We start from the raw sequence: 366,452 nt of genomic DNA on the forward strand, positions 1-366,452 counted from the left end.
AACAACTAAACTGCGTCGCAGTTACATCAATAACGCGGGGTGGAGCAGCCCGGTAGCTCGTCAGGCTCATAACCTGAAGGCCGCAGGTTCAAATCCTGCCCCCGCAACCAACAAAACTTGTAAATTCTCCCACTCGGGAAACTTCTTCAAAAGCTCCTCCGCATAATCGCTGAGGAGCTTTTTGCGTTCTGCCCGCGTGTAATCGCCCGGACCGCAGCCAGGCCATCAATGCTTTCTGCCCAGGTGAAAGGAACTGCTGCCCCATCAGGTCGATCACCTCCTTGGATGCAATAATCTTGGCGATCGATCCCAGATAGCAAGGAGCGAGCCCCCATCCGGGTGCCCGCCTTACACGTAGCGGGTTGAAGGTCGGTAAGACGAGCAGTGGGCGGCGCCGATCAGCTCGATGTACGGCCTTATTCGCTCTACGTGTTGGCGCCGGACGGGGGCGCAACTGGTTCCCGGTTTTCAGAGCTTGATGCAGACCAACCTGGCGCTGCTCAGCATACGAATATCGGCTGTTGGTAACCGGGGTGACGACTTTCCGCCTCAATGAAAGCCTTGAACCTCGGGAGCAACAGGCGTTCCGCTGATCCATAAGACAGCTGGACAGCCAAGCCACAGCCATGAGCGACGAGATCTACCGTCCGACGAGGGCGGAAGGGCGTCCCTCGACATTGCGGGATAGAGCGTCCCGGACATTGTAGAGCAGGAGCGCCCATTAGGGGTAGCCGCTATTGGCATTGATCAGCTTGCTGCCGTGTTGCTTCCCCTCCTGCTGCTTCCGAGTTTTGTTTCTGCGCTCAGCATTCTTTCGAACTTCAGAACGGGAGGTCTGAGCTGGAATGGCGACCGATCGGAACATTTGCTTGCTGGGAGCACTTTCGTATTCGTCACAGGAGAACGACATGCACTGTTTCTTGGTCTCGGCGAATGGGAGGCTGATGGGCGCCAAGCGCAGCGTCTGCCCGCAAGGTGAAGCCGTCCCGACCAGTGCTGCGGCCAGCGGCAACAGGAAGATGATGCGCAAAAAGTGGAAAAATCCTCCCAGCCCTTCCTCGCACCAATCATGAGCAGCGCAAGCAAGCCAGGTGCAGGTGAAACGATGGCTGGTAGCGGCACTAAAGTAGTGGTCATTACCGGCGCTTCCAGCGGTATTGGCCGTTCCACTGCTCATGCCTTCGCCCAACAAGGCGCCGCGGTCATTCTAGCAGCGCGAGACAAGCAAGCCCTGGAAATGGTGGCGCAGGAGTGCAGGCAAAGAGGCGGCAGAGCCCTGGTTTTTCCGCTGGATGTTTCCGACGAAGCGCAAGTCTCCGCTCTGGCAGACGCCGCAATAGAGGCCTTCGGCAGGATCGACGTCTGGTTGAATTGTGCGGCCGTGTTGATGTTCGGGCGCGTCGAGGACCAGTCAGCTGATGCGTTTCGGCGGGTGATCGATATCAACCTGTTCGGCTATGTATACGGCACTCGAGCGGCGATCAGGATCTTCAAGAACCAGGAGAACCGCGGCGTCCTTATCAATGTCGGCTCGATGCTGGGCGCCTCAGGCGAACCCTATTTAGCGGCCTATGTGACCAGCAAAGCCGCTATCCGCAGCTTCACGACCTGTACCCGCCAAGAAATGCAAATCTATCCCAACATCCATGTCTGCACTGTTCTGCCCGTCGCCATGGATACGCCGATCTATCAGAAGGGCGCCAACTATTTCGGTAAGGCTGTTAGGTCCATGACGCCGATCTACGCCGTGGAGCGGGCAGCCAATGCCATTGTCAGGCTTGCCAAGCGTCCGGCAGCCGAAACGATTGTCGGGACCTATGGCCATGTCCTCGGCCTTGCCCTTCGAATATCGCCTCGCCTCATCGAACTGCTGATCGGGCGTTTTGCCCCACGCATCCAGTTTGAAGATGCCCCTTTGGGGGATCATGACGGCAACCTCTTTATAAGCCGGAACCCGCAATCCAAGGACGGTGGATGGCGTAAATATTGGCTCGACACGATCCGCCGGCGCCGGGCCTGAACAGTCAGGTGTCGAGTCGGCCTGATAGGCCCTATTGTCTGATTAGTGCCGGAACTAAGCCTGCCTAGCCACGGTTATGCCAGCCATCGATCACAAGGAAACCGCGGATGACATCTCTCGTCGCACTCGTTACGGGCGCCGGATCAGGCATAGGCAAGGCTTCTGCGCTGGCTCTTGCCGCAGAAGGCCTGAAGGTGGGGGTGCTTGGTCATACCGAGGACGAACTCGCCCAGACGGTCGACGAGATCAAAGGAAAGGGCGGAGAAGCCATTGCCCTTCTTGCGGACATTTCCGATGAGGCGCAGATGGTTCAAGCAGTGGCGGATCTGGTCAAGCGATATGGCCGGCTCGACGTGGTCGTCGCCAATGCAGGCATTAATGGAGTGTGGGCGCCGATCGACGATCTGAAGCTCGACGAGTGGAACAAGACGATCTCCATCAACCTCACCGGCACCTATCTTACCATCCACACGACGGTCCCGCATCTTAAGAAGTCGGGTGGGGGCTCCATCATCGTGGTCTCCTCCATCAACGGCACACGCACGTTCACAACGCCCGGAGCGACCGCCTATACGGCGACTAAGGCCGGACAGGTGGCTATGGTGCAGCAGCTGGCGCTGGAACTGGCTCGCCATCATATCCGCATCAACGCCGTCTGCCCTGGCGAGATAGAAACGCATATCGATGCCAATACCAGCCTGCGCAACGAAGACGAGACTGCCATTCCCGTGATCTGGCCGGATGGGCAGGTGCCGATTACAGGCGGGAAGCCTGGCCGCAGCGAAGATGTCGCCAATGTTATCGCCTTCCTTGCGTTGGAGAAGTCCCGACACATTACCGGATCACCTATCTGGGTGGACGGCGGGCAGGGATTGCTGCGGTAACGGCCAGCATGCCGCCCCCCGTGGTGATCGTCTAGCTGGAAACTCATGACCTTTCCGCTGGTTAATAGCCTGCATCGTGATGGCAAGGCTCCGGCCTGGAAGTTGTGGGCAGGAGCATCTTGGCTAGCTGCAGCGCTCTGAATTGACCAACCGGCGCCGAGGCTTGAGATCGACGAGTTAGCGCGGCCAAGCCGAAGTGGCTGCTCTCTCGGGATCACCATGCTAGATGACGGCATGCATCAAATTTCGCAAAGGAGGCCCAACCACCACTGAATCACGCCTAAATTCTCGCCCGAGCCACCAGGGACCATATCCTATCCTTCTCGTCGGAGCTTGTATTTCCAAGGATCTTGGGCTTGCCTCCTGGCAATTGCTGACGGAACGGATGGCTGATGAACTCGGGCTGACAGGTCAAGGCATCGGAAATCTATAGAGGCCAGCGGCTGACACCGTGGCAAGTACGGCTGCCCACACAGGCTCGTGCGCGCGTTGCAGAGATTGAGGTTCGGTGGACGAGGAAGAGGCAGGCTTCCGGGGCAATATCGTGCAAACCGAGAGCTTGGACATAGGCCCCTTCGCTGGGGGCATGTCCTCAAAGAGCCGCGCACCTAATTCGCGGGAGAGGATGAACAGGAGCCAGAGGCAGAGGCGGCAAATTCCGGACCCTTCACAGCCATCTGCAGGCTGGTGACCTGTACCTTCGTCTCAGTCTTCGGATCAATTTTTTGCGCTATCCTAATGCTCGTCAACCCATATGCCTGCCTCCTCGCACGCTGCCTTAAACACGTCCCAGCCGCGGGCAGGGCTGCTCAAGCCGGCAAGCGCCTCGATGCAGACCGCGCGAGCTGCTTCATGTTGCTTTCCGGCTGGCACGGGCAGGCATTCAAAAGCCAATGCATCGCATCTGCGGGACCGGATACGGTGATGCGCCGGCCTTCGATCATGATATTCACCGAGGGCTGCCATGCAAGCGATGCGTCGGCCGGGATCATCTCGTCGAACTTGTTCATTGAGGCTCCAGGTATAGCCATGCTGGCCTTGCGGCAGTGGCAAACGCATAGGGATCAAATTGGCGGCTCGTTATTCTAGTCCAGCATTTGAGCTTCGATCGACGCGCGCATGAAAGCGTCCCGGGCTTGATCACAAAGCAGTTGCTTTGTCAGTGCAGCGGTACAGGATCGCTTTGCTGCCTGGTAATGCTGGCCTCGTTGCGCCGGCCAGCGGTAGGTCAGGCATTCTAGCGCTTCTCTCGGACCACGGATGGCTTCCGGCATCCCGAACCCCACCCTCACCCAAATCGGGGCGAGCCAGCGTGTATCAAGGCTGGCCTCGATCGTTTCATGTTTCATTGTTATGTTTCCCTAGACCCGCCGAAGAACTGAGACAGGGCAAGCTGGTTCCCGGTCCGTACGATGCCGGACGGTCGGATCTAGCTGGTTGCTGAGCTTGATGATAACGGACCCGCTAAGGTTCTGAATGCTGGCCTTTCTTCAGGAGCAGCCATCCTCCGGCAAGCATGCCCACGCCCCAGATCAGGAATCCGATGTCCCAATAGATCCACTGCTCACTCGGTACCGTTTCGTTCACGTGGTGCAGGCCGAGGATCTGGTGATTGACCACGCCTTCCACGACATTGAAAAGGCCAAAGCCAAGCAGGAGCGAACCGATCAGCAGCTTGCTAGACCAATAAAAATGCCGGCGATGGGCAGAGCGCCACAGAGTTACCAATCCCACAACAAGGAAAATATAGGTGCAGACGTGAAACAGGCCGTCGAGAAGTGTGTTGAGCTTCAGGTTGTCGACGCTGTTAGGCGGAAAGCCTGCGCTTGTGACCATGTGATGCCATTGCAGCACCTGATGCAGGATAATCCCGTCAAAGAAGCCCCCCAAGCCGAGACCGAAGAAAATTCCGGCAGAGATGGGGAAGCTCGCCGCTTCCGAGGTTTCATTCGCGCCATTTTTAATCATGGTCGTGAGAACAAGGGGTAACGAACTTGGTTCCAGCTGCTACAAGTCCAGTTATCACGGAACCAGCAGGGACTTCGTCGGTTGGGCGCTCGCTGAACAAGAGGGAGCGAGATGCCGCAGCAGAACCCGTCCACACGCAATGATCTTGTGATTCGAAGTGCTCTTCCCGGATGGCTTATCAAAGTCCTGCGGGACAATGGCGTAAAGCGGCTCAGCAGGCTGCAGGAGATGACCGACCATCAACTGCTGAAGCTGCCTGGAGTAGGCTCCCGCTCTATCGAAATGATCCGGACGGAGCTGCAAAATATAGGTCCTCTACCTTCGGATCCGACAGCGCACTGACATATCAACGTCAGCGACTGAAGCAATAATCGTCAGTTGATGAGGAATGTGCTGATGATCTGCTTTTGTGAAAGCGCAAAGAAAACCCGCCGAAGCGGGCTAAGTAGAGCAAACAGCTCTAGGAGAGGTAGGAACCAGATGACTGAGTTCCTGTCAGGCCAACCGTTGCGGCCTTACAAAGGTTCCTGTCGGTACGTTAGCGTACTTTCCGACTTCAGGTCCTGCTGAGCGCTATAGATCCCGTCGATCGTCTCGGTAACCTGCAGGATGGTCTCGCAGGTGGGGTCGTAGGCCTTGCTGCGTGCCAAATGCATAGCCCATGCGCTCGCTGCTCGACCACCCCATTCATCCGGCGGTTCGGCAAGGATTTCCCGTGAGGTTCCGTAGAAACGTTCTGAGCGGAAATCATAGAAGGAGCCGTTCACGTTGCGCATGGACGCGCCGCCATTGGTGCCAAAGAAGCTCGCCTCAATGACCGCGTCCTGGCCTGCCTGCAGCCGCCATGAGCAGGCAAGGCGCAGCACGGTGCCGTTTGCCAACGTCACTGTTGCCACGGCGTAATCCTCCACTTCGCCAGAACCAGGATCAAGCGGTCGTCCGCCCGCCATCAACTGGCTGGATACAGAGGTGACGGCGGGAAAATCCAAGCACCACAGCGCCATGTCGACGATGTGCACGCCAAGATCCATGACGCAGCCGCCACCGGACAGCGATTTGTTGTAGAACCAGGGCTTGTCCGGCCCGTAAGCATTGTGGAAGGTCAGATCGGCGGCAAAGATCTGGCCAAGTTCTCCGGAGCGGATGATATCCCGGATCCTGGCCAGACCTGCAGTCTGGCGATAGGAGAAATCGACATGCAGGAGTCGGTCCGCCGCCTTTGCCGCATGGATGACATTCTTCACTTCCGTCGCACTGCGGCCAAGCGGCTTCTGGCAGAAGACGGAAACGCCCGCTTGTAGTGCCTGGATTGCTTGTTCCGCGTGGCGGGCGCTCGGGGTCGCGATGACGATGCCGTCGATATCGCGGGCCAGCAGTGCATCGAGACCCTCCACAACTTCTGCTCCGGGCGCTAGCGCCTGGGCTTCCCGCACCATTTCGGCAGATGGATCGGCGATAGCGACCGCCTGAGCCAGATTGGTGTCGAGAATGGCTTTCATGCGGTGCCGCCCGATCCAACCAACGCCAAGAAAGCCAAGCCTAAGAGGCGTGGCTGCAAGGACGAGATGGTCGTCGGTTTCAAGCTCGTTCATGCGTAGCTCACCAAGGCTTTGAGGAAGTTTCCGGGCCGGTCGCGGGTGGCGTCCAGGGCCTTGTCCAGCTGTTCCAAAGGATAGCTGTGCGTATAGAGTTCGGAGGGATCAAGCTGGCCGGCAACCACGGCATCGACGGCCTGGTGAATTCCGTCGATGTAGATCGCCGGATCACGTTCATGGGCGTTGATCACGTCCAGCCCCCGCCAGTTCCAGAGCTGCATATTAATCTGGCGTGGCCCGTCCTGATGGTAGCCGGCAATGATCAGGCGGCCCCTTTCCCTCGTCAGTTCTGCGGCAAGGTCCAGCGGCCATTGCTTGCCGACTGCCTCGATGACGCGGTCGCAGAAGCTTCCTCCGGTCAGTTCGCGGACCGTTTCGATAATCTCCCAATGATCCTCCATGGCTATGGTCTCGGCCGCACCCATGCGTTTGGCAACTTCCAAGGAGTAGGGGCGACGCGATATGGCAATGACCCGTGCTCCCGCCCGCGACGCGAGCTGGGTCAGAAGCGCGCCTAGAAAACCGATGCCAATGATCGCGACCGTTTGGCCGGCCTTAATGTCGCTGCGGTGGAAAATATTCATCGCGCAGCCTAAAGGTTCTCCGGGAAATGGCTTGCCGTCCAGCGCATCGGGCAACTTTACGATCATTTTTTCCTCGGCGATGTCATGGCTGGCATAGGCGTGGTAGCTAAGCGCCGCGACCCTATCCCCCAAGCGCAGGCTAGAAACATTGGCGCCTAGGGCATCCACATATCCCCAGCCTTCGTGACCTAAGCCGCCTGGCTCGGTTGGAAACTGCATCCATTCCGGGCCTGCCCATGGCACAAGGTTCGAGGCGCAAACGCCGCAACCTTCTAGCCGGATGCGGACTTGCCTCTCCGCGGGCTCAGGCAGGGCAAGCGTCTCAACTTGAACTGCTCCTGGTCCGGTGACGATGGCAGCTCGCAACAAGCCTGCCCGCGCGTTCGCCGTGATATCCATAATGTTTCTATCTCCGCTGACTGTCGAATATGGCGGACGGATCAATTTCGGAAAGAGGAAAGAGTTCCGGATGAAGATGAAGATGATGATGCATCCCATTATGGTTGACGCTGGATCTGCAAACACAATTCGTAGCCGTGCAGTCTTTCATTCCGTGATTTCCTCCGGCGCCACCTCGACCTAGAGCGTGGCGGCAATAGCCGAAACCATGGCGATCAGCTTGGTGGTCTCGTGCTTGTTGAGGAGGGATAGTTGCAAGTTATCCGATGCGGCAATCAAGGCGTTGTTATTATTGCCCCAGCCGTTTGAAATTGCTTCTCATCTGGTGTGGCGGTTTCGCTGGCGTCTCCTGCCGATCTGTCGCTTTCGTCATTCGCTTCGCCCCTCATTGAATTGTGTCTAACAAAGCCCAAATTTCCCGCTTCACTAACCGATCCCGTGACGCCAAGGGATGTCATTGATGATCGTTAGTGGATGTCATTGATGATGTCATTGATGACAAAGATGTCATTGATGAAGGAACTTTCTGTTCCAAGTCCGGTTGTTGAGCCATCGACAACCCTCTTCCTCAAATTTCAGGGCATCCAATGGCAACAATTCTTGTAACTGGTGGTTGTGGTTTCATCGGTCGCCACGTGACTGAAGAGCTTCTTGATAACGGTTATCAGGTCCGCATTCTCGATGCGATGATCGACCAGGTACATGCAGATGCGGAAGCCGCTGTTCCGGATGCAGCGGAAGTCATTCGGGGCGATGTACGGGACAAGGAAGTCGTGGAGGCGGCTCTGGTGGGTGTCGACGCTGTGCTTCACCTTGCTGCCGAAGTGGGTGTCGGCCAATCCATGTACGAGATCGCGCGCTATGTAGGCGGCAATGATCTTGGTACGGCCGTGCTTCTTGAAGCTATGATCGGCAAGGGTATCCGCAAGATCGTCGTCGCCTCCTCGATGAGCGTTTACGGGGAAGGCCGCTATCAGGCTGCGGGTGGTACTTCGCTTGGTCTCGTTCGCCGCAAGGCGCAGCGGATCAAGGAAGGGCAGTGGGAGCCGATTGGAGCAAGTGGTGAGGAACTGACGCCGGTCCCGACCGACGAAGAAAAGCCTGTCGATCTCGCATCGATCTATGCGTTGACCAAGTACGCGCAGGAAAAACAGGTACTGATCTTCGGCGAAGCTTATGGTGTTGAGGCCGTGGCCCTACGTCTATTCAATGTCTTTGGAGCCGGTCAGGCGCTTTCCAACCCTTATACAGGCGTACTTGCGAACTTTGCTTCGCGCCTTGCCAATGGTCAGCCGCCGATGATCTTCGAGGATGGCCGGCAACGGCGCGATTTCGTGCATGTACGAGACGTCGCGCGCGGCTTCCGACTTGCTCTGGAAAAGCCAGCCGCCACCGGTCACGTGATCAATATCGGCAGCGGCCAGGCCTATACGATAGCCGAAGTGGCGAGCCTCCTTGCCGAAGCCATGGGCGTTCCGGAGATCGCGCCCGATATCATGAACAAGGCCCGTTCAGGCGATATCCGCAATTGCTTTGCCGATATTTCGAAAGCGCGCGAACTGCTCGGCTTCGAGCCGCAGCACAAGCTGGAAACCTCACTTGGTCCGTTTGCCGAATGGGTTCGCAATACCGGGGCCGTCGACCGCGGCGCGGAAATGAAGCGGCAGCTGGAAGAAAGGGGTCTCGTGTCATGAGGGCTTCTTCATCGACCGGAGACAGGGGCACAGGCCAAACCGGAAGCTACGGCTTTGCGGAATGGTTCAGGCCGGGCGAATATCAGCGCACGGAGCAGATCCTGCCGGACATCATCGCCAGCGGCGCGAGCTACCTGCGCACGCATCTTTCCTGGGCGGAATATCTGGCGGCTGGCGGCGAAGAATGGTTCGACTGGCTGATCCCACAGGTCGGGACGAAGATCGACCTGATGCCCTGCATCCACTATACGCCGCCTTCCATGTCGCGGACGGGCCGCTCGTCCGGCGCGCCGCTGGATCTGAAGTCCTATGCCGATTTCGTCGATCACGTGATTAGCAGATACGGCAAATACTTCAGCCATATAGAGCTATGGAATGAGCCGAACAACCTGCTCGATTGGGATTGGCGGGAGGACGGCGACTTTCTGCTGTTTTGCGAAATGGTGGGTGGCGCAGCCCACTGGGCCAAACAGCGCGGCTACAAGCCGGTGCTGGGCGGTCCATGTCCGTTCGATCCCTATTGGCTCAACCTGATGGGCGAGCGCGGCGTTCTCAACGTCGTCGATGCCGTCGGCTTTCACGGCTTTCCAGGCACCTGGGACAGCGAAGAGGGCACATGGGGCGGATGGGACATGCATCTCGGCGAGATGCGGCGCATTCTTGACCGATTCAACCCTGCCTCGGAAATCTGGATCACCGAGACCGGCTATTCCACCTGGCGCAGCGACGAGATGGAGCAGGCTCGCCGCTTCATGAAGGCGCTCAGTGTGCCCGCCGAACGCATGTATTGGTATTCCTGGCAGGATGTGGCGCCCGACGTGCCGGTGCAGGAAGGTCTGTGGTTCGACCCGCGGCATTATCACTTGGGCGCAGTTACTCATGACAACCAGCCCAAGCTGCTGGCCCGGCTGTTGATGGAAGGTGGCGTGTCGCGCCTGGAAGAGGTGATGCAGCTTGCCACGCCGAATATTGGAAGAGGCGCCGCACCGATCGTGGTGACCGGCGGCAGCGGTTTCATCGGGTCGAACTTGGCCGACAGCTTCCTTCAGGAGGGCGAGGATGTTGTCATCCTCGACAATCTCGGTAGGCCTGGGGTCGACCAGAACCTCGCCTGGCTGACGCAACGCCATGGCGCGCGCGTACATCCCATCCTTGCGGATGTGCGGGACCTGCGCAGCATTGAGTCAGCCTTCACCGATGCGAAGGCGGTCTTTCACCTAGCCGCCCAGACGGCAGTGACGACCAGCCTAGTGCACCCGATCGATGACTTCGAAGCCAATGCCCGCGGAACCGTCAATGTGCTGGAATCCGTGCGCAAGGCGGGCAAAGGAGCTCCCGTCATTTTTGCCAGCACCAACAAGGTTTATGGCGCTCTTGAAGATCTCGAAATGCTCGAGATGGAAGATCGTTACATACCAGCGGACGAGCGCGTCCGCGCTCACGGGATCGGCGAAGACAGGCCCATCAGTTTCTGCACCCCATACGGCTGCTCCAAGGGTGTCGCCGATCAATATGTGCTCGACTATGCGAAATCCTACGGCATCCCGACGGCCGTGCTGCGCATGAGCTGCATCTACGGGCCGCGCCAGTTCGGCACCGAAGATCAGGGCTGGGTCGCTCACTTCCTGATCCGCGCACTGGCGGGAGAGGAGATCTCGATCTACGGCGATGGCAAGCAGGTTCGCGACATCCTGCATGTGGACGATGCCGTGGCGGCTTACCGCGGACTGCTTGCCTCCATCGGCCAGGTGACGGGACGGGCCTTCAATCTGGGGGGTGGGCCACGAAATTCCGTCAGCATTCTCAGCGTCCTGCGCGAAATCGAGAAGCTGACCGGACGGCCGCTGGAAACCAAGTTCAGCGATTGGCGTGCCGGCGACCAGTATTTCTTCGTCGCCGACACCCGCACGCTTGAGCGGGAGCTTGGCTGGGAGGCGAAAGTTGGGTGGCATAGCGGTCTGCGGCATCTCGCGGAATGGTTGGTGGAGAACCGATTTGGCGGCCGGCCGCTGCTGCTTGAAGAAAAGCGCAAGGTCCGTGCATGAGCGGGCTCAGGCGACCGTCCGCGATCCGTGTGATGATGACCATCGACGCTGTCGGCGGCGTATGGCGTTATGCCATGGATCTGGCGGCCGGTCTGCGGGAGCAGGGGATCGTTGTGGTCTTTGCCGGGCTGGGGCCCAAGCCGTCCGCCGCCCAGCACCAAGAAGCAGAGGCGCTTGGTCGGCTTTGCTGGCTCGACGACGCAGCCCTTGACTGGATGGTGGAAGAGGAGTCCGCGCTCGCCAATGTCGGCGCCCTCCTGGCTGACATGGCTGCACAAGAAAATGTCGATCTGCTGCATCTCAATCTACCGTCCCAAGCTAATGGGCTGGATACCGCGCTTCCTGTGGTCGTGGTCTCCCATTCCTGCGTCGTCACCTGGTTTTCCGGCGTTCGTAAAAGCCCCGTGCCGGAGAGCTGGCGCTGGCATTTCACGATCAACCGCAATGGTTTCGATCGGGCCAGCGTCGTGGTCGCGCCGAGCCGCAGCCATGCCGATATGCTTGAAAATGCTTATGGCAAGATCGACCATTTGAAGGTCGTGCACAATGCCAGCCGCACGCCTTTTTCGTCCGGAAACAAAGAGAATCTCGTCTTAGCGGCAGGCCGCTGGTGGGATGATGGCAAGAATGGCAGAGTTGTCGATGAGGCAGCCGAGAGGCTGCACTGGCCCCTCGTCATGGCTGGATCCAATCAAGGTCCAAGCGGGCAGTATTTGCCGATCCGGCACGCCATGCACCGTGGCGAGCTCTCCCATGAGGCTGTGATGGCGCTGATGAAGCGTTCAGCCATTTTCGTTTCGCCATCGCTTTACGAGCCGTTCGGCTTAGCTCCTCTTGAGGCCGCACGGACCGGCAATGCCCTGGTTCTGGCCGATATCCCAACCTACCGCGAACTCTGGGAAGGCTGCGCGCTATTTGTCGATCCGCAGGATGCGGAGGCTTTCGCCACGGCTATTAACCGGCTTTGCGATGACGCTGCTCTGCGCAGCGAGCTTAGTGAAAAGGCATCGGCGCGGTCGGCTGCATTCGGTCCGGAGCCGCAGGCAGAGGCCATGGCATCGGTTTATGCCGATCTCTTACGGCACAAAATGACGCTAACAGCTGCGGAGTGACCATGAAGTTTGTTTTTTACACTCACTCGCTGATTTCGGACTGGAACCACGGCAACGCGCATTTTCTGCGCGGCATCATGCGTGAGCTGATCCGCCGCGGGCATGATGCGGTGGCGCTGGAACCGGAAGGTGCCTGGAGCCGCGTCAACCTGGTGCAGGACCAGGGACCCGCTGCTCTGGCAGCATTCAAAGCGACTTTTCTAGAGCTGCGGTCTGACATTTATGGTGCGGATTTTGATCATGAAGCAGCAGTCGCCGATGCCGACGTGGTGGTCGTCCATGAATGGACCGAGCCTCAACTGGTCGAGCGGATCGGGCGGGCACGTGCCGATGGCGGCAAGTTCACCCTGCTTTTCCATGATACGCATCATCGCGCCGTGTCTTCGGAAGGCGATATCGCCGGCCTGAAGCTGACCGACTATGACGGTGTCCTCGCCTTTGGCGAAACATTGCGGCAGCGCTATCTGAAGGCAGGCTGGGGCCGCACCGTGTTTACCTGGCACGAAGCCGCCGACGATAGCCTGTTCAAGCCGAGACCGGAGGTCGAGAAGAGCGGCGATCTCATCTGGGTGGGCAACTGGGGCGACGACGAGCGGTCTGCAGAGATCCTCGAATTTCTTGTCGAACCAGCCAAGGAACTCGGCCTGAAAACTCAGATACGCGGGGTCCGCTATCCGGACCACGCACTTGAGGCGTTGAAGAATGCCGGCATTGCCTTCGGCGGCTGGATCGCCAATGCGGAGGTGCCTGCAGCCTTTGCCCAATACCGGGTGACGGTCCACATCCCCCGCCGGCCCTATATCGAGAACCTGCCAGGCATCCCGACCATTCGTCCCTTCGAGGCAATGGCCTGTGGCATCCCGTTGATTTCTGCACCCTGGGACGATGCCGAACATCTGTTTCGCCCGGGACAGGATTATCTCGTTGCGGAGAACGGGGAGGCAATGAAAGCTCGGCTTGGGGACGTTCTCTCCGACACTGATCTGGCATCCTCGCTGATCAGCTCCGGGCGCGAAACCATCCTTTCTCGCCACACCTGCCGCCACCGCGTCGACGAACTGCTCGCCATCCTGTCGGATTGCGGAACCGTCCGCGTCACCGAAAAGCTTGCCGCCCGGGAGGCCGCCGAATGAAGATCGCCTTTTATGGATCGAGCCTGGTTTCGGCTTACTGGAATGGTGCAGCCACCTATTACCGCGGCCTTCTACGGGCACTGGCTGACAAGGGTTACGACATCACCTTCTACGAGCCGGACGTCTACGACCGGCAGAAGAACCGCGACATCGACCCGCCGGAATGGTGCAAAGTCGTTGTCTACGAAGGGACTGTCGAGGCCTTGAAAGCCGTCGCCCGTTGTGCAGGAGAGGCGGATATCGTCGTCAAGGCCAGCGGTGTCGGCTTCGAGGACGACCTGCTGCTGGATGAGGTTCTCGATGCCTCTCGCCTAAACGCCCTGAAGATATTCTGGGATGTGGATGCGCCCGCCACGCTTGCAGAACTACGCGCCGCTCCGGAACACCCTCTTCGCAAGGCGCTGCAGCGCATCGATCTGGTGATGACCTATGGCGGCGGCGATCCAGTCGTCAACGCCTACCGCTCTCTCGGGGCGCGCGACTGCATTCCAATCTACAATGCGCTTGATCCGCAGACGCACCACCCGGTGCCGGATGATGGTCGTTTTTCCGCCGATCTCGGATTCCTAGGCAATCGCCTGCCGGATCGCGAAGCGCGCGTCGAACACTTCTTTCTTGAGCCTGCGTCAAGGCTGACGGACAAAACCTTTCTGCTGGGCGGTTCAGGCTGGCAGGACAAGTTGATGTCCAGCAATGTCAACTATATCGGGCATGTCTCGACCCGCGACCACAATGCCTTCAATGTTACCCCGAAGGCTGTCCTCAATATCTCGCGGGCCAGCATGGCCGAGAACGGATTTTCACCGGCGACCCGCGTATTCGAGGCTGCCGGTGCGGGTGCCTGCCTGATTACCGATTACTGGGAAGGCATCGAGCTCTTCCTGAAACCCGGGGAAGAGGTACTGGTCGCCCGCGACGGCCAGGACGTGGTCGATATTCTTGCCGGCCTTACAAGCGAGCAAGCCCTAGCCATTGGCAAGAATTCCTTACAGCGGGTGCTTGCCGACCATACCTACGCCAGCCGGGCCGAAACCGTGGATGCGCTCTTCCGTCAACACATGGGCGCGCGCATGGAGGCTGCGGAATGACCAAGCCACTCGACATCGTCATCATCGGCTTGTCGCTTTCGTCGTCCTGGGGAAATGGCCATGCCACGACGTTTCGGGCGCTGATCCGCGGGTTGAAGGAAGAAGGACACAGGGTCCTATTTCTCGAGCGGGATGTTCCTTGGTATGCCAGCCAGCGCGATCTTGCCGATCCGGATTTCTGCACCCTGTGCTATTATTCCAGCGTTGATGAACTGGTTTCGACCTATGCCGGCAAGATACAGGCGGCGGATGCCGTTATCATCGGCTCCTACGTTCCGGAAGGCGTGGCCGTCACCGATGCGGTCGCGGCGCTAGGCCCGAAGAAGCTCTGCTTCTACGATATCGACACGCCAGTGACGCTGGCAAAGCTCGACCGCGGGGACGAGGAATATCTGAAGCTCGCGCAGGTCCCGCTGTTCGACGGCTATTTCTCGTTTTCGGGCGGCGAGGTCCTGAAAAGGCTGGAGCGCGATTATAAGGCGCAGAAGGCGATCGACCTTTATTGCTCCGTCGATGCCGACCGTTACCAGAACACGGGCGAGGCCTTCCAGTGGGATCTCGGCTATCTCGGAACCTATAGCCCCGACCGGCAGCCGGTCTTGGAGCGACTGCTGATCGAGCCGGCGCGGGCCCTGCCGCATATGCGTTTTGTGGTAGCAGGCCCCCAATATCCCGCCGACATAGACTGGCCTGCCAACGTCGAGCGGATCGACCACCTGCCGCCCGCCGAACACCCGAGTTTCTACAGCCGTCAGCGGTTTACCTTGAACGTCACCCGTGCCGACATGGTCGCTGCCGGCTGGTCCCCAAGCGTTAGGCTCTTTGAAGCTGGGGCCTGCGGCACACCGATCATCAGCGACTTCTGGCGTGGGTTGGATGAGCTGCTGCCCGATGGAGAGGCCCTCGTTATTGCGCGGGAAACTTCCGATGTCATCAAGGCGTTGAGCGAGATCGATGAAGACAAGCGGCAGGCGATCGCCACGGCCGCGAGGCACATCGTGATGAAATCCCATACCGGCCTAGCCCGAGCTGGGCAGCTGGTTTCGGCCATCCAGGCTTTGCCGATGCGCCACCATGATGCGCATTCCCTGTTAGACCGTATTTCAGCCTGAGAGCGAGGAGATCTTGATGTTGCAACGGACCCGTGACGGAAAAAGCAAAACCATCCTGGTGGCCGGCGGCGCCGGTTTCGTCGGCTCTCATCTGTGTGATGCCCTGCTCGCCCGCGGCGACCGGGTCATTTGCGTCGACAGCTATCTGACCGGTTCGACGGAGAATGTCCTGCCGTTGAAGAACCACCCGAAATTCCGGCTGGTGGAAAAGGACATATGCGATCTGCGCGAGATCGACGAACCCGTCGACCAGATCTACAACCTCGCCTGTGCTGCATCTCCGCCGCAATATCAGGCAGATCCGGTTCATACGATGATGACCTGCGTCGCCGGGACAGGCAATCTGCTTTCGCTTGCCGAACGGCACGGTGCCTCTTTCCTGCAGGCGTCTACCAGCGAGGTTTACGGCGATCCCGAGGAGCATCCGCAGCGGGAAGATTACCGTGGCAATGTCAGCTGCACCGGGCCACGCGCCTGTTATGACGAAGGCAAGCGCGCCGCCGAAGCTCTCTGCTTCGACATGTTGCGGGCAGGCAGGGCCGATGTACGGGTCGCGCGCATCTTCAATACCTATGGGCCGCGGATGCAGCCCAATGACGGCCGGATCGTTTCAAACCTTCTCGTTCAGGCGATTTCCGGCAAGCCCCTGACGATCTACGGCAGTGGCGAACAAACGCGGTCCTTCTGCTATGTCACCGACCTGGTGGCGGGCCTGATGGCACTAATGGATGTGGATCCCAATCCGAATGCACCCGTCAATATCGGCAATCCGGGAGAATTCACGATCAACGAGCTGGCTGAGATGGTTTTGGCCATGGTGCCGACCGGCTCCAAGATCGTTTACAAGCCGCTGCCGACGGACGACCCGCAGCGCCGTCGCCCGGATATCTCGCGTGCTAAGGATCTCCTGAAATGGGAGCCGAAGGTTGCGCTGGCAGAAGGTCTGCAGCAGACGGCAGACTGGTTCACCACAGCTTTGGGCGAGGCCACATCGCGCCGGGCTCCCGAGCGTGTCACGCGTCGACCGTTTGTTGCCGAGAGCCTTCCATTGGGAGCCTGAGCCATGGATGCTGCCAGAAGCAGAAATGGTGAGCTCGAACGGCGGATCGCTGATCTAGGTCCCTGGTTCCAGAACATCGAGATCAAGGGCGTTCACACCGCCCCGGACCACTTTCTCGGCGATTATCCTGCCTTCAAGTGGCGGGGTTTCGAAAGCGTCGTGCCTGAAGATCTCCAAGGCCGCAGCGTCCTGGATGTCGGCTGCAATGCCGGCTTCTACTCGTTTGAAATGAAAAAGCGCAATGCCGGGCGGGTTCTCGGCATCGACGCCGATCCTCATTACCTGAGCCAAGCGCGCTTTGTGGCCGAACAGACCGGACTGGACGTCGAATTCGAACAGATGTCCGTTTACGACGTTGCGAAGATCGGGGAAAAGTTCGACCTGGTGATCTTCATGGGCGTACTTTATCACCTGCGCCACCCGCTCCTTGCCCTTGATCTTCTTTACGAGCATGTGGTCGGCGACCAGATGCTGTTTCAATGCCTGCAGCGTGGCGATGAACGGGTTCCGGACCTGCAGGAGAACTACGACTTTTCCGAATGGGCAATCTTCGATCAGCTGGATTATCCCAAATTGTTCTTCGTCGAGGAACGCTATGCGTCGGATCCAACCAACTGGTTCATCCCCAATACCTCGGCGATGAAGGCCATGCTGCGCAGCTCAGGTTTCGTGATCGAAGCCAATCCCGAACGAGAAGTCTATCTATGCCGGCGGGGTGATCGTCATTACGCCGTGGAGGCCCCTCCGAAGATCGTTTGACCAAGGTCGCTGGAACCTGGAACCGCTGCGCGCTCGGCAAGTTGGGTTATCATCAAAAGGAGAAAGCCCAATGAATCCCATCGCAACAGGAAAAGGTTTGGCGGTCGTCACAGGTGCTTCCACCGGTATCGGCTATGAGCTTGCCAAATGTGCGGCACAGCAGGGTTACGATCTGGTCATCGCCGCAGACGAACCGCAAATCCAGGAAGCGGCGCTGAAACTCAAGGAATTTGCTGTCAGCGTTGAAGCCATGCAGGTGGATCTAGCCACGCAGGATGGAGTTCGCCGCTTTACTGCCGGCATTGCGGCCTTGGGGAAGCCGGTCGACCTGCTTATGGCGAATGCCGGGCGAGGTCTCGGAGACAGTTTCCTTGATGAAGACCTTCAACAGGCCCAGCGCGTCGTCGATACCAATATCATCGGAACGATCGCCCTGATCCACGATATCGGCAACCGGATGAAGACCCGTGGTCAAGGACGCATTCTATTGACGGGTTCCATTGCAGGCTTCATGCCTGGCAGCTTCCAAGCCGTCTACAACGCCACGAAAGCCTTCATCAACAGCTTCTCTTTTGCGCTCCGGGACGAGCTCAAGGGAACCGGCGTTACGGTCACCTGCCTCATGCCCGGCCCGACGGATACGGAATTTTTCGAGCGTGCGGATATGCTCGATACCCCGGTCGGCCAAGGCAAGAAAGACGATCCGGCTTTCGTGGCCAAGGTCGGTTTCGAAGCCATGATGGACGGCGAAGGGGATGTTGTTTCCGGCTGGAAGAACAAGCTGATGTCGGCGGCAGCCAACCTCACGCCGGCCGGAATGCTCGCCAACCAGCATCGCAAGATGGCTGAGCCGGAACAGACAAAAAACTAGGCGAGATCGGGGCGGAGTTTCTCCCGCCCCTCCTTTGGTATTGCAGAGCTAGGCGGGTTCGTCCGCCGGCTCGCCTGTAGCCGCGTCCGGGTCAGTCACGGCGTCTCGCCACCGATTCGGGGCGATCCAGCTCTTCGAGGTGTTTTATGTCGGATACTGTTGGCGATTTCATCGTAGCGCGTCTGCATGCCTGGGGCGTGCGCCGCATGTTCGGCTATTCCGGCGACGGCATTAACGGCGTGTTCGGCGCCCTGAACCGGGCCGGAGGGAAGATAGACTTCATCCAGGCGCGGCACGAGGAAATGGCCGCCTTCATGGCTTCCGCCTATGCCAAATTTTCCGGGGAGCTCGGCGTCTGCATTGCGACATCGGGACCGGGCGCCAGCCATCTCGTGACGGGCCTCTACGACGCCCGCCTCGACCACCAACCGGTGCTCGCGATCGTCGGGCAGCAGGCTCGAAGTGCCATCGGCGGGCATTACCAACAGGAATTGGATCTCCTATCACTGTTCAAGGATGTTGCGGGTGATTTCGTGCACCAGGCAGCGACGCCTACGCAGGTTCGCCATCTCGTCGACCGGGCAGTGCGCATAGCACTTGCCAATAAGACCGTGACAGCCCTCATCCTTCCGAACGATCTGCAGGAAATGCCGTATCAAGAACCCCCTCGGGAGCATGGCACGGTTCATTCAGGGGTCGGCTATCGGGCGCCGAAAACGGTGCCCCACCAGAGTGATCTGGAAGCTGCCGCCGATATTCTGAACGCCGGAGAGCGGGTTGCCATTCTGGTCGGCGCCGGCGCATTGGGGGCTACCGACGAGGTGATCGCGGTGTCGGATCGCCTGCAGGCAGGCGTCGCCAAGGCTTTGCTCGGCAAGGCCGTGCTGCCAGACGACCTGCCTTGGGTTACCGGGTCGATCGGTCTGCTTGGAACAGAGCCATCCTGGGAACTAATGCGCGAGTGTGACACGCTGCTGATGATTGGTTCGGGATTTCCCTATTCCGAGTTCCTTCCCCCGGACGGCCAAGCCAAGGCGGTCCAGATCGACCTGAAGGCCGACATGCTGTCTCTTCGATATCCAATGGATGTCAACCTGGTTGGCGACGCCGCCGATACACTGAAGGCCCTGCTGCCGCTTCTGAAGCAGAAAGAAGGAGATTGGCGCCACAGGATCGAAAAAAGCACCGCCAAGTGGTGGGACTTGCTCGAGGAGCGCGCCATGGCGGAAGCCAACCCGGTCAATCCGCAAAGAGTGGCGTGGGAATTGTCTCCGCTGCTTCCCGATCATGCCATCGTCACCAGCGATTCCGGCTCCTGCGCCAACTGGTATGCACGCGACATCAAGATGCGCCGCGGCATGATGACATCCCTGTCGGGCGGCCTTGCCTCCATGGGAGCAGCGGTGCCCTACGCCATTGCCGCGAAATATGCCCATCCCGACCGGCCGGTCATTGGCCTCGTTGGTGACGGGGCCATGCAGATGAACAACATGGCCGAACTGATCACGGTTGCGAAATACTGGCGGACCTGGGCGAATTCCTGCTTCGTGATCTGCGTTTTCAACAATGAAGACCTCAACCAGGTCACCTGGGAGCAGCGGGTGATGGCAGGGGACCCGAAGTTCGAGGCGTCGCAGAACATTCCCAACGTGCCCTACCACAAGTTCGCCGAGCTGATCGGGCTGAAGGGCATATATGTGGATGATCCGGAGCGGCTGAGCGATGCCTGGAAAGAAGCACTGACCTGTGGGTGCCCAACCGTTCTGGAGGTCAAGACAGATCCGGAAGTGCCGCCTCTGCCGCCACATTTCACCTTTAAGCAGATGAAGGCGATGACCAGCGCATTGATGAAAGGTGATCCCAGTGAAGCGGGCATCATCAAAGGCACTGCCCGCCAGATCCTAAGCTCGATCCTGCCCGGGAGAATAAGCTGAGGTCTGTTCGTCCAGCGGTTGCCTGATCAAGCCAGGCAGGTTTTGTCAGGACTGGCGAATGTGCCGTTCGACCAGTTCCCGCAGCCCGATTTCATCCTTCGCCTGAAGCGCATCCACCATCTGGTGATGCTCCCGGGCAGATATCTCGACTCGTGCGCGGGTTTTCCATTGAGAAACCGGCGCCGAGGATGTCCGTTGGCGGAGTTCGGCGATCACGCTTTCCAGTTCGCCATTGCCGGACAGGCGAACGAAGCCGCGATGAAAATTCAGATTGGCCTCATAGAGCTCGAGCACGGTCCCGTGCAGGGTGAGCTCTTCGAAACGCTCGGCCAGTTTGCGCAGGTTGTCGATATCTTCAGGCGAAGCATGCTGAATGACCTTCGAGACGATGCCGGTTTCCAGCAGGATACGGATTTCGGCGATGTCCGAGGCCTGTTTTCCATCCGCCGAATAGACGTGGTAGCCACGGTTGGGCACGTGTTCGACCACCCGCTTCTGCGCCAGCCGGTCCAGTGCTCGGCGAATTTCATTGCGTCCCCGTCCATACCGGCTTTCGAGGTCGATTTGCTTCAGCCATGCACCAGGCGGAAAAAGGCCGCTTTGGATGTCCGTCAGGATCAGCTGGGTGGCGTCGGTTTCCTCTTCCAGGGAAGGAGCGGCGAAGAAAGTCGTCATGAACCTGATCTCGTCTTCATCAGAGGCGATTTGCACAAGAACTAATCAAAAAATCCGGTTGCGCAAATGATATTCTGTTCGTAGATTGGTACCAATTTTGGATGAAATAGAAAATAGCCAGCATGAAAAATTCTGATGCGGTCTGGGATCTGGTCGAGGAAAAGACGGCTGCCTTCGCTGATCTGAGCGATCGCGTCTGGGAGGTTCCAGAAACCAATTACGAAGAATATCGGGCGGCAGAAGCTCATGCCGAACAGCTTGAGGCGGAAGGTTTCCGGATCACCCGCAATCTTGCCGGCATGCCGACGGCGGTCATGGGTGAGGCTGGCCAAGGTGGGCCGGTGATTGCCATCCTCGGCGAGTTCGATGCGCTGCCGGGTCTAAGCCAGGTGGCCGGACTTCCCCAGCCCCGGGAGCTTGTTCCGGGTGGCAATGGGCATGGCTGCGGACACAACCTTCTCGGCGCCGGATCGATGCTCGCCGCTGCCGCCGTCAAGGATTATCTTGCGGCGAATCATCTTCCAGGCCGGATCCGTTATTACGGATGTCCTGCGGAGGAAGGTGGCTCTTCCAAGGGTTTTATGGTGAGGGCCGGCGTCTTCGACGACGTGGATATCGCCATCTGCTGGCATCCCGCCGCCTTTGTCGGTGTCAATAATCCGATTTCTTTGGCCTGCAACGAGCTGAATTTTCATTTCACCGGTCGCGCGTCGCATGCAGCAGCAACGCCGCATCTGGGCCGTAGCGCCCTCGATGCCGTCGAGCTGATGAATGTCGGCGTCAACTACCTGCGCGAGCATATGCCATCTACAGCGCGCATCCACTATGCCGTCACCGATACCGGCGGCCACGCGCCGAACGTGGTGCAGGCGCGTGCTTCGGTGCGCTATCTGGTGCGGGCGCGAGACCTGCCGGATCTGCTGGAACTGGTCGATCGGGTCAAGGATGTCGCCGCCGGTGCAGCCTTGATGACCGGGACAAGCGTTCGCAGCGAAATCATCAGCGGCGATGCGAACCTGGTGGGCAATACGCCACTCGAGACCCTGATGCATGGCCATATCGAGCGTATCGGGCTGCCTGCCTTTGACGATGCCGATCGGGCAACCGCCGCCGAGTTCCAGAAGACGTTCAGCGCCGCCGATATAGCCGCCTCCTTCGCGCGCTTCGGGCTGAAGGTCCGCAAAGGGGTTTCGCTCTGCGATGTGATCTTCCCGCTCTACGGTGGCGACAGCTCGATTGTCGGCTCCACGGATGTCGGCACCGTCAGCTGGGTGGTTCCAACCGTGCAGGTGCGCGGCGCGACCTATGCGGTCGGCACGCCTGGCCATTCCTGGCAATTGGTCGCCCAAGGCAAACTGCCGGCGGCGCACAAGGGCATGGCCCACGCTGCCAAGGTCATGGCATCGACCGCTGCGGAACTCTTCCTCAAGCCGGAGCTGATCGCCGCGGCAAAGGCGGATCATGCCGAGCGGCTGGCAGACACGCCCTTCGTCAATCCTATTCCCGATGACGTACAGCCGCCGATCCCCGAGAGGCGTCATGCGTAACGCTCTGCAGCCCGATCCGCAGGCGTTCCCCGTGCCTGATTGCCAAGTCGGCGGCTGGAGAGACAACGCCCATCTTGGGCGGCAGGCCCTGCAATGGGCGGCATTCCTATGAACCAAGCGACGATATTCGATCTGATCGGCACTGGACCCAATGGCTGGGGACCAGCGCTTGCGGCTGGCGCATTGATGACGATCCTGATCGCAACCGCCGGTTTCTTGATCGGGGCAGTGTTCGGCTGCCTCGGCGCATGGGCCAAAATTTCCGGCGGCCCTGTGACCCGAGCCATTGCCGGCACCTATACCACCGTACTGCGCGGCATCCCCGACCTACTGGTCATCTACCTCTTTTATTTCGGCGGCAGCGCGGTCGTCACGGCAATCGGTCGCCTGTTCGGGGCGACGGGGTTTATCGGCTTTCCGGGCTTTCTGGCTGGCGCGCTTGCGGTCGGGATCACCTCGGGAGCACAGCAGACCGAAGTGCTTCGGGGCGCCTATCACGCCGTACATCCGGGAGAACTCGAAGCGGCGACCGCCTGCGGCATGTCGAGCTGGGTCCGCTTCCATCGCATCCTCGCGCCGCTGGCATTGCGCTATGCACTGCCGGGAATGGGTAATGTCTGGCAGGTCGTGCTGAAGGAGTCGGCGCTTGTTTCGGTGACCGGCGTCGTCGAACTGCTCCGGCAGGCGCAGATCGGCGCCGGCTCGACCAGTCTGCCATTCGATTTTTACATCATCGCCGCGGCTATCTATCTGGCCATCTCGACAGTGTCGGGCGGCCTGCTGCAATTCAGCGAGAGACGTTTTTCCCGCGGCGTGAGGAGAGGCTGATGGACCTGCCTTTCCTTTACGAGACCTTCCTGACCCTGATCTCTGCAGTGCCGCTGACGCTGCAGCTTGCAGCGAGCGCCATCATTCTCGGCGCGGTGCTGGCCCTGGGTCTGGCGCTCTGCCGGCTTTCCGGCATCCTGCCGCTCGACTGGCTTGCGCGCGCCTACATCTTCGTTTTTCGCGGTACGCCGCTGCTGGTGCAGATTTTCCTCATCTACTACGGTCTTGGGCAATTCCGCGAAGTGCGCCAGAGCATGTTCTGGTTCGTGCTGCGCGACCCTTATTGGTGCGCCGTGATCGCGCTGATGCTGAACACAGCTTCCTATTCGGCGGAAATCATCCGCGGCGGCCTGCTGGCGGTGCCGCATGGACAGATCGAGGCGGCCCGCGCCTGCGGCATGTCGCGGCTGCTGGTGTTTCGGCGGATCACCATGCCGCTCGCCATCCGCCAGGCACTGCCGGGCTATTCCAACGAGATGATTTCCATGGTCAAGGCGACCTCGCTCGCCTCGGTCATCACCATCATGGAAGTGACAGGCGTCGCCGCCAAGCTTATCTCCGAAACCTACCGGGCGGTGGAAGTCTTTATGGTGGCGGGGGCGATCTATCTTGCCATCAACTTCATCCTCACCCGCTTCGTGGCCATCGCCGAATACCAAATGAGCCCGCATCTGCGTCAGCCGGCCAGCCTGCGCGACGTCCCCGCGGCAGAAGCGAGATAGTATGACATCCAAACAATCTGCCGCCGCCGCCATTACCGTCAGAGGCCTTCGCAAGAGCTTTGGGCCGGTGGAGGTCCTGAAAGGCATAGACCTGACGGCGCGGGAGGGCGAGGTCATCTCGATCCTCGGATCCTCAGGCTCCGGCAAATCGACCATGCTTCGATGCATCAACATGCTGGAAACGCCGGATGCCGGTGACATTACCGTTGCCGATGAAACCATCCGTTTAAGACCGGCAGCCCGCGGCAAGATGCGGATCGCAGATCGCAAACAGGTGGCAAGGATCCGCTCGCAGCTCGGTATGGTGTTCCAGAGCTTCAATCTCTGGTCCCACAAGACCGTTCTGGAAAACATTATCGAGGCGCCGCTGCACGTCCAGAAGCGGCCACGCGCGGAATGCATAGACGAGGCCGAAGCGCTGCTTGCCAAAGTCGGCATAGCAGAAAAGCGCCATCATTACCCGGCTCACCTTTCAGGTGGCCAGCAGCAGCGCGCGGCGATTGCCCGCGCCCTTGCCATGCGCCCGAAGGTGATGCTGTTCGACGAGCCGACATCGGCCCTCGATCCCGAACTGGTGGGCGAAGTGCTGCGCGTCATGCGCTCGCTCGCCGATGAAGGTCGTACCATGCTGGTCGTCACCCACGAGATGGGCTTTGCCCGCGACGTCTCCAGCCGCGTCGTCTTCCTGCATCAGGGAGCGATCGAGGAAGAGGGGCTTCCGCAGGACATGTTCACCAATCCGCAATCGGATCGCTTCCGCAAGTTCATCAGCAACTAGCCAACCGAATGCTCAACAAAGAGAAGGGGAATACAATGAAACTCATGAAGACAGCCATTGCCGCGGCATTCGCCGCACTGTGCATATTCGCGACCGGAGCAGCGGCCCAGGACAAGACCGAAATCACCATCGCCACGGAAGGCGCGTTTCCCCCCTATAACCTGACTAAGGCAGACGGCACGCTGGACGGCTACGACGTGGAACTGGCGCATTATCTCTGCGACCACATGAAGATCAAATGCACGATCGTCGCGCAGGCGTTCGATGGCATGATTCCGGCCCTTAATGCTGGCAAATTCGATGCCATCATGGCCGGCATGTCGGCCACCGACAAGCGCAAGGAAGCCATCGACTTCTCGATCTCCTACGGGAGCACCGGCCAGTCCTTCGCAACACTGAAGGATAGCGATCTGGCAAAGCTGCCGATGAAAGGTGAACTCTTCTCCCTCGCTTCCAACGAAGCCGGCGCCCGCAAGGCAGTCGAAGAGATGAAGCCGGTGCTCAAGGGCAAGGTGGTCGGCGTCCAGAGCGCCTCGATCGCCGCACGCTTTATCGACGAATACCTGAAAGGGGTCGTCGAGGTTCGCGAATACAAGACGACCGAGCAGCACGACCTTGATCTTTTGTCCGGACGCGTGGACTTCATCATGGCCTCTATGGGTTACCTGAAGACGGCGGTCGAGAAGCCGAGCAATAGCGACATGATCATTACCGGCCCACGCTTCCAGGGCGGCTTCCTGGGTGCCGGCAGCTCGGTCGGCCTGCGCAAGAGCGACACGGCATTGAAGGCGAAGTTCGACGAGGCGATCACCGCGGCCAAGAACGACGGCACGCTCAAGAAGCTGTCGGAAAAGTGGTTCGGCTTCGACCTGACCCCGCAATAACATTTGCGGCCGAGAACATAGGAGGGCTGTGGCACGCTATCGCGCCGCAGCCCTTTTGTTGCCGAACGAATTACAGGCGCGCCTTGGTGCTGCGCGGCGTGGCGAGCAGGAGATTGGTTTCACTGGCGGTGATGCCCTGCACCAGCCGGATCCGGCGAAGAACATTGTCGAAATCTCCGAGCGTCGCCGCGCCGAGTTCGACGATCAGATCCCAGCGGCCATTGGTGGTATGAACCGCCGAGATCTCGGGAAATCCGCCAAGCGCCTTGATCACCCGGTCCGTCACATGCCCCTCGATCTCGATCATCATGATGCCGCGAACCGGCAGCTCGACTGCGTCTGCACGCAGGATCACTGTATAGCCAATGATGCTGCCGCTTTTTTCCAGTTTTTCCATGCGGGCACGAACCGTCGCGCGCGAAGCACCAAGATCCGCCGCAAGATCGGATATGCTTCGCCGCGCATTGTGACGCAGGAGCGTGATCAAATTGTTATCCAGATCGTCCATGTTCCATATCGGCTTATTGTACTGCCAAATTGGTAAAGTGTGCTGGAACAAATGGCAATTCGTCCCATACACATTGCCGAACGCCTGTGATCAATTGTGGAAAACGGAGACAGAGAATGCATTGCAAACTGATCGGCGTACCTTTGCAGGACGGCGCATCGCGGCTCGGTTGCGAAATGGGTCCGAGCGCCTTGCGAACCGCCGGGCTCCAGCCGGCGCTGGAGGAACTGGGGCATAGCGTCGCCGATCTCGGCAACGTAATGCCAACCGAATTTTCAGACATCCGTCATCCCAATGCCGTCATTCGCCAACTGCCGGAAATCGCTGCCTGGACCGGATTGCTGACCGATGTCGCATATCGGGAAAGCGCGGAAGGAATGCCGATTTTTATGGGCGGCGATCATGCCATGGCTGCCGGCATTATACCCGGGCTGGCACGTCGAGCAGCTGAAAAGGACCGCCCCTTCTTCGTGCTTTGGCTGGATGCTCATACGGACTTTCATTCGCTTGACTCCACCGACAGCGGCAATCTTCACGGCGTTCCGGTTGCCTATTTCACGGGCCGGCCCGGGTTTGAAGGTTATCTTCCCGGTCTGTCGCATCCGGTCCATCCTGCCCATGTCTGCATGATCGGGATCCGCAGCGTTGATCCGGCAGAGCGCCGGGCGATTAAGGACAGCGGCGTCACCATCCATGACATGCGCTCTATCGATGAGCATGGCGTTGCGGTGGTGCTGCGGGATTTCATTGCCACGGTCGAGGCGGCCGGCGGCTTGCTGCATGTCAGCCTGGACGTGGATTTCCTCGACCCTTCGGTGGCGCCGGCGGTGGGCACGACAGTGCCCGGAGGAGCGACCTTCCGCGAGGCGCATCTGGTCATGGAGATGCTGCATGACAGCGGCCTGGTTTCCAGCCTCGAGCTCGTTGAGCTCAACCCATTCCTCGACGAGCGCGGCCGTACCGCGACCCTGCTCGTCGATCTCACTGCCAGCCTGATGGGCCGCCAGGTCATGGACCGCCCGACAAGGAGCTACTGATGCCTGCCACCGACCAGCTCAATATCGTCCCCTTCGTCAGCGTCGAGAACATGATGGATCTCGTGCTGAGCACCGGAACGGAAATCTTTCTTCGAGAGCTGGCCGACTATGTGGAGGAGGATTTTCTTCGCTGGGAAAGCTTTGACAAGACAGCCCGTGTCGCCTCGCATTCGGATGACGGGGTGATCGAGCTGATGCCGACCAGCAACGGAACCCTCTACAGCTTCAAATATGTCAACGGCCATCCGAAGAACACGCGCAGCGGCCGGCAGACCGTCACGGCTTTCGGCGTGCTTTCGAATGTCGACAGCGGCTACCCGCTGCTGCTCTCCGAGATGACCATCCTGACCGCCTTGAGGACGGCAGCGACGTCGGCCGTTGTCGCCAAACATCTGGCGCCAAAAGGTGCCCGGACAATGGCGGTGATCGGCAATGGCGCGCAAAGCGAGTTCCAGGCGCTGGCCTTCAAATCCCTACTGGGGATCGACCGTCTGCGGCTCTACGACATCGATCCCACGGCAACCGAGCGCTGCCGGCGCAATCTGGCTGAACTGGGCCTGACGATCGAGGCCTGCCGTTCGACTGAGGAAGCCGTCGAAGGGGCCGACATCATTACGACTGTGACGGCGGACAAGCAGAATGCGACTATCCTTACCGACAACATGATCGGTTCGGGCGTCCATATCAACGCAGTCGGCGGCGATTGCCCGGGCAAGACGGAACTGCATCGGGACATTCTGCTGCGTTCCTCCATCTTTGTCGAATATCCGCCGCAGACGCGGGTGGAGGGCGAAATCCAGCAATTGCCGCAGGATTATCCGGTAACCGAGATCTGGCGGGTCATCAGCGGCGAGCAGGTGGGACGGCAGTCGGCGGATCAGATCACCCTGTTCGACAGCGTCGGCTTCGCGACCGAAGATTTCTCAGCGCTGCGCTATGTGCACGACAAGCTGCGCGGCAGCGAGTGCTTTGAGGAGCTGGATCTGCTGGCGGATCCCGACGAGCCACGCGACCTGTTCGGCATGCTGCTGCGCCGCCAGGCGCTGACAGCGGCCTGATCCTTTACACCGGATTGATCTCGATCAGGAAGATCGCCGTTTCCCGATCGAGATGAACAGCCACCGGCCTGTCCTGCTTTTCCAGCAGGATCGCGTCGAGCGACTTCAGGAGGTCAGCGTCATGCCGTACCTCGTCCGCCGCGATGGCAATGGTCAGCTCGCCTTGCGCCGCCAAAGTGGTTTCGCCGCTGGCAAGTATGCGCGTCACCCGGTGCGTGAACCTGCCGCGTCGGGTCATGACATTGAGATCCGAAATCACGCCACTGGTCAAAGCCGCGGTCGTCCCTACGTCACCAGGAAAGGTGTAAGGCGCTGACGAAGGCTTGAGAAGAACGGCCGCGCGGCCTTCGACGGAGAGCTGCATGCCGTCCCCCGTCAGGACACTCAAGGTCCGGTCGATGCCATCGAAGACGGAAAAGGCTCCGTCATCCGCAACCGTCGCCATGCTGATGCGCCAATCGAAATCGGAAACATTGGCACCGGGCGGAAAGACGGCGATCTCCACCGTCTCCCCCTTGCCGTTCTTCCACGGCATGCGTTTGTAGTCGGCCGATCGGAGGATCCGCATCAGCCTCAGTTCCCCAGAATACCGGGCAGCCGCAGGTCCTTCTCCTTGGCGCAGTCGAGGGCGACCTCATAACCTGCATCGGCATGACGCATGACGCCGGTGGCTGGGTCGTTCCACAGCACGCGCTCCAGGCGCCGGTCGGCATCTTCCGAACCGTCGGCACAGATCACCATGCCGGAATGCTGCGAAAAGCCCATGCCGACGCCGCCGCCGTGATGCAGCGACACCCAGGTGGCGCCGGATGCAGTGTTGAGCAGTGCGTTCAAGAGCGGCCAGTCGGACACAGCATCCGAACCGTCCTTCATCGCTTCCGTCTCGCGGTTGGGCGAGGCGACCGAGCCACTATCGAGATGGTCGCGGCCGATGACAACAGGCGCTGAGAGTTCGCCGTTGCGGACCATTTCGTTGAAGGCAAGGCCGAGCTTGTGACGGTCGCCCAGGCCCACCCAGCAAATGCGCGCCGGCAGACCCTGGAAGGCGATGCGCTCGCGGGCCATGTCGAGCCAGTTGTGCAGGTGCTTGTTGTCGGGCAGCAGTTCCTTCACCTTGGCGTCGGTCTTGTAGATATCCTCCGGATCGCCAGAGAGAGCTGCCCAACGGAAGGGGCCGATGCCGCGGCAGAACAGCGGACGGATATAGGCGGGCACGAAGCCCGGAAAGGCGAAGGCATTTTCGAGGCCCTCGTCCTTGGCGACCTGGCGGATATTGTTGCCATAGTCGAGCGTCGGCACGCCGGCATCCCAAAAGGCCACCATGGCTTCGACGTGGCTCTTCATCGAAGCGCGGGCGGCCACTTCCACGGATTTCGGATCGGTTTCGCGCGCCGCCTTGGCCTGTTCGACAGTCCAGCCAACGGGCAGGTAACCGTTGCGCGGATCATGCGCGGAGGTCTGATCCGTGACGATATCCGGGCGTGGACCGCCGGCCTTCATGCGCTCCACCAGCTCGGGAAAGATCTCAGCCGCATTGCCGAGCAGCCCGACGGATTTCGCTTCGCCTTTCGCCGTCCATTCCGCGATCATCGCCAGAGCCTCGTCGAGCGTCTTCGCCTTAGCATCGACATAACGGGTGCGCAGGCGAAAATCGATGCGGGTCTCGTCGCATTCGACGGCAAGGCAGCAGGCGCCGGCCATGACGGCTGCAAGCGGCTGGGCGCCGCCCATGCCGCCGAGCCCGCCGGTGAGGATCCACTTGCCCTTGAGGCTGCCGCCATAGTGCTGGCGGCCGGCTTCCACGAAGGTTTCATAAGTGCCCTGCACAATGCCCTGCGTGCCGATATAGATCCACGAGCCGGCGGTCATCTGGCCGTACATGGCAAGACCCTTCTTATCCAGTTCGTTGAAATGATCCCAAGTCGCCCAGTGCGGCACCAGGTTGGAGTTAGCGATGAGCACGCGCGGCGCGTCTTTGTGAGTGCGGAAGACGCCGACCGGCTTGCCGGACTGGACGAGCAGTGTTTCTTCTTCCGTCAGCGTCTTCAGGGTCGCGACGATGCGATCGAAGTCGTCCCAGGTACGGGCGGCCCGACCGATGCCGCCGTAAACCACTAGTTCATGCGGATTTTCGGCGACGTCCGGATCCAGATTGTTCATCAGCATCCGGAGGGGCGCTTCGGTCATCCAGCTTTTGGCGTTGAGCTCTGGCCCGCGAGGCGCGCGGACGTCGCGGATATTGTGGCGCGGATTGGTCATCTGGTGCCTCTTGATGAAGAAGTTGGATATCTGGGTCTATCAGTATGCGAGCGTCGGCAGCAGGCCAGCGGAAACGCTGGCGATCAGGCTGCCATCGGCTATGAGCCTGGCTGCGGCTTCAAGATCGGGCGCCAGATAGCGGTCTTCGTGCAGGGTCGGCACGACGGCACGAAGACAGGCGATGGCTATCTGCAGCTCGGTGCTGGTGGTCAGCGGCGCCCGGAATTCAATACCCTGAGCGGCCGTCATGGCCTCGATGCCGATGATGCCGAAGAGGTTGTCCGTCATCTGCAACAGCCGCCTTGCGCCGTGGCATGCCATGGAAACGTGATCTTCCTGATTGGCTGAGGTAGGTGTCGAATCCACGGATGCCGGATGCGACATCTGCTTGTTTTCGCTCATCAGCGCCGCCGAGGTCACTTCAGCGATCATCAGGCCGGAGTTCAGGCCGGGCTTCAGTGCCAGGAAAGCGGGAAGGCCGTACGAGAGAGCAGGATCGACCAGAAGAGCAATGCGACGCTGGGCAATGGCGCCGATCTCGCAGACGGCGAGAGCGATCTGGTCGGCAGCGAAGGCAACAGGCTCCGCGTGGAAATTGCCGCCGGACACGACGCTGTCGTCGGACAGGACCAGCGGGTTGTCGGTGACCGCATTGGCCTCGATCTCCAGTGTCCGGGCAACGGTGCGAAGCAGGTCGAGGCAGGCGCCATCCACTTGTGGCTGGCAACGAATGCAATAAGGGTCCTGGACCCGCTCATCACCTTCCAGATGACTCTGCCGGATGACTGAGCCTTCCAATAGGGCGCGAAGCGTGGCAGCCGTATCGATCTGGCCCTTGTGGCCGCGCAGCGTGTGAATGTCTGCCGTAAAGGGTGCGGACGAGCCCATCGCCGCGTCGGTCGACATGGCGCCGGTGATCAAGGCAGCCTGGGCGGCTCGATGAGCGCGGAACAGACCGGCCAGCGCCAGCGCGGTGGATGCCTGGGTGCCGTTGATCAGCGCCAGTCCTTCCTTGGCGGCCAGAACGACGGGTTTGAGCCCGGCGCGTGCTAGGGCTTCGCCTCCGGATAGTCTTTCGCCGGCGAAGAATGCCTCGGCTTCGCCCATCATAACCGCAGCGAGATGCGCGAGGGGGGCCAGATCGCCGGAGGCGCCGACCGAACCTTTTTCGGGAATGACCGGCGTGACGCCCTTTTCGAGCATGTTTTCCATGAGCCGCACGAGTTCCAGCCGGACGCCGGAAGCGCCCCGCCCGAGTGAGATCAGCTTCAGCGCCATGATCAGGCGCACGATGTTTTCCGGCAGGGGCGCGCCGACCCCGCAGCAATGGGACAGGATGAGATTGCGCTGCAGGGTCGCCGTATCGGCGCTGTCGATCTTGATCGAGGCGAGCTTTCCAAAGCCTGTATTGATGCCGTAGACAGGTTCGTTGCCGGCGGCAATCGCAGCGATGCGCGCCGCGGCACGCTCTATGCCTGCGTTGAAGCTCGGATCAAGCCGCACGGCGGATTTCTGCCAGTATATGGTGGCAAGATCGGAAAGCGGCACAGAGCCCGGGTGGAGAATAATGGTCATAGCGTCTCTGCTCACTTTGGATTAGGAGGCCGGCTCGCCATGCCACACCCTCTGGTGCAGCGGATTGAAGCCCATGCGGTAAACGAGTTCGGCGGGTCGTGCGACATTCCAGATGGCAAGATCGGCCCATTTTCCGGCCTCGAGCGTGCCAATTTCCGCCTGCCTGCCGAGCGCGCGGGCAGCCTCGCGCGTCACGCCTGCAAGGCATTCCTCGACCGTCATCCCGAACAGGGTGGCGCCCATATTCATGGTCAGCAGCAGTGAGGTGAGGGGGGAGGTGCCGGGATTGTTATCGGTCGCCAGAGCCATCTTCGTTCCGTGCTTGCGGAACAGCTCGATCGGCGGCTTTTTTGTTTCGCGGATGAAGTAGAAGGCGCCAGGTAGGATGACGGCGATCGTGCCGGCCCTCGCCATGGCGGCAGCGCCCGCGTCATCCGTATATTCCAGGTGGTCGGCCGAAAGAGCACCATATTCAGCGGCAAGTCTTGCGCCGCCGAGATTGGAAAGCTGGTCTGCATGAAGCTTGACGGGAAGGCCAAGGCTGCGGGCAAGGTCGAAGACCTGGCGCATTTCGTTTGGCGAAAAAGCCATGCCTTCGCAGAAGCCGTCCACTGCATCCACGAGCCCCTGTTCATGCGCCTGTTCCAGGCCAGGCAGGACCACGTCCCTGATGAAGTCGCCATTGCGGCCCTTGTAGTCCGCGGGCGTTGCATGGGCGCCGAGATAGCTGGTCGCGACGGAGACGGAGCGTTCTGCTGCCAGCAGTCGAGCGGCACGCAGCATTTTCAGCTCGTCGGCAATTGCCAGGCCATAGCCCGACTTGACTTCGACCGTCGTCACGCCTTCGGCAAGCAGCGCGTCGAGGCGGGGCAGGGTCTGGCGAACGAGTTCTGATTCCGTGGCGGCGCGAAGCTGAGTAACCGACGATACGATGCCGCCGCCGGCACGGGCAATTTCCTCATAACTCGCACCAGCGAGCCGCATTTCGAACTCCTGCGCCCGGTCGCCGGCATGGACGAGATGCGTGTGGCAATCGACGAGGCCAGGGGTGACGAGGCGTCCTTCGCAGTCGACGGGTTCGAAGCCAGCAAGTTCAGCCAGAAGACTGGATTGGGGGCCGACGTAAGCAATGCGGCCGTTGCGGGCGGCAAGCACGCCGTCTTCTATGAGGCCTAACTCTGTTGCGCCTTCGGCCATGGTCAGAAGGCGGGCGTTTTTCCAGATGCGGTCGCCTGCAGCCATCAAGGCCACTCCCGATTTGTTGCTTGTTCCCATGTGGTTTTGCCATTATGTATATACTTAATGGCTAGAAGCGCAAGTCCATTTCAGAATGCCGTAGGGAACGAGCTGATGATGACGATCTTTGCCGAACAGGTGCTGACCGCAAAGGGCTGGGTGAAAAACCTGCGCCTGTCGGTGCAGCAAGGAAAGATCGTTTCCATCCAACCGGACACGGCGCCTGCGCCTGGTGACGAGCGCCATTCGATCATCGTTCCGGCCATGGCGAACCTCCATAGCCACGCTTTTCAGCGCGGCATGGCGGGACTCGCGGAACTGAGGGGGCCGACGGCGGACAGTTTCTGGAGTTGGCGCAGCGTCATGTATCACTTCGCGTTGACCATGAACCCGGAGCAGATGGAGGCAGTGGCGGCGCAGCTTTATGTGGAGATGCTGGAAGCCGGCTTCTGCCGGGTCGGCGAATTCCACTATCTGCATCACGACAAGGACGGCCGAGCCTATGGCAACCTCGCCGAGATGGCGGAGCGAATCGTTGCGGCAAGCGACGAAACCGGTATTGAGCTGACGCTCCTTCCGGTTTTTTACGCCCATTCCGGCTTTGGCGGCACGCCGCCGATCGAGGGTCAGCGCCGCTTCATCAACGACTTGGACCAATTTGTTGTCTTGCTGGAGGCGTGTCGGAGGCTGGAGCAGGACCGTGGCTCCATGGTGGTCGGCATTGCACCGCATAGCCTGCGTGCCGTCACGCCGGAGGAACTCAACGTCCTGACTGGTCTTGATTTCGAAGGGCCGATCCACATTCATTCAGCGGAGCAGGTGAAGGAAGTCGAGGACAGCCTTGCCTGGTCCGGCCAGCGTCCGATCGAATGGCTCCTCGACCATGCGGATCTGTCGAAGCGCTGGTGCCTCATCCATGCGACGCATATGACAGAGGCGGAAGCCCTTGGCATGGCCAGAAGCGGAGCGATCGCCGGACTTTGCCCGATCACGGAAGCCAATCTGGGTGATGGTGTCTTCCCGGCGCCGAATTTCCTGGATGCCGGCGGTCGTTTTGGCGTCGGCTCGGATTCCAACGTCCTGATCGGCATCACTGATGAACTCCGGCAGCTTGAATATTCGCAGCGCCTGGGAAACCGGGCGCGTAATGTCGTGGCAGCTGCCAACGGCTCCAGCGGCCGCCGACTGTTCGAGAGTGCCTGTGAAGGCGGTGCCGCGGCGCTCGGCGTTCAAAGCGGCATTGCGGAAGGGCTCGCGGCCCATCTGGTCAGCCTGACGCCCCGCCACCCGATCGGCTTTGAAGGCGACCGCCTGCTCGACAGCTGGATTTTTGGCAACGGCGCCGACGTCGACAGCGTCTGGGTCGCAGGCAACAAGCTCGTCAAGGATGGGCGGCATATCCGCCGAGATGTCATCGCCCAGCGTTTCCGACAGGCGATGACGGAGCTGCTTGAATCATTCGCCGGCTAAGCGACTGGCAACGTAGCGATTGGGTGGCGTTGAGATGCCCAGGTTCTGGCGCAACGTCGATCCCTCATATTCTTTCCGGAACAGTCCGCGGCGGCGCAGCTCCGGCACGACAAGTTCGACGAAGTCGTCGAGGCTTGCCGGAAGCGTCGGGAACATCAGAATGAAGCCATCGGCAGCGCGTGCCTCGAACCATTCCTCCATGAAATCGGCAATCTCTTTCGGCGTTCCGGTAATGCCGTTGCCCGTGCTCTTTTCTGCATAATGCCGGATCAGGTGTCCGAGCGTGTGACCCTGACGGATGAAGTCGCCAAGCTCCTCGAACAGCGCCTTCGATCCTTTTGGCTCCTTCGGCAGACGTTCCATCGGAAAAGGTTTGTCCAGTTCAGCACCCGATAGATCCGTTTCCAGGAACTCCCCAAGCATCCAGCGGCCGACATCCGGATGAAGGTTGTCGATCAGGAAATCGACCTTGGCCTGTGCCTCTGCTTTCGTTTCGCCGACATTGACGACGATGCCGGGCATCATCTTCAGATCGTCCTGACTGCGGCCGTACTTGCCCATCCGTTCTTTGACATTGCGGTAGAAGGCGCCATTGCGCTCGATGCTGGACGCCAGGCTGAAGACGATTTCGGCGGTGCGGGCCGCAAGCTCCATGCCGGCTTCCGAGCCACCGGCCTGGGCGATCACCGGTCGGCCCTGCGGTGTCGCCGCACTGTTGAGCGGGCCGCGCACCTGAAAATGCTTGCCCTTGTGGTTCAGCGTATGCAGCTTGTCCTTGTCGTAATAGACGCCGCTCTGGCGGTCCAGCAGCAGGGCATCCGGTTCGAAGCTGTCCCACAGGCCGAAAACGACATCGAGGAACTCCTCCCCCCGTTCATACCGCAAGGCGTGTGGATCAAGGCCGGTGCGGTTGAAGTTGTAACCGGTCTCGTCGTGATCGGAAGTGACCACATTCCAGCAGGCCCGCCCGCCGCTCAAGTGGTCGATGGAGGAGAAGATGCGGGCGATGTTGTAGGGCTCGTAATAGCTGGTGGAGGCCGTGGCAACAAAACCCAGCCGGTCGGTCATGGCTGCCAAAGCTGTGATCAGCGTCAGTGGCTCGAACCGATTCATCTTTGTTGGCGAACGGGCCAAAGCATCTGCGTCGCCGATGGCGGCGGCAGGCGAATCTGCCACAAACATGAAGTCGAACTTCGCGGCTTCTGAAACCTTCGCCACATTCAGCAGATGGTCGATTTTGTTTGCCCCGTTGACGTCGCTTGCCGGGTGAAGCCAACCCGCGGGATTGAAGCCAAAGGTGTAAACGAAGGTTCCGAGTTTGAGCTTGTCGTCGCGCGCCATCTGCGTCTTCTCCTGTTCAATTCGTTTATGCTTGGGAAGGGGTGAAGCGAGCCATCAATGCGTGGCTCTGGCCGGGATAGGTTAGGCGCACATGGGTAACCGACTGGTCTAGGCGCCAAGTCTGCCGTTCCACGACCAGAACCGGCGTTCCTGGAGCCAGGTGCAGATGGCGGGCTGCCACCTCATTGGCGCCCAATGCGGCGATGCGATGCTCAGCAGCACTCCAGGGAACATGACCAAGGAGCCAGGGGCCAGGCGGAAGGTCTTCGAACTGCTCGCTTTCGGCCTCGGGCACAACCGCCAGGTTGATCAACCGCTCCTCAAGGCAAAACGGTGCTTCACCAGCAAAATGAAGGCAGGTGACGGAAACGATCTTCTGTTTCGGCAAGAGATCTAGCGTCAGCCGCTCATCCTTGTCGGGTGTGCGCAGGCTGCGCTGGAAGATGCGATGGGAATAGGGGCGGTCGAGCGCCTTGACCTCTTCGCGGATGTCGTAGATTTCCAGAATGGCGCTTTGCGCTTTCTGGGGCAGGACGACGCTGCCAATCTTGCGGCGGCGTTGCACCAGGCCCGCCCGCGCCAATTGGGTTAGCACCTTGTTGACGGTCATCCGGGAGCAGCCGTATTGCTCCGCCAGAAGCTGTTCGGAGGGCACTTTGTGGCCCGGTGGCCAGCGCCCGGTCAAGATGTTCTGCTCGATATCGCCGAGGATGCGCTGGTGAAGCGACAGGACCGGTGCGGTATCGGCATTGGTTTCGGCCATGATCGCTTGCCGCTCCGCCCGCTACGCCAGCATGCTGGCGCCGCGGTCCAGATAAGTATCCAGGAACTGGTCGAGGCGCGGGTGACGCGGCTTGGCGAAAACCTCGGCGGGCGGCCCGGAAAAGAGCAGTCGGCCATGGTCGAGGAAGCTGATCTGGTTTGCCACCGTCGCGGCAAAGCCGATCTCATGGGTAACCACCACCATGGTCATCCCCTCGTCGGCAAGGTCGCGCATGACCTTCAGCACTTCGCCGGTCAGTTCCGGGTCAAGCGCAGAAGTGGCCTCGTCGAACAGCATGATCTTCGGTTCGAGGGCGAGCGCACGGGCGATGGCGACCCGCTGCTGCTGGCCGCCGGACAGCTGCGATGGATAATGGCCGGCGCGATTTTCCAAGCCGACCTTACGGAGCTGAGCCATCGCCTTTTCGTCGGCGTCCGCCTTCGGCATCTTGCGGACGATCTTCAAAGCTTCGCTGACATTGCCAAGCGCCGTCATGTGCGGCCAAAGGTTGAACTGCTGGAAGACCATGCCGGTCTGTGCACGGACAGCCCGGATCTGTCCCGGCGGCAGACGTTCCCGCTTGCCACTTGGTGTTTCGAAGAAGCCCAGCGCCTCACCATTGATGGTGATCATGCCGCTCGTGGATTCCTCAAGAAAGGCGAGGCAGCGCAGCAGCGTGCTTTTACCGGAACCGGAAGGACCGATCAGGCATGAAACCTTGCCTTGCGGAATTTCCAGGTTGATATCCTGCAGAACGGTCGCGTTTCCGAACCGCTTGACCAGGTTTTGAATGGTGATGGCGGATAGGGTCATGCTTTCGAAAACCTCAAGCGGGAAAGGCGATATTCAGCAAGCCTGCCAATCCGGTCGGTCAGCTCGACTAGCACCCAATAAACCACGGCAAGGATGAAGATGGCTTCCAGATAGGCATATTGCTGCGAGCCGATGGCGCTGACGGTTGCCGTCAGTTCCGGCACGGTGATGATCGACAAAACGGCGGATTCCTTCAGCAGGATCACCGAAAGGTTGACCGCCGGCGGCAGCACGATCACTGCCATTTCGGGGATCTGGATGCGTCGGATTGTCTGCAGGCGGGTCATGCCGAGGCAGCCTGCCGCTTCCACATGACCTGCCGGCACGGCACCGAATCCGGCGCGGAAAATCTCGCTGTAACAGGCGGCACTATAGACCATCAGGCCGATCAGGCCACAGGGGATCGGATCCAGCATCAGGCCGACGAAGGGGCCTCCATAGTAGAGGAGGAAGATCTGAATGAGAAAAGGCGTGCCACGCAGCACTTCGACGATCGAACCCAGAACGGCGTTCGTCACGAATCCCCCAAAGCGGCGCGCCGTCGCCACGAGAAAGCCGAGGACGACACCGCCGGCAATACCGGCAACCCACAGAAGAATGGTAACAAGTAGCCCGTTAGCAAGCTCAGGCAGTTTCTCGATGATGACTTCAGGATTGAAGATCATATGGAGGTCCTCGCGAGCCTTCGCTCTGCATAGCGGCCGATCAGCGCAATCACCGAGCAGATCACGAGGTAGATAAGACCGGCACTGAGGAAGATCGGGATCGGCAGATAGGTGCTAGATGCGAGATCCTGTGCCATCTTGGTCAGTTCGATGATGCCGACGACCGACACAAGCGATGACGATTTGAGGATCATGATCGCTTCGTTGACCAGCGCCGGCAGCGTCAACCTCAGGGCGATCGGAACGCGGATGCGAAAAAAGGTCTGCCGGGGGCTGAGCCCGGTCACTTCGGCCGCCTCGATCAGTCCCTTCGGAACGCTGGCAAAGCCGCCGCGCAGGTTCTCGGCCTGGTAGGCTGCCGTGCAGAGAGATAGGCCGACGATTGCCGCGACAATGCTCGGGACATTCAGGCCGATGGCCGGCAGCAGCGTATAGATCAGCAGAAGCTGGACGAGCAGCGGTACGCCCCGAAAGAAGCTTACGAACACTCTTGCTGGAGCAGAATAGATGGCCTTGCCGGAAAGGTTCGCGGCCGAAAGCAGAATCGCGATCACGAAACCGATCGCAATCGAGACCAGGCTGATACCGATGGTCGAAACCGCGGCCTGAAGAAGAAGCGTAAAAATTTTAAACGTCATCTGTCGTCACGTCTCGTCCGCGCGGATGCGGCAGGCGGATGGAGCAAATGGGAGGAGGGGCGGAACGCGTCTGTCGAACCCCGCCCATCAGCACGATACCAGATACTGGCTTAGAAGGTAGGTTCCTTGACTTCGTCCGGCGTATCGAAGGTCGTGCCGAACCACTTCTCCTGCATCTTCGCCAGGCGACCGTCCTTCTTCATCTTGATCACTTCGGAATTGACATAATCGACGAGGCTGGCGCTATCGGCGTCCTTCTTGCCGATAAAGCCGAAATAGGACTTCTTTCCGAAGGCTGGCGTTACAACCTCGAAGGCACCTTTCCGCTGCTTGGCAACGAAAGCGATATTGGGCAGCGAATTGGCGACGGCAACGATGCGGCCGGCCGCAAGATCTGCATAGGCGTCGTTGAAGGACACGTATTCGCGCGCCGTGACCTTAGTCGGAAGTGTTGCCGAATATTCCTGAAGCTGCGCGAACTGCGAGGTGGCCTTGCCCGAGCCGACTGCCTTGCCGGCAATGTCTTCAGGCTTGGTGATCGAAGTGTCGCCTGCCTTCTTAAGAATGGCTACGGTCGCTTCTGCGATCGGCGCGGTCATCTTGAAGCGTTCGAGGCGTGCCTTGGTAATAGTGGCCGGGCCTGCAACGAAATCGAACTTGCCGGCTTCCAGTGCCGGGAAGACGCCGTCCCAGGGCAGTTCGACCCATTCGATCTTGACGCCGAGATCCTTGCCGAGCTCAGCGAAGAAGTCGACGTTGAGGCCCGTGTGCTCTCCGGCATCGATGAAGTCGAAGGGTGCGAAAGCTGTTTCGGTGCCGACCTTCATCACGCCGGCGGCCTTGATACGAGCAAGCGCGTCATCCGCGGCATGGGCCGAAAATGCGGTGCCGATCAAAAGAGCAGCGCTAACGGCGGCCTTGAGGAAATGTCTCTTGAGCATTGGTGATTTCTCCGCTTGTTGTTGTTCCGCCTGTCGGCTGTTCCCGTCGTTTCCGTGTTCGTTTGAGCCGCCACGGTATTGACTATACAAATAGACAGAGCTTTTCGGAGAGAGTCAACGCAGTTTATATGCACTGCAAGAGCGGTCTTGGGAGGCGAGCATCGATGAAATTCAGCGAAGCGTCAATGCGTCCTTGAGCCCCATTCCCTGCTTGATCTGCAGGTCAAGGTCCGCCTCGATGTGGTTTATGTGGTGGATCATCAGCTCCGCAGCACGCTTCTCGTCGCCCTGCTCGACGGCATCCAGAATGGCCGAATGCTCGGAATGGCCGCAGCTGGATGTGCCGGAGCGCCCATACAATGCGATGACCAGCGATGACCTGGCAACGAGTTCTTCCATGAAGCGCTGCAGGATGGCATTGCCCGCCACCGCGGCCAGCATCAGGTGAAAATCTCCGGAGGCTTTGATCTCGGCGCGGCGGGCTGCCGGACCCCGTTCGTTCATATGGCGCTGCTCCTCGCCGAGCTGGCGGCGGAACTGCTGGATGTCAGCTGGAGTAACGTGGGCCAGGACGCCGGCCATGATGCCTTGCTCGATCAACCGGCGCGAGGCGAAGACCTGCCGAGCTTCTTCCGGTGACGGGTGGGAAACAAAGGCGCCGCGATTTCGCTCCGTTCTTACGAGACCCTCAAAGGCCAGCATCTGCAGCGCGGCGCGCACCACCGTCCGGCTGACGTCGAAGAGAGAGCCGACTTCGGCCTCGGAGAGTTTCGTGCCGGGCGCAAGGCGACGATCGATGATCGCGTTGCGGAGCGCTTCGCGTATAGCCAAGGAGCGGTCTTCTGAGGCCGTTTCAGGGGGAATTATTTTCTCGCTGATATTCATCACTGCATCCTGTTGGGTCTTTGTAACTCGATCAGCCAACCAGTGCCAAGCAGCTTGTTTTCGATCTCAAGCAAGATTGCATACAATTTCGCCACTGATCGAAATCGGTCGCCTTCATTTTGCGCATATTGCGCAAGTTGAGAAAGGGTCGCGTCCCAAGCCCTTGGGAAAGCAATAGCTGTAGGAATTGGCACGGCGAATGCATCTTGTTGAGAGATAGGAGCGCCGAATGCATAAAGCTGCCGAAATCGATATCGTATCTGTGTCCAAGGTATACGGATCAACGACTGCGGTTGATACGATCAGCCTGAAGATCCCGGGCGGCACCTATTGCTGCCTTTTGGGTCCGTCCGGTTGCGGCAAGACCTCGACGCTGAGGATGATTGCCGGCCACGAAAGCATTTCATCCGGCGACGTTCGGCTCGGAAATGTCGTTGTTACGGATTTCCCGCCTGCGCGCCGCGGGACGGCGATGATGTTCCAATCCTACGCGCTGTTTCCGCATCTGGATCTCGTCGACAACGTCGCTTTTTCGCTGAAGATGAAGGGTATCGATAAGGATGCCCGTCGCGCCAAGGCCATGGACATGCTGCGGCTGATGCAGCTGGAAGCCTATGCGACGCGCCGGCCGGCCCAGCTTTCCGGCGGCCAGCAGCAGCGCGTGGCGCTTGCCCGTGCGCTGATCACCGATCCAGAGGCGCTGCTGCTCGATGAGCCGCTTTCGGCGCTTGATCCGTTTCTTAAGATCCGAATGCGCGCGGAACTGAAGAAGCTGCAGACCTCGCTCGGCATCACCTTTGTGCATGTGACCCATAGCCAGGAAGAGGCGATGGCCTTGGCGGATATCATCGTCATCATGAACGACGGCCGCATTGAACAGGCGGCGCACCCGCGGGTCGTGTTTGAAAAGCCGGCGACCGCTTTCGTCGCCAGATTCATGGGCGATCACAACGTCATCTCGGGGCGCGTGACCAAGAGCCAGGGTGGGGAAATGATGCTCTCCGTACCGGCCGGCGCCGATTTTGTGGCAACGGGCGACAATGGCGAATTGACTGATACGGCCGATATCGCCATCCGCACCGATCACGTCCGCATCGGCCCTCCTTCGGAAAAGGGCCTGGGATTCACCGGCTCGGTGACGAACGTCGAATATCGCGGCTCTTCGGTGAAGCTCTCGGTCAACGGCGCCGGCATCGAGGACTTTACAGCAATCATCACGGACAAGGACTTTTTCGCCAACCCGGTGAAGGTCGGAGAAGCGATACAGCTGTCCTGGGGCCGCGAGGACGCGATCGTCCTCGGTCGCCTCAAGCACTAGCCACCGCCCAACAAAAAACTTAACAGAGGAGAACAGGCAATGACTGAGACCAAGAAGACATCCAAGGGTATTTCGCGACGCGCGCTGCTGAAGACGGCTTCTGCCGCGGCCGGTCTTGCCGCCGGCTCCGGTGCCATCACCGGCTTCCCGACTATCTGGGCGCAGAGCAAGATCACCATCCGCCAGTTCGGCACCGGCGTCTCAAACCTCAATGCGATCGCCGAAAAGTGCAAGGCCGACCTCGGCATCACGCTCGAAATGACCGCAACCGATTCGGATGCCGCCGCCCAGCGCGCCGTCACCCAACCGAATTCCTACGACATTGCCGATATCGAATACTGGATCCTGAAGAAGGTCTATCCGGCCGGCGTCATCCAGCCCATGGATGTCAAGAAGCTGAAATATTACGACAAGGTCGTGCCGCTCTTCAAGAACGGCAAGCTGAAGCCGGACAGCGTGATCGCGCAGGGTACTGCGCCGCACACGGTCGGGTTCGTCGAAAAGGCGAGTGACAAGAAATTCGCCAAGGAAGAAACCCAGTGGTTCACGATGATGCCGACGATCTACAATGCCGATACGCTCGGCATTCGTCCTGACCTGGTCGGTCGCGAGATCTCGACCTGGGCCGACATCATGGACCCGAAGTTCAAGGGCAAGACGTCGATCCTCAACATTCCGTCGATCGGCATCATGGATGCGGCGATGATCATGGAAGCCATGGGCAACATGAAGTATGCCGACAAGGGCAACATGACCAAGGCGGAAATCGACAAGACCATCGACTTCCTGATCAAGGCCAAGCAGGCCGGTCAGTTCCGCGCCTTCTGGAAGTCCTTCGACGAAAGCGTCAACCTGATGTCGTCCGGCGAAGTGGTCATCCAGTCCATGTGGTCGCCGGCCGTTGCCGCCGTGCGTTCCCAGGGTATCGCCTGCAAATACCAGCCGCTCAAGGAAGGCTACCGTTCGTGGGGCGGCGGTCTCGGCCTCGCGTCGCATCTCAAGGGCGCGCAGCTCGATGCGGCCTATGAATACATCAACTGGTACACGTCCGGCTGGGTCGGCGCCTACCTGAACCGCCAGGGTTACTATTCGGCGGCCATGGACACCGCCAAGGAACATATGTCCGCCGACGAGTGGGGCTACTGGATCGAAGGCAAGCCGGCCCAGGGCGACATCGTCGCTCCGGATGGCAAGGTCATGGAAAAGGCCGGCGCCGTACGCGACGGCGGTTCGTTCGAAGAACGCATGGGCCATGTCGCATGCTGGAACTCGGTCATGGACGAGGACCGCTACATGGTGCGCCGCTGGAACGAGTTCATCGCCGCTTAACGCAGGCTTAACCCCTGCCAAACGCTTTCATGCTCTCCGCCGTCGTCCTCGGGCTTGACCCGAGGATCCATGCCGCGGGCGGCGGCTCAATGGGTTAAGGCAGACGGCCAACCAACGTGGATCCTCGGGTCAAGCCCGAGGATGACGACCGGGTGGGGGGAAAGTATTTCCCTCACCCTCGAACCTCGGGAACGTACAAGATGGCGACGATCACATCCTCGGAACCGGTCAAGGGCCAAGCCATCAAGGCGAAGAGATTTCATCTCTTGCCGGCTTCCATCTCCTATCTGCAGGCGACGCCGCTGACATTGATCCTCGGCGGCTTCCTGCTTCTGCCGGTCCTGATGATCACCGTCGTCAGCTTCTGGGATTATGATTTTGCCCAGATGTATCCTGATTTCGTCACTTTCAACTACACCGAAACGCTCGGCTCGTGGGTGACTTGGAAGACCTATCTGAACACGCTGAAATACGCCTTCATGGTATGGGTGATCACCCTGTTCGTCGGTTTCTGGGTCGCCTATTTCCTGGCCTTCCATATCCGCACCAGTGCCATGCAGATGGTGCTGTTTCTCGTCTGCACCGTGCCTTTCCTGACGTCGAATATCATCCGGATGATCTCATGGATCCCGGTTCTGGGCCGTAATGGTCTGGTCAACTCGACGCTGATCAGTTCCCGCCTGATTTCCGAACCGATTGAATGGCTGCTCTATTCGGACTTTGCGGTCGTGCTGGCTATGGTGCATCTCTACACGCTCTTCATGGTCACACCGATCTTCAACACGCTCATGCGCGTTGACAAGTCGCTGGTCGAAGCCGCCCGTGACGCCGGCGCATCGAGCTGGCAGATCCTCACCAACGTCATCCTGCCGCTCGCTAAGCCGGGGATGGCGATCGGCACGATCTTCGTCGTCACACTGGTGATGGCGGATTTCTCGACCGTGCAAGTCATGTCTGGCGGACAGAGCGCCTCGGTGGCGCTGATGATGAAGAACCAGATGTCGCTGCTGCAATATCCGGCTGCCGCTGCCAACGCCGTCGTGTTGCTCGTCCTCGTCCTTTTGATGGTCGCCGGCATCCTGCGCATCGTCGACATTCGTAAGGAGCTTTGACATGCATAGTGACAAGCGCGGCCGCGAATTCTACATCCTGGCGATCTTCTTCGCGATCTTCGTGCTCTTCCTTTATGGCCCGCTTTCGGCCGTCCTGATCCTTTCGTTCCAGGGGCCGAACGGCGGATTGACCTTCCCGCTCAATGGCGTGTCGCTGCGTTGGTTTGCAAACCTGTTCGAAACCCAGGCAGTCGGCGATTTTGGTGGCTCGTTCCGCCGCTCGGCCATTTTAGGGATCATGGTCATGCTGGTAACCGTCGTCGTGTCGCTGCTGGCCGGGCTCGCATTTCGCCGCCGCTTCATCGGCGCAACGCCGCTTTTCTATCTCGCCGTCGCAAGTCTCGTCGTGCCGTCGATCATTATCTCCCTCGGCATCGGGGTCGTGTTTCAGCAATTGGGCTTCCAGCCGAACTGGTACACGTCCGCCTTCGGCGCGCATCTCACCTGGACGCTGCCCTTCGGCGTGTTGATCATGTTTGCCGTCTTTAACCGTTTCTCCCCAGCCTATGAGGAGGCCGCGCGAGATCTTGGTGCCAGTTCCTGGCAGACTTTTGCCCATGTCGTGCTGCCGATGATCGCGCCAAGCCTGATCGGCGTCGGCCTGTTCGGCTTCACGCTGTCCTATGATGAATTTGCCCGCACATTGATGACAGCGGGATCCTTCAATACCCTTCCGCTCGAAATCTATGGCATGACCACCAATGTCACGACGCCGGTGCTTTATGCGCTCGGTACGGTGACGACGGTGTTTTCCTTCCTCGTCATTGCCGGAACGCTCGGGCTCATCGTCCATCTCAATCGCCGCCGTCTGCGGCCGTGAAGCAATCCATGCGCATTCTTGTCGTCAATCCAAACACCACCGCCAGCATGACTGCGACGATTGCCGAGTCGGCGTCGCGTGCGGCCCATTCCAGCACGGAGATCATCCCAGTAACGTCGGCGATGGGACCGGTTTCCATCGAAGGATATTATGACGAGGCATTTGCCGTACCCGGCCTGCTTGCGGAAATCGCAAAGGGTGAGAAAGCCGGCGTAGACGCTGCAATCATTGCCTGCTTCGACGATACCGGACTGGATGCGGCCCGCGTGCTTGCGGATATACCGGTGATCGGCATCTGCGAGGCGGCGCTCGCGACGACAGCCTTCATTGCCCAGCGCTTCACCGTCGTCACGACTATGGAGCGTTCACGCCTGCCGCTCGAACATCTGGTTTACCGCTATGGCATGGCGGGCCGCTGCAAGGTGCGAGCTGCCGATATTCCCGTTCTGTCGCTGGAGGATCCTGCTTCCAACGCGGGCGAGCGTCTGCGGGCGGAAATATCCATCGCTCTCCAGGAGGATCGAGCCGAAGCCATCATTTTGGGCTGTGCCGGCATGGCAGATCTGACCGCCGAGCTTCGGGCCGAATTCGGCGTGCCCGTCGTCGACGGCGTCGCCGCGGCAGTTAAACAGGCCGAGGCGCTGGTGGCGCTGGGCCTCTCCACGGCCAAGCGGGGCGCCTATGCGTCTCCGGTGTCGAAGCCGTATAGCGGTCTGCTCGAAGCGTTTGCACCTGACACCTTGCGGGCTTCATGACCGTGCTCCCAAGAATCCGGTCACTGACGCTTGACGAGGTTCAGGTCCTGCTCGATTGGGCCGAAGCTGAGGGGTGGAATCCGGGCCTGACCGATGCCGCCGCCTTTCGTGCCGCCGATCCGGCAGGGTTTATCGGCTGCTTCGTCGGCGACCGGATGACGGCCGGGATTTCGGCGGTGCGCTACGGAAGCGCGTTCGGCTTTATCGGCCTTTACATTGCTCATCCTGATTTCCGCGGCAAAGGCTATGGCCGCATGGTCTGGGATGCTGCGACGGCTCATCTCGAGGGCCGAACCATTGGGTTGGATGGCGTGCCGGAACAGCAAGCTAACTACAGCAAGATAGGGTTTGAGGCGGCCTATGAGACGGGCAGATGGAGCGGAACACTGGCTGTCCCCGCGCCTGCCGAGGTTCAGACCGCGAATGTCGACATGCTTGCCGCTCTTCTCGCCTATGAGCGGGAGGCGTTTCCCGCGGAGCGTATCGCCTTCCTCACCGAGTGGCTGCAGCCGCCGCGCGTCGCCAAGGTGCTCATTCGAAACGGGCGGGCCGAAGGGTATGCCGTTTGCCGGCAGTGCCATTACGGCTGGAAGATAGGCCCGCTCTTTGCCGCGACGGCAGCCGATGCGGAACTGCTTTTACGAGCCTGTGCGGCGGAAGCGAAACAAGCGCCTCTGCAGATCGACGTGCCCGACATGCAGCGGGATTTTGTCGAGCGGCTACAGGGGCTCGGTTTTACCAAGGGCTTCATGACCGCACGCATGTATCGCGGGCGCCGTCCAGAGGCGCCCATGAACCGGGTCTTCGGGATCACGACATTGGAACTGGGCTGAGCGTCGGCTCACCCGTCTTGCCATTCGCTCGGATCGCATCATGCCAGGCGCGCCTATAGGCCGAAACATCCTGCGCCAGGCCGTCAATCTGCGTGCCCGCCTGCGGGAGAGCATGCGGCGCCGCAAGCAGAGCCGCGCCTTGCGCCGTTCCCGTGGAACCGGGCAGAGCCAGAACCGGGCGCCCCAGCAGGGAGCGGAGCGCCTTCAGGTAAACGGTATTGCTGGAAAATGGCCCTTCCACCAGGGTTGGTCCCTTAGCGCCGACAAGGTCGAGGCAGGTCTCCGTCATCAGCGCGAGATAAAGGCATGCGGTGGCCCACCGTTGCTGGGCATCTGCGCCCGCAGCATTGAGCCAGGTGCAATGTTGACCCTGAAACGGCCCGGACCCTTCGGCGATATTCGGAAGCAGCATCATATGCCTTTCGACAACTGCGGGAACTGACCCAAGCGCCTCTTCGATAGACAGCGGGCCGAGTTCCGCCGCGAGCAATTCGAATTCCCGGCCGCCCATGAATCGAGCCGAAGGGACGGGCCGGCTGTAGGCATCGACATTGGCGAGCGTGTCGCGGGCTGGATCCAGGTGATCGAGATTGCCGCCGACCGCGAAATTGACGACCCATGTGCCGGTCGAGACAACAGAAAAGGGCGGCTGTCTGCCCATGACATGGGCAAGCAGCGAAGCGTTGGAGTCATGAATTCCGCAATGCACCGGCACGGGCTTCGTCAAGCCGATGCGGCTTGCGATCTCCGGCAGGACCGGACCTAGCGCATCGAAGGCGGAGCGGACCGGGGCCATCATGCCGCGAATGCCGAGCGTGTCGATAAGCGAAGAATAGCGGTTCTCGCGCGGGTTCCACAGGTCGGTATGGCATCCAAGCGAGGTGACCTCATTGGCTGCAACGCCAGTCAGGCGATAAGCCCAGTATTGCGGATAGGTGAGGATGATTCGAACGCGGGCGAATTCCTCGGGAAAGACCGTCTTCTGGTAGAAGATCTGTGCCCCGATATTCAGGCCGCCGGACAGGCTTGGCGAAAAGGTTTCGGAAAACGGCGGACGAAGCACCTGATATGCCTCTTCCACGTCCTGCGAATAATGATGCTCGTAGTCCAGGACCGGCAGCGCGAGCTCGCCCTCGCCATCCAGCAAGACGGCAGATGCGCCATGCGTGGTGATGGAAATGGCATCGTAGCCCGGCTCTTGCAGCAGATCAGCCAGCGCACTGAGCGTAAACGACCACAGGGCTTCGATATCGTAGTGGGGATAGGGAGGCCCGGCCGAGACACGGTTCCCGATGCGCTTTCCGCCGATCTCCTCGCCGGTCGTGCAATCCAGCACCACGACCTTGGCATTGGTTTTGCCAATGTCGAGCACGGCAACCCTCCGGCACTCGGTCATGGCAGATGAAACACCGTGACGAGATCGCTCTGAATAGGCGAATTGTCCGGATTGCTTTCCATGATATCGGCCATATGCGCCCACCATTTCTTCATTACAGGATGATCCGGCAGGCTTGCCATCGTGTGATCCGTCGGCCGTTTCAGAACCCCGAACAGGGTGTTGGTTTCGCGGTCGAGATGGATCGAATAGTCGCTGACGCCCGCCTCATGCAGCAGCTCGACGAGTTCGGGCCAGATCTCGTCATGGCGCCTGCGATATTCGGCTTCCATTCCGGGATGAAGCTTCATCTTGAAAGCGTGCTTTTCCATTGCCTTGTTCATGCTCTCGGGCCCATCTCCTTGATGCGGCGGCCGATGATGGGCACCGCAATCGTGATGATCAGCAAGAGCCCGACGAAGATCGACATGACAATGCCGGGAACATTGAGGAGGCCGAGCCCGAATGTCACGAGACCCATGACGAAGGCGGCGATCACGACGCCGGCGATGGTTCCCGCACCGCCAAGGATGGAGATGCCGCCAAGCACAACCATGGTCACCACTTCCAGTTCCCAGCCTTGGGCGATCGAGGGTCGCGTGGAGCCGAGCCGCGAGGTAAGGCAGACGGCGGCGATGCCGGACATCAGCCCGGTTAAAAGGAAGAGGATGAATTTCACCCGTTCGACCGGAATGCCGGAGAAGCGCGCGGCAAATTCATTGTTGCCGATGACATAGACCTGGCGGCCGAAATTCGTGGCGTGCAGGAGGATGCCGAAAAGCACGGCGAGCACGACAAACAGGGCGAATTCAAAAGAAAAGACCCAGGCGACATAGCCCTGCCCGAAATAGGCAAAGCTTTCGGGGTATTTTCCATAGGCCTTGTCGCCCAGCACGATATAGGAAATGCCGCGAAACAGGCTCATCGTGCCGATTGTCACGACGATCGATGGCAGTTTCAGGCCCGAAACGAGCAGTCCGTTGATGGCTCCGCAGAGGAGACCCACACCGAGACCTACTGCGACAAGACCTGGCGTTCCAATGCCCATTTGCGCCGCAGCGCCCATGGCCGTCGAGGCCAGCGCGATAATGGCTGCAACCGAGAGGTCAATCTCGCCGGCGATGACTAGCAAAGCCATGGCAAAGGCGATCATGGCCTTTTCGGTGAAGTTGAAGGTCGCGTCCGACAGGTTCCAGGCATTGAGGAAATAAGGCGAGGCAAGCGAATTGAAGATGAAGATCAGGATCGCGACGCCGAACAACAGCACTTCCCAACTCGCCAAGGTTCTGGAAGCCTTGGTCCCCAGCCGATCCGGTATGGGTCGTCTGGACGAAACCATGTCGCTCATGCGGAAACCTCCTTCGCGCCGCGGTCACGCAGGATGATGCGACCTGCCTTTTTCTCGGCCCGGGCGTTGAAAACGACAGCGAGCACGATGACGATCCCGGATATCGCCATTTGGGCGAAAGGCGAGATGCCGATGACCGGCAGGGCATTCTTGATGACGCCTAGAAACAGGGATCCGAGTACCGCGCCGGCCACCGTGCCGATGCCCCCGGCAATTGAAATGCCGCCGATGACGCAGGCAGCCACAGTGTCCAGCTCGGAGCCGATGGCAATATCGACATAGGCGACTGCATAGCGCGACACCCAAAGGTAACCACAAAGGCCTGCCAGAGCACCCGACAGGACAAAGGCGACGAACCGCGTCCAGCCGATATTGATACCGGCATAGATCGCCGCGGTCGGATTGCCGCCCGAGGCATAGGTCGCCCGGCCGAACGGCAGGCGCGTCAGGACGAACCACGCGCCGATGACGATCAGGATGGCGATCCAGGCGAGGATCGGCAATCCGGCCACCGGCATGCGGGGAATGTTGAGGAAGGAGGGGGCCATCTGGTGGGCATTGACCCAGGCGCCGCCCGACAGCACGAAGGCCATGCCGCGATAGATGGTCAGCGTGCCGAGCGTGACGACGATGGGCGGGATCTGCAGCGCCCAAACAAGGAAACCGTTGATGGCGCCGAGAAGAGCCCCGATACCCGGCGCCATGAGGATCAGCAGCGCCAGCGGCAGGTCCGGATAGGCCGCATTTGTCATGGCCACCGCCATGCCGGTGAAGGAAAGATTGGCCGCAACCGAGAGGTCGATCGATTTGGTCAGGATCACCGTCATCTGGCCGAGCGCCAGGATGATCAGGATGGATGTGTCGTTGAAGATGTTTGCAAGGTTTGCCGGAGAAGCAAAACCCGGCGCCCTTGTCGAGAAGCCTGATACCATGATGACAATAATGACGAGCAGCAGGATCTCGCGGTTTTTCAGCAGTCGAGCCATGGCCAGTCCTCATATATTTCCGGTTGCGGCACGGACAAGCGCTTCGGCACTCAATTGCTCACGCTCGAACAGGCCTGCAGACAATCCCTCGCGCATCACCATCACCCGATCCGACATGCCGAGGATTTCAGGAAGCTCGGAAGAGACCATGATGATCGACAATCCTTCCGACGCCAGTTCGCTGATGAAGCCGTGCACGGCAGCCTTCGAGCCGATATCGATGCCCTTGGTCGGTTCATCCAGAATGATCACCTTTGGCCGGGTCGCCAGCCATTTGCCGATCACGACCTTTTGCTGATTGCCTCCCGACAGGGTGCCGACGGGCACGGAGAGTGCTGCGGCCCGCAGATCGAGCCGCTCGGCATAGGTTCGGGCCAGCGCCAGTTCGTTCGCGGCGCTGAGAAAACCGGAGCGCGAGGTGCGCGACAGAGAGGGGAGCGACATGTTCTGGAAGATCGGCATGGGGAGCGCGAGCCCGTGACGCCCACGTTCTTCCGGCACATAAACGATGCCGGCGCGGATCGCGTCGCTGGAGGAGCGGATAGCGAGCGTCTTCCCTTCCAGCGCAAGGCGGCCGGAAGAGGGACGGGTGACACCGAACAGAGATTGGCAGAGTTCGGAGCGCCCGGCACCGATCAAGCCGTAGAGGCCGAGGATCTCGCCCTGGCGAAGCTCGAAGGATATGTCGTGAAATTCTGTCGGGTGACTGTAGCCTTGCACAGATAGAACCGGCGCGCCTATACGCGCTGCGACCTTGGGGAAGACATCCTTGACGTCGCGGCCGACCATCATCCGGACGATCAGATCCTGGGGCGTTTCCTTCAAACGTCCGTGGCCGACAGCGCGGCCGTCGCGGAAAACGACGAAGTTTTCGGCAATCTCATAAACCTCGTCGAACTTGTGGCTGATGAAGAGTATCGCCTTGCCCTGCCGCTTGAGGCCCTCGATGATGCGGAAAAGGTCGTCGATTTCCTTTCGTGACAGTGCGGCCGTCGGCTCGTCCATGATGACGATGCGCGCTTCGACCGACAGTGCCCTTGCGATCGCGACAAGATGCCGTTGCGCGATCGACAGGTCGCGCAGCCGGATGGTGGGATCGATTTCGGTTTCCAGCGCCGCCAGCAAGGTCTTGGCGCGGCTGTTGATCTGCCGCCAGTCTATCATTCCGAAACGCGTGCGGGGCGCGTGGCCGAGGAAGATGTTTTCCGCTACCGTCAGCTCGTCAAAAAGCACCGTCTCCTGATGGATCGCCGTGACGCCTGCATCGATCGCCGCCTGGGCGCTTGCAAAAGCGACAGGCTCGCCGTCGATCAGGATCTCGCCCTCATTGGGACGATAGATGCCGGTCAGAATCTTGACGAGCGTAGACTTGCCAGCGCCGTTTTCGCCAATCAGCGCCGTCACCTGGCCGGCGAACAGCTGGATGGACACCGAATCCAATGCCTTCACGCCTGGGAAAATCTGGCTGATGCCACGCATTTCCAGGACAGGCGTTTCCGCTTCAGGCAGCGGCAGGTCATTTGCCATCTCGACAGCACTCATCATCGTCAGCCATTGCTTTGGATAAAGGCCCGGCGGCCATTCGCGACCGCCGGCGGGAGGAACCCGTGAAAGATCAGAAGATCTTCGAGAATTGGTCGATATTCTTTGCGTCGTAGACGAAGGGATCTGCCATGGCCGCTTCGCCATTGTCGCCAATCTTGATGGAGCCCATACGGCCGGCCTTGACCTCGGAGCCGGGCTTGCCGTCCGCATCACCCTTGACGAGGTGATAGGCGATCTGGGTCGCAGAATATCCCAGATCGATCGGGTTCCAGATGGCGAATTCCTTCGTCGCACCCGACTTGATGGCACCGGCCATTTCGGATGGCAGGCCGAGGCCCGTCACATAAACCTGGCCGATCTTGCCGGCATCCTTGACCGCCTGCGAGGCTGCGAGCACACCGACCGTGGTCGGAGCGACGATGACCTTGACGTTCGGCTGCGAGGTCAGAAGGCCCTGGGCTTCGCGGTAGGATTTGTCGGCGAGGTCGTCGCCGTAAACGGTCGTGGCGAGGTTGAGGCCCGGAAAATCCTTCAGCTGCTTCTTCATCTCGGCAATCCAGGTGTTCTGGTTGGTCGAGGTCGTGGTCGCTGACAGGATGGCAAAGTCGCCCTTGCCGCCTTCCAGGTGGCCCTTGGCAAGCGTCAGGCACATCTTGCCGATTAGCTCGTTGGAAGACGGGTTGAGGTGCATGATACGCCCTTCAGGCGCGACGCCGGAATCCCAGGAAATCACCTTGATGCCGCGTTGTGCGGCCTTCTTCAAAGCCGGAATAACGGCATCGGGATCATTGGCGGAAATGGCGATCGCATCGACGCCCTGGGCGATCAGTGAATTGATCACTTCGATCTGACCTTCCGCCGTGGTGGTCGTCGGGCCGGTATAGATAATCTCGACGCCGCCCAATTCCTTGGCCGCTTCCTGAGCGCCCTTGTTGGCGGCTTCGAAAAAGCCGTTGCCCAGCGATTTGACCACGAGGGCAATCTTCATATCGGCCGCGCTGGCAGCCGTCGTCATCGTGGCGAAGGCAAGCGCGACGCCGATCGCCAATTTCTTTGCAAGTTTCATGTTCCATCCTCCCAGTTGATAAGTTCGTCTTCCTCCCGCGGCCACTCCTCATGCGGCCGAGGTCGTATCCTCCGTGGCGTCTTCCGCGTCGGTCTCTTCTGCCTTGGCGCTGCCGGCAATCACCAGCTTCACGCCGGCATTCTCGATCATCCGCGCAGCGACGTCTTCGATTTCCGAATCCGTAATGATTGTTGTGACCCGCTCCAGCGGACATAGGATCAGGCTGGACCTGCGGCGGAATTTCGAAGAATCGACCATGACGATCAATTCTTCCGCCTGTTGCATCAGTTTCTGCTCGCTCTGTATCACCAGCGCGTCGGCTTCCATGATGCCGAGCGGCGCTATTCCCTGCGCTCCGATGAACATGCGCCGTGCGTAGAAATTGCGGATGGCGTCGTTGTCGAAGGGAGACAGGATCAGGCTCTGTTCTCTGTAAATCGCCCCGCCCGGTACCGTCACATTGCTTTTGGAATGCTTCACGAGGTGTTCGGCGATGGCGAAGGAATTCGTCATGACTTGCAAGCGGCGGGCCGACATGAAATGTACCATCTGGAAGGTCGTGGTCCCGCCATTGATGATGACCGAATCGCCTTCTTCGCAGAGTTCGACCGCACGGCGGGCAATTGAGCGCTTCTTGTCGATATTGACTGATTCCGATACCCGAAATGGGCGCGCCGCAAGATTGCCGAGCTGCGGTGGGTGAACGGCTTCAGCGCCGCCACGCACCCGCCGGAGTTTGCCCTGAACGTGTAGCGAAGCGATGTCGCGGCGGATCGTCGCCTCCGAGGCATCCGTCAACTCGGCGATATCCTGGACCGTGATCACGGCCTTTTCCTGGATTGCACTCAAGATGATGCGATGGCGTTCACGTTCGTGCATGAGCTCCTCCTCGTTTCCGAATATCGCCAGAAAACCAGATGCTGTCAATCAAAAACAATCACATTCAGCCTTGTTGCGTTGCAACATGAATAATTATGATTGTTTGTGATTGACAGTGGCAGGAACATTGCGTGATATCCTTGCATTGGGAGATGGCGACCGCGTGTCGCCGTGTGTCGAAATAGCTTGGGAGGACAGCGATGTCGGGCCATACCCGCCTTCTCGAAAATCTTTGGGATGATTCCCATGCAGCCTCGCTCGATGAACCGGGCAAGCTGCTTTATCGCTCCAACCTGCTGGGCAGCGACAAGCGCATCACCAATTACGGTGGCGGCAATACATCTGCCAAGGTCATGGAAACGGATCCGCTGACGGGCGAGCAAGTGCGCGTCATGTGGGTGAAAGGTTCGGGCGGCGATGTCGGCACGATCAAGCTCGACGGCTTCGCCACCCTCTACATGGACAAGCTGGAAGCGCTCAAGGGTATTTACAAAGGTGTCGAGGACGAAGATCGCATGGTCGGCTTCCTGCCGCATTGCACCTTCAACCTCAACCCGCGCGCCGCTTCCATCGACACGCCACTGCATGGCTTTGTGCCCTATACGCATGTGGACCACATGCATCCGGATGCAATCATTGCCATTGCAGCCTCGAAGAATTCGAAACAATTGACGCAGCAGATCTTCGGCGATGATATCGGCTGGCTCCCCTGGCGGCGTCCCGGCTTTCAGCTGGGCCTCGATCTGGAAGCCTTCGTCAAGGCCAATCCGAATGCCAAAGGTGCCGTGCTGGAAAGTCATGGCCTGTTCACCTGGGCGAACGATGCTAAGGCCTGCTACGAGCTGACTCTGGATATCATCAACAAGGCGATCGATTGGTTCGCCGGTGAGACAGAAGGCAAGACGATCTTCGGCGGTGCGGAGACGCAAAGCCTGCCTGCAAGCCAGCGCCGTACTATCGCCGCCAAGCTGATGCCGGAAATCCGCGGGCGCATCGGCAAGGCGGAGCGCAAGCTCGGCCATTTCGACGATCAGGACGCCGTTCTGGAATTCGTCAACTCGAAAGACCTGAGGCCGCTGGGAGCCCTCGGCACCAGTTGCCCGGATCATTTCCTGCGCACCAAGATCCGGCCGCTCATCCTCGACTTCGATCCGGCGAAGCCGGACGTGGAAGCGGTGCTCGGATCGCTGGATCAGGCTCTGGAAGACTACCGCGCCGACTACGCCCGCTATTACGAGAGCTGCAAGCATAGCAATTCGCCGGCCATGCGCGATCCCAACCCGGTGATCTTCCTGGTTCCGGGCGTCGGCATGTTCTCCTTTGCCAAGGACAAGGCGACCGCCCGCATTGCCGGTGAATTTTACGTCAACGCGATCAATGTCATGCGCGGCGCCTCGACAGTATCAGAGTATCAGGGCCTGCCGGAGCAGGAAGCCTTCGATATCGAATACTGGCTTCTGGAAGAAGCCAAGCTGCAGCGCATGCCGAAGCCGAAAAGCCTGGCCGGGCGGGTGGCTCTGGTGACCGGCGGCGCCGGCGGTATCGGCCGGGCGACAGCGGCAAGACTGATGGGGGAGGGTGCCTGCATCGTGCTCGCCGATATCGATGCTGGTGCGCTCGAAGCAACCAAGTCCGATTTTGAAAAAGGCTTCGGTAAGGACGCCGTCCGTGGCGTCTTGCTCGACGTGACGAGCGAAGACGGGGTGGTGAAGGCTTTTGCGGAAGCGTGCCTTGAATTCGGCGGTGTCGATATCTTGGTGTCCAATGCGGGCATTGCTTCCTCGGCTCCGGTCGAGGAAACGACGCTGGCCATGTGGAACAAGAACATCGATATCCTGGCAACAGGCTATTTCCTCGTTTCCCGCGAAGCCTTCAAGCTCTTCCGGCGACAGAAATTGGGCGGCAATGTCGTCTTCGTGGCCTCCAAGAACGGTCTTGCTTCCTCGCCGAATGCCTCGGCCTATTGCACCGCCAAGGCCGCCGAAATCCATCTGGCCCGCTGCCTGGCACTGGAAGGCGCCGATGCGGGCATCCGGGTTAATACGGTTAATCCGGATGCCGTCCTGCGCGGGTCGAAGATCTGGAATGGGGAATGGCGTGAACAGCGCGCGGCATCGTCGAAAATCGACATCAGTGAGCTGGAAGAACACTACCGCAAGCGCTCGCTGCTGAAGCTCAACGTATTTCCGGAGGATATCGCCGAAGCGATCTACTTCCTGGCGTCGGATCTGTCGGCGAAATCGACGGGCAACATCATCAATGTCGATGCAGGCAATGCCCAGAGCTTTACGCGCTGAGCGGCGCCAGGGAGGAAGATATGGTTGAGCTTAAAATCGCGTCGGATCTGGTCTCGGCTCAGAACGACAAGAATGCGGCTTGGTTGAAATCCGACTACGAAGCGCTTGGCGAGAAGTTTGGGCGCCGCGGGACGGATATCGAATCCATCACTGCCCAGGTCTCGGAATTCTTTGTTGCGGTGCCATCCTGGGGTGTCGGTACGGGCGGTACGCGGTTTGCCCGCTTTCCGGGGCAGGGAGAGCCGCGGAGTATTTTCGACAAGTTGGATGACTGTGCGGTCATACATCAGTTGACGCAGGCGACTCCAACAGTCTCGCTGCATGTCCCGTGGGACAAGGCAGACCTGACGGAACTTAAAGCCAAAGGCGATGCGCTCGGCCTCGGCTTTGATGCGATGAATTCCAATACGTTCTCTGACGCCGTCGGGCAGGCGCATTCTTATAAATACGGCTCGCTCAGCCATACGGACGCGTCGACCCGTGCCCAAGCCATCGAGCACAATCTCGAATGCATCGAAATCGGCAAGGCGATCGGCTCGAAGGCGCTGACGGTCTGGATCGGCGACGGCTCGAATTTCCCGGGCCAGAGCCATTTTACCCGCAGTTTCGAGCGCTATCTCGCGTCGATGGCGGAGATCTACGAGGCGCTGCCGGATGACTGGCGTCTGTTTTCCGAACACAAGATGTATGAGCCGGCTTTCTATTCCACCGTGGTTCAGGACTGGGGCACCAATTACCTGATCGCCAATACGCTTGGACCGAAGGCAATGTGTCTCGTCGATCTCGGTCATCACGCGCCGAACACGAATATAGAGATGATCGTCGCCCGGCTGATCCAGTTCGGCAAGCTCGGCGGCTTCCATTTCAACGATTCGAAGTATGGCGACGACGATCTCGATGCCGGCGCAATCGATCCCTACCGACTTTTCCTCGTCTTCAACGAACTGGTCGATGCCGAACATCGGGGCGTGGGCGGCTTCCATCCGGCCCACATGATCGACCAGTCTCACAATGTCACCGATCCGATCGAGAGCCTGATCTCCAGTGCCAACGAGATCCGCCGCGCCTATGCCCAGGCGCTGCTGGTCGATCGCGAGGCGCTTGACGGTTACCAGGCGGACAATGATGCCTTGATGGCCTCCGAAACCCTCAAGCAGGCTTATCGCACTGACGTCGAGCCGATCCTTGCCGAGGCCCGCCGGCGGGCTGGCGGTGCCATCGATCCGATATCGGCCTATCGCGCCAGCGGCTATCGCAAGAAGGTGGCGCTGGAGCGCCCCGCATCTTTCAGCGGCGGGGGCGGGATCGTCTGAGACGATCCCGATGGGGGTTTAGTTCGACGCCAGGCTGTCGACGCGTTCCCCGGCCGTCTGCCCGGACGCCTGCAGAGAATTGCGGATCCGGATCTTGCCGATATCGATGACGTGCCGCATGGCCTTGATTGCCTTTTGAGGATCGCGTGAGGCAATGGCATGCACGATACGAAGGTGATTGGTCGCAACCTCATCGATGGTTTCGGGAGACGCGGCTGGCGATGAAAGCTGGAATGAGATGGCGAGCGCGGCTTCGATGAGGGCGCTTGCAGAGCGCATGAATGGATTGCCGGACATGCGGGCGATCGCCAGATGGAATTCCAGGTCCACCTTGGCGATGGTTTCTGGCGTATGGGCAAGGTCATCGAACTTGGCGGCGATTGCATAAAGCGAGACGAAGTCGTCGCTGGTGGCACGAAGTGCCGCCGCCGCTGCCGCCGCCGGCTCCAGTGCCATCCGCATTTCGGCTAGATGCTCGATGAATTCAAAATCGAGCCCCGCTTCGAAGCGCCAGCCCAGCACATCCGAATCGAAGAAATTCCAGCTCGCCTTGTCGAGCACGCGCGTGCCGACCTTCGCCTTGGCTTCCACCAACCGCTTTGCGGACAGTGTCTTCATCGATTCGCGCAGCACGGTGCGGGACACGCCGAAGCGAGCGGAAAGCTCGGTATCGCCGGGCAGAAGCGATCCTTCAGGTATCTTGCCGGACACGATCCCCCGGCCAAGCTCAGCCACCACATGCGCGTGGTTGCTGCGACGCTTCCGGCCGTTGATGGTCGTCTCCAGCAAACCCAATCAAACCTCCTTGAGCCGGGCTTCGGCCAATCGCCTGTTCGAAAGCCAGATGATCCCGCGCTGTAGCACGATGAAGACGAAGAGCAGAATGCCGATGACGATTTTCGTCCACCACGAAGACAATGTCCCGTCGAAGACGATATAGGTCTGGATCAGTCCCTGGATGAGCACGCCGACAAATGTTCCGGCCACGAGGCCAACGCCGCCTGTCAGAAGCGTGCCGCCGATGACCACCGCTGCGATGGCGTCAAGCTCGACGCCGACGGTTGCGAGCGAATAGCCGGACGAGGTGTATAGCGTATAGGCAATGCCTGCGAGACCCGACAGAAAGCCGGACAGGGCATAGATGCCGATGGTCGTGGAGCCGATCGAAACGCCCATCAATTCGGCAGATTGAAGGTTGCCTCCGATTGCATAGACATTGGCGCCGAAGCGGGTTCGGCCGGCAATGAAGGCTCCGACGATGAAGACGAGCAGCATCAGCATGGCGAGCGCCGTCAGACGGCCGCCACCCGGAAAGCGGAAGTAGAAGCCCTGGATTGCGTCGATCACCTCATGGGAAATCGGCACCGATTGAGTGGATATCAGGTAGGCGGCGCCGCGCGCCAGGAACATGCCGGCGAGCGTCACGACGAAAGGCGGGATGCCGAGATATCGGATCATCGCCCCCATGAGGCTGCCGAAGACGGTCGAAATGACCAGGACGGCGAGGAAAGCAACGAGCGGGTGGACCCCAAGCGATCCGACCATCACGGCGACGAAGACGCTGGTGAAGGCGATCACCGAGCCGATCGACAGGTCGATGCCGCCGGAGAGGATGACGAAGGTCATCCCGACCGCAGCAATGCCAAGGAACGCATTGTCCGTCAGCAGATTGCCGATGACCCGCGTCGACAGCATGTTTGGGAACTGCAGAAAGCAAAGAGCGTAGGCGATTACGAAGATGCCGAGCGTGGTGACGAAGGGAAGGTTGCGGGTATGGATCATTGCGCCGCTCCTTCGGCCTTTGGCGAAGCCTTTGCAGAGGATTGCGGCTGGTGCCTTTGCGCCCTGACAAAGCCAAGCAGGGTCATGACGGCGGGCGACTGCAAGGTCAGCACGATGATGATGATGACTGCCTTGATGATCGGGTTGAATTCGGGCGGGAAGCCGGCGACCAAGATGCCGATATTGACCGTCTGAATGATCAGTGCGCCGATTAGCGAGGCGGTAATCGAGAATCGGCCGCCGTTCAGCGACGTGCCGCCGATCACGACCGCGAGGATCGCATCGAGCTCGAGCCAGAGGCCAGCATTGTTGGCATCGGCGCCGCGGATATCTGCGGTAACGATCAGGCCGGCGATCGCGGCGCATATTCCGGAAATTGCATAAACGAAGAACAGCAGGAACCGGGCGCGCACGCCGGCCAGTGTCGCGGCGCGGCGGTTGATGCCGGTCGCCTCGATCAGGAAGCCGAGCGCAGACCTGCGCACGAGGAGACCGATCAGCAAGGCAGTGCCGATCCACAGATAGATAGGAATGGGGATCCCGGCGAGCGTGCCTGAACCGAGTTGCGAGAAAAGGTCGTTGTTGAAGGTAAGGATGGCGCCTTCGGTGACAAGCTGGGCGATGCCGCGGCCGGCGACCATGAGGATCAAGGTGGCGATGATCGGCTGGATGTCCAGGAGGGCGACAAGCACGCCATTCCAGAGGCCGCAAGCAAGGCCGACGCCAAGCGATATCAGGACCACCATCCAAAGCGGGTAATCCTGGGTGATCAAAGTCGCTGCGATGGCGCCGCAGATGGCAATGACGGCGCCGATCGAAAGATCGATGCCTCGGGTGGCGATCACCAGCGTCATGCCTACCGTCAGAAGAGCAACGGGCGCCGCGCGAACGAGAATATCGACCAGACTGCCGTAGATGCGTCCGTTCTGAACCGAGAGCGTCAGGAAACCCGGTGCAACGGCAGTGATCAGCGCCAGGATGACCGCCAGCGCGATCAGCTGGGGGGCAAGCCGGCGCAGCCGTTTGGTGATGCGGTTCATCAGGCAGCCTCCGTCCTGGTCGGTGCGGCGATTGCCTGCATGATATTGTCTGCGGTGACCTGTTCGCCCGAAAGCTCGGCGACGTGGCGGCGGTCGGCAAGTACGATGACGCGATGCGCGACCGCCGTCAGTTCCTCGAGCTCCGAAGAAATCACGATCAGCGACATGCCGTCGGCGCATAGCCGCTCGATCATCTTCAGTATCTCCGCATGGGCGCCGATATCGATGCCGCGGGTGGGTTCGTCGAGGATAAGCAGCCGTGGCTCGGTCGCCAGCCACCTCGCCAGCACCGCCTTCTGCTGATTGCCGCCGGACAGGAACTTGATCGGGCGCTCGGCATCCGCCGGGCGAATGTCGAGCGACTTGATGTAGCTTGCGGCCAAGGCGGCCTTCTCGCGCGATGAAATCGGCTTTGCCCAACCCTGTCTCGCCTGCAGCGCAAGGGCAATGTTGTCGGCAACCGAGAAGTCGCCAATGATACCGTCCGTTTTTCGCTCCTCGGGCGCAAAGCCAAAACCGTTGGCGATGGCTGCTTCCGGCGACGAGAGCGTAACGGGCCGGCCGTCGATCGTGGCGGATCCGCTATCGGCCCGGTCGATGCCGAAAAGCAGGAATGCGGTTTCGGTGCGGCCCGAGCCCAGCAAGCCGGCTATGCCGACCACCTCTCCGGGACGAATATCAAGGTCAAAGGGGGCGATGCTGCCCCGCTTTCCATAGCCGCTGAAGCGGATCGGCGCTTCCCCTTTTGCAATGCTTTCGTCCTGAACATGGCGCTCGCCGGTAATGTGCTGCAGCTCGCGCCCGAGCATCATCGAGATCAGCTCGAGGCGGGGCAGATCCGCGAGTTCGCGGGTCCCGACAAGCCGGCCGTTGCGCAGGACCGTGACCCGGTCGGCAACCGCATAGACCTGGTTGAGAAAGTGCGTGATGATGATGATGCCCAGCCCGTCCTGGCGCAGACGGCGCAGGACGTCGAACAGCATGTCCACTTCATGGGCGTCGAGGCTGGCGGTTGGTTCGTCGAGCACCAGAACTTTTCCCGAAAGATCGACGGCGCGGGCGATCGCGATAATCTGGCGGATGGCGACCGAGTAGGAAGACAGAAGCGCATCGACGTCGATGTTCAATCCGTAGCGGGCCAGCAGCGCAATGGAACGGCGGCGCATTTCGGCGCGATTGATCACGCCGAAGCGGCGCGGCTGGCGGCCGAGAAACAGGTTTTCCGCGACCGTCAGGTTTTCGAGAAGGTTGACCTCCTGGTAAACCGTGCCGATGCCGAGCGACTGTGCATCTGCGACGGAGGCGGGAGCGACGTCCGTGCCGTCTAGCCGCATAGCGCCCTGGTCACGGGTATAAACGCCGGTCAATATCTTGATGAGAGTGGATTTGCCTGCACCGTTTTCACCAAGCAGCGCATGGATCTCCCCGCGCCCCAGGGTGAAGTCCACGCCGTCAAGCGCTGCAATACCGAGGAAGGACTTGCCAATGCCCCGGGCCTCAAGAAGAAGATCAGGTTCCGTCATGATTTCAATCCCGTGTCTGCCAAACAACCGGAGCGGCAAAGGCTGCCGCCCCGGTCACTGAAGGTGCCGGCCCGGATGTCAGAGGGCCGGCGGACAGGGATCAGTAGCCAAGGCCTTTCTTGGCTTCGTAGACCTTCATCGGATCATCCTTCTGCGTGTACAGCTTGGATTCCGTCTGGATCCACTTCTTCGGTTCCTTCTTGTCCTTGAGATACGCATCCAGCGCATCGAAGGCGGGGCCAGCCATGTTCGGCGTCAGTTCGACTGTCGCGTTGGCCTCTCCCTTGGCCATGGCCTGGAAGATGTCAGGAACTGCGTCGATAGAAACCACCTTGATGTCGGTTCCCGGCTTCAGTCCGGCTTCCTTGATGGCCTGGATCGCTCCGACGGCCATGTCGTCGTTGTGAGCATAGACGGCGCAGATGCTCTTGCCGCCGCCTTCAGCCTTGATGAAGCTTTCCATGACTTCCTTGCCCTTGGTGCGGGTGAAGTCGCCGGTCTGCGAGCGAGCGATCTTGATGTTGGAATGCGAGGCGATGGCCTGCTCAAATCCCTTCTTGCGGTTGATCGCAGGCGAAGACCCCGTCGTGCCCTGAAGCTCCACGACCTTGCAGTCCTTGGAGCCGACATCCTTGACAAGCCAGTCGCCTGCGACCTTGCCTTCATAGACCTGATCCGAGGTGACGGCGGTGAGGTAAAGGTCCTTCGGAGATTCGATCTCGCGGTCAAGCAGGATGACCGGAATGTTTTCTTCCTTGGCTTCCTTGAGGACTGCGTCCCAGCCCGTTGCAACGACCGGAGCGATCAAAATCGCATCGACGCCTTGGGCGATGAAGCCGCGGATCGCCTTGATCTGATTTTCCTGCTTCTGCTGCGCATCGGCAAATTTCAGCGTGACGCCGCGCTTCTCGGCTTCCTGCTTGGTGACAGTGGTTTCGGCAGCGCGCCAGCCGGATTCGGATCCGATCTGCGAAAAGCCAACAGTCAGAGACTTTGCGGAAACACCTGAAGCCAGGCATGCGGAAAGGGCAACGGCGGCCGTTGCCACGAGTGCTCGTTTCATCTTAATCCTCCCAGAGATGATGAAGCATATGACAAAGCTGAATTTACATATAATATTACTTTTGCAAAGGGTCAGATTGAGTCACGGGTGAAATTTTCTGCTGCTCTGCATTGCTGCAGTCACTAACCACCTAAATTTAAACGAGAATCATAATTTTAGCTATGCGTATGCTGGGACCAAGCGCCTATTAGCCGTTCTTGACAAGCCTCCGCATAATCCAATAGTCGTATTAATGACCGCATCGAATCCGGAGGTTCGATGGGAGGAACGGCCGGGCGATCGGGAGATGCCCTGCCTTTATGTCGGACTAAATTCGGGTGGTTAAATACATGTTGCGAGTTCTTCAGGTTGCGAACGCTGGCGCAATGCAGGTTGTTACATGGAGCGGCGAAGGGCAGCCTCGTGCCGTCAATGGCGTGACGTCCACCTATGAGCTGGCGATGCGGGCGATAACGTCCGGGCGCAGCTTGGCGCAGGAAATCGATGCTGCCGGCCTGGGTGCTGAAGTCGACCTCGAAACCGCTGCCGCCGAAGGCCGGTTTGCCCTGCCGGTCAGTCATCCGGATCCGGCCCATTATATCGTCGCTGGTACCGGCCTGACCCATCTCGGCTCCGCGTCGGGTCGGGACAAGATGCATAAGGCTGCGCAGTCGGAAGAGAAGCCGACGGATTCTATGCGCATGTTCCTCATGGGCGTCGAGGGCGGCAAGCCGAAAGCGGGCGAAGTGGGTGCCCAGCCGGAATGGTTCTACAAGGGCAATGGTACGCAGCTGCGCGCAACGGGCGAGGATCTGGTCTCGCCTTCCTTCGCGCTGGACGGCGGCGAAGAGCCGGAGCTGGCGGCAATCTATCTGATTGGGCCGGACGGCACGCCGTTCCGTCTCGGCTACTGTCTGGCCAACGAGTTTTCAGACCACGTCACCGAAAAAGGCAATTACCTCTGGCTCGCCCATTCCAAGCTGCGCCAGGCAGCGCTTGGTGCCGAGCTTCTCGTCGGCGATCTGCCGGATCACGTCGAAGGCACGTCGCGGATCCTGCGCGGCGACAAGGTGATCTTCGAAAAGCCCTTCCTTTCGGGAGAGGCGAACATGTCGCACACGATCGCCAACCTCGAGCATCATAACTTCAAGTACGATCTCTTCCGCCAGCCGGGCGACCTGCATGTGCATTTCTTCGGAACCGCAACTCTCTCTTTTTCCGAGGGTGTGAAAACCGAGCCGGGCGACGTTTTCGAAATCTCGGCGGCGCCATTCCAGCTTCCGTTGGTGAACCGCCTTGCTGTTGCGGCCGACACTCCTGTCGTGATCAAGTCACTCTGAGAGGCGGCAATGACATCCATTCGTCTCGCCATCGTCGGACTGGGAAAGATCGCCAGGGACCAGCACCTCGGTGCGATCGAAGCAACGAGCGGTATCGATCTGGTAGCGGTTGCAAGCCGCAATGCTAAATTGGACGGTGTGGCCTGTTTCTCGGATATCGAAGATCTGCTGGCTTCAGGCATAGCCATAGACGCCGTGTCGCTTTGTACGCCGCCGCAGGGCCGTTTCAGCCAGGCCAAGGCGGCTCTCTATGCCGGCAAGCATGTCATGCTGGAAAAGCCGCCGGGAGCGACCCTTTCGGAAGTCTATGCTCTCGAAGCGCTTGCCAAGAGCAAAGGCCTAAGCCTGTTTTCCACCTGGCATTCGCGTGCGGCCGCAGCGGTCGAACCGGCGCGAGCGCTCCTTGGCCAGCGCAAGATCCGTAGCCTCTCCGTGGAATGGAAGGAAGATGTCCGCCACTGGCATCCAGGCCAGGCATGGATCTGGGAACCGGGTGGTCTCGGCGTCTTCGATCCAGGCATCAACGCCCTTTCGATCGTCACCCGGATCATGCCGGAGACATTCCACCTCGTTGCCTCGCAGCTCACTTTTCCGGCCAATCGCGCAGCCCCGATTGCTGCCAGCCTGTCGTTCGAGACCGCCAGCGGGATCCCGGTGGGAGCCGAGTTCGACTGGCGGCAGACGGGCCCGCAGACCTGGGATATCCGTGTTGAGACGGAGGAAGGGTCGGTGGTTCTGACCCATGGTGGCAGCCGGCTCTTCGTCGACGGCGAGCCCCGCATGGTCGAGGAAGACAAGGAATACAGCAATCTCTATCGGGATTTCGTATCATTGGTAGCCAAGGGCGCCAGCGACACCGATTTTTCGCCGCTTGTGCATGTTGCCGATGCTTTCATGCTGGGCAGGCGCATCCAAACTGAAGCATTCGAGGACTGATATGACCAATTCCGAAAACGCTCCATCCACCGAGATCGCCGAGACTGGAGAGCGCCGCCAGGAAGTGCGCAGGCTCCGGTCGCGCGCCTGGTTCGACAATCCGGACAACGTGGACATGACGGCGCTCTATCTCGAGCGCTACATGAACTTCGGCCTCAGCCAGGCGGAACTTCAGTCCGACCGACCTATCATCGGCATCGCCCAAACCGGTTCGGATCTGTCGCCCTGCAATCGGCATCACCTCGAACTGGCCAATCGCCTGCGCGAAGGTATCCGCGAAGCGGGCGGCATCGCGATCGAATTTCCGGTCCACCCGATCCAGGAAACCGGCAAGCGCCCGACCGCCGGCCTTGATCGCAACCTCGCCTATCTTGGCCTTGTCGAAATTCTCTACGGTTATCCACTGGACGCGGTCGTCCTGACGATCGGCTGCGACAAGACCACGCCGGCCTGTCTTATGGCCGCGGCAACGGTCAACATCCCGTCGATCGCGCTTTCGGTCGGGCCTATGTTGAACGGCTGGTTCCGCGGCGAGCGCACCGGATCCGGCACGATTGTCTGGAAGGCGCGCGAACTTCTGGCAAAGGGCGAGATCGACTATGCCGGCTTCGTCAAGCTCGTCGCCTCCTCGGCACCGTCGACCGGCTATTGCAATACGATGGGCACGGCAACGACGATGAACTCGCTTGCCGAAGCACTCGGCATGCAGCTACCCGGTTCGGCCGCCATCCCGGCGCCTTATCGTGACCGCCAAGAAGTCGCCTATCTGACCGGCCTGCGCATCGTCGAAATGGTCAAGGAGGACCTGAAGCCCTCCGATATCCTGACGAAGGACGCCTTCGTCAACGCCATCCGCGTGAATTCGGCGATCGGCGGCTCGACCAATGCACCGATCCATCTGAACGCGCTCGCCCGTCACATCGGCGTCGAACTTTCCGTCGACGACTGGCAGACTTACGGCGAAGAAATCCCGCTGCTGGTGAACCTGCAGCCGGCCGGCGAATATCTCGGCGAAGACTATTATCATGCCGGCGGCGTACCGGCCGTCGTCAACCAGCTGATGCGTCAGGGCCTCATCAATGAGGACGCCATGACGGTCAACGGCAAGACGATCGGCGACAACTGCCGCGGCGCCATCATCGAGGACGAGAAGGTCATCCGCCGCTATGAAGAGCCGCTGAAGGCGCATGCCGGCTTCCGTGTGCTGCGCGGCAACCTGTTCTCGTCTGCGATCATGAAGACCAGTGTCATCTCGCCGGAATTCCGCCAGCGCTACCTCAACAACCCGAACGATCCGGAAGCCTTCGAGGGGCGTGCCGTCGTGTTCGACGGTCCGGAAGACTACCACCACCGCATCGACGATCCGTCGCTGGAGATCGACGAGCATACGGTGCTGTTCATGCGCGGTGCCGGGCCGATCGGTTATCCGGGGGCGGCCGAAGTCGTCAACATGCGGGCACCGGACTATCTCCTGAAGCGCGGAATTTCGTCGCTTGCCTGCATCGGTGACGGCCGTCAGTCGGGAACATCAGGTAGCCCGTCCATCCTCAACGCCTCGCCGGAAGCGGCGGCGGGCGGCGGCTTGGCACTGTTGCGCACCGGTGACCGGGTCCGCATCGACCTTGGTCGCGGAACAGCCGATATCCTGATTTCCGAAGAAGAGTTGCAGCAGCGTCGCGAGGCACTTGCAGCAGAGGGCGGTTACCAGTATCCGAAGCATCAGACGCCTTGGCAGGAAATCCAGCGCGGCATCGTCGGGCAGATGGAGACCGGCGCTGTGCTGGAGCCGGCGGTGAAGTATCAGCGCATCGCGCAGACCGCAGGCCTGCCGCGCGACAACCATTGATCCTTGGGGGCACATACGCCCCTTGGGTTTTGAGGATGGCGAGGAGCCAGCCTCTTTACAACCTGGCGGCTCGAAGGGAGCCGCTGTAACGGAGGAGTAGTAATGAATATTCTTAAGCTTTTGACGACTGCTACGGTATTGGCCGGTTTTGCATTTGCTGCACCGGCTGGTGCCGCCGACAAAGGTCTCGTTGGCGTTGCCATGCCGACCAAGTCCTCCGCCCGCTGGATCGCCGACGGCGACAACATGGTCAAGGTTCTGAAGGAACGCGGTTACGCCGTCGACCTTCAGTATGCTGAAGACGACGTTCCGAACCAGCTCTCCCAGATCGAGAACATGATCACCAAGGGCGCCAAGGTTCTTGTTGTGGCCTCGATCGACGGCACCACGTTGTCGGACGTTCTGCAGCAGGCTGCAGACCAGAAGATCAAGGTCATCGCCTATGACCGCCTGATCCGCGATACGCCGAATGTCAGCTACTATGCGACCTTCGACAACTTCCAGGTCGGCGTTCTGCAGGCGACCTCGCTCGTGAAGGCTCTCAAGGCCGATACCGAAAAGGGCCCGTTCAACATTGAGCTCTTCGGCGGTTCGCCGGACGACAACAATGCCTACTTCTTCTACAATGGTGCGATGAGCGTGCTGCAGCCGCTGATCGACAAGGGCACGATCGTCGTCGGCAGCGGCCAGACCGGTATGGATCAGGTTGCAACCCTTCGCTGGGATCCGGCAACTGCCCAGTCGCGCATGGACGCCATCCTTTCCTCGACCTATTCAGACAAGAAGCTGAACGCGGTTCTGTCGCCTTATGACGGCATCTCGATCGGCATCCTTTCTTCGCTGAAGGGCGTCGGCTATGGCAGCGGCGACATGCCAATGCCGTTCGTATCCGGCCAGGACGCGGAAGTGCCTTCGGTCAAGTCGATCATTGCCGGCGAGCAGTATTCGACCATCTTCAAGGACACCCGCGACCTCGCCAAGGTGACCGTCGACATGGTTGATGCAGCCATGAGCGGCAAGGAGCCTGAGGTCAACGACACGAAGAGCTACGACAACGGCAAGAAAGTCGTTCCTTCCTACCTGCTGAAGCCGGTCGTCGTCGACAAGTCCAACTGGAAGATCCTGATCGACAGCGGTTACTACACCGAAGCACAGGTCAAGTAATTCATAAGCCGCGCGGCGTTTTCACGCCGCGCGGCTCCTCGTATCTGGGAGTCGTCATGCTTGATCCCGTACCTCTTGCCGAAAAGCCGCCCATTCTTGAAATGCGGGGCATTTCGAAGAGTTTTGGCGCCGTAAAGGCGCTTTCCGACGTCAGCTTTACCGTCAAGGAAGGCGAAATTCATGCCTTGGTCGGCGAAAACGGCGCCGGCAAGTCAACGCTGATGAAAGTGCTGTCGGGCGTCTACCCGCATGGTTCCTACGAAGGCTCGATCCTGTTCGACGGAGACGAGCGCCATTTCCGTGACATCAACGATTCCGAAAAACTCGGGATTATCATCATTCATCAGGAGCTCGCGCTCATTCCGCTGATGTCCATTGCCGAGAACATCTTTCTCGCCAAAGGGCCATCCAAGTTCGGCGTGATCGACCGCGACCTGCGTTACAAGCGCACCAGGGAACTGCTGGCCAAGGTCGGCTTAACCGAAGCGCCCGAAACCCTGATCACCAATCTCGGCGTCGGCAAGCAACAGCTGGTGGAAATAGCCAAGGCGCTGTCGAAGGACGTACGCCTGCTGATCCTCGACGAGCCGACGGCCTCGCTCAACGAAACAGACAGCGCAGCCCTTCTGGAACTCCTCAAGGAATTCCGCAGAAACGGTATTACCTCGATCATGATCAGCCACAAGCTGAACGAGATTTCGGAAGTCGCCGACCGGATCACGGTGCTGCGCGACGGACGGACTGTGGGCACGCTCGATTGTCACGAAGGTCCTGTCGACGAAGACGAAATCGTCCGCCGCATGGTCGACCGCGATCTCGAGAGCCGCTATCCGGCTCGCACGCCGAAGATTGGCGACGTCATTTTCGAAGTCGAGAACTGGTCCGTCTATCATCCGCAGCATTCCAGCCGGCAGATGGTCAAGAACGTATCGATGAAGGTCAGGGCGGGCGAAGTCGTCGGTATTTCGGGGCTGATGGGCGCCGGCCGCACTGAGTTCGCAATGAGCGTTTTCGGTCGCACCTACGGCCGCGACATCACCGGCACCGTGAAGATTCACGGCAAGGAAGCCGATACGTCGGATGTCCACCGTGCCATCAAAGCCGGTCTGGCTTACGTTACGGAAGACCGTAAGCATCTTGGTCTCATCCTGGCAGAAGACATCCGCAAGAACATCTCTTTGGCGCATCTCGGCGGCGTTTCGTCCTCAGGTGTCATTGACGATATCAAGGAAATGAAGGTGGCACAGGAATTCCGCACCCGCATGCGAATCCGCAGCCATAACGTTTATCAGGAAACCGGCAAACTTTCCGGCGGCAACCAGCAGAAGGTGGTTCTGTCGAAATGGCTGTTCACGGGGCCTGACATCCTGATCCTGGACGAGCCAACGCGCGGCATCGATGTCGGCGCCAAATACGAAATCTATTCCATCATCAACGAACTTGCGGATGCCGGTAAGGCTGTCATCGTGATCTCCTCGGAAATGCCTGAGCTCATCGGCACATGCGACAGGATCATGGTTATGCATGAAGGCGAGTTTGTCGGCGAAGTAGCCGGCGAAGAGGCAACGCAGGAAAATATCATGCGCGCTATCATGCGTCGCAAAGGGAGATAATTATGAGCACTCCGCAGGAAGCAATCACCGCTCCCAAGGTGGCGACGAGTTTCTGGAAGGACAATTTGCGCGACTACGGCATGCTGATTTCGCTGGTCGCGATCGTCATCTTCTTCCAGGTCGCAACCGGCGGCATTCTCCTTAAGCCGCTCAACATTACCAACATTGTTCTGCAGAATTCCTATATCGTCGTCATGGCGCTCGGCATGCTGCTGATCATCGTGACTGGCCATATTGACCTGTCCGTTGGGTCTGTCGCAGGCTTTATCGGTGGTCTCGCCGGGTTGCTGATGGTCCGCTGGGGTGTCGATATCTGGCTGTCGATCATCGTCTGCCTTGTCGTGGGCGGATTGATCGGTGCAATCCAGGGCTATTTCGTCGCCTATTTCAAGATCCCGTCATTTATCGTCACTCTTGCGGGGATGCTGGTCTTTCGCGGTTTCATGATCGCCATCCTTGGTAGCCAAGCCATCGGTCCATTTCCGCCCATCTTCCAGAAGCTGTCTTCCGGCTATGTCATCGAGCTTATCTCTTCAGAGGGCGGCCTTTATCTGACGTCCTTCATCCTCGGCCTGTTGCTGGCACTGGCGCTGGTCTGGCAGAATTTCCGCAGCCGCGCCCGTCGCATCACGCATGGTGTCGAGAGCGAGCCAATGGGCTTCTTCATCGGCAAGAACATCGTGGTGCTGGCCGCAATCGGCTATGTCGCCTACCTGATCTCCTCGCATCGCGGCATGCCCAACGTTCTGATTATCATGGCTGTGCTGATCGTCGCCTATGGATTCTTCACCAACCGCACGATTATTGGACGCCAGATTTATGCGGTTGGCGGCAACGCCCGTGCAGCCGAGCTATCGGGCATCAAGGCGACGCGTCTCGTGTTCTGGACCTTCGTCAATATGGGTGTTCTGGCAGCACTTGGTGGCCTTGTGGTTGCAGCTCGCCTGAACAGCGCCACGCCGAAGGCCGGTACGGGCTTTGAGCTCGACGTCATTGCAGCCTGCTTCATCGGCGGGGCATCGGCCTATGGCGGCGTCGGCAAGGTCACCGGTGCGGTAATTGGCGCATTCCTGATGGGCGTGATGAACAATGGCATGTCCATCCTCGGCATCGGCATTGATTACCAGCAGGTGATCAAGGGGCTGGTTCTGCTGGGCGCTGTCTGTGTCGACGTTTACAACCAGCGCCGCTGAACCGGTGATGAAAGATCGATTGCGGGCGGGGCTTCAGGCTCCGCCCGTTTTCGTTGGCGATTAAGGCCAGCTCCTGAGCCTGCAAAACTAGTATGCACTCTGAGCGGGTTCAGTGCGATACCTGCTTAATAACGCCGACACATTATGGCCGTGATCACGTTGCTTTTGCTGGCGACTTCAACAATGATCCGGCAGTCTCAGCATCCGGCTTGCCAATGAACTCCGATGATCGTCAGCGCTTCAGCTTTAGCCAGTTCTTCGAGAACTATCGCGGCTATCTCATTCCTTTGGCCGTCCTGCTGGTCTTCGGCTTCACGGCGTTCGCGATCTACGATCTGACAACGGAAGTCCGCTATGACGATGTCATTGCGGCTTTGACTGCAACCAAATGGTCCTCCATCGGGCTTGCCATCTTCTTCACCGCCTTGAGCTTCGTTGCCCTGATCGGCTACGACATGAACGCTCTCACCTATATCGGCAAGCGCCTGCGTTTCCTGCCGGTCTCCATGACGGCCTTCAGTGCTTATGCGGTCGGCAATACCGCTGGATTTGGGGCACTCAGCGGCGGCGCCATCCGTTTTCGCGGATATTCCCGTCTCGGCCTTACGCCCGACGAGGTTGGCCGGGTCATCGCCTTCGTCACGCTCGCGTTCGGGATCGGCCTTCTTGCCGTCACCGCCCTTGCATCATTGGTGACGGCGCCGAGGATCGGCGCTATTATCGGTATCGACGGGGCATGGGTTCGTTGGCTGGCTATCCTCATCCTGGTCGCGCTGTCGGTGCTTGTCATCATCGGGCGCGACGGGCGGGAAGTTGTGGTCGGCAAAGTGAAGCTCCGGCTTCCCGATACGCGTACATCCTCGCAGCAGTTCCTCATCACGGCACTTGATATCGCGGCCTCTGCTTCCGTGCTTTACGTACTCTTGCCGCAGACGGATATTGGCTGGCCCTCCTTCCTGGCGATCTATGCAACAGCGGTTGGAGCCGGCGTGCTCAGCCATGTGCCGGGCGGGCTGGGCGTTTTCGAAGCCATTATCGTCGCTGCACTCGGCAATGCTGTGGATCTTGATCAGGTCCTTGGAAGTCTCGTTCTCTACCGGGTCATCTATCATGTGCTGCCGCTCCTGGTGGCGACGCTGTTCATCATCGCTCTCGAAGTTCAGCAACTGACGCATCATCCGGTCGCGTCGACGCTCCGCAAGCTGGAATTCCGCCTCGCGCCGCTGCTGCTCGCGACGTTTGCAATGATTGCCGGGGCCATGCTGGTGTTTTCCAGCGTCACGCCGACGCCTGATTCAGATCTCGATATCCTTTTTAACTACTTGCCACTCCCGCTGGTCGAGAGTGCCCATTTCCTGTCCAGCATCCTCGGTATCGTTCTTTTTGTGACGTCGAGAGGCCTCGCCCAAAGACTGGACGGCGCCTGGTGGACAGCCGTGGTCTGCACCGCACTAGCCTTGCTGTTTTCATTTGTAAGAGCTCTTGCGCTTTTTGAAGCAGGTTTCCTGGTCACGCTTCTGGTCGGCCTACTCCTCAGCGCAAAGCTGTTTACGCGGCCCGCATCGCTCTTCCGCCAGGCCCTAACGCCCGCTTGGATCGTGGCCATGCTCATCCTCGTCGCTGGCGCGCTGACTATCCTCTTCTTCGTCTACCGCGAGGTGGACTACAGCCATGAGCTCTGGTGGCAGTTTGAATTCTCCGCCGAAGCTCCGCGCGGTCTTCGAGCAATCCTTGGCGTGGCGATCGCCTCGGCGGTCATCGCGATTTTCAGCCTTTTGCGGCCCGCGGCTACCCGTACCGCACCCTCAACGGATGATGATGTCCAGCGTGCGATCTCCATCGTGATGTCGCAGGATTCGGCCGATGCCAACCTTGTGCGCATGGGCGACAAGCGCCTGATGTTCTCAGACAATGGCAAGGCCTTCATCATGTACGGCATTCAGGGCCGCTCATGGATCGCCCTTTTCGATCCTGTCGGCCCTGCAGAGGAGACGCCTGAGCTTGTCTGGCGGTTTGTGGAAGAGGCCCGCGCCCAGGGTGGACGTGCCATATTCTACCAGATCTCGCCGGCGCTTCTGCCTTATTGCGCCGATGCTGGTTTGCGGGCCTTCAGGCTTGGCGAACTGGCGATTGTCGAACTTCCCCATTTTGACCTAAAGGGCAGCAGGCTCTCGGGACTGCGGCAGGCGGTCAACAAAGGATTGCGTGAGGGGCTGGAGTTCGAGGTGATACAGCAGGCGGAGGTGCTGGCCTCCATCGACGCGCTCAGGGCTGTCTCGGACTCGTGGCTCGCGCTGCACAGCACCCGCGAAAAGACGTTTTCGCTTGGAGCATTCCGCGAAGATTATGTCAGCGCGCAACCGGTCGCGGTTCTTCGTAAGGAGGGGCGGATCATCGCCTTTGCCACCCTTTCCCTCACGGACACCAGGAAAGAGGGAACTGTCGATCTGATGCGGTTTGCGCCGGACGCTCCGAAAGGCTCCATGGACTTCCTGTTTGTGCGGATCATGGAATATCTTCGGGATGCCGGTTATCGTGAGTTCAACCTTGGTATGGCGCCGCTGGCTGGCATGGCCCAGCGTGAAGCAGCTCCGGCCTGGGATCGCGTCGGCAGCGTGGTTTTCGAGCACGGCGAGCGGTTTTACAATTTCAAAGGCCTGAAGGCGTTTAAATCTAAGTTTCATCCCCGTTGGGAGCCTCGGTACCTAGCCGTCGCAAGCGTAGGTCCAGCCATTGCCATGATGGACGCGACTCTCCTGATTGGTGGCGGCTTGAGAGGAGTGGTCGGAAAATGAAGATTTGGCGGATCGTCACGGTGCTGGCCGGCCCGCTTTTGTTTGGCCATCCTGCATGGGCGCAGCAACCTGATTACCAGACTGGCATGATCCCGGCGCCGCATATCTCCCTGCCGGCCGGCAAGGACCTTGCTGCGATGGTCTTCCTGATTTCCAATGGACAGGGCTGGGGCGAGCGGGAGGAGGCGCAAGCCAAAGCCCTCGTTGAGGCCGGCGCGGCGGTCGTGGGAGTCGATTTCCCAAGCTATATGCGGGCGCTCGCCGAGGACCAGGGCGATTGCGTCTACATGATTTCCGATGTGGAAGACATTTCACAACAGGTGCAGCGGCGTGTGGGCAATCCGGTCTACCGCCACCCGATCGTGGCCGGCATCGGGGAGGGCGGCGCGCTTGCGCTTGCAATGATCTCGCAGAGCCCGCTGGTGACGATCGGCCAGGCGGTTGCGGTGGATCCTGCCGCCGGAATTCCTCTTGCCAAGGAACTGTGCACGCCGGCGTCCAAGGAAAACCTCGGCGCTCGCACTATCTACGGGTTTCAGGACGGGCCGCTGCCGGCAGAAGTGACGGTAGCTCTGACCCAGGGCGCTGATCCGGCAGGCGTCGCGCATGCGCAAAAGCTGAAGCAGGAGCATCCGGATGTGCAGATACAGCAGATCCCCGGTACCGCCGATGCTGCTTTCATGAACTTGCTGACCGAGCAAATTTCGCGGGGGAGAAAAAGCGATCAGCCTTTGGAGCTGCCGCTGACCGTTCTTGAAGCTGCCCCGGTGATGAATACGATGGCGGTGGTGTTTTCCGGAGACGGCGGCTGGCGCGACATCGATAGCGAGGTCGGCGGTTATCTTCAGAAACAGGGGATTCCTACGGTCGGCATCGACTCGCTGCGCTATTTCTGGTCGGAACGGCAGCCACAGGAAGTTGCCAACGACCTGTCGAGGATCATGAGCACCTATCGCCGTCAATGGGGCGTCTCCAATGTTATCCTCATTGGTTATTCTTTTGGCGCAGATGTCCTGCCTGCGGCTTATAATCTGCTTCCCGAGGCGGACAAAAGACGGATAAGGCAGATATCGCTGCTCGCCCTCTCAAAGGAGGTCGATTACGAAATCTCCGTTACCGGCTGGCTGGGCGTGGCGGGTGATGGAAAGGGCGGTGATACCGTCGCCGAGATAGCCAAAATCGACCCGCACCTGGTTCAGTGCGTTTATGGCACGGACGAAGACGACGACCCCTGCCCGGATTTGAAAGCAAGGGGTGTGGAAACGGTTCCGATCGAGGGCGGCCACCATTTTGATGAGGATTACGAGGCGCTGGGTAAGCGGATCGTCGAAAGTCTGCTGACCCGCCTGAAGAAGTAGGCCGGGGTGAAGGCCCGGCCGTCTCAATTTGTGTGGCGGCAGCGCCTTGCCGCTTACTGGGCGAGGCCGAGCGATTCCAGATAGTGTGCCGAGGCCGGTATCTTCGACTTGTCCTTGATCTCGATGATCAGCCGGGGATTGCTGCGCACACCTGACAATGCAGCAAAGACGGAATGCCAAAGGATGTTGCCTTCTCCGAGAGACCAATGGCGGTCGGCATAGCCGTCAGCGTCCTGCAGATGGATATGCTGGAGGCGCTCGCCCGCAGCCTTGACATAGTAGTCGACCGGCGGAGCGCCGGTTGAGCCGTAAGCGTAATGGGCGTGACCGGTGTCGATGGAAACAGCGACGGCCGGCGAGCCGAAGCTTTCTGCCAATGCGACCCGCGCATGCTGGTCGATATCCTCGATATTCTCAAGCACGATGACTGCGCCGATATCCTCGGCCTGCCTGACCGCGTCGCGCATCGTCAGGTGGACGTATTCCACGGTCCGCTCACGTTCGCCCTCGTTGTTGTCGAGATTGTTGTAGGACCAGGTCGTATAGGGGCTATGGGCAACCATTTGTGTTGCACCAAGGGCCGCACATATGTCCAGCCCCTGTTTCATCCGCTTCGCGACAACGGCACGGATATCCGGATCCGGCGATGCGATGGTAAATCCCCAGAATGGTCCATGGATGCCAAGCCGGCCTTGGTGGCCGTCGAGCAGCGTTTTCGCCCGTTCGACAAGCGGCATCCAATCACCGTCCAGGACATCTGCGGTGACAAAATCCTGCAATTCGAGATCGCGCTGCTTATCGAAAAGCCAATCGCGGTGAAGTTCAAGTTCATCCAACGTCATTGCAGCGCCGACCACGGGGAGAGAAGACATTTCGAAGCCTCCGAAAGGAAAGATAGGAACAGCCGGATCGCTTCCGGTATCGGAGCCGTGGCAGATTTTCATTATACTTGTGAGACGGGCGGGCGAGATTGCGAAGACATCAGCTATTGCCTTGTAAACTTCGCAGATTTTGCACCATCCCCAGATTGAAGGCCTTGAGTTTCCACAGGCATCCGGATACATGTCCTGATGCCAGGACCGGGCCCCTCTGGCAGCTCAGAGAGCTGCGATGTCGGACTGGATCGTCCAACTTCGGTGCCTGGTGTTCGTGAAAATTGTCCGACAAAAGCAGTAATGGGACTTAGCAAGGTTTCAACTGCAGTGCTTATTGGACAGTCTCCGGCATGAGGCGCCCTGCCTTGAATGGGTTGCCATATGATGGAAATTTTCACACCGGAGGGCTTTTCGGCTCTCATGCAAGTTATCATGATCGACCTGGTGCTGGCCGGCGACAATGCGATCGTCATTGGCCTGGCCGCGGCAGGTCTGCCGAAGGACCAGCGTGCCAAAGCCATCCTGGTCGGTATCATTGCCGCGACTGTCCTCCGTATCGGCTTTGCACTCGCCACAACCCAATTGCTGCAGATTGTCGGTCTTCTCCTGGCAGGCGGAGTGCTGCTCTTGTGGGTCTGCTGGAAGATGTGGCGGGAACTGCGTACGCCCCACAGTCACGACGACGATGCCAATGAGGCTCTGGCCAATGCCGACCTGAACGCCGATGGCAGTGTCGCGGGCGGCGCCCCACGCAAGACCTTTGCCCAAGCTGCCTGGCAGATCGTCATTGCGGACATATCCATGTCGCTCGACAACGTTCTGGCGGTGGCAGGTGCTGCGCATGAGCATCCAACGGTATTGATCTTCGGCCTGGTGCTTTCGATTGCGCTGATGGGGATTGCAGCAAGCTTCATTGCCCGCCTGCTGAACAAGCATCGCTGGATTGCTTATGTCGGGTTACTGGTCATTCTTTACGTATCGCTGGAAATGATCTGGCGCGGCGCTCACGAAGTCTGGCCCTATCTGGGGCTCTGAAGTCCTGGGAAATGAAAGGCGCGGCCTCGGCTGCGCCTTTCACTATGATCAGCCAATCACGCTTCTCGCTGTATCCGCCGCGACAGATTTGATCGAAGGCTTGCGCCCAATCGCGTAACTGACCGGCGAGCAGCAGGCTCCACGGTCCTTGCAATCAGGGACGAGGCTAGGAGCAGGATCGTCAGAACAAGCGCCATGACCGTCCAACGGTTTCCAGGCGTTCCGAAATGGGCGAAAGCGGCATAGCCGATATTCTGATGCAGCAGGTAGAGCGGGTAAGTCAGCCCGCCAAGCGCCATCGCGAGCCGGGGCCGTATCGGCATCGAAGGTCCGAGCGCGGCAACCGCCACGCAGATGACAGCAAGCGGTCCCATCAGGAACAGTCCGCCCATGTTCCGATGGAAGCCATAGGTCGCCAGAAACTCCGCCTCGGTGATGAAAGGTGCCGCCGTGGCCCAACAGGTGGCGGCTAGAAGCATGCAGCATCCCGATACTGAGAATGATTGCCTCAGCCTGAAGAGCACCAGGCCAAAGGCGAAATAGCCCGAATATTGAGTGATCAGCAGTTTTTGAAGCGCGCCGCTGTGCAACAAAGCTTCATTGGCGACAGAGACGGAAAGCCAGACCGTGACAATCAGACGCCATTGCCGCTGAAACAACCCGGTCGCGATTAGCAGGAAAACCCAGCCGTAAAAGATGATTTCGTAGGCGATGGTCCAATAGGCGCCATCCAGAAAGGGCTGCCCCAGCGCTCTGGAGATGATGATCCCATGAGCAAGCCATTGTTGAATGGTCGGCGGAGCAATCGTCGGAACCGGCCAAATGGCCAAGACGCCCGCAGTGATCGTCGCGCAGACGATGAAGCTCGGCCAGAGCCTTGCCACACGCCCGACCGCGAAATCATAAGCCGACCGATCTTGTGCCGACATGGTGATGACATAACCCGAAATGCCGAAGAAGATCAGCAAGCCGGCATCGCACCACATAGCGAAAGGCGCCAGTTCAGGAAAGCCGAGGCCGCCGCTTTCGCCGGAAATCTGCATGCGAAAGCCGTAGTGGAAAAGCAAAACCATTATCGCTGAAGCCAGCCTCAAGATGTCGAGGTTGACAAGCCTTTCAGGCTTTCCGGCTGACATAGGCTCTCCACCTCCGTTGTGCTGCGGCAAGACTAACCCGCTGGTCTTTGAAAAAGGTGAAGAGGCTTGTGATTCTACGTGCGATCTTCTGACAAAAGGTTTCTCTTTCCATCACCGCGGCAGATCCACTAAGACCTCTAGTGGAAGCATGGGTCGGATAGGGAGGAAATATTGTTTGTCTTTATTTGCTGTGCGTGTGGCACGTCCTTCGAGCAGGCGACCGACCAACCTCCTTCCTGCCTAATCTGCGCGGATGAGCGGCAATATGTTCCGCCTTCCGGGCAGACCTGGACCACGCCATCAAAGCTGGCGGCCAGCCATCGAAACAGCTGGCAGCAGCTGGAGCCTGGTCTTCTGTCCATCCAGACCATGCCCGCTTTCGCCATCAACCAGCGGGCGCTGCTGCTGCAGACACCATCCGGTAATGTCCTGTGGGATTGTATGGCCCATCTCGACGAAGCGACGAAAACGCTCATCGACGGCCTCGGGGGCATCAGCGCCATCGCTATTTCCCATCCCCATTATTACACGACCATGCAGGATTGGGCGGTGGCCTTCGACGCTCCCATCTACCTTCATGCAGCAGACCAGCAGTGGATCTGCCGCGCGTCGGATCATGTCAGGCTTTGGGACGAGGCAGCGCTTGCCCTTTCGTCTTCTGTCACGCTGGTTCATGCCGGGGGACATTTTGCAGGTGGCACAGTGCTACACTGGACCGCGCAGGATGGCGTGGGTGTTCTGCTCGCGGGGGATATCGTCCAGGTGACGCCTGGTGCGGATTATGTCTCCTTCATGTGGAGCTATCCGAACATGATCCCGCTCAGCGCGCCGGAGGTGGCGGATGTCGCGGAGCGCCTGGCTCCGTGGCCGTTCGAGCGGATCTATGGCGCCTTCTCGAGCCAGAATGTCCGGAACGATGGTCAGGCGATCGTCGCTCGCTCGGCCAAGCGCTACATCGAGCGGCTTTCCCAAGCTCCCAACACCAGCAGCTAGCTGCTGGAATGATCCGCGAGCGGCAGTGCAGGATCAAGGCGTGACGTCGCGCCGGCCGGCAAGCTGCTCGTTCATCCAGTCGGCGCTCGCCCGGATGCCGCCCAGCGGAAAGACATGAATGCGGTCTAGCAGGCTGTCCGGATGCGCAGCCTTGTAGTCGGCAATCTCATTGAGGAAATCCGTGGGCTCATAGGGAAGCAGGAGCTTGCTGAGATCCATGGCGCGCCTCTGCAACACGCTGATGGAGGGGCCGACCCCGCAACTCAGGGCAAATTTTATCAGTGTCTGTAGTTTGGTCGGGCCGGCTATGCCCAGATGGATTGGCAGGCTGATCCCTGCTGCGGCGATGCGCTCCGCCCATGCGATGACCGGCTTGGCGTCGAACGCGAATTGCGTGACGATGGCCATCTCAGCGTCGGTCCGTTCGGAATAGCGCTGCTTGAACTTCAGAGCTTCATCGACAATCCTGCTGCTGCCATCGCGGTCGATGTCCTTGTTGCCTTCCGGATGCCCGGCGACATGCAGCCGCTTGAAGCCATAGCGGTCGAAAAGGCCGGACTCGATCAGCTGGATCGAGCTGTCGAAATCGCCGGCGGGCGTCGATACGCCACCGCCCAGCAACAGGGCCTGCTCAACGCCCGCCTCGTTTCTGTAACGCCTGATCCAATCCTCCAGAACTGCGGCGCTTGGGATGATCCGAGACGGGAAATGCGGCATGACCGGGAAGCCGTCCTCATGAAGACGCTTTGCCGTCGCGACCATGTCTTCGATGGTGGTGCCTTCGATATGGGCGATATAAATACGGGTCCCAGCCGGAAGCAGCGTCTTGAAGTTGTCGATCTTGGCCGCCGTGCGGGGCATAACCTCGATCGAGTAATCTACGATGATGCCTTTGAAGCTGACGGGTTCAGGAGAACGCGCCTCCGGCTTCCCCCTGAAAAGGTTCATCAATGCCATGTTCCAATCCTCCTCCCGCAGCGGGATGAAACGCCCGGCCGAGACGGACGGTGCGGCGTGCGAGAGATCTTCTCGCACGCCAATTGATCAAATGGCTTTCTTGGTGCGCCAACTTTCGGCGTAATTTTCCCGCGCTTCCTGGGCATAGGGGACGGCGGCGACCCGTACGCGGATTTCGGCCTGCTTATGCCCCTGCTCAACAGAGGTCTTGGAGGTGCCGCCATCCGGTTCACCCCAGATCAGGGTCAGAACATCGTTTTCCTTGATGTCCGCGTCCACGACACCAAGCGAAAGCATCGAGCGCTCATTATAGCTATAGCCGTTGAACATGGAGAGGCCGACGACCTTGCCGTCCTTCAAAACCTGGTCGAAGCTGGAAGAAGCATAATTGGAGAGCGGGAAGTCGATCCATTTGGCAGCCTGCTCGCCCGGCTGGAAAGCCGAAGCAATCACCTTCACCACGTCTTCCGGATTCCATTCAAAGGTCACCTTACGACGCTGCGGGGTTTCCTTCATCTTCTCCAGCGCTGCCCGCCCGACGAAGTCATGGTCGAACTTCACATAGACGCCGTAGCCGAGTTCGTAGGGGTTGAGGTAATAGTCTTCGATGTTATCGGAAACATAGCTGCCGCCGATGGAGCCGTTGGCTTCGTAGCTGTTTGCGGGCAACCAGTCCCGATAGGCCTGAAGTTCGTCGCCGGTGTAAATCGCCGGCAGAGGCGAGGGTATCCAGCCGGATTCGAGCGTGTTCGTCGCGTAAGCGCGGCTGCCAACGAGGCGAAGGTCAACGCCTGCATCTTCGGCAGCTTTGACGATGGCCGCCCGCACCTCGTCCTTTTCCGCGTAAGGCCCCCAGATTTCAAGACCCGGTGCTCCGGCCATGCCGTGGCGGAGAGCCTGGACCTTGCGGCCCGCGACATTAATCCAATCCACGTGGAAGAACTTGATCTCCGGGATCGGTCCGCCGTTCATTTTCTCGAAGACTTTCGGAGCATCAGGGCCTTGGATCTGGAAGCGGTAGTGAATACGGTTGACCTCTTTTCCGTCCGGACGAGACGGGGAGCGCGGATCATGCGTCAGCTTCACATCGAACTTTCCAAGCGAAGCATTGTAGAGCAGCCAGTTCGCCGTGGGGGCTCGTCCCACCAGCACGAATTTTTCTTCCGTTTCACGAAAGATGATCATGTCGCCGATTACATGGCCGGCCGGCGTCACAGGCACATAGTGCTTCGCCCGGTTGGTACCGAAATTGGCAAAGCTGTTGATCGACAGGCTTTCCAGGAATTTTGCCGCATCCGCGCCTTCGACGACAAGTTCATCCATGTGGTGCGACTGGTCGAAAAGCACGGCGGTTTCACGCCACGCCGCCTGCTCGGATCGCCAGTTGGAAAACTCCGGTGCGACAACCGGGTATACATAGATGCCGGTTTTGGAGTTGCGAAGATGTTCGACTGTATTGCCTGCATCCTTGAGGACATGGCTCAAGCTTGTCGGTGTCACGGAAACTCCTCCCTAAGTTTTGGACAGAATGTATACATGTTCTCATGGAGAGAAAAGTTCAAGCGAAATTTCTCTCCGTTGCAGGAGGGTGCCCTGTCGCTTCGGGTGCGGAGATAGGAGCTCAGGAACTGAGCAGCACCAGCCCTGGGACGCTCAGCATCAGCTGCGGATCTTCATAAACGGCATATTCCAGATTTTTCCGGGCAATGCGTGCATGCTCACGCGCAAGGGCTTCGGCACGTGCCCCTTCGCGCCCGGCAACTGCTGCAACAAGGGAGCGATGCTGGTCCTGGGCAATATGAAGCGACTGGCGGAAGGCGGCGACATGAGTGCGGCCGGATAAAAAAGCGGAGGGCGAGGCGAATGGTAGACGCGTCGATCGTTCCACCTCGCGCCGAATGACCGTGCTACCCGACAGCTTCACCAGAAGCGCGTGAAATTCTGCGTTGAGTCCGGAATAGGCTTCAAGATCAACGTCCCCGAAGTTTTGCCCGAAGCAGGCGTCCAGTTGAGCCAAGAGGTCGCGGAGCTGCTGGAGGCCGGTTTGGGAGACGCCACGTTCGGCAGCGAGCCTTGCTGCGGTTCCTTCCAATACGCCGCGCAGCTCTATGGCATCCACCGCATCGGCATAGGTAAAGCTCCGCACGACGAAGCCGCCGTTCGCCAGCCGATCCAGGAGGCCCTCTTCCGCCAGCCGGGACATGATTTCACGCACCGGCGTGCGCGAAATCTGCAGCGTTTCGGCCAGCGGAACCTCAAAGAGCCTGGTGCCGCCCGGATAGTCGCCGCTCAAGATTTTCTTGCGCAGCTCCATCAGGGCGCGGGCTGTGTGCGTCGATCTCGAGGCCTCTTCCAAATGAACATCCTGCTGCTGCCGGATCGCCATCTTAGCGACATCTCGTGGATCGGCCAAGCCTGGGTGTATACATGCATCGAGGTGCACGTTGTCAGGTTGAAGATGACCTAGCAGCAGAAAGCGGTCAAAGCCTTGTCTGGACGCGAGCGGCCAATAGGCTCGCTACGGTCGACCGAAGTTCTTCCGTCGTTTTGATTCCGATCGCAGCCATCTTGTCCTGAATAGCCGCAATCTCCCGGCAGAGGCCGCCATTCAGGCCGAGCGCATCCAAAGTGGCACCGCTCTCGCGCATCTCGGCGGCCCGTCGCCGCCCGTGGCGCGTGGTCCGCTCGAATTGGTATGCTGGGAATTTCGACCAATCCAGGCCTGGAAAGCTTTGCGAGAGCGAAGCTAAAATCTCTTCGAAACAGCCTGAGGCTTCGGCTGCAAGCAGGGCCTCGATCGTGATCGCTTCGAGCCCCTTGACGAAGACGGAGCGCACCATCTTGATTGCCGTTGCCGAACCGGGCGCGTCGCCTGCAAACTCTCCGTTGAACCCCAGGCTCCGCATGCGATCGAGAATGGCGCCGGCGTTTTTTCCGGCAAGCAAGATCGGCGTGCCATGACCTTTGGGATGAACCGGCGCCATGACAGCCATGTCGAGATAATCGGCACCTGTGGCATCGACAAGGGCGGAGGTTTCCACCTTGCGCTGCGGCGAAACTGAATTGATGTCGATCAGCAGGGCGCCTTGGCCGAGATGGGGCAGTATCGACTTTGCGGCCTCAAGGCTTTGATCAGCAGTCACGGCGCTGAAAATCCATTCGGCATCGGCAAGTTCGGCCGGAGATCCGGCCACATTAACGCCGCGGCTCGTCATCGCCAGCCGCATATCTTCCGCCGCTGCCGGATCATCCAGAAGCCGGTCATAGGCGCGGAACTGGCCATGATCGAGCCTCAAAGCCAGAGTGTCGTGAAAGGCACGCGCTGCTTCACCGAAGCCGAGAAACGCAATCCTCATGGTCTGTCGATCCCGTCGTCAATCGCCAAATACCAAGCCGTCAAAAAGCTTGCGTGCCGTCCGCAATACGGCTGCACGGTCCACCTGGCCGTCCTTCATCGTCGCGATGACGCTCATTTCTCCCGTCGGATGCTCCACGGACAGAAGCTTTTCATCCCCTTCGGGAATGGCGGCGAGCTCGGCAGCCGGACCCTTCGGCAGGAGGCAGGCGGTTGCCACGCTGACTGCGCCAAGCACGCCGATTGCGTCGTGGCACTTGTGCGGGATGAAGGTTCGGGTGGAGATTGTTCCGCCGGATGTGGGAGCCGAGACCATCGTTATCTTGGGCACGGATTTCTTCGCGACGTCGCCGAGGTTCATCATCGGCCCAGCCTTCAGCCGGATGGATTCCAGCTTCACCCGCAGCTCCTGGTTTGCCTCGAGATCCTTCGGGCTTTCGTCGCCCCTGATGCCGAGCGCTTCGGCATGCATCAAAACGCAAGGCATGCCGTTGTCGATCAAGGTGCAGGCTATGCCATCGATCTCGTCGACCAGATTGCCGGTGGGTAGAAGCGCGCCGCAGGAGGAGCCGGCCGTATCGGCAAAGACGATCGGGATCGGAGCCGAGGTGCCGGGTACGCCGTCGATCCGCGCCTCGCCTTTATAGCTCACCTTGCCGCCGGGCGTGTCGATCGTCGCTATGGCGATCTGCCCGGTATTTTCCATGAAGATCGACACCTCGGTCTTGCCGTCATTTGGAGAAACCAGACCCCGTTCGATGGCGAAAGGCCCGATCCCTGCCAGGATATTTCCGCAGTTCTGGCCGTCGGTGACGATCGGCTGGTCGACGAAGACCTGCAGGAAGAGATAGTCGACATCGACGCCTTGCCGCTCGGATTTCCGGACGACGGCCACCTTGGAGGTCAGCGGATTGGCGCCGCCCATGCCGTCGATCTGGCGCGCATCGGGCGAGCCCATGACGCGCAGGAGGAAACCGTCGCGGTCGGCGGGCAGTTCCTCGGCGAGAAAATATCCGCCTTTGGACGTGCCGCCGCGCATCCACATGCAGCGGACGCCGCTGTCGATATCTCCCATGATCGCCTCCGATCCCGTGTCGTTCCTAGATGTATTTCAAGCCTTTTTCGGCCAAACGCCCGCGCATGTCGTAGATGTCGAGACCCAGCTCGCCGGCGGCAAGACGCTTGCGCTTGGCCTCTTCTGCCGCAACTCGGGTTTCTGCCTTTGTGGCGACCGCTTCCGCTTCCTCGCGCAGCACGACGCAGACGCCATCGTCGTCGGCGACGATGATATCGCCCGGCCGCACATAGGCACCGGCGCAGACCACCGGCACATTGACGGAACCGGGCGTTTCCTTGACCGTTCCCTGCGCAAATATCGCCTTCGACCAAACGGGAAACTTCATCTCGGTCAGATCGGCCACGTCACGAACACCTGCATCGATGATCAAGCCATTGCAACCGCGCGCTTGGGCCGACGTTGCCAGCAGATCGCCGAAATAGCCATCTTCGCAGGAGCTGGTCGGAGCAAGCAGCAGGATGTCGCCGGGTTTGATCTGCTCGATCGCCACATGCAGCATCCAGTTGTCGCCAGGCGGTGCCAAGATCGTCACCGCGCTGGCGGCCAGTCTGGCGCCGCTATAGATCGGACGCATGTAGCTGGCGAGCAGGCCCTTGCGGCCCTGTGCCTCGTGGACGGTGGCGACACCGCAGGCGGCAAGCCGATCGATGACGGATTGATCGGCACGCTGAATATTCTGGACGACCACCGCCATCAGAGTTCATCCACGGTGCGCGGGAAGACCGACTGGAAACCTTCCGCATGGGTCGACTTGCGCCCGCCGGACTGGCCGCCGGAATTGCGCATGAAGTGATTGCCGCGGTTCTCGGCAACGTTCTTGTAGTAGTGCCAGAGATGCTCCTGGCCTTCCATGCACTGGATGGCCGCCCACTTCTTTTCCCAGACAGGGGAAATGTCGAGGAAGACATCCGGCTTCCATTCCATCTGCTCCGTCTGGTGCGGCTCGAACAGATAGAGCTGCGGCGCGCCGAGAACCTTTTCGCCTGGATTATGGCCCCAGGCCTGTGCGATCATGCGGGCTTCAAGAGCCACCTGGGTCGCATACATGTGGTCTGTGTTGTACGGGTCCCACTTGGAGTGGGAGAGCATGAATTCCGGCTGCACCTTGCGGATCACATCAACCAGCTTGAACTTGGCGTCCTGATCCACGATTAGCGGATAATCGCCGAGATCGAAGAACTGGATATCGGAGACGCCGAGCGCCTTGGCGGCATTCTCAGCCTCGGTGCGGCGTCCAGACTTCACCTTGTCCAGCGTCATTCCCGGATTTTTCCAGAGCTTGGCGCTTTCGCCACGCTCTCCGTAGGAGAGGCAGACGACGGTGACGTCATAACCTTTCTCCTGGTGGAGCGCGATGGCGCCGCCGCAACGCCAGACGAAGTCCGCCGAATGGGCGCTGATGACCAATGCTGTCTTAGCCATGGATATACCTCATGTTCTTGCGAATTAGTGGTCGGTGGCAATCGGGGGTGTACCGTGGGTGTGGAAGGTATCGATCGTCTTCAAGCCCCAAGCCTGGCCCTTCTTGCGCTCGGTTTCGGTCCAGGTGATCGGCTTCCAGTCGGGATTGAGAATCAGCCGTGCGCCAGAATTGGCCACCTCGACGCGGTTGCCGGCAGGCTCCCAGACATAAAGAAAGAACGTGCCTTGGACGGCGTGCTTGTGCGGCCCAGTTTCGATATGAACGCCGTTCTCCAGGAAGATATCGGCGGCCCGCAGGACGTCCTCACGCTGATCGACAGCATAAGTCACGTGGTGAAAGCGGGCGTGTCCGCCGCCGTGGTCTTCCGTATAGGCGATGTCGTATGTCTTGTTGTTGACCGTGAACCAGCATCCACCCAGCCGGCCATTGTCCAAGAGGATCTGTTCCGTGACGCGGCTGCCGAGCGCCTTGGTCATGAAATCTCGGATGGCGCCGACATCGGCGGCCAGCAGGTTCAGATGGTCCAGCCGGCGAGGGGAAACGCCGCGGCCGTGATAGCGCTGGGCGATGTTCTTGAGCGCCGACCTTTCTTTCTCGGGTGCGATATAGTCGACCGTGTCGAAATAAAGCTCGAAGATGTGCCCGTCAGGATCCTGGAATTGGTAGGCACGACCATGGCCCATGTCGCCATCCACCCAGCCGATACCACATCCCATCCCTTCGATGATCTCGACCCGACGGGCTAGCGCTTCCGGGGAAGCGGCACGATAGCCGACATGGCCTACACCCGTCGTGTGGTGCCGCGTCAGCTTCAGCGTGTGGAATTCGTAGTCGTCGAAAGCGCGCAAATAGACGCTGTCGCCTTCGCGGCCGCTTTCGGTCAGCCCGTAGATGCGGGTGAAGAAATCCAAGCTTTCCTCGAAGCAGTCGGAATAAAGTTCCACATGGCCAAGATGGGCGACATCGTAGGACGGCTCTGCCATTCGTTTTCCCAAGGTGGTCGTCAGCGGCGCCCGAACACGATCGCCTTGCCCTCTGAATAGATGCCCGGTTCTCCACCCAAACGCAGCATCATAGTTATGCTAGAAATAGATCCGTGCGTTGCCTCGTGACGAATAGGTTCTGCTCCAGCCTCATAAGTTTTTGTTGAGACGGCTTCGAAGGAGCCTCTTTCGGAATGCCTTCGGAGACGGCGGCGCGAAGGCTGGCTGTGGCACTACTTTTCTGAAGCGGCGTCGGTCATGTTGGCGGGTGCAAACGGCACAACAACTCGAGACGGGTTCCAAAGCCGAGAAGCGTACCGCCCTTTATTGGGTCATCTGCGAGATTCCATAGCCCGGCAGGTCCAGCTTCGTTGACAAGTCCTGACACACATTGGACAAGTGGAATCGCTAGCAGCCAGGGGGGACTTTATGTCTAGGCGCGCGTTTTTCGGTTTTTTTGCTCTTGTACTGTCCGCCTTTACGCTGGCAGCGCCTGCAATGGCGGCTGAACGCCGTATCGAGACGTCGGCGGACAGCGATTACTCCGGCTTCGATCTTCGAACCGTGAAGAATGTCAGCCAGGCGCAGTGCGAAACCGCCTGCATCGGCGATAACCAGTGCCGGGCCTTCACCTATAACGTCAAGGCGAAGTGGTGCTTCCTCAAGTCGGATTACAGCCAGCTCAACGGCTTCCAGGGCGCCGTTGCCGGCAAAATCGTCGAAGCGGCGGCTGATCCCGATATAGGGGCACCGCCAAAACTCTCCTTCCTCACCGAGGAGCTGTTGCAGCAGGCGCGCGACCAGAAGAGCGGCCTGGCTCTCGGGGATAATCAACAAGGCTACGGGATCGGCAACCTGAGGACGATTGCCCAGACCGAACTGCTCAGCGGCAATGTCGATACTGCCATCTACAATTACAAAGGCGCACTGGCGCTTGCTCCCGAAGATGCCGCCCTATGGATCGAGCTTGCGCGGGCTGCCGGGACGGCCAATAGCAGCACGGCCGGCGAGTCGGCGCTTGCCGCCATCAATGCCTATCAGGCTTCGCGAACGGCGGCGATCCGTGCCGATGCGCTTGCCGTTCTGGCCGCGGCTCTCGCCAAGCAGGAGAGCTATCGTCCGGCGCTGAGTGCCTACAAGGCGAGCTTGGCGCTGGCGAATGCGCGCACCGTTCAGGCCGCGTACAATGACCTGCGCGAACGCCAGGGCTTCCGCGTCATCGGAAATACGGTTGATGCCGACAGTGCGGCGCCACGGGTCTGTGTCCAGTTTTCCGAGCCTCTGGTCAAGGCAGGCGTGGATTATGCACCTTATGTCGTACTCGACAGCCAGGCACCGAAAGCCATGGAAGCCAAGGACAGCCAGATCTGCGTCGAGGGCTTGGCGCACGGGCAGCGCTACAAGGTTTCTCTGCGCCGCGGCCTGCCATCCTCGGTAGACGAACCTTTGCCAGCTCAGGTAGATATCGACATCTACGTCAAGGACCGGTCGGCGAGCGTCCGCTTCACCGGAGACAGTTTCGTGCTGCCGTCCACCGCACGCCGCGGTATTCCGATTGTTTCGGTCAATACGGAGAAAGCGGATCTTAAGCTCTACCGCGTCGGCGATCGCAACATGGCTGGGTTGCTTGCCAATTCGCAGTTTCTGACCCAGCTGGACACTTATACTGCCAGCCAGATCGAGGCCCAAAGCGGCGAGCTTGTTTGGCAAGGGACGATCGATATCGTTCGGGACATCAACAAGGACGTCGTGACCAGCTTTCCGGTCGACGAAGCTTTGCCGGCCCGTAAGCCCGGCGTTTATGTGCTAACGGCTGCCGCTTCCAATAGCATTTCCCAGGAATGGGACAGCAAGGCGACGCAGTGGTTCGTGGTCTCTGATATCGGCCTCACCACCTATGCCGGCACGGATGGACTGCACGTCTTTGCGCGCTCTCTCGCCACAGCGAAGCCGATCGCCGGAGCGGATCTCCAGCTTCTCGCCAAGAACAATGAGGTTCTCGGAACGGCGAAAACCGACGCCGACGGCAGAGCGGTTTTCACCGCCGGACTGATGCGCGGCACGGCTGCCATGGTTCCCGCCATGCTGACGGCACAAAACAAGGGGCAGGATTTCGTTTTCCTTGACATGAGCCGCGCCGGCTTCGACCTGTCCGACCGCGGCGTCACGGGGCGCCCGGCGCCCGGCGCCATGGATATCCTGCCATGGACCGAGCGCGGCATCTATCGCCCCGGCGAAACGGTGCATGCCAGCGTGCTTGCCCGCAACGTCGACGCAACAGCTATCGAAAACCTGCCGCTGACCTTCGTCTTCCTGCGGCCCGACGGTGTCGAAGATCGCCGCATGGTCAGCAACGGCGCGCTCGGCGGATATGCGCTTGATCTGCCGCTGCTCGCCTCGGCCATGCGTGGCACATGGACCATGCAGATCTTCGCCGATCCCAAGGGCACAGCGATCGGCGAGAAGACGTTCCTGGTCGATGATTTCGTGCCGGATCGCATTGAATTCGACATGAGCAGCGAGGTCAAGGAGATCGTCGTCGGCAAGCCGGTTGAGGTCGCCATAGATGGGCGCTTCCTTTATGGCGCGCCGGCGGCCGGGTTGAAGCTCGAGGGCGAGATTGCGCTGAAGCCGACCCGAGAGCATGCAGCCTTTCCGGGCTATCATTTCGGCCTGGCCGATGAGGAGGAAACCGAAACGGCTCGCACAACGCTCGATGCGCTCGAACCGACCGACAAGGGAGGCAAATCCACTTTCGACGCCGCAATCAGCGAAGTGCCATCGACCACCCATCTCGTCAGCGCCAACGTCGTCGTTCGCATGCAGGAGGCAGGCGGCCGCGCCGTCGAGCGCTCTCTCACCCTGCCGGTCAAGCCGGAGGCTGCCCGGATCGGCATCAAGCCGGAATTTACCGGCGATCTTGCTGAGAATTCTGTCGGCAGTTTCAACGTGATCCTGGTGGATCCCGAGGGCAAGAAACAGAACAAGCAGGGCCTGCGGTGGAAGCTCATCAAGATTGACCGGGACTATCAATGGTATCGCGACGGTTCGTCCTGGCGCTTCGAACCCGTCACCCGGACCAGCCAGATTGCCAATGGCATGGTCGATGTCGGGAGTGATGGCGGCAAGGTTTCTGTGCCTGTTGCCTGGGGCCAGTATCGCCTGGAGATCGAAACGGCGGATGTCGGTGGGCCAGAATCCAGCGTGCAGTTCGACGCCGGCTGGTTCGTGACGGCGGCCTCGAGCGAGACACCGGATGCTTTGGAGGTCGGTCTGGACAAGCCGAGCTACAAGATCGGAGAAACGGCCAAGCTCAAGGTCTCCGCGCGCTATGCCGGGGAACTTCTGATCACTGCGGGTTCTGAAAGCCTCGTAGCGGTTCAGACGGCAAGCCTTGGCCCCAATGGCGGCGAGGTGGATATTCCCGTCACCAAGGAATGGGGCGCGGGCTCCTATGTCACGGCGACGCTTTACCGGCCCGGCGAGGCACGGGAAAGCCGGATGCCGATGCGGGCAATCGGCATTACCTGGCTCAAGGTCGATCCGGAGGCTCGTGATCTGAGCATATCGATCACCGCGCCGGATAAGACATTGCCGCGCCAGCCTCTGAATGTATCGCTGCAGGTTGCGGGAGCGGGCGCCAATCAGGATGCCTATCTATCGGTCGCCGCAGTCGATGTCGGCATATTGAACCTGACGCGCTATGAGCCGCCTGCGCCGGATCTCTGGTATTTCGGCCAGCGCCGGCTCGGGCTTGAGATCCGCGACATCTATGGCCGCCTGATCGACGGCTCGCTTGGCGCCACCGGCCGGCTTCGCACCGGCGGTGACGGGGGTATTTCGCTGCAGGCAAGCCCGCCAAAGGAAAAGCTTGTCGCCTTTTTCTCAGGCCCGGTGAAACTGGATGCGGAGGGCAAGGCCAGTGTCGCGTTCGATGTTCCGCAATTCAACGGCACGGTCCGCCTTATGGCGGTCGCATGGTCGAAGGCCGGGGTCGGCCATGGCGTCAAGGATGTCGTCGTCCGGGATCCGATCGTCGTCACCGCTAGCCTGCCACGGTTTTTGGCGCCCGGCGACGACAGCAATCTGCGGCTAGACATTGCCAATACGGATGCGCCGGCCGGCAGTTACGACCTCAGCGTCACGACCACGGATGCAGTTGCCGTAGGACAGAATGCAATCAAACCTTTGATGTTGGCGGCCGGCGGCAAGGCGGACATTACCTTGCCGCTGGTCGGCATCCAGCCTGGTGACGGAACAGTTTCGATCCGCTTGTCGGGCACGGACGGTACATCCGTCTCCCAGGACCTGTTCATTCCGGTGCGGCCCGCTGCCATGCCGGTTACCCAGCGACGTTTGGTGGAGTTGAAGCCGGGCGGCAGCGTCATCGTCGACTCCAATCTGCTGGCAGACAGCGTCCTGCAAGGCGCTTCGGTCAGCGTCAATGTCAGTCGTTCCACCGCCTTCGACATCCCCGCTCTGCTGATGAGCCTCGACCGTTATCCTTATGGCTGCGCCGAGCAGACCACCAGCCGTGCCCTGCCGCTTCTTTATCTGAGCGAATTGGCGATCCAGAATGGTCTGGCGGACGAGGCGGAGGTCAAACAGCGCGTTCAGGATGCCATCTATCGGGTGCTCTCCTATCAGGCATCCTCTGGAAGCTTCGGCCTCTGGGGTCCCGACAGCGGCGATCTCTGGCTCGACTCCTATGTCACCGACTTCCTGTCGCGCGCTCGCGAACAAGGCTATGAGGTGCCGGAACGGTCGGTTGTCCAGGCGCTCGACAGCCTTCAGAACTCGTTGAGCTTCACCAACAATATCAAGGATCAGGGCAACGAGATCGCCTATGCCCTTTATGTTCTGGCACGCAACCGGAAGGCTGCCATCAGCGATCTTCGATATTATGCAGATACGTCGCTCAACGACTTTCCGACGCCGCTCGCTAAAGCCCATATTGCTGCGGCCTTGTCGCTTTATGGCGATTCGCAACGAGCCCAGAACATCTTTGCAGCCTCGCTGCAAATGTCCCAGGACGCGCAGATACACAAGGTGAGCCTGGTGCGCTCGGATTACGGCTCTTCACTGCGTGATGCCGCGGCCGTTCTTGCGCTTGCGGCTGAAAGCCGCCCAGTACCGCGCATCGTGCCTGCCCTGGCCGATGTCGTTGCCAAGGAATGGATGTCTAAGAAATACACCAGCACCCAAGAGCAGACCTGGATGCTGCTCGCCGCCCGTGCCTTGCAAAAGGGTGATGACGACCTGCGGCTCGACGTGAACGGTGCGGAGCATCGCGGTACGCTGATGTCGCAGATGATCGGTGACGTGCTCACCGATCATCCGCTCACCATCAAGAACACCAGCAGCGGCCCGCTGTCTGCAGCCATCACCACGGTTGCGGCTCCGGCCCAGCCGCTGCCGGCGGGTGGCGACGGATTTGCGATCACGCGGATCTATTACACAATGGAAGGTGAAGAGGCGAATGTCAGCGAAGCGCAGCAGAACCAGCGCTATGTGGTGGTCTTGAACGTCACCGAAAGCAATGAATGGCCGTCACGCATAGTGGTAACGGATCTTCTGCCCGCCGGCTTCGAAATTGACAATCCCGGCATCGTCAACAGCGCCAGCCTCTCCAATTTCGACTGGCTGGAAGAGATGACCGCGGCGCACACGGAGTTCCGCAACGATCGCTTCGTTGCGGCCTTCAACCGCACCGCCGGCGATAACAGGTCGATCAACCTGGCTTACGTCGTTCGCGCGGTTACACCCGGTGTCTATGATCATCCGGCCGCGCAGGTCGAAGATATGTATCGGCCGCAATTCTCCGCGCGGACGGCGACGGGCAAGATGGAGGTGGTCGCTGCTCAATAAGCGGCGGCTTGGTCCAATGAAGCTGCGGTGGAAATTTGCGATTGTCGTGGGGACCGGTCTCGTTCTTGCATTGGGAACGGTTCTGGGAATCGATGCAGCCGATAAGGCCTTTCCGCCGCCACTGGAAAGAGCCGGTATCGTCTCGCCCGAAGTGCTGGATGCGAATGGCGAGCTCTTGCGCGCCTTTGCCACGCCGAAAGGGCGCTGGCGATTGAAGACGGTTCCGGAGAATATCGATCCCCGCTTCCTCCAGATGCTGGTGGCCTATGAGGATCAGCGCTTCTACGAGCATTTAGGGGTCGATCCCTGGGCACTTGGCCGGGCGGCGCTGCAATTGATAACCAATGGGCGGATCGTTTCGGGTGCGTCGACGCTGTCCATGCAGGTGGCGCGGCTAATCGAACCAAGGGAAACGCGGTCGCTGGCAGCCAAACTGCTGCAGTCGGTGCGGGCCTTCCAGATCGAGCGGAGGCTGGACAAGCAGCAGATCCTTCAGATTTACCTCACCCATGCGCCTTATGGAGGAAACCTCGAAGGGGTACGTGCGGCAAGCCTTGCCTATTTCGGCAAGGAGCCTCGCCGTCTGACGGTCTCGGAGGCAGCGCTTCTCGTTGCCTTACCGCAGTCACCGGAAGGTCGCAGGCCGGACCGACATTTCGAGGCAGCCAGAGCGGCCCGGGAACGGGTATTGATGCGACCGGCCGTTGCTGCATTGACGGGCGAGGGCGAGGCCAATCGGGCTGCCGGCGACGCCATACCCAAGATCCGGCTGCAATTGCCCGCCTATGCGGCGCATGTCGCCGAAGCGGCGATCCGCAAACAGCCAAAGGCGGGGGAATATCGGACAACACTGAAACGCAGCATTCAGCAAGGTCTTGAATCCGTCGCCCGGGAGACGGCGGCGAAGCTGAGCCCCAAAGTCTCGCTCGCCATGGTCATGGCGGATGTGACGACAGGCGCAATTGTCGGCGAGGTCGGCTCCGCCGATTATTTCGACGCCAGCCGATCCGGATGGGTCGACATGACCCGGGTCAACCGTTCGCCAGGATCGACGCTCAAGCCCTTCATTTACGGGCTTGCCTTCGAGCAGGGGTTGGTTTCCCAGGAGACCATCATAGAGGACCGCCCGGCCGATTTCTTCGGCTACAGGCCCAAGAACTTCGACATGACCTACCAGGGCGACGTCACCGTTCGCCAGGCGCTGCAGCTATCGCTCAACGTGCCTGCCGTGCGACTGCTGGATGCAGTCGGGCCTTCGCGGCTGATGGTCCGCTTCCGTCGGATCGATGTGCGGCCGGTTCTGCCTCCCGATGAAGCGCCAGGGCTGGCGATTGGCCTCGGCGGCGTCGGCATCACGCTCAAGGATTTATGCCAGGCCTATGCGGCGCTTGCCAATCGCGGGCAGCCCGTGAAGCTCGGCGATGGCATCAACGAGCAGCCGGGCCCGATCGACGGCGAAGTCCTGCTTGAACAACAGGCCGTCTGGAATGTTGCAGATATATTGTCCGACGTTCTGCCGCCGCAGGGAAGCCGCAGGCTCGGCATCGCCTACAAGACCGGCACGAGCTACGGCTATCGGGACGCCTGGTCGATCGGGTTCGATGGCCGTTACGTGCTCGGCGTCTGGATCGGCCGCCCGGACAACGGTGCCGTTCCCGGGATCGCCGGTTATGTGACCGCTGCTCCCGTTCTTTTCGAGGCCTTTTCCAAATCCGGAGTTCAGATTACGCCGCTTCCGAGTGCTCCTCCTGGCGCGACACATATCAGCCAATCCGAATTGCCCATCAGCCAGCGGCGTTTTTCGCTGACGACGACGGGTCTCGTTTCCGCCTCAATGCGCGAGCCGGCACCTCAGATCGTTTACCCGCCGGAGGGCGCAAGGGTCGATCTCGGCGCGCAATCCGGGGAGCTCTCGCCGTTGGTGCTGAAGCTGCAGGGTGGTCGGGCACCGTTCCAGTGGCTCGCCAACGGCAAGCCGTTGAGCGAACTTTCCCGTCGGCGCACCAGCGCATGGAAGCCGGAAGGAGCCGGATTTTCAACCTTGACCGTCATCGACGCTGCCGGACGGGCCGCCAGCGTCAAGATTTTCGTCGAATGATCAAGCCGCGTTTGCCGCCTTCTTCTTTGCGATACGGGCCCGGATAGAATCCACGTCTGCCCGCGGAGTCGCCGCAAACAGCGTCCTGGTATATTCGTGCTTCGGGTCCGAAAAGACCTCCTCCCGAGTGCCGTATTCAACCGCCTCGCCGAAATACATGACCATCACCTCGTCAGCGATATAGCGGACGACGGAAAGGTCATGGCTGATGAAGACATAGGTGAGGCCGAACTCGTCCTGCAGGTCGGCCAGCAGGTTCAGGACCTGTGCCTGGACCGAAAGGTCGAGCGCCGAGACCGGCTCGTCCAGCACCAGCAGCTTCGGGTTCAGCATCAAGGCGCGGGCAATTGCAATGCGCTGCCGCTGCCCGCCTGAGAACATGTGCGGGTAGCGGTTGTAATGCTCAGGGCCGAGGCCGACCTTGGTCAGCATTTGATTGGCGCGGTGGCGCCGCTCCTCCGCCGACATGTCGGTGTTGATCGCCAAGGGTTCGCCCAGCACGTCACCGATCTTCTGGCGCGGATTGAGAGAGCCGTAAGGGTTCTGGAAGACGATCTGGACCTTCTGGCGCATTTCCTTGGTCAGGTGGCCAGCCCTCGTATCGACCTTCTTGCCGTCGATCAGCAGATCGCCGCCCGTCGGCTCGTCGATGAAGGTGATCATGCGTGCCAGCGTCGACTTGCCGCAACCGCTCTCGCCGACGATTGCCAGCGTCTTGCCGCGCTCCAGCTTGAACGACACGCCCTTGACGGCATGGATCGTCTTCTTCGGCTTGAACAGGCCGCCCGACAATTCGTAGTCGCGCTTGATGTCGCGCACTTCAAGCATGGTGTTCTCGGTCATGGTGTCGCTCGTGGTCTGGATCATGCACGAGCCTCCGATGCGGGTTCCGGATTGCCGTCGAAGAAGTCCGACACGGTGGTCAGGCGGTCGCCCGTAGCGTTTTCGGGCAGGGCAGCCAAAAGGGCTCTCGTGTAGTTGCTTTTCGGATTTTCAAAGAGGGAGAGCACGTCGGCTTCCTCCATCTTGCGTCCCTTGTATTGGACGACGACCCGGTCAGCGGTTTCGGCGACCACGCCCATGTCATGGGTGATCATGATGAGGCCCATGCCGGTGCGGGTCTGCAGGTCCATGATCAGGTCGAGGATCTGCTTCTGAATGGTGACGTCGAGCGCGGTCGTCGGCTCGTCGGCGATCAACAGCTTCGGGTCACAGGCAATCGCGATGGCGATCATCACGCGCTGGCACTGGCCACCCGACATCTGGTGCGGAAAGCTGTTCAGTCGCTCTTCGGGGTTCGGCAGGCCGACCAGCCGGAACAGTTCGATCGCCCGAGCGCGGCGGGCTTGTCTGTCGAGGCCGAGATGGATGCGCAGCACTTCCTCGATCTGGAAGCCGACCGTGAAGCACGGGTTCAGGCTTGCCACTGGCTCTTGGAAGATCATCGCGATGTCCTTACCGATCAGCTTGCGGCGATCGGCCGGGCTCAGCGCCTGAAAGTCTTTTCCTTCAAACAGCATACGGTCGGCGGTGATTTTCGCCGTCCACGGCAGAAGCCCCATGACGGCGAGCATCGAAACGGACTTGCCGGAGCCGCTCTCGCCGACAATGGCAAGGACTTCGCCCTTTTCGACCGTGATCGAGACGCCGTCGACGGCCCGGAACCAGCCGGTGGCGGTTTCAAATTCGACGGTCAGATTGTCAATTTGCAGCAGCGCCATGATCAGGACCTCTTCAGTTTTGGATCGAGCGCATCGCGCAGGCCGTCGCCCATCAGGTTGATGGCGAGAACGGTGATAAGGATGGCGAGGCCAGGGAAAGTGACGACCCACCAGGCGCGTAGGATGAATTCGCGCGCTTCGGCAAGCATGGTGCCCCATTCCGGCGCCGGCGGCTGAGCCCCCATGCCGAGAAAGCCGAGGGCGGCAGCGTCGAGGATGGCGTTCGAGAAGGACAGTGTTGCTTGGACGATCAGTGGCGCGGTGCAGTTCGGCAGGATGGTGCGGAACATCAGGCGGATCGGTCCAGCGCCGGCAAGCCGCGCAGCCGTCACATAATCGCGGCTCTTCTCAGCCATGACGGCTGCACGGGTCAGGCGCACGAAATGCGGCTGCAGCGTCAGCGCGATGGCGATCATGCCGTTTGTCAGGCTGGGGCCGAGGATCGCGACAAGCACGAGCGCCAGAAGAAGCGATGGGAAGGCGAGAATGATGTCCATCACACGCATGATGACGGTGTCGACCCAGCCGCGGTAGTAACCGGCAATCAGGCCCACCAGGATGCCACCGACGAGCGACAGCGTCGTCACGAAGATACCGATGAACAGGGAATACTGTGCGCCGTAGATCAGGCGCGAGAGAATATCGCGCCCAACCGGATCCGTGCCAAGTAGATAGCCAGCCCGGCCGCCATCAGTCCATATCGGCGGAACCAGCACTGCGTCGCGATGCTGTTCGAACGGCGAATGCGGCGCGATCAGCCCTGCGAAGACGGCGACGAAGACGAGAGCGAGGAAGACAAACAGGCCGATCACGGCGCCGCGGTTTTCCGAGAAGTAGAACCAGAACTCCTTCAGCATCTGGCGCCGCATGGCGGAACTGGAGATGACTTCCGGGGAGTTGTCGATATCGGTGATGGTATCGGCCATGGGAGCTTCTTCCTTCTAGTGCCGGATACGAGGGTTGATCAGTCCGTAGAGCAGATCGACAATGAGATTGACCACCATGATGATCGCCGCGATCAGCAAAAGGCCGCCCTGGATGACCGGGTAGTCGCGCCGGAAAACGCTGTCGACCATCCATTTGCCGATGCCAGGCCAGGAAAAGATCGTTTCGGTCAGGATGGCACCGGCCAGCATGACGCCGATCTGCAGGCCAATCGTGGTGATGACCGGGATCATGGCATTGCGCAGCGCGTGGATGCCGACGACGCGGAACGGAGACAGGCCCTTGGCGCGCGCGGTGCGGACGTAATCTTCGGACAGGACTTCCAGCATGGCTGAGCGGGTCTGTCGGGCGATCACCGCCAGTGGGATGGTCGCAAGCACGATCGATGGCAAGGCGAGGTGGCTGAGTGCCGAGGAGAAGGCACCTTTCTGGCCCGAAATCAGCGAGTCGATCAACATGAAGCCGGTAACCGGCGGAAAGAAGAACATTAGCGATATCCGGCCTGAAACCGGGAACCACTGCAGGGTGCCGGAAAACAGGATGATCAGCAGCAGGCCCCACCAAAAAATCGGCATGGAATAGCCGACCAGTGCAATACCCATGAGGCCCTGGTCGAAGATCGAGCCGCGCTTGATGGCGGCGATCACGCCGGCAGGCACGCCAAGTGCGATAGCGATAATGATGGCACACAGCGACAATTCGACTGTCGCAGGGAAAAGCGCCCAGAACTGCTTGAGGATCGGCGTCTTCGAAACGATCGAGGAGCCGAAATCGCCGGTTACAACGCCACCGAGGTAATCCAGATACTGAATGACTATCGGCCTATCCATACCGAGCTGCGCGCTGATCTGCGCATGGCGCTCCGGCGTCATAACGCGTTCGCCGGAAAGGAGCGCAACGGGATCGCCCGGCAGCAGTCTGATAAACGAAAAGGCGATGATCGAGACCCCGATGAACGTCGGGATCAGCACGGCGATGCGCCGCAGTAGGAAGCCAAACATTGGAAACCTTCAATGGGTTTTCGGGTCGTGACCGATTCATGGCCTTGTCAAGCCATCTACGCGATGAATAAGGCTCCATCGCCTTATTTTTGTGCGTCTCATAAGAAAATGCCGCGGGAAACGCAACGCTTCCCGCGGCAAAATCGTCGTAAGCTTAAGATTTACTCAGCGATATCGACAGCTTCGAAGGTGAAATCGCCGAGCGGGCTCTGGGTAAAGCCAGTCACGCCCTTCGTCATCGGAACAACAGCGAGGGAATGGTCGATGGTTGCCCAGGGAGCGTCCTTCTTGAAGATGACCTGCGCCTGCTCATAAAGCTTTGTACGTTCGGCTTGGTCAGGCGTGACCTTCGCCTTCTTTACCAGATCGTCGAACTCCTTGTTGCACCACTGAGCGCGGTTGTTGCCGCCCACGGCATCGCAGCCGAGCAGCGTGTCGAGGAAGTTATCCGGGTCGCCGTTGTCGCCAGTCCAGCCCATGATGGCTGCGCCGTCACGGTTCTTGTCCTTGGAACGCTGCAGATATTCCGCCCATTCGTAGGATACGATCTCGACCTTGACGCCGATCTTGGCAAAGTCGTCCTGCATGATTTCGGCCGCGCGGCGCGCGTTGAGCATGTAGGGGCGAGAAACCGGCATGGCCCAGACCTTCATGGAAAGGTCCTTGACGCCGGCGTCAGCCAGCATCTTCTTGGCGGCATCCAGGTCGTATGTGTCGTCCTTGGTGTCCTTGTTATAGGACCACATGGTCGGCGGGATCGGGTTTACTGCCGGCGTTGCCATGCCTTGGAAGACGGCATCGACGATCGCCTTCTTGTTGATTGCCTTGTTGAGAGCCTTTCGCACTTCCGGCTTGTCGAAAGGAGCGACCGTGGTGTTGTAGGCCAGGTAGGCGATGTTGAGGCCTTCCTGCTCCAGAACCTTGAGGTTCTTGTCCGACTTCATGGACTCGACGTCAGCAGCGTTCGGATAAGGCATCAGGTGGCATTCGCCAGCCTTCAGCTTCTGGTAGCGGACGGCCGCATCAGTGGTGATCGCAAAAACTAGATCGTCGATTTTGGGAGCAGTACCCCAATAATCGGCGTTCTTCTTGTAACGGATGACGGCGTCCTGCTGATAACCGACAAAGGTGAACGGACCGGTGCCGACCGGCATCTGGTTCAACTGTTCCTTCTTGCCGTCCTTTTCCAGGCTGTCGGCATATTCCTTCGACATGATCGACGCGAATGGCATGGCGAGGTTGGCGAGGAACGGCGCTTCCGGACGGTTCAGGGTGACCTTGACTGTCAGGTCATCGACCTTTTCGATCGACTTGATGAGCTTCGGAAAGCCCATGCCGTCGGCATATTCCCAGGTGCCGCCGGAAATATACTTGTTCCAGGCGTTCTTCTCGTCGATCTGGCGGCCGATGGAGAAAACCACGTCGTCGGCATTGAGGCTGCGGGTCGGCGTAAAGAAGTCAGTGGTCTGGAACTTGACGTTCGGACGGAGCTTGAACGTATAGACGGTACCGTCTGCGGAAAGCTCCCAGCTCTGGGCGAGCGCTGCTTCCGGCTGGGTGGTGCCGGGCTTGAATTCCAGGAGGCGGTTGTAGATCGGGTGAGCCGATGCATCGAAGGTTGTGCCGGCAGTGTAAAGGCCCGGATCGAAGCCTTCAGGTGAACCCTCGGAGCAAAACACGAAGGTCTTGGCGCTTGCAGCGCCTGCAAAGAATGTTGCCGACAGCAGAGCTGCGGCAAGGGTAAGCTTATATTTCATTGGTTGTCTCCCGATAACCTTGGCTGGCCAAGGCCTAGCCGTTGAATTTCGAATGTCAATGACGCGCGCCTTGCGACTTAGCCTTCTGCTGTCCTTCACCTCCTGGCTGCAAATTCTGTTGTTCGCTGACCGTTGTCGTTTTCTCCTGGCGGGCCCGGCGTATTTCAAGCGGTGCGCAGCCCTTCTTGATCATCCGGACGAACTAGCAAGTCCATACGCCAATTCACGCCCACCGCTCATCTTGGAAAATGTTCCCAGATATCGCCAGATCTCCGCAAGAATTTATTATTATTGATGCGTTTCATGGTCTTTTGCTGGCGGTCGTGGCGCGGGAGCATAGCGATTATGATGTCGTTGTCGAGATATTAAGATTCACACTGCCTTCACAGTTAAATCTCTCTTGCCCATTTTCCCGGCAGCGATGAATTCTGCCGCAATACCACATTGCCATCGACCGTGAATGGAGTAGGTTTTGCGCTTTCCGAAAGCGTGGACCTTACCGAGGCATACAATTCATGACGACAGGCAATTCCAATCTTCCCCTGATCTGGGACTTCATCGACCGCAAGAAGGACAGCTTTACCGAACTTGCGGATCGCGTCTGGGGAACTCCCGAAACCTGCTACATGGAAACGCTGTCGGCTGCCGCCCATCGTGAGATGCTGGAGGCGCAGGGCTTCAAGATCACAGATAATGTGGCCGATATTCCGACGGCCCTGATCGGCGAAGCCGGGGAAGGCGGCCCGGTTATTGCCTTCCTTGGTGAATTCGATGCCTTGGCGGGCCTCAGCCAGAAGGCCGGACTGACGGAGCATGATCCAATCACAGCCGGCGCCAACGGCCACGGATGTGGCCACAACCTTCTCGGTTCCGCATCACTTCTGGCGGCAACGGCTATCAAGGACTGGCTGCAGCAGAGCGGCACCCCAGGCCGGGTTCGCTATTACGGTTGCCCGGCGGAAGAGGGCGGTGCCGCCAAGGCTTTCATGGTGCGTGAAGGCGCCTTCGATGACGTCGACATTGCCATCAGCTGGCACCCGAGCAATTTTGCCGGCGTGCAGCGGGAAACGTCGCTGGCGAACTGCCGGGTGGATTTCACCTTTACCGGACGCGCCGCTCACGCAGCAGCAGTGCCGGAACTTGGCCGCAGCGCGCTTGATGCCGTCGAGCTTATGAGCGTCGGCGTCAACTATATGCGCGAGCACATGCCGCAGGATTGCCGCATCCATTATGCCGTACTGGATACGGGCGGGATTTCCCCCAATGTCGTGCAGGCCCATGCGAAGGTCCGTTATGTTGTTCGCTCGCCGGAGCTTCAGGGGCTGCTGGCCCTGGTGGAGCGGGTCAAAAAGGTCGCCGAAGGTGCGGCACTGATGACCGAGACGAAGGTGGAAAGCACCATCCTGGCCGGCGTGTCCAACCTCATCGTCAATACGCCGCTGATGGACGTCATGCAGGATGTCTGGGAAAGCATAGGGCCACCGCCATTCGATGAAGCAGACCAAGCGTTCGCCGAGCAGATCCGCGCGACGCTGACGCCTGAAGATATCGCTGCGAGCTGGAACCAGGAGCGCCTGGAGGTAGGCGATGCGCCGCTCGCCGACTTCATCCTGCCGCCGCACAATGAGGTCCGCCAGATGGGCGGCTCCACCGATGTGGGCGATGTGAGCTGGGTGGTGCCGACCGTCCAGGCCTATGGGGCGACACTTGCAGTCGGAACGCAGCTTCACACCTGGCAGGTCGTCGCCCAGGGAAAGAGCCCGCTTGCCCACAAGGGGATGATTTCGGTCGCGAAGGCCATGGCTGCCACAGGTCTTGCGGTCATGGAAAGCGAACAGCTGCGTGAGGCTGCCTGGAGCGACCTGAAGAGGCGGCGCAAGGGACAAGACTATATCAGCCCCATTCCTTCGGGCGCCAAGCCGCCGGTCGCTGCGATGACGCTGAAATAGGTGTGACGAACTTTCGCAAAAGCCTCGATTCCAGGTCGGCTTCTCACTGAGCCGACCGTTCCACCATCAGGAGATAGACGTGACCATTCAGCCGAATTCCATCGAAGCCAGGGACAAAGCCTATCAGCTGCATTCCTATACCAATGCCGAGGCGCTGCAGCGCGATGGGTCGCTGGTGATTGATCGAGGCGAGGGAATTTACGTCTACGACAATAACGGCAATAAATACATTGAGGCTATGGCCGGGCTTTGGAGCGTCGGCGTCGGTTTTGGCGAAAGCCGGCTGGTGGATGCGGCCGCCAAGCAGATGGCCAAGCTTCCTTATTACCATACCTTTACGGCACGCAGCCACGGACCGTCGATCGAGCTGGCCGAGAAGCTGATCCAGATGGCGCCGGTTCCCATGTCGAAGGCTTACTTCACCAATTCCGGCTCCGAAGCAAACGATACCGCCATGAAAATGGTGTGGTACCGTTCCAATGCTCTGGGCAAGCCGGAGAAGAAGAAAATCATCTCGCGTATCAAGGGTTATCACGGTGTAACCATTGCCAGCGCGAGCCTGACCGGACTGCCGAACAACCATCGATCCTTCGATCTGCCTCTGCCGGGGATCTTCCATACAACCTGCCCGCATTACCGGGCTTTCAAGCAAGAAGGCGAGACGGAACAGCAATTCGTCACGCGCTGCGCAAAGGACCTCGAAGACCTGATCCTGAGGGAAGGCCCTGAAACGGTCGCCGCCTTCATCGGCGAGCCAGTCATGGGTGCGGGCGGCGTCATCGTGCCGCCGGCGGGGTATTGGGACGCGATACAGGCGGTGCTGAAGAAGTACGACGTCCTGTTCATTGCCGACGAGGTGATCTGCGGTTTCGGTCGCACCGGCGAAATGTTCGGGACAACGACCTTCTCGCTGCAGCCGGATATCATGACGCTCTCGAAGCAGATCTCATCTTCGTATCAGCCGATTTCAGCCCTGCTCATCAACGACACTGTTTATGAGCCGCTGGCAGCAGAATCTGCCAAGATCGGCACTTTCGGTCATGGCGTCACGGCAGCGGGTCATCCGGTCGCAGCCGCGGTGGCGCTTGAAAACATCGCCATCATCAAAGAGCGGGATCTCGTCGGTAATGTGCGGGCGCTGGCGCCGAAGTTCCAGAGCCGCCTGAAGGCGCTGGAAAGCCATCCGCTGGCCATCGAAGCCCGCGGCATAGGCCTCATCGGAGCCCTGGAACTGAAGCCGCGTGAGGGCTTTGCTGCCGGGCAGCTGGGGCCGAAACTCCTGGCAATCATGATGGAAAAGGGCCTGATCTCGCGTGCCATCGGCGATTCCCTCGCCCTTTGCCCGCCGATGATCATTAGCGAGGCGCAGATAGACACGATTTTCGACACCTTCGAAGCGTCGCTCGAAGTCTTCGAAAAGCAATTGTCGGCCTGACCAAAGATCTCTCCGGCGCCTCCCTTGACGTAAATAGAGAGGCACCGATTGTACGCGCAATGCAGGCGCCTATATTGCGCCTGATGCTCGATATTGCTGATACCTACTGGCCGCATTTCCTGTTCCTGATCTCGGCGGTGGCAGGGACGACTGCGGCCGTCCATGCGGCCATGACCAAGGAAGAGGTCCGCTCGGCAATCGGTTGGGTCGGCATTATCGTGCTTTCACCGATCATCGGAGCCGCGCTTTATCTTATCGCAGGCATCAACCGCATCCGCCGCACGGTCATCAGCGACCGACGGGCTCTTCTTCAAGGCCAGATACGGGCGGAATTTGCTGCCTACGACGCAGACAGCGAGCAGGTGGCAAGGGATTTCGGCCAGCGTTTTCGCGCAATGAAGACGCTCGGCGACCGGGTTACCCGGCATCGCCTGACTACAGCCAATACAATCCTCGCCCTGGATACCGGCGATGAAGCTTATGCCGTGATGCTGAAAGCAATCGGCGACGCTGAGCGTAGCGTTATGCTGGAAACCTACATCTTCGACAGGGACCGCATCGGGCGCCGTTTTGTTGCGGCGCTGATTAATGCCGTCCAGCGGGGCGTCCAGGTCAGGGTGCTGATCGATGCCGTCGGCGCAAGGTATTCGGTGCCAAGCGTTCTCGGCATGCTGCGTGACGGCGGCGTGACAGTTGAGGTCTTCAACGGCAATGTCATTACCGGGCTGCGGCTTCCTTACGCCAATCTCAGGACGCACCGGAAGATACTGGTGGTCGACGGGCGGGTTGCTTTCACTGGCGGTATTAACATCCGCGAGGCCTTCTCGAGCGAGTTCAGCGGCAAGGAATGTTCTTCTGACACTCATTTTAAGGTGACGGGGCCGGTTGTCGCCGATCTGTTTGCCATTTCAGCCGCGGACTGGCGCTTTGCCAGCGGCGAAGCGCTGGAGGGGGACGCGTGGCTGCTTGACATCCCGGAGACGGAACCGGGGCAGCCTGTCATCTTGCGCTCGGTGTCATCAGGCCCCGACCGTAGCGTCGAAGCCAACCACAAGATGCTGATGGGGGCCTTTTCCGTCGCCCGCTCCTCCATCAAAATCGTCTCGCCCTACTTTTTGCCGGATCGTGAATTGATCACGGCGCTGGTAACGGCGGTAAGGCGCGGCGTGGAGGTCGATATCGTTGTGCCTTCCGCCAATAATCTGCTGCTCGTGGATCGCGCCATGACCGCCCAGTTCGACCAGATGCTGAAGGATGGCTGCCGAATCTGGCGGGCATCGGGCGCCTTCAACCATTCCAAGATCATGACGATCGACGGGCGGTGGTCCTATGTGGGTTCGTCGAACATCGACCCACGTTCCCTTCGCCTGAATTTCGAGGTCGATCTGGAAGTTCTCGATTTTCCTTTTGCCGTAGCGCTGGAACGGAAGATCGATCTGGCAATTTCGTCTGCAACCGAAGTGACGCTTGAGGGGTTAAGGGCCAGACCCTTCCTGGTCAGGCTTGTTGAGCGGGTATTGTGGCTAGGTTCGCCTTACCTGTGATTGAGCGGGAGCTGGAAGGATAAGCAATTGCAAAGTCGCCGTGCAGGTCATGATCAGCAATAAGAACATGCGGGAAAAACGACCAAATATCCCGACAAACATCCTTGCATCGATCCGCGCCCGGAAGAACCGGGACGCGGTGGCGCATTCTCCGCATGATCGCGAACAAGGCCTGCTCATAGCGTCGTATAACGTCCATAAGTGCGTCGGCGTCGACGGCAAGTTCGACCCCGGCAGGATCAGCCACGTCATCCGGGAAATCGGTGCCGATGTGATCGCCCTGCAGGAAGCCGATACCCGTTTCGGCGAGCGCCGCGGCCTGCTTGATCTTGCCTGGATGGAGCGGGAAACAGGGCTTTGCCCCGTGCCTGTGTCGGGCGTTACCAAGGCGCATGGCTGGCATGGCAATGTCGTCTTCTTCCGGGAAGGAATGGTTCGGGACGTGCATCAAGTCAAACTGCCGGGTCTTGAACCGCGCGGCGCCTTGATTACCGAGATCGAGCTGAAGGATCGCAGCACGGTTCGCATCATCGCCGCACATCTCGGGCTGCTCAAGCGGTCGCGCCATCAGCAGGCGCGGATGATCCTGGACATATTGGGGTCGCGGGAGGAGTGCCCGACAGTGCTCATGGGTGATCTCAACGAGTGGCGGCTCGGCGATCGTTCCGCTCTGAACACGCTTGCCACTGTCTTCGGTCTTCCCCCCGCTGTGCCGAGCTTCCCCTCCCGACTGCCTGTTCTGGCACTCGACCGGATCATGGCGAACCGGCCGGGCCTCATCGACACGGTTCGCACCCACGACACGCCGCTTGCGCGACTAGCTTCCGACCATCTGCCGATCAAGACAGTGATGAAGTTCGCGGTTTCACCGAGTTTGCAGGCGGACCCAGTGACGGGCTGACTGTTGTGCTTATCAGTCTTTGACCTCGGCCGCCCGCGCCGATAGTCTTGCCGCCTCACCGAACCAAACCCGCCTGATGGATCGCCAAAGCATGACCGACATTGCCATGATCGAAGCCGCTCGTGCCCGCCTGCATGGGCATGTACGGCACACACCGCTCCTCTCCTCTCCCTTCCTTGATGACATTGCCGGGCGGCGCGTTTTTGTGAAGCCGGAATGCCTCCAGCATACCGGTTCGTTCAAGTTCCGCGGGGCATGGTCGGCAATTTCGGCGCTTGATCCCGGGTTGCGCGGGAAAGGCGTCATCGCCTTTTCCTCCGGCAATCATGCGCAAGGGGTCGCTTTGGCCGCCAAACTCCATGGCATATCAAGCGTCATCATCATGCCGTCCGACGCGCCGCGCATCAAGATCGACAACACGCGTGCCTATGGAGCGGAAGTCGTGCTTTACGACCGCGCGAAGGAAGACCGCGATGCGATCGGCGCCCGGCTCTCGCAAGATCGAGGCCTGACATTGATCAAGCCTTTCGACGAGCCTCTGGTCATCGCCGGCCAGGGAACCGCTGGGCTTGAGATTGCGGAACAGGCCAAGGAAGCCGGCATAGACCAAGCAGATGTTCTTGTGCCAACCGGCGGAGGTGGATTTGTATCCGGTATTGCCATCGCTCTGGAAAGCAAGGCGCCGAGCTTTCTCGTCCATCCTTGCGAGCCCGAGGGTTTCGATGACGTGACGCGGTCGCTCGCTTCCGGAAAAATCGAACGCAACGACAGCCAGGCAGGATCGTTGTGCGATGCGATCGTGACGCCACAGCCTGGCAATATCACTTTTCCAATCATGTCGCGGCTCTGCGGCAAGGGTGTGGTAGTCAGCGAGGACGAGGCGCTTCATGCTGTTTCCCTCGCCTTCACCCGGCTGAAAGTGGTTGTCGAACCAGGCGGTGCCGTTGCGCTGGCTGCCGCGCTCTTCCACGGGCAGGAACTGGGTGACACCGTGATCGCCGTTTGCTCCGGTGGTAATGTCGACGCCGACGTGTTCCGGCTCGCCCTCGACCGGTACCCTCTTTGATGGCTCGACTATGGTGCGGGTATAACAAACCGTTAACGCCAAGTTTCAGGTGTTAACAAAAAAGGATTTTCTAAGGAACGACCCTGCTGTTGAAACATTATCTCTATCAGCTCTATCGAGATAAGGTACCATGTACCGGTTATCGAAAAGCGTACCGGGAGGTTTCAATGCAGCAGCTCCAGCACCAGACACGAGCATTTTCAGGCCGCAATCCTTCCTTCGCCCAAAAGTGGCAGTGGGTGGGGCACGCAGGGTTGATCGCGGCAGCTTTCGCTTTCGTAGGCGCCGTCACACTCGGCCTTTTTCCCTGAGGCAGGCTAGCCTCTCAACATATGGAAGCCGTCCCGCATCGATAGGTGCGGGCCGGCTTTGTTTTTAGAGCTACCGTTACGCGAGATAGGCTTCGGCCAGTTCGACCCAGAAGCTCGTACCGATCGGCAGGGCATCGTCATTGAAGTCGAAGCGTGGATGATGCAGCGGTGGATCGTTTTCCGTCCGCTTGGTGCCTAGAAGGAAATAGCTTCCGGGGCATTCTGCCAGCATATAAGCAAAGTCCTCGCTGCCCATGGAGGGACGCGGCAGGTCTACGACTTTGTCTTCTCCAACGACCCGCCTTGCCAGATCCCGCACGAAATCGGTCTCTGCCTTGTGATTGATCGTCGGCTCATAGCCGCGGCTGTAATTGATCGTCACACTCATGCCGTAGCTTGCAGCTTGCCCCTCTGCAATCAATCGAACGCGCTTTTCAAGTTCATCGCGCACCTGCGGATCGAAGGAGCGGATCGTCAGGAGCATCTCGGCTCGTTCCGGGATCACATTGCTCGCCATTCCGGCATGAAAGGCGCCGACCGTGATCACCATGGAGTCCAGCGGGTGAATATTGCGAGAGGCGATGGTCTGCAGCGCCATGATGATGCTTGCGCCACAGACAATCGGATCGGCGGTCGTCTGAGGCTCTGCCCCGTGGCCGCCCCGTCCGTTGACGGTGATGCGGCATTCGTCCACAGCCGCCATCATCGGCCCTTCCTTCACGCCGATCTGCCCGAAAGGCAGGGTCGGATCGTTGTGCAAGCCGAAGACGGCATCGCAGGGAAAGCGCTGGAAAAGGCCGTCTTCGATCATCAGCCTGGCACCGCCGAAATTCTCCTCGGCGGGTTGGAAGATCAGGTGGATGGTGCCGTTGAAATTCTTTCTTTCGGCAAGGATCTTGGCTGCCCCAAGCAACATGGCCGTGTGTCCGTCGTGTCCGCAGGCATGCATGATGCCCTTGGTCAGACTGGCATACTCGGCACCGGTTTCCTCTTCGATCGGAAGCGCATCGATATCGGCCCGGATGCCCACGGACCGGCCGCTCGTCCCGTTTTTAAGTGTTGCGACGAGGCCTGTCTGGCCAAGGCCGCGCGTCACTTCGTAACCCAGGTCCACCAGTTGTTTTGCGACGAAGTCGGAGGTGCCGAATTCCGACAATCCAAGCTCCGGATGTTGATGGAGATAACGGCGGGTGGCTACAACGTCAGACATGTAGTTCGAAATTTGGATGGTCATCGCTTCATTACCTGATCTGTCCGGTGCCGCTTTGATTGTGGTTCCCATGCGTCATCCTTACCAGCTGAGAAGCACCTGGGTAAGTTGTTGGCAGCGAATTCGAGCCGATCTTGATGGTCTTTCAGTTCTAGAATTTCTGCGCAGCCCAGGCCATTGATGAGCCTGGCGCGTTCAGCTTTTATTCAGGGTATCCAGAATAGAGGCGAGATGCCTCCATCTGTTGGAGAAAGGGGTAGTTTGAAGGGATCATTTGCCATATCGTGATCGCTCTCTATCTCCTCCTCCGCCAATTGCACGCTAACCTCGCCACAGCCTGTGACGCGGAATACGGGCAAGCCGGGTAGCCGGGGCCGCAACCGAGTTCATTCAGAAGTCTGTACATGTCCTTTGAAAATCAGCAGTCAGCTTCCCCGCGCGAAACCGAAGTCAAACAAGTCGATCACAATGATTCGATCCGTGCGACCTATTTCACCATGGAAGATCTCAGAGAATGTGGTGAGAGGCTAGGGCAGCAGGGGACTGCAGTTCTGCCTGGTCATGTCGACTTCGATTTCTTCAAGCGCCACACCGAAAATGAGAAGGAAATCCTGAGGGTTTATCGGGCAACAGCGGTCGATGTTGATGCCGGGGCTTCCATCACCCCCGCGGCAGAATGGCTCCTCGACAATTACTACATTGTCGAGGAGGCCATCCAGGAGGTCCGGCGGGATTTCCCGCGCCGCTTCTACAAGCAGCTCCCGAAAATGGTCGTTGGTGGCTTGGAGCTGCCGCGTGCCCTAGTGCTGGCATGGCTCTACGTTGCCCATACGCATAGCAGTGTCACGCGCGAGACGCTTGCCTCCATCGTTGATGGGCTCCAGACCCGGGAGCCGCTGGAAATCGGCGAGCTTTGGGCGCTGCCGTCCTTTATTCGTTTCGTTCTGATCGAAAACCTGCGCCGCATTGCCAGCCGGGTCGAACGGTCACGAAACATGCGCCGGCGGGCGAACGAAGTTGCAGATGAGATCATCCGTCTGAACGATGAGGCAGCGAGTGCCAATCTGCTCCAGCAGATCGAAGGCCTCGCCGACGACAATACTTTCACCACCCAGTTCCTCTACCGTTTGCGCAATGCGTCGCAGACGTCGGACTTCGCGATTGCTTGGCTGGAAAAGCGCCTGGAACAAGCGGGCACTGCCGTCGAAACCGTGATGCAGGCCGAACAAAGCCGCCTGTCGTCCGGCAATGTGACGATGGGCAACATCGTCAAGAGCTTGCGGCTCATCGACGATACCGAATGGAGCGTCTGGTTCGAAGACGTCTCGCAGATCGACAAGATCTTCCGCGAGCGCACTGACTATGAGGCGCTGGATTTCGGCTCGCGCAATGCTTACCGCAACCGGATCGAAAAGCTGGCGCGGCTATCCCGAAAGAGTGAGACGGAAGTTGCGCAGATCGCCATCTCTCTCGCGGAGGATGCCGTTTCAGCTGATCCGGATGCGCGCGAGACCAATGTCGGCGCTTTTGTTGTCGGCCGTCGGCGCCGGGAGCTGGAGGCAGCTGTCGGTTATCATCCGCCGTTGCTGCAGCAGGGCGTGCGTCTTGTCCGGCGCCTGAACTGGTTTGCGATCGCCGGTCCTGTGCTCTTCTTCACCATTGCTGCCATGGTGCTTGCCGGCTGGTTCCTGGTCGAGGCTGAACTGCCGCTGCCGGTGGTCTTCTTCTTTCTCCTGATGTTCGCTCTGCCGGCCTCGGAAGGCGCGACCGGGCTCTTCAACACCCTTGTCACCTATCTGGTGAAGCCCGCGCGGCTCGTCGGCTACGAGTTCAAGGAGGGCATTCCACAGGACGCCAAGACGCTCGTGGCTGTGCCCTGCCTCATCACCAACCGCGACACGGTCGACGAACTCGTCCGAAACCTGGAAGTCCATTATCTGGCCAATCCGCGCGGCGAAATCTTCTTCGCGCTCCTCAGCGACTGGCGGGACAGCAAGGTCGAGGAAAGCGACGCGGACATCGAGATCCTCGACTATGCGAAGCGGGAAATCGCGGCGTTGAACGCCCGCTACGCGTCCGGATCCCAAGCCCGTTTCTATCTGCTGCACCGCCGCCGCCTGTTCAATCCGAACGAAGACGTCTGGATGGGCTGGGAACGCAAGCGCGGCAAGCTTCATGAATTGAACCTGCTGCTGCGCGGCGACCGTGACACAACCTATCTGCCGGGCGCCAACATCGTGCCCGAAGACGTGCAATATGTGATGACGCTCGATGCCGACACGCGCTTGATGCGCGATGCCGTGACCAAGCTGGTCGGCAAGATGCACCACCCGATCAACCAGCCTGTGATCGATCCCGTCAGCAACCGGGTGGTTCAGGGGTACGCGCTGATGCAGCCGCGTGTCACGCCTTCTTTGACCACGGGCAAGGAAGCCTCGGTCTTCCAGCGGGTATTTTCTGTTGGTCGCGGCCTTGACCCTTATGTCTTCACCGTCTCGGACGTTTATCAGGACCTGACCGGCGAGGGCTCCTTCACCGGCAAGGGCCTTTACCATGTCGATGCTTTCGAAGCCTCGCTGAAGGGCAGGATCGACGAGAACTCCGTGCTTTCCCATGACCTTCTCGAAGGTTCCTTTGCGCGTTGCGCGCTGATTACCGATGTGGAGCTCGTGGAGGACTTTCCGGTTCGCTACGAGGTGGAAGTTTCGCGCCAGCATCGCTGGGCGCGAGGCGATTGGCAGCTCCTACCCTATATTCTCGATCCCAAACGTGGCGTGACTGCGCTCGGCCGATGGAAGATGATCGACAACCTGCGCCGGTCGCTGACGCCGATCGCCTGGTTCTTCGCATCCGTGCTCGGTTGGTACTTCATGGATCCTCTCGGTGCGCTGATCTGGCAGATCCTGCTGATCTTCTCGCTATTCGTTGCGCCGACGATCTCGCTCCTAACCAACCTCCTGCCGCGCTCGACAGACATCGTTCCAGGCGCTCATTTTTATTCCGTCTGGTCGGAAATGCGTTCTGCCAATGCCCAGGTGGCTTTGCGGATCGTCTTCATCGCCGACTCTGCCTGCATCATGACCGATGCAATCGCTCGCTCGCTTTACCGGCTATTCTTCAGCCGCAAGCTTATGCTGGAATGGAAGACGGCCGCATCCATTCAATCCAGCGCGCAGGGGAAACCGCAGGATTATTACCGAGCCATGTGGCACGCGCCGACGATTGCCGTGCTCAGCATCATCTTGTCTGCCCTGCCCGGCGACAACGCCTTCCTGGTCGGCATTCCATTCGCCGTGCTGTGGATTTTCTCGCCGCTCGTCGCCTGGTATGTCAGCCAATCGGCAGAAACCGAGGACCGGCTTTTTGTGCCGGAGTCCGTATCCGTAGAATTGCGCAAGATCGCACGCCGCACCTGGCGCTATTTCGAGAGCTTCGTCACGCTCGAGCAGAATTATCTGCCGCCGGATAATTTTCAGGAAAAGCCGGATCCGATCGTCGCCAAGCGGACGTCGCCCACCAATATCGGCGTCTACCTGCTGTCGACAATCTCGGCTCGGCATTTCGGTTGGATCAGCTTCGCGGATACGATCGAGAGGATGGAGCAGACCATCTCGACGATCGAGCGGATGGAGAAATTCCGCGGCCACCTCTACAACTGGTATCATACCGATACTCTCAAGCCACTCGGCCAACGGTATATTTCCGCCGTCGACAGCGGCAATCTGGCAGGTCACCTGATTGCCATATCCTCTGCGTGCCGCATATGGGCAGAGGCGCCATCGGCTCATCTTCAGGGTAATCTCGACGGTATCGGCGATGTTGCAGGCGTGCTTGCCGAGACGCTGAAAGCACTGCCGGACGACCGCAAGACTGTCCGCCCACTGCGGCGCCGCCTCGAGGAACGCATTATCGGCTTCGCGAGCGCCTTGGCAGCGGTTAAGCGCGAACACGAATTTGCTTCGATCCGCATCATCAATTTGGCGGTGCTTGCGCGCGATATTCAGAAGCTTGCCTTTAATCTCGATCACGAGGTTCGCTCACCCCAGAGCGACGAGGTCACAAGATGGTCCGCGTCTCTCGTCGGCGTCTGTGAAGCACATATTGCCGACAGCGTCTTCGACAACTCCAACGTTGAGCAGCTGCGGGAGCGCCTGGCGAACCTGCGCGACCGATCGCGCAATCTTGCCTTTTCGATGGAGTTCGGCTTCCTTTTCCGCAAGGAGCGCCGCCTGCTGTCGATCGGCTACCGGGTTGATAGCAATGAGCTCGATGAAGCCTGTTACGACCTGCTGGCATCCGAATGCCGTTTGACCAGCCTTTTTGGGATCGCCAAAGGTGATCTGCCGACGGAACATTGGTACCGCCTCGGCCGTCAAGTTGTGCCGATCGGCGCGCGTGGCGCCCTGGTTTCCTGGTCGGGATCGATGTTCGAATATCTGATGCCGCCGCTCGTCATGCAGGAGCGGCAAGGCGGCATTCTCAACCAGACGAACAATCTGGTGGTGAAGGAGCAGATGAACCACGGAAAGCGTTTGGGCACGCCTTGGGGCATTTCCGAAGCGGCCTTCAACGCCCGCGACCATCTGTTCAACTATCAGTACACGAACTTCGGCGTGCCGACGCTCGGGCTCAAGCGCGGTCTTGGCCAGAATGCCGTTATCGCACCCTATGCGTCGATCCTGGCCAGCCAATACGATCCGGTGGCGGCTGCGGAAAACCTGGCGGAGCTGCGCGCGCTTGGCGCACTCGGCATGTTCGGCTTCCACGATGCGGTTGACTTCACGCCGACGCGCGTACCCGAAGGCAAGCGTTGCGCCGTGGTCTACAACTACTACGCCCACCATCATGGCATGTCGATTGCAGCCATTGCCAATGTGGTGATGAACGGCCTGCTGCGCGGTCTCTTCCATGCCGATCCGGTGATCGAAGCAGCCGAACTCCTCTTGCAGGAGAAGGCGCCGCGCGACATTCCGGTGATGAGCGCCAAGCACGAAGAAACGCCGGGCAAGGGTCATGGCGAACTGCTTCATCCGGAGATCCGCACCATCAACAATCCAGCGACCAAGGATCGGGAACTGGTGCTGCTGTCGAATGGTCATTACTCGACCATGCTAACGGCGACCGGCTCAGGCTATGCCCGTTGGAACGGGTTGGCCGTGGCCCGCTGGAAGCCCGATCCTACTGAGGATCGCTGGGGCCAGTTCATCTTCCTGCGTGATACTGCGAGCGGAGACTGGTGGTCGACGACGACCGAACCCCGCCGTGCCGAAGGCGAAGTATCGAAGGCCGTCTTCAGCGACGAAAAAGCAGAATTCCATAAGACGGTCGGTGACCTGACCAGCACGGTCGAGTGCATTGTCGCGACCGAACACGATGCTGAAGGTCGCCGTGTCACGCTGCTCAACATGGGCACCGAGGACAGGTTCATCGAAATCACCTCCTATATGGAGCCGGTGCTGGCCTCCGAGGACGATGACAGCGCCCACCCCGTCTTCTCGCGCATGTTTATCCAAACGGAGATTGGCAAGCGAGGCGATGTGATCCGCGCCTGGCGCAACAAGCGCAGTCCTAATGAGCCGGATATCATTGTGGCGCATTTAGCCGCCGACAATGCCGGCGCAGCGCGGGAAACGGAGTTTGAAACCGACCGACGCAAGTTCGTCGGGCGGGGGCGCAGCCTTGCCGAAGCGGCGGCCTTCGACCCAGGTGCAAAGCTTTCCAACGCCGACGGCTTCACGCTTGATCCCGTTTTGTCGCTGCGGCGTGCCGTGCGTGTGCCGGCTGGCAAGAAGGTCAGCGTAGTTTTCTGGACAATTGCGGCACCAAGGCGCGAAGAACTTGATCAGGCAATCGAGCACTACCGTCATCCAGAAGCTTTCCAAAGCGAGCTGACGCAGGCCTGGACACGGACACAGGTGCAGATGCGCCATCTCGGCGTCACCTCGCAGGATGCTGCGGCCTATCAGCATCTCGCTCGCTATCTCATCTATCCGGACATGCAATTGCGGGCAGATCAGGCGACGATCTATGCAGGTCTTCAGCCGCAGTCGTCGCTATGGCCATCGGCCATTTCGGGAGACTTCCCGATCTTTACGCTGCGCATCGATGACGATAATGACATAGCCGTCGCCAAGGAGGCGATAAATGCTCAAGGGTATCTTCGCTCGCGTGGCGTCCTGCTTGACCTCGTGATCTTCAACGAACGTGCCGCTTCCTATGCGCAGGAAATGCAGCATGCGATCGAGTATATCTCGGAAAACGCGAAGCGCCTTGGCCAGCAGGAGGGCCAGCGTCAGCATGTCTTCTCGCTGCGCCGGGATATCCAGGATGAGGCTGCCTCCGATGGGCTTGTTGCCGCATCGCGGGTCGTCCTGCATGCCCGCAACGGCAAGATCATCGATCAGCTGAACCGTGCCACTTCCATCTTCGCGCCGCCCAAGGACCAGGAGATCGAAATCGATCGACGTCCTCTGCTCAGCGGTGAGATTTTTGCTCCCACAGCGGAAGGATCGGAAGCACCTGCCGATCTGGAGTTCTGGAACGGCTATGGTGGCTTCGCGCAGAATGGCGCGGAATATGTGGTGCGTCTGCGGGGCGGCCAGTCTACGCCGCAGCCTTGGATTAACGTCATCTCCAACGAAAGCTTCGGCTTCCACATTTCCGCAGAAGGTGCCGGCTTTACCTGGGCCCAGAACTCGCGTGACTACCAGCTGACCCCCTGGAGCAACGATCCGGTTATCAATCGGCCCAGCGAGGCCTTCTATGTCTCCGACATGGACAGCGGTGATGTTGTCACGCCGTTTGCGGCTCTTTCGCGCCGGCCGGACGCCTGGTACGAGACGCGCCACGGCCTAGGCTATTCCGTCTTCACGACCGAGCAGGATGGCCTGAAGCTCGAACTGACCCAGACTGTCGATCGGGCAAGATCAGCCAAGCTGTCGATCATGATGCTTCGCAATAACCGGTCCGAGACGCGTCGCCTGCGGCTCTACGGTTATGTCGAATGGCTGCTCGGCAGCAACCCGCAAAAGTCTGCACCCTTCATCCTGTCGAGCCGGGATGAGGATACCGGGACGCTATTCGCGACCAACCCCTATAGTCTGGGGCACCGGCGCCACGCCTTCATGGCGCTTAAGGAGACGCCGTCAGGCTTCACCACCAGCTGCCGCGAATTCATCGGAAGATTTGGGTCGGTTGCCATGCCGACGGCGGTCCTGGCGGCTTCCGGCCTCAGCGGTTCGCTTGATCTCGACGGCGATCCTTGTGCGGCACTGGCCTACGACGTTGAACTTGCGCCGGGCGAAGAACGGACCATTACCTTCTTCCTGGGCGATGCGCCCACGAAGGAAGAGGCACAAGCTCTGGTGGCTGAGCTGCGGTCGGAAGACGCCGCAGATGTCCTCGCCCGAACAAAGGCCTTCTGGACCGGCTTCACCGGAAGGCTGAAGATCGCGACACCGGACAAGTCGCTCGACCACATGGTGAACCACTGGCTGCCCTACCAGGCTCTCGGCTGCCGGATCATGGCTCGCACTGCCTTTTATCAGGCTTCCGGCGCCTTCGGGTTCCGGGACCAGCTGCAGGATACGCTGGCATTCCTGCTGCATGAGCCTTCGCTTGCGCGTCGCCAAATCCTCAACGCTGCCTCACGCCAATTCCGTGAGGGCGACGTCCAACATTGGTGGCTGCCAAATTCCGGTGCCGGCGTGCGGACGTTGATTTCGGACGATGTGGTCTGGCTGGCCTATGCGGTGCATGAGTATATCGCTTCCACAGGTGACAAGGCGCTGCTCGACGAGCAGATCGCCTTCCTCACGGGACCTATGCTGGAAAAGCACCAGCATGATTCCTTCTTCCAGCCCGAACTCTCCGAAGACACGGCAAGTCTCTACGAGCATGTGGCAAAGGCCCTTGATCTGGCAATTTCCCGCACAGGGGATCTCGGCCTGCCGCTGATCCTCGGGGGAGACTGGAACGACGGCATGAACAGGGTTGGGATTGGCGGGCGCGGCATGAGCGTCTGGCTCGGCTGGTTCCTGGCCAGCGCCTTGCGCAATCTCATCGGCTATGCGAAAGAACGGAAGGACCTGCAGCGGGTGGACCGTTGGACCACCCATCTGGCATCGCTCCGCGAAGCCATCGAAAAGGCGGGATGGGACGGAAGTTACTACCGGCGGGGCTATTTCGACGACGGCTCTCCGCTCGGCTCGAGCACCAGCGACGAATGCCAGATCGATTCTCTCGGCCAGTCCTGGAGTGTGCTTTCAGGCGAAGGCGATCCAGAACGCGCCGGCCAGGCCATGAATGCGGTGCTGGAGAAACTGGTGGACAAGGAAGCAGGCATCATCCGCCTCTTCACGCCGGCCTTCCAGGAGACCCGCAAGGACCCCGGCTATATCAAGGCCTACCCGCCGGGCGTTCGTGAGAACGGCGGTCAATATACTCACGCGGCGATCTGGGTGGTGATGGCGCTGGCAAAGCTGAAGCGTGGCGACGACGCGTGGAAGTGCTTCCAGATGATCAACCCGATCAACCATGCCCTCGATAAGGCCTCTGCAGACATCTATCGCGTAGAGCCCTACGTGGTCGCGGCCGACGTTTATGGCCACGGCACTTATAGCGGGCGCGGCGGCTGGAGCTGGTATACGGGGTCGGCCGGCTGGCTTTATCGCACAGCCGTCGAGGGCCTGCTCGGAATCCGGCGCGAAGGCGACAAGCTGTTCGTCAATCCGAGCTTGCCGACCGGCTGGGACGGTTTCAGCGCCCAACTCACCATTGCGGGCAGCGTCCACACGATCGTCGTGACCGGCGGCAGCGTGACGATCGATGGTCAGGCCGTCAGCGACGCCGAGGGTTTTGACCTCCCTACATCAGCCGTCAACTCATTGCTGGAGCCTGCAGGCGGCTGATCACCAGCTCAGTCTGAAGTGGAAGGTAATAAAAAGGGCCCGCGTCTCAGTCTGGAGAGCGCGGGCTTTTTCTTGAGGGTTGTTCGGTTCAGACGTGTTCGGCATCCGTCTCCGTTTCGTCATCGATGCGGATGCCACTTGCGCTCAGCAGCGCCGCAAAGCGGCCACCGCTCTGGCTGAGCTGATCATAGGTTCCCATTTCGATGATGCGGCCAGCCTCGAGGAAGATGACCTTGTTGGCATCGCGCACGGTGGAAAGCCGGTGGGCGATGATGAAGGTGGTGCGGTTCTCACGAAGACGGTCGATTGCCGTCTTGACCCGAGCCTCGGTCTCCACGTCAAGCGCGCTTGTCGCTTCATCAAGCACCAGAATCGGTGCATTCTTGAGAATGGCGCGGGCGATGGCGATGCGCTGACGTTCGCCGCCGGACAGCCGGTTGCCGCGCTCGCCCACCGAGGTCTCGTAGCCGTTCAGCCGGGTCTCGATGAATTCAGCGGCAGCGGCTGCTTCCGCAGCACGCGCAATGTCGGTGTCGGTCGCGCCCTCACGTCCAAGCCGGATGTTTTCGCGGATCGACCGGTTGAGAAGGCCGGCATCCTGAAAGACGGTTGCGATCGAATGACGCAGCGATTTCCGGGTGACCTTCCCGATATCGATGCCATCGATCAGGATCTTGCCCTCCTGCGGATCGTAGACGCGCTGCAGAAGGTTAATAAGTGTCGTTTTCCCGGCACCGGTCGGTCCCACGATAGCGACCGTTTCGCCAGCCCTCGCTGTGAACGAGATGTGGTACACGCCCTGGCTGGTGTTGGCGAAGCCGAAGGAGACGTCACGGAATTCCACTTCTCCGCGGACATTGCCGAGATCTTCTGCATCAGCAGGCTCGGCGCGCTGTTCCACGGAATCCTCGAGCGCGAAAAAATCCTCAAGCTTGGCGCGTGCTTCAAAGATCTGACTTGCGAATTGCCGGAGCAGATCGAGACGTCCGATCAACAGATTGGCAAAGCCGATGAACGCGACAACGTCACCGACGCGGATCTCGCCCCGTTGAACAAGAAGCGTACCGATCACAAGGATGATGCCCATGGATACGGTTGAGGCAGTGCGATTGAGCGCGCCTGCCAAAGCCCACCAGTCCAGCACCGGATACTGGGCCGCGAGCAGGCTCTTCGTGTAATCCTTGAGCGCCAGCGTTTCGGCTTCGATGCGGTTGTAACTGTGCAGCACAGAAACGTTGCTGATCGCATCGCTGACGTGGGAAAAAACCGTGTGATAGTGGGTTTCGACTGACGCCTGGCCTTCCTTCGTGCGGTTCATCACCGTCACGCCGATGATCCAGTAAAGGATGCTGAGCACCAGGAGCACGAGGCTGAGACGCCAATCCATGGAAATGGCCGTCGGAACCAGCAGGACCAGCGCCACCGCCGTCGCCAGATGAGTCCGCATGAATTCGAGCCAGAGCCCGAACAGGCTTTCTGCGGCGCGCAGCAGGGTGTGCAGGGCATGCGAGGTGCCGCGCTGGTGATGCCAGGAAAGCGGCATGGAAATAATGCGGCCGAAGGCCTCGGTCAGCAGCGAAGCGCGCCTGCCATGGGCCAGGCGGTCCGCTTCGCGGGCAACAAGCACATAGGCGACGGTGTTGAAGACGCCGAAACCTCCCCATGCCAGCATCCAGGAGGTCACATCGCCGCCCGAAGATATGGCGTCGATGATCCGCCCGAACAGGATCGGCTCAGCGATGGTGATGACGGCAAGCACAATATTGGCGATCACCACGGCGGTCACGCGCCAGCGGTTCTTCGACAGATATTTCAGTGCTCGTACATAAACCTGTATCAGCGTCAACGGTGGAAACCTCTTTCATGGAGTGCCTGAGCGGCCTGCCGGTTTAACGTCGGTAGACGGCAAATCCGAGACTATGCTTGCTCATTAGCCCACTTCTGCCAGAAATTCTTCCTTAGGGGCAAGGCCTCCCGGAATCCGTGTCCTGTCGCCGCTGCATCACGATGGCGTGGTTGCGTCAAGAGCAAGATTTAGCGGTAGATCTTCAATCAATGCTAACTATGCTCAACCACTATCTGCACATCAAATAACTGAAATTTCAAGTAAAGCGATTGAGCGATGACGAAAGCGCACCGGGGGCGGTTTTGAATGTCCAGTTGATTGTACAACTCCTGGTGCTCGCAGAGGAGGCGAGGGACCAAGAGGAGCTTACGCAACGTCTCGAATCCCTCCTCACCGCATACGGCTTCGAATTCTATGGCCTTCGTCTTCATCAAAAGCCGCATCACGATACGGTCGGATCCGCAATCATCGGGCGATGGCCGCGGGGTTGGACGGAAGTCTACGCCTCCAGGAAATACGTTCTCATCGATCCCTCAGTCAGGATGTTGAGCATTGCTCAAAGGCCGTTTCGCTGGCGCGACGCTGTCTTCACCTTCAGGAATGACCCGCATAAACTGCGTATGGAGCGGATGATGCAGGACGCGGCCCGCTACGGGCTCGACGATGGCTATGTCTTCCCGGTTCATGGACGCAACGGCCTGCTTGGCAGCATGTCGCTCGGCGGCATCCCGATCGATCTTTCGCCGGCGGAACTTGCTCTCTTCGATGCTGCCGCCAAGCGGGTCTTCTGGCGCTATCTCGAATTGCGCGGCCAGGCGGAGGATCTCCAGAACGCCGCGAAGGTGGATACGCAGCTTACCCGTCGGGAAATGGAGGTCATCCTGCTCCTGGCGGACGGGCTTACCTCCAACGAGATCGCCAAGCAGTTGACTATCTCCAGCCACACGGTGGACTGGTACATCAACGGGCTGCAGGAAAAGCTGAAGGCGCGCAACCGCCAGCATGTCGTAGCGCTTGCCTTCCGCCTCGGTCTCGTCGCCTGACAATCTCCGGCTCGAGCTCATTTTCCTACGTCCGGCAGCGCCCGATCTTTGGTTGATTTCCAGGCGGCCGAGCAAATAGTGCTTGCCTATTCCGGATGTTGTTGATCTCTTTGCGATGCAGCATTTCTCGATGGCGCCTGGGGAGGTCCGTATTGCCCATATCGAAGATACTCGTTGCCAACCGTTCCGAAATTGCCATCCGTGTCTTTCGGGCGGCCAACGAACTGGGCATCAAGACGGTGGCGATCTGGGCGGAGGAAGACAAGCTTTCGCTGCATCGCTTCAAGGCGGATGAAAGCTATCAGGTCGGGCGAGGGCCGCATCTCGAAAGGGATCTGGGGCCGATCGAAAGCTACCTTTCCATCCCTGAAGTCATTCGCGTCGCCAAGCTTTCGGGCGCCGACGCCATCCATCCGGGCTATGGTCTGCTCTCGGAAAGCCCTGAATTCGTCGAGGCGTGCAACGAAGCCGGCATCATCTTCATTGGCCCAAGGGCCGAGACGATGCGGCAGCTCGGCAACAAGGTGGCTGCTCGCAATCTCGCCGTTTCTGTCGGGGTGCCGGTCGTTCCTGCCACCGAGCCGCTTCCGGAAGACATGACCGAAGTCGCCAAGATGGCAGAGATTGTCGGCTATCCCGTGATGCTGAAGGCCTCCTGGGGCGGTGGCGGGCGCGGCATGCGGGTCATCCGCTCGCAGGCCGATCTCGCCAAGGAGGTGACGGAAGCCAAGCGCGAGGCGATGGCCGCATTCGGCAAGGACGAGGTCTATCTCGAAAAGCTGGTCGAGCGGGCTCGGCATGTGGAAAGCCAGGTGCTTGGCGACACGCATGGCAATGTGGTCCATCTCTTCGAGCGGGACTGCTCCATCCAGCGGCGCAATCAAAAGGTGGTGGAGCGTGCGCCGGCACCCTATCTTTCTGAAGCGCAGCGGGCTGAACTCGCCGGCTATTCGCTGAAGATAGCCCAGGCCACCGGCTATGTCGGGGCTGGTACGGTCGAATATCTGATGGATGCCGATACAGGCAAATTCTACTTCATCGAAGTCAATCCGCGCATCCAGGTCGAGCATACGGTGACCGAGGTCGTCACGGGCATCGATATCGTTAAAGCCCAGATCCATATCTTGGAGGGCTTTGCGATCGGCACGCCGGAATCGGGTGTCCCGGCTCAGGAAAACATCCGTCTCAACGGCCATGCCCTGCAGTGCCGCATCACGACGGAAGACCCGGAGCACAATTTCATTCCGGATTACGGCCGTATCACCGCCTATCGGTCGGCGGCAGGTTTCGGGATTCGCCTGGACGGCGGCACGGCCTATTCCGGCGCGGTGATCACCCGCTATTACGACCCTTTGCTCGTCAAAGTGACCGCTTCAGGCGGCACGCCGCAGGAAGCGATCAGCCGGATGGACCGGGCGCTGCGCGAGTTCCGCATTCGTGGCGTTGCCACCAACCTGACCTTCCTTGAAGCGATCATCGGCCATTCGAGCTTCCGCGACAACACCTATACGACCCGCTTTATCGACACGACGCCGGAGCTCTTCGAGCAGGTAAAACGGCAGGACCGCGCCACCAAGCTCCTGACCTATCTGGCCGATGTCACCGTCAACGGGCATCCGGAAACCAAGGGGCGGCCCGAACCGTCTGCGCACCAGGCACGGCCGGTCCTACCTTACATCAACGGTGACATCCCTGACGGCACGAAGCAGCGCCTCGACAGTTTGGGGCCTAAAGGTTTTGCCGAATGGATGCGGGCTGAAAAGCGCGCTCTCATCACCGATACGACGATGCGCGACGGCCACCAATCGCTGCTTGCGACCCGGATGCGAACCTATGACATAGCGCGCGTTGCCGGCGTCTATGCCCGGGCGCTGCCGAACCTGTTTTCGCTGGAATGCTGGGGCGGGGCGACCTTCGACGTGTCGATGCGCTTCCTCACAGAAGATCCATGGGAACGCCTGGCGCTGATCCGCGAGGGTGCGCCCAACCTGCTGCTGCAGATGCTGCTGCGCGGTGCCAATGGCGTCGGCTACAAGAACTATCCCGACAATGTTGTGAAATACTTCGTCCGTCAGGCCGCACAGGGCGGCATCGATCTGTTCCGCGTGTTCGACTGCCTGAACTGGGTCGACAATATGCGTGTTTCGATGGATGCCATCCAGGAAGAGAACAGGCTCTGCGAGGCGGCGATCTGCTATACCGGCGATCTGCTGAATTCCGCGCGCCCGAAATACGACCTCAAATACTATACTTCGCTGGCTCAGGAACTGGAAAAGGCCGGTGCTCACATTATCGCGCTGAAAGACATGGCGGGCCTGCTGAAGCCGGCTGCGGCACGCGTGCTGTTCAAGGCGCTGCGGGAGGCGACAAGCCTGCCGATCCACTTCCACACCCATGATACATCCGGCATTTCGGCCGCGACCGTGCTTGCGGCGGTGGATGCGGGTGTCGACGTCGTCGATGCAGCGATGGATGCCCTGTCCGGCAATACCTCGCAGCCGTGCCTCGGGTCGATCGTCGAGGCGTTGTCCGGCACCGAGCGTGATTCAGGCCTCGATCCGGAATGGATCCGCCGCATCTCCTTCTACTGGGAAGCAGTGCGCGGACAATACGCCGCCTTTGAAAGCGACCTCAAGGGTCCAGCCTCAGAAGTCTATCTGCATGAAATGCCGGGCGGCCAGTTCACCAACCTCAAGGAACAGGCCCGTTCGCTGGGCCTTGAAACACGGTGGCACAAGGTGGCCCAGACCTATGCGGACGTGAACCAGATGTTTGGCGACATCGTCAAGGTGACGCCGTCTTCGAAGGTTGTCGGCGATATGGCGCTCATGATGGTGTCTCAGGACCTGACGGTCGCCGATGTCGAAAATCCAGCCAAGGATATCGCCTTTCCCGACAGCGTCGTTTCCATGTTGAAGGGCGATCTCGGACAGCCTCCCGGCGGATGGCCCAAGGCCCTGCAGAAGAAGGCGCTGAAAGGCGAGGAGCCCTATACCGCCGTGCCCGGTTCGCTCCTGGCTCCGGCCGATCTCGATGAAGAGCGCAAGGCGATCGAGGAGAAGCTGGAACGCAAAGTGGATGACTTCGAGTTCGCCTCCTATCTGATTTACCCCAAGGTGTTCACCGATTTTGCATTGGCTGCGGAAACCTATGGGCCCGTGTCGGTCCTGCCGACGCATGCTTATTTCTACGGGCTTGCTGATGGGGAGGAACTGTTTGCCGAGATCGAGAAGGGCAAGACGCTGGTCATTGTCAATCAGGCAGCCAGCGCTCCTGATGCACAAGGCATGGTTACCGTCTTCTTTGAATTGAACGGCCAGCCCCGGCGGATCAAGGTTCCCGATCGCAGCCGAACTGCAGCCAGCGCTGTGCGCCGCAAGGCGGAAGCCGGAAATGGTGCTCATCTTGGTGCACCCATGCCCGGCGTCATTTCGCGGGTCTTCGTTTCGCCGGGTCAAGCCATTAAGGCCGGTGACGTGCTGTTGTCCATCGAGGCCATGAAGATGGAAACTGCCCTGCATGCCGAGAAGGACGGGACGGTCGCCGAGATCCTCGTCAAGGCCGGCGACCAGATCGATGCAAAGGATCTCCTGGTCGTCTACGGATCCTGATCCAGCGCGATACACGTAATCGAGAATACTCAGATCCCGAGCGCGCTTTTTGTCGCCTCAGTCATGCACGTTGTTGCATAATTATGCCGAATCATGCATGGTCTGGCCATGGATCATTTTGTTGGTGAAAGACAGACACAAATTCTTCTTGAGCTTCGCGCTAAGGGACGGGTCTCGGCACAGGATCTCGCGCAGACCTTCGATGTGTCCGAGGATACGGTCCGGCGTGACCTGCGCGAGATGGCGGCGCGGGGGGAGTGTGAGCGGGTCTATGGTGGCGCCTTGCTTCCCCGGGGCCAGACGGTTCCCCTGAACACACGCATGACCGAGCTGCCCGACCGCAAGGCCGTGCTTGGGCGAACGGCTGGAGAATTGCTCGTGGACGGCAGTGTCGTCTTCTTTGACGCCGGCTCCACCAATCTTGCTATCGCCCGTAACCTACCAGAAGGACTGCGGCTGACGGCCGTCACCAATACACCCGTGATCGCCGCCGAACTCGCTGGCCGATCCGGCGTGGAGCTGATCGTGATCGGCGGGCGGATCGATCCATCGGTCGGTGCAGCGATCGATTCGACTGCCATCAAGCAGTTGGAGAGCATGCGGCCTGATCTCTGTATCCTCGGGGCCTGCGGACTTACTCTCGAAGAGGGACTAGCTGCAGACGTATTCGAGGACGCAGCCTTCAAGCGGCTTGCCTGTGCGGCCAGCAGGCGATGCCTTGCCGCCGTGACCACGGATAAGATGGGTCATCGGGCGGCCTTCCATGTCCACGACCTGACTAAGTCACTGTCGCTGGTGCTGGAAGCGGATGCAGATGAGGCGCTGGTGGATCGGATCGTTGGGAAAGGGGTCAATGCTCGCAGAGCTGATGCCTTCGCCACCTTGAATGAAAAAACATCCCGTTAAGGAAATATTGCATGAGCCAGTTCGATACCCACAAGGTAAGCCACCGGCTTGCATCTTACATGACCACAGAAAGACTCGGTGTCTCCTTGCTCTTCCTGATGAACGGTTTCATGATCGGTGCCTGGGCACCGAAAATCCCGGAGTTTGCTTCGCGCCTGGGCTTGGGCGAAAAGTCGCTCGGTCTGATGATCCTGACATTTGGCCTTGGTTCGATCATCATGATGCCGATTGCTGGCAGCCAGATCGCGCGCTTTGGCTCGAAGGCGGTGTCCAGATTCGCTGCCATCCTGCTGACGCCGATGCTGTTGCTGCTTTCGGTCGCGAACAATATCTGGACCGGTGCCATCGCGATTGGCCTCTTCGGCGGCTTGATCGGTGCCATGGATGTGGCCATGAACGCCAATGCGGTTGCAACTGAAAAGCACATGCGCCGTGCGATCATGTCGTCTTGCCATGCTTTCTGGAGCCTTGGCGGGCTGCTGGGGTCGGCGACGGGCGGTTTTATGATCGAGTGGCTCGGCGGATTTGCGCATGCCATAGTGGTAACGCTTCTTGCCACGCTGATGATCGGGCTCGCCTGGCGGAATGTATTGCATGATGCGCCGCATCCCGACGAGCACAAGGATGAAGCGCCTCATCGGCTGCCTCGCTCACCGCTCCCCTGGCTGATTGGCATGGTCGCGCTGTTCTGCATGGTGCCCGAGGGGGCTATACTGGATTGGGGTGCCCTCTATCTGCGCAACGAGCTAGGCGCGTCGGTGGCACTATCCGGTTTTGCCTTCGCAGGCTTCTCGTTCACCATGGCCGCCATGCGTTTTGCCGGGGACATCATCAGGGACCGATTAGGCGCTGTCAGGACATTGCAAATCTGCGGGACGATTGCGATCGCTGGCCTGCTCCTGATAGGACTTGCTCCAAACGCATCTGTGGCAATTGCCGGCTTTGCGCTTGCCGGGATCGGCATTTCCAACATGGTGCCGATTGCATTTTCCGCGGCCGGCAACCTGCCGGGCATGGCAGCGGGTGTCGGCCTGTCGGTGGTTACAACCATGGGCTATTCCGGCATCCTGCTTGCGCCGTCACTCATCGGCTTTGTCGCCGAACATACGGGGCTCGGGCCGATCTTCCTGGCACTTTCCGCTTTCCTCGTCGTGGTACTGTTGCTGTCCCGGCTTGCACGGCATGCGGACGGCACCCATCACTAAGTGGAACGGCGCTGCCGTAAAACGGACAAAGGTGAGTGGTTGACAAGCTGCTAGCCATACGCCACCTGAATGATGTTTTCCGCCGAAGGCCACGAGACCTGCAGATGACCTCACCCGTCGATTACGCTCCCAAGCCGCGCCGAGCCACCGTTGCCGTCGATGTGGGCGGCGTGATCGTGGGCGGAGGCGCGCCAGTCGTCGTGCAGTCGATGACCAATACTGACACGGCAGATATAGACGCGACCGTAGCTCAGGTGGCTGCTCTCTATAAAGCGGGTTCGGAAATCGTCCGGATCACCGTCGATCGGGACGAAAGCGCCGCGGCGGTGCCGAAGATACGCGAGCGCCTGCTGCGGCTCGGCATGGACGTGCCGCTTGTCGGCGACTTCCACTATATCGGTCATAAGCTGCTGACAGATCATCCTGGCTGTGCAGAAGCGCTTGCCAAATACCGCATCAATCCTGGCAATGTCGGCTTCAAGGACAAGAAGGACAAGCAGTTCGGCGACATCATCGAAATGGCAATCCGGTACGACAAGCCGGTGCGCATCGGCGTCAACTGGGGCTCGCTCGATCAGGATCTGTTGACGACGCTGATGGATCGCAATGCGGCTCAGGGTTCGCCGCTTTCCGCCCGCCAGGTGATGCACGAGGCGATTGTGCAGTCGGCGCTGATCTCGGCTGAGCTTGCTGAAAGCATCGGCTTGCCGCGCAACCGCATCATCCTGTCCGCCAAGGTCAGCCAGGTGCAGGACCTGATTGCCTGTTACTCAATGCTTGCCGAGCGTTCCAATCATGCACTGCATCTCGGCCTGACCGAGGCGGGCATGGGGTCTAAGGGCATTGTCGCTTCGTCGGCTGCCATGGCTTATGTACTGCAGCACGGCATCGGCGACACGATCCGGGTTTCGCTGACGCCCGAGCCGAACGGAGACCGCACAAAGGAAGTGCAGGTTGCTCAGGAAATTCTTCAGGTCATGGGCTTTCGGCAGTTCATTCCGGTTGTAGCGGCTTGTCCTGGCTGCGGCCGCACCACGTCGACTGTCTTTCAGGAACTGGCCCAGAACATCCAGAACGACATCCGCAAGAACATGCCTGTCTGGCGGGAGAAATATCCCGGCGTGGAAGCGCTGAATGTCGCGGTCATGGGCTGTATCGTCAATGGTCCGGGCGAGAGCAAGCATGCCGATATCGGCATTTCGCTTCCCGGCACCGGGGAAACGCCGGCCGCTCCGGTCTTTATCGACGGCCAGAAGGCGCTGACCCTGCGGGGCCCCAACATCGCCGCCGATTTCGAGAAGCTCGTCGCCGACTATATCGAGAACCGGTTCGGTCACCGATCGGCTGCCGAGTAATTCCGGCCTGGGGGAAAGTCCTTAGATTGCAGAGCGACACCTTCCTCGCAATTGCCGCAATTGCTGGTAATGAGATGTCACCAAGGACGACGGGACATCTGATTCACATGCTCAAGAAATTCACGCTCATCGCGCTTTGCGCGACCTATCTTTCTGCCTGCACCACCACAGACCCTTATACCGGCCAGCAGAAGGTTTCCAACACCGCAGGCGGCGCTGCCATAGGGGCAGGCCTCGGCGCGCTTGGCGGCCTTGTTATCGGCGGCGGCAACAAAGGCCGCAACGCCTTGATCGGTGCCGGTATCGGCGCGCTCGCCGGTGGCGCAATCGGCAGCTACATGGACAATCAGGAAGCGGAACTGCGCGCCCAGCTTCAGGGAACCGGCGTCTCGGTGACGCGTGTCGGCGACCGGATCGTCCTCAACATGCCCTCGAACATCACCTTCGCGACAGATCAGGATCAGGTCATTCCACCTTTCTACCGGACGCTCGATTCGGTCGCGATCGTGCTGAACAAGTTCGGCAAGACCTTGATCGACGTCAACGGCCACACGGACTCCACCGGCAGCCTGCAGCATAACCAGGCGCTGTCGGAACGTCGTGCTGTATCAGTCGCGAACTATCTTGCGGGCCGCGGCGTCGATCAGCGGCGCGTTTCGACCATGGGCTTCGGTCCGTCGCAGCCGGTTGCTTCCAACGCCACGCCGGATGGTCGTGCGCAGAACCGCCGCGTCGAAGTTTCGATTGCGCCAATCACTCAAAACTGATCGGCCACGGCGTGCCGAGTCAGATGCGGCTCGTCAGCAGCTTGAGGCCCGCGGCCGTATAGAAAACGGCCATCGTGCCCTCGATCCAGGGGCGCGCGGCTCTGTAGCCGCGCAGCGCACGAGGTGTGGAGAACAGCACGGCATAGCCGGTGAAGATCATCAGGCCGGATGCGATGCAGACGGCGATGATCATTAGGATGGCGGAAGCGGGCGCGTTTTCTGGTAAACCGAGCGAGATGATCGCCAGCCAGGCGAAGATCGCCTTCGGATTGGTGACGTGGATCATGTAACCGCGCAGCCAGAGTTGTGTCGCGGTATGGCTTGTTCCGCCGTTCAGGATCGCGACCTGCGAGTTCGGCACCCGGGCCGACCGATAAGCCTTCCAGGCCAGATAGATCAGATAGAGCCCGCCCAGCACCTTCATGATTTCCAGCGCGATGGCATAGTTGCGTAGCAGCGCTGCAAGGCCGAGGGCTGCCGCTGACGCCCAGGTTAGCGAACCGCCGCTGATGCCGAGCGCGGTGATCACGCCTGCGCGGCGGCCTTGCGAGATCGAGGTGCCGATGATGGCAAAGACGGCCGGACCGGGGCTCGCGACAGCGATGATATAAGCGATATAGGCGGGCCACATGGATGGCAGATAAGCCAGCGCTTCAGGCATTTTCTTTCCTCCAAGTGTTCCTAGCTGTCACGTCCGGCGATGAACCTTGCTGCCTCCTGCAGCACAAGCGCCTTTTCTCCGTAAGGGGAAAGGAGGTCGACCGCTTCCGCCGTCAGAACCTCCAGGCGCTCTTCAGCCCATTCCGTGCCATGCAGGGCCACCAGCGTGCCTTTACCACGGGCGGCATCCTTGCCTGCTGCCTTGCCAAGCGTTGCAGCATCCGAAGTGACATCAAGCAAATCGTCGGCGAGCTGGAATGCCAGGCCGATCTTATGGCCGAAGGCGCGCAGGCGGTCGCGGTGCTCACGGCTGGCGTCGGCGATGATGGCACCGGATTCGCAGCCAAAGCGGATAAGGGCGCCGGTCTTCATGGCTTGCAGCATCATGATGCCGTCTTCGTCGGGGGCGTGATTTTCTGCCGCAAGGTCGAGAGCTTGGCCGCCCGCCATGCCTCCAGGGCCGGCAGCCCGCGCCAAGGCAAGCACGAGCTCGGTCTTCAGCCTGTCCGCAAGTGCGGTTTCAGGCGCCGCGATGATGTCGAACGCATAGGTGAGCAGGCTGTCACCGGCCAGAATGGCTGTCGCCTCATCAAAGGCCTTATGTACCGTCGGCTGACCGCGGCGCAGGTCGTCGTCGTCCATGGCGGGCAAGTCGTCGTGGATCAGCGAATAGCAATGCATGCATTCCAGCGCCGCGCCGACACGCGAGGCAGCCTCCGCTGGGCCTCCGAGAAGAGCAGTGCTCTCGCGAACGAGGAAAGGTCGCAGGCGCTTGCCGCCATTCAAGGAGCCATGCCGCATCGCCGCCATCAGATGCGCCGGGCGGGCAATCTCGTCGGCAAGGGGCGTGTCTGACAGGAGGCGCGACAGAAGCGCCCCCGTTTCGCAAGCAGCTTCCTTCAAACGGGTTTCGAATGCGATCTTCGGCGGCGTCATGGGCGCTGTTTGGCATGCAGGCCAATGGCTGGCAATCGGGATTTACCAGCATATGCGAAGTTTTCCGCTCCGGACTCGCCTCCGTCCGTTCCAGCAGCTATGAAATGTTAAACAACGGACAGCGGATCTTGGACATCACCCCTGAACAGCATGCTGAAGAGGAGCCGGCTCCCGCGGTGAGACGGCGGCCGTTTTCGTTTCGCGGCGCGACCATCCGCAGGATCCTGATGGCCCTGGTCGCCCTGATCCTGCTGCCTTACCTGCTCGTTCTCGTTTACGCCTTGCCGTTCACCCGCCCGGTATCGACACTGATGCTCTCGGAGCTTGTTCTACTGCGCGGCTATGACCGCCGCTGGGTAGGTCTCGACAGTATTTCGCCCCATCTGGTGCGGTCGGTGATGATGTCGGAGGATGGCCAGTTCTGCTTCCATGGCGGGGTCGACTGGCACCAAATGCGCGGCGTGGTGCAGGACGCTCTGGATGGCGAAGCCACCCGCGGCGCCAGCACCATTTCAATGCAGACGGCAAAGAACCTGTTTCTGTGGAACGGGCGTTCGTTCATCCGCAAGGGCCTGGAACTGCCGCTGGCGCTGGGTGCGGACTTTGTCTGGTCGAAGCGCCGGATGATCGAAATCTATCTCAACGTCGCGGAATGGGGGCCGGGCATTTATGGAGCGGAGGCTGCCGCTCAGTATCATTTCAAGGTGCCGGCTTCGAAACTTTCGGCCCGGCAGGCGGCCCTGCTGGCCGTCTCGCTTCCGAACCCCATCACAAGGGTCGCAGGCAAGCCAAGCCGCGGCGTGCAGAGGCTTGCGGGGGTGGTAGAGCGTCGGGCGCGGGGCTCCGGCGAGTACATCAGATGCGTTTATGAGTGACATCAGAACTTGTCGCTAAAAGAGCGGAGCGTCATCTGCCATTCTTGCTTCTGCCGTATGGGCGAACGAAGTCCACCAGAAGCGCATCGCCCAGATGAACCCCATGTCATTTTCGCCAGAACTTCTCGACTGTTCGAAATCTTATAACGGCAACCCACCGCCGCACCTCGGTACGCGATACAGGAGCAAGGGCGGTTTTCTTCCCGAACCGGGAAACACGATTGTCTGCCATGTTGAGAAGGACACGGAAACGCAACGTGCATTGATCGAGGTGCGTGAAAAATATCTGGCTATGCCAGAGGCGCCGCAGTTCCTGTTCACGCCGATCACCAGCCTGCACATGACGCTCTTTCAAGGCATTATCGAAGGCCGGCGCCAGCCGAATTTCTGGCCGCACGACATCCCGCTCGACACGCCCATCGAGGAGACGACAGGAATCATGGCAGCAAGGCTCGAAGCTTTATCATTATGCGAACCTTTCCAGGTGGCGGTGACGAAGGCTCGGCCGTCTGGTCTTATAGTCGATGGCGCGACCGACGGCGACCGCAAGATCATGCGGGCCTGGCGCGACGCGTTTGCGGATCTTCTCGGTTATCGTCACCCGGATCACGACGACTACCTGTTTCACATCACGTTCGCCTATGTCATTGAGCGGCTTGAGGACCAAGCGCTGCCGCGCTGGCAGGCCATGTTGAACGAGGCGGCGGATACCATCGCCCAGCAGGCGCCAATCCTCGATCTCAGGCCGCCTGCCTTTTGCATCTTCGAGGATATGAACCATTTTCACGAAGTGCTGATTTTCGACTTCGAGGAATAACAGGAGAAGCCAGTGGACAAGCTCACGCTCTATATCGCCAACAAGAACTATTCCTCCTGGTCGTTTCGTCCTTGGCTCGCCTTGACGGCAGCCGGCGTGCCGTTCGAAGAGGTTCTGATCCCCTTCGATTTTCCGGCGGGCAATCCGAAATTTCGGGAGATTTCGCCCACAGCCCGGGTTCCGGTTCTCCATCACGGTGCGCTTCGGGTGTGGGAATCTCTGGCGATCATCGAATATGTCGCCGAGCTCTTTCCGGAGAAGGGTCTTTGGCCAGCGGACAGGGCGGACCGCGCCATTGCCCGCTCCATCTCCATGGAAATGCTCGCAGGCTTTCGCGCCCTGCGAAGTGCCTGCCCGATGAACATCCGGCGGCCGAAAGCCAGGATCGCTCTTCCTGAAGGCGTCATGGAGGACGTGGCCCGCATTGAGACTATCTGGCGCGAGCTACGCATGAAGTCCGGCGGCCCATTCCTCTTCGGTAGCTTCTCGGCCGCCGACGCCATGTTTGCGCCTGTTGTCAATCGCTTCGAGGTCTACGACTTGGTAAGCGATGGCGAGACGCTCGCCTACATGTCGGCGATGAAGTCCCATCCGGCCTGGCTCAAATGGCAAGAGGCTGCGCTTGTGGAGAGCTGGGTCGTTCCCGAAGACGAAGCCTGACCGGCGGGATTTTTGCGAAAAATACCCCAAGGGTCTGGTCAAATGCCGGGGCGGCATGTATAAGCCGCCCAAATTTCCGAGATCGAGACATGCCCAATCGGCCTCAGTTCCGGCCGGGGATCATGTTTGCACGAAAGTGGAGTAACGAAAATGGCTGTACCGAAGAGAAAAACAAGCCCGTCGAAGCGCGGTATGCGCCGCTCCGCCGACGCGCTGAAGGCCCCGACCTATGTCGAAGACAAGAACTCCGGCGAACTGCGCCGTCCGCATCACGTCGATCTGAAGACCGGCATGTACCGCGGTCGCCAGGTTCTTACGCCGAAGGAAAACGCATAAGTGCGTTTGTTCTGGAATGTTTGCATCAAGGGCCGGCTCAGCCGGCCTTTTTTGTTGTCTGTCATCTTGCCGAGTGATCGGCAAGCCCGCATCTTCCGGCCAAAGATTTCCGTTTCAACTTGGAGCTGTCGATGTTTGCTGCCCTGCCGCTGATGATCATCCCCTTCGCGCTTTATAACCTTGCCGTGCTCGGGGTCATGGGTGGCGGCGGCGTGGCCGGGCTCGGCAGTCTGGTCATCTCGCTTCAGATGCTTTCCGGCGCAGACTGGACGATGACGATTGCCGATCTGCTGATCGTCATCGCCCTGATATTCCTTTTCGTCGAAATCCTCAAGGCAAGCCGCAACGGTCGCGGATCGCTTCTCAATCACATGCTGTCCATGCTTGTCTTCATCGCCTATCTGGTGGAGTTCCTGCTGGTGCGGCACGCGGCGACGCAGACCTTCTTCATCCTGATGACGGTCACCCTCGTGGATGTCGTCGGCGGCTTTGCAGTCGCTATACGCTCGGCCGGCCGCGACGTCTCGATCGGTCTTTAATCAGGCGCCCATGCTGTCCAGGCGCGTCTGCAATGCGCGCAGCTGCTCCTTCAATTCGTCGATATCCCTCGGCTCGGCTTTCTTTACCGGGGGAGCCGGCTGCGGTGCGGTAAAGGGCGTGAACATCTGCACCGCCTGGCGGAAAAGGTCCGTATTGCGGCGAACCTGATCCTCCATCATCTGCATCGGAAGCTGGAAATTCTTGCTCAGCGGCGTATCGCCGAAAGCTCGCGTCATCTGCTCGCGCATCTGGACCTGCTGATCCGTGAAAGCCTTCATCGAGTGTTCGAGGAAGGTCGGCACGACCATCTGCATCTGGTCGCCATAGTAGGAAATCAGCTGGCGCAGGAAGGAAATCGGCAGAAGCGTATTGCCGGTCTTGGACTCCTGCTCGAAAATGATCTGCGTCAGAACGGAATGGGTGATATCTTCGCCTGACTTGGCATCCTGCACAAGGAAATCTTCGCCTTTCTTGACCATCTTGGCCAAGTCCTCGAGCGTGACATAGGTGCTGGTCCCGGTATTGTAGAGCCGCCTGTTGGCGTATTTTTTGATAATCACTTCGCCTTCGTTCTTCGCCATAATTGCCTCCTGCTCCCATCAATATGGTTTTTGATTTTTATTGAATGGCATCTTCTCCCACCGCGAATGTAAGCTTAAATGAGGCGACCTGACAATCGATTTTGTGCGGCGCGGCGAGAGCTTTGTTGCGCAGCAAATCCTTGAAATTCAGGGCGCTTGTAACCAAAACGGCGGCGGCAGGTGGTTTGACTCTCCGCCGAAGCTTTGTCAGTCTCGCGCCAAGAGGAAACATCAAGAGGAGACGTCCGTGAGCAATCCATCGATCGTCATCGCGGCTGCCGGCCGTACCGCCGTCGGGTCATTCAATGGCGCTTTCGCTACGGTGCCGGCGCATGAACTGGGGGCGTCGGCGATCAAGGCTGCGCTGTCGCGAGCCGGTGTGGATGCGGCGGAAGTGGATGAAGTCATTCTCGGCCAGGTGCTGCCGGCGGGCGAGGGACAGAATCCGGCCCGCCAGGCTGCGATGAAGGCCGGCATTCCGCAGGAGGCGACGGCATGGGGGGTCAACCAGCTGTGCGGCTCAGGCTTGCGGGCCGTTGCTCTGGGCATGCAGCAGATTGCACTTGGCGATGCTCGCATCATTGTCGCAGGCGGGCAGGAATCCATGTCCATGGCTCCTCACTGCGCCCATCTGAGAGGCGGCGTGAAGATGGGTGATTTCAAGATGGTGGACACGATGATCAAGGATGGTCTCACGGACGCCTTCTACGGCTATCACATGGGCATCACGGCGGAAAACATCGCACGCCAATGGCAGCTTTCGCGGGAAGACCAGGACCGGTTCGCCGTCGCCTCGCAAAACAAGGCGGAGGCGGCCCAAGCTGCCGGCCGCTTCAAGGACGAGATCGTGCCATTCGTCCTGCAGACCAGGAAGGGCGAGGTGACGATCGACAAGGACGAGTATATCCGCCCTGGTGCCACGCTGGAATCCATGGCTAAGCTTCGTCCCGCCTTCGACAAGGACGGCACGGTGACGGCCGCGAATGCCTCCGGCATCAATGACGGTGCTGCCGCTGCCGTTCTGATGAGCGAAGAGGAAGCTGTCCGCCGCGGCATCACGCCCATGGCGCGCATCGTTTCCTGGGCGACAGCTGGCGTCGATCCTCAGCTCATGGGCACTGGTCCCATTCCCGCTTCTCGCCGGGCGCTTGAAAAGGCCGGTTGGCGGATCGAAGATCTCGATCTTGTGGAAGCCAATGAGGCGTTCGCGGCTCAATCCTGCGCCGTCCTCAAGGATCTTGGTCTGGACCCTTCTATCGTCAACGTCAACGGCGGCGCAATTGCCATCGGCCACCCGATCGGCGCTTCCGGCGGGCGGATCCTCAATACGCTGCTTTTCGAGATGAAACGGCGAGGCGCGAAAAAAGGCTTGGCTACCCTGTGCATCGGTGGAGGCATGGGTGTCGCTATGTGCCTGGAGGCGATGTAGCGTCTCCTTCAAAGCAAGGGCGGAACAAGATCAAATCGGCTTGCTGCCACGAACTGGGCAACAAGCCGATGTTGACAAGCGCAACAGGGGAAGCAGCTGTATGGCTCGGGTGGCACTGGTATCAGGCGGGACACGTGGAATAGGCGCTGCCATCTCTGCCGCGCTTAAGGCTGCCGGTTATCGAGTGGCTGCAAATTACGCCGGCAATGACGAGAAAGCCGCGGCATTCCATGCGGACACAGGAATCCCGGTTTTCCGGTGGGACGTCTCGAACTACGAAGCCTGCCTCAAAGGGATAGCTGAGGTTGAAGCCGAGCTCGGGCCGATCGACATCCTGGTCAACAATGCAGGGATTACCCGCGACGGCATGTTTCACAAGACAACGCCGCAACAATGGAATGAAGTGATTGGGACCAATCTCTCCGGTCTTTTCAACATGACCCATCCGATCTGGAATGGAATGCGTGAGCGGGGCTTCGGCCGGATCGTCAACATATCCTCCATCAACGGCCAGAAAGGCCAGATGGGGCAAGTCAACTATTCGGCGGCCAAAGCGGGGGATCTGGGATTCACCAAAGCCCTGGCGCTCGAGGGGGCGGCCAGGAATATTACCGTCAACGCCATCTGCCCAGGCTATATCGCGACTGAAATGGTGAGGGCCATTCCGGAAAAGATCCTGAGCGAGAAAGTGCTCCCGCAGATACCGGTCGGCCGGCTTGGGGAGCCTGAAGAAATTGCCCGATGCGTTGTCTTTCTGGTGTCCGACGAAGCCGGCTTCATCACCGGTTCGACCTTGACGGCCAATGGCGGGCAGTTCCTGGCGGGCTGAGAGAGACGCCGCTCGTCTTCTCAGGCTGCACTTGCGGCGATGGATTCCACTTTCTCAGCCACAGATCACGATGCACTTAAAACAGCAAAAACCGGCGCTGATTGCTCAGGCGCCGGTCCGATAAGCTTGCGAGCGTGATTAGCGGCAACGTGCTTCGTAGGTGCGGCCGTAACGGTCACGATAAACGCAGTAGCCGCGACGTTCTTGCGACTGGCCAATAGCTGCGCCGACAAGGCCGCCACCGACTGCGCCGATCGCAGCGCCGCCCCAGCTATTGGTGACTGCTCCGCCGATAACGGCACCGGTGCCAGCGCCGATTGCAGTACCCTTTTCCGTCTGGGTACATGATGCGAGCGAGCCCATGAGAGCGCCTACAAGCAGGATCTTTTTCATTTCGGTTTCCCTTCCCTTTGGTTGCTGCGGCACCGCCGCCTTAGATCCTGCCCATCAGCAGGAGAATGATGATGATCAGCACAACAAGGCCGAGGCCGCCAGACGGACCATAACCCCAACCGCGGCTGTACCCCCAGTTTGGCAAGGCGCCAACCAGAAGAAGAATAAGAATGATGAGCAGGATGGTACCGAGCATGCTGTATACTCCACATTGAAGCCGGTGCTTTTGTGGCGAGGAAACGTGGCGTCCTGCAATTTGTTCCAGAAGATCAGGAAGAGGTTGTCACGTGTGGTTAACGGATGTTACAGCCGGGTAGCGGCGGCACCTTGAGCCCACTTCTCGCCGCAGCCGAAGATCACTATATTTAGTAGTCTCATCGCCTGCCTTTTGGGCTGAAAGCAAAACCGTCGCGCCGATATCTGCATTACAAAATGCTGCAGTCCGCGAGCCGCCTAGAACCAAGAAATGAATCTTGTTCAAGAGGTTGACTCAGTGTCGGCCTTGTGGATCGTCGCGTATATGCTTGTCCTGAAGTCTTTCCATGGAACATTCAGCATCTGGCGGACTTTTCCTCCGCGCCTACAACATCTGGTGGGAACGAAACCGGAATCCTGCAGAGTCAGCGATTCGTCGTCGATTCGTTCACATCCGTTCCAGTCGCAGCGATTCCGCCGCAAGACGCGGAGCGATTATGGAAGTGTGGTAGTTTTCCTTCTCCCGGCTTGTCTTTGCCGCAAAGCATGGCCATGTGTGAGAAGCGCGGCGTTGTAGACGAGTGTCGAGCTGCAGGCGCATCTAGACGCGGAATTTGGCTTTGAATTTCCAGCCCATGATTGTGAGTGGACGCGGCGTTACCGCGGTGCTCGGCCCTACCAATACCGGCAAGACCCATTACGCCATAGAGCGCATGGTGGCGCATGGCTCCGGCGTGATCGGTTTGCCGCTGCGTCTCCTCGCCCGCGAGGTTTATGCGCGGGTCGTCGAAAAGGTGGGTGTTTCGCAGGTTGCGCTGGTGACCGGCGAGGAAAAGATCACGCCGCCTCAGGCGCGCTTTTCGGTCTGCACCGTTGAAGCCATGCCACGCGAAACGCGCGCCTCCTTCGTTGCGATCGACGAAGTGCAGCTGGCCGGCGATCTCGAACGCGGCCATATCTTCACCGACCGGGTTCTGCATCTTCGCGGGCGCGATGAGACGTTGCTTTTGGGCGCGGCGACGATGCGTCCGATCCTGGAAAGGCTTCTACCGGGTATAACCATTGTTGAGCGGCCACGTCTTTCGCAGCTCTTCTATGCGGGGCAGAAGAAGATCACCCGGCTGCCGCAGCGGTCCGCGATCGTCGCATTTTCCGCCGACGAGGTTTATGCCATTGCCGAACTGATCCGCCGGCAGCGCGGCGGTGCTGCGGTCGTGCTGGGTGCCTTGAGCCCGCGGACCCGCAATTCCCAGGTCGAACTCTACCAGAATGGCGATGTGGAATATCTGGTTGCGACCGATGCGATCGGCATGGGCCTCAATCTCGATGTCGATCATGTCGCCTTCGCACAGGACAGAAAATTCGACGGCTACCAGTTTCGCAATCTCAACCCAGGCGAGCTCGGGCAGATCGCCGGCCGTGCAGGACGGCATGTCCGTGACGGGACCTTCGGCGTCACCGGCCAGGTTGCCCCTTTCGACGATGAGTTGGTGGAGCGCATCGAAAGCCACCAGTTCGATCAGGTCAAGGTGCTTCAATGGCGCTCGAAGAACCTGGATTTTTCGTCTCTTCCGGCGCTTCGCAAAAGCCTCGATGCGCCGCCGACCGTCGCAGGCCTCACACGGGCCCTGCCAGCGACGGATATGCAGGCGCTGGATTACCTGTCGCGTTATCCGGAAATACGGGATGCCGCCAACACGCCGGAGCGGGTGGAAAAGCTGTGGGAAGCCTGTGCCCTGCCGGATTACCGGCGGATTGCGCCGGCCCAGCATGCGGACCTTATTTCGACTCTTTTCTCCGATTTGGTGCGCTTCGGTACGGTGAACGAACAGTTTATGGCTGAGCAGGTTCGCCGTGCCGACCGGACGGACGGGGAAATCGATACCTTATCTGCCCGGATCGCGCAGATCCGAACTTGGACCTATGTCTCCAACCGCCCCGGCTGGCTTGCTGATCCGACACACTGGCAAGAAAAGACGCGGGAAATAGAGGATAGGTTATCGGACGCGTTACATGAAAGGTTGACGAAACGCTTTGTTGATCGCAGGACATCTGTGCTCATGAGGCGCCTTAGAGAGAATGCGATGCTGGAAGCTGAAATCAGTGTAAATGGCGATGTCTTTGTAGAAGGGCATCACGTCGGGCAGTTGGCCGGTTTCCGGTTCACGCCCGTTGCCGGGACGGAAGGGCCCGATGCCAAGGCTGTGCAGACTGCTGCGCAAAAGGCGCTGGCATTGGAGTTCGAAGCTCGTGCCGCACGGCTTTATGCTTCTGGCAACAGCGATCTCGCCGTTGGTTCTGATGGCTTCGTGCGCTGGGTAGGAGAGCCTGTTGGGCGTCTCGCCGCAAGCGACCATATCATGCGTCCCCGCGTGATCCTCCTGGCCGATGAGCAGTTGACGGGCAATGCACGCGACCATGTCGTCGCTCGTATCGAGCGTTTCGTGAATCACCACATCGCCACCGTGCTGAAGCCGCTCGACGATCTATCGCGGGCGGAAGATCTGCAGGGCCTTGCCAAGGGCTTGGCATTCCAGCTCGTTGAAAATCTCGGCGTCTTGTTTCGGCGCGACGTGGCGGACGACGTCAAGTCGCTTGATCAGGATGCGCGCGCCTCTATGCGGCGCTATGGTATTCGCTTTGGTGCCTATCACGTTTTCATGCCCGCGCTTCTCAAGCCGGCTCCGGCCGAGTTGATCACTCTGCTCTGGGCCCTGAAGAATGACGGTCTCGAAAAGCCTGGTTACGGCGATTTGATCCCGGCGCTGGCGGCCGGCCGCACTTCGGTTGTGGCCGATCCGAACTTCGAGCGGATGTTCTATAAGCTGGCCGGCTTCCGCTTCCTCGGCAAGCGTGCGGTTCGCATCGATATTCTCGAACGTCTGGCGGACCTCATTCGTCCGCTGCTGCAATGGAAGCCCGGTTCGGCCAATCGCCCCGAGGGTGCTTACGATGGTCGCCGTTTCACCACCACGACGGCCATGCTTTCCATTCTTGGCGCCACGCCGGACGACATGGAGGAAATTCTCAAGGGCCTCGGCTATCGGGCAGACTCGGTGAAGGCCGAGGAAGCGCAGGCTTTTCTTGCCAGCCAAGATCATAACGGAGCAGGCGCCGCTGCTGCGGCCTCGTCGACGACGCCTCCCGAGGCGTCCGAAGGCGATGATGCCGATGCGAGCGATGCCGCTGAGGTTCCAGCCGATGCCGCGCTAGCTGAAGCGAATTCCGCTGAGCCTGTCGCCGTGGATGCTGCAGCCGCCGAGACGGTCGCTGCCGACGAAGCGCCCGCTGCAGAAGCTGCGCCAGCTGCAGAAGCTGCCGTCGATGCGGAATCTTTGCCAGCTGCAGAATCGAGCGAGAACGAGGAATCATCGCCTGCTGCGGAAGCAGGCGATGCCACGAAGCCCGCCGAACCAGAGGAGCCGAAGCCGGTTCTTCTATGGCGTCCCGGTGGCGGCCGCGACAACAACCAGCGCAGCGGACGCCCACAGCAGAATGGGGATCGCCGCAATCAAACGGCCGGCCAGCGGAATGCAGGCAATGAAGCTCCACAGGTCCGCCGGGAAGGCGAGCGGCGTGACAACCGCCCCAACGGCGAGCGGGATCGCCGCGATGGGGGACGGCCCAACCGGGAGAACAACCGTCGTCCGGAAGGCAATCGGTCGGAGCGGCCGGAACGAGGCGAGCGTCACGATCGGCCCGAACGTGGCATAGCGCCGCAGCCTGCGCGCTTTGAGGCCAAGCCGCCGCGCAAGGAAAAGCCGATCGATCCGGATTCACCCTTCGCAAAATTGGCTGCTCTCAAGGAGCAGATGAAGAAGTAACGTCATGACGGAGAAGCAGCCACAGCCCGGTACGCGCCAGCGCATCGACAAGTGGCTGTTCTTCGCCCGCATGGCAAAATCGCGGTCCATCGCGCAGGCGCTTATCAACTCCAACAACGTCCGCGTAAATGGCGATTTGGTTTCCCAGGCGAGCTTCCAAGTTAAGCCCGGCGACCAGATCAATCTGAAGCTTGAGCGCCGCGATCTCGTTCTTGTGGTCAGAACCGGGGGCGAGAGGCGAGGGCCGTTCGAAGAGGCGCGCCTGCTTTATGACGACCTGACGCCGCCGCGCAAAGAGGTCGAGAAGTTGACTCTGTTCGAGCAAGCTCAACGCCTCAGGGGCAGCGGGCGTCCGACAAAGAAGCAACGCCGCGAAACAGATCGGCTGTATCCGGATCTGGAGACGGACGCTGATTAGAAAAAACCACTTCTGCAGCGGTGGTTTTAAGCAGGCTGATCCTTGCTAAGCAGCCTTAAAGGCTTTACCTCACTGTCCAAAAGCCGGACCTTGCCGTTGCAACATGGACCCGCCGCCGGCTTACCGTCAGCCGGCTCTCAATGGGCGGCTCGCCGGGATCGCAATATCTGGAGTGCCGCATGACATATGTCGTGACAGACAATTGTATCCGCTGCAAATATACCGACTGTGTCGAAGTATGCCCCGTCGACTGTTTCTACGAGGGTGAGAACTTCCTTGCCATTCATCCTGACGAGTGCATCGACTGTGGCGTATGCGAGCCGGAATGTCCTGCGGAAGCCATTAAGCCGGACACCGAGCCGGGTCTTGATAAATGGCTGAAGGTGAATGCGGAATACGCGCAGATCTGGCCGAATATCACCGTCAAGCGCGATCCGCTGCCGGAGGCAAAAGAAATGGACGGCGTCGACGGAAAGTTTGAAAAGTACTTTTCGGCAGAGCCTGGTTCCGGAGACTAAGGTCTACATTCTGGCATGGTGGATACACAGATTGAGGTGCTGCCTTTTCGATGGGCAGTCGCCGATTGTGGCAAACTGTGCACATGCAAAAGCAAATTATTGATTTCCGCACTTTTTTGTGGTAGACAACAAGAACTGTTCCACAAGGCGGCACTTGCTTGCCCAAAAAACATCACGAAAGCAACAGATCATCCATAACGCGCGTCCCGTGACATTCAACGTTACCAGGTTGTCGGTCGCCGCTCCGCGATGGGAGAAGTTTTTCGCTTGCGTTGTTGGGATCAGTATGGAGTGAACCGACGGTTTCCCCCGTCTCATCCGGGCCTGACAGACCCGGCTTTCCCGACCCGAAACGGGTGCGTTAAAGGGAGTTTGTGAAACGTATGACTACCCAACTGAAAAAGAATTCTCCCGCACGCCAAGGCTTTAAGACTGGCGAATCTATTGTGTATCCAGCTCACGGCGTAGGTACTATTACCGCGATCGAAGAGCAAGAAGTTGCGGGCATGAAGCTTGAGCTTTTCGTGATCGATTTCGAAAAGGACAAGATGCGTTTGAAGGTGCCGGTTGCCAAGGCAGTCAGCATTGGAATGCGCAAGCTTTCCGAAACCGATTTCGTCGAGCGCGCGCTGAAGGTAGTTCAAGGCAAGGCCCGTGTGAAGCGCACCATGTGGTCGCGCCGCGCCCAGGAATACGATGCCAAGATCAATTCCGGCGATCTGATTTCCATCGCGGAAGTCGTACGCGATCTTTACCGCGCCGAAAACCAGCCGGAGCAGTCTTATTCCGAGCGTCAGCTTTACGAAGCTGCACTGGATCGCATGGCGCGCGAAATCGCAGCCGTGAACAAGATGTCGGAAACGGAAGCCGTTCGCGTCGTCGAAGCCAACCTGGCCAAGGGTCCCAAGCGCGGCAAGGCTGTTGAAGAGGATGAAGCTCAGGAAGAAGCGGCCTGATCTTTCTCTCTATCATAGTGAAAAAGCCCGGCCTTCGAGCCGGGTTTTTTATTGGAACTTTTTTTTCCGTAGCGCGTTAATCCGCCGGAACGGCGACTGATGCTGCGTGATGCTGCTCTCAGTTCTGTTCGATAACCAGGGGGGACAGATTCCGGAAGTCGGGGCCTGAACTCTGCATCACATGATGAGGGGAACGTCAGCAGCATCAGGAACAATCAGACACGTGGGCAACCTTGACCGAGGCCCTTCGGCTTGTTTCGCTGCTGATCTGCCGTCCCCGCCGCTCACGGAGAAGACGATGACAGCCATGTCCGCAGACCGCAACATGATCAAGATAGCGATGTCAGCTCCGTATCTCGCGCGCGAGGAAGAGCGGGATCTAGCGGTCCGCTGGAAGGACGGGCGTGATCAGGATGCACGCAACCAGATCGCCCTTGCCCATATGCGTCTGGTTATTGCCATGGCATCTAAGTTCCGTGGCTTCGGCCTGCCCATGAGCGATCTCGTTCAAGAAGGCTATGTAGGGTTGCTGGAGGCCGCGGCAAGGTTTGAGCCGGCTCGCGACGTACGTTTTTCCACCTATGCCAGCTGGTGGATCCGCGCTTCCATGCAGGACTACATCCTGCGCAACTGGTCGATCGTGCGTGGTGGCACCAGTTCTGCGCAGAAGGCGCTTTTCTTCAACCTGCGCCGGCTGCGTGCCAAGCTCGCCCGCGGCGATTCCAGCCTGACCGCCCGCGCTATCCACGAGGAGATCGCTGTTGCCCTCGGCGTCAGTGTTTCCGATGTTCAGACCATGGATGCACGTTTGTCCGGCAATGACGCATCTCTTCAGGCTCCGTCCATTGCCGGCGATGCGGACAGCGGTGAGCGTCTCGACATGCTGGCCAGCGGTGAGCCGCTGCCAGATGAGCAAGTTTCAGGCATGATCGACGGCGAACGCCGGCTGAAGTGGCTGCAAGGTGCCCTTACCAAGCTGAACGACCGTGAGAAGAAGATCATCCGAGCCCGTCGGCTGACAGACGACGGTGCCACATTGGAGGCTCTTGGTGCGGAACTCGGAATTTCCAAGGAGCGTGTTCGCCAAATTGAAAGCCGCGCCATCGAGAAGCTGAAGTCCGCTCTCGTTACAGCCAATCCACAAATGGCGGCCGTCTGCTGAGACGTCCCATCCTCACTCGGAAATAAGCTTCACCCTGTCGCCGACCGATACCGTCGCGCCGGCAGGCATGGCGTTGATGAGCTTGAACAGATCGAGCTTGCGATCCGTGCCCATCATGCGGTTGGACAGCGAAGCCAGGGTGTCTCCGGCTCCAACCGTGACGACCCGCACCCGCAGCGGCTTCAGGGCCGTGATCTCCTCCGGCGTCATGCGTCGGAAACTGTCCCGCAGGGTCTGGGCGGTCGGATCAAGCGAGGCACTTCCCTTCGGAACGGCGGTCAGAAACCGGAAGATCTGGTTATTGACGCGGATGACGGTCACGTCGAAATCCCACCTTTCTGCGGAAGCCCGCGCCGTTGCGGCGGGAAGCCCGTTGATCGTAGTCTCGCGGACCGTTTCTGGCTGCAGGCCGGCAACCCAGCCGCTGGTCAGATAATTCGCAAGGCTGCTGGTATCGCCGGCGGCAACGCCGTCGAAGCGTACCGCGGTTTCGCCCGGTCCCGTGGCAAGCACAGCCTCGACCTTGTTGTCGATGCGGAAATCGGCCGGCACGTCGAACCGAATGCCGAGCCCTCCATGCAGGAAAGTCTGCCCGCGGACATAGCCCTCCTGCGGGCTGTCGCCGTAAAGCAAGCCGTCTATCCCGGCGAGGTAATAGTCGCGGCCGCGATCGCCGACCGTTCCTTCCTGGCCAAAATTGCGCGCATGGCGCCGGGCCAAGTCCACGCGTTGCGCCGAGTTAGGATGGCTCGAAAGGAAGTCGAGGCTCTGGTCGTTGTCCGGATCGACGGCCGAATAGCGCGCATAGGCGGCCATGGAGTCCAGGAAGCGGGATGCCGCATAAGGATCGTATCCCGCTTCGCCGAGCATGCGGACACCAATCACGTCGGCTTGCAGTTCCTGCTGGCGCGAAAAAGCAGCCAGCCTCAGCTTGCCGCGCGCCAAAGCCTGTTTGCCGGCTAGGTCGCTGGACAGGACTTCCGCCACGACGCGGCTGGCGATCACTTCCGCTTCTTCGCGGCGCTGCCGCTCGATGCCGTGGTTGGCCGTGACATGGCCCATTTCATGCGACAGAACGGCCGCCACTTCTGAGGCGTCGTTGGCAAGCGCCAAAAGGCCGCGCGTTACGTAGAGATAGCCACCCGGCAAGGCAAAGGCATTGATTGCCGGCGAATTGAGAATGGTGATGCGGAAGGACTGGTTCGGATTTTCGGAGACCGCCGTCAGGGCCCCGGCGATGCGGGCCACCAGCCGCTCCGTCTTGGCGTCCTTGTATTCGCCGCCGTAACTCGCGACGATACGGGGATGCTCCCTTGCTCCCATCTGCGCGCGGGGATCATTCTTCTGCACCTCGTCGACGATTTGAGGCGAGTCGGATGGTGCTACATTGGGGGTATAGGCTTGGTCGAAAACGGATTGACAGCCGGCAAGCAGGGTTCCGGTGAGGAGCAGGATGGCAGCAAACCGAAGGCCGCGCGCAGGCAGACGGACTGTTGTCCGTTTCATGCCGCCTTCGACCATCTTCATTTCCTGCCTCATTATCTCCTGGCCTGTCATCCGGTGCTGCGAGCATGATACTCGATGCCGGTTCCTGCTTCCCGTCGGCTTAGCGATTTTTGCGTCGCATGCACAGATAGTCTTACCGAAATATGTATTCCCGCGCTGTTTGCCAAAGGAAGGAGCAACGAAATTCGCGATGCCAGTTCCGGGCGTCCAAATTATGGCGCCAGAGACGTCCGGAAACTCGGCGAGCCGGCAAAGCTCCCCCTGTCGCGAGCGGCTACTGCCGCAAGAACACGGTTGCCCCTAGCCAGACAGGAATGCGGTAAGAGCAGGCAGGTCCTGGCGTGCCAGGAATTCCGCTGCCGGTGCCTGGAGTGTGATTGCGCCGCTTTCGACGAATACCGCATAATCTGCAAGACGGGCCACTTCCTGCGGGTCATGCGTAACGATTATCACCGTATTGGCGGTTTCACGGTGAAGTTCGAGCAACAGCTTTGCCATCGAGATCCCAAGTCCCGGATCGAGTGCCGCGAAAGGTTCGTCCAGCAGCAGCACCGGCTTCTGCCGCACCAGCGCCCGCGCGAATGCCGCCCTTTGCTTCTCGCCGCCCGATAGCGTTCCGGGCATGCGCTTGGCAAAACCGTCAAGTCCGACGCGCTGCAGAGCCTGCAGAACGACCTGCCGATCCGCTTCCCTCAGCTTTAGAGAGGGATGAATGCCCAACGCGACGTTGGTGAATACATCCAAATGGGCAAAAAGGTTGTTGTCCTGGAAGACGAGGGAGACGGGACGCTGCGAAGGGTGGGCGCCCGATACATCGGTGCCGCCCATCAGCACGCGCCCCTGATCAGGAATTTCGAATCCGGCCAGAAGGTTGAGCAAGGTCGACTTGCCGGCGCCGGAGGGCCCGGTAATTGCCGTAATCGCTCCTCCTGGCAAGCTGCCGTCAAAACGGAAATGCTGGCCCCCCAGCCTCAACCCAACCTTGTCGAGCAAGATATTATCAGCCATGTCTCTGCCTTCTCTGGCCCGCCGTGCCGAGCATGGTTAGGACCAGGCAGATGATGCCGAGAAGGAGAGCCAGGCCGTCGGCGTCATTGTTGCGATAGCTGGCCAGCCGGCTGTAAACCAGCCAAGGCAGGGTAGTGAGGTCGCTCGACCCGAAGAGGGCTACTGCACCCAAATCGCCGAGCGACAGCACCATGGCAAAGGACATGGCGGTGAGGATGGGTCTCGCCAGCACCGGCAGGTCGATCCGCCACAGGCGTCGCTTACCCGACAGTCCCAAGCTTGTTGCCAGACGTGCCGTTTGTCGACGATGGCTTTCCACCGCCGGCGCCAGGACGCGCATCACGAAGGGCAGAGCCATCAGCATGTTGATGAGGCCGACGAGAATGGCAGCGAAAGAAGCGACATTGCCAAATGTCCGCAGGATCAGGAACCAGCCGGTGCCAAGTACGACAGGCGGCACCAGCAGGACGAGAAAGGATGTGGCACCGAGCACGGCGGAAAGCCATGTCATTATCCGGCCTGGGCGTCTCATGTCGGCAATGGCTTGCCGCGCTCCAATGATGGCAAGCGATACCAGTATGGTCAAAACGGCAGCGGGAAAGGCAATGGCAAAACTGGTCCAGGCGGCACGCAAAAAGGCCGCGCTGGTGACGAGCGCCCAGAGATCCGCCTTGAGGCCGGCCACAAAGATGGAGGCCAGCGGCATGGCGAGAAACAGGGTGGAAGTGATGATCATCAAGCCGTCCCAGGCGCGCGCGGGTGAGCTTACACCGTCCAGGCGGCGCATGGCCCGCCCCGCGGTCACACCACCATCGCCAGGACCGGGAGCAAGCATCATTGCACCCAAAATCAACGCAGTGGTGCCGATCTGCAAAGAGGCGAGCGCGATGGCGCGGGGTGGATCGAAATCAAAGCGCAGCGCCTGATAGATCGCGACCTCGAGCGTGGTGGCGGCAGGACCGCCTCCGAGCACCAGGACCAGCGTAAAGCTGGTGACGCAGAGCATGAAGATCAGGCCCGCCACGCCGGGCAGGACGCGGCGGATTGCCGGCCATTCGATCAGCCGAAACACCGAGAAAGGTCGCATGCCGAGGCTGGAGGACAGCAACCAGTATTCCGGCGAAAGCCGTTCCAGTGCAGCCAGCAGAAGACGGGCGGCGAGCGGCAGGTTGAAGAAGACGTGTGCAAGGAGGATGCCGGAAAGACCGTAGATGCTGACCGGTTGCTCCATCCCAAGCTTTACGAGCGCGGAGTTGACCATGCCTTGCCGCCCCCAGATGCCGATCAGCCCCAAGGCGCCGATCAGCACGGGTAGTCCCATCGGCACGGCCATCAGACGGATGATCCATATGCGTCCGGGAAAAGCAGGACGTCGCGCAAGCGCCATGGCCACGGGCGCCGCCAGCACGACGGACAGGAACGTCGACAGGAGCGCCTGCAAGAGCGTGAACTGGAGGATCCGCCAGGTATAAGCCGTAAAAAACCGGCTCGGCAGGGCGCCGGTATCCCAGGATAACAGCGCGGCCACGGCTGCTCCTACGAAAAGGAAAATGCCTGTCAGGACCGCTATCCCCCAGGCAAATCTCCATCTCTGTTCGCTGCCGGTCAGCATCAGGTCAGTTGATGCTCATTGCCGTCAGCCATTCATCGATCCAGGCCTGGCGGTTCTTGGCCACCTCGTCCGAGCCCATCAGCAGCGTCTTTTGAGGCTGCACCAATGTATTGAAGGCTTCGGGCAGCGGAGCGGACGTTTTTGTTGCAGGCATCATCCAGTTTGTGGTCGGGATGACATCCTGGAAGGCTGGCGAAACCATGAACTTCAGGAACTGCCTGGCGAGATCTTTGTCGCTTGCGGTCTTCAAGAGCCCAGCCACTTCGATCTGGATATAATGGCCTTCCGAAAAGGATGCCGCCCTATAGCGATCGGTCTTTTCTTCCACCAGATGATAGGCCGGCGAGGTCGTGTAGGAGAAGACCATCGGCACTTCGCCCTTGGTGAAGAGCCCATAGGCCTCGGACCAGCCGGGCGTCACGGTCAGCACGCGGCCCTTGAGCTTGCTCCAGGCTTCCGGTGCTTTATCGCCATAGATCGACTTGACCCAAAGCAGCAGGCCGAGACCCGGCGTCGAGGTTCGCGGATCCTCAATGACGATTTTCTGCGACGGATCGCCCTCTACCAGGTCCTTCAGGCTCTTCGGCGGGTTCTTGATGCTCTGCGTATCGTAGACCACGGCGAAATGGCTATAGTCATAGGGGATAAATGTATTGTCGCTGTAATTACCGGGAACCTTGACTGCAGTCGTATCGAGCCCGTGCGCTTCAAAGAGATTGGTGGCCTTGGCTTCGGAGATCAGGTTGGTGTCCAGCCCGAGCGCCACATCGGCATCCGTTTTGTCGCCTTCGAGCTTCAAGCGCGTCAACAGAGCCACGCCGTCGGCCACGCTGACAAAGTTCAGCGTGCAGGCGCAGGCCTTTTCGAACGCTTCCTTCACCTTCGGCCCCGGACCCCATTCGGAGGTGAAGCTCTCGTAGGTATAGACGGTCAAGGTCTTTTGCTGAGCGTCGGCTGAAGTGGAAAAAGACAATGCGGCTGCGGCCGCCCATAAAGCTAAAATGGTGTTGCGCATCCGCGCCTCCTCTGGTTGTCACAAGGGGAATAGGCGCTGATGAAAGAGCCGTCTAATCCCTCCGCCGGTTTTAACCGGATCAGGTTCCGCGGGTTGGCCAAGGCCTCTCAGCTGAGCTTTCGCAAAGCACCCCGTTAGAGCGGAATGAGATTTAACTGCACTGACGTCTGCTGGCAAGATGGTGAAATCGGCCTGCATGCAGCAGAGCTGTCGGCCGCCATTGTCTGGCAGGCAAGGGCGATCAGGTTCCAGACTTCTGCGTTTAAAATGGCGCGTGGCGCCTCAGTGCCTCTGCTGAAAAACCTTCAGCTCACGAGGGACGATCGCCATGCCGCCCAGCCGATTGGCGATGGCATAGTCGATGGTCTTTTCCACCACCTCCGGCATGACGGGTTTCGTCAATACACCGAGCGAGCCTTTTCCGCCATTGTCGATGTCTTCGGGATTGGCGGTCATGAAGATGACCGTAATGCCATAGTCTTCGGCCAGTTTCCGTCCGAGTTCAGGTCCGGTGCGTCCGTCGGAAAGGTTGACGTCAACCAGCGCAATGTCTGTACAGGCGGCAAGCGCGAGCGCATGTTTGCAGGCGCTGGCAAAACCGGACACTTTCAGGCCCATGCCTTCAACAGTTTCGGCGACATCGAGAGCGATCAGAAATTCGTCCTCGACAATCATGACCCTCTGATTCATCGCTTCACTGGCCAGCCGACGACGCGTAACATTTGTCAGCATTGGACGTCCCCACATGGTTGCTCGGCTCTTGATCGGCCGATGATGACGACGCATCTCGACCGTTATTTTTCCACCGAACGCCGCGTCAGACAGAATTGTTCCGGTCCGCAACAAATAAATACTAAGCTAACTTCTTGTTAAGCATAATAAAAATTAAATTATCCCTCCAGCTCCTCTCGCAGCATTTCCAGCTCTAGCCATTCTTCTTCCATCTTCACCAGGCTTTGCCGCAGTTTGTCCATTTCTGCAGCGAGCCTGTTAAACGTGGCCGGATCCTTAGTGAAGAGAGCGGGGTCGGCCATCTTCTTCTCCCGCAGCGCGATTTCCGCTTCGGCCTTGGCCATTTCCTTGGGCAGGTTTTCAAGGGCGAACTTCTGCTTGTAGGAGAGCTTGCCTCTTGCCTTCACGGTTTCACCGGCAGGAGCGCCGGTCTCGGTTCGCGCCTTTTCGGCTTTCTCGGCCTTGCGCCGTTCCTCAAGGGCACCCTTGCGCTGCACCAGCATATCGGTGTAGCCGCCGGCATATTCGATCCAGCGCCCGTCCGGTGCGTCGGGATTGGCCGGTGCTATGGTGGAGGTGACGGTGCGATCGAGGAAGTCGCGATCGTGGCTGACAAGAATGACAGTGCCGTTATAGCCCGCAACAATCTCCTGCAGGAGATCGAGTGTCTCGATGTCGAGATCGTTGGTCGGTTCGTCGAGGATCAGCAGGTTTGACGGCTTCGCCATCATGCGGGCGAGCATCAGCCGGGCGCGCTCTCCGCCGGACAGGTTCCTGATCGGCGTCCTGATCTGCTCCGGCTGGAACAGGAAATCCTTCATATAGCCGGCGACATGGCGTTGCTCGCCGTTCACCAGCAGGGTCTCGCCACGTCCATCCGTCAGATAATGGGACAGGGTATCTTCGGGGTCCAGGTCTTCGCGCTTCTGGTCGAGCGTGGCGATTTCAAGATTGGTGCCCAGCTTCACCACGCCGGCATCCGGCGCAAGCTGGCCCGTCAGCATCTTCAGGAGCGTCGTTTTGCCTGCGCCATTGGGACCCACCAGACCGATGCGGTCGCCTCGATGCACCCGGATGGAGAAAGGCGCGACGATGGTCCGCTCCTCGTAGCCCTTGGTGATGTCTTCGGCTTCGATCACAAGCTTGCCGGATTCGCGCCCCTCGGTAATCTGGGCCTGGACCGTGCCCTGCGGTCCCTTATGGCCGCGGTAGCTGGAGCGCATCGTCTGCAATTCGCTGAGCCGGCGCATATTGCGCTTTCGCCGCGCCGTGACGCCGTAGCGCAGCCAGTGCTCTTCGCGCTCGATGGCTTTGCCCAGCTTGTGCTGTTCCAGCTCTTCCGCTTCCAGCACTTCGTCGCGCCAGACCTCGAAATGCGAGAAGCCGCGGTCGAGCCGGCGTGACGTGCCGCGATCCAGCCAGACAGTGGCAGTCGAGACCCGCTCAAGGAAACGTCTGTCATGCGAGATGACCACGAGGGCGCTTTTGGTTTTGCGCAATTCCTCTTCCAGCCATTCGATGGTCGGCAGGTCGAGATGGTTGGTCGGCTCGTCGAGCATGAGGATGTCGGGTTCGGGCGCCATGACGCGGGCAAGTGCGGCGCGACGTGATTCTCCACCCGACAGGGTGTTGGGATCTTCCTCGCCACTCAAGCCTAGATGCTCGAGCAGATAAGTAACGCGATAGGGGTCGTCATTCGGCCCAAGGCCGGATTCCGCATAGGCCTGAACGGTAGCGTAGTGGGCAAAATCGGGTGCCTGTTCCAGATAGCGGATGGTGGCATTCGGATGCCGGAAAACTTCTCCCGACTGGGGCTCCACCATACCCGCGGCAATTTTCATCAGCGTCGATTTGCCAGAACCGTTGCGACCGACGAGGCAGATGCGGTCGCCCGGTCCTACCTGCAGGCCGGCGCCCGCGAGGAGCGGGGCTCCGCCGAAGCTCAGGAAGATGTCGTCGAGTTTCAGGATTGGGGGCACCAAGGTCAAGCTCCGGAAAAGTCGTAGGGACGTGCAAGGATCATCGCCTTGCCTTCCCTCAAATGAAATTCTACAGGCCCTTCCGCAACATTGGAGACCGTGCGGGAAGAACCGTATGGCAAGGAAAAGCCAGCGAGCGGGTAGCGCGCCCCGGTGATATCAAGACCATCCAGAGCGGAGAAACCAATCACCGAAAACAAGGATCCCTTCGGCAGGTCGATCGTCCTGCTGCCAGGAAGCAAGGGTGTTGCCTCCTCCTCTCCGGAGGTCAGCAGGATGTCAAACCCGTGTTCGGCCAGGCTCATGGCGTGGAAGAGGTGCTGCAGGGCATGGTCGCTTCTCTCTCCGCCGAGCGCCCCGACAAAGATCAGTCGGCTGGCGCCTTGCTCGATGGCTTCGGCCGTGGCGATCTCGCCGTCGGTCTCATTCTTGGCAGGAGGATAGGTCCGTTGCTCGACATTCGGCCAGCGGCTTGCAAGCGCTGCATCCGTCGAGTCGAAATCGCCCACCCACAGCTCCGGCTCGGCACCAAGAACTTCGGCGTGCCGCATGCCGCTATCGGCCGCGATGAAGCGGCTGCCTTGGAGTGCCTGCCTCAGGCGCTCGGTCGGCCGGACATCGCCCCCGAGCAGAATAGTGTAGGTGGAATGGATCATGCGCATTGCCCATAGCGCAAAGCAGGACAAAAGGGAAAGCCGTCACTTCCGCCCGGCATGCTGGCCCAAGATGATTTTGCTGCCATTGACGCCAGCGGGAGCAAGGCTTATTTGAATTCCCGTAAATCCGTGGTGATTTGGCCGGCCGGCTTGCAGCCACGTAAAAAAAGTCGCTAAAGGGCCGCGAGAAGATAGAGCTTCCCACGGGCCGGTTGCGATGTTTTGCCGCCGGCTTTTTACTTTGTTGGGTTAAGCCATGCCGATCAAGATTCCCGATACTCTGCCCGCCTTCACCACCCTGGTTCAGGAGGGTGTCCGGGTCATGACTGAGACTGCAGCCGTGCGGCAGGACATTCGTCCGCTGCAGATCGGACTGCTCAATCTGATGCCGAACAAGATCAAGACCGAGTTGCAGATGGCGCGCTTGGTTGGTGCTTCGCCGCTGCAGGTCGAACTGTCGCTGGTTCGCATCGGCGGCCACAAGGCGAAGAACACGTCCGAAGATCACCTCCTGTCCTTCTACCAGACATGGGAGGAGGTGAAGCACCGCAAGTTCGACGGTTTCATCATCACCGGTGCCCCTATCGAAACGCTGCCTTATGAAGAGGTCAGCTACTGGGGCGAAATGCAGCAGATCTTCGACTGGACAGCAACGAATGTCCATTCCACCATGAATGTCTGCTGGGGCGCCATGGCGGCGATCTATCACTTCCACAAGGTGCCGAAATACGAGCTGAAGGAAAAGGCCTTTGGTGTTTATCGTCACCGAAATCTCAGCCCGTCTTCCGTTTATCTCAACGGGTTCTCGGACGATTTTCAGGTGCCGGTGTCACGCTGGACGGAAGTGCGCCGGGAAGATGTGGAGAAGGTCTCGGATCTGGAAATCCTGATGGAGTCCGAGGAAATGGGGCTTTGCCTGGTGCAGGAGACGGCTGGACGGCGGCTCTACATGTTCAACCACGTCGAATATGATTCTACCTCGCTCGCCGACGAATATTTCCGCGATGTAGAGGCCGGCATCCCGATCAAGCTGCCGCACGATTATTTTCCGCACAATGACGATACGCTGACTCCGCTCAATCGCTGGCGCGGCCATGCTCACCTTCTGTTCGGAAACTGGATCAACGAGATCTACCAGACGACGCCTTACGATCTGGAAAAGATCGGTCGCCCATAGCAGGGATCGGAATTTCCTGCCGATGACGTTGCGGGCCGCAAACAAATCAAGCAGTTTGCGGCCTAGCATTTCGGGAGGACTTCATGACGGCTCACCAACACGAGATCTTCGGGACGACGGATAAGGGGGAGCCGGTTTATCGGGTGCGGATTGCCGGCGGCGGATTGACTGCCAACGTCATCACATGGGGCGCCGTGATCCAGGACCTTCGGCTTGAAGGGCACCAGCCGCCGCTCGTATTGGGTTTCGAGACCTTTGACCTTTATCCTCTTCATTCGCCCTATTTCGGCGCCACGCCGGGGCGATGTGCCAATCGTATCGGCGACGGCCGCTTTGCCATGGATGGCAAGCAGTATCAGCTTCAGCTGAATGAGAATGGCGTTACCCATCTGCATGGTGGCCTCGATGGCCTGGGGCGCAGCAACTGGTCGATCGTCGACCATGCGCCGGACAAGGTGGTGCTCCGTATCACCGATCCCGATTGTCGTGCCGGTTATCCGGGCAACTGCACCGTCACGGCAACATACCAGCTGAAGGAACACGGCGTGCTGTCCGTGATCTACGAGTCGTCCACGGACGCGCCGACGCTCGCCAATGTCTGCCAGCATTCCTATTTTAATCTCGACGGGCGCGAGGATGCGCTCAGTCACGACATCATGATAGCCGCAGACCATTTGGTTGCCGTCGATGACAGGCAGATCCCGACCGGAGAATTGATGGCGGTCGCAGATACGCCGTTCGACCTGCGCGACATGGGCCCGATGAAGCGGTTCAAAGGGCCGGAACAGGTCCTCTTCGACCATAACTACTGCTTGTCACAGCAAAGGGTTGAAAAGCGTTCAGTGGCGCTCGCACGAAGCCTTCATTCAGGCGTGAGCCTCGAAGTACGGACCACGGAGCCGGGCGTGCAATTCTATGCCGGTTTCAAGGTGGATGTTGCCGTGCCAGGTCTGGAAGGACGCCAATATGGACCGTTCGCGGGCTTCTGCCTGGAAACGCAGATATGGCCGGACGCCGTCAACCATCCCGGCTTCCCGGACGCGGTCCTGCGCCCCGGGCAGGTGCTGCGGCAGGAAACGGACTATGTCTTTTCCAAAAACTGATCGTCCCACTGCGCGCAAGAGCGCCGTCTCCAGCGAGGGCGCAGAACTTCTGCTTCCTGTATAGTATTCTGTAATTCCAGGTTGCGCTTCAGATTACCGTCTGCGCCAGGTAGTAACATCAAGCCGCAGGAAGAGCAGAGAGTGCATATTAGTTAAATAGCAACGTATTCCCGATAGTTTTTGTTTCGTATTTTCTTGCAGCTGCCGTGAGCTTTCAGCCGGCAGGAGTGTTGGGGGTAACATGCGAGACGTCACTATCCGAAAGCCGCTTTCCAGGCGGTTGACCATTATGGGCTTTGCTGCCGTTCTGTTTGCAGGAGGCGTGATTGGCGGGCTTGCCTGGGAGCGCCAGTCGGGAATGACGGAGCAGTCTTTCCAGACCGAACTCGATAGCGATCTCGCGGTTATTCAGGACGATATGGCAGCGCAGAAGCGCGCCGCATCGGCGCTCGCTTTAACCATTGCCTCGGAGCCGGAAGTCGCGCCTCTGCTTCTCGCAGGCGACCGTGCCGGCCTACTTGCTCGCTATTCTAACATGAAAGCCGTCAAGGAAACGAGCGGGCTCGAGATGATCACCTTCAGCAACGCCAATGCTGATGCGGTCGCTCGAGTGCATGATCCGGAAGTTTTCGGTGACAGCCTCAAGGCTCGCCGCAAAATGGTCAATTCTGCGCTGGCCGACGGCAAGCTTGTCGCCGGAGTTGAAACTGGACGCACCGCCGTCAGCCTCTTCGCCACAGCTCCGGTCATCAAGGACGGTAAAGTCGTCGGCGTCGCCGATATTGGCCTGAAACTGGTGGATTCTTACTTCTCGCGATTGAGCAAGGCAGTCAACGCTAATGTTGCGCTGTATAGCAAGGGTGCTGACAAGTTCGACAAGCAGGCTTCAACCTATTCCGGAGAACCTATTCTCAAACCTGACGAATTGGCACAAGCCTATGAAAAGGGCGCATTCCGGCGCTATGCGGACATCGACGGCAAGAATTATGCAGTCGAGGCCGTGCCGCTTCTTGATTTCTCCGGCTCCAAGGTCGGTGTCCTGGAAGTTGCCTCCGATATTACCCCCCTGGTAGCAGCGAGCCGGCTTGCACTCTGGATTACCGGTTCGGGAACCATTGTCGTATCTCTGCTGTCGCTGTTCGGCTTCCTCCTTTTTGCCCGCTCCCTCGGTGGCACTGTCCGCCGCCTTACCGATACGATGACAAAGCTTGCCGCCGGCGATCTGGGTGCCGAAGTCGCTGGTCAGGATCGTCAGGACGAACTCGGCGCCATGGCCCGCGCGGTGCAGGTCTTCAAGGAAGGTGCAGCTGAAAATGTCCGGCTCGAGCGTCAGACGGCCGAAGCCCGCGACGCACAGGAACGTCAACGCGATCGGCAGGCCTCCATCGACAATTCTAAGGCCGAAGATCTGCGTGCCTTCGTTCACGCCATCGAAGACGGTTTCAACCGGCTAGCGAGCGGAGATCTGACGGTACGGATGAACGGTGCGGTTTCCGCGGAATTCGAACCCATCCGTGCAAAGTTCAACAGCTCCGTCAACAACCTGGAAGAAGCGATCGGTTCCGTCGTCGGCGCCGTTGGCACGATCCGGGCGGGCCTGCAGGAGATTTCCATTGCGTCCAACGATCTGGCCAAGCGGACAGAGCAACAGGCTGCAAGCCTTGAAGAGACGGTTGCGGCGCTGGGACAGGTAACCTCGGCAGTCAATGAGAGTGCCAGCGGCGCGGGCCGGGCGCAGGGTGTTGCAGCCCTCGCTCAGGAAAAGGCCCAACGTGGCGGCGAGATCGTCGCTGATGCGGTTGCCGCCATGGCCGCCATCGAGACGTCGGCCGAGCAGATCAACCGCATTATCAGCGTCATCGACGACATCGCCTTCCAGACCAACCTGCTGGCGCTGAATGCGGGTGTGGAAGCCGCCCGCGCGGGAGAGGCCGGCCGCGGATTTGCCGTGGTCGCGCAGGAAGTCCGTGGCCTTGCTCAGCGCTCCGCAGATGCCGCAAAGGAAATCAAGACGCTGATTTCGACTTCGTCGGCGCAGGTGAAGCAGGGCGTCGATCTGGTAACTGCATCCGGACAGTCATTGGATGATATTGTCAGGGAAGTGGCGCAGATGAGCGCTTTCGTGAACACGATCACATCCAGCACCAATGAACAGGCGACCAGTCTGAGGGAAGTAGCAGCCTCGGCCGACCAGATGGACAAGGTCACCCAGCAGAATGCAGCCATGGTGGAACAGACCACCGCCGCTGCCCAGAGCCTGACGCAGGAGACCGACAACCTCGCCGACATGATGGCGCGGTTCCAGACAGCGTCCGCAACGTCCTCTCACGGTTATGCCGCTGGAGGCTATCGGTCGCGCGCCGCCTGATCCGGCACTCCGGGAATGCAAACAAGCCGTCGGCTCTGGCCGGCGGCTTTTCATGTCTGGCAGCGGCATCCGCAAAGCGTCAGCAATTGCCGATACGGCGATGCCTCTTCTTTCGAAACGTCTTTAACTTCATCCTGGAGAAACTGGAGCGGGCGAAGGGATTCGAACCCTCGACCCCAACCTTGGCAAGGTTGTGCTCTACCACTGAGCTACACCCGCTCATAATCCACCGGTCCGTGGTAGTAAGCTGAACCGTGGGCCGCGGCTCATTGCCGGCGACGGGCGCTATATGGCCCAGACTTTTCCCGAATGCAACAGGGAAATGACGAAGGGCATGAAGAAAATTTCGGACACCTTGTTCCTTCGGTCGCCCGGACAGCAACGCCACAAAGCGGCATCGGGGTTCACACCGTCCATCAGCGCCTTGGCCGTCGCCCAACTTCTGTTTATAGTCTTTGAGCCCACCAACCGAGCGTTTCCCAAAGAATGACCAGCACCGCACCCAAAACTGCCGAGGATCTTTTTCGCTTCCTCGACAGCCTCCATATCCGCCATGTCACGAAAAACCACGCTCCGGTCTTCACGGTTGCCGAATCCGAAGGCCTTCGCGACGAGATTCCCGGCGGCCATACGAAGAACCTTTTCGTCAAGGACAAGAAGGACCAGTTTTTCGTGCTCACGGTCGAGGAGCGTGCGACGGTTGATCTGAAAACCGTTCACAAGGTGATCGGCGCCTCGAGCCGGGTGTCGTTCGGCAATCCAGAGAAGATGATGGAATATCTGGGCGTCGTGCCGGGTTCAGTCACCGTCTTCGGCGCGTTGAACGATATCGACGGCAGGGTCACCTTCGTTCTGGATGAAGACCTGATGAAGCATGAAATCATCAACGGCCACCCGCTCTCGAACGACGCTACCACATCGATCGGTCGTGACGACCTTGTCCGCTTTCTCGAAGCAACCGGTCACAGAGCGCTTGTCTTGAAAGTGACGGACTGACATACGATCTTTGAGGCTTGAAAGCACAATAGAAGCAGGTTTCCGGGAGAACATCTCATGAGCGGCAGCGACAATCCCTATGGCGGCTCCTATGGCGGGCAGATGAGTGCTTCGGCCAGTTATAATGCGGCGCCGGCTGCTTCCGGTCCTGCCGGCGGTTATGTGTCGGACACGAGCACGGCGACTTTTCCCAAGGATGTTATCGAGGAGTCGCGGCGCCAGCCTGTCCTCGTCGATTTCTGGGCTCCCTGGTGTGGTCCATGCAAGCAACTGACACCCGTGCTGGAGAAGGTCGTCAACGAGAGCCAGGGGCGGGTGAAGCTCGTCAAGATGAATATCGATGACCACCCGTCCATTCCCGGCCAGCTCGGCATCCAGTCCATACCGGCCGTCATCGCCTTTCTCGATGGCCGGCCCGTGGATGGCTTCATGGGTGCCGTCCCGGAAAGCCAGATCCGCCAGTTCATCGACAAGGTCGCCGGTCCCGCTGGTGCCGACCAGGCAGCCGAGATCGAGGCGGTGCTTGGAGAGGCCGAAGCCCTTTTAAGCGACGGTGACATTCAGGGTGCAGCCCAGCTTTACGGCGCGGTGCTACAGGCGGATCCTGAGAATGCCAAGGCCGCGGCCGGCATGATACAGTGCCTGCTGGCCATGGGCGATACAGGCCGGGCCAGCCAGATGCTGGCCTCTCTGCCGGAAGATCTGGCCAAGGATCCGGCAGTGCAGGCCGTCGCCAAGAAGATCGAGCAGATCGAGGAGGCGGCAAAGCTGGGAGATCCGGCAGCCCTCGAGAGGCAGCTCGCCGCCAATCCGGACGATCACGACGCGCGTATGAAGCTCGCCAAGATCTTCAGCGTCCAGGGCAATCGCGACCAAGCGGCGGATCACCTGCTGACCATCATGCGCAAGGATAGAAGCTTCGATGACGATGGCGCGCGCCGCCAACTTATCGAATTCTTCGAGATTTGGGGACCCAAGGACCCGGCCACGATCGCGGCTCGCCGTCGCCTGTCGTCCATCCTCTTTTCGTAAAGCGGATCAGTTGTGAAGGTGGAACCTTGCGTTCCTTCGGCATCGCTCCACATTACCCGGTAACAAACAAAGTTGCCGGGAAAGTGGTCTGGGAGGTGTCGGCCCGATGCATGTGGGAAATGCGCGATATTTGAAGCGGGAAGATATTCCTGAAGCGGTGCCCATGTTTCCATTGACGGGTGCTCTGCTTCTTCCGGGCGGGCAATTGCCGCTGAATATTTTCGAGCCACGCTATCTTGCGCTGTTCGACACGGCTTTAGCAGGCGACAGGTTGATCGGCATCGTGCAGCCTTCGCTGATGCAGAGCGAGGAGGCGGCTCAAGGTCTTCGGCCTGCGCTTTCGTCAGTCGGCTGCATCGGACGGATCACCTCCTTCGCTGAAACCGGAGACGGACGCTATATTACCTCGATCAGCGGCGTTTGTCGGGTGAGGCTTCTGGAGGAAGTGGGGGGCGGTCATCCCTTTCGGACCTTCAAGATAGCGCCGCTGATGGTCGACCTGTCGGCGGATGACGATGAAGGCGCGGTCAACCGGGTCGAATTGCTGCGGGTCTTCCGTGCTTATCTTGATGCCAATAATCTGGAAGTAGATTGGGAAAGCATTGAGCGGGCCGGAAATCGGACGCTGGTCAATTCCCTGTCGATGATGTCGCCGTTCGGTCCGGCTGAAAAACAGGCGCTGCTGGAAGCGCCTGACCTGAAAACACGAGCCGATACCCTGATTGCAATCACTGAGATCCTGCTGGCTCGGGGGCCCAACGATACCGATACCATTCTTCAATAGGGGCAGATCATGGACGAGAGGTTGAGCAAGGTCGATCCGAAGCTGCTTGATCTGCTGGTCTGCCCTCTCACGAAGGGGCGCCTGTCTCTGAACCGCGAAACGAACGAGCTCGTCTCGCAGGGCGCCCACCTTGCTTATCCTATCCGTGATGGAATCCCGATCATGCTGGTGTCCGAGGCCCGCAAGATCGAGGATTAACGGCAGGTCTTCAAATTTCAGATCGCCTGGCCGGCCAGCAGTTTCGGACCTTCGCTATCCGTCTTTCCGGCAGCCTGGTCGATAAAGAAAGTCTTCAGCTTCGGCATGTGCTCAACCAGCCCAAGCCCGAGATCGCGGGCAATGCGCAAAGGCGTCAAGTCGTTGGAGAAGAGCCGGTTGAGGACATCGGTCGTCACCCCCATGCGGAACGTGTCGAAGCGCCGCCAGGACTGATAGCGCTCGAGTACATTGAGGCCGCCGATATCGAGCCCGAGCCGGTCTGCCTCGACGACGGTTTCGGCCAGAGCAGCGACATCCTTGAAGCCGAGATTGAGGCCTTGGCCTGAAATCGGGTGGATCCCGTGGGCTGCATCTCCGGCAAGGGCAAGACGTGGCGCGACAAAGGCGCGAGCCAGCGTCAGGCCGAGCGGAAAGGCGCGTTTGCTGCCGACCACCCGCAGCTCGCCGAGCTTGTGCCCGAACCTGCGCTGCAGTTCCTCCTCGAAGATCAGGTCGTCGGCTGCGACCAGCCGCTCTGCTTCGGCCGTCCGCTCCGTCCAGACGAGGGAAGACCGGTTGCCGGTCAGCGGCAGGATAGCAAAGGGACCGGAGGGAAGAAAATGCTCTTCCGCAACACCGTCGTGCGGGCGTTCATGCGCAACGGTCGTAACGATGCCGGACTGCCCGTAATTCCAGGTGACGGTGCGGATGCCTGCCATGTCGCGAAGTTTGGAGCGGACCCCGTCACAGGCCACTAGCAGGCGCGTTTCCAGAGTGGAGCCATCCTTGAGGGAGACCGTACAGTGGGTGCTGCCATTCCGGAAGCCCGTTGCGGACAGGCCGTGTCGGATGGGAATGCCTAGACGTTCGGCCACGCCGCGCAGGGCCCGTACCATGGCGACGTTCGGCACCATATGCGCAAATGGCCGGCCTTCTTCCATCTCTCCATCGAAGGTCAAGAAAACGGGTCGGACAGGATCCGAGGTGCGGCTGTCGGTGACGATCATCCGGTTGATCGGCTGCGCCTCCGGGGCAATCTCGTTCCAGGCGCCGAAAACCTCCAGCATGCGGCTTGCAGCGGCAATGATGGCGGATGCTCGCTCATCCTTTTCCCAAACACCGGCAGGTGCGGCCTCGATCACTTCGATGTCAAGATGCGGTGCAGCCTGTTTGACCGCGACGGCAGCAGCCAGCCCTACATATCCGCCACCTACAACCAGCATATCCAGCATTTGCCAAAGCTCCCGTAAGACTTGAGAATATCAGGTCATGCATATAGATCATCCCGCACTCGCTTCCTATCACCGGAGTCCGTCATAATGTCGCGCACGCCCGAATCTCTTACGCCCATGGAAGAATTGCTCGCGACGCTGGATCTGGAAAGGATAGAGGAAAACCTTTATCGCGGCGTCAGCCCGCAGGCGGGATGGCAGAGGGTCTTCGGCGGGCAGGTTGTGGCTCAGGCCCTGGTTGCAGCCCAGCGGACGGTGGCTTCAGACCGGCCTGTACATTCCCTGCACGCCTATTTCATGCGGCCTGGAGATCCTGCCGTCCCGATTCTTTATCAGGTGGAACGGATCCGCGACGGTGCAAGCTTCACGACCCGCAGGGTTGTGGCCGTCCAGCATGGCAAGGCGATATTTGCCATGTCGGCTTCCTTCCAGATCGAGGAGGAGGGCTATCGCCACCAGTTGCCGATGCCGGTGGTCACCATGCCCGAGCAACTGATGGGAGAGCAGCAGTTTCAGGAGACCTTCCTGAAAGAGGCTCCGGAGGCTGTGCGCCGCTACTGGGAGCGCAAGCGCCCGATCGAGGTACGGCCGACGTCGCTCGTTCATTATCTGACAAAGGAAAAACTCGAGCCCCGTCAGGATGTTTGGGTGCGTGCGCTCGGTGATGTACCAGCCGAACGCGGCATTCAGGCAGCTGTACTGGCCTATATCTCGGACATGACCCTGCTCGACGCATCGCTTTACCCGCACGGAACGTCCATTTTCGATCCATCCATTCAGGTTGCCAGCCTCGATCACGCCATGTGGTTCCATAGGCCGGTGAGCTTCGAGGACTGGCTCCTCTACACGCAGGACAGTCCCAGTGCCTCCGGTGCGCGCGGCATGACGCGCGGGAGCATTTATAGCCGGTCCGGGACACTGATCGCTTCCGTGGCTCAGGAAGGACTGATTCGCAAAAAGGCAGATGACTAAATCTTAAGCAAATTGCTAAATTTGCTTAAGATTTAGCCTTGCGGGAACCCGACGATTGCTGATTTTTTAGAGCATTTGCAAAAAATCTTTGTTTTTCAATGGCCTGATGGCTAATTTGAATCTGGCACGCCCTTTGAATGTAAGCCCTCAGTCGCTGCCATGATCAGTCAGCGATAAAGAGAGCCGGCTGCATGCCGAGACAACCAAAGGATGGGAAGCCAGATGAAAATCGTGATGGCCATTATCAAGCCGTTCAAGCTGGATGAGGTGCGCGAAGCCCTTACGGCTGTCGGCATCCAGGGCCTGACCGTCACCGAGGTAAAAGGTTACGGACGCCAGAAGGGACATACCGAAATCTATCGTGGCACGGAATACGCCGTTAGCTTTCTGCCGAAGCTGAAGGTCGAGATCGCGGTTCCGACCGACCTCGTCGAAAGGGCCGTCGATGCCATCGCATCGTCCGCAAAGACCGGCCAAATCGGTGATGGCAAGATCTTCGTCTATTCGATCGAACAGGCCGTGCGCATTCGTACCGGCGAAACCAACACTGAAGCGCTTTAAGCACGGCTGACAGGGGAGTATTTAAAAAATGCAATTCAACCGGATTTCCACTCTCGGACGCCTGGGTGCCGCTGCTGCGGCACTGCTGGCGCCCGTCGCTGCCTTTGCGCAGGATGCTGCCGCACCGGCGGCCGCTGCCGCTGCTCCCGCCATGACCATGGACAAGGGTGACAATACCTGGATGATGATCTCCACGGTCCTCGTTCTGTTCATGACCATTCCCGGCCTGGCCCTTTTTTACGGCGGTCTCGTGCGCGCCAAGAACATGCTCTCCGTGCTGATGCAGGTCTTCATGATCACCTCGGTCGTGATGATCATCTGGGTCACCTATGGTTATTCGCTGGCCTTTACCGACGGCGGTTCGCTCAACAGCTTCGTCGGCGGTCTGTCCAAGATGTTCCTGGCCGGCGTCGATACGACGACGCTTGCAGAAACCTTCACCAAGGGCGTGGCCATTCCCGAGCTAACCTTCGTCTGCTTCCAGATGACCTTCGCCTGCATCACGCCGGCCCTGATCGTGGGCGCCTTTGCCGAGCGCATCAAGTTCTCTGCCGTCATGCTCTTCGTTGTCTTGTGGGTGACCTTCGTTTATTTCCCGATGGCTCACATGGTCTGGTTCTGGGGCGGCCCGAGCGCCTATGACGGCCCGACCGGCCTGATCTTCTCCTATGGCGCCATCGACTTTGCCGGCGGCACAGTGGTTCACATCAACGCTGGTATCGCCGGTCTCGTCGGCGCCATCATGCTTGGCAAGCGCACCGGCTACAAGAAGGACATCATGGCTCCGCATTCGATGACGCTGACCATGGTCGGCGCCTCCATGCTGTGGGTCGGCTGGTTCGGCTTCAATGCCGGTTCCAACCTCGAAGCCAATGCCTATGCGTCGCTGGCGATGATCAACACCTTTGTCGCCACGGCTGCTGCCGCTGTCGCATGGTGCATCGTCGAAACCTTCTCGCGCGGCAAGGCTTCCATGCTCGGCGCAGCTTCGGGTGCCGTTGCCGGCCTCGTTGCCGTCACACCGGCTGCCGGCTTTGCCGGTCCGATGGGCTCCATCGTTCTCGGCCTCATCGTGTCGCCGGTTTGCTACTTCTTCGTCGATGTCGTGAAGAACAAGTTCAACTACGACGACTCGCTGGATGTCTTCGGCATCCATTGCGTCGGCGGCATCATCGGCGCCATCGGCACCGGCATCCTCGTCAACCCGGCCCTCGGCGGTGCGGGCATCGTGGATTACTCCACGCCTGACTTCGCTGCTTCCTATGCCGGAACGGCGACCCAGGTCTGGGCACAGCTGAAAGGCGTTCTGACCACCATCGTATGGTCGGGCATTGGTTCGGCGATCCTCTACAAGATCGTCGACCTGATCGTCGGTCTGCGCGTCACGGTTGAAGCGGAGCGCGAGGGTCTTGACCTGTCGACCCATGGCGAAGCCGCCTATCACTCCTGATCGGTGAAACGGCAGCGGTCTTGGTCGCTGCCGTCAATCCCTGAGACCACAGTCTTCAACAGGCTGCCGAAGCCCCGGATATCCGTCCGGGGCTTTTTTGTTCTTGCGGCGGTGCCAGCCGATCTCGTGGTTAAAGAGACATTAACCATCCAGACGTACCTTTCAATGCGAGTGCGTGCAGCGACCGGCGGTTGCCGATTCGCGCGAGGAAGTTGCGTTTCAAGAACAGCGGGCAGACATGATGGGCAGAAGCAGTTCAGCGGTAATGGCAAATCACTCCGCCCGCTCGGTCCTGACGGCCTTCGTCTGGCGGCAGGCTCTCGCGCTGGCCGGCTTCGCCACCTTCGTGGCACTGGCCCTCGCCGTTGCGGCTCTGGCCACTTGGAACGTCGCAGATCCAAGCTTCTCCTACGCCACCGATAATCCGCCCAGCAATATTTTCGGCTATTCCGGCGCGATATTTGCCGACCTGGTCATGCAGTTTCTTGGCCTGGCCAGCATTTTCGCGCTTCTGCCCGTTCTGGCACTGGCGCTGGCGCTGATTTCCGGACGCCGCTATGACCGCATCCCGGCGCGGCTCGCGGCCTGGGGCGGCGGCACGCTGCTTGCGACCGCGACCCTCGGATGCTTTCCCGCGCCACATACGTGGCCCATTCCAAACGGCATCGGTGGCGTCATCGGCGACATGATCCTACGCTTCCCGGCACTTTTCGTCGGCGCCTATCCTACCGGCATGGTGGCCATGGTGCTCGGCTGCATCTTCACCGTGCCCTGCATCTGGCTCATGCTGTTTGCCTCAGGACTTGTCGGCGAGGCTTTCGAGGAGGCGGAAGACGACGAAAAGCCGATTGCCGCCGCAAAGCCTCGGTCGATGCGCGGAGCCGACGAGGAAGACGAAGATGACGGTTTTGGCGGCTTCCTGGCCTTTGGCGCACTGGCGCACTACTGGTATATCACCCAGGCCCGTCTGCGCCGCCTGGCTGGCATCAAGCCGCGCGCAAGGCTTGGTTTCGACCAGCCTTATGACTTCAACGACGACGAATTCGGCACCTTGAACGAGCCGGTCCGCGCCAAGGCGGCTCCCGCCCAGGCCGGCCGTCGCCTGGAGCCGTCGCTGGATGGTGGCGCCGAGCGCGTCGCCTCGTCGCGGCGGGTTGTGGCTGCACCGCCCATGTCCGCCGATGGCGATAACTTCGATGACGATCCGCCTTTCGATATGGATGGCATGCCCCCGCGCCCCGTCGGCATATTGCCGGACGAGGATGAGGATGATGCGCCCTTCATCACGTCGCGTGCGCCGCAGCCGGCCAATGGCGGGCGCAGCCAGCCCCGAGTCGTGCCGTCAGCGGCACCGCCCAAGCCAAGTGACCGTGTTGCTCGCGATGCCCAGTCCTCCTTCATCAGGCCGGACGGCTTCCAGCTTCCTTCGGTCCATCTGCTGGCAGAGCCAAAGGCTGTTGCCCGCGACGCGTCGCTGTCGGCCGATGCGCTGGAACAGAATGCCCGCATGCTGGAAGGCGTGCTGGAAGATTTCGGCGTCAAGGGCGAGATCATCCATGTCCGCCCCGGCCCAGTCGTCACGCTTTACGAACTGGAGCCGGCGCCCGGCATCAAGTCGTCGCGCGTCATCGGACTTGCCGACGATATCGCCCGCTCCATGAGCGCCATTGCGGCGCGTGTGGCCGTCGTCCCAGGCCGCAATGCGATCGGCATCGAACTGCCCAACCGCATCCGTGAAACCGTTTATTTGCGCGAAATGATCGGCTCGAAGGATTTCGAGGGCAGCAAGGCCAAACTCGCCATGGCGCTCGGCAAGACGATCGGCGGTGAGCCTGTGGTTGCCGACCTCGCCAAGATGCCGCATCTGCTCGTCGCCGGTACCACCGGTTCGGGTAAGTCGGTCGCCATCAACACGATGATCCTGTCGCTTCTCTACCGCTACACGCCGGAAAAGTGCCGCTTGATCATGATCGATCCGAAAATGCTCGAACTTTCCGTCTATGACGGCATTCCGCATCTGCTGTCCCCGGTCGTCACCGACCCGAAGAAGGCTGTCGTGGCGCTGAAATGGACCGTCCGGGAGATGGAAGAGCGCTACAAGAAGATGTCGAAGATCGGCGTGCGCAATATCGACGGCTTCAACAGCCGCGTCGAGCAGGCGATCGAAAAGGGAGAAATCCTCACCCGCACGGTGCAGACCGGCTTTGACCGGCAGACAGGCGAGGCGGTCTACGAGACGGAGGAATTCGATCTCCAGCCCATTCCGTATATCGTCGTCATCATCGACGAAATGGCCGACCTGATGATGGTCGCCGGCAAGGACATCGAAGGCGCCGTGCAGCGCCTGGCGCAGATGGCCCGTGCCGCTGGCATCCATGTGATCATGGCGACGCAGCGTCCGTCGGTGGACGTCATTACCGGTACGATCAAGGCGAACTTCCCGACCCGCATTTCCTTCCAGGTGACGTCGAAGATCGACAGTCGCACCATCTTAGGCGAACAGGGCGCCGAGCAGCTGCTCGGCCAGGGCGACATGCTCTACATGGCCGGTGGCGGACGCATCCAGCGCGTTCATGGCCCCTTCGTGTCCGATATCGAGGTCGAGGAGATCGTCGCCTACTTGAAAACTCAAGGCTCGCCCCAATATCTCGAAGCAATCACGGCCGATGAGGACGAGGATGGCGATGGGACCGGTCCGGCCGGCACCGTCAACCTGTCGGAGTCGGACGATCCTTACGATCAGGCGGTGGCGATCGTGCTGCGGGATGGCAAGGCTTCCACGTCCTACGTCCAGCGTCGTCTCGGCATCGGCTACAATCGGGCCGCTTCGCTTATCGAGCGGATGGAGAAGGAAGGGTTGATCGGGCCGGCAAACCACGCCGGCAAGCGCGAGATCCTGGTGCCGACCGAGGCGGATGTCCTCGACCGGTAAGGCTTTCGTGAAGTGCGCAGGCGGCCATGAAGACGCCGCCTTTGCCGGGAAGGAAGCAAGGAAGGAGACAAGAATGAACAACGAGAAATCCACTCTTTCCGGCGCTGTTGGCCGCAGGCAGTTTTCCCTGGGAATGGCCGGCCTGGCAGCCATGGCATTCACGCCAAGCTTTGCTCTGGGACAGGCGGCGGGTTCCGCCGCTGCGCAGAAGATCGCCGACCATTTTTCGTCGGTGAAGAGCATGATGGGCGAGTTCGTCCAATTTGGCCCGCGTGGCGAACAGACCGGCGGCAAGTTCTATATCGAGCGCCCCGGCAAGCTGCGCTTCAACTTCGAGGATCCGTCGCCGATCCGCGTCATTGCCGACGGCAAGAATGTTGCGATCGGCAATATGAAGCTGAAGACCTGGGATCTTTACCCGCTGTCCAAAACGCCGCTCAGCCTTCTGCTCGCCGACAAGATCGATCTCGGCAACCAGATGGTCCGCGACGTCAAGGAGGAGAGCGATCTGACCACGATCGTGCTCGGCAACAAGAGCGTCTTTGGGGATTCGACCATCACCATGATGTTCGACTCCAAGACCTATGATCTGCGCCAGTGGACGATCACCGACGCGCAGAACAAGGACACGTCGGTGATGATCTACAACGTCCAGAACGGCGTCAACCTGGACAACAAGGTCTTCAACGTGCCTTACGAGGAAATTCGCAAGCCCGGCTGAGCCCCCGCGAAGGATTGTATGACACTCAAAGGCTGTGCATCTGTGCAGCCTTTTTCGCTTCTCAGGGCGCGGCAAATTTCCTAAACCCTCGGCTACGAAGTCCGAGGTAAATCATGACATTTTCCGTTACCACCTGGAACATAAACTCCGTGCGGCTGCGCATGCCGATCGTCGAGCAGTTCCTGGTCCGCCACAAGCCGGATATTCTTTGCCTGCAGGAGATCAAGTGCCAGGAGCACGAGTTCCCGCTGCAGCCGCTGAAGGATCTTGGCTATCAGCACATTATCATCCACGGCCAGAAGGGTTATCACGGCGTCGCCATAGCCTCGAAGGTGCCGCTCACCGAAGATCATCGCCAGAACTATTGCGGCGTCGGTGATGCACGGCATATTTCGGCGATCTTCGAGCGCGGTTCGCGGCGCATTCGGCTCCACAATTTCTATGTGCCGGCCGGCGGCGATGAGCCCAATCGCGAGATCAATCCGAAATTCGGCCATAAGCTGGATTTCATCGAGGAGATGAAGGGGCTGAAGGCGGATCCCATGCCCGGCATTTCATCCATCCTCGTCGGTGATCTCAATATCGCGCCCTTGGAGCACGATGTCTGGTCCCACAAGCAGATGCTGAAGATCATTAGCCACACGCCGGTGGAAACGGAAGGCATGATGGAGATCATCCGCAAAGGCGGCTGGCTGGACCTGATGCGCCATCACGTGCCCGAGCCGCAGAAGCTTTATACCTGGTGGAGCTATCGCGCCAAGGACTGGCAGGCGGCCGACAGGGGCCGGCGGCTCGATCATATCTGGTCGTCGCCCGATCTAGGTCCTTTCCTCGATCGCGTCGATATCCTGAAAGAGGCTCGCGGCTGGAACCAACCGTCGGATCACGTCCCGGTGACGGCTGTCTTCAAGATATGAGGGGCTGGCTCAGGTGAAACGATGCTGCATGGCCGCCGCCGCCTTGGCAAGGCCTGCAATATTGTCGCGTATCCGGCTCTCGATGATCCGCCCCACCTGAGGATATTCCTCCAGCAGGCGCTGGAAGAGCGAGCGGCTGATCTTCAGAGCCTCCGAATCCTCGGTAGCGATTGCCGTGAACTTGCGCTCCACCATGGTCACGAGAGCCAGTTCCGACAACAGCGTTCCCGGGCCGACCGCCTTCTCGAGCTGGACCTGCCCGTCACGACCGGTGGCGTAAAGATCGAACCGACCTTTGGCAATAACGAAGGCGGATTCAGCCGGGGACCTTTCCCGGAAGAGCTCCTGGCCGCTGGCGACAGTGCGGCGCTCGGCGCCGAACGCGACGAGACGCAACTGGTCGCCCTCCAGCTCCCGAAAAAGCGGTACCTGCGACAAAAGCCGGATGTCGTCGTTGAGCGCCATGAGCCTGACTTGAGGTTTCGACCTAGGGTACGATCTTGTAGCCGCCGTTTTCCGTAACCAGGATCTCGGCGCTCGAAGGATCGCGCTCGATCTTTTGACGAAGACGATAAACGTGGGTTTCCAGCGTATGGGTCGTCACGCCGGAATTATAGCCCCAGACTTCTTCCAGCAGCACGTCGCGGGTCACCACCTTCTGGCCGGCGCGATAAAGGTAGCGGATGATCGCCGCTTCCTTTTCCGTCAGGCGGATCTTCTTGCCGTCGTCGGTTGTCAGCAGCTTCTGACTCGGCTTGAAGATGTAAGGGCCGACCGTGAAGGTCGCATCCTCGCTTTGCTCGAACTGGCGAAGTTGCGCGCGGATGCGAGCCAGAAGCACGGCGAAACGGAACGGCTTTGTCACATAGTCGTTGGCGCCTGCTTCGAGACCCAGCACCGTGTCGGCATCGGTATCGTGACCCGTCAGCATGATGATCGGCGCCTTGAAGCCGTTCTTGCGCAGGACCTTGACCGCTTCGCGGCCATCCATGTCCGGCAGGCCCACATCCATGATCAGAAGGTCGACCTGGGCCGTTTTGGTCGTCTGTAGCGCCTTGGCGGCATTCGGCTCCTGGAGGATGGAGAACTCGTCATAGAACAGCAACTGTTCCACCAGCGTCTCGCGCAGGTCGTCGTCGTCGTCCACCAGCAGTATCGTCCGCGCCATACAGTCCTTGCCTTTCTTGTTGGCTGTTCCCAAACCGGAACAATGCGCCTTCCGGCGCACCAGGGCCTTCGATGTAAGTCTCAACGTGCTATGAATTCAAACGAAATCATATTCAAAGCAAAAACATGTGAGGGAAATGCAGCGCTTTCACGATGAACGGCCCAGGAAATCGAAAGTTGTGACCGTCAGAACCGCACCGTGCGATCGTAGCCGGGCGATCGTCAGCTTCGGCGGCATCACTCTACGCGCCGCATTGGGCAGATCGGGTACATCTGCATCGAAACGGGAAGGGGATGGAGCGACGCCGGTCGCCTCCATGCGGCTGCTCTACGGTTTCACCCGCGGCGAGCGGGTGCGGCTGCCGCCGACATCTCTGCCGATCAAGCGCATCGCCAAGAAGATGCTGTGGTGCGATCAGCCGGAACATCCGGCTTACAACAGGCTGGTGCAGGCACCGTTTCAGCCCAGCCACGAGGAGATGATGCGCTCCGATGGGCTCTACGATATCTGCCTCGTACTCGACTGGAACATCACCTCGCGCAAACGTTATGGCGGGTCGGCGATCTTCTTCCACCTTGCCAAGCCCGGTTATGAGCCAACCGCCGGGTGTGTCGCCGTCAGCCTGCGGGACATGAAGCGGCTGCTGCCGTTTTTCCGCAAGGGAACGGTGGTGAAAGTCCTGAAATGAGCGGAAAAAGATGCCCGGCGCTTTGGCCGGGCATCTGGATCGGTTCATCGCCCTTCGTCTACTTCCACTCGCGGATGTCGACGAAATGGCCGGCGACGGCGGCAGCGGCGGCCATGGCTGGGGAGACCAGATGGGTGCGGCCCTTGTAGCCCTGGCGTCCCTCGAAATTGCGGTTGGACGTGGAAGCGCAGCGCTCGCCCGGCTTCAGCCGGTCGTCGTTCATCGCCAGGCACATGGAGCAGCCCGGCTCACGCCATTCGAAGCCGGCTTCCTTGAAGATCTTGTCCAGGCCTTCGGCTTCCGCCTGTTCCTTGACGATACCCGAGCCCGGCACGATCATCGCCGAAACGGTCGGAGCGACGGTGCGGCCTTCGACGACCTTGGCGGCAGCCCGCAGATCCTCGATCCGGCCATTGGTGCAGGACCCGATGAAGACGCGGTCGACGGCAATGTCGGTGATCCTGGTGCCCGGCTTCAGGCCCATGTAATCGAGAGCGCGCCATTTCGACGTGCGCTTGTTCTCGTCCTGGATCTCGTCGGGATTGGGAACGACGCCTTCAACCGAAATGACGTCTTCCGGCGAAGAGCCCCAGGAAACGATCGGCGGCAGATTGGCGGCATCGAGCACCACGACCTTGTCGTAATGGGCACCTTCGTCCGTGTGCAGGGTCTTCCAGTAGTCGAGCGCCATATCCCAGGCCGCACCCTTCGGCGCGCGCGGCTTGTCCTTGATATAGGCGAAGGTCGTCTCGTCGGGGGCAATCAGCCCGGCGCGGGCGCCGCCTTCGATCGTCATGTTGCAGACCGTCATGCGGCCTTCCATCGACAGCGAACGGATCGCTTCTCCGGCGAATTCGATGACGTGGCCTGTGCCGCCGGCCGTGCCGATCTCACCGATAATGGCAAGGATGATATCCTTGGCGGTGACGCCTGGCGGCAACTGGCCGTCGACGCGCACCAGCATGTTCTTGGCCTTCTTCTGCACCAGCGTCTGCGTCGCCAGCACATGTTCGACTTCCGACGTGCCGATACCATGCGCCAGAGCGCCGAATGCGCCATGCGTCGAGGTATGGCTGTCACCGCAGACGATCGTCATGCCCGGCAGGGTGAAGCCCTGTTCGGGACCGACGATATGCACGATGCCCTGACGGACGTCCTTTTCGGAATAATATTCAACGCCGAAGTCATGGGCGTTCTGGGCGAGCGCCTCGACCTGGATGCGGCTCTCCTCGTTCTTGATGCCTTCGTGCCGGTCGGCGGTGGTCGGCACGTTATGGTCGACGACCGCGAGCGTCTTTTGCGGTGCACGAACCTTGCGGCCGGCAATCCGCAGGCCTTCAAATGCCTGGGGGCTCGTCACTTCGTGAACCAGGTGGCGGTCGATGTAGAGCAGACAGGTGTTGTTTTCGTCGGTTGAAACGACGTGGTCGTCCCAGATCTTGTCGTACAGGGTACGAGGGGCGGAATTCTGTGCGCTCATGGCTGCTATCCGTAAAGCTGGTATGGAATGGGGATGTATGTGGAGGTAGGTTCAGGCCGCAGAAGCGGACCTTGCTCAGCTAAGTCGGTCGCAAAGCGCCCCGGATACGCGCGCAAAGAAGCGTGCCGGCAGACGCTTGTGGTCCTGCAGCACGATAATGCGGTTTGCGAGGCATCCGAATTTCGATCCCATAGACGGGTATATAGCAGATCCTGCTGAAATGGGCAATCGGTTCTGCCTCGGTGCTGTCGCCATCCTGTCATAAAGCCTTTGCGCAAACATGCTTGATCTCTTTCCTGCAAACGAGGGATTACGATGTCTGAACCGATCCAAGACCAGCTCAGCCGCATCAAGGACGAAATCGCCGACAGTTTCGACGAGGAGTTGGAACTGCAGATGGAGGAGGACCGGCTGGACGATATGATCTCCGAAGGCATGTCCGAGCCGGCTCAAGCAGGCATCGACCGCAAGCTCTATTTCCGCGAGCTGTTCCGGCTGCAGCACGAACTCGTGCGCCTGCAGGACTGGGTGCAGTACAAGAAACTCAAGGTGGTCATTCTTTTCGAAGGCCGCGATTCGGCCGGCAAGGGCGGCGCCATCAAGCGCGTGACCCAGCGTCTCAACCCGCGCGTCGCGCGCGTGGTGGCGCTTCCGGCACCCACCGAGCGCGAGCAGAATCAATGGTATTTCCAGCGTTACGTGCCGCATCTGCCAGCGGCCGGCGAAATGGTAATGTTCGACCGGTCCTGGTACAACCGGGCCGGCGTGGAAAGGGTTATGGGCTTCTGCACGCCTCAGCAGGTGGAGGAATTCTTCCGGGACGTGCCGGAGTTCGAACGCATGCTGGTCCGCTCCGGGATCATCCTGCTCAAATACTGGTTCTCCATCACCGACGACGAGCAGGAGTTCCGATTCAAGATGCGCATCCATGATCCGCTGAAGCAGTGGAAGCTTTCGCCCATGGATCTCGAAAGCCGCGTGCATTGGGAAGACTATACCCGTGCCAAGGAAGAAATGCTGGATCGCACCCACATTCCGGAAGCGCCGTGGTGGGTTGTGCAGGCCGTGGACAAGAAGAAGGCGCGGCTGAACATGATCGCCCATCTCCTGGGGCAGATCCCTTACGAGACGGTACCGAAGGACCCGGTCGTGCTGCCGGAACGCGTGCGCCATGACGATTACATTCGCAATCCGGTGCCGGCGGAAATGTACGTGCCGGAAGTCTACTAGCGGGAGCAATGTGAGGCGGGCGAGGGCAGTGAGGCGCGGTTTGTGCGTCGCGCGGCCCGCAGTCTCGACCGTGCCTTTCGGCCGTCCAGCCTCGCCCGTTTAACTCGGTCGTACGAGTTGAGGCAGGCACGACCTGTTTATCTCCCGTCCCTCTACTTGCCTCCGTCGGCTAAAAACCTAATTCCGGCTTATGTTGGAGTAGCGATTTGGCCGCTGGCCGGGAGGACTGTAGTGATTTCCGAAAAAGCTCTGATTTCAAAAATTACTTGGCGCCTGATGCCCTTTCTCGGCATCCTCTACCTGATCGCCTATATCGATCGCCAGAATGTGAGCTATGCCAAGCTGCAGATGGTTGGCGCCCTCAACATGAGCGAATACGCCTACGGCCTGGGCGCCTCGCTGTTTTTTATCGGCTATTTCCTGTTCGAAGTGCCGAGCAATCTCTTCCTTGAGCGTTTCGGCGCGAGCCGCTGGTTTGCCCGAATCATGATCACCTGGGGGATCGTTACAGTCGCCCTCGCCTTCACACAGAACGCTACGATGTTCTACATCCTACGCTTTCTGCTGGGTGTCGCCGAGGCTGGCTTCTTTCCGGGCGTCCTTTATCTGCTGACGCTCTGGTTCCCCAAGGATTACCGCGGTCGCATGGTCGGCCTGTTCATGATCTTCAGCGCGCTTGCCAATGCCATCGGCGCGCCGATCGGCGGCATGCTTCTCGATCTTGACGGGATGATGGGACTGGCCGGATGGGAGTGGGTCTTCCTGGCAACGGGCGTTCCGGCGGTGATTGCCGGCATCGTCACGCTCTTCTACCTTGATGACACGCCTGAAAAGGCGAAATTCCTGAACCCGGAAGAAAAGCGCTGGCTCGCAGACAGGCTGGCACGTGAGAATGCCGGCATGGACCAGCATTCCGACAACGGCTTCAAGGCGCTGATCAATCCTACCGTCTTGCTGATGGCCCTATGTTACGTGGGCTTTCCGCTTGCCGCCTACGGACTGAGCTATTGGCTGCCTACCATCGTCAAGGGCTTCGGCGTGTCCAATACGGTGAACGGCTTCATCAACATCATTCCTTGGATCGTAGTCGCAATTGCCCTTTGGGTCGTGCCGTCGGCTGCTGACAAGAGGGAACGAAAGACGCCATACATCGTCGGTCCGGCCTTTGTCGGTGCAATCTGCCTGGCGCTTTCCGTGCTCGTGACGTCGCCCACACTGCAATTTGCCTTCCTGTGCATCGCTGCGGGTGGCATATTTGCCGGCCAACCGGTTTTCTGGAGCCTGCCCTCCCGCTTCCTGAAGGGCGCGGGCGCGGCAGCAGGCCTCGCCGCCATCAACTCTGTTGGCAACCTCGGGGGGTTCGTTGCGCAGAATGTGGTGCCGTGGATCCACGACCAGACCAACAGCAATACCTATCCCATGCTCTTCCTGGCGGCCTGCCTAGCGATTGCCGGCGTGCTGGTGATCCTGGTCGGGCAGATCCTGGCGAAAAAGGTGCAGACTATCCCGCCAACGCGCCAGAGCCCGGCGCCAGGGTCGCGCATGTCCTGAGGCGGGGGCCTCATCGTCCAACAAAAAAGGCGGCCCCGAGGCCGCCTTTTTTATAACTATATGTTGCCGATCTTATTCGGCGGAAGCTTCTGCAGCCTTGGCGGCTTCGGCAGCTTCTGCTGCAGCCTTTGCTTCTGCGGCTTCCGCTGCTGCCTTTTCGGCGGCCAGAGCCTGAGCTGCGGCTACCTTTTCAGCTTCGATGCGTGCCTTTTCCTCGGCAACGGCCTGACGCTCGGCGTCGTTCAGCTTGCGGGCGCGGGTGCCGGTGTTCTCGACGATACGAGCCGACTTGCCGCGACGATCGCGCAGATAGTAAAGCTTGGCGCGGCGGACCTTACCGCGGCGAACGATTTCGACGCCTTCAACCATCGGCGAATAAACCGGGAATACGCGCTCAACGCCTTCACCGTAGGAAATCTTGCGAACGGTGAAGCTTTCGTTGATGCCGCCGCCCGAGCGAGCGATGCAGACGCCTTCATAGGCCTGTACGCGGGTACGTGCGCCTTCCTTGACGCGAACGTTGACGCGAATGGTGTCGCCGGCTTCAAATTCGGGGAGCTTGCGCTGGGCTTCGATCTTGGCGGCCTGTTCGGCTTCCAGTTCCTGGATAATGTTCATCGGTCAAACCTCTATTTTTCTGAAACAGCCAGAGCGCTCGATGATATCCTTCGGATCAAGCCTTGGGATTTGCCGTGAGGCAGAGCGGGTGCGCCATTCTTTGCTTGCTGGTTGACGGGACTTTTGTCCCATTCCGCGTGCGCCAATACACGAAAGGCCGGCGCTTGTCATCCCGTCCCGCGTTATTTTGTGGAGGAGCGGGGGCTGTTGCTGCTCCCTGGCGAAGCGGCTATGTGACGCTTGGGGAGAGCAAAGCCAATGACAATAACCACGATCTTGCTTCTGGCTGCCGCCGGGTTTCTTTCAGGCGCCGTCAATGCCATTGCCGGCGGAGGAACCTTCCTCACCTTCGGCGCCATGACGCTGGCAGGCATTCCTCCGATCCTTGCCAATGCCACATCCTCGATCGTCCAGTTCCCCGGCTATATCACCTCGACTCTCGCCTATCGCGACGAGATTTCCAGCCGCTGGCGCAGCGCCATCCTGCTTGGCGCCGTTTCCGTGCTTGGCGCGCTGATTGGGTCGCTGGCGCTATTGTCACTCGACAACCCGTCCTTCCGTGCACTTGTGCCCTGGCTGCTTGCGGCAGCCACAGCCGTATTTGCGGCCGGTCCATGGCTCAAGCCGAAGGTTTCCGCGGAACGGCCTGCCAATTCCGTCGCCTCGGTGATTGGCCAGTTCCTCACCGCCATCTATGGCGGGTTCTTCGGCGCCGGCATGGGCATTATGATGCTTGCCGTTCTGGGACTGACGACCGGCGGCAGCTACCATCACCTCAATGCACTCAAGAACATGCTGGCGATGATCATCGCGTCGGTTGCCATTATCGTTTTCGTCGGTGGAGGGGTGATCGCTTGGCCGGAGGCCTTGGTGATGATACCGACCGGTGCGCTTGGCGGCTATTCAGGTGTCTGGCTGGCACGCCGCGTGCCCCAGGCGGTGCTGCGCTGGTGCGTGGTGGCGGTCGGCGCCGGCCTCACCATCTATTATTTCGTGACCGCCTGATCATCAAGAAGATCCGGCCGGCGCTCCGCGGTCAGCTGGAGCGATTGCTGCAGGCGCCATTTTTCGATTTCGGCATGATTGCCCGAGGTAAGGACCGATGGAATTTCGCGACCCTCGAAGACCTGGGGGCGCGTATATTGCGGATGTTCGAGCAGGCCGTGCTCGAAGCTCTCGTTGAGGCCCGATGCGACATTGCCCATGACGCCCGGCAGGACGCGGACCACGGCATCGAGCAGCGTCAGGGCGGCAGGCTCTCCACCTGACAGGATATAATCGCCGACCGAGACTTCTTCGAGATTGCGCGCATCGATCACCCGCTGGTCGACGCCCTCGAAGCGTCCACAAACGATGACCACGCCATCTCCGGTCGCCAGTTCCCGCACGCGCGATTGCGTCAGCGGGCGCCCGCGCGGGCTCATCAGCAGCCGCGGCCGGCTGTCTTGTCCAAGCGAATCGATCGCCCGTGCCAGAATATCCGGTTTCAGCACCATGCCGGCGCCGCCGCCGGCCGGCGTGTCGTCGACGCTGCGATGCTTGTCTTCGGCCATGTCGCGAATCTGCACCGTTTGCAGCGACCATTGCCCACGCTCCAACGCCTTTCCGGCGAGCGAAAAACCAAGATGCCCGGGAAACATTTCCGGATAAAGCGTCAGCACCGAAGCGCGGAAGATCATGTTTACTTGCCCTTGCCCTTCGGCAGATCGGGTTTTGGCCCACCATCGTCGGGATCCTCGACAAGACCGGCCGCCATCGGGTCGATCAGGACGGTGCCGCCTTCGAGGTCGATCTCGAGAACCGCGGCTTCCGAGAAGGGAATAAGCGCCGGACGGCGTCCCGGTCCTTTGATCTCGAGCAGATCGCCGGCACCGAAGTCATGCACGGCACTGACAGTGCCATAGCTTTTGCCGTCCCGATCGACCACTTCCAGGCCTTCTAGGTCCGCGTAATAAAATTCGTCGTCGTCCAGTTCCTCGTCCGGCAGATTGTCGCGCTCGATGAAGAGTTCGAGCCCGGCCAGAGCCTCGGCCGCATTGCGGTCATTGATTCCGCGAAAACGGACGACCACGACATTCTTGGCTTCGCGAATCTCCAGGATCTCGAAGACCTGCCCATCCTCGGTATGCAGCTTTCCGTAATCCCCGAGCGCCGTCGGATCGGAGGTATAGGACCTGACCCGCACTTCGCCCCTTAAACCTTGAGCAGCGCCGACGGTCGCCATCAGAATGGGGTTTTGGAGCTTGGTCATGCCTGTCTTGTCTCGGTTGCCATGGGTCATTTAAGCCTTGCCCGTCCAAAAGCAACCAGCAAAACGGGCAGTGCGTCGCCACACTGCCCGTTGCTTTTCGAAAAACCTAACCTGCTTACGCTTCGGCAGCCGCGGCCTCTGCGTCGGCGGCCTTCTGAGCGCGCTCAGCGGCACGTTCCTGGGCCTTCTTGCCTGGCTTTGCCTTGTCCGGGTTGTTCTTGGCGGCGCGCTGAGCGATGCCGGCTTCGGCAAGGAAGCGCAGGACGCGGTCGGTCGGCTGGGCGCCGTTGTCGAGCCAATGCTGGATGCGCTCGGCGTTCAGTTCGACGCGCTTTTCATTGTCCTTGGCGAGCATCGGGTTCCAGGAACCGAGCTTTTCCAGGAAGCGGCCGTCACGCGGGCTGCGGGCATCAGCAACGACGATCGTGTAGTAGGGGCGCTTCTTGGAGCCGCCGCGGGCAAGACGAATCTTCAGTGACATTGTGTTACTCCTTGGTTTCTTCGGGGCTGCCGTCCGACAGGCCCTGTTTATGCAGTTTGCTTGTTGCCGCCATGTTCGGCAGCGATGGCTTCATGATGCCGGATGACTTCCGTGATGACGAAGTTCAGGAACTTCTCGGCGAAATCCGGGTCCAGATGCGCTTCCTTCGCCAGACGGCGAAGACGCTCGATCTGAAATTCCTCGCGCGCCGGGTCAGCCGGCGGCAAATCGAACTGGGCTTTGAGGAGGCCCACTTCCTTTGTGCAGCGAAAGCGCTCGGCAAGCATATGCACAAGCGCCGCGTCGATATTGTCGATGGACTGGCGGTAGCTCAGGAGCTTGGCCTTGACTTCGGGATCAATCATCGACGCTCTCCCTCACTTCTTCTTCGGCATTCCGGGAAGACCCGGAAAGCCACCGCCAAGGCCGGGCAAGCCGCCGCCCAGTCCAGAAAGCCCCTTCGGCAAACCGCCGAGACCGGGCATGGAGCCTGGCTTGAGGCCGGCAGCCTCGGCCTGCTTCTGCAGCGCTTCGAGCTGCTTCGGGTCGAGCTTGGACAGGTCCGGCATGCCGGCCATGCCGCCAAGGCCGCCCATACCACCAAGACCCATCTTGCCGGCAAGACCGCCCATCATCTGCTTCATCATGCCGCCCTTGCCCTTGCCGCCCATCATTTTCATCATGTCGGCCATCTGGCGGTGCATTTTCAAAAGCTTGTTGATTTCGGAGGCATCGGTGCCGGAGCCGGCCGCGATGCGCTTCTTGCGCGAATGCTTGAGCATGTCGGGGTTGGAACGCTCGGCCTTGGTCATCGAGCCGATAATGGCGATCTGGCGGTCGAACATCTTGTCGTTCATGCCGGAGGCAGCAAGCTTGTCTTTCATGCCGGCCATGCCTGGCATCATGCCCATAATGCCGCCCATGCCGCCGAGCGACTTCATCTGGCGCAGCTGGTCGGCAAGGTCGTTCAGGTCGAATTTGCCCGACTGCATCTTCTTGGCCATCGCCGCGGCTTTTTCCGCATCGATGTTTTCGGCAGCCTTCTCGACCAATGAGACGATGTCGCCCATGCCGAGAATACGGTCGGCAATACGGCGAGGGTGGAATTCCTCCACCTCCGTCATCTTTTCGCCGACACCGATCAGCTTGATCGGTTTGCCCGTCACGGCGCGCATGGAAAGGGCCGCGCCGCCGCGGCCATCGCCGTCCATGCGGGTCAGAACGAGGCCGGTAATGCCGACGCGTTCGTCGAAATTGCGGGCGAGGTTGACGGCGTCCTGACCAGTCAGGCTGTCGGCAACCAGAAGGATTTCATGCGGGCTCGACTTGCGCTTGATCTCGGCCATTTCGGCCATCAGCGGCTCGTCGATATGGGTGCGGCCGGCGGTATCCAGGATAACGACGTCATGGCCGCCGAGCTTGGCGGCCTGCACGGCGCGCGCGGCGATGTCGGTTGGCGACTGGCCGGCGATCACCGGCAGCGTGTCGACGCCGGTCTGCACGCCCAACTGGCGCAACTGTTCCTGAGCTGCCGGGCGACGCGTATCGAGCGACGCCATCAGCACCTTCTTCTTGTCGCGGTCGGTCAGCCGCTTGGCAATCTTGCCGGTGGTCGTCGTCTTGCCCGACCCCTGCAGGCCGACCATCATGATGACCACCGGAGCCGCAGCGCGCAGGTCGATGCCGACGCCTTCGGAGCCGAGCATCTCGACCAGTTCGTCATGGACGATCTTGACGACCATCTGGCCCGGCTTGATCGCCTTCAGGACTTCGGCGCCAACCGCCTTTTCACGCACCTTGTCGGTAAAGGAGCGAACCACTTCCAGTGCCACGTCCGCTTCCAAAAGCGCACGGCGAACCTCGCGCAGAGCAGCGGAAACATCCGCATCGCTCAATGCGCCACGGCCGGTCAGTCCATTCAGAATGGAGCCAAGGCGGTCCTGGAGGTTTTCGAACATGGTGTCTTCCTTCTTCGCTTCCGGAGGTCACCGGAAACGTCGGGTTCTTCCGCGGCAAAAACAAGACGCTCGAAGCGCGCAAAGCCAAAAAGCACCCGAGGGCGCCACGCGCTGTCGGATGTTGACCTCCGGGCTCAGTGTGTCGGCCCCGGTCGGCGGCTCCAAGTTCTTAGGCTTGTCAGCAGATTTGGCGGCTTAAACAGGAAATGCGGCGACAAGTCAAGATGCGCCGGGAATTCGCGGCATTGCGCGATAGAATATTCAATGACAATATGAGGATATTCCATCGCTCCTGTCGGGAGAATGCCGTGTCTCTTTATATCCGTGATCCCAAGGTTAACCAACTTGCCGATGAAGTCATGCGCCAGCTCGGCGCCAAGACCAAAACGGAAGCTGTCCGATATGCGCTTGAAAGCGTTCTGAAGCAGAAGGTCGAAAGGCCATTGCTGAAAGACCGCGTCAAGGCGCTGCAGGAGCGGTATGCAGCGCTTGGACCTAAAGATCCCAGTTTTGATGAGAAGGCGTTCATGGACGAGATGTGGGAAATCTGATGTTCATCGATGCGTCGGCAATCGTTGCGATTGTCAGTCAGGAAGATGACGCCGCTTCACTGCTCGAAAAGATCAATGCGGCTCGTTCCCCCATCTACTATTCGTCCATGGTTGTCTTCGAATCTGTGATCGCATTGGCCCGCAAAAAGAAAATGGCTCTCTATGGCGAAAACGTTTCCACGCCTGCCCCCATTATTGAAGAAACCCGGCAACTCGTTCTGGATTTCCTTGAGGAGATCAACGCCACTGAAATCGACCTCCCCGTCGGCCTCCACGACCTCGCACTCGAGGCCGCCAGGACCTACGGCCGTTTCGTCGGCCATCCGGCAAAACTCAATTTCGGCGACTGCTTCACCTATGCGGCCGCCAAAACGCTCAAATCGCCACTTCTCTTCGTCGGTGATGATTTCGCCCGGACGGATATCGACGCCGCCTGAGCGGCTTTCCTTGAAGACACCCCGGATCGGACCGATCTCATGAACCGTCGCAGTTTTTTCAAATGGACCGGTCTCGGCGCTGTTGCAGCCCTTGCCGGCGGGTTCACGGCAAGGAGCGCCATGGCGGGCAATAAATATTATTCCGGTCCCGTTTCGGATCATTTCGACGGCAAGCTGTTCTTCAATCCGGGCGGCGAGGAGCCGGGCGGCTTCTTCAACCTGTTGCGGTGGAAGCTGAATGGCAAGAACATCGCTTGGCCGGACAGCTTTCCCAGTCCATTTCCGCAGGCCGTGCCGGAAACCCGCGTCAGCGGTGATCGGCTCGTCGTCACCATGGTCGGTCATGCCTGCATGCTGATGCAGGTCGCGGGGCTCAACATCCTTACCGATCCGGTGTGGAGCGAAAGGACCAGTCCCGTCTCGTTTGCCGGCCCCAAGCGTGTCAATCCTCCAGGCATCCGGGTAGGCGACCTGCCGCCGATCGATATAGTGCTGGTCACCCACAATCATTATGACCATCTCGATCTCGAAACGCTTTCGGTGCTGCAGGGACGCGACAAGCCGCGTTTCGTGACCCCGCTCGGCAATGACGGCATCATCCGCTCTCGAGTACCGGATGCCAGGATCACGGTCATGGACTGGGGCGCCCGCGAGGAGATGGCACTGGGCGTCAGCTTCCACTGCGAGCCTTGCCACCACTGGTCGGCGCGCGGTCTGGGCGATCGGCGCATGGCGCTCTGGGCTGCCTTCGTGTTCGAAACGCCGGCCGGCAAGATTTATCACATCGGCGACACCGGCTTTCACGGCGGCATCAATTACCGCGCCGCCAGGCAGAAGCATGGCGGCTTCCGACTGGCCAACCTGCCCTTCGGCGCCTATGAGCCCCGCTGGTTCATGAAGGCACAGCATCAAAATCCGGATGAGGCGGTGGAAGGCATGCTGCTTTCCAACGCCGCCTTTGTTGCCGGCCACCACTGGGGGACGTTCAAGCTGACCGATGAAGGCGTTGAACAGCCGGTCGAGGCCTTGCACGCGTCTCTCGATTCCCGCGGCATCGGCCGCGAGCGCTTCCAGCCCATGCGCCCGGGCCAGGTTTTCGACGTACCTGCCGTGGCGATGTAGACCATCGCGGTGGTTGCGTAGCCGGAATAGTTAGAGCAAAAGACGCCTATGCAGACCGAACGGGAACGACCCGCCGCTCAAACCCGCATCCAGCGCCTCAAGGCAATGACGGATGTCACCCATGAGCGTCTCGACACGCGGATCATGGCGGCAAAGCCCTTTGCTAGTCGCGAACGCTATGCTCTTTTTCTGGACGTGCAGCACCATTTTCACGCCGATGTCGACCCGATCTATCACGACGTCCAGATGAACCGGATGCTGCCCAATCTTGCCGGGCGTGCCCGCCTTGTGGCGCTCAAGCAGGATATTGCCGATATCCGGGGTGCCGTGCCGGCTGTCGCGCGAGTGGATGGGCAGGTTCATTCTCTTCCCACGTCGCTCGGATGGCTTTACGTGGCCGAAGGCTCCAATCTTGGCGCAGCCTTTCTTCTGAAGGAGGCGGCCAAGCTCGAGCTTTCGGAAGATTTCGGCGCCCGTCATCTTGCCGGCCATCCCGATGGTCGTGGTCTGCATTGGCGCAATTTTGTTTCGGCCTTCAACGAGCTTCCGCTTTCGCCGGCGGATGAAGCGCTGATGGCGGAAGGCGCACGGGCAGCGTTCCGGCGGGTCCATTCGCTGGTAGACGAAATTTTCCGGTAGGGGACGCAAACAGAAGCCAGATCCCGCTTTTTCAAGCACTTAACTTTTTGGGGCCCTCTTTTCCGTACTTTTCTGTCGTGCCTATAATTGTCCCGCTTCCGTCGTCGGGGTGTTCGCGAGGCATTCTCGGGCAGGCGGAAGCCGGCGCCCACCGTAGCGGTTTGCCGCTGCGGCGCTTGTGCATGCGCCACTGGTAATTGCGAGCCTTTTCGGCCATATACACGGCATTAGGCGGGCGTGCGGCCCTCATGGATTGGCGTCATGGCAGAACTGGTCGAATTCGCGAAGATGAATGGGCTTGGCAACAAGATCCTCGTCATCGACATGCGCGACCGCTCGGACAAGGTGACCCCGCAGGCCGCGGTGACGCTGAATGCCGATGCCGCCACCCAGTTCGATCAGATCATGGCCATCCACAATCCGAAGGCGCCTGGAACGGACGCCTGGATCGATATCCTCAATTCCGATGGTTCGAAGGCGCAGGCATGCGGCAACGGCACCCGCTGCGTCGTGCAGGCGCTCGCGGCAGAGACCGGCCGCAGGACCTTCACCTTCCAGACCGTTGCCGGTATCCTGAACGCGCAGGAACACGAAGACGGAACCATCTCGGTGGATATGGGCAAGCCGGTCTTCGACTGGAACCGGATACCGCTTTCGGAGGAGTTTTTCGACACCAGCCGGATCGAGCTTCAGATCGGCCCGATCGATGCGCCAATCCTGCACTCGCCCTCGGTCATGTCCATGGGCAATCCCCATGCGGTCTTCTGGGTGGATCGGGATCCCATGGATTTCGACCTCGAACGCTTCGGGCCGCTGCTGGAAAACCATCCGGTGTTTCCGGAGAAGGCGAATATCACGCTTGCCCAGGTCGTCTCGGCAAGCTCCCTGCGCACCCGCACATGGGAACGCGGCGCCGGCCTGACACTTGCCTGCGGGTCGGCCGCCTGCGCGGCTGCCGTTTCAGGGGCACGCACCGGCCGCACCGGCCGCAAGGTCGATATCGACGTCGCATCGAGCCCCGCCCGCCAGCCGCTGACGATCGAATGGCGCAGCGACGATCATGTGGTGATGACCGGCCCGGCCGAATGGGAATGGTCTGGCAAGGTCGATCCGTCGACCGGCGCGTTTACGCGTGACGAAGAGCCGGAGGCTCTGGCACGGTGAGCGGCGTCGAGGTCATCACCTTCGGCTGTCGGCTCAATACCTATGAATCGGAGGTCATGCGGGCCAAGGCGGAAAAGGCCGGCCTGAACAATGCGGTGCTGGTCAATACCTGTGCCGTCACTGGAGAAGCCGTTCGCCAGGCCCGCCAGGCAATCCGCCGGGCACGTCGCGACAATCCGCATGCACGGATTATCGTTACCGGATGTGCCGCGCAGACTGAAAAGCAGATGTTTGCCGATATGCCGGAAGTCGATGCGGTGCTGGGCAACGAGGAGAAGCTGCAAAGCGCCTCCTATCGCGGCCTGCCGGATTTCGGCGTTTCGGCTGAAGAGAAACTGCGCGTCAACGACATCATGAGCATCCGCGCCACGGCGCCGCAGATGGTCAGGCATATCGACGGGCACGTGCGTGCCTTCATCCAGGTGCAGAATGGCTGCGATCACCGCTGCACCTTCTGCATCATCCCCTATGGTCGCGGCAATTCCCGTTCGGTGCCCATGGGTAGCGTCGTCGACCAAGCCCGCAAGTTGGTGGAAAGCGGTTATCGCGAAGTGGTCCTGACCGGCGTCGATGCAACGAGCTATGGCGGCGATCTGCCCGGCCGGCCGACGCTCGGCTATCTCGCAAAGACACTTCTGAAACAGGTGCCGGACATCCTGCGTCTGCGCCTGTCTTCGATCGACAGCATCGAGGCAGATGCCCATCTTTGGGACCTGGTCGCCGACGAGCCGCGTTTCATGCCGCATCTGCATCTGTCGCTGCAGCATGGCGACGACATGATCCTCAAGCGGATGAAACGCCGCCACTCACGCGCCGATGCCCTGGCGTTCACGCAACAGGCGCGCCGCCTGCGTCCGGAAATTGCCTTTGGCGCTGACATGATCGCCGGCTTCCCGACGGAAACGCAAGACATGGCGGAGAATGCCGCAACGCTTGCGGAAGAGGCCGGCATTTCCTTTCTGCACGTCTTCCCCTATAGCCCGCGTCCCGGCACGCCGGCAGCACGCATGCCGCAGCTCGATCGGGCGCTGGTCAAGGAGCGCGCCGCCCGGCTTCGCGCAAGGGGCGACGCGCTGCAGACCGCTCATCTCGATCGTATGGTCGGCAGCGAGCAGTCGATCATCGTCGAGAACAATGGCATGGCACATACGGAAAACTTTTCACTGGTCGCGGCACCCGGCCTTATTCCCGGCGACCTCCAGCGCGTTATGATTACCGGACATAACGGCAGGCACCTTCTCATGCAGGTGGCGCCCGCCTCCGCCGCGTCGTCACAGGCGGCTTAACCGGAACGGATTTGTTAATGGCACTGAGTTTCATCAAGCGAGTCTTTACCTTCGGCGATGCCCCGGTCGAGGAGCAGGTCCCGGCGGCGGTCAAACCGGAAGCGCTGGCAAGCCCGGAAACGCGTGAGCCGGCGACTGTGCAGCCGGGACTTGAGGCCGAACTCGAGCCGAAGACGCGCGACGAACACCTTCCGGTCTCGCCGGTGGATCCGGTTGCGGCCTTTGAGATGGAAACGGCCGGCGGACCCGCTGGCGACCTTGCTGCCGATATGGCCGCAGACGGTTTTCCGCCGATCGAAGCCGAAACCGCCGAAGACGATGTTCCGGCCATTCTGCCCGGCATCGAAGCCACGGCGGAATTCGGCATGGTACCACTGGCGCTGCTCGAAGCCGAAAGCGAAGCAGGGGTCGACGAGGCGCCGATTGCCGAACTGCCGAGCGAACCGGTCCTGCCGAAAGGCTTCTCGACATCCAAGCCTGTTCCGGTGCCCGAACTGGCCGTCCCTGAGCCTAAGCTGACCTGGTTCCAGCGGCTGCGCACCGGCCTCCTGCGCACCTCCTCGCAGCTCACTGGCCAGATCACGGCTCTCTTCACCAAGCGCAAGCTCGACGAGGGAACGCTGGAGGAGCTTGAGGATCTTCTGATCCAGGCCGATCTCGGGGTAGAGACGGCCATGCGCATTACCGGCGCCTTGTCTTCCGAGCGTTACGGCAAGGACGTGACCGGCGAGGATGTCTCGCGCATCATGGCCGACGAGATCACCAAGGTTCTCGGACCTGTCGCCAAGCCGCTGCAGCTCGACCTCAATCACAAGCCGCATGTCATTCTCGTGGTTGGCGTCAACGGCACCGGCAAGACGACGACGATCGGCAAGCTGGCGGCGAAGCTGTCCGGCTCGGGCCTCAAGGTAATGCTGGCAGCGGGCGACACATTCCGTGCGGCCGCCATCGAGCAGTTGAAGATCTGGGCGGACCGCACCGGATCGGAATTCATCGGCACCAAGCTCGGCGCTGATGCGGCGGGCCTGGCCTATGATGCCTATGAGCAGGCGCGCGCAAACAAATCCGACGTGCTGATCATCGATACGGCTGGCCGGCTGCAGAACCGTACCGAGCTGATGGCGGAACTCGAAAAGATCGTCCGCGTGCTCGGCAAGCTCGATCCCGATGCGCCCCATACGGTGCTTCAGACGCTGGATGCGACCACCGGCCAGAACGCCATGAATCAGGTTGAGATTTTCCGCAATGTCGCTGGCGTCAGCGGCCTGATCATGACCAAGCTCGACGGAACGGCACGCGGCGGCATTCTCGTTGCCATTGCCGCCAAGCATAAGCTGCCGGTCTATTTCATCGGCGTCGGCGAGGCCGTTGACGACCTTGAGCCCTTCGAAGCGCATGATTTCGCACGCGCCATTGCGGGTTTGACGCAATGATGACACAGAAAGCTCGTTTGGCTTCGCCATCCCGTTACACGCCTTAAAAGTTGGAGCTCATGCAGACGATCGAAAGCGACATCACGCCCACCAAGGAAGAAAAGCAGCATCCGATGCTGAAGCTCGCCCTGGAAATCGGCCCGCTTCTGGTCTTCTTCTTCGCCAACCTGCGTGGCCAATGGCTCATCCAGACTTTTCCCGCCCTCTCAGTGCTGGGCGACGAACTCTTCGTCGGGAGCGCGTTCTTCATGACGGCGACCGTCATTTCGCTGGTTGTCTCGAAGATCGTTTTCGGGCGTATTCCGCTGATGCCGCTTGTTTCGGGCGTCGTGGTGCTGATCTTCGGTGCGCTTGGCATCTATCTCAAGGAAAAGGTCTTCTTTTTCATGAAGCCGACCATCGTCAACACGCTTTTCGGCGTGGCGCTTCTGGTCGGGCTGCTGTTCGGGCGGTCGCTGCTCGGCTACGTCTTCAACGCCGCCTTTCAATTGGACGAGGCGGGCTGGAAGAAGCTCACCCTCCGCTGGGGAATTTTCTTCCTGTTTCTTGCCGTTCTGAACGAAGTAGTGTGGCGGAATTTCTCTGAACCGACCTGGGTCGCCTTTAAGGTCTGGGGCACGATGCCGATCACCATCCTGTTCACGCTTTCCCAGATGCCGCTGATCATGCGCCACACAATCCCGGAGCAGACGGCCGAGGCCGACAAGTGAGTTCAACAAACCTGTCTCACTCCGGGCTCTCCAGCCGCCGCTGGCTTTTGGCCGCTCTCGTTCTATTCCTGCTGCAGATTGCCGCCCTTTACGCCATGGGCCGCATTCCGATCTGCGAATGCGGCTATGTGAAGCTATGGGAGGGCGGGGTTAACACGAGCGGCAATTCCCAGCATCTGTCCGACTGGTATACGCCGTCGCATATCATCCACGGCTTTCTGTTCTATGGGCTGGGATGGCTGATCCTGAGGCGCGCACCCCTGACGGCCCGGCTGTCGCTTGCCGTGCTGATCGAGGCGGCCTGGGAACTGCTTGAAAACTCACCTTTGATCATCGACCGCTACCGCAATGCCACGATGGCACTCGGCTATTCCGGCGACAGCATCATCAATTCCGCCATGGACACGGTGTTCATGACTGCGGGCTTCTTCGCCGCCTCGCGGCTGCCGGTCTGGCTGACAATGCTGATCGCCGTTTTCTTCGAGCTGCTGACCGGCTACCTGATCCGCGACAACCTCACGCTCAACGTACTGATGCTGGTCTGGCCGGTTGAGGCGGTGAAGACGTGGCAGGGCGGCGCCTAGCTCCGCGCAGCCGCCTTGCTGATCGCAGGCATCAGATCCTGCGTCACGCTCCGCTCATCGAAGGGGCCGACCTTCTTGTAAAGGATCGTGCCGTCCGGGCCGACGAGATAGCTTTCCGGAATGCCGTAGACGCCCCAGTCGATCGCTGCCTTGCCGCTCGTGTCTGTGCCGATCGCATTGTAAGGATTGCCAAGCTCGCCGAGGAAACGCAGCGCATTGTCGGTCTTGTCCTTGTAGTTGATGCCGACGATCGTCACCCGGCCATCTTTGGCCAGTTCCTTCAGGATCGGATGTTCCTGCCGACAGGGGATGCACCAGGATGCGAAGACGTTGACGAGCGTCAGCTTTCCTTGGACCGCAGCATCGTTCAGCGCCGCCGTGTTCGAGCCTTCGAGCGGCGGTAGCGCCAATGATGGCGCCTTTCTGCCGATGAGCGCCGAGGGAATGGCCGAGACGTCGTGGCCATTGATGTCCTGGTCATAGAGCATCTTGCCGGCGACCACGGCAAAGCCGGCAAAGACCAGCAGGGGAATAAGGGCTAGCGCGTAACGTGCGATATTCCGGCGCGGCGGCGAGGGTCGTTCGGTTTCTGCGCTCATTGCGATACTTCTGTCGGCTTGGCCGATCTGCGCCGGATGCCGGAAGCCTCGAGTCCGGCAAGTTCCCGTCGGCGGGCACGGCCATCGAGCCATGTCCAGGCGATAAGACAGAGGACAGTCACCGCGGTGATGCCGTAGGACATGGCAATGTAGAAGGTATGGTTCATGCTTCAGGCCTCCCGGCTCGCCAGTCGAGCAGCCAGGCGCCGCTGCGCCGCCACCCGCCTGCGCCAGATCTCGTTGCGGATCGCTATGATATGCAGGGTGAAGAAGAGAAGCGTGAAGGCCAGTGCCATGATCAGCAGCGGCCAAAGGAATTCCTTGTCCAAAGTCGGGCCGCCCATGCGGATGACGCTGGCCGGCTGGTGCAGCGTGTTCCACCAGTCCACGGAGAACTTGATGATCGGAATGTTGACGAAGCCGACAAGAATGAGGACGGCAGAGACCCGCGCCGCCTTGGACGGATCGTCCATCGCCCGGTTCAAGGCGATCAGGCCGAGATACATCAGGAAAAGCACGAAAACCGAAGTGAGGCGGGCATCCCAGACCCACCAAGTCCCCCACATGGGCTTGCCCCAAAGCGAGCCGGTGGCAAGTGCGACAAAGGTAAAGGCTGCGCCCAAGGGTGCGGCGGCCTTGTGCGAGACGTCGGCCAGGGGATGCCGCCACACCAGCGTGCCGATCGCTGATAGGGCCATGACCGTGTAGCACATCATCGAAAGCCAGGCTGCCGGCACGTGGATATACATGATGCGAACAGTGGCGCCCTGCTGATAATCGCCTTCGGTTGTAAAGCTCAGATAGAGCCCGATCATGAAAAGCGCCGCCGTCACGCCGGCAAGCCAAGGAAGGACGCGGCCGGCCAAGGCCAGAAAACGAGTTGGATTGGCAAGCTCGCTGATTTTCGTGATGGCAATACTGTCCGACATGGGAGGCCTTCTACTCGACTGCAGCAAAGCTGTCCTGGTTCTAGTCAATCGCTGGCACTTCTTAAAGCCAGTGCGGCGCCGAGAGGGCCGAGAACCGCAAAAAACATCGTGATCGCCAAGAGTATCAGGAATGGCGGCATGAATGGGGCAGGATCTTCCACCGCCGCATAGCTGACGCTGACGCCAAAGATCAGTACCGGAATAGCCAGCGGCAGAACGAGGATCGACACCAGCAGGCCGCCGCGCGGAAGGGCAACCGCGACCGCCGCTCCGACGGCTCCAATGAAAGTCAAGGCCGGCGTTCCAACCAGCAGGGTCAGCATCGTGGCGCCGATCGCCACCTCGCTCATGTTCATGAAGAGCCCAAGCAATGGCGAGGCGATGACCAGGGGAAGGCCGTTGCCCAGCCAGTGAGCCACGCATTTGACGAAGACGGTCAGCACCAGCGGATGCTCCTGCATCAACAGGAGATCGAGAGAGCCGTCGTCACGATCGGTCTGGAACAGACGGTCAAGTCCGAGCAGGGCCGACAAAAGCGCGCCGATCCACACGATTGCCGGGCCGATGCGGGACAGGAGGTTGAGGTCCGGCCCAACGCCGAACGGGATGACCGCAACGACCGTCATGAAGAACAGCACGCCGATCAAGGCGCCGCCGCCGGCGCGCACGGAAAGCTTCAGGTCGCGGAGCAGGAGGGCGATCATTGTGGGGCGCCTCGCATCTGGGGCTCAATGCCGGGCAGCACGATCACCATCTTTCCTCCGCCACAGCCGCGAAGCCCTTCATTTGCAGCTCCTTCACCGATTCCAGCGCGAGCGGCTGGTGGGTTGCGGCAAGCAGGATCCCGCCGCTGCTCAGATGGTGGCGGATCAGGCCGCCGAAAATGTCCTCCGCCTTCACGTCGAGCGCCGCGGTCGGCTCGTCGAGTATCCAGACGGGCCGGTAAGCCACCAGCAGCTTGGCGAAGGCGATGCGGCGCTGCTGGCCGGCGGAGAGGTAGCCGAAGGGCAGATGGGTGATGCCGCCAAGGCCGACGGCTTCCGCGGCCTGGGTAACAGGCAGCCCCTTGCCGCCCTCGAAATCTCCGAGGAAGCTTTTCCAGAAGGACAGGTTTTCCCAAACGGAGAGTTCGGCCTTCATCGCATTGCGATGCCCGAGATAGTGACAGGCTTCTGCCAGCTTGACCCCGGAAGCGACGTCCGGCCCCGTCAAGGCGACATGACCAGTTTCCGGGCGCAGAAAGCCGGCGACGACGCGCAGCAACGTCGACTTGCCAGAGCCATTGGGACCCGTCAGGACAAGCGCCTGGCCGGCATCGAGCGAGAAAGAAATGTCCTGGAAAAGAAGATCTTCGCCGCGCCTTGCGCCCAGGTTCTCGGCTGTCAGTCGCATGGCGGGGCCTTCGTTAAGATTTTAATCATCCAGATGCTAAAAAAATATCCAAAATCCAGGTTTCTTTGTCTGGAACGCTTCTTAGAAATTATCTATAAGCTTCGCAACCACGCCAGCGGCCGGCGTGATTTCCATATGGCGCCGAACCTGAAGACAAAATCTTCTCGTGCGGACAGCGGAAATGGTCGTACCCGCATCCTGATGTGCATGAAGTGCATAGGCGTCCGCACGCGCGTGTTGGCTCTTAATATCAGCGGGGTACACTATCCGTGGCTAAATCTCTCGACAGCTTCAATTGTCGTTCCGTCCTTACCGTAGGCGGTAAGGACTATGTTTATTACAGTCTGCCCAAGGCGGAAGCCAACGGTCTTGCGGGTGTCTCCAAGCTTCCCTTCTCCATGAAGGTCCTGCTGGAAAACCTGCTTCGTTTCGAAGACGGCAAGTCCGTCACGAAGGAACAGATCATCTCCGTTGCAGAATGGCTGAACAACAAGGGCGTGGCCGAGGCCGAGATCGCTTATCGTCCCGCCCGCGTGCTGATGCAGGACTTCACCGGCGTTCCCGCCGTTGTCGACTTGGCGGCCATGCGTGACGGTATCAAGGCGCTTGGCGGCGATCCGGAGAAGATCAATCCGCTCGTCCCCGTCGATCTCGTTATCGACCACTCGGTCATCGTCGACGAATTCGGTACGCCGACCGCCTTTGCCCGCAATGTGGAGCTGGAATACGAACGCAACGGCGAGCGTTACCGCTTCCTGAAATGGGGCCAGCAGGCCTTCAAGAACTTCCGCGTCGTACCGCCCGGCACCGGCATCTGTCACCAGGTCAACCTCGAATATCTCGGCCAGACGGTGTGGACGAAGGATGAAGACGGCGAAACCGTTGCCTATCCCGACACCTGCGTCGGTACCGATTCGCATACGACGATGATCAACGGCCTGGGCGTTCTCGGCTGGGGTGTCGGCGGCATCGAGGCGGAAGCCTCCATGCTCGGCCAGCCGGTCTCGATGCTGCTGCCTGAGGTTATCGGCTTCAAGCTCACCGGCAAGCTGAAGGAAGGCGTCACCGCGACCGACCTCGTGCTCACCGTCGTGCAGATGCTGCGCAAGAAGGGCGTCGTTTCGAAGTTCGTCGAATTCTTCGGCCCCGGCATGGACAACATGCCGCTCGCGGACCGCGCGACGATCGGCAATATGGGCCCGGAATACGGCGCGACCTGCGGCTTCTTCCCGGTCGATGGCGAAACCATCAACTACCTCACCATGTCGGGCCGCACGCATGAGCGGATTGCGCTTGTCGAAGCCTATTCCAAGGCTCAAGGCATGTGGCGCGAAGGCGACGGTTCCGACCTCGTCTTCACGGACACGCTTGAACTTGATCTTGGCGACGTCGTGCCGTCAATGGCTGGTCCGAAGCGTCCGGAAGGCCGTATCGCGCTCGAAAACATTGCGGCTGGTTTCGCCGGCTCCATGGATGCCGACTACAAGAAGCCCGGTCAGCTCGATAGCCGCTACCCGGTCGAAGGCACCGATTTCGATCTCGGCCATGGCGACGTGGCGATTGCCGCCATCACGTCGTGCACCAACACGTCCAACCCGTCGGTGCTGATTGCTGCCGGCCTTCTCGCCCGCAATGCGGTGGCCAAGGGTCTGAAGACCAAGCCTTGGGTGAAGACCTCGCTGGCGCCTGGATCGCAGGTGGTCGGCGAATACCTTGCCAAGTCCGGCCTGCAGGCCGATCTCGACAAGCTCGGCTTCAACCTCGTCGGTTTCGGCTGCACGACCTGCATCGGCAATTCCGGTCCACTGCCGGCGCCGATCTCGAAGACGATCAACGACAAGGGCCTGATCGTTTCGGGCGTCCTTTCGGGCAACCGAAATTTCGAAGGCCGCATCTCCCCGGATGTGCAGGCGAACTACCTGGCTTCGCCGCCGCTGGTTGTTGCCTATGCGCTGGCCGGGAGCGTCCAGAAGGACCTGACATCCGAGCCGATCGGCGAAGATCAGCAGGGCAACCCCGTCTATCTCAACGATATTTGGCCCACTTCACATGAAGTGCAGGAATTCATTCTGAAATACGTCACGCGCGAACTCTACGAGAGCAAGTATGCGGACGTCTTCAAGGGTGACGAGAACTGGCAGGCGGTCAAGATTCCGGAAGGCGACACCTATGCCTGGGACGACGACTCGACCTATGTCCAGAACCCGCCTTACTTCGTCGGCATGGGCAAGACAGGCACCGGCCTGAAGGACATCAAGGGCGCCCGCGTGCTTGGCCTCTTCGGCGACAAGATCACCACCGACCACATTTCTCCGGCCGGTTCGATCAAGGCGGCATCGCCAGCCGGCGCCTATCTCACCGAGCATGGGGTCGGTGTTGCTGACTTCAACCAGTACGGCACGCGTCGTGGCAATCATGAAGTCATGATGCGCGGCACTTTTGCCAATATCCGCATCCGCAACCACATGCTCGGCCCGAACGGCAAGGAAGGTGGCTACACCTTCCACTATCCGTCAAAGGAAGAGATGTCGATCTACGACGCGGCCATGAAGTACAAGGAAGAAGGCACGCCGCTGGTCATCTTCGCCGGCGTCGAATACGGCAACGGTTCGTCGCGTGACTGGGCTGCCAAGGGCACCAACCTGCTGGGCGTCAAGGCGGTCATCGCGCAGTCCTTCGAGCGTATCCACCGCTCGAACCTGGTCGGCATGGGCGTCGTTCCGTTCGTCTTCGAAGAAGGCACGACCTGGGCCAGCCTCGGCCTCAAGGGCGATGAGACCGTCGAGATCCTCGGACTCGAAGGCGACATCAAGCCGCGCGAATGGAAGACTGCCAAGATCACCTATGGCGACGGCACGGTGAAGGAGATCAACATCCTTTGCCGCATCGATACGCTCGACGAGGTGATCTACATGAACAATGGCGGTATCCTGCAGACCGTTCTGCGCGACCTGGCCGCCTAACTTAGCCATATCGCCCGCCGGACCTGTTCCGGCGGGCGATATTCTTTGTCACCGCATGTCCGTATCCCGAAGCGCCTTGGTTTCCGCGGCATGTTCTAAAGGTCCATTGCCTTGGCTGTCGTCCTTCTCCTCGGAATGGCCGTCACCGTTTTCCTGACCTCGCTGCTTTCGGGAATTTTCGGGATGGCAGGCGGCCTGATCCTGCTCTGGGTGCTGCTTTTTCTTTATCCCGTCGGCACCGCCATCGCGATCCACGGCGTCATCCAGATGGTGTCCAACGGATCCCGCGCCTGGTTTTCGCGCGCCTACGTAGACTACAAGATCCTCGGCATTCTTTGCCTCGGGGTCTGCACCTCAGCCGCTCTTCTGTTCTTCATCGCCTATACGCCCAACCTGATCGTCGTCCTGATCGGGGTCGGGCTGATGCCGATTCTGGTATGGCTGCCTGTCAAGCGGCTGCAGCTCGATGCATCACGACCTTTGCATGCCTTCCTCGGCGGGCTGCTGTCCGGAGCGCTGACCATCAGTGTTGGGGTCGCCGGCCCTACCGTTGATATCTTCTTCATCCGCACCCAGATGGACCGCCGCAAGATCATTGCTACCAAGGCGTCGATCCAGACCCTTTCTCACGCCACCAAGATCGTCTTCTACTGGGATGCCGCCTCAAGCCTGCCGGTTCAGGACTGGATGTCCCTGCTGGTTGCGGTGCCTGTTGCCGTCCTTGGGGCGCGGGCCGGAACCGGGATTCTGCAGAAGATGACGGATGCCAATTTTCGCGCTTGGACCCGCTGGATCGTGACGGGCGTCGGTGCGGTTTATCTGACGCAAGGTGTACTGGAACTAATTTGAAAGGCGCTGTGGGGTTACCTCCGGTCCGGCCACGCTCGCGAAGCCCATCACTTATCCGGTCCTCACCCCTTCGTTACTTCCGATTGAAGCTTTTGGCCGGTTAGTTTCGGCCCTCCGGGCGTTAAGGCCTTGATCATCTCGCGAGTCATCGTGGATAACAGATAAACCGATATAAGGTCAGCTCAATGCCTTTGCCTGTTCGTGCCGTTTTCATTCTTGCCAGCCTGCTCATCGCGGATGGGGTGCTGGCGGGCGAATCGCGGACACCGAAGGGCGTGGTCGAGCTTTTCACATCGCAGGGCTGTTCGTCCTGCCCGCCCGCCGATGCAACCTTCGGAGAACTGGTGGCGCAAGGCGATGTCGTCGCTCTCTCATATCATGTTGATTACTGGAACTATCTCGGCTGGGCCGATACCTTGAGCTCGAAGGAAAATACCGAACGGCAGTATGGCTATGCCAAGACCATGGGCCGCAGCGGGGTTTACACGCCGCAGGCGGTCATCAATGGCCGCGACCATGTCAAAGGCACAGATCTTTCAGGCATCAACGGCAAAGTTGAGAGCCTGCGCCAGAATGGCCAGGGCCTGAACATTCCCGTGACTGCGGCCATGCGCGGCGACGAGATCGAGATCGAGATCGGCGAAGGCCAGGGGGAAGCGGAAGTCGTGGTGGCCTATTTCACCAAGCGCCAGCAGATCGAGGTGACCAAGGGCGAAAACAGCGGCAAGCACATGGATTATTGGCACAGCGTCTATGACGTTCAGTCCGTCGGCATGTGGAACGGCAAGAGCATGAAACTGACACTGCCCGGCAAGATCATGGGCAAGTCGAAAAAGGACGGCTGCGCTATCCTGCTGCAGGCTTCCGGTCCGAGCGGCGAACCCGCAGCCATATTGGGCGCAACCGTATTAATGGCCGGCCGAAAGAAAAATTGACTGTGAGCGCTGCCGTAAGGTTGGCGGCCCGGCCCGAGACATTGGGGGGCTGGGGGTAAGGGTCAATGCAACGAACCGGACCATATGGCGCTAAAAACGCGCCAACCAACGCTGAGAGAATCGCTGAAAATTCGGGCGCGGTTTTGTTCGAAATAGGGCGAGATTAAAAACTCTGCGCCAGTCTCGCATGTGGTCTTCGGGGTTGCATTTTAAGGTGGCTCGGGCAAACTGTCACAGGTCTGACATTTACGACTGGAGCATTAATGACTGATCAGCCTGATTTGTCAGGAGGCGAGGCAAGCCAGGATGCAGGCGTGCTCGTCAATCTCAGCGAATACCGCCAGGGCCGCGATCCTGCACCGATCACCTTTCATCGTCAAGAGCTGGACGCGATCTTGTGGATCTATGGCCGCATGGTGGGAGAAGGCGAATGGAAAGACTATGCGATCGACCACCTGAAGGATCGGGCCGTCTTCTCCATCTTCAAGCGGTCGGGCGAACTGCCGCTCTTCCGGATCGAGAAGAACCCGAAGCTTGCCGGGAAACAGGGCGCCTATTGCGTGTTGAACACGCATGGCACCGTCTTGAAGCGCGGCCATGAATTACCGCAGGTCCTCAAGGTCTTCAACAAGGTGTTGAAGCTGATCAAATAGGCAGTCATCCCGCGAAGATCGAGCCGGGATACGCCGTCGGATCAGGTGCCGTGCCGGTGCCTTCGCCCAAGGCGATTTGCATGATGGCGGTATCCAGCCAGCGGCCGTGCTTGAAGCCGGTGCCTTTCAGCGTTCCGGTGAGCTCGAAGCCGAGGCTCTGGTGCAAGCCGACCGAAGCGGGACTGGCGCCGCCGATTACGGCGACCATCTGCCGGAAGCCCAGCTTTTCACACCGCACCAGCAGTTCCTTCAGGAGCGCCTTGCCTAGCCCGCGGCCCTGCGCTGCCGGCGCAAGATAGATGGAATCCTCGACAAGCCACCGATAGGCCGGCCTGGTCCGGAAGGCAGAAGCATACGCGTAGCCGAGCACAGCTCCCGCATCGTCTTCGGCGACGATATAGGGATAGCCTTTTCCTTTGATCGCCTCAAAGCGGGCGGTCATTTCCGTTTCTTCGGGAGGAGTGATTTCGTAGCTCGCCACGCCGTTCAACACGCTTTCGCGGTAGATTTCTGTGATGACGGGAAGATCGGAGGGAAGTGCATCGCGAAGGCTGAATGTCATGGCGGCACATCGATTGGAGTGATGCGCAAGCCTATGTTGCACCGCAGCTGCGAGCAATAAAAAAGGCGACCCGGAGGCCGCCTTTCCCATTCGGATCCTGCCTTATCAGTTGTTGCGGTTGCCCATGAACTGCAGCAGGAAGGTGAAGAGGTTGATGAAGTCGAGGTAAAGCGTCAGAGCGCCCATGATCGCCTTGCGGCCCATGACGGCGACGTCGTCGGCATCATAGTACATTTCCTTGATCTTCTGCGTGTCGTAGGCGGTCAGGCCGGCAAAGATCAGCACGCCGATTGCTGAAATGGCAAAGCCAAGTGCGGACGAAGCCAGGAAGATGTTGACCAGCGAGGCGATGATCAGGCCGAACAGACCCATGATCAGGAACGAGCCCATGCCCGATAGGCTTCTCTTCGTCGTATAGCCGTAGAGCGACAGAGCGCCGAAGGAAGCTGCGGTGATGAAGAAGGTCTGGACGATGCTCTGACCGGTAAAGATCAGGAAGATCGACGAGAGCGACAGACCCATCAGCGCGGCATAACCCCAGAAGGTGGCCTGGGCGGCTGCAACGCTCATCGAGTTGATACGGAAGCTCAGGAAGAAGACCACGGCCAGCGGAGCCAGCATTACCACCCAGCGCAGCGGGCTGGTGTAAAGAAGCTGTCCGAACGGCGTGAGCTGTCCATCCGCTACTGCCATCTGCCAAGTCAGGAAGGCCGCTACGCCGGTGATCGCCAGTCCGAGTGCCATCAGGTTGTAGACCTTCAGCATGTAGGCGCGCAGGCCCTCATCGATCATCCCACCAGACTGGGCGCGGGCCTGCGCCGTCCGGTTCTGGTAGTTGTTGAAGTCAGCCATTGTTTCCTCTTTGAGCTCCGGAATTGGTCACGGTGTCGGGTCCTTTTATTAGAACCTGGGCGCCGCTGCGGAGCTTCAGCAAGCTGCCGTTAAATATGATGCGAGACCGTTACACATACAAGAGGTGTAACGCCTGAAAAGCGCACCCGCCTGGAACCGCGAATACGCCGAAAGATCATCAGGTTGATGCTGCTTACCCGGCGCCGCCGTTCAATAGACTGTGAGCCGCATCACAGCTCGCGCAGCACCGGCGCCGCCTTCTGGCCCAAGATGCGCCAAGTGCCCGCAAGCCCTATCCCCACCGTCAGCAGCAGGGAGGCCGCCAAGGTGACGATCGCCACGTCGGGGAGGAAGGTTGAGGGCAGTTTCATGATCCTGCTGACTACGAACCAGGCCGAAACGCCGCCTGCAAAAAGCGCAAACACGGCGGTGGCGGCGCCGAGTATCATATATTCGTAGCTGAAGGCGCGGATCAGCATGTTGCGCGTGGCACCCAGCGTCTTGAGGATGATGGCATCATGGGTGCGCGCACGGTTGCCGGCGGCAAGCGCTCCGGAAAGAACCAGAACAGAGGCAATGAGCGCGACGGCTGCCGCCGCACGGATGGCGGTCGCCAGCTGGCCGATGAGCTGGTCGACGATGCTGATCGCGTCCTTGACGCGGACGCTGGTGATCGTCGGGTAAGCATTGGTAACGGCCCGCAAGATCTGCGCTTCCTGCTGGGCCGTCGCGGCCGGATCGCTCAAGGTGGCGAGCCAGGCATGCGGCGCCCCGCGGAAGGTGTTCGGTGAGAAGACCATCACGAAATTGATGGAAAGCGATTCCCATTCGACCTTGCGGAAATTGGCGATCCGCGCGGTGATGTTGCGGCCAAGCACGTTGACTGTCACCGTATCGCCGAGCTTGAGGCCAAGCTCGCTGGCCTCCTCGGCTGAAAAGGAGACAGAAGGTTCCCCCGAATAGTCCGCCGGCCACCATTTACCCTCAGTCACTATCGAGCGTTCCGGAAGCTTTTCTTCATAGGTGATGCCGCGATCTCCGCGCAGCACCCATCGACCGGCCGGAGGAACATTCATCTGCGCCACATCCTTGCCGTTGAAGGCGAGGATCCGGCCACGCAGCATGGGGACCTGAGTCACCACGCCCTTGGGCGATTGCTGCTTGAGGATGCTGACAAAGCCTTCGCGCTCCGGCCCCTGAATGTCGACAAAGAAAAAGTTCGGGGCCTTGTCAGCAATATTGCCGGTCAGTTGACGGCGCATATTGCCATCGATCAGCGCCAGCGTGACCAGCAGCGCAAGGCCGAGGCCGAGAGACAGCACGACGGATGGCGTCAGCGCACCTGGACGATGGATATTGGCTATGGCCAGCCTCAGCGCCGGCGAGTTGACGCGCGGGCTTCTGCGGGCAATGGCCGAAATCAGCGCCGCCACGAGCCGAAGCAGGATGAAGGCACCGGCAACGGCGGCCAGGAAGACCGACGCAACGAATCGGTCTTCGGCCGAGAAGATCGCAAGAGCCGCCAGGGCTGTCAGCGCCAGCCCGGCCGCGAGCAGGTATGGCCATGACGGCAGCCGTGCCGCATCGAAGCTTTGTTCGCGGAAGAGAGCCGTTGCCGGCACTTCGCGTGCATGGCCGAGAGGCAGAACGGCGAAAGCAAAGGTAATCAGCAGCCCGAACAGGGCAGCGACCGCCAGAGCCGAGGGATAGAAGGTGACTTCCTTGGGAACGGGCAGGACGCCTTCCAGGAACTGTAGCGCGATGAAGGGCGCTGCAGCACCTATCGCCACGCCTATCGTGATACCGATAATGGCAAGCATCATGATCTGAATGAGATAGATCTGCGTCACCACGGCGGCTGGTGCGCCAAGGCATTTAAAGGTGGCGATCGTCGTACGCTTGGCATCCAGGAAGGCGCGTACGGCATTGGCCACCCCGACCCCACCGACAATCAGTGCCGTCAGCCCGACCAGGGTCAGGAACTGGGAAAACCGATCGACATTTTCAGCCAGCGATGGCGCAGCACGGTCGCTCGTGCGGACCGACCAGCCGGCGCTTGGAAATTCGCTGTTGGCGCGGGCAGTAAGGGCGGAACGGTTGGCAGGATCCTTCAGGCGTATCTTGTAGGCGTGCTCGACAAGGCTGCCGGTGGAGACCAGGCCGGAGGCCGCCAGTGCATCGCGGCTGAGCAGCAGCCGGGGCGCAAAACCAAAACCGTCCGAAAGTGAATCTGGCTCGTTGATAATGGTGCCATTCAGGATGATCCTGGCATTGCCCAGAAGCAGTTCATCGCCCTGTTTCAGACCCAGGCGCTCCAGAAGCAATGGCGCAACGACAGCGCCGAAAGTCTCGCCTCGTTTACCCAAGAGTTCCGCAAGCGGCTTGTCCGGCTCCGCCTTGAAGCTTCCGTAGAGCGGATAGGCGCCATCAACGGCTTTGACCTCGACCAGGGCCTGATCGCTTCCGTCAGGCTTTCTCGCCATGGACCGCAGGCCGGTCGTGACGGACACCTGGCCCAGAGAATCCAGAAAGCTTCGCTCCTGCTGGCTCGCTTCCCGATTGTTCAGCTCGAGGCGGATGTCGCCCGCCAGGATTTCCTGACCCTGGCCTGCAATCGCTTCCGTGATCGAGCGCGAAACCGAATTTACCGCGGCAATCGCCCCTGTGCCAAGCGCAATGCAGGCAAGAAATATATAGAAGCCGCTCAATCCGCCGCGCATTTCCCTCAGGGCAAGGCGAAAGGAGATCGAAAGGCGGGAAACGGCCAGACTCATGCGGGTACCGCCTGCGCCGACACATGGCCGGCACCGTCCGAGACAATCTCGCCCGAACGGACCCGGATCTGACGGGAGCAGCGAGCAGCCAGGGCATTGTCGTGGGTGACGAGCAGCATGGTCATGCCCCGTTCGGCCTGTTTGGCGAATAAAAGATCGGCGATCTGCCGGCCCGTTTCCGTGTCAAGATTTCCCGTCGGTTCGTCGGCAATCAGGACGGAAGGCGAGGGGGCCAGCGCCCTGGCAATGGCAACGCGCTGCTGCTCGCCTCCCGACAGCTGGCCCGGATAATGATTGAGCCTTTCGCCGAGGCCGACCGCCGTCAGTTCCGCCTTGGCGATGTCGAAAGCATCCCTGACATTCGCCAGCTCGAGCGGCACGGCGACATTCTCGAGCGCGGTCATGTTGGCGATGAGATGAAAGGATTGAAAGACGATGCCGATATTCTTTCCGCGGAAGTCGGCCAGTGCGTCCTCCGAGAGGCTGTGAAGCGGCGCATCGTTGATGATGATCTCTCCGCTATCCAGCCGCTCCAGCCCGGCGAGCACCATGAGCAGCGTCGACTTGCCGGAGCCCGATGGGCCGACGATGCCAACTGCTTCTCCCGCCTGGATGTCGAGATCGATCCCTTTGAGAACATGCACCCTAGCCGCCACATTACCGAGCGTTAGATCGGCCTTCTTCAGGGTGATGATGGTTTTAGTCAAAGGGAACCTTCCTATATTGGCCGTAGAAGCGAAAGCCGATGCCGCAATGCGGTAGCGCCAGATCTAGGAGACCGATCGTGAGTTTTAAAGCAAGCCTGCTTCACTTCATCGTCATGTCGGCGCTTTCGTTGGCGGCGCTCCCGGCGGCGGCGCAGGAGCGTGCCGTGCAACTGGTCGGGTTCGGAGACAGCCTGATGGCCGGCTACCAACTTGCGCCATCGGAATCCTACACGGCACAGCTTGAAGCGGCCCTGAAAGCAAAGGGCAGAAGCGTCGTCGTCACCAATGCGGGCGTGTCCGGCGATACGACGACCGGCGGCCTATCGCGCATCGACTGGTCGGTGCCGGACGGAACCGACGGTGTCATTCTCGAGCTGGGCGCCAATGACGCACTGCGCGGCATTGCTCCCGAACAATCGGAAAAGAACCTGGACGCGATGATCACCCGGTTGAAGGCACGCGGCATTGCCGTCTTTCTAGCCGGCATGCTGGCCCCTCCGAATATGGGCAGCGAATACGGGCAGCGGTTCAACCCGATCTACCAAAAGCTTGCTGAGAAGCATGGCATTCCGCTCTATCCGTTCTTCTTAGACGGCGTCACAACCGTTGCCGACCTTCAGCTTTCGGACGGCATGCATCCCAATCCCCAAGGCGTGGCGACCATGGTCGAGAGGTCGCTACCGGCAGTCGAAACCTTCTTGGGGGACATCCAAGCGAAGCGAAAATAACAGCTTGCACGGAACTCCGCGGCATGATCCGCTGTTAGCACCTGCAATAGATTCGAGGAGGTCCCTGTGCCGAGACTTTTCACCGCCCTCGAAGTTCCGCGCAATGTAGCTATGAGCCTTTCGCTGCTGCGCGGCGGCCTGCCCGGTGCACGTTGGATCGATGTGGAGAACTACCACATCACTCTGCGCTTCATCGGCGACGTCGATGGCCGTACGGCGGACGAAATCGTCGACCGGCTGGACAGGATCGAGCGGCCGGAATTCCAGACGGCACTGACGAGCATAGGATCCTTTGGATCGAAAAAACCCCATTCCGTCTGGGCCGGCGTTGCACCTTCGCCCGAGATGCATTCGTTGCAGGCGGAGATTGAACGGATATGCCAGCGCATCGGACTGCCGCCCGATCCGCGCAAATTCACGCCGCATGTGACGCTGGCCAGGCTGAAGCACTGCCGGCTTGACGATGTCGTGCACTACCTTTCCGGTCGCGGTAATTTTTATACGGCACCTTTTGCCGTTTCCCGTTTTGTCTTGATGTCTTCCAAGGAATCGGTCGGCGGCGGGCCTTATCTGACGGAAGAGATCTTCCCGCTGCGGGAAACGAATTACGGCTATGCCCATGACGGCGACATGGCCGTGGCGAAAGGCTTCCTGTAAGGATCATGACTTACGAAAAGCTGGATCAGGCGGCTGTTCAAAACCAGTTGTCGACACTCGACGGGTGGCAGCTTGGAGAAGCCGGCGACAGGATCTCCAGGTCATTCAAATTCAAGAACTTCGCCGAGGCCTTCGCCTTCATGACCGAGTGCGCGCTGAAAGCCGAGAAGCTGGATCATCATCCGGACTGGTCCAACAGCTATTCCACGGTCGACGTGACGCTTACAACCCATGTCGCCAACAGCCTGACCGACCGGGACTTCAAACTGGCGCGCGCCATGGACAAGGCTTTCTCCCGCCGTATTTGAACTTCATGGTGGAAGCTCCCAAATTCAATCACATCAGTGTTCAGCAGACGGAGCGAGCATGGACGAGGTGAAGATCGGCGAGATTTTGCTGCCCGGCGACGAGCAGACGCAGGAGCGCCGAGAGAAGAGCATCCGGGCGCGGTTCTGGCCAACACTCAAGCGGGCCGTTCGTCGCGTACCCTTCACCCGGGACCTTGTTGCTGCCTATTACTGCGCACTGGACCCACAAACGCCGGCAAGGGTGCGTGGCCTGCTTCTGGCGGCACTCGCTTATTTCGTCATGCCGTTCGACGTTCTGCCCGACATCTTCGCGCTGGTTGGCTTCACCGATGATGTGGCGGTGCTGGCGGCTGCCCTCCGTCTCATTCAGGGTTATATTGCAGACCGCCACTACGATGCAGCCGACCGGCACCTTGCCGATCATCCCGACATCGCTGCCGAAGCTTCTGCCGATGGTGCCGCTCCGTCAGGACGGGGATGAGGGCTCCTGCAGGGCGCGACGCAGCCGCTCGAAAGCGAGCCGGATGCGGGACTTGACCGTTCCGAGCGGCAATCCGGTCGAGGCAGCTATCTGCGAATGCGACTGACCGAGGAAATAGGCTGCCTGAACCAGCGTCATCTGATCGTCCGGAATTTCGGCTAGAGCCTGGCGGACCCGGGCATCCCGCTCCTCGCTTTCCAGCAGCGTGTCAACGCCCGGCACGTCCAGCGGATGCAAGAGGGGCTCGTGTCCGTTCAGATGTCGATTGCTTGCTCGGCGCCTGGCGTCGATCTGGCGGTTGCGGGCGATGCGGAACAGCCAGGTCGAAAGAGAAGACCGGGCTGGGTCATAAAGAGCGGCCCGGTGCCAGAGCACGGCCATCACCTCCTGCACCAGTTCTTCGGCCTCGTCCGCATTCAGGCCGCGCTTCAGCAGCCAGGACTTCAAACGCGGCGCAAAGTGATCGAAAAGCATGGTGAATGCCGCCTGATCACGTTGCTCGGCCACTGCCTTCGTCAAGCGGGCGAAGTGGTCTTTTTCGTTCCGGTGCATCTACCTGCAAAGGCTTTCTGGTGAAGCTGCGCTATTTTCGTCCATTCTAATGTCAAGAAAGGAGTTTCGGGAAGAACAAACTCCTGCCTAAATCCTTGTGTCACTGCTGGCACGAGAACAAAAAGTCACTGCTGAACAAGGTGTCTTGGAGACAGGCCTCGGGCCGGTCACGCGGATGTGACGACGCTTGACGCATTCCGCAGTTGGGACAACGGGTGTTGACGCTTTAGTAACCAGAGTTAAGTCAAAATGAACCAACTATGACCAGGGCTGACAAGGCGCGCCAGCCCAGGCACCTCAATACCAAAATTGGCAGGAGACCATGTCTGTAAGAACAGTTGCAATCGCCCTGGCACTCACGGTCGTAAGTGCCGGCCTCGCTTCCGCCCAGACGCCGAACCGCATCCAGCAGTTCAAGGCGTGGGGGGCCTATTCATACAAGTCTGGAGCCAGCACGGTCTGCTACGTTCTTTCGGTTCCGACCACCAAGGAGCCGGCGAGCGTCGACCACGGTGATATCTTCTTCATCGTTTCCCAGCGCCCGGGTCAGAACATCTCCTACGAGCCGCAGGCGATGATGGGCTATACGATGCAGGCCAATTCCAAGGTGACGGTGACGATCGACAACAAGAACTTCACCATGTTTACCAAGGACAAAGCAGCCTGGGTGGAAAATGCTGCGGAAGAGCCGGCACTGGTTGCGGCCATGAAGACGGGTCACAATATGACCGTCAATGCGGTGTCGGGCCGCGGCACCAAGACCACCTATGCCTATAATCTGCAGGGTGTTTCCGCGGCTCTGAAGCAGGTCGAGTCCTGCAAATAAGATCGTCGACGGCAAGAGTTTGAAGAGGCTGGTCAGGGACCGGCCTTCTCCTGTTTGCAAAGTATGGTGACGCCGCACCGATTTGATGATAAAGCCCGCCTCGACAATGGTCCGACGCCCTGGTGCCTTTTGGACCAATACAGGTTTCACGCACAGACATGCCCTGGTCTTTCCGTTCCGAGAGAACGGAAGAAGGTCATGCGTTGATGGGATGTAGAATGGCAGTCTCCGAAGCTTTGGCGCCCGTCGCCATCAAGGCGCCGCTTGTGGCGAATCCGGATCTCTTTACGGCAAAGCCGTCGCTGATCGGCTTGACGCGCGAAATGATGGCCGATGCGCTGAAGGAAAAGGGTGTACCGGAAAAGCAGGTGCGCATGCGCGTCAGCCAGCTGTGGCACTGGCTGTACATCCGCGGCGTTTCCGACTTCGACGCGATGACGAATGTCGCCAAGGACATGCGGGAAATGCTGAAGCAGCATTTCACCATTGCCCGCCCAGAGATCGTCGAGGAACAGATCTCCAATGACGGTACGCGCAAATGGCTGCTGCGGTTTCCGCCGCGCGGCGCCGGCCGCCCCGTCGAGATCGAGACGGTCTATATTCCGGAAGAAGGCCGCGGCACGCTGTGCATTTCCAGCCAGGTCGGCTGTTCGCTGACCTGTTCCTTCTGCCATACGGGCACGCAGCGCCTGGTGCGCAATCTGACGGCCGAGGAAATTCTGGCGCAGCTTTTGCTGGCCCGTGATCGGCTCGGCGACTTTCCCGGCACTGATACGCCGCCGGGCGCTTTCGTACCGACGGGAGAGCGCAAGGTCACCAATATCGTGATGATGGGCATGGGCGAGCCGCTCTACAATTTCGAAAGCGTCAAGACCGCTCTGCTGATCGCCACCGATGGCGACGGGCTGTCCCTGTCGAGACGCCGGGTGACGCTGTCCACGTCAGGTGTGGTGCCGGAAATCTACCGAACCGGCGAAGAGATCGGTGTGATGCTGGCGATTTCGTTGCATGCGGTTCGCGACGAACTGCGTGACATGCTGGTGCCGATCAACAAGAAATATCCGCTGAAGGAATTGATCGAGGCCTGCCGCAACTATCCTGGCCTTTCCAACGCGCGTCGCATCACCTTCGAATATGTGATGCTGAAGGACGTCAATGACAGCCTGGAGGATGCGAAAGCGCTGATCCAGCTGCTCAAAGGCGTGCCAGCGAAGATCAACCTGATCCCGTTCAACCCGTGGCCGGGCACCAATTACCAGTGCTCCGACTGGGCGCAGATCGAGAAGTTCGCCGACTTCATCAACCAAGCCGGCTATGCCTCACCGATCCGCACGCCGCGTGGTCGCGATATTCTCGCGGCCTGCGGCCAGCTGAAGTCGGAATCCGAGCGTATGCGCAAGACCGAGCGCCTCGCTTTCGAAGCGATGATGATTGCCGGGCACGGCGAAGACGACGACTGATAGTGAGGCCTTGGCCGTGCGTCTCATCGTGCCTGCGTGAGGAAGATTTTCGCCGCGAAGACGGAAAAGACGCCGGCAATGGTGTAGTCAAGGCCCCGCAAAACCCGTCGATTGGCCTGCAACCAGGCCGAAAGATGATCGGCCGCCAGAACTGCGACGATATTCACTGGCATGCCGATGACGATGAAATAGATTCCGAGGAAGATTAGCTTGGCCGTCACATCCGGGTCGCCTGCGGTGACGAATTGCGGCAGGAAGGTCATGAAGAAGATGATGACCTTCGGATTGAGAATATTCACCCAGAAGCCGACCGACATATTGGCAAGAGCGCTGCTCTTGCGAACGTCCACCTTCTGCACCGAAAGGCTTGATCCGAAGCGGACCGCCTGGATCGCCAGCCATAGGAGATAAGCGGCCCCGCCCGTCTTGAGGATGAAAAAGGCAGTCGGAGAGGCGGTGATCAGCGCGGAAATCCCAAAAGCGACCAATAGCGTATGGCAGACGACGCCGAGGCTGGTTCCCAGCACGACAAACATAGCGGGGCCGCGTCCCTGCCCCAAGGCCCGGCTGATCGACAGGGTCATGTCAGGTCCCGGCGTCAGCGCCAGAAGAAGAGCCGCAGCTGTAAAGGCAAGCAGCGTAGCAAGGCTTGGCAGGAATTCCATGAACATGCTCGTTTACCGGGTTGGATAATCCTCATTATCCGGCTTTGGCACGTCTGCCAATGGATCAGCGGTTTGAAATAAACTGCTTAGAGGCTTCGGCGAAATTCGGGTGCCAACGGGAAAGTGGGGGCCGGTTCTCGATGATGTCGCCCATCGCCCAGGCCATGCGGCGTTCGTCCGTGGCCCGATCCACGTCGTTATCGGGGCAGAGAATATAGAAGTCGCCTCGCTCGATGCTCGTCACCATGAATTCCACCGTCTGTTCCGGCGTCCAGGCACCGGCCGGCTTCTCGATCCGGTCGCCTTTCGTCAGTCCCGTGAAGACGAAGCCGGGGATCAGCAGATGCGCCGAGACCTGGCAGTTCGGCGTATTGCGCAGTTCATGCTGCAGAGCTTCTGTAAAAGCCTTCACGCCTGCCTTGGCAACATTATAGGCCGGATCACCCGGTGGCGTCGTGATACCCTGCTTGGAACCAGTGTTGATGATCAGCGCCGGTTCGCCGTGAGCGATCATGGCCGGGCCAAAGATACGGCTGCCGTAAACCACGCCCATCAGGTTGACGCCGAGCACATTGTCCCAGTTGACCTGCGGACCGAAAATGCTGCTTCCGGGCTGGATGCCGGCATTGTTCATCAGCACGTGGATCCGGCCGAAGCGCTGCAGGACTGCCCGTTCCAGTGCTTCGATTTCACCCGCTTTCGAGACGTCAGTCCCGATCGCGACGACATCGTGCCCGGCATTTTCTGCGAGCGCGGCCACTTCGCGGCAGGCCTCTGCCAATTTATCCCCTTCGAGATCGGCCAGTACGACAGACATGCCGAGCCTGGCGAACTCCTTGGCGGCGGCAAGGCCTATGCCGGATGCGGCACCGGTGACGACCGCGACATTGTCCTTCTTCAGAGCGGGATGAGCGGGGGACATGGTGATCTCCTTAGGGCGGGCTGCTGTTTCAAAGGACCGGCGGGATATGGGATGCTCACCAAAAGTTTCAACGTGACAACGAAGTCATGGCGGAGGGACTGATGGGAGAGATCAGTCTCTGGAGTCTATTCGCGCAGCAATCGACAAAGGCGAGGCCGCGTCGGAACCGCAGCCGCTGGATTTGGCGAAGTCATTGCGGGGCAGCGGGAGCGGCGCGCACTGCGATGAAATGTTTGGTTTTTCTTGCGCGGGCAAAGAATCTCGCTAAAAGTTCCGCGATCCAAGATTTTGGCGGTTTCACGACCGCCACCACTCCCAGACGGACCTTTTCGACATGGCACTCCCGAAAGACGTAAAGAAGGTCGTTCTCGCCTATTCCGGCGGTCTCGACACCTCGATCATCCTGAAATGGCTGCAGACCGAACTTGGCGCGGAAGTCGTGACCTTTACTGCCGATCTGGGCCAGGGCGAGGAGCTTGAGCCGGCCCGCAAGAAGGCGGAGATGCTCGGCATCAAGGAGATCTATATCGAGGACGTGCGCGAAGAATTCGTTCGCGATTTCGTTTTTCCGATGTTCCGTGCCAATGCCGTTTACGAGGGTGTTTACCTGCTCGGTACGTCGATCGCCCGCCCGCTGATTTCCAAGCACCTGATCGAGATCGCCAAAAAGACCGGCGCTGACGCGATTGCGCATGGCGCGACCGGCAAGGGCAACGACCAGGTTCGTTTCGAGCTCTCGGCTTACGCCCTGAACCCGGATATCAAGGTCATCGCGCCCTGGCGCGACTGGGCCTTCAAGAGCCGCACGGATCTTCTGAACTTTGCGGAACAGAACCAGATCCCGGTTGCCAAGGACAAGAAGGGCGAGGCACCGTTCTCGGTCGATGCCAATCTTCTGCACTCCTCGTCGGAGGGCAAGGTTCTGGAGGACCCGGCCGTGGAAGCGCCCGAATATGTGCATATGCGCACAATTTCGCCGGAGGCTGCGCCCGACAAGGCGACGATCATCAAGGTCGGGTTCCGCAAGGGCGATGCCTGCTCCATCAACGGCATTGAGATGTCGCCAGCCACATTGCTTGCAGAGCTGAACAACTACGGCCGCGACAACGGCATCGGTCGTCTCGACCTCGTGGAGAACCGCTATGTCGGCATGAAGTCGCGCGGCGTTTATGAGACACCCGGCGGCACGATCCTGCTGGCGGCGCACCGGGCGATCGAGAGCATCACGCTCGATCGTGGCGCCGCGCATCTCAAGGACGACCTGATGCCGCGTTATGCGGAGCTGATCTACTACGGCTTCTGGTTCTCGCCGGAGCGAGAAATGCTGCAGGCGCTGATCGACAAGAGCCAGGAGCATGTCGAGGGCGAAGTGACGCTGAAGCTCTACAAGGGCAATGTCATGGTGATCGGCCGCGAAAGCGACAAGTCGCTTTATTCCGACAAGCTCGTCACCTTCGAGGACGACCAGGGCGCTTACGACCAGAAGGACGCGGCAGGCTTCATCAAGCTCAATGCGCTGCGCCTGCGCACGCTCGCCAAGCGCAATCTCTCGAAGTAATTGGCTTTCAATTACCGAAAGGCTCGCCTCCGAAAGGATGCGGGCCTTTTCTATGGGCGCCTGCTGACGAAGCGGTAGGTAAGATAACTGCCTATCGCAATATACTCCATGGCCGGAATGATGATGCCGATCGAGGTGAGCGGCGAGGCGAAAGCGGCTGCGATCAGGCCTCCGGCAAAGCCGCCGCCCATCTGGATGAAGCCCATCAGAGCAGAAGCGGAACCAGCCATCTTCGGAAAAGGCGCGAGGCCGGCGGTAACGATATGAGGCGTGATAAACGCGATCCCGAAGGTGGAGACACCGACCGGGACCATGATGGACAGGAAGGACGGCGGAAGTAGCAGAACCGAGAGAAGCATCATCGTGCCGCCAACGCCACTGCAGACGAGCCCTATCGCGACGGATGCCGGGCCGCCCAGCCGGGTTGAGATCAGGCGCAGAAGCACGGACCCGGTAAGGTAGGAGCCGGTCTGCATCAGCATTCCGAGGCCGAACTGCGTCGGCGTCATCCCAACCACGCCGATCATCACGAATGGCAGCATGGTGCCTTGCGCATAAAGGGCGCCGATGGCGCCCCCAAGAACCAGGGAGGGAAAGAGAAAACGGGGATCTGCCAGCAACATGGCATAGGTCGATAAGAGGGTAATCGGCCTGAGGCGGCTGCGGTCCGGTACAGCGGTTTCGCGGAGAAGAAGGATGCAGCTCGTCAGGATGACAAGGCCAAACAGGATCATCAGCAGGAAGATCGACTTCCATCCAAAGGCGGAAAGCGCAAGCCCGCCCATGCTGGGCCCAAGTGCCGGCCCGATGGCCAGTATGATGCCGATCATGTTCATGATCCGCGAGGCCTCGACGCCTGTAAACTGATCGCGCACCGCCGCTCGCGCAACCGTCATGCCGACGGAGGCACCGATCCCTTGGACGAGCCTGCCGGCGAGGATCCAGTCGATGGTCGGGGCAAGCGCTGCCATCAGCGACCCGACCAGGTAGATCAGCAGAAAGCCGATGCTGGCCGACCGCCGGCCAAAGGCGTCCGAGACAGGCCCCGCCACCAGCTGCGCAACCGCAAAGCCGCCGAAGTAAAGGGAAAGGCTCAGCTTCACAGCCGCCTCGGTGGTTCCAAAGGCGTGGACAAGTTCCGGCATCGCGGGCGTGTAAATCGCCATGGACACGGGGCCGATCGCCGTCAGGAGTGCACCGAGCAGTGTGGTGCGCCGCTCGCTCATTGGCGTTGGCTTTTGGACTTCAGTGTCAGCCCTCATCTGCAGCTGCCTGAGAAGCCACCGACCAATGGCAGGTTTGAAAAGGAAGATCGAGGGCCAGGCATGTCGTAGCGCCTATCCAGGATGCGCTCGCTCAGGTGAGCCCGCAGGGCGGTGGGCTTTTCGCAAAATATCATGAGGAGGGCTTACTCTCTTCCCGGGAGCATGGAAATCGCAAACAGGTTGCTGGGCGAATTCGATCAGTTCCCGGTTTGACTGGACGTATCCCGGTTTGCTACCCATCTAAGGCGAGTGCAAAATCCGATCAGGCTCTCCTTTAGGGATAGTACCGCACCCTCTCGAAAGGCATCCCCATGACGAATCTCTCGATCAATCCCGCGCTTGCGGAATGGAATGGCCATCAGGGGCTGCCACGGTTCGATCAGGTGAAGGACGAGGATTTTGCTTCGAGCTTCGACGCCGCATTGGCTGCCCACGAAGCGGAAATCGACGCGATCGCCAATAATCCGGAAGAAGCAACATTTGCGAATACTGTCGTGGCTTTCGAGACTGCTGGAGACGAGCTTTCACGGGTGTCGGCGCTCTTCTGGAACAAGGCCGGTGCGCATACGAACGACACCATCCAGGCTCTGGAGCGCGAGATTGCACCGAAGATGTCCCGGCACTATTCCAAGATCGGCATGAATGCCATGCTTTTTGCGCGCATCGATAGTCTCTGGGAGAAACGTAACGAGCTGGACCTGACCGTCGAGCAGGAGCGCGTGCTCGAACGTCACTGGAAGGGCTTCGTACGGGCGGGCGCCAAACTGGCCAAGGCGGAGCAGGAGCGTCTAGCCGATATCAACGAAAAACTTGCCGGACTGGGTGCCAGTTTCGGTCAGAACGTCCTGGCGGACGAAAAGGCCTGGTCGCTTAAGCTTTCTGATGAGGAGGATCTCGCCGGCCTTCCCGCCTTTCTGCTGGATGCCATGCAGTCGGCCGCCCGCGAGCACGGAGAGGAGGGCGGCTATCTCGTGACGCTGTCCCGTTCAATCATCGAACCTTTTCTGACTTTTTCCACCCGCCGCGAGCTTCGCGAGCAGGCTTTCAAGGCCTGGGCGGCGCGCGGCGCCAATGGCGGCGCGACCGACAATATTGCCATCGTGCGCGAAACGCTAGCGCTGAGAGCGGAGAAGGCCAAGCTGCTGGGGTATGATAATTTCGCCGCGCTGAAGCTCGACAATACGATGGCCAAGACGCCGGACAAGGTGAATTCGCTGCTGCGCCAGGTCTGGGACAAGGCGCGCAGCAAGGCGCTGGAGGAGCAAGCGAGCCTGGAAGGCCTGATTGCGGAAGAAGGCAAGAACCATCCGGTCATGCCTTGGGACTGGCGCCATTATGCCGAAAAGCTACGCCAACGGATGTTCGACTTCTCGGAGTCCGAACTCAAGCCCTATCTGCAGCTCGAGAAGATCATCGAAGCCTGTTTCGACGTCGCTGAGCGTCTCTTCGGGATCAGGGCCATCGAGGTTAAGGATGTACCCGCTTATCATCCTGATGTGCGTGTATTCGAAATCCGCGATTCCGAGGGTAACCTCAAGGCGCTTTTCCTGGGCGACTATTTCGCACGTTCCTCCAAGCGGTCCGGCGCCTGGATGAGTTCCTTCCAATCGCAACACAGGCTGCCGACGAAGAACGGTGGCGAAGGCGAACTGCCGATCATCTACAACGTCTGCAACTTTGCGAAGCCGGCGGCGGGCAAGCCCGCCCTTCTGTCGCTCGACGATGCCCGCACCCTCTTCCACGAATTCGGCCATGCCTTGCACGGGATGCTGTCCAACGTCACCTATCCGTCCGTTTCCGGAACCGGCGTCTCGCGCGATTTCGTGGAACTGCCTTCGCAACTCTACGAACATTGGCTGACCGTTCCGGAGATCCTGGAAAAATATGCGGTGCACTACCAGACGAGCGAGCCGATGCCGAAGGCGCTGCTTGAGAAGGTCCTAGCGGCGCGGACCTTCAATGCAGGTTTCGCCACGGTGGAGTTTACCTCGTCGGCTATTGTCGACATGGCTTTCCACACGCGTGGAGCGGTTGATGATCCGATGGCGGTGCAAAGCGAGGTTCTCAGTGAACTCGGCATGCCGACCTCCATCGTCATGCGCCACGCCACACCGCATTTCCAGCACGTCTTCTCAGGCGACGGATATTCGGCTGGATACTATTCCTACATGTGGTCGGAAGTGCTGGATGCGGATGCGTTTTCAGCCTTCGAAGAAACCGGCAATGCTTTCGATCCGGTCATGGCCCGCAAGCTCAAGAACAATATCTATTCCGTCGGCGGCTCGATCGATCCTGAAGAAACTTACAAGGCTTTTCGCGGCAAGCTGCCAGACCCTATGGCGATGCTGAAGAAGAAGGGGCTGGCGATGGTTGGGGAGCTATCCGGCAGCGACGCGTAGGGCAACCGGTCTGCGGCTGGTCATTCCCGTATTTGATAACCGAATTTGAAGGCTTTTAACGGTTGCGCCAGTTCGAGCGGCGCACCATTTGGAGGTTCGTTGGTACGCCCCCTTTCGCAAATGCGAAAAAACCGCTAAGAGGCCGCCAAGCGAATTCGGCGCCTCCCAGGCTTTGCGCCCAAACCTCAGAGATCATCTACTATGAAAATGCGAAATATCGCAATCATCGCACACGTCGACCATGGGAAAACCACTCTCGTTGACGAAATTCTGAAACAGTCCGGCTCGTTCCGCGAAAACCAGCGCACGGTTGAGCGCATGATGGATTCGAACGACCTCGAAAAAGAGCGCGGCATCACTATTCTTGCCAAGGCGACTTCTATCGAGTGGAAGGGCACCCGCATCAACATCGTCGATACTCCCGGCCACGCCGACTTCGGCGGCGAAGTCGAGCGCATCCTGTCGATGGTGGATGGCGCGATCGTTCTGGTCGACAGCTCGGAAGGTCCGATGCCGCAGACCAAGTTCGTCGTCGGCAAGGCGCTGAAGGTCGGCCTCCGTCCGATTGTCGCGATCAACAAGATCGACCGTCCGGACGGGCGCCATGAAGAAGTCATCAACGAAGTCTTCGATCTGTTCGCCAATCTCGATGCGACCGACGAGCAGCTCGACTTCCCGATCCTCTACGGCTCGGGTCGCGATGGCTGGATGAACGTCAATCCGGAAGGCCCGAAGGACCAGGGCCTTGCTCCGCTGCTGGACCTGGTGCTTAAGCATGTGCCGGAGCCAAGCGTCGGCGAGGAAGATGGCGCCTTCCGCATGATCGGCACGCTTCTCGAAGCCAACCCCTTCCTCGGCCGCGTTATCACCGGCCGTATCCATTCCGGCTCGATCAAGCCGAACCAGGCCGTCAAGGTTCTCAGCCAGGATGGCAAAGTGGTCGAAACCGGCCGCATCTCGAAGATCCTCGCTTTCCGCGGTATTGAGCGTCAGCCGATCGAAGAAGCTCATGCGGGCGATATCGTCGCCATTGCCGGCCTGTCCAAGGGCACTGTTGCCGACACGTTCTGCGATCCGTCCGTGACCGAAGCGCTGGAAGCCCAGCCGATCGATCCGCCTACCGTCACCATGTCCTTCCTTGTCAACGATTCACCCCTGGCTGGCACCGAAGGGGACAAGGTCACCTCGCGCGTCATCCGCGACCGCCTGTTCAAGGAAGCCGAAGGCAATGTGGCGCTGAAGATCGAGGAATCCGAAGGCAAGGATTCGTTCTTCGTTTCCGGCCGTGGCGAATTGCAGCTGGCCGTGCTGATCGAGACCATGCGCCGCGAAGGCTTCGAGCTTGCCGTTTCGCGTCCCCGTGTCGTGATGCACAAGGACGAAGACGGTAATGTTCTCGAGCCAATCGAAGAAGTCGTGATCGACGTGGACGAGGAGCATTCCGGCGTCGTCGTGCAGAAGATGTCCGAGCGCAAGGCCGAACTGGCCGAGCTTCGTCCGTCCGGCGGAAACCGCGTGCGTCTCAAGTTCTTCGCGCCGACTCGCGGCCTGATCGGCTATCAGTCGGAACTTCTGACCGACACCCGTGGCACCGCTATCATGAACCGCCTGTTCCACGATTATCAGCCTTACAAGGGCGAAATCGGCGGCCGCACCAATGGCGTTCTGCTGTCCAACCAGTCCGGCGAAGCCGTCGCCTACGCGATGTTCAACCTGGAAGACCGCGGCCCGATGATCATCGAGCCGGGTGAAAAGGTTTATGCTGGCATGATCATCGGCATCCATAGCCGCGACAACGATCTTGAGGTCAACGTGTTGAAGGGCAAGCAGCTCACCAACATCCGCTCAGCCGGCAAGGACGAAGCCGTGCGCCTGACCCCGCCGATCCGCATGACGCTCGACCGCGCGCTCTCCTGGATCCAGGACGACGAGCTGATGGAAGTGACGCCGAAGAATATCCGTCTTCGCAAGACCTATCTCGACGCTAATGACCGCAAGCGTTTCGGCAAGGCGAAGATGGCCTGATCTGGCCTTCACCGAAGCAATGAACCCTGGCAGAAATGTCGGGGTTTTTTCTGTGCGCTGCCTTGGCCCCGGCTTGTCGCGACAGTTAAAAACACGCTAACGTTCCATCATCGTCCACATGAAAAGTCTGTGGGCAATCCAGCGTTTTCGCTCCGGCGGAATGGCGGGTCGCCTGCTGCAGGACCTAAAGTAACGTTATGAAGACGTTGTCGATCGATGTCCGGCGGGCCGAACCGCAAGACGCCCGAGCCGTATCGGTGGCGCACCGCGAGGCCTGGTCCCATGCCTATGCCGGGCTTATACCACACAAGCCGCTGACGCAGATGCTGGAGCGTCGGGGTGAGGGCTGGTGGCGCAAGGCGACCCGCGGCCCGGCAACCCTCTTGGTTCTTGACATTGCCGGCGAGATTGCCGGATACGCAACCATCGGGCTGAACCGAGCAAAGGCTCTGCCTCATGACGGCGAAGTCTATGAAATCTATCTGCGTCCGCAATATCAGGGGATCGGCTTGGGCCGCCGCCTGTTCGGCGAGAGCCGTCGGCTCCTGAGGTCGCTCGGCTGCGACGGGCTGGTGGTATGGTGCCTTGAAGACAGCGAACATGCCACACGCTTTTTCCGCCGTCATGCCGGTCAGGACGTCGCCGAAGGCATGGAAGACTTCGATGGAACACAGTTGAAGAAGATCGGCTTCGTCTGGCCCTGACAAGCGGGCGCCACGCATTGTGCCAATTTGAAACCTCCAGCATCGGCCCGCGAGCTCTGCTGGATATTCACGGCAACGGCGTGTTGCCTTGAAGGATAAATCCCGCTATCGACGCGTGACCTCATTGAACCTCATCGGGGAAAAGAATGCGTATTGATGCAATTTCCACAGGCAAGAACCCGCCTGAAGACGTCAACGTCATCGTCGAAGTACCGGTCGGTGGTCAGCCGATCAAGTACGAGATGGACAAGGAAGCCGGGGCGCTTGTCGTCGATCGGTTCCTCTACACCCCGATGACCTATCCGGGAAACTACGGCTTCGTTCCCCATACGCTGTCTGAGGATGGCGACCCGATCGACGTGCTGATCTGCAATACCCGTCCGTTGGTGCCGGGCTGCGTCATCAATGTCCGCCCGATCGGCGTGATGATCATGGAAGACGACGGCGGCAAGGACGAGAAGATCATTGCCGTGCCGGTTCCCAAGCTGACCCAGCGCTACGACAAGATAAAGAACTACACCGATATGCCCGAAATTACCCTGAAGCAGATCGAGCACTTCTTCGAGCATTACAAGGATCTGGAGCCCGGCAAGTGGGTGAAGATCGGCGGATGGCAGAATGTCGACGTGGCCAAGACGCTGATTGTCGAAGCGATTGAGCGCTATAAGGCCGGCCAGTAGCTCTTCAGCTGCGGATCAGTGTCCTGACCTATCTTCCAGCCTTTCGGGTCCCCTGTGATCCGGAAGGCTTTTTAATGCGCTATCTGGCTTCATAGATATCGATCGACGATCCGCACTGGCTTTAGCCGACCTGCAGATCGCCGGTGATCGAAATGCTTGCCGCAGGTTCGGCTCACATTGTCAGGGAAAGCAGGAAGGGAGCAATGGGATTGGCCAGGATCATCTGGATGAAGTAGATGAGCAGGATGAGGATGATCGGCGAAATGTCGATGCCACCCAGATCGGGCATGATGCGGCGAATGGGCCGCAGCACGGGCTCCGTCACATTGTAAAGGAAACGGCCGATCGACTCTACGAAGGCGTTCCTGGAGTTGATGACGTTGAACGCGTAAAGCCATGAGAAAATGGCGCTGGCGATCAAGATGTAGACATATAGCGATAGCGCCATTTGAATAACCTGAATCACCGCAATGATTATGCCCGCCATCTAAAGTCTCCATTTCGTTGTTGACAGACATGTAGACATTGGCGAACTAACGGGCAAGTGCCACCTCAGCGGCTCATTCCGGCATGTTTAACGCCAGCATGTGCAGAGCAGGGGAAGGGTAGCGATCTCCGGCCATGCTGAAAGTGTCAACTCATGTCAGTTCCCTTGTCGGGTGATCGTTTCGCCGCTTTCAGGCACCAGTCCTATACCCGCTTCTTCCTCGCGCGCTTCTTTTCCGCTTTCGCTGTCCAGATCATCAGTGTTGCCGTCGGCTGGCAGATGTATGACGAGACGAGGAACCCACTTTACCTCGGGCTGATTGGGCTCTTCCAGTTTCTGCCGTCGCTACTGCTGATCCTCGTCACGGGAACGGTGGCGGACCGGTACAACAGGCGCATGATCGTTGCCGTGTGCATGGTCGTCGGAGGAGCCTGCTGCGCAGCGCTTCTGGCGCTGACGATAACCCACTCGTTCACGCCGGCGCTCGTCTTCGCCATCCTCGTCGTCTTCGGCATTGAGCGCGCCTTCATGGGGCCAGCCGTGCAGTCGCTCGGTCCCAACCTCGTTCCTGAAGAAGACCTGCCGAATGCGGTCGCCTGGAATTCCTCTTCGTGGCAGACAGCCTCGATCCTCGGGCCTGTGATCGGCGGCCTGCTTTATGGGGTCAGCGCCGTCTCTGCCTATTCGGTAGCGCTTTTCCTGCTCGTGCTTTCGGGCATACTGGTCTTCATGATCCCCAAGCCGGCCCAGCGCAATGCCGCCAACAAGGTGAGCTGGGAGCAGATCCTGGCCGGCTTCAAGTTTATTTCCCAGGAGAAGGTGGTGCTGGGGGCGATCTCGCTGGACCTGTTCGCGGTTCTGCTGGGAGGCGCCGTCGCGCTCATGCCGATCTTTGCCCGCGATATCCTCGAACTGGGTCCCTGGGGTCTGGGGCTGCTGCGCGCAGGACCCGGTATCGGCGCCATCGTCGTCGCCATCTGGCTGGCTTTCCATCCCATCCGCCATCATGCGGGACTGGCAATGTTCGTTGGAGTAGCCCTCTTCGGTATAGGGACCCTGATCTTCGGGCTGTCCACGACGCCTTGGATTTCGATCGCGGCGCTGATGCTGATGGGCGCATCGGACATGATCTCGGTCTATGTGCGCGAAACCTTGATTGCGCTATGGACACCCGACGAAGTGCGCGGCCGCGTCAATGCCGTCAACATGGTCTTCGTCGGCGCGTCAAACGAACTTGGCGAATTCCGCGCCGGCACGATGGCATCGATATTCGGAGCCGTTCCAGCGGTCGTCATCGGCGGGATCGGCACGCTCGGCGTGGCGATTATCTGGTCCTTGGGCTTTCCAAAGCTGCGCAAGATCGACAGCCTTGCGGCACCGGAGCGATAGGCCCGGACGGAGCTGGGCTCCCCGTTTCTTCCGGTCAGACTGCGTCTGGCCGACACTCGGTGACCCATCTTCTTGCAATCAGAACCGTTATTCCCGGTCCGAAGACGCGGCGCTTCGTTTGGCGCTGATCATCCTCACAGATGATCTCCCGTTGCGCGCGCGGCCGCCTGCTGGCGCTCCAGGACACGGTCGCGGGCAGATACGCCCAGAAGATCGGCAATCCGCCAGATCACGTGGTCTTCGATCTCGCTCCGCTGGCCATCGGCGTAGACGATATCCCACAGGATGCCGAGAAGTTCGACGCGATCGTCTTCATTGGTGAGATGCCGCCTAAGATCGGAGGTGAAGCGGTAATAGTCGACGGCCTCGCTGCCGGCCTGATGACCGATGTCGATCAGCGCCTTCAAATTGTCTTCGCTGAGAGCATAGCGCTCGCGCAACAGATCCCGAAACTTTTGCTGCTCCTTTGCCGATACGTTGCCGTCGGCTTCCATGACTTGGAAACAGAGGGCCACGAAGGCAACGCGGGGGTCGTCGGGCGCAAATTCCTGCGTATGGTGAGGGGCGGTCAAAGTGTGGAGGAAGGCCTGGATGCGGTCGAGCATGTCGTTGAGGCCTTCTCCATTTTAGAAGAGCCGGAGCCTCGTCGGAGGCTGTGCGGCGTTCGGATCTTTCACGCCCGGATCATCTGGTGCGCCGCCGAAAAAGGGAACCGGCTCATCTTCGTTTTTGGCCGCTTTTCCGCCCTCGTTCCTAAAATTCGCAGCCTCTGGTGGTTTTGCTGCAACAGCTAAATCGGTATGCGGTTGCCGCACGGGTTCAGCCGGCACCGGAACATGAGCGGTGATCGGATTTTTCGGTGCTACGGCGCTCGCCTCGTCAGTTGTCCGGGCGACCGGCGGGAGGCTTGCAATAGCCTCGTCCGCAACGAGCGAACCTTCCTCGACGGGACCCTGGATCTGATCGAACGGCGCCTTCCATTCAAAAGCGTCGAGCAGTCCGGTGATAGGCGAGACGGCCAGCCAATTTTCCGAAACAAAACCATCTGCTACCCAGGCCGGATCGCGGGGTGCCCGCAATGCCTGCGCCATCCAGTGGCGGACGCGGCCCTGGTCGCCCGTCTGAGCTTCTTCGATATCGGCGAGCAACAAGTAAGCTGCCTCGCGCGGTGCCATGCGCGCGGCGGCCTCGGCCTTTGCTCGTGCCTTCGCAAACTCCTGGGCATCGAGGGCCGCCTGCGCAACGGCCAGCAGCGATTCGACATTGTTGGGCCGCAGCGCTTCGAGCTTGTCGGCCCGCTTCAGGCGGTCGATGGTGCTGTCACCGCTACGTGCTCGGATATAGGTGCGGCCGATTTCCGGATGCGGCCCGAGTTTCCAGCTTGCTTCGAGGATCGAGGCCGCCTTGCGGACGTTGTCTTCACGCAGATAAGCCTTCGCCGCAATAATTGCTGCCGGCACCAGGTCCTTGGCAAGCTTCAAAGCCGCCGTGGCATTGTCGCGGGCGCCTTTCGGATCCCCTTCCAACTGATCACCGGCCTGGGCGGTGAGAAGCACGGCCTTCAGACGATCAGCCTGCGGCTTTTCCAGGACACCGGCGACGCGCTGCTGGTCGAGCAGGCGAATGGCGTCGTCCCAACGACCGGCCTGGCTGCGCGATTCCAGCGTCGCTTGAGCCGCCCAGGGAAGATAGGGCGCGTCTTCAACGGCTTTCTCGGCATATTGTCTTGCGGCTTCGTTGGCACCAAGCCGGCGCGCTTCCATGTAAAGGCCGCGCAGCCCCAATTCCTTGGTTTCCGGATCCTCGGCCATCTGCTCGAATTTTCGACGAGCATCGTCATACTTACCTTCGATCAGCGCGGTCTGGGCCTCCAGAAGATGGATAAGCGGTTCCTGATCGGCGCGGAGAAGGCCGCGGGTGCGCAGGCTCATCTTGTGGGCGAGCCGGGCATTGCCGGCGCCGGCTGCAATGAGGCCAGTGGACAGAGCCTGATAGCCACGGTCGCGCTTACGAGACCGGAAATAGCGACGCACGGAGTGGGGCGACGTCCAGATCACGCCGACGAGCCACCAGAAGATCATCACGACAGCAATCAGGGCCACAACCAGCGTTGCTGCCACCATAATGCTGGTTTCGATCAGGTGATCCTGCCAGGTGATCGAAATCAGCCCCGGTCGGTCCGCAAGCCAGGAAAAGCCCCAGCCAAGACCGAGAACGACGAGAAGGAAAATGAAAAGTCTGATCATTCGGTCTTCTATCCTCAGCCTTGCGTGCCGGCGACTGCGCGCGTGAGCGTGCTGCCCACGAGATTTTCTACCTGGATACGGGCGTCGAGCTTCTGCTTGAAGTCCTGTGACGCGTTTTTGGCGCTTTCGGGCAGGCTGTCCCATTGGCGCGCCGCTGCCGGCAGATCTCCGCTGCGAAGACCATCTTCCATACGTGCGACGACCGCTTCAGGCGTATCACCCTGAACATCGCCAACGCGGCGGACCTTCACGACGGACATGGCTGACGACATCAGCCGAGATGCAAGTCCCTGGTTCTCGTCAGGCTGAGCCAGTGCGTCCAACATGGCATCGGCAATGCGTGGAAAATCGGCCTGCAGCTGTGCCCGCGAGGGCACGCCAACCGAGCCGAACTTTTGAAGTTCGGCAACGGCCGGATCATCGCCAGCGACGCCCGCAAAAGTTTGAAGTTCGGTTTCGAAGCGTCCGCCACGATCGATGGCTGCTTTCAGTGCGGCTGCGGCAACTGCGCGGGCGACCTGCTGCTCGGGACCCTCGTCATTGATCTTGGCTTCTGCCTCCTGCAGGCGTCGCGCGAGGTCCGCATCATTGCCAGCTGTCGCTCGGGTGGCGGAGCTGACATCTTTGATCTGGCCCTCAAGGGCGGCCAGCCGCTGTGGCAGATCGCTCTGGCTCCTTTCCGAAAGTCCGGCTTCCAGCGCCTGGACCCGTTCAGCCAGGGATGAATCCGTCGGCACCGGACGGTTCTGAAGAGCCTGGACCTGTTCCTGAAGCCGGCTGATTTCCGGCGCGACTGCGGAGTTATCCGGTGCGGGAGCCGGGGAAGCCGCCGGCAGGTAGCCAGCATATTGCATGCTGCCCGCCAGCGTTAGAGCGACAAGGCCACCAACGATGCCGGCTGCGAAAAGGGCTGACGTCGAAGGGCCTTGGCGTTGGACCACGGCTGGCGCCGGTCGCGCGTCAGGTTCGTCGCTCCTGGGGCCGGAGCGGAAAGCCGGCTCCGGCAAAGGCTCATCCATTGCCGGTTCATCAGCCTTGAGGGGCTCATCGGCAACTGGCGGCTCATCGACGGCCAAGAGCTCATCGGCGGGCAAGGGCTCATCGGCAGACGGTGCCATAACCGGTTCATCGGTGATATCGTATTGGACTGGCGCAGGTTCGGCCGCCACTGCATCGTCAGTGGGTGCAGCAGATACCGGATCGTCACCGTCATTGCTGCGCACAGGCTCGGCAAGCGTATCTCCCGGCTCGACAGGAAGGTCGATCGTGATGGGCTCTTTTTCTGCCTTTGATCGGCGTGGCGGCTGTTCCGGTACCATCTCGACCTCTTCTCGCATGCAATGACGTGGAAACTAGGGGGTGGCCCCTCGGAAAGAAAGGGGCGCCCGGTATTTTGCAGGCGGCGCAAGGCTAAAGGAGGGCAAAAAGTCCCTCTTCGTCAGGGCGCTTGGCAATCTTGATTTTCAGGCGAAAATTCGGGGGCACAGCCTCCAGAACGCTTTCGCTGATGCCAAGGACGAGGAGCTCGTCTAGAGCACGTCTGAACGGCGCAGCCAGCTCAAAGAACAAATGGGCGTTTTGTCCCGAATAAAGCAGAACCGCATTGGGCCGCGCCTGGACGAAAGCGGTCTCCAAGGCACTCTGGTCATAGGCAATCGGCAGCATCCGGTAGACCTCCGCTACCGTCAGCGGGATGTTCCTGGCGCCCAGGCTCTCTTCGAAGGATGAAGATCGCGGACTGCCGGCAAGATACAAAAGCGGATCGGTGGACTGCGACGGAAAGCCCGCGATTAGTTCGGCCAATCCGGAGCCGGTTCCGCTGCCGGTATGGACATTGCTGAAACCCTGATTCTCGGCCGCCTCGGCAGTGGCTCTGCCCACGGCAAACATGGGTTCGCTCAGAAAGGGTGTGAGCCCAGATATTGCCCGAACCGCCTCGGCGCTGGTGATGGCAAGTGCCCTGTGGGGCCCTGCCAGCGCAGCTTCTGCCGCCTGCGGGTCATGCGCAGCTTTGGTCAGAGGAAGCATGATCGGCGCATGCCCGAGAGCCTCGAGCCGCGCCGCGGTGTGTCGGGCGCTGTGTTCAGGGCGGGTAACAAGCACCCGCATGGCTTTACGACCAGCCTTCGAAGAAGCTGGTTCCTGCAACGGCCCGAACCGCATCGCCGGCCTGATGGCCCAAGGCACGCGCTTCCGCCCGGCGACCTTCAACCTCGATCGCATGCTCCTGTCGCCCGTCAGGCGTCAGGATAAGCCCGAAAAACTTCAGGTGATCGCCGTCGCACACCGCATAGCCGCCGATCGGCGTCCGACAGGATCCGTCGAGCGCTTCCAGAAAGGCACGTTCGCAGGATACCGCGTCGAAAGTCGGCGGGTCGTTGACAGGTTCCAAAAGGGCATCGATGCGCCGATCACCGATGCGGCTTTCAATGCAAATGGCCCCTTGCGCCGGGGCGGGCGGGAAATCTGCGGGATCGAGCAGTTCCGTGATAACCTCTTCGCGGGAAAGGCGCTTCAGGCCGGCATAGGCCAGCAGGGTTGCGTCGGCATGCCCCTCATTCAGCTTGCGCAGCCGCGTGCCGACGGAGCCCCGCAGGATCTCCACCTTTATATCCGGGCGAATGCGGCGGATCAGCGCCTGTCTCCTGAGAGAGGCAGTCCCGACGGTAGCGCCATCCGGCAGAGCCATAAGGGTCGGAGCCGTACGTCCGATCACGGCATCGCGAAAATCTTCGCGGGGCAGATAAGCGGAAATATAAAGGCCTTCCGGAAGCTTGGTCGGCATGTCCTTGGAGGAATGCACGGCAAAGTCCAGCTGGCCGTCCGAAAGCTGCTCCTCCAGCTCCAGCGTGAACATCCCCTTGCCGCCGATCTCGCTGAGCGCTCGGTCGGTGACGCGATCACCGGTGGTGGACAGGATGACGACCTCGAACATTTCCTCGGGCAGGTTGTGGGCCGCCATCAGCCTCGCACGCGTTTCTGCAGCCTGGGCCAGCGCCAGTGGACTGCCGCGCGTGCCGATCCGGAAAGGTTTTGTTTGCATCCGTGTCATTCCATTGTTACCGGAGGCTTCGTAGACCGGTTTATCCAGCATCGCAATTATCGATAGGCCCATGGCGACCTTTCTTCGCATCCTCGGCATTGAAACAAGCTGCGACGAAACTGCGGCGTCAGTCGTGGCGCGCCACGAAGACGGACGCGGCGAGGTCCTGTCGGATGTCGTCTTCTCGCAGCTGGACGAGCATAGCCTTTATGGCGGCGTAGTGCCCGAAATCGCCGCTCGTGCGCATGTCGAAGCGCTTGATGGTCTGATCGAGGAGGCGCTCCATCGCGCCGGCGTTTCGCTCGACGACGTGGATGCGGTTGCCGCAACTGCCGGACCTGGCCTGATCGGCGGCTTGATCGTCGGGCTGATGACGGCCAAGGCGATCGCCCGGGCAGCAGGAAAGCCGTTATTAGCCATCAATCATCTGGAAGGCCATGCCTTGACGGCGCGGCTGACCGATGGCTTGTCCTTTCCTTATCTGATGCTGCTCGTTTCCGGCGGCCATACGCAGCTGGTGCTGGTGCGTGGCGTCGGGGAGTACGAGCGCTGGGGCACGACGATCGACGATGCGCTGGGCGAAGCCTTCGACAAGACGGCGAAGCTGCTTGGCCTGCCTTATCCCGGTGGCCCAGCTGTCGAGAAGGCGGCACAGACGGGTGATCCAGACCGTTTTTTATTTCCGCGCCCGCTGGTGGGGGAAGCGCGGCTGGACTTTTCCTTTTCCGGTCTGAAGACGGCGGTTCGGCAGGCAGCAACCGACATCGCGCCGCTGAGCGATCAGGATGTCGCCGATATCTGCGCCTCCTTTCAGAAAGCGATCTCGCGCACCTTGAGGGACCGCGTCGGGCGCGGTCTGACGCGCTTTCAGCAGGAATTTGCTCATCTCGATGTGGATCGGGCGCTGGTCGTGGCGGGAGGCGTTGCTGCCAACCAGGAGATCCGACGGACGCTGCAGGCGCTGTGCATCGAGAATGGCTTCCGCTTCATTGCACCTCCGCTTCGGTTGTGCACCGACAATGCCGCCATGATCGCCTGGGCAGGCCTTGAACGACTGGCGGAGGACCTGCCCACCGACGGGTTGGATGTGTCGCCGCGTTCCCGTTGGCCGCTGGATGCCCATGCCCAAACCTTGCTTGGTTCCGGGCGGCGGGGTGCCAAGGCATGAGCGAGCAGATCGCCGTGGTCGGCGCCGGCGCTTTCGGCACCGCACTTGCCGCAGTGATGGCGCTTGAAGGTCGCCATCCCGTCACCCTCATCGGTCGCAATCCGCTTCTGATGAGCGATCTGCGCGCAGACAGGGTCCACAACACCGCGCTTCCCGGCATTGTCCTGCCGGATGGTCTGCAATTTTCGGCCGAGCCGGATGCCCTGCGGGAAGCAAGCATCGTGTTGTTTGCGATGCCTTCACAGGCGCAGGTGGATGCAGGCCGACATTACGGCCCTTATCTCAGCGAGCAAGCCACCGTCGTCACCTGCGCCAAGGGAATAGACAGATTCTCCGGCCGCCTGCTGACCGAGGTCCTGGAAGCCGAACTTTCGCTCCATGCCGTGGCCGCTCTTTCCGGTCCAGGCTTCGCTGCGGATATCGCCCACGGTCTTCCGACCGCCATGGCGATCGCGGCTGCAGATCAGCCCCTTGCCGAGCGGCTTGCCAATGCGCTGTCGGGTCGCAGCTTCCGGCTCTACGCTTCCACCGACCGGTTGGGCGTGCAGCTCGGCGGGGCGCTCAAGAACGTGCTGGCCATCGCCTGCGGCATTGTCGAGGGAGCCGGCTTGGGAGAATCGGCGCGGGCTGCCTTGATCTCGCGTGGGCTTGCGGAAATGTCGCGGCTGATCGAGGCCATGGGCGGCAATGCCGATACGGTCCGCGGACTGTCCGGCCTCGGCGATCTCGTTCTGACCGGCACCAGCCACCAGTCGCGCAACCTGCGCTTCGGTATCGCGCTCGGAAAAGGCGGGCCAGCCCGTTCGGCTGGCGGACCATTGGTAGAGGGTGCGTTTGCGGCATCCGTCGCGGCGAAGCTAGGGGCGCAGCATGGGGTGGACCTGCCGGTCACCGAAGCGGTTGCCGATATCATCGACGGTCGGCTCGACGTCCGCTCCGCCATGGAGCGGCTGATGACGCGTCCGATCACCACCGAATAAGTTCATCCAAGGAGAGATTTCATGCTGTTTGCCTTTCTATGCACAGACAAGCCCGGCCATTTGAACCTCCGGATGGAGACCCGTCCAACGCATTTGGAGCATCTCAACAAGCTGAACGAGGCCGGCAGTTTGAAGTTCGCAGGCCCGTTCCTGGATGATGACGGCAAGCCGAATGGCAGCCTTGTCGTCGTCGATGCACAAGACATGGCCGCAGCGCGCGCACTGGCCGAGGCTGATCCCTACTATCTCGCCGGCCTCTTCGAGAAGGTCGAGGTCAAGGCCTGGAACTGGACCATCAACAAGCCGGCGGAGTGAAGCGATCCATGGCCTATTGGCTTTACAAGTCCGAGCCCTCGGCCTGGTCCTGGGAGCAGCAGAAGGCTGCCAGGACCAAGGGCACTGAGTGGACCGGAGTGCGCAATTATCTGGCACGCAACAACATGCGGGCCATGAAAATCGGCGACAAGGGGTTCTTCTATCACTCTAACGACGGTCTGGAGATCGTCGGGATTGTCGAAGTCTGCGCCTTGTCGCATCCGGACTCGAGCGCCAAGGGCGATCCCAAATGGGATTGCGTCGACATTCGCGCCGTCATGGACATGCCGACGCCGGTGACGCTGAAGGACATCAAGGCCAATCCGAAGTTCGAGAAGATGTCGCTGGTAACGTCCATGCGGCTTTCCGTGCAGCCGGTAACGGATGAGGAATATCTGGAAATCTGCAGGCTCGGAGGTCTCGACAGCCCGCCGCGTTCGCCTGGCTGAGCCGATCTTGAAGACCAATCCCGAAACCTTCATCCTTGAAAACACAGAGCTGATCGCGCCGCCGCATGTGCCGGAAATTCGGCTGCATCTGGCGAGCGAAGCCCACGCTCTGTGGCATAAGACGGAGGAGGAGCTGGAGGAGATCGGCCTGCCGCCACCTTTCTGGGCCTTTGCCTGGGCCGGTGGCCAGGGGCTCGCCCGCTATGTCCTGGATCATCCGGAAGTGGTGTCGGGCAAGCGTGTTCTGGATTTTGCCAGCGGCTCAGGATTGGTCGCGATTGCGGCTAGGCTCGCTGGGGCAACGGAGGTTCTGGCCGCCGATATCGATCCCTGGGCCAGCACTGCAGTGGCCCTCAATGCCAACGATAATCAGGTCGATATCGGGTTTACCGGCAATAACCTGATCGGTCAGCCTGTCGATGCGGATGTCGTGCTCGCGGGGGATGTTTTCTATGATCGCGATTTTGCCGAGGCACTGGTTCCGTGGTTTTCGGAACTGGCCACTGCCGGAAAGCTGGTCCTGGTCGGCGATCCCGGCCGCAGCTATTGTCCAAAGGACAGGCTCGATCAGGTTGCCGTCTACCAGGTGCCGGTGACGCGGGCATTGGAGGATGGCGAAATCAAGAAGACCACGGTGTGGCGCTTCGTTTAACGGCCGCCTCGAATGACGCAGACGCCGTGCTCATAAGAGCATCCATTGCTTGGCGGATATTGATCTTCATCCAGACGGTTGTCGACATGGATGATCTTGGCGCGCGGCGCCAGCCGAACGAGATTTTCCTGATAAAGATCCCAATATGCCTGGTCACGCAGGAAATAGGTTCCGCTGGCGTATGGAGAGAAAGCCTCACCGTTGGTGCGGTCATAGGCCCGGACCTGACGGGTTCGCGTAAATGAGCTCCCAGCCAAATGGTCCATCCGTCTGATCCTCGGAGGGCGGTTCCGATGCCGGTCGCCGTGCCGATCCCACCGATTGTTCTCCACAAAATGACGGCGGTGCCGGTTAGACAGGAGGTTGCCGCCATGGGTGCCGATAACCGTTTGGGGGCGATGGTGGTTGTGATGCGGGCGTTCGCCGGCTACGGCGCCGGAAGCGAAGATCAGGCAGCCGAGAGCAAGAAGAACAGGCTTGATGCGATTCGCGATCATGGCGGACTCCGGAGACAACAGGTTAACGAAAGGTTAACATCATTTGGTGCCGTCCAGCTCCACGGCAACGAATTCTTTGCGATTTATGGTTAATAAGACTGATCTACCTGAGACGAAGCAGCGGTTGGAAGACACAATCGATTAAATTTCGAAAGGCCTTTAATAGTTCTTGTCGTCCGACATCCGTAAGATTAAACCAGCCCGATGATGCAATGCACATATCTTCCGCACCGTGCATTGCCAGGCTTTTGCCTTTGACACTGCATACGACGCCGCGAGGTTATGATGGCGAATGTGACGAACAACCGGCCCCTGTCGCCGCATCTACAAATCTACAAATTCATTCCAACGATGGCCATGTCGATCGTCCACCGGATCACCGGCGGAGCGCTCTACGTCGGAACCCTCCTTGTTGCCGCCTGGCTTATTGCCGCGGCATCGGGGGAAGAGCATTTCAACCGCGTCAACTGGCTGTTCGGATCGATCGTCGGAAAGCTGGTGTTGTTCGGCTATACCTGGGCCATCATCCACCATCTTTTCGGCGGCCTGCGGCACATCATGTGGGATCTGGGATACGGCTTCGAGAAGGAACTCTCGACCAAGCTGGCAAAGGCCAATCTCGTGCTATCCATCGCCCTGACCATCATTGTTTGGGCGATCGTGCTGGTCATTCGCTGAGGAGATAGAACATGGACATGCGTACTCCCCTCGGCAAGGTTCGCGGACTCGGCTCGGCCAAGAGCGGCACTGAGCATTTCTGGCGCGTTCGCACCACATCGGTGGCGCTCGTGCCTTTGATGCTGTTCTACATCGTCTTTCTGGTGCTTTACGCCGGCAGGCCCTATGCGGATGTGGTGTCGGCGCTCGCCAATCCCTTCGTCGCGACCATCAATGCGCTGACGATCATCGCTTCCGTCATCCACATGCGTCTGGGCATGGAAGAGATCATCCAGGACTATATCCACTCAGAAATCATGAAGATCGTCCTGATGATCCTCAACGCTTCCTTTTCCATCGCGATCGGTGGCCTCTGTCTTGTCGCCGCTCTGAAAATCGCTTTCGCAGGATAATCCCGTTATGGCATCCGTCACACCCATTGCCCAGACCGGCAAGGCCTACACTTATGTCGACCATTCCTATGACGTGATCGTCGTCGGCGCCGGCGGCGCTGGCCTGCGCGCCACGCTGGGCATGGCCGAACAAGGCTTTAAGACTGCCTGCATCACCAAGGTTTTCCCGACGCGCTCCCATACGGTTGCCGCCCAGGGCGGCATCGCAGCCTCGCTGCAGAACATGACGCCGGATAGCTGGCAGTGGCATCTCTACGACACGGTCAAGGGCTCTGACTGGCTCGGCGATGTCGACGCCATGCAGTACATGGTCATGGAAGCGCCCAAGGCCGTCTATGAACTCGAACATTACGGCGTGCCGTTCTCGCGGAATGAGGAAGGCAAGATCTACCAGCGGCCGTTTGGCGGCCACATGCAGAATTTCGGTGCCGGCCCACCGGTGCAGCGCACCTGCGCCGCGGCAGACCGAACCGGCCATGCCATCCTGCACACGCTCTACGGTCAGTCGCTCAAGAACAACGCGGAATTCTTCATTGAGTATTTCGCGCTCGACCTGATCATGTCGGATGACGGCCGCTGCACCGGCGTCGTTGCCTGGAACCTCGACGACGGCACGATCCATCGCTTCTCCGCCAAGATGGTGGTGCTGGCGACCGGCGGCTATGGCCGTGCTTATTTTTCGGCGACCTCGGCCCATACCTGCACCGGTGATGGTGGCGGTATGGTGGCTCGCGCCGGTCTTCCCTTGCAGGACATGGAATTCGTGCAGTTCCATCCGACGGGCATCTACGGTTCGGGCTGTCTGATTACCGAAGGCGCGCGTGGCGAAGGCGGCTACCTCGTCAACTCCGAGGGCGAGCGCTTCATGGAGCGTTATGCGCCCTCGGCCAAGGACCTCGCTTCGCGCGACGTCGTGTCGCGCTGCATGACGCTGGAAATCCGCGAAGGTCGCGGCGTCGGCAAGAACAAGGACCACATCTTCCTGCACCTCGACCATCTCGATCCGGCCGTTCTGCACGAGCGCCTGCCGGGCATTTCCGAGAGCGCCAAGATCTTCGCCGGCGTCGACGTGACCCGCGAGCCCATCCCGGTGCTGCCGACCGTGCATTATAACATGGGTGGCATTCCGACCAATTTCTGGGGCGAAGTGCTGAATGCTGATTCAAGCAATCCGGAACGTCTGCTGCCGGGCCTTATGGCTGTCGGCGAAGCAGGCTGCGCCTCCGTGCATGGCGCCAACCGGCTCGGCTCCAACTCGCTGATCGACCTTGTCGTCTTCGGACGTGCTGCCGCCATGCGGGCAGGGGAAGTGATCAACAGGGCAGAGCCTATCCCGGCCCTTAATATTGCAGCCTGCGACCGGATCATGGATCGCTTCGACGGCCTGCGGCACGCGAGCGGGGCAACCCCAACGGCCGTGCTGCGCGACAAGATGCAGCGCACCATGCAGGAGGACGCCGCCGTCTTCCGCACCCAGGAATCGCTGGAATCCGGCTGTCGCCGCATTTCCGAGGTCTGGAGCGAGTTGAAGGATATCAAGGTTACGGACCGCTCGATGATCTGGAATTCGGATCTGGTCGAGACGCTGGAATTGCACAATCTGATGGCGAACGCCATCACCACCGTTTATGGCGCCGAAGCCCGCAAGGAAAGCCGCGGCTCCCACGCTCGCGAAGATTATACGTCCGGACCTTTTGCGGGCCGCGACGACGAGAACTGGCGCAAGCATACGCTGGCCTGGGTGAACGCGGCGGGCGACGTCAAGCTGGACTACCGCCCTGTTCACACCGAGCTCATTGCCGAAGGCATCGATCCGCAAAAGATCGAGCCCAAGGCACGCGTCTATTGATCTGAGGGAACTGAACCATGGTTGAACTCGCTCTCCCCAAGAACTCTCAGATGACCGAAGGCAAGGTCTGGCCGAAGCCGGCCGGAGCTCAGAATGTTCGGGAGTTCCGGATTTATCGCTGGAGCCCGGATGACGGCCAGAACCCGCGGATCGATACCTTCTATATCGATATCGACGACTGCGGCCCAATGGTGCTCGACGGTCTTCTCTACATCAAGAACAATATCGATCCGACGCTGACGCTTCGCCGCTCCTGCCGTGAAGGCATCTGCGGATCCTGCGCCATGAATATCGATGGGTCCAACACGCTCGCCTGCACCAAGGGCATGGATGATGTGAAGGGGACGGTGAAAGTTTACCCCCTGCCGCATCTGCCGGTGGTCAAGGATCTCGTGCCCGATCTCACAAATTTCTATGCTCAGCACCGCTCCATCGAGCCCTGGCTGAAAACGGTGTCGCCGCCGCCGGCGAAGGAGTGGAAGCAGAGCCATGACGATCGTCAGAAGCTCGACGGTCTCTACGAATGCATTCTGTGTGCCTGCTGCTCGACCTCCTGTCCGAGCTATTGGTGGAACGGCGACCGTTATCTCGGTCCAGCTGTTCTCCTGCAGGCTTATCGCTGGCTCATCGATTCCAGAGATGAAGCCAAGGGCGAGCGCCTCGACAATCTCGAGGATCCGTTCCGTCTTTACCGCTGCCACACGATCATGAACTGCGCGCAGACCTGTCCGAAGGGCCTCAACCCGGCCAAGGCGATTGCGGAGATCAAGAAGATGATGATCGAGCGCCGCGTTTAGGCGCTTGATCCTCGCGTTGCGGGTATCGCGTCCGGAACGCGCCTTCTTCGCGAGCACGAATTGTTCCACCACGACTTGATTAACCGCATTGCTTTACGATAATTCGGTCCCAATTCAGTGGCACGTGTGGCTGACAAAGACTGAAAGCAGGAGTTGGATGATGCAGTTCAGATGTTTGGCGACAGGCTTGGTACTTGCTATGGCACTCGCCGGCTGCCAGCGCACCTCTTCCAGCCCTTATAGCGACCTGCCATCCCAGCCTGCTCCGCTCCAGGCGCAACCGGTTCCTTCCGTCCAAGGCAGCCAATTGCCGCCGCCCGGCGCCGCCGGGCAGTCGCAATATCCGACAGCACCGCAGGGTAGCCAAAACATGGCGGCACTCGATCCCAATGCCGCGGCTCCCGGAAGCGCCTTGGACATCAAGAAGGAAACCATGGTCGGCAATTGGCGTGTTTCCAATGGCGGCTCGTCCTGCGACATGTTTTTGACGCTGACCAATCTCGGCGGCGGCTCGCGCGGCGGTACCCGCGGATGTGCCGGCGAACTCACCACGATGGGTTCCTGGGATGTGTCCGGCAAGACGGTGCAGTTCAAGAACCGCGCCGGCGACGTCATCGGCCGCGTCTACAAGAGCGCCGACAACCGCTACGACGGAACATTGAATTCCGGAACCCCGGTCAGCCTCAGCCGCTAAAGCCTAGCGGCGGAGGGCGTCCGGTTGGAACCCATTCCCAAATATACGTCAAGCGTCGGTGAGGAGCTCAGGGCTCTGGCTGGATCGGGTGTGCTGACGCCGGATCCAGCCCAGATGCAGGTCGCTGCCAAGCTTGATCATGTCCTGACATGCCTGCGTGACACGAAGCCTGCGAAAAAGGCCAGCGCCCTCGGCTGGCTGTTCGCCAGGGGCGGCGGGCGGCCACGCGAAATCCGCGGCCTTTATGTGCATGGCAGCGTCGGTCGCGGCAAGACGATGCTCATGGACATGTTCTTCAAGAAGGCGTCGGTTGCCAAAAAGCGTCGTGCGCATTTTCATGAGTTCATGGCGGACGTTCATAACCGCATTCACGAGCACCGGCAAAAGCTGAGAAACGGTGAAACGAAGCAGGCCGATCCCGTTCCTCCCGTCGCCGCTGCGCTCTATGCGGACGCGGAGCTTCTATGCTTCGACGAGTTCTCGGTCACCGACATCACGGATGCGATGATCCTGGCGCGGCTGTTCACGGCCCTTTTCGATCTTGGATGCGTGCTCGTCGCCACTTCCAATGTCGCGCCTGAAAATCTTTATAAAGACGGGCTGAACAGAGGCCTGTTTACGCCATTCATCGCGCTTCTCAACAAGCACGTGGATGTCGTGACGCTTGATTCTCCGCTGGACTACCGCATGCAGAAGCTGGCGAGCCTGCCCGTTTACGTGACGCCGCTCGACGCGCGTGCCGATGCGGCGATGGAAGCAGCCTGGCATCAGATCATCGACGGCCAGAAGGTGGCGCCGACCGACATTCCGATGAAGGGCCGCAGTATTCATGTTCCGTTTGCGGCAGGACGCGCGGCCCGGTTTACCTTCGCAGATCTTTGCGAGAAACCGCTCGGCGCCTCCGACTACCTCAAGATCGCAGCTCAGTTCGACGCTGTGTTCATCGAGCATATTCCGCAACTCGGGCCGGAGAAGCGTAACGAGGCAAAGAGGTTCATCAACCTGGTCGATGCTCTCTACGATCATCACGTACGCGTGTTTGCCTCTGCTGCCAGCCCTCCGGAGGACATTCTTCTGGAAAGAAAAGGAACCGAAGGCTTCGAATTCGATAGAACGATCTCTCGCCTTTTCGAGATGCGCAGCCCGGATTATCTGAAGGCGCATCAGCAGCAAAGACATGTAACATGACGTCCCGATGACGCATGTCTTACGTTTACGTAAGATATTTGACATCTAACCGATTGAAAAATAAGCTGCGAAAATAACCGATTGCCAATCCGGGTATAGAAGCGTATGCGATCTACCACATTGGCGGGCCTGCCGTAGCCCCCGTGGATCGGATCTCGAAAGGAAGCTTTTCGATGGCGCGCAAGAAGATTGCACTTATTGGTTCTGGCATGATCGGTGGCACGCTGGCACATCTCGCCAGCCTTAAGGAACTGGGCGATATCGTCCTCTTCGACATCGCTGACGGCATTCCACAGGGCAAGGGCCTTGACATTGCCCAGTCCGGCCCGGTCGAAGGCTTCAATGCCAAGCTGTCCGGCGCCAGCGATTATGCCGCCATCGAAGGCGCTGACGTCTGCATCGTCACAGCGGGTGTCGCCCGTAAGCCGGGCATGAGCCGCGACGATCTGCTCGGCATCAACCTCAAAGTCATGGAACAGGTCGGTGCCGGCATCAAGAAATATGCCCCGAACGCCTTCGTGATCTGCATCACGAACCCGCTCGACGCCATGGTCTGGGCTCTGCAGAAGTTCTCCGGCCTGCCGAAGAACATGGTCGTAGGCATGGCCGGCGTGCTCGACTCGGCGCGTTTCCGCCTCTTCCTTTCAGAGGAGTTCAACGTTTCTGTTCAGGACGTTACCGCCTTCGTGCTCGGCGGTCATGGCGATACGATGGTGCCGCTCGCCCGCTATTCGACCGTCGGCGGCGTTCCGCTGACCGACCTCGTCAAGATGGGCTGGGTCACCAAGGAACGGCTCGAAGAAATCATCCAGCGCACCCGTGACGGTGGCGCGGAAATCGTCGGCCTCTTGAAGACTGGTTCGGCCTATTACGCGCCGGCTGCGTCGGCGATCGAAATGGCTGAATCCTACCTCAAGGACAAGAAGCGCGTTCTTCCGGCCGCCGCCTACCTTTCGGGACAGTACGGCGTCAAGGACATGTATGTCGGCGTCCCGACGATCATCGGCGCCGGCGGCGTCGAGCGCATCATCGAAGTCGAATTCAACAAGGACGAAGAGGCCGCCTTCCAGAAGTCCGTCGGCGCGGTTGCCGGCCTCTGCGAAGCCTGCGTCAATATCGCGCCTGCTCTCAAGTAATCCAGACAGGATAGACCTCATGAACATTCACGAATATCAGGCCAAGGCTCTGCTGAAGGGCTATGGCGCGCCGGTCGCCGAAGGTGTGGCTATCTTGAAGGTGGAAGAAGCCGAAGCTGCTGCGAAGTCGCTTCCCGGCCCGCTTTACGTGGTCAAGAGCCAGATCCATGCCGGTGGCCGCGGCAAGGGCAAGTTCAAGGAACTAGGTCCTGACGCCAAGGGTGGCGTTCGCTTGGCAAAATCGATCGAGGAAGTCGTGGCGCATGCCAAGGATATGCTCGGAAATACGTTGGTAACGGCCCAGACCGGCGAAGCTGGTAAGCAGGTCAACCGCCTCTATATCGAAGACGGCGCTGACATCGATCGCGAGCTTTATTGCTCGATCCTGGTCGATCGCTCGGTTGGCCAAGTCGCTTTTGTGGTTTCGACCGAAGGCGGCATGGACATCGAAGCCGTTGCCCATGACACGCCGGAAAAGATCCACACAATCGCCATCGATCCGGAAGCCGGCGTCACGGCTGACGACGTGGCCAAGATCTCACAGGCTCTCCAACTCTCCGGCGCTGCCGCCGAAGATGCCAAGACGCTCTTCCCGGCGCTCTATAAGGCGTTCGGCGAAAAGGACATGGCTCTCCTTGAAGTCAATCCGCTGATCGTCATGAAGGACGGCCATCTGCGCGTTCTCGACGCCAAGATGTCCTTCGACGGCAATGCGATCTTCCGTCACGACGATGTCAAGGCGCTACGCGACGAAACCGAAGAAGACGCCAAGGAAATCGAAGCCTCCAAGTGGGACCTTGCTTACGTGGCGCTCGACGGTAATATCGGCTGCATGGTCAATGGTGCCGGCCTTGCCATGGCGACCATGGACATCATCAAGCTGTACGGCAAGGAGCCTGCAAACTTCTGCGACGTCGGCGGTGGCGCCGGCAAGGAGAAGGTCGCGGCAGCCTTCAAGATCATCACGGCCGACCCGAAGGTCGAGGGCATCCTCGTCAACATCTTCGGCGGCATCATGAAATGCGACGTCATCGCCGAGGGCGTTGTCGCTGCCGTTCAGGAAGTTGGTCTCAAGGTTCCGCTCGTCGTGCGCCTCGAAGGCACCAATGTCGAGCTTGGCAAGAAGATCCTCAACGAGTCTGGTCTTGCGATCACGGCCGCCGACGACTTGGACGATGCTGCCAAGAAGATCGTCGCTGCGATCAACGCCTAACTTAAGGACCGGAAACAATGTCTATTCTCGTCAATAAAGACACCAAGGTTCTGGTTCAGGGCCTGACCGGCAAGACCGGCACCTTCCATACCGAGCAGGCGCTCGCCTATTACGGCACGCAGATGGTCGGCGGCATCCACCCGAAGAAGGGTGGCGAAACCTGGACCGGCTCTAAGGGCGAAAGCCTGCCGATCTTCGCGACCGTTGCGGAAGCCAAGGAAAAGACCGGCGCCGACGCGTCCGTGATCTATGTTCCGCCGGCTGGTGCAGCGGATGCGATCATCGAAGCAATTGATGCCGAGATCCCGTTCATCACCTGCATCACCGAAGGCATTCCGGTCATGGACATGGTTCGCGTCAAGGCTCGGCTGGACCGTTCCTCGTCGCGCCTGCTCGGCCCGAACTGCCCGGGCGTGCTGACGCCGGAAGAATGCAAGATCGGCATCATGCCTGGCTCGATCTTCCGCAAGGGTTCGGTCGGCATCGTATCGCGCTCCGGCACGCTGACCTATGAGGCTGTGTTCCAGACCTCGAACGAAGGCCTTGGCCAGACCACGGCCGTCGGCATCGGCGGCGACCCGGTCAAGGGCACCGAGTTTATCGACATCCTGGAGATGTTCCTCGCCGACGAAGCCACGCAGTCGATCATCATGATCGGCGAAATCGGCGGTTCGGCTGAAGAAGACGCGGCACAGTTCCTGATCGACGAAGCCAAAAAGGGCCGCAAGAAGCCGATGGCTGGCTTCATCGCCGGCCGTACCGCTCCAAAGGGCCGCACCATGGGTCATGCCGGCGCTGTCGTTTCCGGCGGCAAGGGTGATGCGGACTCGAAGATCTCGGCCATGGAAGCGGCCGGCATTAAGGTCTCGCCTTCGCCGGCACGCTTGGGCAAGACGCTGGTTGAAGTCCTCAAGGGCTGACGCCACATAATGGACACTCGCCGTCGATAGATAGGCGGCGATTGATCCAAGAAGCTGAGAATGGGCGGAGCGGCGAGAGTCCCGCCTGTTCTGGTTGGGCGCCAGGGCAAGCCGCCATGCGCGGATGACCGGTACGACGACAAGACAGAGAATGCGAATACCGGAGAATATTTTCCGGTTCGATTACGTCAGGAGGCGGGCGCGGCGCCCGCGATAGATCATGGCACGGCAAGAAGCCAACGAGCAGTTCCTCATCACCTCTTTCCTCGACGGTGCGAACGCCGCTTATATCGAGCAGCTCTATGCTCGTTACGAGACCGATCCGGCTTCGCTTTCGCCGGAATGGCAGTCCTTCTTCAAGGCGCTTGCGGATAATCCGGAAGACGTGAAGAAGGCGGCGCAGGGCGCTTCCTGGAAGCGCAAGAACTGGCCGATTACTCCGTCCGGAGAACTTGTGTCGGCGCTCGACAGCAACTGGCCGATCGTCGAGAAGGCGATCGAGACAAAAGTCAAGGCGAAGGCGGAAGCTGCAGCCGTTGCGACAGGTAAGCCGGTGAGCGACGTGGACGTGCATCAGGCAACCCGCGACAGCGTCCGTGCTATCATGATGATCCGCGCCTACCGCATGCGCGGCCATCTGCATGCAAAGCTGGATCCGTTGGGCATTGCTATTGCGGTCGAGGATTACAATGAGCTTTCGCCGACGGCCTATGGCTTTACGGAAGCGGATTTCGATCGCAAGATCTTCATCGATAATGTGCTCGGCCTCGAATACGCGACTGTGCGCGAGATGATCGACATCCTGGAGCGGACCTACTGCTCCACCATGGGCGTCGAGTTTATGCATATCTCCAACCCGGAAGAAAAATCCTGGATTCAGGAGCGGATCGAAGGCCCCGGCAAGGGCGTCGAGTTTACCGCCGAAGGCAAAAAGGCTATCCTTTCCAAACTGGTGGAAGCGGAGGGTTACGAGCAGTTCCTCGACGTGCGCTTCAAGGGCACCAAGCGTTTCGGGCTGGACGGCGGTGAATCGCTGATCCCGGCGCTGGAGCAGATCATCAAGCGTGGCGGTCAGGAAGGCCTGCAGGAAGTCGTGCTCGGCATGGCGCACCGCGGTCGCCTCAACGTGCTGACCAATGTCATGCACAAGCCGCACCGGGCGGTCTTCCACGAATTCAAGGGCGGCTCCTTCAAGCCGGACGAAGTGGAAGGCTCGGGGGATGTCAAATACCATCTCGGCGCATCTTCCGACCGCGAATTCGACGGTAACAAGGTTCACCTTTCGCTGACGGCCAATCCGTCGCATCTGGAAATCGTCAACCCGGTGGTGATGGGCAAGGCTCGCGCCAAGCAGGATATTCTGACGAAGACCTGGGACAAGGACGGCATTATTCCCCTGTCCGAACGTGCCAAGGTCCTGCCGTTGCTTCTGCATGGCGATGCGGCTTTTGCGGGCCAAGGCGTGACCGCGGAAATCCTCGGCCTGTCCGGCCTGCGCGGTCACCGCGTCGCCGGCACCATGCATGTCATCATCAACAATCAGATCGGCTTCACCACCAATCCGGGCTTCTCTCGCTCTTCGCCCTATCCGTCGGATGTCGCGAAGATGATCGAAGCGCCGATCTTCCACGTCAACGGCGACGATCCGGAAGCGGTCGTCTACGCTGCCAAGATCGCCATCGAATACCGGATGAAGTTCCACAAGCCGGTCGTGGTCGACATGTTCTGCTATCGCCGCTTCGGCCATAACGAAGGCGACGAACCTTCGTTCACGCAGCCGAAGATGTACAAGGTCATCCGCGCCCACAAGCCGGTTGCCGAGCTCTATGCCGAACGCCTGGTCTCCGAGAACGTCATCACCGACGGCGAATTTGAGAAGATGAAGGCCGACTGGCGTGCGCATCTGGAGGCCGAATTCGATGCGGGCCAGAGCTACAAGCCGAACAAGGCCGACTGGCTGGACGGGCAGTGGTCCGGCCTACGCTCGGCTGACAATGCCGACGAGCAGCGCCGTGGCAAGACTGCTATGCCGATGAAGGACCTGCGGGAGATCGGCCGCAAGCTGTCGACCATTCCAGAAGGCTTCAACGCCCACCGCACGATCAAGCGCTTCATGGAAAACCGCGCCCAGATGATCGAGACGGGCGAGGGGATCGATTGGGCCATGGCGGAAGCGCTGGCCTTTGGGTCACTCGCAGTGGAAGGCACGAAGATCCGTCTGTCGGGTCAGGATTGCGAGCGCGGCACGTTTTCGCAGCGTCATTCGGTTCTTTATGACCAGGAGACCGAAGAGCGCTTCATCCCGCTTGCCAACCTGTCCCCCACCCAGGCCCGTTACGAAGTCATCAACTCCATGCTTTCGGAAGAGGCGGTCCTCGGCTTTGAATACGGCTATTCGCTCGCCCGTCCGAATGCGCTGACGCTCTGGGAAGCCCAGTTCGGCGACTTCGCCAATGGTGCTCAGGTCGTGTTCGACCAGTTTATTTCTTCGGGTGAACGCAAGTGGCTTCGCATGTCCGGCCTCGTCTGCCTTCTGCCGCATGGTTATGAAGGCCAGGGTCCGGAACACTCTTCAGCCCGCCTCGAGCGCTGGCTGCAGATGTGTGCTGAAGACAATATGCAGGTTGCCAACGTCACCACGCCATCCAACTACTTCCACATCCTGCGCCGCCAGGTGAAGCGCGACTTCCGCAAGCCGCTGATCCTGATGACGCCAAAATCGCTCCTGCGTCACAAGCGCGCCACCTCGACGCTTGCCGAAATGGCTGGTGAGAGTTCTTTCCACCGTCTGCTATGGGACGATGCGGAGATGATCAAGGATGGCCCGATCAAGCTCCAGAAGGATGCCAAGATCCGTCGCGTCGTGATGTGCTCGGGCAAGGTCTACTATGACCTTCTCGAAGAGCGCGAAAAGCGTGGAATCGACGACGTTTATCTGCTGCGCATCGAGCAGCTTTATCCTTTCCCGGCAAAGGCGCTTATCAACGAGCTGTCGCGATTCAAGAATGCGGAAATGGTCTGGTGCCAGGAAGAGCCCAAGAACATGGGTTCGTGGTCCTTCATCGATCCCTACCTCGAATGGGTCCTGGCGCATATCGATGCCAAGTATCAGCGTGTCCGATATACCGGGCGCCCGGCCGCAGCATCGCCTGCAACCGGCCTGATGTCCAAGCATCTGGCGCAGCTCGAAGCATTCCTCGAAGACGCTTTGGGGTGAAGATCCCCTAGAGGCGGCTGATTTCTCAGCCGCCTTCACCATTTCGCAACACTCTGACAACACGGAAACAGATCATGGCCACCGAAATCCGCGTCCCCACTCTCGGAGAATCCGTCAGCGAGGCAACTGTTGGCACCTGGTTCAAGAAGGTGGGCGATACGGTGAAGGCCGACGAGCCTTTGCTCGAACTCGAAACGGATAAAGTGACCGTCGAAGTTCCGTCCCCGGCCGCCGGCGTCCTGACCGAAATCGTCGCGGCGAATGGCGAGACCGTCGGCCTTAGCGCATTGCTGGGCCAGATCGAAGCAGGCGCCGCCGGTGCAGCCACCTCCGCGCCAACCGCCAAGCCGGCTGAAGCCGCTCCTGCCGCTGCCACTCCTGCCGCAGCGCCGGCTCCCGCTGCTGCCCCGGCTGCCTCCTCCGGAACCTCCATGCCGCCAGCTCCGGCCGCCGCCAAGGTTGCCGCTGACAACAACATCTCGACCGCCGATGTGGACGGCTCCGGAAAGCGCGGCCAGGTCCTCAAGGGTGACGTTATCGCTGCCATCTCCAAGGGGACGTCGGCTCCGGCTGCCCCTGCCGCTGCTCCGGCGGCTCCGCGCCCGGTTTCGTCTGCCGACGATGCGTCCCGCGAAGAGCGCGTCAAGATGACCCGCCTGCGCCAGACTATCGCCAAGCGCCTCAAGGACGCGCAGAACACCGCCGCCATGCTCACCACCTATAACGAGGTGGACATGAAGGCAGTCATGGATCTGCGCACCAAGTACAAGGACGTGTTCGAGAAGAAGCACGGCGTCAAGCTCGGCTTCATGGGCTTCTTCACCAAGGCCGTCACCCATGCGCTGAAGGAACTGCCGGCCGTCAACGCCGAGATCGACGGCACCGACCTCATCTACAAGAACTACTGCCATGTCGGCATGGCTGTCGGAACGGACAAGGGCCTTGTCGTTCCGGTCATCCGCGACGCCGACCAGATGTCGATCGCCGAGATCGAGAAGGAACTGGCGCGTCTGGCCAAGGCCGCACGCGACGGTTCGCTGTCGATGGCCGACATGCAGGGCGGCACGTTCACCATCACCAATGGTGGCGTCTACGGTTCACTGATGTCTTCGCCGATCCTCAATGCTCCGCAGTCCGGCATTCTCGGGATGCACAAGATCCAGGAGCGCCCAATGGCAATCGGCGGCCAGGTTGTCATCCGCCCGATGATGTATCTGGCGCTTTCCTACGATCACCGCATCGTCGACGGCAAGGAAGCGGTGACTTTCCTTGTCCGCGTCAAGGAAAGCCTTGAAGATCCGGAGCGTCTGGTTCTCGATCTGTAAGGTCTCTGGAATAGGGAGAGAGCGGCATGGAGCCTAATTCGGCAGATGCAACAACAGTAGTGGTCCTGCTGTGCTTCAGCGTCGTCCTGCTGCTCGCCCACATCATGCTCCAGGGCTTTCTCGCCACCCGCGAACTTGGCTCGACATGGAACGCCGGCCCTCGTGACGAGGGCCGCGAGCCAAAGGGAGCGCTGGCAGGCCGTGCTGCCCGCGCCTCCAAGAACTATCAGGAAACCTATCCGGCTTTTGTCGGCCTCCTGTTGGGACTCGCCTTTATCGGCGATGCATCCGGCTGGGGGCTGATTGGTGCCTGGATCTGGCTGATCGCCCGCATCGTCTACATCCCGCTTTATCTCGCCGGTGTTCCTTACATCCGCTCTCTGGTCTGGCTGGTCAGCCTCCTTGGCTTGCTGATCATGATGGTCGGGCTGTTCCTGTGATCTTGGAAAGCTTGAAATATGCCGCGGCAGCGAGCGCCGCATTGTCGATCCTCGCGGGCTGCGAAGACAAGCAGTTGTTCAATCCGGGAAAACTCTCTTCCAATCTTGCGATCTTTACCGACACCTCGGTATCGCTTGCCGACCGCAAACTGGTTGAGATCCGGATCGGTGATCTAACGCTCCCGGATGGTAAACTTGTCGCCTTCGATCCATTGGTACAGCCGGAACGTAAGCCGTTTGAACGAACCGTTGCGCCCGGAACCTACCCGGTATCGTTCATTCGTGGCGCCGTCGAATATTCCCGGCCGGCAATGCTTGTCATACGCTTTTCGAACGCGAAGGTCGAACGTTTCGAACTTGCGACGGTCGAGGGCCAGGATGTCGGCAGCCTGAAGGATGACGAGTTCTACGGCATCGGTGTCGATGCCGGGATTGCAGGTTTCGGAAATGCCACCTATGGCGCTGCCCAAGCAAAGTTCGAAAAGGCCGAACAGGGAAAGCCCGGGAGCCGATACAGCACTTATTATGACGACGTCATCTCGCGCGCCATGCCTGGGGTTGGGAGCGACGAGTTTGTTGTCGATCATCCGCTTTCGGGCGAGGACGGTGCGGCGGCGATGACGCAGGCCGGGTGGGGAGACGGCTATTATCCGACCTTTTGGGGACTGGACGGGAATGGAAAACCGGCTCTAGCCCTCATTGAATTCTTCGTTATTACCGACGGTGACGGGCACAGCGATTTAGAGAAGGAAAAGGCCGCCGCGCTTGCAGGCATGAGCGCGCAGCAACAGGCCGACAACAAGTTCGCCTACGAAGCTCTGAAGGCGGGTGACGAGACGGGTTTTGCAGCCTATCTGCGCGACAGGCGCATCGGACCGAAGGATTATGTGCTGGAAAGCGGCGGCTCTTTCATGCTGGAGGCGATCCGGCTGGACAGGCCGATTGCCCTGCGGGCCATGCTGGATGCCGACGCGACGAATGAACTCGGCCCGCATGACGCGTTCCTGGGCGGTTCTTATTCGGAATTCGCCAAGGCGCTGACGGAGAATGCCGAAAAGGCCAAAGCGGAAGGCAAGGACACGCTTGCGCCGCGCTCTCCTGAACTCATGGCCGTGATCGCAGAGTTGGAAAGCGCACCGACGGTTCCGATAAAACCAAGTAAAAGCTTAAGATAGGATAGAGCTATGGCTTATGACGTTGTTGTGATTGGTTCCGGCCCGGGCGGCTATGTTTGCGCGATCAAGGCGGCCCAGCTCGGCCTCAAGGTCGCCGTCATCGAGAAGCGCGCCACCTACGGCGGCACCTGCCTGAACGTGGGCTGCATTCCGTCCAAGGCACTGCTGCATGCCTCGGAGATGTTCCAGCAAGTCGCTCATGGCGTGGATGCGTTCGGCGTCGAGGTTGCCGCTCCGACCCTTAACCTGGGGAAGATGATGGCGCACAAGGATGCGACGGTTAAATCCAACGTCGACGGCGTCGCCTTTTTGTTCAAGAAGAACAAGATCGACGGCATCATCGGCACTGGCAAGATCGTATCAGTCGGCAAGGTTTCGGTCACCGGCGAAGACGGCAAGGTCCAGGAACTGGAAACGAAGAATATCGTCATCGCGACCGGTTCGGACGTTGCCGGCATTCCGGGCGTCAATGTCGAGATCGACGAAAAAATCATTGTGTCCTCCACCGGCGCCATCGCACTGGACAAGGTGCCGCAGAACCTCGTCGTCGTCGGCGGCGGCGTCATTGGCCTCGAGCTCGGCTCGGTCTGGATGCGCCTCGGCGCAAGGGTGACCGTTATCGAATATCTCGACAAACTGCTGGGCGGCATGGACGCCGATGTTTCCAAGCAGTTCCAGCGTATGATGGCCAAGCAGGGCATGGACATCCGCACCGACGCAAAGGTCACCGGTGTCGAAAAAACGGCCACCGGCGCCAAGGTTACCTATGAGCCGGTCAAGGGTGGCGATGCCCAGACAATCGAAGCCGATGTCGTGCTGATCTCCACCGGACGCAAGCCTTACACAGCGGGCCTTGGCTTAGAAGATGCAGGCGTTGCGCTCGACAACCGCGGCCGCGTCGAGATCGACGGTGGCTTCAAGACGAATGTCGCCGGCATCTATGCGATCGGCGATGTGGTGAAGGGCCCGATGCTTGCGCACAAGGCCGAGGACGAGGGCGTCGCACTCGCTGAAATTCTTGCCGGCCAACATGGCCATGTGAACTACGAAGTCATCCCGGGCGTCGTGTACACGCAGCCGGAAGTCGCTTCAGTCGGCAAGACGGAAGAAGAGTTGAAGGCTGCAGGCGTCGCTTATAAGGTCGGCAAGTTCCCGTTTACTGCAAACGGGCGCGCCCGCGCCATGCTCGCAACGGACGGTTTCGTGAAGATCCTCGCCGACCAGAAAACGGATCGCGTGCTCGGCGGCCATATCATTGGCTTCGGCGCCGGCGAAATGATCCACGAGATCGCCGTTTTGATGGAGTTCGGCGGTTCGTCGGAAGATCTCGGCCGCACCTGCCATGCGCATCCGACCATGTCGGAAGCCGTCAAGGAAGCTGCGCTGGCGACCTTCGCCAAGCCGATCCATATGTGAAGTTGAGATCGCCCGACACGGGTAAAAAGGCGGGATCGGAATCCCGCCTTTTTATTTCGGATGTTTGAGAAGGCTCAGTTTATGGCCGTGACCGTATAGCCTTGGCTGCGGATCAGTTCGACCAGACCTTCCGTATCCGGCAGGTGAAGTGCACCGACGGCGATGAAGGCATTGCCTTGCGATAGAACAGGTGCCGCCCGCTCAGCCATCAGGTGATTGCGCCTTCGAACCACAAGCTCCTCGAACTGCCCGTAACCGGCGTCATCGGCGCCGTCAGGCGCGACCTTCTTGAGAAGGGGGATGGTGAGGCCGATCTCACCGGACACGTAAAGATCCGTCATGGTTTCGAAAACATCGTCCATGCGCGGTCCCAGTTTCACCGTTTCGATCAGGGATTTCATGTGGATGTCGAGCGGGATGGCGGCGAGGGTGGAAAGCTGTTCCGCAAAGGTTTCGAGGCCCACCACCCGCTTGCCGCTTGCCGCGGCATCTAAGGTGATCCGCTTGTCGAGGAAGGCCACATCATCCGACTTGCGCGCGGTCTCGCAGGCGGGCAGGGACACGAAGGCCATCAGCATCCACGGCTTCATCTGAGAGACGGCCGAAAGCGGAATGCCCCGTTGTTTCAGGCCAGCTTCGAGGAGCGCGAGGTCTTGCGGTGACAAGAGGGTCTTGATCGAGCGACCGTCGGTAAACATGGTCAGTTCCGGATCCGCGAAGATGCCGGCCATGGCCTTCTTCTCGTCCAAAATTTCGTCCGATTCCACCACGATCGTGCTGGCATTTTTGCTGGCTTCGGCCGCACCGGCAGGCATTCTCAGGACCCTGGGATCGGTGACATGCATGGTGCCCAGAAGATAGGACGGGCTTATGCCCTTCTTTTCGATCTTCCAGAAAATCCCCTTGCCGTTGACCACCTTGCCGGCTTCAGTCATGACTTCCTGGTAATCAGAAGGTTTCCCCGTCCGCATCTCGTCGAGAAGGTTTTTGCCCCCGCAGGACATGGTTTCGGCGTGCGCGGGTGCCAGGAAGCCTAGAACGAGGATGAAGGAGGCGAGGGCCAGAACATGGACCGCTGCGATCAGCCACAAGGTGGCGCTCTGGGCGCGGCTCAGGAACAGGTGGCGGGAAAGGCCAAGGGCGGGAGTCATCATGTCATCCGTCTTGATAAGTCGCGGCATCCTAGCGATGCCAGCTCCACAAGCACTTAACGCGGCTGGTTAATTTTTCGTTCAGGCACGTGGATGGGCCCGATCGTAGACCTCAAGGAGCCGCGCCGTATCGACACCGGTGTAGATCTGCGTCGTTGAGAGGCTGGCATGGCCAAGCAGGTCCTGAATGGTGCGAAGATCTCCGCCACCCGCCAACAGGTGCGTCGCAAACGAATGCCGCAGGGCGTGCGGCGTTGCCGTATCCGGCAGTCCGAAGGCGCTCCGGAGCTTCTGCATGCCGCGCTGGATGATGGCCGGCTGCAGCGGACCGCCGCGGGCGCCGCGAAACAGTGGCTCATCCGGGGGCAGATGAAAGGGGCAAAGTTTTTGGTAGGTTACGACGGCGTCGAGGACGACAGCCAGTAGGGGAACCACGCGGGTCTTGCCTCCCTTGCCCGTTACACGCAACGCCGTTGCGGTGTTTTCCACGTCCGACGGGCGCAGGCCGAGCGCCTCGGAAATGCGCAGTCCGCAGCCATAAAGAAGCATAAGTACGGCGGCGTCGCGTGCCGCGATCCATGGTTCTTCCTGTAATTGTGCCTCCGAACTCATGATGTTGAGCGCCTGGCCGGCCGTCAGGGGTTTCGGCAAGGATTTCGGTTGACGCGGCGCGCGGATCGCACCGGCAGCAGCGGCATTGATCAGCCCCTTCTTTTCGAGGTAGCGCAGGAAGGACCGCAATCCGGCCAGGTGGCGCCCGAGCGATCGGGAGCCGGAGCCCTGGCGCCGGCGGGCTGCCAGAAACGCGCGCAGATCGGCTGTCCTGAGCGTATGGATATCGGAAAGGGTCGCCGGTCCGCCTACATGGCTCGTCAAAAAAGCCAGGAACTGGCGGGTGTCGCGTTCATAGGCATCGAGGGTATTTATGGCCAGCCGACGCTCGCCACCAAGACTTTCCAGCCATTCACGGCGTCGCTCCATCAGGTCGGGTGCGGCAATAATCAGCAGTTCGTTCAATGTCAGGCCTGTTGATTTCGTTCTATCAGCGCACCAGATTGCTACGGACGGCGTTACGGAATCCCTAAGCATGGGTGACGGTGTCACAGTAAGATCAGTCGGGGCTGTAGATTCATTCAGCTCTGCTTGCGGGAGTTAGCATGGCGCGCCGTGGTTCTATGACGACTTTCGGAGGATTGGCGGAGGCCATTGTCCTCGCTTCCCACGGAAAGCCGGGCCATATCGTCGACACGCTGATCGCCGAACGGGGGCAACGTATCGTGACGAGCCCTTTCTGGCCGTTGATGCGACCGATGCTCTACATGCTTTTGAGATACGGCAAAGCGATCGAGTTCGCTGATGACATCGCACCGATGACCGGATTTCAGTGCTTCGAATATATGAGCAACCTGCTGAAGCTCGATATTTCCACGGCACATGCAGAAAGGATTCCGGCAAAGGGCGGCTTCATCCTGGTCAGCAATCACCCGACCGGGATTGCCGATGGGGTCGCGATCTTCGACCTTCTGAAGAGAATGCGGCCCGACATGATGGTTTTTGCCAATCGCGATGCGGTGCGAGTCAATCCGCGATTCGCCGAGATGATCATTCCGGTCGAATGGCGGGACGATCACAAGAGCAAGCTGAAGACCCGCGAGACGCTGCTTCTCACCAACAGGAGCGTCGACGAGGGTAAGGTCATGGTGCTGTTTCCTTCCGGGCGTATTGCCTATTGGGCCGACGGAAAGCTTAATGAGCGACCTTGGAAGACTTCGGCTGTCGGGCTCGCTCGCAAATACGACCTGCCGATCCTGCCGGTTCACATGCGCGCACGCAATTCCGGCCTGTTCTACTGGCTCGCCAAGTGGTCCACCGAATTGCGCGACATGACCGTCTTCTACGAACTGCTCAACAAAAAGGGCAATCATTTCGACTTCACGGTCGGCCAGATGATCCAGCCTGAGCATCTGGAGGGCGATGTCGGGGAGGTCACCAAGGCGCTGGAGCATCATACGGTGTACGAGCTTGCCACGAACGGCGATGCACGGTTCTTGTTGCCCGATGCTACGCGCGCCGCCTCGGCGGCCTGATTTTTCAAACTAGCGGTGTTCACTTTTGTTCTGTCCCGAGGCATGGTCCCGCCATGGGCATAGATTCGTCCGATCTCTTTGGCTCCGTATTCGAGGCACCTCCACTGGTGAGCGTCGTACCGGTCCTGGTGCCGCTGCCGGTGCCGGGTCCCTATAGCTATGCGGTGCCCGAGGGAATGCATGTGGAACCGGGATCGGTGGTGCAGGTGCCGGTCGGACCGCGGCAGCATATCGGAGTCGTGTGGGACGGCGTCAATGACGACAAGCTGGATCCGAAGAAGCTTCGCTCGATTACGCTCGCCTTCGACTGCCCGCCGCTTTCCGCAGACATGCGCGGTTTCATCGACTGGGTTGCGACCTATACGCTGTCACCGCCGGGCCTGGTGGCGCGCATGGCCATTCGCGCGCCTGCAGCCCTTGATCCGGAGCCGATGGTTGAGGGCCTCCATTATCTCGGAGGCGTGCCGGAGCGGTTGACACCGGCACGTGCCAAGGTTCTGGAACTGGTCGCGAACCAGCCAGGCCCATGGACGCGCATGGGCCTCGCCCATGCGGCAGGCGTATCTGCGAGCGTCGTCGATGGAATGACCGGCAAAGGCATGTTCGACACGGTCTTCTTAGCCCCCCCGCCTGTCGTGGCGAGGCCGGATCCGACCTATGCAGTGCCGCGTATCGAAGGTCCACAGAAGGAGGCAGCGGCCGAGATCGTCGAGCCGGTGCGGGCAGGTGGCTTTTCAGCATCGCTGATCGATGGCGTCACCGGTTCGGGCAAGACCGAAGTCTATTTCGAAGCCATTGCCGAAGCGCTGAGGCAGGACAAGCAGGTGCTCATCCTCTTGCCGGAAATCGCTCTTACTGCCAGCTTCCTGGAGCGGTTTCAGGACCGTTTCGGCGCCAAGCCGGCAGAATGGCATTCCGATCTTTCGCCGCGCATGCGCGAAAAAGTCTGGCGGGGCGTCGTTACTGGAGAGGTGAGGGTGGTAGCGGGAGCCCGTTCCGCCCTGTTCCTGCCGTTCGAGGAACTCGGCCTCATCATCATCGATGAGGAACACGACCCTGCCTACAAGCAGGAAGATCGGGTCTTCTACAATGCCCGCGACATGGCCGTCGTGCGGGCACGTCTCGGCAATTTCCCGATCGTGCTCGTATCCGCCACGCCTTCGGTTGAGAGCCAGGTGAACGGCCTGTCCGGGCGGTACAACACGGTCCACCTGCCGACCCGTTTCGGCGATGCCGCACTGCCGGACCTGCATCTCATCGACATGCGGCGGCATCCACCGGAGCGTGGCGGCTTCCTTTCGCCATTGCTTCTTCGGCAAATGGCCAAGACGATCGAAAAGGGTGAGCAGAGCCTGCTCTTTCTCAACCGCCGCGGTTATGCCCCGCTGACGCTCTGTCGGGTCTGCGGTCATCGCTTTCAGTGCCCGCAGTGCTCCAGCTGGTTGGTGGAGCACCGCTTCAGGAACCAGATCCAGTGCCACCAGTGCGGCTATCACCAGCCGACGCCGGAAGCCTGCCCCGATTGCGGCACGCTTGATCATCTCGTGGCCTGCGGCCCGGGTGTCGAACGGATTGCCGAGGAGGTGGAGAGGCATTTTCCCGATGCCCGGACCATTGTCATGTCTTCCGACATGCTCGGCGGCGTCAAGCGCCTGCGCCTGGAACTGGAAGCTATTGCCAACGGCGATGTGGACATCGTCATCGGCACGCAGCTCGTCGCCAAGGGACATAATTTTCCACTAATGACGTTGGTCGGGATCGTCGACGCCGATCTAGGCCTGTCAAACGGCGATCCACGCGCCGCTGAACGGACATTTCAGCTGCTCAGCCAGGTAACGGGGCGGGCAGGACGAACGGGCCGCAAAAGCCACGGACTGATCCAGACTTTTCAGCCGCTGCATCCGGTCATGCAGGCCATCGTTTCCGGCGATGCGGAGGCCTTTTACGAGCGGGAAATCGAGGAGCGACAAAAGGCGATCCTTCCGCCTTTCGGCCGGCTCGCCTCACTGATTATCTCGGCCGATACGCGCGCCGATGCTGAAACACATGCGCGGGGCTTACGGGCTGCTGCGCCGCAGGTTACCGGTATTTCCGTTCTCGGACCAGCCGAAGCGCCACTGGCCTTGGTCAGAGGCAGGCATCGTTTTCGTCTGCTGGTGCATGGCCGCCGCAACTCCGATATGCAGGCTTTCCTCAAAGCGATGATTTCTCAGGGACCCAAGCAGCGGGGCTCGGTGCAGATCCAGCTGGACGTGGATCCGCAAAGCTTCCTATGACTGCTTTGGTTGGGACTTCTTTACTGCTTTGACTAAAATCGCCACGAATCGATTGCATTGAGGATGCCATGGAACTGTATTTTCCGACCGAACTAGGCGAACAGCTAGCCTTTATCGGCGCATCCGCCACCGCTTTGACCGGCTTGATCATCCTTCTGCTCCCGGGACCGGTTCTTCGCCTTGCAGCCTTCCAGGTCGGCGAGGTCCGGCCGGAAGGATACGGTTCCGTGCGTGCCGCGGGGGGGCAGTATCTTGCCCTCGGTATCGTGCCGATCTTGCTGGCGCAGGACTGGTTCTATATGGCGCTCGGCACGACCCTTGCCGTCGGCGCTGCTGGCCGGCTGCTTTCGTTCATCGTCGACCGGGGCCTGACCCTTCGAAATATACTGATATTCCTATTGCAGGTTGTGCTTGCCGCTGGTCCGCTCGCCTATGTTCTCGGGTATGTATAGCCTCTCGATTTGAGACTCTAGCTCGCTCAGAGCCGAAAAATCTGCCGATAAGCAGGAAAATCGCTTCAAGCCCTTGCGGCTTGGGCTTTTTCCCATGTGAGGCGTGTTGCGAGTCCCTACATCCTATGCTAGACGGACCGCGAAAGTCGGAAAGGGTGGGGCGAAGGCTCTGCAGGTTCTGAGAAAAAATCAAATTATCTCAAGGTCTTGCTTAGCCGCTTATTTAGGTTGTAGCGCTTGGGTGGCAATACAGGGAAACTGTGCCCGTGGCTGACACGTCCCAGCTTATTTCCGGTGTCGCGGAGCGTTACGCTTCCTCGCTTTTCGAGCTGGCTCTTGAGGCCGGTTCGGTCGACGCCGTTGGTGCCGATCTGGACCGCTTCCGCGCTCTCATGGTGGAAAGCGAAGATCTGCGGCGTCTGGTTGCAAGCCCTGTATTTTCTGCCGGTGAGCAGCAGCGGGCTGTCTCGGCCGTCGCTGCTAAGGCTGGCATTGCCGGTATCGTCGGCAATTTTCTGAAAGTCGTTGCCGGCAACCGCCGTCTTTTCGCGCTGCCCGGCATGATCCGCGCCTTCCACATTATCGCTGCAGCACATCGCGGCGAAATCACTGCCGAGGTCACCTCGGCACATGCGCTGACCCCAGCGCAGGAAACTGAACTCAAGTCGGCGCTGAAGGGCGTAACCGGCAAGGACGTCGCAATCGCAGTGACGATCGATCCGTCGATCCTCGGCGGGTTGGTCGTCAAGGTCGGTTCTCGTCAGATCGACACCTCCCTTCGCACCAAACTTTCCACCCTTAAGCTTGCACTGAAAGAGGTTGGCTGATGGATATCCGCGCCGCGGAAATTTCCGCAATTCTGAAAGACCAGATCAAGAATTTCGGCCAGGAGGCTGAAGTTTCCGAAGTCGGACAGGTTCTGTCCGTCGGCGACGGCATTGCCCGCGTCTACGGTCTGGACAATGTCCAGGCCGGCGAAATGGTCGAGTTCCCCGGTGGTATCCGTGGCATGGCGCTGAACCTCGAAGCCGACAATGTCGGCGTCGTTATCTTCGGCTCCGACCGCGACATCAAGGAAGGCGACACCGTCAAGCGGACCGGCGCCATCGTTGACGTTCCGGTTGGTCCTGAGCTTCTCGGCCGCGTCGTCGATGCACTCGGCAATCCGATCGACGGCAAGGGCCCTATCGCTTCGACCCGTCGCTCGCGCGTCGACGTCAAGGCTCCCGGCATCATTCCGCGCAAATCGGTTCATGAGCCGATGTCCACCGGCCTCAAGGCCATCGACGCTTTGATCCCGGTCGGCCGCGGCCAGCGCGAGCTGGTCATCGGCGACCGCCAGACCGGCAAGACTGCCATCATTCTTGATGCCTTCCTCAACCAGAAGGCTATCCATGACAACGGCCCCGACTCTGAAAAGCTGTTCTGCGTTTACGTCGCGATCGGCCAGAAGCGTTCGACCGTTGCCCAGTTCGTCAAGGTTCTCGAAGAGCGTGGCGCGCTGCAGTATTCGATCGTCGTTGCTGCTACGGCTTCCGATCCGGCTCCGATGCAGTATCTCGCGCCGTTCGCCGGTTGCGCCATGGGCGAATATTTCCGCGACAACGGCCAGCACGCGCTGATCGCCTACGACGACTTGTCCAAGCAGGCCGTCGCCTATCGTCAGATGTCGCTGCTGCTGCGTCGTCCTCCGGGCCGCGAAGCCTATCCGGGCGACGTCTTCTATCTGCACTCGCGTCTCCTCGAGCGCGCCGCCAAGCTTTCCGACGAGCGTGGCGCCGGTTCGCTGACGGCTCTGCCGGTTATCGAAACGCAGGGTAACGACGTTTCGGCCTTCATTCCGACCAACGTGATCTCCATCACCGACGGCCAGATCTTCCTTGAAACCGACCTGTTCTACCAGGGCATCCGCCCGGCCGTGAACGTCGGTCTGTCGGTTTCGCGCGTCGGTTCTGCCGCTCAGGTCAAGGCCATGAAGCAGGTTGCCGGCTCGATCAAGGGCGAGCTTGCTCAGTATCGTGAAATGGCGGCATTCGCGCAGTTCGGCTCCGATCTTGATGCCTCAACCCAGCGCCTGCTGAACCGTGGTGCCCGTCTCACCGAACTCCTGAAGCAGCCGCAGTTCTCGCCGCTGAAGACGGAAGAGCAGGTTGCCGTGATCTTCGCTGGCGTCAACGGCTACCTGGACAAGATCTCGGTCTCCGACGTCGGCAAGTTCGAACAGGGTCTCCTCAGCTACATGCGTTCGGAAGGCAAGGGTGTCCTCGACACCATCCGCACCGAAAAGCAGGTGTCTGACGATACCAAGGCCAAGCTTAAGGCAGCTCTCGACAGCTACGCCAAGTCTTTCGCCTAAGAACGGATCAAGCCCATCTAACCCCCAGGGGACCGATAACGGATGCCTTCACTAAAGGATCTGAAAAACCGGATCGCCTCCGTCAAGGCGACGCAGAAGATCACCAAGGCGATGAAAATGGTCGCTGCGGCGAAGCTGCGCCGTGCGCAGGAGGCGGCCGAGGCTGCCCGTCCTTACGCGGAACGCATGACCCAGGTATTGGCCAGCCTTACGGCTGCCAATGCCGGCAATGCCGAGGCGCCGCTGCTGCTTTCGGGCACTGGCAAGGATCAGGTTCACCTGCTGATCGTCGCGACCGGCGAGCGTGGACTGGCCGGCGGTTTCAACTCGTCGATCATTCGCCTTGCCCGCGATCATGCCCTGAAGCTGCTTGCTCAGGGCAAGACGGTGAAGATCCTCACCGTTGGCCGCAAGGGTAACGACATTCTGCGCCGTACGTTCAAAGAGAACATCGTCGACTACGTGACGTTCCGCGAAGTCAAGCAACTCGGCTTCGTGCAGGCAGACGAGGTCGCACAGAAGGTGCTGGCTCTGTTCAACGCCGGTGAATTTGACATTGCGACCCTGTTCTTCGCGCGCTTCCAGTCGGTGATTTCGCAGGTCGCAACGGCCCAGCAGATCATTCCGGCGAAGTTCGAGACTGCCGAAGCGGCAACGACGGCATCGTCTGCGCTCTATGAATACGAGCCGAGCGAACAAGAAATACTCGAAGACCTGCTGCCGAAGAATATCGCAGTGCAGATCTTCCGAGCTCTGCTTGAAAACAATGCTTCCTTCTACGGCGCGCAAATGTCCGCAATGGACAATGCAACGCGCAATGCTGGCGACATGATCAACAAGCTGACGCTTTCCTACAACCGCCAGCGTCAGGCGCAGATCACGAAGGAACTCATCGAAATCATTTCGGGCGCGGAAGCGCTCTGAGGAAGAAAGAGGGTTAGTATCATGGCTATCGCAACAGGCACCTCCCTCGGCAAGGTGACACAGGTTATCGGCGCCGTCGTCGACGTCGCTTTTGACGGCGAACTGCCGTCCATTCTCAATGCGCTGGAAACCGAGAACAATGGCAGCCGCCTGGTTCTCGAAGTCGCGCAGCATCTCGGTGAAAATCAGGTTCGCACGATCGCAATGGACTCGACCGAAGGTCTCGTCCGAGGGCAGCGGGTTACCGATACCGGTGCTCCGATCACCGTTCCGGTCGGCCCGGAAACGCTCGGCCGCATCATGAACGTCATCGGCGAGCCGGTCGACGAAGCTGGTCCGCTGGTTACAGCCGGCAAGCGCGCCATCCACCAGGAAGCACCGTCCTATGTCGAACAGTCGACGGAAGGCCAGATCCTGGTCACGGGCATTAAGGTCGTCGACCTTCTCGCGCCTTACGCAAAGGGCGGCAAGATCGGTCTGTTCGGCGGCGCCGGCGTCGGCAAGACCGTTCTGATCATGGAACTGATCAACAACGTCGCCAAAGCGCATGGTGGCTACTCGGTGTTCGCTGGCGTGGGTGAACGTACGCGTGAAGGCAACGACCTTTACCACGAAATGATCGAATCCGGCGTCAACAAGCATGGCGGCGGCGAAGGCTCTAAGGCTGCGCTCGTTTACGGCCAGATGAATGAGCCTCCAGGCGCCCGCGCCCGCGTCGCTCTCACCGGTCTGACGATCGCTGAAGACTTCCGCGACAAGGGCCAGGACGTTCTGTTTTTCGTCGACAACATCTTCCGCTTCACCCAGGCAGGCTCGGAAGTGTCCGCTCTGCTCGGCCGTATTCCTTCGGCCGTGGGCTATCAGCCGACGCTTGCGACCGACATGGGTCAGATGCAGGAACGCATCACCACCACGACCAAGGGTTCGATCACCTCGGTTCAGGCCATCTACGTTCCCGCCGACGACTTGACCGACCCGGCACCTGCCACCTCGTTCGCCCACTTGGACGCAACAACGGTTCTGTCGCGTTCGATCGCCGAAAAGGGCATCTACCCGGCCGTCGACCCGCTCGACTCAACCTCGCGCATGCTCGACCCGCTGGTTGTCGGCGAAGAGCATTACGAGATCGCCCGCAAGGTGCAGACGACGCTGCAGCGTTACAAGTCGCTGCAGGACATCATCGCCATCCTCGGCATGGACGAACTGTCCGAAGAGGACAAGATGACTGTTGCCCGCGCCCGCAAGATCGAGCGCTTCCTGTCGCAGCCGTTCTTCGTCGCCGAAGTCTTCACCGGTTCGCCGGGCAAGCTGGTCGCGCTCGAAGACACGATCAAGGGCTTCAAGGGCCTCGTCAACGGCGACTACGACCATCTGCCGGAAGCAGCCTTCTACATGGTCGGCTCGATCGAAGAAGCGATGGAAAAGGCCAAGAAGCTGGCTGAGGCCGCTTAAGGACCAGGAGAAGGCGTGCGGATATCACCCGTGCGCCTTTTCGCGTAACATTCGCAAGCCCGCATAAGATACGCAAGGAAGTGGACCTTCATGGCCGACCCTTTCAACTTTGAACTGGTTTCGCCCGAGCGCCTGCTCGTTTCGGAAAAGGTCACCGAAGTGGTGATCCCGGCGACGCTTGGCGAAATGACCGTGATGGCCAATCACGCGCCGACAATGACGACAATCAAGCCTGGCGTGGTTTCCGTGAAACTGGCCTCTGGCCAGGTCAACAAGTACGTCGTCTTCGGTGGCTTTGCGGATATTCTTCCGACGGGCTGCACGCTGCTAGCGGAATCGGCGGTTCCGGCCACTGAACTAACGCGCGACGCGCTCCAGAAGCGGATCGATGCGGCCCAGGCCGAAATTGCCAACGCTCAGAACTACGAGCACAAAACCAAGCTCGAACAGTTCCTGGGCCAGTTGGCCGATCTTAACGGCGCTGTTATTCCGGGCTGAGCCGGATTGCATAATAACGCAAAAGGCGGCCCTACGGCCGCCTTTTGCGTTCAGGGGCTTGCCAGCAGATGCTGATGGAGACGTTCTGCTGCCGGCGATAGCGAGCGGTGACGTGGCGTTCCGAGATAATAGCCGTAACCGGTCTCTAGCCGCTCCGTACCGACCTCCACCAGGGCGCCGGATGCAAGCTGCTCCGAAATAAGGCCGATGCTGCCGAGGGTGATTCCCTTGCCTAAGACGGCCGCGTCGACGGCCATGGAATAGGTCGAGAAGGAAAGCCTTGGCTCGGGGCGGGCGTTCGGCGGATGCCGGATGCTAGTGAACCACTGCCGGAATGATATCCAATGGGCATTGAAGCGCTCGTAATCGATAAGATTGAGCGCGGCGATCTCCTCAACCGACAGTGAGGCGGCTTCAAGCGCGCGGCGAGCCAAGTAGTCGGGTGAAGCAACTGGTATAAGGATCTCTTTCATCAGGAGAGTGAGGTTCCAGCGCGGATGTTCCCCGGTGGAGTAGAGGATGACCAGATCATTGGCCTCCGAAGCGAGCTCCGAGGGTGAATCCGTGGTCAGCAGTCTGACCGCGACGAATGGGCTCTCGTTATCGAAATTCTTGAGGCGCTTGCCCAGCCAGAGATGCGAGACGGAGCCGCTGGCGGAGATCGAGACGATCTCGCGACTGCGTGTGCTGAAGGGTTCGAGGCTTTCCTCCAGATAATCCAATGTTGCACGCACCCGCCGGAATAGCCTCTCTCCTTGCGAGGTCAGCGTCAGGTTTCGCCCGCGGCGATGGAAGAGCTGCGCTCCCAGATGATCTTCAAGGGTCTGGATGCGCCGGCTGACGGCTGCCTGGGTGATGTTGAGCTCACGCCCTGCACGCGAGAAGTTCATAAACCGGCAGGCGGCATCGAATACGCGAAACGCTTCGAGAGGGATACGTCCAAGCACGACAGCCTCCATGACTTCAGATCATGAAACTGCCTGAGAAAATGCGGGATTTGAAGAGCTAGTTTTGTGATGCAGACTGTCTTGAGCTCTCTTCCATGCCGGATGCTCTCGTGCGATTTTCCACATCTTACATTCCTGACATCCGCTTCGGCGCCGGTGCATTCACCTCGATTGCGGATGCGGCCGCAGGCCTTGGCGGAGTCTACCAAGCCGCGATCGTCATGGACGCCTTCCTCGCCTCTGCCGGAACGGCGCAACTACTTGCCGATGCGCTTGCCTCCAACGGGATCGAGAGCCGCATCTTCTGTGAATTTGCAGGAGAGCCGAAGCTTGGGCATCTGCAGGCGGCGACGGCTCTGGCCGAAGGCTGCCAGTTGGTGATCGGCGTCGGCGGAGGCTCGGCGCTCGATATTGCCAAGATCGCTGCGTGTTGCGCCGCGTCCGGCGAGGATGCGATGCATTATGCCCTGGCAGCCAATCCCCTTCCGGCCAACCCCTTGAAGAAGATCATGGTGCCGACCACGGCGGGCACAGGATCCGAGACGTCGGCGACGAATATATTTGCCAGCCCGGAAGGTAAGAAGCTGTGGATCTGGGGCGCCGAGACCAAGGCGGATCTCGTTATCCTTGATCCGGAACTGACGGTTTCGCTTCCCGCCCATCTAACAGCCTGGTGCGGCATGGATGCCTTCATCCACGCCTTTGAAGCCTGCACTAACCGCAATGCTCATGCTGGCGTAAAACTCTATGCCCATGAGGCGATGCGGCTTGTGGCAGGTTCGCTTGAAACTGCCGTCAAGGCACCGGGCAATGTCGATGCGCGCGGCAAGGTCCTACTCGGTTCCTGCTATGCCGGCATTGCAATCGACAATTGCGGCACTGCCGTTGCACACAATATCAGCCACGCACTGGCGGGCCTTGGTCCTGTTCACCACGGGCTGGCGACGGCGCTCGGATTCGAAGCCACGCTCCCCTTCCTGGTGGAGGCCAATACGGCGGATCTCAACGCCGCTGCCAAGGCCATAGGGCTGGCGGATGCTTCGGCGCTGCCGGCCTTCGTTTCCGATTTAATGGATGGCTGCAATGTGGAGCGCGCCTTACCGAAGGCGTTTCAGGCATTCACCGCCGCCGATCTCGCGACGGAAATGCGCGCGCCGGAGAACCAGCCGATGCGGCGTTCGGCGATCCGCGACATATCGGATGCCGATATTGATGCATTTGCGGCCAAGATCATGTCGCTGCCGAAGACTCTCTGAGGATATGTCGATGACAAAGACCTATACCCGCGACTACTGGGAAGATGCGCTTTCCGCCATCAAGCTGGAAGGCCGGCATTTCATCGACGGAGAGTACCGGACGGCGGCTTCGGCACAGACGTTCACCCACATCCGGCCGATGGACGGGCAGCCGGGCGCCGAGCTGGCACGAGGCGGGGCGGAGGATATCGATCTTGCCGTAGCCTCGGCTCGGGATGCTTTTGAGGCCGGCATATGGCGGAACAAGGAGCCACTTGAGAAGAAGAAGGTCATGCTGCGGTGGGCGGAGTTGATCCGCGTCCATGCCGAAGAGCTCGCCATGCTGGAGACGCTCGACGTCGGCAAGCCGGTGCTTGCTTCGCTGAACGTCGATGTGCGGCTCTGCGCCGACGGCATTCAGTTCTATGCCGAGATGATCGACAAGATGTATGACGAGATCGCCCCGACCGGTCCCAATGCGAGGGCACTGGTCCGCAAGGTGCCGCTGGGTGTCATCGGCGTCATCACGCCGTGGAACTATCCGATGATCATCGATGCTTGGAAGCTCGGGCCGGCGATTGCCGCCGGAAACTCTGTAGTGTTGAAGCCGGCGGAACAGTCTTCGCTATCGGCGATCCGGCTAGCTGCACTTGCCGTCGAGGCGGGCCTGTCCGCGGGTGTGCTCAACGTCGTTGTCGGCTATGGCGAGGAAGCCGGCAAGCCGCTGGCGCTCCATATGGATGTCGACATGATCGCCTTCACCGGCTCAACCGAGGTGGGCAAGTTGATCATGGGCTATGCGGCGCAGTCGAACGTCAAGCGGGTGGCGCTGGAGCTTGGCGGCAAGTCGCCGCTCGTCGTGTTCGAGGATGCGGATCTTGATGCCGCGGCGTCGGCCGCCGCCTGGGGCTGTTTCTACAATTCCGGCGAAACCTGCCATGCTTCGACCCGGCTTCTAGTGCAGCGCTCGGTGCAGGACAAGCTGATCGAGAAGATTGAGGCTGTGACGAAAAGCGACATCGCGCTCGCGCATCCCTTCGAACCGTCGGCCCAAATCAGCGCGCTGATCGAGGAAGCGCATATGCACAAGGTGCTTGGCCTGATTGCGGCAGGCGAGAAGGAAGGGGGACGCCGGGCTTTTGGTGCCCAGCAGGTTCTGGCCGAGACCGGTGGTTATTACATCTCGCCGGGTGTCTTCGTGGACATGACCAACGACATGAGCCTGGCGCGCCAGGAAATCTTCGGGCCGGTTCTGGCCGTCATTCCTTTCGAGACGGAGGAGGAAGCGCTGAAACTTGCCAATGACACGATTTATGGTCTGGCCGGCGCCGTCTTTACCAGGGATATGGATCGTGCTCATCGCTTTTCGGAAGCACTGCATGCCGGCACGGTGTGGATCAACACCTATGACATGTCGAATTTCGCCACTCCGTTCGGCGGCTTCAAGCAATCCGGCTTCGGACGAGACCGCTCCGTCCATGCCATCGATAAATATTGCGACTACAAGACCATCTGGCAACAGTTTGGCTGAACGCGGGAGCCCGGCATGAGCCGCATCGCATCCATCGAAATCTCGCACCATCGTCTACCGCTCGATCCGCCGTTCAAGGCGAGCTGGGATGGCAGGCCGCGACACTATTTCGATGCAACCATCGTTCGGGTCCGAGACGAGGACGGTCGCGAAGGCATCGGCTCCGGCGACCTGATGAAAGGGTTCGAAGGCCACGAGGAACTTTTCATCGGTCACGATCCACGTCATCTCGAACGGCATTACGAAGTGCTCTCGCATATCAATTTCCATTACGGCCGCTGCTGGCCAATGGACCTGGCGTTGTGGGACCTTGCCGGCAAGGTGACCAGGGAGCCCGTCTGGCGCATGCTCGGGGGCCGGGCCGACCGCGTGCGGCTCTACGCATCGTCGGGCGTTCTGCGCGAGCCTTCTGCGATGGCAGAGCAAGCGGAGCGCTATGTGGAGGAAGGCTTCCCCGCGATGAAGGTGCGCTTCTCGTCGTCTGCCGGCGGGCGGTCGACTTGGCGCGACGATATCAAGGCGCTGGAGGCAATTCGCGCCCGGATCAGCGACCGGCTAGAGCTGATGGTCGATTGTAACCAAGGCTGGCGCATGCCATGGGATACGACGCTAGCCTGGACATTCAAGGATGCAGTGGCGGTGGCGAAGGAGCTCGAGCGGCTGAGTATTTACTGGATGGAGGAGCCGCTGCACCGCTCCGACCTCAAGGGCATGAAGTCGCTGAAGGAGGCGACGTCTGTCCGCATCGCCGGCGGCGAGATGACCCGCGAGCTTTCCGACTTCCGCGGCATTATCGAAGAGCGCGCCTTCGACGTGATCCAGCCGGATGTGGCCCTGGTCGGCGGCATTACTGGTTGCCGGCGGCTTGTTTATCACGCGCGCGAGGCAGGCTTAATGTTCACGCCGCATAGCTGGACCAATGGTATTGGCATGCTGGCCAACGCGCATCTGACGGCGGGCGCCGGCGACGCTCCCTTCCTCGAATATCCTTACGACAAACCGGAATGGAGTGAGGCAAGACGCGATTTCATCCTGGCAGCGCCACTGAAGCACGCCGACGGGTGGCTGAACCTCAATGACGCGCCAGGGCTCGGTATTCAATTAGATGAAGACCGGCTAAAGGCGACGCGGATCGATTGATCACGAGGCGGAAGACGAATGGGTAATCCGGCTTACGTCGGTCACGATCTCGTACCGCAGGCCGGAGGGATCGAAGGTCAACACAGCTTGGCCACCGAAGTCGCTAGGAACGACCCGCGCGATCAGGAGAGAGCCAAAGCCCTTTCGCGACGGCAGCGAAACCGTCGGGCCACCGGTTTCGCTCCAGCCGAAGTGAAACTTCCGACCATCATCACCATCAACAAGGTCCCAGGATATCCGAACATGTCCAGCCGCGTCTTTTAGGGCGCCGTACTTGATGGAGTTTGTCACCAGCTCGTTCACGGCAAGCGCAAGCGACAGGGCTTGGCGTTCGGACAACCGCATCGGTGGCCCGCTGATGACGAACCGCTCTTGGCCTGCGTCGTGGGGTGACAGGGCGCCGGCAATGACATCGCTGATATCGGCGTCAAAGCGGCTCTTGCCGGTCAGGATGTCATGCGTGTTGGCGAGTGCCGTGAGACGCTGAAGCAGAACCTCCCTGGCGTCGGCTGCAGACACAGCATGGCGCAGGGTCTGGTTGGCAATCGACGTCACCATGGCCAGCGTGTTCTTGATGCGGTGCTGCAGTTCGCTGTTCAGGAGGCGCGACTGCTGCTCTGCCTGAACCTTGGATGTGGTCTCGATGACAGTATCGAGCAATCCGGCAATCCGGCCCTGATCATCGTGAAGCGGGCTATAGCAGAAGGTGAAGTAGGCCTGTTCTAGATACCCAAACCGATCGATCTCGAGCGGAAAATCTTCGATGAACGTCGCTTCGCCTGCGTAGGCCCTATCCGCAATCTCGCTCACCGACGCCCAGGCTTCCTTCCAGACCTCGGAAAACGGCTGCCCCATGGCCTCCGGCTTCTTGCCGAGAATCGGCTTGAAGGCATCATTGTAGATGGTCGTCAGTTCCGGACCCCATACAATGGCTGCCGGGAAACGGGATGCGAGGATTGTGGAAACGGTCGTCTTCAACGCGACCGGCCAGCCTTGAACTGGTCCCAAGGGCGTGGCGGTCCAATCGAAACTGCGGATGAGCTTGCCGACTTCTCCGCCGCCTTTCAGAAAATAAAGTGGATCGATTTCTCGCAATACCGTTCCTTGGCCGAAGCAGAACAAGTTATTCTTCATGTTGGCCAGTGCAGCCTGTTTGGCAAGAGTTACAATGATATTGGGGCCTTGCTGGCACGATCGTGCGCGTGTTCATCAGTTTATTTTAGCTGCTCCGTCGGCATCCGGTGCTCTGACGCTTGCCAATCGCTTGTTCAAGAGGAAGGAATAGCGGCGACAGCGCGTTCAGCGCGGGTCATGGCCAAGGGGAGACTATATATGCAGGCCGCATTGCCTATGTACGACTGGCCCGAAGTAAGATGGGCAAGCGAGGCTTTGTGGGCAACGCTACAAGTCAGCTTTGCCAAGCACGGAATCGAGGCGCCGCCGAAACTCTGTCAACCAGGCGATCTCATGTCGTTGTGGCAAAGTTTCGACCTAGTTCTCGCCCAGACCTGCGGGCTGCCCTATGCAACGTCGCTTCGTAGCCGCGTTCGTCTGGTCGGAACACCTTCCTACGATATCGGCTGTGCGCCGGGGTTTTATTACAGCGTCCTCATAACGCCAGCAGGACATGCGTTTGATGGACTGGAGCGGTTTTTCGGCCGGATTGCCGTCAACGGCACGGATTCCCAGTCCGGCTTCGCGGCATTGCAACTGGCATTGCTGCGCCCGAATGGCAGTCCCCGTGGTGCGCTCGACATCTGCCAGACCGGATCTCATCGGGCATCCATCAAGGCGGTTGCGGAAGGTCGGGCGGAGCTTGCGGCGATCGACGTCGTTTCGTTCAAGCTTGCTTTGCGGCACATGCCGGAAACGGCGGCTGTGACGGTCGTCGGCTGTACGTCGCCGACGCCCGGCCTGCCTCTGATTACCGCAAGACCTGCCGTGGAGCTCGAGCCGATGCGTGCAGCGGTGCGGGAAGCTATAGTCGGTCTCGGCAACGAATGCCGCAAGGCGCTGCTGATCACCGGTTTCGAAGTTATCGAGGACCGGGCCTATGATGTCGTGGAGGCAGGCTGGCGGTTGTTGGAGGATCGGGGCCTCGCCTATACTGGGCAGTCCGCTGATATCGCCGCGGTCGGGCTCCGATGATCGACAAGCTGGAATTCTTCATCGCCTTGGCGCGCGAAGGACATTTCGGACGGGCTGCCGAGGAATCCGGTATTTCGCAGCCCTCGCTTTCGGCGGCGATCCGCCAGCTTGAAGAAACGCTCGGCGTTCAGCTGGTTGTCCGGGGCTCCCGGTACCAGGGCCTGACGCCGGAAGGCCAGCGTGTGCTTGAATGGGCGCGGCGGATCGTCGGCGATGCCCGCACCATGCGGGAAGAGATGCGCGCGGCGCGCAAGGGCCTAGTCGGGCATATCAGGCTAGCGGTAATACCGACGGCATTGGCCATGGTGCCGCGCCTGACGGAGCCTTTCCAGGAAAAGCATCCGGAAGTCACCTTCTCCGTCGTTTCGCGAAATTCCCTGCAGGTCCTGAGCCAGCTCGACAATTTTGAGATCGATGCCGGCCTGACCTATCTCGACAATGAGCCGTTGGGCCGCGTCACCAGCGTTCCGCTTTATGCGGAACGCTACAATCTCGTCACGGCCACCGGGACGCTGCTCGCGGAGCGGGAAAACGTGACCTGGAAGGAGATGGCCGATCTTAGGCTTTGTCTATTGACGCCGGACATGCAGAACCGCCGCATCATCAACCAGCATCTGGCAGAAGCCGGTGTCACCATCAAGCCTATGCTGGAATCAAACTCCATGGTTGTGCTTCTGTCGCATGTCGGCACCGGCCGATGGGCGAGCATCATGCCGCGCAATGTGGCGCGTTCCTTCGGATTCGCAAAGCAAATCCGAACAATTCCGCTCGTGGAACCCGAAGCGAGCCACGTAGTCGGGCTGGTTGCAACGCATCGTGAACCGTTCACACCTTTGGTATCTGCGCTCCTTCATGAGGCACGCAGCCTAGCGCCAAGCGCCATGGTTTAATAGTTTTTTTCTATCGCGTAACCAGACAGCTTTATTGACGCTGGAACCATAGATTGCGACATTCTGGCGAGCGAACATAACGGGTTCGCCGATATCCGATCGCGACGGCTTGATGAGGAGCATGCAAGCCGCGGGATCCCGCCGGGAGGCTTGTTGACATGAACATACGCGTTTCCGCCAGCGACGTGGCAGAGCGGACGCTCGGTATCATCAGGGATCTCAAGCATCTCGAAGGTCCGATGCTGCCGATCCTGCATGCCATACAGGCTGAGTTCGGCTATGTGCCGGAAGAGGTCAAGCCTCTCATTGCCAGCGAGCTCAACCTGTCGCGCGCCGAAGTTCACGGTGTCGTCACCTTCTATCACGAATTTCGCGATCATCCGGCCGGGCGGCATGTGCTGAAGCTCTGTCGTGCCGAAGCATGTCAGGCGATGGGAAGCGATCGCCTAGCGGACCGGGTCCGGCAATTGCTCGGGATCGATTTCCACCAGACGACATTGGACAGGGCGGTGACTTTGGAACCTGTATTCTGTCTCGGGCTCTGCGCCTGTGCGCCGGCCGCGATGCTGGATGGCGAAGTCTATGGCCGTGTCGATGAACACTGTCTTTCCGAAATCATGGCGGAGGTACGCCAATGACGGTGACGATCTACGTGCCGCGCGATGCCGCAGCGCTCGCGCTCGGGGCCGAGAAGGTGGCGAAGGCGATTACCCAGGAGATCGTCGCCCGCGGCCTCGATGTTAAGGTTGTGCGCAACGGCTCGCGCGGCATGTTTTGGCTGGAGCCTCTGGTTGAGGTGGAGACGGACAAGGGCCGCATCGCCTATGGCCCGGTCAAAGCCGGAGATGTCGGCGGGCTGTTCGATAATGGCTTGCTTGACGGCGCCGATCATCCCCTCTGTCTGGGGCTGACGGAGGAGATCGAATTCCTTCGTCAGCAAACGCGCCTTACCTTTGCCCGCTGCGGCATTATCGACCCGCTGTCGATCGAAGACTACCGCGCCCATCACGGGTTTGCCGGCCTTGAGAAGGCCATTGCCATGGCTTCCGCCGATATCGTCAAGCAGGTTACCGATAGCGGCTTGCGAGGCCGGGGTGGTGCCGGCTTCCCGACGGGCATCAAATGGAAGACGGTAATGGATGCGCCGGCCGGCCAGAAATACATCGTCTGCAATGCCGACGAGGGCGACAGCGCCACATTCGCCGACAGGATGATCATGGAAGGCGATCCCTTCGTCCTGATCGAAGGCATGGCGATCGCCGGCATCGCGACAGGCGCCACGAAGGGCTACGTCTACATTCGATCGGAATACCCGCATGCGATCGCGACGATGCGCCAGGCCGTCGAGGTCGCCCGGGCCGCTGGCGTTCTGGGGCAGTCGGTTCTCGGTTCGCAACACAGTTTTGACCTTGGCATCCGCTCGGGTGCCGGCGCCTATGTCTGCGGCGAAGAAACCTCGCTCCTGAATTCGCTTGAGGGCAAGCGTGGCATCGTGCGCGCCAAACCGCCGCTGCCGGCCTTGCAAGGCTTTCTCGGCCAGCCGACAGTCGTCAACAACGTCATCTCGCTGGCGTCCGTGCCCGTCATCATGGATCAGGGCTCGGAATATTATAAAAACTTCGGCATGGGCCGTTCGCGCGGCACAATACCGATCCAGATCGCCGGCAATGTCAAACACGGCGGCCTGTTCGAAACGGCGTTCGGCCTGACGCTCGGCGAGATCGTCGACCGGATCGGCGGCGGTACGGCAACCGGTCGGCCGGTGAAAGCCGTGCAGGTGGGCGGCCCGCTCGGTGCCTACTTCCCGCGCCCCCTGTTCGACACGCCGTTTGACTATGAAGCCTTCGCCGCGAAAGACGGGCTGATCGGCCATGCCGGCATTACGGTCTTCGATGATTCAGCTGACATGCTGAAGCAGGCGCGTTTTGCTATGGAATTCTGCGCCATCGAAAGCTGCGGCAAGTGCACGCCCTGCCGCATCGGCTCGACCCGCGGTGTGGAAACGGCCGACAAGATCATGGCCGGGATCGAGCCGGAGAAGAACAAGGCTTTGCTGGCGGATCTCTGCAACACAATGAAATTCGGCTCGCTCTGCGCTCTGGGCGGCTTCACGCCCTATCCGGTCATGAGCGCGATGAACCATTTTCCGGAGGATTTCGCTCCGGTACCCCTAATCGAAGCGGCGGAGTAACATCATGTCCCTCGTTCATGAAATAGATTACGGCACGCCCGCTTCCCGGTCGCAAGCGCAGGTTTCACTCACCATTGACGGTCGGACCATCACCGTGCCGGAAGGCACGTCGATCATGCGGGCTTCGATGGAAGCCGGCATCCAGGTGCCGAAACTCTGCGCCACCGATATGGTCGATGCGTTCGGCTCCTGCCGCCTCTGCCTGGTGGAGATCGAAGGCCGCAACGGTACGCCCGCCTCCTGCACCACCCCTGTCATGCCGGGCATGGTCGTGCACACCCAGACAGGCCGGCTGAAGGACATCCGCCGCGGCGTCATGGAGCTTTACATCTCCGATCATCCGCTTGACTGTCTCACCTGCGCCGCCAACGGGGACTGCGAACTGCAGGACATGGCCGGGGCAGTGGGCCTCCGCGATGTTCGGTACGGCTATGAGGGCGACAACCACGTCAAGGCCCGCAACGACGGCGCGATCAACGCCAAATGGATGCCCAAGGACGAGTCTAATCCCTATTTCACCTATGACCCGTCGAAATGCATCGTCTGCTCCCGCTGTGTGCGCGCGTGCGAAGAAGTGCAGGGCACATTTGCGCTGACCATCGAGGGCCGCGGTTTCGAAAGCCGCGTGTCGCCTGGCATGCACGAGCACTTTCTGGATTCCGAATGCGTTTCCTGCGGCGCCTGCGTGCAGGCCTGCCCGACGGCAACACTGACGGAAAAATCCGTGATCGCCATCGGCCAGCCTGAACATTCAGCGGTCACCACCTGCGCCTATTGCGGCGTCGGCTGCTCCTTCAAGGCGGAGATGCGCGGCGAAGAGCTGGTCCGCATGGTGCCCTGGAAGGATGGCCAGGCCAACCGCGGCCATTCCTGCGTCAAAGGCCGCTTTGCCTACGGATATGCGACCCACAAGGACCGCATCCTCAACCCGATGATCCGCGAGAATATCTCCGATCTATGGCGGGAAGTGACCTGGGAAGAAGCATTTGCGCATGTCGCATCGGAATTCAGGCGCATCCAATACCAGTACGGCCGTGAATCAATCGGCGGCATCACCTCCTCGCGCTGCACCAATGAAGAAACCTTTCTCGTCCAGAAGCTGATCCGCGCCGGCTTCGGCAACAACAATGTCGATACCTGCGCCCGCGTCTGCCATTCGCCGACCGGCTACGGGCTCGGCCAGGCGTTCGGCACATCGGCCGGCACTCAGAATTTCGACAGCGTCGAGCAGTCGGACGTTGTGATCGTCATAGGCGCCAATCCGACCGACGGCCATCCGGTCTTCGGCTCGCGGCTCAAGAAGCGGCTGCGCGGTTCTCCAGGTAAAGAGGGCGCCAAGCTGATCGTCATCGATCCGCGCCGCATCGACCTCGTCAAGACGCCGCATGTGGAGGCGGCCTATCACCTACCCCTGCAGCCGGGCACCAATGTCGCGGTCATGACGGCACTGGCACATGTCATCGTGACCGAAGGACTGTTTGCCGAGCAGTTCATCCGCGAGCGCTGTGACTGGTCGGAATTCGAAGACTGGGCCGCCTTCGTTGCCGAAGAGCAGCATAGTCCGGAAACGACGGAAAAGTTCACCGGCGTGCCGGCCGAACTGGTGCGCGGCGCAGCGCGGCTTTATGCGACCGGCGGCAATGGTGCAATCTATTACGGCCTCGGCGTCACCGAGCACAGTCAGGGGTCCACAACGGTCATGGCAATCGCCAATCTCGCCATGGCAACCGGCAATATCGGTCGTCCCGGCGTCGGTGTGAACCCGCTACGCGGCCAGAACAATGTTCAGGGCTCCTGCGACATGGGATCCTTCCCGCACGAGCTGCCCGGCTATCGTCATATCTCCGACGATGCGACCCGCGACACGTTCGAGAAGCTTTGGGGTGTGACGCTCAACAACGAGCCGGGCCTGCGTATCCCCAATATGCTGGATGCTGCCGTCGAAGGCACGTTCAAGGGCATCTACATCCAGGGCGAAGACATCCTTCAGTCCGATCCGGATACCAAGCACGTCTCGGCAGGCTTGGCGGCGATGGAATGCGTCGTAGTGCACGACCTGTTTCTCAACGAGACCGCCAATTACGCCCATGTCTTCCTGCCGGGCTCGACCTTCCTCGAAAAGGATGGGACCTTCACCAATGCCGAGCGCCGCATCAACCGCGTCCGCGAGGTGATGAGCCCGAAGAACGGCTATGCCGACTGGGAAGTCACGCAGAAGCTGGCGCAGTCCATGGGCTTGAACTGGAACTACGCCCATCCGTCGCAGATCATGGATGAGATTGCTGCCTCCACGCCGAGTTTTGCTGGTGTTTCCTACGATTACCTGGAAACGATGGGTTCGGTCCAATGGCCCTGCAACGAGAAGTTTCCGGTCGGCTCGCCGATCATGCATGTCGACGGTTTCGTGCGCGGCAAGGGCAAGTTCATCCGCACGGAATATGTGGCGACGGATGAGCGTACAGGCCCGCGCTTCCCGCTGCTTTTGACCACCGGCCGAATCCTCAGCCAGTATAATGTCGGGGCGCAGACGCGGCGCACAGAAAACGCCGCCTGGCACGCGGAGGACCGGCTGGAAATCCACCCGCACGACGCCGAACAGCGGGGCATCAAGGATGGCGACTGGATCAAGCTTGCCAGCCGCTCCGGCGATACGTCGCTGCGTGCGCTGATCACCGATCGGGTGGCACCAGGCGTCGTTTATACGACCTTTCATCACCCGGACACGCAAGCGAATGTGATCACCACCGACTTCTCCGACTGGGCGACCAACTGCCCGGAATACAAGGTGACTGCGGTGCAGGTCTCGCCTTCCAACGGTCCGACGGAATGGCAGGAAGATTACAGTGAGCTGTCGCGTCAATCGCGGCGGATCGCTGGCAAGCTGGAGGCGGCGGAATAGTGTCGTCGTCGTTGAAAACCACCGCCACTGTTCCAGAGATCGCGCGCCGCAACGGCGTGATCCGCAACGGTTCGCGGGTGGTGCCGGAAGAGGTACCGATCGCGTTCTCCTACGGTGGTTCTACCCATGCGGTCATGATGGGAACGCCTGCCGATCTTGAGGACTTCGCCATCGGCTTCAGCCTGACGGAAGGCATCATCAGCTCGGTCGCGGAGATCGAGGAAATTTTGGTGCTCGATGAAGGGCGCGGCCTCGATGTCCAGATTACGCTTGCCGATGACAAGGAAGACGCGCTTCGCGCGCGTCGTCGCCATATGGCTGGTCCGGTCGGCTGCGGTCTTTGCGGGATCGAATCGATAGATCAGGCCATGCGGATCGTGCCGAATGTGAGCACAATTGCCATGCCGCTCAGCCCAAGAGATATCACGGCGGCAATGGCTGGGCTGAATAGCGCCCAACCGCTGCATGCGGAAACCCGGGCGGTGCATGGGGCCGGTTTCTATGTGCCGGGCCAAGGGCTGATCGCCGTCCGGGAGGATGTCGGGCGCCACAATGCGCTTGATAAGCTTGCCGGTGCCGTCATTCGCCAGAACGGCAGAGGCGCCGACGGTATTGTCGTGGTCACCAGCCGTATTTCGGTGGAGATGGTGCAGAAGACGGCCATCCTGGGCGCTGCGGTGCTGGTTGCTATTTCGGCTCCGACCGCACTTGCCATTCGCACGGCTGAAGAAGCGGGAATGACCTTGGTCGCTCTGACGCGCGGCGAAGATTTTGAAGTTTTCGCGCGGAGCGACCGCGTCCTTGTGGGAGTTGTCTCGGATGTCGCTTGAAAGCCGCAGGACCGAAATAGAACATGGGGATGAGGATCACGGCGATCTTGTGCTCAGGAAACTCATTCGCATGGCGAACCAGATCGCGACTTTCTTTCTGTCGCAGCCGGAGGATATTCGCGCCGAAGGGGTTGCCACCCATATCAATAAGTTCTGGGAGCCGCGCATGCGCCGGCATCTGTTCGAGCATCTTGACCAAGGCGGCGAGGGGTTGCTGCCTTTGGTGATCCAGGCTTCGACATTGATCCGGCGGCCGGAAGCCAGCGTCGCCTCGGGTGTCGGCGTCGGCCAGGACGCGGCAAACGGAGCGCCCGGTGGCAAGGGACCTGTTGCAGGCGAGTCGCTTTCGGAGCCCAGCATCCCGGAAAGCACAGCATGAATTCTTCCTCTGGCTGGACAGGGCCCCGAGGATCAGTAGACGGATCAGTCATCATCCAGAGGGAGGACACCATATGGCATTCGCGGGTACGACGAGACAGGATCTGAACGGGGTCGGGATACTCGATCGAGAACGGATCATCGCGCAACCGGGCTTCAACCGCTGGCTGGTTCCGCCAGCTGCTTTGGCTATCCACCTCTGCATCGGTATGGCCTATGGTTTCAGCGTCTTCTGGCTGCCGCTTTCGCGCGCCTTGGGAACCACGCAGGATCCGTCCTGCGCCAGTCTCAATCTCGTCACCGCATTGTTCACCACCAGCTGCAACTGGCGCGTCGCCGACCTCGGCTGGATCTACACCCTCTTTTTCGTCCTGCTTGGATGCTCTGCGGCCATTTGGGGCGGCTGGCTGGAGCGGGTTGGACCTCGCAAGGCCGCATTTGTTTCCGCCTGCTGCTGGTGCGGCGGCATCCTGGTTGCAGCCATCGGCGTCATGACGCACCAGCTATGGCTGATGTGGGTCGGCGCCGGGGTCATCGGCGGTGTCGGCCTTGGCCTGGGCTATATTTCTCCCGTCTCGACTCTGATCAAATGGTTTCCGGACCGCCGCGGTATGGCGACCGGCATGGCCATCATGGGCTTCGGCGGCGGCGCGATGATTGGCGCACCACTCGCCAACCTGCTGATGAACTACTTCAAGACGGAGGCTTCGGTTGGCGTCTGGCAGACGTTCATCGTCATGGCGGTCATCTATTTCTGCTTCATGATGGGCGGCACCTTCGGATACCGTATTCCGCCAGCCGGCTGGCGCCCGGAAGGCTGGACGCCGCCGGCGTCCAAGTCGACAATGATCACCAGCCGACATGTTCATCTGCGCGATGCCCACAAGACGCCGCAGTTCTGGCTGATCTGGGCTGTCTTGACACTCAATGTTTCGGCCGGCATCGGCGTTATCGGCATGGCTTCCCCCATGTTGCAGGAAATCTTCGCCGGATCGCTGATCGGATTGCCTGACATCTCGTTCTCGCAGCTGGATGCCGGGCAGAAGGGACAGATTGCTGCCATCGCAGCCGGTTTCACCGGACTGCTTTCGCTGTTCAACATCGGCGGCCGCTTCTTTTGGGCGTCGCTGTCCGACAAGATCGGCCGCAAGAATACCTATTACTGCTTCTTCATCATCGGCATCGTGCTCTACGCACTTGCCCCGACGCTGGCGGACATGGGTAACAAAGCCATGTTCGTCCTGGCATTCGGCATTATCCTATCCATGTATGGCGGTGGTTTCGCCACCATTCCAGCCTATCTCGCCGATATATTCGGGACCCAGTTTGTCGGCGCCATCCATGGACGATTGCTGACGGCTTGGGCAACTGCCGGTATCGTTGGGCCCGTCGTCGTCAATTACATTCGCGAGGCGCAGATCGCTGCCGGTGTTGCACCGGGACCGGCGCTTTATACCGGCACGATGTACATCCTCGCCTGCATGCTCGCGGCTGGCTTGGTGTGCAATGCGCTTGTGCGGCCGCTTGCCGACAGATGGTTCATGTCGGATGACGAAGTGGCTTCGTTGCAGGCGAAGACGGCGGCCGCAAATGCTGGACCAACAGGTTCGTTCGGCATCGGCACAGGGGGATTCGATGCCAAGGCGGCGCTCGCTTGGGCCGTTGTCGGCATTCCTCTTCTGTGGGGCGTCTGGGTCACGCTCAGAAGCAGTCTGGTCCTGTTCGGCTGACAGGCCGCATCCTTACGCACTCATCAGGAAGGCGGCGAAAGCCGCCTTCCTTTTTGCTCTGTCGCTAGAAGCGGAGGTTACTCCGGTTGACGCCGGCGGCGTGCCGCCTAGATAAAGGTCCGGAGCGAAATGAACTTCCGGTGCGGCCGCAAGTTTGGCGGCGGACGTTTCTCCAGGTGCTCCACATCATCATACCTCCACGGACGGAGTTTTTCATGCGCTATAACCAGCTCGGGAATACCGGACTTTTCGTGTCCGAAATTTGCCTCGGTACAATGACATTCGGTGAAGCCGGCGGGTCTGCCCAATGGGGAGAGATTGCCGGCGTCGATCAGTCAGCAGCAGACGCGATTGTCAGCCGTTCAATCGCAGCCGGCGTCAATTTTTTCGATACTGCCAATGTCTACTCCTTCGGAAAATCGGAACGGATCCTCGGGCAGGCGCTCAAGAATCTCGACGTGCCTCGGCAGGACGTTATCATCGCCACCAAATTTTTCGGCCAGATGGGAAGCAAGCCCAACGAGCGCGGTGCTTCGCGCGGCCATATCATGGACTCCGTCGAGCAGAGCCTGGAACGGCTGCAGATGGATCACATCGACCTCTATCAGATTCATGGCACCGATACGATCACGCCCATTGACGAGACGCTACGGGCGCTGGACGACCTGGTTTCGAGAGGCCTGGTCCGCTATATCGGCCTATCCAATTGGGCGGCCTGGCGGATGGCAAAGGCGCTCGGAATATCCGCACGCAAAGGCTATGCCCGTTTCGAGACGGTGCAGGCCTTTTATTCGATCGCCGGCCGCGATCTGGAGCGCGAGATCGTGCCTTTGATGCAGGAGGAGAAGTTAGGCCTGATGGTCTGGTCTCCCTTGGCCGGCGGGCTGCTGTCGGGGAAATACGGTCCAGGCGCGCCAGGCAATGGCGAAGGTCGTCGTGCCACCTTCGATTTCCCGCCGGTCGACAAGGACCGGGCCTGGGCCTGCGTCGCGGCGATGCGGGAGGTCGCGTCCAAGCACGGCGCCAGCGTTGCGGAAGTGGCGCTCGGCTATATCTTGGGCAAGCCCTTCGTCACCAGCGTGATCATCGGTGCCAAGCGGCTGGAACAGCTCGACGAGAACCTCAATGCGGTAAAACTGAAGCTGGATGCGGATGACATGGCGAAGCTGGATGAGGTGAGCGCTTTGCCACCCGAATATCCGGGATGGATGCTGGAAAGGCAGGGGGCTGGGCGCCGCCCGGCGCCGTTCGAACCGGAAGCATGATGGAGAGCTGGCCGCGGACTTCCGCTGCGGCCAGACTTTGCTTCTCAGGTCTAGAATTCCTTCCAGCCGACCGCCTTTGCCTGGAGGTTCGCGTGAGCCATGCGCAGAGGCGAAACGGCAGGTACCTGCGCCCTTGCCGCCGCGGGCCGTGCGCGCTGCTGATGGTCTGTGCCGACGTCGAATTGCGTCAGCAGGCCGCGCAGGCTTTCCGCCTCGCTTGCCAGCGAGTAACTGGCCGCCGTGGTTTCCTCGACCATGGCGGCATTCTTCTGGGTTGCCTGATCCATGTGATTGACCGCGTGGCTGATCTCTCGAAGGCTGGTGGCCTGTTCCTTCGAGGCCTCTACGATCGCGCTGATGTTGTCGTGAATACTTCCGACCTGCTCCAGAATCTGCCGGAGCGACGAACCGGTTCGGCCGACGAGATCAACGCCGCTCGCGACCTGTTGGCTCGACGTATTGATCAACGTCTTGATTTCCTTAGCCGCGGTTGCTGAACGTTGAGCAAGTTCGCGCACTTCCTGGGCGACGACGGCGAAGCCCTTACCCGCCTCTCCCGCCCGTGCCGCCTCGACGCCCGCATTGAGAGCCAGGAGGTTGGTCTGGAAGGCGATATCGTCGATGACACCGATGATATTGGTGATCTGGCCGGAGGATTCCGCAATCTGGTCCATTGCGGCAATGGCATCGCGCACGACCAGACCCGACTGCTCCGCATTCTGCCTTGTATCATGCACCAGGCGGTTTGCTTCTCCAGCCCGGCCGCTTGAATCAGTCACTGTTCGGGTGACCTGTTCCAGCGCAGCGGCAGCCTCTTCCAGCGACGCGGCTTGCTGCTCCGTACGCTTGGCGAATTCCTGAGACGCATCGCGGACCTCGCTCGACGCCGCCGCAATACCGGAGGCATTATGGGCGACGACCTGCATGGCGTCGCGCAGTTTAACGGCCACGGCATTGAAGTCGTGACGCGTGGTTTCCATGCTGGGCACGAACGGGGTCTGGAGCGATTGGCATAGCTTGCCGTCCGCCAGTTCCCGCAGGCCTTTGCCCAGCATCGCGATAGCACTCATTCGCGCCGTAACGTCGGTCGCGAACTTGACCACCTTGGTGACGCGGCCGGAAAGGTCCCTGATCGGGTTATAAGCGGCTTGGATCCAGATTTCCTTTCCGCCTTTGCCGTAGCGGACGAACTCATCCGCAATGAATTCGCCGCCGGCGAGTTTCTTCCAGAACTGGCTGTATTCCGCCGAAGCAGCATAGTCGCGGTCGCAGAATATCCGGTGATGCTTGCCCTTGATCTCCTGCAGCTCATAGCCAAGCCCTTTGCAGAAGTTCTCGTTGGCAAACAGGATATGGCCATCCGGGGAAAACTCAATCACAGCTTGCGAACGGCCAATGGCGTCGAGCTTGCTGGCGTCTTCGGACGCGACCAGCTTCTTGGCTGTGATATCGGCGGCAATCTTGACGACCTTATAGGGTTTCCCGGAGCGGAAGAGGGGGTTGTAGGTCGCTTCGATCCAGATGTCCTTGCCGGACTTGGTCACCCGCCGGTATTCGCCGGCATCGAATTTACCGGCCGAAAGATTGGCCCAGAAGTTCCGGTAGCTCTCCGAAGCGACATAGTCGCTGTCGCAGAATATCCGGTGATGCTTGCCTTTGATTTCCTGAAGGCTGTAGCCGAGGGCGCGGCAGAAGTTCTCGTTGGCGTGCAGGATGATGCCCGTCAGGTCGAACTCGATGACCGCTTGCGAACGCGACAGCGCTTCGACGAGGTTCGTTGCGTCTGCGGCCCTGCCCATTCCCAGCATAGTTAATTCCTTTTGGTGGCATGGAGGCCCCTGCCTCGGCCATATCTTGGCAATGTCGAAGCTGTGTCGCCGCAAATACATTACCGGTGGATGCATTAGGACATTCAAAAATTAAGGACAGATTTATCTAAAATGCTAATATTCACGGGTGGAAATTTGGAAAAGAAAAAGCCGCGCGTTCCAGCCGCGCGGCTCAATCTTACGCAGTGATCTTATTCTTTAAGCAGCGAGTTCTTCGACTTCTGTGCCCTTGAACATCTTGGCGAGGTTCAGGAAGCAGATCATGCCGTTCTCGTTGGCGATAATTCCCTCGGAGAAGGACTTGTCGAAGGAGGCGGAAATTTCCGGTACCGGCTGGACCTGGCTTGCTGGAATAGTCAGAATGTCGGAAACGCGATCGACGAGCATGCCAATCACCATGTTGTGGACCTCGGCGACGACGATGGCGCTGCGCTCATTGGCAACGGTGCTCTTCATGCCGAGCTTGTAAGCAAGGTCGATAATCGGGATCACCGAGCCGCGCAGGTTCATGACGCCGATGACGTCAGCTGGCGCATGCGGAAGCGGAGTGGATGGGGCCCAACCGCGGATTTCGCGAATTGTCGTCGTCTTGACGCAGAATTCTTGGTCGTGAAGACGGAAGGCGATGATTTCCAGCGTCTCGCCACCGTAACTTTTGGAATTGATCGTCGCTACCATTAAAATCTTCCCAACTATCCGTTGCCTGAGCGGCAGCGGCGGAACCGGATGTGGCCCGCGCGACCGTTGCCATGAGTTGCGTGCCGGCGATGCCACGGCGCGGGCATCTGTCCACGCTTCAACAACTTTAACGGAAGAATATTTCCCAAATCTAAATCTAACGAGCAGTTACGCGGCATTTCCGCCTCTTTTGCGAGCTTATGGCTGGCAAGAGCGGATTTCTGGAGCACTGCGGTATTCAGCGACGTGCTCTGATCCACGAATCAACGGTCTTGCTGGTTTGTGAGACGAATCGACATGCCATCGCTCAAGTCAGCGGTGATGTCAGTATTCGCGCTCGTAGAAGATGCCGGCGGTGCCGCCCTCGGTGCCGGCGCCGGCCTTCAGCTTGACGCCCTTGCCCACGTCGAGATTGATCGTTGCCTGGGCGCCATTGGCACCGCCCTGCTCGACTTGGAAATAGGTACGGTTGTTGATGTAGCGGCCGACCGATACAGTCGTCTGGCCGGTCTCGTCCGTATTGATGTCGAGATCATCGACCCCGAGGTTGTTGCGCAGAGTTTCGAGCAGAGAGCCCGAGCCCCCGCCGGCAAGCTGCGTCACCGCATCGGCCAGCTGGGCGATCTGCAGGGGAGACAGCCTCGACATGGACTGACCGAAGATCAGCCGTGCCAAGACTTCGTCCTGCGGCAGAGCGGGCGACGAGGAGAAGGTGATCGTCGGATCGTTGGCGATGCCGGTCACATCGACGGTGATGGTCGTCTGCGCCGATGTCGTGGTTGCTTCCATGTTGAGCACGGGTATCAACCCGCCGCCGAAAGTGATGTCGCCGCTGGTGAAATCCAGGCGCTTGGCCAGGATCACGATCCGTCCGCGGCGCATTTTGAAGCCGCCGGAGACAACGGGCGCTATTGCCGTGCCGGTGATGGCCAGATCACCTCCGAGCTCGGCATCGATGCCGCGCCCACGCACAAAAATGCCGTTCGGGGCGCTGATCTGCAGATTGAGTATGAGCGGCTCGGACGTGCCCTTGGCTGTCTTGGGCCGGATCTCCTCCATCTGACGCAGGACGGCCCCAGGCGCATTGCGATGCTTGATGTCGATCGACGCGAGCGAGGTTGGAAGGCGAGCAGGCACTGTAATCGCGGCTTTGGTCAGCGTCAGTTTGCCGCCGAAGGTGGGCCCCGAAGTCAGAGGACCCGTCACGGTCAAGGCACCATCGGCCGTGGCAGCAATCATATTTCCATCCGCATAGACCGCCTTGGCCAAGGTGATGCGAAGATCGGCTGGAAAGCCGGAGCCGGGGGTAATGCCGACCGTGCCCAGCACTGATACCGTGCCGCCGCCCGAAAGCTTTCCCGTGAGGCGGCTGATATTGGCGGTTTGACCGTCGAAGGCCACATTGACGGCGAGTTCGTTGACGGCAAGGTTTCGCCGGGCATCGACCAGTCTCGCGCCGGAAGAGGAGGCAGTGCCTGTTATGGCTGGGGCGGCTGCCGTTCCTCCGATCGCCAGGTCGACCTTTCCAATTCCATCAAGCACAAATCCTTGCGACGCCAGTTGGCTGGCGAGCACGGAGAAAGGGAACTGGCCGTTGAACTTCAGGCCGAGAGCCTTGTCGCCTGTCAGCGCAACAGAGCCTCCCCCGGCAAGCGAGATACCGCCACCGCCGGCCAGGCGAAGGTCGACCGCGACCTGATTGTCCTGAAAAGTGCCATTGGCCGTGATATCCACGGTAGCGATGCCGGCGCTTGCAGTCTGGGTGACGGCTGCGTTCTTCCAGGCCAGATCGTAGCGCACCGCCGGCGCTTGCGGCGTACCGGTTGCGACAACGCTGCCGGATATGGTGCCGCGTGCGCCGAGCCCGGGCGCAAAGGCATTGGCAAGCCCTGCAGGAACGGCTTTGGCATTGGCATTGATGTCAAGAGCCGGTGGCCCGTCATTCTGTAGGATGACGCGGCCATTCGCGGTGACATCAAGCCCGTCGGCGCCTGTCATCCGGGTATTGTCTAGTGCGATTGTCCCGTTGGCGAAACTTCCTGCGGCTGCGAGGCGAAAGGGAGCGATGCCAGCATCGCGCATCTGGCGAAGCTGTGCATCACTCCATTCCAAATCATAACGTACTGCCGGCGCGGATGTCGTGCCTGTCGCACTGATGGTCCCGGAAATCGTTCCTGCGGCATTGAGAGCCGGCGCAAAGCTGTTGATGAGGCTGGCCGGAAGCGCATTGATCGTCGCCGTCAAGTCGAGGGCGGAGCCGGCCGATCCCGTCACCGAAACACTGCCCGAACCGGTCGCGATGGTCAGGCCGTTCAGCCGGGCCGTACCGTTCTCGATCGGGATGCGCGTGGGCGCTGTGAGGCGAACAGGAATGCTGCGCGGCGCAGCCGCAAATGTATTGATGCCGACGGCCAAGCCGCCGCCCGTCTCCAAGGCCCCGGTCGCCGTCAAGGGCGCATTGTCGTACTGGGCGGCCAAATCGAAGGCGGTTGTCGTGCCGCCATGGGTAATGCCGAGCGTCAGATCGTTCAACCCCACGCTGCCTGCCCCCAGGCGGGCTGCACGGATGGCGCCTTCGGCCGCGAGCGCACGAAGGTCTGGAATCGTCAGGTCGATATCGGGCTTCAGGACTTCCAGGCTGCCGCGACGAAGGGCGGAACCGCTGGCCTTGATCACTGCGGCCGATTTGCCAGCCGTATTGGTGAAGGTCGCCGAGCCCTTGATATCCCCTTGTGCCTGCTGGGCTGCAAGAGCGGCCAGCAGCGAAACATCCGGGAAGTCGAAATCGATTTTGCCAGCGGGCATGAAATCCGGCGAGAAGGTGAGGGCGCCGTTCAGCTTGTTCGGGCCGATTTCGGCGGTGATCGCCGGGGCCGACGTCCGGCCTTGGGCCGAGGCCACATCGGCATTGATGCGGATCGCCTGGCCGTCCAGCGATCCCGTTGCCGTCACATGACCCTGCGGCGCGTTGGGATTGGCGGTGCCTTCCAGACGAAAGCTCAGGTCTTCCAGCTTGCGGCCCACCAGGCGGGCGTCCGCCGAATTCACGACCGCCTTGATGCCGACAGCCGCAAGCGGTCCATCGGCGGAGATATCGAAACCGGCGGCGCCTTCGGCATCCTTCAGCCAGCGCTTGATATCCGGAAGCCGCCCGGCAAGCCGACCGGTTACCTTGCCATTCTCCAAAAGCACATTGCCACGCGCTTCCAGCGCATTCGACTTGATGACCAGGTTTTCGACGCTCACCCGGTCGCTCGACAGAGTTTCGACATAACCTTCCGCCGCAATCGTGCCCTCGAACTTGGATGCGAGGGCCGGCGGCAGCACAATCGGATTGGCGAATAAACGGAAATTGCCCGTGACGGCTTGCTTGGATGTATCGAAGGCGCCACTGACCGTGCCGCTCAGGCCGGCACTTTCGAAGGTGGCGGCATCAAGGCCAATCGCCGGCGGCGCCAGGCGCAGCGGTGCATCGAGCGTCAATGGCCCGCGGATCAGCCGGTCGAGATTGTCATCCGCGAAATTCAGTTGTCCCGCGGTGAACCGGCTTCTGATGCTGCCGGAACGGGTAATCAGGTTCAGATCCTCGCTTTCGGCCTGCAGACGGATCTGATTGAAGCGGCCCTGCGGAAGTTCGGCGGCATTCAAAGCCGCAGTGGCGTTGAACCGGGCCGAGGTTGCGGCACCGGTCAGGGTAAAGTTTACGCTCTCGAAGGAGAAGCGGCTTTCCTGCCCGTTGATCGGCCAGGCGACAGCGACCGGCCCCTTGGTGCCCGTCAGGCTCGCCGTCAGGCTGTTGTCGCCCTTTGGATCCCAGGCGCCCTTTGCTGCTATTCTGACGGCACCCGATGCGAGATCGCCTTTTTCAATGTCGATCCGGCCCGAAGGGGCATAGGTGGCAGCGACGTTGATATTGGTCGTGCCGTCGAAGAGTTGCCGGAAGGCGGGCGGCATCAGCGAGGCCAACTGCCCGCCGCCAACCACTTCAAGGCGATGAGCGCCGTTGGCGACCAGCACATGCTTGCCGTCCACGGAAATGACGGGGCTGCCGTCGACGCTGCCATTGAGCTTGCCTGCCCAGTTGGACAAGGGACCTTCACCATCGAGAGCCAGCTGAACGGCCGGAGCGCCAGGCAAGCGCAGCAAGCGGGCCAGAAGGCCGCCTTGCGGTTCGGAAACAGAGGCTTTAAGCGTCAGGCGGTTTTCGGACGGTGCATAAAGGATATCGGCAAAGGCCTTGGCATCTGCTTCGTCCTTGCGGGTGGCCTGCAGATTGAGCGCGATATTGGGACCGGTCGCATCAATAGATCCCTTGAGCGACAACGAGAAATCGCGGCCGGAGAGAGCCTGGGACAGGTTGATGTCCGGAAGATCGATTTGCGCAACCCGAACGCCGACGGGAAGCGGCGAGCCGGACTCGGATGTCGACTGCGTCTTGATCGTTTTTGGCGGCTCCGGCGTGCGGAGGAAATGGACAGTCTCGGCCGAGACATGCTCGGCGCGGAAGACGCCGCTGACCAGGGCAGTCGGAGACCAGTCCACCTTGATGCCGCCGATCTGGGCATAGGCTCCCATTTCGTCGGAAAGGGTCAGGCTATCGATGCGCAGATCGCCTGTCAGCAGCCCCTCGGGACGGGAAAACGTCACCTGTCTGTCCGGCGTCGACACCAGTGCCGAGATCCGCGTCGCCGCGATATCTCCGCCGAAGGGAGTGAGGGCCACGAACAGGACAACGCCAAGCGCCATGACAAAAAGGATCGCCACCGCGGCGAGCGCGGCCTTCAGGATCCATCTCGTCAGGCTCATCATTAGCGTCATTCCCGGCCCAAACCTCTTTAGAATGCCTGCCCAATACCTGCATAGATACCAAACTGGCTGCCGCCGTCATAGCGTCGCAGTGGAATGGCAACGTCCAGCCGCAGTGGCCCGAATGGTGTAGCATAACGGACGCCAATCCCGGCGCCTGCACGTATATCAGAGAAATCAGGCACGATTTCGGTAGAAACGCTTCCGACGTCGATAAAAGGTACTATGCCTATCTTTTCTGACACTTTTACGCGCACCTCGAAAGACCCCAAACCATAAGACAGCCCACCAAGCGCCTCGTTTTCGCTGTTGTAAGGCGAAACCTCGCGGAAAGTGTAGCCGCGCACGGATCCGCCGCCGCCGAGATGAAATCTGCGAGTGGCCGGGATATCTTCCAAAACATTGGTCCCAACAAGCGTTCCGGCTGCCAGCTTGGCGGCAAGAACGACGCCGTCTTCTTCGCCCAAGCCCAGATAACCGGAGATGGAGCCCTCGAAGGATGAGAATACATTTCCCTTGAACGCTTCGTAGCTCGGCTTGGCCGAAAGAGTGGCATGATAGCCTTGAGTGGGATCTAGCTTGTTGTCGCGCGTGTCGCGATCGAAGCTGATCGGCAGGCTGAATGTCAGATACTCGTTTTCACCGAAGACGTCGTCGGTGGTGATATAGGCCACCTCGCCACCGCCCGTCAGCTTATCCGTCTCATTCAGTTCGTAGGCTATGCTGGCCGAATACGTAATGGATTGGGCTTCGTAGGCGTCAGGCGTTTCGCTCTTGGCCTCGAGTCGCGACTCGAATGTCGCCTCGGGGACAAAGGCGCCGGGCTTGGTGAAGATGATGGCTGCGGAATAGTCAAAGGTGGTGACGTCGGTGGTTGCGCCAATACCAGATACGGCTCCCTCTACGCGCAAGGATTCGGCTTCTCCGAACAGATTGCGATGGCCCCAGTAGCCGGTCACGCCTGCGCCGTCGAGCGAGGAATACTCGGCGCCAAATCCGAAATATCGGAATTTTCCTTCGGACACTTCGATCATCAGCGGCAGCGAACCGTTGGGCGCCAGGCTATCAGCTTCCTGGATCGTCACGCTTGAAAAGACGCCAAGCTCTCGCAGCCGATCGGATGCCTTCTTCAACTGCTCGGGCGAATAGCGGCCGCCTTTGTCAAGGCGTGAATAACGGCTGATGAAAGCCGCATCGACGTCGCGAGCCCCCTTGACCGTTACGACGCCGAATGGTGCGACGGGTCCGCCCACTGCGCCAAGCGTGACGTTGACGGTCTGGGATCTGTGGTCGGCGACGACCTGACGCTGGGTCGGTTTGGCCAGCGGGCGGCCTTCCTTCTTGATATCAGCAACCAGCTGCTCGCCCGCCTTGAGGATCAGCCGGGAGCCTGCTTCGCCGCCAGGCTCGAGGTCGTAATCGGCGGGATTACGACCGGCAGCATCACCTTCGAACTTGATTGAGCCCAGACGGAAGATTGGACCCGGAACGATGCGAACCGTTACCGGCACCGGCCCCGCATGATCGAAGGTCGGAGTGGGGGGTAAAGCGTCGATATCGGTTCCCGCGACGGAGATTTGCACCGTGCCGCCGTATCGGGCTTCTTCGTAAAGGACAGCAACCAGCCGCTCGCGATCTTCGCGTGCCTTGATCACCACACCCAGATCGCCCGACACGGGCTGTTCTTCGTCATTGACTAGCGATGCAGCGGTTTCAAGACGCTCCTTGAGCTTCTTGTCCGCATCACCGGTATCCAAAGTTGCATCGTACCGAACCGGATCGATGACTTCCAACGTGTCGTCGTTATCGCCGAAAAGCGTGATGCCGAAAATCTTGAAGGCGAAGGCGTTTTCCACAAGCGCCGGGGAAAGCAGAAGAGCGGTCGTAAGTGCAGCGACAGAGCCTACCTTACGGTAGCTCCTGTTCTTCCTCCGCCCAATGTTTCCGTCCCGCATACGCAAACTTACTTCGAGTGCATGTCAATGAGGCCATCATGGCCCATTACGAAACTCTGTAGCTGCAAAAGGGCCTCGCGTGTACTGTTTTTCGCATGTCATCATGTTTTCACAGAAGAAAAAGCCCCGAAGCGTGCTCCGGGGCAACAATTCCATCTGCAATCTGAGCGTTTATCAGTAACGGCGCGGGCAGTCGTCAATATAACGGCGACCATACCGGTCACGATAGTAGCACTGGCCGGGCTGTTCCGAGACAGAGCCGATCAGAGCTCCTGAAACGCCGCCGATTGCCGCACCGACTGCTGCACCCCGAACATTCCCAGTCGCGACGCCGCCAATGATCGCGCCCGAGGCTGCGCCAATGCCGGCACCCTGCTCCGTCGCGGTGCAGCTTGCCAAAGAGGCGCCCACCACCAAAAGCATCAAAGCTTTTTTCATCACTTCCTCCTGAACCTGTTGTCACGTTCCATTGCTATATAGCCGACATGCCGACCGTACTTTATGGACTTGGGCGGAACAATAGAACTCGAAAACGAGGAGTCCATATGGGCAGGCCCTTTTAACGATTAATTGTTCGAACACAGAGGATGCGCAGCACGCGGCTGCCTCCAACAAAAGCAAACCCGCTACAAAACTACCGGTTGATAACGATCTTGAAAAAGCAAATGATGCTTGTGCGCTTTGGGAGAGGCGTGAGGAGGAGCGCTTGAGGAAAGTGAAATTGCTGGCCGCGCGCTGAGCGGCGAGCGCAAAGAGCGCCGAAAGCCGAGGATCTGCTTGGCATCGTTATGTGGCGTGCGTCGTATGGCCGATCCGAATTGGCGCAATATGAGGACGATCACAATAACGATCAAGACCCTGATTATCCGGCGACCGCGCTTGCTCTAGGCCCGGTCAAACGAATCGGGCCTAGGTGGAACAGGTGATGTCGACCAGTTTCCCAAACAGTTGATCTGGATCATAGCCGCATTTGGCTTTGGCTTTAGATTTCTGATTGGAATAATTCCAAAAAGGCGGTCGTTTTGCCGCAGGTAGGTTCTAATCACCGGCTCCGGGCTTGACGCGAGGCGCGGGTGAAATCAAAACCAGAGCACGTTCTGGAGTGTGACATGGATTTCGAGGCATTTTTCAAAAGCGAGCTGGACTGTCTTCACAATGAAGGCCGTTATCGGGTGTTTGCCGATCTCGAGCGGCACCGCGGCAGCTTCCCGCGCGCCACGCGCCACACGCCGGAAGGCCCTAAGGACGTCACTGTCTGGTGTTCCAACGATTACCTCGGCATGGGCCAGCATCCGAAGGTGGTCGAGGCTATGCACGAGGCCATCGATCACTGTGGCGCGGGTGCGGGAGGCACCCGGAATATTTCTGGAACGACCCATTACCACGTGATGCTTGAGCGTGAGCTTGCCGACCTGCACAGCAAGGAAGCCTCTCTAATCTTCACCTCCGGCTATGTTTCCAACTGGGCGACGCTTGGGACGCTCGGCCAGAAGATCCCCGGTCTGATCATTTTCTCTGACGCCTTGAACCATGCGTCGATGATCGAAGGCATCCGCTATGCGAAATGCGAGCGGGTGATCTGGAAGCACAATGATCTCAACGATCTCGAAGCCAAGCTTGCGGCCGCCGATCCGAACGCGCCGAAGCTGATTGCCTTCGAGAGCGTTTATTCCATGGACGGGGACATTTCGCCCATCAAGGAAATCTGCGATCTCGCCGACAAATACGGCGCGATGACCTATCTTGACGAGGTTCATGCCGTCGGCATGTATGGCCCGCGCGGTGGCGGCATTGCTGAGCGCGAAGGCCTGATGGATCGCCTGACGATCATCGAGGGCACGCTCGGCAAAGCTTTCGGCGTCATGGGTGGCTACATTGCTGCTTCGGTGGCGCTTTGCGACTTCATCCGTTCCTTCGCCTCCGGGTTCATCTTCACGACTGCCCTTCCGCCAGCTCTGGCTGCCGGCGCGATCGCCTCGATCCGGCATCTGAAGGCAAGCCCGTTCGAGCGCGTCCGCCATCAGGACCGCGTGCGCAAGCTGCGTACCATGCTCGATCAACAGGGCATCCCGCATATGCACAATCCCAGCCATATCGTGCCGGTCATGGTCGGCGATGCGGCCAAGTGCAAGTGGATCTCGGACATCCTGCTCGACACTTGCGACGTCTATGTGCAGCCGATCAACTATCCGACGGTACCGCGCAAGACCGAGCGCCTGCGCATCACGCCGACACCGCTGCACACGGATGCGGATATCGAGTACCTGGTCTCGTCGCTGCACCAGCTGTGGTCGCGGTGCGCCCTGGCCCGCCACGTCGCTTAATACGTCGCGCCAGTAGAAAATGGCAGCTTAAGCGGCCATTTCCTTTTGCGCGATGACGTGGTCGGCGCGACGCCGTGCTTCCGCATCGGCGGCAAACACGTCGTCCATTGCCACGGCTGCCGTATGGTCCGCCATCGCATCCATTACCTGCTCGACCACGTCGGCCATGGCAAGAAAGCCGATGCGGCCGGCACAGAAGGCGTGGAAGGTCATCTCTTCCGCGGCATTCATGACCGCTCCCTGCACGCCGCCGCGTTCCAGCGCGGTTCGGGCAAGCCGTAAGGCCGGGAAACGCACTTCATCCGGCGCCTCGAAATCCAGGCGGGCGAGTTTGGCGAAATCGAGCCGCTCGACATTGAGCCTTGGCCGGTTCGGATAGGTGAGGGCGTAACCGATCGCGGTGCGCATATCCGGACAGCCGAGCTGCGCCAGTACCGAGCCGTCCGTATAGCCCACCATGGAGTGGATGATCGACTGCGGGTGGACGATCACCTCGATCTGGTCCGGGCGCATGTCGAAAAGATGTTTGGCCTCGATCATTTCGAGCGCCTTGTTGAACATGGATGCGCTGCCGATGGAGATCTTCAGGCCCATTGACCAATTGGGATGCGCGCGCGCGATATCAGCGGTTACATTGGCCATCTGGTCCCGCGTCCAGGTCCGGAACGGTCCGCCGGAGGCCGTCAGAACTATCCGCTCGACGGCGTGATGCTGGTCATCTTCGAGGGACTGGAAGATGGCGCTGTGTTCGCTATCGACCGGTATGAGCCGGCCGCCGCCTTCCGCCACGGCCCTGACGAAGAGCTCGCCGGCGGATACCAGACATTCCTTGTTGGCCAGCGCGATATCAGCGCCGCGTTTCGCGGCTGCGAGTGTCGGAGCCAGCCCGGCCGTGCCGACGATTGCCGCCATGACCCAATCCGCATCGCGCGAGGCGGCCTCGATCAAAGCCTCTTGACCGGCGGCAGCCTCGACGCCGCTGCCGGAAAGGGCGTCCTTCAAAGCCGGATACAGGCTTTCTTCGGCCGTGACAGCAATCCTTGCGCCGCAGCTTCTGGCCTGTTCGGCCAAAAGGGCAATATTGGTGTTGCCGGTGATTGCCACGACGTCATAGGCGTCGCGGCCACCTAGCTGGCCTACCACATCCAGTGTATTGACGCCGATGGAGCCGGTTGAGCCGAGAATGCTGATGCGACGTCTGCCGGTATCGGCCATGCCATATTCCGTTTTAAAAAGCTGCCGTTGATCTACAAGCGAAAGCTTGTGCTCACAAGAGCGTGCTTGAATTCGCCCTGCCTGCGACCAAGTGCAGCTTGATTTCAAGTCCTGCAGTGGAAGACATAGGGCGATGATCAAAATTGAGACTCAATGCGTGATCGCCGGTGCCGGGCCTGCAGGCCTGATGCTTGGGCTTCTGCTGGCGCGGGCGGGCGTCGACGTCGTCGTTCTCGAAAAACACACGGACTTCCTGCGCGACTTCCGCGGCGATACGATCCATCCTTCCACACTGGAAGTGATGACCGAACTGGGGCTTGTGGAGGAGTTTCTACAACTGCCGCATACCCGCGCACCGAAGCTGACAGCCGAGATGGGCGGCCGCACCGTTACGATCGCTGATTTCTCTCGCCTGCCAGTGAAGAACCGCTTCATTGCCTTCATGCCGCAGTGGGACTTCCTGACCTTTCTTGCCACCAAGGCCCGGCAGTATGCGAATTTCCGGCTGATCATGCAGGCAAGCGTGATCGGCCTGCTGGAGGACGAAAAGACGGTTTGCGGCCTACTGATCAATACGCCCGAAGGGCAGGTGTCGGTCCAGTCCAAGCTGGTCGTCGGTGCGGATGGGCGAAATTCAGTGGTCCGGGAAAAGGCCGGACTTGAGGTGGAGAATTTTGGTGATCCGAGCGAGGTCGTCTGGATGAAGCTGTCGAAACAGCCCGGCGACCCCAATGAGGTTATGGGCCACGGAGGGCCGCGGCAGGGCTTGGTGCTGATCGACCGGGGCGATTATTGGCAATGCGGCTATGTGATCCGCAAAACCACATTTGCCGATATCAAACAGAAAGGCATCCATGCCTTCCGTCAGATGGTGGCGGAAGTCTCGCCGCTGCCGGCCAGGCGCATGCAGGAGATCGGCAGCTTCGACGACACGAGCCTGCTGACCGTACGCATCGACCGCCTTAAACAATGGTGGCGGCCCGGGCTCATCTGCATCGGCGATGCGGCGCATGCCATGTCGCCGATCGGCGGCGTCGGAGTAAACCTTGCCATTCAGGATGCGGTAGCCGCTGTCAACCTCCTGTCGGATCCTCTTAAGGAGAACCGGCTTGTCGATGCCGATCTCGCCGCCGTGGAAAAGCGCCGCAGCTTTCCCACCAAGGCAACGCAGAAGCTGCAGCTGATGATGCGCAGCAGCAGCCGCCGCAACGGTCAGACGGAGGAGCGGAAGCGCAAAGGGCCGCCAGGCTTCATCAAGGGCATCGCCCGCTGGCCTTTACTGGCTCATCTCGCCGGTCGACTGATCGGGTTGGGCTTCCGGATGGAGCATGTGAGGCACCGCCATCTGTAGAAACAGCAAGCAGCTTGTCGGAGTGGAACCTCGTCGCGAGCCGCTGAAGCAACCTTTGCCGGGATCGGCCGTTGATCGGCGACGCAACCAGGGATCAGCCCATGCTCATGCTTGGAAGAATGCTCACCATGGCCATGGCATTGGTCGGCGGTATTTTCTTTTCGCAGGCGCCGGAATTTGCACAGCAATACCGCCAGCGGATCGGCGGCGCGCTCGATGAGTTGAGGGCGATCATCACCCAGTTCGACAATGAGGCGAACCGCAATGGCCTTGACCGGCAAACCGCCTTGGAGCTCTATACGGCATCTGCCGAGCAGTTCCTGCAGGCCCAGGGCGACGCCATGCGCTACAGCTTCAGCCGATATCAGAGGCTGGAGCGGCAGGGGCGCGACCTGGAGCAGGCGTCACCGATGGCCAAGCCTTTCGTCATTCTGCGCAATCCAGATCCGGACCTTGTCACCAATGCGTGGCGCGACTTCGCGCCAGGCATACCCGTTACTATGGCCGGCTTAATATGGGCTGGCATAGGCGTGATTGCAGGCTGGCTGGCCGCCGCCCTGTTCGGGACCGCCTCTCTGCGTGCCGCTCGCCGGCGCCCGTATAGAAAGGAAGCGCCGCATCAGACAGTCCTCGACGAGGAAATCCATCGCACTGACCAGCCGCCCACGCACATCGCCCCGCGGACTGTGCAACAAGCAGACTTGCCTTGGAAGCCCAAAGCAGTTGAGGAGGCTCCTCCCCAAAAACTGCCGCAGCAAACGGTCTGAACACCTCAACCGATCATCGAACGTAAATCGTCCAGCATCGGCTTTTGGCCATTCAGGATTTTCTGCGCGGCAGTATCCAGGTCGAACCAGCCGGCTCGGTCAACCTCTGGAAATTCCTGTTGTCGCCCAGATTTCGGCGGCCATTCCATCTGGAAAGTGTTGCTGACGATACGATCAGCGTCGATTTCGATCGCGGATTCGACACACCAGGCAAGCACGCGCTTGCCGCCCGGCTGTTTATATTCGCCGAGCCAGCGGAAGTCACCGCCTACGGCCGTCCCGATCTCTTCGAGAACCTCGCGGTTGGCGGCGGCCAGCTCGTCCTTGCCGTCCTCCACCAGTCCCTTGGGTATCGACCAGGCGCCGTCATCCTTGCGCGCCCAAAAAGGCCCGCCGGGATGCACCAGCAGAACTTCTGGAAATCCCGATGAGTGGCGGTGGATCAAAAGCCCCGCGCTTCGCTTGGCAGCCATTGCTGGTCCGTTTCCTGTGATGCGAAGACCTAACGCGGAACAGCGAAGCAGGATCCTCGTTGCCTCGACCGGCCTGCCGATGAGCGTTGAGATGCTCATGGCAACAAATATCGCTGAAATGAAATGGTGATCCCAGATGGATTCGAACCATCGGCCTCAGGATTAGGAATCCTGCGCTCTATCCTGCTGAGCTATGGGACCACTGACGATTTCCTTACAAAAGGCGAGGCCTTAAGCCAAGCCTTTTCCGTGCAGCCTATTCGGATAAACGCTGTTCCGCGAGCCGCACCCAGTAGGAGATGCCGTAGGAAATCGCCTCGTCGTCGAAATCGTACCGCGGATTGTGAAGGCCGGCTGTGTCGCCGTTGCCGATGAAGATAAAGGCGCCGGGCCGCTGTTTCAGCATAAAGGCGAAATCCTCGCCCGCCATGCTCGGGTCAACCTCGCTGTCGATGTTCGAGGCGCCGACGATTTCGGATGCCACATGGATTGCATGCTGCGTTTCCTGATCATGGTTGAAGGTCACCGGGCACTTGCGCTCGTAATCGACAATCGCCTCGGCACCATGGGCGGCAGCGATACCCTCGACGATCTGGTGTATGCGGTTTTCTGCAAGGTCGCGGGTTTCTTCGCTGAGAGTGCGGACGGTGCCCATCAGGACAGCCTGATCCGGAATGATGTTGTGTGTGGTGCCGGCATCGAAGCGCGTGACGGAAATCACGATGGAGCGAACCGGATCAGCATTGCGGGCGGCAATTGCCTGCAGGCTACCCACCAGTTGCGATCCGATGAAGATCGGATCGATCGTCCGATGAGGTTGAGCCGCGTGACCGCCGCGACCCTTGATGGTGATGGTGAAGCGATCGGGCGCCGCCATGATGCCGCCCTTGCGGATGGCAAACTGGCCGACCGGTATGCCCGGCATGTTGTGCATGCCGTAGACTTCGTCGATGCCGAAGCGCTCGATCATTCCATCTTCGATCATCGCCAGCGCGCCAGCGCCACCTTCTTCGGCGGGCTGGAAGATCAATGCGACATTTCCATCGAAGTTGCGCGTTTCGGCGAGATATTTTGCAGCTCCGAGCAGCATGGATGTGTGGCCGTCATGGCCGCAGGCATGCATCTTCCCGGCCGTTTTGGAGGCCCATGGCTTGTCGGTGATCTCGGCGAGAGGAAGCGCATCCATGTCGGCTCGAAGGCCGATCGTCCGGTTGCTTGTACCCTTGCCGCGGATAATCCCGACGACACCGGTGCGGCCGATGCCGGTCACGATCTCGTCAACGCCGAATTCCTGCAGCTTGGCAGCCACAAATGCCGCCGTATTGTCCACCTCGTAAAGGATTTCCGGATTTTCGTGGAGGTAGCGTCGCCACTCGGTCACTTCGCCCTGAAGTTCGGCGGCTCGGTTCAAAATCGGCATGTAGTCCCCTGTTCCTGCAGTCACGCGCTTATGAAACGTCCTCCCGATCAGATAGTGCCTTGCAAGATTGACGTAATCAATCTTCTTTGCCATTGCTTGGCCACATAGGCCGCCTATCCGCCGCACTCGTTAAGACAGTAACAACGAGGGACTATCTTGCCCATTTCACGTCTTCGATCCCTGTCCGCCAGCCGGCTGATTTCTGCCGTGACGGCATTGGGACTTGTTTTGGCGGCCCAGGCTGCCGCCGCCAATCCAAAGATCATCGTGGACGTCAAAAGCGGCAAGGTGATCGCCCATCAGGATGCCTTCCTGAAGTGGTATGGTGCCTCGCTAACCAAGCTCATGACCGCCTATGTGACCTTCAGGGCTTTGAAGAGCGGCAAGGTCACCCTCGATACGCCGGTGGTGATGAGCAAAAGGGCAACGGACCAGCCCGCCAGCAAGATGTATTTCACGGTAGGCTCGACGCTCACCCTCGACAGCGCATTGAAGATCCTGCTGGTCAAGTCCGCCAATGATATTGCCGTTGCCGTTGCCGAGACCGTGGGCGGCACCCATGACCAGTTCATTGCTATGATGAATGCCGAGGCGCAGCGTCTGGGAATGACCTCGACCCACTACATCAACCCGCATGGGCTGCCGGGCAAAGGCCAGTATACGACGGCGCGGGATCTGGCCGTACTGACGGTCCAGCTGAAACGTGAGTTTCCCGAATACCAGAGCTATTTCTCTTTGGAGGGGATTGATACGGGCAAGAAGCAGTATCCGAACTACAATACGCTGATTGGCCGGTTTGACGGCGCCGACGGGATGAAAACTGGCTTCATTTGTGCTTCCGGCTTCAACCAGGTCGGATCGGCGACCCGCAACGGGCGCACCGTCATTTCCGTCGTGCTCGGTTCCGACAGCCTCGCCGGCCGCGCAGACGATACGGCCAATCTGCTGCAGCAGGGATTGACGTCAACGGCGAGCGAGGGCGTCCCGCTTGCCTCTCTCCCGCCCTATGGCGACACGGCAAATCTCAATGATGTCAGCGCCGAAATCTGTAATCCCAAAGCGGCCAAGGTGCGCAGCGAAAACCGCGATGACGCGGGCCGAACGGTGATGCACTCGCCCTATATTCATGAGATGACGCATCCGCCGGCATATGCCGCGGCCATGCCGCTCAGCGGAGGCGAAGCGCCGCCACCGCCGCCCAAGAAGACTAGCGATAAGAAGACCAACGACAAGAAAGCCAGCGACAAGAAGACTAGCGACAAGAAGACGACGGATAAGATACCTACAGACAAGAAGACGACCGACAAGAAGCCAGCCAATGTGCAGGCGACCGACAAGAAAGGCCAGGCGGCTGCCGGCGTACCCCTGCCAGGCGCGCGCCCGAACGCCAGTACAAGCCCGAGCCCGAGCCTCTGATGAAGCCAGTCATGCCAGCATCTCGGAACCGGATTCCGGTCTCCATCCTCACGGGTTTCCTCGGAGCTGGTAAATCAAGCCTGCTCAATCGGATTCTGAAGGATCCCGGCACCAGCGACACGGCCGTGATCATCAACGAGTTCGGCGAGGTCGGCATCGACAACTTCCTGGTCGAGGCTTCCGGGGATGCGCTGCTGCAACTGGCCAATGGCTGCCTTTGCTGCACGGTCCGCGGCGAACTTGTGGATTCGCTGGCTTCTCTGATGGACGGGATCCAGACCGGTCGGTTGAAGCCGATCCGCCGCCTGGTGATAGAAACGACGGGCCTGGCGGATCCGGCGCCGGTCATGCAATCGGTCATGGGTAATCCGGTGATCGCCCAGAACTACGAACTCGACGGCGTGGTGACCGTGGTCGATGCCGTCAATGGCCTCGCATCGCTGGAGCGGCACCAGGAGGCGGTGAAGCAGGCCGCCGTCGCGGATCGGATCATTCTCTCCAAGCTGACGATGGCCGATCCATCGCAGGTCGCAAAACTCCGAGCCCGCCTGGCAGATCTCAATCCCCGTGCTCCCGTCATCGATGGTGACAGCGAGGAAGCAGGCACGGCTGCCGTGCTTGAAAACGGTCTTTATGATCCGGGCACCAAGGTTGCCGATGTCAACCGATGGCTGCGTGACGAGCTGGCCATTGACGAGCATCATGCTCACGGTCATCATGATCATGCTGACGGCCACCATCATGATCATGGGCACCATCACCATGACATCAATCGCCATGGTGCCAACATCCGTTCCTTTTCGCTCATTCATGACAAGCCGATCGAGCCCGCAGCGCTCAACATGTTCGTGGATCTTCTGAGGTCGGCGCATGGAGAAAAGCTCTTGCGCATGAAGGCCGTGGTCCTACTTTCCGACAGTCCGGAACGTCCGCTCGTCCTGCATGGCGTGCAAAGCGTGTTTCATCCGCCGGAACGCCTGTCCCAATGGCCGGAAGGCTACGACCGTCGCACGCGCATGGTGCTGATTACAGAAGACTTGCCGGAAGCCTTTGTATCGGATCTCTTTGCCGCCTTTACCGGCGAGCCGCGAATCGATCGACCTGACCGTGCCGCGTTGGAAGACAATCCGCTGGCCGTGCCGGGTCTGAGACTTTAAGGAGCGAGCTTCCTGATCAGGAAGCGATGCCCGCTCGGCGTTTGCTCCGAATGGACAAGCCGATGGCCTTCCTGGCTGCAGAAATGCGGAATATCGATCACGGCAAGCGGATCGGAGGTTTCAATCAGCAGATCGGTGCCAGCGGGCAGGATTTTCAGCTTCCGACGTGTCTTCAGGACCGGCAAAGGGCATTTCAGACCTCTCAGGTCGTAGACAAGCTCCGTGGCCGAGGTCACTCCTTGCCCCAGAACTTCCAGAACGGCTTCTTGTTGTCTTGCGATATCGGCGGTGCCGCATAGGCGAGCGGGTTCTGGGCCGGGATTGGAACCGTGCTGGTCGTGGAGGCTGTGGTCAGGGTAGGGGTGGTCGCCGCGATCTGGGTTGCCGCGCTTGCCGCGGGAAGGCGATCCTGCTTCGAGCGCTGAGCCGCTGATGTGGAAGACGAAGACGCGGTTGGGGCGGCCGACGCCATAATCGTATTGGCTGGCTTGTTCGCTGCCGCCATCCGCTTTTCCATCATCTGCTTGAACTCGGACTGGCTCATCAGCTTGCCCGCTTCAAGAGAGGTCCCTGTCGGCGCATAGGCGAGATCGCGGCCCTTGCGCTTGTCGGCCACCACAGCCTTGCGCTCGGCTTCGGTCGGCTCGTACCAGACCTTGTCGTCAAACTTGCTGAGGGCTTTCTGATAAGCCACTTCATAAGTCTTGCCGTAGGAGGTCAAGGCCGAAGCAAGGGCCGGCGGCGTCGACATGGGCGGGCATGCGGCGGTGGGCGCTACGGAACCGTTCGCCTGCTGGTTGAAGACGTACTTCTTCTCGCAGACAGCGACTTCGGGTGGACGTTTGGTGACTTCGAAATTATCGTAGCCACCCTTCAGCATCTTCCAGAAGTCGTAATTCGGATTGTCCCGGTGACGAACCATGTTTTCGGCCGTCATACGGAAGGGGAGGGCCTGAAGCTGAACCGATGTCTGGCCACCCTTGAAGGCGTCGCGCGCAAAGGCGTAGATTTCGAGCACCTGTTCATCCGTCATGGAATAGCAGCCGGATGACGAGCACGCGCCGTGGATCATCAGGTTGGTGCCGGAGCGGCCGTTCGCTTGGTCATAGCGGTTCGGAAAGCCGGTATTGATCGCCAGGTAGTATTTGGAATTGGGATTGAGATGGGCCGGGGTCAGGTTGTAAAAGCCTTCCGGAGCCTGTCGATCGCCTTCCTTGACCTTCGGTCCGAGCTTTCCCGACCATGCGCAGATCTGATAGCTGGCGATAACGTCGAAGCGGTTGTCGGCCTTTGCCTTCCAGACCTCAAGAACCCCTTCTTCCTTCAGAATCCGGATCATGATCGGCGAATTGCGCGGCATGCCCTTCTTCTGCATCTCCGCAAGGATGCGGGGCGGCAGGGGCTGCTCGACCTTGTTCTTCACTGTCGACAGGTCGATTTTCGCAGTATCGAGCGTATCATTGCAACTCGTCAGAGCGGTCGCAACAAGCAGGGCGAGAGCGATGTGTTTAAGGCGCATCGAGACGGACCACATATCCTTAATGGCGAACGAGACCAGCACAGGTTCGATAAGTAAAGCGGTAAGCTTTATATCTTCTTAACCGCTTATAGGCGCCTGTCCAGCAAAACCGTCCCCGTTCCACTGCCGCCACTCATATGGCTAAATTTGGCAATTTGAGGGGCGAGGCCTCGCAAAGATCAGAGATTGCGGCCGATCTCAAGAAATTTCCGACGCCGTGCCGCCCGCACCTCTTCTCCGGAAAGGCTCCCAAGGTCGGTCAGCGCTGAGGCAATGACCTTTCCGGTAGCCGACATTACCATTTCGGGCTCGCGATGCGCCCCACCCACGGGTTCCGGGATGATGTCGTCGATGATGCCCAGCCCCTTCAGATCCTCTGCGGTGATCTTCATATTGGTGGCAGCCTCCCGCGCACGGGTCGAATCACGCCACAGGATCGATGCCGCTCCTTCCGGAGAGATAACCGAATATATTGCGTGCTCAAGCATGTAGACACGGTTGCCGGTGGCAATTGCAATCGCGCCGCCCGAGCCGCCTTCGCCGATCACGACCGATATCAGCGGCACCTTGATGCCGAGGCACATCTCCGTGGAACGGGCAATGGCTTCCGCCTGTCCGCGCTCTTCCGCGCCGACGCCGGGATAGGCACCGGCTGTATCGATGAGGGTGATCACCGGAAGACCGAAACGATCGGCCATTTCGAGAACCCGGATAGCCTTGCGATATCCTTCAGGACGCGGACTTCCAAAATTGTGTTTGAGGCGGCTCTTGGTGTCGTGGCCTTTTTCCTGGCCGATAACAGCGACAGCCGATCCCTGGAAGCGGGCAAGGCCTGCCTGGATGGCGGCATCTTCGCCAAAATTACGATCGCCGGCCAGCGGCGTGAAATCGGTGAAAAGATGAGCGGCATAATCGACGAAATGCGGGCGCTGCGGGTGCCGGGCGACCTGTGTCTTTTCCCAGGCGCCGAGCTTGGAATAGATTTCCTTCGTCGCCTCTTTCACCCGAACTTCAAGGCGGCTGATTTCGTCCGAAGTGTCGATGCTCTCGTTCTCGGAAGCAAGCTTCTTCAGCTCGTGGATCTTGCCCTCGAGGTCCGAGATTGGTTTTTCGAAATCGAGATAAGTCTGCATGAGATCCGCGTTCCGATCATTTTGCCTGTGACGGCGGCTCTAATCCCGGTTTTTGGGCTGTTTTGCAAGAGGGTGATGTGCCTGCACCGTTTCCCGCAGCCTTTCTTCAAGCACATGCGTGTAGATTTGCGTAGTGGAAATGTCCGAATGACCTAGCAGTTCCTGCACAACGCGCAGGTCTGCGCCGTTCTGCAGCAGGTGGCTTGCAAAGGCGTGACGCAGGACGTGAGGAGAGATGGCCGCAGCTTTCAGGCCTGCGCGGGCAGCCAGCCCTTTCAGGTCCCGGGCGAAGACCTGGCGGGGCAGGTAGCCTTCCTTTCCCGACGATGGAAACAGCCAGGCGCTATCGCCGGCGGTTTCTGCAGCAAGCTTTCTCGCTTGTCCATAAGCTTTCAGTGCAGCGATCGCCGAGCGGGAAAGCGGCACCAGGCGCTCCTTATTGCCTTTGCCGCGGATCATCAGGAAGCGGCCTTCCTGATCCAGGACCTTGGCGGGCAAGGAAACAAGTTCGCTGACGCGCATGCCCGTCGCGTACAGGAGTTCCAGAAGCGCAAGCATCCGGAGGCGGGAAATCTGCTCCGGACCGGGCTCCAAGGCCTCTTGCGCCGCACGCTCGAGCAGGCGGGTCACGGTATCCTCGCTCATAATCTTCGGAAGCGGGCGCCCCTTTTTCGGTGCGTCCAGTATGGCGGTCGGGTCGTCGGCACGCAGCCCTTCGGCATAAAGAAATTTGAAAAATTGTCGCATGGCTGAAAGGCGCCTAGCCTGCGATGAGGCTGCGAAGCCCTTTTCGTCCAGCTGCCTCAGATATCCGGCAAGATCGCTGCTTCCGGCGCTGGCGGGGCTTTTCTTCTTGGACACGAGGAAAGAATAGAGGTCGTCCAGATCGCGCTGATAGGAGGCGAGCGTGTTGACGGCCGCGCCCCGTTCCGCGCTCATCATTTCCAGGAAAGCTTCCATATGCGCGCGGGAAAGATCGGCCATTGCGGCAATCCAGACTTCAGTTCTGTTGCTTGGGGGGCGTCGGCGGGTTTAGCCGTTCGGAAGGGACGCGCACCGTGACGTCCCGTTCACGCGGTTCCACCAGAAGCACGAGGCCAACCATGCTCCCATAGATCGCGCCTGCAATGAGTGCCAGGACGAAGAGAAACCGGAACAGGGTGGGCATCAAGAACTCCACGAGATTGCGGTGCAGTATATCTCAAAAGGTTAATGGATAAACAAGAACAAACTGCCGCAAGCGCTGTTTGGCGGCGCCTGCGGCTTGACGCTGCCGGTGCATTTGTCGATACCGTTTTGGAAACGGACGGCACCATGAACGAAGCTCTACCAGTCGCAGCTCAAACCCTCGCCGAACAGGCGCGCGCAGCACTCGGCAAGCGCAACCTGATCTTTGTCGGTCTGATGGGTGCGGGCAAATCGGTCATCGGTCGGCTCACGGCGCAGACGCTCAACGTCCCCTTCATGGATACCGACGTCGAGATCGAGCGCGTCTCGCGCATGACCATTGCCGAACTCTTCGCGGCCTATGGCGAAAGTGAATTCCGGGCTCTCGAGACGCGCGTTATAGAGCGTCTGCTGAAGCAGGGTCCGCGGGTCATTTCCACTGGCGGCGGCGCCTTCATCAACGAGAACACGCGCGAGCAGATCAAGCTGGGTGGCGTTTCGCTTTGGCTGAAGGCGGATCTGGACGTGCTTTGGGAAAGAGTGAACAGACGAGATCACCGTCCTTTGCTGAAGACCGAGCATCCCAAGCAGACGCTCGAAAACCTGATGATCCAGCGTTATCCGATTTATGCGCAAGCCGACCTGACCGTGCTTTCGGAAGATGTGCGCAAGGAGGTTATGGTCAATCAGGTGCTCAAGGCCCTGGTGACGCTTGCCAATAAAGGTGAAACAGCATGAATATCTCCTCTCCGCCTCCAGAAAGGCTTGTTCATGTTCCGCTCGGTGAGCGGGCCTATGACATCCTGATCGGCCCCGGTCTGATCGGCCGAGCCGGCGGCGAAATCACAGCGCGGCTGAAGGGCCGGCGGGCCGCCATCGTGACGGATGCACATGTCGCGCCGATTTATCTCGAAGCGCTGATGGATAGCCTGCAGACGGACGGGATCGAGGCGGTGTCCCTGACACTGCCGGCCGGCGAGAAGACCAAGAGCCTCGAACATCTTGCAACTGTGACGGACATGGTTCTGTCCGCCCGCATCGAGCGCAACGATGCGGTCATTGCGCTTGGCGGCGGTGTTATCGGCGATCTGGCCGGTTTCGCCGCCGGTATCGTGCGTCGCGGGGTGCGTTTCGTGCAGATCCCGACCTCGCTTCTGGCGCAGGTGGATTCGTCCGTCGGCGGCAAGACCGGCATCAATACCCGTCACGGCAAGAACCTGCTGGGCGTTTTTCATCAGCCGGATCTCGTTCTGGCAGATACGTCGGCGCTCGATACTCTTTCCGAACGGGAATTCCGGGCAGGCTATGCTGAGGTCGCGAAATATGGCCTGATCGACAAGCCGGACTTCTTTTCCTGGCTGGAGAAGAACTGGCGCGAAGTTTTTGCTGGAGGTGCAGCGCGAGCCGAAGCAATTGCCGTCAGCTGCCAGGCGAAATCTGATGTGGTCGTGGAAGACGAACGGGAGACCGGCCGGCGCGCACTCCTTAACCTTGGACATACTTTCGGGCACGCGCTGGAAGCGGCGACGGAATATGACAGTCGACGCCTGGTGCATGGCGAAGGCGTGGCTATTGGTATGGTGCTGGCGCATCAGTTCTCGGCGCGCCTCAATCTGGCAAGCCCGGACGAAGCCCAGCGTGTGGAAGCCCATCTCAAGACGGTTGGCCTGCCGACGTCGATGAACGAAATCCCAGGAGCGCTTCCGCCGACGGAAAAGCTCCTGGAGGCGATCGCCCAAGACAAGAAGGTCAAGAGCGGCAAGCTGACCTTCATTTTGACGCATGGCATCGGCCAAGCCTTCGTTGCGGATGATGTTCCATCTTCGGAGGTTCTGGGTTTCTTGGAGGAAAAGCGGCCAAAATGACGTCGAGCACCGGTCCGGTATCGCGTATCGTCAACGCCGTGATCCGCGGCCTCCTGCGCATGAGCGGCGCGACGCCCTCGGCAGAGACCTTGGCGTTGGCCGATCATGAGGATCTCCATGCTGCGTTGGATGCGAAGAACCGCGACCGCAGCTCCGACCGTCAGGACCGGGATCGTCTGAGCGGACTTTTTGAGCTCGAAGAGCTGGAAGTGTCCGACGTCATGAAGCACCGGACCGCCATGCGTGCGATCAATGCGGAAGATCCGCCGGATGTCGTGGTGCGCACGGTTCTGGAAAGCCCTTATACGCGCATGCCCCTATGGCGCAATTCGACGGAAAACATCATCGGCGTCGTGCATGCAAAGGATCTGCTGCGAGCCTTGGCCGAGCCTATGGCCGAGTCGCAGGGGGTCGACATCGTGAAGATCGCGCAGAAGCCGTGGTTCGTGCCCGACACGACCAGCCTCAAAGATCAGCTGAGCGCCTTCCTGCGCCGCAAGGGTCATTTTGCGGTGGTGGTCGATGAGTATGGCGAGGTGCAAGGTATCGTCACGCTCGAAGATATTCTCGAGGAGATCGTCGGCGACATTGCCGATGAGCACGATATTGAAATCCAGGGGGTCCGCCAGGAGGCGGATGGCTCGATCGTGGTGGACGGCTCCGTGCCGATCCGCGACCTCAACCGCGCACTCGATTGGAGCCTGCCTGACGCGGAAGCAACAACCATTGCCGGATTGGTGATCCACGAATCCAAGCTTATTCCGGAAGAGCGGCAGGCTTTCACCTTCTATGGCAAGCGTTTTATCGTGCTAAAGCGGGAGAAGAACCGGATAACCCGGCTGCGCATTCGGCCAGCGGAAGATACCCCGATGCCGGCGGAATAATTCGCTTCTCGATCTTTGCTTCGGCCGCACGGCTTCTTATCTAAAGTCTACCAGTGCGTCGGCTCGCCGGGTGCGGATGCCTCTACCGCAAGCGCATGCAATCCCGCATCCAATTCCGGCTTCAGCAGGGAATTCACCATGCGGTGCCGGTCCAGCCGGCTCATGCCGGAAAACTTATCCGCAACAATGCGGACCCGCATGTGTGTCTCACCCGTTCCGGTCATGTCGGGCTGATGCCCCGCATGCTGATGGCTCTCGTCGATGACGATCAGCCTCTCCGGCTGGAGCTTGTCTTGCAGTGTGGTTTCTATTCGGGATCTGACGGACATTTCCGCTCCATGGTGAAGCATGCGGGCGAAGCATGAGGGGCTACTGACAAACCAGCAACAAACCGCTTTGTCAATTCTTGTCCATGGTCACGGCTCATCCCATAATAAGTGCCTCATGAAACTCGACTCCAAATACTTCGACCGCATCCGAACCCGCCGCAACAGGGAGCAGGAGGCACCTCCTCAGGCGCCGACCTGCCAATGGGACGGGTGCGACAAGCCGGGTGTGCACCGCGCGCCGGTCGGGCGCAATGCCGAAGGCCAGTTCTTCATGTTCTGCTTCGAGCACGTCAAGGAATACAACAAAGGCTATAATTACTTCTCCGGCCTTTCAGACACCGAGATTGCGCGCTACCAGAAGGAAGCGATCACCGGCCATCGTCCGACATGGACCGTTGGAGTGAACAAATCTGCCAAGGATGCGCCGTTACATTCGACGGCTCGATCCGGTGCGCCCGGCGCGCAGCAACGCTACAAGGACCCCTTCGGCTTCGTTTCCCAGGCGCGCGGTGGTGGAGCGTCCCGTTTCGAGACCCAGGGGCGCAAGCTGAAGTCGCTGGAAGCCAAGGCTTTCGACACGATGGGCCTTGGGGCCAATGCGACCTCAGTTGAAATCAAAAGCCGTTACAAGGAACTGGTGAAAAAGCACCATCCGGATGCGAATGGCGGCGACCGCGGCTCGGAGGAACGTTTTCGCGCCGTCATTCAAGCATATCAGTTGTTGAAGCAGGCGGGTTTCTGCTAAGCCGTAACGATTATGGCAGTGAGGACGACGGCCGGGCGGCGGCTCGCGCTTTGGAGAGATGATGAGTAAGATAGATCTAGATATTGCAAACCTTCCTGATACCACGGTTTCCGTTCGGGACGTCTTCGGCATCGATACCGATCTCAGGGTTCCAGCCTACAGCAACGGCGATCCTTACGTCCCGGATTTGGATCCAGACTACCTGTTCGATCCCGATACCACGCTCGCCATTCTTGCAGGTTTTGCCCATAACCGACGGGTCATGGTGTCCGGCTTCCACGGCACCGGCAAGTCGACCCATATCGAGCAGGTCGCGGCGCGCCTCAACTGGCCTTGCGTGCGTGTCAATCTCGACAGCCATGTCAGCCGTATCGACCTCGTCGGCAAGGATGCGATCGTCCTCAAGGACGGCAAGCAGATCACCGAATTCAAGGACGGCATCCTTCCCTGGGCCTATCAGCACAATGTCGCGCTTGTATTCGACGAATACGATGCCGGTCGCCCGGACGTCATGTTCGTCATCCAGCGCGTCTTGGAAAGTTCCGGCCGCCTGACGCTGCTCGACCAGAGCCGCGTCATCCGTCCTCATCCGGCATTCCGCATCTTCTCGACCGCCAACACAGTCGGCCTCGGCGATACGACGGGCCTCTATCACGGCACGCAGCAGATCAACCAGGCGCAGATGGACCGCTGGTCGATCGTCACGACGCTGAACTATCTGCCGCACGAGAAGGAAGTCGATATCGTCGCCGCCAAGGTCAAGTCGTTCGGCAGCACGTCCGAAGGCCGCGAGACGGTATCGAAGATGGTTCGCGTCGCCGACCTGACGCGTTCGGCCTTCATCAACGGCGATCTTTCGACGGTGATGAGCCCGCGTACGGTCATTACCTGGGCCGAAAATGCCGAGATCTTCGGCGATGTGGCCTTCGCCTTCCGCATCACCTTCCTCAACAAGTGTGACGAGCTGGAACGGACACTGGTGGCCGAGCAATATCAGCGTGCCTTCGGCGTCGAGCTGAAGGAAAGCGCCGCAAACATCGTGCTGGGAGCCTGAGGCGCAGAGAGGCAGGATCATGGCGGGTCGCGGAGACAATTCTAAAGGCAAGGTGGGCGGACCGGTGGATGCCGAGCCGCTGCGCCAAGCCATTACCGGCTGCGTTCGCTCGATAGCCTCGAGTGCCGAGGTCGAGGTAACTTTCGCCAACGAACGTCCGGGATTGGCTGGAGACCGGATCCGCCTGCCGGAAATTTCCAAGCGACCGACGGCCCACGAACTGGCGGTGACGCGCGGGCTCGGCGATTCCATGGCGCTTCGGGTCGCCTGCCACGATACCGGCCTTCACGCCAACATGGCGCCGCAGGGATCGGATGCTCGATCGGTCTTCGACGCCGTGGAACAGGCGCGGGTCGAATCCATCGGCGCGCTGCGGATGGCCGGGATGGCAGCCAACCTCAATTCCATGCACACGGAAAAATACGCCAAGGCCAATTTTACCGGCATCGAACGCCAGGAAGATGCCCCGATCAGCGAAGCGATCGCCATGCTGGTGCGCGAAAAGCTGACTGGAACAAAACCTCCTCCCAGTGCAGGCAAGGTTCTCGATCTGTGGCGGTCCTTCATCGAGGACAAATCCGGCGGCGACCTCGATAACCTGCGGTCCGTCATCGAGGACCAGCAGGCCTTCGGCAAGCTCGTCCGGCACATGCTGTCCTCCATGCAGATGGCGGAAGACTTCACCAACGAGGAGTCCGAGCCGGAGGAGATGGAAAATCCGAGCGAGGAGGATCAGCCTCGCACCGGAGAGACCGAGAACGAGGAAGTCGAAGAGGAAGCCGGTTCCGACGCGGCGCCTGCCGAGCAGAGCGAAGCCGCCGACGAGGAGCTCGATGAGGGCGAGATGGATGGCGCTGAAATGTCGGACGACGATATGTCCGAAGACAGCGACGACCATTCCGAGACACCTGGCGAGACACGCCGCCCCCAGAGCCCATTCGACGATTTCAATGAAAAAGTCGACTACCATATCTTCACCGAGGAATTCGATGAGGAGGTCACGGCCGAAGAGCTTTGCGATGAAGCAGAGCTGGACCGGCTGAGAGCGTTCCTCGACAAGCAGCTCGCGCATCTCCAAGGTGCGGTCGGACGGCTTGCCAACCGGCTGCAGCGCCGTCTGATGGCGCAACAGAACCGCTCCTGGGATTTTGACCTCGAAGAAGGCTATCTCGATCCCGCCCGACTGGTACGCTTGATCATCGATCCCATGCAGCCGCTGTCGTTCAAGCGGGAGCGCGACACGCAGTTCCGTGATACGGTGGTTTCGCTGGTGATCGATAATTCCGGCTCCATGCGAGGCCGGCCGATCACGGTCGCTGCCAGCTGCGCTGATATTCTCGCCCGCACGCTGGAGCGTTGCGGGGTCAAGGTGGAGCTTCTGGGCTTCACGACAAAGGCCTGGAAGGGCGGGCAGGCGCGCGAAAAATGGCTGGCCAGCGGAAAGCCGGCAATGCCGGGCCGCCTGAACGACTTGCGCCACATCGTTTACAAGTCGGCTGATGCGCCCTGGCGCCGCTCGAGGCGGAATCTCGGGCTGATGATGCGCGAAGGCCTGCTCAAGGAGAATATCGACGGCGAAGCGCTGATGTGGGCGCATCAGCGGCTGATCAATCGGCCGGAGCAGCGCAAGATCCTGATGATGATTTCGGATGGCGCGCCGGTCGACGATTCGACGCTTTCGGTCAATCCCGGCAATTATCTGGAACGCCATCTGCGTGCGGTGATCGAGCAGATCGAGACGCGCTCGCCTGTGGAACTGCTGGCGATTGGTATCGGCCACGACGTCACCCGGTATTATCGCAAGGCGGTCACGATCGTTGATGCGGACGAGTTGGCTGGCGCTATGACTGAACAACTGGCCGAACTCTTTGCCGAAAATATCGGCCGTCCGGCTGGGCGGATGCGGCGAGCCAGTTGAGGCTCCCGCCCAAGAAGCTTTTGCGCCTTGCATTCTGTGCAGGCCTTTTCGGCGCTTTGGCCTTGCCGGCGGCGTCGGAGCCTGTGGGCATGAACGTGCGCACCATCGGGCAATTCAAGACGGGTTCGGATCAGAAGCGTTTTGGCCCACTGGAGTTTCTTGGTGGCCTGGAATTCTCGTCTGTCGACAGCCGGCTGCAATCACTTTCCAGCATCCGGTTCCGCGCGGATGGAGAGAGCTTCGTATCGGTGACGGATACCGGAAACTGGCTTACGGGACGAATCGAGCGGGACGGCCAGGGCCATCTTTCGAATCTCGCGGATGTTGAAATCCATCCGATACTGCTGCGCGGCGGACGTCCAGGTTGGAAACTGACGTCCGATGCCGAGGGATTGGCGTTGCGAAACGGGCAGGCGGTGGTGAGCTTCGAGCAACAGCATCGCGTTGACATTTACCGCAATCCGGGCTTTGAAACTTCCGAGCCGTCACGTGGTCTCGATTTCCTCATTCCGGCGCGAGAACTGCGCCGGAATGCCGGCATGGAGACGATTGTCGCTTCGCCGCAGTCGAGCCACCTCAAAGGGTCTCTCGTCATCGTTGCAGAACGCAGCCTGGATGAGAAAGGCAACCTGCTCGCGGCCATACTGGAAGGTCCGATGAAGGGGCAGTTCACGGTCGTCCGGCACGACCCCTACGACGCCACAGATGGTGCCTTTCTCCCCAACGGAGACCTTCTCCTGCTGGAGCGGCGTTTCAGCTTTCTCGGCGGCCTCGGCATGCGTATTCGGCGCATCAAGGGGGACAGCCTCGTTCCCGGCGCCATGGTCGATGGAGAAGTTCTGGTCGAGGCGGACTTAAGCTATGCCATCGACAATATAGAAGGGCTGGACGTCCTTGCCGGTGCCGACGGCAGGCAGCGTCTCATCCTGATCTCGGATGATAACGGCAGTCTCATGCAGCGCAATGTCATGCTGGAATTCCGGCTGAACGATTGATCGGCCGGAATGCAGGGTTGTTTAGCGAGCCGGTGCCGCCTGAGGCATCGGCTTCAACACGTTCATGAGTGCCCCGTAGGGCAGCAGCAGAACCACCCCCACGACGATCTTAACGACAAGATCCCCAAGCGCCCAGGAAATCCACCGCGGCGCCTCGGCGGCGAAAGCGCCAAGAATGGGAGCCGAACCGATGGCAAACTCGTCATTGGCACCGATGAAGGCAAAGATCGGCGCAAAGGCGAGCGAGAAGAACAGCACTGTGTCGATCACTGTGCCGACAAGAGAAGCCGCAAGCGGCGCTTTCCACCAGGTCTTGCGACGCAGTTCGTTGAAGACGGAGATATCCAGCAGCTGGCCGATCAGGAAGGCTGTTCCCGATGCCACAGCGATGCGCGGCACCGAAATCCAGAAGGACAGCGCGACGCCAACCACGAAACCAACGAACACGACACGGCGAGCGATCGCCGGCCCGAACTGGCGGTTGGTGAGATCCGTGATCAGGAAGGCGACCGGATAAGTGAAGGCGCCCCAAGTCAGAAGATCGCCCAGAGCTATTCCCCAGAGATTGCCGGCGACCGGGAACTGCACGAGGAAATTGGAGGCAACGACAACGGCCGCCATGAGCAAGGCATAGATAGAGGTATAGCGCGAGGTCAGCATTTTTTTATCCTGGGTGATGCCACCAGTTGGAGTGCTTGAAAGGTAAGAGAAAAGGCCTGACCGGCTTTGCCGTTCAAGCCCTCCCGATAGCCGAGGATAGAAGTCGCTGATTAAGCGGCTTCAGCTGTCTTCTTGACAATCTGGCGGCGCAGCAGACGAGCGCGCATCGACAGTTCGGTTTCGTCAGCCTTCAGAAGGAAGGCATCGAGGCCACCGCGATGCTCGACCGAGCGAAGGGCGTGCGCCGAAACGCGCAGGCGGTAGCGCTGGCCGAGGGCGTCCGAGATCAAAGTGACCTGGCAGAGGTTCGGCAGGAACCGGCGGCGGGTCTTGTTATTGGCGTGGCTGACATTGTTGCCGGTCATAACGCCTTTGCCGGTCAATTCGCACACACGAGACATGATTACACCTTTGTTCTTCTGCAATCGGATGGTCTTCCGGACAACGCCCGGCGCGCCGATCCAATTCGTCCTGATTGGAAAGTTGCGGTTCTATAGTCAGTGAGGCTTCGCGCGTCAAGCTAAAAGCTTTCATGACCCGTGAGCTAATCGGGCATACACCAAATTCCGCCGCTATTTTCTCGCCACTATGGCCGCTCCATAAGGGAAGGTTCGCCTTCCTTCTTCAGCTTATTCGGGCAGATCATGATTTTTCCAATTCGCTCCGTTATTGCCCTTGCGCTCGTCTTTGGACGTTTGGCCGTTTCGGTCGAGGCCGCGGAAGTCCGTCATTCCAGCCAGTACAATATCAGCCTTGGTATATTGCCGATCGCCACTGCGACCTTTTCGAGCGAATTTGGCGATGGTGACTATAAGATCACCGGCTCTTTCAAATCGGCAGGCATAGCCGACATCATCAGCCGCGTATCAGCCGATACCAGCGTTACGGGCAGGATCCTCGATGATCGGCTGCAGGCCGAGCAATATAACCTCGTCTACCGGATGGGAAAGCGTACGCGCGTCTATGATGTCGAATACCGAAACGGTGACGTCACTGAAACCACGATCAAGCCGCAGCCGAGGCGCAATCCCGAAACTTGGATCCCCGTTACCGAGAAGGATCTCCATGCGGTTCTTGACCCGCTAAGTGGCCTGATCTTTCCGGGCGACGCGAAAATTTGCCCGAAGCGGCTGCCAATCTACGACGGCGAATCGCGGATGGACCTCGTTCTGGCTCCGATGGGAAGCAAACCGTTCTCGACGGACGGCTTCAAGGGCGATGCAATTGTCTGCTCAATCAAATACGTCCCGAGGTCCGGTTTCAGGCGTGGCCGCAGCGACATCGAGTACTTGAAGAAGACATCGATGGAAATCTGGTTTGCCAAGGCCGAGTCGGCAAATGTATATGCTCCGGTTTATGCGCGCATTCCCACCAGAATGGGACAGCTTTACGTGACCGCCGTCAAATACGGCGGATGATAGTCTCTTCCAAACATCCAGGGGAGCAGGGGTGAAGATACGGGGCACGTTGATCGGCTTCTTGGCAATCCTGATGTGGTCGCTCCTCGCCTCCATGACGGCAGCGTCCGGCCAGGTCCCGCCGTTCCAGATGAATGCCATGACATTTGCGATCGGAAGCCTTCCGGGACTGGTGCTGTTCATCCTGAAGCCGCACCGGATCGCCTTGCTAAAGCAGCCGCCTAAGGTCTGGATCACCGGGATCGGCGGACTGTTCGGCTATCACTTTTTGTATTTCACGGCGCTGCGGAATGCACCTGCGGTCGAAGCAGGGCTGATCGCCTATCTCTGGCCACTGTTTATCGTTGTTGGGTCGTCCCTTCTGCCTGGCGAGCGGCTACGCTGGTATCACATTGCGGGCGCGATCCTGGGGCTCTGCGGCACGGTCATCATCATATCACGCGCCGGCCTGTCTTTCGACGATGCCTATGTCGTGGGATATGGCGCAGCCTTGCTATGCGCCTTCACCTGGTCCGGATACTCGCTGCTGACCCGCCGTTTCGAGCGCGTTTCGACGGATGTGGTCACGGGCTTCTGCCTTGCGACCTCGCTTCTGTCATTTGTTTGCCATCTGGGTTTGGAGACGACCGTATGGCCGACTTCCGAAAGCGAATGGATGGCAATTGTCGGCCTCGGCCTTCTGCCGGTGGGCGCTGCTTTCTATGCATGGGACTACGGCGTCAAGACCGGAGACATACAGGTGATCGGAGCCGCTAGTTATGCGGCGCCGCTGCTCTCGACCATGATCCTCGTCATTTTGGGTTTTGCCGAGCCAAGTTGGCGTATCGTCGCGGCCTGCATTCTCATCACCGGCGGCGCCGTGCTGGCGGCCAAAGACATGCTGCTGCCGGCGCGGAAATCCGTAGCTGCCGTCGAGTAGCCTCAACCCGGCTCCCAGCCTGGGGGCGCCATTTCAAAGCTTGAAAATTCAAAGGCCGGGGCCACGGTGCAGCCGACGAGCGTGTATTCTCCCAGTGGCTCGGCCGCCTGCCAGGCATCGGCGGGGACAATGGCCTGAGGACGTTCGCCGGCGGTTATATCCGTGCCAAGCCGGATGTCTTCGATCTTCGTCCCGTCCGAGATCCGCAGGCGCAACGGTACCCCGGCATAGAAATGCCAGACCTCGGCGGCGTCGCGAACCCGATGCCAATGCGATCTCTGCCCCGCCTGCAGCAGATAATAGATCGCAGTTGATTTGCCTCGGCCTGTCCCGTCGCCGTCACGAAAGGTCTCGACGAACCAGCCACCCTCGGGGTGGGGCTGCATGCCGAGCGCGCGAACAATTTCCTCGGCTGTCAGGATCAATGCATTCACGCGGCAGCCTCGCGGTTTTGCTGCATCATCTAGAAATTGTCCTTCCGCTTGCGGATTTCGGCAAAGACTTCTTCATTGCTCTTGGTTTCCATCAGCAGATTTCGGCGGATGGCCGGATCGGCGGCGCGCAGGAACGGATTGGTTTCCTTTTCCAGTCCCATCATCGTCGGAATGGTGAACTTGCCTTCGGCACGATCAGCCTCGATCTGAGCAGCCCGCGCCTTCAGCCTCTTGTTGTCCGGATCGATCGTCACCGCGAATTTAGCGTTGGAGAGCGTATATTCGTGACCGAAATAGATGGCCGTCTCATCGGGTAGAACGGCCAGCTTCTGCAGTGAATGCCACATGTCGGCGGCCGGCCGTTCAAACAGCCTGCCGCAGCCAAGTGCGAACAGCGTGTCGGCGGCAAACAGGATCTTGTCGTCGGGGAAGTGATAGCAGATGTGTCCAGCCGTATGGCCAGGCGTTTCGATCACCCGCACGAGATGGTCGCCAAAGTGAAACTCGTCTCCGTCGGCCATGGTCTTGTCCAAGCCCGGGATCGCCAAAGCTTCATTGAACGGCCCGATGATCTCGCAGCCGAACTTTTCCTTCAGCGCCAGATTGGCTTCCACATGGTCCCCATGGTGATGGGTGGTGAGGATATGGGTTATCTTCCAGCCGCGGCGCGCCGCTGCTTTCAGGATAGGTGCTTCCTCTGGGGCGTCGATGGTGGCCGTAAGGCCCGTTTCGGGGTCATGGACGAGCACGCCGTAGTTGTCGGTCCGACAAGAGAAGACTTCGATCTCCAGTGGTCTCATTGCTTATCCCCAGTGCTGAAATTTGTTCAGGAACAATGTAGAGGTTGATGCCTTGAAGTCCAACCACCGTCGGGTACCATTTTCAAGATGTCTGTCGATATTGTCGATCTTCGCGAATTCTACCATTCCCCGCTGGGTGCCGTTGCAGAGCAGGCGATCGGTATGGCTCTTTCGTCGCTTTGGGCGCGGTTGCCGGATGAGCGGCTGGTTGGTCTCGGCTATGCGGTGCCCTATCTCAATCGCTTCCGTTCCGATACCGAGCGCACCTTTGCCTTCATGCCGGCGGGCCAGGGGGCGGTAAACTGGCCGGTGGGCGAGCTTTCGGCGACCGCGCTTGTCTTTGATGAGGAACTGCCGCTGCCGGACTCGTCGGTCGATCGTGTGCTCATGGTACATTCCCTCGAGTTCGCCGAAAACCCCCGGGAAAGCCTGAAGGAGGTCTGGCGCGTGCTGGCACCAGGTGGGCGGCTCGTGGTCGTCGTTCCGAACCGGCGCGGCGTCTGGGCCCGGATGGAACATACGCCCTTTGGCTCCGGACGCCCCTATTCGCGCAGCCAGCTGACCGCCCTGATGCGCGAGGCCAATTTCACCCCGGGCGCCAGTGCCGAAGCGCTTTTCTTTCCGCCGTCGAAGGTGCGGGCGCTTCTGAAGCTTCGGCATGTCTTTGAGCGGGCAGGCCGGCGCTTCTGGCCGGTTTTTTCCGGTGTTCTGGTGCTTGAGGCGCAAAAGCGGCTGTACCAGGGACTTCCGGTGGCCGCGCGGGCATCGCGGCGCGTTTTCGTGCCGGTTCTGGCGCCGCAGGGCGTCCCGACCACGCGCACGCGGTGAGGCTTCGCCTCGCCCTCGACAAAGGTGGATTTCCCCATTAATCGACTAGACCACCAGCCATACAGGCGTTTCCACAAAGGTTGATCTGATGAGCATTGTTGCGAGTGAGCCCGTTCCGCGTTCTGGCATTCTGGATATTGCCGCCTATGTGCCGGGCAAGGAACATGCTCCCGGCGTCGCACGTGTCTTCAAGCTTTCCTCCAACGAGACGCCTCTCGGTGCCAGCCCGAATGCCATCGAAGCCTTCAGACAGGCCGCCGGCCATCTGGAGCTCTACCCTGACGGTCAGGCTCTCGCGCTGCGCGAAGCGATCGCTGGCGTCTATGGTCTGAACACCGCCAATATCATGTGCGGTAACGGTTCGGACGAACTGCTTGGCCTGCTTTGCCATGTCTACCTCGCCCCCGGCGACGAGGCAATTATCACCGAGCACGGGTTCCTGGTCTACAAGATCCAGATCATGGGTGCCGGGGCAACCCCCGTCGAAGTGAAGGAAAAGGACTATACCGTCGACGTGGATGCCATTCTTGCCGCCGTGACGGAGAAGACCAAGATGGTTTTCATCGCCAATCCTGGCAATCCGACTGGCACCTATGTTCCGGTTTCCGATATCCGCCGTCTTCATGCCGGGCTGCCCAAGCATGTCATCCTCGTCCTGGATGCCGCCTATGCGGAATATGTCCGTAAGAACGATTACGAGGCAGGCCTTGAGCTTGTTTCTGCCAATCGCAATGTCGTCATGTGCCGGACTTTCTCGAAAGTCTACGGTTTGGCTGCACTTCGCGTCGGCTGGATGTATGGCCCGTCGGGCATTCTCGACGCCCTGAACCGGGTCCGCGGCCCCTTCAACATGAATGCTCCGGCCATTGCCGCAGGGGCAGCCGCCGTCCGCGACCGCGCCTTTGTGGAAAAGGCGGTGGGATATAACGCGCTCTGGTTGGACAAGCTTACCCATGCGTTCGAAGCGATCGGGCTGAAGATCACGCCCTCCGTCACCAATTTCATCCTCATCCATTTTCCGGATGTCGACGGCAAGCGGGCGCCCGAGGCCGATGCCTTCCTCACCAGCCGGGGCTATATCCTCCGTGCGGTCAAGGGGTATGGCTTGCCTAACGCACTGCGCATGACCATAGGCCCGGAAGAAGCCAATCGCGGCGTCATCGAAACGCTCGGCGAATTCATGGGACGCTCCGCATGACAATCCCTCAGTTCGAGCGGATCGCGCTGATCGGCATCGGCCTGATCGGTTCGTCCATTGCGCGCGAGGTCAAGGAATTGGGGCTGACCGGCGATCTAGTGATCTCGACCCGCAGCACAGAAACATTGAAACGGGCCGAGGCGCTACAACTCGGCGACCGCTATACAAGTTCTGCCGCCGAGGCGGTGAAAGATGCAGACCTGGTCATTGTTTCTGTGCCCGTCGGTGCGTCCGAAGCGGTCGCACAGCAAATTGCGGCCAATCTGAAGCGCGGGGCTATCGTCACCGATGTTGGCTCCACCAAGGCATCCGTGATTGCGCAGATGGCGCCACACATGCCGGACCATGTGCATTTCATTCCAGGTCACCCGCTGGCGGGGACGGAAAAATCCGGACCGGATGCAGGCTTCACAGGTCTTTTCCGGGATCGCTGGTGTATTTTCACGCCGCTGCCGAATACGGATCAAGCAGCACTCGATAAGCTCAAGGCCTTCTGGACTGCGCTCGGCTCCCGCATCGATGAAATGGATCCCGAGCACCACGACAAGGTTCTGGCCATCGTTTCCCACCTGCCGCACATCATCGCCTACAATATCGTCGGCACTGCCGATGATCTGGAGACGGTAACGGAGTCCGAAGTCATTAAATATTCGGCATCCGGCTTCCGCGACTTTACGCGCCTTGCCGCGTCGGACCCGACGATGTGGCGCGACGTCTGCCTGCACAACAAGGATGCCATCCTCGAAATGCTGGCCCGTTTCTCGGAAGATCTGGCCTACCTGCAACGGGCAATTCGCTGGGGCGAAGGCGACAAGCTGTTTGAGCTTTTCACCCGCACGCGCGCCATCCGTCGCTCGATCATTCAGGCCGGCCAGGATGTCGACGCACCCGATTTCGGCCGCCACGCGCTCGACACAAAGAAGTAGTGTTTAAAGGCGGACGGCTCTCGATGGTCAGATGGGCGGGATTTCGCCGACCGGGATCAGTCCGCCGGCGAGGATTTTGCCCCGCTTGATGGTGATGTTCAGGGATGCATTGGTTCCGCCGCCGAGGGCCGAAAGCATGCTGACGGCGGTTTCCAGCGTCGGCGCGATATCCGGGAAAGCCTCGCCTAGGCTTTTCTGCCAGGCCGCAAGCTGTTCTATCCTCAGCTTCAACTTGCCCGACAGACGACCCTGATCGTCGAAGGAAAAGGGGCCGGACAAAAGCATGACGCGGCCTTTACCGAGGTCGGCCCGAAATTCACGCATTTCACCTTGCGTGCCTCGAAGAGCAGCACCGCTCGGATCGCTCCCGTCGATCATGCCCGCGCGCCCTGCAAGCCTCAGGTCGATATCCGCCGTCAGGCGCGGGAGAAGCTGCGGCATACCATTCATGGCAGTATCGGTATCTGTCAGTGTCACTGCAGCATCGAGATCGGGACCGTTTTGGCGTAGATGGATTTCCGTGCGCGCCGCCCGGATATCGAAGCTTTGGCCATTGGCCGACGAGACCGCCGTCGTTTCGCCATCTTGAATGACCACCGAAGCACGTTCAACGCCTTTCAGCTTAGCGCTCAGGCTGGATTGGAGGCTTTTCCAGGTGCTCGAGATGGTCAGGCCGCGGCCAGTGCGAACCTCGGCCGGTGCATCCATTTCCCAGACGATGTGTCCTGAGTCATAAACCTGGGCTGCCGAGCGAAGCGCTCCAAAAGTTGCCGATATCCCGTTCACCCGGTCGTCGACGGCCACTTTCGAACAGAAGAGGCCGATGCGGAACGGGTAGCCACGATATTCGGCGTCGGTGCACTCGGCGGAAAAGCCTTTGGCCTCGCGGCTGCCGAGAAGGGCCAAGGTGTTTTCGCGCAGTATGGAGGCTGCATAGAACCAGCCGCCGGTATAAAGCGCAATGGCGAGAACGACGCCACAGGCAAGCAGCCATAATTTTCCCCTGACACCGGCTCGGCTTGACGCTGCCATGATCTTCTCCAATGGTGGCTTTGATCCAGCGCAGGATGCGCTCGAGTGAACGGCTTGGCGTGCGATATGGACGAATTTTGGGTGTTTGGCTACGGTTCCCTCATGTGGAACCCAGGTTTCGCTTTCGCAGAGAAATCTCCGGCACGCGCCTTCGGCTTCCGCCGCTCCCTTTGTGTCTGGTCGCATGTGCATCGTGGAACGCCGGATCATCCTGGCCTTGTGCTAGGGCTTGATCGTGGCGGATCCTGCCGAGGCGTGGCCTTTCGGGTCGAGCCGCAGAACCGCGACGATGCGCTCGATTATCTGCGCCGCAGGGAACTGGTGACCAATGTTTATCGCGAGCGCGTGCTGCCGGTAACGTTGGATAAGGGGCAGCGGATCAAGGCCATCGGATACGTGGTGGATCGTGATCACCTCCAATATGCGGGCGCGCTTAGCGTGGAAGAGGCTGCAGCAATCGTCGGTAGGTCTTTGGGGCAATCAGGCCCAAACAATGCCTATGTGTTCAACACGATTGCGCATCTGAAGCAGATGGGCATACGCGATCCTTGGCTGGAAGCGGTGGGGTCGGCGGTTGCGGAGGAGCTTCAGGCCGCCGGCTGAGCCTTGATCTGGGACAGCCGCTCAGTTGCTTCGGGCGGCAGCGGAAGATGGGGATTGTCTGCGACCGTTTCCAGGAGCAGCTTGTCGCTCGCCGTTTCCAGAACGTCCTGGAGACGGGCATAAAAGGCATCGGGATCCAAACCCGGCTCGATTGGTGGAAGAACGCGCACCTTGAAATGGCCGGGATGCTTGATCAGCTTGCGCCGGCCCCAGAACAGGCCCCAGTGCGCGACGATAGGAACGACCGGAACCTGAACGTCGCGGTATATGCGCGCAATGCCGTAGCGGTATTCCGGTGCCGCCCCAGGGGGACGCCGCGTGCCTTCCGGGTAAATGATGAGCTGGCGCCCCTTCGCCATTTCCTCCTTGGTGCGCTCCATGACCTCAACCATGACCTTGCCGCGGGCGCCGCGATTGACGGGGATCATCTTCTGTTTGGCGACGTACCAGCCAAACAGCGGAATCCACATCAGCTCCCGCTTCAGAATGTAAACTGGGTCGCGCTGATAGGGCAGGAGCGCGAACGTATCCCAGGCGGATTGGTGCTTCGGGGCAAAAATGCAGCCGCCTTCGGGAATGTTCTCCATTCCCTCGATTTCAAAGGTCGCACCGACAATCTTGGCCATCAGCCAGTTGTTGGAGGCCGCCCAGGCCTTGGGGATCCGGTAGGCGGCTTTTCGCGGCAACAGGAAATAGACAGGCGACAGCACCAGCATTCGCACGATGATGTTGACATAAAAGGCCGTGTTGAAAAGAACCGAGCGCACCAGCAGCATGAAAGGCATCCATTTGTAAGGGCGTTGCCTACACGAGATCAGCGCCGGAAAAAAGCGTCCGTGGCGGCAGCAGGAAAGATCAGCGCGAGGAGGACGTCGCAGGCTTGGATGGTTCCTCTTCAGTCCTGAGGCCGCTGCCGCGCTCCATGCCGACCCAGTCCCGAAGGGTGGCGAGGACAACCTTGCCATATTCGGAAAGCATGGTGCGCAAGGTATCCGGCTCGGCGAACCAGGCACGTCGGGTGAGATCAGCATTGATGACGGGATAGGGGACGAAATCCGTCACTGGATCCGCCCGCCGCAATTCATGAAGGCTGCGCAGCATGTGGTAATTGTTGGTGACCACCAGCACCGATTTATAGCGATGGTCATGGATCCAGCGGGCAATCTCGTTGGCATTGCCGATCGTGTCGAGAGCATCATAGCCGATATCGACACAGCACCTGAACAGATCGGCCGAGGCCTGAGTCACCTTGCGGATCTGGTTGGGCGTCGTCGACGGGTGAGCACCGGATATCAGCAACCGCTGTCCCGCCCCGTCGCGCAACAGCCCCACTGCCTGCTCGATCCGCTGATAGCCGCCGGTCAGGACAACGATGGCATCTGCCTTCACCCCGTCGGGAGCCTTCAGTGACGTCACCGCATCGGCAAACCACAGGAAGCCGCCGGCGACGATGGCAATGACCAGAAGCGAAGCCAATAATATGCGGCGTGCCAGCCGCCTCAGCCTGCTCTTTCTCGATAGCCAGCCTCTGCTCGGACGATCCGACATATGGGGATCCGTTATCCTGCGGTTGGTGGAGCCAAAAGTCATGATTCGTCAATAGCGATAGATTGGGGCTACGCATAGTCACCGGGCATTTCAACGCCTGGAGACGGGAAGGGTTCAAGATGCCGGCACGCCATCGGACCGCGCCGGATCGGAGCGTATCAGGTCAATCTCGTCGATCGTGCGCATCACCGTCAAGCGGGCAGTCAGCGTCGTCAGCAGAGCGATCACGACCATGGTCGCAAAGATTCCCAGATAGCCTGTGAAGCCGATGGTGAACGAACCAAAAAGAGCGTTTGCCTGGTCGCTTTCAGGCGTCGCGCGTGAATTGGATTGCCAAAGGTTGGCGACCGCGAAAAGCGCTGCTGCCAATGCGCCACCGGCTGCCGAACCCTTGATACTGATCTTCAGGAAGTGCTTCTGGAACTCCTTTGCAACAAAACCGCTTTCGGCGCCGACGAAATGCAGCACTTCGACAATATGCCGGTTGCCGGATAGGGCGCCCCGCGTTGCGAAGATGACCGTCAGGATCATGGCGGTGAAGACCAGAACCAGAACGCCGGTGCCAATGAAGACGGTGGTGCGGGCCATGGAAACCAGCCGGTCGACCCATGTGCGGTGATCATCGAGGAAAGCCTGCGGAACCTCCGTCTTCAAAAGGTCGCGCATGGCCGCGAAATCCGGGGGGTTCTGCTCGTCGATGGTGATGATGACGAGGCGCGGGACGGGAAGGTCATCCAGGTTCAGGCCGCTGCCGAGCCAGGGCTCCAATAGCCGGGCCGTCGCCTGGTCATCCATGATGGTCCCGTCACGGGTGCCGACAAAGGTCAGCGCCACGTCACGCGCCTTCTTCAAGGCTGCATCCATATCGAGACCGTCGTCCGGCTTGATCTGGATGGTGATCTCCCGCGAGATCTGGCTTTGCCAGCTCGAGGCGGTCGCTCGCACCATGCTGACGGCGCCGAGCGTCAGGCACGCCAGGAAGGCCATAATGGCGATCACCACCATCAAGGCGCTACCCTGTATGTTGGAAGGCGGCAGGATCGGTGCCGTCGGGCGCACCCGCATTTCGCTGCGGCGAGTCGGATTGCCGGCGTCTGCCTGCTTGGTCTTGCCAGGCGGCGGCGAACTGCCGGCCTTGTTTGGTTTATCCTTCTTGAGGCGGCTCATCTCATTCATAGATGTCGAGCCGCCCTTCAGTGAGGATCATTCGCCGCGCGTCCACCTGATCCATGAGGCCGAGATCATGGGTTGCGATGACGACAGCCGTGCCAAGGCGATTGAGCTCCAGAAAGAGGTTGAGCAGGCGCTTGGCCATAGGCGGATCGACATTGCCAGTCGGTTCGTCTGCGAGGAGAATTTCGGGCCGGTCCATCAGTGCCCGGGCAATGGCGGCACGCTGCTTTTCGCCGCCGGACAGAACCGGGGGCAGCACATTAATGCGTTCACCCAGCCCGACCCATTTCAGGAGCTCGATCACATCGTTTCGGTAGGAACTTTCGTCCTTGCCGCGCACCCGCAGCGGCAATGCGACGTTTTCGTAGGTGGTCAAGTGGTCGAGCAGCCGGAAATCCTGGAAGACGATGCCGACGCGCCGCCTCAGCATCGGCAGCTCTGACCTTGGAATTTGCGAAAGGTCTCGGCCGAACATCTGGATGATGCCGCGGGTGGGATGGAGCGACAGAAAAAGCAGACGCAGGAGCGTTGTCTTGCCGGCGCCGGACGGACCGGTCAGGAACTGGAACGAGCGCTTCGGAATGTCGAATGTCATGTCCCGGAGGATTTCCGGGCCCATTCCATAACGTAGACCGACATTTTCGAAGTGAATCAATGGAGGATCCAGTCCCTGGCTCTAAGGCGCAGACTCAATGGCACCCGCCATCTCTTAACGACGGCGGTAAACAAAGGGTAAATCACCAGCGGAAACAGCCCATTTTTACGGCGGATTTGCGAAGCATTAACCATTTGAATTTACGACTGAGCGGGATTCGTTTCAATGGCCGGCGAGCTTCCGCTTGGAGAGCCGGTGAAGAGGCCCCATGAGCAACTTCCGCAGCCAGCAGGGCAAGACCTTCATCCGCATGGATATCCTGCCGCCAGAACAGGATAAGGGCAGGGTGATCCACCTTGCGCGAAGGCGCGCCGAGGTCGTCGATGCACAGTTCGTACCTGTCGTCGAGCGGCCACGCGGGGCAAGCAAGCTGACCTGCCACAATGACAATCGCAGGAAGAGCCGGTATTCCGGCGGACGGATGCGGCGGTCCGTTGCGCGGCTGGAAGCACGGCTTAAGACTATTCCGGCAGATTTCTTCACGGCAATGGTCGCTGCTTTGTTTGTTGCAATCTTCAGCATGGCTGGAGGCTTTTCCTTTCTGTCTGCAGATGCGCGCGAAGCCGGGGCCGGGCCTGTGCTTGACATCACCCATGTCACCATGACCCCCCAGGACGCCGACGGCATGCGGGTGCTGCTGATCAACGGCATTGTCGAAAACCTCGGCCGCGACAGCCATCACATGCCTTCGATCCGGGCGGATCTGCTGTCTGGCGACGTTGTCGTGGCAACGACTCTGATCAATGTTCCGCAGGTGCAGATCGAGGGACAGCAGAGCTGTGGATTTTCGGCTCGGGTACCGCATCCCGGTGGGAAACTTCCTGATCTGCGGCTTTCCTTCGCTGAGCGTAGTGCCTCGCGCTCCTGATTGTGTTATCGCCGAACTTTATTCGATCAGGAGAGTTCGTATGCCCGTCGTGCGCGGCAAGAATATCGAGCCGCTTTTCACCGCCGAACAAATTGCCGAGCGCAACCGTGCTATTGCCGCTCAAATTGCGGTTGGACCGACCAAGGATCTGCTTGTTATTGCGATCTTGAAAGGCTCCTTCATTTTCGCCGCCGACCTGCTGCGCGCCCTGCACGAGACAGGTCTTGCGCCGGAAGTGGAATTCATCACCCTCTCCAGCTATGGCGCAGGAACCGTTTCCCAGGGCGTCCGTATCGTCAAGGATATCGACAGCGAGGTGAAGGACCGGGACGTGCTGCTCATCGACGACATTCTCGAGTCTGGCCGCACGCTGAAGTTTGCCAAGGATATGCTGTACGAACGCGGAGCGCGACACGTGTCGGTTGCCGTGCTTCTCGACAAAAGCGTCAAGCGCCAGGAAGCTCTCGAAGCGGATTATGTCGGTTTCGAATGTCCCGACTATTTCGTCGTCGGCTACGGCATGGACGTTGCCTATGCGTTCCGCGAACTGCCTTTCGTCGGCGTCGTCACCGGCGATGCGTGAAATAGCCTGACAGTAGTGGCAAGCTGTTAACCATGGCCGCTCCGGATGCCGCGGCGTTTACTCCTCGACAACGAAACTCTGATGATTTGCTCCTTGAATGAAATAGACACGGAGCGATGATCGCTATGGCTAAAATCCTGATTACCGAGGACGAGGACACGCTGCGCATGTTCGTGGCAAGGGCGCTTCGCCTCGATGGTCATGAGACGCACGAGGCCGGCGATGGTGCCGAAGGTCTTGAAAAGCTGAGCGAAGGGTCATTCGATCTCCTCCTGTCCGACATCCGCATGCCGGTCATGGACGGCATCGAACTCACTCACCGGGCTGCCGCCCAGTTTCCGGACATGAAGATCCTGCTGATGACAGGCTATGCCGAACAGCGCGAGCGCGCGGACGATCTGGCCACCAAGATCGTTGATGTGGTGCAGAAACCTTTTGCGCTTCCGGATATCCGCAAGGCAGTGGCCATGGCATTAGCCACTGGCGCCTCCTGCGCAGCTTGAACGATCACCTTATTTCGAGCAGGCGCTCCAGATATTGCCGCTCGGCATCGCCTGACAGGGTATTGCCGAGTTTGTCGCGGATGGCATCCAGGATCTCCCGGGCCCGCTGGACGTCGATCTCATCGGGAACCTTGACCTGATCACCGAAATCAGGCCCCGACGTTGACCGGGGGCGACCAAGGGGATCGCGGCCGTTCTGCCCACCTTGCGAGCTCATGTCCTCGCCCTGGCCGTCGCGGCCCTGGCCCGGCTGCTGGCCTTGGCCCTGCTGCATTGCCTGCATCATCTGCTGCATCATGTTCTGGGCGCCCTGGCGCAAGGCGTTAAGCGCCTTGCCCTGGCCGTCGACAGCCTGCTCGCCCTGGCCATCGCCAAGCGCTTCGCCGGCTTTGCCCATTTCCCGCTGGGCCTGGCCAAATCCCTCGCCAGGCTGCATGCCCAGTTCCTTCAGCCCCTTCTGCAGCTCGTTCAGCTTCTTGCCCAGGCCTTCCTGCTGAGCCCGCAGGTTCTTCAGCGCCTCACGAAGCTGTTCGGCCGTCATCTGGTCGGTGTTCTGCTGACCTTGCTGCCCCTGTTGGCCTTGCTGCTGCTGACCTTGTTGCTGGCCCGGCTGCTGCTGGCCCTGGTCGTAAGGCTGCTGATCAGGATCGCCGCGCTGCATGCGGTCGCGTAAAGCCTGGTCCAGCTTGAAGGTCTGGTCCATCAGGCGCTGCTGCTCCTGCATGATCTCTCCGAGCTTGTCGATCTGCTGGCGCATCTGGCTGTTCTGCTGCTGGTTCTGTTGGCCACCCCGTTGCGGTCTGCCTGCCTGCAGATTGTTCATCATCCGCTGCATTTCCGACAGCAGTTGCTGGGCAGCATCCCGATTTCCGGACCGCGCCAGATTTTCGATCTGGTCCATCATGTTCTGCAGATCGCGCTGACGGATGACGTTCTGGGCCTGCATGTTGTTGGGCGACCGGGGAGCGTTCTGCATGCGCTGCGCAAGTTCGTTCATGAACTGCTGCATCGCTTCGCGGAGCTCCTTCATGAGCTGCGCGATCTCCTGATCATTGGCTCCTTTCTCGAGCGCTTCGGCAAGATTGCGCTGCGCATCTCGAAGTCGTCTTTCAGCCAGTGAAAGGTCGCCGTCCTCGATGCCAAGGGCTATTTCCCAAAGATAATCCGCCGTCTCCTTCAGCTGCTCCTCACCCCGCGCAAGCTTCATGCGCTCCAAGGCAGACCGGATTAGAAGGAAATGGCTGAGGTTCGGGATTGTCTCGTCAGGACGAAGGGCGAGTGCTTCATTGAGTGCGATAGCACGCGGCATTTGGCGGGTGTCGAGGGCGAAGACCTGCCGCTGTTCCGCAACAGCTGCGGCCAGCGGTTCGGAAAATCCGCGCGCCGGCAGCACCATTTCATGGGCCGGGCTCCGGCCGGTTTGCCCGGCACCATCCTTTGCGACCAAGGTGATCCTGACACGCTTGCCGGCGAGCGGATGTTCTGTGAGATTGCGGCTGCTGAGGCCCTTGATCTCGCGATCGTTCTGTCGCGGCAGGTCCAGCCGATATTCGGGCAGCGGGTAGAGCGGCGTGGCGTCCTTGTCCGGCGCAGCCACCGGCTCGATCAGCGCATGCGCCTCGCGGATGCCGTAATCGTCCTTGCCTTTGAAGCCGATCTCCAGGGCGCCGTTGACCGAACGTTTTGGCTGTCCATCGAAGGCGATCTCCGGGGGGCGGTCCGGTATGATGTTAAAGGCCCAGGATTGACCGTTGGCGGTGAGACTGCCGCTTTCGACGACGTTCAAGGCATAGGTGCGCGGCGGACGTGTGCCTTGCGGTGCATTCGTCGATGGTATCGGTGGAGCGGGAGTGGCCACCGCCTCGCCTGCCGCGGCCTCCACCTTTTTTGCTTCCTCCGTCGCCAGGGTGACCGGCTGTCCGCCGGATTGCGGCGCGAAGACCACCGTTTCGCCGCCTTCACCGCCCGTCACCCGCACAGTCAGAGCCGAATTTTGAGGCACGGAGACTGCGTTGGTGTTCAAGGCCTCGCGGCCGGTCAGGAAGACCGGTGCCTTGCCGGTATAGGAAGGCGGGGTGAGCCAGGCGTCGATCCGCAGATCCGGATTGGTGCGCGCCGCAGGGGGGGCAGGGCGAAAAGCATCCACCGTGGAGCCGCCGCTGTTGGAAAACGAATAGCCAAATGCAATCGCAAGGACGAGCGCCGGGATGGCGCGCAACGCGAAACGGTCATGTCCGGCAATGTCGGGCTTGGGCAAACCGGCATCGAGCGCAGCGATGCGCTTTGCCATCCGAAGCTGGTGTTCTTTCCACAGGGCCTGAGAAAAGGGTGTTTCAAAGGCGGGTTCGTCTTCCTGAACGGCGACAGGCTGATGCGGAAGGTCATTGCGATCTTCAAGAAGCCGATCAGCCTCGGAGGCTGCCGGCAAGCGCAGCCGTATGAAAGGCACAAGCGAATAGCAGAATGCCAATGCAAAGGCGGCAACCAGGAACCAGCGGGACCAATCCGGGATGAACCGGAAGATGCCGAACCAGGCAGCCGAAAGAAACAGGGCGGCGACGCCGAGCGGCATCAGCAGAAGTGGCAGGATGCGCTCGAGGAACAGGACAATCCGCGCAAAGGAGCGCTTCAAGGCAACCTTGCGTGCAAGCTCAGGATGCGAATCGAAAGCCCCTTTGCGGGAATAACTCATGCGGTCCGTCTCCAGCCGTGGCGGCGCAAATGAAGCTTTCAAGATAGCAAGCTTTGTGGCGAAGACGAGAGCGACTGCCATTTGACCGGGTTATTTTAAGGCCACTCCGCGAAAAGTGAACAGCCTTTCCCAGTTCAACCCAGCCATGCAGGAAGAGAATCAAGCCCGATCAGCTCGTCGTATGTGCCGCGGGGCCGCACCACATGGAACTCACTTTCTTTTACCAGAACCTCCGGAACCAGAAGGCGCGAATTATAAGTGCCGGCCTGGACGGCGCCGTAGGCACCGGCTGAGCCGACAGCGATCAGATCGCCCGGCTGCGGCTGTGCCATCTCCCGGTCGAGAGCAAGATAATCACCGGTTTCGCAGACCGGGCCGACGACGTCACCCTTGATACGGGGTGCGTCGGCGGAAGGCGTGACGACCGGGCGGATCGAATGAAAGGCATCGTAAAGTGTCGGACGGATGAGGTCGTTCATGGCGCCGTCGACGATTACGAAAGTCTTTTCGCCGCCGTCCTTCACGTAAATCACTTCGGTCACCAGAATTCCGGCATTGCCAACGATCAGCCGGCCCGGTTCAGTGATGATCTTGCAATTCAAGGTTCGCAGCTGGCGCTTCACCGTTTCCGCATAGGCGTCCGGCAGCGGCGGTGGATTGTTGTCGTCCTTGTAGGGAATTCCAAGGCCGCCGCCGATATCGACGTGCTGGATTCCGTGGCCATCGGCGCGTAGCACATCGACGAGCTCACGCAGCAGCCGAAAAGCATGTTCGAATGGTTCCAGCTCGGTGATCTGGCTGCCGATATGCATGTCGATGCCGGTGACTTCTATGCCCAGCAGTTGGGCGGCATGGGCATAGACGTTTCGGGCTCGCTCATAGGCGATCCCGAACTTGTTCTCTTTCTTGCCAGTTGAAATTTTGGCATGTGTGCCGGCATCCACATCGGGATTGATCCGGAAAGAAACATGAGCGCGCTTGCCGTACTTCTGAGCTCGCAGGTTCAGCACTTCCAGTTCAGGCTCGGATTCGACATTGAAGCAGTAAATGCCGGCTTCCAGCGCCAGATCCATTTCCGGAACAGTCTTTCCAACGCCGGAAAACATGATGCGGCTGGCCGGAATGCCGGCCGCCAGCGCCCGTCGCAATTCCCCGCCGGAAACGACGTCGACGCCGGCTCCCAGCCGAGCCAGCGTCTTCAGCACTGCCTGGTTCGAATTGGCTTTCATCGCGTAGCAGACCATAGCGTCCACATCGGAGAAAGCTTGCGCGAAGACTTTGTAATGCCGCTCAAGGGTTGCGGTGGAATAAACGTAAAAGGGCGTGCCGACGGCCCTGGCTATTTCCGGAATCGGCACGTTCTCGGCATGCAGCACGCCGTCAATGTACTGGAAGTGGTTCAAATGAAAGCTCGGAACTATAGAAGGGGATCGAGAAAGAAACGGCGCTCGGCAACCGGCTCCGGCTTTTTCTCGCCGGGTTTGGTGCTCTTGCGGATATTCTGCTGTTCCACAGGCGTGCTCGGGCGGTCGAGATCGCCCTTGCGGCCGCATCCTGCAGCGGCGAGGCCAGCAAGGCTTAGTACGACGGTAATGCGGACAGTATTCATCACGTAGTTGGACATTCTCATTCGTCTCCGGCCGGCTGCGCAACTTTCATAGCGAAGTTCAACAGGCTTGTGCAGTCATTATTGACGATATGCCCGGTCTCAGTTCCGGCCCCGCCACCAGGCAATCTGCTTGCGCACTTCGGCGGGCGCAGTGCCGCCGAAGCTGGTGCGACTGGCAACGGAGGCATCCACGGAGAGAACGTCGAAGACCTTGTCGGTGATCTCAGGGTTGATGGCCTGCAGTTCCTGCAACGAGAGTTCCGCCAGGCCGCAGCCCTTGGCTTCCGCCAGCGCGACGGCGCGACCGGTGACATGATGGGCTTCGCGAAAGGGCAGGCCAACCTCGCGCACCAGCCAGTCGGCAAGGTCGGTCGCGGTCGAGAAGCCGGCACCGGCGGCGGCACGCATCCTGTCGGTGCGGATTGTCATGTCCCGCATCATGCCGGTCATCGCGGCGATGGCCAATTCCAGGTTCTCGGCAGCATCGAATACCTGTTCCTTGTCCTCCTGCATGTCCTTGGAATAGGCGAGCGGCAGGCCCTTCATGATGGTCAGCAGCGCGACGAGCGAGCCGTTGATACGGCCGGTCTTGGCGCGCACCAGTTCAGCCGCATCCGGGTTCTTCTTCTGCGGCATAATGGAGGAGCCGGTCGAAAAAGCGTCCGACAGACGCACAAAGCCGAATTGCGGCGTCGACCAGATGACGATCTCTTCCGCAAGACGCGAAAGATGCATGGCACAAATGGCCGCGACCGAGAGAAATTCCAAAGCAAAATCGCGATCGGAGACGGTGTCGATGGAATTGCGGGTCGGTTCCCGGAAGCCAAGCGCCTTGGCGGTCATGTGGCGGTCGATCGGGTAGGGCGTGCCAGCGAGCGCTGCGGCGCCGATAGGGCTTTCGTCGAGGTGGTCGATGGCGTGGCGGACGCGCGCCCGGTCGCGGCCGAACATTTCCACATAAGCCATGCAGTGATGGCCGAAGGTGACAGGCTGGGCGGCCTGGAGGTGGGTGAAACCGGGCATGACTGTTTCGGCATGCTCTTCGGCACGATCGAGGAACGCGCCAATCAGGTCGGTCAGCATGGCTTCGGTCTTGACGAGCGCTTCCTTGACCCAAAGGCGGAAATCGAGCGCCACCTGATCGTTGCGCGAGCGCGCCGTGTGCAGGCGACCGGCGGCCGGGCCGATGAGGGTGGCAAGCCGCCCCTCGATATTCATGTGTATGTCTTCGAGCTTACGCGAGAATTCGAAGGTCCCGCTTTCGATCTCTGACATGATCGTGTTCAGGCCGGACACGATCATGTCTTTATCTTGCGCGGAAATAATGGCCATTTCCGCCAGCATGGTCGCATGCGCTATAGAGCCGCGGATATCCTGGGCGTAGAGCTTCTTGTCGAAACCGATCGAGGCATTTATCTCCTCCATGATGGCATCCGGCCCAGAAGCGAAGCGTCCGCCCCACATCTGGTTGGAAGATGTCGCGTCCTTCGTGCCGTCGGCCATGAGCATGAATCCTGGAGTGATTTTATGACGTCGAAAAGACCCCTGGGCCTCCCGTCCGTCCGGTTGATCATGATTGCCGCCGTCGCTGGAATTCTTGCCGGCGCGGTGGCGGTATACGTGAGGAATGTGGGATCTGGCAATGGCGCAGAAGGCCTGTTTGCTGCCTCATCGGGTGCCTGTGGAGGCGCAATCGAGAAGGTTAAATCCGTTTCGCAGTTCTCCAGGGGGCAGGTGGCAGCCATGGTTGCCGCGCAGCCGCCGCGGCCCCTCGACCTCGCGTTCAAAGGGCCGGAGGGCCAGGAGCTAAAAACCGCCGATTTCAAGGGCAAGACCGTGCTTCTGAACCTCTGGGCAACCTGGTGCGGTCCATGTCGGGAGGAAATGCCGGCGTTGAATGCGTTGCAAAAGGATATGGGCGATCCTGGCTTCGAGGTCGTGGCGGTCAATATCGATACGGGAAGTGACGAAAAGCCTAAGGCCTTTCTCGCCGACTACGGCATCGACAAGCTTGGCTATTACCGCGACAGCTCGATGGGGGTCTTCAACGCGCTGAAGAAAGAGGGTCTTGCCTTCGGCCTGCCCGTGACGCTGGTGATAGACAAGCAGGGCTGCCTGATTTCGGCAATGAACGGCCCCGCGGCCTGGGACAGCGCCGATGGCAAGGCGCTGATCGCGGCGGCGAAAGCGCCTTAAGACAAGTCAACGCGTCGGAACCGGCGTCTCGCCCCGGTAATCATAGAAGCCGCGGCCGGATTTGCGGCCAAGCCAGCCAGCCTCGACATACTTCACCAGGAGCGGGCAGGGGCGGTATTTCGAATCCGCCAGACCATCATGCAGGACCTGCATGATGGAAAGGCAGGTATCAAGGCCGATGAAATCGGCAAGCTGCAGCGGGCCCATGGGATGGTTGGCGCCAAGCTTCATCGCTGTGTCGATCGCTTCTACCGATCCGACGCCTTCATAAAGCGTATAGATCGCCTCGTTGATCATCGGCAGCAGAATACGGTTGACGATAAAGGCCGGGAAGTCCTCCGCAACCGTTGCCGTCTTTTCCAGCGTGGTCACGTAATCCTTTGCGGTCCGGAACGTCGCCTCGTCGGTGGCAATCCCACGCACCAGTTCGACCAGCTTCATCACCGGCACCGGGTTCATGAAATGTATGCCCATGAAGCGCTCGGGGCGATCGGTGGCAGAAGCAAGACGGGTAATCGACAGCGACGAGGTATTGGTGGCGAGGATGGCTTCCGGCTTCAGCACCGGACAAACCTGCGCATAGATCTTGCGTTTGACGGCTTCTTCTTCGGTTGCAGCCTCGATGACGATGTCCATGGCCGCCAGATCGTTGATGTCGGCGGAGCCGGTAATGCGGCCGAGAGCCGACGCCCGTTCTTCATCTGCGAGCTTGCCACCGCCTACCTGCCGAGCGAGGTTGCCATTGATGGTGGCAAGAGCGGCTTCTATGCGATCCTTGGAGAGATCATACATCTGCACCTTGTAGCCGGCGAGCGCCGAGACATGGGCAATGCCGCAGCCCATCTGCCCAGCCCCGATGATGCCGATGCTCTTCATGACCGAGCCCATGGTGTCGCTCCCTTGGCGGTTCCGCGTTTCTACCGCGCGTCTTATCTACGAAAATGCCGGACTGCACATATGCAGCCCGGCAGATTTTTATTCCGCTACCATGCGTGTTGCCAGCACTTTCGGCGCGCGCAGGGATAATGCGATCAAAGCGCCTTCTCAAGTTGAGGCAGGATCTCGAAGAGGTCGCCGACAAGGCCGTAGTCCGCTACCTGGAAAATCGGTGCTTCCTCGTCCTTGTTGATGGCAACGATCACCTTCGAGTCCTTCATGCCGGCAAGATGCTGGATAGCACCTGAAATGCCGACGGCGATATAAAGCGCCGGCGCCACCACTTTGCCTGTCTGGCCCACCTGCCAGTCATTCGGCGCATAGCCGGCGTCGACCGCAGCGCGCGAAGCGCCGATGGCAGCGCCCAGCTTGTCGGCGACCGGCAGGAGAACTTCCTTGAACTTTTCAGAAGATCCAAGCGCGCGTCCACCCGAAATGATGATCTTGGCGGAGGTCAGTTCGGGACGCTCGGAGGAGGCAATGGCGTCAGATACGAAGCTGGAGAGGTCAGGACTGGTTGCCGCCGAAACAGTCTCGACCGTTGCCGAGCCACCTTGGCCGGCAGCGGCGAAGGACGCGGTGCGCACGGTGATCACCTTCTTCGCGTCGGTGGACTGCACCGTCTGGAGTGCGTTGCCCGCATAGATCGGCCGCTTGAACGTATCGGCGGAAATGACTTCGATGATTTCCGAGACCTGCATGACATCGAGAAGCGCTGCCACGCGCGGCATGACGTTCTTTGCAGATGCCGTCGCGGCCGCGATAATGGTGTCATAGGCGCCGGCCAGCGAGACGATCAGTGCGGCGAGCGGTTCAGCAAGGCTGTTGGCAAGGCTGGCGTCATCGGCAAGCAGGACCTTCGATACGCCCGCAAGCTTGGCGGCGGCATCGGCTGCCGCTTGGGCCCCCGAGCCGGCGACGAGGACATGGATGTCGCCGCCGATCTGGCTTGCTGCCGTCAGCGCCTTGGCTGTCTGGTCCGAGAGGCTGCTATTGTCGTGTTCCGCCAGAAGAAGAATAGCCATGATATGTGTCTCCTAACTCTTCCGGTTCAAAGAATGCCAGCGGTCTTCAGGTTCGCGACGAGCTCTTCGACGCTCTTGACCTTGATGCCCGCCTTGCGACCGCCTGGCTCCTCGGTCTTCAGGACCTTGAGACGCGGTGCGGTATCGACGCCGAAATCGGCCGGGGTCTTCTTGTCGAGCGGCTTCTTCTTGGCCTTCATGATATTCGGCAGCGAAGCGTAGCGCGGCTCGTTCAGACGCAGGTCCGTGGTGACCACGGCGGGAAGCTTGATCTCGATCGTCTGGAGGCCGCCATCGACTTCGCGGGTGACCTTGGCGGTGCCTTCGCCGAGTTCGATCTTTGATGCGAAGGTCGCCTGCGAAGAACCTAGCAGCGCTGCCAGCATCTGGCCGGTCTGGTTGGAATCGTCGTCGATCGCCTGCTTCCCGACGATGATCAGGCCCGGCTGTTCGGCATCGACCACGCTTTTGAGGATCTTCGCGACAGCCAGCGGTTCGACCGCGTCGTCGCTTTCGACCAGGATGGCCCGGTCTGCACCCATGGCAAGCGCGGTGCGCAAGGTTTCTTCAGCCTTGGCGGGACCGATCGACACTACGACCACTTCCTCTGCCTTGCCGGCTTCCTTCAGGCGCAGGGCCTCTTCGACCGAGATTTCGTCGAACGGGTTCATCGACATCTTGACGTTCGCCAGTTCGACGCCCGAACCATCCGGCTTGACCCGGATCTTGACGTTGTAATCGACCACGCGCTTCACAGGCACCAGGATCTTCATGGGGTCCTTCCTAACTGTCTCCAGCCGCAAACTGCGACATTTGCGGCGTCTTCATTTGTCAGTGGGCGACATGGATACGCATTTTTTACGCGATTACAACGGCGTTTCTCGGACCCGACGTGCGGATTCGTCATAGCGCTATTCGGCTACAGGTTCGGCCTGAGACGCGGCCGGGTTGCGCCGCACAGCTTTGGGCGTTACGATGTTTCGGTCAAAAAGCGGCACGCCCTTGCGCCGCATGAACAGCACCAGGATGGCGCCAGCGAGGATGCCGCCGACATGGGCGCCCCATGAAACAAAGCCATCCAGATCCAGGGCAAGCATGACGAACTGCTGCACGATCCATAAGGCGAGCGGAATGAAAGCCGGCAGCGGCAGCGGAATGCGAAACAGAACGAGGACCCAGACCCGCACGCGCGGATGCAGCAGGAAATAGGCTGCAACCACGCCCGAAATCGCTCCGGACGCGCCGATCAGCGGCCCTTCTGCCGAAGGCGCGACCAGGCCGTGCAGCAGGGCGCCGGCAGCGGCGCACAGCAGATAGAAGATCAAAAAGCGGATATGGCCGAGCGCGTCTTCGACATTGTCTCCGAAAACCCAGAGAAACAGCATGTTGGAGGCCAGGTGCCAGAAGTCGAAATGCAGGAAGGCATAGGTGATGAAGGTCGCATCATCCGGCACGATGGTCAGCGATGGGTCCAGTACAGCACAGTTGAAAATCACTGCCGGTATAAAGCCCAAGCCTAGCGATGCATGTTCGACAGCTTCCGGTGTCGCGATCGTCGTGAACAGCCAAGCAACGAAATTCAGCGCAATGATGCTGATGGTCACGTATTGCACGCGGATATATTTCAGCTCAACAGCGTCGTGCAGCGGGATGAACATGGTCGGTCTCCTCCCGCTGATACTTATCTGTTCTTGCCCGGAACCCAAAGGATATCTGCTTTGCCTTTGTCGTTGGCAAAGCGGGCAGCAACGAACAGGAAGTCGGAAAGCCGGTTGACGTATTTCAATGCCGCCAGCCCCACCGCCTCCTGCCGCGCTAATTCCACCATCAGACGTTCAGCCCGACGTGCCACGGTCCGGGAGAGATGCAGATGGGCCGCCGCCGGCGAGCCGCCTGGAAGCACAAAGGATGTCAGCGGATCGAGTTGCCCGTTCAACATGTCGATTTCCATTTCGAGGCGCGTTGCCTGCGCCTCGATGATCCGCAGCGGCTCGTAGTCGAGGACTTCGCCCGTGTCAGGCGTGGCGAGATCGGCACCGAGATCGAAGAGGTCGTTCTGAATGCGCAAGAGCATGGCGTCGAGATCGGGCATTTCCGCCATATGAAGCCGCGCCAGTCCAAGTGCCGAATTTGTTTCGTCTACGGTTCCAAAAGCTTCCACGCGAAGGTCGTGCTTTTCCCGCCGGGGTCCGCAAACCAGCGCCGTGGTGCCGTTGTCACCTGTCCGGGTGTAGATCTTGTTGAGCTTTACCATTGCCAATTGCCTGTCGTCAGGTCGGCCGCCCGCCGCCGGTTAACCAGAGGGTGAACATGATCAGGACGATGGCCACGGCCTGCAAAAGGAGGCGCAATTGCATCAGCTTGTTGGATCGGTTGGCATCGGTGCCCTTGACCATGCTGAACAGACCACGGATCAGCACAAGCGCGACAAGCCCCATGACGATGAGGGCTAGGACGGTAGTAAAAGTCGACATGTCGGTATTCCGCCTTTCAGTCCAGCCGGCGCATCAGCCGGTAGAAGAGCGCGGCCGGCAAGAGTCTTTTGAAGAATGCGCCCTGCTTGGCGGGCGTGGTGACAAGATAATGGGGCTTTGGACGAGGTGCGGTCAAGGCGTGCACCAGGACCTTGTAGACGGCCTCGGGGCCGAGCTTGTGGCGGTTCACCCCGCCCGTCCCGTCGAGCCGACGAAGCTGGCGCCGGTATTCTTCCGCATGAGCCGAGCCCTCCAGATCGATATGCTCGTGGATCTTCGCTAAGGCGTTCGCCGTAAATCTCGAGTCGATCGGGCCCGGTTCGATCAGGCTGACCTCGATGCCGCTGCCTTGAAGCTCCATGCGCAAAGTAACCGTCAGTCCCTCAAGTGCATATTTCGACGCCGTATAAGCGCCGCGGAAGCGATAGGGTAATAGCCCAAGGATAGAGGAGCAATTGACGATTCGACCGTATCCCTGCGCCCGCATGAACGGGATCACCCGGCGGGTCAGTTCGTGCCAGCCGAAGAAGTTCGTTTCGAACTGTTCGCGCAGCACGTCGGTTGCAAGATCCTCCACCGCCCCTGGCTGCCCATAGGCGCCATTGTTGAAAAGCGCGTGGATCCGGCCTCCCGTCCTCGCCCCTACTGTTTCCACCAAGGTTTCGATCGTGTCCGGTCGGGTATAATCCATCACCAGGGCCTCGATGCCGTCCGCCTCGAGCGCCGCCAGGTCGCTCTCCTTACGGACCGTGGCGAAGACGCGCCAGCCGTCTGTCTTCAGCGCGCGAGCGCAGTGGGCGCCGATGCCGGAGGAACAGCCGGTAATGACGATCGTTTTTGTTTCGGTCATCCAAGAGCTTCCCTATACAAATCGCGTCTACCTCCCATATTTCCTCGCAAGTCACAACGGAGTTGCCATTGTCGGAACAAACCCGCCCTGTGAGGTGGCCAAGATTGGCGTTCAAGGTGCTGTGGGACGCCTATTGGCACTTCTCCGATGACGACGGATGGGCCATGGCGAGCCATGTGGCGCTTTCCGGCCTCCTGGCACTGTTCCCATTCCTGATTTTCGGCACCGCTCTTGCAGGTTTCCTTGGCGCTGGCGGCTTTTCCGCAACCGCTGTTCATCTGCTTTTCGATGCCTGGCCTGCAGATATAGCCGAGCCGATCGCGTCAGAAATGCAGAGGGTTCTGCAAATTCCGCGCGGCGGCCTTCTGACGGTGTCGGTTCTTGCAGCCGCCTATTTCGCTTCAAATGGCGTCGAGGCGTTGCGCATATCGCTCAACCGCGCTTATCGGGTGACGGAACAGCGGCCGTGGTATGTGACACGGCTTGCAAGCCTCGGTTATGTCATCGTCGCAGTGATTATTTTCGCAATCATCAGCATTCTGCTCGTGGCGGTTCCGGTTGCGCTCCGGTTCGCAGAAACGCGCTTCCCGTGGCTGATCTCCGACCTCAATGCGGCCGCGAACTGGGGATTGGTCGGAACGGCCCTGCTGTTGATGATAGGGCTTCTCTTGTCCCATAAATGGCTACCGGCAGGAGAGCGACGTATCATCGACATCCTGCCGGGCGTGGGGCTGACGATCATTCTCTGGACGGCGTTCGGCTTTGGCTTTGCCGCCTATCTGTCCACCTTCGCAAACTATGCTGCCACCTATGCAGGCCTCGCCTCGATCATGATCGTGCTCATCTTCCTGTATATGGTCGGCGTGATCTTCATGCTTGGGGCGGAATTTAACGCCGCCCTGATGAAGTACCGGATCTATTCCGTCTTTTCACGGACGAGGAAGGAGCGCCGTCGACGCGACGCGCTGCTAAAGGCCGACAAGCCGACGGACATCACCGAGCATAAACCCGTTGCCGCGGAGCGTAGCGAGACCCGTTGAACCCGCGCTTTTCGACAGCTTCCTTCCGTCTTCTCCGAGGATAAGCCGGTGATGGTGATAGAAAGGAGACGGAAGCTGCAGCAGTTCCTGCAAAAGCCGATGAACGGCTGTTGACGCGAAAAGATCCAGCCCGCGCACCACATGGGTTACCCCCTGCGCGGCATCATCCACGACAACGGATAGATGATAGCTCGACGGCGCGTCGGAGCGCGATAATACAACGTCGCCCCATTCCGAGGGATCGGCAGGAAGCTCACGTTGATGGCTGTCACCGGTTTCTGTCCATACCAAAGGCAGCCTTATGTGCTGCAGCGCCTTTTCCATATCCAAACGGAATGCGTGTGGTTTGCCCTCGGCAATGAAAGCCTGCCTTTCGGCCCTGCTGCGATGCTTGTCTTCCGGAGGATAAAGAGGCGCGCCGTCCGGATCCCGCGGCCAGATCTTGCCGTCTGTCTCAAACGCTCTAACCTGTGCCCTAACTTCTCCCCGGGTCATGAAGGCGGGATAAACCAGATCCATGTCCCTCAGCCGGTCGAGGGCAGCCTCGTAAGAGGAGAAGTGATCGCTCTGCCGTCTTGCCGGCGTCTCCCAGGCTACGCCAAGCCATGCTAGGTCGCGGTAGATGCCCTGTTCGAATTCAGGCGTGCAACGGGCGAGGTCGATATCCTCTATGCGCAGCAGAAAATGCCCCTCGGCCTCCATTGCCATGTCATGATTGAGCAAGGCCGACAAGGCATGGCCAAGATGCAGGGGTCCATTGGGACTCGGAGCGAATCGGTAGACGGGTTTATCGAAAGGCGAAACGGGCATGGCCTCTTTTGGCATGCTTTTCCGCCAACAGCCAAGTGAGGGGCAAGGGCGTGACGATCATCCGCAGCGACAGCGATATCCAAGCGGCGCTGCAGGCGTTGATCGAGCTTGATCCCCGTCTTCAAGCCATTGTCCATGCCGCAGGTCCCGTGCCTTTGCGGCTGCAGGAGCCGGGATTTGCCGGCCTCGCCTCAATCGTCGTTTCGCAGATGATCTCGCGTGCCAGCGCAGAGGCCATCTGGCGCAGGATCATTGCGGCAGGCCCGGTCACCGCCAAGGACTATGTGGAACTCGAACCAGACGTCATCGCCACGTTCGGCTTATCTCGGGCAAAAGCCGCCACGCTTCTCAACCTTGCCAGAGCCGTTTCGCAAGGAAGGTTCGATCCGCAGGCCGTTTGCGCTCTCGATACCGCCGAAGCTGTCGGTCAGTTGACCACGCTTTCCGGCATAGGGCCTTGGACGGCGCAGGTCTATCTGATGTTCTGCGGCGGACATGCGGATATCTTTCCTGTCGGAGATGTCGCGCTGCAGGCCGCCGTCGGCCATGGTTTTGCCATGGTATCGCGCCCGTCTGCGAAAGAGCTGCTGAAGATCGCAGAGCTCTGGCGGCCGTGGCGGTCCGTTGCCGCCCGGCTTTTCTGGGCATATTACGCAGCAGAAATGCACCGGAACGTGACGCCACTGGCATGAGTATCCCGCTGCGTTTATTGGGCTTCACAATCCTGTAACAACGGACCTAATATAGAAGGAACATATGCCGAATCGGGTAGGAGCGTCACTTGACGATTGCAGTCTCCCCGCAGGCCCTGCCGGCGCTCGTCCTGAACGCTGACTACCGGCCGCTGAGTTATTATCCCTTGTCGTTGTGGTCCTGGCAGGACGCGATCAAGGCGGTTTTCCTCGACCGTGTGAATATCATCGCGGAGTACGAACATTCCGTTTGTTCGCCGAGCTTCTCGATGAGGCTGCCGAGCGTGGTCAGTCTCAAGACCTATGTCCAGCCGACGCGCAATCCTGCCTTCACCCGGTTCAACGTCTTCCTGCGCGACAAGTTCGAGTGCCAGTATTGCGGGGCCCACGACGACTTGACGTTCGACCACGTCATTCCGCGTGCCCATGGCGGTGAAACGACCTGGGAAAACGTCGTGGCGGCCTGTTCGCCCTGTAATCTTCGCAAGGGCAGCAAGCTGCCGAAGCAGGCCGCCATGTTCCCGCACCAGAAGCCTTATCAGCCGACGGTTCAGGACCTGCATAACAATGGCCGGCTTTTCCCGCCGAATTATCTGCACGAAAGCTGGATGGACTATCTTTATTGGGACACGGAACTGCAGCCTTGAGGGCCGTTTCGTATGCCAGCCGATGCGAAGGCCGCCTCAGGCGGCCTTTTTTGCGCCTGCGAATGCGATAACAGCAAGGACGACGCTGGTGATGACGTTCCAGCCGGCCAGCGACAGGCCAAGGATACGAAGCGCGGCCTGGTCACACTGCGGACCATGAACAGCATTGAGGGAGGAGAGCAGGTCTCCCGCACTCGTCGTCGCGGAGCCGGGCGTGCTGGTGCAGCTTGATGGACCGGCCCAGAAGCCCCATTCGACGCCTGCATGATAGATGCCCATGCCGGCACCCACCACCATCATCACGGCGATGACGACAAGCAGCGCCCGCGTGATCTTCGGCGAAAACCCGGCAGCGGCCGTGATGGTCGCGACGATGCCGACAGGAATTCCGTAATAGTAGGGGTCGCGCTCGAGGAGGCAAAGGTGGCAGGGCATATAGCCCCCCATATGCTCGAATACCAACGCGCCGCCGACAGTGGCTGCCATACCGAGCGTCACCAGCAGAGGGAAGCCGAGGCGGAAGTTCTGACCGGTCGTTGCAAGCGCCATGCGTATTTCCTCATCGGTTCGGGTCGGGTCGGGCAAAGCCAAACTCCGTTTAGCAGATGCCGGCACTCTGTAAAGCAACCACGGGAGATGTGAGCTGCAGACCCGCCGGCACATTTCCGTGTTATCGATTTGACAACGGGCGCCGCACAGATTGCAAGGAGAAGTCCTGTCTAGTAGGACCGCAGCAGCAAGAAACGGGCAGGCGTCGACGCGCGATCGGAGGCAGAACTATATTGGATTATCCGTTCAAATCGGAGCGCCCCGACATCCGGCGCGGATGGTGGGACAAGCTCAGGACCGCTTACGAAACGGCTCGGATCACCCGGCGCGAGCGGAGAAACAAGAAGCCGGTCGAACTTTCGCCTGTGGCGCAGGTTTCGCGATTGGGCACTACCGACATCCCACTGGTTTTCATCACCCATAACGATATGGCCATCCTGCCCTTCTTCCTGCGTCATTATCGTCAGCTTGGCGTGACGCGCTTCATCTGCGTCGATGATGTGTCGCAGGATGGTACGCGCGAGTTTCTTGCAGAGCAGCCGGATGTGGATCTGTGGGTTTCTCCCATTCGTTACAAGGAGGCAAGACGCGGCCGTCGTTGGCGGGAGACGCTGTTTGCCCGATACGGTTATGATCGTTGGTATGTGAACGTGGATTCGGACGAATTCCTGTTCTATGACCAGTGTGAAAGCAAAACCTTGGGTACTTTGATCACAACGCTGGAGAAGCACGATGTAAAGCGACTCGCTGCCCCGATGCTCGACATGTATCCCGGGCCGGGAAGCATCCAGCCGGATGCGGAGCAGGGTTTCGCCTGGGAGTTCTCCAACTATTTCGATGCCAGCGGCTATGATGCCAAGCTCGATAAGCGCGGAGTGAGCCTGAAGGGCGGCCCGCGCAAGCGCCGCTTCGGCGAGGCGAACGAGTTGATGAAGTACCCGCTGATCTTCTGGGATCGCAGCTGCTTTTTCGGCAGCAGCCCACACCGCCCCCTGCCTTATGACCGAAATTTCTCGTCGGACTGGGGCGTGCTGCTGCACTTCAAGTTTTTCACGAACTACAGGGACAAGATAACTGAAGCTGCAAACGCAGAACAGCATCACAATAACTCGCAGCACTACAAGGCAATGGAGGCTGAGCTGCAGCTGGGGGAGCTGGAATTGACTGATAAGATCTCCAGTCCCTTTCGTGATGCACAGCAACTGGCCGACCTCGGATTTATAACCTCCAGCGATCTCAATTGAGACATGACTCCTATTGTTGTGGATGGATAGGAAACTGGCAATTTCTACCGGCAAGCTGCATAACCGGCTCCAGTTGCTGAAAAAGACGTTTGGGCTAAAGGTCCTTTGACCTCCTTCGCAACAGCTTGACGGACTGATTCTTGTCAGCACTTGTTCCCACACTACCGACACCGAAGGAGCTTGCCGAAGGGCTTTCAGCAGAGCCGTCAGCGGGCAGCAGGACTGCAAGACGAAGATGACTTACCAGACGGAGTTCGTCGCTTTTTCCGCCCGCCCCATCCGAAGAGTGAGCCATGGCACCATTTCGCCGCCTGAGAAACATGATCGGCTTGCGCAAAAGCAGACCTCGTGACACCTGGCCGTGGCCCGGCATCACGATTGGCAGGCATAGCTATGGGGTCATTCCGGAATCGATATTCAGGTATGATGCGACAATCACTTTAAACGTCGGATCATTTTGCTCGATAGCCAAGGAAGTTCTGTTTCTGGTCCGGGCAGATCACCCCATCCACACTGTGTCGACATTTCCTTTGTCCAAGCTTGCGACCGGCATGGACGAGCTACGTTCCAAAGGGCCCATTATCGTCGGGCATGATGTCTGGATCGGTCGCCGCGCCATGATCATGTCCGGCGTCACGATCGGCAACGGGGCCGTTGTGGCAGCGGGCGCCGTTGTTACGAAGGACGTGCCTCCGGTGCCATTGTTGGAGGCGCACCAGCGAAGCTTATCCGCTATCGCTTTGACCCGGCCACCATCGATACTCTCCAGATACTTGCTTGGTGGGACTGGCCGGATGAAGAGATCAGAGCTAAACTTGATCTCTTCCAACTGCCGGCAGAAGTCTTCATTCAGCGCGCCGAGGCGGGATACGATTCATAGCCGAGCGCGGGGCTAACCTCGATTCGACCAGCTGAAGGCTGTGGCCTCCTACTCTTTCATCGGGAGCGGAGTAGCGTCAGTTTATGTTAGGCCATTGTCTATATTCGATCTGTGGTTCAATGGCATTGATGGTAGCAATGCCATTGGCTCCAAGGGCCGGCTAGATGATGGATGAAGGTGACAATCCCTATTGGTCCGTATTGGAGGTATGCTGATGAACAGGCGCAATGCTGTGGTCTTGGTCACGGACGATAATCTCTTGCCGCCAGCACTTCATCTATGGTCCCGGTTACGCTCGCTGAACAATCGGAATGACACGGACGTCCTCCTTTTCATGCCCGACAAGGCTATATCGGAGATGCAACTTTTGGATTTGACGGGCGTCATACCGATAAGCAGTTTGTTTATGCCGACCATTAAGTATTCTGGGCCGTCTCACGTTACCGAAGCTGCATGCTTGAGGATCGTGGTGCCACGCTATCTGCAGCAGAATTATTCCAAGCTCCTCTACCTAGATATCGATGTCGTTGTTTCAGATGCATCGATCTTCCGCGTGTTTGACATAGAGTTGAATGCACCGCTGGCTGCCACGCGATGGCATAAAAAGAGCTTCGACCCGAGCATGGTTGTAAACGGTAAGCTCCAGGAGGGAGCCTTTGCATTTACGCGATACTTCAACTCGGGAGTCTTGCTGATCAATGCCGACCGTTACGTTGAAGCGGAGATCGATGTTAAAGCGTTCAAATTCCTGGCAGAAGAGGAAGGAAAGTCCGAGGTCCCCGACCAGACCGCGTTGAACGTGGCTGTCGGCGACGGTTGGGAGGAGCTTTCTCCGGCAATGAACTTCCGGGCGGAGCTCCTGCAGACTTTTCTTTCAAAAATGTTTCCTCCCGTCGTTATCCACTATGTGGGTGAAAAGAAGTCTTGGCACACCCCGTCGATCAGCCATCCCCTTCGATCTGAACAAATCAAGTGGTTGGCACTGAATGGCCATTGGCACTTTCTCGTAAATAATATCCGGGTAAAACACCTTCTGCGGGCGATCAGAAGACGCATCAATGGCAAAGGCCATTCTACACCAACGTACATCCAGCCGCAGAACCGTCTGATCAAAGATTACCTTGCCGTTGCCTTCGTGGACCATTGGAATGTGCAACCGGCCCGACTGTAGGAAATCAACACTCCTGCCAGCAATGGCAGCGGCTATGAAAGATTGGAGGATGCTCCAGAACGAAAACGTGCTGCCACATTCAGCTGCTGTGCCGGACAATGGCTGACTATTGGTCCGTTAAAAAAGAGATTGGATGTCTGCTGAGCGGCAACATTTCGTAGCGACAAGACGTTGCCTCCAACCTATTTCGAGTTGCAGCCCGAACAATGAAGCGGAAAAAAGTGGTGCCCCGTGCCGGAATCGAACCAGCACTCCTCTCGGAACCTGATTTTGAGTCAGGCGCGTCTACCAATTCCGCCAACGGGGCACGGATCGGATAGCTAAGGCGTCTACCATGTGGTTGCGCGAAGATGCAAGAGCGAAGTGGAACGGCACTGGTGCCATCGTAGCCATCGGCATTGGCACGTAAATATGTAGACGACTCGCCAAATGATTCGGTCTTTCACGCGACCGTAGCGGTGCAGCCGTCTCGCAAGCACCTCAAACCGGCTGCAGCAGAAGTTGTTTTTTCACAAGAGCCTGAAGCAGGGCTTGCTTGCCCCGCAATGCAGGTAATATGAGCTCCTCTTGCCAATTCAGAAGCAGCCTCCATGAAATTGCCCAGCGGCACTTCCTATGACGAACTGTACCGGGATTTCGTGTGGGAAATCCCGCCTCGCTTCAACATGGGTACGGCGGCCAGCGACGCATGGGCCAACAACGAGCCGGAGCGGGTCTGCCTTCAGCATTTCAGTTCGGATGGTCGGCATTCCGCGATGACCTATGGAGAGCTCAGCGAGCGTTCGAATGCGTTGGCGAACGCGTTTCGGGCGCTCGGTGTCGGCAGGGGCGACCGCGTGGCTCTTCTCCTGCCGCAAGGCTTTGAGACGGTCGTAGCCCATGTGGCAACCTACAAGATCGGGGCGATTGCCCTGCCGCTTGCCTTGCTGTTCGGCGTCGAAGGGCTGGAATACAAGTTGCAGGTGGCCAGCGCCGCCGCCATCGTGACGAACGGCTTCGGGATGTCGCGGCTGGTGGAGATCCGTGAGCGTCTGCCGGCGCTCAAGCATGTGGTCTTGACCGATGACTCAGGTTCGGATCTTGGCAGCATGCGGATGCATGACCTGATCGACGCACATTCGTCCCACCTGGAGGTGGCGGATACGGGTCCGGACGATCCCGCCCTGATGATTTTTACATCGGGTACGACAGGGCCGCCGAAGGCCGCCCTGCACGGGCACCGCGTCCTCGCCGGTCATCTTCCGGGATTCCAACTGGCGCATGCCTTCGCGCCGCAGGAAGGCGACAGGATCTGGACGCCGTCCGACTGGGCCTGGGCGGGCGGATTGCTGAACGTGCTGATGCCGGCTCTGATGCTCGGCATTCCTGTTGTTTCCTCACCGGCACAGAAGTTCGATCCTGAGACTGCCTTTCGCATCATGGACGAAATGCACGTGCGGAATGCCTTCATCCCGCCGACCGCGCTGCGGCTTCTGCGCTCGGTGGCAGATTCGCGACATAAGTATGCGCTCAACCTCCGGACCGTCACCTCCGCCGGGGAAGCTCTAGGACTCGAGACCTATGAATGGGCAAAAGAGGCGCTCGGCGTGACGGTGAACGAGTTCTATGGGCAGACGGAGTGCAATTTCGTGATTTCGTCCTGCGCTGAGATCGGTGTCACCCGCGCTGGCAAGATTGGAAGGCCGGTGCCCGGCCATCGTGTCGCTGTCATTGACGCCAAGGGCCTTGAGGTTGCAGCCGGAGAAACGGGAGAGATCGCTATCTGGCGGCCCGATCCGGTCGTGTTTCTCAAATATTGGCAGGATGACGCGGCGACGGCGGCTAAGTTGGGCGGGGATTGGCTCGTCACCGGGGATCTGGGGCGGCTGGATGCGGAGGGCTATATCGAGTTCATTGGCCGCGACGACGACATCATCACCTCTTCCGGTTACCGCATAGGTCCGAGCGAGATCGAGGACTGCTTGAGCGGGCATCCGGCCGTGCATATGGCAGCGGCCGTGGGCAAGCCGGATCTGATCCGAACGGAAATCGTCAAAGCCTATGTCGTGCCGTCGCCAGGCGTAGAACCAGGCGACGCTCTGGCGGCAGAACTGCGGGAATGGGTGAAGACGCGCCTTTCCATGCACGAATATCCGCGTGAAATATCCTTCGTGGAAGACATTCCGCTGACGACGAGCGGCAAGGTCATCCGCCGTCTGCTGCGCCAGAGGGCTGCGGCGGAATAGCGCCTCAAACCTCTCGGCCGGCGATCGACATGATTTTCTCGCGAAGCAGGCGCGCCATGTTTCTGGTGTTGCGATAAAGATGAAGCTGTGCTGCCACCTGGCGGACGTCGCGGTCGCCGTTGCGGTTCAAGCCGATGACCAGCGTGCCCATGTCCTCGCGCTCCTCCCAAAGCCGGCTCATGATCGGATGGTCGGGCACGGCGCAGCTGTCGGTGCGCATGATATTGGCATCCTCGAGATGCCAATCCGTCAGCTTCATGATCAGCAGCTTGCCGGGAGAATACGCCCTGAAGCCTTCGTCATAGGCCGTCTTCCATGTATACGCCTCGCCTGCCATCAGGAACACAACGATGGAAGCGATTGCCCGTCCGTCAAGATTGATCGTGTGTATCCGGACGGCGTCTGCCTCGGCCAGGTTGGTGATGGCCTCGCGCGCGAAGGCGGCCCGGTAGCGGTCGCTGACAAGTGCCGAACGCTTTCTGCCCTTCCAACCCTTGGCTTCGAGAGCCAAGAACTCCTCCATGCGCTGCCGCACCTCTTCCGGCTGGCGGGCAACCGAGTATTCGACCTGGCCAACGCGTTCAAGGTGGCGCCATTGGCGGCGCATTTCGCGGAAGTGATGAGGAGAGACGGCGTGCTTGAGATAGGTTTCGCTGTCGAGCAGGCTTTCCAGCATCGGCCGGCGGAACGGATCTGTCACGGCAACGGGTAGATCGCGGCCAATCGCCACCGCCTTTGCCATCTGCGTAAAGGGCCCGTTGAGGCGGATGTCGGGAATGACCAGTACGCCCGGCAACCTCGCCTGGCGCGAGCCCAGTACTTCGAACAGATTGTCGATGGTTTCAGCGGCATCCTCGGCGTCGACAAGCGGCGTCCCCAGAGGTCCGAAGGGATTGGCCCATGCGCGGATGATCGGTGCGCCGAGCGCAAATCCGGGCCGCTCCACCGTAAACGGCATCAAAAGGCGCAACCGGCTGGCGGCTCCGTTTTCGTCGCGCATCAGGGCGAATCGAACCTGCTTGTCTTCGACGCGCGGCATGGCCGGTGCCAGAAGACGCGCGGAGAAGAAGATGTTGGGTTCCATCGCCCGGTGCGACAGAAATTCCAGTTCCTCCTGCAGCTCATAGCCGAGCGAGGCCGGGTAAAGGTAAAGCTCCCGGCCGGGTCTTCCGACCTCCAGCCTGACATCGGCATCCGGCCGTAGGGAGCGGACCGCCGGCAGGGCGGGCGGGAAGCGCCGGCCGCTTTCTTCCATCTCACTTGTAAATGGAGGTAGCGCCATGGGTCACGGAGCCTTTGCGGATGCGGTCAGGGAAGGGCGGGCAAATGCGAAGAGCACGAAGCCAAGCGTGCGGCGAACGGCAATATGCAGCAGGATCGCCTCGATCATCATGGCGGAAGCCGTCGCCATCGCCGCGCCCGTTAAGCCGAACCGGGGAATGAGGACGAGGTTCAAGGCAATGCTCGCCGACAAGGTGATCGCATAAAGCAGCACGCATAAATTCTGCCGGCCGGCCATGCCGAGCAAAACCTCTCCGGGACCAACGGTCGCTTTTGCAAGAATGCCACAGAACAGGATGGCCATGATCCCATAGCCAGAGGTAAAGGCGGTCCCAAACAGCGACAGCAGCAATTCGCCAGCTGCGAGCACGCCGAGGCCCAGCACCAGCGATGGCCAGAAGCTCCACCGCGCGGTCTGCCCGGCGAAGGAGGCCAATGCCGGCATGTCTTCTTCCGCCAGGATCGCCGAAAAGCGGGGCCCTGCTGCAGCCTTGACGGAGAAATACACGAACTGCACCAAAACAATCGTCTTGGCGGCGGCATAATAGATGCCGACCTGATCCGGTGGCAGAAACAGCCCGACAACAACCACATCTGCATTGGTGAGCAGAAAGCCGATGCCGTCGACCAGGAAGAGCGGCAACGAGATGCGGAACCAAGGGCCGATTTCGAACCGCTTCGGCCCCGTGCCATAAAGCCTGCGCAGCCGCAGCGTCAGCCTGACGAGCTGGAAGATCGTCGCGACATAGGTGGCCGCAAGCGCTGCCTGCATGGCCGTGACTGCCGACGGATCGGCCCTGAGCCAGAGAGCCACGAGCATGAAGGTGAGAATGAGCGCCGGGCGGATGAGGTAGGTCGGGCTGAGCGCGGCGACCGTCCAGCCGTTCGAGCGGGCCGTGCCGTCCAGCACGTCTCCCAGTGCGATCATCGGCATGGTGAAAAGGGCGAGGGAAACCGGCACTAGGTAATAAGGCTCGATCGTCTCGCCGAAGAGGTGAAGAAACAGGAAGCCGAGAGCGCCGACCATGCTTGACGACAGCAGTGCGACAAGGCGCACGGCCAGGTTGAGGCCGCGTATGGTCGCCAAGTCCCCGCGCGCCCTGTGCTGATGCAGGAAGCGAATGACCGAGGTGTGAAATCCGAGGCAGGAAAGGTTCCCGGCCAGCACCACCACAACCCATACGAAAGCGAAAATACCGTATTGGAATTCGCCCATGATCCGGGCGAGGACGATCTGCGAAACAAAAGCGATCCCGGCACTCAGGACCCGGATAACGAAGGCGATCAGGGCCTGCCTCTGCGCGCGTGCCGTTTCAGTGGGATCGGTCAGTATGGCTTCAAGCCTGCGTGTCACCGGCCCAAGCCGGGCGCGCAGGCCAGGCGGCAGCAGTCTTTCCGCTGTTTCGATGACCGCCATGATGGACACGCATTACTCGCATTACGCAGAACAATAAGAAAACTCTGACAGAGCAAGGTTAAGAAACGGTTCTTGGCAGTTCGCAGGCGGTCGCAAAGCTGCTTGATGTGCAAACAAAAACGCCACCTGGGCGGGTGGCGTTTTTTGTTTAGTTCAGAGGCAGGATCAAACCTGCTCAAAGGCGCCGTGGCAGTGCTTGTATTTCTTGCCGGACCCGCAGGGGCAGGCCTCGTTGCGCCCGACTTTGCCCCAGGTGGATTGATCTTCCGGATGCCGATCCTGAGGCGCGGCAATGAAGTTTTCGCCGTCGCGGCCCGTCATCTCGTCCTCGCCGGTATTGGGATCGAAGTGATGCTCCTCGTAGCCTGACGGCGGCTCAGGCGGCTGCGGGTTTTGAACCAGCTCCACGCGCATGAGTTGAGCCGTCACCGCCTCGCGCAGATTGGCCAGCAGAGCCTGGAAAAGCTCGAAGGCCTCTGCCTTGTATTCCTGCAGCGGATCCCGCTGCGCATAGCCGCGGAAGCCGATGACGGAGCGAAGGTGATCCAGGTTGACGATGTGCTCGCGCCAGAGGTTGTCTAGCGTCTGCAGCAGGATCGAGCGCTCGACATAGTTCATGATCTCAAGCCCGAAGCGCTCGCGGCGATCGGTCGCCGCCTTGTCCGCAATCTCGGTAATGCGCTGGCGAATGTCCTCTTCGCCAATGCCTTCTTCCTTGACCCAGTCTTCGATAGGCAGGTCGAGGTTCAGCAGCCGGTCAACATCTTCGCGCAGGCCTGCCGCATTCCATTGTTCGGCATAAGCCCGCTCCGGGATGTGCTTGGCGACGATGACCTCGATGACCTCAGTCCGCATATCCTCGACGGTTTCGGAAACGTCTTCCGAGTCCATCAACTCAATGCGCTGCTCGAAGATCACCTTGCGCTGATCGTTGGTGACGTCGTCGTATTTCAGGAGATTCTTGCGGATGTCGAAGTTGCGCGCCTCGACCTTCTTCTGAGCCCGTTCAAGCGCCTTGTTGATCCACGGATGGACGATCGCCTCGCCTTCCTTCAGGCCAAGCTTCGTCAGCATGCTGTCCATGCGGTCTGAGCCGAAGATGCGCATCAGGTCGTCTTGCAGGGACAGATAGAACTTCGAACGGCCCGGGTCGCCCTGGCGACCGGAACGGCCGCGCAACTGGTTATCAATGCGGCGGCTTTCGTGGCGTTCGGTGGCGATCACGTAAAGACCGCCGGCAGCAAGCGCCTTTTGCTTCAGCGCCTTTACTTCCTCACGGATTGCCGCTTCCTTGGCGTCACGTTCGTCGCCTTCTTCCATGCCTTCAAGCTCCCGCTCAAGCCGCATGTCGATATTGCCGCCGAGCTGGATGTCGGTACCGCGACCCGCCATGTTAGTGGCGATCGTCACAGCGCCGGGTACGCCGGCCTGGGAAACGATGTAGGCTTCCTGCTCGTGGTAACGGGCGTTCAGCACGTGGAAATTCTCGAAACCAGATTGGCGCAGCATGGTCGCCAGAAGCTCAGACTTCTCGATCGATGTGGTGCCGACCAGAACCGGCTGGTTGCGCTCATGCGCGTCCTTGATCTCAGTGATGATCGCCTTGAACTTTTCTTCGAAAGTCCGGTAGACCTCGTCGTCTTCGTCGATGCGCTGGATTGGAAGGTTGGTCGGAACCTCCACCACTTCAAGCTTGTAGATGTTGCTGAATTCTTCCGCTTCGGTGGACGCCGTGCCGGTCATGCCGGCAAGCTTGTCGTACATGCGGAAATAGTTCTGGAACGTGATCGACGACAGCGTCTGGTTTTCCGGCTGGATCGTCACCTTTTCCTTCGCCTCAAGCGCTTGGTGCTGGCCTTCCGAATAGCGGCGGCCCGGCATCATGCGGCCGGTAAATTCGTCGATGATGACGATCTCGTCATTGCGGACGATGTAGTCCTTGTCGCGGGTGAAGAGCTTGTGTGCCTTCAAGGCGTTGTTGATGTGGTGAACGATCGCCACGTTCTCGACGTCGTAAAGAGACTCGCCCTTGAGCAAGCCAGCCTGGCGCAGCAGGTTTTCCAGCTTCTCCGTGCCACCTTCGGAGAAGTTGGCGGAGCGTTGCTTCTCGTCGATTTCGTAGTCTTCCGGGGACAACATCGGGATGAAGGCATCGATGGTGTTGTAGAGATCCGAACGATCGTCGAGCGGTCCTGAAATGATCAGCGGCGTGCGCGCCTCATCGACCAGGATTGAATCCACTTCGTCGACGATCGCGTAGTTATGGCCGCGCTGAACCATCTGGCCGCGCTCGTATTTCATGTTGTCGCGCAGATAGTCGAAGCCGAGCTCATTATTGGTCGCATAGGTAATGTCGCAGGCATAGGCGGCGCGGCGCTCGTCGTCGCTCAAGCCATGCATGATGACGCCGGTGGTCATTCCGAGGAAGCCGTAGAGACGCCCCATGATGCCGGCATCGCGCTGGGCCAGATAGTCGTTGACGGTGACGACATGCACCCCCTTGCCGGAAAGCGCATTCAGGTAGACGGGCAGGGTGCCGACAAGCGTCTTGCCTTCGCCGGTCTTCATTTCAGCGATGGCACCGTCATGAAGGATTATGCCGCCGGTCAGCTGAACGTCGAATGGCCGCATGCCCAGCACGCGGTGTGATGCTTCGCGCACGACGGCAAAGGCCGGCACGAGAATATCGTCGAGCGTCTTGCCGTCGGCCAGCATCTGCCGGAACTCGACCGTCTTGTGAGCGAGTTGCTCGTCAGTCAGAGACCTTGTCTTTTCCTCATAGGCATTGATGGCTTCTATGCTCGGCTTGTAGCCGCGGACGCGGCGCTCGTTTGCCGAACCGAAAAGTTTGCGGGCAATGCCGCCGAAGCTGACCATACGAATGGCCCTTTCTGATATCAGTCCCATGGGATCGCGAGCCCGGCGTCGGCAGGATCCGGTGCCGACAAAATGACCCGCGGCGCCCGGAAACCTTCTGGACGCGAAGTTGCGTGACAGATAAGAGGGGGGTCGAATGATGTCAACGGTAAGGGCCGATACAGAATGGCCACAATCCGGTGTTTGTGAAGGTTTTCCGGCCGGAATCAGACATTTCTGAAACCGGTATCTCAGCCGAAAGGTAACTCGATGTTGCGCCATAAATTTCTCGTATCGGCTGCGCTCGCCGCTGCGATCTTCACTCAGGCCCCGGTCTTGGCGGCCGACGATCCGGTCGTCGCCAAGGTAGGCAAGCTGGAAATCCATCAGTCCGAGCTTGACCTGGCCGTTCAGAACCTCGATCCGCAGCTGGCCCAACTCCCGGACGAGCAGAAAAAGGTTGCCGCGCTTTCCGGCGCCATCGACGTGAAGCTTCTGGCCGGCGGCGCACTTGCCGAAGGCATTAAGGACACTGAAGACTTCAAGAAGCGGATGGCCTATATCGGCGATCGCGAACTCCATAATGCTTATTTCCGCAAGCATGTCGTGGAGGCGACGACCCCGGCAGAAGTCAAGGCGCGCTACGACAAGGAACTTGCCGGCCTGCCGAAGCAGGAAGAAGTGCATGCCCGCCATATCTTGGTGAAGACCGAGGACGAGGCCAAGGCGGTAATCGCTGATCTCGATAAGGGCAAGGATTTTGCGGCGATCGCGAAAGAGAAGAGCCAAGATTCCAACAAGGATGATGGCGGTGATCTTGGCTGGTTCGGCCCTGGGCGCATGGTGCCGGAATTCGAAGAGGCTGCCTTCGCTCTGGACAAGGGCGCCTACACGAAGACCCCCGTCAAGACGCAGTTCGGCTTCCACGTGATCGAGGTGGAAGAAAAGCGCGATGCTCCGCCGCCGCCATTCGAACAGGTGCAGGATCAGGTCAAGCAACTCGTCATGCGCGACAAGTATGTGGCGCTAATTGACAAGGCCAAGTCCGACCAGAAGATCGAGATCACCGATGAAGCCCTGAAGAAGGGATATGACGAGGTGAGCAAGATGCAGGCCGCCGGCGAAGCGCCAATGGGTCAGCCGTAATTACTTCAGAGGGCCCGGTTTTCCGGGCCCTTCCATATCAGCCGGGTATTCTTTCATGTCCTCTTCCGTTTCGCCGCTCGCTCCGAAATCCTATCCCGACATGCCGGCCTTGCGCGGAGTGCGCATGGCGACAGCGGCTGCAGGGATCAAATACAAGAACCGCACCGACGTCCTGCTGATGGTTTTCGATAAGCCGGCGGCGGTCGCAGGTGTGTTTACCCGTTCGAAATGCCCATCAGCGCCGGTGGATTTTTGCCGTGCCAATCTGCCCCACGGTGTCGCGCGGGCCGTCGTCGTCAATTCCGGCAATGCCAATGCCTTTACCGGCGTCAAGGGGCGATCGGCCACGGCACTGACCGCCAAATCGGCCGCTGAAGCCGTCGGCTGCAGCGAAAACGAGGTTTATCTAGCTTCGACCGGCGTCATCGGGGAGCCTCTGGATGCGACGAAGTTCGCCGGCGTGCTCGGCAACATGCATGCGCAGGCGATCGGCGCCTTCTGGCCGGAAGCCGCCAAGGCCATCATGACAACGGACACCTATCCGAAGGTCGGGACGCGGACAGCGCAGATCGACGGCGTAACCATCACGATCAACGGCATTGCCAAAGGCGCCGGCATGATCGCGCCGGATATGGCGACCATGCTCTCCTTTGTGGTGACAGATGCCGACATCGTATCTCCGGCGCTTCAGTCTCTCCTGGCTGCCGGCGTCGGGCCGAGCTTCAATTCTGTAACGGTCGACAGCGACACGTCCACTTCGGATACGCTCATGCTGTTTGCCACCGGTGCTGCCGCGCACGATGGCCAGAGCCGCATCGAGGCTGCTGACGATCCTCGGCTTGAGGATTTCAAGACTGCGCTCAACGATCTTCTCAAGGACCTGGCGCTGCAGGTCGTTCGCGATGGCGAAGGCGCGCGCAAGATGGTGGAGATCACTGTCAGCGGTGCCGAGAGCGACGCGGCGGCCAAAGTCGTTGCCCTGTCGATCGCCAATTCGCCGCTGGTGAAGACGGCCGTGGCGGGCGAAGACGCCAATTGGGGTCGGATCGTCATGGCTGTGGGTAAATCTGGCGAGATGGCCGATCGGGACCGTTTGGCGATCTGGTTCGGCAATGTGCGTGTCGCCGTCAATGGCGAGCGCGACCCGGACTATTCAGAGGCGCAGACAAGCGCGGTGATGAAGCAGGAAGACATTCCGGTAAAGGTGGACCTTGGGCTTGGCGAAGGGACAGCTACCGTGTGGACCTGCGATCTGACCAAGGAATATGTGGCGATCAATGGCGATTACCGGAGCTGACGGCAAGTGATGGAGGCATCATCCCTGGGAAGCGATCTGCCTCTTGTACGGCGACTGGAGGCCGTCGGTTTCCGCGCCTGGCCGGCTGCATCCGTCGCTTATGACGGCAGCTGGCAGATCCGGCTGACGGGCGGCCATCCATCCAAGCGCCTGAATTGCGTCGTGCCGCTGGACCCCTCCGATTATCGCGATCTCGACCTGAGGCTCGAAAAGGCCCGCAAGCGGTTCGATGCTTATGGTCGCGCCCTGCTTGTGCGGCAGACGCCGCTTTCGCCGCCGGCCCTGATCGAGCATCTCGGGACTAAAGGCTGGAGCGTCTTCGAAACTACTGATGTGATGACTGTCGATCTGACTGAACTTGAGCTGCCCGATACGCTCGATTACCTTCCGAGCCATGACATCGGTCGCTTCATAGATGCCAATCTCGCCCTTGATGGCGAGGATCCGGCCTCCAAATCGGCTCTCGCCGAAATCATCAGCTCCATAAAGCCGGCCTCCGGCTTCTTTATCAAGGAAACCCCACAGGAAGGTCCGATCGCCGTAGCGCTTTGCGTCCAGGACAATGATCTTGCCGGCATCATGTCCTTTGCCGTGTCGCCCCGGCACAGGCGAAGCGGAATCGGCACCGAGATCTTTTCTTCTGCGCTTCGCTGGGCCCGCATCAGTGGGGCCCGTTCGGCTTGGCTGCAGGTCGGGTCGACGAACGCGCCGGCACTAGCGCTTTACCGGAAGTTCGGCTTTCGCAAGGCCTATCAATATCACTATTGGCATCAGGACGCCCGCGCATGAGCACGGCGCAGCGGAAGCTGCTTCTCGTAGCAGCCTGTGCGCTGGTCGATGCCGATGGCCGTATTCTTCTGGCCCAGCGTCCGGAAGGAAAGTCGCTGGCGGGCCTCTGGGAGTTTCCTGGCGGCAAGGTTGAGCCGGGCGAGTCCCCGGAAGAAGCGCTGATCCGCGAACTTGAAGAAGAGCTCGGTATCGTCACGAAGGTTGCTTGCCTGGCGCCCTTGACCTTCGCCAGCCACAGCTATGACACCTTCCACCTGCTGATGCCGCTTTTCGTTTGCCGCCGCTTCGAGGGAATTCCGAGCGGCCGGGAAGGCCAGGCGATCAAATGGGTGCGGCCGAACGTGCTGCGGGATTATCCCATGCCGCCAGCCGACGAACCCTTGATCCCGATCCTGCAGGACCTCCTCTAATCGTTTAAATTAGAATGATCGAATTCAGGTGCTGTTAACACATCGTTCAAGCCATTGTGGCACCTTGGCCGCAATCGTGTGACTGCGTTAATGAGGCTCTGAGGCATGGACGAGAAATTCTGGAAAACTGTACCGGTTCGCCAGCGCGCGACCTACAGATCCGGCAAGACCGGCGCGCTCAACATTGCGCTTCTGTTTGGCACTGCTGCTATCGCTCTTTCGCTGATCGTGACGCCCATGCTGGCTGGTCGCAACGACGAGCGGCGGCTCGCGCATGTGCAGGAAGATTTCGACATGATTTCTACCGGCTCCATCAAGCCGACGGAGAAGGGTGCCAAGCATTACACGATCCGTCGGAGCGTGCTCCAGGAAACACCGGGTTCTGTCTGCATCGTTCAAGGTTACAGCTCTGGCGATGACTGCTGATTAACCCTTTGCCCTTATAGTAGGCGCGGGTTCGGGATTTTCGTCAAAAAAGGGCATGTTATGCGTCTCCTCAGGTCCTTTATGCGCGATGAGCGCGGAGCGACGGCGGTGGAATATGGCCTTCTCGTCTCCATTCTTGCCGTGACGCTGGCAACTGCGCTCGGCAATTACTACGACCTGATGAACAACATGTTTTCGGGCGTCGCCAATTCGTTCAACCAGACCCCCGGCGCATCCCAATAACCACCCTTATTGGGTCTGGCTGCGCAAGGCATCGGCCAGCCTCACCTTGGCGGAGCCTGGCTTCAATGGCTGCTGCTGGCTTTCATGCGGTGCCCAGCCGGACGCATAGATGATCGAGAAGGTCGCTCGAATTCGGCCATCGGGGTCCGAATAACGTTCGGCATAAAGCTCCGCAGCTCGAACGAAAAACCGCCTTTTCATGGGAAGGCGGCTGCGGCCCACCAAAGGGTTGCCCATGCCCATGGCGCGAATGTCGCGCATTAGCGGGAAGAGCGAGTCGTAGCGAACGGTGTAATTCTCCGCATCAACGACGGGAAGCGCAAAGCCTGCCCGCTGAAGCAGGGCACCCGCATCGCGCACGTCGAGGAATGGGATGACCCGCGGACTAGCGCCACCTGTTAGCTCGGCTTCGGCGGCAAGAAGGACGTCACGCAGTTCTGCCAAAGTTCCAGCGCCCGGGATTGCGGCAAGCAATAAACCATCCGGCTTCAGCGATCGGCGTATCCGAACCAGAGTCCCGGGCAGATCATTGACGAGATGAAGCGCCAGTGGAGATAGAACAAGGTTCGTCGATGTCGGCTCTAAAGGCACATCTCCAAGATCGGCGGTAACCAGTTCCTCGCCAGTCTGAGCAAATGTAGAGCTGGTTTCAATACGGCTGATCGCTCCAATCTTGCCCGTGGCCATGGCTTCTCGGGCGGTCGCGCCGCTTGCTCCATGCAGTTCCACAGCCATATCGAAGCGCCGCTCGACCACTGAAAGGCGCTCTGCAAGTTCGCGCGCTGCAATGTCCAGAAGGAAAGCTGCGTTCTGGTCGCGCAGGAATGCCCGCTCCCGCCTGGACGCGACAAGCTCATCGTCAAAAAGAATATCCATCGTCGTCACCTGTTTCTGTGATCGCAAAGGCGTGTCGGAGCAGCTATTGTCAAGCCATGTCGCCCTTACCGTTAGAACGGCCCTTTCGTTTCATCGCGAGCCTTGCCGCCGGCTGGGCCGCCGGCCTGAGCGATTTCGTTTATCCGCCGGTCTGCCCCGGCTGCGGCGTTAGGACCGGCAGCCATGCCGGTTTCTGCCCATCCTGCTGGCGGAAACTCCGCTTCATCGAAAGGCCCTATTGCGAAGTCCTTGGTCTGCCCTTCTCGTATGATCCCGGCCCCAATATTCTATCCGCGCAAGCGATAGCCGATCCACCTGTTTTTGATCGCCTGCGCGCGGCGGCCTATCACGAGGGTGCCGCACGAGATCTTGTGCACGGTCTTAAATATAGGGACCGCACCGACCTAGCTGCAATGATGGCTGGATGGATGCTGCGCGCTGCCGAACAGCATGTGCATGAATGCCATGGCATTCTGCCTGTCCCGCTCCATCCCAGCCGCTTCATTTGGCGCAAGTTCAATCAGGCGGCGGAGCTTGGCCGGCATCTGGCGCATCTCTCGGACCGGCCATTCATCCCCTCGGCACTTATCCGCGTCAAGCGCACCAGCCGACAGGTGGGGCTGACCGCACGCGGACGACAAGACAATGTCCGCGCTGCCTTCGCCATCGCGCCCGGCAGGGAAGCCGATGTGTTCGGCAAGCGGTTGGTATTGGTCGATGACGTTTATACGACAGGTGCGACGGTCTCCTCTGCAAGTCGTGCGCTGAAGAAGGCGGGTGCCGCCGAGGTCACGGTTTTGACCTTTGCAATGGCAGTTTCCGGGCCTATATGACAGGAAATGACAGTTGGCGAGGCTATGTTCAGCGCCTCGCTGCGCCCGGAGATGATCATGTCGGATGTTACTATCTATACCCGCGAATATTGCGGCTACTGCTCGCGTGCCAAAGCCCTGCTGCAGGCCAAAGGCGTCGACTATACGGAACATGACGCCACCTATTCGAAAGAGCTGCGTGAGGAAATGATTGCGAAGGCGAACGGCCGCTCGACCTTCCCGCAGATCTTCATCAACGGCGAGCATGTCGGTGGTTGCGACGACCTTCACGCGCTTGATCGGGCCGGCAAGCTGGATCCCATGCTCGCCAATTGAGGTATAGCTACATGTCGTTCAAGGTTGCCGCCGTACAGATGTGTTCCGGGGTTGATCCGGCAAAAAATGCCGACGACATGGCCCGCCTGGTGCGTGAGGCGGCCGCACAGGGCGCAATCTATATCCAGACGCCTGAAATGACGGGCGCCCTGCAGCGAGACCGCCAGGCTCTCAAGGCGGCGTTGCGCGACGAAGCAAACGATATCGTCGCATCGACGGCCAGGGGGCTCGCGCAAGAACTCGGCGTCTTTATCCATATAGGCTCCACCGCAATTGATGTTGGGGAAGGCAAGATGGCTAATCGCGCCTTTCTTTTCGGCCCGGATGGGCGGCAGATAGCGACCTATGACAAGATCCACATGTTCGACGTCGACCTCGACAACGGCGAAAGCTGGCGAGAGAGCTCGGCTTATCAGCCCGGTGCTGCGGCAAGGGTCGTCGATCTCCCCTTCGCCAAACTTGGATTTGCTATTTGCTACGACGTGCGTTTCCCACATCTGTTCCGGACAGAAGCGATGGCTGGCGCTGAGATATTGACCGTGCCGGCGGCTTTCACGCGCCAGACCGGCGAGGCGCATTGGGAGATCCTGCTGCGCGCCCGCGCCATCGAAAATGGTGCGTTTCTTATTGCCGCCGCGCAGGCCGGCCTTCACGAAGACGGCCGCGAAACCTTCGGGCATTCCATGGTAATTGATCCATGGGGCAAGGTCCTTGCATCTGCCGGTGGCAGGGGCGAAGCCGTGGTCGTTGCGGAAATCGATATCGCCATGGTGCATGCCACCAGAGCCAAAATCCCCAATCTTAAGAACGCCCGCGAGTTCGCGCTCGACAAAGTTTCAGCGACGGCTGCGGGAGTTGCTGCGTGATCAAATATTCCTTGTCCTGCGACAGTGCCCACCCGTTCGAAGGCTGGTTCTCCGAAGGTGCGGACTTCGATCGGCAGGTTGCCAAGAGCCTGCTGCTGTGTCCCGTTTGTAATTCGCCATCAATCTCCAAGACGCTGATGGCTCCGTCCGTTTCGACGGCCCGGAAGAAGGAAGAAAAGCAGGCCATGGTCATGGATCTGGCGCGCCAGGAGGCCATCACCAAGATCAAGGAAGCCGTCGCCGCCATCAAGGCGAATGCAGAGGATGTGGGCGCGAAATTCCCCGAAGAGGCGCGTAAGATCCACTATAGCGAAACAGATGCCCGGGGGATTATCGGTCAGGCAAGCATGTCGGAGGTTCATGACCTTCTCGAAGAAGGCATCCAGATCGCGCCTTTGCCGGTGCTTCCTGAGGACGCAAACTGATCCTTAGATCTCAGGTCGGCCGTTTAGCGAGAAGCATGTAATTGACGTCCATGTCGGGTGACAGGTTCCAGCGGTCCTGCAAAGGATTGTAGAAGACGCCTGTGCGATGGATGATGTCCATTCCGGCCGAGCCTAAAGGCGCTTCCAGCTCTTGCGGACGGACGAGCTTGTCATACTGATGCGTACCCTTCGGCAGCCAGCGCAGAATGTTTTCCGCTGCAAAGATCGCCAGTGCACCTGCCTTGAGGGTACGGTTGATCGTTGCAACGAACATCAGCCCGCCCGGCTTCACCATCTGCGCGCAGGTGGTGATAAAGAAGCCGACATCGGCGACATGCTCTACAACCTCCATATTGAGGATCACATCGAAGGTTTCGCCAGCTTCGGCAAGTTGTTCCGCTGTGACGGCGCGGTAGTCGATCAATGTCTCGGTTTCGGCCGCATGCGTCGATGCGATGCGGATATTCTTCTCGGAAGGGTCGGCGCCGATCACCGTCGCGCCCATGCGGGCGAGTGGCTCGGACAAGAGACCTCCGCCACAGCCGATATCCAAGACCCGTAAGCCGCTGAGAGGAAGATGACCATTGGGATCTCGGCCAAAATTCTCGCAGGCGCGATTGCGGATATAGGCGAGACGCACCGGGTTGAATTTATGAAGCGGCTTGAACTTACCGGCAGGATTCCACCATTCGGCAGCCATAGCGGAAAAACGGTCGACTTCGCTTTGATCGATTGTGCTGCGGGCAGGTGCGCTCATCATCTTCATCCCTTCGTTGACGTTTGAAGTCGGATGATCAGGACGGGAAGTCAAGAGGTGCCGCTAGCGCGCTGGTATTGGCAGATCCAGTTGGCGCGTTCATTCGCCGTTCAGGGCAAAGCTGGAACAATCGCACTGTCTTGAACATTAGTGTCAGCCGAACTCGGCATGGCTCGAAGCTGTCAGGACGGCCTATGTTCCTCAGGAGGAAACACGTGAAGAAATTTCTGATGAGTGCTGCCGCACTTTGCGCGCTTCTGGTGGCGCCATCTCTTGCGGAAGCTGCGGTGCGAGGCTTTGCCACCGCCAATGTCAATATGCGCTCCGGCCCCAGCACCGCCTATCCTGCGGTAGTCGTCATTCCGGTCGGCGCCCCCGTCACCATCAACGGCTGCATGAGCAGCGTGAATTGGTGCGATGTTTCTTTTGCAGGCGGGCGCGGCTGGGTATCCGGCAATTACGTTCAGACCACCTATCGGTCGAACCGCGTCTATGTCGAGCCTAATTACTATCGCGGGCTCGGTATTCCGCTTGTGACGTTCGACGTCGACAATTATTGGGGCCGTTATTATCGTGATCGCGACTTTTATCGTGATCGCGACCGCTGGCGCCGCTACGACTGGGATCGCGCAGACCGTCGTCCGCCACCGCCACCGCGCTGGGACGACAATCGCCGTCCGCCACCCCGCTGGGATGATGATCGCCGCCCGGCACCTCCTCGCTGGGACCGTGACGAACGTCGGCCTGCACCAGGTTGGGATCGCGATGGAAACTGGGACAGAGACCGGGACCGGGATAGAGGTCCTGACCGTGGTCCGGATCGCAGGCCTGACCGTGGCCCCGATACCGGGTTCGACCGTGGTCCAGACCGGGGACCCGATCGGGGCCCCGACCGTCGGCCTGACCGGGGGCCTGACAGGGTTCCGGATCGCGCTCAGCCCGAGCAGCAGCGGGACAATAACCGCGATTGGGGCGGCGTACGCCGTCCAAACGACAGCGGAGTAGTCTGTGTAGGCCCTGCTCGAGACTGCTAAGTCTGTTTCTGCCTGAATCGAATAGAAAGTGGCGCGCTCCTCAAGGGGCGCGCCACTTTCGTGTCGGACACTGATGTTGCACCGCTGCCATTGCGCCACATCCACCTTTTCGATAAGACACGCCGCATTTCGTGCCCTCGGCAGAGGTCGGCAGCAGCAGACACTTCCCCTTGCGGAGGGGCAGTGAACAGGTGGTTTTGGTTGTATGGCTCGCATTGTCATGAAGTTCGGCGGCACGTCTGTCGCCAATTTAGAACGCATTCATAATGTCGCGCGCCATGTGAAACGTGAAGTCGAGGCAGGTCACGAAGTGGCTGTTGTCGTGTCGGCCATGTCTGGCAAGACCAATGAGCTGGTGGCCTGGGTTCAGGACACTCCAAAAGCCAACGGCGCCAACTCGCCCTTTTACGACGCGCGCGAATACGATGCCGTGGTCGCTTCGGGGGAGCAGGTGACGTCCGGCCTGGTGGCGATTGCCTTGCAGTCGATGGGCATCAATGCGCGGTCCTGGCAGGGTTGGCAGGTGCCGATCCGCACAGACAATGCCCATGGTGCAGCACGCATCATGGACATTGACGGGTCGGAGATCATCCGCCGCATGGGCGAGGGACAAGTCGCCGTGATCGCCGGTTTCCAGGGCCTAGGCCCCGATAACCGGATTGCGACGCTTGGCCGCGGCGGGTCGGATACATCTGCTGTGGCCATCGCAGCCGCCGTTAAGGCAGACCGTTGTGACATCTATACCGACGTGGACGGGGTCTATACGACCGACCCTCGCATCGAGCCCAAGGCCCGGCGCATGAAGAAGGTCTCCTTCGAGGAGATGCTTGAAATGGCGTCTCTGGGGTCCAAGGTGCTGCAGGTTCGCTCGGTGGAGTTGGCCATGGTGCACAAGGTCCGTACGTTCGTACGGTCCAGTTTCGAGGATCCCGATGCGCCGGGCATGGGCGATGTTCTCAATCCCCCCGGCACTTTGATTTGCGACGAGGAAGAAATCGTGGAACAGGAAGTCGTCACCGGCATCGCTTATGCCAAGGATGAAGCGCAAATCTCGCTCCGGCGCCTCGCTGATCGACCAGGGGTTTCCGCTGCAATCTTCGGGCCGCTGGCGGAAGCGCATATCAATGTTGACATGATCGTCCAGAACATTTCCGAGGACGGATCGCGCACCGACATGACCTTTACAGTGCCTTCTGGTGATGTCGAAAAGGCCATCAAGGTGCTCGAAGACCATAAGTCGACGGTCGGCTTCGACGTGGTGCAGAGCGAATCAGGCCTCGCCAAGGTCTCGGTCATCGGCATCGGCATGCGCAGCCACGCCGGGGTTGCCGCGCAGGCTTTCAAGGCACTTGCCGAAAAAGGGATCAACATCAAGGCGATCACCACGTCCGAAATCAAGATTTCCATCCTGATTGACGGTGCCTATTCCGAACTTGCTGTTCGGACTTTGCATTCCGCTTACGGTCTAGATAAGAGTTGATAATAGACCGGTTCGACGCGTCGGCAATTCGGCGCGGCGTCTTCCGGATTGGATCGTTTCGTTTCGGGAGAGCTGATGCCGATGAGAGACCTGTCGGCGGGTCCGCGCGTTCTGTTGAAGCGGCTACGCGAGTTAATGGCGGAGCCGCTTGAACCACAGGAGCGCCTTGATCGCATCGTCCGGCAAATCGCCAGCAATATGGTCGCCGAGGTCTGCTCGGTCTATGTGCTGCGCTCCGATGGCATCCTGGAACTTTATGCGACCGAGGGCCTGAACAAGGAAGCGGTCCACCTTTCGCAGCTTAAGATGGGACAGGGCCTCGTCGGCACCATCGCGGCATCAGCCCAACCGCTAAACCTGTCCGACGCACAGGCGCATCCGGCCTTCCGCTATCTCCCGGAAACGGGCGAAGAAATCTACCACTCCTTCCTCGGCGTGCCGATCCTGCGCGCCGGGCGGACGCTTGGCGTTCTCGTGGTCCAGAACAAAGCCAGCCGAAACTACCGTGAGGACGAGGTCGAGGCACTCGAAACCACGGCCATGGTCATCGCGGAGATGATCGCTACAGGTGAACTCAAGAAGATCACCCGTCCCGGCCTAGAGCTCGACCTCACCCGAGCTGTGACGATCGAGGCAGATGGTTACAGTGAAGGCATTGGGCTTGGCCACGTTGTCCTGCACGAGCCGCGTATCGTCGTCACCAACCTTCTCAACGAGGACGCGGAAAAGGAAATCCAGAGGCTCGGGGAATCACTCGGCGGCTTGCGCATTTCGATCGACGACATGCTGTCGCGGCGTGAGGTGGCGCAGGAAGGCGAGCACCGCGAGGTTCTCGAAACCTACCGCATGTTTGCCCATGACCAAGGCTGGGTGCGCCGCATGGAAGAGGCCATTCATAATGGCCTGACTGCGGAAGCCGCGGTGGAAAAGGTGCAGAGCGATACCAAAGCCCGCATGATGCGCCTGACCGATCCCTATCTGAGGGAGCGGATGCATGATTTCGACGATCTCGCCAACCGGCTGCTGCGCCAGCTGACCGGCTTTAGCGGGCGTGCATCGGATGAAAGCTTCCCCAGCGACGCCATCATCCTGGCCCGTGCCATGGGCGCTGCCGAACTGCTGGATTATCCGCGGGACCGCCTCCGCGGCCTCGTGCTCGAAGACGGCGCGGTGACAAGCCATGTCGTCATTGTTGCGCGTGCCATGGGAATACCGGTTGTCGGGCAGGCGGCGGGTGTCGTGGCGCTTGCCGAAAACGGCGATCCGATCATAGCGGATGGCGATGATGGGCAGATCCATCTGCGGCCGATGGCGGATCTGCAGAAGGCCTATGAGGAAAAGGTGCGCCTGCGGGCGCGGCGTCAGGAGCAGTTCAAGGCGCTTCGCGCGGTCGAGCCGCTGACCAAGGATGGCAAGCGCATCAGCCTGCAGATGAATGCCGGTCTTCTGGTCGACCTGCCGCAGCTGGTGGAGTCAGGTGCCGAGGGCATTGGCCTTTTCCGCACGGAACTGCAGTTCATGATCGCCTCTACCATGCCGAAGCTGGAGGAACAGGAAGCCTTTTACCGGAACGTCCTGAAGCAAGCAGCCGGTCGGCCTGTAACGTTCCGCACGCTGGATATCGGCGGCGACAAGGTCGTTTCCTATTTCCGAGCGCAGGAAGAGGAAAACCCCGCACTCGGTTGGCGCGCCATTCGCCTGTCGCTTGATCGGCCCGGATTGTTGCGCACGCAGTTGCGGGCTCTCTTGCGCGCTTCGGCGGGAGCCGAGCTGAAGATGATGCTGCCCATGGTGACCGAAGTTTCGGAAATCCGGGCGGTTCGTGAGCTGATGCAGAAGGAAGTTCAGCATCTTTCCAAGTTCGGCCACAGCCTGCCGCGCAAGCTGCAGTTCGGTGCGATGCTGGAAGTGCCCGCGCTGCTTTGGCAGCTCGACGAACTGATGGCGGAAGTGGATTTCGTTTCGGTCGGGTCCAACGACCTGTTCCAGTTTTCCATGGCCGTAGATCGCGGAAACGCGCGGGTTGCTGATCGTTTCGACAATCTGGGCAAGCCGTTCTTGCGTATCCTGCGGGACATCGCGCGGGCCGGTGAGCGCAATCGGACCTCGGTCACCCTTTGCGGCGAGATGGCAAGCAAGCCGCTGTCCGCCATGGCGCTTCTTGGCATCGGCTTTCGCTCGGTCTCCATGGCTGCGACCTCGATCGGCCCGGTCAAGGCCATGCTCCTGGGGCTCGATATCGATCAATTGGCAGGCGAACTCAATGCTGCCTTGGACGATACCAAATCGTCTCTGCTGATCCGCGACCTGCTTGTACGGTTCGCCGAGGCTAACAATATTCCCGTCTAGCAGGCCGGATAAGATACGGAGCGAATAAAGGTGGCGAAGCTTCCTGTTGAAAAGATGCGCGAATTGGAGCGCCGCTTTAGCGAGATCGAAGCCCGCATGTCGGAAGGACCGTCTGCCGAGGTTTATGTGAAGCTGGCATCGGAATATGCGGAACTGCAGCCGGTGGTGGGCAAGATCCGCGAATACGAGAAAACCACTGCCGAGGTGACAGACCTGCGATCTATGCTCTCCGACAAGGCAACGGATCGCGAAATGCGCGAGCTCGCCGAAATGGAGCTGCCGGAAGCGGAAGAACGCGTTGAGGCGCTCGAAAAGGATATGCAGATCCTGCTGCTGCCGAAGGATGCAGCGGACGAAAAGAGTGCCATCCTCGAAATCCGCGCCGGTACGGGCGGCAACGAGGCCGCCTTGTTCGCAGGCGACCTGTTTCGCATGTACGAGCGCTATGCCTCCACCAAAAGCTGGAAGGTGGAGGTGCTTTCGGCCAGCGAAGGCGAAGCCGGCGGTTACAAGGAAATCATTGCGACGGTGACGGGGCGGGGTGTCTTTTCCAAACTGAAATTCGAATCCGGTGTCCATCGCGTGCAGCGCGTCCCCGATACAGAGACCCAAGGGCGTATCCATACTTCTGCTGCAACCGTTGCGGTGCTGCCGGAAGCGGAGGATATTGATATCGAGATCAGGCCTGAAGATATCCGCATCGATACCATGCGTTCCTCAGGCGCGGGCGGACAACACGTCAATACGACCGACTCGGCTGTCCGGATCACCCATCTGCCGACGGGGGTCGTCGTCACCAGCTCCGAAAAGTCGCAGCATCAGAACCGCGCGAAGGCGATGCAGGTTCTGCGTTCGCGTCTTTACGACATGGAGCGTCAGAAGGCGGATAACGAGAGGTCTGCCGACCGCAGAAGCCAGGTCGGGTCCGGCGATCGGTCGGAGCGTATCCGCACCTACAACTTCCCGCAGGGGCGGATCACCGATCATCGCATTAATTTGACCCTCTACAAGCTGGACCGAATGATCGAAGGCGAAATCGACGAGGTCGTAGATGCCCTGATTGCGGACTATCAGACAGGGCAACTGGCGCAGCTCGGCGAAAACCAGGGATGACGACGCTTGGCGCCATTGTGGCGGACGCAAGGGCCCAGCTTTCGGCGGCGGGTCTGCAGGATGCGGCCATTGAGGCAAGGCTGTTGGTGGCAGGTATCTTAAAGCTGTCCAATACCGAGGTCTTCACCGACGGCGAAAGACCGCTCGCGACTGACGAAGCTGCCCTTGTCGAGCAAGCGGTTGCCCGGCGCTTGAAACGTGAGCCTGTCCACCGCATATTGGGATCACGGGAATTTCACGGCCTAGACCTCCTGCTTTCGGCTGAAACCTTGGAGCCGCGGCCGGACACGGAAATCCTTGTGGATACCATGGCCCCTCTTGTCGAGCGAGTAACGGCCTCACAAGGTAAAGCGCGTATTCTCGATCTCGGAACCGGCACGGGAGCTATTCTCCTTGCGCTTTTGAAAGAGAGCCCGGCTAGCAGTGGGGTCGGTAGCGACATTTCCTTGGATGCTTTGACCACCGCTGAGAGAAACGCCGTTCGGCTTGATCTTGACCAGCGTTTCCAGGCGGTTCGAAGTCATTGGTTTGACGGTATCGGCGGCGTCTTCGACATAATCGTGTCAAATCCGCCCTATATACAAAGCGCAGTTATCCCAGATCTCGAGCCGGAGGTTCGACAATTCGATCCTTTGGCGGCACTGGATGGTGGGCCTGATGGCCTTTCCGCCTATCGGAGCATTGCCGCAGGCGCGGCAGACTTTCTTGACATCGGCGGATTTATCGGTGTCGAGATCGGTTTTGATCAAAAAGATGCTGTAGTCGATATCTTCGCGGCGGCCGGCTTCATCCTGGCGCAAGCGAAGCGTGATTACGGTGGCAACGATCGGGTGCTTGTATTTTGCCGGAGCTATCCTTGATTTTGCACAGCAAAAGAAAAGGCTTGGATTCCGGGAGGAAGCGGGATAGCTTGGAAACACGTATCGGGGCGGCTGGGAATGAACAGCGATTCGTTCGGGTTATAGGTCAACCTTGTTCCTGCTCTTTTCGAAGAGTTGCGAAGGTTGAACAAATCCTTGATGCGTGAATCAGGTAATTTAACTTTAGAAGCGACAGGTCGCATCGAATAGTCCTGTGCGCAGCACGCGAAGTCCTGATCTGACATTGTCGACAGGCCGCGTGACCTTATCAGCGAAGACAGAGAGTTGGTGAACGATAGATGAGGCCAGGACAGCAGAATAAACGCGGTCGAGGGCGCGGCAATAACAATAACGGCGGCGGCGGTGGCGGTGGCAGCAACAATAACAGCTTTAACCGCAAAGGCGGCAATCCCCTCAGCCGGACGTATGACAGCTCGGGCCCCGACGTAAAAATTCGTGGTACTGCCCAGCATATCGCCGAAAAATATTCCACGCTTGCACGGGATGCTCAAAGTTCAGGCGATCGCGTGATGGCTGAGAACTATCTCCAGCACGCAGAGCATTACAACCGCATTATTGCCGCGGCTCAAGCGCAGATGCAGGATCGCTTCCAGCAGCAGGAGCGCGGCGATTTTCAGGATCGCGACGGCAACCAGCTCGACCAAGACGACATGGATAACGGCGATGGCGACGACAACGGCTTCTCGCAGCAGCCGACTGTTGATGAAGCTCCTCAGCCGCCGCAACAGCAGCCCCGCCGCGAGCCTCGCGAAAATCGCGAGCCCAGAGAGCCACGCGAACCGCGGGACCAGCAGCGCGAAAGACCGCGTCGTGAACACCGGCAGGAGCAGGCACCGGCCGCAGCGCAGTCCGCTGTTGTCGTTGATGGCTCCGGCCCGCAGCCGGTGATCGAAGGCACGCCTGCCGAAGTTGCTGTCGAGGAAGAGGCTCAGGTGGAAGCCGCGCCGCGTCGTCGTCGCAACGCCAGCAGCCGCCCGCGTCGTCCGCGCCGCGGTGAAGGCGCAGAAGAAGGCGGCGAAGCCGCCGGTGAAGAGGCGCAGCCGGCTTTGGCTGAAGCGGCTTCGGAATAGTCCAGACCTTCTGAAAGCACTGCATGATCAAACTCCGGCCGAAAGGCCGGAGTTTTGCGTTTTAACGCTCTTTAAACGGCAAAAAGGGCTTACCATATCTTCATCAGTGCTGAGCATTCGGCAGGGCTTGCCTTTCCAGGGAGCTCGATCTCAATCATCGGCCTGTGCCTTCTAGGGCAGGGCGATCCAGGAGGTTTAGACATGAACATTGAAAAATATTCAGAGCGCGTCCGCGGGTTTTTGCAGTCGGCTCAAACACAGGCGCTGGCTTCAGGCCATCAGCAGTTCACACCAGAGCACTTGCTGAAGGTGCTGCTGGACGACGATCAGGGCATGGCGTCTTCGCTGATCGAGCGCGCCGGCGGCAATGCCAAGGAAGCACGCATCGCCAATGATGCAGCGCTTGCCAAGCTTCCGAAGGTTTCGGGCGGCAATGGCGAGATCTACCTATCACAACCGCTCGCCAAGGTTTTTGCAACGGCCGAGGACGCCGCCAAAAAGGCGGGCGACAGCTTCGTCACCGTCGAGCGCCTGTTGCTGGCTCTAATCATCGAAACCTCCGCGTCGACATCCGCGACCTTGAAGAAGGCCGGCGTGACAGCGCAGGGCCTCAACCAGGTGATCAACGATATCCGCAAAGGTCGGACGGCCGACAGCGCCAATGCCGAACAGAGCTTCGAGGCTTTGAAGAAATATGCGCGTGATCTGACGGCGGAAGCGCGCGATGGAAAGCTCGATCCCGTGATCGGCCGTGACGACGAAATTCGCCGCACCATCCAGGTTCTGTCACGCCGTACCAAGAACAATCCGGTGCTGATCGGCGAGCCTGGCGTCGGCAAGACGGCGATCGCCGAGGGCTTGGCGCTGCGCATCATCAACGGCGACGTGCCCGAAAGCCTTAAGGACAAGAAGCTGATGGCGCTCGACATGGGCGCGCTGATCGCCGGTGCCAAATATCGCGGCGAATTCGAGGAGCGGCTGAAAAGCGTGCTCAACGAAGTGCAGTCGGAGAATGGTGAGATCGTTCTCTTCATCGACGAGATGCACACGCTGGTCGGAGCCGGCAAGGCCGATGGGGCGATGGATGCATCCAACCTTTTGAAGCCGGCGCTGGCACGCGGCGAGCTGCATTGCGTCGGCGCCACCACGCTCGACGAATATCGCAAGCATGTGGAAAAGGACCCGGCCCTTGCCCGTCGTTTCCAGCCGGTCATGGTGGATGAGCCGACAGTCGAGGATACGATCTCGATCCTGCGCGGCTTGAAGGAGAAGTACGAACAGCATCACAAGGTTCGGATTTCCGACTCTTCGCTTGTTGCTGCCGCGACCCTTTCGAACCGCTATATTACCGACCGGTTTCTGCCTGACAAGGCGATCGACCTGATGGACGAGGCGGCTTCGCGTCTGCGCATGCAGGTGGATTCCAAGCCCGAGGAACTGGATGAACTCGACCGGCGCATCATGCAGCTGAAGATCGAGCGCGAAGCCCTAAAGAAGGAAACCGACAGCGCTTCGGCAGATCGGTTGTCGCGCCTTGAAAACGAGGTTGCATCGCTGGAAGAAGAGGCGGATGCGCTGACGGCCCGTTGGCAAGCGGACAAGCAGAAGCTTGGCCTTGCTGCGGACCTGAAGCGGCAGCTCGACGAGGCACGCAATGAACTTGCCGCAGCCCAGCGGAAAGGCGAATTCCAGCGTGCCGGCGAGCTGACCTATGGCGTCATTCCTGATCTGGAAAAGCGACTCGTCGATGCGGAAGCCCAGGACGGATCCACCAATGCCATGGTGCAGGAAGTCGTCAATCCGGATGCGATTGCTCATGTGGTTTCTCGGTGGACCGGCATTCCGGTCGACAAGATGCTGGAAGGTCAGCGTGAGAAACTGCTGAGGATGGAAGACGAACTGGCGAAGTCGGTTGTCGGTCAGGGCGATGCTGTCCAGGCGGTTTCACGTGCGGTTCGCCGTTCACGCGCCGGCCTGCAGGATCCGAACCGGCCGATCGGTTCTTTCATCTTCCTGGGGCCAACCGGCGTCGGCAAGACGGAGTTGACCAAATCACTGGCCCGCTTCCTGTTCGACGACGAGACCGCCATGGTGCGCCTCGACATGTCGGAATATATGGAGAAGCATTCGGTGGCTCGGCTGATCGGTGCGCCTCCAGGGTATGTCGGCTATGAGGAAGGCGGCGCGCTGACCGAAGCGGTTCGGCGCAAGCCCTATCAGATCGTGCTGTTCGACGAGATCGAGAAGGCGCATCCGGACGTGTTCAACGTTCTCCTGCAGGTGCTCGACGACGGGCGGCTGACGGATGGGCAGGGCCGTACGGTGGACTTCAAGAACACGATGATCATCATGACCTCCAATCTCGGAGCGGAGTATCTGACTGGGCTTCGCGAGGACGAGGATAGCGAAAGCGTACGCGAGCAGGTGATGAACGTGGTCCGGGCGTCGTTCCGGCCGGAATTCCTGAACCGGGTCGACGAGATCATCCTGTTCCACAGGTTGAAGCGTACCGAGATGGGAGCGATCGTCGACATCCAGATGAAGCGGCTGTTGAACCTGCTGTCGGAACGCAAGGTTGCTCTCGATCTTGGCGCAGATGCACGCGAATGGCTGGCCGACAAAGGCTACGATCCGGTCTATGGCGCCCGTCCTTTGAAGCGGGTGATCCAGAAATTCGTCCAGGATCCGCTCGCCGAGCAGATCCTCGGCGGCCAGATCCCGGACGGCTCGACCGTAGCCGTCAGTTCCGGATCCGACCGGCTGCTATTTCGCGTAAAGCGCGAGACGAGCGAAGCAGCCTGACCTTAGCAGGTGATCAAATGCGAAATGGCGGCTTCGGCCGCCATTTTCATTGAAGCGCTAGCCAACTCAAAGCCGTTCAGCGGCTGGCCACTTCGTCCGGCGACTGGCTGGTCAGCAGCGTATCGATCCGCTTGCGTTCCTCTTCGAACCGGGCAAGCGCTTGGCCTTCAAGCGATTTCCCGCCCGGCAGGCGGACCTTCATCGGGTCGACCTTGGTGCCGTTGACGATCAGTTCGTAGTGTAGGTGGGCACCGGTGGATTCGCCGGTTGTGCCGACATAGCCGATCACCTGTCCCTGGGTCACCTTGGCCCCTTCGCGCACGCCTTTGGCGATGGCACTTTGGTGGTTATAGGAGGAAACATAACCATTGGCGTGCCGGACAAGAGTCTGGTTGCCATAGCCACCGGAATCCCAGCCAGCCTTTTCGACGGTACCGTTGCCGACGGCGATAATAGGGGTGCCGCGCGGTGCGGCCCAATCCGTCCCGGTATGCATGCGCGAATAACCCAGCAGGGGATGGCGCCGCATGCCGAAACCGGAGGTCATGCGGCCGTTAGGCAGCGGGTTGCGCAGCAGGAATTGCCGGATGCTTCGGCCGTCCTGGTCGAAATAGTCGATCGAGCCGTCGTTCGTGTCCTGATACCTGTAGAACCTCGTATTCGTGTCGCCGAAACGCGCATTGACGTAAAGCAGCTCGGAATCCTTTGTCGCCTGTCCTTTTTCATCTGCCACTGAGAAAAAGGCCTCAATGACGTCCGTCGGTTTCAGCTGGGCCTGAAGGTCGACACTGCTGGCCAGCAGCTTCACCATCAGGGACGTCATCTCCTTACTCATGCCGTAGGAGAGCGCGGCGCGATAGATGCCGTCATAGACATCAGGCAGTTCCCGCCCCGCTACGATTTGCGGCGGTTGATCACCAAAAGCTGTTGCTACGGCGTCCAGCATGGGTGGTTCTTGCGCGTCAACGAAGTGGCCGTGGTCGTCAACCGCGACAGTGACGCGATGACTGCCGCGCCGGTAAAGGCTGGCGCGCACGACGAGCACCATCTGCCCTTCCTGGATGACGCCAATGCGCAGTACGTCGCCCGTCGCAAGATTTGTTTCTCCCATCCGAGACTGCAGGTATCCGGAGATCTCGCGCGCCTTGTTTTCCGGGTAACCGACCTCGGTCATAGCCTCGGTCAAGGTGATAGCGCGGCGGATGGGGATGATGTCGTCGGCATATTCACGTGTATGGGGCGTGATCGGTTCGGGAACCGAAACCGACATATTTTCCTCCACGACACGGGCGGCGAGACCGGAGGTCAGGTCCACGTCATCATCGGCAGAGGAAAAGCGCTGAGGATCGACATAATAGAGAGCCGAAAGCTGCGCATTGCCGGCGGTCAGCACTGAACCATTTGAGCGGACATTCTCCTCGACTTCCTCGAGCGTCATCGGTGTTGCATAGGCAAAACCGGCAGGCTTGGTCGGGAAGGCTACCGTCTGCAGGCTGACTTCGGATTCCACGTTGGAGCCGTAGATGACCCCTGTTCGGCTGGAAGGTGGTGGCGGCGGCGCCTCGCTCGAGGCAAAAATGTTCAAAGGATCGAAATCCGGATAGGCTTCCGGCGCAACATGGTTGACTGCCAGGCTCATCTTCACATGCGCAAATGGCTTGCGGCGCACGACTTCCTTATTGCCCTCATGGACGACCGTCGACACTTCCATGATCTTCCGGTCGGTCGGCATGGCGACGATATTGCCGCCCAGCAGCCGCTTGCCGCGGGAGGCTGTGTCCTCGTGGGCGGGGTTCGGCAGGGAGGCCGAGGCCTCGGCGGGTGTCGCCAGTTGCTGACGTCCGTCAAGTGCAGCAAACAGGGCAACACCCATCAGGATGGAAGAGGTGATGCCGGTCAGAAAGGTTCCGGAAAGCCAACGAAGCGAAATCTCACGCCGATCAGGCGCACGACGGCCATCAGCCAGAATAGGAGGCTCATTGCCAAACGAGCGGATCATGCTGCGGGACGTCATCATGCCAGTCTAAGCCAGTCCCCTGATATTCATTATTGCCGTGGACATTTTTGCTAATGCCCGCAGGACCTTGGAGCAGATAAGTGCCCCTTTACCCCCCGAGAGTCAAATCAGCACCGCTCCGCCTGGAAATCCTTGAACGGGTCGTGAGTAATCCCCATCTCTGAGCTCTCACCCAGATATCTCGAATTGTCGGGCGGTTTTGAGGCACGAGCGGCGAGCTCCTGTTTCTGACTGCTCTACATACGGCTTTACCGCCCGAGATATGGAGAGTGAAAAGCGCTTTTCACCAAACGCCGTTCACTTTCAACCTCTTACGGTTTTTCTCCAAAAATCGAAAAACCTGTGTTGACTTGTTTGGTTGGTTAGATTTATAAACCGCTCACTGACGAGGGCGGCGGCGCTGCTGGCGACGAAGTGCTTTGTTCTTGAGAAATCCTTATTAAGTTGGCGCATGCTGATTGGGACCGGGTTACGGTTTGGTTCCTTGGGGTGTGACTGTCTTTGGGGTTTGACGGATGGCTCTGATGGGTTGTTTGTCTGTTTTTTGACAATTGAAGATGAGAAGAAAGAGAAACGTGGTCGGCGGTTTTCGCGGACGGACTTTAGGGTCTGTTCATGGAAGACAAAGTGACGGTCACGTTTTGACAAGAGAACACCAGTTTTTGCTGGGCTCGGATATCTTTCGCCATTTCTTTGGAATGACGGAACCGAGCCGTTCCATTTTGCGCTGTGAAGCGTTTTTTGGTTTGAGGCAGAGACTTCGTGAGTTCTCGTCGATTCAGAACATAGTGATCAGTCACGGATTGGATTCTCAACTTGAGAGTTTGATCCTGGCTCAGAACGAACGCTGGCGGCAGGCTTAACACATGCAAGTCGAGCGCCCCGCA

Annotated in this window: 327 protein-coding genes, 4 tRNA genes, 1 rRNA gene, 1 pseudogene and 2 riboswitches; of the genes and pseudogenes, 194 read left to right on the forward strand and 139 right to left on the reverse strand. The window is 59.8% G+C overall.

Annotated features, from left to right (window positions below; all coding sequences use genetic code 11):
* Positions 1-33 precede the first annotated feature (33 nt).
* Positions 34-110 (forward strand) — tRNA-Met (locus E2F50_RS15745).
* A 611-nt stretch (positions 111-721) separates the two neighbouring features.
* Here the strand turns inward: E2F50_RS15745 and E2F50_RS15750 are convergent.
* The gene (locus E2F50_RS15750; RefSeq protein ID WP_133317137.1) at positions 722-1,030 is read right to left on the reverse strand and encodes a hypothetical protein; all 309 of its coding nucleotides are present in this window, start codon (positions 1,028-1,030) and stop codon (positions 722-724) included.
* 75 nt (positions 1,031-1,105) lie between these two features.
* Here E2F50_RS15750 and E2F50_RS15755 point away from each other — a divergent pair, with 75 nt between their 5' ends.
* Entirely contained in the window at positions 1,106-2,020 is a 915-nt protein-coding gene (locus tag E2F50_RS15755; RefSeq protein ID WP_161974177.1) for an SDR family oxidoreductase, read from the forward strand.
* A gap of 107 nt (positions 2,021-2,127) precedes the next feature.
* Entirely contained in the window at positions 2,128-2,904 is a 777-nt protein-coding gene (locus E2F50_RS15760) for an SDR family oxidoreductase (protein WP_133317139.1), read from the forward strand.
* Positions 2,905-3,713: 809 nt separating this feature from the next.
* Here E2F50_RS15760 and E2F50_RS23260 read toward each other — a convergent pair.
* The 5 genes from E2F50_RS23260 to E2F50_RS15790 form a co-directional block, all read right to left on the reverse strand.
* Positions 3,714-3,914: a hypothetical protein gene (locus E2F50_RS23260; RefSeq protein ID WP_202615476.1), complete on the reverse strand. Its 201-nt coding sequence runs from the start codon at positions 3,912-3,914 to the stop codon at positions 3,714-3,716.
* Positions 3,915-3,989: 75 nt separating this feature from the next.
* Positions 3,990-4,253, reverse strand: a complete 264-nt coding sequence (locus E2F50_RS15770; RefSeq protein ID WP_133317141.1) for a DUF982 domain-containing protein — start codon at positions 4,251-4,253, stop codon at positions 3,990-3,992.
* 115 nt (positions 4,254-4,368) lie between these two features.
* Positions 4,369-4,872 (reverse strand): DUF2243 domain-containing protein, encoded by a 504-nt coding sequence (locus tag E2F50_RS15775; protein ID WP_133317142.1) that lies wholly within the window; start codon positions 4,870-4,872, stop codon positions 4,369-4,371.
* Positions 4,873-5,387: 515 nt separating this feature from the next.
* Complete coding sequence (locus E2F50_RS15785) at positions 5,388-6,464, reverse strand: Gfo/Idh/MocA family protein (RefSeq protein ID WP_133317144.1); 1,077 nt, start codon at positions 6,462-6,464, stop codon at positions 5,388-5,390.
* Entirely contained in the window at positions 6,461-7,450 is a 990-nt protein-coding gene (locus E2F50_RS15790; RefSeq protein ID WP_133317145.1) for an MDR/zinc-dependent alcohol dehydrogenase-like family protein, read from the reverse strand. The genes E2F50_RS15785 and E2F50_RS15790 overlap by 4 nt, the downstream gene beginning before the upstream one ends.
* A gap of 587 nt (positions 7,451-8,037) precedes the next feature.
* Here E2F50_RS15790 and E2F50_RS15795 point away from each other — a divergent pair.
* From E2F50_RS15795 to E2F50_RS15840, 10 genes are all read left to right on the forward strand, one after another.
* A complete protein-coding gene (locus E2F50_RS15795; RefSeq protein ID WP_133317146.1) occupies positions 8,038-9,144 on the forward strand; it encodes an NAD-dependent epimerase/dehydratase family protein in 1,107 nt (368 codons plus the stop codon).
* Positions 9,141-11,189 (forward strand): NAD-dependent epimerase/dehydratase family protein, encoded by a 2,049-nt coding sequence (locus tag E2F50_RS15800; protein WP_133317147.1) that lies wholly within the window; start codon positions 9,141-9,143, stop codon positions 11,187-11,189. Before E2F50_RS15795 ends, E2F50_RS15800 begins: the two co-directional genes overlap by 4 nt.
* 35 nt (positions 11,190-11,224) lie before the next feature.
* Positions 11,225-12,301: a glycosyltransferase family 4 protein gene (locus tag E2F50_RS15805; RefSeq protein WP_133317444.1), complete on the forward strand. Its 1,077-nt coding sequence runs from the start codon at positions 11,225-11,227 to the stop codon at positions 12,299-12,301.
* A 2-nt stretch (positions 12,302-12,303) separates the two neighbouring features.
* Positions 12,304-13,434, forward strand: coding sequence for a CgeB family protein (locus E2F50_RS15810; RefSeq protein ID WP_133317148.1), 1,131 nt, complete (start codon positions 12,304-12,306; stop codon positions 13,432-13,434).
* Positions 13,431-14,522 (forward strand): CgeB family protein, encoded by a 1,092-nt coding sequence (locus E2F50_RS15815; RefSeq protein ID WP_133317149.1) that lies wholly within the window; start codon positions 13,431-13,433, stop codon positions 14,520-14,522. Before E2F50_RS15810 ends, E2F50_RS15815 begins: the two co-directional genes overlap by 4 nt.
* Positions 14,519-15,634, forward strand: a complete 1,116-nt coding sequence (locus E2F50_RS15820) for a CgeB family protein (RefSeq protein WP_133317150.1) — start codon at positions 14,519-14,521, stop codon at positions 15,632-15,634. The genes E2F50_RS15815 and E2F50_RS15820 overlap by 4 nt, the downstream gene beginning before the upstream one ends.
* Before the next feature lie 16 nt (positions 15,635-15,650).
* Positions 15,651-16,694 (forward strand): UDP-glucuronic acid decarboxylase family protein, encoded by a 1,044-nt coding sequence (locus tag E2F50_RS15825; RefSeq protein ID WP_133317151.1) that lies wholly within the window; start codon positions 15,651-15,653, stop codon positions 16,692-16,694.
* A gap of 3 nt (positions 16,695-16,697) precedes the next feature.
* Positions 16,698-17,453: a TIGR04290 family methyltransferase gene (locus E2F50_RS15830; protein WP_133317152.1), complete on the forward strand. Its 756-nt coding sequence runs from the start codon at positions 16,698-16,700 to the stop codon at positions 17,451-17,453.
* A gap of 70 nt (positions 17,454-17,523) precedes the next feature.
* The gene (locus E2F50_RS15835) at positions 17,524-18,324 is read left to right on the forward strand and encodes an SDR family NAD(P)-dependent oxidoreductase (protein ID WP_133317153.1); all 801 of its coding nucleotides are present in this window, start codon (positions 17,524-17,526) and stop codon (positions 18,322-18,324) included.
* Between the two features lie 146 nt (positions 18,325-18,470).
* Positions 18,471-20,258: a thiamine pyrophosphate-requiring protein gene (locus E2F50_RS15840; protein WP_133317154.1), complete on the forward strand. Its 1,788-nt coding sequence runs from the start codon at positions 18,471-18,473 to the stop codon at positions 20,256-20,258.
* 45 nt (positions 20,259-20,303) lie between these two features.
* Here the strand turns inward: E2F50_RS15840 and E2F50_RS15845 are convergent, their stop codons facing one another.
* Positions 20,304-20,933: a GntR family transcriptional regulator gene (locus E2F50_RS15845; RefSeq protein WP_133317155.1), complete on the reverse strand. Its 630-nt coding sequence runs from the start codon at positions 20,931-20,933 to the stop codon at positions 20,304-20,306.
* 122 nt (positions 20,934-21,055) lie between these two features.
* Here E2F50_RS15845 and E2F50_RS15850 point away from each other — a divergent pair, with 122 nt between their 5' ends.
* The 5 genes from E2F50_RS15850 to E2F50_RS15870 all read left to right on the forward strand — a co-directional run bounded on the left by E2F50_RS15850 (position 21,056) and on the right by E2F50_RS15870 (position 25,692).
* Positions 21,056-22,480, forward strand: coding sequence for a M20 family metallopeptidase (locus E2F50_RS15850; RefSeq protein WP_133317156.1), 1,425 nt, complete (start codon positions 21,056-21,058; stop codon positions 22,478-22,480).
* A 108-nt stretch (positions 22,481-22,588) separates the two neighbouring features.
* A complete protein-coding gene (locus E2F50_RS15855) occupies positions 22,589-23,308 on the forward strand; it encodes an ABC transporter permease (protein ID WP_133317157.1) in 720 nt (239 codons plus the stop codon).
* On the forward strand, positions 23,308-24,030 hold the full coding sequence (locus E2F50_RS15860; RefSeq protein WP_133317158.1) for an ABC transporter permease: 723 nt from the start codon (positions 23,308-23,310) through the stop codon (positions 24,028-24,030). The genes E2F50_RS15855 and E2F50_RS15860 overlap by 1 nt, the downstream gene beginning before the upstream one ends.
* Position 24,031: 1 nt before the next feature.
* Positions 24,032-24,808: an ABC transporter ATP-binding protein gene (locus tag E2F50_RS15865; RefSeq protein WP_133317159.1), complete on the forward strand. Its 777-nt coding sequence runs from the start codon at positions 24,032-24,034 to the stop codon at positions 24,806-24,808.
* A 35-nt stretch (positions 24,809-24,843) separates the two neighbouring features.
* Positions 24,844-25,692, forward strand: a complete 849-nt coding sequence (locus E2F50_RS15870; RefSeq protein ID WP_133317160.1) for a transporter substrate-binding domain-containing protein — start codon at positions 24,844-24,846, stop codon at positions 25,690-25,692.
* Between the two features lie 70 nt (positions 25,693-25,762).
* Here E2F50_RS15870 and E2F50_RS15875 read toward each other — a convergent pair whose 3' ends face one another.
* Positions 25,763-26,200 (reverse strand): Lrp/AsnC family transcriptional regulator, encoded by a 438-nt coding sequence (locus tag E2F50_RS15875; protein ID WP_133317161.1) that lies wholly within the window; start codon positions 26,198-26,200, stop codon positions 25,763-25,765.
* Positions 26,201-26,316: 116 nt separating this feature from the next.
* Here E2F50_RS15875 and rocF point away from each other — a divergent pair, with 116 nt between their 5' ends.
* On the forward strand, positions 26,317-27,237 hold the full coding sequence (rocF, locus tag E2F50_RS15880) for an arginase (RefSeq protein ID WP_133317162.1): 921 nt from the start codon (positions 26,317-26,319) through the stop codon (positions 27,235-27,237).
* Positions 27,237-28,295, forward strand: a complete 1,059-nt coding sequence (locus E2F50_RS15885) for an ornithine cyclodeaminase (RefSeq protein ID WP_133317163.1) — start codon at positions 27,237-27,239, stop codon at positions 28,293-28,295. Before rocF ends, E2F50_RS15885 begins: the two co-directional genes overlap by 1 nt.
* 4 nt (positions 28,296-28,299) lie before the next feature.
* Here the strand turns inward: E2F50_RS15885 and E2F50_RS15890 are convergent, their stop codons facing one another.
* From E2F50_RS15890 to hutI, 4 genes are read right to left on the reverse strand one after another with little or no spacing between them, the layout of a single operon-like run.
* The gene (locus tag E2F50_RS15890) at positions 28,300-28,863 is read right to left on the reverse strand and encodes a HutD/Ves family protein (protein WP_133317164.1); all 564 of its coding nucleotides are present in this window, start codon (positions 28,861-28,863) and stop codon (positions 28,300-28,302) included.
* A 5-nt stretch (positions 28,864-28,868) separates the two neighbouring features.
* Positions 28,869-30,554 carry a urocanate hydratase gene (gene hutU / locus E2F50_RS15895; protein ID WP_133317165.1) on the reverse strand — a complete coding sequence of 562 codons (1,686 nt, stop codon included), beginning with the start codon at positions 30,552-30,554 and terminating at the stop codon, positions 28,869-28,871.
* Between the two features lie 39 nt (positions 30,555-30,593).
* Complete coding sequence (gene hutH, locus E2F50_RS15900) at positions 30,594-32,129, reverse strand: histidine ammonia-lyase (protein WP_133317166.1); 1,536 nt, start codon at positions 32,127-32,129, stop codon at positions 30,594-30,596.
* Positions 32,130-32,150: 21 nt separating this feature from the next.
* On the reverse strand, positions 32,151-33,371 hold the full coding sequence (gene hutI, locus E2F50_RS15905) for an imidazolonepropionase (RefSeq protein WP_133317167.1): 1,221 nt from the start codon (positions 33,369-33,371) through the stop codon (positions 32,151-32,153).
* A 108-nt stretch (positions 33,372-33,479) separates the two neighbouring features.
* Here hutI and E2F50_RS15910 point away from each other — a divergent pair, with 108 nt between their 5' ends.
* Positions 33,480-34,835, forward strand: a complete 1,356-nt coding sequence (locus E2F50_RS15910) for a formimidoylglutamate deiminase (protein ID WP_133317168.1) — start codon at positions 33,480-33,482, stop codon at positions 34,833-34,835.
* On the opposite strand, the gene E2F50_RS15915 is transcribed toward E2F50_RS15910, so the two are convergent.
* The 7 genes from E2F50_RS15915 to E2F50_RS15945 form a co-directional block, all read right to left on the reverse strand.
* Positions 34,821-36,176: an LLM class flavin-dependent oxidoreductase gene (locus E2F50_RS15915; protein WP_133317169.1), complete on the reverse strand. Its 1,356-nt coding sequence runs from the start codon at positions 36,174-36,176 to the stop codon at positions 34,821-34,823. The genes E2F50_RS15910 and E2F50_RS15915 overlap by 15 nt on opposite strands.
* A 25-nt stretch (positions 36,177-36,201) precedes the next feature.
* Positions 36,202-36,939 (reverse strand): histidine utilization transcriptional repressor HutC, encoded by a 738-nt coding sequence (gene hutC, locus E2F50_RS15920; protein ID WP_133317170.1) that lies wholly within the window; start codon positions 36,937-36,939, stop codon positions 36,202-36,204.
* A 21-nt stretch (positions 36,940-36,960) separates the two neighbouring features.
* Positions 36,961-37,752, reverse strand: coding sequence for an amino acid ABC transporter ATP-binding protein (locus E2F50_RS15925; protein WP_133317171.1), 792 nt, complete (start codon positions 37,750-37,752; stop codon positions 36,961-36,963).
* Positions 37,749-38,417, reverse strand: coding sequence for an amino acid ABC transporter permease (locus E2F50_RS15930; protein ID WP_133317172.1), 669 nt, complete (start codon positions 38,415-38,417; stop codon positions 37,749-37,751). Before E2F50_RS15930 ends, E2F50_RS15925 begins: the two co-directional genes overlap by 4 nt.
* On the reverse strand, positions 38,414-39,055 hold the full coding sequence (locus E2F50_RS15935; protein WP_133317173.1) for an amino acid ABC transporter permease: 642 nt from the start codon (positions 39,053-39,055) through the stop codon (positions 38,414-38,416). The genes E2F50_RS15930 and E2F50_RS15935 overlap by 4 nt, the downstream gene beginning before the upstream one ends.
* 110 nt (positions 39,056-39,165) lie before the next feature.
* Positions 39,166-39,996, reverse strand: a complete 831-nt coding sequence (locus tag E2F50_RS15940) for a transporter substrate-binding domain-containing protein (RefSeq protein WP_133317174.1) — start codon at positions 39,994-39,996, stop codon at positions 39,166-39,168.
* A gap of 171 nt (positions 39,997-40,167) precedes the next feature.
* Positions 40,168-40,827 carry a GntR family transcriptional regulator gene (locus tag E2F50_RS15945; protein WP_342635738.1) on the reverse strand — a complete coding sequence of 220 codons (660 nt, stop codon included), beginning with the start codon at positions 40,825-40,827 and terminating at the stop codon, positions 40,168-40,170.
* A 283-nt stretch (positions 40,828-41,110) separates the two neighbouring features.
* Between E2F50_RS15945 and E2F50_RS15950 the strand changes: the two genes are divergently transcribed.
* The 6 genes from E2F50_RS15950 (at position 41,111) to E2F50_RS15975 (ending at position 47,048) form a co-directional block, all read left to right on the forward strand.
* Positions 41,111-42,199 (forward strand): ABC transporter ATP-binding protein, encoded by a 1,089-nt coding sequence (locus tag E2F50_RS15950; RefSeq protein WP_133317176.1) that lies wholly within the window; start codon positions 41,111-41,113, stop codon positions 42,197-42,199.
* A 39-nt stretch (positions 42,200-42,238) separates the two neighbouring features.
* The gene (locus tag E2F50_RS15955) at positions 42,239-43,528 is read left to right on the forward strand and encodes an ABC transporter substrate-binding protein (RefSeq protein ID WP_133317177.1); all 1,290 of its coding nucleotides are present in this window, start codon (positions 42,239-42,241) and stop codon (positions 43,526-43,528) included.
* 200 nt (positions 43,529-43,728) lie between these two features.
* The gene (locus E2F50_RS15960) at positions 43,729-44,640 is read left to right on the forward strand and encodes an ABC transporter permease (RefSeq protein ID WP_133317178.1); all 912 of its coding nucleotides are present in this window, start codon (positions 43,729-43,731) and stop codon (positions 44,638-44,640) included.
* Between the two features lies 1 nt (position 44,641).
* Positions 44,642-45,460 carry an ABC transporter permease gene (locus E2F50_RS15965; protein WP_133317179.1) on the forward strand — a complete coding sequence of 273 codons (819 nt, stop codon included), beginning with the start codon at positions 44,642-44,644 and terminating at the stop codon, positions 45,458-45,460.
* 8 nt (positions 45,461-45,468) lie between these two features.
* Complete coding sequence (locus tag E2F50_RS15970; RefSeq protein ID WP_133317180.1) at positions 45,469-46,215, forward strand: aspartate/glutamate racemase family protein; 747 nt, start codon at positions 45,469-45,471, stop codon at positions 46,213-46,215.
* Positions 46,212-47,048, forward strand: a complete 837-nt coding sequence (locus E2F50_RS15975) for a GNAT family N-acetyltransferase (protein ID WP_133317181.1) — start codon at positions 46,212-46,214, stop codon at positions 47,046-47,048. Before E2F50_RS15970 ends, E2F50_RS15975 begins: the two co-directional genes overlap by 4 nt.
* On the opposite strand, the gene E2F50_RS15980 is transcribed toward E2F50_RS15975, so the two are convergent.
* The 7 genes from E2F50_RS15980 to E2F50_RS16010 all read right to left on the reverse strand — a co-directional run bounded on the left by E2F50_RS15980 (position 47,026) and on the right by E2F50_RS16010 (position 54,247).
* A complete protein-coding gene (locus E2F50_RS15980; RefSeq protein ID WP_133317182.1) occupies positions 47,026-48,444 on the reverse strand; it encodes an FGGY-family carbohydrate kinase in 1,419 nt (472 codons plus the stop codon). The two genes, E2F50_RS15975 and E2F50_RS15980, sit on opposite strands and share 23 nt — an antisense overlap.
* Complete coding sequence (rhaM, locus tag E2F50_RS15985) at positions 48,441-48,767, reverse strand: L-rhamnose mutarotase (RefSeq protein ID WP_133317183.1); 327 nt, start codon at positions 48,765-48,767, stop codon at positions 48,441-48,443. The genes E2F50_RS15980 and rhaM overlap by 4 nt, the downstream gene beginning before the upstream one ends.
* Complete coding sequence (locus E2F50_RS15990) at positions 48,764-49,771, reverse strand: ABC transporter permease (protein ID WP_133317184.1); 1,008 nt, start codon at positions 49,769-49,771, stop codon at positions 48,764-48,766. The genes rhaM and E2F50_RS15990 overlap by 4 nt, the downstream gene beginning before the upstream one ends.
* On the reverse strand, positions 49,768-50,757 hold the full coding sequence (locus tag E2F50_RS15995; RefSeq protein ID WP_133317185.1) for an ABC transporter permease: 990 nt from the start codon (positions 50,755-50,757) through the stop codon (positions 49,768-49,770). Before E2F50_RS15995 ends, E2F50_RS15990 begins: the two co-directional genes overlap by 4 nt.
* Before the next feature lie 9 nt (positions 50,758-50,766).
* Positions 50,767-52,284, reverse strand: a complete 1,518-nt coding sequence (locus tag E2F50_RS16000; protein WP_425375392.1) for a sugar ABC transporter ATP-binding protein — start codon at positions 52,282-52,284, stop codon at positions 50,767-50,769.
* 88 nt (positions 52,285-52,372) lie between these two features.
* Complete coding sequence (gene rhaS, locus E2F50_RS16005; protein WP_133317187.1) at positions 52,373-53,368, reverse strand: rhamnose ABC transporter substrate-binding protein; 996 nt, start codon at positions 53,366-53,368, stop codon at positions 52,373-52,375.
* Between the two features lie 48 nt (positions 53,369-53,416).
* On the reverse strand, positions 53,417-54,247 hold the full coding sequence (locus tag E2F50_RS16010; RefSeq protein ID WP_133317188.1) for a DeoR/GlpR family DNA-binding transcription regulator: 831 nt from the start codon (positions 54,245-54,247) through the stop codon (positions 53,417-53,419).
* A gap of 200 nt (positions 54,248-54,447) precedes the next feature.
* Here E2F50_RS16010 and E2F50_RS16015 point away from each other — a divergent pair, with 200 nt between their 5' ends.
* Entirely contained in the window at positions 54,448-56,544 is a 2,097-nt protein-coding gene (locus E2F50_RS16015; protein ID WP_133317189.1) for a bifunctional rhamnulose-1-phosphate aldolase/short-chain dehydrogenase, read from the forward strand.
* A gap of 20 nt (positions 56,545-56,564) precedes the next feature.
* The gene (gene rhaI, locus E2F50_RS16020) at positions 56,565-57,857 is read left to right on the forward strand and encodes an L-rhamnose catabolism isomerase (protein WP_133317190.1); all 1,293 of its coding nucleotides are present in this window, start codon (positions 56,565-56,567) and stop codon (positions 57,855-57,857) included.
* Positions 57,858-57,875: 18 nt separating this feature from the next.
* Here rhaI and E2F50_RS16025 read toward each other — a convergent pair whose 3' ends face one another.
* The 5 genes from E2F50_RS16025 to ytfQ form a co-directional block, all read right to left on the reverse strand.
* Positions 57,876-58,652 carry a FadR/GntR family transcriptional regulator gene (locus E2F50_RS16025; RefSeq protein WP_133317191.1) on the reverse strand — a complete coding sequence of 259 codons (777 nt, stop codon included), beginning with the start codon at positions 58,650-58,652 and terminating at the stop codon, positions 57,876-57,878.
* The gene (yjfF, locus tag E2F50_RS16030; RefSeq protein WP_133317192.1) at positions 58,653-59,639 is read right to left on the reverse strand and encodes a galactofuranose ABC transporter, permease protein YjfF; all 987 of its coding nucleotides are present in this window, start codon (positions 59,637-59,639) and stop codon (positions 58,653-58,655) included.
* Positions 59,636-60,679, reverse strand: coding sequence for an ABC transporter permease (locus E2F50_RS16035; RefSeq protein ID WP_161974181.1), 1,044 nt, complete (start codon positions 60,677-60,679; stop codon positions 59,636-59,638). The genes yjfF and E2F50_RS16035 overlap by 4 nt, the downstream gene beginning before the upstream one ends.
* Positions 60,679-62,202: a sugar ABC transporter ATP-binding protein gene (locus tag E2F50_RS16040; RefSeq protein WP_133317193.1), complete on the reverse strand. Its 1,524-nt coding sequence runs from the start codon at positions 62,200-62,202 to the stop codon at positions 60,679-60,681. Before E2F50_RS16040 ends, E2F50_RS16035 begins: the two co-directional genes overlap by 1 nt.
* Positions 62,203-62,302: 100 nt before the next feature.
* Positions 62,303-63,265: a galactofuranose ABC transporter, galactofuranose-binding protein YtfQ gene (gene ytfQ / locus E2F50_RS16045; protein WP_133317194.1), complete on the reverse strand. Its 963-nt coding sequence runs from the start codon at positions 63,263-63,265 to the stop codon at positions 62,303-62,305.
* Between the two features lie 329 nt (positions 63,266-63,594).
* Between ytfQ and araD1 the strand changes: the two genes are divergently transcribed.
* The 8 genes from araD1 (at position 63,595) to E2F50_RS16085 (ending at position 75,489) form a co-directional block, all read left to right on the forward strand.
* Positions 63,595-64,584, forward strand: coding sequence for an AraD1 family protein (gene araD1 / locus E2F50_RS16050; protein WP_133317195.1), 990 nt, complete (start codon positions 63,595-63,597; stop codon positions 64,582-64,584).
* Between the two features lie 9 nt (positions 64,585-64,593).
* Positions 64,594-65,520, forward strand: coding sequence for a Gfo/Idh/MocA family protein (locus tag E2F50_RS16055; RefSeq protein ID WP_133317196.1), 927 nt, complete (start codon positions 64,594-64,596; stop codon positions 65,518-65,520).
* A 1-nt stretch (position 65,521) separates the two neighbouring features.
* Positions 65,522-67,366 carry an IlvD/Edd family dehydratase gene (locus tag E2F50_RS16060; RefSeq protein ID WP_133317197.1) on the forward strand — a complete coding sequence of 615 codons (1,845 nt, stop codon included), beginning with the start codon at positions 65,522-65,524 and terminating at the stop codon, positions 67,364-67,366.
* A gap of 102 nt (positions 67,367-67,468) precedes the next feature.
* Entirely contained in the window at positions 67,469-68,530 is a 1,062-nt protein-coding gene (gene chvE / locus E2F50_RS16065) for a multiple monosaccharide ABC transporter substrate-binding protein (RefSeq protein ID WP_133317198.1), read from the forward strand.
* A 56-nt stretch (positions 68,531-68,586) separates the two neighbouring features.
* A complete protein-coding gene (gene mmsA / locus E2F50_RS16070) occupies positions 68,587-70,143 on the forward strand; it encodes a multiple monosaccharide ABC transporter ATP-binding protein (protein ID WP_133317199.1) in 1,557 nt (518 codons plus the stop codon).
* Between the two features lie 2 nt (positions 70,144-70,145).
* Positions 70,146-71,336, forward strand: a complete 1,191-nt coding sequence (gene mmsB, locus E2F50_RS16075; RefSeq protein WP_133317200.1) for a multiple monosaccharide ABC transporter permease — start codon at positions 70,146-70,148, stop codon at positions 71,334-71,336.
* Between the two features lie 215 nt (positions 71,337-71,551).
* A complete protein-coding gene (gene mprF / locus E2F50_RS16080; protein WP_133317201.1) occupies positions 71,552-74,131 on the forward strand; it encodes a bifunctional lysylphosphatidylglycerol flippase/synthetase MprF in 2,580 nt (859 codons plus the stop codon).
* On the forward strand, positions 74,128-75,489 hold the full coding sequence (locus E2F50_RS16085) for an AcvB/VirJ family lysyl-phosphatidylglycerol hydrolase (RefSeq protein ID WP_133317202.1): 1,362 nt from the start codon (positions 74,128-74,130) through the stop codon (positions 75,487-75,489). Before mprF ends, E2F50_RS16085 begins: the two co-directional genes overlap by 4 nt.
* Positions 75,490-75,542: 53 nt before the next feature.
* Here the strand turns inward: E2F50_RS16085 and E2F50_RS16090 are convergent, their stop codons facing one another.
* A complete protein-coding gene (locus tag E2F50_RS16090) occupies positions 75,543-76,361 on the reverse strand; it encodes a sugar phosphate isomerase/epimerase family protein (RefSeq protein ID WP_133317203.1) in 819 nt (272 codons plus the stop codon).
* 384 nt (positions 76,362-76,745) lie between these two features.
* Here E2F50_RS16090 and E2F50_RS16095 point away from each other — a divergent pair, with 384 nt between their 5' ends.
* Positions 76,746-77,399, forward strand: a complete 654-nt coding sequence (locus E2F50_RS16095; RefSeq protein WP_133317204.1) for a TerC family protein — start codon at positions 76,746-76,748, stop codon at positions 77,397-77,399.
* 56 nt (positions 77,400-77,455) lie between these two features.
* Here the strand turns inward: E2F50_RS16095 and E2F50_RS16100 are convergent, their stop codons facing one another.
* Positions 77,456-78,535 (reverse strand): acyltransferase family protein, encoded by a 1,080-nt coding sequence (locus tag E2F50_RS16100; RefSeq protein ID WP_133317205.1) that lies wholly within the window; start codon positions 78,533-78,535, stop codon positions 77,456-77,458.
* 171 nt (positions 78,536-78,706) lie between these two features.
* Between E2F50_RS16100 and E2F50_RS16105 the strand changes: the two genes are divergently transcribed.
* Positions 78,707-79,528, forward strand: a complete 822-nt coding sequence (locus E2F50_RS16105) for an MBL fold metallo-hydrolase (RefSeq protein WP_133317206.1) — start codon at positions 78,707-78,709, stop codon at positions 79,526-79,528.
* A gap of 33 nt (positions 79,529-79,561) precedes the next feature.
* Here the strand turns inward: E2F50_RS16105 and E2F50_RS16110 are convergent, their stop codons facing one another.
* From E2F50_RS16110 to E2F50_RS16145, 8 genes are all read right to left on the reverse strand, one after another.
* The gene (locus E2F50_RS16110; RefSeq protein WP_133317207.1) at positions 79,562-80,485 is read right to left on the reverse strand and encodes a methylenetetrahydrofolate reductase; all 924 of its coding nucleotides are present in this window, start codon (positions 80,483-80,485) and stop codon (positions 79,562-79,564) included.
* Between the two features lie 87 nt (positions 80,486-80,572).
* Positions 80,573-81,985: a vanillate/3-O-methylgallate O-demethylase gene (gene ligM / locus E2F50_RS16115; protein ID WP_133317208.1), complete on the reverse strand. Its 1,413-nt coding sequence runs from the start codon at positions 81,983-81,985 to the stop codon at positions 80,573-80,575.
* A 121-nt stretch (positions 81,986-82,106) separates the two neighbouring features.
* A complete protein-coding gene (locus tag E2F50_RS16120) occupies positions 82,107-82,871 on the reverse strand; it encodes a GntR family transcriptional regulator (protein ID WP_133317209.1) in 765 nt (254 codons plus the stop codon).
* Positions 82,872-82,965: 94 nt separating this feature from the next.
* Positions 82,966-83,841, reverse strand: coding sequence for an NAD(P)-dependent oxidoreductase (locus E2F50_RS16125; protein WP_133317210.1), 876 nt, complete (start codon positions 83,839-83,841; stop codon positions 82,966-82,968).
* Positions 83,842-83,859: 18 nt separating this feature from the next.
* A complete protein-coding gene (locus tag E2F50_RS16130) occupies positions 83,860-84,915 on the reverse strand; it encodes a 4-oxalomesaconate tautomerase (RefSeq protein ID WP_133317211.1) in 1,056 nt (351 codons plus the stop codon).
* A gap of 25 nt (positions 84,916-84,940) precedes the next feature.
* Positions 84,941-85,612 (reverse strand): 4-carboxy-4-hydroxy-2-oxoadipate aldolase/oxaloacetate decarboxylase, encoded by a 672-nt coding sequence (locus E2F50_RS16135; RefSeq protein WP_202615468.1) that lies wholly within the window; start codon positions 85,610-85,612, stop codon positions 84,941-84,943.
* Complete coding sequence (locus tag E2F50_RS16140; protein WP_133317213.1) at positions 85,612-86,340, reverse strand: PIG-L deacetylase family protein; 729 nt, start codon at positions 86,338-86,340, stop codon at positions 85,612-85,614. The genes E2F50_RS16135 and E2F50_RS16140 overlap by 1 nt, the downstream gene beginning before the upstream one ends.
* Before the next feature lie 24 nt (positions 86,341-86,364).
* Entirely contained in the window at positions 86,365-87,324 is a 960-nt protein-coding gene (locus tag E2F50_RS16145; RefSeq protein ID WP_133317214.1) for a VOC family protein, read from the reverse strand.
* 429 nt (positions 87,325-87,753) lie between these two features.
* Between E2F50_RS16145 and E2F50_RS16150 the strand changes: the two genes are divergently transcribed.
* Complete coding sequence (locus E2F50_RS16150; protein WP_133317215.1) at positions 87,754-93,192, forward strand: alpha-2-macroglobulin family protein; 5,439 nt, start codon at positions 87,754-87,756, stop codon at positions 93,190-93,192.
* Between the two features lie 16 nt (positions 93,193-93,208).
* Positions 93,209-95,290: a penicillin-binding protein 1C gene (gene pbpC, locus E2F50_RS16155; RefSeq protein ID WP_133317216.1), complete on the forward strand. Its 2,082-nt coding sequence runs from the start codon at positions 93,209-93,211 to the stop codon at positions 95,288-95,290.
* On the opposite strand, the gene E2F50_RS16160 is transcribed toward pbpC, so the two are convergent.
* From E2F50_RS16160 to E2F50_RS16180, 5 genes are all read right to left on the reverse strand, one after another.
* A complete protein-coding gene (locus E2F50_RS16160; protein ID WP_425375393.1) occupies positions 95,291-96,157 on the reverse strand; it encodes a dipeptide ABC transporter ATP-binding protein in 867 nt (288 codons plus the stop codon).
* A complete protein-coding gene (locus tag E2F50_RS16165) occupies positions 96,154-97,011 on the reverse strand; it encodes an ABC transporter ATP-binding protein (RefSeq protein ID WP_133317217.1) in 858 nt (285 codons plus the stop codon). The genes E2F50_RS16160 and E2F50_RS16165 overlap by 4 nt, the downstream gene beginning before the upstream one ends.
* Before the next feature lie 2 nt (positions 97,012-97,013).
* Positions 97,014-97,937 (reverse strand): ABC transporter permease subunit, encoded by a 924-nt coding sequence (locus E2F50_RS16170; protein WP_133317218.1) that lies wholly within the window; start codon positions 97,935-97,937, stop codon positions 97,014-97,016.
* A gap of 15 nt (positions 97,938-97,952) precedes the next feature.
* A complete protein-coding gene (locus E2F50_RS16175) occupies positions 97,953-98,957 on the reverse strand; it encodes an ABC transporter permease subunit (RefSeq protein WP_133317219.1) in 1,005 nt (334 codons plus the stop codon).
* Between the two features lie 161 nt (positions 98,958-99,118).
* Positions 99,119-100,714, reverse strand: coding sequence for an ABC transporter substrate-binding protein (locus E2F50_RS16180; RefSeq protein ID WP_133317220.1), 1,596 nt, complete (start codon positions 100,712-100,714; stop codon positions 99,119-99,121).
* 515 nt (positions 100,715-101,229) lie between these two features.
* Here E2F50_RS16180 and E2F50_RS16185 point away from each other — a divergent pair.
* The 5 genes from E2F50_RS16185 to E2F50_RS16205 all read left to right on the forward strand — a co-directional run bounded on the left by E2F50_RS16185 (position 101,230) and on the right by E2F50_RS16205 (position 107,609).
* The gene (locus tag E2F50_RS16185; protein ID WP_133317221.1) at positions 101,230-102,663 is read left to right on the forward strand and encodes a M20 family metallopeptidase; all 1,434 of its coding nucleotides are present in this window, start codon (positions 101,230-101,232) and stop codon (positions 102,661-102,663) included.
* Between the two features lie 79 nt (positions 102,664-102,742).
* The gene (locus E2F50_RS16190; RefSeq protein ID WP_133317222.1) at positions 102,743-104,098 is read left to right on the forward strand and encodes an aspartate aminotransferase family protein; all 1,356 of its coding nucleotides are present in this window, start codon (positions 102,743-102,745) and stop codon (positions 104,096-104,098) included.
* A gap of 83 nt (positions 104,099-104,181) precedes the next feature.
* Positions 104,182-105,642, forward strand: a complete 1,461-nt coding sequence (locus tag E2F50_RS16195; RefSeq protein WP_133317223.1) for a phospholipase D-like domain-containing protein — start codon at positions 104,182-104,184, stop codon at positions 105,640-105,642.
* A gap of 67 nt (positions 105,643-105,709) precedes the next feature.
* Positions 105,710-106,543, forward strand: coding sequence for an endonuclease/exonuclease/phosphatase family protein (locus tag E2F50_RS16200; RefSeq protein WP_133317447.1), 834 nt, complete (start codon positions 105,710-105,712; stop codon positions 106,541-106,543).
* Between the two features lie 91 nt (positions 106,544-106,634).
* Positions 106,635-107,609 carry a threonine ammonia-lyase gene (locus E2F50_RS16205; protein WP_133317224.1) on the forward strand — a complete coding sequence of 325 codons (975 nt, stop codon included), beginning with the start codon at positions 106,635-106,637 and terminating at the stop codon, positions 107,607-107,609.
* 387 nt (positions 107,610-107,996) lie between these two features.
* Here E2F50_RS16205 and E2F50_RS16210 read toward each other — a convergent pair whose 3' ends face one another.
* The gene (locus tag E2F50_RS16210; RefSeq protein WP_245515439.1) at positions 107,997-109,154 is read right to left on the reverse strand and encodes a M20 aminoacylase family protein; all 1,158 of its coding nucleotides are present in this window, start codon (positions 109,152-109,154) and stop codon (positions 107,997-107,999) included.
* Between the two features lie 380 nt (positions 109,155-109,534).
* Between E2F50_RS16210 and E2F50_RS16215 the strand changes: the two genes are divergently transcribed.
* Entirely contained in the window at positions 109,535-118,039 is an 8,505-nt protein-coding gene (locus E2F50_RS16215; protein ID WP_133317225.1) for a glycoside hydrolase family 94 protein, read from the forward strand.
* A gap of 88 nt (positions 118,040-118,127) precedes the next feature.
* On the opposite strand, the gene E2F50_RS16220 is transcribed toward E2F50_RS16215, so the two are convergent.
* Positions 118,128-119,885, reverse strand: coding sequence for a glucan ABC transporter ATP-binding protein/ permease (locus tag E2F50_RS16220; protein WP_133317226.1), 1,758 nt, complete (start codon positions 119,883-119,885; stop codon positions 118,128-118,130).
* 302 nt (positions 119,886-120,187) lie between these two features.
* On the opposite strand from E2F50_RS16220, the gene E2F50_RS16225 reads away from it, so the two are divergent.
* From E2F50_RS16225 to E2F50_RS16250, 6 genes are all read left to right on the forward strand, one after another.
* Positions 120,188-120,928: a LuxR family transcriptional regulator gene (locus E2F50_RS16225; RefSeq protein ID WP_133317449.1), complete on the forward strand. Its 741-nt coding sequence runs from the start codon at positions 120,188-120,190 to the stop codon at positions 120,926-120,928.
* A gap of 152 nt (positions 120,929-121,080) precedes the next feature.
* A complete protein-coding gene (gene pyc, locus E2F50_RS16230; RefSeq protein ID WP_133317227.1) occupies positions 121,081-124,539 on the forward strand; it encodes a pyruvate carboxylase in 3,459 nt (1,152 codons plus the stop codon).
* A gap of 108 nt (positions 124,540-124,647) precedes the next feature.
* Positions 124,648-125,445, forward strand: coding sequence for a DeoR/GlpR family DNA-binding transcription regulator (locus tag E2F50_RS16235; protein WP_245515440.1), 798 nt, complete (start codon positions 124,648-124,650; stop codon positions 125,443-125,445).
* A gap of 11 nt (positions 125,446-125,456) precedes the next feature.
* Positions 125,457-126,650 carry an MFS transporter gene (locus E2F50_RS16240; protein ID WP_133317229.1) on the forward strand — a complete coding sequence of 398 codons (1,194 nt, stop codon included), beginning with the start codon at positions 125,457-125,459 and terminating at the stop codon, positions 126,648-126,650.
* Between the two features lie 104 nt (positions 126,651-126,754).
* Positions 126,755-128,005: a flavodoxin-dependent (E)-4-hydroxy-3-methylbut-2-enyl-diphosphate synthase gene (ispG, locus tag E2F50_RS16245; RefSeq protein ID WP_133317230.1), complete on the forward strand. Its 1,251-nt coding sequence runs from the start codon at positions 126,755-126,757 to the stop codon at positions 128,003-128,005.
* 107 nt (positions 128,006-128,112) lie between these two features.
* Positions 128,113-128,772, forward strand: coding sequence for a YiaD family glycine zipper/OmpA-like lipoprotein (locus tag E2F50_RS16250; protein WP_133317231.1), 660 nt, complete (start codon positions 128,113-128,115; stop codon positions 128,770-128,772).
* A 19-nt stretch (positions 128,773-128,791) separates the two neighbouring features.
* On the opposite strand, the gene E2F50_RS16255 is transcribed toward E2F50_RS16250, so the two are convergent.
* Entirely contained in the window at positions 128,792-129,433 is a 642-nt protein-coding gene (locus E2F50_RS16255; RefSeq protein WP_133317232.1) for a LysE family translocator, read from the reverse strand.
* 20 nt (positions 129,434-129,453) lie between these two features.
* On the reverse strand, positions 129,454-130,368 hold the full coding sequence (locus E2F50_RS16260; protein WP_133317233.1) for a polyprenyl synthetase family protein: 915 nt from the start codon (positions 130,366-130,368) through the stop codon (positions 129,454-129,456).
* A gap of 227 nt (positions 130,369-130,595) precedes the next feature.
* On the opposite strand from E2F50_RS16260, the gene mtgA reads away from it, so the two are divergent.
* From mtgA to E2F50_RS16285, 5 genes are all read left to right on the forward strand, one after another.
* Positions 130,596-131,243 carry a monofunctional biosynthetic peptidoglycan transglycosylase gene (gene mtgA, locus E2F50_RS16265; protein WP_245515446.1) on the forward strand — a complete coding sequence of 216 codons (648 nt, stop codon included), beginning with the start codon at positions 130,596-130,598 and terminating at the stop codon, positions 131,241-131,243.
* Between the two features lie 94 nt (positions 131,244-131,337).
* On the forward strand, positions 131,338-132,060 hold the full coding sequence (locus E2F50_RS16270; protein ID WP_133317235.1) for a DUF1868 domain-containing protein: 723 nt from the start codon (positions 131,338-131,340) through the stop codon (positions 132,058-132,060).
* A 12-nt stretch (positions 132,061-132,072) separates the two neighbouring features.
* Positions 132,073-132,720, forward strand: coding sequence for a glutathione S-transferase family protein (locus E2F50_RS16275; protein WP_133317236.1), 648 nt, complete (start codon positions 132,073-132,075; stop codon positions 132,718-132,720).
* Positions 132,721-132,870: 150 nt separating this feature from the next.
* Positions 132,871-133,056: a 50S ribosomal protein L32 gene (rpmF, locus tag E2F50_RS16280; protein ID WP_037081346.1), complete on the forward strand. Its 186-nt coding sequence runs from the start codon at positions 132,871-132,873 to the stop codon at positions 133,054-133,056.
* Positions 133,057-133,187: 131 nt separating this feature from the next.
* The gene (locus E2F50_RS16285; protein ID WP_133317237.1) at positions 133,188-133,595 is read left to right on the forward strand and encodes a hypothetical protein; all 408 of its coding nucleotides are present in this window, start codon (positions 133,188-133,190) and stop codon (positions 133,593-133,595) included.
* Here E2F50_RS16285 and phaR read toward each other — a convergent pair whose 3' ends face one another.
* Entirely contained in the window at positions 133,596-134,177 is a 582-nt protein-coding gene (gene phaR, locus E2F50_RS16290; protein WP_133317238.1) for a polyhydroxyalkanoate synthesis repressor PhaR, read from the reverse strand.
* A gap of 247 nt (positions 134,178-134,424) precedes the next feature.
* Between phaR and E2F50_RS16295 the strand changes: the two genes are divergently transcribed.
* Together E2F50_RS16295 and phbB are read left to right on the forward strand one after the other, a co-directional pair.
* Positions 134,425-135,606, forward strand: a complete 1,182-nt coding sequence (locus E2F50_RS16295; RefSeq protein WP_133317239.1) for an acetyl-CoA C-acetyltransferase — start codon at positions 134,425-134,427, stop codon at positions 135,604-135,606.
* A gap of 100 nt (positions 135,607-135,706) precedes the next feature.
* Positions 135,707-136,435: an acetoacetyl-CoA reductase gene (phbB, locus tag E2F50_RS16300; RefSeq protein WP_133317240.1), complete on the forward strand. Its 729-nt coding sequence runs from the start codon at positions 135,707-135,709 to the stop codon at positions 136,433-136,435.
* Positions 136,436-136,573: 138 nt separating this feature from the next.
* Here the strand turns inward: phbB and E2F50_RS16305 are convergent, their stop codons facing one another.
* Both E2F50_RS16305 and E2F50_RS16310 read right to left on the reverse strand, forming a co-directional pair.
* Entirely contained in the window at positions 136,574-136,828 is a 255-nt protein-coding gene (locus tag E2F50_RS16305) for a YMGG-like glycine zipper-containing protein (protein ID WP_133317241.1), read from the reverse strand.
* Positions 136,829-136,868: 40 nt separating this feature from the next.
* Entirely contained in the window at positions 136,869-137,024 is a 156-nt protein-coding gene (locus tag E2F50_RS16310; protein WP_133317242.1) for a DUF3309 family protein, read from the reverse strand.
* Positions 137,025-137,637: 613 nt separating this feature from the next.
* Here E2F50_RS16310 and E2F50_RS16315 point away from each other — a divergent pair.
* The 5 genes from E2F50_RS16315 (at position 137,638) to E2F50_RS16335 (ending at position 143,901) form a co-directional block, all read left to right on the forward strand.
* Positions 137,638-140,847 carry a DEAD/DEAH box helicase gene (locus E2F50_RS16315; RefSeq protein WP_133317243.1) on the forward strand — a complete coding sequence of 1,070 codons (3,210 nt, stop codon included), beginning with the start codon at positions 137,638-137,640 and terminating at the stop codon, positions 140,845-140,847.
* 4 nt (positions 140,848-140,851) lie between these two features.
* Positions 140,852-141,265 carry an RNA-binding S4 domain-containing protein gene (locus E2F50_RS16320; RefSeq protein WP_133317244.1) on the forward strand — a complete coding sequence of 138 codons (414 nt, stop codon included), beginning with the start codon at positions 140,852-140,854 and terminating at the stop codon, positions 141,263-141,265.
* A gap of 179 nt (positions 141,266-141,444) precedes the next feature.
* Positions 141,445-141,783, forward strand: a complete 339-nt coding sequence (gene fdxA, locus E2F50_RS16325; RefSeq protein WP_133317245.1) for a ferredoxin FdxA — start codon at positions 141,445-141,447, stop codon at positions 141,781-141,783.
* A gap of 383 nt (positions 141,784-142,166) precedes the next feature.
* On the forward strand, positions 142,167-142,739 hold the full coding sequence (locus E2F50_RS16330; protein ID WP_133317246.1) for a CarD family transcriptional regulator: 573 nt from the start codon (positions 142,167-142,169) through the stop codon (positions 142,737-142,739).
* A 298-nt stretch (positions 142,740-143,037) separates the two neighbouring features.
* Entirely contained in the window at positions 143,038-143,901 is an 864-nt protein-coding gene (locus tag E2F50_RS16335; RefSeq protein ID WP_133317247.1) for an RNA polymerase factor sigma-32, read from the forward strand.
* Between the two features lie 12 nt (positions 143,902-143,913).
* On the opposite strand, the gene E2F50_RS16340 is transcribed toward E2F50_RS16335, so the two are convergent.
* The 7 genes from E2F50_RS16340 to E2F50_RS16370 all read right to left on the reverse strand — a co-directional run bounded on the left by E2F50_RS16340 (position 143,914) and on the right by E2F50_RS16370 (position 152,415).
* A complete protein-coding gene (locus E2F50_RS16340) occupies positions 143,914-145,428 on the reverse strand; it encodes a M48 family metalloprotease (protein WP_161974183.1) in 1,515 nt (504 codons plus the stop codon).
* Positions 145,429-145,707: 279 nt separating this feature from the next.
* A complete protein-coding gene (locus E2F50_RS16345; protein ID WP_133317249.1) occupies positions 145,708-146,415 on the reverse strand; it encodes a thiamine ABC transporter ATP-binding protein in 708 nt (235 codons plus the stop codon).
* Positions 146,408-148,027 (reverse strand): thiamine/thiamine pyrophosphate ABC transporter permease ThiP, encoded by a 1,620-nt coding sequence (locus tag E2F50_RS16350; protein ID WP_133317250.1) that lies wholly within the window; start codon positions 148,025-148,027, stop codon positions 146,408-146,410. Before E2F50_RS16350 ends, E2F50_RS16345 begins: the two co-directional genes overlap by 8 nt.
* A gap of 4 nt (positions 148,028-148,031) precedes the next feature.
* Positions 148,032-149,042, reverse strand: a complete 1,011-nt coding sequence (gene thiB, locus E2F50_RS16355) for a thiamine ABC transporter substrate binding subunit (RefSeq protein WP_133317251.1) — start codon at positions 149,040-149,042, stop codon at positions 148,032-148,034.
* Positions 149,043-149,081: 39 nt separating this feature from the next.
* Positions 149,082-149,186, reverse strand: a riboswitch (TPP riboswitch).
* A gap of 138 nt (positions 149,187-149,324) precedes the next feature.
* A complete protein-coding gene (locus E2F50_RS16360) occupies positions 149,325-149,774 on the reverse strand; it encodes a response regulator (protein WP_133317252.1) in 450 nt (149 codons plus the stop codon).
* A gap of 158 nt (positions 149,775-149,932) precedes the next feature.
* On the reverse strand, positions 149,933-151,756 hold the full coding sequence (locus E2F50_RS16365) for an ABC-F family ATP-binding cassette domain-containing protein (RefSeq protein WP_133317253.1): 1,824 nt from the start codon (positions 151,754-151,756) through the stop codon (positions 149,933-149,935).
* 2 nt (positions 151,757-151,758) lie between these two features.
* Positions 151,759-152,415 (reverse strand): thiamine diphosphokinase, encoded by a 657-nt coding sequence (locus E2F50_RS16370; RefSeq protein ID WP_202615469.1) that lies wholly within the window; start codon positions 152,413-152,415, stop codon positions 151,759-151,761.
* A 113-nt stretch (positions 152,416-152,528) separates the two neighbouring features.
* Positions 152,529-152,606: riboswitch (SAM riboswitch) on the forward strand.
* Positions 152,607-152,665: 59 nt separating this feature from the next.
* Here E2F50_RS16370 and metA point away from each other — a divergent pair.
* The 3 genes from metA to E2F50_RS16385 all read left to right on the forward strand — a co-directional run bounded on the left by metA (position 152,666) and on the right by E2F50_RS16385 (position 157,057).
* Positions 152,666-153,586 (forward strand): homoserine O-acetyltransferase MetA, encoded by a 921-nt coding sequence (gene metA, locus E2F50_RS16375; RefSeq protein ID WP_133317255.1) that lies wholly within the window; start codon positions 152,666-152,668, stop codon positions 153,584-153,586.
* Between the two features lie 83 nt (positions 153,587-153,669).
* Positions 153,670-154,689, forward strand: coding sequence for an aldose epimerase family protein (locus tag E2F50_RS16380; protein WP_133317256.1), 1,020 nt, complete (start codon positions 153,670-153,672; stop codon positions 154,687-154,689).
* Between the two features lie 241 nt (positions 154,690-154,930).
* Positions 154,931-157,057 (forward strand): methyl-accepting chemotaxis protein, encoded by a 2,127-nt coding sequence (locus tag E2F50_RS16385; protein WP_133317257.1) that lies wholly within the window; start codon positions 154,931-154,933, stop codon positions 157,055-157,057.
* A gap of 144 nt (positions 157,058-157,201) precedes the next feature.
* Here the strand turns inward: E2F50_RS16385 and E2F50_RS16390 are convergent.
* Positions 157,202-157,276 (reverse strand) — tRNA-Gly (locus E2F50_RS16390).
* Positions 157,277-157,543: 267 nt separating this feature from the next.
* Between E2F50_RS16390 and E2F50_RS16395 the strand changes: the two genes are divergently transcribed.
* The 4 genes from E2F50_RS16395 (at position 157,544) to E2F50_RS16410 (ending at position 160,067) form a co-directional block, all read left to right on the forward strand.
* The gene (locus tag E2F50_RS16395; RefSeq protein ID WP_133317258.1) at positions 157,544-158,053 is read left to right on the forward strand and encodes a prolyl-tRNA synthetase associated domain-containing protein; all 510 of its coding nucleotides are present in this window, start codon (positions 157,544-157,546) and stop codon (positions 158,051-158,053) included.
* A gap of 57 nt (positions 158,054-158,110) precedes the next feature.
* Positions 158,111-159,085: a thioredoxin gene (trxA, locus tag E2F50_RS16400; protein WP_133317259.1), complete on the forward strand. Its 975-nt coding sequence runs from the start codon at positions 158,111-158,113 to the stop codon at positions 159,083-159,085.
* A 106-nt stretch (positions 159,086-159,191) separates the two neighbouring features.
* Positions 159,192-159,869, forward strand: a complete 678-nt coding sequence (locus E2F50_RS16405) for an LON peptidase substrate-binding domain-containing protein (protein ID WP_133317260.1) — start codon at positions 159,192-159,194, stop codon at positions 159,867-159,869.
* A 9-nt stretch (positions 159,870-159,878) separates the two neighbouring features.
* A complete protein-coding gene (locus tag E2F50_RS16410) occupies positions 159,879-160,067 on the forward strand; it encodes a Trm112 family protein (RefSeq protein ID WP_133317261.1) in 189 nt (62 codons plus the stop codon).
* A gap of 17 nt (positions 160,068-160,084) precedes the next feature.
* On the opposite strand, the gene E2F50_RS16415 is transcribed toward E2F50_RS16410, so the two are convergent.
* A complete protein-coding gene (locus E2F50_RS16415; RefSeq protein WP_133317262.1) occupies positions 160,085-161,299 on the reverse strand; it encodes a ubiquinone biosynthesis hydroxylase in 1,215 nt (404 codons plus the stop codon).
* A gap of 87 nt (positions 161,300-161,386) precedes the next feature.
* Between E2F50_RS16415 and tesB the strand changes: the two genes are divergently transcribed.
* The 6 genes from tesB (at position 161,387) to E2F50_RS16445 (ending at position 168,852) form a co-directional block, all read left to right on the forward strand.
* A complete protein-coding gene (tesB, locus tag E2F50_RS16420; protein WP_133317263.1) occupies positions 161,387-162,271 on the forward strand; it encodes an acyl-CoA thioesterase II in 885 nt (294 codons plus the stop codon).
* Between the two features lie 210 nt (positions 162,272-162,481).
* Positions 162,482-162,832 carry a P-II family nitrogen regulator gene (locus E2F50_RS16425; protein ID WP_161974185.1) on the forward strand — a complete coding sequence of 117 codons (351 nt, stop codon included), beginning with the start codon at positions 162,482-162,484 and terminating at the stop codon, positions 162,830-162,832.
* 28 nt (positions 162,833-162,860) lie between these two features.
* The gene (locus tag E2F50_RS16430) at positions 162,861-164,282 is read left to right on the forward strand and encodes an ammonium transporter (protein ID WP_133317265.1); all 1,422 of its coding nucleotides are present in this window, start codon (positions 162,861-162,863) and stop codon (positions 164,280-164,282) included.
* Between the two features lie 241 nt (positions 164,283-164,523).
* Positions 164,524-167,214: an FtsK/SpoIIIE family DNA translocase gene (locus E2F50_RS16435; protein WP_133317450.1), complete on the forward strand. Its 2,691-nt coding sequence runs from the start codon at positions 164,524-164,526 to the stop codon at positions 167,212-167,214.
* A gap of 73 nt (positions 167,215-167,287) precedes the next feature.
* Complete coding sequence (locus tag E2F50_RS16440) at positions 167,288-167,935, forward strand: outer membrane lipoprotein carrier protein LolA (RefSeq protein WP_133317266.1); 648 nt, start codon at positions 167,288-167,290, stop codon at positions 167,933-167,935.
* Positions 167,936-168,048: 113 nt separating this feature from the next.
* Positions 168,049-168,852 carry an exodeoxyribonuclease III gene (locus E2F50_RS16445; RefSeq protein ID WP_133317267.1) on the forward strand — a complete coding sequence of 268 codons (804 nt, stop codon included), beginning with the start codon at positions 168,049-168,051 and terminating at the stop codon, positions 168,850-168,852.
* Between the two features lie 9 nt (positions 168,853-168,861).
* Here the strand turns inward: E2F50_RS16445 and E2F50_RS16450 are convergent, their stop codons facing one another.
* Both E2F50_RS16450 and E2F50_RS16455 read right to left on the reverse strand, forming a co-directional pair.
* Positions 168,862-169,317 (reverse strand): cyclic nucleotide-binding domain-containing protein, encoded by a 456-nt coding sequence (locus E2F50_RS16450; RefSeq protein ID WP_133317268.1) that lies wholly within the window; start codon positions 169,315-169,317, stop codon positions 168,862-168,864.
* A 22-nt stretch (positions 169,318-169,339) separates the two neighbouring features.
* The gene (locus E2F50_RS16455; protein WP_133317269.1) at positions 169,340-170,020 is read right to left on the reverse strand and encodes a response regulator transcription factor; all 681 of its coding nucleotides are present in this window, start codon (positions 170,018-170,020) and stop codon (positions 169,340-169,342) included.
* Positions 170,021-170,156: 136 nt separating this feature from the next.
* On the opposite strand from E2F50_RS16455, the gene E2F50_RS16460 reads away from it, so the two are divergent.
* Positions 170,157-170,708, forward strand: a complete 552-nt coding sequence (locus tag E2F50_RS16460) for a L,D-transpeptidase family protein (protein ID WP_133317270.1) — start codon at positions 170,157-170,159, stop codon at positions 170,706-170,708.
* 58 nt (positions 170,709-170,766) lie between these two features.
* Here E2F50_RS16460 and leuC read toward each other — a convergent pair whose 3' ends face one another.
* Positions 170,767-172,188, reverse strand: a complete 1,422-nt coding sequence (leuC, locus tag E2F50_RS16465) for a 3-isopropylmalate dehydratase large subunit (RefSeq protein WP_133317271.1) — start codon at positions 172,186-172,188, stop codon at positions 170,767-170,769.
* Between the two features lie 315 nt (positions 172,189-172,503).
* Between leuC and ppk2 the strand changes: the two genes are divergently transcribed.
* Both ppk2 and E2F50_RS16480 read left to right on the forward strand, forming a co-directional pair.
* Positions 172,504-173,418 carry a polyphosphate kinase 2 gene (ppk2, locus tag E2F50_RS16475; RefSeq protein ID WP_133317272.1) on the forward strand — a complete coding sequence of 305 codons (915 nt, stop codon included), beginning with the start codon at positions 172,504-172,506 and terminating at the stop codon, positions 173,416-173,418.
* A 231-nt stretch (positions 173,419-173,649) separates the two neighbouring features.
* Entirely contained in the window at positions 173,650-174,969 is a 1,320-nt protein-coding gene (locus E2F50_RS16480; RefSeq protein ID WP_133317273.1) for an MFS transporter, read from the forward strand.
* Positions 174,970-175,041: 72 nt separating this feature from the next.
* Here the strand turns inward: E2F50_RS16480 and rplS are convergent, their stop codons facing one another.
* Complete coding sequence (gene rplS, locus E2F50_RS16485; RefSeq protein ID WP_133317274.1) at positions 175,042-175,587, reverse strand: 50S ribosomal protein L19; 546 nt, start codon at positions 175,585-175,587, stop codon at positions 175,042-175,044.
* Between the two features lie 258 nt (positions 175,588-175,845).
* Here rplS and E2F50_RS16490 point away from each other — a divergent pair, with 258 nt between their 5' ends.
* On the forward strand, positions 175,846-176,592 hold the full coding sequence (locus E2F50_RS16490; protein WP_133317275.1) for a sulfite exporter TauE/SafE family protein: 747 nt from the start codon (positions 175,846-175,848) through the stop codon (positions 176,590-176,592).
* Here E2F50_RS16490 and trmD read toward each other — a convergent pair.
* From trmD to ffh, 5 genes are all read right to left on the reverse strand, one after another.
* Entirely contained in the window at positions 176,574-177,266 is a 693-nt protein-coding gene (trmD, locus tag E2F50_RS16495) for a tRNA (guanosine(37)-N1)-methyltransferase TrmD (protein ID WP_133317276.1), read from the reverse strand. The two genes, E2F50_RS16490 and trmD, sit on opposite strands and share 19 nt — an antisense overlap.
* Before the next feature lie 2 nt (positions 177,267-177,268).
* Complete coding sequence (rimM, locus tag E2F50_RS16500) at positions 177,269-177,838, reverse strand: ribosome maturation factor RimM (RefSeq protein ID WP_133317277.1); 570 nt, start codon at positions 177,836-177,838, stop codon at positions 177,269-177,271.
* 115 nt (positions 177,839-177,953) lie between these two features.
* The gene (gene rpsP, locus E2F50_RS16505; RefSeq protein WP_133317278.1) at positions 177,954-178,319 is read right to left on the reverse strand and encodes a 30S ribosomal protein S16; all 366 of its coding nucleotides are present in this window, start codon (positions 178,317-178,319) and stop codon (positions 177,954-177,956) included.
* 47 nt (positions 178,320-178,366) lie between these two features.
* The gene (locus E2F50_RS16510; protein WP_133317279.1) at positions 178,367-178,684 is read right to left on the reverse strand and encodes a chorismate mutase; all 318 of its coding nucleotides are present in this window, start codon (positions 178,682-178,684) and stop codon (positions 178,367-178,369) included.
* Positions 178,685-178,696: 12 nt separating this feature from the next.
* Complete coding sequence (ffh, locus tag E2F50_RS16515; RefSeq protein WP_133317280.1) at positions 178,697-180,277, reverse strand: signal recognition particle protein; 1,581 nt, start codon at positions 180,275-180,277, stop codon at positions 178,697-178,699.
* 308 nt (positions 180,278-180,585) lie between these two features.
* Between ffh and E2F50_RS16520 the strand changes: the two genes are divergently transcribed.
* From E2F50_RS16520 to E2F50_RS16560, 9 genes are all read left to right on the forward strand, one after another.
* A complete protein-coding gene (locus E2F50_RS16520; RefSeq protein ID WP_133317281.1) occupies positions 180,586-180,828 on the forward strand; it encodes a type II toxin-antitoxin system VapB family antitoxin in 243 nt (80 codons plus the stop codon).
* The gene (locus E2F50_RS16525; protein WP_133317282.1) at positions 180,828-181,265 is read left to right on the forward strand and encodes a type II toxin-antitoxin system VapC family toxin; all 438 of its coding nucleotides are present in this window, start codon (positions 180,828-180,830) and stop codon (positions 181,263-181,265) included. The genes E2F50_RS16520 and E2F50_RS16525 overlap by 1 nt, the downstream gene beginning before the upstream one ends.
* Before the next feature lie 39 nt (positions 181,266-181,304).
* Entirely contained in the window at positions 181,305-182,387 is a 1,083-nt protein-coding gene (locus tag E2F50_RS16530; protein WP_133317283.1) for an MBL fold metallo-hydrolase, read from the forward strand.
* Positions 182,388-182,435: 48 nt separating this feature from the next.
* A complete protein-coding gene (locus tag E2F50_RS16535; protein ID WP_133317284.1) occupies positions 182,436-183,026 on the forward strand; it encodes a biliverdin-producing heme oxygenase in 591 nt (196 codons plus the stop codon).
* 261 nt (positions 183,027-183,287) lie between these two features.
* The gene (gene dapF, locus E2F50_RS16540) at positions 183,288-184,190 is read left to right on the forward strand and encodes a diaminopimelate epimerase (RefSeq protein WP_133317285.1); all 903 of its coding nucleotides are present in this window, start codon (positions 183,288-183,290) and stop codon (positions 184,188-184,190) included.
* Positions 184,187-185,476 (forward strand): tRNA (N(6)-L-threonylcarbamoyladenosine(37)-C(2))-methylthiotransferase MtaB, encoded by a 1,290-nt coding sequence (mtaB, locus tag E2F50_RS16545; protein WP_133317286.1) that lies wholly within the window; start codon positions 184,187-184,189, stop codon positions 185,474-185,476. The genes dapF and mtaB overlap by 4 nt, the downstream gene beginning before the upstream one ends.
* Positions 185,477-185,493: 17 nt before the next feature.
* Positions 185,494-186,909: a signal recognition particle-docking protein FtsY gene (ftsY, locus tag E2F50_RS16550; RefSeq protein ID WP_133317287.1), complete on the forward strand. Its 1,416-nt coding sequence runs from the start codon at positions 185,494-185,496 to the stop codon at positions 186,907-186,909.
* Between the two features lie 59 nt (positions 186,910-186,968).
* Positions 186,969-187,619 carry a septation protein A gene (locus tag E2F50_RS16555; protein ID WP_133317288.1) on the forward strand — a complete coding sequence of 217 codons (651 nt, stop codon included), beginning with the start codon at positions 186,969-186,971 and terminating at the stop codon, positions 187,617-187,619.
* Entirely contained in the window at positions 187,616-188,203 is a 588-nt protein-coding gene (locus E2F50_RS16560) for a DUF2585 domain-containing protein (RefSeq protein WP_133317289.1), read from the forward strand. Before E2F50_RS16555 ends, E2F50_RS16560 begins: the two co-directional genes overlap by 4 nt.
* On the opposite strand, the gene E2F50_RS16565 is transcribed toward E2F50_RS16560, so the two are convergent.
* Genes E2F50_RS16565 through ccmA form a run of 5 tightly spaced genes read right to left on the reverse strand, consistent with a single transcriptional unit; the run spans position 188,200 to position 191,123 of the window.
* Positions 188,200-188,802 (reverse strand): DsbE family thiol:disulfide interchange protein, encoded by a 603-nt coding sequence (locus E2F50_RS16565; RefSeq protein WP_133317290.1) that lies wholly within the window; start codon positions 188,800-188,802, stop codon positions 188,200-188,202. The two genes, E2F50_RS16560 and E2F50_RS16565, sit on opposite strands and share 4 nt — an antisense overlap.
* On the reverse strand, positions 188,799-188,969 hold the full coding sequence (gene ccmD / locus E2F50_RS16570; RefSeq protein WP_133317291.1) for a heme exporter protein CcmD: 171 nt from the start codon (positions 188,967-188,969) through the stop codon (positions 188,799-188,801). The genes E2F50_RS16565 and ccmD overlap by 4 nt, the downstream gene beginning before the upstream one ends.
* Before the next feature lie 3 nt (positions 188,970-188,972).
* Positions 188,973-189,731 carry a heme ABC transporter permease gene (locus tag E2F50_RS16575; RefSeq protein WP_133317292.1) on the reverse strand — a complete coding sequence of 253 codons (759 nt, stop codon included), beginning with the start codon at positions 189,729-189,731 and terminating at the stop codon, positions 188,973-188,975.
* Between the two features lie 44 nt (positions 189,732-189,775).
* Positions 189,776-190,435, reverse strand: coding sequence for a heme exporter protein CcmB (gene ccmB / locus E2F50_RS16580; RefSeq protein WP_133317293.1), 660 nt, complete (start codon positions 190,433-190,435; stop codon positions 189,776-189,778).
* Between the two features lie 43 nt (positions 190,436-190,478).
* Positions 190,479-191,123, reverse strand: a complete 645-nt coding sequence (gene ccmA / locus E2F50_RS16585; protein ID WP_133317294.1) for a heme ABC exporter ATP-binding protein CcmA — start codon at positions 191,121-191,123, stop codon at positions 190,479-190,481.
* 269 nt (positions 191,124-191,392) lie between these two features.
* Here ccmA and acnA point away from each other — a divergent pair, with 269 nt between their 5' ends.
* From acnA to E2F50_RS16605, 4 genes are all read left to right on the forward strand, one after another.
* Complete coding sequence (acnA, locus tag E2F50_RS16590; protein WP_133317295.1) at positions 191,393-194,086, forward strand: aconitate hydratase AcnA; 2,694 nt, start codon at positions 191,393-191,395, stop codon at positions 194,084-194,086.
* 111 nt (positions 194,087-194,197) lie between these two features.
* Positions 194,198-194,935 (forward strand): sulfite exporter TauE/SafE family protein, encoded by a 738-nt coding sequence (locus E2F50_RS16595; RefSeq protein WP_202615470.1) that lies wholly within the window; start codon positions 194,198-194,200, stop codon positions 194,933-194,935.
* A gap of 185 nt (positions 194,936-195,120) precedes the next feature.
* On the forward strand, positions 195,121-195,870 hold the full coding sequence (locus E2F50_RS16600) for a DUF1223 domain-containing protein (protein ID WP_133317296.1): 750 nt from the start codon (positions 195,121-195,123) through the stop codon (positions 195,868-195,870).
* A 263-nt stretch (positions 195,871-196,133) separates the two neighbouring features.
* Positions 196,134-196,523: a DUF2794 domain-containing protein gene (locus E2F50_RS16605; protein WP_133317297.1), complete on the forward strand. Its 390-nt coding sequence runs from the start codon at positions 196,134-196,136 to the stop codon at positions 196,521-196,523.
* 4 nt (positions 196,524-196,527) lie between these two features.
* On the opposite strand, the gene E2F50_RS16610 is transcribed toward E2F50_RS16605, so the two are convergent.
* The 4 genes from E2F50_RS16610 to E2F50_RS16625 form a co-directional block, all read right to left on the reverse strand.
* Positions 196,528-197,085 carry a GNAT family N-acetyltransferase gene (locus tag E2F50_RS16610; protein WP_133317298.1) on the reverse strand — a complete coding sequence of 186 codons (558 nt, stop codon included), beginning with the start codon at positions 197,083-197,085 and terminating at the stop codon, positions 196,528-196,530.
* Positions 197,086-197,190: 105 nt separating this feature from the next.
* Complete coding sequence (locus tag E2F50_RS16615; RefSeq protein WP_133317299.1) at positions 197,191-197,937, reverse strand: Bax inhibitor-1/YccA family protein; 747 nt, start codon at positions 197,935-197,937, stop codon at positions 197,191-197,193.
* 230 nt (positions 197,938-198,167) lie between these two features.
* Positions 198,168-200,711: an ABC transporter permease gene (locus tag E2F50_RS16620; protein ID WP_133317300.1), complete on the reverse strand. Its 2,544-nt coding sequence runs from the start codon at positions 200,709-200,711 to the stop codon at positions 198,168-198,170.
* On the reverse strand, positions 200,708-201,418 hold the full coding sequence (locus E2F50_RS16625) for an ABC transporter ATP-binding protein (protein ID WP_133317301.1): 711 nt from the start codon (positions 201,416-201,418) through the stop codon (positions 200,708-200,710). The genes E2F50_RS16620 and E2F50_RS16625 overlap by 4 nt, the downstream gene beginning before the upstream one ends.
* A 77-nt stretch (positions 201,419-201,495) precedes the next feature.
* Here E2F50_RS16625 and E2F50_RS16630 point away from each other — a divergent pair, with 77 nt between their 5' ends.
* The 4 genes from E2F50_RS16630 (at position 201,496) to E2F50_RS16645 (ending at position 203,592) form a co-directional block, all read left to right on the forward strand.
* Positions 201,496-202,146, forward strand: coding sequence for an arylesterase (locus tag E2F50_RS16630; RefSeq protein WP_133317302.1), 651 nt, complete (start codon positions 201,496-201,498; stop codon positions 202,144-202,146).
* Positions 202,147-202,212: 66 nt separating this feature from the next.
* Positions 202,213-202,803, forward strand: a complete 591-nt coding sequence (gene thpR / locus E2F50_RS16635) for an RNA 2',3'-cyclic phosphodiesterase (protein ID WP_133317303.1) — start codon at positions 202,213-202,215, stop codon at positions 202,801-202,803.
* 5 nt (positions 202,804-202,808) lie between these two features.
* Positions 202,809-203,111 carry a 4a-hydroxytetrahydrobiopterin dehydratase gene (locus E2F50_RS16640; RefSeq protein WP_133317304.1) on the forward strand — a complete coding sequence of 101 codons (303 nt, stop codon included), beginning with the start codon at positions 202,809-202,811 and terminating at the stop codon, positions 203,109-203,111.
* Between the two features lie 58 nt (positions 203,112-203,169).
* On the forward strand, positions 203,170-203,592 hold the full coding sequence (locus E2F50_RS16645; protein ID WP_133317305.1) for a YkvA family protein: 423 nt from the start codon (positions 203,170-203,172) through the stop codon (positions 203,590-203,592).
* Here E2F50_RS16645 and E2F50_RS16650 read toward each other — a convergent pair.
* Positions 203,578-204,144 (reverse strand): sigma-70 family RNA polymerase sigma factor, encoded by a 567-nt coding sequence (locus E2F50_RS16650; RefSeq protein ID WP_133317306.1) that lies wholly within the window; start codon positions 204,142-204,144, stop codon positions 203,578-203,580. The genes E2F50_RS16645 and E2F50_RS16650 overlap by 15 nt on opposite strands.
* Positions 204,145-204,466: 322 nt before the next feature.
* On the opposite strand from E2F50_RS16650, the gene E2F50_RS16655 reads away from it, so the two are divergent.
* Positions 204,467-204,970, forward strand: coding sequence for an invasion associated locus B family protein (locus E2F50_RS16655; protein WP_133317307.1), 504 nt, complete (start codon positions 204,467-204,469; stop codon positions 204,968-204,970).
* A 218-nt stretch (positions 204,971-205,188) separates the two neighbouring features.
* Positions 205,189-206,430, forward strand: a complete 1,242-nt coding sequence (gene rlmN, locus E2F50_RS16660) for a dual-specificity RNA methyltransferase RlmN (protein WP_133317308.1) — start codon at positions 205,189-205,191, stop codon at positions 206,428-206,430.
* Between the two features lie 23 nt (positions 206,431-206,453).
* Here rlmN and E2F50_RS16665 read toward each other — a convergent pair whose 3' ends face one another.
* Together E2F50_RS16665 and E2F50_RS16670 are read right to left on the reverse strand one after the other, a co-directional pair.
* Positions 206,454-207,095, reverse strand: a complete 642-nt coding sequence (locus tag E2F50_RS16665) for a LysE family translocator (protein ID WP_133317309.1) — start codon at positions 207,093-207,095, stop codon at positions 206,454-206,456.
* Between the two features lie 64 nt (positions 207,096-207,159).
* Positions 207,160-208,017 (reverse strand): SDR family NAD(P)-dependent oxidoreductase, encoded by an 858-nt coding sequence (locus E2F50_RS16670; RefSeq protein WP_133317310.1) that lies wholly within the window; start codon positions 208,015-208,017, stop codon positions 207,160-207,162.
* A 334-nt stretch (positions 208,018-208,351) separates the two neighbouring features.
* Here E2F50_RS16670 and E2F50_RS16675 point away from each other — a divergent pair, with 334 nt between their 5' ends.
* Positions 208,352-209,575 (forward strand): argininosuccinate synthase, encoded by a 1,224-nt coding sequence (locus tag E2F50_RS16675; protein ID WP_133317311.1) that lies wholly within the window; start codon positions 208,352-208,354, stop codon positions 209,573-209,575.
* Between the two features lie 50 nt (positions 209,576-209,625).
* Here the strand turns inward: E2F50_RS16675 and E2F50_RS16680 are convergent, their stop codons facing one another.
* Positions 209,626-210,801, reverse strand: coding sequence for a multidrug effflux MFS transporter (locus E2F50_RS16680; protein ID WP_133317453.1), 1,176 nt, complete (start codon positions 210,799-210,801; stop codon positions 209,626-209,628).
* 350 nt (positions 210,802-211,151) lie between these two features.
* Between E2F50_RS16680 and E2F50_RS16685 the strand changes: the two genes are divergently transcribed.
* From E2F50_RS16685 to ppa, 4 genes are all read left to right on the forward strand, one after another.
* The gene (locus E2F50_RS16685) at positions 211,152-213,239 is read left to right on the forward strand and encodes a M3 family metallopeptidase (RefSeq protein ID WP_133317312.1); all 2,088 of its coding nucleotides are present in this window, start codon (positions 211,152-211,154) and stop codon (positions 213,237-213,239) included.
* 201 nt (positions 213,240-213,440) lie between these two features.
* The gene (gene typA / locus E2F50_RS16690; protein WP_133317313.1) at positions 213,441-215,264 is read left to right on the forward strand and encodes a translational GTPase TypA; all 1,824 of its coding nucleotides are present in this window, start codon (positions 213,441-213,443) and stop codon (positions 215,262-215,264) included.
* A 197-nt stretch (positions 215,265-215,461) separates the two neighbouring features.
* Positions 215,462-215,968, forward strand: a complete 507-nt coding sequence (locus E2F50_RS16695) for a GNAT family N-acetyltransferase (RefSeq protein WP_133317314.1) — start codon at positions 215,462-215,464, stop codon at positions 215,966-215,968.
* Between the two features lie 146 nt (positions 215,969-216,114).
* Positions 216,115-216,648, forward strand: coding sequence for an inorganic diphosphatase (gene ppa, locus E2F50_RS16700; protein ID WP_133317315.1), 534 nt, complete (start codon positions 216,115-216,117; stop codon positions 216,646-216,648).
* A 172-nt stretch (positions 216,649-216,820) separates the two neighbouring features.
* Here ppa and E2F50_RS16705 read toward each other — a convergent pair whose 3' ends face one another.
* Positions 216,821-217,135 (reverse strand): YggT family protein, encoded by a 315-nt coding sequence (locus E2F50_RS16705; RefSeq protein ID WP_245515441.1) that lies wholly within the window; start codon positions 217,133-217,135, stop codon positions 216,821-216,823.
* A 153-nt stretch (positions 217,136-217,288) separates the two neighbouring features.
* Between E2F50_RS16705 and E2F50_RS16710 the strand changes: the two genes are divergently transcribed.
* Positions 217,289-218,524: an MFS transporter gene (locus E2F50_RS16710; protein ID WP_133317316.1), complete on the forward strand. Its 1,236-nt coding sequence runs from the start codon at positions 217,289-217,291 to the stop codon at positions 218,522-218,524.
* Positions 218,525-218,658: 134 nt separating this feature from the next.
* Here the strand turns inward: E2F50_RS16710 and E2F50_RS16715 are convergent, their stop codons facing one another.
* From E2F50_RS16715 to hemC, 5 genes are all read right to left on the reverse strand, one after another.
* Entirely contained in the window at positions 218,659-219,129 is a 471-nt protein-coding gene (locus E2F50_RS16715; RefSeq protein WP_133317317.1) for a tellurite resistance TerB family protein, read from the reverse strand.
* Positions 219,130-219,150: 21 nt separating this feature from the next.
* On the reverse strand, positions 219,151-220,770 hold the full coding sequence (locus tag E2F50_RS16720; RefSeq protein WP_133317318.1) for a heme biosynthesis protein HemY: 1,620 nt from the start codon (positions 220,768-220,770) through the stop codon (positions 219,151-219,153).
* 14 nt (positions 220,771-220,784) lie between these two features.
* Positions 220,785-222,089 (reverse strand): COG4223 family protein, encoded by a 1,305-nt coding sequence (locus tag E2F50_RS16725; protein ID WP_133317319.1) that lies wholly within the window; start codon positions 222,087-222,089, stop codon positions 220,785-220,787.
* A gap of 91 nt (positions 222,090-222,180) precedes the next feature.
* Positions 222,181-222,879, reverse strand: a complete 699-nt coding sequence (locus E2F50_RS16730; RefSeq protein ID WP_133317320.1) for a uroporphyrinogen-III synthase — start codon at positions 222,877-222,879, stop codon at positions 222,181-222,183.
* A gap of 4 nt (positions 222,880-222,883) precedes the next feature.
* On the reverse strand, positions 222,884-223,813 hold the full coding sequence (hemC, locus tag E2F50_RS16735) for a hydroxymethylbilane synthase (protein ID WP_133317321.1): 930 nt from the start codon (positions 223,811-223,813) through the stop codon (positions 222,884-222,886).
* A gap of 70 nt (positions 223,814-223,883) precedes the next feature.
* On the opposite strand from hemC, the gene tsaD reads away from it, so the two are divergent.
* The 5 genes from tsaD to E2F50_RS16760 are packed head-to-tail and all read left to right on the forward strand — an operon-like array spanning position 223,884 to position 227,377.
* The gene (tsaD, locus tag E2F50_RS16740; RefSeq protein WP_133317322.1) at positions 223,884-224,981 is read left to right on the forward strand and encodes a tRNA (adenosine(37)-N6)-threonylcarbamoyltransferase complex transferase subunit TsaD; all 1,098 of its coding nucleotides are present in this window, start codon (positions 223,884-223,886) and stop codon (positions 224,979-224,981) included.
* A complete protein-coding gene (locus E2F50_RS16745; protein WP_133317323.1) occupies positions 224,978-225,961 on the forward strand; it encodes an NAD(P)H-dependent glycerol-3-phosphate dehydrogenase in 984 nt (327 codons plus the stop codon). Before tsaD ends, E2F50_RS16745 begins: the two co-directional genes overlap by 4 nt.
* 21 nt (positions 225,962-225,982) lie before the next feature.
* On the forward strand, positions 225,983-226,276 hold the full coding sequence (locus tag E2F50_RS16750) for a YciI-like protein (RefSeq protein ID WP_133317324.1): 294 nt from the start codon (positions 225,983-225,985) through the stop codon (positions 226,274-226,276).
* An 8-nt stretch (positions 226,277-226,284) separates the two neighbouring features.
* Positions 226,285-226,725 carry an EVE domain-containing protein gene (locus E2F50_RS16755; protein ID WP_133317325.1) on the forward strand — a complete coding sequence of 147 codons (441 nt, stop codon included), beginning with the start codon at positions 226,285-226,287 and terminating at the stop codon, positions 226,723-226,725.
* Between the two features lie 7 nt (positions 226,726-226,732).
* A complete protein-coding gene (locus E2F50_RS16760; RefSeq protein ID WP_133317326.1) occupies positions 226,733-227,377 on the forward strand; it encodes a class I SAM-dependent methyltransferase in 645 nt (214 codons plus the stop codon).
* Here the strand turns inward: E2F50_RS16760 and E2F50_RS16765 are convergent.
* Positions 227,374-227,643, reverse strand: coding sequence for a hypothetical protein (locus tag E2F50_RS16765; protein ID WP_133317327.1), 270 nt, complete (start codon positions 227,641-227,643; stop codon positions 227,374-227,376). The two genes, E2F50_RS16760 and E2F50_RS16765, sit on opposite strands and share 4 nt — an antisense overlap.
* Before the next feature lie 27 nt (positions 227,644-227,670).
* Between E2F50_RS16765 and E2F50_RS16770 the strand changes: the two genes are divergently transcribed.
* From E2F50_RS16770 to lpdA, 15 genes are all read left to right on the forward strand, one after another.
* Positions 227,671-227,967, forward strand: a complete 297-nt coding sequence (locus E2F50_RS16770; RefSeq protein ID WP_133317328.1) for a hypothetical protein — start codon at positions 227,671-227,673, stop codon at positions 227,965-227,967.
* 192 nt (positions 227,968-228,159) lie between these two features.
* Entirely contained in the window at positions 228,160-228,552 is a 393-nt protein-coding gene (gene sdhC, locus E2F50_RS16775; RefSeq protein ID WP_133317329.1) for a succinate dehydrogenase, cytochrome b556 subunit, read from the forward strand.
* Between the two features lie 11 nt (positions 228,553-228,563).
* On the forward strand, positions 228,564-228,944 hold the full coding sequence (sdhD, locus tag E2F50_RS16780; RefSeq protein WP_133317330.1) for a succinate dehydrogenase, hydrophobic membrane anchor protein: 381 nt from the start codon (positions 228,564-228,566) through the stop codon (positions 228,942-228,944).
* Between the two features lie 7 nt (positions 228,945-228,951).
* Positions 228,952-230,793 (forward strand): succinate dehydrogenase flavoprotein subunit, encoded by a 1,842-nt coding sequence (sdhA, locus tag E2F50_RS16785; protein WP_133317331.1) that lies wholly within the window; start codon positions 228,952-228,954, stop codon positions 230,791-230,793.
* Between the two features lie 17 nt (positions 230,794-230,810).
* Positions 230,811-231,590, forward strand: a complete 780-nt coding sequence (locus tag E2F50_RS16790; protein WP_133317332.1) for a succinate dehydrogenase iron-sulfur subunit — start codon at positions 230,811-230,813, stop codon at positions 231,588-231,590.
* Between the two features lie 160 nt (positions 231,591-231,750).
* Complete coding sequence (locus tag E2F50_RS16795; protein WP_133317333.1) at positions 231,751-232,284, forward strand: protease inhibitor Inh/omp19 family protein; 534 nt, start codon at positions 231,751-231,753, stop codon at positions 232,282-232,284.
* Positions 232,285-232,308: 24 nt separating this feature from the next.
* Positions 232,309-233,472 (forward strand): cell division protein ZapE, encoded by a 1,164-nt coding sequence (gene zapE, locus E2F50_RS16800; RefSeq protein ID WP_133317334.1) that lies wholly within the window; start codon positions 232,309-232,311, stop codon positions 233,470-233,472.
* 173 nt (positions 233,473-233,645) lie between these two features.
* Positions 233,646-234,608, forward strand: coding sequence for a malate dehydrogenase (mdh, locus tag E2F50_RS16805; protein ID WP_133317335.1), 963 nt, complete (start codon positions 233,646-233,648; stop codon positions 234,606-234,608).
* Positions 234,609-234,627: 19 nt separating this feature from the next.
* Positions 234,628-235,821 carry an ADP-forming succinate--CoA ligase subunit beta gene (gene sucC, locus E2F50_RS16810; RefSeq protein ID WP_133317336.1) on the forward strand — a complete coding sequence of 398 codons (1,194 nt, stop codon included), beginning with the start codon at positions 234,628-234,630 and terminating at the stop codon, positions 235,819-235,821.
* Between the two features lie 17 nt (positions 235,822-235,838).
* Positions 235,839-236,741 carry a succinate--CoA ligase subunit alpha gene (sucD, locus tag E2F50_RS16815; RefSeq protein WP_133317337.1) on the forward strand — a complete coding sequence of 301 codons (903 nt, stop codon included), beginning with the start codon at positions 235,839-235,841 and terminating at the stop codon, positions 236,739-236,741.
* A gap of 220 nt (positions 236,742-236,961) precedes the next feature.
* Positions 236,962-239,958 carry a 2-oxoglutarate dehydrogenase E1 component gene (locus E2F50_RS16820; protein WP_133317338.1) on the forward strand — a complete coding sequence of 999 codons (2,997 nt, stop codon included), beginning with the start codon at positions 236,962-236,964 and terminating at the stop codon, positions 239,956-239,958.
* 74 nt (positions 239,959-240,032) lie between these two features.
* Positions 240,033-241,283: a 2-oxoglutarate dehydrogenase complex dihydrolipoyllysine-residue succinyltransferase gene (gene odhB, locus E2F50_RS16825; RefSeq protein ID WP_133317339.1), complete on the forward strand. Its 1,251-nt coding sequence runs from the start codon at positions 240,033-240,035 to the stop codon at positions 241,281-241,283.
* A 26-nt stretch (positions 241,284-241,309) separates the two neighbouring features.
* Positions 241,310-241,723, forward strand: coding sequence for an MAPEG family protein (locus E2F50_RS16830; RefSeq protein ID WP_133317340.1), 414 nt, complete (start codon positions 241,310-241,312; stop codon positions 241,721-241,723).
* Between the two features lie 11 nt (positions 241,724-241,734).
* The gene (locus tag E2F50_RS16835; protein WP_210234588.1) at positions 241,735-242,898 is read left to right on the forward strand and encodes a DUF4241 domain-containing protein; all 1,164 of its coding nucleotides are present in this window, start codon (positions 241,735-241,737) and stop codon (positions 242,896-242,898) included.
* Between the two features lie 9 nt (positions 242,899-242,907).
* Entirely contained in the window at positions 242,908-244,314 is a 1,407-nt protein-coding gene (lpdA, locus tag E2F50_RS16840; RefSeq protein ID WP_133317342.1) for a dihydrolipoyl dehydrogenase, read from the forward strand.
* 74 nt (positions 244,315-244,388) lie between these two features.
* Here lpdA and E2F50_RS16845 read toward each other — a convergent pair whose 3' ends face one another.
* Both E2F50_RS16845 and E2F50_RS16850 read right to left on the reverse strand, forming a co-directional pair.
* On the reverse strand, positions 244,389-245,465 hold the full coding sequence (locus E2F50_RS16845) for a TraB/GumN family protein (protein ID WP_133317454.1): 1,077 nt from the start codon (positions 245,463-245,465) through the stop codon (positions 244,389-244,391).
* Between the two features lie 81 nt (positions 245,466-245,546).
* Entirely contained in the window at positions 245,547-246,482 is a 936-nt protein-coding gene (locus tag E2F50_RS16850) for a tyrosine recombinase XerC (protein ID WP_133317343.1), read from the reverse strand.
* Between the two features lie 140 nt (positions 246,483-246,622).
* Here E2F50_RS16850 and E2F50_RS16855 point away from each other — a divergent pair, with 140 nt between their 5' ends.
* The 8 genes from E2F50_RS16855 to E2F50_RS16890 all read left to right on the forward strand — a co-directional run bounded on the left by E2F50_RS16855 (position 246,623) and on the right by E2F50_RS16890 (position 255,510).
* Positions 246,623-247,552 (forward strand): GNAT family N-acetyltransferase, encoded by a 930-nt coding sequence (locus E2F50_RS16855; RefSeq protein ID WP_133317344.1) that lies wholly within the window; start codon positions 246,623-246,625, stop codon positions 247,550-247,552.
* A 53-nt stretch (positions 247,553-247,605) separates the two neighbouring features.
* Positions 247,606-249,828, forward strand: a complete 2,223-nt coding sequence (locus tag E2F50_RS16860; RefSeq protein WP_133317345.1) for a primosomal protein N' — start codon at positions 247,606-247,608, stop codon at positions 249,826-249,828.
* 68 nt (positions 249,829-249,896) lie between these two features.
* A complete protein-coding gene (locus tag E2F50_RS16865; RefSeq protein ID WP_133317346.1) occupies positions 249,897-250,280 on the forward strand; it encodes an AGROH133_08824 family phage infection protein in 384 nt (127 codons plus the stop codon).
* Between the two features lie 260 nt (positions 250,281-250,540).
* Positions 250,541-251,107, forward strand: a complete 567-nt coding sequence (locus E2F50_RS16870; protein ID WP_133317347.1) for a F0F1 ATP synthase subunit delta — start codon at positions 250,541-250,543, stop codon at positions 251,105-251,107.
* Entirely contained in the window at positions 251,107-252,636 is a 1,530-nt protein-coding gene (atpA, locus tag E2F50_RS16875; protein ID WP_133317348.1) for a F0F1 ATP synthase subunit alpha, read from the forward strand. Before E2F50_RS16870 ends, atpA begins: the two co-directional genes overlap by 1 nt.
* A 42-nt stretch (positions 252,637-252,678) precedes the next feature.
* On the forward strand, positions 252,679-253,560 hold the full coding sequence (locus E2F50_RS16880; RefSeq protein ID WP_133317349.1) for a F0F1 ATP synthase subunit gamma: 882 nt from the start codon (positions 252,679-252,681) through the stop codon (positions 253,558-253,560).
* 21 nt (positions 253,561-253,581) lie between these two features.
* The gene (gene atpD, locus E2F50_RS16885; protein ID WP_133317350.1) at positions 253,582-255,012 is read left to right on the forward strand and encodes a F0F1 ATP synthase subunit beta; all 1,431 of its coding nucleotides are present in this window, start codon (positions 253,582-253,584) and stop codon (positions 255,010-255,012) included.
* Positions 255,013-255,102: 90 nt separating this feature from the next.
* On the forward strand, positions 255,103-255,510 hold the full coding sequence (locus E2F50_RS16890) for a F0F1 ATP synthase subunit epsilon (RefSeq protein WP_133317351.1): 408 nt from the start codon (positions 255,103-255,105) through the stop codon (positions 255,508-255,510).
* Positions 255,511-255,560: 50 nt separating this feature from the next.
* On the opposite strand, the gene E2F50_RS16895 is transcribed toward E2F50_RS16890, so the two are convergent.
* The gene (locus E2F50_RS16895) at positions 255,561-256,457 is read right to left on the reverse strand and encodes a LysR substrate-binding domain-containing protein (protein ID WP_133317352.1); all 897 of its coding nucleotides are present in this window, start codon (positions 256,455-256,457) and stop codon (positions 255,561-255,563) included.
* 110 nt (positions 256,458-256,567) lie between these two features.
* Here E2F50_RS16895 and E2F50_RS16900 point away from each other — a divergent pair, with 110 nt between their 5' ends.
* The 3 genes from E2F50_RS16900 to E2F50_RS16910 are packed head-to-tail and all read left to right on the forward strand — an operon-like array spanning position 256,568 to position 260,363.
* A complete protein-coding gene (locus E2F50_RS16900; protein ID WP_133317353.1) occupies positions 256,568-257,713 on the forward strand; it encodes an iron-containing alcohol dehydrogenase in 1,146 nt (381 codons plus the stop codon).
* Positions 257,714-257,723: 10 nt separating this feature from the next.
* Complete coding sequence (locus E2F50_RS16905) at positions 257,724-259,223, forward strand: aldehyde dehydrogenase (RefSeq protein WP_133317354.1); 1,500 nt, start codon at positions 257,724-257,726, stop codon at positions 259,221-259,223.
* Positions 259,224-259,238: 15 nt separating this feature from the next.
* On the forward strand, positions 259,239-260,363 hold the full coding sequence (locus tag E2F50_RS16910; RefSeq protein ID WP_133317355.1) for a mandelate racemase/muconate lactonizing enzyme family protein: 1,125 nt from the start codon (positions 259,239-259,241) through the stop codon (positions 260,361-260,363).
* Here E2F50_RS16910 and E2F50_RS16915 read toward each other — a convergent pair whose 3' ends face one another.
* Positions 260,364-261,497, reverse strand: a complete 1,134-nt coding sequence (locus E2F50_RS16915; RefSeq protein ID WP_133317356.1) for a sensor histidine kinase — start codon at positions 261,495-261,497, stop codon at positions 260,364-260,366.
* A gap of 333 nt (positions 261,498-261,830) precedes the next feature.
* Between E2F50_RS16915 and E2F50_RS16920 the strand changes: the two genes are divergently transcribed.
* The 9 genes from E2F50_RS16920 to E2F50_RS16960 all read left to right on the forward strand — a co-directional run bounded on the left by E2F50_RS16920 (position 261,831) and on the right by E2F50_RS16960 (position 272,694).
* Positions 261,831-262,511: a phosphate/phosphite/phosphonate ABC transporter substrate-binding protein gene (locus E2F50_RS16920; RefSeq protein WP_161974189.1), complete on the forward strand. Its 681-nt coding sequence runs from the start codon at positions 261,831-261,833 to the stop codon at positions 262,509-262,511.
* Positions 262,508-263,401 carry a LysR family transcriptional regulator gene (locus E2F50_RS16925; RefSeq protein ID WP_133317358.1) on the forward strand — a complete coding sequence of 298 codons (894 nt, stop codon included), beginning with the start codon at positions 262,508-262,510 and terminating at the stop codon, positions 263,399-263,401. The genes E2F50_RS16920 and E2F50_RS16925 overlap by 4 nt, the downstream gene beginning before the upstream one ends.
* 158 nt (positions 263,402-263,559) lie before the next feature.
* Positions 263,560-264,039, forward strand: a complete 480-nt coding sequence (locus tag E2F50_RS16930) for a formate dehydrogenase subunit gamma (RefSeq protein ID WP_133317359.1) — start codon at positions 263,560-263,562, stop codon at positions 264,037-264,039.
* Positions 264,036-265,592: a formate dehydrogenase beta subunit gene (locus tag E2F50_RS16935; protein WP_133317360.1), complete on the forward strand. Its 1,557-nt coding sequence runs from the start codon at positions 264,036-264,038 to the stop codon at positions 265,590-265,592. Before E2F50_RS16930 ends, E2F50_RS16935 begins: the two co-directional genes overlap by 4 nt.
* A 4-nt stretch (positions 265,593-265,596) precedes the next feature.
* Positions 265,597-268,491 carry a formate dehydrogenase subunit alpha gene (gene fdhF, locus E2F50_RS16940; protein WP_133317361.1) on the forward strand — a complete coding sequence of 965 codons (2,895 nt, stop codon included), beginning with the start codon at positions 265,597-265,599 and terminating at the stop codon, positions 268,489-268,491.
* Positions 268,491-269,321 (forward strand): formate dehydrogenase accessory sulfurtransferase FdhD, encoded by an 831-nt coding sequence (fdhD, locus tag E2F50_RS16945; protein ID WP_245515442.1) that lies wholly within the window; start codon positions 268,491-268,493, stop codon positions 269,319-269,321. Before fdhF ends, fdhD begins: the two co-directional genes overlap by 1 nt.
* Before the next feature lie 70 nt (positions 269,322-269,391).
* Complete coding sequence (locus E2F50_RS16950; protein ID WP_245515443.1) at positions 269,392-269,700, forward strand: formate dehydrogenase subunit delta; 309 nt, start codon at positions 269,392-269,394, stop codon at positions 269,698-269,700.
* Between the two features lie 73 nt (positions 269,701-269,773).
* A complete protein-coding gene (locus tag E2F50_RS16955) occupies positions 269,774-271,429 on the forward strand; it encodes an OFA family MFS transporter (RefSeq protein WP_133317363.1) in 1,656 nt (551 codons plus the stop codon).
* A gap of 215 nt (positions 271,430-271,644) precedes the next feature.
* Entirely contained in the window at positions 271,645-272,694 is a 1,050-nt protein-coding gene (locus E2F50_RS16960; RefSeq protein ID WP_133317364.1) for an aldo/keto reductase, read from the forward strand.
* Positions 272,695-272,744: 50 nt separating this feature from the next.
* Here the strand turns inward: E2F50_RS16960 and E2F50_RS16965 are convergent, their stop codons facing one another.
* The 5 genes from E2F50_RS16965 to E2F50_RS16985 form a co-directional block, all read right to left on the reverse strand.
* Entirely contained in the window at positions 272,745-274,502 is a 1,758-nt protein-coding gene (locus E2F50_RS16965; RefSeq protein WP_133317365.1) for a methyl-accepting chemotaxis protein, read from the reverse strand.
* Positions 274,503-274,721: 219 nt separating this feature from the next.
* Positions 274,722-275,201 (reverse strand): chemotaxis protein CheW, encoded by a 480-nt coding sequence (locus E2F50_RS16970; protein ID WP_133317366.1) that lies wholly within the window; start codon positions 275,199-275,201, stop codon positions 274,722-274,724.
* 324 nt (positions 275,202-275,525) lie between these two features.
* Positions 275,526-280,010: a translocation/assembly module TamB domain-containing protein gene (locus tag E2F50_RS16975; protein WP_161974191.1), complete on the reverse strand. Its 4,485-nt coding sequence runs from the start codon at positions 280,008-280,010 to the stop codon at positions 275,526-275,528.
* A gap of 26 nt (positions 280,011-280,036) precedes the next feature.
* Positions 280,037-281,962 (reverse strand): autotransporter assembly complex protein TamA, encoded by a 1,926-nt coding sequence (locus tag E2F50_RS16980; RefSeq protein ID WP_133317368.1) that lies wholly within the window; start codon positions 281,960-281,962, stop codon positions 280,037-280,039.
* 174 nt (positions 281,963-282,136) lie between these two features.
* Entirely contained in the window at positions 282,137-282,400 is a 264-nt protein-coding gene (locus tag E2F50_RS16985; RefSeq protein ID WP_133317369.1) for a glycine zipper domain-containing protein, read from the reverse strand.
* Positions 282,401-283,071: 671 nt separating this feature from the next.
* On the opposite strand from E2F50_RS16985, the gene hemA reads away from it, so the two are divergent.
* The gene (gene hemA / locus E2F50_RS16990) at positions 283,072-284,286 is read left to right on the forward strand and encodes a 5-aminolevulinate synthase (RefSeq protein WP_133317370.1); all 1,215 of its coding nucleotides are present in this window, start codon (positions 283,072-283,074) and stop codon (positions 284,284-284,286) included.
* 27 nt (positions 284,287-284,313) lie between these two features.
* Here the strand turns inward: hemA and dxr are convergent, their stop codons facing one another.
* On the reverse strand, positions 284,314-285,501 hold the full coding sequence (gene dxr, locus E2F50_RS16995) for a 1-deoxy-D-xylulose-5-phosphate reductoisomerase (RefSeq protein WP_133317371.1): 1,188 nt from the start codon (positions 285,499-285,501) through the stop codon (positions 284,314-284,316).
* A gap of 133 nt (positions 285,502-285,634) precedes the next feature.
* Here dxr and E2F50_RS17000 point away from each other — a divergent pair, with 133 nt between their 5' ends.
* Together E2F50_RS17000 and E2F50_RS17005 are read left to right on the forward strand one after the other, a co-directional pair.
* Positions 285,635-286,852: an FAD-dependent oxidoreductase gene (locus E2F50_RS17000; RefSeq protein WP_133317372.1), complete on the forward strand. Its 1,218-nt coding sequence runs from the start codon at positions 285,635-285,637 to the stop codon at positions 286,850-286,852.
* Positions 286,853-286,953: 101 nt separating this feature from the next.
* Positions 286,954-287,619, forward strand: a complete 666-nt coding sequence (locus tag E2F50_RS17005; RefSeq protein ID WP_133317373.1) for a DUF2937 family protein — start codon at positions 286,954-286,956, stop codon at positions 287,617-287,619.
* 5 nt (positions 287,620-287,624) lie between these two features.
* Here the strand turns inward: E2F50_RS17005 and E2F50_RS17010 are convergent, their stop codons facing one another.
* The 3 genes from E2F50_RS17010 to E2F50_RS17020 all read right to left on the reverse strand — a co-directional run bounded on the left by E2F50_RS17010 (position 287,625) and on the right by E2F50_RS17020 (position 289,512).
* Complete coding sequence (locus tag E2F50_RS17010; protein WP_133317374.1) at positions 287,625-288,092, reverse strand: NUDIX hydrolase; 468 nt, start codon at positions 288,090-288,092, stop codon at positions 287,625-287,627.
* Positions 288,093-288,216: 124 nt separating this feature from the next.
* Positions 288,217-288,293 (reverse strand) — tRNA-Arg (locus tag E2F50_RS17015).
* Between the two features lie 55 nt (positions 288,294-288,348).
* Positions 288,349-289,512, reverse strand: a complete 1,164-nt coding sequence (locus tag E2F50_RS17020) for a M20 aminoacylase family protein (RefSeq protein ID WP_133317375.1) — start codon at positions 289,510-289,512, stop codon at positions 288,349-288,351.
* Positions 289,513-289,668: 156 nt separating this feature from the next.
* Between E2F50_RS17020 and E2F50_RS17025 the strand changes: the two genes are divergently transcribed.
* Positions 289,669-290,928, forward strand: coding sequence for a D-alanyl-D-alanine carboxypeptidase family protein (locus tag E2F50_RS17025; protein ID WP_133317376.1), 1,260 nt, complete (start codon positions 289,669-289,671; stop codon positions 290,926-290,928).
* 11 nt (positions 290,929-290,939) lie between these two features.
* The gene (locus tag E2F50_RS17030) at positions 290,940-292,085 is read left to right on the forward strand and encodes a CobW family GTP-binding protein (RefSeq protein WP_133317377.1); all 1,146 of its coding nucleotides are present in this window, start codon (positions 290,940-290,942) and stop codon (positions 292,083-292,085) included.
* Here E2F50_RS17030 and E2F50_RS17035 read toward each other — a convergent pair.
* From E2F50_RS17035 to E2F50_RS23265, 5 genes are all read right to left on the reverse strand, one after another.
* Positions 292,082-292,321 carry a sulfurtransferase TusA family protein gene (locus E2F50_RS17035; RefSeq protein ID WP_133317378.1) on the reverse strand — a complete coding sequence of 80 codons (240 nt, stop codon included), beginning with the start codon at positions 292,319-292,321 and terminating at the stop codon, positions 292,082-292,084. The genes E2F50_RS17030 and E2F50_RS17035 overlap by 4 nt on opposite strands.
* A complete protein-coding gene (locus E2F50_RS17040) occupies positions 292,318-293,604 on the reverse strand; it encodes a L,D-transpeptidase family protein (protein ID WP_133317379.1) in 1,287 nt (428 codons plus the stop codon). The genes E2F50_RS17035 and E2F50_RS17040 overlap by 4 nt, the downstream gene beginning before the upstream one ends.
* Before the next feature lie 179 nt (positions 293,605-293,783).
* Positions 293,784-294,737 carry an acetyl-CoA carboxylase carboxyltransferase subunit alpha gene (locus E2F50_RS17045; protein WP_133317380.1) on the reverse strand — a complete coding sequence of 318 codons (954 nt, stop codon included), beginning with the start codon at positions 294,735-294,737 and terminating at the stop codon, positions 293,784-293,786.
* Between the two features lie 39 nt (positions 294,738-294,776).
* Positions 294,777-295,721, reverse strand: a complete 945-nt coding sequence (gene xerD, locus E2F50_RS17050) for a site-specific tyrosine recombinase XerD (RefSeq protein ID WP_133317381.1) — start codon at positions 295,719-295,721, stop codon at positions 294,777-294,779.
* A gap of 16 nt (positions 295,722-295,737) precedes the next feature.
* Entirely contained in the window at positions 295,738-295,905 is a 168-nt protein-coding gene (locus E2F50_RS23265; RefSeq protein WP_202615471.1) for a hypothetical protein, read from the reverse strand.
* A 146-nt stretch (positions 295,906-296,051) separates the two neighbouring features.
* Between E2F50_RS23265 and E2F50_RS17055 the strand changes: the two genes are divergently transcribed.
* The 3 genes and pseudogenes from E2F50_RS17055 to E2F50_RS17065 form a co-directional block, all read left to right on the forward strand.
* Positions 296,052-296,642, forward strand: coding sequence for a shikimate kinase (locus E2F50_RS17055; protein ID WP_133317382.1), 591 nt, complete (start codon positions 296,052-296,054; stop codon positions 296,640-296,642).
* Positions 296,639-297,769, forward strand: coding sequence for a 3-dehydroquinate synthase (aroB, locus tag E2F50_RS17060; RefSeq protein WP_133317383.1), 1,131 nt, complete (start codon positions 296,639-296,641; stop codon positions 297,767-297,769). The genes E2F50_RS17055 and aroB overlap by 4 nt, the downstream gene beginning before the upstream one ends.
* Before the next feature lie 11 nt (positions 297,770-297,780).
* Positions 297,781-298,653, forward strand: a pseudogene (locus E2F50_RS17065) (HlyC/CorC family transporter); the annotation flags it as partial.
* Between the two features lie 47 nt (positions 298,654-298,700).
* Here E2F50_RS17065 and E2F50_RS17070 read toward each other — a convergent pair.
* On the reverse strand, positions 298,701-298,982 hold the full coding sequence (locus tag E2F50_RS17070; protein WP_133317385.1) for a BolA family protein: 282 nt from the start codon (positions 298,980-298,982) through the stop codon (positions 298,701-298,703).
* Between the two features lie 115 nt (positions 298,983-299,097).
* On the opposite strand from E2F50_RS17070, the gene E2F50_RS17075 reads away from it, so the two are divergent.
* The 4 genes from E2F50_RS17075 to E2F50_RS17090 all read left to right on the forward strand — a co-directional run bounded on the left by E2F50_RS17075 (position 299,098) and on the right by E2F50_RS17090 (position 303,694).
* On the forward strand, positions 299,098-299,727 hold the full coding sequence (locus E2F50_RS17075) for a J domain-containing protein (RefSeq protein WP_133317386.1): 630 nt from the start codon (positions 299,098-299,100) through the stop codon (positions 299,725-299,727).
* A gap of 61 nt (positions 299,728-299,788) precedes the next feature.
* Positions 299,789-300,781 carry a cobaltochelatase subunit CobS gene (cobS, locus tag E2F50_RS17080; RefSeq protein WP_133317387.1) on the forward strand — a complete coding sequence of 331 codons (993 nt, stop codon included), beginning with the start codon at positions 299,789-299,791 and terminating at the stop codon, positions 300,779-300,781.
* A 19-nt stretch (positions 300,782-300,800) separates the two neighbouring features.
* Positions 300,801-302,699 carry a cobaltochelatase subunit CobT gene (cobT, locus tag E2F50_RS17085; protein WP_133317388.1) on the forward strand — a complete coding sequence of 633 codons (1,899 nt, stop codon included), beginning with the start codon at positions 300,801-300,803 and terminating at the stop codon, positions 302,697-302,699.
* A gap of 89 nt (positions 302,700-302,788) precedes the next feature.
* Positions 302,789-303,694: an esterase-like activity of phytase family protein gene (locus tag E2F50_RS17090; protein ID WP_133317389.1), complete on the forward strand. Its 906-nt coding sequence runs from the start codon at positions 302,789-302,791 to the stop codon at positions 303,692-303,694.
* Between the two features lie 21 nt (positions 303,695-303,715).
* Here E2F50_RS17090 and E2F50_RS17095 read toward each other — a convergent pair whose 3' ends face one another.
* Together E2F50_RS17095 and rpmB are read right to left on the reverse strand one after the other, a co-directional pair.
* Positions 303,716-304,354, reverse strand: a complete 639-nt coding sequence (locus E2F50_RS17095; protein ID WP_133317390.1) for a queuosine precursor transporter — start codon at positions 304,352-304,354, stop codon at positions 303,716-303,718.
* Between the two features lie 110 nt (positions 304,355-304,464).
* Positions 304,465-304,755 (reverse strand): 50S ribosomal protein L28, encoded by a 291-nt coding sequence (gene rpmB, locus E2F50_RS17100; protein WP_133317391.1) that lies wholly within the window; start codon positions 304,753-304,755, stop codon positions 304,465-304,467.
* Between the two features lie 243 nt (positions 304,756-304,998).
* On the opposite strand from rpmB, the gene E2F50_RS17105 reads away from it, so the two are divergent.
* Together E2F50_RS17105 and yddG are read left to right on the forward strand one after the other, a co-directional pair.
* On the forward strand, positions 304,999-305,772 hold the full coding sequence (locus E2F50_RS17105; RefSeq protein ID WP_133317392.1) for a DUF3108 domain-containing protein: 774 nt from the start codon (positions 304,999-305,001) through the stop codon (positions 305,770-305,772).
* 31 nt (positions 305,773-305,803) lie between these two features.
* Positions 305,804-306,691: an aromatic amino acid exporter YddG gene (yddG, locus tag E2F50_RS17110; RefSeq protein ID WP_133317393.1), complete on the forward strand. Its 888-nt coding sequence runs from the start codon at positions 305,804-305,806 to the stop codon at positions 306,689-306,691.
* Between the two features lie 2 nt (positions 306,692-306,693).
* On the opposite strand, the gene E2F50_RS17115 is transcribed toward yddG, so the two are convergent.
* Both E2F50_RS17115 and gloB read right to left on the reverse strand, forming a co-directional pair.
* A complete protein-coding gene (locus E2F50_RS17115; RefSeq protein WP_133317456.1) occupies positions 306,694-307,110 on the reverse strand; it encodes a cupin domain-containing protein in 417 nt (138 codons plus the stop codon).
* A 44-nt stretch (positions 307,111-307,154) separates the two neighbouring features.
* The gene (gene gloB / locus E2F50_RS17120; RefSeq protein ID WP_133317394.1) at positions 307,155-307,925 is read right to left on the reverse strand and encodes a hydroxyacylglutathione hydrolase; all 771 of its coding nucleotides are present in this window, start codon (positions 307,923-307,925) and stop codon (positions 307,155-307,157) included.
* 87 nt (positions 307,926-308,012) lie between these two features.
* Between gloB and E2F50_RS17125 the strand changes: the two genes are divergently transcribed.
* From E2F50_RS17125 to E2F50_RS17135, 3 genes are all read left to right on the forward strand, one after another.
* Positions 308,013-308,753: a class I SAM-dependent methyltransferase gene (locus tag E2F50_RS17125; RefSeq protein ID WP_133317395.1), complete on the forward strand. Its 741-nt coding sequence runs from the start codon at positions 308,013-308,015 to the stop codon at positions 308,751-308,753.
* An 88-nt stretch (positions 308,754-308,841) separates the two neighbouring features.
* Entirely contained in the window at positions 308,842-309,951 is a 1,110-nt protein-coding gene (gene hisC / locus E2F50_RS17130) for a histidinol-phosphate transaminase (RefSeq protein ID WP_133317396.1), read from the forward strand.
* Positions 309,948-310,877 (forward strand): prephenate/arogenate dehydrogenase family protein, encoded by a 930-nt coding sequence (locus E2F50_RS17135; protein WP_133317397.1) that lies wholly within the window; start codon positions 309,948-309,950, stop codon positions 310,875-310,877. The genes hisC and E2F50_RS17135 overlap by 4 nt, the downstream gene beginning before the upstream one ends.
* Before the next feature lie 27 nt (positions 310,878-310,904).
* Here E2F50_RS17135 and E2F50_RS17140 read toward each other — a convergent pair whose 3' ends face one another.
* A complete protein-coding gene (locus tag E2F50_RS17140; RefSeq protein ID WP_133317398.1) occupies positions 310,905-311,909 on the reverse strand; it encodes a DUF2125 domain-containing protein in 1,005 nt (334 codons plus the stop codon).
* A gap of 54 nt (positions 311,910-311,963) precedes the next feature.
* Here E2F50_RS17140 and E2F50_RS17145 point away from each other — a divergent pair, with 54 nt between their 5' ends.
* A complete protein-coding gene (locus E2F50_RS17145; protein WP_202615475.1) occupies positions 311,964-312,512 on the forward strand; it encodes a gamma-glutamylcyclotransferase in 549 nt (182 codons plus the stop codon).
* On the opposite strand, the gene E2F50_RS17150 is transcribed toward E2F50_RS17145, so the two are convergent.
* The 4 genes from E2F50_RS17150 to ftsE form a co-directional block, all read right to left on the reverse strand.
* Complete coding sequence (locus E2F50_RS17150; protein ID WP_133317400.1) at positions 312,497-313,288, reverse strand: lysophospholipid acyltransferase family protein; 792 nt, start codon at positions 313,286-313,288, stop codon at positions 312,497-312,499. The two genes, E2F50_RS17145 and E2F50_RS17150, sit on opposite strands and share 16 nt — an antisense overlap.
* Before the next feature lie 79 nt (positions 313,289-313,367).
* Positions 313,368-314,060, reverse strand: coding sequence for a YdcF family protein (locus E2F50_RS17155; protein WP_161974193.1), 693 nt, complete (start codon positions 314,058-314,060; stop codon positions 313,368-313,370).
* A 114-nt stretch (positions 314,061-314,174) separates the two neighbouring features.
* Complete coding sequence (locus tag E2F50_RS17160) at positions 314,175-315,236, reverse strand: cell division FtsX domain-containing protein (protein WP_161974195.1); 1,062 nt, start codon at positions 315,234-315,236, stop codon at positions 314,175-314,177.
* On the reverse strand, positions 315,229-315,888 hold the full coding sequence (ftsE, locus tag E2F50_RS17165; protein WP_133317402.1) for a cell division ATP-binding protein FtsE: 660 nt from the start codon (positions 315,886-315,888) through the stop codon (positions 315,229-315,231). Before ftsE ends, E2F50_RS17160 begins: the two co-directional genes overlap by 8 nt.
* Positions 315,889-316,096: 208 nt before the next feature.
* Here ftsE and E2F50_RS17170 point away from each other — a divergent pair, with 208 nt between their 5' ends.
* From E2F50_RS17170 to E2F50_RS17180, 3 genes are all read left to right on the forward strand, one after another.
* Complete coding sequence (locus tag E2F50_RS17170; RefSeq protein WP_133317403.1) at positions 316,097-316,756, forward strand: hypothetical protein; 660 nt, start codon at positions 316,097-316,099, stop codon at positions 316,754-316,756.
* A 40-nt stretch (positions 316,757-316,796) separates the two neighbouring features.
* A complete protein-coding gene (hpt, locus tag E2F50_RS17175; protein WP_133317404.1) occupies positions 316,797-317,339 on the forward strand; it encodes a hypoxanthine phosphoribosyltransferase in 543 nt (180 codons plus the stop codon).
* A gap of 125 nt (positions 317,340-317,464) precedes the next feature.
* The gene (locus E2F50_RS17180; protein ID WP_133317405.1) at positions 317,465-317,842 is read left to right on the forward strand and encodes a response regulator; all 378 of its coding nucleotides are present in this window, start codon (positions 317,465-317,467) and stop codon (positions 317,840-317,842) included.
* A gap of 4 nt (positions 317,843-317,846) precedes the next feature.
* On the opposite strand, the gene E2F50_RS17185 is transcribed toward E2F50_RS17180, so the two are convergent.
* From E2F50_RS17185 to argH, 4 genes are all read right to left on the reverse strand, one after another.
* A complete protein-coding gene (locus tag E2F50_RS17185; RefSeq protein WP_133317406.1) occupies positions 317,847-320,534 on the reverse strand; it encodes a TIGR02302 family protein in 2,688 nt (895 codons plus the stop codon).
* Between the two features lie 134 nt (positions 320,535-320,668).
* Positions 320,669-321,937: a diaminopimelate decarboxylase gene (lysA, locus tag E2F50_RS17190; protein WP_133317407.1), complete on the reverse strand. Its 1,269-nt coding sequence runs from the start codon at positions 321,935-321,937 to the stop codon at positions 320,669-320,671.
* A gap of 14 nt (positions 321,938-321,951) precedes the next feature.
* A complete protein-coding gene (gene lptM / locus E2F50_RS17195; protein WP_133317408.1) occupies positions 321,952-322,158 on the reverse strand; it encodes an LPS translocon maturation chaperone LptM in 207 nt (68 codons plus the stop codon).
* A gap of 84 nt (positions 322,159-322,242) precedes the next feature.
* Complete coding sequence (argH, locus tag E2F50_RS17200; RefSeq protein ID WP_133317409.1) at positions 322,243-323,646, reverse strand: argininosuccinate lyase; 1,404 nt, start codon at positions 323,644-323,646, stop codon at positions 322,243-322,245.
* Positions 323,647-323,670: 24 nt separating this feature from the next.
* Between argH and tlpA the strand changes: the two genes are divergently transcribed.
* Positions 323,671-324,339, forward strand: coding sequence for a thiol:disulfide interchange protein TlpA (tlpA, locus tag E2F50_RS17205; protein WP_133317410.1), 669 nt, complete (start codon positions 323,671-323,673; stop codon positions 324,337-324,339).
* Between the two features lie 6 nt (positions 324,340-324,345).
* Here the strand turns inward: tlpA and E2F50_RS17210 are convergent, their stop codons facing one another.
* From E2F50_RS17210 to E2F50_RS17240, 7 genes are all read right to left on the reverse strand, one after another.
* Positions 324,346-325,227, reverse strand: a complete 882-nt coding sequence (locus E2F50_RS17210) for a 3-hydroxybutyryl-CoA dehydrogenase (protein WP_133317411.1) — start codon at positions 325,225-325,227, stop codon at positions 324,346-324,348.
* Positions 325,228-325,370: 143 nt separating this feature from the next.
* Positions 325,371-326,300 (reverse strand): electron transfer flavoprotein subunit alpha/FixB family protein, encoded by a 930-nt coding sequence (locus tag E2F50_RS17215; protein WP_133317412.1) that lies wholly within the window; start codon positions 326,298-326,300, stop codon positions 325,371-325,373.
* Between the two features lie 26 nt (positions 326,301-326,326).
* Positions 326,327-327,073 carry an electron transfer flavoprotein subunit beta/FixA family protein gene (locus E2F50_RS17220; RefSeq protein ID WP_133317413.1) on the reverse strand — a complete coding sequence of 249 codons (747 nt, stop codon included), beginning with the start codon at positions 327,071-327,073 and terminating at the stop codon, positions 326,327-326,329.
* 138 nt (positions 327,074-327,211) lie between these two features.
* Positions 327,212-327,958 (reverse strand): rhomboid family intramembrane serine protease, encoded by a 747-nt coding sequence (locus E2F50_RS17225; protein WP_133317414.1) that lies wholly within the window; start codon positions 327,956-327,958, stop codon positions 327,212-327,214.
* A 23-nt stretch (positions 327,959-327,981) separates the two neighbouring features.
* Positions 327,982-328,554, reverse strand: a complete 573-nt coding sequence (locus E2F50_RS17230; RefSeq protein ID WP_133317415.1) for a cob(I)yrinic acid a,c-diamide adenosyltransferase — start codon at positions 328,552-328,554, stop codon at positions 327,982-327,984.
* A gap of 16 nt (positions 328,555-328,570) precedes the next feature.
* Positions 328,571-328,774, reverse strand: coding sequence for a twin transmembrane helix small protein (locus tag E2F50_RS17235; RefSeq protein ID WP_133317416.1), 204 nt, complete (start codon positions 328,772-328,774; stop codon positions 328,571-328,573).
* Between the two features lie 16 nt (positions 328,775-328,790).
* Positions 328,791-329,624: an SDR family oxidoreductase gene (locus tag E2F50_RS17240; RefSeq protein WP_133317417.1), complete on the reverse strand. Its 834-nt coding sequence runs from the start codon at positions 329,622-329,624 to the stop codon at positions 328,791-328,793.
* A gap of 104 nt (positions 329,625-329,728) precedes the next feature.
* On the opposite strand from E2F50_RS17240, the gene E2F50_RS17245 reads away from it, so the two are divergent.
* Positions 329,729-330,664, forward strand: coding sequence for a YihY/virulence factor BrkB family protein (locus E2F50_RS17245; protein ID WP_281029207.1), 936 nt, complete (start codon positions 329,729-329,731; stop codon positions 330,662-330,664).
* Here the strand turns inward: E2F50_RS17245 and gluQRS are convergent.
* Positions 330,593-331,474 carry a tRNA glutamyl-Q(34) synthetase GluQRS gene (gene gluQRS / locus E2F50_RS17250; protein ID WP_133317458.1) on the reverse strand — a complete coding sequence of 294 codons (882 nt, stop codon included), beginning with the start codon at positions 331,472-331,474 and terminating at the stop codon, positions 330,593-330,595. The two genes, E2F50_RS17245 and gluQRS, sit on opposite strands and share 72 nt — an antisense overlap.
* Positions 331,475-331,524: 50 nt before the next feature.
* Here gluQRS and E2F50_RS17255 point away from each other — a divergent pair, with 50 nt between their 5' ends.
* Both E2F50_RS17255 and E2F50_RS17260 read left to right on the forward strand, forming a co-directional pair.
* Positions 331,525-332,166, forward strand: a complete 642-nt coding sequence (locus E2F50_RS17255) for a DNA-3-methyladenine glycosylase family protein (protein ID WP_133317419.1) — start codon at positions 331,525-331,527, stop codon at positions 332,164-332,166.
* Between the two features lie 89 nt (positions 332,167-332,255).
* Positions 332,256-332,813 (forward strand): HNH endonuclease, encoded by a 558-nt coding sequence (locus tag E2F50_RS17260; RefSeq protein ID WP_133317420.1) that lies wholly within the window; start codon positions 332,256-332,258, stop codon positions 332,811-332,813.
* Between the two features lie 36 nt (positions 332,814-332,849).
* Here E2F50_RS17260 and E2F50_RS17265 read toward each other — a convergent pair whose 3' ends face one another.
* Positions 332,850-333,362 carry a disulfide bond formation protein B gene (locus tag E2F50_RS17265; protein WP_133317421.1) on the reverse strand — a complete coding sequence of 171 codons (513 nt, stop codon included), beginning with the start codon at positions 333,360-333,362 and terminating at the stop codon, positions 332,850-332,852.
* 233 nt (positions 333,363-333,595) lie between these two features.
* On the opposite strand from E2F50_RS17265, the gene E2F50_RS17270 reads away from it, so the two are divergent.
* The 3 genes from E2F50_RS17270 to E2F50_RS17280 all read left to right on the forward strand — a co-directional run bounded on the left by E2F50_RS17270 (position 333,596) and on the right by E2F50_RS17280 (position 336,657).
* The gene (locus E2F50_RS17270) at positions 333,596-334,606 is read left to right on the forward strand and encodes a glycosyltransferase family 2 protein (RefSeq protein ID WP_245515444.1); all 1,011 of its coding nucleotides are present in this window, start codon (positions 333,596-333,598) and stop codon (positions 334,604-334,606) included.
* A gap of 551 nt (positions 334,607-335,157) precedes the next feature.
* Positions 335,158-335,502: a DapH/DapD/GlmU-related protein gene (locus tag E2F50_RS23695; RefSeq protein WP_425375394.1), complete on the forward strand. Its 345-nt coding sequence runs from the start codon at positions 335,158-335,160 to the stop codon at positions 335,500-335,502.
* Between the two features lie 198 nt (positions 335,503-335,700).
* Positions 335,701-336,657: a glycosyltransferase family 8 protein gene (locus E2F50_RS17280; RefSeq protein ID WP_161974199.1), complete on the forward strand. Its 957-nt coding sequence runs from the start codon at positions 335,701-335,703 to the stop codon at positions 336,655-336,657.
* A gap of 222 nt (positions 336,658-336,879) precedes the next feature.
* On the opposite strand, the gene E2F50_RS17285 is transcribed toward E2F50_RS17280, so the two are convergent.
* A tRNA-Leu gene (locus tag E2F50_RS17285) sits at positions 336,880-336,964 on the reverse strand.
* Between the two features lie 283 nt (positions 336,965-337,247).
* Between E2F50_RS17285 and E2F50_RS17290 the strand changes: the two genes are divergently transcribed.
* Entirely contained in the window at positions 337,248-338,882 is a 1,635-nt protein-coding gene (locus E2F50_RS17290) for an AMP-binding protein (RefSeq protein WP_133317424.1), read from the forward strand.
* A gap of 4 nt (positions 338,883-338,886) precedes the next feature.
* On the opposite strand, the gene E2F50_RS17295 is transcribed toward E2F50_RS17290, so the two are convergent.
* The 3 genes from E2F50_RS17295 to secA all read right to left on the reverse strand — a co-directional run bounded on the left by E2F50_RS17295 (position 338,887) and on the right by secA (position 344,457).
* Positions 338,887-340,164: a GNAT family N-acetyltransferase gene (locus tag E2F50_RS17295; protein ID WP_133317425.1), complete on the reverse strand. Its 1,278-nt coding sequence runs from the start codon at positions 340,162-340,164 to the stop codon at positions 338,887-338,889.
* Positions 340,165-340,167: 3 nt separating this feature from the next.
* A complete protein-coding gene (locus E2F50_RS17300; protein WP_245515445.1) occupies positions 340,168-341,589 on the reverse strand; it encodes a lipopolysaccharide biosynthesis protein in 1,422 nt (473 codons plus the stop codon).
* A 156-nt stretch (positions 341,590-341,745) separates the two neighbouring features.
* Positions 341,746-344,457 carry a preprotein translocase subunit SecA gene (gene secA / locus E2F50_RS17305; RefSeq protein WP_133317460.1) on the reverse strand — a complete coding sequence of 904 codons (2,712 nt, stop codon included), beginning with the start codon at positions 344,455-344,457 and terminating at the stop codon, positions 341,746-341,748.
* A 249-nt stretch (positions 344,458-344,706) separates the two neighbouring features.
* Between secA and E2F50_RS17310 the strand changes: the two genes are divergently transcribed.
* From E2F50_RS17310 to E2F50_RS17335, 6 genes are all read left to right on the forward strand, one after another.
* A complete protein-coding gene (locus tag E2F50_RS17310) occupies positions 344,707-345,582 on the forward strand; it encodes a peptidylprolyl isomerase (RefSeq protein WP_133317426.1) in 876 nt (291 codons plus the stop codon).
* Positions 345,583-345,637: 55 nt separating this feature from the next.
* Positions 345,638-346,879 carry a bifunctional glutamate N-acetyltransferase/amino-acid acetyltransferase ArgJ gene (gene argJ / locus E2F50_RS17315; RefSeq protein WP_133317427.1) on the forward strand — a complete coding sequence of 414 codons (1,242 nt, stop codon included), beginning with the start codon at positions 345,638-345,640 and terminating at the stop codon, positions 346,877-346,879.
* 9 nt (positions 346,880-346,888) lie between these two features.
* Positions 346,889-347,668 carry a GNAT family N-acetyltransferase gene (locus tag E2F50_RS17320; RefSeq protein ID WP_133317428.1) on the forward strand — a complete coding sequence of 260 codons (780 nt, stop codon included), beginning with the start codon at positions 346,889-346,891 and terminating at the stop codon, positions 347,666-347,668.
* Positions 347,665-348,078: an 8-oxo-dGTP diphosphatase MutT gene (gene mutT, locus E2F50_RS17325; protein ID WP_133317429.1), complete on the forward strand. Its 414-nt coding sequence runs from the start codon at positions 347,665-347,667 to the stop codon at positions 348,076-348,078. The genes E2F50_RS17320 and mutT overlap by 4 nt, the downstream gene beginning before the upstream one ends.
* Before the next feature lie 105 nt (positions 348,079-348,183).
* Positions 348,184-348,504 (forward strand): hypothetical protein, encoded by a 321-nt coding sequence (locus E2F50_RS17330; protein WP_133317430.1) that lies wholly within the window; start codon positions 348,184-348,186, stop codon positions 348,502-348,504.
* Positions 348,505-348,564: 60 nt separating this feature from the next.
* Entirely contained in the window at positions 348,565-348,747 is a 183-nt protein-coding gene (locus tag E2F50_RS17335; RefSeq protein WP_133317431.1) for a Flp family type IVb pilin, read from the forward strand.
* Positions 348,748-348,753: 6 nt separating this feature from the next.
* On the opposite strand, the gene E2F50_RS17340 is transcribed toward E2F50_RS17335, so the two are convergent.
* A complete protein-coding gene (locus E2F50_RS17340) occupies positions 348,754-349,623 on the reverse strand; it encodes a methyltransferase domain-containing protein (RefSeq protein WP_133317432.1) in 870 nt (289 codons plus the stop codon).
* Positions 349,624-349,679: 56 nt separating this feature from the next.
* Between E2F50_RS17340 and E2F50_RS17345 the strand changes: the two genes are divergently transcribed.
* From E2F50_RS17345 to E2F50_RS17360, 4 genes are read left to right on the forward strand one after another with little or no spacing between them, the layout of a single operon-like run.
* On the forward strand, positions 349,680-350,456 hold the full coding sequence (locus E2F50_RS17345) for a ComF family protein (RefSeq protein WP_133317433.1): 777 nt from the start codon (positions 349,680-349,682) through the stop codon (positions 350,454-350,456).
* 57 nt (positions 350,457-350,513) lie between these two features.
* The gene (gene grxC / locus E2F50_RS17350) at positions 350,514-350,771 is read left to right on the forward strand and encodes a glutaredoxin 3 (RefSeq protein WP_133317434.1); all 258 of its coding nucleotides are present in this window, start codon (positions 350,514-350,516) and stop codon (positions 350,769-350,771) included.
* Positions 350,772-350,782: 11 nt separating this feature from the next.
* A complete protein-coding gene (locus tag E2F50_RS17355) occupies positions 350,783-351,637 on the forward strand; it encodes a carbon-nitrogen hydrolase family protein (RefSeq protein WP_133317435.1) in 855 nt (284 codons plus the stop codon).
* Positions 351,634-352,062 (forward strand): DUF1178 family protein, encoded by a 429-nt coding sequence (locus E2F50_RS17360; protein ID WP_133317436.1) that lies wholly within the window; start codon positions 351,634-351,636, stop codon positions 352,060-352,062. Before E2F50_RS17355 ends, E2F50_RS17360 begins: the two co-directional genes overlap by 4 nt.
* Before the next feature lie 10 nt (positions 352,063-352,072).
* Here the strand turns inward: E2F50_RS17360 and ubiG are convergent, their stop codons facing one another.
* Positions 352,073-352,819, reverse strand: coding sequence for a bifunctional 2-polyprenyl-6-hydroxyphenol methylase/3-demethylubiquinol 3-O-methyltransferase UbiG (gene ubiG / locus E2F50_RS17365; protein WP_133317461.1), 747 nt, complete (start codon positions 352,817-352,819; stop codon positions 352,073-352,075).
* 215 nt (positions 352,820-353,034) lie between these two features.
* On the opposite strand from ubiG, the gene E2F50_RS17370 reads away from it, so the two are divergent.
* From E2F50_RS17370 to clpB, 7 genes are all read left to right on the forward strand, one after another.
* Complete coding sequence (locus E2F50_RS17370) at positions 353,035-353,853, forward strand: SH3 domain-containing protein (protein WP_133317437.1); 819 nt, start codon at positions 353,035-353,037, stop codon at positions 353,851-353,853.
* A 205-nt stretch (positions 353,854-354,058) separates the two neighbouring features.
* Positions 354,059-355,333 (forward strand): aspartate kinase, encoded by a 1,275-nt coding sequence (locus tag E2F50_RS17375; RefSeq protein ID WP_133317438.1) that lies wholly within the window; start codon positions 354,059-354,061, stop codon positions 355,331-355,333.
* 81 nt (positions 355,334-355,414) lie between these two features.
* Positions 355,415-357,682: a phosphoenolpyruvate--protein phosphotransferase gene (gene ptsP, locus E2F50_RS17380; RefSeq protein ID WP_133317462.1), complete on the forward strand. Its 2,268-nt coding sequence runs from the start codon at positions 355,415-355,417 to the stop codon at positions 357,680-357,682.
* A gap of 30 nt (positions 357,683-357,712) precedes the next feature.
* Positions 357,713-358,795, forward strand: a complete 1,083-nt coding sequence (prfA, locus tag E2F50_RS17385) for a peptide chain release factor 1 (RefSeq protein WP_133317439.1) — start codon at positions 357,713-357,715, stop codon at positions 358,793-358,795.
* Complete coding sequence (gene prmC / locus E2F50_RS17390) at positions 358,792-359,655, forward strand: peptide chain release factor N(5)-glutamine methyltransferase (protein WP_133317440.1); 864 nt, start codon at positions 358,792-358,794, stop codon at positions 359,653-359,655. The genes prfA and prmC overlap by 4 nt, the downstream gene beginning before the upstream one ends.
* 299 nt (positions 359,656-359,954) lie before the next feature.
* Positions 359,955-360,746: a DUF4167 domain-containing protein gene (locus tag E2F50_RS17395; protein WP_133317441.1), complete on the forward strand. Its 792-nt coding sequence runs from the start codon at positions 359,955-359,957 to the stop codon at positions 360,744-360,746.
* Positions 360,747-360,947: 201 nt separating this feature from the next.
* Positions 360,948-363,548, forward strand: coding sequence for an ATP-dependent chaperone ClpB (gene clpB / locus E2F50_RS17400; RefSeq protein ID WP_133317442.1), 2,601 nt, complete (start codon positions 360,948-360,950; stop codon positions 363,546-363,548).
* A 76-nt stretch (positions 363,549-363,624) separates the two neighbouring features.
* Here clpB and E2F50_RS17405 read toward each other — a convergent pair whose 3' ends face one another.
* On the reverse strand, positions 363,625-365,565 hold the full coding sequence (locus E2F50_RS17405; protein ID WP_133317443.1) for a M23 family metallopeptidase: 1,941 nt from the start codon (positions 365,563-365,565) through the stop codon (positions 363,625-363,627).
* An 812-nt stretch (positions 365,566-366,377) separates the two neighbouring features.
* Between E2F50_RS17405 and E2F50_RS17410 the strand changes: the two genes are divergently transcribed.
* Positions 366,378-366,452 (forward strand): 16S ribosomal RNA (locus E2F50_RS17410); the annotation flags it as partial.

Source organism: Rhizobium deserti, assembly GCF_004358025.1.
Lineage (GTDB): Bacteria > Pseudomonadota > Alphaproteobacteria > Rhizobiales > Rhizobiaceae > Neorhizobium > Neorhizobium deserti.

What these genes read in the sequence shown, in the direction of transcription:
- E2F50_RS16490 (WP_133317275.1), top strand. Translation starts at nt 175,846, where the DNA reads ATGACAATAACCACGATCTTGCTTCTGGCTGCCGCCGGGTTTCTTTCA.
- E2F50_RS17340 (WP_133317432.1), bottom strand. Translation starts at nt 349,623, where the DNA reads ATGGATATTCTTTTTGACGATGAGCTTGTCGCGTCCAGGCGGGAGCGG.
- E2F50_RS15975 (WP_133317181.1), top strand. Translation starts at nt 46,212, where the DNA reads ATGACCGTGCTCCCAAGAATCCGGTCACTGACGCTTGACGAGGTTCAG.
- E2F50_RS16060 (WP_133317197.1), top strand. Translation starts at nt 65,522, where the DNA reads ATGACCAATTCCGAAAACGCTCCATCCACCGAGATCGCCGAGACTGGA.
- rpmF (WP_037081346.1), top strand. Translation starts at nt 132,871, where the DNA reads ATGGCTGTACCGAAGAGAAAAACAAGCCCGTCGAAGCGCGGTATGCGC.
- E2F50_RS15970 (WP_133317180.1), top strand. Translation starts at nt 45,469, where the DNA reads ATGCGCATTCTTGTCGTCAATCCAAACACCACCGCCAGCATGACTGCG.
- E2F50_RS16170 (WP_133317218.1), bottom strand. Translation starts at nt 97,937, where the DNA reads ATGGCCGATACCATCACCGATATCGACAACTCCCCGGAAGTCATCTCC.
- E2F50_RS16910 (WP_133317355.1), top strand. Translation starts at nt 259,239, where the DNA reads ATGAGCCGCATCGCATCCATCGAAATCTCGCACCATCGTCTACCGCTC.
- E2F50_RS17290 (WP_133317424.1), top strand. Translation starts at nt 337,248, where the DNA reads ATGAAATTGCCCAGCGGCACTTCCTATGACGAACTGTACCGGGATTTC.
- E2F50_RS15840 (WP_133317154.1), top strand. Translation starts at nt 18,471, where the DNA reads ATGTCGGATACTGTTGGCGATTTCATCGTAGCGCGTCTGCATGCCTGG.
- E2F50_RS16905 (WP_133317354.1), top strand. Translation starts at nt 257,724, where the DNA reads ATGACAAAGACCTATACCCGCGACTACTGGGAAGATGCGCTTTCCGCC.
- clpB (WP_133317442.1), top strand. Translation starts at nt 360,948, where the DNA reads ATGAACATTGAAAAATATTCAGAGCGCGTCCGCGGGTTTTTGCAGTCG.
- E2F50_RS16450 (WP_133317268.1), bottom strand. Translation starts at nt 169,317, where the DNA reads ATGGCGCTCAACGACGACATCCGGCTTTTGTCGCAGGTACCGCTTTTT.
- rhaM (WP_133317183.1), bottom strand. Translation starts at nt 48,767, where the DNA reads ATGAACAAGGCAATGGAAAAGCACGCTTTCAAGATGAAGCTTCATCCC.
- E2F50_RS16770 (WP_133317328.1), top strand. Translation starts at nt 227,671, where the DNA reads ATGCCGGTCGCCGTGCCGATCCCACCGATTGTTCTCCACAAAATGACG.
- hutI (WP_133317167.1), bottom strand. Translation starts at nt 33,371, where the DNA reads ATGGCTGCAGGCGACCGCATCTGGAAAAACGCCCGCCTTCTGACCATG.
- E2F50_RS17310 (WP_133317426.1), top strand. Translation starts at nt 344,707, where the DNA reads ATGTTGCGCCATAAATTTCTCGTATCGGCTGCGCTCGCCGCTGCGATC.
- E2F50_RS15810 (WP_133317148.1), top strand. Translation starts at nt 12,304, where the DNA reads ATGAAGTTTGTTTTTTACACTCACTCGCTGATTTCGGACTGGAACCAC.
- E2F50_RS16855 (WP_133317344.1), top strand. Translation starts at nt 246,623, where the DNA reads ATGGCGCGCCGTGGTTCTATGACGACTTTCGGAGGATTGGCGGAGGCC.
- ccmB (WP_133317293.1), bottom strand. Translation starts at nt 190,435, where the DNA reads ATGATCGCCCTCCTGCTCCGCGACCTGAAGCTTTCCGTGCGCGCCGGC.
- E2F50_RS15775 (WP_133317142.1), bottom strand. Translation starts at nt 4,872, where the DNA reads ATGATTAAAAATGGCGCGAATGAAACCTCGGAAGCGGCGAGCTTCCCC.
- E2F50_RS16145 (WP_133317214.1), bottom strand. Translation starts at nt 87,324, where the DNA reads ATGGCAGAGCCGTCCTACGATGTCGCCCATCTTGGCCATGTGGAACTT.
- E2F50_RS15885 (WP_133317163.1), top strand. Translation starts at nt 27,237, where the DNA reads ATGCCTGCCACCGACCAGCTCAATATCGTCCCCTTCGTCAGCGTCGAG.
- E2F50_RS15815 (WP_133317149.1), top strand. Translation starts at nt 13,431, where the DNA reads ATGAAGATCGCCTTTTATGGATCGAGCCTGGTTTCGGCTTACTGGAAT.
- E2F50_RS17220 (WP_133317413.1), bottom strand. Translation starts at nt 327,073, where the DNA reads ATGAAGATCCTGGTGCCTGTGAAGCGCGTGGTCGATTACAACGTCAAG.
- E2F50_RS16565 (WP_133317290.1), bottom strand. Translation starts at nt 188,802, where the DNA reads ATGAGCGCAGAAACCGAACGACCCTCGCCGCCGCGCCGGAATATCGCA.
- E2F50_RS15755 (WP_161974177.1), top strand. Translation starts at nt 1,106, where the DNA reads ATGGCTGGTAGCGGCACTAAAGTAGTGGTCATTACCGGCGCTTCCAGC.
- E2F50_RS17155 (WP_161974193.1), bottom strand. Translation starts at nt 314,060, where the DNA reads ATGTCGGATCGTCCGAGCAGAGGCTGGCTATCGAGAAAGAGCAGGCTG.
- E2F50_RS16205 (WP_133317224.1), top strand. Translation starts at nt 106,635, where the DNA reads ATGACCGACATTGCCATGATCGAAGCCGCTCGTGCCCGCCTGCATGGG.
- E2F50_RS16620 (WP_133317300.1), bottom strand. Translation starts at nt 200,711, where the DNA reads ATGAGTCTGGCCGTTTCCCGCCTTTCGATCTCCTTTCGCCTTGCCCTG.
- E2F50_RS16445 (WP_133317267.1), top strand. Translation starts at nt 168,049, where the DNA reads ATGACATTTTCCGTTACCACCTGGAACATAAACTCCGTGCGGCTGCGC.
- E2F50_RS17335 (WP_133317431.1), top strand. Translation starts at nt 348,565, where the DNA reads ATGCGTCTCCTCAGGTCCTTTATGCGCGATGAGCGCGGAGCGACGGCG.
- E2F50_RS16415 (WP_133317262.1), bottom strand. Translation starts at nt 161,299, where the DNA reads ATGCTGGATATGCTGGTTGTAGGTGGCGGATATGTAGGGCTGGCTGCT.
- mmsA (WP_133317199.1), top strand. Translation starts at nt 68,587, where the DNA reads ATGCTTGATCCCGTACCTCTTGCCGAAAAGCCGCCCATTCTTGAAATG.
- E2F50_RS15825 (WP_133317151.1), top strand. Translation starts at nt 15,651, where the DNA reads ATGTTGCAACGGACCCGTGACGGAAAAAGCAAAACCATCCTGGTGGCC.
- yjfF (WP_133317192.1), bottom strand. Translation starts at nt 59,639, where the DNA reads ATGATCCATACCCGCAACCTTCCCTTCGTCACCACGCTCGGCATCTTC.
- tsaD (WP_133317322.1), top strand. Translation starts at nt 223,884, where the DNA reads ATGGCGACCTTTCTTCGCATCCTCGGCATTGAAACAAGCTGCGACGAA.
- E2F50_RS16675 (WP_133317311.1), top strand. Translation starts at nt 208,352, where the DNA reads ATGGCACTCCCGAAAGACGTAAAGAAGGTCGTTCTCGCCTATTCCGGC.
- typA (WP_133317313.1), top strand. Translation starts at nt 213,441, where the DNA reads ATGAAAATGCGAAATATCGCAATCATCGCACACGTCGACCATGGGAAA.
- E2F50_RS17330 (WP_133317430.1), top strand. Translation starts at nt 348,184, where the DNA reads ATGGACGAGAAATTCTGGAAAACTGTACCGGTTCGCCAGCGCGCGACC.
- E2F50_RS16185 (WP_133317221.1), top strand. Translation starts at nt 101,230, where the DNA reads ATGACGACAGGCAATTCCAATCTTCCCCTGATCTGGGACTTCATCGAC.
- lpdA (WP_133317342.1), top strand. Translation starts at nt 242,908, where the DNA reads ATGGCTTATGACGTTGTTGTGATTGGTTCCGGCCCGGGCGGCTATGTT.
- E2F50_RS17210 (WP_133317411.1), bottom strand. Translation starts at nt 325,227, where the DNA reads ATGGGCTCGGTCATGAAGAGCATCGGCATCATCGGGGCTGGGCAGATG.
- E2F50_RS16195 (WP_133317223.1), top strand. Translation starts at nt 104,182, where the DNA reads ATGCTCGATATTGCTGATACCTACTGGCCGCATTTCCTGTTCCTGATC.
- rpsP (WP_133317278.1), bottom strand. Translation starts at nt 178,319, where the DNA reads ATGTCACTGAAGATTCGTCTTGCCCGCGGCGGCTCCAAGAAGCGCCCC.
- E2F50_RS16120 (WP_133317209.1), bottom strand. Translation starts at nt 82,871, where the DNA reads ATGGCGATCCGGCAGCAGCAGGATGTTCATTTGGAAGAGGCCTCGAGA.
- E2F50_RS15855 (WP_133317157.1), top strand. Translation starts at nt 22,589, where the DNA reads ATGAACCAAGCGACGATATTCGATCTGATCGGCACTGGACCCAATGGC.
- E2F50_RS16655 (WP_133317307.1), top strand. Translation starts at nt 204,467, where the DNA reads ATGTCTGTAAGAACAGTTGCAATCGCCCTGGCACTCACGGTCGTAAGT.
- E2F50_RS16950 (WP_245515443.1), top strand. Translation starts at nt 269,392, where the DNA reads ATGGCGAACCAGATCGCGACTTTCTTTCTGTCGCAGCCGGAGGATATT.
- E2F50_RS17125 (WP_133317395.1), top strand. Translation starts at nt 308,013, where the DNA reads ATGTCTGTCGATATTGTCGATCTTCGCGAATTCTACCATTCCCCGCTG.
- E2F50_RS17375 (WP_133317438.1), top strand. Translation starts at nt 354,059, where the DNA reads ATGGCTCGCATTGTCATGAAGTTCGGCGGCACGTCTGTCGCCAATTTA.
- E2F50_RS17095 (WP_133317390.1), bottom strand. Translation starts at nt 304,354, where the DNA reads ATGCTGACCTCGCGCTATACCTCTATCTATGCCTTGCTCATGGCGGCC.
- E2F50_RS16135 (WP_202615468.1), bottom strand. Translation starts at nt 85,612, where the DNA reads ATGGCGGTGGTCGTCCAGAATATTCAGCGTGCCGATCAATCCGTCATC.
- E2F50_RS16925 (WP_133317358.1), top strand. Translation starts at nt 262,508, where the DNA reads ATGATCGACAAGCTGGAATTCTTCATCGCCTTGGCGCGCGAAGGACAT.
- sucC (WP_133317336.1), top strand. Translation starts at nt 234,628, where the DNA reads ATGAACATTCACGAATATCAGGCCAAGGCTCTGCTGAAGGGCTATGGC.
- sdhC (WP_133317329.1), top strand. Translation starts at nt 228,160, where the DNA reads ATGGCGAATGTGACGAACAACCGGCCCCTGTCGCCGCATCTACAAATC.
- E2F50_RS16150 (WP_133317215.1), top strand. Translation starts at nt 87,754, where the DNA reads ATGTCTAGGCGCGCGTTTTTCGGTTTTTTTGCTCTTGTACTGTCCGCC.
- leuC (WP_133317271.1), bottom strand. Translation starts at nt 172,188, where the DNA reads ATGAGCGCACAGAATTCCGCCCCTCGTACCCTGTACGACAAGATCTGG.
- E2F50_RS16920 (WP_161974189.1), top strand. Translation starts at nt 261,831, where the DNA reads ATGTCGTTGTGGCAAAGTTTCGACCTAGTTCTCGCCCAGACCTGCGGG.
- ptsP (WP_133317462.1), top strand. Translation starts at nt 355,415, where the DNA reads ATGAGAGACCTGTCGGCGGGTCCGCGCGTTCTGTTGAAGCGGCTACGC.
- odhB (WP_133317339.1), top strand. Translation starts at nt 240,033, where the DNA reads ATGGCCACCGAAATCCGCGTCCCCACTCTCGGAGAATCCGTCAGCGAG.
- sdhA (WP_133317331.1), top strand. Translation starts at nt 228,952, where the DNA reads ATGGCATCCGTCACACCCATTGCCCAGACCGGCAAGGCCTACACTTAT.
- trxA (WP_133317259.1), top strand. Translation starts at nt 158,111, where the DNA reads ATGAGCGGCAGCGACAATCCCTATGGCGGCTCCTATGGCGGGCAGATG.
- ccmA (WP_133317294.1), bottom strand. Translation starts at nt 191,123, where the DNA reads ATGCGACTGACAGCCGAGAACCTGGGCGCAAGGCGCGGCGAAGATCTT.
- E2F50_RS16180 (WP_133317220.1), bottom strand. Translation starts at nt 100,714, where the DNA reads ATGAAATATAAGCTTACCCTTGCCGCAGCTCTGCTGTCGGCAACATTC.
- lptM (WP_133317408.1), bottom strand. Translation starts at nt 322,158, where the DNA reads ATGTCCAACTACGTGATGAATACTGTCCGCATTACCGTCGTACTAAGC.
- fdhF (WP_133317361.1), top strand. Translation starts at nt 265,597, where the DNA reads ATGTCCCTCGTTCATGAAATAGATTACGGCACGCCCGCTTCCCGGTCG.
- prmC (WP_133317440.1), top strand. Translation starts at nt 358,792, where the DNA reads ATGACGACGCTTGGCGCCATTGTGGCGGACGCAAGGGCCCAGCTTTCG.
- rplS (WP_133317274.1), bottom strand. Translation starts at nt 175,587, where the DNA reads ATGAACATTATCCAGGAACTGGAAGCCGAACAGGCCGCCAAGATCGAA.
- E2F50_RS15830 (WP_133317152.1), top strand. Translation starts at nt 16,698, where the DNA reads ATGGATGCTGCCAGAAGCAGAAATGGTGAGCTCGAACGGCGGATCGCT.
- E2F50_RS16745 (WP_133317323.1), top strand. Translation starts at nt 224,978, where the DNA reads ATGAGCGAGCAGATCGCCGTGGTCGGCGCCGGCGCTTTCGGCACCGCA.
- E2F50_RS16965 (WP_133317365.1), bottom strand. Translation starts at nt 274,502, where the DNA reads ATGCTGGGAATGGGCAGGGCCGCAGACGCAACGAACCTCGTCGAAGCG.
- E2F50_RS15870 (WP_133317160.1), top strand. Translation starts at nt 24,844, where the DNA reads ATGAAACTCATGAAGACAGCCATTGCCGCGGCATTCGCCGCACTGTGC.
- E2F50_RS16610 (WP_133317298.1), bottom strand. Translation starts at nt 197,085, where the DNA reads ATGACATTCAGCCTTCGCGATGCACTTCCCTCCGATCTTCCCGTCATC.
- hpt (WP_133317404.1), top strand. Translation starts at nt 316,797, where the DNA reads ATGCCCGTCGTGCGCGGCAAGAATATCGAGCCGCTTTTCACCGCCGAA.
- E2F50_RS17045 (WP_133317380.1), bottom strand. Translation starts at nt 294,737, where the DNA reads ATGCAGACTTATCTCGATTTCGAAAAACCAATCTCGGACCTCGAGGGC.
- E2F50_RS17240 (WP_133317417.1), bottom strand. Translation starts at nt 329,624, where the DNA reads ATGACCGAAACAAAAACGATCGTCATTACCGGCTGTTCCTCCGGCATC.
- E2F50_RS16600 (WP_133317296.1), top strand. Translation starts at nt 195,121, where the DNA reads ATGCCTTTGCCTGTTCGTGCCGTTTTCATTCTTGCCAGCCTGCTCATC.
- E2F50_RS16320 (WP_133317244.1), top strand. Translation starts at nt 140,852, where the DNA reads ATGACGGAGAAGCAGCCACAGCCCGGTACGCGCCAGCGCATCGACAAG.
- E2F50_RS17075 (WP_133317386.1), top strand. Translation starts at nt 299,098, where the DNA reads ATGAAACTCGACTCCAAATACTTCGACCGCATCCGAACCCGCCGCAAC.
- ppa (WP_133317315.1), top strand. Translation starts at nt 216,115, where the DNA reads ATGCGTATTGATGCAATTTCCACAGGCAAGAACCCGCCTGAAGACGTC.
- E2F50_RS17225 (WP_133317414.1), bottom strand. Translation starts at nt 327,958, where the DNA reads ATGTTCATCCCGCTGCACGACGCTGTTGAGCTGAAATATATCCGCGTG.
- hemA (WP_133317370.1), top strand. Translation starts at nt 283,072, where the DNA reads ATGGATTTCGAGGCATTTTTCAAAAGCGAGCTGGACTGTCTTCACAAT.
- rlmN (WP_133317308.1), top strand. Translation starts at nt 205,189, where the DNA reads ATGGCAGTCTCCGAAGCTTTGGCGCCCGTCGCCATCAAGGCGCCGCTT.
- ffh (WP_133317280.1), bottom strand. Translation starts at nt 180,277, where the DNA reads ATGTTCGAAAACCTCCAGGACCGCCTTGGCTCCATTCTGAATGGACTG.
- E2F50_RS16430 (WP_133317265.1), top strand. Translation starts at nt 162,861, where the DNA reads ATGCAATTCAACCGGATTTCCACTCTCGGACGCCTGGGTGCCGCTGCT.
- E2F50_RS16305 (WP_133317241.1), bottom strand. Translation starts at nt 136,828, where the DNA reads ATGAAAAAGATCCTGCTTGTAGGCGCTCTCATGGGCTCGCTCGCATCA.
- E2F50_RS17010 (WP_133317374.1), bottom strand. Translation starts at nt 288,092, where the DNA reads ATGGCTGCCAAGCGAAGCGCGGGGCTTTTGATCCACCGCCACTCATCG.
- E2F50_RS17230 (WP_133317415.1), bottom strand. Translation starts at nt 328,554, where the DNA reads ATGGTAAAGCTCAACAAGATCTACACCCGGACAGGTGACAACGGCACC.
- E2F50_RS16750 (WP_133317324.1), top strand. Translation starts at nt 225,983, where the DNA reads ATGCTGTTTGCCTTTCTATGCACAGACAAGCCCGGCCATTTGAACCTC.
- E2F50_RS16140 (WP_133317213.1), bottom strand. Translation starts at nt 86,340, where the DNA reads ATGGCTAAGACAGCATTGGTCATCAGCGCCCATTCGGCGGACTTCGTC.
- E2F50_RS16455 (WP_133317269.1), bottom strand. Translation starts at nt 170,020, where the DNA reads ATGGCGCGGACGATACTGCTGGTGGACGACGACGACGACCTGCGCGAG.
- argH (WP_133317409.1), bottom strand. Translation starts at nt 323,646, where the DNA reads ATGGCCGACGGCACGAAGGACGCGACATCTTCCAACCAGATGTGGGGC.
- E2F50_RS16330 (WP_133317246.1), top strand. Translation starts at nt 142,167, where the DNA reads ATGACTACCCAACTGAAAAAGAATTCTCCCGCACGCCAAGGCTTTAAG.
- E2F50_RS16335 (WP_133317247.1), top strand. Translation starts at nt 143,038, where the DNA reads ATGACAGCCATGTCCGCAGACCGCAACATGATCAAGATAGCGATGTCA.
- rocF (WP_133317162.1), top strand. Translation starts at nt 26,317, where the DNA reads ATGCATTGCAAACTGATCGGCGTACCTTTGCAGGACGGCGCATCGCGG.
- E2F50_RS17000 (WP_133317372.1), top strand. Translation starts at nt 285,635, where the DNA reads ATGATCAAAATTGAGACTCAATGCGTGATCGCCGGTGCCGGGCCTGCA.
- E2F50_RS16380 (WP_133317256.1), top strand. Translation starts at nt 153,670, where the DNA reads ATGACGGCTCACCAACACGAGATCTTCGGGACGACGGATAAGGGGGAG.
- E2F50_RS16035 (WP_161974181.1), bottom strand. Translation starts at nt 60,679, where the DNA reads ATGAACCGCATCACCAAACGGCTGCGCCGGCTTGCCCCCCAGCTGATC.
- E2F50_RS15875 (WP_133317161.1), bottom strand. Translation starts at nt 26,200, where the DNA reads ATGGACGATCTGGATAACAATTTGATCACGCTCCTGCGTCACAATGCG.
- E2F50_RS16270 (WP_133317235.1), top strand. Translation starts at nt 131,338, where the DNA reads ATGAACCCCATGTCATTTTCGCCAGAACTTCTCGACTGTTCGAAATCT.
- mtgA (WP_245515446.1), top strand. Translation starts at nt 130,596, where the DNA reads ATGGCCCTGGTCGCCCTGATCCTGCTGCCTTACCTGCTCGTTCTCGTT.
- E2F50_RS16935 (WP_133317360.1), top strand. Translation starts at nt 264,036, where the DNA reads ATGACGGTGACGATCTACGTGCCGCGCGATGCCGCAGCGCTCGCGCTC.
- E2F50_RS16555 (WP_133317288.1), top strand. Translation starts at nt 186,969, where the DNA reads ATGCAGACGATCGAAAGCGACATCACGCCCACCAAGGAAGAAAAGCAG.
- tlpA (WP_133317410.1), top strand. Translation starts at nt 323,671, where the DNA reads ATGACGTCGAAAAGACCCCTGGGCCTCCCGTCCGTCCGGTTGATCATG.
- dxr (WP_133317371.1), bottom strand. Translation starts at nt 285,501, where the DNA reads ATGGCCGATACCGGCAGACGTCGCATCAGCATTCTCGGCTCAACCGGC.
- E2F50_RS17280 (WP_161974199.1), top strand. Translation starts at nt 335,701, where the DNA reads ATGAACAGGCGCAATGCTGTGGTCTTGGTCACGGACGATAATCTCTTG.
- E2F50_RS16160 (WP_425375393.1), bottom strand. Translation starts at nt 96,157, where the DNA reads ATGATCCAGACCACGAGCGACACCATGACCGAGAACACCATGCTTGAA.
- ftsY (WP_133317287.1), top strand. Translation starts at nt 185,494, where the DNA reads ATGGCACTGAGTTTCATCAAGCGAGTCTTTACCTTCGGCGATGCCCCG.
- E2F50_RS16410 (WP_133317261.1), top strand. Translation starts at nt 159,879, where the DNA reads ATGGACGAGAGGTTGAGCAAGGTCGATCCGAAGCTGCTTGATCTGCTG.
- E2F50_RS16215 (WP_133317225.1), top strand. Translation starts at nt 109,535, where the DNA reads ATGTCCTTTGAAAATCAGCAGTCAGCTTCCCCGCGCGAAACCGAAGTC.
- E2F50_RS15980 (WP_133317182.1), bottom strand. Translation starts at nt 48,444, where the DNA reads ATGACCGAGTGCCGGAGGGTTGCCGTGCTCGACATTGGCAAAACCAAT.
- gloB (WP_133317394.1), bottom strand. Translation starts at nt 307,925, where the DNA reads ATGAGACCACTGGAGATCGAAGTCTTCTCTTGTCGGACCGACAACTAC.
- E2F50_RS17215 (WP_133317412.1), bottom strand. Translation starts at nt 326,300, where the DNA reads ATGGCTATTCTTCTTCTGGCGGAACACGACAATAGCAGCCTCTCGGAC.
- phbB (WP_133317240.1), top strand. Translation starts at nt 135,707, where the DNA reads ATGGCTCGGGTGGCACTGGTATCAGGCGGGACACGTGGAATAGGCGCT.
- E2F50_RS16510 (WP_133317279.1), bottom strand. Translation starts at nt 178,684, where the DNA reads ATGATTGATCCCGAAGTCAAGGCCAAGCTCCTGAGCTACCGCCAGTCC.
- E2F50_RS16650 (WP_133317306.1), bottom strand. Translation starts at nt 204,144, where the DNA reads ATGCACCGGAACGAAAAAGACCACTTCGCCCGCTTGACGAAGGCAGTG.
- E2F50_RS23695 (WP_425375394.1), top strand. Translation starts at nt 335,158, where the DNA reads ATGGACGAGCTACGTTCCAAAGGGCCCATTATCGTCGGGCATGATGTC.
- thiB (WP_133317251.1), bottom strand. Translation starts at nt 149,042, where the DNA reads ATGCGCAACACCATTTTAGCTTTATGGGCGGCCGCAGCCGCATTGTCT.
- E2F50_RS16200 (WP_133317447.1), top strand. Translation starts at nt 105,710, where the DNA reads ATGCGGGAAAAACGACCAAATATCCCGACAAACATCCTTGCATCGATC.
- E2F50_RS16090 (WP_133317203.1), bottom strand. Translation starts at nt 76,361, where the DNA reads ATGTCTTCTCTCCCCGTGGTCGGCGCTGCAATGACGTTGGATGAACTT.
- E2F50_RS16960 (WP_133317364.1), top strand. Translation starts at nt 271,645, where the DNA reads ATGCGCTATAACCAGCTCGGGAATACCGGACTTTTCGTGTCCGAAATT.
- E2F50_RS16930 (WP_133317359.1), top strand. Translation starts at nt 263,560, where the DNA reads ATGAACATACGCGTTTCCGCCAGCGACGTGGCAGAGCGGACGCTCGGT.
- aroB (WP_133317383.1), top strand. Translation starts at nt 296,639, where the DNA reads ATGAATATCTCCTCTCCGCCTCCAGAAAGGCTTGTTCATGTTCCGCTC.
- E2F50_RS15805 (WP_133317444.1), top strand. Translation starts at nt 11,225, where the DNA reads ATGACCATCGACGCTGTCGGCGGCGTATGGCGTTATGCCATGGATCTG.
- E2F50_RS16980 (WP_133317368.1), bottom strand. Translation starts at nt 281,962, where the DNA reads ATGCGGGACGGAAACATTGGGCGGAGGAAGAACAGGAGCTACCGTAAG.
- E2F50_RS17005 (WP_133317373.1), top strand. Translation starts at nt 286,954, where the DNA reads ATGCTCATGCTTGGAAGAATGCTCACCATGGCCATGGCATTGGTCGGC.
- phaR (WP_133317238.1), bottom strand. Translation starts at nt 134,177, where the DNA reads ATGGCGAAGAACGAAGGCGAAGTGATTATCAAAAAATACGCCAACAGG.
- ppk2 (WP_133317272.1), top strand. Translation starts at nt 172,504, where the DNA reads ATGTCTGAACCGATCCAAGACCAGCTCAGCCGCATCAAGGACGAAATC.
- mprF (WP_133317201.1), top strand. Translation starts at nt 71,552, where the DNA reads ATGAACTCCGATGATCGTCAGCGCTTCAGCTTTAGCCAGTTCTTCGAG.
- E2F50_RS16730 (WP_133317320.1), bottom strand. Translation starts at nt 222,879, where the DNA reads ATGCGGGTGCTTGTTACCCGCCCTGAACACAGCGCCCGACACACCGCG.
- E2F50_RS17185 (WP_133317406.1), bottom strand. Translation starts at nt 320,534, where the DNA reads ATGAGTTATTCCCGCAAAGGGGCTTTCGATTCGCATCCTGAGCTTGCA.
- E2F50_RS16015 (WP_133317189.1), top strand. Translation starts at nt 54,448, where the DNA reads ATGTCGGGCCATACCCGCCTTCTCGAAAATCTTTGGGATGATTCCCAT.
- ccmD (WP_133317291.1), bottom strand. Translation starts at nt 188,969, where the DNA reads ATGAACCATACCTTCTACATTGCCATGTCCTACGGCATCACCGCGGTG.
- E2F50_RS17070 (WP_133317385.1), bottom strand. Translation starts at nt 298,982, where the DNA reads ATGTCCGTCAGATCCCGAATAGAAACCACACTGCAAGACAAGCTCCAG.
- E2F50_RS16720 (WP_133317318.1), bottom strand. Translation starts at nt 220,770, where the DNA reads ATGATCAGACTTTTCATTTTCCTTCTCGTCGTTCTCGGTCTTGGCTGG.
- dapF (WP_133317285.1), top strand. Translation starts at nt 183,288, where the DNA reads ATGGCAGAACTGGTCGAATTCGCGAAGATGAATGGGCTTGGCAACAAG.
- E2F50_RS16685 (WP_133317312.1), top strand. Translation starts at nt 211,152, where the DNA reads ATGACGAATCTCTCGATCAATCCCGCGCTTGCGGAATGGAATGGCCAT.
- E2F50_RS16255 (WP_133317232.1), bottom strand. Translation starts at nt 129,433, where the DNA reads ATGCCTGAAGCGCTGGCTTATCTGCCATCCATGTGGCCCGCCTATATC.
- E2F50_RS15935 (WP_133317173.1), bottom strand. Translation starts at nt 39,055, where the DNA reads ATGACGTTTAAAATTTTTACGCTTCTTCTTCAGGCCGCGGTTTCGACC.
- sucD (WP_133317337.1), top strand. Translation starts at nt 235,839, where the DNA reads ATGTCTATTCTCGTCAATAAAGACACCAAGGTTCTGGTTCAGGGCCTG.
- rhaI (WP_133317190.1), top strand. Translation starts at nt 56,565, where the DNA reads ATGGTTGAGCTTAAAATCGCGTCGGATCTGGTCTCGGCTCAGAACGAC.
- E2F50_RS16975 (WP_161974191.1), bottom strand. Translation starts at nt 280,010, where the DNA reads ATGATGAGCCTGACGAGATGGATCCTGAAGGCCGCGCTCGCCGCGGTG.
- E2F50_RS17105 (WP_133317392.1), top strand. Translation starts at nt 304,999, where the DNA reads ATGATTTTTCCAATTCGCTCCGTTATTGCCCTTGCGCTCGTCTTTGGA.
- E2F50_RS17395 (WP_133317441.1), top strand. Translation starts at nt 359,955, where the DNA reads ATGAGGCCAGGACAGCAGAATAAACGCGGTCGAGGGCGCGGCAATAAC.
- E2F50_RS16790 (WP_133317332.1), top strand. Translation starts at nt 230,811, where the DNA reads ATGGTTGAACTCGCTCTCCCCAAGAACTCTCAGATGACCGAAGGCAAG.
- argJ (WP_133317427.1), top strand. Translation starts at nt 345,638, where the DNA reads ATGTCCTCTTCCGTTTCGCCGCTCGCTCCGAAATCCTATCCCGACATG.
- E2F50_RS16175 (WP_133317219.1), bottom strand. Translation starts at nt 98,957, where the DNA reads ATGTTTGGCTTCCTACTGCGGCGCATCGCCGTGCTGATCCCGACGTTC.
- E2F50_RS16955 (WP_133317363.1), top strand. Translation starts at nt 269,774, where the DNA reads ATGGCATTCGCGGGTACGACGAGACAGGATCTGAACGGGGTCGGGATA.
- gluQRS (WP_133317458.1), bottom strand. Translation starts at nt 331,474, where the DNA reads ATGCCCGTTTCGCCTTTCGATAAACCCGTCTACCGATTCGCTCCGAGT.
- E2F50_RS16370 (WP_202615469.1), bottom strand. Translation starts at nt 152,415, where the DNA reads ATGCGCATGATCCATTCCACCTACACTATTCTGCTCGGGGGCGATGTC.
- E2F50_RS15820 (WP_133317150.1), top strand. Translation starts at nt 14,519, where the DNA reads ATGACCAAGCCACTCGACATCGTCATCATCGGCTTGTCGCTTTCGTCG.
- E2F50_RS16345 (WP_133317249.1), bottom strand. Translation starts at nt 146,415, where the DNA reads ATGGCTGATAATATCTTGCTCGACAAGGTTGGGTTGAGGCTGGGGGGC.
- E2F50_RS16820 (WP_133317338.1), top strand. Translation starts at nt 236,962, where the DNA reads ATGGCACGGCAAGAAGCCAACGAGCAGTTCCTCATCACCTCTTTCCTC.
- E2F50_RS15950 (WP_133317176.1), top strand. Translation starts at nt 41,111, where the DNA reads ATGCATAAAGCTGCCGAAATCGATATCGTATCTGTGTCCAAGGTATAC.
- E2F50_RS15930 (WP_133317172.1), bottom strand. Translation starts at nt 38,417, where the DNA reads ATGATCTTCAATCCTGAAGTCATCATCGAGAAACTGCCTGAGCTTGCT.
- E2F50_RS15925 (WP_133317171.1), bottom strand. Translation starts at nt 37,752, where the DNA reads ATGACCCTATCCGCCATCACCATTCAAAACCTGGTCAAGCGGTTCGGA.
- E2F50_RS16615 (WP_133317299.1), bottom strand. Translation starts at nt 197,937, where the DNA reads ATGGCTGACTTCAACAACTACCAGAACCGGACGGCGCAGGCCCGCGCC.
- hutH (WP_133317166.1), bottom strand. Translation starts at nt 32,129, where the DNA reads ATGACCATTATTCTCCACCCGGGCTCTGTGCCGCTTTCCGATCTTGCC.
- E2F50_RS16000 (WP_425375392.1), bottom strand. Translation starts at nt 52,284, where the DNA reads ATGGCAAATGACCTGCCGCTGCCTGAAGCGGAAACGCCTGTCCTGGAA.
- E2F50_RS23260 (WP_202615476.1), bottom strand. Translation starts at nt 3,914, where the DNA reads ATGAACAAGTTCGACGAGATGATCCCGGCCGACGCATCGCTTGCATGG.
- E2F50_RS16210 (WP_245515439.1), bottom strand. Translation starts at nt 109,154, where the DNA reads ATGACCATCCAAATTTCGAACTACATGTCTGACGTTGTAGCCACCCGC.
- ispG (WP_133317230.1), top strand. Translation starts at nt 126,755, where the DNA reads ATGACCTCACCCGTCGATTACGCTCCCAAGCCGCGCCGAGCCACCGTT.
- sdhD (WP_133317330.1), top strand. Translation starts at nt 228,564, where the DNA reads ATGGACATGCGTACTCCCCTCGGCAAGGTTCGCGGACTCGGCTCGGCC.
- metA (WP_133317255.1), top strand. Translation starts at nt 152,666, where the DNA reads ATGCCGATCAAGATTCCCGATACTCTGCCCGCCTTCACCACCCTGGTT.
- E2F50_RS17235 (WP_133317416.1), bottom strand. Translation starts at nt 328,774, where the DNA reads ATGTCGACTTTTACTACCGTCCTAGCCCTCATCGTCATGGGGCTTGTC.
- fdxA (WP_133317245.1), top strand. Translation starts at nt 141,445, where the DNA reads ATGACATATGTCGTGACAGACAATTGTATCCGCTGCAAATATACCGAC.
- E2F50_RS16755 (WP_133317325.1), top strand. Translation starts at nt 226,285, where the DNA reads ATGGCCTATTGGCTTTACAAGTCCGAGCCCTCGGCCTGGTCCTGGGAG.
- E2F50_RS16165 (WP_133317217.1), bottom strand. Translation starts at nt 97,011, where the DNA reads ATGGCGCTGCTGCAAATTGACAATCTGACCGTCGAATTTGAAACCGCC.
- E2F50_RS16795 (WP_133317333.1), top strand. Translation starts at nt 231,751, where the DNA reads ATGCAGTTCAGATGTTTGGCGACAGGCTTGGTACTTGCTATGGCACTC.
- E2F50_RS15845 (WP_133317155.1), bottom strand. Translation starts at nt 20,933, where the DNA reads ATGACGACTTTCTTCGCCGCTCCTTCCCTGGAAGAGGAAACCGACGCC.
- rimM (WP_133317277.1), bottom strand. Translation starts at nt 177,838, where the DNA reads ATGACCAAGCTCCAAAACCCCATTCTGATGGCGACCGTCGGCGCTGCT.
- E2F50_RS16530 (WP_133317283.1), top strand. Translation starts at nt 181,305, where the DNA reads ATGAACCGTCGCAGTTTTTTCAAATGGACCGGTCTCGGCGCTGTTGCA.
- E2F50_RS16725 (WP_133317319.1), bottom strand. Translation starts at nt 222,089, where the DNA reads ATGGTACCGGAACAGCCGCCACGCCGATCAAAGGCAGAAAAAGAGCCC.
- E2F50_RS16040 (WP_133317193.1), bottom strand. Translation starts at nt 62,202, where the DNA reads ATGACGGAACCTGATCTTCTTCTTGAGGCCCGGGGCATTGGCAAGTCC.
- E2F50_RS16425 (WP_161974185.1), top strand. Translation starts at nt 162,482, where the DNA reads ATGGGAAGCCAGATGAAAATCGTGATGGCCATTATCAAGCCGTTCAAG.
- ubiG (WP_133317461.1), bottom strand. Translation starts at nt 352,819, where the DNA reads ATGAGCGCACCTGCCCGCAGCACAATCGATCAAAGCGAAGTCGACCGT.
- E2F50_RS15860 (WP_133317158.1), top strand. Translation starts at nt 23,308, where the DNA reads ATGGACCTGCCTTTCCTTTACGAGACCTTCCTGACCCTGATCTCTGCA.
- E2F50_RS17345 (WP_133317433.1), top strand. Translation starts at nt 349,680, where the DNA reads ATGTCGCCCTTACCGTTAGAACGGCCCTTTCGTTTCATCGCGAGCCTT.
- xerD (WP_133317381.1), bottom strand. Translation starts at nt 295,721, where the DNA reads ATGGCCGATCTTTCCCGCGCGCATATGGAAGCTTTCCTGGAAATGATG.
- E2F50_RS16640 (WP_133317304.1), top strand. Translation starts at nt 202,809, where the DNA reads ATGACTTACGAAAAGCTGGATCAGGCGGCTGTTCAAAACCAGTTGTCG.
- E2F50_RS16915 (WP_133317356.1), bottom strand. Translation starts at nt 261,497, where the DNA reads ATGAAGAATAACTTGTTCTGCTTCGGCCAAGGAACGGTATTGCGAGAA.
- trmD (WP_133317276.1), bottom strand. Translation starts at nt 177,266, where the DNA reads ATGATCTTCCGCGCTTCGGTGCTGACGCTTTATCCGGAAATGTTTCCC.
- E2F50_RS17355 (WP_133317435.1), top strand. Translation starts at nt 350,783, where the DNA reads ATGTCGTTCAAGGTTGCCGCCGTACAGATGTGTTCCGGGGTTGATCCG.
- E2F50_RS16865 (WP_133317346.1), top strand. Translation starts at nt 249,897, where the DNA reads ATGGAACTGTATTTTCCGACCGAACTAGGCGAACAGCTAGCCTTTATC.
- E2F50_RS15965 (WP_133317179.1), top strand. Translation starts at nt 44,642, where the DNA reads ATGCATAGTGACAAGCGCGGCCGCGAATTCTACATCCTGGCGATCTTC.
- hemC (WP_133317321.1), bottom strand. Translation starts at nt 223,813, where the DNA reads ATGCAAACAAAACCTTTCCGGATCGGCACGCGCGGCAGTCCACTGGCG.
- E2F50_RS15800 (WP_133317147.1), top strand. Translation starts at nt 9,141, where the DNA reads ATGAGGGCTTCTTCATCGACCGGAGACAGGGGCACAGGCCAAACCGGA.
- E2F50_RS16240 (WP_133317229.1), top strand. Translation starts at nt 125,457, where the DNA reads ATGAGCCAGTTCGATACCCACAAGGTAAGCCACCGGCTTGCATCTTAC.
- E2F50_RS15995 (WP_133317185.1), bottom strand. Translation starts at nt 50,757, where the DNA reads ATGGCTCGACTGCTGAAAAACCGCGAGATCCTGCTGCTCGTCATTATT.
- E2F50_RS16670 (WP_133317310.1), bottom strand. Translation starts at nt 208,017, where the DNA reads ATGTCCCCCGCTCATCCCGCTCTGAAGAAGGACAATGTCGCGGTCGTC.
- E2F50_RS16130 (WP_133317211.1), bottom strand. Translation starts at nt 84,915, where the DNA reads ATGGGAGATATCGACAGCGGCGTCCGCTGCATGTGGATGCGCGGCGGC.
- E2F50_RS16645 (WP_133317305.1), top strand. Translation starts at nt 203,170, where the DNA reads ATGGACGAGGTGAAGATCGGCGAGATTTTGCTGCCCGGCGACGAGCAG.
- E2F50_RS16350 (WP_133317250.1), bottom strand. Translation starts at nt 148,027, where the DNA reads ATGCTGACCGGCAGCGAACAGAGATGGAGATTTGCCTGGGGGATAGCG.
- E2F50_RS17030 (WP_133317377.1), top strand. Translation starts at nt 290,940, where the DNA reads ATGCCAGCATCTCGGAACCGGATTCCGGTCTCCATCCTCACGGGTTTC.
- rhaS (WP_133317187.1), bottom strand. Translation starts at nt 53,368, where the DNA reads ATGAAACTTGCAAAGAAATTGGCGATCGGCGTCGCGCTTGCCTTCGCC.
- E2F50_RS16575 (WP_133317292.1), bottom strand. Translation starts at nt 189,731, where the DNA reads ATGTCGGACAGTATTGCCATCACGAAAATCAGCGAGCTTGCCAATCCA.
- E2F50_RS16665 (WP_133317309.1), bottom strand. Translation starts at nt 207,095, where the DNA reads ATGGAATTCCTGCCAAGCCTTGCTACGCTGCTTGCCTTTACAGCTGCG.
- E2F50_RS16405 (WP_133317260.1), top strand. Translation starts at nt 159,192, where the DNA reads ATGCATGTGGGAAATGCGCGATATTTGAAGCGGGAAGATATTCCTGAA.
- E2F50_RS16985 (WP_133317369.1), bottom strand. Translation starts at nt 282,400, where the DNA reads ATGAAAAAAGCTTTGATGCTTTTGGTGGTGGGCGCCTCTTTGGCAAGC.
- E2F50_RS16525 (WP_133317282.1), top strand. Translation starts at nt 180,828, where the DNA reads ATGTTCATCGATGCGTCGGCAATCGTTGCGATTGTCAGTCAGGAAGAT.
- E2F50_RS16605 (WP_133317297.1), top strand. Translation starts at nt 196,134, where the DNA reads ATGACTGATCAGCCTGATTTGTCAGGAGGCGAGGCAAGCCAGGATGCA.
- E2F50_RS15910 (WP_133317168.1), top strand. Translation starts at nt 33,480, where the DNA reads ATGATGACGATCTTTGCCGAACAGGTGCTGACCGCAAAGGGCTGGGTG.
- E2F50_RS17020 (WP_133317375.1), bottom strand. Translation starts at nt 289,512, where the DNA reads ATGCCGATTTTGAACCGAGCCGCCGAACTTCAGGGCGAAGTGACCGAG.
- E2F50_RS16860 (WP_133317345.1), top strand. Translation starts at nt 247,606, where the DNA reads ATGGGCATAGATTCGTCCGATCTCTTTGGCTCCGTATTCGAGGCACCT.
- E2F50_RS16710 (WP_133317316.1), top strand. Translation starts at nt 217,289, where the DNA reads ATGTCAGTTCCCTTGTCGGGTGATCGTTTCGCCGCTTTCAGGCACCAG.
- E2F50_RS15940 (WP_133317174.1), bottom strand. Translation starts at nt 39,996, where the DNA reads ATGCTCAAGAGACATTTCCTCAAGGCCGCCGTTAGCGCTGCTCTTTTG.
- E2F50_RS16890 (WP_133317351.1), top strand. Translation starts at nt 255,103, where the DNA reads ATGGCCGACCCTTTCAACTTTGAACTGGTTTCGCCCGAGCGCCTGCTC.
- E2F50_RS16970 (WP_133317366.1), bottom strand. Translation starts at nt 275,201, where the DNA reads ATGGTAGCGACGATCAATTCCAAAAGTTACGGTGGCGAGACGCTGGAA.
- E2F50_RS17180 (WP_133317405.1), top strand. Translation starts at nt 317,465, where the DNA reads ATGGCTAAAATCCTGATTACCGAGGACGAGGACACGCTGCGCATGTTC.
- rpmB (WP_133317391.1), bottom strand. Translation starts at nt 304,755, where the DNA reads ATGTCTCGTGTGTGCGAATTGACCGGCAAAGGCGTTATGACCGGCAAC.
- E2F50_RS16715 (WP_133317317.1), bottom strand. Translation starts at nt 219,129, where the DNA reads ATGCTCGACCGCATCCAGGCCTTCCTCCACACTTTGACCGCCCCTCAC.
- E2F50_RS17040 (WP_133317379.1), bottom strand. Translation starts at nt 293,604, where the DNA reads ATGCGCCTTAAACACATCGCTCTCGCCCTGCTTGTTGCGACCGCTCTG.
- E2F50_RS16680 (WP_133317453.1), bottom strand. Translation starts at nt 210,801, where the DNA reads ATGAGCGAGCGGCGCACCACACTGCTCGGTGCACTCCTGACGGCGATC.
- ytfQ (WP_133317194.1), bottom strand. Translation starts at nt 63,265, where the DNA reads ATGAAACGAGCACTCGTGGCAACGGCCGCCGTTGCCCTTTCCGCATGC.
- E2F50_RS17170 (WP_133317403.1), top strand. Translation starts at nt 316,097, where the DNA reads ATGAGCAACTTCCGCAGCCAGCAGGGCAAGACCTTCATCCGCATGGAT.
- E2F50_RS16535 (WP_133317284.1), top strand. Translation starts at nt 182,436, where the DNA reads ATGCAGACCGAACGGGAACGACCCGCCGCTCAAACCCGCATCCAGCGC.
- E2F50_RS16435 (WP_133317450.1), top strand. Translation starts at nt 164,524, where the DNA reads ATGGGCAGAAGCAGTTCAGCGGTAATGGCAAATCACTCCGCCCGCTCG.
- E2F50_RS16125 (WP_133317210.1), bottom strand. Translation starts at nt 83,841, where the DNA reads ATGAGGATTGCGTTTCTCGGCTTCGGTGAAGCAGCGCGTGCCTTTCAC.
- pbpC (WP_133317216.1), top strand. Translation starts at nt 93,209, where the DNA reads ATGAAGCTGCGGTGGAAATTTGCGATTGTCGTGGGGACCGGTCTCGTT.
- E2F50_RS16110 (WP_133317207.1), bottom strand. Translation starts at nt 80,485, where the DNA reads ATGGCATTGATGAACCTTTTCAGGGGGAAGCCGGAGGCGCGTTCTCCT.
- E2F50_RS16395 (WP_133317258.1), top strand. Translation starts at nt 157,544, where the DNA reads ATGACCAGCACCGCACCCAAAACTGCCGAGGATCTTTTTCGCTTCCTC.
- E2F50_RS16880 (WP_133317349.1), top strand. Translation starts at nt 252,679, where the DNA reads ATGCCTTCACTAAAGGATCTGAAAAACCGGATCGCCTCCGTCAAGGCG.
- E2F50_RS16310 (WP_133317242.1), bottom strand. Translation starts at nt 137,024, where the DNA reads ATGCTCGGTACCATCCTGCTCATCATTCTTATTCTTCTTCTGGTTGGC.
- E2F50_RS16085 (WP_133317202.1), top strand. Translation starts at nt 74,128, where the DNA reads ATGAAGATTTGGCGGATCGTCACGGTGCTGGCCGGCCCGCTTTTGTTT.
- E2F50_RS16340 (WP_161974183.1), bottom strand. Translation starts at nt 145,428, where the DNA reads ATGAAGATGGTCGAAGGCGGCATGAAACGGACAACAGTCCGTCTGCCT.
- E2F50_RS15890 (WP_133317164.1), bottom strand. Translation starts at nt 28,863, where the DNA reads ATGCGGATCCTCCGATCGGCCGACTACAAACGCATGCCGTGGAAGAAC.
- E2F50_RS16095 (WP_133317204.1), top strand. Translation starts at nt 76,746, where the DNA reads ATGATGGAAATTTTCACACCGGAGGGCTTTTCGGCTCTCATGCAAGTT.
- cobS (WP_133317387.1), top strand. Translation starts at nt 299,789, where the DNA reads ATGAGTAAGATAGATCTAGATATTGCAAACCTTCCTGATACCACGGTT.
- E2F50_RS15760 (WP_133317139.1), top strand. Translation starts at nt 2,128, where the DNA reads ATGACATCTCTCGTCGCACTCGTTACGGGCGCCGGATCAGGCATAGGC.
- E2F50_RS16285 (WP_133317237.1), top strand. Translation starts at nt 133,188, where the DNA reads ATGTTTGCTGCCCTGCCGCTGATGATCATCCCCTTCGCGCTTTATAAC.
- E2F50_RS15990 (WP_133317184.1), bottom strand. Translation starts at nt 49,771, where the DNA reads ATGAGCGACATGGTTTCGTCCAGACGACCCATACCGGATCGGCTGGGG.
- atpD (WP_133317350.1), top strand. Translation starts at nt 253,582, where the DNA reads ATGGCTATCGCAACAGGCACCTCCCTCGGCAAGGTGACACAGGTTATC.
- E2F50_RS15785 (WP_133317144.1), bottom strand. Translation starts at nt 6,464, where the DNA reads ATGAACGAGCTTGAAACCGACGACCATCTCGTCCTTGCAGCCACGCCT.
- E2F50_RS16250 (WP_133317231.1), top strand. Translation starts at nt 128,113, where the DNA reads ATGCTCAAGAAATTCACGCTCATCGCGCTTTGCGCGACCTATCTTTCT.
- E2F50_RS16830 (WP_133317340.1), top strand. Translation starts at nt 241,310, where the DNA reads ATGGAGCCTAATTCGGCAGATGCAACAACAGTAGTGGTCCTGCTGTGC.
- E2F50_RS15850 (WP_133317156.1), top strand. Translation starts at nt 21,056, where the DNA reads ATGAAAAATTCTGATGCGGTCTGGGATCTGGTCGAGGAAAAGACGGCT.
- E2F50_RS16765 (WP_133317327.1), bottom strand. Translation starts at nt 227,643, where the DNA reads ATGGACCATTTGGCTGGGAGCTCATTTACGCGAACCCGTCAGGTCCGG.
- E2F50_RS23265 (WP_202615471.1), bottom strand. Translation starts at nt 295,905, where the DNA reads ATGCCCACCCTGTTCCGGTTTCTCTTCGTCCTGGCACTCATTGCAGGC.
- mdh (WP_133317335.1), top strand. Translation starts at nt 233,646, where the DNA reads ATGGCGCGCAAGAAGATTGCACTTATTGGTTCTGGCATGATCGGTGGC.
- E2F50_RS17320 (WP_133317428.1), top strand. Translation starts at nt 346,889, where the DNA reads ATGGAGGCATCATCCCTGGGAAGCGATCTGCCTCTTGTACGGCGACTG.
- E2F50_RS17055 (WP_133317382.1), top strand. Translation starts at nt 296,052, where the DNA reads ATGAACGAAGCTCTACCAGTCGCAGCTCAAACCCTCGCCGAACAGGCG.
- E2F50_RS17265 (WP_133317421.1), bottom strand. Translation starts at nt 333,362, where the DNA reads ATGGCGCTTGCAACGACCGGTCAGAACTTCCGCCTCGGCTTCCCTCTG.
- E2F50_RS17295 (WP_133317425.1), bottom strand. Translation starts at nt 340,164, where the DNA reads ATGGCGCTACCTCCATTTACAAGTGAGATGGAAGAAAGCGGCCGGCGC.
- grxC (WP_133317434.1), top strand. Translation starts at nt 350,514, where the DNA reads ATGTCGGATGTTACTATCTATACCCGCGAATATTGCGGCTACTGCTCG.
- E2F50_RS16260 (WP_133317233.1), bottom strand. Translation starts at nt 130,368, where the DNA reads ATGACGCCGCCGAAGATCGCATTCGAAACCCGTTTGAAGGAAGCTGCT.
- mmsB (WP_133317200.1), top strand. Translation starts at nt 70,146, where the DNA reads ATGAGCACTCCGCAGGAAGCAATCACCGCTCCCAAGGTGGCGACGAGT.
- E2F50_RS17160 (WP_161974195.1), bottom strand. Translation starts at nt 315,236, where the DNA reads ATGAATGAGATGAGCCGCCTCAAGAAGGATAAACCAAACAAGGCCGGC.
- E2F50_RS16460 (WP_133317270.1), top strand. Translation starts at nt 170,157, where the DNA reads ATGCAGCGCTTTCACGATGAACGGCCCAGGAAATCGAAAGTTGTGACC.
- atpA (WP_133317348.1), top strand. Translation starts at nt 251,107, where the DNA reads ATGGATATCCGCGCCGCGGAAATTTCCGCAATTCTGAAAGACCAGATC.
- araD1 (WP_133317195.1), top strand. Translation starts at nt 63,595, where the DNA reads ATGTTGCGAGTTCTTCAGGTTGCGAACGCTGGCGCAATGCAGGTTGTT.
- E2F50_RS15770 (WP_133317141.1), bottom strand. Translation starts at nt 4,253, where the DNA reads ATGAAACATGAAACGATCGAGGCCAGCCTTGATACACGCTGGCTCGCC.
- E2F50_RS16845 (WP_133317454.1), bottom strand. Translation starts at nt 245,465, where the DNA reads ATGACTCCCGCCCTTGGCCTTTCCCGCCACCTGTTCCTGAGCCGCGCC.
- E2F50_RS16440 (WP_133317266.1), top strand. Translation starts at nt 167,288, where the DNA reads ATGAACAACGAGAAATCCACTCTTTCCGGCGCTGTTGGCCGCAGGCAG.
- cobT (WP_133317388.1), top strand. Translation starts at nt 300,801, where the DNA reads ATGGCGGGTCGCGGAGACAATTCTAAAGGCAAGGTGGGCGGACCGGTG.
- E2F50_RS17150 (WP_133317400.1), bottom strand. Translation starts at nt 313,288, where the DNA reads ATGCTGCTGGTGCGCTCGGTTCTTTTCAACACGGCCTTTTATGTCAAC.
- E2F50_RS17090 (WP_133317389.1), top strand. Translation starts at nt 302,789, where the DNA reads ATGAACGTGCGCACCATCGGGCAATTCAAGACGGGTTCGGATCAGAAG.
- E2F50_RS16010 (WP_133317188.1), bottom strand. Translation starts at nt 54,247, where the DNA reads ATGCACGAACGTGAACGCCATCGCATCATCTTGAGTGCAATCCAGGAA.
- E2F50_RS16235 (WP_245515440.1), top strand. Translation starts at nt 124,648, where the DNA reads ATGGATCATTTTGTTGGTGAAAGACAGACACAAATTCTTCTTGAGCTT.
- E2F50_RS17140 (WP_133317398.1), bottom strand. Translation starts at nt 311,909, where the DNA reads ATGGCAGCGTCAAGCCGAGCCGGTGTCAGGGGAAAATTATGGCTGCTT.
- E2F50_RS17135 (WP_133317397.1), top strand. Translation starts at nt 309,948, where the DNA reads ATGACAATCCCTCAGTTCGAGCGGATCGCGCTGATCGGCATCGGCCTG.
- tesB (WP_133317263.1), top strand. Translation starts at nt 161,387, where the DNA reads ATGTCGCGCACGCCCGAATCTCTTACGCCCATGGAAGAATTGCTCGCG.
- E2F50_RS15835 (WP_133317153.1), top strand. Translation starts at nt 17,524, where the DNA reads ATGAATCCCATCGCAACAGGAAAAGGTTTGGCGGTCGTCACAGGTGCT.
- mutT (WP_133317429.1), top strand. Translation starts at nt 347,665, where the DNA reads ATGAGCACGGCGCAGCGGAAGCTGCTTCTCGTAGCAGCCTGTGCGCTG.
- E2F50_RS16695 (WP_133317314.1), top strand. Translation starts at nt 215,462, where the DNA reads ATGAAGACGTTGTCGATCGATGTCCGGCGGGCCGAACCGCAAGACGCC.
- chvE (WP_133317198.1), top strand. Translation starts at nt 67,469, where the DNA reads ATGAATATTCTTAAGCTTTTGACGACTGCTACGGTATTGGCCGGTTTT.
- E2F50_RS17405 (WP_133317443.1), bottom strand. Translation starts at nt 365,565, where the DNA reads ATGATGACGTCCCGCAGCATGATCCGCTCGTTTGGCAATGAGCCTCCT.
- hisC (WP_133317396.1), top strand. Translation starts at nt 308,842, where the DNA reads ATGAGCATTGTTGCGAGTGAGCCCGTTCCGCGTTCTGGCATTCTGGAT.
- hutU (WP_133317165.1), bottom strand. Translation starts at nt 30,554, where the DNA reads ATGACCAATCCGCGCCACAATATCCGCGACGTCCGCGCGCCTCGCGGG.
- secA (WP_133317460.1), bottom strand. Translation starts at nt 344,457, where the DNA reads ATGGTCAGCTTCGGCGGCATTGCCCGCAAACTTTTCGGTTCGGCAAAC.
- E2F50_RS16360 (WP_133317252.1), bottom strand. Translation starts at nt 149,774, where the DNA reads ATGCTGACAAATGTTACGCGTCGTCGGCTGGCCAGTGAAGCGATGAAT.
- E2F50_RS16385 (WP_133317257.1), top strand. Translation starts at nt 154,931, where the DNA reads ATGCGAGACGTCACTATCCGAAAGCCGCTTTCCAGGCGGTTGACCATT.
- E2F50_RS16100 (WP_133317205.1), bottom strand. Translation starts at nt 78,535, where the DNA reads ATGTCAGCCGGAAAGCCTGAAAGGCTTGTCAACCTCGACATCTTGAGG.
- E2F50_RS15960 (WP_133317178.1), top strand. Translation starts at nt 43,729, where the DNA reads ATGGCGACGATCACATCCTCGGAACCGGTCAAGGGCCAAGCCATCAAG.
- E2F50_RS16705 (WP_245515441.1), bottom strand. Translation starts at nt 217,135, where the DNA reads ATGGCGGGCATAATCATTGCGGTGATTCAGGTTATTCAAATGGCGCTA.
- E2F50_RS15795 (WP_133317146.1), top strand. Translation starts at nt 8,038, where the DNA reads ATGGCAACAATTCTTGTAACTGGTGGTTGTGGTTTCATCGGTCGCCAC.
- E2F50_RS15790 (WP_133317145.1), bottom strand. Translation starts at nt 7,450, where the DNA reads ATGGATATCACGGCGAACGCGCGGGCAGGCTTGTTGCGAGCTGCCATC.
- E2F50_RS16055 (WP_133317196.1), top strand. Translation starts at nt 64,594, where the DNA reads ATGACATCCATTCGTCTCGCCATCGTCGGACTGGGAAAGATCGCCAGG.
- E2F50_RS15955 (WP_133317177.1), top strand. Translation starts at nt 42,239, where the DNA reads ATGACTGAGACCAAGAAGACATCCAAGGGTATTTCGCGACGCGCGCTG.
- E2F50_RS15865 (WP_133317159.1), top strand. Translation starts at nt 24,032, where the DNA reads ATGACATCCAAACAATCTGCCGCCGCCGCCATTACCGTCAGAGGCCTT.
- E2F50_RS15915 (WP_133317169.1), bottom strand. Translation starts at nt 36,176, where the DNA reads ATGGCGCGCGACGACAAGCTCAAACTCGGAACCTTCGTTTACACCTTT.
- hutC (WP_133317170.1), bottom strand. Translation starts at nt 36,939, where the DNA reads ATGGCCGAAACCAATGCCGATACCGCACCGGTCCTGTCGCTTCACCAG.